Annotated in this window: 418 protein-coding genes, 10 tRNA genes, 2 other RNA genes, 1 pseudogene and 2 riboswitches (2 of these 433 running past the window's edge); of the genes and pseudogenes, 219 read left to right on the top strand and 212 right to left on the bottom strand. The window is 66.7% G+C overall.

Features of this window, described 5'->3' with window-relative positions:
- On the top strand, positions 1-84 hold the 3' portion of the coding sequence (locus BLS50_RS05360; protein WP_074801275.1) for a DUF3025 domain-containing protein. 807 nt of this gene lie to the left of the window's left edge; the window shows 84 of its 891 coding nt (coding positions 808-891); the start codon falls outside the window, past its left edge; its stop codon occupies positions 82-84.
- Positions 85-96: 12 nt separating this feature from the next.
- Positions 97-508: RNase P RNA component class A (gene rnpB / locus BLS50_RS05355), an RNA gene on the top strand.
- A gap of 67 nt (positions 509-575) precedes the next feature.
- Here rnpB and BLS50_RS05350 read toward each other — a convergent pair.
- Entirely contained in the window at positions 576-1,040 is a 465-nt protein-coding gene (locus BLS50_RS05350) for an OsmC family protein (protein WP_074801272.1), read from the bottom strand.
- A 410-nt stretch (positions 1,041-1,450) separates the two neighbouring features.
- Positions 1,451-1,756, bottom strand: coding sequence for a DUF1090 family protein (locus tag BLS50_RS05345; RefSeq protein WP_074801269.1), 306 nt, complete (start codon positions 1,754-1,756; stop codon positions 1,451-1,453).
- 311 nt (positions 1,757-2,067) lie between these two features.
- Here BLS50_RS05345 and rplM point away from each other — a divergent pair, with 311 nt between their 5' ends.
- The 3 genes from rplM (at position 2,068) to erpA (ending at position 3,499) form a co-directional block, all read left to right on the top strand.
- Positions 2,068-2,496, top strand: a complete 429-nt coding sequence (gene rplM, locus BLS50_RS05340; protein WP_009687896.1) for a 50S ribosomal protein L13 — start codon at positions 2,068-2,070, stop codon at positions 2,494-2,496.
- A 10-nt stretch (positions 2,497-2,506) separates the two neighbouring features.
- Positions 2,507-2,899 carry a 30S ribosomal protein S9 gene (gene rpsI / locus BLS50_RS05335; protein ID WP_006476904.1) on the top strand — a complete coding sequence of 131 codons (393 nt, stop codon included), beginning with the start codon at positions 2,507-2,509 and terminating at the stop codon, positions 2,897-2,899.
- Positions 2,900-3,127: 228 nt separating this feature from the next.
- A complete protein-coding gene (gene erpA, locus BLS50_RS05330; RefSeq protein ID WP_006476903.1) occupies positions 3,128-3,499 on the top strand; it encodes an iron-sulfur cluster insertion protein ErpA in 372 nt (123 codons plus the stop codon).
- Positions 3,500-3,606: 107 nt separating this feature from the next.
- On the opposite strand, the gene BLS50_RS05325 is transcribed toward erpA, so the two are convergent.
- The gene (locus BLS50_RS05325; RefSeq protein ID WP_074801267.1) at positions 3,607-4,755 is read right to left on the bottom strand and encodes an anhydro-N-acetylmuramic acid kinase; all 1,149 of its coding nucleotides are present in this window, start codon (positions 4,753-4,755) and stop codon (positions 3,607-3,609) included.
- Positions 4,756-4,897: 142 nt separating this feature from the next.
- Here BLS50_RS05325 and tyrS point away from each other — a divergent pair, with 142 nt between their 5' ends.
- From tyrS to BLS50_RS05310, 3 genes are read left to right on the top strand one after another with little or no spacing between them, the layout of a single operon-like run.
- Positions 4,898-6,139: a tyrosine--tRNA ligase gene (tyrS, locus tag BLS50_RS05320; protein ID WP_074801265.1), complete on the top strand. Its 1,242-nt coding sequence runs from the start codon at positions 4,898-4,900 to the stop codon at positions 6,137-6,139.
- Positions 6,136-6,594 (top strand): D-aminoacyl-tRNA deacylase, encoded by a 459-nt coding sequence (dtd, locus tag BLS50_RS05315; protein ID WP_011544595.1) that lies wholly within the window; start codon positions 6,136-6,138, stop codon positions 6,592-6,594. Before tyrS ends, dtd begins: the two co-directional genes overlap by 4 nt.
- 23 nt (positions 6,595-6,617) lie before the next feature.
- Positions 6,618-7,283 (top strand): histidine phosphatase family protein, encoded by a 666-nt coding sequence (locus BLS50_RS05310; RefSeq protein WP_074801262.1) that lies wholly within the window; start codon positions 6,618-6,620, stop codon positions 7,281-7,283.
- Between the two features lie 65 nt (positions 7,284-7,348).
- Here the strand turns inward: BLS50_RS05310 and BLS50_RS05305 are convergent, their stop codons facing one another.
- From BLS50_RS05305 to BLS50_RS05260, 10 genes are all read right to left on the bottom strand, one after another.
- The gene (locus tag BLS50_RS05305) at positions 7,349-8,476 is read right to left on the bottom strand and encodes a ParB/Srx family N-terminal domain-containing protein (protein ID WP_074801259.1); all 1,128 of its coding nucleotides are present in this window, start codon (positions 8,474-8,476) and stop codon (positions 7,349-7,351) included.
- Positions 8,477-8,630: 154 nt separating this feature from the next.
- Positions 8,631-9,584, bottom strand: a complete 954-nt coding sequence (locus BLS50_RS05300; RefSeq protein ID WP_074801256.1) for an oxygenase MpaB family protein — start codon at positions 9,582-9,584, stop codon at positions 8,631-8,633.
- A 24-nt stretch (positions 9,585-9,608) separates the two neighbouring features.
- Complete coding sequence (gene ruvB, locus BLS50_RS05295) at positions 9,609-10,679, bottom strand: Holliday junction branch migration DNA helicase RuvB (protein ID WP_006476896.1); 1,071 nt, start codon at positions 10,677-10,679, stop codon at positions 9,609-9,611.
- 108 nt (positions 10,680-10,787) lie between these two features.
- Entirely contained in the window at positions 10,788-11,369 is a 582-nt protein-coding gene (gene ruvA, locus BLS50_RS05290) for a Holliday junction branch migration protein RuvA (protein ID WP_074801251.1), read from the bottom strand.
- 197 nt (positions 11,370-11,566) lie between these two features.
- Complete coding sequence (ruvC, locus tag BLS50_RS05285; RefSeq protein ID WP_006476894.1) at positions 11,567-12,109, bottom strand: crossover junction endodeoxyribonuclease RuvC; 543 nt, start codon at positions 12,107-12,109, stop codon at positions 11,567-11,569.
- A gap of 154 nt (positions 12,110-12,263) precedes the next feature.
- Complete coding sequence (gene purH, locus BLS50_RS05280; protein WP_011694149.1) at positions 12,264-13,829, bottom strand: bifunctional phosphoribosylaminoimidazolecarboxamide formyltransferase/IMP cyclohydrolase; 1,566 nt, start codon at positions 13,827-13,829, stop codon at positions 12,264-12,266.
- A 44-nt stretch (positions 13,830-13,873) separates the two neighbouring features.
- Positions 13,874-14,107, bottom strand: a complete 234-nt coding sequence (locus BLS50_RS05275) for a Fis family transcriptional regulator (RefSeq protein WP_006476892.1) — start codon at positions 14,105-14,107, stop codon at positions 13,874-13,876.
- Complete coding sequence (dusB, locus tag BLS50_RS05270) at positions 14,104-15,171, bottom strand: tRNA dihydrouridine synthase DusB (RefSeq protein ID WP_074802761.1); 1,068 nt, start codon at positions 15,169-15,171, stop codon at positions 14,104-14,106. The genes BLS50_RS05275 and dusB overlap by 4 nt, the downstream gene beginning before the upstream one ends.
- Before the next feature lie 137 nt (positions 15,172-15,308).
- Positions 15,309-16,496, bottom strand: a complete 1,188-nt coding sequence (locus BLS50_RS05265) for a UbiH/UbiF/VisC/COQ6 family ubiquinone biosynthesis hydroxylase (RefSeq protein ID WP_069232193.1) — start codon at positions 16,494-16,496, stop codon at positions 15,309-15,311.
- A gap of 37 nt (positions 16,497-16,533) precedes the next feature.
- Entirely contained in the window at positions 16,534-17,919 is a 1,386-nt protein-coding gene (locus BLS50_RS05260) for an aminopeptidase P N-terminal domain-containing protein (protein WP_027807453.1), read from the bottom strand.
- A gap of 187 nt (positions 17,920-18,106) precedes the next feature.
- Between BLS50_RS05260 and BLS50_RS05250 the strand changes: the two genes are divergently transcribed.
- The gene (locus BLS50_RS05250; RefSeq protein WP_027813221.1) at positions 18,107-18,721 is read left to right on the top strand and encodes a glutathione S-transferase family protein; all 615 of its coding nucleotides are present in this window, start codon (positions 18,107-18,109) and stop codon (positions 18,719-18,721) included.
- A 110-nt stretch (positions 18,722-18,831) separates the two neighbouring features.
- Here BLS50_RS05250 and BLS50_RS05245 read toward each other — a convergent pair whose 3' ends face one another.
- The 3 genes from BLS50_RS05245 to BLS50_RS05235 form a co-directional block, all read right to left on the bottom strand.
- Positions 18,832-20,451 (bottom strand): FMN-binding glutamate synthase family protein, encoded by a 1,620-nt coding sequence (locus BLS50_RS05245; protein WP_074801248.1) that lies wholly within the window; start codon positions 20,449-20,451, stop codon positions 18,832-18,834.
- Between the two features lie 118 nt (positions 20,452-20,569).
- Positions 20,570-21,730, bottom strand: a complete 1,161-nt coding sequence (gene mnmA, locus BLS50_RS05240; RefSeq protein ID WP_074801246.1) for a tRNA 2-thiouridine(34) synthase MnmA — start codon at positions 21,728-21,730, stop codon at positions 20,570-20,572.
- A complete protein-coding gene (locus tag BLS50_RS05235) occupies positions 21,727-22,236 on the bottom strand; it encodes an NUDIX hydrolase (RefSeq protein ID WP_074802760.1) in 510 nt (169 codons plus the stop codon). The genes mnmA and BLS50_RS05235 overlap by 4 nt, the downstream gene beginning before the upstream one ends.
- 278 nt (positions 22,237-22,514) lie before the next feature.
- Here BLS50_RS05235 and BLS50_RS05230 point away from each other — a divergent pair, with 278 nt between their 5' ends.
- Genes BLS50_RS05230 through BLS50_RS05220 form a run of 3 tightly spaced genes read left to right on the top strand, consistent with a single transcriptional unit; the run spans position 22,515 to position 25,443 of the window.
- On the top strand, positions 22,515-23,654 hold the full coding sequence (locus BLS50_RS05230) for a Re/Si-specific NAD(P)(+) transhydrogenase subunit alpha (RefSeq protein WP_074801243.1): 1,140 nt from the start codon (positions 22,515-22,517) through the stop codon (positions 23,652-23,654).
- Positions 23,655-23,665: 11 nt separating this feature from the next.
- Positions 23,666-23,992 (top strand): NAD(P) transhydrogenase subunit alpha part 2, encoded by a 327-nt coding sequence (locus BLS50_RS05225; RefSeq protein ID WP_006476884.1) that lies wholly within the window; start codon positions 23,666-23,668, stop codon positions 23,990-23,992.
- Complete coding sequence (locus BLS50_RS05220; RefSeq protein WP_006483443.1) at positions 23,989-25,443, top strand: NAD(P)(+) transhydrogenase (Re/Si-specific) subunit beta; 1,455 nt, start codon at positions 23,989-23,991, stop codon at positions 25,441-25,443. Before BLS50_RS05225 ends, BLS50_RS05220 begins: the two co-directional genes overlap by 4 nt.
- Positions 25,444-25,535: 92 nt before the next feature.
- On the opposite strand, the gene BLS50_RS05215 is transcribed toward BLS50_RS05220, so the two are convergent.
- On the bottom strand, positions 25,536-26,456 hold the full coding sequence (locus tag BLS50_RS05215) for a LysR family transcriptional regulator (protein ID WP_074801240.1): 921 nt from the start codon (positions 26,454-26,456) through the stop codon (positions 25,536-25,538).
- Between the two features lie 89 nt (positions 26,457-26,545).
- Here BLS50_RS05215 and BLS50_RS05210 point away from each other — a divergent pair, with 89 nt between their 5' ends.
- A complete protein-coding gene (locus tag BLS50_RS05210; RefSeq protein WP_074801237.1) occupies positions 26,546-27,469 on the top strand; it encodes a carbon-nitrogen hydrolase family protein in 924 nt (307 codons plus the stop codon).
- Positions 27,470-27,549: 80 nt separating this feature from the next.
- Here BLS50_RS05210 and BLS50_RS05205 read toward each other — a convergent pair whose 3' ends face one another.
- Positions 27,550-28,236: a helix-turn-helix transcriptional regulator gene (locus BLS50_RS05205; RefSeq protein WP_006497518.1), complete on the bottom strand. Its 687-nt coding sequence runs from the start codon at positions 28,234-28,236 to the stop codon at positions 27,550-27,552.
- A gap of 73 nt (positions 28,237-28,309) precedes the next feature.
- Entirely contained in the window at positions 28,310-28,714 is a 405-nt protein-coding gene (locus tag BLS50_RS05200) for a VOC family protein (RefSeq protein ID WP_074801233.1), read from the bottom strand.
- Positions 28,715-28,866: 152 nt separating this feature from the next.
- Here BLS50_RS05200 and BLS50_RS05195 point away from each other — a divergent pair, with 152 nt between their 5' ends.
- On the top strand, positions 28,867-29,028 hold the full coding sequence (locus BLS50_RS05195) for an SRPBCC family protein (RefSeq protein ID WP_074801231.1): 162 nt from the start codon (positions 28,867-28,869) through the stop codon (positions 29,026-29,028).
- A 73-nt stretch (positions 29,029-29,101) separates the two neighbouring features.
- On the opposite strand, the gene BLS50_RS05190 is transcribed toward BLS50_RS05195, so the two are convergent.
- The 6 genes from BLS50_RS05190 to BLS50_RS05160 form a co-directional block, all read right to left on the bottom strand.
- Positions 29,102-30,406 (bottom strand): THUMP domain-containing class I SAM-dependent RNA methyltransferase, encoded by a 1,305-nt coding sequence (locus BLS50_RS05190; protein ID WP_006476879.1) that lies wholly within the window; start codon positions 30,404-30,406, stop codon positions 29,102-29,104.
- A 155-nt stretch (positions 30,407-30,561) separates the two neighbouring features.
- Positions 30,562-32,676 (bottom strand): site-specific recombinase, encoded by a 2,115-nt coding sequence (locus BLS50_RS05185; protein WP_074801229.1) that lies wholly within the window; start codon positions 32,674-32,676, stop codon positions 30,562-30,564.
- Positions 32,677-33,132: 456 nt separating this feature from the next.
- Complete coding sequence (locus BLS50_RS05175) at positions 33,133-33,852, bottom strand: PqiC family protein (protein ID WP_074801226.1); 720 nt, start codon at positions 33,850-33,852, stop codon at positions 33,133-33,135.
- Entirely contained in the window at positions 33,849-35,468 is a 1,620-nt protein-coding gene (locus tag BLS50_RS05170) for a PqiB family protein (protein ID WP_006476877.1), read from the bottom strand. The genes BLS50_RS05175 and BLS50_RS05170 overlap by 4 nt, the downstream gene beginning before the upstream one ends.
- Positions 35,461-36,096, bottom strand: coding sequence for a paraquat-inducible protein A (locus BLS50_RS05165; RefSeq protein WP_006476876.1), 636 nt, complete (start codon positions 36,094-36,096; stop codon positions 35,461-35,463). The genes BLS50_RS05170 and BLS50_RS05165 overlap by 8 nt, the downstream gene beginning before the upstream one ends.
- Positions 36,093-36,758: a paraquat-inducible protein A gene (locus BLS50_RS05160; RefSeq protein WP_011544616.1), complete on the bottom strand. Its 666-nt coding sequence runs from the start codon at positions 36,756-36,758 to the stop codon at positions 36,093-36,095. The genes BLS50_RS05165 and BLS50_RS05160 overlap by 4 nt, the downstream gene beginning before the upstream one ends.
- 259 nt (positions 36,759-37,017) lie before the next feature.
- Here BLS50_RS05160 and BLS50_RS05155 point away from each other — a divergent pair, with 259 nt between their 5' ends.
- The 4 genes from BLS50_RS05155 to BLS50_RS05140 all read left to right on the top strand — a co-directional run bounded on the left by BLS50_RS05155 (position 37,018) and on the right by BLS50_RS05140 (position 40,263).
- Positions 37,018-37,578 carry a cytochrome b gene (locus BLS50_RS05155; RefSeq protein WP_011544617.1) on the top strand — a complete coding sequence of 187 codons (561 nt, stop codon included), beginning with the start codon at positions 37,018-37,020 and terminating at the stop codon, positions 37,576-37,578.
- Positions 37,579-37,586: 8 nt separating this feature from the next.
- The gene (locus BLS50_RS05150; protein ID WP_006476874.1) at positions 37,587-38,147 is read left to right on the top strand and encodes a YceI family protein; all 561 of its coding nucleotides are present in this window, start codon (positions 37,587-37,589) and stop codon (positions 38,145-38,147) included.
- 65 nt (positions 38,148-38,212) lie between these two features.
- Positions 38,213-38,794: a YceI family protein gene (locus BLS50_RS05145; RefSeq protein WP_006476873.1), complete on the top strand. Its 582-nt coding sequence runs from the start codon at positions 38,213-38,215 to the stop codon at positions 38,792-38,794.
- Between the two features lie 191 nt (positions 38,795-38,985).
- Positions 38,986-40,263, top strand: coding sequence for an MFS transporter (locus BLS50_RS05140; protein WP_074801225.1), 1,278 nt, complete (start codon positions 38,986-38,988; stop codon positions 40,261-40,263).
- Between the two features lie 26 nt (positions 40,264-40,289).
- Here the strand turns inward: BLS50_RS05140 and BLS50_RS05135 are convergent, their stop codons facing one another.
- The 7 genes from BLS50_RS05135 to queA all read right to left on the bottom strand — a co-directional run bounded on the left by BLS50_RS05135 (position 40,290) and on the right by queA (position 48,724).
- On the bottom strand, positions 40,290-40,745 hold the full coding sequence (locus BLS50_RS05135) for a hypothetical protein (protein ID WP_124621709.1): 456 nt from the start codon (positions 40,743-40,745) through the stop codon (positions 40,290-40,292).
- A 124-nt stretch (positions 40,746-40,869) separates the two neighbouring features.
- The gene (locus BLS50_RS05130; protein WP_256333941.1) at positions 40,870-42,414 is read right to left on the bottom strand and encodes a S41 family peptidase; all 1,545 of its coding nucleotides are present in this window, start codon (positions 42,412-42,414) and stop codon (positions 40,870-40,872) included.
- A 216-nt stretch (positions 42,415-42,630) separates the two neighbouring features.
- A complete protein-coding gene (secF, locus tag BLS50_RS05125) occupies positions 42,631-43,581 on the bottom strand; it encodes a protein translocase subunit SecF (RefSeq protein WP_006476870.1) in 951 nt (316 codons plus the stop codon).
- An 18-nt stretch (positions 43,582-43,599) separates the two neighbouring features.
- Positions 43,600-45,621, bottom strand: a complete 2,022-nt coding sequence (secD, locus tag BLS50_RS05120; RefSeq protein WP_006476869.1) for a protein translocase subunit SecD — start codon at positions 45,619-45,621, stop codon at positions 43,600-43,602.
- A gap of 106 nt (positions 45,622-45,727) precedes the next feature.
- Positions 45,728-46,051, bottom strand: coding sequence for a preprotein translocase subunit YajC (gene yajC, locus BLS50_RS05115; protein WP_006476868.1), 324 nt, complete (start codon positions 46,049-46,051; stop codon positions 45,728-45,730).
- 237 nt (positions 46,052-46,288) lie between these two features.
- Complete coding sequence (gene tgt / locus BLS50_RS05110) at positions 46,289-47,476, bottom strand: tRNA guanosine(34) transglycosylase Tgt (RefSeq protein WP_027807172.1); 1,188 nt, start codon at positions 47,474-47,476, stop codon at positions 46,289-46,291.
- Between the two features lie 180 nt (positions 47,477-47,656).
- Positions 47,657-48,724, bottom strand: a complete 1,068-nt coding sequence (gene queA, locus BLS50_RS05105; protein WP_074801220.1) for a tRNA preQ1(34) S-adenosylmethionine ribosyltransferase-isomerase QueA — start codon at positions 48,722-48,724, stop codon at positions 47,657-47,659.
- Positions 48,725-48,891: 167 nt separating this feature from the next.
- Between queA and recG the strand changes: the two genes are divergently transcribed.
- From recG to ubiA, 7 genes are all read left to right on the top strand, one after another.
- Positions 48,892-51,213 (top strand): ATP-dependent DNA helicase RecG, encoded by a 2,322-nt coding sequence (gene recG, locus BLS50_RS05100; RefSeq protein ID WP_074801217.1) that lies wholly within the window; start codon positions 48,892-48,894, stop codon positions 51,211-51,213.
- 147 nt (positions 51,214-51,360) lie between these two features.
- Positions 51,361-52,320 carry a LysR substrate-binding domain-containing protein gene (locus tag BLS50_RS05095; protein ID WP_006476864.1) on the top strand — a complete coding sequence of 320 codons (960 nt, stop codon included), beginning with the start codon at positions 51,361-51,363 and terminating at the stop codon, positions 52,318-52,320.
- Positions 52,321-52,725: 405 nt separating this feature from the next.
- Positions 52,726-52,851 carry a hypothetical protein gene (locus BLS50_RS36265; RefSeq protein ID WP_256333940.1) on the top strand — a complete coding sequence of 42 codons (126 nt, stop codon included), beginning with the start codon at positions 52,726-52,728 and terminating at the stop codon, positions 52,849-52,851.
- Between the two features lie 99 nt (positions 52,852-52,950).
- Positions 52,951-55,137: a catalase/peroxidase HPI gene (gene katG / locus BLS50_RS05090; RefSeq protein WP_074801214.1), complete on the top strand. Its 2,187-nt coding sequence runs from the start codon at positions 52,951-52,953 to the stop codon at positions 55,135-55,137.
- Positions 55,138-55,239: 102 nt separating this feature from the next.
- Complete coding sequence (locus tag BLS50_RS35870) at positions 55,240-55,386, top strand: hypothetical protein (protein ID WP_164728307.1); 147 nt, start codon at positions 55,240-55,242, stop codon at positions 55,384-55,386.
- A 119-nt stretch (positions 55,387-55,505) separates the two neighbouring features.
- Complete coding sequence (dpsA, locus tag BLS50_RS05085; RefSeq protein ID WP_074801211.1) at positions 55,506-55,994, top strand: non-specific DNA-binding protein DpsA; 489 nt, start codon at positions 55,506-55,508, stop codon at positions 55,992-55,994.
- A gap of 206 nt (positions 55,995-56,200) precedes the next feature.
- Positions 56,201-57,064 carry a 4-hydroxybenzoate octaprenyltransferase gene (gene ubiA, locus BLS50_RS05080; protein ID WP_050011786.1) on the top strand — a complete coding sequence of 288 codons (864 nt, stop codon included), beginning with the start codon at positions 56,201-56,203 and terminating at the stop codon, positions 57,062-57,064.
- A gap of 101 nt (positions 57,065-57,165) precedes the next feature.
- Here ubiA and proC read toward each other — a convergent pair whose 3' ends face one another.
- The 6 genes from proC to BLS50_RS05050 all read right to left on the bottom strand — a co-directional run bounded on the left by proC (position 57,166) and on the right by BLS50_RS05050 (position 64,319).
- Positions 57,166-57,978, bottom strand: a complete 813-nt coding sequence (gene proC, locus BLS50_RS05075) for a pyrroline-5-carboxylate reductase (RefSeq protein ID WP_074801207.1) — start codon at positions 57,976-57,978, stop codon at positions 57,166-57,168.
- A 53-nt stretch (positions 57,979-58,031) separates the two neighbouring features.
- Positions 58,032-58,730 carry a YggS family pyridoxal phosphate-dependent enzyme gene (locus tag BLS50_RS05070; protein ID WP_012327932.1) on the bottom strand — a complete coding sequence of 233 codons (699 nt, stop codon included), beginning with the start codon at positions 58,728-58,730 and terminating at the stop codon, positions 58,032-58,034.
- A 139-nt stretch (positions 58,731-58,869) separates the two neighbouring features.
- Complete coding sequence (glcF, locus tag BLS50_RS05065) at positions 58,870-60,096, bottom strand: glycolate oxidase subunit GlcF (RefSeq protein ID WP_006476859.1); 1,227 nt, start codon at positions 60,094-60,096, stop codon at positions 58,870-58,872.
- Between the two features lie 7 nt (positions 60,097-60,103).
- Positions 60,104-61,192 carry a glycolate oxidase subunit GlcE gene (gene glcE, locus BLS50_RS05060; RefSeq protein ID WP_006476858.1) on the bottom strand — a complete coding sequence of 363 codons (1,089 nt, stop codon included), beginning with the start codon at positions 61,190-61,192 and terminating at the stop codon, positions 60,104-60,106.
- 185 nt (positions 61,193-61,377) lie between these two features.
- Positions 61,378-62,871 carry an FAD-linked oxidase C-terminal domain-containing protein gene (locus tag BLS50_RS05055; RefSeq protein WP_006497501.1) on the bottom strand — a complete coding sequence of 498 codons (1,494 nt, stop codon included), beginning with the start codon at positions 62,869-62,871 and terminating at the stop codon, positions 61,378-61,380.
- 38 nt (positions 62,872-62,909) lie between these two features.
- Entirely contained in the window at positions 62,910-64,319 is a 1,410-nt protein-coding gene (locus BLS50_RS05050) for an FAD-binding oxidoreductase (RefSeq protein ID WP_074801204.1), read from the bottom strand.
- Between the two features lie 136 nt (positions 64,320-64,455).
- Here BLS50_RS05050 and BLS50_RS05045 point away from each other — a divergent pair, with 136 nt between their 5' ends.
- Both BLS50_RS05045 and hmpA read left to right on the top strand, forming a co-directional pair.
- Entirely contained in the window at positions 64,456-65,007 is a 552-nt protein-coding gene (locus tag BLS50_RS05045; protein WP_006476854.1) for a cob(I)yrinic acid a,c-diamide adenosyltransferase, read from the top strand.
- A gap of 94 nt (positions 65,008-65,101) precedes the next feature.
- Complete coding sequence (gene hmpA / locus BLS50_RS05040) at positions 65,102-66,310, top strand: NO-inducible flavohemoprotein (protein ID WP_074801201.1); 1,209 nt, start codon at positions 65,102-65,104, stop codon at positions 66,308-66,310.
- Positions 66,311-66,402: 92 nt separating this feature from the next.
- Here hmpA and BLS50_RS05035 read toward each other — a convergent pair whose 3' ends face one another.
- From BLS50_RS05035 to BLS50_RS05010, 6 genes are all read right to left on the bottom strand, one after another.
- A complete protein-coding gene (locus BLS50_RS05035; protein WP_074801198.1) occupies positions 66,403-66,792 on the bottom strand; it encodes a type II toxin-antitoxin system VapC family toxin in 390 nt (129 codons plus the stop codon).
- Positions 66,789-67,058 (bottom strand): type II toxin-antitoxin system Phd/YefM family antitoxin, encoded by a 270-nt coding sequence (locus tag BLS50_RS05030; RefSeq protein ID WP_074801195.1) that lies wholly within the window; start codon positions 67,056-67,058, stop codon positions 66,789-66,791. Before BLS50_RS05030 ends, BLS50_RS05035 begins: the two co-directional genes overlap by 4 nt.
- A 124-nt stretch (positions 67,059-67,182) precedes the next feature.
- Positions 67,183-68,256, bottom strand: coding sequence for a 3-deoxy-7-phosphoheptulonate synthase AroG (gene aroG / locus BLS50_RS05025; RefSeq protein WP_006476851.1), 1,074 nt, complete (start codon positions 68,254-68,256; stop codon positions 67,183-67,185).
- Between the two features lie 398 nt (positions 68,257-68,654).
- On the bottom strand, positions 68,655-70,121 hold the full coding sequence (gene tldD / locus BLS50_RS05020) for a metalloprotease TldD (protein WP_006476850.1): 1,467 nt from the start codon (positions 70,119-70,121) through the stop codon (positions 68,655-68,657).
- Between the two features lie 84 nt (positions 70,122-70,205).
- Positions 70,206-71,033: a carbon-nitrogen hydrolase family protein gene (locus BLS50_RS05015; protein WP_074801191.1), complete on the bottom strand. Its 828-nt coding sequence runs from the start codon at positions 71,031-71,033 to the stop codon at positions 70,206-70,208.
- A gap of 62 nt (positions 71,034-71,095) precedes the next feature.
- Entirely contained in the window at positions 71,096-75,295 is a 4,200-nt protein-coding gene (locus BLS50_RS05010) for a YhdP family protein (RefSeq protein ID WP_074801188.1), read from the bottom strand.
- Between the two features lie 233 nt (positions 75,296-75,528).
- On the opposite strand from BLS50_RS05010, the gene glnE reads away from it, so the two are divergent.
- The gene (glnE, locus tag BLS50_RS05005) at positions 75,529-78,336 is read left to right on the top strand and encodes a bifunctional [glutamate--ammonia ligase]-adenylyl-L-tyrosine phosphorylase/[glutamate--ammonia-ligase] adenylyltransferase (RefSeq protein WP_074801186.1); all 2,808 of its coding nucleotides are present in this window, start codon (positions 75,529-75,531) and stop codon (positions 78,334-78,336) included.
- A gap of 143 nt (positions 78,337-78,479) precedes the next feature.
- On the opposite strand, the gene recN is transcribed toward glnE, so the two are convergent.
- Positions 78,480-80,129: a DNA repair protein RecN gene (gene recN, locus BLS50_RS05000; RefSeq protein ID WP_006476847.1), complete on the bottom strand. Its 1,650-nt coding sequence runs from the start codon at positions 80,127-80,129 to the stop codon at positions 78,480-78,482.
- Positions 80,130-80,148: 19 nt separating this feature from the next.
- Complete coding sequence (locus tag BLS50_RS04995; protein ID WP_011544636.1) at positions 80,149-81,051, bottom strand: NAD kinase; 903 nt, start codon at positions 81,049-81,051, stop codon at positions 80,149-80,151.
- A 131-nt stretch (positions 81,052-81,182) separates the two neighbouring features.
- Here BLS50_RS04995 and hrcA point away from each other — a divergent pair, with 131 nt between their 5' ends.
- From hrcA to BLS50_RS04980, 3 genes are all read left to right on the top strand, one after another.
- Positions 81,183-82,205, top strand: coding sequence for a heat-inducible transcriptional repressor HrcA (gene hrcA, locus BLS50_RS04990; protein WP_011544637.1), 1,023 nt, complete (start codon positions 81,183-81,185; stop codon positions 82,203-82,205).
- Positions 82,206-82,361: 156 nt separating this feature from the next.
- A complete protein-coding gene (gene hemH / locus BLS50_RS04985) occupies positions 82,362-83,426 on the top strand; it encodes a ferrochelatase (RefSeq protein ID WP_006476844.1) in 1,065 nt (354 codons plus the stop codon).
- A gap of 84 nt (positions 83,427-83,510) precedes the next feature.
- Positions 83,511-83,918: an RNA-binding S4 domain-containing protein gene (locus BLS50_RS04980; protein WP_011544639.1), complete on the top strand. Its 408-nt coding sequence runs from the start codon at positions 83,511-83,513 to the stop codon at positions 83,916-83,918.
- Here the strand turns inward: BLS50_RS04980 and BLS50_RS35865 are convergent.
- On the bottom strand, positions 83,890-84,051 hold the full coding sequence (locus tag BLS50_RS35865; protein WP_006476841.1) for a hypothetical protein: 162 nt from the start codon (positions 84,049-84,051) through the stop codon (positions 83,890-83,892). The two genes, BLS50_RS04980 and BLS50_RS35865, sit on opposite strands and share 29 nt — an antisense overlap.
- 352 nt (positions 84,052-84,403) lie before the next feature.
- Here BLS50_RS35865 and grpE point away from each other — a divergent pair, with 352 nt between their 5' ends.
- From grpE to BLS50_RS04950, 5 genes are all read left to right on the top strand, one after another.
- A complete protein-coding gene (gene grpE / locus BLS50_RS04970) occupies positions 84,404-84,949 on the top strand; it encodes a nucleotide exchange factor GrpE (RefSeq protein ID WP_006476840.1) in 546 nt (181 codons plus the stop codon).
- A gap of 10 nt (positions 84,950-84,959) precedes the next feature.
- A complete protein-coding gene (locus BLS50_RS04965; protein ID WP_074801180.1) occupies positions 84,960-85,406 on the top strand; it encodes a thioredoxin family protein in 447 nt (148 codons plus the stop codon).
- A gap of 148 nt (positions 85,407-85,554) precedes the next feature.
- Positions 85,555-87,498 (top strand): molecular chaperone DnaK, encoded by a 1,944-nt coding sequence (gene dnaK, locus BLS50_RS04960; protein WP_074801178.1) that lies wholly within the window; start codon positions 85,555-85,557, stop codon positions 87,496-87,498.
- Between the two features lie 254 nt (positions 87,499-87,752).
- The gene (dnaJ, locus tag BLS50_RS04955) at positions 87,753-88,889 is read left to right on the top strand and encodes a molecular chaperone DnaJ (protein ID WP_006476837.1); all 1,137 of its coding nucleotides are present in this window, start codon (positions 87,753-87,755) and stop codon (positions 88,887-88,889) included.
- A 4-nt stretch (positions 88,890-88,893) separates the two neighbouring features.
- Positions 88,894-90,807 (top strand): chorismate-binding protein, encoded by a 1,914-nt coding sequence (locus BLS50_RS04950; protein ID WP_074801175.1) that lies wholly within the window; start codon positions 88,894-88,896, stop codon positions 90,805-90,807.
- Positions 90,808-90,935: 128 nt separating this feature from the next.
- Here the strand turns inward: BLS50_RS04950 and panB are convergent, their stop codons facing one another.
- The 6 genes from panB to hda are packed head-to-tail and all read right to left on the bottom strand — an operon-like array spanning position 90,936 to position 96,041.
- Entirely contained in the window at positions 90,936-91,751 is an 816-nt protein-coding gene (panB, locus tag BLS50_RS04945) for a 3-methyl-2-oxobutanoate hydroxymethyltransferase (RefSeq protein WP_006476834.1), read from the bottom strand.
- Between the two features lie 43 nt (positions 91,752-91,794).
- The gene (locus BLS50_RS04940; protein WP_011544643.1) at positions 91,795-92,481 is read right to left on the bottom strand and encodes a deoxynucleoside kinase; all 687 of its coding nucleotides are present in this window, start codon (positions 92,479-92,481) and stop codon (positions 91,795-91,797) included.
- Positions 92,478-93,020 (bottom strand): 2-amino-4-hydroxy-6-hydroxymethyldihydropteridine diphosphokinase, encoded by a 543-nt coding sequence (gene folK, locus BLS50_RS04935; RefSeq protein WP_006476832.1) that lies wholly within the window; start codon positions 93,018-93,020, stop codon positions 92,478-92,480. Before folK ends, BLS50_RS04940 begins: the two co-directional genes overlap by 4 nt.
- A 35-nt stretch (positions 93,021-93,055) precedes the next feature.
- Entirely contained in the window at positions 93,056-94,612 is a 1,557-nt protein-coding gene (gene pcnB, locus BLS50_RS04930) for a polynucleotide adenylyltransferase PcnB (RefSeq protein WP_074801172.1), read from the bottom strand.
- Between the two features lie 5 nt (positions 94,613-94,617).
- Positions 94,618-95,295 (bottom strand): histidinol-phosphatase, encoded by a 678-nt coding sequence (locus BLS50_RS04925; protein ID WP_074801168.1) that lies wholly within the window; start codon positions 95,293-95,295, stop codon positions 94,618-94,620.
- 11 nt (positions 95,296-95,306) lie between these two features.
- Positions 95,307-96,041 carry a DnaA regulatory inactivator Hda gene (hda, locus tag BLS50_RS04920; RefSeq protein WP_012327945.1) on the bottom strand — a complete coding sequence of 245 codons (735 nt, stop codon included), beginning with the start codon at positions 96,039-96,041 and terminating at the stop codon, positions 95,307-95,309.
- A 253-nt stretch (positions 96,042-96,294) separates the two neighbouring features.
- Between hda and purM the strand changes: the two genes are divergently transcribed.
- On the top strand, positions 96,295-97,350 hold the full coding sequence (gene purM / locus BLS50_RS04915; RefSeq protein WP_069255850.1) for a phosphoribosylformylglycinamidine cyclo-ligase: 1,056 nt from the start codon (positions 96,295-96,297) through the stop codon (positions 97,348-97,350).
- 99 nt (positions 97,351-97,449) lie between these two features.
- On the opposite strand, the gene tet is transcribed toward purM, so the two are convergent.
- Positions 97,450-98,649, bottom strand: a complete 1,200-nt coding sequence (gene tet / locus BLS50_RS04910) for a Tet(A)/Tet(B)/Tet(C) family tetracycline efflux MFS transporter (RefSeq protein ID WP_074801163.1) — start codon at positions 98,647-98,649, stop codon at positions 97,450-97,452.
- Positions 98,650-98,705: 56 nt separating this feature from the next.
- Here tet and tetR point away from each other — a divergent pair, with 56 nt between their 5' ends.
- Positions 98,706-99,338 carry a tetracycline resistance transcriptional repressor TetR gene (tetR, locus tag BLS50_RS04905; protein ID WP_074801161.1) on the top strand — a complete coding sequence of 211 codons (633 nt, stop codon included), beginning with the start codon at positions 98,706-98,708 and terminating at the stop codon, positions 99,336-99,338.
- A gap of 4 nt (positions 99,339-99,342) precedes the next feature.
- Here tetR and miaA read toward each other — a convergent pair whose 3' ends face one another.
- Positions 99,343-100,317, bottom strand: coding sequence for a tRNA (adenosine(37)-N6)-dimethylallyltransferase MiaA (miaA, locus tag BLS50_RS04900; protein ID WP_006476825.1), 975 nt, complete (start codon positions 100,315-100,317; stop codon positions 99,343-99,345).
- Positions 100,314-102,317 (bottom strand): DNA mismatch repair endonuclease MutL, encoded by a 2,004-nt coding sequence (gene mutL / locus BLS50_RS04895; RefSeq protein ID WP_074801158.1) that lies wholly within the window; start codon positions 102,315-102,317, stop codon positions 100,314-100,316. Before mutL ends, miaA begins: the two co-directional genes overlap by 4 nt.
- A 182-nt stretch (positions 102,318-102,499) precedes the next feature.
- On the opposite strand from mutL, the gene BLS50_RS04890 reads away from it, so the two are divergent.
- The gene (locus tag BLS50_RS04890; protein WP_027807939.1) at positions 102,500-103,183 is read left to right on the top strand and encodes a DedA family protein; all 684 of its coding nucleotides are present in this window, start codon (positions 102,500-102,502) and stop codon (positions 103,181-103,183) included.
- Positions 103,184-103,269: 86 nt separating this feature from the next.
- On the opposite strand, the gene BLS50_RS04885 is transcribed toward BLS50_RS04890, so the two are convergent.
- From BLS50_RS04885 to BLS50_RS04875, 3 genes are all read right to left on the bottom strand, one after another.
- Positions 103,270-104,082: a mechanosensitive ion channel family protein gene (locus BLS50_RS04885; RefSeq protein WP_006497479.1), complete on the bottom strand. Its 813-nt coding sequence runs from the start codon at positions 104,080-104,082 to the stop codon at positions 103,270-103,272.
- A 231-nt stretch (positions 104,083-104,313) separates the two neighbouring features.
- Positions 104,314-106,320, bottom strand: coding sequence for a capsular polysaccharide biosynthesis protein (locus BLS50_RS04880; RefSeq protein ID WP_074801155.1), 2,007 nt, complete (start codon positions 106,318-106,320; stop codon positions 104,314-104,316).
- A 27-nt stretch (positions 106,321-106,347) separates the two neighbouring features.
- The gene (locus BLS50_RS04875) at positions 106,348-107,499 is read right to left on the bottom strand and encodes a glycosyltransferase family 4 protein (RefSeq protein WP_027810712.1); all 1,152 of its coding nucleotides are present in this window, start codon (positions 107,497-107,499) and stop codon (positions 106,348-106,350) included.
- A gap of 437 nt (positions 107,500-107,936) precedes the next feature.
- Between BLS50_RS04875 and BLS50_RS04870 the strand changes: the two genes are divergently transcribed.
- From BLS50_RS04870 to BLS50_RS04785, 19 genes are all read left to right on the top strand, one after another.
- Positions 107,937-109,121 (top strand): polysaccharide biosynthesis/export family protein, encoded by a 1,185-nt coding sequence (locus BLS50_RS04870; RefSeq protein ID WP_027810711.1) that lies wholly within the window; start codon positions 107,937-107,939, stop codon positions 109,119-109,121.
- A gap of 2 nt (positions 109,122-109,123) precedes the next feature.
- A complete protein-coding gene (locus BLS50_RS04865; RefSeq protein WP_074801152.1) occupies positions 109,124-110,230 on the top strand; it encodes a hypothetical protein in 1,107 nt (368 codons plus the stop codon).
- Positions 110,220-111,014 (top strand): ABC transporter permease, encoded by a 795-nt coding sequence (locus BLS50_RS04860; protein ID WP_069232222.1) that lies wholly within the window; start codon positions 110,220-110,222, stop codon positions 111,012-111,014. The genes BLS50_RS04865 and BLS50_RS04860 overlap by 11 nt, the downstream gene beginning before the upstream one ends.
- Before the next feature lie 13 nt (positions 111,015-111,027).
- Positions 111,028-111,681 carry an ABC transporter ATP-binding protein gene (locus BLS50_RS04855; protein ID WP_027810728.1) on the top strand — a complete coding sequence of 218 codons (654 nt, stop codon included), beginning with the start codon at positions 111,028-111,030 and terminating at the stop codon, positions 111,679-111,681.
- Between the two features lie 76 nt (positions 111,682-111,757).
- Entirely contained in the window at positions 111,758-113,599 is a 1,842-nt protein-coding gene (locus tag BLS50_RS04850) for a methyltransferase domain-containing protein (RefSeq protein WP_074801149.1), read from the top strand.
- Positions 113,596-116,505 (top strand): rhamnan synthesis F family protein, encoded by a 2,910-nt coding sequence (locus tag BLS50_RS04845; RefSeq protein ID WP_143028321.1) that lies wholly within the window; start codon positions 113,596-113,598, stop codon positions 116,503-116,505. Before BLS50_RS04850 ends, BLS50_RS04845 begins: the two co-directional genes overlap by 4 nt.
- Positions 116,506-116,606: 101 nt before the next feature.
- Positions 116,607-117,665, top strand: a complete 1,059-nt coding sequence (gene rfbB, locus BLS50_RS04840) for a dTDP-glucose 4,6-dehydratase (protein ID WP_074801142.1) — start codon at positions 116,607-116,609, stop codon at positions 117,663-117,665.
- Between the two features lie 258 nt (positions 117,666-117,923).
- Complete coding sequence (gene rfbA, locus BLS50_RS04835; protein ID WP_074801139.1) at positions 117,924-118,808, top strand: glucose-1-phosphate thymidylyltransferase RfbA; 885 nt, start codon at positions 117,924-117,926, stop codon at positions 118,806-118,808.
- A complete protein-coding gene (locus BLS50_RS36260) occupies positions 118,805-118,927 on the top strand; it encodes a hypothetical protein (protein ID WP_256333938.1) in 123 nt (40 codons plus the stop codon). Before rfbA (BLS50_RS04835) ends, BLS50_RS36260 begins: the two co-directional genes overlap by 4 nt.
- A 20-nt stretch (positions 118,928-118,947) precedes the next feature.
- Positions 118,948-121,212, top strand: a complete 2,265-nt coding sequence (locus BLS50_RS04830) for a glycosyltransferase family 2 protein (protein WP_124621684.1) — start codon at positions 118,948-118,950, stop codon at positions 121,210-121,212.
- Positions 121,213-121,401: 189 nt separating this feature from the next.
- Entirely contained in the window at positions 121,402-123,702 is a 2,301-nt protein-coding gene (locus BLS50_RS04825) for a glycosyltransferase family 2 protein (protein WP_249191768.1), read from the top strand.
- 126 nt (positions 123,703-123,828) lie between these two features.
- Positions 123,829-124,785 (top strand): phytanoyl-CoA dioxygenase family protein, encoded by a 957-nt coding sequence (locus tag BLS50_RS04820; RefSeq protein WP_074801137.1) that lies wholly within the window; start codon positions 123,829-123,831, stop codon positions 124,783-124,785.
- Between the two features lie 373 nt (positions 124,786-125,158).
- A complete protein-coding gene (locus BLS50_RS04815; protein WP_074801134.1) occupies positions 125,159-126,364 on the top strand; it encodes a capsule biosynthesis protein in 1,206 nt (401 codons plus the stop codon).
- Complete coding sequence (locus tag BLS50_RS04810; protein WP_074801130.1) at positions 126,357-127,148, top strand: SDR family NAD(P)-dependent oxidoreductase; 792 nt, start codon at positions 126,357-126,359, stop codon at positions 127,146-127,148. Before BLS50_RS04815 ends, BLS50_RS04810 begins: the two co-directional genes overlap by 8 nt.
- A complete protein-coding gene (locus BLS50_RS04805) occupies positions 127,145-128,674 on the top strand; it encodes an LTA synthase family protein (protein WP_074801128.1) in 1,530 nt (509 codons plus the stop codon). The genes BLS50_RS04810 and BLS50_RS04805 overlap by 4 nt, the downstream gene beginning before the upstream one ends.
- 3 nt (positions 128,675-128,677) lie before the next feature.
- Positions 128,678-136,315, top strand: coding sequence for a type I polyketide synthase (locus BLS50_RS04800; RefSeq protein ID WP_074801126.1), 7,638 nt, complete (start codon positions 128,678-128,680; stop codon positions 136,313-136,315).
- Positions 136,312-137,229, top strand: a complete 918-nt coding sequence (locus BLS50_RS04795) for a UDP-3-O-acyl N-acetylglycosamine deacetylase (protein WP_074801122.1) — start codon at positions 136,312-136,314, stop codon at positions 137,227-137,229. Before BLS50_RS04800 ends, BLS50_RS04795 begins: the two co-directional genes overlap by 4 nt.
- Before the next feature lie 64 nt (positions 137,230-137,293).
- Positions 137,294-138,622, top strand: a complete 1,329-nt coding sequence (locus tag BLS50_RS04790) for an aminotransferase class I/II-fold pyridoxal phosphate-dependent enzyme (RefSeq protein ID WP_074801119.1) — start codon at positions 137,294-137,296, stop codon at positions 138,620-138,622.
- A complete protein-coding gene (locus BLS50_RS04785; protein WP_074801117.1) occupies positions 138,619-139,299 on the top strand; it encodes a GNAT family N-acetyltransferase in 681 nt (226 codons plus the stop codon). Before BLS50_RS04790 ends, BLS50_RS04785 begins: the two co-directional genes overlap by 4 nt.
- Before the next feature lie 99 nt (positions 139,300-139,398).
- Here BLS50_RS04785 and cysC read toward each other — a convergent pair whose 3' ends face one another.
- From cysC to BLS50_RS04770, 3 genes are all read right to left on the bottom strand, one after another.
- The gene (gene cysC / locus BLS50_RS04780) at positions 139,399-139,962 is read right to left on the bottom strand and encodes an adenylyl-sulfate kinase (protein ID WP_027810232.1); all 564 of its coding nucleotides are present in this window, start codon (positions 139,960-139,962) and stop codon (positions 139,399-139,401) included.
- Between the two features lie 715 nt (positions 139,963-140,677).
- Positions 140,678-141,511, bottom strand: coding sequence for a class II glutamine amidotransferase (locus BLS50_RS04775; protein WP_011544669.1), 834 nt, complete (start codon positions 141,509-141,511; stop codon positions 140,678-140,680).
- 194 nt (positions 141,512-141,705) lie between these two features.
- The gene (locus BLS50_RS04770) at positions 141,706-142,035 is read right to left on the bottom strand and encodes a carboxymuconolactone decarboxylase family protein (RefSeq protein WP_006484989.1); all 330 of its coding nucleotides are present in this window, start codon (positions 142,033-142,035) and stop codon (positions 141,706-141,708) included.
- Positions 142,036-142,148: 113 nt separating this feature from the next.
- Between BLS50_RS04770 and BLS50_RS04765 the strand changes: the two genes are divergently transcribed.
- The 3 genes from BLS50_RS04765 to BLS50_RS04755 all read left to right on the top strand — a co-directional run bounded on the left by BLS50_RS04765 (position 142,149) and on the right by BLS50_RS04755 (position 145,111).
- Entirely contained in the window at positions 142,149-142,394 is a 246-nt protein-coding gene (locus BLS50_RS04765; RefSeq protein ID WP_409410375.1) for a helix-turn-helix domain-containing protein, read from the top strand.
- A 103-nt stretch (positions 142,395-142,497) separates the two neighbouring features.
- On the top strand, positions 142,498-142,941 hold the full coding sequence (gene yiaA / locus BLS50_RS04760; protein WP_027807496.1) for an inner membrane protein YiaA: 444 nt from the start codon (positions 142,498-142,500) through the stop codon (positions 142,939-142,941).
- Between the two features lie 361 nt (positions 142,942-143,302).
- Complete coding sequence (locus tag BLS50_RS04755; protein WP_124621673.1) at positions 143,303-145,111, top strand: hypothetical protein; 1,809 nt, start codon at positions 143,303-143,305, stop codon at positions 145,109-145,111.
- Between the two features lie 338 nt (positions 145,112-145,449).
- Here BLS50_RS04755 and BLS50_RS04750 read toward each other — a convergent pair.
- The 9 genes from BLS50_RS04750 to BLS50_RS04710 form a co-directional block, all read right to left on the bottom strand.
- Positions 145,450-145,526 (bottom strand) — tRNA-Lys (locus tag BLS50_RS04750).
- A gap of 110 nt (positions 145,527-145,636) precedes the next feature.
- A complete protein-coding gene (gene ybgF, locus BLS50_RS04745) occupies positions 145,637-146,386 on the bottom strand; it encodes a tol-pal system protein YbgF (protein WP_011544679.1) in 750 nt (249 codons plus the stop codon).
- A gap of 19 nt (positions 146,387-146,405) precedes the next feature.
- Complete coding sequence (gene pal, locus BLS50_RS04740) at positions 146,406-146,918, bottom strand: peptidoglycan-associated lipoprotein Pal (RefSeq protein WP_006484980.1); 513 nt, start codon at positions 146,916-146,918, stop codon at positions 146,406-146,408.
- Between the two features lie 17 nt (positions 146,919-146,935).
- Positions 146,936-148,231 carry a Tol-Pal system beta propeller repeat protein TolB gene (gene tolB, locus BLS50_RS04735; RefSeq protein ID WP_006476798.1) on the bottom strand — a complete coding sequence of 432 codons (1,296 nt, stop codon included), beginning with the start codon at positions 148,229-148,231 and terminating at the stop codon, positions 146,936-146,938.
- 109 nt (positions 148,232-148,340) lie between these two features.
- The gene (tolA, locus tag BLS50_RS04730; RefSeq protein WP_012327979.1) at positions 148,341-149,396 is read right to left on the bottom strand and encodes a cell envelope integrity protein TolA; all 1,056 of its coding nucleotides are present in this window, start codon (positions 149,394-149,396) and stop codon (positions 148,341-148,343) included.
- Positions 149,393-149,842 (bottom strand): protein TolR, encoded by a 450-nt coding sequence (gene tolR, locus BLS50_RS04725; protein WP_006484943.1) that lies wholly within the window; start codon positions 149,840-149,842, stop codon positions 149,393-149,395. The genes tolA and tolR overlap by 4 nt, the downstream gene beginning before the upstream one ends.
- 10 nt (positions 149,843-149,852) lie before the next feature.
- A complete protein-coding gene (gene tolQ, locus BLS50_RS04720) occupies positions 149,853-150,530 on the bottom strand; it encodes a protein TolQ (protein WP_006476795.1) in 678 nt (225 codons plus the stop codon).
- 144 nt (positions 150,531-150,674) lie between these two features.
- Positions 150,675-151,160 carry a tol-pal system-associated acyl-CoA thioesterase gene (gene ybgC, locus BLS50_RS04715; RefSeq protein ID WP_074801113.1) on the bottom strand — a complete coding sequence of 162 codons (486 nt, stop codon included), beginning with the start codon at positions 151,158-151,160 and terminating at the stop codon, positions 150,675-150,677.
- A 107-nt stretch (positions 151,161-151,267) separates the two neighbouring features.
- Positions 151,268-152,014 (bottom strand): SDR family NAD(P)-dependent oxidoreductase, encoded by a 747-nt coding sequence (locus tag BLS50_RS04710; RefSeq protein ID WP_011544683.1) that lies wholly within the window; start codon positions 152,012-152,014, stop codon positions 151,268-151,270.
- A gap of 180 nt (positions 152,015-152,194) precedes the next feature.
- Positions 152,195-152,295: riboswitch (ZMP/ZTP riboswitch) on the top strand.
- 137 nt (positions 152,296-152,432) lie between these two features.
- On the opposite strand from BLS50_RS04710, the gene glyA reads away from it, so the two are divergent.
- The 7 genes from glyA (at position 152,433) to BLS50_RS04670 (ending at position 157,227) form a co-directional block, all read left to right on the top strand.
- Positions 152,433-153,680, top strand: coding sequence for a serine hydroxymethyltransferase (gene glyA, locus BLS50_RS04700; RefSeq protein ID WP_011544684.1), 1,248 nt, complete (start codon positions 152,433-152,435; stop codon positions 153,678-153,680).
- Positions 153,681-153,686: 6 nt separating this feature from the next.
- Positions 153,687-154,166 carry a transcriptional regulator NrdR gene (nrdR, locus tag BLS50_RS04695; protein WP_011694173.1) on the top strand — a complete coding sequence of 160 codons (480 nt, stop codon included), beginning with the start codon at positions 153,687-153,689 and terminating at the stop codon, positions 154,164-154,166.
- Between the two features lie 153 nt (positions 154,167-154,319).
- Positions 154,320-154,883 carry a GspH/FimT family pseudopilin gene (locus BLS50_RS04690; protein WP_074801109.1) on the top strand — a complete coding sequence of 188 codons (564 nt, stop codon included), beginning with the start codon at positions 154,320-154,322 and terminating at the stop codon, positions 154,881-154,883.
- A 17-nt stretch (positions 154,884-154,900) separates the two neighbouring features.
- Positions 154,901-155,290, top strand: coding sequence for a type IV pilus modification PilV family protein (locus tag BLS50_RS04685; protein ID WP_080486878.1), 390 nt, complete (start codon positions 154,901-154,903; stop codon positions 155,288-155,290).
- Positions 155,280-156,113, top strand: a complete 834-nt coding sequence (locus BLS50_RS04680; RefSeq protein ID WP_074801102.1) for a type IV pilus assembly protein — start codon at positions 155,280-155,282, stop codon at positions 156,111-156,113. Before BLS50_RS04685 ends, BLS50_RS04680 begins: the two co-directional genes overlap by 11 nt.
- A gap of 206 nt (positions 156,114-156,319) precedes the next feature.
- Positions 156,320-156,784, top strand: a complete 465-nt coding sequence (locus tag BLS50_RS04675; RefSeq protein ID WP_074802757.1) for a pilus assembly protein — start codon at positions 156,320-156,322, stop codon at positions 156,782-156,784.
- Positions 156,781-157,227 carry a type IV pilin protein gene (locus BLS50_RS04670; RefSeq protein WP_027813025.1) on the top strand — a complete coding sequence of 149 codons (447 nt, stop codon included), beginning with the start codon at positions 156,781-156,783 and terminating at the stop codon, positions 157,225-157,227. Before BLS50_RS04675 ends, BLS50_RS04670 begins: the two co-directional genes overlap by 4 nt.
- Positions 157,228-157,281: 54 nt before the next feature.
- On the opposite strand, the gene BLS50_RS04665 is transcribed toward BLS50_RS04670, so the two are convergent.
- From BLS50_RS04665 to BLS50_RS04655, 3 genes are all read right to left on the bottom strand, one after another.
- Positions 157,282-157,725, bottom strand: coding sequence for a DUF3318 domain-containing protein (locus BLS50_RS04665; RefSeq protein WP_027807488.1), 444 nt, complete (start codon positions 157,723-157,725; stop codon positions 157,282-157,284).
- 43 nt (positions 157,726-157,768) lie between these two features.
- On the bottom strand, positions 157,769-158,158 hold the full coding sequence (locus BLS50_RS04660; RefSeq protein WP_027807487.1) for a phage holin family protein: 390 nt from the start codon (positions 158,156-158,158) through the stop codon (positions 157,769-157,771).
- A 118-nt stretch (positions 158,159-158,276) separates the two neighbouring features.
- Positions 158,277-158,579, bottom strand: coding sequence for an ElaB/YgaM/YqjD family protein (locus tag BLS50_RS04655; protein ID WP_006494044.1), 303 nt, complete (start codon positions 158,577-158,579; stop codon positions 158,277-158,279).
- 318 nt (positions 158,580-158,897) lie between these two features.
- Here BLS50_RS04655 and BLS50_RS04650 point away from each other — a divergent pair, with 318 nt between their 5' ends.
- Positions 158,898-159,536, top strand: a complete 639-nt coding sequence (locus tag BLS50_RS04650; RefSeq protein WP_006476788.1) for a peroxiredoxin — start codon at positions 158,898-158,900, stop codon at positions 159,534-159,536.
- A 131-nt stretch (positions 159,537-159,667) separates the two neighbouring features.
- Here BLS50_RS04650 and BLS50_RS04645 read toward each other — a convergent pair whose 3' ends face one another.
- On the bottom strand, positions 159,668-160,855 hold the full coding sequence (locus tag BLS50_RS04645) for an acyl-CoA dehydrogenase (protein ID WP_074801100.1): 1,188 nt from the start codon (positions 160,853-160,855) through the stop codon (positions 159,668-159,670).
- Positions 160,856-161,129: 274 nt separating this feature from the next.
- On the opposite strand from BLS50_RS04645, the gene BLS50_RS04640 reads away from it, so the two are divergent.
- Together BLS50_RS04640 and BLS50_RS04635 are read left to right on the top strand one after the other, a co-directional pair.
- Positions 161,130-161,921, top strand: coding sequence for an IclR family transcriptional regulator (locus BLS50_RS04640; RefSeq protein WP_074801097.1), 792 nt, complete (start codon positions 161,130-161,132; stop codon positions 161,919-161,921).
- A 152-nt stretch (positions 161,922-162,073) separates the two neighbouring features.
- Positions 162,074-162,484 (top strand): GFA family protein, encoded by a 411-nt coding sequence (locus BLS50_RS04635; RefSeq protein WP_027813028.1) that lies wholly within the window; start codon positions 162,074-162,076, stop codon positions 162,482-162,484.
- Positions 162,485-162,653: 169 nt separating this feature from the next.
- Here BLS50_RS04635 and BLS50_RS04630 read toward each other — a convergent pair whose 3' ends face one another.
- Positions 162,654-163,457: an EAL domain-containing protein gene (locus tag BLS50_RS04630; protein ID WP_006484944.1), complete on the bottom strand. Its 804-nt coding sequence runs from the start codon at positions 163,455-163,457 to the stop codon at positions 162,654-162,656.
- Between the two features lie 356 nt (positions 163,458-163,813).
- Here BLS50_RS04630 and BLS50_RS04620 point away from each other — a divergent pair, with 356 nt between their 5' ends.
- From BLS50_RS04620 to fahA, 5 genes are read left to right on the top strand one after another with little or no spacing between them, the layout of a single operon-like run.
- Positions 163,814-165,475, top strand: a complete 1,662-nt coding sequence (locus BLS50_RS04620; protein ID WP_074801094.1) for an FAD-dependent oxidoreductase — start codon at positions 163,814-163,816, stop codon at positions 165,473-165,475.
- Between the two features lie 28 nt (positions 165,476-165,503).
- Entirely contained in the window at positions 165,504-165,734 is a 231-nt protein-coding gene (locus tag BLS50_RS04615; RefSeq protein WP_074801091.1) for a DUF2783 domain-containing protein, read from the top strand.
- Entirely contained in the window at positions 165,731-167,089 is a 1,359-nt protein-coding gene (locus tag BLS50_RS04610) for an MFS transporter (RefSeq protein ID WP_074801088.1), read from the top strand. Before BLS50_RS04615 ends, BLS50_RS04610 begins: the two co-directional genes overlap by 4 nt.
- 16 nt (positions 167,090-167,105) lie before the next feature.
- A complete protein-coding gene (gene hmgA / locus BLS50_RS04605; RefSeq protein ID WP_027807440.1) occupies positions 167,106-168,440 on the top strand; it encodes a homogentisate 1,2-dioxygenase in 1,335 nt (444 codons plus the stop codon).
- A complete protein-coding gene (fahA, locus tag BLS50_RS04600; protein WP_074801084.1) occupies positions 168,437-169,741 on the top strand; it encodes a fumarylacetoacetase in 1,305 nt (434 codons plus the stop codon). The genes hmgA and fahA overlap by 4 nt, the downstream gene beginning before the upstream one ends.
- Positions 169,742-169,917: 176 nt before the next feature.
- Here the strand turns inward: fahA and BLS50_RS04595 are convergent, their stop codons facing one another.
- From BLS50_RS04595 to BLS50_RS04575, 5 genes are all read right to left on the bottom strand, one after another.
- On the bottom strand, positions 169,918-171,078 hold the full coding sequence (locus tag BLS50_RS04595; RefSeq protein WP_074801081.1) for an MFS transporter: 1,161 nt from the start codon (positions 171,076-171,078) through the stop codon (positions 169,918-169,920).
- A gap of 105 nt (positions 171,079-171,183) precedes the next feature.
- The gene (locus BLS50_RS04590) at positions 171,184-172,353 is read right to left on the bottom strand and encodes an MFS transporter (protein ID WP_027814132.1); all 1,170 of its coding nucleotides are present in this window, start codon (positions 172,351-172,353) and stop codon (positions 171,184-171,186) included.
- A gap of 225 nt (positions 172,354-172,578) precedes the next feature.
- The gene (gene bluB / locus BLS50_RS04585; RefSeq protein ID WP_027811023.1) at positions 172,579-173,322 is read right to left on the bottom strand and encodes a 5,6-dimethylbenzimidazole synthase; all 744 of its coding nucleotides are present in this window, start codon (positions 173,320-173,322) and stop codon (positions 172,579-172,581) included.
- A gap of 172 nt (positions 173,323-173,494) precedes the next feature.
- Positions 173,495-174,493, bottom strand: coding sequence for a 2-hydroxyacid dehydrogenase (locus tag BLS50_RS04580; RefSeq protein ID WP_027811024.1), 999 nt, complete (start codon positions 174,491-174,493; stop codon positions 173,495-173,497).
- A 30-nt stretch (positions 174,494-174,523) separates the two neighbouring features.
- Positions 174,524-175,507, bottom strand: coding sequence for a LysR family transcriptional regulator (locus tag BLS50_RS04575; RefSeq protein ID WP_006476773.1), 984 nt, complete (start codon positions 175,505-175,507; stop codon positions 174,524-174,526).
- A gap of 775 nt (positions 175,508-176,282) precedes the next feature.
- Here BLS50_RS04575 and BLS50_RS04565 point away from each other — a divergent pair.
- Entirely contained in the window at positions 176,283-177,494 is a 1,212-nt protein-coding gene (locus BLS50_RS04565; protein ID WP_006476772.1) for a pyridoxal-phosphate-dependent aminotransferase family protein, read from the top strand.
- Between the two features lie 27 nt (positions 177,495-177,521).
- Here the strand turns inward: BLS50_RS04565 and BLS50_RS04560 are convergent, their stop codons facing one another.
- Positions 177,522-178,457, bottom strand: a complete 936-nt coding sequence (locus tag BLS50_RS04560; RefSeq protein WP_069232252.1) for a helix-turn-helix domain-containing protein — start codon at positions 178,455-178,457, stop codon at positions 177,522-177,524.
- 134 nt (positions 178,458-178,591) lie between these two features.
- On the opposite strand from BLS50_RS04560, the gene BLS50_RS04555 reads away from it, so the two are divergent.
- Positions 178,592-179,482: a DMT family transporter gene (locus BLS50_RS04555; protein WP_011544702.1), complete on the top strand. Its 891-nt coding sequence runs from the start codon at positions 178,592-178,594 to the stop codon at positions 179,480-179,482.
- 122 nt (positions 179,483-179,604) lie between these two features.
- Here the strand turns inward: BLS50_RS04555 and BLS50_RS04550 are convergent, their stop codons facing one another.
- Positions 179,605-180,819, bottom strand: a complete 1,215-nt coding sequence (locus BLS50_RS04550) for an MFS transporter (protein WP_011544703.1) — start codon at positions 180,817-180,819, stop codon at positions 179,605-179,607.
- 335 nt (positions 180,820-181,154) lie between these two features.
- Here BLS50_RS04550 and xdhA point away from each other — a divergent pair, with 335 nt between their 5' ends.
- The 4 genes from xdhA to BLS50_RS04530 all read left to right on the top strand — a co-directional run bounded on the left by xdhA (position 181,155) and on the right by BLS50_RS04530 (position 186,390).
- Positions 181,155-182,726: a xanthine dehydrogenase small subunit gene (gene xdhA, locus BLS50_RS04545; RefSeq protein ID WP_074801076.1), complete on the top strand. Its 1,572-nt coding sequence runs from the start codon at positions 181,155-181,157 to the stop codon at positions 182,724-182,726.
- Positions 182,727-182,744: 18 nt separating this feature from the next.
- A complete protein-coding gene (gene xdhB, locus BLS50_RS04540) occupies positions 182,745-185,108 on the top strand; it encodes a xanthine dehydrogenase molybdopterin binding subunit (protein WP_074801073.1) in 2,364 nt (787 codons plus the stop codon).
- Positions 185,109-185,195: 87 nt separating this feature from the next.
- Positions 185,196-185,864, top strand: a complete 669-nt coding sequence (gene xdhC / locus BLS50_RS04535; protein ID WP_074801067.1) for a xanthine dehydrogenase accessory protein XdhC — start codon at positions 185,196-185,198, stop codon at positions 185,862-185,864.
- Between the two features lie 124 nt (positions 185,865-185,988).
- Entirely contained in the window at positions 185,989-186,390 is a 402-nt protein-coding gene (locus tag BLS50_RS04530; protein WP_074801064.1) for a nuclear transport factor 2 family protein, read from the top strand.
- A 61-nt stretch (positions 186,391-186,451) separates the two neighbouring features.
- On the opposite strand, the gene BLS50_RS04525 is transcribed toward BLS50_RS04530, so the two are convergent.
- From BLS50_RS04525 to BLS50_RS04515, 3 genes are all read right to left on the bottom strand, one after another.
- A complete protein-coding gene (locus BLS50_RS04525; RefSeq protein WP_012328006.1) occupies positions 186,452-187,399 on the bottom strand; it encodes a LysR family transcriptional regulator in 948 nt (315 codons plus the stop codon).
- A gap of 365 nt (positions 187,400-187,764) precedes the next feature.
- Entirely contained in the window at positions 187,765-188,403 is a 639-nt protein-coding gene (locus BLS50_RS04520; RefSeq protein ID WP_011544709.1) for a DsbA family protein, read from the bottom strand.
- Positions 188,404-188,497: 94 nt separating this feature from the next.
- A complete protein-coding gene (locus tag BLS50_RS04515; RefSeq protein ID WP_074801059.1) occupies positions 188,498-189,940 on the bottom strand; it encodes a TAXI family TRAP transporter solute-binding subunit in 1,443 nt (480 codons plus the stop codon).
- A gap of 433 nt (positions 189,941-190,373) precedes the next feature.
- Here BLS50_RS04515 and BLS50_RS04510 point away from each other — a divergent pair, with 433 nt between their 5' ends.
- From BLS50_RS04510 to BLS50_RS04480, 5 genes are all read left to right on the top strand, one after another.
- Entirely contained in the window at positions 190,374-190,739 is a 366-nt protein-coding gene (locus tag BLS50_RS04510; protein ID WP_011544712.1) for a BON domain-containing protein, read from the top strand.
- Positions 190,740-190,877: 138 nt separating this feature from the next.
- Positions 190,878-192,968 carry a D-(-)-3-hydroxybutyrate oligomer hydrolase gene (locus BLS50_RS04505; RefSeq protein WP_074801057.1) on the top strand — a complete coding sequence of 697 codons (2,091 nt, stop codon included), beginning with the start codon at positions 190,878-190,880 and terminating at the stop codon, positions 192,966-192,968.
- A 616-nt stretch (positions 192,969-193,584) separates the two neighbouring features.
- On the top strand, positions 193,585-195,420 hold the full coding sequence (locus tag BLS50_RS04495) for a S10 family peptidase (protein ID WP_027812201.1): 1,836 nt from the start codon (positions 193,585-193,587) through the stop codon (positions 195,418-195,420).
- Positions 195,421-195,677: 257 nt separating this feature from the next.
- Entirely contained in the window at positions 195,678-196,268 is a 591-nt protein-coding gene (locus tag BLS50_RS04485; RefSeq protein ID WP_006476758.1) for a nucleotidyltransferase domain-containing protein, read from the top strand.
- Positions 196,268-196,705 (top strand): hypothetical protein, encoded by a 438-nt coding sequence (locus BLS50_RS04480; protein ID WP_011544715.1) that lies wholly within the window; start codon positions 196,268-196,270, stop codon positions 196,703-196,705. Before BLS50_RS04485 ends, BLS50_RS04480 begins: the two co-directional genes overlap by 1 nt.
- Before the next feature lie 88 nt (positions 196,706-196,793).
- On the opposite strand, the gene BLS50_RS04475 is transcribed toward BLS50_RS04480, so the two are convergent.
- The 5 genes from BLS50_RS04475 to BLS50_RS04455 form a co-directional block, all read right to left on the bottom strand.
- Entirely contained in the window at positions 196,794-197,582 is a 789-nt protein-coding gene (locus BLS50_RS04475) for a sulfite exporter TauE/SafE family protein (protein ID WP_012328013.1), read from the bottom strand.
- A 354-nt stretch (positions 197,583-197,936) separates the two neighbouring features.
- Positions 197,937-199,376 carry a DHA2 family efflux MFS transporter permease subunit gene (locus BLS50_RS04470; RefSeq protein ID WP_074801055.1) on the bottom strand — a complete coding sequence of 480 codons (1,440 nt, stop codon included), beginning with the start codon at positions 199,374-199,376 and terminating at the stop codon, positions 197,937-197,939.
- A 117-nt stretch (positions 199,377-199,493) separates the two neighbouring features.
- The gene (locus BLS50_RS04465; RefSeq protein ID WP_053526630.1) at positions 199,494-200,225 is read right to left on the bottom strand and encodes a DsbA family oxidoreductase; all 732 of its coding nucleotides are present in this window, start codon (positions 200,223-200,225) and stop codon (positions 199,494-199,496) included.
- Positions 200,226-200,408: 183 nt separating this feature from the next.
- Complete coding sequence (locus BLS50_RS04460; protein ID WP_006476753.1) at positions 200,409-201,203, bottom strand: helix-turn-helix transcriptional regulator; 795 nt, start codon at positions 201,201-201,203, stop codon at positions 200,409-200,411.
- The gene (locus tag BLS50_RS04455) at positions 201,200-202,162 is read right to left on the bottom strand and encodes an ornithine cyclodeaminase family protein (RefSeq protein ID WP_074801052.1); all 963 of its coding nucleotides are present in this window, start codon (positions 202,160-202,162) and stop codon (positions 201,200-201,202) included. The genes BLS50_RS04460 and BLS50_RS04455 overlap by 4 nt, the downstream gene beginning before the upstream one ends.
- Positions 202,163-202,540: 378 nt before the next feature.
- On the opposite strand from BLS50_RS04455, the gene BLS50_RS04450 reads away from it, so the two are divergent.
- The 11 genes from BLS50_RS04450 to groL all read left to right on the top strand — a co-directional run bounded on the left by BLS50_RS04450 (position 202,541) and on the right by groL (position 213,818).
- Entirely contained in the window at positions 202,541-203,320 is a 780-nt protein-coding gene (locus tag BLS50_RS04450; protein ID WP_006476751.1) for an ABC transporter substrate-binding protein, read from the top strand.
- A 66-nt stretch (positions 203,321-203,386) separates the two neighbouring features.
- Positions 203,387-204,631: an NAD(P)/FAD-dependent oxidoreductase gene (locus BLS50_RS04445; protein ID WP_074801049.1), complete on the top strand. Its 1,245-nt coding sequence runs from the start codon at positions 203,387-203,389 to the stop codon at positions 204,629-204,631.
- Between the two features lie 511 nt (positions 204,632-205,142).
- Entirely contained in the window at positions 205,143-207,815 is a 2,673-nt protein-coding gene (locus BLS50_RS04435; protein WP_074801044.1) for a beta strand repeat-containing protein, read from the top strand.
- Positions 207,816-208,128: 313 nt separating this feature from the next.
- Complete coding sequence (locus tag BLS50_RS04430) at positions 208,129-208,488, top strand: COG4315 family predicted lipoprotein (protein ID WP_074801041.1); 360 nt, start codon at positions 208,129-208,131, stop codon at positions 208,486-208,488.
- A gap of 27 nt (positions 208,489-208,515) precedes the next feature.
- Positions 208,516-209,031, top strand: coding sequence for a sigma-70 family RNA polymerase sigma factor (locus BLS50_RS04425; RefSeq protein WP_011694183.1), 516 nt, complete (start codon positions 208,516-208,518; stop codon positions 209,029-209,031).
- Entirely contained in the window at positions 209,028-209,810 is a 783-nt protein-coding gene (locus tag BLS50_RS04420; protein WP_074801038.1) for an anti-sigma factor family protein, read from the top strand. The genes BLS50_RS04425 and BLS50_RS04420 overlap by 4 nt, the downstream gene beginning before the upstream one ends.
- 26 nt (positions 209,811-209,836) lie before the next feature.
- A complete protein-coding gene (locus tag BLS50_RS04415) occupies positions 209,837-210,259 on the top strand; it encodes a quinol oxidase (protein WP_074802756.1) in 423 nt (140 codons plus the stop codon).
- Positions 210,256-210,888: a LolA family protein gene (locus tag BLS50_RS04410; RefSeq protein WP_074801035.1), complete on the top strand. Its 633-nt coding sequence runs from the start codon at positions 210,256-210,258 to the stop codon at positions 210,886-210,888. The genes BLS50_RS04415 and BLS50_RS04410 overlap by 4 nt, the downstream gene beginning before the upstream one ends.
- Before the next feature lie 44 nt (positions 210,889-210,932).
- On the top strand, positions 210,933-211,445 hold the full coding sequence (locus BLS50_RS04405; protein WP_074801033.1) for an SRPBCC family protein: 513 nt from the start codon (positions 210,933-210,935) through the stop codon (positions 211,443-211,445).
- A 392-nt stretch (positions 211,446-211,837) separates the two neighbouring features.
- Positions 211,838-212,131: a co-chaperone GroES gene (locus tag BLS50_RS04400; RefSeq protein WP_011544732.1), complete on the top strand. Its 294-nt coding sequence runs from the start codon at positions 211,838-211,840 to the stop codon at positions 212,129-212,131.
- A gap of 46 nt (positions 212,132-212,177) precedes the next feature.
- Positions 212,178-213,818, top strand: a complete 1,641-nt coding sequence (gene groL / locus BLS50_RS04395) for a chaperonin GroEL (RefSeq protein ID WP_006476740.1) — start codon at positions 212,178-212,180, stop codon at positions 213,816-213,818.
- A 185-nt stretch (positions 213,819-214,003) separates the two neighbouring features.
- Here groL and BLS50_RS04390 read toward each other — a convergent pair whose 3' ends face one another.
- Positions 214,004-214,870, bottom strand: coding sequence for a hydroxymethylpyrimidine/phosphomethylpyrimidine kinase (locus BLS50_RS04390; RefSeq protein ID WP_050011689.1), 867 nt, complete (start codon positions 214,868-214,870; stop codon positions 214,004-214,006).
- A gap of 255 nt (positions 214,871-215,125) precedes the next feature.
- On the opposite strand from BLS50_RS04390, the gene BLS50_RS04385 reads away from it, so the two are divergent.
- From BLS50_RS04385 to BLS50_RS04350, 8 genes are all read left to right on the top strand, one after another.
- Positions 215,126-215,296 (top strand): rubredoxin, encoded by a 171-nt coding sequence (locus BLS50_RS04385; protein WP_004186709.1) that lies wholly within the window; start codon positions 215,126-215,128, stop codon positions 215,294-215,296.
- A 104-nt stretch (positions 215,297-215,400) separates the two neighbouring features.
- Positions 215,401-216,702 carry a hypothetical protein gene (locus BLS50_RS04380; protein ID WP_074801030.1) on the top strand — a complete coding sequence of 434 codons (1,302 nt, stop codon included), beginning with the start codon at positions 215,401-215,403 and terminating at the stop codon, positions 216,700-216,702.
- A 182-nt stretch (positions 216,703-216,884) separates the two neighbouring features.
- Positions 216,885-217,463, top strand: coding sequence for a YqgE/AlgH family protein (locus BLS50_RS04375; RefSeq protein ID WP_011544736.1), 579 nt, complete (start codon positions 216,885-216,887; stop codon positions 217,461-217,463).
- A complete protein-coding gene (gene ruvX / locus BLS50_RS04370) occupies positions 217,460-217,909 on the top strand; it encodes a Holliday junction resolvase RuvX (RefSeq protein WP_006476737.1) in 450 nt (149 codons plus the stop codon). The genes BLS50_RS04375 and ruvX overlap by 4 nt, the downstream gene beginning before the upstream one ends.
- On the top strand, positions 217,896-218,420 hold the full coding sequence (gene pyrR, locus BLS50_RS04365) for a bifunctional pyr operon transcriptional regulator/uracil phosphoribosyltransferase PyrR (RefSeq protein WP_074801028.1): 525 nt from the start codon (positions 217,896-217,898) through the stop codon (positions 218,418-218,420). Before ruvX ends, pyrR begins: the two co-directional genes overlap by 14 nt.
- A 73-nt stretch (positions 218,421-218,493) precedes the next feature.
- Positions 218,494-219,525: an aspartate carbamoyltransferase catalytic subunit gene (locus BLS50_RS04360; protein ID WP_006476735.1), complete on the top strand. Its 1,032-nt coding sequence runs from the start codon at positions 218,494-218,496 to the stop codon at positions 219,523-219,525.
- A gap of 61 nt (positions 219,526-219,586) precedes the next feature.
- The gene (locus tag BLS50_RS04355) at positions 219,587-220,864 is read left to right on the top strand and encodes a dihydroorotase (RefSeq protein WP_074801025.1); all 1,278 of its coding nucleotides are present in this window, start codon (positions 219,587-219,589) and stop codon (positions 220,862-220,864) included.
- Positions 220,865-220,883: 19 nt separating this feature from the next.
- Positions 220,884-221,741, top strand: coding sequence for a lysophospholipid acyltransferase family protein (locus BLS50_RS04350; RefSeq protein ID WP_074801021.1), 858 nt, complete (start codon positions 220,884-220,886; stop codon positions 221,739-221,741).
- 37 nt (positions 221,742-221,778) lie between these two features.
- Here the strand turns inward: BLS50_RS04350 and BLS50_RS04345 are convergent, their stop codons facing one another.
- Positions 221,779-222,618 (bottom strand): symmetrical bis(5'-nucleosyl)-tetraphosphatase, encoded by an 840-nt coding sequence (locus BLS50_RS04345; protein ID WP_074801018.1) that lies wholly within the window; start codon positions 222,616-222,618, stop codon positions 221,779-221,781.
- A 343-nt stretch (positions 222,619-222,961) separates the two neighbouring features.
- Here BLS50_RS04345 and rfbB (BLS50_RS04340) point away from each other — a divergent pair, with 343 nt between their 5' ends.
- The 17 genes from rfbB (BLS50_RS04340) (at position 222,962) to BLS50_RS04265 (ending at position 245,019) form a co-directional block, all read left to right on the top strand.
- Positions 222,962-224,023 (top strand): dTDP-glucose 4,6-dehydratase, encoded by a 1,062-nt coding sequence (rfbB, locus tag BLS50_RS04340; RefSeq protein ID WP_069232268.1) that lies wholly within the window; start codon positions 222,962-222,964, stop codon positions 224,021-224,023.
- An 11-nt stretch (positions 224,024-224,034) separates the two neighbouring features.
- Positions 224,035-224,928 (top strand): glucose-1-phosphate thymidylyltransferase RfbA, encoded by an 894-nt coding sequence (rfbA, locus tag BLS50_RS04335; RefSeq protein WP_011694186.1) that lies wholly within the window; start codon positions 224,035-224,037, stop codon positions 224,926-224,928.
- Complete coding sequence (gene rfbC, locus BLS50_RS04330) at positions 224,913-225,464, top strand: dTDP-4-dehydrorhamnose 3,5-epimerase (RefSeq protein ID WP_074801016.1); 552 nt, start codon at positions 224,913-224,915, stop codon at positions 225,462-225,464. Before rfbA (BLS50_RS04335) ends, rfbC begins: the two co-directional genes overlap by 16 nt.
- The gene (gene rfbD, locus BLS50_RS04325; protein ID WP_043886842.1) at positions 225,457-226,356 is read left to right on the top strand and encodes a dTDP-4-dehydrorhamnose reductase; all 900 of its coding nucleotides are present in this window, start codon (positions 225,457-225,459) and stop codon (positions 226,354-226,356) included. Before rfbC ends, rfbD begins: the two co-directional genes overlap by 8 nt.
- Before the next feature lies 1 nt (position 226,357).
- Positions 226,358-227,257, top strand: a complete 900-nt coding sequence (locus BLS50_RS04320) for a glycosyltransferase family 2 protein (protein ID WP_074801014.1) — start codon at positions 226,358-226,360, stop codon at positions 227,255-227,257.
- Between the two features lie 43 nt (positions 227,258-227,300).
- Positions 227,301-228,083 (top strand): ABC transporter permease, encoded by a 783-nt coding sequence (locus BLS50_RS04315; RefSeq protein ID WP_011544746.1) that lies wholly within the window; start codon positions 227,301-227,303, stop codon positions 228,081-228,083.
- Between the two features lie 10 nt (positions 228,084-228,093).
- Complete coding sequence (locus tag BLS50_RS04310; protein WP_011544747.1) at positions 228,094-228,846, top strand: ABC transporter ATP-binding protein; 753 nt, start codon at positions 228,094-228,096, stop codon at positions 228,844-228,846.
- A 42-nt stretch (positions 228,847-228,888) separates the two neighbouring features.
- On the top strand, positions 228,889-230,766 hold the full coding sequence (locus BLS50_RS04305) for a glycosyltransferase family 2 protein (protein WP_074801011.1): 1,878 nt from the start codon (positions 228,889-228,891) through the stop codon (positions 230,764-230,766).
- 98 nt (positions 230,767-230,864) lie between these two features.
- Entirely contained in the window at positions 230,865-232,307 is a 1,443-nt protein-coding gene (locus BLS50_RS04300; RefSeq protein WP_074801008.1) for a mannose-1-phosphate guanylyltransferase/mannose-6-phosphate isomerase, read from the top strand.
- Positions 232,308-232,417: 110 nt separating this feature from the next.
- Positions 232,418-233,452, top strand: a complete 1,035-nt coding sequence (gmd, locus tag BLS50_RS04295) for a GDP-mannose 4,6-dehydratase (protein WP_027807965.1) — start codon at positions 232,418-232,420, stop codon at positions 233,450-233,452.
- A 4-nt stretch (positions 233,453-233,456) separates the two neighbouring features.
- The gene (locus tag BLS50_RS04290) at positions 233,457-234,347 is read left to right on the top strand and encodes an NAD-dependent epimerase/dehydratase family protein (protein WP_074801004.1); all 891 of its coding nucleotides are present in this window, start codon (positions 233,457-233,459) and stop codon (positions 234,345-234,347) included.
- Positions 234,344-234,481: a hypothetical protein gene (locus tag BLS50_RS35860; RefSeq protein ID WP_023475272.1), complete on the top strand. Its 138-nt coding sequence runs from the start codon at positions 234,344-234,346 to the stop codon at positions 234,479-234,481. The genes BLS50_RS04290 and BLS50_RS35860 overlap by 4 nt, the downstream gene beginning before the upstream one ends.
- 6 nt (positions 234,482-234,487) lie before the next feature.
- Positions 234,488-239,422 (top strand): FkbM family methyltransferase, encoded by a 4,935-nt coding sequence (locus BLS50_RS04285; protein WP_074801001.1) that lies wholly within the window; start codon positions 234,488-234,490, stop codon positions 239,420-239,422.
- 869 nt (positions 239,423-240,291) lie between these two features.
- Positions 240,292-241,137: a glycosyltransferase family 2 protein gene (locus BLS50_RS04280; RefSeq protein WP_069232274.1), complete on the top strand. Its 846-nt coding sequence runs from the start codon at positions 240,292-240,294 to the stop codon at positions 241,135-241,137.
- Complete coding sequence (locus tag BLS50_RS04275) at positions 241,134-242,099, top strand: UDP-glucose 4-epimerase family protein (RefSeq protein WP_074800997.1); 966 nt, start codon at positions 241,134-241,136, stop codon at positions 242,097-242,099. The genes BLS50_RS04280 and BLS50_RS04275 overlap by 4 nt, the downstream gene beginning before the upstream one ends.
- Positions 242,100-242,106: 7 nt before the next feature.
- Entirely contained in the window at positions 242,107-243,123 is a 1,017-nt protein-coding gene (locus tag BLS50_RS04270) for an MraY family glycosyltransferase (RefSeq protein ID WP_074800993.1), read from the top strand.
- A gap of 12 nt (positions 243,124-243,135) precedes the next feature.
- The gene (locus BLS50_RS04265) at positions 243,136-245,019 is read left to right on the top strand and encodes a polysaccharide biosynthesis protein (RefSeq protein WP_012328042.1); all 1,884 of its coding nucleotides are present in this window, start codon (positions 243,136-243,138) and stop codon (positions 245,017-245,019) included.
- Between the two features lie 87 nt (positions 245,020-245,106).
- Here BLS50_RS04265 and BLS50_RS04260 read toward each other — a convergent pair whose 3' ends face one another.
- Genes BLS50_RS04260 through BLS50_RS04240 form a run of 5 tightly spaced genes read right to left on the bottom strand, consistent with a single transcriptional unit; the run spans position 245,107 to position 250,545 of the window.
- Positions 245,107-246,213 (bottom strand): MraY family glycosyltransferase, encoded by a 1,107-nt coding sequence (locus tag BLS50_RS04260; protein WP_006476713.1) that lies wholly within the window; start codon positions 246,211-246,213, stop codon positions 245,107-245,109.
- 27 nt (positions 246,214-246,240) lie between these two features.
- A complete protein-coding gene (galE, locus tag BLS50_RS04255) occupies positions 246,241-247,263 on the bottom strand; it encodes a UDP-glucose 4-epimerase GalE (protein WP_074800990.1) in 1,023 nt (340 codons plus the stop codon).
- 15 nt (positions 247,264-247,278) lie between these two features.
- Positions 247,279-248,415: a glycosyltransferase family 4 protein gene (locus BLS50_RS04250; RefSeq protein WP_074800987.1), complete on the bottom strand. Its 1,137-nt coding sequence runs from the start codon at positions 248,413-248,415 to the stop codon at positions 247,279-247,281.
- Between the two features lie 52 nt (positions 248,416-248,467).
- Entirely contained in the window at positions 248,468-249,292 is an 825-nt protein-coding gene (locus BLS50_RS04245; RefSeq protein ID WP_074800981.1) for a glycosyltransferase, read from the bottom strand.
- Positions 249,289-250,545, bottom strand: coding sequence for a lipopolysaccharide biosynthesis protein (locus BLS50_RS04240; RefSeq protein ID WP_011544764.1), 1,257 nt, complete (start codon positions 250,543-250,545; stop codon positions 249,289-249,291). The genes BLS50_RS04245 and BLS50_RS04240 overlap by 4 nt, the downstream gene beginning before the upstream one ends.
- Positions 250,546-250,790: 245 nt before the next feature.
- On the opposite strand from BLS50_RS04240, the gene BLS50_RS04235 reads away from it, so the two are divergent.
- The 4 genes from BLS50_RS04235 (at position 250,791) to waaA (ending at position 255,660) form a co-directional block, all read left to right on the top strand.
- Positions 250,791-252,185 (top strand): phosphomannomutase/phosphoglucomutase, encoded by a 1,395-nt coding sequence (locus tag BLS50_RS04235; RefSeq protein WP_012328043.1) that lies wholly within the window; start codon positions 250,791-250,793, stop codon positions 252,183-252,185.
- Between the two features lie 172 nt (positions 252,186-252,357).
- Positions 252,358-253,353 carry a lipopolysaccharide heptosyltransferase I gene (gene waaC / locus BLS50_RS04230; RefSeq protein ID WP_074800978.1) on the top strand — a complete coding sequence of 332 codons (996 nt, stop codon included), beginning with the start codon at positions 252,358-252,360 and terminating at the stop codon, positions 253,351-253,353.
- 23 nt (positions 253,354-253,376) lie between these two features.
- Complete coding sequence (locus BLS50_RS04225) at positions 253,377-254,261, top strand: Kdo hydroxylase family protein (RefSeq protein WP_027807958.1); 885 nt, start codon at positions 253,377-253,379, stop codon at positions 254,259-254,261.
- Positions 254,262-254,298: 37 nt separating this feature from the next.
- Positions 254,299-255,660 carry a lipid IV(A) 3-deoxy-D-manno-octulosonic acid transferase gene (waaA, locus tag BLS50_RS04220; RefSeq protein ID WP_074800975.1) on the top strand — a complete coding sequence of 454 codons (1,362 nt, stop codon included), beginning with the start codon at positions 254,299-254,301 and terminating at the stop codon, positions 255,658-255,660.
- A 63-nt stretch (positions 255,661-255,723) separates the two neighbouring features.
- Here waaA and ureG read toward each other — a convergent pair whose 3' ends face one another.
- The 16 genes from ureG to hemN form a co-directional block, all read right to left on the bottom strand.
- Positions 255,724-256,371, bottom strand: coding sequence for an urease accessory protein UreG (ureG, locus tag BLS50_RS04215; protein WP_074800972.1), 648 nt, complete (start codon positions 256,369-256,371; stop codon positions 255,724-255,726).
- A 14-nt stretch (positions 256,372-256,385) separates the two neighbouring features.
- The gene (locus tag BLS50_RS04210) at positions 256,386-257,066 is read right to left on the bottom strand and encodes an urease accessory protein UreF (RefSeq protein WP_074800969.1); all 681 of its coding nucleotides are present in this window, start codon (positions 257,064-257,066) and stop codon (positions 256,386-256,388) included.
- Entirely contained in the window at positions 257,053-257,673 is a 621-nt protein-coding gene (gene ureE / locus BLS50_RS04205; protein WP_074800966.1) for an urease accessory protein UreE, read from the bottom strand. Before ureE ends, BLS50_RS04210 begins: the two co-directional genes overlap by 14 nt.
- An 18-nt stretch (positions 257,674-257,691) precedes the next feature.
- Positions 257,692-259,398 (bottom strand): urease subunit alpha, encoded by a 1,707-nt coding sequence (gene ureC, locus BLS50_RS04200; RefSeq protein WP_006476701.1) that lies wholly within the window; start codon positions 259,396-259,398, stop codon positions 257,692-257,694.
- 28 nt (positions 259,399-259,426) lie between these two features.
- Positions 259,427-259,732, bottom strand: coding sequence for an urease subunit beta (locus BLS50_RS04195; RefSeq protein WP_011544772.1), 306 nt, complete (start codon positions 259,730-259,732; stop codon positions 259,427-259,429).
- 8 nt (positions 259,733-259,740) lie between these two features.
- Positions 259,741-260,043 carry an urease subunit gamma gene (gene ureA / locus BLS50_RS04190; protein ID WP_006406310.1) on the bottom strand — a complete coding sequence of 101 codons (303 nt, stop codon included), beginning with the start codon at positions 260,041-260,043 and terminating at the stop codon, positions 259,741-259,743.
- 236 nt (positions 260,044-260,279) lie between these two features.
- Positions 260,280-261,155, bottom strand: coding sequence for an urease accessory protein UreD (locus tag BLS50_RS04185; protein WP_074800962.1), 876 nt, complete (start codon positions 261,153-261,155; stop codon positions 260,280-260,282).
- A 175-nt stretch (positions 261,156-261,330) separates the two neighbouring features.
- Entirely contained in the window at positions 261,331-262,023 is a 693-nt protein-coding gene (urtE, locus tag BLS50_RS04180) for an urea ABC transporter ATP-binding subunit UrtE (protein WP_074800959.1), read from the bottom strand.
- A gap of 4 nt (positions 262,024-262,027) precedes the next feature.
- Positions 262,028-262,885, bottom strand: a complete 858-nt coding sequence (gene urtD / locus BLS50_RS04175; protein WP_006476695.1) for an urea ABC transporter ATP-binding protein UrtD — start codon at positions 262,883-262,885, stop codon at positions 262,028-262,030.
- The gene (urtC, locus tag BLS50_RS04170; RefSeq protein ID WP_027810756.1) at positions 262,882-264,069 is read right to left on the bottom strand and encodes an urea ABC transporter permease subunit UrtC; all 1,188 of its coding nucleotides are present in this window, start codon (positions 264,067-264,069) and stop codon (positions 262,882-262,884) included. The genes urtD and urtC overlap by 4 nt, the downstream gene beginning before the upstream one ends.
- A gap of 1 nt (position 264,070) precedes the next feature.
- Positions 264,071-265,690: an urea ABC transporter permease subunit UrtB gene (gene urtB, locus BLS50_RS04165; RefSeq protein ID WP_074800955.1), complete on the bottom strand. Its 1,620-nt coding sequence runs from the start codon at positions 265,688-265,690 to the stop codon at positions 264,071-264,073.
- Positions 265,691-265,838: 148 nt separating this feature from the next.
- The gene (gene urtA / locus BLS50_RS04160; protein WP_011544779.1) at positions 265,839-267,146 is read right to left on the bottom strand and encodes an urea ABC transporter substrate-binding protein; all 1,308 of its coding nucleotides are present in this window, start codon (positions 267,144-267,146) and stop codon (positions 265,839-265,841) included.
- 344 nt (positions 267,147-267,490) lie between these two features.
- Positions 267,491-267,814 carry a rhodanese-like domain-containing protein gene (locus tag BLS50_RS04155; RefSeq protein ID WP_006476692.1) on the bottom strand — a complete coding sequence of 108 codons (324 nt, stop codon included), beginning with the start codon at positions 267,812-267,814 and terminating at the stop codon, positions 267,491-267,493.
- A 14-nt stretch (positions 267,815-267,828) separates the two neighbouring features.
- Positions 267,829-268,485 (bottom strand): protein-L-isoaspartate O-methyltransferase family protein, encoded by a 657-nt coding sequence (locus BLS50_RS04150; RefSeq protein ID WP_011544780.1) that lies wholly within the window; start codon positions 268,483-268,485, stop codon positions 267,829-267,831.
- Positions 268,486-268,589: 104 nt separating this feature from the next.
- Positions 268,590-268,847 carry a hypothetical protein gene (locus BLS50_RS04145; RefSeq protein ID WP_074800952.1) on the bottom strand — a complete coding sequence of 86 codons (258 nt, stop codon included), beginning with the start codon at positions 268,845-268,847 and terminating at the stop codon, positions 268,590-268,592.
- Between the two features lie 95 nt (positions 268,848-268,942).
- Positions 268,943-270,334, bottom strand: a complete 1,392-nt coding sequence (gene hemN / locus BLS50_RS04140; RefSeq protein ID WP_074800948.1) for an oxygen-independent coproporphyrinogen III oxidase — start codon at positions 270,332-270,334, stop codon at positions 268,943-268,945.
- Positions 270,335-270,507: 173 nt separating this feature from the next.
- Here hemN and BLS50_RS04135 point away from each other — a divergent pair, with 173 nt between their 5' ends.
- The 3 genes from BLS50_RS04135 (at position 270,508) to BLS50_RS04125 (ending at position 272,313) form a co-directional block, all read left to right on the top strand.
- Entirely contained in the window at positions 270,508-270,825 is a 318-nt protein-coding gene (locus BLS50_RS04135; RefSeq protein ID WP_011544782.1) for a YkgJ family cysteine cluster protein, read from the top strand.
- Positions 270,822-271,403 carry a DUF1439 domain-containing protein gene (locus BLS50_RS04130; RefSeq protein ID WP_074800945.1) on the top strand — a complete coding sequence of 194 codons (582 nt, stop codon included), beginning with the start codon at positions 270,822-270,824 and terminating at the stop codon, positions 271,401-271,403. The genes BLS50_RS04135 and BLS50_RS04130 overlap by 4 nt, the downstream gene beginning before the upstream one ends.
- Positions 271,404-271,482: 79 nt before the next feature.
- A complete protein-coding gene (locus BLS50_RS04125) occupies positions 271,483-272,313 on the top strand; it encodes an undecaprenyl-diphosphate phosphatase (RefSeq protein WP_011544783.1) in 831 nt (276 codons plus the stop codon).
- Positions 272,314-272,410: 97 nt separating this feature from the next.
- On the opposite strand, the gene trmB is transcribed toward BLS50_RS04125, so the two are convergent.
- Together trmB and BLS50_RS04115 are read right to left on the bottom strand one after the other, a co-directional pair.
- Positions 272,411-273,187: a tRNA (guanosine(46)-N7)-methyltransferase TrmB gene (trmB, locus tag BLS50_RS04120; RefSeq protein WP_074800941.1), complete on the bottom strand. Its 777-nt coding sequence runs from the start codon at positions 273,185-273,187 to the stop codon at positions 272,411-272,413.
- Between the two features lie 131 nt (positions 273,188-273,318).
- Positions 273,319-273,393 (bottom strand) — tRNA-Gly (locus BLS50_RS04115).
- A 488-nt stretch (positions 273,394-273,881) separates the two neighbouring features.
- Here BLS50_RS04115 and BLS50_RS04110 point away from each other — a divergent pair.
- The 3 genes from BLS50_RS04110 (at position 273,882) to BLS50_RS04100 (ending at position 277,498) form a co-directional block, all read left to right on the top strand.
- A complete protein-coding gene (locus BLS50_RS04110; protein WP_074800938.1) occupies positions 273,882-275,678 on the top strand; it encodes a DUF262 domain-containing protein in 1,797 nt (598 codons plus the stop codon).
- Between the two features lie 263 nt (positions 275,679-275,941).
- Positions 275,942-276,229: a hypothetical protein gene (locus BLS50_RS04105; protein ID WP_074800936.1), complete on the top strand. Its 288-nt coding sequence runs from the start codon at positions 275,942-275,944 to the stop codon at positions 276,227-276,229.
- A gap of 102 nt (positions 276,230-276,331) precedes the next feature.
- Positions 276,332-277,498: an enolase C-terminal domain-like protein gene (locus BLS50_RS04100; protein WP_074800934.1), complete on the top strand. Its 1,167-nt coding sequence runs from the start codon at positions 276,332-276,334 to the stop codon at positions 277,496-277,498.
- A gap of 3 nt (positions 277,499-277,501) precedes the next feature.
- On the opposite strand, the gene BLS50_RS04095 is transcribed toward BLS50_RS04100, so the two are convergent.
- Both BLS50_RS04095 and BLS50_RS04090 read right to left on the bottom strand, forming a co-directional pair.
- Positions 277,502-278,128 (bottom strand): LysE/ArgO family amino acid transporter, encoded by a 627-nt coding sequence (locus BLS50_RS04095; protein WP_027809397.1) that lies wholly within the window; start codon positions 278,126-278,128, stop codon positions 277,502-277,504.
- Between the two features lie 77 nt (positions 278,129-278,205).
- Positions 278,206-279,126: a LysR substrate-binding domain-containing protein gene (locus BLS50_RS04090; RefSeq protein ID WP_074800931.1), complete on the bottom strand. Its 921-nt coding sequence runs from the start codon at positions 279,124-279,126 to the stop codon at positions 278,206-278,208.
- 191 nt (positions 279,127-279,317) lie between these two features.
- On the opposite strand from BLS50_RS04090, the gene BLS50_RS04085 reads away from it, so the two are divergent.
- From BLS50_RS04085 to scpB, 3 genes are all read left to right on the top strand, one after another.
- A complete protein-coding gene (locus BLS50_RS04085; protein ID WP_074800927.1) occupies positions 279,318-280,640 on the top strand; it encodes an MFS transporter in 1,323 nt (440 codons plus the stop codon).
- A 62-nt stretch (positions 280,641-280,702) separates the two neighbouring features.
- Positions 280,703-281,926, top strand: coding sequence for a CaiB/BaiF CoA transferase family protein (locus BLS50_RS04080; RefSeq protein ID WP_074800925.1), 1,224 nt, complete (start codon positions 280,703-280,705; stop codon positions 281,924-281,926).
- Complete coding sequence (gene scpB / locus BLS50_RS04075) at positions 281,923-282,732, top strand: methylmalonyl-CoA decarboxylase (protein ID WP_074800922.1); 810 nt, start codon at positions 281,923-281,925, stop codon at positions 282,730-282,732. Before BLS50_RS04080 ends, scpB begins: the two co-directional genes overlap by 4 nt.
- Before the next feature lie 40 nt (positions 282,733-282,772).
- On the opposite strand, the gene BLS50_RS04070 is transcribed toward scpB, so the two are convergent.
- The 3 genes from BLS50_RS04070 to BLS50_RS04060 all read right to left on the bottom strand — a co-directional run bounded on the left by BLS50_RS04070 (position 282,773) and on the right by BLS50_RS04060 (position 284,809).
- Positions 282,773-283,315 (bottom strand): chromate transporter, encoded by a 543-nt coding sequence (locus BLS50_RS04070; protein ID WP_006476677.1) that lies wholly within the window; start codon positions 283,313-283,315, stop codon positions 282,773-282,775.
- Positions 283,312-283,923 carry a chromate transporter gene (locus tag BLS50_RS04065; protein ID WP_074800918.1) on the bottom strand — a complete coding sequence of 204 codons (612 nt, stop codon included), beginning with the start codon at positions 283,921-283,923 and terminating at the stop codon, positions 283,312-283,314. Before BLS50_RS04065 ends, BLS50_RS04070 begins: the two co-directional genes overlap by 4 nt.
- A 130-nt stretch (positions 283,924-284,053) precedes the next feature.
- Complete coding sequence (locus tag BLS50_RS04060; RefSeq protein WP_074800916.1) at positions 284,054-284,809, bottom strand: DeoR/GlpR family DNA-binding transcription regulator; 756 nt, start codon at positions 284,807-284,809, stop codon at positions 284,054-284,056.
- Positions 284,810-284,899: 90 nt separating this feature from the next.
- On the opposite strand from BLS50_RS04060, the gene BLS50_RS04055 reads away from it, so the two are divergent.
- The 3 genes from BLS50_RS04055 (at position 284,900) to BLS50_RS04045 (ending at position 286,929) form a co-directional block, all read left to right on the top strand.
- Entirely contained in the window at positions 284,900-285,499 is a 600-nt protein-coding gene (locus BLS50_RS04055; RefSeq protein WP_006476674.1) for an NUDIX domain-containing protein, read from the top strand.
- Positions 285,496-285,876 (top strand): hypothetical protein, encoded by a 381-nt coding sequence (locus BLS50_RS04050; RefSeq protein ID WP_027808491.1) that lies wholly within the window; start codon positions 285,496-285,498, stop codon positions 285,874-285,876. Before BLS50_RS04055 ends, BLS50_RS04050 begins: the two co-directional genes overlap by 4 nt.
- 183 nt (positions 285,877-286,059) lie before the next feature.
- Positions 286,060-286,929: an SIR2 family NAD-dependent protein deacylase gene (locus BLS50_RS04045; RefSeq protein ID WP_074800913.1), complete on the top strand. Its 870-nt coding sequence runs from the start codon at positions 286,060-286,062 to the stop codon at positions 286,927-286,929.
- A gap of 16 nt (positions 286,930-286,945) precedes the next feature.
- On the opposite strand, the gene BLS50_RS04040 is transcribed toward BLS50_RS04045, so the two are convergent.
- Positions 286,946-288,157 (bottom strand): S53 family peptidase, encoded by a 1,212-nt coding sequence (locus BLS50_RS04040; RefSeq protein ID WP_074800911.1) that lies wholly within the window; start codon positions 288,155-288,157, stop codon positions 286,946-286,948.
- 414 nt (positions 288,158-288,571) lie between these two features.
- Between BLS50_RS04040 and crcB the strand changes: the two genes are divergently transcribed.
- Together crcB and BLS50_RS04030 are read left to right on the top strand one after the other, a co-directional pair.
- Entirely contained in the window at positions 288,572-288,958 is a 387-nt protein-coding gene (gene crcB / locus BLS50_RS04035; RefSeq protein WP_011544810.1) for a fluoride efflux transporter CrcB, read from the top strand.
- 24 nt (positions 288,959-288,982) lie between these two features.
- Entirely contained in the window at positions 288,983-289,333 is a 351-nt protein-coding gene (locus tag BLS50_RS04030; RefSeq protein ID WP_006476669.1) for a DUF190 domain-containing protein, read from the top strand.
- Between the two features lie 13 nt (positions 289,334-289,346).
- Here the strand turns inward: BLS50_RS04030 and BLS50_RS04025 are convergent, their stop codons facing one another.
- Positions 289,347-289,910 carry a YggT family protein gene (locus BLS50_RS04025; protein WP_006488584.1) on the bottom strand — a complete coding sequence of 188 codons (564 nt, stop codon included), beginning with the start codon at positions 289,908-289,910 and terminating at the stop codon, positions 289,347-289,349.
- A gap of 75 nt (positions 289,911-289,985) precedes the next feature.
- Positions 289,986-290,915, bottom strand: a complete 930-nt coding sequence (locus BLS50_RS04020) for a Rossmann-like and DUF2520 domain-containing protein (protein WP_074800908.1) — start codon at positions 290,913-290,915, stop codon at positions 289,986-289,988.
- Between the two features lie 514 nt (positions 290,916-291,429).
- Here BLS50_RS04020 and BLS50_RS04010 point away from each other — a divergent pair.
- Entirely contained in the window at positions 291,430-291,726 is a 297-nt protein-coding gene (locus BLS50_RS04010; RefSeq protein ID WP_006488565.1) for a hypothetical protein, read from the top strand.
- 121 nt (positions 291,727-291,847) lie between these two features.
- On the opposite strand, the gene BLS50_RS04005 is transcribed toward BLS50_RS04010, so the two are convergent.
- Positions 291,848-292,516, bottom strand: coding sequence for a LysE family translocator (locus BLS50_RS04005; RefSeq protein ID WP_074800901.1), 669 nt, complete (start codon positions 292,514-292,516; stop codon positions 291,848-291,850).
- Positions 292,517-292,575: 59 nt separating this feature from the next.
- Positions 292,576-294,132: a UbiD family decarboxylase gene (locus BLS50_RS04000; protein WP_011694201.1), complete on the bottom strand. Its 1,557-nt coding sequence runs from the start codon at positions 294,130-294,132 to the stop codon at positions 292,576-292,578.
- A 596-nt stretch (positions 294,133-294,728) separates the two neighbouring features.
- On the opposite strand from BLS50_RS04000, the gene BLS50_RS03995 reads away from it, so the two are divergent.
- The gene (locus BLS50_RS03995; RefSeq protein ID WP_074800900.1) at positions 294,729-295,868 is read left to right on the top strand and encodes a transglycosylase SLT domain-containing protein; all 1,140 of its coding nucleotides are present in this window, start codon (positions 294,729-294,731) and stop codon (positions 295,866-295,868) included.
- 119 nt (positions 295,869-295,987) lie between these two features.
- Here BLS50_RS03995 and BLS50_RS03990 read toward each other — a convergent pair whose 3' ends face one another.
- The 9 genes from BLS50_RS03990 to BLS50_RS03950 form a co-directional block, all read right to left on the bottom strand.
- On the bottom strand, positions 295,988-297,184 hold the full coding sequence (locus BLS50_RS03990; RefSeq protein ID WP_027812022.1) for a pyridoxal phosphate-dependent aminotransferase: 1,197 nt from the start codon (positions 297,182-297,184) through the stop codon (positions 295,988-295,990).
- A gap of 70 nt (positions 297,185-297,254) precedes the next feature.
- Positions 297,255-297,692, bottom strand: coding sequence for a transcription antitermination factor NusB (nusB, locus tag BLS50_RS03985; protein ID WP_006476662.1), 438 nt, complete (start codon positions 297,690-297,692; stop codon positions 297,255-297,257).
- A complete protein-coding gene (ribH, locus tag BLS50_RS03980) occupies positions 297,689-298,204 on the bottom strand; it encodes a 6,7-dimethyl-8-ribityllumazine synthase (RefSeq protein WP_006476661.1) in 516 nt (171 codons plus the stop codon). Before ribH ends, nusB begins: the two co-directional genes overlap by 4 nt.
- Before the next feature lie 53 nt (positions 298,205-298,257).
- Positions 298,258-299,400 (bottom strand): bifunctional 3,4-dihydroxy-2-butanone-4-phosphate synthase/GTP cyclohydrolase II, encoded by a 1,143-nt coding sequence (gene ribBA, locus BLS50_RS03975; RefSeq protein WP_006476660.1) that lies wholly within the window; start codon positions 299,398-299,400, stop codon positions 298,258-298,260.
- A gap of 157 nt (positions 299,401-299,557) precedes the next feature.
- Entirely contained in the window at positions 299,558-300,076 is a 519-nt protein-coding gene (locus tag BLS50_RS03970; protein ID WP_074800897.1) for a DUF1993 domain-containing protein, read from the bottom strand.
- Positions 300,077-300,433: 357 nt separating this feature from the next.
- Positions 300,434-301,063, bottom strand: coding sequence for a riboflavin synthase (locus tag BLS50_RS03965; protein ID WP_012328079.1), 630 nt, complete (start codon positions 301,061-301,063; stop codon positions 300,434-300,436).
- Between the two features lie 14 nt (positions 301,064-301,077).
- Complete coding sequence (ribD, locus tag BLS50_RS03960) at positions 301,078-302,199, bottom strand: bifunctional diaminohydroxyphosphoribosylaminopyrimidine deaminase/5-amino-6-(5-phosphoribosylamino)uracil reductase RibD (protein ID WP_074800892.1); 1,122 nt, start codon at positions 302,197-302,199, stop codon at positions 301,078-301,080.
- Between the two features lie 15 nt (positions 302,200-302,214).
- Positions 302,215-303,498: a glutamate-1-semialdehyde 2,1-aminomutase gene (gene hemL, locus BLS50_RS03955; protein WP_006476656.1), complete on the bottom strand. Its 1,284-nt coding sequence runs from the start codon at positions 303,496-303,498 to the stop codon at positions 302,215-302,217.
- 181 nt (positions 303,499-303,679) lie between these two features.
- Positions 303,680-304,132, bottom strand: a complete 453-nt coding sequence (locus BLS50_RS03950; RefSeq protein ID WP_012328082.1) for a hypothetical protein — start codon at positions 304,130-304,132, stop codon at positions 303,680-303,682.
- Between the two features lie 246 nt (positions 304,133-304,378).
- Here BLS50_RS03950 and BLS50_RS03940 point away from each other — a divergent pair, with 246 nt between their 5' ends.
- Complete coding sequence (locus tag BLS50_RS03940) at positions 304,379-305,596, top strand: Bcr/CflA family multidrug efflux MFS transporter (RefSeq protein WP_053523864.1); 1,218 nt, start codon at positions 304,379-304,381, stop codon at positions 305,594-305,596.
- A 104-nt stretch (positions 305,597-305,700) separates the two neighbouring features.
- Here the strand turns inward: BLS50_RS03940 and BLS50_RS03935 are convergent, their stop codons facing one another.
- The 3 genes from BLS50_RS03935 to zwf form a co-directional block, all read right to left on the bottom strand.
- Complete coding sequence (locus tag BLS50_RS03935; RefSeq protein ID WP_006476653.1) at positions 305,701-307,629, bottom strand: bifunctional transcriptional regulator/glucokinase; 1,929 nt, start codon at positions 307,627-307,629, stop codon at positions 305,701-305,703.
- A complete protein-coding gene (gene pgl / locus BLS50_RS03930; protein ID WP_011544825.1) occupies positions 307,607-308,287 on the bottom strand; it encodes a 6-phosphogluconolactonase in 681 nt (226 codons plus the stop codon). Before pgl ends, BLS50_RS03935 begins: the two co-directional genes overlap by 23 nt.
- A gap of 88 nt (positions 308,288-308,375) precedes the next feature.
- Positions 308,376-309,845 carry a glucose-6-phosphate dehydrogenase gene (zwf, locus tag BLS50_RS03925; RefSeq protein WP_011544826.1) on the bottom strand — a complete coding sequence of 490 codons (1,470 nt, stop codon included), beginning with the start codon at positions 309,843-309,845 and terminating at the stop codon, positions 308,376-308,378.
- Between the two features lie 430 nt (positions 309,846-310,275).
- On the opposite strand from zwf, the gene BLS50_RS03920 reads away from it, so the two are divergent.
- From BLS50_RS03920 to BLS50_RS03905, 4 genes are all read left to right on the top strand, one after another.
- Complete coding sequence (locus BLS50_RS03920) at positions 310,276-311,523, top strand: ABC transporter substrate-binding protein (protein ID WP_006476650.1); 1,248 nt, start codon at positions 310,276-310,278, stop codon at positions 311,521-311,523.
- A 138-nt stretch (positions 311,524-311,661) separates the two neighbouring features.
- Positions 311,662-312,600 (top strand): carbohydrate ABC transporter permease, encoded by a 939-nt coding sequence (locus BLS50_RS03915; RefSeq protein WP_011544827.1) that lies wholly within the window; start codon positions 311,662-311,664, stop codon positions 312,598-312,600.
- Positions 312,590-313,447, top strand: a complete 858-nt coding sequence (locus BLS50_RS03910) for a carbohydrate ABC transporter permease (protein WP_006476648.1) — start codon at positions 312,590-312,592, stop codon at positions 313,445-313,447. The genes BLS50_RS03915 and BLS50_RS03910 overlap by 11 nt, the downstream gene beginning before the upstream one ends.
- A 112-nt stretch (positions 313,448-313,559) precedes the next feature.
- On the top strand, positions 313,560-314,678 hold the full coding sequence (locus tag BLS50_RS03905) for an ABC transporter ATP-binding protein (RefSeq protein ID WP_074800884.1): 1,119 nt from the start codon (positions 313,560-313,562) through the stop codon (positions 314,676-314,678).
- A 96-nt stretch (positions 314,679-314,774) separates the two neighbouring features.
- Here the strand turns inward: BLS50_RS03905 and BLS50_RS03900 are convergent, their stop codons facing one another.
- The 3 genes from BLS50_RS03900 to trxB form a co-directional block, all read right to left on the bottom strand.
- Complete coding sequence (locus BLS50_RS03900) at positions 314,775-315,398, bottom strand: trimeric intracellular cation channel family protein (protein ID WP_011544829.1); 624 nt, start codon at positions 315,396-315,398, stop codon at positions 314,775-314,777.
- Positions 315,385-316,164: a Smr/MutS family protein gene (locus tag BLS50_RS03895; protein ID WP_011544830.1), complete on the bottom strand. Its 780-nt coding sequence runs from the start codon at positions 316,162-316,164 to the stop codon at positions 315,385-315,387. The genes BLS50_RS03900 and BLS50_RS03895 overlap by 14 nt, the downstream gene beginning before the upstream one ends.
- 136 nt (positions 316,165-316,300) lie before the next feature.
- Entirely contained in the window at positions 316,301-317,263 is a 963-nt protein-coding gene (trxB, locus tag BLS50_RS03890; protein ID WP_006476644.1) for a thioredoxin-disulfide reductase, read from the bottom strand.
- 386 nt (positions 317,264-317,649) lie between these two features.
- Here trxB and BLS50_RS03885 point away from each other — a divergent pair, with 386 nt between their 5' ends.
- The 3 genes from BLS50_RS03885 to BLS50_RS03875 all read left to right on the top strand — a co-directional run bounded on the left by BLS50_RS03885 (position 317,650) and on the right by BLS50_RS03875 (position 322,212).
- Positions 317,650-319,959 carry a DNA translocase FtsK gene (locus tag BLS50_RS03885; protein ID WP_012328086.1) on the top strand — a complete coding sequence of 770 codons (2,310 nt, stop codon included), beginning with the start codon at positions 317,650-317,652 and terminating at the stop codon, positions 319,957-319,959.
- Between the two features lie 46 nt (positions 319,960-320,005).
- A complete protein-coding gene (lolA, locus tag BLS50_RS03880) occupies positions 320,006-320,695 on the top strand; it encodes an outer membrane lipoprotein chaperone LolA (RefSeq protein ID WP_023475207.1) in 690 nt (229 codons plus the stop codon).
- 206 nt (positions 320,696-320,901) lie between these two features.
- Positions 320,902-322,212 carry a replication-associated recombination protein A gene (locus BLS50_RS03875; RefSeq protein WP_074800879.1) on the top strand — a complete coding sequence of 437 codons (1,311 nt, stop codon included), beginning with the start codon at positions 320,902-320,904 and terminating at the stop codon, positions 322,210-322,212.
- Between the two features lie 43 nt (positions 322,213-322,255).
- On the opposite strand, the gene BLS50_RS03870 is transcribed toward BLS50_RS03875, so the two are convergent.
- Entirely contained in the window at positions 322,256-322,525 is a 270-nt protein-coding gene (locus BLS50_RS03870) for a DUF2164 domain-containing protein (RefSeq protein ID WP_006476640.1), read from the bottom strand.
- Between the two features lie 249 nt (positions 322,526-322,774).
- On the opposite strand from BLS50_RS03870, the gene serS reads away from it, so the two are divergent.
- Positions 322,775-324,076 (top strand): serine--tRNA ligase, encoded by a 1,302-nt coding sequence (serS, locus tag BLS50_RS03865; RefSeq protein WP_012328090.1) that lies wholly within the window; start codon positions 322,775-322,777, stop codon positions 324,074-324,076.
- 117 nt (positions 324,077-324,193) lie between these two features.
- A tRNA-Ser gene (locus BLS50_RS03860) sits at positions 324,194-324,284 on the top strand.
- 250 nt (positions 324,285-324,534) lie between these two features.
- Here BLS50_RS03860 and BLS50_RS03855 read toward each other — a convergent pair.
- The gene (locus tag BLS50_RS03855; protein WP_012328091.1) at positions 324,535-325,695 is read right to left on the bottom strand and encodes an alkane 1-monooxygenase; all 1,161 of its coding nucleotides are present in this window, start codon (positions 325,693-325,695) and stop codon (positions 324,535-324,537) included.
- Positions 325,696-326,211: 516 nt separating this feature from the next.
- Here BLS50_RS03855 and BLS50_RS03845 point away from each other — a divergent pair.
- The 5 genes from BLS50_RS03845 to BLS50_RS03825 all read left to right on the top strand — a co-directional run bounded on the left by BLS50_RS03845 (position 326,212) and on the right by BLS50_RS03825 (position 329,537).
- Positions 326,212-326,874 carry a GNAT family N-acetyltransferase gene (locus tag BLS50_RS03845; protein WP_232338790.1) on the top strand — a complete coding sequence of 221 codons (663 nt, stop codon included), beginning with the start codon at positions 326,212-326,214 and terminating at the stop codon, positions 326,872-326,874.
- A gap of 172 nt (positions 326,875-327,046) precedes the next feature.
- On the top strand, positions 327,047-327,832 hold the full coding sequence (gene minC, locus BLS50_RS03840; protein ID WP_011544839.1) for a septum site-determining protein MinC: 786 nt from the start codon (positions 327,047-327,049) through the stop codon (positions 327,830-327,832).
- 59 nt (positions 327,833-327,891) lie between these two features.
- Positions 327,892-328,707 (top strand): septum site-determining protein MinD, encoded by an 816-nt coding sequence (gene minD, locus BLS50_RS03835; RefSeq protein ID WP_006476635.1) that lies wholly within the window; start codon positions 327,892-327,894, stop codon positions 328,705-328,707.
- A gap of 12 nt (positions 328,708-328,719) precedes the next feature.
- Positions 328,720-328,974, top strand: a complete 255-nt coding sequence (gene minE, locus BLS50_RS03830; protein ID WP_006476634.1) for a cell division topological specificity factor MinE — start codon at positions 328,720-328,722, stop codon at positions 328,972-328,974.
- Between the two features lie 161 nt (positions 328,975-329,135).
- On the top strand, positions 329,136-329,537 hold the full coding sequence (locus BLS50_RS03825; RefSeq protein ID WP_074800867.1) for a YXWGXW repeat-containing protein: 402 nt from the start codon (positions 329,136-329,138) through the stop codon (positions 329,535-329,537).
- Between the two features lie 116 nt (positions 329,538-329,653).
- Here the strand turns inward: BLS50_RS03825 and BLS50_RS03820 are convergent, their stop codons facing one another.
- Positions 329,654-331,198, bottom strand: coding sequence for a chloride channel protein (locus BLS50_RS03820; RefSeq protein ID WP_074800860.1), 1,545 nt, complete (start codon positions 331,196-331,198; stop codon positions 329,654-329,656).
- Between the two features lie 190 nt (positions 331,199-331,388).
- Between BLS50_RS03820 and waaC (BLS50_RS03815) the strand changes: the two genes are divergently transcribed.
- Complete coding sequence (gene waaC / locus BLS50_RS03815) at positions 331,389-332,387, top strand: lipopolysaccharide heptosyltransferase I (RefSeq protein WP_074800857.1); 999 nt, start codon at positions 331,389-331,391, stop codon at positions 332,385-332,387.
- 19 nt (positions 332,388-332,406) lie between these two features.
- Here waaC (BLS50_RS03815) and BLS50_RS03810 read toward each other — a convergent pair whose 3' ends face one another.
- The 9 genes from BLS50_RS03810 to rph form a co-directional block, all read right to left on the bottom strand.
- Positions 332,407-332,586, bottom strand: coding sequence for a hypothetical protein (locus tag BLS50_RS03810; RefSeq protein WP_006486620.1), 180 nt, complete (start codon positions 332,584-332,586; stop codon positions 332,407-332,409).
- Between the two features lie 105 nt (positions 332,587-332,691).
- Positions 332,692-334,002: an MFS transporter gene (locus tag BLS50_RS03805; protein ID WP_023475198.1), complete on the bottom strand. Its 1,311-nt coding sequence runs from the start codon at positions 334,000-334,002 to the stop codon at positions 332,692-332,694.
- Between the two features lie 306 nt (positions 334,003-334,308).
- Positions 334,309-334,800: an energy transducer TonB family protein gene (locus BLS50_RS03800; protein WP_023475197.1), complete on the bottom strand. Its 492-nt coding sequence runs from the start codon at positions 334,798-334,800 to the stop codon at positions 334,309-334,311.
- Positions 334,801-335,112: 312 nt separating this feature from the next.
- Positions 335,113-335,406 carry a hypothetical protein gene (locus tag BLS50_RS03795; RefSeq protein WP_006476627.1) on the bottom strand — a complete coding sequence of 98 codons (294 nt, stop codon included), beginning with the start codon at positions 335,404-335,406 and terminating at the stop codon, positions 335,113-335,115.
- Between the two features lie 362 nt (positions 335,407-335,768).
- Positions 335,769-336,161 carry a hypothetical protein gene (locus tag BLS50_RS03790; RefSeq protein ID WP_027812472.1) on the bottom strand — a complete coding sequence of 131 codons (393 nt, stop codon included), beginning with the start codon at positions 336,159-336,161 and terminating at the stop codon, positions 335,769-335,771.
- 141 nt (positions 336,162-336,302) lie between these two features.
- Positions 336,303-336,390 (bottom strand) — tRNA-Ser (locus BLS50_RS03785).
- Between the two features lie 44 nt (positions 336,391-336,434).
- On the bottom strand, positions 336,435-337,649 hold the full coding sequence (gene hemW, locus BLS50_RS03780) for a radical SAM family heme chaperone HemW (RefSeq protein WP_074800854.1): 1,215 nt from the start codon (positions 337,647-337,649) through the stop codon (positions 336,435-336,437).
- Between the two features lie 34 nt (positions 337,650-337,683).
- Complete coding sequence (gene rdgB, locus BLS50_RS03775; RefSeq protein ID WP_012328099.1) at positions 337,684-338,310, bottom strand: RdgB/HAM1 family non-canonical purine NTP pyrophosphatase; 627 nt, start codon at positions 338,308-338,310, stop codon at positions 337,684-337,686.
- Positions 338,303-339,043: a ribonuclease PH gene (rph, locus tag BLS50_RS03770; protein WP_006476623.1), complete on the bottom strand. Its 741-nt coding sequence runs from the start codon at positions 339,041-339,043 to the stop codon at positions 338,303-338,305. Before rph ends, rdgB begins: the two co-directional genes overlap by 8 nt.
- Before the next feature lie 173 nt (positions 339,044-339,216).
- Between rph and BLS50_RS03765 the strand changes: the two genes are divergently transcribed.
- The 4 genes from BLS50_RS03765 to BLS50_RS03750 all read left to right on the top strand — a co-directional run bounded on the left by BLS50_RS03765 (position 339,217) and on the right by BLS50_RS03750 (position 343,523).
- Positions 339,217-340,140 (top strand): YicC/YloC family endoribonuclease, encoded by a 924-nt coding sequence (locus BLS50_RS03765; RefSeq protein WP_012328100.1) that lies wholly within the window; start codon positions 339,217-339,219, stop codon positions 340,138-340,140.
- A 7-nt stretch (positions 340,141-340,147) separates the two neighbouring features.
- Positions 340,148-340,831 carry a guanylate kinase gene (gmk, locus tag BLS50_RS03760; protein ID WP_011544849.1) on the top strand — a complete coding sequence of 228 codons (684 nt, stop codon included), beginning with the start codon at positions 340,148-340,150 and terminating at the stop codon, positions 340,829-340,831.
- Between the two features lie 58 nt (positions 340,832-340,889).
- A complete protein-coding gene (gene rpoZ / locus BLS50_RS03755) occupies positions 340,890-341,093 on the top strand; it encodes a DNA-directed RNA polymerase subunit omega (protein WP_006025620.1) in 204 nt (67 codons plus the stop codon).
- A gap of 63 nt (positions 341,094-341,156) precedes the next feature.
- Positions 341,157-343,523, top strand: coding sequence for a RelA/SpoT family protein (locus BLS50_RS03750; RefSeq protein ID WP_006476619.1), 2,367 nt, complete (start codon positions 341,157-341,159; stop codon positions 343,521-343,523).
- A gap of 190 nt (positions 343,524-343,713) precedes the next feature.
- Here BLS50_RS03750 and BLS50_RS03745 read toward each other — a convergent pair.
- The 3 genes from BLS50_RS03745 to BLS50_RS03735 all read right to left on the bottom strand — a co-directional run bounded on the left by BLS50_RS03745 (position 343,714) and on the right by BLS50_RS03735 (position 344,071).
- Positions 343,714-343,790: transfer RNA gene (locus tag BLS50_RS03745), tRNA-Arg, on the bottom strand.
- A gap of 61 nt (positions 343,791-343,851) precedes the next feature.
- A tRNA-Arg gene (locus tag BLS50_RS03740) sits at positions 343,852-343,928 on the bottom strand.
- A gap of 66 nt (positions 343,929-343,994) precedes the next feature.
- A tRNA-Arg gene (locus BLS50_RS03735) sits at positions 343,995-344,071 on the bottom strand.
- A gap of 129 nt (positions 344,072-344,200) precedes the next feature.
- Between BLS50_RS03735 and greB the strand changes: the two genes are divergently transcribed.
- Complete coding sequence (gene greB, locus BLS50_RS03730) at positions 344,201-344,764, top strand: transcription elongation factor GreB (RefSeq protein ID WP_006476618.1); 564 nt, start codon at positions 344,201-344,203, stop codon at positions 344,762-344,764.
- 80 nt (positions 344,765-344,844) lie between these two features.
- On the opposite strand, the gene BLS50_RS03725 is transcribed toward greB, so the two are convergent.
- Together BLS50_RS03725 and BLS50_RS03720 are read right to left on the bottom strand one after the other, a co-directional pair.
- The gene (locus tag BLS50_RS03725) at positions 344,845-345,996 is read right to left on the bottom strand and encodes a porin (protein WP_027808996.1); all 1,152 of its coding nucleotides are present in this window, start codon (positions 345,994-345,996) and stop codon (positions 344,845-344,847) included.
- Between the two features lie 503 nt (positions 345,997-346,499).
- Complete coding sequence (locus BLS50_RS03720; RefSeq protein ID WP_074800851.1) at positions 346,500-346,766, bottom strand: hypothetical protein; 267 nt, start codon at positions 346,764-346,766, stop codon at positions 346,500-346,502.
- 393 nt (positions 346,767-347,159) lie between these two features.
- Here BLS50_RS03720 and BLS50_RS03715 point away from each other — a divergent pair, with 393 nt between their 5' ends.
- Both BLS50_RS03715 and BLS50_RS03710 read left to right on the top strand, forming a co-directional pair.
- Positions 347,160-347,363 (top strand): cold-shock protein, encoded by a 204-nt coding sequence (locus tag BLS50_RS03715; RefSeq protein ID WP_006476615.1) that lies wholly within the window; start codon positions 347,160-347,162, stop codon positions 347,361-347,363.
- Between the two features lie 141 nt (positions 347,364-347,504).
- Entirely contained in the window at positions 347,505-348,632 is a 1,128-nt protein-coding gene (locus tag BLS50_RS03710; RefSeq protein ID WP_006476614.1) for an exonuclease domain-containing protein, read from the top strand.
- 33 nt (positions 348,633-348,665) lie between these two features.
- Here the strand turns inward: BLS50_RS03710 and BLS50_RS03705 are convergent, their stop codons facing one another.
- Both BLS50_RS03705 and BLS50_RS35855 read right to left on the bottom strand, forming a co-directional pair.
- A complete protein-coding gene (locus BLS50_RS03705; RefSeq protein WP_027808998.1) occupies positions 348,666-349,259 on the bottom strand; it encodes a chorismate mutase in 594 nt (197 codons plus the stop codon).
- 223 nt (positions 349,260-349,482) lie between these two features.
- Positions 349,483-349,587, bottom strand: a complete 105-nt coding sequence (locus BLS50_RS35855) for a chorismate mutase (protein ID WP_162499609.1) — start codon at positions 349,585-349,587, stop codon at positions 349,483-349,485.
- 239 nt (positions 349,588-349,826) lie between these two features.
- On the opposite strand from BLS50_RS35855, the gene BLS50_RS03700 reads away from it, so the two are divergent.
- The 3 genes and pseudogenes from BLS50_RS03700 to BLS50_RS03690 form a co-directional block, all read left to right on the top strand.
- Positions 349,827-350,216: a DUF2946 domain-containing protein gene (locus tag BLS50_RS03700; protein ID WP_074800848.1), complete on the top strand. Its 390-nt coding sequence runs from the start codon at positions 349,827-349,829 to the stop codon at positions 350,214-350,216.
- Between the two features lie 128 nt (positions 350,217-350,344).
- Positions 350,345-352,717, top strand: a complete 2,373-nt coding sequence (locus BLS50_RS03695; protein WP_074800845.1) for a TonB-dependent receptor — start codon at positions 350,345-350,347, stop codon at positions 352,715-352,717.
- Between the two features lie 5 nt (positions 352,718-352,722).
- Positions 352,723-352,866, top strand: a pseudogene (locus tag BLS50_RS03690) (TlpA family protein disulfide reductase); the annotation flags it as partial.
- Between the two features lie 80 nt (positions 352,867-352,946).
- On the opposite strand, the gene BLS50_RS03685 reads toward BLS50_RS03690, so the two are convergent.
- The 4 genes from BLS50_RS03685 to pepN form a co-directional block, all read right to left on the bottom strand.
- Positions 352,947-353,201, bottom strand: coding sequence for a GlsB/YeaQ/YmgE family stress response membrane protein (locus tag BLS50_RS03685; RefSeq protein WP_006476609.1), 255 nt, complete (start codon positions 353,199-353,201; stop codon positions 352,947-352,949).
- Between the two features lie 619 nt (positions 353,202-353,820).
- Positions 353,821-353,896 (bottom strand) — tRNA-Thr (locus tag BLS50_RS03675).
- Between the two features lie 206 nt (positions 353,897-354,102).
- Positions 354,103-355,116, bottom strand: a complete 1,014-nt coding sequence (locus tag BLS50_RS03670; RefSeq protein WP_012328107.1) for a class 1 fructose-bisphosphatase — start codon at positions 355,114-355,116, stop codon at positions 354,103-354,105.
- 282 nt (positions 355,117-355,398) lie between these two features.
- Positions 355,399-358,092, bottom strand: a complete 2,694-nt coding sequence (gene pepN, locus BLS50_RS03665) for an aminopeptidase N (RefSeq protein ID WP_074800841.1) — start codon at positions 358,090-358,092, stop codon at positions 355,399-355,401.
- Between the two features lie 187 nt (positions 358,093-358,279).
- On the opposite strand from pepN, the gene BLS50_RS03660 reads away from it, so the two are divergent.
- A complete protein-coding gene (locus tag BLS50_RS03660) occupies positions 358,280-358,990 on the top strand; it encodes a DUF4136 domain-containing protein (RefSeq protein ID WP_054927501.1) in 711 nt (236 codons plus the stop codon).
- A gap of 54 nt (positions 358,991-359,044) precedes the next feature.
- On the opposite strand, the gene BLS50_RS03655 is transcribed toward BLS50_RS03660, so the two are convergent.
- The 7 genes from BLS50_RS03655 to BLS50_RS03620 form a co-directional block, all read right to left on the bottom strand.
- Positions 359,045-359,617, bottom strand: a complete 573-nt coding sequence (locus BLS50_RS03655; RefSeq protein ID WP_011544859.1) for a TMEM165/GDT1 family protein — start codon at positions 359,615-359,617, stop codon at positions 359,045-359,047.
- Positions 359,618-359,711: 94 nt separating this feature from the next.
- A riboswitch (yybP-ykoY riboswitch) is annotated at positions 359,712-359,833 on the bottom strand.
- A gap of 136 nt (positions 359,834-359,969) precedes the next feature.
- Positions 359,970-361,289, bottom strand: a complete 1,320-nt coding sequence (guaD, locus tag BLS50_RS03650; protein WP_074800838.1) for a guanine deaminase — start codon at positions 361,287-361,289, stop codon at positions 359,970-359,972.
- A 364-nt stretch (positions 361,290-361,653) separates the two neighbouring features.
- Positions 361,654-362,679 (bottom strand): adenosine deaminase, encoded by a 1,026-nt coding sequence (locus BLS50_RS03640; RefSeq protein WP_006476603.1) that lies wholly within the window; start codon positions 362,677-362,679, stop codon positions 361,654-361,656.
- 18 nt (positions 362,680-362,697) lie between these two features.
- Complete coding sequence (gene xdhC / locus BLS50_RS03635) at positions 362,698-363,702, bottom strand: xanthine dehydrogenase accessory protein XdhC (RefSeq protein ID WP_027811176.1); 1,005 nt, start codon at positions 363,700-363,702, stop codon at positions 362,698-362,700.
- 577 nt (positions 363,703-364,279) lie between these two features.
- On the bottom strand, positions 364,280-364,792 hold the full coding sequence (locus BLS50_RS03630) for a disulfide bond formation protein B (RefSeq protein ID WP_011544863.1): 513 nt from the start codon (positions 364,790-364,792) through the stop codon (positions 364,280-364,282).
- A gap of 148 nt (positions 364,793-364,940) precedes the next feature.
- Positions 364,941-366,317 carry an amidase gene (locus BLS50_RS03625; protein ID WP_074800832.1) on the bottom strand — a complete coding sequence of 459 codons (1,377 nt, stop codon included), beginning with the start codon at positions 366,315-366,317 and terminating at the stop codon, positions 364,941-364,943.
- A gap of 6 nt (positions 366,318-366,323) precedes the next feature.
- Entirely contained in the window at positions 366,324-367,004 is a 681-nt protein-coding gene (locus BLS50_RS03620; protein WP_074800829.1) for a GntR family transcriptional regulator, read from the bottom strand.
- A gap of 282 nt (positions 367,005-367,286) precedes the next feature.
- On the opposite strand from BLS50_RS03620, the gene BLS50_RS03610 reads away from it, so the two are divergent.
- Together BLS50_RS03610 and BLS50_RS03605 are read left to right on the top strand one after the other, a co-directional pair.
- The gene (locus BLS50_RS03610; protein ID WP_074800826.1) at positions 367,287-368,477 is read left to right on the top strand and encodes a gamma-glutamyl-gamma-aminobutyrate hydrolase family protein; all 1,191 of its coding nucleotides are present in this window, start codon (positions 367,287-367,289) and stop codon (positions 368,475-368,477) included.
- Positions 368,478-368,592: 115 nt separating this feature from the next.
- Positions 368,593-369,291, top strand: a complete 699-nt coding sequence (locus tag BLS50_RS03605; protein ID WP_074802755.1) for a DUF2968 domain-containing protein — start codon at positions 368,593-368,595, stop codon at positions 369,289-369,291.
- Between the two features lie 78 nt (positions 369,292-369,369).
- Here BLS50_RS03605 and BLS50_RS03600 read toward each other — a convergent pair whose 3' ends face one another.
- Positions 369,370-370,332: a flagellar biosynthesis protein FlhF gene (locus BLS50_RS03600; protein ID WP_256333933.1), complete on the bottom strand. Its 963-nt coding sequence runs from the start codon at positions 370,330-370,332 to the stop codon at positions 369,370-369,372.
- 364 nt (positions 370,333-370,696) lie between these two features.
- Between BLS50_RS03600 and tcuC the strand changes: the two genes are divergently transcribed.
- On the top strand, positions 370,697-371,992 hold the full coding sequence (gene tcuC, locus BLS50_RS03595) for an MFS transporter (RefSeq protein WP_011694210.1): 1,296 nt from the start codon (positions 370,697-370,699) through the stop codon (positions 371,990-371,992).
- Between the two features lie 80 nt (positions 371,993-372,072).
- On the opposite strand, the gene BLS50_RS03590 is transcribed toward tcuC, so the two are convergent.
- Entirely contained in the window at positions 372,073-373,908 is a 1,836-nt protein-coding gene (locus BLS50_RS03590; RefSeq protein ID WP_412668055.1) for a tetratricopeptide repeat protein, read from the bottom strand.
- A gap of 130 nt (positions 373,909-374,038) precedes the next feature.
- Between BLS50_RS03590 and BLS50_RS03585 the strand changes: the two genes are divergently transcribed.
- Positions 374,039-375,685, top strand: coding sequence for an FAD-dependent monooxygenase (locus BLS50_RS03585; protein ID WP_074800817.1), 1,647 nt, complete (start codon positions 374,039-374,041; stop codon positions 375,683-375,685).
- Between the two features lie 8 nt (positions 375,686-375,693).
- Here the strand turns inward: BLS50_RS03585 and BLS50_RS03580 are convergent, their stop codons facing one another.
- The 4 genes from BLS50_RS03580 to BLS50_RS03565 are packed head-to-tail and all read right to left on the bottom strand — an operon-like array spanning position 375,694 to position 380,996.
- Complete coding sequence (locus BLS50_RS03580; protein WP_074800814.1) at positions 375,694-375,945, bottom strand: formate dehydrogenase subunit delta; 252 nt, start codon at positions 375,943-375,945, stop codon at positions 375,694-375,696.
- Positions 375,946-375,952: 7 nt separating this feature from the next.
- Positions 375,953-378,904 carry a formate dehydrogenase subunit alpha gene (fdhF, locus tag BLS50_RS03575; protein ID WP_074800811.1) on the bottom strand — a complete coding sequence of 984 codons (2,952 nt, stop codon included), beginning with the start codon at positions 378,902-378,904 and terminating at the stop codon, positions 375,953-375,955.
- 17 nt (positions 378,905-378,921) lie between these two features.
- Positions 378,922-380,499 (bottom strand): formate dehydrogenase beta subunit, encoded by a 1,578-nt coding sequence (locus BLS50_RS03570; protein ID WP_074800808.1) that lies wholly within the window; start codon positions 380,497-380,499, stop codon positions 378,922-378,924.
- Positions 380,496-380,996: an NAD(P)H-dependent oxidoreductase subunit E gene (locus tag BLS50_RS03565; RefSeq protein WP_074800805.1), complete on the bottom strand. Its 501-nt coding sequence runs from the start codon at positions 380,994-380,996 to the stop codon at positions 380,496-380,498. Before BLS50_RS03565 ends, BLS50_RS03570 begins: the two co-directional genes overlap by 4 nt.
- Positions 380,997-381,126: 130 nt before the next feature.
- Between BLS50_RS03565 and BLS50_RS03560 the strand changes: the two genes are divergently transcribed.
- The 3 genes from BLS50_RS03560 to BLS50_RS03550 all read left to right on the top strand — a co-directional run bounded on the left by BLS50_RS03560 (position 381,127) and on the right by BLS50_RS03550 (position 383,314).
- Positions 381,127-382,233: a substrate-binding domain-containing protein gene (locus BLS50_RS03560; protein ID WP_074800802.1), complete on the top strand. Its 1,107-nt coding sequence runs from the start codon at positions 381,127-381,129 to the stop codon at positions 382,231-382,233.
- Positions 382,234-382,334: 101 nt separating this feature from the next.
- A complete protein-coding gene (locus BLS50_RS03555; RefSeq protein WP_006476587.1) occupies positions 382,335-382,604 on the top strand; it encodes a hypothetical protein in 270 nt (89 codons plus the stop codon).
- Positions 382,605-382,960: 356 nt separating this feature from the next.
- Positions 382,961-383,314: a DUF4148 domain-containing protein gene (locus tag BLS50_RS03550; protein ID WP_074800799.1), complete on the top strand. Its 354-nt coding sequence runs from the start codon at positions 382,961-382,963 to the stop codon at positions 383,312-383,314.
- 288 nt (positions 383,315-383,602) lie between these two features.
- Here the strand turns inward: BLS50_RS03550 and ssrA are convergent.
- The 4 genes from ssrA to ompA form a co-directional block, all read right to left on the bottom strand.
- Positions 383,603-383,972: a transfer-messenger RNA gene (gene ssrA, locus BLS50_RS03545) on the bottom strand.
- 17 nt (positions 383,973-383,989) lie between these two features.
- Positions 383,990-384,703 carry a phosphoglycolate phosphatase gene (gene gph, locus BLS50_RS03540; protein WP_074800796.1) on the bottom strand — a complete coding sequence of 238 codons (714 nt, stop codon included), beginning with the start codon at positions 384,701-384,703 and terminating at the stop codon, positions 383,990-383,992.
- Positions 384,704-384,716: 13 nt separating this feature from the next.
- Complete coding sequence (gene ubiG, locus BLS50_RS03535) at positions 384,717-385,415, bottom strand: bifunctional 2-polyprenyl-6-hydroxyphenol methylase/3-demethylubiquinol 3-O-methyltransferase UbiG (RefSeq protein WP_006476580.1); 699 nt, start codon at positions 385,413-385,415, stop codon at positions 384,717-384,719.
- Between the two features lie 152 nt (positions 385,416-385,567).
- A complete protein-coding gene (gene ompA, locus BLS50_RS03530) occupies positions 385,568-386,236 on the bottom strand; it encodes an outer membrane protein OmpA (RefSeq protein WP_006476579.1) in 669 nt (222 codons plus the stop codon).
- Positions 386,237-386,761: 525 nt separating this feature from the next.
- Here ompA and gyrA point away from each other — a divergent pair.
- From gyrA to cysM, 16 genes are all read left to right on the top strand, one after another.
- On the top strand, positions 386,762-389,365 hold the full coding sequence (gene gyrA / locus BLS50_RS03525; RefSeq protein ID WP_011694211.1) for a DNA gyrase subunit A: 2,604 nt from the start codon (positions 386,762-386,764) through the stop codon (positions 389,363-389,365).
- A gap of 83 nt (positions 389,366-389,448) precedes the next feature.
- Positions 389,449-390,048 (top strand): DUF2059 domain-containing protein, encoded by a 600-nt coding sequence (locus BLS50_RS03520; protein ID WP_006486966.1) that lies wholly within the window; start codon positions 389,449-389,451, stop codon positions 390,046-390,048.
- 155 nt (positions 390,049-390,203) lie between these two features.
- Positions 390,204-391,286: a 3-phosphoserine/phosphohydroxythreonine transaminase gene (serC, locus tag BLS50_RS03515; RefSeq protein WP_006496544.1), complete on the top strand. Its 1,083-nt coding sequence runs from the start codon at positions 390,204-390,206 to the stop codon at positions 391,284-391,286.
- A gap of 33 nt (positions 391,287-391,319) precedes the next feature.
- On the top strand, positions 391,320-392,402 hold the full coding sequence (gene pheA, locus BLS50_RS03510) for a prephenate dehydratase (protein WP_006476576.1): 1,083 nt from the start codon (positions 391,320-391,322) through the stop codon (positions 392,400-392,402).
- Positions 392,403-392,588: 186 nt separating this feature from the next.
- The gene (locus BLS50_RS03505) at positions 392,589-393,515 is read left to right on the top strand and encodes a prephenate dehydrogenase (RefSeq protein ID WP_074800793.1); all 927 of its coding nucleotides are present in this window, start codon (positions 392,589-392,591) and stop codon (positions 393,513-393,515) included.
- Between the two features lie 13 nt (positions 393,516-393,528).
- A complete protein-coding gene (gene aroA, locus BLS50_RS03500; protein ID WP_074800790.1) occupies positions 393,529-394,833 on the top strand; it encodes a 3-phosphoshikimate 1-carboxyvinyltransferase in 1,305 nt (434 codons plus the stop codon).
- Between the two features lie 13 nt (positions 394,834-394,846).
- Positions 394,847-395,533, top strand: coding sequence for a (d)CMP kinase (gene cmk, locus BLS50_RS03495; RefSeq protein ID WP_006476573.1), 687 nt, complete (start codon positions 394,847-394,849; stop codon positions 395,531-395,533).
- 142 nt (positions 395,534-395,675) lie between these two features.
- Complete coding sequence (gene rpsA / locus BLS50_RS03490) at positions 395,676-397,388, top strand: 30S ribosomal protein S1 (protein ID WP_011544885.1); 1,713 nt, start codon at positions 395,676-395,678, stop codon at positions 397,386-397,388.
- A 22-nt stretch (positions 397,389-397,410) separates the two neighbouring features.
- Entirely contained in the window at positions 397,411-397,734 is a 324-nt protein-coding gene (locus BLS50_RS03485) for an integration host factor subunit beta (RefSeq protein ID WP_011544886.1), read from the top strand.
- Between the two features lie 209 nt (positions 397,735-397,943).
- Positions 397,944-398,237 carry a lipopolysaccharide assembly protein LapA domain-containing protein gene (locus BLS50_RS03480; protein WP_074800788.1) on the top strand — a complete coding sequence of 98 codons (294 nt, stop codon included), beginning with the start codon at positions 397,944-397,946 and terminating at the stop codon, positions 398,235-398,237.
- A gap of 53 nt (positions 398,238-398,290) precedes the next feature.
- Positions 398,291-399,463: a lipopolysaccharide assembly protein LapB gene (gene lapB, locus BLS50_RS03475; RefSeq protein WP_011544888.1), complete on the top strand. Its 1,173-nt coding sequence runs from the start codon at positions 398,291-398,293 to the stop codon at positions 399,461-399,463.
- A 90-nt stretch (positions 399,464-399,553) separates the two neighbouring features.
- Positions 399,554-400,954 carry a UDP-glucose dehydrogenase family protein gene (locus tag BLS50_RS03470; RefSeq protein ID WP_074800785.1) on the top strand — a complete coding sequence of 467 codons (1,401 nt, stop codon included), beginning with the start codon at positions 399,554-399,556 and terminating at the stop codon, positions 400,952-400,954.
- A 7-nt stretch (positions 400,955-400,961) separates the two neighbouring features.
- Entirely contained in the window at positions 400,962-401,912 is a 951-nt protein-coding gene (rfaE1, locus tag BLS50_RS03465) for a D-glycero-beta-D-manno-heptose-7-phosphate kinase (RefSeq protein WP_074800781.1), read from the top strand.
- A gap of 63 nt (positions 401,913-401,975) precedes the next feature.
- Entirely contained in the window at positions 401,976-402,968 is a 993-nt protein-coding gene (gene rfaD, locus BLS50_RS03460) for an ADP-glyceromanno-heptose 6-epimerase (protein WP_074800778.1), read from the top strand.
- A gap of 74 nt (positions 402,969-403,042) precedes the next feature.
- On the top strand, positions 403,043-403,390 hold the full coding sequence (locus BLS50_RS03455) for a ComEA family DNA-binding protein (RefSeq protein ID WP_006476565.1): 348 nt from the start codon (positions 403,043-403,045) through the stop codon (positions 403,388-403,390).
- A gap of 224 nt (positions 403,391-403,614) precedes the next feature.
- Complete coding sequence (gene cysM, locus BLS50_RS03450; RefSeq protein WP_006476564.1) at positions 403,615-404,517, top strand: cysteine synthase CysM; 903 nt, start codon at positions 403,615-403,617, stop codon at positions 404,515-404,517.
- Between the two features lie 85 nt (positions 404,518-404,602).
- On the opposite strand, the gene mltB is transcribed toward cysM, so the two are convergent.
- On the bottom strand, positions 404,603-405,946 hold the full coding sequence (mltB, locus tag BLS50_RS03445) for a lytic murein transglycosylase B (RefSeq protein WP_074800775.1): 1,344 nt from the start codon (positions 405,944-405,946) through the stop codon (positions 404,603-404,605).
- 43 nt (positions 405,947-405,989) lie between these two features.
- Between mltB and BLS50_RS03440 the strand changes: the two genes are divergently transcribed.
- On the top strand, positions 405,990-406,913 hold the full coding sequence (locus BLS50_RS03440; protein WP_011544892.1) for a histone deacetylase family protein: 924 nt from the start codon (positions 405,990-405,992) through the stop codon (positions 406,911-406,913).
- Between the two features lie 30 nt (positions 406,914-406,943).
- Here the strand turns inward: BLS50_RS03440 and BLS50_RS03435 are convergent, their stop codons facing one another.
- Entirely contained in the window at positions 406,944-407,852 is a 909-nt protein-coding gene (locus BLS50_RS03435) for an alpha/beta hydrolase (protein ID WP_074800771.1), read from the bottom strand.
- Positions 407,853-408,069: 217 nt separating this feature from the next.
- Here BLS50_RS03435 and BLS50_RS03430 point away from each other — a divergent pair, with 217 nt between their 5' ends.
- The 5 genes from BLS50_RS03430 to BLS50_RS03410 all read left to right on the top strand — a co-directional run bounded on the left by BLS50_RS03430 (position 408,070) and on the right by BLS50_RS03410 (position 412,502).
- On the top strand, positions 408,070-409,104 hold the full coding sequence (locus BLS50_RS03430) for a methionine ABC transporter ATP-binding protein (protein WP_074800768.1): 1,035 nt from the start codon (positions 408,070-408,072) through the stop codon (positions 409,102-409,104).
- Positions 409,094-409,747 carry a methionine ABC transporter permease gene (locus BLS50_RS03425; protein ID WP_006476559.1) on the top strand — a complete coding sequence of 218 codons (654 nt, stop codon included), beginning with the start codon at positions 409,094-409,096 and terminating at the stop codon, positions 409,745-409,747. Before BLS50_RS03430 ends, BLS50_RS03425 begins: the two co-directional genes overlap by 11 nt.
- 29 nt (positions 409,748-409,776) lie before the next feature.
- Positions 409,777-410,571, top strand: a complete 795-nt coding sequence (locus tag BLS50_RS03420) for a MetQ/NlpA family ABC transporter substrate-binding protein (protein WP_074800765.1) — start codon at positions 409,777-409,779, stop codon at positions 410,569-410,571.
- Positions 410,572-410,800: 229 nt separating this feature from the next.
- Positions 410,801-411,550 (top strand): electron transfer flavoprotein subunit beta/FixA family protein, encoded by a 750-nt coding sequence (locus BLS50_RS03415; RefSeq protein ID WP_006496532.1) that lies wholly within the window; start codon positions 410,801-410,803, stop codon positions 411,548-411,550.
- 16 nt (positions 411,551-411,566) lie between these two features.
- A complete protein-coding gene (locus BLS50_RS03410) occupies positions 411,567-412,502 on the top strand; it encodes an electron transfer flavoprotein subunit alpha/FixB family protein (RefSeq protein ID WP_074800762.1) in 936 nt (311 codons plus the stop codon).
- A 323-nt stretch (positions 412,503-412,825) separates the two neighbouring features.
- On the opposite strand, the gene BLS50_RS03405 is transcribed toward BLS50_RS03410, so the two are convergent.
- On the bottom strand, positions 412,826-414,112 hold the full coding sequence (locus BLS50_RS03405; protein WP_074800758.1) for a D-amino acid dehydrogenase: 1,287 nt from the start codon (positions 414,110-414,112) through the stop codon (positions 412,826-412,828).
- 145 nt (positions 414,113-414,257) lie between these two features.
- On the opposite strand from BLS50_RS03405, the gene BLS50_RS03400 reads away from it, so the two are divergent.
- Both BLS50_RS03400 and BLS50_RS03395 read left to right on the top strand, forming a co-directional pair.
- Complete coding sequence (locus BLS50_RS03400) at positions 414,258-414,746, top strand: Lrp/AsnC ligand binding domain-containing protein (RefSeq protein ID WP_012492860.1); 489 nt, start codon at positions 414,258-414,260, stop codon at positions 414,744-414,746.
- Between the two features lie 90 nt (positions 414,747-414,836).
- Positions 414,837-416,015: a PA0069 family radical SAM protein gene (locus BLS50_RS03395; RefSeq protein ID WP_074800756.1), complete on the top strand. Its 1,179-nt coding sequence runs from the start codon at positions 414,837-414,839 to the stop codon at positions 416,013-416,015.
- A gap of 51 nt (positions 416,016-416,066) precedes the next feature.
- Here BLS50_RS03395 and BLS50_RS03390 read toward each other — a convergent pair whose 3' ends face one another.
- On the bottom strand, positions 416,067-416,534 hold the full coding sequence (locus BLS50_RS03390; protein WP_074800753.1) for an NINE protein: 468 nt from the start codon (positions 416,532-416,534) through the stop codon (positions 416,067-416,069).
- Positions 416,535-416,645: 111 nt separating this feature from the next.
- The gene (locus tag BLS50_RS03385; RefSeq protein ID WP_074800751.1) at positions 416,646-417,785 is read right to left on the bottom strand and encodes a PQQ-dependent sugar dehydrogenase; all 1,140 of its coding nucleotides are present in this window, start codon (positions 417,783-417,785) and stop codon (positions 416,646-416,648) included.
- Positions 417,786-417,937: 152 nt separating this feature from the next.
- On the opposite strand from BLS50_RS03385, the gene rpsP reads away from it, so the two are divergent.
- From rpsP to BLS50_RS03355, 6 genes are all read left to right on the top strand, one after another.
- Complete coding sequence (gene rpsP, locus BLS50_RS03380) at positions 417,938-418,192, top strand: 30S ribosomal protein S16 (protein WP_006476550.1); 255 nt, start codon at positions 417,938-417,940, stop codon at positions 418,190-418,192.
- 42 nt (positions 418,193-418,234) lie between these two features.
- The gene (rimM, locus tag BLS50_RS03375) at positions 418,235-418,912 is read left to right on the top strand and encodes a ribosome maturation factor RimM (protein WP_023475838.1); all 678 of its coding nucleotides are present in this window, start codon (positions 418,235-418,237) and stop codon (positions 418,910-418,912) included.
- A 1-nt stretch (position 418,913) separates the two neighbouring features.
- Positions 418,914-419,708, top strand: a complete 795-nt coding sequence (trmD, locus tag BLS50_RS03370; RefSeq protein ID WP_006476548.1) for a tRNA (guanosine(37)-N1)-methyltransferase TrmD — start codon at positions 418,914-418,916, stop codon at positions 419,706-419,708.
- A 133-nt stretch (positions 419,709-419,841) separates the two neighbouring features.
- Positions 419,842-420,234 carry a 50S ribosomal protein L19 gene (gene rplS / locus BLS50_RS03365; RefSeq protein WP_006486838.1) on the top strand — a complete coding sequence of 131 codons (393 nt, stop codon included), beginning with the start codon at positions 419,842-419,844 and terminating at the stop codon, positions 420,232-420,234.
- An 87-nt stretch (positions 420,235-420,321) separates the two neighbouring features.
- Complete coding sequence (locus BLS50_RS03360) at positions 420,322-421,008, top strand: CoA pyrophosphatase (protein WP_011544902.1); 687 nt, start codon at positions 420,322-420,324, stop codon at positions 421,006-421,008.
- Positions 421,009-421,128: 120 nt separating this feature from the next.
- A complete protein-coding gene (locus BLS50_RS03355; RefSeq protein WP_074800748.1) occupies positions 421,129-422,067 on the top strand; it encodes a CobD/CbiB family protein in 939 nt (312 codons plus the stop codon).
- Between the two features lie 77 nt (positions 422,068-422,144).
- On the opposite strand, the gene BLS50_RS03350 is transcribed toward BLS50_RS03355, so the two are convergent.
- From BLS50_RS03350 to BLS50_RS03340, 3 genes are read right to left on the bottom strand one after another with little or no spacing between them, the layout of a single operon-like run.
- Positions 422,145-422,462 carry a putative signal transducing protein gene (locus BLS50_RS03350; RefSeq protein ID WP_011351362.1) on the bottom strand — a complete coding sequence of 106 codons (318 nt, stop codon included), beginning with the start codon at positions 422,460-422,462 and terminating at the stop codon, positions 422,145-422,147.
- Positions 422,463-422,522: 60 nt separating this feature from the next.
- Positions 422,523-423,464, bottom strand: coding sequence for a ribosome small subunit-dependent GTPase A (gene rsgA / locus BLS50_RS03345; protein ID WP_011544903.1), 942 nt, complete (start codon positions 423,462-423,464; stop codon positions 422,523-422,525).
- The gene (locus BLS50_RS03340) at positions 423,461-424,720 is read right to left on the bottom strand and encodes a M48 family metallopeptidase (RefSeq protein ID WP_074800746.1); all 1,260 of its coding nucleotides are present in this window, start codon (positions 424,718-424,720) and stop codon (positions 423,461-423,463) included. The genes rsgA and BLS50_RS03340 overlap by 4 nt, the downstream gene beginning before the upstream one ends.
- A gap of 126 nt (positions 424,721-424,846) precedes the next feature.
- Here BLS50_RS03340 and orn point away from each other — a divergent pair, with 126 nt between their 5' ends.
- A complete protein-coding gene (gene orn / locus BLS50_RS03335) occupies positions 424,847-425,467 on the top strand; it encodes an oligoribonuclease (protein WP_006476541.1) in 621 nt (206 codons plus the stop codon).
- 34 nt (positions 425,468-425,501) lie between these two features.
- On the opposite strand, the gene mog is transcribed toward orn, so the two are convergent.
- Positions 425,502-426,110 carry a molybdopterin adenylyltransferase gene (gene mog, locus BLS50_RS03330; protein ID WP_011544905.1) on the bottom strand — a complete coding sequence of 203 codons (609 nt, stop codon included), beginning with the start codon at positions 426,108-426,110 and terminating at the stop codon, positions 425,502-425,504.
- Positions 426,094-426,696, bottom strand: coding sequence for a ribosome biogenesis factor YjgA (gene yjgA, locus BLS50_RS03325; protein ID WP_279608411.1), 603 nt, complete (start codon positions 426,694-426,696; stop codon positions 426,094-426,096). The genes mog and yjgA overlap by 17 nt, the downstream gene beginning before the upstream one ends.
- Before the next feature lie 127 nt (positions 426,697-426,823).
- On the opposite strand from yjgA, the gene pmbA reads away from it, so the two are divergent.
- Positions 426,824-428,194 carry a metalloprotease PmbA gene (pmbA, locus tag BLS50_RS03320; RefSeq protein WP_006476538.1) on the top strand — a complete coding sequence of 457 codons (1,371 nt, stop codon included), beginning with the start codon at positions 426,824-426,826 and terminating at the stop codon, positions 428,192-428,194.
- Positions 428,195-428,279: 85 nt separating this feature from the next.
- Here pmbA and BLS50_RS03315 read toward each other — a convergent pair whose 3' ends face one another.
- Together BLS50_RS03315 and BLS50_RS03310 are read right to left on the bottom strand one after the other, a co-directional pair.
- Positions 428,280-428,780: a dihydrofolate reductase gene (locus BLS50_RS03315; RefSeq protein WP_074800743.1), complete on the bottom strand. Its 501-nt coding sequence runs from the start codon at positions 428,778-428,780 to the stop codon at positions 428,280-428,282.
- 296 nt (positions 428,781-429,076) lie between these two features.
- Positions 429,077-429,295 (bottom strand): hypothetical protein, encoded by a 219-nt coding sequence (locus BLS50_RS03310; RefSeq protein ID WP_249190837.1) that lies wholly within the window; start codon positions 429,293-429,295, stop codon positions 429,077-429,079.
- 606 nt (positions 429,296-429,901) lie between these two features.
- On the opposite strand from BLS50_RS03310, the gene BLS50_RS03305 reads away from it, so the two are divergent.
- Positions 429,902-431,299 carry a sigma-54 dependent transcriptional regulator gene (locus BLS50_RS03305; protein WP_074800739.1) on the top strand — a complete coding sequence of 466 codons (1,398 nt, stop codon included), beginning with the start codon at positions 429,902-429,904 and terminating at the stop codon, positions 431,297-431,299.
- 42 nt (positions 431,300-431,341) lie between these two features.
- Positions 431,342-432,313, top strand: a complete 972-nt coding sequence (locus BLS50_RS03300; RefSeq protein WP_006476535.1) for a thymidylate synthase — start codon at positions 431,342-431,344, stop codon at positions 432,311-432,313.
- 99 nt (positions 432,314-432,412) lie between these two features.
- Here BLS50_RS03300 and BLS50_RS03295 read toward each other — a convergent pair whose 3' ends face one another.
- Both BLS50_RS03295 and BLS50_RS03290 read right to left on the bottom strand, forming a co-directional pair.
- The gene (locus tag BLS50_RS03295; protein ID WP_074802754.1) at positions 432,413-434,965 is read right to left on the bottom strand and encodes a DUF6600 domain-containing protein; all 2,553 of its coding nucleotides are present in this window, start codon (positions 434,963-434,965) and stop codon (positions 432,413-432,415) included.
- 162 nt (positions 434,966-435,127) lie between these two features.
- Positions 435,128-435,835 (bottom strand): ArsR/SmtB family transcription factor, encoded by a 708-nt coding sequence (locus BLS50_RS03290; protein WP_011544910.1) that lies wholly within the window; start codon positions 435,833-435,835, stop codon positions 435,128-435,130.
- Positions 435,836-436,024: 189 nt separating this feature from the next.
- On the opposite strand from BLS50_RS03290, the gene BLS50_RS35850 reads away from it, so the two are divergent.
- Together BLS50_RS35850 and BLS50_RS03285 are read left to right on the top strand one after the other, a co-directional pair.
- Entirely contained in the window at positions 436,025-436,165 is a 141-nt protein-coding gene (locus BLS50_RS35850) for a hypothetical protein (RefSeq protein ID WP_012328134.1), read from the top strand.
- Positions 436,166-436,295: 130 nt separating this feature from the next.
- On the top strand, positions 436,296-436,808 hold the full coding sequence (locus tag BLS50_RS03285) for an acyl-CoA thioesterase (protein WP_023475851.1): 513 nt from the start codon (positions 436,296-436,298) through the stop codon (positions 436,806-436,808).
- 46 nt (positions 436,809-436,854) lie between these two features.
- Here the strand turns inward: BLS50_RS03285 and fumC are convergent, their stop codons facing one another.
- From fumC to BLS50_RS03270, 3 genes are all read right to left on the bottom strand, one after another.
- On the bottom strand, positions 436,855-438,249 hold the full coding sequence (fumC, locus tag BLS50_RS03280) for a class II fumarate hydratase (RefSeq protein ID WP_074800736.1): 1,395 nt from the start codon (positions 438,247-438,249) through the stop codon (positions 436,855-436,857).
- Between the two features lie 193 nt (positions 438,250-438,442).
- On the bottom strand, positions 438,443-439,831 hold the full coding sequence (norM, locus tag BLS50_RS03275; protein WP_011544914.1) for a multidrug efflux MATE transporter NorM: 1,389 nt from the start codon (positions 439,829-439,831) through the stop codon (positions 438,443-438,445).
- Between the two features lie 138 nt (positions 439,832-439,969).
- Positions 439,970-440,188 (bottom strand): RNA-binding S4 domain-containing protein, encoded by a 219-nt coding sequence (locus BLS50_RS03270; RefSeq protein ID WP_006486208.1) that lies wholly within the window; start codon positions 440,186-440,188, stop codon positions 439,970-439,972.
- Positions 440,189-440,455: 267 nt separating this feature from the next.
- Here BLS50_RS03270 and BLS50_RS03265 point away from each other — a divergent pair, with 267 nt between their 5' ends.
- The gene (locus tag BLS50_RS03265) at positions 440,456-440,857 is read left to right on the top strand and encodes a hypothetical protein (protein WP_011544915.1); all 402 of its coding nucleotides are present in this window, start codon (positions 440,456-440,458) and stop codon (positions 440,855-440,857) included.
- Between the two features lie 131 nt (positions 440,858-440,988).
- Here BLS50_RS03265 and BLS50_RS03260 read toward each other — a convergent pair whose 3' ends face one another.
- The 8 genes from BLS50_RS03260 to fdxA all read right to left on the bottom strand — a co-directional run bounded on the left by BLS50_RS03260 (position 440,989) and on the right by fdxA (position 445,404).
- A complete protein-coding gene (locus BLS50_RS03260; RefSeq protein ID WP_006476530.1) occupies positions 440,989-441,771 on the bottom strand; it encodes a DUF4088 family protein in 783 nt (260 codons plus the stop codon).
- A 160-nt stretch (positions 441,772-441,931) separates the two neighbouring features.
- Positions 441,932-442,270 carry an AzlD domain-containing protein gene (locus BLS50_RS03255; protein ID WP_006476529.1) on the bottom strand — a complete coding sequence of 113 codons (339 nt, stop codon included), beginning with the start codon at positions 442,268-442,270 and terminating at the stop codon, positions 441,932-441,934.
- Positions 442,267-443,034: an AzlC family ABC transporter permease gene (locus tag BLS50_RS03250; RefSeq protein WP_074800733.1), complete on the bottom strand. Its 768-nt coding sequence runs from the start codon at positions 443,032-443,034 to the stop codon at positions 442,267-442,269. The genes BLS50_RS03255 and BLS50_RS03250 overlap by 4 nt, the downstream gene beginning before the upstream one ends.
- Before the next feature lie 127 nt (positions 443,035-443,161).
- Complete coding sequence (locus BLS50_RS03245) at positions 443,162-444,082, bottom strand: AraC family transcriptional regulator (protein ID WP_074800730.1); 921 nt, start codon at positions 444,080-444,082, stop codon at positions 443,162-443,164.
- A 59-nt stretch (positions 444,083-444,141) separates the two neighbouring features.
- The gene (locus BLS50_RS03240; RefSeq protein WP_011544918.1) at positions 444,142-444,627 is read right to left on the bottom strand and encodes a CreA family protein; all 486 of its coding nucleotides are present in this window, start codon (positions 444,625-444,627) and stop codon (positions 444,142-444,144) included.
- A gap of 127 nt (positions 444,628-444,754) precedes the next feature.
- A tRNA-Asn gene (locus tag BLS50_RS03235) sits at positions 444,755-444,830 on the bottom strand.
- 72 nt (positions 444,831-444,902) lie between these two features.
- A tRNA-Asn gene (locus BLS50_RS03230) sits at positions 444,903-444,978 on the bottom strand.
- Between the two features lie 102 nt (positions 444,979-445,080).
- The gene (fdxA, locus tag BLS50_RS03225) at positions 445,081-445,404 is read right to left on the bottom strand and encodes a ferredoxin FdxA (RefSeq protein ID WP_011544919.1); all 324 of its coding nucleotides are present in this window, start codon (positions 445,402-445,404) and stop codon (positions 445,081-445,083) included.
- A 289-nt stretch (positions 445,405-445,693) separates the two neighbouring features.
- Between fdxA and pncB the strand changes: the two genes are divergently transcribed.
- From pncB to BLS50_RS03195, 5 genes are all read left to right on the top strand, one after another.
- Complete coding sequence (gene pncB / locus BLS50_RS03215) at positions 445,694-446,893, top strand: nicotinate phosphoribosyltransferase (protein WP_027805402.1); 1,200 nt, start codon at positions 445,694-445,696, stop codon at positions 446,891-446,893.
- An 87-nt stretch (positions 446,894-446,980) separates the two neighbouring features.
- Positions 446,981-447,643, top strand: coding sequence for a LutC/YkgG family protein (locus tag BLS50_RS03210; RefSeq protein WP_074800727.1), 663 nt, complete (start codon positions 446,981-446,983; stop codon positions 447,641-447,643).
- Between the two features lie 43 nt (positions 447,644-447,686).
- A complete protein-coding gene (locus BLS50_RS03205) occupies positions 447,687-449,117 on the top strand; it encodes a sodium:proton antiporter (RefSeq protein WP_027805403.1) in 1,431 nt (476 codons plus the stop codon).
- 81 nt (positions 449,118-449,198) lie between these two features.
- The gene (locus BLS50_RS03200; RefSeq protein ID WP_074802752.1) at positions 449,199-450,188 is read left to right on the top strand and encodes a 2-hydroxyacid dehydrogenase; all 990 of its coding nucleotides are present in this window, start codon (positions 449,199-449,201) and stop codon (positions 450,186-450,188) included.
- A complete protein-coding gene (locus tag BLS50_RS03195; RefSeq protein WP_074800724.1) occupies positions 450,185-451,660 on the top strand; it encodes a DNA recombination protein RmuC in 1,476 nt (491 codons plus the stop codon). The genes BLS50_RS03200 and BLS50_RS03195 overlap by 4 nt, the downstream gene beginning before the upstream one ends.
- Before the next feature lie 90 nt (positions 451,661-451,750).
- On the opposite strand, the gene BLS50_RS03190 is transcribed toward BLS50_RS03195, so the two are convergent.
- The 6 genes from BLS50_RS03190 to BLS50_RS03165 form a co-directional block, all read right to left on the bottom strand.
- The gene (locus tag BLS50_RS03190) at positions 451,751-452,236 is read right to left on the bottom strand and encodes a GNAT family N-acetyltransferase (RefSeq protein WP_011544925.1); all 486 of its coding nucleotides are present in this window, start codon (positions 452,234-452,236) and stop codon (positions 451,751-451,753) included.
- Entirely contained in the window at positions 452,233-452,508 is a 276-nt protein-coding gene (locus tag BLS50_RS03185; RefSeq protein WP_006476519.1) for a hypothetical protein, read from the bottom strand. Before BLS50_RS03185 ends, BLS50_RS03190 begins: the two co-directional genes overlap by 4 nt.
- 37 nt (positions 452,509-452,545) lie before the next feature.
- On the bottom strand, positions 452,546-453,844 hold the full coding sequence (gene moeA / locus BLS50_RS03180) for a molybdopterin molybdotransferase MoeA (protein WP_074800721.1): 1,299 nt from the start codon (positions 453,842-453,844) through the stop codon (positions 452,546-452,548).
- A gap of 111 nt (positions 453,845-453,955) precedes the next feature.
- The gene (gene mobA / locus BLS50_RS03175; RefSeq protein WP_074800719.1) at positions 453,956-454,573 is read right to left on the bottom strand and encodes a molybdenum cofactor guanylyltransferase MobA; all 618 of its coding nucleotides are present in this window, start codon (positions 454,571-454,573) and stop codon (positions 453,956-453,958) included.
- Positions 454,574-454,602: 29 nt separating this feature from the next.
- Positions 454,603-455,715, bottom strand: coding sequence for a GTP 3',8-cyclase MoaA (gene moaA / locus BLS50_RS03170; protein ID WP_011544928.1), 1,113 nt, complete (start codon positions 455,713-455,715; stop codon positions 454,603-454,605).
- 131 nt (positions 455,716-455,846) lie between these two features.
- On the bottom strand, positions 455,847-456,217 hold the end of the coding sequence (locus BLS50_RS03165) for an Rne/Rng family ribonuclease (protein ID WP_074800716.1). The gene runs 2,788 nt beyond the window's last position; 371 of the gene's 3,159 nt are visible here — the last part of the coding sequence; the start codon falls outside the window, past its right edge; it ends in the stop codon at positions 455,847-455,849.

Genomic DNA, 456,217 nt, shown 5'->3' with positions numbered 1-456,217 from the left:
GTCGACGCCGCGTTCTACGACGATCCGGCCGTGTTTCGCCGCGGCGGCCGCTCGCGCGCTGCCGACGGCGGCGCGCAGTGCTAGAATGCGCGTCGCAAAGCAGGCCAGGCAGTCGCGGCCTCGCCGCCTTCGGGCGCGCGGGGGCGAGGAAAGTCCGGACTCCACAGGGCAGGGTGATGGCTAACGGCCATCCGTGGCGACACGCGGAACAGGGCAACAGAAAGCAAACCGCCGATGGCCCGGCGCAAGCCGGGATCAGGTAAGGGTGAAACGGTGCGGTAAGAGCGCACCGCGGCGACGGCGACGTTCGCCGGCACGGTAACCTCCACCCGGAGCAATTCCAAGTAGGCAGGCGCGCATTTTCGGATGCAGGACGGGGCCCCCGTCTCGTCTGCGGGTAGGAAGCTTGAGCGCGTCAGCAATGGCGCGCCTAGAGGAATGACTGCCACGCGTTGCGCGCTTCGGCGTGCAGCGTGCACAGAATCCGGCTTATCGGCCTGCTTTGCCGCTCAAATGCGAAAGGGCCGGCGCTCCCTGCGGAGCGCCGGCCCTTTTTTCATGCGCGCGCCGTGGGCTCAGGCGGCGACGATGTCGAACGAATGCGTGAGTTCGGCCGTCTTCGCGATCATGATCGACGCGGAGCAGTACTTGTCGTGCGACAGGTTGATCGCGCGCTCGACCGTGGCCGGGTTCAGGTTGCGGCCGGTGACCGTGAAGTGGAAGTGCACCTTCGTGAACACCTTCGGATCTTCGCTCGCACGCTCGGCCTTCAGCGTGACCGAGCAGCCGCTCACTTCCTGGCGGCTCTTCTTCAGGATCAGCACGACGTCATAGGCGGTGCAGCCGCCGGTGCCGAGCAGCACCATTTCCATCGGACGCGGCGCGAGGTTGTGGCCGCCGCCTTCGGGCGCGCCGTCCATCGTGACGAGATGGCCGCTCCCGGTCTCGGCGGAAAACGCCATGCCGTCCTGGCCCATCCAGCTTACTTTGCATTCCATGCTTGCACTCCAGCGTTGCCTGATTCGGATTCGATCCGGCATTGTAGCCCGCGACGCAACGGTCGGCTGATGCGCTGCACGACGCGCAACGCCGGGGCCGGGCGGGCAGGGCGGCGAGCGGCGATTTCCCTGCTGGATTTAGGGGTTTTGCTCTAGGCGAGGGCAGCTTTAGGTCATGTCCGAGGGGTTTACATGTTTGATTTCAAAAGGAAATGTGTCCGAACGAGCTTTCCGGGTGGAATCTCATATTGTGGTGTTTGATTTCGCAATGCAAATTTTCTTGTGAAGTCGGCGGGGCATTCGTATAATGATCCTCATTGGTTGCCGCGCTGCGGCAACCTCCGCATGTCTCCTCCACCCTCCTCCTAAGGTGGATTAAGCCCGAACCAGCCGTTCGGGCTTTTTTTCGTCCCATGCAAACATCCGCGCGCGGCTTGCGCGCGTCGGCACCGTCACGCGGGCTGTCGCGCAGCCGGCTGCGAAGTCGCGTCGGGCGGCGTGCCGCGCGAGTCGGCATCGGGCGCCGGCGCACGGGCGGCCGACGCGTGGCCGTGGCCGCGTGCGCAGAAGTGACGGACGCGTTCGCGCACCGCGCGCAGGCGCCCGATGCGGTCTTCGGCATGGGCGGTCCGGGCTTCGGCGATGCGTGCATCGAGTGCGTCGAGCTTGGCTTCACAGCCGGAGCGGGCGGCGACGGCGGGCGCCGCGACGGCCAGCAGCGCGGCCGCCAGAAAGGGCGTAAGTCGTTGTTTCATCATGCTGGTTTGTTGTTTTTCGGGTTCGACCGGTCTGGCGCGGCAAGGTCATGTGCCGCGCGTCGATGGGTGCCTCCCCAGGCGCTCGGTTCGCCTGGCTTGGTGGGGCACGACCGGATTTTGGCTCATTTCGGCCGCCGCGAACACGGGACGTGGATTCTCTTTGACCACGTAGCCGTATTTCCTTTATAATTCAGGGCTTTTCCGCATTCATGCCCACGGAAAAAGAACAGGGAGAGCCTGCACCGCGCCTCGAAGCGCACACAGACAAGCAGGAAGAACACATCGGGCAAAGCAATTTTTTTGGATCGATCATGAAGACGTTTTCCGCAAAAGCCCATGAGGTGACGCGCGAATGGTACGTGATTGACGCGACGGATAAGGTTCTCGGCCGTGTTGCCAGCGAAGTGGCACGCCGTCTGCGCGGCAAGCACAAGCCTGAGTTCACCCCGCACGTCGACACTGGTGATTTCATCATCATCATCAACGCGAGCAAGTTGAAGGTCACGGGCAACAAGACGCTGGACAAGAAGTACTACCGTCACTCGGGCTACCCGGGCGGTATCTATGAAACGACGTTCGGCAAGATGCAAGAGCGCTTCCCGGGCCGCGCGCTCGAGAAGGCGGTCAAGGGCATGCTGCCGAAGGGCCCGCTCGGCTACGCGATGATCAAGAAGCTGAAGGTCTACGCAGAAGCGACGCATCCGCACTCGGCTCAACAGCCGAAGGCGCTCGAGATCTAAGGGGACCCACATGATCGGTAACTGGAACTACGGTACGGGCCGCCGCAAGAGCGCAGTCGCACGTGTCTTCATCAAGGCTGGCAAGGGCGACATCATCGTCAACGGCAAGCCCATCGCTGACTACTTCTCGCGCGAAACGTCGCTGATGATCGTGCGTCAACCGCTGGAACTCACGAACCACGGCCAGACGTTCGACATCAAGGTGAACGTCAACGGCGGCGGCGAAACGGGTCAGGCAGGCGCAGTGCGCCACGGCATCACCCGTGCACTGATCGACTACGATGCGACGCTGAAGCCGTCGCTGTCGAGCGCAGGCTTCGTCACGCGCGATGCGCGTGAAGTCGAGCGTAAGAAGGTCGGTCTGCGCAAGGCACGCCGCGCAAAGCAGTTCTCGAAGCGTTAATTCCGCTTCATGGCCTCGCCGCTTTCGAGCGGCGTCCGCCGGAAAAACCGCCAGCTTTCACGCTGGCGGTTTTTTTATGCCCGCTGACTACCCGCACCCGGGCCGCTGCGGCCGCCACCCGCGCGGGCGCGTTTGATGAAATCGACAAGAACCTATTGATTTCATGGACATCAGCACGATCTTCTGATCGGCCCTACAATAGCGGCTAAAGCTTTTTGGAGAGTTCGAATGAACGCTGTTACCGAAACCGCAGCAACGACGACCGATATGCCGCTGCCGTTCGTCTTCACCGACGCCGCGGCCGACAAGGTCAAGCAACTGATCGACGAAGAGGGCAATCCCGACCTGAAGCTGCGCGTGTTCGTGCAGGGCGGCGGCTGCTCGGGCTTCCAGTATGGCTTCACGTTCGACGAGGAAGTCAACGAGGACGACACCGTGATGAACAAGAACGGCGTCCAGCTCCTGATCGACTCGATGAGCTACCAGTACCTGGTCGGTGCCGAGATCGACTACAAGGACGACCTCAACGGCGCCCAGTTCGTGATCAAGAACCCGAACGCGACCACCACCTGCGGGTGCGGTTCGTCGTTCTCGGTCTGAGCGCACGGCAGATCCGCGCCGGTTCGCCGGAATGAAAAACGGGGCTCCATGCCCCGTTTTTTTATACCCGCTCGCCCTGCGGCGCTCGCCGCGCGGCGGATATCGCGTCAGCGCGGATAGAGTGCGCCAAGCACGCGGTTGCCGGCTGCGCCGGTGACCGTCGCGAGATTGCCGGGCTGGCGCGCGGTGAAGCGGTACGCGAGCCACGCGAACGCGAGCGCTTCGACCTGCTGCGGCGGTACGCCGAGTGCAGCCGTAGTGTCGACCGAGGCCGGCACGCCGGCCTCGCGCAGTGCGTGCCGGAGCGCATCGAGCAGCACCGGATTGCGTGCGCCGCCGCCGCAGACGAACACGGCCTTGCAGCCCGGTGCGTGCTGTGCGATTTCGCGCGCCACCGATACGGCGGTGAGGGCGGTGAGCGTGGCCTGCACGTCCTCCGGTGCAACTTGCGGGAACGCGGCGAGCCTGGCGTCGAGCCATGCGGGATTGAACAGATCGCGTCCGGTGCTCTTTGGCGGCGGCGCGGTGAAATACGGTTCGTCGAGCAGGGCGTCGAGCAGCGATGCCTGTACGGTGCCGCGTGCGGCGAACTTCCCGCCGTCGTCGTACGGCTTGCCGAGATGGCGGGTCGCCCAGGCATCGATCAGCGCGTTCGCGGGGCCGCAGTCGAAGCCGCGCACGTCGCCGTCCGCGCCGGGCAGGATCGTGATATTGCTGATTCCGCCGAGATTGCAGACGACCCGCGTTTCGCCCGGCGCGCCGAACACCGTCGCATGGAACGCGGGCGCGAGCGGCGCGCCGTGACCGCCGGCGGCCACGTCGCGGCTGCGGAAATCGGCGATCACGTCGACCTGCGTCAGCTCCGCGAGCAGCGCCGGATTGTTGAGCTGGCGCGTATAGCCACGCTCGGGGCGATGGCGCACCGTCTGGCCGTGCACGCCGATCGCGCGGATCTCGTCGCGCGACAGCCCGGCCGTGCGCTGCAATTCATGGCAGCACACCGCATAGCGCGCGACGAGCGCATTCGCGGCGAGCGATTCGCGGTCGATCTCGTTGTCGCCGGGCTGCTGCAGCGCGAACAACGCGTCGCGCAGCGATTGCGCGAAGCCGACGAACGCTTCCGCGAGCACGACCGGCGCGCGGCCGGCCTCGAAACGCACGGCGACGCCGTCGACGCCGTCCATGCTGGTTCCCGACATCAGCCCGAAATAGATGCCGTCTGCCGGATGGGCAGGCTGCGGCTGTCGTTGCGGCACGTTGGGTTCTCCTGGATCGTGCGGCGCGGGCCGGTGCCGCGCGCCTTGCGCCCGATTATCCGCGCAACGTGACGCGTCGTTAAGCGATGCGCGCGCAAGTTATGGGAAAATCCCTGTTTTTGCGACATTCTTCCTGGCACCGATGAGCACCGAACCCAGTTCCAAGCCCGTTTTCCCGATCACCGACGAAGTCCGGCATGCGCTCGCCGTCACGAAGCGCGGCGTCGACGAGCTGCTGATCGAGGAAGAGTTCGCGCAGAAGCTCGCGCGCAGCGCAGCCACCGGCACGCCGCTGCGCATCAAGCTCGGCCTCGATCCGACCGCACCGGACATCCACATCGGCCATACGGTCGTGCTGAACAAGATGCGCCAGTTGCAGGATCTCGGCCATACGGTGATCTTCCTGATCGGCGATTTCACGTCGCTGATCGGCGATCCGTCGGGCCGCAACGCGACGCGCCCCCCGCTCACGCGCGAGCAGATCGAATCGAACGCGAAGACCTACTTCGAGCAGGCCGCGCTCGTGCTCGATCGCGACAAGACCGAGATCCGCTACAACAGCGAATGGTCGATGCCGCTCGGCGCGGACGGGATGATCAAGCTCGCGTCGCGCTACACGGTCGCGCGGATTCTCGAGCGCGAGGATTTCACGAAGCGCTTCCAGGGCGGCGTGCCGATCTCGATCCACGAATTCCTGTACCCGCTGATGCAGGGCTACGATTCGGTCGCGCTGAACGCGGATCTCGAACTCGGTGGCACCGACCAGAAGTTCAATCTGCTGGTCGGTCGCGAACTGCAGAAGCAGTACGGCCAGGAACAGCAGTGCATCCTGACGATGCCGCTGCTCGAAGGCCTCGACGGCGTCGAGAAGATGTCGAAGTCGAAGGGCAACTACGTCGGCATCAGCGAGAAGCCGACCGACATGTTCGGCAAGCTGATGAGCATCTCGGACACGCTGATGTGGCGTTACTTCGAGCTGCTGTCGTTCCGCAGCCTCGACGAGATCGCCGGCTTCAAACGCGAGGCCGAAGGCGGCCGCAACCCGCGCGATTTCAAGGTGCTGCTCGCGCAGGAAATCGTCGCACGATTCCACTCGCAGGCCGACGCCGAGCGTGCGCTTGAGGACTTCAACCACCGTGCGAAGGGCGGCGTGCCGGACGACATTCCGTCGGTCACGCTGGCCGGTGCGCCGCTCGCGATCGGTCAGTTGCTGAAGCAGGCCGGCCTCGTGCCGTCGACCAGCGAAGCGCTGCGCAACATCGATCAGGGCGGCGTGAAGATCGACGGCGCGACCGTGTCGGACAAGGGCCTGAAGGTCGAGGCCGGCGAGTTCGTGGTCCAGGTCGGCAAGCGCCGCTTCGCGCGCGTCACGCTGACCGCATGATCGCGCTGATCCAGCGCGTGACGCGTGCCGACGTGCGCGTCGGCGGCCGCACGACGGGCGAGATCGGCGCGGGCCTGCTCGCGCTGGTCTGCGCGGAGCGCGGCGATACGGAGGCCGCGGCCGACAAGCTGCTCGCGAAGCTGCTCGGCTACCGCGTGTTCAGCGACGCAGCCGGCAAGATGAACCTGCCGGTGTCGAACATCGACGGCGAAGGCCGCGCGGGCGGCCTGCTGCTCGTGTCGCAGTTCACGCTGGCGGCCGATACCAACAGCGGGCTGCGTCCGAGCTTCACGCCGGCCGCACCGCCCGACGAAGGCGCGCGGTTGTTCGACTATTTTGTCGCGGCCGCGCGGGCGCGGCACCCGATCGTCGAGACGGGCGAGTTTGGCGCCGACATGCAGGTGTCGCTCGTCAACGACGGCCCCGTGACGTTCTGGCTGCAAGTGCGGCCCTGATTCTTTCCCGGAGGCGCGCCGCGATGGCCACCACGCAGATTCTTTTCATCCGCCATGGCGAGACGGCCTGGAACCGCATCAAGCGCATCCAGGGGCATATCGACATCCCGCTGGCCGATACAGGGCTCGCGCAGGCGCAGCGGCTGGCGGCGCGGCTCGGGCGCGAGGCGCGTGACGGCACGCGGATCGACGCGGTGTATTCGAGCGACCTGATGCGCGCGCAACAGACCGCCCAACCGTTCGCCGATGCGCTCGGGTTGCCGCTGCTGCTGCGCGAAGGGTTGCGCGAACGTTCGTACGGCGCGTTCCAGGGGCACGACAGCACCGAGATCGAGGCGCTGTTTCCGGACGCGTATGCGGCGTGGCAGACACGCGACCCGGGCTTCGCGCCGGAGGGTGGCGAGTCGCAGCGTGAGTTCTATCACCGCGTGCTGCATGCGCTCGAACCGATCGTCGCCGCGCATCCGGGCGGCCGGATCGCGTGCGTCGCGCACGGCGGCGTGCTCGATTGCGTGTATCGCTTCGCGAACGGGATCGAGCTGTCGGCGCCGCGTACCTATCAGCTGCTCAACACCAGCATCAATGTCGTCGATTACGTCGATGGCCGCGCGCAAGTCGTGCGGTGGGCCGACGTGTCGCATCTCGAAGCCGCGAGCGACGATGACGACGGGTACCGCAAGGTGCTCTGAACACGCCAGCCCCGTGCGGCATGGCCGGCCCCGGGGTTCGCCTTCTTACTGCGTGACGCTTACGCTTACTGCGGCAGCGCGTGGCGCGTCTTGTAGTCGAGCGCGTACGCGATCTTGCCGGGCTTGTCGGCCGTGATCGGCTGGCGCAGCTTGTCGAATTCCCCCTTGTTGTATTTCTTCCCGCCATTGATCGCATCGGCGCGCCCGAGATCGGCGCCCGTCTTGCCGTCGATCACGGGGTCGGTGGCCGCGACCATCCGCGTGGACGCATTCCAGACCGCATTCAGGTAGCCCGTGTCGGCCTTCGCCGGATCGGGATCGGTCGTGCCGCCGCGCGTGAGGTCGTAGTTCGCCAGCGCGAACGTGCCGGGCTGCGCGCGCAGCCAGTCGGCCCAGTAGAACTCGAGGTAGTCGGTCGCTTGTGCGGGCTTGCTGTAGCCGATGTCGCGCGTGAAATAGACGAGCGAGCGGTAGCGGTCGTTCGTCATCCCGAGTTTCAGGCCGAGGCCGCTCGGCAGTTGCGCGGTCGTGATCGGCTGGCCTTCGCCGTTCTTCAGGCGGAGATAGCCGCGGCTTTGCATCTGCTGCCAGAACGCGTCGCCCGAGTAGTCGCTGAGGTTGTCCTTGACGACGACGTGCACATGCAGCGCCGGGCCGCCGTCGGGCGTCTCGTAATAGGTCGACAGGCCGTGGTGGCCGTCGGTCAGGTACAGCGCATCGCCGTTCGGGCCGATCACGACGGGGTTCAGCACCGAGCGGTCGCGGGCGTTCGCGTCGGTCGTCGCGCACGTGTAGCTGGCCGGTTCGCGCAGCGACGATCGGGCCGTGTAGCCGCTCGATGCGACGCCGCCGAGGCCTTCGTCCGCGCAGAAGTCGTCGAACTTCTTGTCGGGCTGCAGTTCGTAGCGGCCGAGCTTGTAGTAGATCTGGTCGTAGCCGATCGCACCCTGCGTCGGATGGAGATCGCCGAGCGTCACGTCGATCAGGTCGCCGGGGCGGGCCGCCTTCCACTTGCCTGGTTGCGGCGTGGTCGTGGCGGGCGGCGTCGGGGCCGGCGTCGTCGTCGTGCCGCCGGACGGCGGTTGCGCGTCCGTGCGCGCAACGGCGGTGACATCGTCGCCTCCGCACGCGGCGAGAGCGAAGAGGGTGGACAGGCTGGCGGCAAGGGCGAAACGGATCGGCAGGCGTGGCATCGCGGGCTTCGGGTGTCGGTAGCGGGTAGGCGGGACTCCGCGCGGGCCACGGGCGAGCGTGACGGGCAGGACGTGCGACCGTGCGCGGGGGTAAGCCCGTCAGCTTGTCACAGGTATTTGACAGGAAATTGAAATGATCCGAAGAAGCGGATCGTCAGGCAGGCGGAGTGCCGTCGGACGGGGCAGCCGTCGCGCGGCGGCGCGCACGCTTCGACGCGCCGTTGACGAGTGCCCAGCGCAGCACGGGGGCGACGGCGCGGATGCCCGGCCGGACCACCGCGCGCCGCAACGGCGCGAACGTCGACACGCCGAGCATGCGCTGCGCCCACGGCGGCAGCAAGTCGATGCCGGCATGCATCACCAGCGACGCGGCAGGCCGCAGCGCGGGCCTCGCGACCGGCACGTTCAGCAGGATGGACATCACGTCGAAGGTACGCGGCCCGGCTTCGAGCTCGGGCAGCATGCGCGCGAGATAGGCCGCTACCTCGGCGCGCGAACGCGGCACCTCGTGGGCGCCAAGCAGTTCGGCGATCAGCGCCGTTTCCGTGTAATAGCGGTCCTGCAACTCGCCGGACAGCGCCGGATTCACGTAACGCAGATGCGCGGCGAGGAAGCTCGACACTTCCGCGACATGCACCCAAGTGAGCAACGCGGGATCGTCGGCGCGGTACGGCCGCCCGTCCGGCGCGCTGCCCGAGATGTGCGCATGGATCGCTTTCACGCGCTCGATCAGCGCGAGCGCGTCCGCGCGGCTGCCGAACGTCGTCCCCGTGATGAACGTGGCGGTGCGCCGCAAGCGGCCGAAGATGTCGGTGCGGAACGACGAATGATCCCACACGCCCGCGAGCGCGAGCGGGTGGAGCGCCTGCAGCAGCAGCGCGGCGATGCCGCCCGTCATCATCGACGTGAAATCGGCATGCACGCGCCAGCAGACGGCGTCGGGGCCGAACAGCCCTGGGTCGCCAGGCGGTGAAGAGAGATCGATCGACGGGCCGCCGCCGCCGGCCGTCAGGTGCGTGATGCCGGCCACGAGCCGCTTGCGGATCGGCTCGGCCCAGCGCGGGCCCGGCGCGGGTGCGGTGGGGTGGCGGCTGGGCGGCGTCGTCATGGCGGGTGCGGCTCGGGTGGCGGATTACTTGCCGTCGGGGGTATCCCACTCGTCGCGTTCGGTGCGGCGCGCATCGGGCACCGACAGCCCGAAGTGGCGATACGTGAGCAGCGTCGCGACGCGCCCGCGCGGCGTGCGCTGCAGGAAGCCCTGCTGGATCAGGTACGGTTCGAGCACGTCCTCGATCGTGTCGCGCTCCTCGCCGATCGCCGCCGCGAGGTTGTCGATGCCGACCGGGCCGCCGTCGAACTTGTACAGGATCGCTTCGAGCAGCTTGCGGTCCATCAGGTCGAAGCCGACCGGATCGACGTCGAGCATCGCGAGCGCGGCGTCGGCAACGGCCGCGGTGATCTGGCCGTCGGCCTTCACTTCCGCGAAGTCGCGCACGCGGCGCAGCAGCCGGTTCGCGATCCGCGGCGTGCCGCGCGCGCGCTTCGCGATTTCCAGCGCGCCGTTCGGATCGATCTGCGCATTCAGCAGCGACGCCGAGCGGCGCACGATGCGCGACAGTTGTTCGGCGTCGTAGAACTCGAGGCGCGCGACGATCCCGAAACGATCGCGCAGCGGGTTGGTCAGCATCCCCGCGCGGGTGGTCGCGCCGACCAGCGTGAACGGCTGCAGGTCGAGCTTCACGCTGCGCGCGGCCGGGCCTTCGCCGATCATGATGTCGATCTGGTAATCCTCGAGCGCCGGATACAGGATTTCCTCGACGACCGGCGACAGCCGGTGGATCTCGTCGATGAACAGCACGTCGTTCGCTTCGAGGTTCGTCAGCAGCGCGGCGAGATCGCCCGCGCGCTCGAGCACGGGGCCCGATGTCTGACGCAGGTTCACGCCCATCTCGCGCGCGATGATGTGTGCGAGCGTCGTCTTGCCGAGCCCCGGCGGCCCGAACAGCAGCACGTGATCGAGCGGCTCGGAGCGGCGTTTCGCGGCTTCGATGAAGATCTCGAGCTGGCCGCGCACCTTTTCCTGGCCGACGTAGTCGTCGAGCTGGCGCGGCCGCAACGCACGTTCGAACACCTCCTCGTGCGACGAGGCGGGCGTGGCGGCGATGATCCGCTGTTCGGTGGCGAGTTTGTCAGTTTCAATCATGCGGCCATTGTACCGCGCGGCGCAGGCGGGACCACCTGGCCGAACGGCCGACTGGCGAGCGCCGCGCGGCGGCGCGACACTGGCTTCGACGGCCGGATCGAACGCGCGTTACGCCTTCGACAATGCCTTCAGCGCGAGCTTGATGCCTTCGGACACGCCGGTGCCGGACGGCACGTTCTTGATCGCGGCAAGGCCTTCCTTCTCGGAGTAGCCGAGCGCCAGCAGTGCGTTGAGGATGTCGGTCGCGTGGTCGGACGGCGACGCGGCGCCGGCGAGCGCGCCGAGGTCGGCGCCGAGCTTGCCCTTCAGTTCGAGCAGCAGGCGCTCGGCGGTCTTCTTGCCGATGCCGGGCAGGCGCGTGAGGCGGGCGGCATCCTGCATCGTCACGGCCTGCGCGAGCTCCTGCACGCTCATGCCGGACAGCACGGCGAGCGCCATGCGCGCGCCGATGCCGGTGATCTTCAGCAGCTCGCGGAAGGTCGTGCGCTCCTGCGGCGTCAGGAAGCCGTACAGCAGGTGCGCGTCCTCGCGGACGATCTGCTGCGTGAGCAGCACGACACGCTCGCCCGTTTGCGGCAGGTTGTAGAAGGTGCTCATCGGCACGTCGATTTCGTAGCCGACGCCGTTGCAGTCGACGAGCAGATGAGGCGGGTTCTTTTCGAGCAGGATGCCGGCGATGCGACCGATCATGGAGGACGGGATGCGAGGAAGAAAGCGCGAGTGTAGCGCACGCGCGGCGCAATGCCGATGGGCGCGGCCGTCAGGACGAAGCGGTGCGTGTCGCGGGTATGTCGGGTGGGGGTAAAGCGGGCAAGCGGCCAACCGGGTCCAGGCGGCCCACGCAGTGGCCCGACGCGTCGGGCCACGGGCCGCGATGCGCGGCAGCGTCAGCCGACCAACCTGCCGCGCCGCACGCGCAGCCCTTTCTGCGCGAGCGCCGGCGCCAGGCCGCCCAGCGTGCTGAGCGTGTTGCCGCCGTGCGCGTGGCAGATCGCCATGCCGAGCGCGTCGGCTGCGTCGGAGCCCGGCTGGCCGGACAGGTTGAGCAGCCGCGTGACCATTTCCTGCATCTGCGTCTTGGTCGCACGGCCGTAGCCGACCACGGCCTGCTTGAGCTGCAGCGCCGTGTATTCGGCGACCGGCAGCCCGCCCGCGACGAGGCCGCAGATCGCCGCGCCGCGCGCCTGGCCGAGCAGCAGCGTCGACTGCGGGTTCACGTTGACGAACACCTTTTCGATCGCGGCCTGGTCGGGCGCGTGTTCGCGCACGATCGTCGAGACGCCCTGGAAGATCGTGCCGAGCCGGGTGGCCAGGTCGGCCGTCGGCGTGCGGATCACGCCGCTCGTGACATAGGCGAGCCGGTGGCCGCTGACGTCGATGACGCCGAAGCCGGTGACGCGCAGGCCGGGGTCGATGCCGAGAATTCGCATGAGTGAGGAGAGTGGCGTGATGCAGCGATACTACAACGAATGGTGCGGCAAGCCGGTCGCCCGGTCGTGCGCGAAGGCGCCGCGCAATAAAAAACCCGGCGGGGGTGATGCCGCCGGGTTGCCGTGCAGCGGCCGCGCGGGCCGCATGCCGCGATCAGTGACGGAAGTGACGCACGCCCGTCAGGACCATCGCGATACCGTGCTCGTCGGCCGCCGCGATTACTTCGTCGTCGCGCATCGAGCCGCCCGGCTGGATCACGCAGGTCGCGCCGGCCGCCACGACGACGTCGAGGCCGTCGCGGAACGGGAAGAACGCATCCGACGCGACGGCCGAGCCGGCCAGCGTCAGGCCCGCGTTCTGTGCCTTGATGCTCGCGATGCGCGCGGAATCGACGCGGCTCATCTGGCCGGCGCCGACGCCGAGCGTCATGCCGTTGCCGCAGAACACGATCGCGTTCGACTTCACGTATTTCGCGACGCGCCACGCGAACAGCAGGTCGTCCATTTCCTTCGCGGTCGGCTGGCGCTTCGTGACGACGCGCAGTTCGCTCGGCTGCACGTTGCGCGAATCGAGCGATTGTACGAGCAGGCCGCCGCCGACGCGCTTCAGGTCGAATGCGTTGTGGCCGTCACCCAGTGCAATCTCGAGCAGGCGCACGTTCTGCTTCGCGGCGAACACCTGCTTCGCGGCGTCGGAGAACGACGGGGCGATCAGCACTTCGACGAACTGCTTCGCCACCGCCTGCGCGGCCGCTTCGTCGACTTCGCGGTTGAACGCGATGATGCCGCCGAATGCCGAGGTCGGATCGGTCTGGAACGCCTTCGCGTATGCGTCGGCCGAGTCGTTGCCGACCGCGACGCCGCACGGGTTCGCATGCTTGATGATCACGCAGGCCGGCGCGTCGAACGTCTTCACGCACTCCCACGCCGCGTCCGAATCCGCGATGTTGTTGTACGACAGTTCCTTGCCCTGCAGCTGGCGGTAGTTCGCGAGCGCGCCGGCCGGCGTCGCGAGGTCGCGGTAGAACGCCGCGCTCTGGTGCGGGTTCTCGCCGTAGCGCAGGTCCTGCACCTTGTCGAATGCCAGGTTCAGCGTGGCCGGGTACGTGCTGCGCGATGCGTGCTTCAGCTCGTCGGTCAGGCTCGTCAGGTAGTTCGTGATCGCGCCGTCGTATTGCGCGGTGTGCGCGAACACCTTCGTCGCGAGGCGGAAGTTGGTCGGGTAGCCGACCGTGTTGCCGTTCGCTTTCATTTCGTCGAGCACGACCGCGTAGTCGGCCGGATCGACGACGACCGTCACGTCGCGGTGGTTCTTCGCGGCCGAGCGCAGCATCGTCGGGCCGCCGATGTCGATGTTCTCGATCGCATCGGCGAGCGTGCAGTCGTCCTTCGCGATCGTCGCGACGAACGGATACAGGTTCACGACGAGCAGGTCGATCGTCGGGATGCCGTGCTGCTCCAGCGCCTGCATGTGCTCGGGCAGGTCGCGGCGGGCGAGGATGCCGCCGTGCACCTTCGGGTGGAGCGTCTTCACGCGCCCATCGAGCATTTCCGGGAAGCCCGTGTAATCGGCCACTTCGGTCACGGGCAGGCCGGCGTCGGCGAGGAGTTTCGCGGTGCCGCCCGTCGACAGCAGCTTGACGCCGAGGTCGGACAGCGACTTCGCGAAGTCGACGATGCCGGTCTTGTCGGAAACGGAAATGAGCGCTTGCTTGATCATGATGGAACCACCAATAGCCAGGGAAACGGGGACGGGACGGCCGCCTACAGCAGGCCGTGCTGCTGCAGCTTCTTGCGCAGCGTATTGCGATTGATGCCGAGGTACTCGGCGGCGAGCGACTGGTTGCCGCCGGCCTGTACGAGCACGACCTCGAGCATCGGCTTTTCGACGCAGGACATCACCATTTCATAGACGTCGTGCGGATTGGAGCCGTCTAGATCCCGGAAATACACGTCCAGGCTCTCGCGGACACATTGTTCGATGTTGTGCTTGCTCATGCTGCTAACTGGTTATGGTCGTCCGACTCGCCCTGGCTGTTCTCCGCTTCGTCATCGACGTAGACGAGGTGGTCCGACAGCGCCTTTTGCGCCTCGAAGAAAGCATTGACGGCGGCGAGCTGCTCGCGGGTGGAATCGAGCGTGTTCATTCGGTGCCGGAACCCGTTGGCACCGGAAAGGCCGCGAGTGTACCAGCCGATGTGCTTGCGCGCAGTACGCACACCGGTGAATTCGCCATAGAAAGCGTAGTGGTCTTCCAGGTGTTCGTTCATCACGTGCTGGATCTCGTCGATCCGCGGCGGGGGCAGCAGCTCGCCGGTTTGCAGGAAATGATCGATTTCGCGGAACAGCCACGGCCGGCCTTGCGCGGCACGACCGATCATCAGCGCGTCGGCGCCGGTTGCATCGAGCACGGCCTTCGCCTTGGCGGGCGACGTGATGTCGCCGTTCGCGACCACCGGAATCCGCACGGCCGCCTTCACGGCCGCGATGGTGTCGTACTCGGCGTCGCCGCGGTAGAGGTCGGCGCGCGTGCGGCCATGCACGGTGAGCATCGAGATGCCGGTCGCTTCGGCCAGGCGCGCGACCGTGATCGCGTTCTTGTGCTCGCGGTCCCAGCCGGTGCGGATCTTCAGCGTGACGGGCACCGCATCGGGCCCCGTGCCGACCGCGGCGACGACCGCCTCGACGATCCGCTGCACGAGCGGCTCGTTCTGCAGCAGCGCGGAGCCGGCCGCGACGTTGCAGACCTTCTTCGCCGGGCAGCCCATGTTGATGTCGATGATCTGCGCGCCGTTGTCGACGTTGTAGCGGGCCGCTTCGGCCATCATCGCCGGATCGGCGCCGGCGATCTGCACCGCGATCGGCTCGACTTCGCCTTCGTGGTTCGCGCGCCGCATCGTCTTCGCGCTCTTCCACAGCTGCGCGTTGGACGCGACCATCTCGGACACGGCGTAACCGGCCCCCAGCCGCTTGCACAGCTGGCGGAACGGACGATCCGTCACCCCGGCCATCGGGGCAACGAACAGGTTGTTACGCAATACGTGAGGGCCGATAACGGGCATCGCAATGGCGCCGCCCACGACAAGCGCGGGCAGGGGAAGGGAAGACGGAAAACGGGCATTTTACCGTATTCCCACGCCCCGCCGATTTGACCCGGTTTGCCTGGTTTGCCCGAAGAGGCCGTGCGGTGCGCCGCGTGTCAGTTGCGCTGGCCGAACATCATCTGGCGCGCGATCACCTTTTTAAGCGGCGGCACGAATTCGAGCGCGGTGAGCGCCGCGCCGCGCAGCAGCGGAAGCGGGCCCGCGTCGATCGTAAACAGGCGCGCGAGCGTGTCGGTCGCGCCGATCGTGAGGCGCCGGTCGAGCGCGCGGCGCGCGTTGAAGGTCGCGAGCGCGGTCGCTTCGAAGCCTTGCGCGGACAGCGTGTCGACGAGCGTGTGCGCGTCGCGCAGCCCGAGGTTGAGCCCCTGGCCCGCAACCGGGTGCAGCGTCTGCGCGGCATTGCCGACGATCGCGATGCGGCCGCTGACGAGCGTCTGCGCCGCGTTCAGGCCGAGCGGGAACGACGCGCGCCCGGCGATCGCGACGAATTCGCCCATGCGCTCGCCGAACACGCTGCCGAGCTCGTGCAGGAATGCATCGTCGGGCAGCGCGGCCCGTCGCGCCGCTTCGTCGGGCGTACAGCACCAGACGAGCGAGTAGTCGGCCTGGCGCGGCCCGCCGAGCGGCAGCAGCGCGAGCGGGCCTTCGTGCGTGAAGCGTTCCCACGCGACGTTCGGGCGTGGCGCCGATACCGTGACCGTGCCGACGAGCGCGGTCTGCCCGTAGTCGCGGCGATGCTTGCCCGCGTCGGCCTGCTGTTCATGGAACAGCCCGCCTTCGGCATTGATGACGATGCGCGCGCGCAACGTGCGCCCGCCTTGCGGGCCGTCGAGCGTCAGCGTGACGCCGTCGGCATCCTGCTGCGGCGTGTGCGCGGTGGTCGACGTGAGCCAGTCGACCCGCGTGCCGCGCACGGCGCCCGCGAGCGCCTGCACGATCGAGCCGTAGCGCACGACGTAGCCGAGCGCGGCGAGCGCGTGTTCGTCGCGGTCGATCAGCGTGCGGCCGAAATGGCCGCGCTGCGACACGTGGATATGTTCGATCGGCGTGGCGTCGGCAGGCCATGCGAGCGTGTCGAGCAGCACGCGGCTGCCGTGCGATACGGCGATCGCGCGCGGGTCGTTCGCGCTCGCGGCCGGTTCGCGCGCATCGATCAGCGCGATCGATGCGTGCCGCGTCGCGCTGCGGCGCGCGAGCCAGCCGGCGAGCGCGAGCCCCACGGGGCCGGCGCCGACGATGGCGAGATCGTAATCCGGCGTGGCCGGGGAGGAAGCGGTCGTCATCTTGATTCGTGAAACGGAGGTAACGGTCGGCGCCCGGTCATGCGTCCGCGCGCATCAGCGCCTCGATCTCGTCGGCCGCGACCGGCACGCCGCGCGTGATCAGCTCGCAGCCGTGCTCGCGCACGATCGCATCGTCCTCAATGCGGATGCCGATGTTCCAGTACTCGGGCGGCACGTCGTCGGCCGCGCGCACGTACAGGCCGGGCTCGACGGTGAGCGTCATGCCGGGCTTCAGCGTGCGCCACGGCAGCGCGCCGTTGGCGTCGCGCGCGGCGAGCCGTTCGCGGTAGTCGCCGCAGTCGTGCACGTCCATTCCGAGCCAGTGGCCCGTGCGGTGCATGTAGAAGCGCGTGTACGCGCGCTCGGCAATCACGTCGTCGACGTTCGAGAAGCGCGTTTTCGGGATGATGCCGGTGTCGAGCAGCCCTTGCGCGAGCACGCGTACGGCCGCGTCGTGCGGCGCCTCGAACGGCACGCCCGCGCGTGTCGCGTCGATCGCGGCCTGCTGCGCGGCGAGCACGATGTCGTACAGCGTGCGCTGCGCGGGCGAGAAGCGGCCGTTGGCCGGGAACGTGCGCGTGATGTCCGACGCATAGCCGTCGAGTTCGCACGCGGCGTCGATCAGGATCAGGTCGCCGTCCCGCGCGGCCGCGTTGCCGGCCGGATAGTGCAGCACGCACGCATTCGCGCCGGCCGCGACGATCGAACCGTACGCGGGCGCCTGCGCGCCGTGCTTGCGGAACAGGTACAGCAGCTCGGCCTCGAGCTCGTATTCGCGGATGCCCGGGCGGCACGCCTGCATCGCGCGGCGGTGCGCGAGCGCGGAGATGTGCGCGGCGCGCATCATGATCGCGAGTTCGTGTTCGTCCTTCACGAGCCGCATGTCGTCGAGCAGCGGTGTGAGGTCGAGCAGCGCGTCCGGTGCGGCGACGCCCGCGCGTGCCTGCGCGCGCACCGCGTCGATCCAGCCGGCGAGCTGGCGCTCGAAGTCGGCCGATGCGCCGAACCGGTAGTGCACGGTGCCCGCATCGGCGAGCAGGCGCGGCATCTCGGTGTCGATCACGTCGGTCGCGAAGGCCGCGTCGAAGCCGAACGCGTCGCGCGCGGCGTCGGGGCCGTAGTGAAAGCCTTCCCAGATCTCGCGGTCGACGTTCCTGGCGCGGCAGAACAGGATCGATTCCGGCGCGCCGTGCGGCGCGGCCGCGTTCAGCACGAGCACGGCATCCGGCTCGGTGAAGCCCGTCAGGTAATGGAAGTAGCTGTCGAACCGGTACGGGTAGGCCGTATCGCGGTTGCGCAGCATTTCCGGCGCGGTGGGGACGATGGCGACGCCGCCGCCTGCGGCACGCAGTGCGGCAAGCACGCGTTCACGGCGCTGGCGGTAGACGTCGACGGCGATGGCGGTATCGAGGGGCGCATTCATCGTGCGATTGTAGCGCCGCGCGACGCGGTGCGTGAGAGCAGGGCCCGAAGCCGCACCGGCCAAGGCCTGCGCGGCGGCTGTTGCAAACCATCCACAGGCCGGACGGGCGATTTTCTACCCGGCTGCACCGGCCGGTTATGATCGACGACAACGTATACTCTCGGCAGTTCCCTTGAAAAGGCAGATGATGAAATTAATCGGTTCGCTCAGCAGCCCGTACGTCCGAAAGGCGCGGATCGTGCTTGCTGAAAAGAAGATCGACTACAAGCTGGAGCTCGAGGACGTGTGGGCGCCGGAGACGGATATTCATGCATCGAATCCGCTCGGCAAGGTCCCGTGCCTCGTGATGGAGGATGGTGCCGCGGTGTTCGATTCCCGCGTGATCTGCGAATACGTCGATACGCTGTCGCCGGTCGGCAAGCTGATTCCGCCGTCGGGTCGCGAGCGCGTCGAAGTGCGCTGCTGGGAGGCACTGGGCGACGGCGTGCTCGACGCAGCCGTCGCGATCCGTCTCGAACACACGATGCGCGACGAGGCGCAGCGCAGCGCGAGCTGGATCGCGCGTCAGCAACGCAAGATCGACGACGCGCTCGTCGCGATGTCGCAGGGCCTCGGCGGCAAGGCGTGGTGCGTCGGCAATCATTACACGCTCGCCGACATCGCACTCGGCTGCGCGCTCGGCTACCTCGACTTCCGGATGCCCGAGCTCAACTGGCGCGATCGCCACCCGAACCTCGACAAGCACTTCGTGAAGCTGCTGCAGCGGCAATCGTTCGCCGATACGCTGCCGCCGCAGAGCTGAGCCGCGGCCCGGCCCTCACGCATTCGGCAGACGAAAGAAAAGCGCCCCGCAGGGCGCTTTTCTTTTTGCGGCGCAGGCCGCCCGCCGCCGGAGCGGGGCGGCCGCCTGCATCAGTCGATCGACGCGTACACCGCTTCGCCGAGCGTGAACGAGTCGCTGCGCGCGATCGGCCACCACTTGTCGTACAGCGAGAAGCCGCAGGTCTGGCCGTCGAGCAGCGCACCGGGTTTCAGGTACTTCAGCAGTTGCGACATCAGCCGCACCTCGTGCGGCGCGACCCGCTGCACGATGTGATGCGCGCGCAACTCGGACGGATGGGCGAGGCCGGCCGCCTGCACGAGTTCCTGCAGCGCATGCAGCGTATTGCGATGGAAGTTGTACACGCGCTCGGCCTTGTCGGGCACGACGAGCGCACGCTGGCGCACCGGGTTCTGCGTCGCGACGCCGGTCGGGCAGCGGTCGGTGTGGCAGTGCTGCGCCTGGATGCAGCCGACCGCGAACATGAAGCCGCGCGCCGAGTTCACCCAGTCCGCGCCGATCGCGAGCGTGCGCGCGATGTCGAACGCGGTGATGATCTTGCCGCTCGCGCCGAGCTTCACGCGATCGCGCACGCCGATGCCGACGAGCGTGTTGTGCACGAGCAGCAGCCCTTCCTGCAGCGGCACGCCGACGTGGTCGGTGAATTCGAGCGGCGCCGCGCCGGTGCCGCCTTCCGCGCCGTCGACGACGATGAAGTCGGGCACGATGCCCGTCTCGAGCATCGCTTTCGCGATCCCGAAGAATTCCCACGGATGGCCGATGCACAGCTTGAAGCCGGTCGGCTTGCCGCCGGACAGCGTGCGCAGCCGCTCGACGAATTCGAGCAGCCCGCGCGGCGTCGAGAATTCCGAGTGCGTGGCGGGCGAGATGCAGTCCTTGCCCATCGGCACGCCGCGCGTCTCGGCGATTTCCGGCGTGATCTTCGCGGCCGGCAGCACGCCGCCGTGGCCGGGCTTCGCGCCTTGCGACAGCTTCACCTCGATCATCTTGACCTGCGGATCGGCGGCCTGCTTCGCGAACTTGTCGGGGTTGAACGTGCCGTCGTCGTTGCGGCAGCCGAAGTAGCCGGACGCGATTTCCCAGATGATGTCGCCGCCGTTCTCGCGGTGGTACTTCGACAGCGAGCCTTCGCCGGTGTCGTGCGCGAAGCCGCCTTTCTTCGCGCCGAGGTTCAGCGAGCGGATCGCGTTCGCGGACAGCGAGCCGAAGCTCATCGCCGAGATGTTGAAGATCGAAATGTCGTACGGTTGCGCGCGATTCGCGCCGACGCGGATGCGGAAATCGTGGTTCGGCAGCTTCGTCGGCGCGAGCGAATGGCTGATCCATTCGTGCGCGACGGCCTTTACGTTCAGCTCGGTGCCGTACGGGCGGTTGTCGGCGACGTTCTTCGCACGCTGGTAGACGAGGCTGCGCTGCGCACGCGAGAACGGCTTCTCGTCGGTGTCGTCCTCGACGAAGTACTGGCGGATTTCAGGTCGGATGAATTCGAACAGGAAGCGGAAGTGGCCCCAGAGCGGGTAGTTCCGCAGGATCGCGTGGCGGTCCTGGTTCAGGTCGTACAGGCCGAGTGCGACGAGGGCGATGGGGAGGATGATCCACAGCCACGAAAGCACGTGGATCGACGCGAGTGCGGCCGCGGCGATGAGCAGCAGGACAGCGCACCACATCGCGAGGTAGCGTCTTGAAAGCATGGGGACTCCGTAAGAATCTTGAAATACCGCCATGCGTACGCTGCGCGGCGGCGCGCCGGCCGCGGCGGAATCGTGTTCCGCCGGGCGCGACGTGCCGCAAGTCTAAACCGAATGGATGTCAGCGTGCTTCGGCGAGCGCCGGCGCGTGGCCCGCCGACGTGGCCTGACCGGGCTGGCCGGTGGCCGCGGATTCGATGATGCCGCCGCCGAGGCAGATCTCGCCGTCGTACAGCACGGCCGACTGGCCGGGCGTGACGGCCCACTGCGCGTCGTCGAACGCGAGCGAGAAGCGCGCTTCGCCTGCCGGGCCGGCAGCCGCCGCGCCGAACACGCACGCCGCATCGGCCTGCCGGTAGCGCGTCTTCGCGCCGCACGCGAAGCCGTCCGCCGGCGGCTCGCCGGCGACCCAGCTCACGTTGCCGGCGACGAGCTCGCGCGACAGCAGCCACGGATGATCGTGGCCCTGCACGACGTACAGCGTGTTCGACGCGATGTCCTTCGCGGCGACGAACCACGGCTCGCCGCTGCCGCTCTTGCTGCCGCCGAGGCCGATGCCCTTGCGCTGGCCGAACGTGTAGAACGCGAGGCCGATGTGCTCGCCGACCACCTTGCCGTCGGGCGTCTTCATCGGGCCGGGTTTGGTCGGAAGATAGCGGTTCAGGAAATCGCGGAACGGCCGTTCGCCGATGAAGCAGATGCCGGTCGAATCCTTCTTCTTCGCGTTCGGCAGCCCGATCTGCGCGGCGATCTCGCGCACCTTCGTCTTCGGGATCTCGCCGAGCGGGAACATCGTCTTCGACAGTTGCGCCTGATTCAGCCGGTGCAGGAAGTACGACTGGTCTTTCGTATGATCGAAGGCCTTCAGCAGTTCGAAACGCCCGTTGCGCTCGCGCACGCGCGCATAGTGGCCGGTCGCGATCATTTCCGCGTCGAGCGACATCGCGTGGTCGAGGAACGCCTTGAACTTGATCTCGGCGTTGCACAGCACGTCCGGGTTCGGCGTGCGGCCGGCCGAGTATTCGCGCAGGAACTCGGCGAACACGCGGTCCTTGTATTCCGCGGCGAAGTTGACGGCTTCCACGTCGATGCCGATCAGGTCGGCTACCGACACGACGTCGATCCAGTCCTGGCGCGTCGAGCAGTACTCGCCGTCGTCGTCGTCTTCCCAGTTCTTCATGAACAGGCCGACCACGTCGTAGCCCTGTTCCTTCAGCAGCCACGCGGTCACCGACGAATCGACGCCGCCCGACATGCCCACCACTACACGGCGCTTGCTCATTTGCTGACCGCCTGACGTTCGAATGCCTCGGGGCGCGGGGCGACCGAATGCGTGTGCACGAAATCGAGCGGAACGCGCCGCCCGGCGAGATAGTCGTCGACGCAGCGCATCACCGCGGGCGAACGATGGCGCTCGCTGCAGGCGCGCAGCTCGTCGGCCGTCATCCACAGCGTGCGCACGATGCCATCGTCGAGCACGTGGCCCGCGATCGGTTCGCCGGCCGTGCCGCAGAACGTGAAGCGCAGGTAGGTCGCGCCGGCGCTGCCGGGGCGCTCGTAGTGCGCGAGATAGACGCCGACGAGCGCGTCGGGCGTGAACGGGTGCGCGGTTTCCTCGAGCGTTTCGCGGATCACGGCGTCGGCCAGCGTTTCGCCGGCTTCCAGATGACCGGCCGGCTGGTTGATGCGCAGGCCCGTCGAGGTTTCTTCCTCGATCACGAGAAAGCGGCCGGCGCGCTCGACGAGCGCGGCGACCGTCACATGCGGGGTCCAGAGTTTGGGTTTCATGGTCGGCATTTTACCGGTTGCGCCCGAACGCTGCCGGCCGTCTGGTTAGATGAATCCGACCCCCGGAGTTCATCCGTGCCGGCGCGGCGCGACGGCACGGACCAAACGGATGTCGCATTCGAGCACGGTCGTGCGGAAAGTGCTGGCGGGGGCATCGCTTTCGGTTAAAGTGCAGCGTGAAAGCCGTTGCTCGTGAGCCGGTAAGTCAGCCTGTCCGGCTCGTTGCGCAGTAAAGAACGCAAGAAAAGAAATACTGACAATGACTGGAGGAACTGACGATGCATATTGGAGTGCCTGCTGAAACGCGGGCCAACGAGGCGCGCGTGGCTGCGACGCCGGAAACCGTGAAGAAATACGCGGCGGCCGGCCATCAGGTCAGTATCGCGAAAGGGGCCGGCAGCGCAGCCAGCTATCCCGATGAAGCCTATGTGGCCGCTGGCGCCGAATTGACCGACCAGTCGGCCGCTTTTGCCGCCGACCTCGTGCTGAAGGTCCAGGCGCCCACCGACGCCGAACTGCCGTTGCTCAAGCGCGGCGCCGTGCTGGTCGGCATGCTCGAGCCGTTCAACGGCGAGCAGGCGGCGCAGCTCGCCGCGGCCGGCGTGACCGGTTTCGCGCTCGAGGCCGCGCCGCGCACCACGCGTGCGCAGAGTCTCGACGTGCTGTCGTCGCAGGCGAACATCGCCGGCTACAAGGCCGTGCTGGTGGCCGCGTCGCTGTATCCGCGCTTCATGCCGATGCTGATGACGGCCGCGGGCACCGTGAAGGCGGCGCGCGTGCTGATTCTCGGCGCGGGCGTCGCGGGCCTGCAGGCGATCGCGACCGCGAAGCGGCTGGGCGCGGTGATCGAGGCGTCCGACGTGCGGCCGGCCGTGAAGGAACAGATCGAGTCGCTCGGTGCGAAATTCCTCGACGTGCCGTTCGAAACCGACGAAGAGCGCGAAGCCGCGCAGGGTGTCGGCGGCTATGCGCGCCCGATGCCGCCGTCGTGGCTCGGCCGCCAGGCCGCGCTCGTGCACGAACGCGCGAAGCAGGCCGACATTGTGATCACCACCGCGCTGATTCCCGGCCGCCCGGCGCCGACGCTGATCTCGGTCGACACCGCGCAGTCGATGAAGCCCGGTTCGGTGCTCGTCGATCTCGCGGCCGGCCGCGGCCCGGAAGTCGACGGCCGCAAGGGCGGCAATTGCCCGCTGACCGTCGCCGACCAGGTGATCGTGCACAACGGCGTGACGATCGCCGGCTACACGAACCTGGCGTCGATGGTCGCGTCGGACGCATCGGCGCTGTACGCACGCAACCTGCTCGACTTCCTGAAGCTGATCGTCACGAAGGAAGGCACGCTGAACATCGACCTGACCGACGACATCGTCGCCGCGACGCTGCTGTGCCGCGACGGTGAAGTGACGCGCAAATAACGGAGGAGACCATGGAAGTCATCAATCACACGGTGATCAACGTGATCATCTTCGTGCTGGCGGTGTACGTCGGCTACCACGTCGTCTGGAACGTCACGCCGGCGCTGCATACGCCGCTGATGGCCGTGACCAACGCGATCTCGGCGATCGTGATCGTCGGCGCGATGCTCGCGGCGGCGCTCACCGTCGGCGCGACCGGCAAGTTCTTCGGCACGCTCGCGGTCGCGCTCGCGGCCGTCAACGTGTTCGGCGGCTTTCTCGTGACGAGGCGCATGCTCGAGATGTTCCGCAAGAAGGAGCCCAAGCGTGTCGAGGGCGGCAAGGAGGGTGCGCGATGAGCATGAACGTCGTTACGCTGCTGTACCTCGTCGCGTCGGTGTGCTTCATCCAGGCGCTGAAGGGGCTGTCGAACCCGAAGAGCGCGCGCCGCGGCAACCTGTTCGGGATGGTCGGGATGGCCATCGCGATCCTCACGACGATCGCGCTGATCGTCAAGCAGGCCGCGTGGCTCGGCGCGAACCTGCCGCTCGGCCTCGCGCTCGTGCTCGGCGCGCTGATCGTCGGCGGAGGTGTCGGGGCATTCGTCGCCGCGCGCGTCGAGATGACGAAGATGCCGGAACTCGTCGCGGCGATGCACTCGTTGATCGGTCTCGCGGCCGTGTGCATCGCGTATGCGGTCGTGTCGGAGCCGGAAGCGTTCGGGCTCGTGCCGCAGGACGCGGTGTCGTCGAGCTTCATCCCGTACGGCAACCGTGTCGAGCTGTTCATCGGCACGTTCGTCGGCGCGATCACGTTCTCCGGGTCGGTGATCGCGTTCGGCAAGCTGTCGGGCAAGTACAAGTTCCGGCTGTTCCAGGGCGCGCCGGTCGTGTACGCGGGCCAGCACTTGATCAACCTGATGCTCGCGATCGCGATGCTCGGCTTCGGCATCCTGTTCTTCATCACGCAGGCGTGGCTGCCGTTCATCATCATGACGGCGATCGCGTTCGTGCTCGGCGTGCTGATCATCATCCCGATCGGCGGTGCGGACATGCCGGTGGTCGTGTCGATGCTGAACTCGTACTCGGGGTGGGCTGCGGCCGGCATCGGCTTCTCGCTGAACAACGCGATGCTGATCATCGCCGGCTCGCTGGTCGGCTCGTCGGGTGCGATCCTGTCGTACATCATGTGCCACGCGATGAACCGCTCGTTCTTCAACGTGATCCTCGGCGGGTTCGGCGGCGAAGCGGCGGCCGGCGGCGCGGCGGGCGCGCAGGAGCAGCGGCCGGTGAAGTCGGGCTCGGCCGATGACGCGGCGTTCATGCTCGGCAACGCGGAATCGGTCGTGATCGTGCCGGGTTACGGGCTTGCCGTCGCCCGCGCGCAGCACGCGCTGAAGGAGCTGACCGACAAGCTGGTCGAGAAGGGCATCGACGTGAAGTACGCGATCCACCCGGTCGCGGGGCGGATGCCGGGCCACATGAACGTGCTGCTCGCGGAAGCGGAAGTGCCGTACGAGATCGTGCACGAGATGGAGGACATCAACGGCGAATTCGGCCAGGTGGACGTGGTGCTCGTGCTCGGCGCGAACGACGTCGTGAACCCGGCCGCGAAGAACGATCCGAAATCGCCGATCGCGGGGATGCCGATCATCGAGGCGTACAAGGCGCGCACGGTGATCGTCAACAAGCGCTCGATGGCGGCCGGCTACGCGGGGCTCGACAACGACCTGTTCTACATGGACAAGACGATGATGGTATTCGGCGATGCGAAGAAGGTCATCGAGGACATGGTGAAGGCCGTCGAGTAACGCATGCCCTCGGCTACGCGGCGCCTGCTTCGATGCGCGGCGCCGCGCCCCCGGACAGGCCCGACCGGTACAAGAAGCCGGCCGGGCCTTTTTCATGGTGTGACGAGGCGTGCGACGCAGGCGGCGATCGCGTCGCGTACGCGCACGATCGCCGGGTCGCGCTGCGTGCTCGTGCGCCAGCCGATTTCGACCGGATAGCGCGGCAGGTCGACCGGGCACGCGAGCGCACGCAGCGAGGTCGCCTGCGCGATCGCATGCGCCGCGTGCGCGGGAATCGTCGCGACCGCGTCGGAGCCGGCGAGCAGGTACGGCAGCGCGGCGAAATGCGTGGTCGATGCCGCGACGCGCCGCTTGTGGCCGAGCGCGGCCAGCGCCTCGTCGACGATCCCGATCACGCCGCCCGACGACACGAGCAGATGGTCACGCCGCAGGAACTCGGCGAGCGTCAGCGTGCGCGGTGCCCGCGTGCGGCCGGCCGGATCGATCAGGCACGCATAGCCGCCGGTCGCGACCGCGCGCCGGCTGAGCCCGTTCGCCGAGAATCCGCCCGACGCGATCGCGAGGTCGACGCCGTGCCGCAGCAGTGCGTCGCCGGCGATGCCGCTGTGCGTCTGCCGGAAGATCAGCCGGATGCCGGCGGCTTCGTGCGCGACCGCGTCGATCAACGCACGGCCGAGCGCGATCTCGAAATCGTCGGACAGCCCGATCGAGATCGTGCGGCCGACGCGGTCGCCGCCGTCGGCCGCGATCGCGAGGCTTTCGCGGCAGCGGTCGAGCGCATCGGACAGGATCGGCTTCAGTTCGTCCGCGCGCGGCGTCGGCGCGAGCCCGCGGCCGGTGCGCACGAACAGCGGATCGGCATAGATCATGCGCAGCCGCCCGAGCGCCGCGCTGACCGCCGACTGCGTGAGGTCGAGCCGCAGCGCCGCGCGGCTCGCGCCGCCTTCCTCGTACAGCGCCTCGAACACCTTCAGCAGGTTCAGGTCCAGGCCGGCGATATCATCCACATTCATGTCAGTTATCGTTGTATCGATTTGATCGATGAAATGATATCGACAAAGATGGCGTCATCCCACTCACCGCATTCACCGGAGACGCCTTCATGTCCACCTCAGTCATCGCCGCGCTGCAGATCGGCGCATCGCCCGCCGGCACGCGCGCCACGCTCGACACGATCCTCGGCTACGAAACCGCGATCCGCGACAGCGGCGCGTCGCTGGTCGTGCTGCCCGAGGCCGTGCTCGGCGGCTATCCGAAAGGCGAGATCTTCGGCACGCGGCTTGGCTACCGGCTGCCCGAGGGGCGCGACGCGTATGCGCGCTACGCCGCGCAGGCGATCGACGTGCCGGGGCCGGAAACCGACGAGCTGGCCGCGCTGTCGCAGCGCACCGGCGCGAGCCTCGTGGTCGGCGTGATCGAGCGCGGCGGCAGCACGCTGTACTGCACGGCGCTGTTCTTCGATCCGCGCGACGGACTCGTCGCGAAGCACCGCAAGCTGATGCCGACCGGCACCGAGCGGCTGATCTGGGGGCAGGGCGACGGCTCGACGCTGCCGGTCGTCGACACGGCCGCAGGCCGCGCGGGCGCCGCGATCTGCTGGGAGAACCACATGCCGCTGCTGCGTTGCGCGATGTACGCGAAAGGCGTGCAGATCTGGTGTGCGCCGACCGTCGACGAGCGCGACGTGTGGCAGAGCTCGATGCGGCACATCGCGCACGAAGGGCGCTGCTTCGTCGTGAGCGCGTGCCAGGTGCAGCCGTCGCCGCGCGCGCTCGGCATCGACGTGCCGGGCTGGGACCCCGAGCGGCCGCTGATCCGCGGCGGCAGCGTGATCGTCGGGCCGCTCGGCGAACTGCTGGCCGGGCCGCTGATCGGCGAGGCCGGGCTCGTCACCGCGCGGATCGACACCGACGAGCTCGTGAAGGCGCGCTACGACTTCGACGTCGTCGGCCACTATGCGCGTGCGGACGTGTTTTCGCTGCACGTCGACGAGCGGCCGAAGCGGCCGGTGGTGTTCGGCGGGTGACGAAGTGGGGCCGGGCGCCGCATGGCGCCCGGAAAACGAAGGGCGGCGGCGCGTGTCCGCCGCCTTGCCACGTCAGCGCGTCAGCGCATCGGCGCTTCCGCGATCCGCATGTAGTCGGCGATCCGCCGGCCTTCCATGTCCGGAAACTGCTCGTGCACGGTGATGTCGCCCATCCGCGCGATGTCGAAGGTGCGGAAATCGTCGCGCAGCTCGCACCACGCGCCGATCGTCCAGCGCCCGCCCCAGTAGACGAGCCCGAGCGGCCACACGCGGCGCTGCGAATGCGCGCCGAGCCGGTCGCGATAGTCGAAGCTGACGATGTGGCGCGTGTCGATCGCCTGGTGGATCGCGTCGACCTTCGCGCAAAACGTCTCGTCGATGTGGAACGACGGCGCGAACACGGGCAGGCGGTCGAGCGCCGTGCGCTTGTCGGCCGGCATCGCCGACGCGATCTTCGCGAGCGCCGAGCGCGCACCGCTCGCGAAGCGCGCGCCGCCCCAGGTCTCGAGCATGCGCGCGCCGGTGGCGAGCGCCGCCAGCTCCTCGGCCGTGAACGTGAGCGGTGGCAGGCTCGCGTTGCGGTTCAGCCGGTAGCCGATGCCGGCTTCGCCTTCGATCGGCACCCCTGACAGTTGCAGGTCGCGCACGTCGCGATAGACCGTGCGCGGCGACACCGACAGCCAGTCGGCCAGCTGCTGCGCGGTCGTGAGACGACGCCCGCGCAACAGCTCGGCGATCTGGAACAGGCGGTCGGCACGGCGGGTCATGACAGCACCTCGATTCCTCTGGCGACGGGGACTTCGCGATGATAGCGCCGCGCCGGCCCGCTGACCGCTGCGCTCAGTGGCATTTCGGCGCGTGCAGGCCGACGCGGTTGCCTTCCGTGTCGATCAGGTAGCCGACGTAGCCGTAGTTGTTCGGCAACTCGACGACCGAGCCCTGCACGACGCCGCCCGCGCGCTTCGCGCGTTCGAGCGCCGCGACGACCGATTCGCCGGCGTTCAGGTAGACGAGCACGCCGTTCGCGCTCGGCTTGATCTGCTGCGGATCGAACACGATGCTGCCGCCCGTGCTCGACGCGTCGCGATCGAACGTCGCCATCGGCACACCGCCGATGACCGCGCGCTGCAACGTGGTTTGCAGCACGGTTTCGTAGAAGCGGATCGCGCGGTCGAAATCGAGGGACGGAATGTCGAACCAGGCGATCGCGCGTTCCGGGATGGCAGTGGCGGTTGCTGACGTCATGACGAGCTCCTTGTTGCGTTGTTTGCGTTGTTATGCGGATTCGGTGTGGAAACCAGCCTGCATTGCGCCGGGATTGCAGTGTGAGCGCGGGCTGCTGACACCGTATTGTCAGTAGAGTTGTCATCTATCAGGCCGAGCCGCACGCCGGCGTCGTGAAGCTGACCGCCACGCACGACGGGCTCGCCCCCGGTTCGGAGAGGGATCGCGGGATTTGCGGCGGCTGGCCGGTCGTGCTGTCGAGCCTGAAGTCGCTGCTCGAGACGGGGCATGCGCTGCCGTTCACGATGGCGCGCTGGTCGAAGTCGAAGCCCTGACCGGCTGCGCAAAAGCACAGGGGCCGCGATGGCGGCCCCTGGAAGTCGTTGCGCGTGGAAGCGAACGGCTGGCTTACGCGTCGTCGCCTTCCGCTGCCGCCGGGCGCGCCTTCACGCTGCCGGCGATCAGGTCGAAGCGGAACAGCCGGCATTCGAGCGCACCGTTGAACAGCGGCGTCTTGGCCGATTCGCGCAGGCGCAACTGGCCCGGCAGCGAACGGTCGGACGTCAGCAGGAACGCCTGCCAGCCGGTGAAGCGTTGCTTCAGTGCATCGCCGAGCGCGTTGAAGAACTCGCTGTCCGGCGCGTCGGTGTGCGTGCGGCGGAATGCGTCGTCGTTGCCGCGGTTGCGGCCGGTTTCGCGCACCTCGCCGCGCGCGCTGCGGCCGCGCACTTCGATCCGCTCGCCGTACGGCGGGTTCGCGAGGAGGATGCCCGGCCCGTCGCACGGCGGCGTCATCCCGCGCGCGTCGACCTGCTTGAGCCACACCGACGGCACGCCCGCGCGTTCGAGGTTCGCGCGCGCCTTCTCGAGCATGTCGCCGGAGATGTCGCTGCCGTACACGCCGAGCGCTTCGCCGCGCTTGGCGCGCGCTGCCCGCTTCGCGTCGAGCGCCGGCACCTTCAGCCCCTGCCACGCGGTGATGTCGTACTGCTTGAGCTTTTCGAAGCCGAACCGGCGCTCGACGCCGGGCGCCACGCCGAGCGCGATCTGCGCGGCTTCCGCGAGGAACGTGCCGCTGCCGCACATCGGGTCGTACAGCGCGGTGCCGGGCGTCCAGCCCGTCAGGCGCAGGATGCCGGCCGCGAGGTTCTCGCGCAGCGGCGCCGCCCCCTTGTCGAGACGCCAGCCGCGCTTGAACAGCGGCTCGCCCGACGTGTCGAGGTACAGCGTGCACTCGTTGACCGTCAGGAACGCGAACACGCGCACGTCCGGCGCACCGGTGTCGATGCTCGGGCGCGAGCCGGTTTTCTCCCGCATCCGGTCGCAGATCGCATCCTTCACGCGCAGCGTTGTGAATTCGAGGCTCTTCAGCGGCGACTTGATCGCGGTGATGTCGATGCGCAGCGTCTGCGTCGACGCAAACCAGCGTTCCCACGGCTGCTCGAGCGCGAGCGCGTAGACGTCCTGTTCGTTGCGGTACGGGCCGTGCGCGATCTTCAGCAGAATCCGGCTCGCGATGCGCGAATGGAGGTTCGCGGCCATGCCGGCGGCCCAGCCGCCGCTGAAATGGACGCCGCCCGGCACCTGCGCGCCCGCGGTGAACGGCGCGCCGTTCAGGTGGCGGCCGGCGATTTCGGCCAGCTCGGCGGCAAGCGCCGCTTCGAGGCCGCGCGGGCAGGGGGCGAAGAATTCGAACAGGGTGGGCGAGGACATAAGGCGGGTGAGGACGTGCAAAAGTCCACTATTGTACGCGGCGCGGGCGACCGGGGCCGGCGTTTCGGCGCGGCGGCGTCGGGGCGACGGCCGCTCGCGCGTGCCGGGACGGCGGCGAGGGGGCGCCTGGCCAGGCGCCGCCACCGCGCCGCAAGTCAGTGCGTGCCCGGCTGGCCGGCGCGCGCGGCGGGGTTGCCCGCCGGCCAGAACAGCGCGAGCGGGTTCGACAGCACCGTGCGGACGATCGCCGCGACGAGCGCGCGTACCTTGGTCGGGCGCAGGCTGCGCGAGCGCACGGCCATCGTGAACGCGAGCGCGAAGCTCACGAGCACGTTGAGGATCGCCATGCTGAGCACGCCGGCGGCGGCCCACCACAGCTCGGGCGTGCCGAGCGCACCCTTGCCCAGCACGCCGAGCGCGATCCCGATCGAGCCGGCCGACAGCGTCACGTGCCGCACCTCGAACGGGAACATGAACACGGTGACGATCGCCGGCACGAGGCCGAGCATCAGGCCGAGGCCGACGTTCGCGACCACGCCGGCGACGTTCGAGCGGCAGAAATGCGCGAGCTTCGCGGCGCCGGTCGCGCCGAGCGTCAGGCGCAGCCGGCGGTTGTACGTGAGCGCGTCGCCGACCCGGTGCAGCACGAACCAGTTGTCGGCCCAGCCCGCGAGCAGGCTCGACGCCCACAGCAGCACGCCGGTGAGCGCGGCATAGAACGGCGTCGGGCCGAGCAGCGAGAACGAATGCAGCGTCGCGTGCGCCTTCTCCGGCGAGATCAGGTTCGCGTGCAGCACGTTGCTCGCGAACAGCTGCACGAGCAGGCACACGGGCAGCACGACGAGCACGTTGCCGGAAATCGCGGCCGCCTGCGTGCGGATCAGCGCGATCACCGACGCGACGAACGTCTTCACGCCTTCCTCGTGGCCGGTGTCGTCGAGCTCGCGCGCGAGCGTCGGCGCGGTCATCGCGGGCTGCTTGGTCGCGAGCGTGAAGTGCAGGAAGTGCATCAGCATGAAGCTGGCCGCGTAGTTGATGCCCGCGAGCAGCCCTTCGAGCATCGACTGCAGGTGCGCGCCCGTGATTGCGAACTTCACGCACACGGTCACGACGGTGACGAGGCCGCCGCCCGCGGCCATCCGCAGCATCTTCAGGTACTCGGTGCGGCCGCGCGAGATGTAGTGCTCGCCGGTGTCCGCGTTGGTCTCGACGAGCTTGCGCGCGAACAGCGAGAAGTTGCTGCGCACGAGGTGCGCGACGCTCTGGCTGTTCTGGTTCGCGTCGACCAGCTCGGCGGTCAGGTGCGCCATTCCGTGCAGGTCGTCGCGCGCCATCCACGCGTTCAGCAGCGTTTCCGCGCGCAGGATGCGCATGCGCATCCGCTCGACCTGAAACACGATGTCGACCGACACGCCGTTGCGGTACAGGTGCGCGAACACGTCGTCGACGGCGATCCGGCATTCGTCGAGCAGCACGCGCAGGTAGTTCACCTCGTGCAGCAGCTTGCTCGGGTCGCCGCCGTCCTCGACGGCCGCATGCGCGGTCTCGACCGCGAGCATCGCGCGGGTGAGGCGGTAGAACGGCTGCGATTCGAGCGGCTTGCGCGCATCGTCGTCGGACAGCCGGCTGCGCACCGTCTGCGACAGGCCGGTCGAGCTGATCTGGCAGGTCAGGTTGTGCAGCGCGGCCAGCAGGTCGCGCGAGAACGAGCCGGGCTCGTGGCGCTCTTCCTCGGTGACGTCGAACGAGATCAGGCCGGCGAGGCGCGCGAGCAGGTCGTCGGGCAGCGCGTCGATCCATTTCGCGTCCTCGGGCGCGGGGAACATCAGCGTGAACAGCGCCGACAGCTCGCGGCGGTTCGGCGCGGGCGGGATCAGCGACGAATCGATCCGCTCGAACAATGCGCCGAAGAAGCCCGAATGCACCGGCATGCCGGCGTCGCACAGCAGCGAGATGCCGTCGCACTCGCGCAGGATGCCGCGCAGGATGCGCGCCGCGTGCGCTTTCCACGCGGGGTTGCGGTCGAGCACGTGGAACAGGTAGCGCAGCCGCGCATGGGCCGGATACGTGCGCGTGTCGGCGTCGCGCTCGGCCGGCGTGTCCTGCACCGTACCGTTGCGGCGCAGCCAGTGCGCGAGCTCGATCAGCCATTCGCTGCGCTCGGCGTACGACGCGTCGGCGTCGGCATGCGCGAGCAGCGCATCGAGCTGGTGACCGGCATTGCGCGACGCGCGCCACTTCTTGATCAGGGTCGTCAGGGAACGAAACATAAACGGAATAGCGAAAGCCCGGGACGGGCGGGTTCGGGATGCCGGCCGGGGAAACGGCGCGACGCCGGTGAGAACGGGTGAGACGGGGCCGGTGCCGGACGGGGCACGGCGACCCGCGATGCGGCTGCCCCGCCGCGGTGCACGCGATTCGCGTGCGGGCGCCGGGAGGCACGGCGGTCGGGCCGAGCGCGGCCCGGCGCCGCCGGCTCGCGCGCACGACGAACGGCGCGAGCCTGAAAGTGCGTAGGATCGTCAATCGGGCCGGAAAACGCAAGCCGACCGCATTGCATGGCGCGGGTTCCGGCGGCTTTGACAAAGAATGTCATGGCCGTTCGGCCGGTGAAGGCGGTGTGCTGCCGACTACGGCTGGCGAGCGCGGCCGGATGGGCCACATCGTCCGACACCGCGCAGGCGAACGTCGTGTCGAACGTTCGCCCGCGCGCCGTGCGCGTTCGCTTAGGCGCCGGACTTGCCCGTCGCGCCGGCGTCGCCGCCGGACGCCGGGTTGGCCGGGCACGGCACGACCGGCGCGGCGGCCGTCTTGCCGCCGGCCGCGGGCGCGACCAGCGCGCCGCGACGGGCGGCCATCGCGCGCACGCCGGCCGCGGCCTGCGTGGCAATCACGTCGAGCGCGCGCCGGTGGCCGGCAACGAGCGCGTCGTAGCCGTCGGCGACCGGTTCCGCGACGCTCGTGCGGCAGGTCATCACGGCCTGGGTGGCGAGCGAGCGCACGCTCCAGACGGCGTCGACCGCCGCGCGCTTGCCCGGCCACGATTCGAAGCGCTGCACGTTCACGCTGATGCGGTACACGGGCACGCCGGCTGGATACGCGGAATTCGCGACGTCGATCGTGCCGAGCTGCGTGGCCAGATCGTCCGACAGCGCGCGGCGGATCTCGTCGGCGGGCGGCGACGCCCAGCGTTCCTGCTCGAGCACGTCGACCTGCGCGGCGTTCTTCTGCACGACCAGCTGGCTCTTCGCGACCTGCTCGGGCACGCCGACCGACGGCACCTCGATCAGGAACGCCGGGTTGGCCGGCGCGGTGCGCAGCGGCGCCGCGGCGTCGGCGGGGCTGAGCGTGTAGAACCGTGCGGGCGGCGAGCTGCACGCGGCGAGCGCGAGTGCGGTGAGCGCCGCCGCCGCGCCGCTCGCGAAACCGTTCACGCGTGTCGTCATTGTTTATCTCCTGGCTTGCCCTTGAGCAGCGATTCGGGGTGGCGCTCCAGATAGTCGGCGAGCGCGTTCAGCGATTGCAGCGTGCGCGTGAGCTCCTTCAGCGCGCCGCGCACGTCGGACTGCAGCGGCGAATCCTGCTGCAGCGTCGCCTCGGCCGTCGAGAAGGTCTGCTTCGCGGCCGACAGCGTGTCGCGCGCTTCCGGCGCGACCTGCGTGTCGAGCTGCTTGAACAGCTTGTCGGCGTTCGCGAGCGCGCTGTTCAGGTTCGCGCCGATCTGGTCGAACGGCACCTTGTCGAGCTTCTTCGCGATGTCGGCGACCTGCAACTGCAGCTCGTCGAGGGTGTTCGGCACGGTCGGCAGCTCGAACGGCAGGTGCGCGGTATCGATCTTCACGGGCGGCGCCTTCGGGAAGAAGTCGAGCGCGACGTACAGCTGGCTCGTCAGCAGGTTGCCGGTGCGCAGCTGGCCGCGCAGCCCGTGCTGGACGAGCCGCTCGACGATCTCGCGGCGCGCCGGTTCGCCCTTGCTTTCGATCGTCTCGCGGAAGCGGCGGCCGAGGCGTTCCGGATACACGTTGATCGTCACCGGCATCAGGAAGTTCTTCGTCTTCGGATCGAAGTCGATGCCGATGTTCGTCACTTCGCCGAGCACGATGCCGCGGAAGTCGACCGGCGCGCCGACGGCGAGCCCGCGCAGCGACTGGTTGAAGTTCATCACGACCTGCAGCGGCTGGCCGTCCGGGTCGCGCATCGCGTCGCCCTCGTCGGAGCCGAGGCGGAACGTCGTGTTGTTCGGGGCGGTCGTGCCGCTGCCCTGGTTCGGCGGCGTCTGGAACGCGATGCCGCCGAGGATCACGGTCGCGAGCGACTGCGTGTTCAGCTTCAGGCCGCTCGAATCGAGCCGCAGATCGACGCCGCTCGCCTGCCACCAGCGCGTATTCATGCCGACGTACTGGTCGTACGGCGCATTGACGAACACGTTGAACGTGACGCCCGTGCCGTCCTTGTCGAGCGAGAAGCCGACCACCTGGCCGACCTGGACGCGGCGGTAGTAGACCGGCGAGCCGATGTCGACCGAGCCGAGCGAATCGCCGCGCAGCACGTATTGCGTGCCTTTCTGGTCGCCCGTGACGGCGGGCGGCGTTTCGAGGCCCGTGAAGTCGGTCAGCGTGTCCTGGCCGTGGCCGGCGTCGACGCCGATGTACGCGCCGGACAGCAGCGTGCCGAGCCCCGATACGCCCGTCGCGCCGACGCGCGGCCGCACGATCCAGAAGCGCGAACCCTGGACCGCGAAGTCTTCCGCTTCCTTCTTGAGCTGCACCTGGACCAGCACGCGCGACAGGTCCTTCGACAGCTTGATTGTCTTGACCGTACCGATCTCGACGTCCTTGTACTTGACCTGGGTCTTGCCCGGCTCGAGCCCTTCGGCGCTGTGGAAGCTGATCGTGATTTCCGGGCCGCGCTCGCGCACGGACTTGATCACGAGGCCGATGCCGATCAGCGCGGCGATCAGCGGCACGAGCCAGACGAGCGACGGCAGCCAGCCGCTTTTCGTCGAAATCGCCGGATCGGGTGGCCGGGGCGCGTCGTGCTGCGGGCCTTGTGGACTATTCATGGTGATTCCCTGAGGTTTCGACTGGATCCCAGATCAGGCGGGGATCGAACTGCATCGACGCGAGCATCGTCAGGATCACGACCGAGCCGAACGCGAGTGCGCCGGGGCCGGCCGTGATGACGGCGAGCGAACGGAAATGGACGAGCGCGACGGTCAGCGTCACGACGAAGATGTCGAGCATCGACCAGCGGCCGATACGCTCGACGATCCGGTAGAGGCGCGTGCGCTGCAGCGGCCGCCAGGCGGCGCGGCGCTGCGCGCTGGTGACGAGGATCGTCAGCACGCCGAGCTTGAGCATCGGCACGAGAATGCTGGCGACGAACACGACCACGGCGAGCGGCCAGTCGCCGGACGTCCAGAAATAGATGACGCCGCTCATGATCGTGTCCTGCTGCGAGCCGACGATCGACGAGGTGCGCATGATCGGCAGCAGGTTCGCCGGAATGTAGAGGATCGCGGCCGCGAGCAGCAGCGCCCACGTGCGCATGATGCTGTTCGGGGTGCGCACGTGCAGCGCGCTGCCGCAGCGCGCGCAATGCGCGTGCGGCTGGTCGATCGTCTGCACGAGCCCGCACGCGTGGCAGCTGGCGTAACCCTCGCGGGCGGCGGTCGGCGTGGGGCTCGTCATCGGCGGGGCGCGTCCGGCAGCGGCGCGGCGGGGTCGGGCCGCGCCGGCGCGCGGCCGGCGCGCAGGTCGTCGGCGATGTCCCACACGGTGCGTGGGTCGAACATCAGCACGACGGCGGTCATCAGCGTGAGCGCGCCGAACGCGAACAGCGCCGCGTCGGGCACGACGCGCGCGAGGCTGACCATCTTCACGATCGTGACCAGGATGCCGAGCATGAACACCTCGATCATCCCCCACGGCCGCACGAGCTGGATCGTGCGCAGCACGAGGTTGAGGCCGGGCGGCACGACGCCGCGGCGGATCGGCAGCAGGACGTAAAGCAGCGCGGCCATCTCGACGAGCGGGAACAGCACGGTCGAGCAGAACACCATCACGCCGACGATCTCCATGTCCTGATGCCACAGCGTGTCGATCGCGCCGATCAGCGTCGTCTGCACGCGCGTGCCGTTCAGGTCCATTTCGAGAATCGGGAACGTCTGCGCGATGATGAACGTGACGAGCGCGGCGACCGCGAGCGCGGTGATGCGCTCGATCTGCGTGGTGCTGTTGCGATAGAGCAGCGCGTCGCAGCGCGGACAGCGCGCGATCTGGCGGCCGCTCAGGCGCGGTTTATGCAACAGTGCGTCGCATTCGTGGCAGGCAATCAGGTCGTATCGTTGCATGGAAAAGGCGGTGTTGCGACGGCTGGGGGAACACGTCGACGGGGCCGGAACCCGCGCCAATCTTACCAAAAGGGCTTTTTCGATGCGTCAAGGATCGTGAGTTTCGTGACCGGTCGGTAACATGACGGGAAGCCGTCAGCCGGCTGGCGTGCCTGTCCTCAGAGTCCGCGCACGTCAAAAGGTTGCGGTAGCATGGCGCCCTTGACATGCGTCGGACGAATTTACCGGCGCGGCCGTTCGCTGAACTGAGGAATCCAAGATGGCATCGAAATCGCCGCCGGCCGCGCCGGCACGCTACGCGCACACCGCGATCGCCTTGCACTGGCTGATCGCGCTGCTGATCATCTGCGGCTTCGCGCTCGGCTGGGTGATGACGGACATTCCCGGCTTCACGCCGACCAAGCTGAAGTACTTCTCGTGGCACAAGTGGATCGGCGTGACGGTGTTCGCGCTGGCCGTCGTGCGCGTGCTCTGGCGTGCGACCCACGTGCCGCCGCCGCTGCCGGGCGACACGCCGGCGTGGCAGCGCGCGGCATCGCACGGCGTGCACATGCTGCTGTACGTGCTGATGATCGTGATCCCGGTGACGGGCTACCTGTACAGCTCGGCGTCGAACATTCCGGTCGTCTATCTCGGCATCGTGCCGCTGCCGCGCCTGATCGACCCCGATCCGGCGCTCAAGGAAACCTTCAAGACGCTGCATGTGTCTTTGAATTACATTCTGCTTGCGCTCGTTGCGATGCACGTGCTCGCGGCGCTCAAGCATCAGCTGTTGGACCGCGACGGCCTGCTGTCGCGCATGCTTCCCTTTGCCAAATGAAGGATCCCATGAAAGTGTCTTTCTCCCGCTCCATGCTGACCGCGTTCGCCGCGGCGGCGCTTGTCGCGTCGGGCGCGGCGCATGCCGACGTCGATCTCGCGAAGAGCAAGGTGTCCGCCGTGTCGAAGCAGATGAACGTGCCGACCGAAGGCGCGTTCAAGAAGTTTTCCGCGCAGGTGAAGTTCGATCCGGCGAAAGCCGCGCAGGGCAGCGCGCAAATGACGATCGACGTCGCGAGCTTCGACCTCGGCGACAAGATGTACAACGACCAGGTCGCAGGCAAGGACTGGTTCGACGCGAAGACCTATCCGCAGGCGACCTTCGTGTCGTCGGCGATCGCGCCGGCCGGCGGCAACAAGTACAACGTGACCGGCAAGCTGACGATCAAGGGCAAGGCCGAGACCGTCACGGTGCCCGTCACGGTCGCGCAAAACGGCGCGACGCAGACGTTCGACGGCGTGCTGCCGATCAAGCGTTCGACCTTCAACGTCGGCACCGGCGAGTGGAAGGACACGTCGATCGTCGCGGACGAAGTGCAGATCAAGTTCCATCTCGTCGCCACGAAGTAAGCGGCAGGTTGCCGCCTCAACTGAATGCCGCGCGAGGGCGCGGCGCCGTTTCCAGGAGAAAAAGTTTGAAAAAGCATCTGATCATCGCTGCCGGCGCGCTGGCCGCTTCCCTGTCGTTCTCGGCCTTCGCCGAAAGCGCAACCTACCAGTTCGATCCGAGCCACACGTACCCGAGCTTCGAGGCCGACCACTTCGGCGGCCTGTCGGTCTGGCGCGGCAAGTTCGACAAGTCGAGCGGCACCGTGACGCTCGACCGCGCGGCGAAGACCGGCACGGTCGACGTGACGACCGACATCGCGTCGATCCACACGGGCAGCGCGAAGCTCGACGAGCACCTGCAGACGGCCGAGTTCTTCGATGCGGCGAAGTTCCCGCAGGCGAACTACAAGGGCACGATCAAGTTCGACGGCGACAAGCCGGTGTCGGTGGTCGGCAACCTGACGCTGCACGGCGTCACGAAGCCGCTCACGCTGAAGATCGATTCGTTCAAGTGCATGCCGCACCCGATGCTCAAGCGTGAAGTGTGCGGCGTCGACGCGGTCGGCGAATTCAGCCGCGACGATTTCGGCCTCGACTACGGCAAGCAGTACGGCTTCAAGATGAAGACGAAGCTGCTGATCACGGCCGAAGCGGTCAAGCAGCAGTAAGACTCCCCGGCAGGGCCGGCCGTCGCGCCGGCCCCGCGGGCAAACCGCCGCGCTCCCGTTACCGGGGCGCGGCGGTTTTTTTGCGCGCCTATAATCGCCCGAGCGCCGCATGTGGCCATGCGGCGCCGGGCAGGCCGACGGCGCGACGGCGGCCGCCTCGAACAGAACGTACAACGACAAGGAGATCGCCGATGCATGCCGTCACGCAGTCCAGCTCCATTGCCTCGTCGCCGCGCGTGTGGCGCGCGGTGGTCGCCGCGTCGATCGGCAACGCGCTCGAGTGGTTCGATCTCGTCGTCTACGGCTTTTTCGCGGTGACGATCTCGAAGCTGTTCTTCCCGGCCGGCAACGACACCGTGTCGCTGCTGCTCACGCTCGGCACGTTCGGCGTGTCGTTCTTCATGCGCCCGCTCGGCGCGATCGTGCTCGGCGCGTATGCCGACCGCGCGGGCCGCAAGGCCGCGCTCACGCTGTCGATCATGCTGATGATGGCCGGCACGCTGATCATCGCGGTGCTGCCGACCTACGGGACGATCGGCGTCGCCGCGCCGGTGATCCTCGTCGCCGCGCGGCTGATGCAGGGCTTCTCCGCCGGCGGCGAATTCGGCAGCGCGACCGCGTTCCTCGCCGAGCACGTGCCGGGCCGGCGCGGCTTCTTCGCGAGCTGGCAGGTCGCGAGCCAAGGGCTCACGACGCTGCTCGCCGCGGGTTTCGGCACCGTGCTGAACGCGCAGCTCACGGCCGACCAGATGGCGTCGTGGGGCTGGCGCGTGCCGTTCTTCTTCGGGTTGCTGCTCGGGCCCGTCGCGTACTACATCCGCACCAAGGTCGACGAGACGCCCGAATTCCTCGCGGCCGAAGGCACCGCGAACCCGCTGCGCGATACGTTCGCGTCGCACAAGGCGCGCCTCGTCGCGGCGATGGGCGTGGTCGTGCTCGGCACCGTCGCGACCTATCTCGTGCTGTTCATGCCGACCTACGGCGTGAAGCAGCTGGGCCTCGCGCCGTCAGCCGCGTTTGCCGCGATTCTCGTGGTCGGCGTGATCCAGATGGCGTTCGCGCCGCTCGTCGGCCACTGGTCGGATCGCTACGGCCGCGTGCGCGTGATGATCGCGCCGGCCGTCGGCATCCTCGTGCTGATCTATCCGGCGTTCGCGTATCTCGTCGCGCATCCGGGCTTCGGCACGCTGATCGCGCTGCAGGTGCTGCTCGCGTTCCTGATGACCGGCTACTTCGCGGCGCTGCCGGGCCTGTTGTCCGAGGTGTTTCCGGTGCAGACGCGCACGACCGGGATGTCGCTCGCCTATAACGTCGCGGTGACGATCTTCGGCGGCTTCGGGCCGTTCATCATCGCGTGGCTGATCCGCGAGACCGGGATGAAGACCGCGCCGAGCTTCTATCTGATGTTCGCGGCCGTGCTGAGCCTCGCGGCGCTGGTCGTGCTGCGGCGGCGGTTCGGGTTTCGGTGACTCGTGCAGCTAGTGATGGCTGCGATTCAGCCGTCGCTAGCGAGAAGCGTCTTCGCAGTCGCGCGTAGCGCTTCGAGATTGGCCGCCGTGACGCGCTTTCCGGTTCGGTTCTCCGCGGATGTGGCGTCGATGAAGCGGCGGGCCGTGGCGTATTGCGGCTCCGACAGGAGCAGGCGCTTGGCCGCGAGCGAGTTACGCGCTTCATCTTGGGCGCGATTCGCTTCAGCTCCGAGCACACGATAGTTGTTCCGGAAAATTGCTGACACCGGGTTTTGCGGCATTTTCGCCGCCAAATCGTCGAGCGACGAGAAGTCGTCATATCGCGCCTGCTTCAAGGCGAATAGCTCGGCTTGCCCCCATACTTCGACAAACGCCGTGCGTTGCTCTGCGAGACGGGCCGTCTCGCGTGCTGCGCTGACCATGTTGCGGTCGACCATCCAGGTGCCGAAGCTGCCGATAAGCGCGCCCATGATGGTCGTCACGAGTGAATACTTGAACCCCCGGAGGGCTCCGCCTGGCTGAGTACGCATTATCGGGCTGGGTCCGGATGAAGTGATTGGAGCATTCAATTTATCATCGTGGCGCCCGGTCCGGCGCGGCGGCGCGTCAGTTGCCGCCGCGCTCGCAGACTGGTTGCGCCGGCATCAGTTGCGCGGGTGCGTCGATGGTCTGCACCGGGCGGCCGGCGAGGGCATTGAGCGCCTGACGGAGCTGCCAGTCAGCCGCCGTGCCGAATGCGCGCTGCGGCAGCGCCGCGCTCCTCGCCGTATCGACCTTCGCGCGCACGCGCGCTTCGCGCAGCTTCTGGCGGGCCTTGCGCACCTGCGCGAACGGGTCGGGCGCCTGCCGGTCCGCATAGGGCGCGCGGGCGAGATCGACTTCCCGGTACCACAGCAGCACGCCGTCGACGTCCGCGTCGCGGCGCGGCGGCACGAGCCGGTCCGGCACGACGCCGTAACCGTCCATCGGGCACCCGTTCGGCCGCAGGTTGCGCGCGAACGTGAAATTCAGGCGCGTGCCGTCGATCAGGTCGACGCCCGTTTGCGCGAGCCCTTTCCCGTAGGTCGGCATGCCGAGCAGTGTCGCGCGGCCGAGATCCTTCAGCGCCGCCGCGGTCGCTTCGGCGGCCGACGCGCTCTGGCCGTCGACCAGCACCACGAGCGGTACGGTGCGCCACCAGTCGTCGGCCTGTAGCGGCGCGAGCGGGTCCTGGCCGTGCATGACGGGCAGTTCGTAGTCGGGCCAGTTGGTCGTGTAGCGGCGGCGGTGCGTGCCGTCGCGCTCGACCGTCACCATCGCGGTGCGGTCGCGTCCCGCGAACAGCGCGGTGATGCCGATCGCCGCATTGAGCGCACCGCCGCCGTTGATGCGCAGGTCGAGGATCATCTGCTTCACCGGCGGGCCCGCGCGGCGCGCGGCCTGCACCGCGTCGATATAGTCGCCGACCGCCGACTCCGGAAAGCTCGACAGCCGCGTGTACAGGATGTCGCCGTCGAGCCGCTTCGCGGTCGCCGGATGCGGCTTGACGATCGCGCGCACGGGCGCGAAGGTCAGCACCGCATGCTGCGGGCCGCGCTGCACCGTGAGCTTCAGCGGCACGCCCGCGTCGCCCTTCGCGAGCTTCATCAACTCGCCGCCGTCGATGCCGACGACGCTCCTGTCGTTCATCGCGACGACGAGATCGTCGGGCCGCACACCGGCCTTTTCGGCCGGTGCATCGGGAATCACGTCGATGATGTGCAGCCCGTCGGGCCGCGTCTCGAACACGATGCCGATGCCCGGCGTGCCGTCGCGTGCGCGCCGCTCGTCGTCGCGCCGTTCCTGCTCTTCCTTCGCGTTGAAGAAGCGCGCGTACGGCAGCGTCTTGATGCCTTCGTGGGTCGCGGCGTCGAGCAGCGCGCCGATGTCGACGTCGGTCAGGTGTTGCCGCTTCAGCACTTCGACGGCCGCTTTGAGTTCGCAGAGTTGCGGTTCCCAGTCGGGCGGGCAGGGCGACGGCGGTTGGGTGGCGGGCACCGAAGCGGCGGCGGGTACAACGGCAGGCAGCGAAGCGGCGGGCGGCGCGGATGCCGGTTGCGCCCCGACGAGTGGCGCATACGGGAACGCGGCCGCGGCGGCTGCGCAGGCGGCGAGGCGACGAACGACACGCATGGGAAGCATCATCGGGACCGCACGTTCGGACGGATGGCGAGGAGTTTGCCCGGCCGGCGCGTGGTCGGCATGCGACGGGGCAGGGCGGTGACGATTGTAGCCGACACCCGCGGCGGCTCGGCCGAGTCATCCGCGTGCCGTACCACGGTGAGCCGCGCATAAAAAAAGCCGACCCAGACGGGCCGGCTTTGCTTCGATACCGAAGCGGCGTGGCGCTTAAACCTGCGCGCCGGCGTTCGGATCGTCCGGATCGTGCGCGGTCTTCTTTTCCTTGACCAGGTCTTCGCGCTTGATGCCGAGCCACATCGCGAGCGAGCCCGCGACGAACACCGACGAGTAGATGCCGAACATGATGCCGACCGTCAGCGCGAGCGCGAAGTAGTGCAGCGTCGGGCCGCCGAAGAAGAACATCGACAGCACCATCATTTCCGTCGACGTGTGCGTGATGATCGTGCGCGACATCGTGGTCGTGATCGCGTGGTTGATCACTTCCTGCACGCTCATCTTGCGTTCGCGGCGGAACGTCTCGCGGATCCGGTCGAAGATGACGACCGACTCGTTGACCGAGTAGCCGAGCACCGCGAGGATCGCCGCGAGCACCGCCAGCGAGAACTCCCACTGGAAGAACGCGAAGAAGCCGAGAATGATCACGACGTCGTGCAGGTTGGCGATGATGCCCGCCACCGCGTACTTCCATTCGAAGCGGAACGACAGGTAGATCACGATGCCGATCACGACGCACGCGAGCGCGAGCAGACCGTCGGTCGCAAGTTCACGGCCGACCTGCGGGCCGACGAACTCGACGCGCTGCAGCGTGACGTCCGGGCTCTGCGCCTTCAGCGCGCCCATCACCTGGTCGCTCTGCTGCGCGGACGTGAGGCCTTCCTTCAATTGCAGGCGGATCAGCACGTTGCGCGACGTGCCGAAGTTCTGCACCTGCGCGTCGGCATAGCCGAGCTTGCCGAGCGTCGCGCGCACGGGTTCGAGTTCCGCGGCCTGCTGGTACTGCACCTCGATCACCGTCCCGCCGGTGAATTCGACGGACAGGTGCAGCCCGCGGTGGAACAGGAAGAACACGGCGGCGAGGAACGTGACCAGCGAGATCACGTTGAACACCAGCGCGTGCCGCATGAACGGAATGTCTTTACGGATGCGGAAAAATTCCATGGCTTCGTCTCCGGGGCCTTATTGGGTCGAGCCCGGTTTCTTCGGCGACACGCCTTGCTGCGCGCGGTTGCGCAGCTGCGGCTTGCCGGCGCGGGGCGCGTTGCCCTTCGCCGGGGCGGCGAGCTTCGCGGCGCGCGCGGTGTCGGTCGATTCGTCCTCGTCGGTGAACGACGCGGCGGCAGCGGCGCCTTCCGGCTTCCACACCTGGCCGATCGCGAGCGACTTCAGCTTCTTGCGGCCGCCGTACCAGAGGTTGACGAGCCCGCGCGAGAAGAACACCGCGGAGAACATCGACGTCAGGATGCCGAGGCAGTGCACGATCGCGAACGCGCGAACCGGGCCCGAACCGAACGCAAGCAGCGCGAGACCGGCGATCAGCGTCGTGACGTTCGAGTCGAGAATCGTCGCCCACGCATGCGCGTAGCCGGCCTGGATCGCGAGCTGCGGCGGCTGGCCGGCGCGCAGTTCTTCACGCACGCGCTCGTTGATCAGCACGTTCGAGTCGATCGCCATACCGAGCGCGAGCGCGATGGCCGCGATACCGGGCAGCGTCAGCGTCGCCTGCATCAGCGACAGCACGGCGACGAGCAGCAGCAGGTTCACCGACAGGCCGATCACCGACACCACGCCGAACAGCATGTAGTACGCGATCATGAACACGGCGATCGCGCAGAAGCCCCAGATCACCGAGTGCACGCCCATCTTGATGTTGTCGGCGCCGAGGCTCGGGCCGATCGTGCGTTCCTCGATGATGTCCATCGGCGCCGCGAGCGAGCCGGCGCGCAGCAGCAGCGCGAGGTCGGCCGCAGCCTGCGGCGTCGGCTGGCCCGTGATCTGGAAGCGGTCGCCGAGCTCGGACTGGATCGTCGCGACCGTCAGCACCTCGCCCTTGCCCTTCTCGAACAGCACCATCGCCATCGGCTTGCCGATGTTGTCGCGCGACACCGTGCGCACCGCGCGGCCGCCCGCCGAATCGAGGCGGATGTTGACCGACGGACGCTGGTGTTCGTCGAAGCCGGCCGACGCGTCGATGATACGGTCGCCGGTGAAGATCACGTCCTTCTTCAGCAGCACGGGTGCCTGGTTGCCCTGCGTGAACAGCTCCTCGCCCGGGGGCACGGGGTCGTTCGGGTTCGGGTGCGTGTTGATCGGGTCGGCCAGGCGCGCCTCGAGCGTCGCGGTGCGGCCGATGATGTCCTTCGCCTTCGCGGTGTCCTGCACGCCCGGCAGTTCGACGACGATGCGGTCGCTGCCTTGCTGTTGCAGGATCGGCTCGGACACGCCGAGTTCGTTCACGCGGTTGTGGAGCGTTGTCAGGTTCTGCTTGAGCGCGGCGTCCTCGACCGACTTCTGCACGGCCGGCGTGAAGGTGCCGACGACTTGCGTGCCGCCGCCGCCGGGCTGGGTCGCCCATTGCAGCTCGGTGATCGACGCGGCGAGCACCTTGCGGGCGTCTTCCGCCGTCTGCGCATCGCTGAAGTTGACGACCACGGACTGCTCGACGCGGCTCACGCCGCCGTCGCGGATGTTCTTGTCGCGCAGCAGCGAGCGCGCGTCGGAGGCATCGGAGTCGAGCTTCTTCGTGAGCGCGCCCGTCATGTCGACCTGGAGCAGGAAGTGCACGCCGCCGCGCAGGTCGAGGCCGAGATACATCGGCAGCGCGTGCAGGGCGGTCAGCCAGCGCGGCGACGCGCTCTGCAGGTTCAGTGCGACGACGTACTGCGGATCGTTCGGGTCGGCATTCAGCGACTTCTGCAGCAGGTCCTTGACGCGCAGCTGCGTATCGGTGTCCTTCAGGCGCACGCGGATGTTCGCGCTGGTCGCCGTGTTCTCGAAGGTGACGTCGTCCGGCTTGATCTGCGCGGACGCGAGTGCCGATTCGACCTGGGTCAGCGTGGTCGAGTCGAGCTTGACCGTGGCCTTGCCGCTCGACACCTGCACCGCCGGCGCTTCGCCGAAGAAGTTGGGCAATGTGTACAGAAGGCCGATGGCGAGCGCCACGACCATCACGACATATTTCCAGAGTGGATAACGATTCATGAGGGGGCCGAACGGGTGGTTGGCGTGAAAGCGTCGCGTCCGGCGCCGCGGCGGCCCGCTCTCTCAGGCGGGCACGGCGCGGGGAGCCGGACGCTCGGTGAAAGCCTTACAGCGACTTGATCGTGCCCTTCGGCAGAATGGTCGTGACGGCAGCCTTCTGCACGGTGATTTCGGTGCCTTCGGCGATTTCGACGCCGATGTAGCCTTCGGTGACCTTCGTCACCTTGCCGACGAGGCCGCCGCTCGTGACGACTTCGTCGCCCTTCGCCATGGCCGCGAGCATGTTGCGGTGTTCCTTCTGACGCTTCATCTGCGGACGGATCATGATGAAGTACAGCACCGCGAACATCAGGATGAGCGGCAGGAAGCTCATCAGGCTCGATTCGGCGCCACCGGCGCCTTGCGCGAAGGCATTGGAAATGAACGGCACGTTGGTCTCTCCGTAGGGGAAGATCGAAAAATAAGCCGGTTATTCTACCACCGGCCCCATGCGCGAACGGATCGGCAAATGCGCTTTCGGATCAAGCTGTTAAAGCACGAACCGATACCGTTGCGACTTGTTTGGAAAGGTAATTGTAATGTTTAGCGGTCGCGACTGGCGATTTGAGTGCGCCAATTAGTACGCGTCCTATGTGACTGGCCGCGGTGCGGGCCGCCGGCCGGCCTGTCAGTCGACCCCTCTCGCGCGATCCTCCGCGAAGCGCTGCCGGAATGCGTCGAACGTATGCGTTTCGATCGCGTCGCGGATCTCGCTCATCAGCTGCAGGTAGTAGTGCAGGTTGTGGATCGTGTTCAGCTGCGCGCCGAGGATTTCGCCGACCCGGTGCAGGTGATGCAGGTAGCCGCGCGAGAAGTTCTGGCACGTGTAGCAGGTGCAGGTCGAATCGAGCGGCTTCAACGAGTTCTTGTGCGTCGCGTTGCGGATCTTCACGTCGCCGAAACGCGTGAAGAGCCAGCCGTTGCGTGCGTTGCGGGTCGGCATCACGCAGTCGAACATGTCGATGCCGTTCGCGACGCCCTCGACCAGATCCTCCGGCGTGCCCACGCCCATCAGGTAGTGCGGCTTGTTGGCCGGCAGCTTCGGGCCCACGTGCTGCAGCACGCGCATCATGTCTTCCTTCGGCTCGCCCACCGACAGCCCGCCGATCGCGAGGCCGTGGAAGCCGAGTTCCGCGAGGCCCGCGAGCGATTCGTCGCGCAGGTCCTCGAACATCCCGCCCTGGACGATCCCGAACAGCGCATTCGGGTTGCCGAGCCGGTTGAATTCGTCGAGCGAGCGCTTCGCCCAGCGCAGCGACATGCGCATCGAGTCGGCCGCTTCCTGGTGCGTCGTCGGCACGCCGTTGGTCGCGTACGGCGTGCATTCGTCGAACTGCATCACGACGTCGGAGTTCAGCACCTTCTGGATCTGCATCGACACTTCCGGCGACAGGAACAGCTTGTCGCCGTTGATCGGCGACGCGAACGTGACGCCGTCCTCGGTGATCTTGCGCAGGTCGCCGAGCGAGAACACCTGGAAGCCGCCCGAATCGGTCAGGATCGGCTTGTTCCAGCCCATGAAGCCGTGCAGGCCGCCGTGCGCGTCGATCGTGTCGAGGCCCGGGCGCAGCCACAGGTGGAACGTGTTGCCGAGGATGATCTGGGCCTTGATCTCGTGCAGCTCGCGCGGCTGGATCGCCTTCACGGTGCCGTACGTGCCGACCGGCATGAAGATCGGCGTCTCGACCGTGCCGTGATTGAGCTTCACGCGGCCGCGGCGCGCGTGGCCGTCGGTCGTCAGCAATTCGAATTCGAGCCCGTTGGCCGGGCGGTCCTGCACGGGGGCGTGCGTATCGTGGGATGAACCTTCGGTCATCGTGTCGTGCTCCTTGCTACCGGAAAACAGTCCGGCGCATGTTGGAAACGCCGCCCGGGAAATCGGCGGCGGGGAAAAGCGGGTGCGCGCCAGCGTAGCGCGCACAACGTAAAAAAACGGCATGGCGGCAGTGCGACGCGCCGGCCATCGTGTGCATCGAGCCGATGCTGTCGGCTGCGCTTACGCGCCCGACGCCTCCGGCGTGTCGCGCCGCATGAGCAGCATCGCGTCGCCGTAGCTGAAGAAGCGGTAGCGTTCTTCGATCGCGTGCCGGTACGCGGCGCGGATCGTCTCGACGCCCGCGAACGCGGACACCAGCATCAGCAGCGTCGACTTCGGCAGGTGGAAGTTCGTCACGAGCCGGTCGACCACGCGGAAACGGTAGCCGGGCGTGATGAAGATGTCGGTCTCGGCCTGCGTCGCCGCGAGCGGACGACCGGCCTCGTCGGCGCTGCGCGCCGCGGCTTCGAGCGCGCGCATCGACGTCGTGCCGACCGCGATCACGTTGCCGCCGCGCGCGCGGGTCGCGGCGATCTTGTCGACGAGCGACTGCGGCAGGTCGTACCACTCGCTGTGCATCTTGTGCTCGGCGATGTTCTCGACGCGCACCGGCTGGAACGTGCCGGCGCCGACGTGCAGCGTCAGCGTCGCGCGCTCGACGCCCATCGCGTCGAGCTTCTCCAGCAGCGGCTGGTCGAAATGAAGCCCGGCCGTGGGCGCGGCGACCGCGCCCGGGTTGCTCGCATAGACGGTCTGGTAGCGCGTCTCGTCGGTGGCATCGGCGTCGTGCTCGATGTACGGCGGCAGCGGCAGCCGGCCGTGCTGCTCGATCAGGTCGAGGCACGGCGCGGGGAAGTGCAGCGTGAAGAACGGCTCGACGCGCTCGCCGACCGTCACGTCGAACGCGTCGGCCAGGCGCAGCGTCGTGCCGGCGCCCGGCGACTTGCTCGCGCGGATCTGCGCGAGCGCCGTGTGCGTGCCGGTCACGCGCTCGATCAGCACCTCGATCTTGCCGCCGCTGGCCTTCTGGCCGAAGAAACGCGCCTTCAGCACCTTGGTATCGTTGAACACCAGCAGGTCGCCCGGCGCGATGCACGACGGCAGCTCGGCGAAATGGCGGTCGACGAGGCGCGCGGGCGCGACGCTGCCGTCGACCTCGAGCAGGCGGCTCGCGGTGCGATCGGGCAGCGCGGTTTGGGCAATCAGCTCGGGCGGCAGATTGAAATCGAAATCGGAAAGCGTGAACATGCGGGCTGGTTCGAAGCGGCCGGCGGGCGTCGCCGGCAGGGCGGAAACGCGTAATCGGGGCGCGCGAGCCGCTATGATGACGGGATGCGCGGCCTGGCCGGCGTCGTTCGTTCGGACGACGTGAAAGCCGCTATTGTACTTGCCTTGCGAAGCACCCAGACGATCCGATGCCTGTGTCACCACGCCGTTCCCCCGCTGCCGTTGCCGATTCCGCCGATCCGTTCGACGCGGACGATGCCGCGTCGCCCGCGCCGTCCGCATCAGGCCCCGGCGCCCGCCGCGCCGGCCCGAAGCGCGGCGCCGACGGCCGGCTCGCGCAGCCCGCGGCCGCCGCGGCCGCCGCGCCCGACGCCGAACCGGGCGCGGACGGCGACGAAGCGGGCGCATCCGGCACGAAGCGCAAGAAGAAGCCGGCCGCCGACAAGCCCGTGAAAACCGCCGACAAGCTCGCGAAGCTCGGCCTCACGCGTTCGATCGATCTCGTGCTGCATCTGCCGATGCGCTACGAGGACGAGACCACGCTCACGCCGATCGGCGAGTTGCTGCCGGGCGGCATCGCGCAGACCGAAGGCGTCGTGTTCGACAACGAGGTCGCGTACCGGCCGCGCCGCCAACTCGTCGTGAAGATCCAGGACGACGACGGCGAGCAGCTCGTGCTGCGCTTCCTGAACTTCTACGGGTCGCAGGTCAAGCAGATGGCCGTCGGCCAGCGGCTGCGCGTGCGCGGCGACGTGCGCGGCGGCTTTTTCGGGATGGAGATGGTGCATCCGGCCGTGCGCGTCGTCGAAGCCGATGCGCCGCTGCCGCAGGTGCTCACGCCGGTCTACCCGAGCACGGCCGGCGTGTCGCAGGCGTATCTGCGCAAGGCGATCGAGAACGCGGTCGAGCGCACGCCGCTGCCCGAACTGCTGCCACCCGAGATCCAGCGCGATTACCTGAAGCCGCTCGACGTGCCGACGCTCGAGCAGGCGGTGCGCATCCTGCATCACCCGCGCGTCGATTCCGACGAAGCCGCGCTGATGGACGGTTCGCACCCGGCATGGACGCGCATCAAGTTCGAGGAACTGCTCGCGCAGCAGTTGTCGCTGAAGCGCGCGCACGAGGAGCGCCGCACGCGCGCCGCGCCCGCGATGCCGCGTCGCACCGCGACCGATACCGATGCGCTGACCACGCGCCTGTACGCGGCGCTGCCGTTCACGCTGACGGGCGCGCAGGCGCGCGTCGTCGACGAGATCGCGCACGACCTCACGCTCGCGCACCCGATGCAGCGGCTGCTGCAGGGCGACGTCGGCAGCGGCAAGACGGTCGTCGCGGCGCTGGCCGCCACGCAGGCGATCGACGCCGGCTACCAGGCCGCGCTGATGGCGCCCACCGAAATCCTCGCGGAGCAGCATGCGCGCAAGCTGCGCGCGTGGCTCGAGCCGCTCGGCGTCACGGTCGCGTGGCTCGCGGGCAGCCTGAAGGCGAAGGAAAAGCGCGCGGCGATCGAGGCGGCCGCGCTCGGCACCGCGCAGCTCGTGATCGGCACGCACGCGATCATCCAGGACACGGTCGAATTCGCGCGGCTCGGCCTCGTGATCGTCGACGAGCAGCACCGCTTCGGCGTCGAGCAGCGTCTCGCGCTGCGCGCGAAGGCCGCGAACGCGGCCAACGGCGCACGCGACTTTCAGCCGCACCAGCTGATGATGTCGGCCACGCCGATCCCGCGCACGCTCGCGATGACGTATTACGCCGATCTCGAGGTGTCGACGATCGACGAGTTGCCGCCCGGTCGCACGCCGGTGCTGACGCGGCTGGTGGGCGACGCGCGGCGCGAAGAAGTGATCGCCCGCGTGCGCGAGGCCGCGCTGACCGGGCGCCAGGTGTACTGGGTATGCCCGCTGATCGAGGAGAGCGAGACGCTGCAGCTGCAGACGGCCGTCGAAACCTACGAGACGCTCGCCGCGGCGCTGCCCGAACTGAAGGTCGGGCTCGTGCACGGCCGGCTGTCGCCGGCCGACAAGGCGGCCGTGATGGAGGCGTTCACGCGCAACGAAGTGCAGCTGCTGGTCGCGACGACGGTGATCGAGGTCGGCGTCGACGTGCCGAACGCGTCGCTGATGGTGATCGAGCACGCGGAGCGCTTCGGCCTCGCGCAGTTGCACCAGCTGCGCGGCCGGGTCGGGCGCGGCACCGCGGCGTCGGTGTGCGTGCTGCTGTACACCGGGCCGCTGTCGCTCACCGGCCGCGAGCGGCTGAAGACGATGCGCGAGACGACCGACGGCTTCGAGATCGCGCGGCGCGACCTCGAAATCCGCGGGCCCGGCGAATTCCTCGGCGCGCGCCAGTCGGGCGCGGCGATGCTGCGCTTTGCGAATCTCGAGACCGACGGCTGGCTGATCGACCCGGCCCGCGAGGCCGCGGCGCGGCTGATTGCCGCGTACCCCGAGGTTGTCACGCAGCATCTCGCGCGCTGGCTCGGTGCGCGCGAACAGTATCTGAAGGCCTGATCGACCGGCTCGGGGCCGGATCGAAAGCCGCCCGTCGACGCCAATTCGACGCCAATCGACGCATCGCGATGCAGAGAAACTTGGCGAACCGGTGCCAACAGGTGTATAAATTAAACCTATCGCCTGTATATCTCTGATTGACCCACAATGACGCTGACTGAATTGAAATACATCGTCGCGGTTGCGCGCGAGCGGCATTTCGGCCGCGCGGCCGAAGCATGCTTCGTGAGCCAGCCGACGCTGTCGGTGGCGATCAAGAAGCTCGAAGACGAGCTCAACGTGCAGATTTTCGAGCGCGGCGCGAGCGAAGTGAGCGTGACGCCGATCGGCGACCAGATCGTGACCCAGGCGCAGCGCGTGCTCGAGCAGACCTTCGCGATCAAGGAGATCGCGAAGCAGGGCAAGGACCCGCTGGTCGGCCCGTTCCGCCTCGGCGTGATCTACACGATCGGGCCGTATCTGTTGCCGACGCTCGTCAAGCAGATGATCCAGCGTGTTCCGCAGATGCCGCTGATGCTGCAGGAGAACTACACGCTGAAGCTGCTCGAACTGCTGAAGCAGGGCGAGATCGACGCCGCGATCATGGCGCTGCCGTTCCCCGAAACCGGCCTGATGGTGCGGCCGCTGTACGACGAGCCGTTCGTCGTCGCGCTGCCGGCCGGCCATCCGTGGGAGAAGCGCGACGAAATCGACGCCGAGGACCTGAAGCAGGAAACCATGCTGCTGCTCGGCAACGGCCACTGCTTCCGCGATCACGTGCTGGGCGTGTGTCCGGAACTGATGCGCTTCTCGCAGACGGCCGACGGCATCCAGAAGACCTTCGAGGGCTCGTCGCTCGAAACCATTCGCCACATGGTCGCGAGCGGCGTCGGCATCACCGTGCTGCCGCGGATGTCGGTCGCCGAGGTCGGTCCGCGCGCGAACGGCCCGGATGCCGAGTTGCTGTCGTACGTGCCGTTCAACGAGCCGGTGCCCGATCGCCGCGTGGTGCTCGTATGGCGCAAGAGCTTCACGCGGATGCCCGCGATCGACGCGATCAGCGACGCGATTGCCGCATGCGAGCTGCCGGGCGTCGCGAAGCTCGACATGCCGGCCACGATGAACTGACACTGAGGCGGCTGCGCATGTCCACATGGCAGCGTGATGAACGGGGTCTTGCGACCCCGTTTATTTTTTCCTATCGCATAGATGAAATTTATCAAATTCAAATAATCGATAGATATAGATAGAATCCTCTACATGGATCGGCGTCAAGTCGACGTGCGGTCGGTGCGGGATGCACGATGAATGCAAGCGTCAAAGGAGGATGTCATGATGCGGTCGGTATTGCAGCACGCGCAGCGGAACGTCCCGTCGCGTGACATGGTCGTACATCGCGCCAGGGCGGCGGTTCGCAGCCTGCGTCCGATTGCGTTCGCGTACCTGGCGGACCGTGTGTATGGCGGATGAGTGCCGCCGCACCGGTCGTGTGTTCCCCCGATTAACTGCCGTCGAGCCATGAGGGAGCATTGCATGTCCGATACACGCAGAACCACCCGCCTCGCCGGCACGACGACCGCCGGCAGCCGCTTCCCCGAGCGCCCCTGCGGCGCGTCGCAGCGGGAACGCGGGTCGCAGGCCGCGCACGACGTCCCGTAGTACGACCGGAGGAACCGCCTGTTCCGTTTCATCCCCCGCAATGCTCCACGAACCGCGCCCGGCACGTGGGGGCCTACGAGCAAGACAAGGAGAAAAAGCATGTCGAACGAAACGAAGTGCCCGTTCAACCACACCGCAGGCAGCGGCACGACGAACAAGGACTGGTGGCCGAATCAGCTGAACCTCAACGTCCTGCATCGGCATTCGGCGCTGTCCGATCCGATGGACCCGGATTTCGACTACGCCGAGGCGTTCAAGAAGCTGGATCTCGCGGCAGTGAAGCAGGACCTGCACGCGCTGATGACGACGTCGCAGGACTGGTGGCCGGCCGACTTCGGCCACTACGGCGGCCTGTTCGTGCGCATGGCATGGCATAGCGCCGGCACGTACCGCACGGCCGACGGCCGCGGCGGCGCGGGCGGCGGGCAGCAGCGCTTCGCGCCGCTCAACAGCTGGCCGGACAACGTCAGCCTCGACAAGGCGCGCCGCCTGCTGTGGCCGATCAAGCAGAAATACGGCCGCAACATCTCGTGGGCCGACCTGCTGATCCTGACCGGCAACGTCGCGCTCGAATCGATGGGCTTCAAGACGTTCGGCTATGCCGGCGGCCGCGCCGACACGTGGGAACCGGACGACGTCTACTGGGGCTCGGAAAAGATCTGGCTGGAACTGAGCGGCGGTCCGAACAGCCGCTACACGGGCAAGCGCGAGCTCGAAAGCCCGCTCGCCGCGGTGCAGATGGGCCTCATCTACGTGAACCCGGAAGGCCCGGACGGCAACCCCGACCCGGTCGCTGCCGCGCACGACATCCGCGAGACGTTCGCGCGGATGGCGATGAACGACGAGGAAACGGTCGCGCTGATCGCGGGCGGCCATACGTTCGGCAAGACGCACGGCGCCGGCCCGGCCTCGAACGTCGGCCCCGAGCCGGAAGCCGCGGGCATCGAGCAGCAGGGCCTCGGCTGGAAGAGCACGTTCGGCACGGGCAAGGGCAAGGACACGATCACGAGCGGCCTCGAAGTCACGTGGACCTCGACGCCGACGAAGTGGAGCAACGACTTCTTCAAGCACCTGTTCAGCTACGAGTGGGAGCTCACGAAGAGCCCGGCCGGCGCGCACCAGTGGGTCGCGAAGGACGCCGGCGAAGTGATTCCCGATGCGTACGACGCGTCGAAGAAGCATCGTCCGACGATGCTGACGACCGACCTGTCGCTGCGCTTCGACCCGGCCTACGAAAAGATCTCGCGCCGCTTCTACGAGAACCCGGCCGAATTCGCCGACGCGTTCGCTCGCGCGTGGTTCAAGCTCACGCACCGCGACATGGGCCCGCGAGCCCGCTATCTCGGCCCGGACGTGCCGGCGGAACACCTGCTGTGGCAGGACCCGATTCCGGCCGTCGATCACCCGCTGATCGACGCCGCCGACGTCGCCGCGCTGAAGGCGAAGGTGCTGGCCACAGGCCTGTCGGTGTCGCAGCTCGTGTCGACCGCATGGGCGTCGGCGGCCACGTTCCGCGGTTCGGACAAGCGCGGCGGCGCGAACGGTGCGCGTATCCGCCTCGCGCCGCAGAAGGACTGGGAAGTGAACCAGCCGGCGGCGCTGGCGGCGGTGCTCGAAACGCTCGAAGGCGTGCAGAAGGCGTTCAACGATGCTCAGACGGACGGCAAGAAGGTGTCGCTGGCCGACCTGATCGTGCTGGCCGGTGTGGCCGCCGTCGAGCAGGCGGCGAAGAGCGCGGGTGTCGCGATCACGGTGCCGTTCGCGCCGGGCCGGATGGATGCGTCGCAGGACGAAACCGACGTCGACGCGATGGCCGTGCTCGAGCCGCTCGCCGACGGGTTCCGCAACTACCTGAAGAGCGCGTACAAGACGCCGGCCGAGGCGCTGCTGGTCGACAAGGCCCAGCTGCTGACGTTGACGGCGCCGGAGATGACCGTGCTGGTCGGCGGCTTGCGCGTGCTCGGCGCGAACGTCGGCGACTCGAAGCACGGGGTGTTCACCGATCGTCCGGGCACGCTGTCGAACGACTTCTTCGCGAACCTGCTCGACATGGGCACGGAGTGGAAGCCGGTGTCGGCCGCGAACGACGTGTTCGAAGGGCGTGATCGCGCGACGGGCGCAGTCAAGTGGACCGGCACGCGCGTCGACCTGATCTTCGGCTCGCACTCGCAACTGCGCGCGCTGGCCGAGGTGTACGGCAGCGCGGATGCGCAGGAGAAGTTCGTGCGCGACTTCGTCGCCGCCTGGAACAAGGTGATGAACCTCGACCGCTTCGACCTCGCATGAACCTGGCCGCATCCTGATGCGGTGATGCAGTAACGTGAAACGGCCGGTCCAGCGACCGGCCGTTTCTTCTCTGAACGATGTCTTGTCAAAGGAGTGACGACCATGACGCAAATGATGCTCGACATGCGTGCCGCAGCGTCGCCCATTCTGCGATCGCCGGGCGAGCTGGCGCGCTACGTCGTCGGCTTCGCGATCGTCGTCGGCGGGGCGGTGGAGCTGGTCTCGCAGGCGCTGCACGCGCTCGCGTAGTGCGACGATGGATTCGCGACGCTAGACTGGCGAGTCGCGAACGGATGCCGCGCGACGCGGCATGCGGATTGCTCGACGCATTTTCGCCGGTTCAACATTTCGAATGAGGAGTCCCGAAGATGGCCAAGAAAGGCAACGCCACGCAGATCAACATCGGTATCAGCGACAAGGACCGCAAGAACATCGCGGACGGCCTGTCGCGCCTGCTCGCCGATACCTTTTCGCTGTACCTGAAGACCCACAATTTCCACTGGAACGTGACCGGACCGATGTTCAACACGCTGCACCTGATGTTCGAGGAGCAGTACAACGAACTGTGGCTCGCGGTCGATTCCGTCGCCGAGCGCATTCGCACGCTGGGCGTCGTCGCGCCCGGCACGTTCGGCGAATTCGCGAAACTGTCGTCGGTGCAGGAAGCGAAGGGCGTGCCGGCCGCCGAGGAGATGATCCGCCAGCTCGTCGAAGGGCACGAGACGGTGGTGCGCACCGCGCGCGAAATTTTCCCGATCGCCGACGCGGCGAGCGACGAGCCGACCGCCGACCTGCTGACGCAGCGCCTGCAGACGCATGAAAAGACCGCATGGATGCTGCGGTCGCTGCTCGCGTAAGCCCGGTGCGGCCGGAGACGGCAGGCCGGCCCGATTGGTGGTGGCACTGAATCTGTCCCCTGATTAACGTATGCCGCTGCCGGCCGCGCATAGCGGGCTACGGCGGCCCGCCGGCCCGCCGCGGCTACCGGCTGAGGGTCGCGCCGACATGACGCGAAGCACCGCTCGGCTCTAAAATGCCGGGATTCTCTTCCCGGTGCTTCGCCATGCTTGCCCGCTTTCCCCTGTATCTGCGGCTCGTCCGGATGGACAAGCCGATCGGCAGCCTGCTGCTGCTGTGGCCGACGCTCAACGCGCTGTGGATCGCGTCGGACGGTCACCCGCGCTGGCCGCTGCTCGTGATCTTCACGCTCGGCACGCTGCTGATGCGCTCGGCCGGCTGCGCGATGAACGACTACGCCGACCGCGATTTCGACCGCCACGTGAAGCGCACGGCCGACCGGCCGCTGACGTCGGGCAAGATCCGCGCATGGGAAGCCGTCGCGATCGCGGTCGGGCTGTCGTTCATCGCGTTCCTGCTGATCCTGCCGCTCAATACGCTGACCAAGGAATTGTCGGTGGTCGCGCTGTTCGTCGCCGGCTCCTACCCGTTCATGAAGCGCTTCTTCGCGATTCCGCAGGCGTATCTGGGCATCGCGTTCGGCTTCGGCATCCCGATGGCGTTCGCGGCCGTGCAGGACACGGTGCCGATGCTGGCGTGGGTGATGCTGGTCGCGAACATCTTCTGGTCGGTCGCGTACGACACCGAATACGCGATGGTCGATCGCGACGACGACATCAAGATCGGCATCCGCACGTCCGCGCTGACGTTCGGCCGTTTCGACGTCGCTGCCGTGATGGCGTGCTACGCGGCGACGCTCGGCATCTACGTGTGGATCGGCGTGACGCTCGGCTTCGGCCTCGCGTACTGGGCGGGCTGGGCGGCGGCGGTCGGCTGCGCGCTCTATCACTACACGCTGATCAAGGATCGCGAACGAATGCCGTGCTTCGCGGCGTTTCGCCACAACAACTGGCTGGGCGGCGTGCTGTTCGCGGGCATCGCCGTGCATTACCTGCTGGCGGGCAACTGAACGGCACACCGCGCGTACTTGCGCGCGGCGCCAACGAAAAAGCGACCTGACGGTCGCTTTTTTTACGTCTCGCGCCGGCACGACCGGCGCCGCCGTCACGCTTACGCGCGGCCGAGTTCGTCGCCCATTTCCTTCGCGCGCGCTTCGGCCGCGAGGGCGCCGCGCACGATCGCTTCCTTCACGCCCTGCGCGTCGAATGCCGCGAGCGCGGCGGCCGTCGTGCCGCCCTTCGACGTCACGCGTTCGCGCAGCACGCTCGCCGGTTCGCCCGATTGCGCGGCCAGTTGCGCGGCGCCGGTGAACGTCGCGACCGCGAGCGCACGGCCCTGCTCGTCGTTCATGCCGAGGCGGCGCGCGGCTTCCTGCAGCGCTTCGATGAAATAGAACACGTACGCCGGGCCGCTGCCCGAAATCGCGGTGACCGCGTCGAGCTGCGCTTCGTCGTCGAACCACACGATCTCGCCGACCGCACCGAGCACGCTCGACGCGAGTTCGCGGCCGGCGGCGTCGACGCCCGGCAGCGCGGCCAGGCCCGTCACGCCCATGCCGACCAGCGCGGGCGTGTTCGGCATCGTGCGCACGACGCGCGCGTAGCCGCCGAGCCAGCGGGTGAGATCCGTGCCGCGGATGCCGGCCGCGATGCTGATCACGAGTTGCGACTTCAGGTGCGGCGCGAGCGCTTGCGCGACGTCGTTCAGCACCTGCGGCTTCACCGCGAGCACGATCGCGTCGTAATCGGCGAGCGTCGCGTCGATGGCCGCGCCGGTGCGGATGCCGAATTGCTGCGCGGCGCGCGCGCGGACGTCTTCGTTGACGTCGATGGCATACAGGCCGTCCGCGGCGACGCCGCGCTTGATCAGGCCGCCGATCAGGGCCGCGGCCATGTTGCCGCCGCCGATGAATGCGATTTTCATGATGTCGGGAATGAGCGAGTGAGTGAACGGAAAGGCGGAAAAGGGCGCGGCGTTCAGTGCGCGTAATCGCGCGCGCCGAAGATCGCGGTGCCGACGCGCACGATCGTCGCGCCTTCGAGCACGGCCGCGTCGAGATCGGCGGACATGCCCATCGACAGCGTGTCGAGCGGCAGGCCGTCGGCGCGCAACGTGTCGAACAACGCGCGCAGTGCGCGATGCGGCGCGCGTTGCGCGTCGGTGTCGTCGGCCGGTTCGGGAATCGCCATCAGGCCGCGCAGCCGCAGCGACGGCAGCGCGGCGACCGCCCGCGCGACCTCGGCCACGTCGGCCGGCGCGACGCCGCTCTTCGACGCCTCGCCGCTGATGTTGACCTGCACGCACACGTTGAGCGGTGGCAGGTGCGCGGGGCGCTGTTCCGACAGGCGCTGCGCGATCTTCAGCCGGTCGACCGAATGGACCCAGTCGAAGCGCTCGGCGACGGGGCGCGTCTTGTTCGATTGCAGCGGGCCGATGAAATGCCATTCGAGGCTCGCGCGCAGGTCGGCGAGCGCGTCGATCTTGTCGATCGACTCCTGCACGTAGTTCTCGCCGAACGCATGCTGCCCGGCCGCATGCGCGGCGCGTACGTCGTCGGCCGGGAACGTCTTCGACACGGCGAGCAGCGAGACGGTGGCGGGATCGCGGCCGGCCGCGCGGGCGGCGTCGGCGATGCGGCGGTGAACGGAGGCGAGGCGGGCGGCGAGATCGGACATGACGGGCACGAGAGCAGGCACAGGAGCAGCACGGGAAGCGGGCATGAAGCCGATGCGCCGCGACACGCGGCGCATCGATCCGCTCATTATACGGACGCCGCGCGTGCGCCCGTCCACCCGTTGCGCGCCGGGACGAGGCCTAGCCGTACAGCAAATGCTCGACGAGCTGGACCCAGTGGGCGACCGGCACCTGCGTGCCGCTCTGCAGGTGCGCGATGCAGCCGATGTTGCCGGACACGATCATCTGCGGCTCGAGCGCCTGCAGCTTCAGCAGCTTCTGCTTGCGCAACCGGTACGACAGCGACGGCTGCGTCAGCGAGTAGGTGCCGGCCGAGCCGCAGCACAGGTGGCTGTCGGCCGGCAGCCGCACGTCGATGCCGAGCGTCTCCAGCAGGCGCTCGACCTTGCCGCGCGACTGCTGGCCGTGCTGCAGCGTGCACGGCGGGTGATAGGCGACCGTATGGATCGCGCGGCGCCGCGCGATCGTCGCGAGTTCGGCCTCGAACGCGAGCAGCACGTCGGAGACGTCGCGCGTCAGCGACACGATGCGCTGCGCCTTCTCCGCGTAGGCCGGATCGTCGCGCAGCAGGTGCGCGTATTCGAGCACCGTCGCGCCGCAGCCCGACGCGTTCATCACGATCGCCTCGACGCCCTGTTCGACGTGGGGCCACCATGCGTCTATGTTGCGGCGCGCGTCGTCGAGCGCTTCGTCGTGATAGTTCAGGTGCAGGCGGATCGCGCCGCAGCAGCCCGCGTCGGGCGCGACGACCGTCTCGATGCCGAGCGCGTCGAGCACGCGCGCGGTCGCGATGTTGATGTTCGGCAGCATCGACGGCTGCACGCAGCCGCCGAGCATCAGCATCTTGCGCGGATGCGTGCGATGCGGCCATTCGAGCAGCCGCGTGCGCGGCGGCACCTTGTCGCGCAGCCGCTTCGGCAGCAGCGGCCGCACGTGCTGGCCGAGCCGCATCATCGGCGAGAACAGCGCCGCGTTCGGCACGACGCTCGCGAGCACGCGGCGCATCAGCCGCTGCTGCGCGGGGCGCTCCACCTGCGCCTCGACGTGCTTGCGCCCGATCTCGACGAGCCGGCCGTACTGGACGCCGGACGGGCAGGTCGTCTCGCAACTGCGGCACGTGAGGCAGCGGTCGAGATGCTGTTGCGTGCTGCGCGTGACGGGTGCGCCTTCGACCATCTGCTTGATCAGGTAGATGCGGCCGCGCGGGCCGTCGAGTTCATCGCCGAGCAGTTGATAGGTCGGGCAGGTCGCGGTGCAGAACCCGCAGTGCACGCACTTGCGCAGGATCGCGTCGGCCTCGTCGCCGTCGGGCGTATTGCGGATGAAATCGGCGAGATTCGTTTGCATCCAGCCCTCAGAGCTCAGGGTAAAGCCGGCCGCGATTGAAGATGCGCGCGGGATCGAACGCGCTCTTCAGCCCGCGGTGGATTTTCATCATCGGCGCGGGCAGCGGCGTGAACACGCCCGCGCTGCGGTCGTAGGTGTCGCCCGCGCGGAACAGCGTCGCATGGCCGCCGGCCTGTTTCGCGCTCATGCGCACGGTTTGCGCGTCGGCGTCGGTGATCCACCAGCGCTGCGCGCCGCCCCATTCCATCAACTGGGTGCCGGGCAGGTGCATCGGTTCGGTGATCGACGGCAGCGACAGGCGCCACAGCGCATAGCCGGGCGGGATGCCGTTGAAGAACGGGTCGGTATGCTCGCGCAGGCCGGACCAGAAGCGTTCGGCCTCGACCGCGTCGACGACTTCGCCGCCGAGCAGCGTCTTCGCGGATTTCACGGCGGCTTCCGCGCCCGACAGGCGCAGCACGAGCGTGCCGTTGCGCCACGCGCTCGCGCTGACCGGCAGCGGATGGCCGCCCCATTCGTTGAGCTTGCGCACCGCGTCGGTCGCGGTCATCTCGAACTTCAGCGTGACCTCGGCGACGGGCATCGGCAGCACCTTGATCGACAGGTCGAGCATCAGCCCGAGCGTACCGAGCGCGCCGGCCATCAGCCGCGACACGTCGTAGCCGGCGACGTTCTTCACGACCTGCCCGCCGAAGCGCAGCATTTCGCCGCGGCCGTTCATCAGCGTGGTGCCGAGCACGAAATCGCGCGGGGCGCCGCAGGTGGCGCGGCGCGGGCCCGCGAGGCCGGCCGCGACGCAGCCGCCGACGGTGGCCGTGCGGCCGAAGTGCGGCGGCTCGAACGGCAGCATCTGGCCGCACTCGGCGAGGGCGGTTTCCAGTTGCGCGAGCGGCGTGCCCGCGCGGACCGTGACGACGAGTTCGGCCGGGTCGTACGACACGATGCCCTGAAACGCACGCGTGTCGAGTATTTCGCCCTCGAGCGCCTGGCCGTACCAGTCCTTGGTGCCGCCGCCGCGAATCCGCAGCGGCCGGCCGTCGGCACTGGCGGCGCGGATGCGCTCGGCCCATCCGGCGACGATGTCGTCCTCTTCCATGTCCTGTTGCTTTCTCGTCTCGTTGTTCGGTCGATTGTACCGGGGTGGCGCGATTCCACATCGCGACTATCCCTAAGCCCCGTATCGGATGCGGCCGGCCGGCGGCGGCGCCCGAACGCGTCGAGCGGGCGCGGCAGACCCCCGCACCACGGCCGCCGGTGCGGGCCGCGACCCGCGCGCGCCGCTCAGAAGCGCGGCAGGTCGGGGTGCGGCAACAGCCCGCCGCGCACGTGCTGGCGACCGTATTCGGCGCAGCGCGCGCGGGTCGGGATGCCCTTGTCCGGATTCAGCAGCCCGGCCGGATCGAATGCGCGCTTGACCGCGAAGAACGCGTCGCGCTCCTGCGGCGAGAACTGCACGCACATCGAATTGAGTTTTTCGATGCCGACACCGTGCTCGCCGGTCACACTGCCGCCGAATTCCACGCAGCATTCGAGGATTTCCGCGCCGAACTGCTCGGCGCGGTGCAACTCGTCCGGATCGTTCGCGTTGTACAGGATCAGCGGATGCATGTTGCCGTCGCCCGCATGGAACACGTTGATGCAGCGCAGCCCGTAGCGGGTTTCGAGCTGCTCGATGCGCGCGAGCAGCGGGCCGATCGCGCGGCGCGGCACGGTGCCGTCCATGCAGTAGTAATCGGCGGAAATGCGCCCGGCGGCCGGAAACGCGTTCTTGCGGCCGGACCAGAACCGCAGCCGCTCGTGTTCGTTGCGCGACACCTGGATGCGCGTCGCGCCGTGTTCGCGCAGCACGGCCGTCATCCGCACGATTTCCTCGGCGACTTCTTCCGGCGTGCCGTCCGATTCGCACAGCAGGATCGCCTTCGCGTCGAGGTCGTAGCCCGCGTGCGTGAACGCCTCGACCGCTTGCGTGGCGGGCTTGTCCATCATCTCGAGCCCGGCCGGGATGATGCCCGACGCGATGATCGCCGCCACCGCCTCGCCGCCCTTGACGACGTCGTCGAAGCTCGCCATCACGAGCTGCGCGGTCTGCGGCTTCGGAATCAGCCGTACCGTGACCTCGGTGACGATCGCGAACATCCCTTCGCTGCCGATCATCACGGCGAGCAGGTCGAGGCCCGGCATGTCGAGCGCGAGCGAGCCGAATTCGACCACCTCGCCGTCGATCGTCACCGCGCGCACGCGCATCACGTTGTGCACGGTCAGACCGTATTTCAGGCAGTGGACACCGCCGGAATTTTCCGCGACGTTGCCGCCGATCGTGCAGGCGATCTGCGACGACGGATCGGGCGCGTAATACAGGCCGTACGGCGCGGCCGCCTCCGAGATCGCGAGGTTGCGCACGCCGGGCTGCACGGTCGCGGTGCGCGCGTACGGATCGACTTCGACGATGCGCGTGAAGCGTGCGAGCGACAGCACGACGCCGAGCGCGATCGGCAGCGCGCCGCCCGACAGGCTCGTGCCGGCGCCGCGCGGCACGATCGGCACTTCCATGCGGCGGCAGATCTGCACGATCCGCTGCACCTGCGACTCCGTTTCGGGCAGCGCGACCGCGAGCGGCAGCCGGCGGTACGCGGACAGGCCATCGCATTCGTACGGCGCGGTGTCCTCGTCGCGGTACAGCAGGCAGTGCGTCGGCAGTACGGCCATCAGCGCCTGCACGACTTCGCGCTGACGCTGCGCGCGTGCGGCGCTCGACAGTTCGACGGGAGCGTTCATGAGGTCTCCTGCGTGCGGCGCGAGCTCGCGCCGCCGGGTCAGCACGTGAAAATCTTGCCTGGATTCATCAGGTTGCGCGGATCGAGCGCGAGCTTGATCGCGCGCATCGTGTCGATCGCGTTGTCGCCGTGCTCCTTCGGCAGGAAGCGCATCTTGTGCAGCCCGATGCCGTGCTCGCCCGTGCAGGTGCCGCCCAGCCGCAGCGCGCGCTCGACGATCCGGTCGTTGATGTGCTCGGCTTCGGCGAGTTCCTCGGGCTTGTCGGGATCGATCAGGATCGCGACGTGGAAATTGCCGTCGCCGACGTGGCCGACGATCGGGCAGGGCAGCGACGACGCGCGCAGGTCGACCTCGGTTTCCTCGACGCACGCGGCGAGCTGCGAGATCGGCACGCACACGTCGGTCGTCACCGCGCGGCAGCCGGGCTTCAGCTGCAGCATCGCGAAGTACGCGTTGTGGCGCGCGGACCAGAGCCGCGTGCGATCCTCGGGGCGGGTCGCCCATTCGAAGCCCTGGCCGGCGTTCTGGCCGGCGAGCGCCTGTACGAGCTCGGCCTGTTCCTTCACGCCGGCCTCGGTGCCGTGGAATTCGAAGAACAGCGTCGGTGCTTCGGTCAGCGTCAGGTTCGAGTGGCGGTTGATCGAGCGCACCGCGAGCGCATCGACGAATTCGACGCGCGCGATCGGCACGCTGATCTGGATCGTCTCGATCACCGTGCGCACCGCGTCGCCCATCGTCGGGAACGTGCAGATCGCGGCCGACACGGCTTCGGGCAGCGGGTGCAGGCGCAGCGTGATTTCGGTGATCACGCCGAGCGTGCCTTCGGACCCGACGAACAGGCGCGTGAGGTCGTAGCCGGCCGACGACTTGCGCGCGCGGGAACCGGTTTTGACCACGCGGCCGTCCGCGAGCACCGCGGTCAGGCCGAGGACGTTCTCGCGCATCGTGCCGTAGCGGACGGCGTTGGTGCCCGATGCACGGGTCGCGGTCATCCCGCCGATGCTGGCGTCGGCGCCCGGATCGATCGGAAAGAACAGGCCGGTGTCGCGCAGCGCTTCGTTGAGCGCCTTGCGCGTGATGCCGGGCTCGACCGTCACGGTCAGGTCCTCGGCGTTGATCGATAGCACCCGGTTCATTTCCGACAAATCGAGCGACACGCCGCCGCGCACCGCCAGCAGGTGGCCTTCGAGCGACGAACCGGCGCCGTACGGGATCAGCGGCACGCTGTAGAGCGAACACAGCGACACGACTTCGCGCACGTCGTCGGTGCTGCGCGCGAACACGACGGCGTCGGGCAGTTGCGGATCGAACGGGGATTCGTCGCGGCCGTGATGGGCGCGGACCGCGTCGGCGGTCGACACGCGCTCGCCGAAGGCGGCGCGCAGCGCATCGAGCATGGCGGGAGGCAGCGGGCGGCGCGTGGCGGCCGGCGGGGCAGGGTGATTCACGAATGTCTCCTGACTGCTTGTCGAACTGTCGGCCCATTCTACGCTGTAACGTCCGCTGCGCCTCCCGCCGCGGGCTGCGATAATCGCGTTCCAGCCAACCGGGCCGCATGGCGGCCGCGCACGAGAGGACATTCGCATGGGCAACCGCTTGAGCAAGATCGCGACGCGCACGGGCGACGACGGCACCACCGGCCTCGGCGACGGACGGCGCATCGGCAAGGACGACGCGCGGATCGCCGCGATCGGCGACGTCGACGAACTGAACTCGAATCTCGGCGTGCTGCTGGCCGAGATGCTGCCGGACGACGTGCGCACGGCGCTCGTCACGATTCAGCACGACCTGTTCGATCTCGGCGGCGAGCTGTGCATTCCCGGCCACGCGGTGCTCGACGACACGCATCTCGCCCGCCTCGACCGGTGGCTTGCCGACTACAACGCGACGCTGCCGCCGCTGAAGGAGTTCATCCTGCCGGCCGGCTCGCGCGCGGCGTCGCTCGCGCACGTCTGCCGAACCGTGTGCCGCCGCGCGGAGCGCTCGATCGTCGCGCTCGGGCGCGGCGACACGCTCAATGATGCACCGCGGCGGTACGTGAACCGGCTGTCCGACCTGCTGTTCGTGCTGGCGCGCGTGCTGAACCGCGCCGACGGCGGAACCGACGTGCTATGGGAGCGCGGGCGCGTCCGCTAGCCTGCCGTCACGTTTTTGCGCACTGCGACAATTTGACCGGCGAGCGTTTATTTTTAAACATGTATTGTTTATGCATGTTTAACGGAGAACGAACATGACCCACATCACCGCTGACCAGATGGCCCGTGTGAAGACCACCGCCCCCGTCCTTGCCGAGCACGGCGCGACGATCACGAAGCATTTCTATCAGCGCATGTTCGCGCGTCATCCGGAACTGAAAAACCTGTTCAACCAGACGCACCAGAAGACCGGCAGCCAGCCCGAGACGCTCGCGAAGGCCGTTTATGCGTATGCGGCGAACATCGACAACCTCGGTGCGCTGGGCGGCGCGGTGTCGCGCATCTCGCACAAGCACGCGAGCCTGAACATCCGCCCCGAGCATTACCCGATCGTCGGCGAGAACCTGCTCGCATCGATCGTCGAAGTGCTCGGCGACGCGGTCGATGCCGACACGCTCGAGGCATGGCGTGTCGCGTACGGCCAGCTCGCGCAGATCCTGATCGGCGCCGAGGCCGATCTGTACGCGAACGCCGCGTGGAGCGGCTTCCGCCCGTTCAGGGTCGCGCGCAAGGTGCGTGAAAGCGACGAGATCACGTCGTTCTACCTGACGCCGGCCGACGGCGGCGCGGCGCCGACGTTCGAGCCGGGCCAGTACATCACGGTGAAGCGCTTCGTCGGCGATCTCGGCGTCGACCAGCCGCGCCAGTACAGTCTCTCGGATGCGCCCCACGGCAAATGGCTGCGCATCTCGGTGAAGCGTGAGGCCGGCAAGCCGGAAGCGATTCCGGCCGGCAAGGTGTCGACGCTGATGCATGACGGCGTCGAAGAGGGCGCGATCGTCGAAGTGACCGCGCCGATGGGCGACTTCTCGCTGAAGCGCGACGTGGATACGCCGGTCGTGCTGATCTCGGGCGGCGTCGGCATCACGCCGATGATGTCGATGGCGTCGACGCTGATCGCGGCGGGCAGCCCGCGCGACGTGCGGTTCATTCACGCCTGCCGTTCGGGTGCCGTGCACGCGTTCCGCGACTGGCTGAACGACACCGTCGGCGAGCACGCGAACGTCAAGCGCACGGTGCTGTACGAGCTGGTCGGCCCGAACGATTGCGCCGGCATCGACCACGACCTCGAAGGGCGCCTCACGCCGGAGCGCGTGAAGCACTACGCGCTGGTACCGGATGCCGATTACTACATCTGCGGGCCGGTCGCGTTCATGAGGGCGCAGCGCGACGCGCTCGTCGCGCTCGGCGTCGCGCCGGAACGCGTGAACACCGAGATCTTCGGGTCGGGCGCGCTCGAGTGAGGTACCGGCGGCCGGTCTCGGCCAACGCAACAATGCAATGAAAAAGCCCGGCGCGAGCCGGGCTTTTTACATGCGGCACCGTGCGAGCGACTTCAGGCGCGCAACATCAGCGTTGCGTGGTAGCGCCACACCTTCGGATCGGCACTGACGAGCGGCATGCCTTCATGCAGCGCTTGCGCGACCATCACGCGGTCGAATGGATCGGCATGGTCCGGGAAATCCGGCAACGCGGCGACTGCCTCGGCGTGATCGCTGCTGATCGGCAACTCCGCAAAACCTGCAAGCCGAAATGCCGAACGCGCATCTCGCGGATGGACGGGCAGATTGCCTTTGCGGTACTTGATCGCGATTTCCCAAATCGACGCAGCGCTGACGTACAGCGTGTTCCGGGGATCCTCGATCAACGCGACAGCAGTCGGCGAAAGTTGCGGCGCACCTTCAGCCGCCCAGAGTGCGATGTGCGTATCGAGCAGCAGCTTCACGGTGCAAGCCCTTGGTCCGAGCTGGCATCGAAGTCGGCGGCGATCGATTCATCGCCGGCATTGAATGCCTCGACGCTTGCCGGGATGTTCAATCCGGCAAGCAACTGACGGGCCGCGCCGATCCGCTTCGGCGCGGCGTAAGGAACGATCCGCGCGACCGGATGACCATTGCGGGCGATCACGATTTCGGCTTCGCGCCCCGATTCAAGCGCTTCGACGAGGCTGGAAAGTCGCGACTTGGCATCGTGCATGTTGACGGTCGGCATGGTCGATCCTCTAGTTAGCTAGATGATGTTAGCTAGTCTAGCAGAGCGACACGCCGGGCGCAGGCTGGCCGCATGGCCAATTCGCCGCCAAGCGAGGCCATGCTGTCAGCCTGTCGGCGTTTCTTCAGTTCCCGCTACCGCGCGCGACGCGCCGTGCCTTCACCGATTCCGCGAGGCCTTCGAGCACCTTCACGCTGTCGTCCCACGCGATGCACGCGTCGGTGATGCTCTGGCCGTAGGTCAGCGCGCAGCCTTCCTTCAGGTCCTGGCGGCCCTCGACGAGGTGCGACTCGATCATCACGCCGACGATGCGTTCGTCGCCGGCCGCGATCTGGCGGCCGATGTCGGCGCACACCGGGATCTGGTTCTCGTGCTTCTTCGAGCTGTTCGCATGGCTCGCGTCGATCATCAGGCGTGCGGCGAGGCCGGCCTTGCCGATGTCCGCGCACGCGGCGTTCACGCTGTCCGCGTCGTAGTTCGGCGCCTTGCCGCCGCGCAGGATCACGTGGCAGTCCTCGTTGCCGGCCGTCGACACGATCGCCGAATGGCCGCCCTTCGTCACCGACAGGAAATGGTGCGGCTGCGACGCGGCCTTGATCGCGTCGACCGCGATCTTCACGTTGCCGTCGGTGCCGTTCTTGAAGCCGACCGGGCACGACAGCCCCGATGCGAGCTCGCGGTGCACCTGCGACTCGGTCGTGCGTGCACCGATCGCGCCCCACGAGATCAGGTCGGCGATGTACTGCGGGCTGATCATGTCGAGGTATTCGGTCGCGGCCGGCAGCCCCATTTCGTTGATCTGCAGCAGCAGCTCGCGCGCGGTGCGCAGCCCTTCGTTGATCTTGAAGCTGTTGTCGAGGTGCGGATCGTTGATGAGCCCCTTCCAGCCGACCGTCGTGCGCGGCTTCTCGAAATAGACGCGCATCACGATTTCCAGTTCGCCCTTGAAGCGCTCGCGTTCCTTCACGAGCCGGCCCGCGTACTCGATCGCCGCCTTCGTATCGTGGATCGAGCACGGCCCGATCACCACGATCAGCCGGTCGTCCATCCCGTGCAGGATGCGGTGCATCGACTGGCGCGAGTGGTAGATCAGCTCGGACGCGGCTTCGGAGCACGCGAATTCGCGGATCAGGTGGGCGGGCGGCGTCAGTTCCTTGAGTTCGCGGATGCGGACGTCGTCGGTGTTGTGCGGGGGCATGCTGTTTCTCCTAATTTTCCGGGGCGCCGTTCGGTCAGTGCGCGTGCGGCAGATTCATCAATTCGGGCGATTCAGTGGTGTCGGTCGGGGCTGCTGAACGGCTGCGGCGGCGACCGGCTGGCGAAGGGCGAAAAAAAACCGCCGGGTTCGCCGGCGGTTTTTTCGGGAATTTCGGTTGCGCTTTACGCGCCATCAACCCTCTCGATCCGCCAGCGGTCTGAGATACCAAAAAAAGTAAAAGTAAAACTTGGCGGACATGACGGAAATTCGGCTCGTCAAAAAAGTTGATTCGGAATTTATACCCGGTCCCCGCGCGGCTGGCAACCGGGGACGTTCAAAAATGCGGACAATCCGCGCGTTTTCGTCAAAATGCGCGGATTGTCTGCGCCGCGATGCGGTTATGCCGTACCGCCGACCGTCATCTTGTCGATCCGCAGGGTCGGCTGGCCGACGCCGACCGGCACGCTCTGGCCTTCCTTGCCGCATACGCCGACGCCCGTGTCGAGCGACATGTCGTTGCCGATCATGCTCACGTACTTCAGCGATTCCGGGCCGCTGCCGATCAGCGTCGCGCCCTTCACCGGGTAGGTGATCTTGCCGTTCTCGATCATGTACGCCTCGGACGCCGAGAACACGAACTTGCCGTTCGTGATGTCGACCTGGCCGCCGCCGAAGTTCACCGCGTACAGGCCGTTCTTCACCGACGCGATGATTTCCTGCGGGTCCTTGTCGCCATTCAGCATGTAGGTGTTCGTCATGCGCGGCATCGGCAGCGCCGCGTACGACTCGCGTCGCGCGTTGCCGGTGACCGGCATCTTCATCAGGCGCGCGTTCAGCGTGTCCTGGATGTAGCCCTTCAGGATGCCGTCCTCGATCAGCGTCGTGCACTGCGTCGGGTTGCCTTCGTCGTCGATGTTCAGCGAGCCGCGGCGGTTCGGCAGCGTACCGTCGTCGACCACCGTCACACCCTTCGCGGCGACCTGCTCGCCGATCCGGCCGGCGAACGCGGACGAGCCCTTGCGGTTGAAGTCGCCTTCGAGGCCGTGGCCGATCGCCTCGTGCAGCAGCACGCCCGGCCAGCCCGGCCCGAGCACGACCGTCATCGCGCCGGCCGGCGCGGGGCGGGCGTCGAGGTTGACGAGCGCCGCGTGCACGGCGTCGTCGACGTAGCGCGACAGGACTTCGTCGGTGAAGTAGCCGTAGTCGAAGCGGCCGCCGCCGCCGCCCGAGCCGATCTCGCGGCGGCCGTTCTGCTCGGCGATCACCGTCACCGACACGCGCACCAGTGGCCGGATGTCGGCCGCGAGCGCGCCGTCGCTGCGCGCGACCAGCACGACGTCGTATTCGCCGGCGAGGCCGGCCATCACCTGCGTGATGCGCGGGTCGCGCCCGCGCGCCATCTGCTCGATGCGTTCGAGCAGCTTGACCTTGGCCGTCGCGTCGAGCGACGCGAGCGGGTCGGACGGCAGGTACAGGTCGCGGCCCGAGATGCCCGTCAGCGACGAGGCGGCCTTGATCTTCTGGCGGCCGCCGCCGGCCGCCGCGATCGCCTTGGTGGCGGCGGCAGCTTGCGCGATGGCCTCGGGCGACAGGTCGTCCGAGTACGCGAACGCGGTGCGGTCGCCCGCGACCGCGCGCACGCCGACGCCCTGGTCGATGCTGAAGCTGCCCGATTTGACGATGCCTTCCTCGAGGCTCCACGCTTCGCTGCGGGTCGCCTGGAAATACAGGTCCGCGTAGTCGACGCGATGCGTGAAGATGTCGGCGATCGTGCGCGTGAGCAGGCTTTCGTCGAGGCCGTACGGCGTGAGCAGGATGTCCTTCGCCAGCGCGAGGTTGCGGATGCCGGGTTCGATGATGTTCATGCGGATATCGGGATTCTCAAAAAGTTGTCGGGTGCTGCCGGGCAGATGGGTGGGCCGCGCGGCGTTTCAAGCGGTGCGGCGGATTCAGGTCAGCACGCGGTGCCGCCACGCGGGCAGGCTCTGGCGTACGTCGGCGATGCGTTGCGGATCGAGTGTGCCGAGCACGACGCTGGCGCCCTCGTCGCGCACCGCGACGATCTCGCCCCACGGGTCGATCAGCATGCTGTGGCCCCACGTGCGCCGGCCATTCTCGTGCTTGCCGCCCTGCGCGGCCGCGAGCACGTAGCACTGATTCTCGACGGCCCGCGCGAGCAGCAACATTTCCCAGTGCGCGCGGCCCGTCGTATACGTAAACGCCGACGGCACGACCATCAGCGCGCAGTCGCCCATGCGGCGATACAGCTCCGGAAAGCGGAGATCGTAACAGACCGACAGGCCGACCTGCCCGAACGGCGCATCGAACGCGACGACCGTGTCGCCCGCGCGGATCGTGCGCGCCTCGTCGAACGATTCGTCGCCTTTCTCGAAGTTGAACAGGTGAATCTTGTCGTAGCGTGCGGCCTCGTTGCCGGACGGATCGAACACGAGCGTCGTGTTCAGCACGCGATCGGGTTCCGCCGCCTTCAGCGGCAGCGTGCCGCCGATCACCCAGATGCCGTGGCGGCGCGCGGCGTCGGCGAGGAACTGCTGGATCGGGCCGTCCCGGTACGGTTCGGCGAGCGCGAGCTTGTCGGTGTCGCGGTGGCCCATGAAGCAGAAATACTCGGGCAGCAGCACGAGCTGCGCGCCTTCACCGGCGGCTTCCGCGATCAGGCGGCGCGCTTCGGCGAGATTGCGGGTGACGTCCGGCGTGCTCACCATCTGCAGCGCGGCGACCTGGAAGGGCGTGGCGGAACGGGCGGGGTCGGTCATCGCGGAATCGGTTGCGTCATAAATGGGGTGCGGCCCGGCGCGCTGCGCGGGTCGATGCGTGCTCAATGGCTCGAGGCATCGGCCGAACCGTGATTCATCTTACCCTGATCGCTTCCCACCCGCTCGATGTGCGGGTGCGCCCACGAGCCGGTGATCGCGTAGTCGAGCGCGAACGCGCGCGACAGCGTCTGGGACAGCGCGTAGTTCGCGGCCAGCACGCCGACGCCGAGCAGCGGATTGATGATGGCCGCCCCGATCGCGGCGGCGCCCGCGCTGATTTTCGGCGCGACGTGCGCATGCAGGTCCTGCGTTTCGGTGCCGAGATCGACCGCGCCGCGCACGGTGACGTTCGCGGGGCCCGTCATCATCGAGAAGTCGTCGGTGCGCGCGATCCCGTTCGAAATCCGGCCGGTACCGGTGATCTTGTCGAACGGCAGCCCCTTGCCGACCACGTCGCGGAAATTCAGCGTCAGGAAGCGCGCGAGGCTCTGCAGGCTCAGCACGCCGAGCAGTTTCGCCGCGCCCGGGTCGACCTTCAGGATCTTCCCGTGTTCGAGATCGAGCGCGACCTGGCCGCCGAGCGACGGGAAGTCGACCGCGGTCGGGCCGCCGCGCCAGCCGACCTTGCCCGTGACCGAGCCGTGGCCGTCCGCGAGCGTGCGCGGCAGGCCGACCCGGTCGAGCAGCGCGCCCGCGTTGTCGATGTCGAGCTTGAAGTCGAACACGGTGCGGCGCGGCGCGTCGTTTTCGTCGGCGCCGCGGGCCAGCGCGCGGCGCGAGGTGCGCCAGTTGCCGGTCGCCGTGAGTTTTGCGGCCGGGTTCGCCAGTTCCAGCTTGTCGAGTTGCCACACGGGCGTGCCGTCTTCGTCGATGTTGCGCGCGTTGACGACGAGCCGGCCGATGTCGTGATCGCGCGCGACGACCTGGTCGACGATCAGGTCGATCGACGGCATCGGGCGGTCGGTCGGCGTCGGCAGGTTCATCGCGCGGCCGACGAGGTCGTGCTGCGAACTTTGCGGTACGACCAGCTTCGCGAGCCGCGCGTTCAGCACGCCCGCGCCGTTGTGACCGCCGCCCGGCGCCCACGACAGGTAGCCCGAGACCTGGTTCGACGCGATGTTCGCCTGCCAGAGATCGTCGACGTGCGACGCGCCGACGATCACGTTCTCCCAGTTGCGCTTGAGCAGCTTCAGCGTGCCGAAATGGAACGCGAAGCGCTTCGGCGCGAAGCTCGCGAAATCGACGCGCGGTGCGGCCTGCGGTTCCGGCGCGCGCGGCGTGTCGGGCTTCAGCGTGTGGGCGAGGGCGAGCCACGCGTCGGCGTCCAGTTCGGCGACGTCGACGGCCGCGCTCACGCCGTCCTGCGGCATGTCGGGCATCCGGTGGATGCCCATCGCGCCGCGCACCGCACGCAGCGGCTGGCCGGGCGTCGCGTCGAGCAGGTAGGTCGCGGCCACCGGGCCGAGCGTCAGGTCGGCGTGTTCGAGGCGTTTGCCGTCCGCCTGAGGCGCCGGCTGCAGCGTGAAGCGGAACGGCATCGGCGTGCCGGCCGGTTTCGCGAACGGCGCCGGGAAGTTCAGCGCGACGCCCGTCAGGTCGGATTGCGCGCTGACGTCGGGCAGGCGGCCCGGCGCGCCGCGCACCGCGACCTTGTACGGTGCGTCGCCGACCACGTGCTCGAGCAGCGCGGCGGCCGCGCCGTGCAGGTTCAGGCCGCGCGCGGCATCGAGCGCGAGCCGGCCGTCGACGTCCACCGCGTACGGGCCGTGCGACCGGAAGCTGCCGTTCGCGCGCACCGGGCCGCCGAGGAAGCGCCCCGACAGCGCGTGCAGCGACGCGCCGGCCTCGGTGAAGCGCACGCTGCCGCGCAGGGCCGACAGCGGCGGCACGCCGCTCGTCGACAGCGTGTTGCCGCCGAACGCGAGCGCGCCTTCGACGTGCGTGTGCGGGTGGGGGACGTGCTGCGGAATCGTGATCTTCAGCGCGAGCGACGCGGGCCCCTGCGCGTCGATCCGCTGGCCGATGTGGTTGCTCATCGTGCCGAGCGAGCTGTTGTCCGCGTAGTCGATCAGGTCGGTGAGCGGGCCCTGCGCATGGCCGTCGATGATCAGCGGCGAGTGCGACGGATTGCCGAGGTCGTCGATGCGGCCCGCGACCTTCGTCAGCACGACGCGCTTGTAGTGCGCGCGCTGGATGTCGAAACGCAGCTTGTTCTGCGCGAGCTCGAACACGCCGTCGATCCCGTCGAGCGCCGGCCAGACGCTCGGCGTGCCGTTCGCGAGCTTGCGCGGCGGGTACGGCGTCGGCTCGAAGCGGCCGCCGGTGAACGGCGCGACGATATGGAACACGCCGGCGTCCGGCTCGTGTTCGAACGGGAATTTCTCGAGCGGGCCGCGCGCGACGATCGACGCGCCCTTGCTCACGGTGCCGTCCTGCAGCGCGTGGCCGAGATAGTCGCGCAGGTGCTCGGACATCCCGGTCGGCAGGTAGCGCGGAATGCGCGCGACCGATGCGCGGGCGAAATCGGCGCGCAAGTCGAGCGTGCCGCGGCCGTGGCCGGGGTTCGTGTACGAGCCCGACACCGCGATTTCGGCATCGGGATTCGACACGAGCAGGTCGGGCAGCGACACGTCGACGCGCGCATGCTTGTCGCCGGGCGCGGGCGTGATCGTCCATTTGGCGTTGCCGCGCAACCGGTCGAACGTCAGGCGCGGCTCGTCGAATTCGCCGGGCACGGTGACGGCCGCTTTGACGGTATCGATATGCGCGGAGCCGCCCGTCTCGTTGGCATCGACGCGGCCCCACAGGTTCTCGACCCCCGGCCAGCCGGCGCGCGGGTGGCCGCGCGGCGAGAGCCCGGGCGGCGGCTCCTGCGCGGCGAAGCTGATGCCTTGCAGATCGCCGAGGAAGCGGTAGCGGACGATCGGCGCGGCGCCCATGCGCCGCTCCTCGTCGGCGAGATCGGCATGCGCGGGTTTCGCGCGCTCGACCTCGATGTGATAGTTCGACACCATCCCGCGCGGGTCGATCTTGATCAGCTCGTTGCGCAGGCGCGCCGGCAGCGGCAGCCCGCGGATGAATTCGCTGAGGATGCCGAGATCGACGCGGTCGCCGACCACGCTGAGCAGTTGCCCCTGGTTCGCGGTCGGCACGCGGTAGCGCGCCGTCAGCGTCGACAGCGCGAGCGAGCGGGCGAGCGGCGTGCCGTCCGGCAGCGGCGGCTGGCCGAGCTCCGCATTGAAGCGGGTCAGGTGCAGCGTGTAGTCGTGGCCCGCATCGAGCACCATGTCCCAGCCGAAGCCGACCGTCGGTACGTCGAGCCGCGGCTGCGTCGGGCGCACGCGCAGCGCGACGTCGGCGCCTTGCAGGTCGCCGCCCGCCGAGCGCAGGTGGCCGTCGCCGAAGGTCGCCCAGATCGCGTTGTCGATCCGGCCCGCATGGATCGTGAGCGGCACGTCGAGATAACGCGTGAGCGTCTGCAGGTCGACGGGGCCGGTCGACAGGTACGCGTCGCCGGTCCAGTTCGCCGGCTTGCCGATCGGCGCGAGCGGTTTGTGCCTGAAGCGCGCGCGGAAATCGAGCGGGCCGAGCAGCAGCGTGCCGTTCGCGGGCGCCTGCAGCGCGGCCTTGTGCACGCGGCCGTCGTTGAGCACCGCGATCCGGATGCCCGACAGCACGAGCTCCGGCGCGGCGTGCTGCGCATCGCGCCAGCGCAGCGTGCCGCCGCGCAGCACGATCGCCTCCTGTTTCAGCAGCCAGGTGCCGAACGTGTCGTTGCCGCCGTGGGTGGTGGCGACGCCGACGCCCGCGACGCTCAGCGAGCCGTCGGCCGCGCGCGCGACGACGAGGTCGGGCTGGTCGACGATCAGGCTCGACAGCGCGGGCGACAGCCGCAGCAGCGACATCCACGACAGCGCGGCCGTCGCGTGCGGCACCGACAGCGCGACCTTGCCGTCACGGCCGCGGATCGTCAGGTTCGTGAGTTCGACGCCCGGCTGCATGCCGGACCAGTTCGGGGAAAGCTTGCCGATCGAAAGCTGGGCGTGGAGCTTGTCGGACACGGCGCGCTCGATGCGCGGGCGGAATTCGTCGATGCGGGGCAGCACCACGTAGCGCAGCCCGAGGAAGGCGCCGGACGCGATGAAGTAGGTGCCGATCCCGACTGCCAGCGTCACCCTGAACACGCGACGCAGGACCGGATGATCGTGCTTCGGAGGTCCCGCTTCGGGCGCAGCTACGGCGGATTCCTGACGGTCGGACATGCGGCGGACGGGCGGCGATATGGTAGTTTTGCAGACTGACGTTGAAATGTATCACAGGGGTTCGTGCCGGCGGCCGTTGGGGGCTGCACGGCACGGGCTTTCCGGCGCGCGGTGTCGCGACGGGCGCGTGCGCGTCCGGCGAGGCCGCGCCGAGTCCATGGGGCTGGCCGGCCGCGGGGCGCGCACGCGCCGGCCCGCAGCCGGCCGGCCTTTTCCGCCAGGCCCGCTTCTCGATGACCGACGCATCCGCCCTGATCAGCACGTCCTATTCCCGATACCTTGCCCGCGCGGCTGCCGCGCGGCCCGCGCTGGCCGAACAGATTGCCGCGTGGGCGGCCGCGCCGCTCGGCCGCGCGCAGCTCGACGCGCGCCTCACCGAGTTGCTCGCGATGCCCGCCGGCACGGCCGCGCCGGGCGAGGAGCAACTGAAGCGCGCGCTGCGGCAGTTGCGCGCCGAGGCGTTCGGCGCGGTCGCGGAACGCGACCTGCGCGGGCTGGCGGACGTCGCCGAGGTCACCGGCGCGATGACCGATCTCGCCGAAGTGGCCGTGCAGCGCTCGCTCGCGCTGCTGTCGGCCGAACTCGAGGCGCAGTACGGCGAGCCGCGCGGCGCCGACGGCCAGCGCGTCGTGCTCGGCGTGGTCGGGATGGGCAAGCTCGGCGGCCGCGAGTTGAACGTGTCGTCGGACATCGACCTGATCTTCGTCTACGAGGACGACGGCGAAACCACCGGCGGCACGCGTTCGCCGCTGTCCACGCAGGAATACTTCACGCGGCTCGGCCGGCGCCTGATCGGCGTGCTGTCCGAGGTCACGGCCGACGGCTACGTGTTTCGCGTCGACATGCGGTTGCGCCCGAACGGCGATTCGGGGCCGCTCGTCTGCAGCATCGGCATGCTCGAGGAATATTTCTACGTGCAGGGGCGCGAGTGGGAGCGCTATGCGTGGATCAAGGGGCGGCTCGTGTCGGAAGGCGACAGCGACGCCGCGCAGCGGCTGGCGGCGCAGCTGGAATCGATCGTCAAGCCGTTCGTCTACCGTCGCTATCTCGATTTCGGCGTGATCGGCGCGATCCGTTCGCTGCACCAGCAGATCCGGCACGAAGCCGCGCGGCGCGCGTCGATGCGGCCCGACAAGGCCGACGACATCAAGCTCGGGCGCGGCGGGATCCGCGAGATCGAGTTCAGCGCGCAGGTGTTCCAGCTGATCCGCGGCGGGCAGGATGCGGAATTCCGCGTGCGGCCGACGCTCGCGGTGTTGCGGCATGCGCAGGCGCGCGGGCTGATCGGCGACGACGTGTGCGCGCGCCTGACCGATGCCTACAATTTCCTGCGCACGCTCGAGCACCGGCTGCAGTACCGCAACGACGCGCAGACGCACGCGATGCCGGTCGAGCCCGACGAGCGCGCGGCGCTGGCCGCGTCGCTCGGTTTTGCCGACTATGCGGCGCTGATGACGGTGCTGGACGAACACCGGAACTTCGTCGAGGCGCAGTTCGACCAGATCTTCGCGGACAAGGTGAAGGGCGGCGGCCCTTGCACGGCGGGTGACGACACGGCCGCCGCGTGGATCTGGAGCGGCGCGCTGGCCGACGACGGCGAGGACGACGCGCTGGTCGCGCGCCTCGACGGCCTCGGGTTCGCCGATCCGGCCGCCGTGCTCGCGCGGCTGCGCGCGATCTGGCAGTCGTCGCGCTATACCGGGCTGCCGGAAAAGAGCCGGCAGCGCTTCGACAGCGTCGCGCAGCGCGCGCTCGACGCCGCGCCGACGATCGACGCCGCGCGCCGCGACGACACGATCGTGCGCCTGTTCGACCTGCTCGAGACGGTGAGCCGGCGCGGCGTCTATCTCGCGCTGCTGACCGAATATCCGGCCGCGCTCGATCGCGTGCTGTCGGTGCTCGGCGCGACGCGCTGGGGCGGCGGCTACCTGATCCGCCACCCGCAGCTGCTCGACGAATTGCTCGACGACGAGGCGATCGCGAGCCCGTTCGACTGGCCCGCGTTCAAGGATGCGCTGCGCGCGCGGCTCGCGGCGGCGGACGGCCCCGAGCAGCAGATGGACCTGCTGCGCCACGCGCAGCACGCGGAGGTGTTCCGGATCCTGCTGATCGACCTGGCCGGGCAACTGTCGGTCGAGCATGTGAGCGACCGGCTGTCCGAGCTGGCCGACGCGGTGCTCGACGTGACGATCGAAGTCGTCTGGTCGCAGCTCGCGAAGCGCCACCGCGACGTGCCGAAGTTCGCGGTGATCGCGTACGGCAAGCTGGGCGGCAAGGAGCTCGGCTACGCGTCGGATCTCGACCTGATCTTCCTGTACGACGACCCGGACGAGCGCTCGGCGGACGTCTACACGACCTTTACGCGGCGCCTGATCACGTGGCTCACGACCGCGACCGGCGCGGGCGCGCTGTTCGACATCGACCTGCGGCTGCGGCCGAACGGCGAGGCCGGGCTGCTCGTCACCGATCTCGATGCGTTCCGCCGCTACCAGTTGCGCGAGGGCGATGCGGCGAACACCGCGTGGGTGTGGGAGCACCAGGCGCTGACGCGCGCCCGCTACAGCGCGGGCGACGCGCAGATCGGCGCGGCTTTCGAGGCGATCCGCCAGCAGGTGCTGACGACGCCGCGCGACGGGGCGGTGCTCGCGAAGGAGATCGTCGACATGCGCGGCAAGGTGTTCGCCGGCCATCCGAACCACACCGAGCTGTTCGACCTGAAGCACGATCGCGGCGGGATGGTCGACATCGAGTTCATCGTCCAGTACTGGGTGCTGCTGCATGCGTCGAGCGACGCGGAGCTGATCCGCAATACCGGCAATATCGCGCTGCTGCGCGAGGTCGCGCGCTTCGGGCTGATGGGCGAGGACGAGGCCGAGCGCGTCGGCGCGGCGTACCGCAAGTACCGGAAACTCCAGCACAAGCTGCGGCTCGACGGGATGGAGAAGGCGCGCGTCGACCCGGTGGTAGTGGCCGACGAGCGGGCGGCCGTGACGGCGCTGTGGGAGCGCGTGTTCGGGGCCGTTGATGTTCAGGGCGGCTGAAACGGGCGTTTGAGGCGCGCGTTCGAATTCCACGCCGATTCGGCGGCGCAAGACGGATGCGATCGAGCGGAAGTCCGTCCGCCCGTGAAAAAAGACCGGCGCATGCGCCGGTCTTCCTGCATTCGGCCAACGCGGTGCCAACGTCAGGCCGCCAGCATTTCCTTCGCGTGCTTGCGTGTGGTGGCCGTGATTTCGAGCCCGCCGAGCATCCGCGCGACTTCCTCGACGCGGCTCGCCTTGTCGAGCGCGACGACCGACGACACCGTGCCGCCGCGCTCGTCGGCGCCTTTCGCCACCTGGAAATGATGGTCGCCGCGCGCGGCCACCTGCGGCAGGTGCGTCACGCACAGCACCTGGCGGTCGCGCCCGAGCTGGTGCAGCAGGCGGCCGACCACTTCGGCGACGCCGCCGCCGATCCCCGTGTCGACTTCGTCGAAGATCAGCGTCGGCGTCGGGCTCGCCGCGCTGGCGATCACCGCGAGCGCGAGGCTGATCCGTGCGAGCTCGCCGCCCGACGCGACCTTCGCGAGCGGCCGCAGCGGCACGCCCGGGTGCCCGGCCACGCGGAATTCGACCTGTTCGAGCCCGTGCGGGCCGCCGTCGGCGAGCGGCACGAGCGCGACTTCGAAGCTCCCGCCCGCCATCGACAATTCCTGCATGCCGGCCGTGACGGCCGTGCCGAGTGCCTTGGCCGCCTGCGCGCGCGCCTTCGACAGGCGTTTGGCGTCGGCGAGATAGGCTTCCCGCGCCTTGGCCTGCGCCGCTTCGAGCGCGCCGAGATCGGCGGCCGCGTCGAGCGCGGCGAGTTGCGCGCGGCGCGCCGCATGCTCTTCATGCAGCGTGTCGGGCGGCAGCCGGAACTTGCGGGCGGTCGAGTGCAGCGCGTCGAGACGCGCTTCGACCTGCGCGAGCCGCTCCGGGTCGAGATCGACGCGCTGCGCGTAGTGCGACAGCGAATAGACGGCTTCCTGCAACTGGATTTCGGCCGGCTCCAGCGACGCGAGCGCATCGCCGAGCGCGGTGTCGTAGTCGGCCAGGCTGCGCAGCTTCGACACGATCGCGCCGAGCTGCGCGAGCATCGCGTCGTCGGACTCGGACAGCGCGTTGAGCGCGCCGCGCACGCCTTCGATCAGGTTCGCCGAATGCGACAGGCGCTTGTGTTCGTTGCTGACTTCGTCCCATTCGCCGGCTTGCGGCGCGAGCTTGTCGAGTTCGGCGAGCTGCCACGCGAGCTTTTCGCGCTCGAGCTGCAGCTCGCGCTCGTGCGCCTTCGCGGCGTCGATCGCCTGCGTCGCGTCGCGCCATACGCGCCACGCGCGCGCGACGTTCGCGGCATCGGCGACGAGCCCCGCATGCGTGTCGAACAGCTCGCGCTGCGCGTCGGGCCGCATCAGCAGCTGGTGCGCGTGCTGGCCGTGGATGTCGACGAGCATCTCGCCGAGTTCGCGCAGTTGCGCGAGCGTCGCGCTCGTGCCGTTGATGAATGCGCGCGAGCGGCCGTTCGCGTCGATCACGCGGCGCAGCATCACGCTGTCCTCGGCGTCGAACGCGTGTTCGTCGAGCCAGCGCGCGACGCGGTCGTGCGGCGTGAATTCGGCCGTGATGTCGGCGCGACCGCAGCCGGTGCGCACGACGCTCGCGTCGGCGCGTTCGCCGAGCGCGAGGGCGAGGGCGTCGATCAGGATCGATTTGCCGGCGCCGGTTTCGCCGGAAAAGACGGAAAAGCCGCTGTCGAATTCGAGATCGAGCGCGGCGACGATGACGAAGTCGCGGATCGAGAGGTGGCGGAGCATGGTGTCGGGGGCAGCGGCGTCAGGACGCCTTGTCGTCTTCGTTCGATGCGTGTTCGTTCCAGTGCAGCTTCTTGCGCAGCGTCGTGTAGTAGCTGTAGCCGATCGGGTGCAGGAACGGCACCGTGTGCTTCGAGCGGCGCACCTCGATCGTATCGTTCAGTTCGAGCGACGTGAACGACTGCATGTCGAAGTTCACGTTGACGTCGCGGCCGCCGACGATCTGGATCGCGATCTTCGAATCGTCGGGCAGCACGATCGGCCGGTTCGACAGCGCGTGCGGCGCGATCGGCACGAGCACGACGCCCGCCAGCTGCGGATGGAGGATCGGGCCCGCCGACGACAGCGCGTACGCGGTCGAGCCGGTGGGTGTCGCGACGATCAGGCCGTCCGAGCGCTGGTTGTACATGTAGCGGCCGTCGACCGACGCGCGCAGCTCGACCATCCCGGAGAAGCCGCTGCGGTTCACGACGACGTCGTTGAACGCGAGCGCGTGGTAGATCGGTTCGCCGTCGCGCACGATCCGCGCCTCGAGCAGCGAACGCTCCTCGCGCTCGAACTTGCCGGCCAGCATCACGGGCACGAGCGCCTGCATGTCGGATGCCGCGATGTCGGTGATGAAGCCGAGCCGCCCGTGGTTGATGCCGATCAGCGGGGTCCGGTACGGCGCGAGCTGGCGGCCGATGCCGAGCATCGTGCCGTCGCCGCCGAGCACGATCGCCACGTCCGCTCGTGCCCCGATTTCGGCCGGGGTGAGCGCCGGATAGCCGGCGATGCCGATTTCGCGCGCGGTATCGCCTTCGAAGACGACCTCGAAGCCGAGCGTGGCGATGCTGTCCGCCAGCGTGGCGAGCGGTTCGGCGATGCCGGGCGTGTTGCTCCGGCCGACGAGCGCGACAGTCTTGAACTGATTACCGGTTTTCATGCCGGCATTACACCATAGCTCGTTGACGAAAAGAACCGGCTGTGCGCCGACGGGGCTGGATCGGGCCGCCCCGCGCAACGGTGGCCGACGGTACTCGCCGCAGTCGCGCGGTTGCGCTAAAATTTTCCACCATGCTAGATCCTCGCGCACGAACCCTCCTGAAAACCCTGATCGAACGGTATATCGCCGACGGTCAGCCGGTCGGCTCGCGCACGTTGTCCCGTTACTCCGGGCTCGAGCTGAGCCCGGCGACGATCCGCAACGTGATGTCCGACCTGGAGGAGCTCGGCCTCGTGTCGAGCCCGCACACGTCGGCCGGCCGCGTGCCGACGCCGCGCGGGTACCGGCTGTTCGTCGATACGATGCTGACGGTCGAGGCGCCGATCGACGCCGAGGCCGTCGCGCGCCAGGTGCAGAACACGCTGCAGGCCGGCGAGCCGCAGCAGCGGGTGGTCGCGGCCGCCGCGAGCGTGCTGTCGAACCTGTCGCAGTTCGCGGGCGTCGTGCTGACGCCGCGCCGCAGCCACGTGTTCAAACAGATCGAGTTCATGCGCTTGTCCGACAAGCGCATCCTGCTGATCATCGTCACGCCCGAGGGCGACGTGCAGAACCGCATGCTCGCGACGCCGCGCGACTATTCGCCGTCGCAGCTGACCGAGGCGTCCAACTACATCAATGCGCATTTCGCCGGCCTGTCGTTCGACGAGGTGCGCCGCCGCCTGCGCGACGAGATCGACCAGTTGCGCGGCGACATGACGACGCTGATGCACGCGGCCGTGACGGCCAGCACCGAGGTGCCCGACACCGAGGACACCGTGCTGATTTCCGGCGAGCGCAACCTGCTCGAAGTGGCGGATCTTTCTTCCGACATGGCGCGGCTGCGCAAGCTGTTCGACGTATTCGACCAAAAGACGGGCCTCCTGCAACTGCTCGACGTATCGAGCCACGCCCAGGGCGTGCAGATCTTCATCGGCGGCGAATCGACGCTCGTGCCGATCGAGGAAATGAGCGTCGTCACCGCGCCGTACGAGGTGAACGGGCAGATCGTCGGCACGCTCGGCGTGATCGGCCCGACCCGGATGGCGTACAACCGCGTGATCCCGATCGTTGACATCACCGCGCGCCTGCTGTCGCTCACGCTGAGCCAGCAATAACCGGTGACCCGCCGACGGTGGCGGACAATCGCCCGCCCGATCCCGCCCCGCTATCGTGCCGCGCCGCCGCTCGCGGCGACAGTCGGCCGAACGGCACGGGGCGGCCCGCTATAATCGAGGACCGTCCGGTCCCGTGCCTCGAGCACGTTCTTGCCAATGCGTTTCGATCTTGAGCCGCCTTCGAGCGTCGCGGCCGCCCATCGCATCGGTGTGCTGCTGATCAATCTCGGCACACCCGACGCGCCCACGCCGCGCGCGGTACGGCGCTACCTGGCCGAATTCCTGTCGGACCCGCGGGTCGTCGAAATCCCGCAGGCCGTCTGGCAGGTGCTGCTGCGCACGCTGATCCTGCCGCTGCGCGGCCGCGCGTCCGCGAAGAAATACGCGGCTGTCTGGATGCCCGAGGGTTCGCCGCTGCGCGTGTACACCGAGCGCCAGACCGACAGCGTGCGCCATCTGCTCACGTCGAACGGCTATCACGTGATGGTGGACTACGCGATGCGCTACGGCAGCCCGAACATTTCGCATGCGCTCACGCAGTTCAAGCGCGCCGGCGTCGAGCGCGTGCTGCTGATGCCGATGTATCCGCAATACTCGGCGTCGACCACGGCCACCGCCTTCGATGCCGCGTTCGACGCGCTGGCGCGCATGCGCAATCAGCCGGAAGTGCGCACGGTGCGGCACTACGCCGACCATCCGGCCTATATCCATGCGCTGGCCGAGCAGGTGCGCCAGTACTGGGCGCAGCACGGCCGGCCCGATTTCGCGGCCGGCGACAAACTCGTGCTGAGTTTCCATGGCGTGCCGAAGCGCACACTCGATCTCGGCGACCCGTATCACGACCAGTGTCAGCAGACGGGCGCGTTGCTGATGGCCGCGCTGGGGTTGTCGACCACCGAATGCCGCGTCACGTTCCAGTCACGCTTCGGCAAGGCCGAATGGCTGCAGCCGTACACCGCGCCGACGCTGCGCGAATTCGGCGAGGCCGGCGTGCGGCGCGCCGACGTGTTCTGTCCCGGCTTCACGGCCGATTGCCTGGAGACGATCGAGGAAATCGGCATGGAGGTGCGCGACGAGTTCCTCGCCGGCGGCGGCAAGACTTTCCACCGGATTCCGTGCCTGAACGGCGCGTCCGCGTGGATCGGCGCGCTCGGCGAGATCGTCGCGGAGAATCTGCAGGGCTGGCCCGTCAAGGCTGCGCAGCCCGAACCGGTCAACTGAGATGAAACGACTGCCGCGTCCACTGCACCCGCTGCCCCCCGAGGGCGCGGCCGGCCTTTGCAGGGCGGCCCGGCGGAGACTGACATGAACTACAAGATTTCCACGGAGCCGGGCGCGAAGCTGCGCATCGACAAATGGCTGTGGGCGGCCCGGTTCTTCAAGACGCGCTCGCTCGCGACCGATGCGGTCGACAAGGGGCACGTGAAGATCGGCGGCGCGGCGGTCAAGCCGTCGAAGGACGTGCGGGTCGGCGACGAGGTGGAGATTGCGATCGACGGCATGGTCTGGCACATTGCCGTGCTGGGCGTGTGCGACGTGCGCGGGCCCGCGAGCGTCGCGCAGACGCTCTACGCGGAAACGGAAGCGGGGCGGGCCGCGCGGCTCGCCGAACTGGAGCGGCGCCGCACGTATCGCGAGCCGGCGGCCGAACTGCACGGCCGGCCGACGAAGCGCGACCGGCGCATCATCGACAGATTTTCTGGTGGGAGCTGAACATCTGGTCGAACGTCGCCCGCGCGCTTCCGTATTCGGTCGTGCGATCGGTGACGGCTCCCGACAGGCAGATGGTGGTGGTGCCGGCAATGAGTACCAGCGCGACCACCGATATCGCAAAGGTCAGTTTCACGGTACTCCCCTCGAGAACAAGGGTGAAAACGGCGCCAGGTGGATGTCAGGCGACGGTCAGCTCAGGGTAAACACGCTTTCCGACGCTTGAATGGAGTGTAGTGCAGCCGGCCTGTGCGGAGCTAGTACTTGCCCGGTAAGCGTTGTTACAGGCCGTTTCGCCCGATCCGGCGGACTATGCGACGCCTGCACCGGAAAGTGCGCGGTTGTTTCGCGGCATTGGCGAATGCCGGCGAAAGACCCTCTTGAAATTGCAGTTTTCGCCCTTATTTGCACCAGTAATGTGCGGTGCCGCCGGGTATACGTCCGACGGTTGCCGATTTGGCTTCAACCTCTAATCGACTTTCAGCGACATGGAAAACACGCAAGAGAACCCGACTACCCCATCGGCCGAAGACATCGGCAGCGAGAAGCAGGCGGCGCAAGGCGCCGCACCCGCTGCCGAAGCTGCCGACGCGGCGCTCGCGGAGGCTCAAGCCAAGGTCGCCGAGCTCCAGGAAAGCTTCCTGCGGGCGAAGGCCGAGACCGAGAACGTGCGCCGCCGCGCGCAGGACGACGTGTCGAAGGCGCACAAGTTCGCGATCGAGAGCTTCGCGGAACACCTGCTGCCCGTGCTGGACAGCCTGGAAGCGGCCGTCAACGATACCTCCGGCGACATCGCGAAGGTGCGCGAAGGCGTCGAGCTGACGCTGCGCCAGCTGACGAGCGCGCTCGAGAAGGGCCGCGTCGTCGCGATCAACCCGATCGGCGAGAAGTTCGATCCGCACCAGCACCAGGCCATTTCGATGGTGCCGGCCGAGCAGGAGCCGAACACCGTCGTCTCGGTGCTGCAAAAGGGCTATACGATCGCCGACCGCGTGCTGCGCCCGGCGCTCGTCACCGTCGCCCAGCCGAAGTAAGGCAGCCGACATGGTGCCCGCCGGCGTCGATCCGGCCGCGTTCGACGCGTTCGACATGCAGGCGCTCGACGCCGGCACGTTCGACGCGGCCATCGACGGCGCGGGCGATGCGCTGGCCGTGGTGTTCTTCTGGGGCGTCGACTGCTTCAACTGCGAGATCGCGAAGAAGGCGATGCTCGCCCAGCCCGACGCGATCCGCGCGCTGGGCCTGAAGTGGTTCCATTGCAACGTGTACGAACACCATGGGCTGGGGCGCCGCTTCGGGCTGCACGGCGTGCCGACGTGGTTCTTCTTCCACCGCGGCAAGCGGCTGGGGCGCGCGACCGGCTGGCACGGCCTCGCGCAGTTCCAGGCGGCCGTCGCGGCGGCGCGCGCGAAGATCGCCGCGGCGGCCGATGCCGCGGCAGCCGGCGAACGCACCGGCGGCCCGCACGATCCGCTAGCCGGCGGCGATTGAAAAAATTTAATATCCGCATCGCTCGTCGGGTCTTGAAAACGGATCGGGCGGACGCATTTCGGGAACAGAGTTGAATTCTGGCGTGCGAAACCGCCCAAAAACGCGGCGTTTCGTGCAGCAAACAAGCATTTCTGGAGATTAGGAAAAAATGGGAAAGATCATCGGTATTGACCTCGGCACCACGAACTCGTGCGTCGCGATCATGGAAGGCAACCAGGTCAAGGTCATCGAGAACTCGGAAGGCACGCGCACCACGCCGTCGATCATCGCGTACATGGACGACAACGAAGTGCTCGTCGGCGCGCCGGCCAAGCGCCAGTCGGTGACCAACCCGAAGAACACGCTGTTCGCCGTGAAGCGCCTGATCGGCCGCCGTTTCGAAGAGAAGGAAGTCCAGAAGGACATCGGCCTGATGCCGTACTCGATCATCAAGGCCGACAACGGCGATGCATGGGTCGAAGCGCACGGCGAAAAGCTCGCGCCGCCGCAGGTGTCGGCTGAAGTGCTGCGCAAGATGAAGAAGACGGCCGAAGACTACCTCGGCGAGCCGGTCACGGAAGCCGTGATCACGGTGCCGGCGTACTTCAACGACAGCCAGCGCCAGGCGACCAAGGACGCCGGCCGCATCGCGGGCCTCGAAGTCAAGCGGATCATCAACGAGCCGACCGCAGCCGCGCTCGCGTTCGGCCTCGACAAGGTCGAGAAGGGCGACCGCAAGATCGCCGTGTATGACCTCGGCGGCGGCACGTTCGACGTGTCGATCATCGAGATCGCGGACGTCGACGGCGAAATGCAGTTCGAAGTGCTGTCGACCAACGGCGACACGTTCCTCGGCGGCGAAGACTTCGACCAGCGCATCATCGATTACATCATCGGCGAGTTCAAGAAGGAGCAGGGCGTCGACCTGTCGAAGGACGTGCTCGCGCTGCAACGCCTGAAGGAAGCCGCTGAAAAGGCGAAGATCGAGCTGTCGTCGGGCCAGCAGACCGAAATCAACCTGCCGTACATCACGGCGGACGCGTCGGGTCCGAAGCACTTGAACCTGAAGATCACCCGCGCGAAGCTGGAAGCACTGGTGGAAGACCTCGTCGAGCGCACGATCGAACCGTGCCGCATCGCGATCAAGGACGCAGGCGTCAAGGTGTCGGACATCGACGACGTGATCCTGGTCGGCGGCCAGACCCGCATGCCGAAGGTCATGGAGAAGGTGAAGGAGTTCTTCGGCAAGGATCCGCGCCGTGACGTGAACCCGGACGAAGCCGTCGCGGTCGGCGCGGCGATCCAGGGCCAGGTGCTGTCGGGCGACCGCAAGGACGTGCTGCTGCTCGACGTGACCCCGCTGTCGCTCGGTATCGAGACGCTCGGCGGCGTGATGACGAAGATGATCAACAAGAACACGACGATCCCGACGAAGCACGCCCAGGTGTACTCGACGGCGGACGACAACCAGGGCGCCGTGACGATCAAGGTGTTCCAGGGCGAACGCGAAATGGCAGCGGGCAACAAGCTGCTCGGCGAGTTCAACCTCGAAGGCATCCCGCCGGCACCGCGCGGCGTGCCGCAGATCGAAGTGACCTTCGACATCGACGCGAACGGCATCCTGCACGTCGGCGCGAAGGACAAGGCGACCGGCAAGGAAAACAAGATCACGATCAAGGCGAACTCGGGCCTGTCCGAGGCTGAAATCGACCAGATGATCAAGGACGCGGAAGCGAACGCAGCGGAAGACCACAAGCTGCGCGAGCTGGCCGATTCGCGCAACCAGGGCGACGCGCTGGTGCACAGCACGAAGAAGGCGCTGACCGAGTACGGCGACAAGCTGGACGCGGGCGAGAAGGAAGCCATCGAAGCGTCGCTGAAGTCGCTTGAAGAAGTGCTGAAGGACACGTCGGCCGACAAGGCGGCGATCGACGCGAAGGTCGAGGAACTCGGCAAGGTTTCGCAGAAGCTCGGCGAGAAGATGTACGCCGACATGCAGGCCCAGCAGGCGGGTGCGGCCGGTGCGGCGGAAGGCGCGGCCCACGCGGGCGGTGCGCAACAGGCTGCCGACGACGTCGTCGACGCCGAGTTCAAGGAAGTGAAGAAGGACTAAGCCGGGTTGCAATGACACCGTACGCCGCGCGCGAAAACGCGCGCGGCGCGGCTGACAAGCGGTCTGTCTTTCCTTCCGGATGGCCGGATCGACTCCACGCCTGGCGGGCCTTGCGGCCCTCCGGGCACATTTGTTTTTTGGCGGGTGCTGCGCGAGCCGTCCGCGGACGGTGCAGCGCCAGACGAGTCGAGAGACTTTACTGCGGGCGAAAGGAGCCGCCGCGTGCGCGATGCGTGGCGGCACAGTGAATCGATATGGCGAAACGGGATTACTACGAGGTTCTGGGCGTCGCGAAGAATGCGAGCGACGACGAAATCAAGAAGGCATATCGCAAGCTTGCGATGAAGTATCACCCTGACCGCAATCCGGACAGCAAGGATGCGGAGGAGCATTTCAAGGAGGCGAAGGAAGCCTATGAAATGCTCTCGGATGGCCAGAAGCGGGCCGCGTACGACCAGTACGGCCACGCGGGCGTCGATCCGAACATGGGCGGTGCGGGCGCACAGGGTTTCGGCGGCTTCGCGGATGCATTCGGCGACATCTTCGGCGACATCTTCGGCCAGGCCGCGGGCGGCGCCGCGCGCGGCGGCCGCGGCGGCCCGCAGGTGTACCGCGGCGCCGACCTGCGCTACAGCATGGAAATCACGCTCGAGCAGGCCGCGCATGGCTACGACACGCAGATCCGCGTGCCGAGCTGGGTGTCGTGCGAAGTCTGCCACGGGTCGGGCGCGAAGCCCGGCACGAAGCCGGAAACCTGCCCGACCTGTCACGGCCAGGGCACGGTGCGCATGTCGCAGGGCTTCTTCAGCATCCAGCAGACCTGCCCGAAGTGTCACGGTACGGGCACCTATATCCCCGAGCCGTGCGCGCATTGCCACGGGTCGGGCAAGGTGAAGGAAACCAAGACGCTCGAAGTGAAGATCCCGGCCGGGATCGACGACGGGATGCGCATTCGCTCGGCCGGCAACGGCGAGCCGGGCATCAACGGCGGGCCGCCGGGCGACCTGTATGTCGAGATCCACATCAAGCCGCACTCGGTGTTCGAGCGCGACGGCGACGATCTCCACTGCCAGATGCCGATTCCGTTCACGACCGCCGCACTCGGCGGCGAGATCGAGGTGCCGACGCTGGCCGGCCGTGCGTCGTTCCCGGTGCCGGAAGGCACGCAGTCGGGCAAGACGTTCCGCCTGCGCGGCAAGGGCATCAAGGGGCTGCGCTCGAGCATCGCGGGCGATCTGTACGTGCACGTGCAGGTCGAGACGCCCGTGAAGCTGACCGACCAGCAGCGCGACCTGCTCAAGCAGTTCGAGAAGTCGCTGGCCGAAGGCGGTGCGCGTCACAGCCCGCAGAGCAAGAGCTGGTTCGACCGTGTGAAGAGCTTCTTCGAGTAACGGCATGACTGAAGGCAACGAGAGCGCGTCGTTCGCGCTCTTGGACGATTGCGACTCGACCGCGTCCGCGCGGTCGAGTCGTTTGTATTCGGGCTTCGTGCGCGAACGCGTGTGCACGGACCCGGCGCAGCTCGACGCCATCGATGCGGCGCTCGCGCAGGATCTGCGCGACGGGCTGCATGCGGTTGTCGTCGGCGATTACGCATTCGGACGCAACCTGCAAAAAGCGCAGCCGGGCCATGCCCCGCTGCGCTTTTTGCTGTATGCGCGCTGCGAGCGGCTGTCGCGCGACGAAGTCGACGCGTGGCTCGCGCAGCAGGACGGCGGCGGCACGCCGTCGATCGCGGGTGTCGCGCATGTCGCGAAGAGCGTGTCGCGCGATGCGTTCGACGCGGCGATCGGCGCGGTGCACGACGCGCTGCGCGCGGGCGATTCGTATCAGGTCAACTACACGTACCGGCTGAATTTCGACGTGTTCGGCACGCCGCTCGCGCTGTACCGGCGGCTGCGCGTGCGCCAGCCCGTCCGGTACGGCGCGCTGATCGCGCTGCCCGGTGGCGCGTGGGTCGTATCGTGCTCGCCCGAGCTGTTCGTCGAGAAGCAGGGCGACGTGCTGCGCGCGCGGCCGATGAAGGGCACCGCGCCGCGTTCGGCCGACCCGGGTGAAGACGCGGCGGCCGCTGCGTTCCTCGCGAGCGATCCGAAGAATCGCGCGGAGAACGTGATGATCGTCGACCTGCTGCGCAACGACGTGTCGCGGATCGCGCGCACGGGCACCGTCAAGGTGCCGGCGCTCTTCTCCGTCGAGCCGTATGCGTCGGTGTGGCAGATGACGTCGACGGTCGAAGCCGGCTGGCGCGACGGCACGACGTTCGCGCAGATGCTGCGCGCACTGTTTCCGTGCGGATCGATCACCGGTGCGCCCAAGTACAAGACGATGGAATTGATCGACGCGATCGAGTCGACGCCGCGCGGACTCTATACGGGTGCGATCGGCTGGCTCGATGCGCCGAAGGACGAGGCCGGGCAGGCAGGCGCTGCAGCGTCCGGCGGCGTGGCCGGTTGCGGCGATTTCTGCCTGTCGGTCGCGATCCGGACGCTGACACTCGATGCGGTCGACGTCGACAGCAACGGCACGGACGGCACGGGCACCGCCACCGTCGGCCGGCGGCGCGGCACGATGGGCGTCGGCGCGGGCATCGTGCTCGACAGCGTCGCGGCCGACGAATATGCGGAGTGCGAATTGAAAGCGCGATTCCTGACGGACGCCGACCCCGGCTTCCAGTTGTTCGAAACGACGGCCGCCACGCGGGCGGACGGCATCCACCATCTCGATCGCCATCTCGCGCGGCTGCAGCGCAGCGCCGATGCATTCGGCTTCCGCTTCGATGCTGACTCGCTACACAGCGAGATCGATGCGCGCTGTGCGGCGCTCGACGGCGACGGCCCGTACCGGATGAAGCTCGCGCTGGCGAAGGACGGCACGTTCGACATCACGGCGGCGCCGCTCAAGCCGCTGCCGGCAGGGCCGGTCGGCGTGCTGCTGGCAGCCGCGCACGGCTTCGCGCCGACCCGCGCGAGCGATGCACTACTGCTGCACAAGACCACGCGCCGGGCCGAATACGACCGCGCGTGGCAGGCGGCGGAGGCGCTCGGCGGGTTCGACATGCTGTTCGTCAACGAGCGCGGCGAGGTAACGGAAGGCGGGCGCTCGAACTTGTTCGTGAAGCTCGACGGCCAGTGGGTGACGCCGCCGCTGGCGTCCGGCGTGCTGCCGGGCGTGATGCGCGGGGTGCTGCTCGACGATCCCGCATTCGGGGCCGTGGAGCGCGTCGTGACCCGCGATGATCTGGCGCGCGCGCAGGGGCTGCTGCTGACCAATGCGCTGCGCGGTGCGCTCGACGCGGTGCTGAAGTGACGAGGTGACGGAGCGGGCGCCGTATGCTTGCTCCGGTGCCACGAACTCGTTCATCCACGCGGCGCACAAACGAAAAAGCGCGGCGCCCCGCAAAGGGCGCCGCGCTTTTTTACATCCGGTCTTCCACGTCAGAACGAGTGTTCGGGGCCGGGGAACGACCGATCCTTCACCGCGCTCACGTAGGCTTCGACGGCCGCCTGGATGTTCGGCTGCCCCTGCATGAAATCCTTCACGAAACGCGGCCGCTTGCCGGGGAACACGCCGAGCATGTCGTGCAGCACGAGCACCTGCCCCGAGCAGTCGACGCCGGCGCCGATGCCGATCGTCGGGATCTTCAGCATGTGCGTGACTTCGGCCGCGACGAGCGTCGGCACGGCTTCGAGCACGACGAGCTGCGCGCCGGCATCCTCGATCGCGCGCGCATCGCGCAGCAGTTGCGCGGCGCCGGCTTCGGTCTTGCCCTGAACCTTGAAGCCGCCGAACGCATGCACCGACTGCGGCGTGAGGCCGAGGTGCGCACAGACGGGCACCGAGCGTTCGACGAGGAAGCGGATCGTGTCGGCGAGCCATTCGCCGCCTTCGAGCTTGACCATCTGCGCGCCCGCGCGCATCAGCTTGACCGCGTTCGCGAACGCGTCGACCGGCGTGCCGTACGTGCCGAACGGCAGATCGGCGACGACGAGCGCGCGCGGCTGCGCCCGTGCGACACAGGCGGTGTGGTACGCGATGTCGTCGATCGACACGGGCAGCGTGGTCGTGTGGCCCTGCAGCACGTTGCCGAGCGAATCGCCGATCAGCAGCACGTCGGTGCCGGCGCGATCGAGCAGCGCGGAAAAGCTCGCGTCGTAGCAGGTGAGCATCGCGATCTTCTCGCCGGCGTCGCGCATTGCCTGCAGCTTGGGTACCGTCACGGCAGGCCGGCTCGATTCCTGGAGATAGGTCATGGGAAATCCGGGTCGATGGGGGTAGAACGACAGGCGGGACGCGTCAGCGCGTCGTCTCGCCCTTGACGAAGAATTCCTTGCGGCCGCGCATCGTCTCGATGCGCTCGACCAGCAGGGCGAGATCGTCGGGGGAATCCAGCGGGTTCAGGTGTTCGGCTGCGACCGTCAGCACCGGCGTGCGGTCGTAGTGGTAGAAGAATTCGTTGTACGCGTCGACGAGCGAGCGCAGGTATGCGTCGCTGATCTGCAGTTCCATCGGCAGCCCGCGCTTCTGGATGCGGGAGAACAGCACTTCGGGGCTGGCCTGCAGATAGACGACGAGATCGGGCGACGGCGCCTGCGGCACGTCGACGTGCGTGGCGATCGAGCGATACAGCTGCCACTCGTCTTCCGGCAGATTCAGCCGCGCGAAGATGTCGTTCTTCTGCGGCATGAAATCCGCGATGACGGGGCGGCCGGTTTCGAGCGCGCCGATCAGCTCGCGCGCCTGCTGCGCGCGCTGCAGCGCGAACGACAGCTGGACCGGCAGCGCGTAGCGCGCGGTGTCGCGGTAAAAGCGTTCGAGGAACGGATTGTCCTGCGGGCGCTCGAGCAGCGTCTGCATCGACCAGCGCTCGCCGAGCAGGCGCGCGAGCGACGTCTTGCCGACGCCGATCGGCCCTTCGATCACGAGATAGCGGTGCGGGGCGCGCAGGTCGGGCGCGGTGACGGTCAGCGGAGTCGAGTTCATCGGCAGCGGGTCTTGTCGGCGTCTTCGCCGGCAGCGAGCGCCTTTTGCATCAGGCACTGGCAGGTTTGCACCTTTTCGACGCGCTGATCCGCGACGGCGGCGAGAAAGGCGTCGGCACGGCCGCGCGCGGGGATGTCGAGCGCCGGCTCGATCTCGACGAGCGGCACGAGCGCGAATGCGCGGTCGGTGAGGCGCGGGTGCGGGACGATCAGGTCGGGTTCGTCGATCGAATCGGCGCCGAACAGCAGGATGTCGAGGTCGAGCGTGCGCGGCGCATTGCGATACGGGCGCTCGCGGCCGAAGTGATGTTCGATCTTCTGGCAGAGCGCGAGCAGCTCGCGGGCCGACAGCGTCGTGTCGAGCTTGACGACGCAGTTGTAGTAGTCGTCGCCGCCCGCTTCGAAAGGCGCCGTGCGATACAGGCTCGACTTGCCGAGGATCGAGATGGTGCGCTGCTGCGCGAGGCACACCACCGCGTCCTTCAGGGTCTGGCGCGCATCGCCGAGATTCGCCCCCAGTCCGATATATGCAACCGTCATGGCATCACTTCCTACGTCGTTCGCCGGCGCGCGCGTCAGTCGTCGGAACCGCTCGCGGTACCGCCTGCGGTGTCCGGCGCCTGCTCGGCGGCACTCTCACCCTGCTGGCGGTTTCGCGCACCGCCGCGGCGGCGCCGCTTGCGGGGCGATTTTTCCTTCGAGCCGCCCTGCGTGAGCAATGCCTCGCGAGCGGCCGCGTCGCCTTCGATGAAATCCGTCCACCACTGTCCGACTTCCGCATCGAGCTCGCCGGATTCGCAGCGTAACAGGAGGAAATCATACCCCGCTCTAAACCTTTGGTGTTCCAGCAGCCGCATCGCGCTGCGGCCCGAGCGTTTCTCGAGGCGCAGCTGCAGGCCCCAGATCTCGCGCATGTCGGCCGAGTAACGCTTGTGGATCGCGAGTTTCTCGGTCTGCATGTCGAGCACGTCGTCCATCGCGCGGTGGAGCGCCGGCACGGGGATTTCGCCCGCGGCCGTGTATTGCTCGAAGCGCTGGCGCATGTCGTGCCACAGCAGCGTCGCGAACAGGAAGCCCGGCGACACCGGCTTGCCGGCGCGCACGCGCGCGTCGGTGTTGTTCAGCGCGAGCGTGATGAATTTCTCGCCCTGGGGCTGTTCGAGCACGACGTCGAGCAGCGGCAGCAGCCCGTGATGCAGGCCTTCCTTGCGCAGCCGCTGCAGGCACGCGAGCGCGTGGCCCGACAGCAGCAGCTTCAGCATTTCGTCGAACAGGCGTGCGGCCGGCACGTTGTTGATCAGGTCGGCGAGCGCGTGGATCGGCTCGCGCGTATGCGGCTCGATCTCGAAGCCGAGCTTCGCCGCGAAGCGCACGACGCGCAGCATCCGCACCGGATCCTCGCGAAAGCGCGTGGCCGGATCGCCGATCATCCGCAACAGGCGGGCGCGTACGTCGGCCATCCCGTCGTGGTAGTCGAGCACCGTCTGCGTCGACGGGTCGTAGTACATCGCGTTGATCGTGAAGTCGCGGCGTGCGGCGTCCTCGTGCTGCTCGCCCCACACGTTGTCGCGCAGCACGCGGCCGCTGGCGTCGACCGCATGCGTGCGGCGATCGAGTTCGTCGCGCTTCAGGCGCCGCGGCGGCTCGGCCGTGGCCGCGGCCGCCTCGGGCGGCGCGTCGACCAGCGCGCGGAACGTCGACACTTCGATGAGGTCCTGGCCGAACTGCACGTGGACGATCTGGAAGCGGCGGCCGATCAGGCGCGCACGGCGGAACAGGCGCTGCACCTCGGTCGGCGTTGCGTCGGTCGCGACGTCGAAATCCTTCGGCGCGATGCCGAGCAGCAGGTCGCGCACGGCGCCGCCGACGATGAACGCGCGAAAGCCCGCCTGCTGCAGCGTGTCGGTCACGCGCACCGCGTTCTTCGAGATCAGCGCCGGGTTGATGCCGTGCACGCTGGCCGGCACGACGGTCGGCTCATGGTTGCTGCGCGGTTTCTTCGCGCCGCCGCCGCGGGCGCCCTTCGGGGCGCGCGGGGCAGCAGGGGCCGCTTCGTCGGCCGGGGCCGCTGCGGGATGCGTTTGCTCGGTTTCGTCCTGGCCGAGGAGCTTGCGAATGAATTTTTTGATCACGACGTTCAGAAGAGATCGAGGATACGCCAGCCGCGGTTGCTTGCATGCGCGCGCAGCGTGTCGTCAGGGTTGGTCGCGATCGGGTCGGTGACTTTCTCGAGCAGCGGGATGTCGTTGTGCGAGTCGCTGTAGAAATAGCTGTGTTCGAAGTCGTCCCAATGCTTGCCGAGCGACGCGAGCCACGCTTCGGTGCGCACGATCTTGCCTTCGCGATAGCTCGGCGTGCCGGTCGGCCGGCCCGTGTACGGCGAATCGGGATGCCCGTCGGTCGTTTCGACCTCGCACGCGATCAGCGTGTCGACGCCGAACGCGGTCGCGATCGGGCGCGTGATGAATTCGTTGGTCGCCGTCACGACGCAGCACAGGTCGCCCGCATCGAGATGCCGGCGCACGAGTTCGAGCGCGGCGGGCGTCATCGCCGGCCGGATCACCTCGTGCATGTACTGCTCGTGCCATTCGGCCAGTTGCGCGCGCGAATACTTCGCGAGCGGCGTGAGCATCGCGCACAGGTACGCGTGGATGTCGAGCTGGCCGGCCTTGTAGTCGGCGAAGAACTGGTCGTTCTGACGCGAGAAGCTTTCCGCGTCGACGATGCCGAGCTTCACCATGAAGCGACCCCATTCGTGGTCGCTATCGGTCGGGATCAGCGTGTGATCGAGGTCAAAGAGTGCCAGATTAGTCATGGAAGCGCATTTTACTCGAAGCGGTTCGGGCCCGTGCCCGGTGGTGTGATGTCGTCGCCGGGACGCGCGAGCATCCGGCGCAGCAGCGGCAGCGTGACCGCTCGCTTTTGCTCGAGCGAGAAGCGGTCGAGCGCGTCGAGCAGGGCCATCAGGCTCGGCATGTCGCGGCGGAAATGGGTCAGCAGGTACGCGGCGATGTCGTCGGTGAGCGCGATCCCGCGCTCCTTCGCCGCGAGCTTGAGCACGGCGATCTTGCCGGCGTCGGACGGCGGCGACAGGTGGAACACGAGCCCCCAGCCGAGGCGCGTGCGCAGATCCTCGCGCACGTCGAGCGCGAGCGGCGCCGCCGGGCCCGCCGCGACGAACGCGCTCGACGGGTGCGCACGCACTTCGTTGAACAGATTGAACAGCGCGACCTGCTGCGTGTCGCTCATCCGGTCGCAGTCGTCGATCGCATAGATGCCGATGCGCGGGTCGAACGTGAACGCGCCGAGCGGGCTCTGCGGCGTCAGGTAGCGCGCATAGCCGTACGACGCGTCGCTCACGAGCGCCTGCAGCAGGTGGGTGCGGCCGCTGCCCGGCTCGCCCCAGATGTAGAACGACCGGTCCGGCACGGGGCCGGCCGCGAGCGCGAGATCGAGCTTCTGCAGGCGCGTGACGAGCTCGTCGTTCTCGTCGCTCATGATGAAGTTGTCGAACGTGGCGGGCGGCGGCGTGCCGAGATCGAGCGTCAGTTGACGGGACACAGCAGTCACAATGCGGATCGGTTGAAAAAACGCGCGCCGTACGTCGGGCACGCGCGGGGGAAGGCGCCTCGGCTGGCTTCACGCGCGACCGTACGCACGGCGGCGCGGCGCGGGTTTCGGCGCGCTTCGCCCGGCGATGAAAACGGGGACGTGTTGACCAAGATGCAATCCCTGACGATTCGGTGCTGGGAATTCCGGCCAACGGGCCGGCTTCGGGTAAAATCGCATTTTACCGACCTTCTCGCATTCCCCCATGAATCCTCCGAAATCCGCTCCCGACGCTCAGGGTCTGTCCTATCGCGACGCAGGTGTCGACATCGACGCAGGCGACGCGCTCATCGACAAGATCAAGCCTTTTGCGAAGAAAACCCTGCGCGACGGCGTGCTCGGCGGCATCGGCGGGTTCGGCGCGCTGTTCGAAGTGCCGAAGAAGTACAAGGAGCCCGTGCTCGTGTCGGGCACCGACGGCGTCGGCACCAAGCTCAAGCTCGCGTTTCATCTGAACAAACACGACACCGTCGGCCAGGATCTGGTCGCGATGAGCGTCAACGACATCCTCGTGCAGGGCGCCGAGCCGCTGTTCTTCCTCGACTACTTCGCGTGCGGCAAGCTCGACGTCGACACGGCCGCCACGGTCGTCAAGGGCATCGCGCAGGGCTGCGAACTGTCGGGCTGCGCGCTGATCGGCGGTGAAACGGCCGAAATGCCGGGCATGTACCCGGACGGCGAATACGATCTGGCCGGCTTCGCGGTCGGCGCGGTCGAGAAGAGCAAGATCATCGACGGCAGCACGATCGCCGAAGGCGACGTGGTGCTGGGCCTTGCGTCGAGCGGCATCCACTCGAACGGCTTCTCGCTCGTGCGCAAGATCATCGAGCGCGCGAACCCGGATCTGTCCGCCGATTTCCATGGCCGCTCGCTGGCCGACGCGCTGATGGCGCCCACGCGCATCTACGTGAAGCCGCTGCTCGCGCTGATGCAGAAGCTGTCGGTGAAGGGCATGGCGCACATCACGGGCGGCGGCCTCGTCGAAAACATCCCGCGCGTGCTGCGCGAAGGCCTCACCGCCGAGCTCGACCAGAAAGCATGGCCGCTGCCGCCGCTGTTCAAGTGGCTGCAGGAGCACGGCGGCGTCGCCGACGCGGAAATGCACCGCGTGTTCAACTGCGGGATCGGCATGGCCGTGATCGTGTCGGCGGCCGATGCCGACGCGGCGATCGCCGACCTGACCGCCGCCGGCGAACAGGTGTGGAAGATCGGCACCGTGCGTGCGACCCGCGAAGGCGAGGCGCAGACGGTCGTGGTCTGACGCAGGGCAAGCAGATGCAGCAGGAAAAGCCGCCCGGAGCGATCCGGGCGGTTTTTTTTCGGACGGTCGCGGGCTCAGCGCGACGGCGCACGTCGACGCTTATGCGGACGCCCGCGGCGCGTTCGCCGGGCGCGCGCCGGCCAGCAACGGCGGCACGAGCAGGTACAGCAGCGCGGCCGCGGCCCACACGAGCCCCGGCCATGTCGCACGCGTCGCCGCGTAGGTCGCGGTGACGACGAGCGGCCCCGCGACGCCGATCAGGCTCGCCACGCTCGCCAGCGTGCCTTGCAGTTCGCCCTGGCGCGCATCGTCGACCTGCCGCGCGAGCATCGCCTGCAATGCCGGCAGCGTCATGCCGCCGGCCGCGAACAGCGGCAGCAGCGCGAACGGCACCCATGCGGCGGTCGCGAACGCGATGATCGCCAGCCCGAGCGCATCGCCCGCGAGGCCCAGCGCGAGCGCGCGCCGCTCGCCGAGCCGCGCGATCAGCGGCCCGATCGCGAACGCCTGTGCGAGCGCGTGGCACGCGCCGTAGCCTGCGAGCGACAGCCCCGCGACCGGCGTCGACCAGCCGAAATGTTCCTGGCCGTAGAGAATCCACAGCGTCGCGGGCGCCTGCGACACGAGCGCCACGATCACGTAGATGCCGACCAGCGGCGCCAGCGCGGGCGCGCCGCTCAGCCGGCGCAGGCTCGCGAACGGGTTGAGCGCGCCGACCGCCCGGCCTTCGCGGGCCGAACGCGGCCGCGATTCCGGCAGCACGCGCCACACGAGCAGGAGATTCAGCGCGTTGAGCAACGCGGCCGCGACGAACGGCGCACGCAGATGCAGCACGCCGAGCAGCCCGCCGATCAACGGGCCGGCGATGAAGCCGATGCCCATCATCGCGCCGAGCTGGCCGAAGCGCCGTGCGCGGTCGGGCTCGGCCGTCACGTCGGTCACGTACGCAGTCGCGACCGCGACGTTCGCGCCGGTGATGCCCGCGATCAGCCGGCCGACGTAAAGCCACGCGAGTGTCGGTGCGAGCGCCATCAGCAGATAGTCGAGCGCGGCGCCGGCCAGCGACGCGAGCAGCACCGGGCGCCGGCCGAAACGGTCGCTCAACGCGCCGAGCAGCGGCGCACACAGGAACTGCGCGAACGCGTACAGCGCGAGCAGGATGCCGTAGTGGGTGTCGGTGCTGCCCGCGGCGGCGAGCGAGCGCAGCAGCCCGGGCAGGATCGGCATCACGATCCCGACGCCGATCGCGTCGAGCAGGACCGTGGCCAGGATGGCAATCAGGGACGGATTCAAGAGCATCACTCTATCGATGATAGAGTGCATAGTATTCCACAGTTTCCCTATCGGTGATAGAGATGAAGGACACAGGCGCGCGACTGACGCGCGACACGGTATTGCGCGCGGCGCTCGAATTGCTGGATGAGGTGGGGATCGACGGGCTGTCCACGCGGCGGCTCGCCGAGCGGCTCGGCGTGCAGTCGCCGACGCTGTACTGGCATTTCAGGAACAAGGCCGAGCTGCTCGACGCGATGGCCGAGGCGATCATGCTGGAGCGCCACGGTGAGTCGCTGCCCCGACCGGGCGACGTGTGGGATGTGTGGCTCGCCGAGAACGCGCGCAGTTTTCGCCGCGCGCTGCTCGCCTATCGCGACGGCGCGCGCCTGCACGCCGGCACGCGACCGCGCGCGCTGCATTTCAGTTCGATCGAACGCAAGGTCGCGCTGCTCGGTGAAGCGGGTTTCAAGCCGGACGAGGCGGTCGACGTGATGGTCGCGATCGGGCGCTTCGTGGTCGGATGGGTGCTGGAAGAGCAGGCGCGGCCGAATGGCGACGCCGATGCGCTGCTGCCGGACGCGGCCGAGTACCCGTTGTTCGCGAAAGGCTGGGCCGCGCTGCGCGAGCGCAGCGGTGACGAAGCGTTCGAGCGCGGCATCGCGTGGATCGTCGACGGCGCGCGCGCGCGCCTGGCGGCGCGTCGGGCGGGCTGAGCGGCTAGTCCGGCGTGCGGCCGTCGAGCACGCGTTCGAGCGCGTCGAGCGCGCGGGCCGTCGAATCCGGCGCGATGCAGTCGACCACGATCCGCTCCGGCATCGCGCGCAGCCACGTGATCTGGCGCTTGCACAGCTGGCGGGTTGCGAAGATGCCCTTGTCGCGCATCGTCCGGTAGTCGGTATCGCCGTCGAGGAATTCCCACGCCTGCCGGTAGCCGACGCAACGCATCGACGGCAGGTCGGGATGGAGATCGTCGCGGCGCCGCAGCCGTTCGACTTCGTCGATGAAGCCCGCGTCGAGCATCGCGTCGAAGCGCTGCGCGATCCGCGCGTGCAGCACCGCGCGGTCCGACGGCTCGAGCGCGACCGGCACGAAGCGGTACGCGGCGGCCGCATCGTCGGTGCGGCGCGGCGCGGCGAGCAGCGCCGACATCGGCTGCCCGCTCAGCATGAAGATTTCCAGTGCACGCTGGATTCGCTGCGAATCGTTCGGCGCGAGCCGCGCGGCCGTGTCGGGGTCGACCTGCGCGAGCCGCGCGTGCAGCGCGGGCCAGCCGTCGCGCGCGGCGTCGGCGTCGAGTGCCGCGCGGACCTCCGGGTCGGCGCCCGGCAGATCGTTGAGCCCTTGCGTCAGCGCCTTGTAGTACAGCATCGTGCCGCCGGCGAGCAGCGGCGTGCGGCCCCGCGCGACGATCTCGCCGATCAGCCGCAGCGTGTCCGCGCGGAATTCCGCGGCCGAATACGCATCGGCCGGGTCGATGATGTCGATCAGGTGGTGCGGCACGCTCGCACGCTCGTCGCGCGACGGTTTCGCGGTGCCGATATCCATGTCGCGGTAGACGAGCGCCGAATCGACGCTGACGATCTCGATCGGGCGGCGCGCGGCGAGCGCCAGCGCCGCCGCGGTCTTGCCGGAAGCGGTGGGGCCGAGCAGGCAGGCGATCGTCGTCGGGCGGGACTGCGAAGAAGCGCTCATTGCCCGCGCATGAAGAGACGGTCCAGATCGTTCAGCGTGAGCTGATACCAGGTCGGCCGGCCGTGATTGCACTGGTCCGCGCGCTCGGTCGCCTCCATCTGGCGCAGCAGCGCGTTCATCTCGTCGAGCGTCAGGCGCCGGTTCGCGCGCACCGCGTGATGGCACGCGAGCGTGCCGAGCAGTTCGTGCTGGCGCTCGGTGAGCACGCGCGAGCCGCCGAACGCGTGCAGGTCGGCGAGCACCGCGCGCGCGAGCGACTGCAGGTCGGCGTCCTTCAGCAGCGCCGGCACCGCGCGGATCGCGAGCGTCGTCGGCGACAGCACCGCGAGGTCGAAGCCGAGCGATTCGAGCGTGTCGCGCTCTTCCTCGACCGTGCCGATCTCGACTGGCGTGGCCGTCATCGAGATCGGCAGCAGCAGCGACTGCACGGCGACCGTGCGGTCGGCGAGCGCATTCTTGAACTGCTCGTACAGGATTCGTTCGTGGGCCGCGTGCATGTCGACGATCACGAGGCCGTACGCGTTCTGCGCGAGCACGTAGATGCCGTGGATCTGGCCGAGCGCGAAGCCGAGCGGCTGCTCGTCGTGCGCGCCGGCGGCGAGCGGCGCCGCGGTGAAGCCCGGCAGCGGCGCGACCGGGGCGTCGGTGGAATCGGCCGCATCGCGCGCGATGAGCGTCGTGCCGTCCGGCGTGCCCGCGCCGCTGTCCTTGCGGCCGAACAGCGCGTCGTAGAGCGCGAGCGGCTGTGCGACGGGCAGCGTGCCCTGCGTCATCCGCGCCTGGCGCATCCACGTGTTGCCCGCCGACGATGAAGACGATGGCGACGAGAAGCCGCTGCCGCCCGTGCCGCCGGTCGTGTGGCTCGTGCCCTGACCGAGCGGTGTGTCGAGGAACGACGCCGGCCCGCGCGGGGCCGGTTCGAGATGCGCGGCATGGCCGCCCGCCGTGGTTTCCGGCGATGCGCCCGCATGGCGCGCGAGCGCGCGCTGGACCGCATGGAACACGTACTGGTGGATCGAGCGCGAATCGCGGAACCGTACTTCGATCTTCGACGGATGCACGTTCACGTCGACGGCTTCGGGCGGCAGATCGAGGAACAGCACGTATGACGGGTAGCGGTCGCCGTGCAGCACGTCCTCGTAGGCGGCGCGCACCGCGTGCGTCAGCAGCTTGTCGCGCACGAAGCGGCCGTTCACGAAGAAATACTGCTGGTCGGCGCGCCCGCGGCTCGCGGTCGGCAGGCCGGCGCAGCCGTAGACGGCGAGCGGGCCGGCTTGCTCGTCGAGCGGCAGGTGCGCGGTCGCGAAGCTGTCGCCGAGGATTTTCGCGACGCGCTGCGCGGGCTCCGTCGCATTCCAGTGCTCGACGGCCTTGCCGTTGTGCAGCACCGAGATCGCGACGTCCGGCCGCGCGAGCGCCGCGCGACGGATCATTTCCAGGCAGTGGCCGAATTCGGTCTGCTCGCTCTTCAGGAACTTGCGCCGCGCGGGCGTGTTGAAGTACAGCTCGCGCACCTCGATCGTCGTGCCGATCGAGCCGGCAGCGGGCGACAGCACGCCCGTCTGCGCATCGATCTTCATCGCATGCGCGGCATCGGCCGTCCGGCTCGTGATCGACATCTCGGCGACCGACGCGATCGACGCGAGCGCTTCACCGCGAAACCCCAGCGTCGCGACCGCCTCCAGCTCCTCGAGCGAGCGGATCTTGCTGGTCGCGTGGCGCATCAGCGCGAGCGCCAGTTCGTCGGGCGGAATCCCGCAGCCGTCGTCGGTGATCGAGATGCGCTTGACGCCGCCTTCTTCCAGCACGATGCGCAGCGTCGTCGCGCCGGCGTCCATCGCGTTCTCGAGCAGCTCCTTGACGACCGACGCCGGGCGTTCGACGACCTCGCCGGCGGCGATCTGGCTGATCAGCTGGTCGGGCAGGGGCTGGATCGCGCGCAGCGGGCGCGCGGCGGGGGCGGGCGCGGCGCCCGCGGCCGTTTCGGTGATATCGGACATGGCCGAATTATAGCGAGGCGGCGAACGCGTGCCGGGGCGGCCGGCCGTTACGTTTTTTCACGGAGCCTTAAGGTAGTTTCGGTATCATCACCCCGTTGCACGCGCCGCCTTGGCTGGCGGGCGCCTCGGCCATGTCTGGCCTGTTCGGCCGTTCCGGCCCCATCGCCTTCGAGGAATCGCATTTGGATACGCTGCTTCATTTCGTCAACCTTGTCCTGCATATCGACGCTTTCCTCGGCGATTTCATCCGGCAGTACGGCGCGTGGGTCTATCTCGTCCTGTTCCTGATCGTGTTCTGCGAGACGGGGCTCGTCGTCTTCCCGTTCCTGCCCGGCGATTCGCTGCTGTTCATCGGCGGCGCGTTCGCGGCCACGGGCGAAATGAACGTCGGCCTGCTGATCGTGCTGCTGCTCGTCGCGGCGATTTCTGGCAACACCGTGAACTACCTGATCGGCCGCTGGGTCGGCCCGAAGGTGTTCAATACGCATATCCCGGTGCTCGAGCGGTTCCTCGATCGCGCCGCATTGCAGAAGACCCACTCGTTCTACGACAAGCACGGCGGCAAGACGATTGTGCTCGCGCGCTTCATCCCGGTCGTGCGCACGTTCGCGCCGTTCGTCGCGGGGGCTTCGTCGATGAGCGTTGCGCGCTTCCAGTTGTTCAACGTGATCGGCGCGCTGGTGTGGGTGCTGCTGCTCGTGCTGCTCGGCTATTTCTTCGGCAACATTCCGTTCATCCGCCAGTACCTGAACGTGATCGTGCTGGTCGGGATCGGCGCGGCGATCGTGCCGGTCGCGCTGGGCGCGGTGTGGAAGCTCGTGCGCGGGCGGCGCTCGGACGGGGCGCCGAAGGCGGGCGGGCGCTGAGCGGGGGGCTTCGTTTTCGATGCAATAAAAAAGCGTGGCGGCTGCCACGCTTTTTTTTGGTCCGCGCGGCTCGGTCGCCGCGTCCGTCACGCGTTGCGTTGCGAGACCGGGGTTTCCGGCGTCGGATAGCCGGCCTCGCGGAACGTATCGAGGATCACGCGATTGGTGTCGCAGTACACCTGCCAGTAGTTCTCCGGCTGAGTCGACGGGCGCACGAACAGCAGCGGGCCTTCCGGCGTGAACTGCAGCACGCCGACGTCCGGTGCCGGCACTTTCAGCACGTTCGGCACCAGCTGGATCTGCGTCTTCAGGCGGTTGATCGCATCGGCCGCGTCGACGCTGTGCGCGATCTTCGCGGTCAGGTCGACGCGGCGATGCGGCGTCGCGCTGTAGTTCGCGATGTTGTCCGAGAAGATCTTGTTGTTGCCGACGATCGTCACGATGTTGTCGGCGGTGATGATCGTCGTGCCGAACAGGCCGAGCTCCTTCACGGTGCCCGTGACGCCGCCTGCGCTGATCACGTCGCCGATCTTGAACGGGCGCAGCACCTGCATGAACACGCCGGCGGCGAAATGCGCGAGCAGGCCGCCCCAGGCGGTGCCGATCGCGAGGCCGAGGCCGGCGAGCAACGCGGCGAACGACGTGGTCTGCACGCCGAAGATCTGCAGGATCGCGAGGATCAGCAGGATCGTCAGCAGCACGCCGACGACGGAGGTCAGGTAGTCGGTGAGCGTCGGGTCGACCTTGCCGCTGCGGCGAACGACCTTGCCGAGCAGGCGGGTACCGATGCGGATCGCCCAGCGGCCGACGAACCACAAGACGATCGCGGCGAGGAGGTTGAGGCCGAAGTCGAGGCCGCGGGTCATCAGGAATTGCTGGGCGGTGGCGAGATCGATCATGCGTTCTCCGAAGTCAAGGGTAAAGGGGCGGCGCATGCACCGGAATGGGAGGCGCTTTTATAACCTGACCTGGGAGGGGCGGGCAACCGGGCTGACATTGGTTGACGTAGTGAAAAACGGGCAGGACGTGATGCGTGCTGCCCATGGTGCGCGCCGATCTCGTGAAAATGGCGTCTGAGGCGGCTCGAACAGGTTGTTCCGGACGATTCGGCGAACGAGTATCGATCGTCGTCAACGCGTCGCTCGATCGCGAAAATATTGCCGTCCTTGCCAACCGGCATAACGCATCGCATTGCGAGTCCAGCGTATCGCCTTGACGAGCGGGCGCGCACGGTTGCCGCGGATTTTCTCGAGCGGTCGAGCTGCATTCGGCGCGAGTTGCCGGGCGATAGCCTCGGGCGTCGTGAACAGCGAGAGTTGCCAGTCCCAATAGATTGCGTAACGGAGCAGTACCCCCGCCGTCAGCATGTCGAGCGATAGCCGGCGTTCGCGCCACGGCTGTTCCAGCGCATCGTGCGTCAGTCCCCATCCGGCGTAAAAGGGCAGACCGTAGGTATGAACTTCCTTCCCGCGCAATAACGCATCGAAGCCGGCGAGCGATGAGAGCGTATGCAACTCGTCCGCCACGTCGATCAGAGAAATGAGATCCGCATGCGTATCGACGACATCGGCGAGGTGCTCCGCGTCGACGAGCCCGGCACGATTGCCGGACAGTACGTCCGGATGCGGCTTGTAAATGATGAATGCGTCGGGCCGTCGCGCACGCACTTCCTGCAACAACGCTTCCGACGTGGCTATCGTGCCTGTTCCCAGTCGGATCGACGCATCGTCTGCAACCTGGCCGGCGACGAGCACGATGCGCTTGTCCTGCGGAACGTGCCACGTCGGTGCCTGACGGCCGAGATTGTATTTCGTCAGACCAAGCTGGACGAGCTTCTGCCGCAATGCTGCCGCGCGTTGCAATTCCGGTTCGTCGAAGGTCGCCTGATTGAGAATGACGGTCAGGTCGCTGGGCCGACTCGCGTCGAAATACAGCCCGCGGCGATCGATTACCTGGCTGCACGGCGGCGACATGTCGGAACCGAGCCCCGTCGAATGGATGAAGCCGTCCTCGATCCGCACGCGTGCCGCTCCGTCCGGCAGGCCTTCTGCCGAACGTCCACCCCATATCGCCGCGTGTTCGTCGGGGTGCGTGTCGCGCGGATCCGCTATCCAGCGTAACGTGCCGCCTCCTGCTGACAGGTACGGCGTGGCGTATGGACGTTTCCACCACTGAAAGCGAATGCCGGCTACCCGGCCGAGGTCGCTGTAGCGGTCCGCGACGACATGCTGCAGCTCGATGCAGTCGAGCGCGCTTTCGAGCGTGCCCGGGGTGCCGCGTGCCGGGTCGAGGTAATGCGCGAGTTGCAGGAACACGGCGTCGAATAACGCAAACACGGACGGGCGGGCGTGGCGCTCCGGCATCGCAGTGCGATCCTGCGTCAATCCCCAGCCGGCGTAATAGGGTGTACCGAACACATGAACCGGGACGCCGGCCAGAAGTGCGGCCATTCCTTCGGATGCGCCCACGACATAGACGGCGTCGGCCTGTCGAAGGACGTCCCGCAGCGAATGTGCGACGTCGAGGACGCGAGCATGGTCGGGCAACTGCGTTTTGTTCGACAACCAATCGCCGGCGCCTGCATCGGCGGAGCGCAAGATCCACAGGTCGGCGTTCGTGAGACGCGCCGTATCCGCCATTGCCGCAAAATCCCGGCGGCGGTTCGGTGCCGACGTGCTGCTATCTGCATGCGATGTTTCGCGTTCGTCGATCAGTACGATGCGCTTGCCGCCGCAGGGTACGCGCCATGCATCGGGCAGTTCGGCCACGCGTTGCCGAACGTGCAGCGCGTCGCTGTCGAGAACGCGGCGCATCAGATGGCGGCATCGCGCGTCCGTGTCGCTGCACTGCGTGGCGTCGAGCGTGCGTTGGAGTGCTGCGACGAGCCCGCCACGTGCGACCAGATCCGGCGGGATGCGGAACCACGACAAAGGCGGCGCGTGCGTCGTCCGCCGGACGAGGACGGGGCCGGGGGAAACCGGGTAGACGGTACGTCCGAGCGATGCGAACGTCCGGGCAAGTGCGACCCCGCGCCACGAATCAATCCACACGAACGGCGACTTGCCGATCGGCCAGTGGCCCCTGCGCTTGCCTGGCACCATTGCGATTGTGTCGAATGGCTGGATTTCGGGCGTCATCAAGGATTCATTCGGGACTTGAACCATTTACCTGAGCGATTCGAGAAAGCCGTCGATTCGTTCGAAGTGCTCCCCCCACGTCGGCGCTCGAAAGCGTTCGATCCGCGCGATCTGGTTTGCTCGTTCGACGCTGTCAGACCGGGCGTACGCGCGAATCCGGGCGAGCCATCCAGGCCCGTCGAGCGGGTCGAGATAGTCGGGAATGTCTGACGCGATCTCGTGAAAGACCGGCAAATCGCTGGCGAGCACCGGCACGCCCAGCATCAACGCCTCGACGAGTGGCATACCGTAGCCTTCGGCGAACGACGGGAACACGAGTGCTCGCGCATGCTGCAACCACGCATGCAGCCGATCGTCGCTGCAATCCGACTCTTCGATGACCGCGCCCTGAATCGTTGCGCAGCGCTCGAGCATGTCGACGACGTTCTCGCATTCCCAGCCGCGTCGGCCGATGACGACGAGCTTGGGGGCGGCGTCGCCCATCTGTTCGACCAGATGCCGCCAGACGTGCAGGATGAACCAGTGGTTCTTGCGCGGCTCGATCGTGCTGAGCATCACGAAATAAGGCGCCTCGATCGGCGGCGGGCTCGGAGGATGAGGTTCCACCGCGGGCGCGAGCGGAGCGACGACGACTGGCGGAAGCGGCAGCGACGCTTGCCTCGCTTCGTTCGCCAGTTCGTCGTAGGTCGCCTGTGAGTTGCTGATCAAGCCGCTCGCATGCCGTAGTGCGGTATGGATGCGGGTGCGATGCGACGCATCCACGCCTGGGCGACAGTATTCCGGGTGCGTCAACGGAATGAGGTCGTGGACCATGAAGACCGAGCGCGCGTTGCGTTGCGCCATCGCCCGATAGTAACGAGTGAACTCCATCCCGTTGTGACTGGTATGCAACAAAATTGCGCGATCGAATCGCTGCGAACGAAGCTGGTTCAGCAACGCGGAAGCAACAATTTTGCGTAGCGCCCATCGATCGCGACTCGACGACAGCAGCAGCGAGAACGCCTTCTGCGAGTCATTTTCCGTTAAAACTGTGGAAAAGCCGCGTTCGCTCAGCACCGCACGCGCACGGTCGCCATACCGACGGATGTAGGCCAGTCCGACTCGATCCACCCCGGTGGGGAGCAGGCCATCATAAAAGCGAGTGGCAAGACGAGTGACGTCTAGAAGTATTTTTGTCACGCGGGTGCAATGTGGTTGTGCGCGCGGAAATGAAAAAAATGTTTCTGTTTGCCGAAGCCTGACGGCTCATGCAACAATTCCGCCGGGTAATTCTATGGCATCTCGGATGGCGGGACAATTCACGCGCACATCTATTGACCGGTGCAAATGCCGAGCATGCCAAAACCAATTGAAGCTTGATGTCAGATTTACCGATCCGCTCGTTCTCGCGAGCGGCGGCAATGGACTGTTGAGGCCGTACCTGTTTGCACCAAATCGGCTCGCGCCTTAGCGGGCAAGATTTGGCTGCTTGTAAGCCAGGGCCGCTGGACGGCGAAAAACCGCAGGCACCTCGAGGGTGCCTATCGGCGATTCGGATGCTCCACGCCGGTGAATTCTCCGGTACATCTTACATTGTGCGGTAAAATCCGGCGGCCTTTGAATGACTGGATTGTTAAATGCAGAGTTTAAATCGCAGTGTTTGGTTGGCTGCTGCCATCGGCGGTGCCATTGGGTTGGCTGCCTGCGGGGCCATTCCCACGTCCGGGCCGAGTCGTTCCGAGATTAATGCCAGTGGCGCAGGCACAAATCAGGTCAGTTCGCAAGGCATCCAGGTCGTCGACGTGACCGACCAGATCGCGCGGCAACTCTACGCCGGCCGTAAAAGCACGGATTTCGCTGCAACGTTGGGCGATAACTCGGCGTTTCAGCAACAGCTAGGTGTAGGTGACGTCGTGGAGGTGTCGATCTGGGAAGCGCCGCCTGCGACCCTGTTCGGCGGCGGCACGAGTGACGCCCCGACGTCCAGCAGTCTGCCGACTGGCGCGCGGTTGACCAAGCTGCCGACGCAAGTGATCGACGGGAACGGCAACGTCCATGTGCCGTTCGTCGGCGCCATCAGGGCGTCGGGCCGTACACCGAGCCAGTTGCAGGCGTTTATCGCAGCGCGCCTCAAGAATATCGCGCACGACCCGCAGGTACTGGTACAACTGGCGCGTAACGAGACGTCGTACGTTACGGTGGTGGGAGACGTATCGAGCAGCACGCGCATGCAATTGAGCGCACGCGGCGAGCGCGTGCTCGACGCGCTTGCCGCGGCCGGTGGTGTGAAACAGCCGATCAACAAGATCATGATTCAGGTAACGCGCGGCGAAACGGTCGCGCTGGAGCCCCTGGAGACGGTGATACGTGATCCCCGCCAGAACGTCCCGCTCAAGGCGGGCGATGTCGTTACGGCATTGTTTCAGCCCTATAGCTTCACTGCGTTCGGTGCGACAGGCAAGAACGAGGAAATCAATTTCGAGGCGCAGGGCATAACGCTGGCGCAGGCGTTGGCGCGGGCAGGCGGCCTGCAGGATTCACGTTCGGACGCACAGGGCGTATTCATTTTCCGACTGGAAGATCAGCAGGCGCTCAAGTGGCCCAACCAACCGGTGCGAACGACGGCAAACGGCAAGGTCCCGGTCATCTATCACATCAACCTCAAAGATCCGGATTCGTTCTTCGTCGCGCAGAGCTTCATGATGGACAACAGGGACGTTCTTTACGTTTCCAATGCGCCGGTGGCAGAACTGCAGAAAGTGCTGAACCTCGTGTTCTCCGTAGCCTATCCGATCGTATCTGGTGTCCAGACGTTCAAGTGATTATGAAATTTTTGAAGCGAATTAATCGTTTGTTTTTGATAACGGTCGTTATTCCTACTGCTGCTTCGATTGTTTATTTTGGTCTTATTGCCAGTGATCAATATACATCGGTTAGTAGCTTTCTGATTCGCAGCCCGCAACAGTCTAATGCATCGGGGTTGGGAGGGTTGTTGAAAGGTGTCGGTGGATTTTCTCAATCGGACGGCGATGCCTACACGGTTCAGAAATACATTCTTTCTCGTGATGCGATGATGGTGCTGGATAAAGAGCAGCATATCAAGTCGGCGTTTCAGAGTGGATCGATTGACTTCGTTAATCGTTTCTCTATCTTCGGCCTGAACAACAGCCTGGAAGAGTTTTATCTTTACTACGGCAAGAATATCGTCGATGCCAAGGTCGAGGTCGATTCCTCGATCGTGACGTTGAATACCAACGCATACGATCCCCATCTCGCGTGGAGCATGAACAAGCGCCTGCTGGAACTGGGTGAGCGGATCGTCAATCAGATGAACACGCGCGCCCGGGCAGACCTGATCAATACGGCCCAGCACGATGTCGACGTGGCAAAGGAACGTGACCGGGTCGCCACGCTCGCATTGGCACATTATCGGAACAGCGCCGGCGTGATCGACCCCGAGCGCCAATCGACGATCCCGCTGCAGCAGGTTGGAAAACTTCAGGACGATTTGATCGCCACACGTGTTCAGATTGCCCAGATGGAACGGCTGTCGCCGAACAATCCGGGACTGCCGACCCTGCGCGATCGCGCGAAGCTGCTGCAGCAGGCGATCGATCAGGTGAGTCAGCGCGTGGCCGGCTCGCAAGGCGCTTCGCTGGCCAGCAAGGCCGCAGAATTCCAGCGCCTGACACTGGAGAAGGAAGTGGCCGACAAGATTCTTGCGGGTGCCATCACCTTGTTGGATCAGGCGCGCGTCGAGGCCGAACGCAAGCAGCTTTACCTCGAGCGCATTGCCGAACCCAGCCTGCCGGACTATGCGATGAGCCCGCGTCGCGGGCGCGCCATTCTTGCTACCTTCTTGCTCGGCCTTGTCTTGTGGGGCGTGTTGACCATCGTCATCGGTGGAGTGAAAGAGCACTATGACCGCTGATTATCGTCCGCCGACATTTTGGGAGCAGTCGCGCATCCAGATTCGCGTCATCTGGGCGCTGGTCATGCGCGAGATGATCACTCGTTTCGGTCGCGAAGGGCTTGGCGTATTGTGGATGATGGCCGAGCCGGCGATGTTCGTTGTCGGCGTGATGATTATTTTCAGTCATACGGAATCGAAGGCCAGGTATTCGGTTGCCGAATACCTGGCGGTCAGCTATCCGACCCTCTTGTTCTGGCGAAATACCGCCAGCCGGGTAATCAAGGCCATCGAATATAATCGTTCGCTGTTGCATCACAAGCCGATTCGGCCGATCGACATACTGTACTCGCGCATCATTCTCGAGTTTGCGGGCGCTACCGCCTCGTTCTTCCTGCTGTACACGGTACTGGTGGTGATCGGCATTTGCCAGCTTCCCGCTGATCCGCTCAGCATGATTCTGGGGTACTTCCTCGTCGTCTGGTTTTCGTTCAATTTCGTCATGACCATGGCGGCGCTGTCCGAGATGAGCGAGGCGGTGGAGCGCGTCTCACACGTCATCCTGTACCTGATGATCCCTTTTTCGGGTGTTTTCATTCCGACATACGTCCTGCCGCCGCGACTCGCGGAATTATTGACGTACTTCCCGCTGGTCGATGCGGTGGAGTATTTCCATTACGGATATTACGGAGATCGCATGCCGACGCTGTACTACCTCGGCTATACGGTCACCGTGTTGTTGTTCTTTACTCTCTTTGCTCTGTCGATTGCGCACATCGCCATCCGGCGCGTGCAATTGAACTGAGTCGAGGTCGGGCATGATTGAACTGCGCAATGTCACCAAACGGTATTCGATCCATCACGGGCGATCGCATCGCGAAGTGCTCAAAGGTGTGAACCTGCGTGTTCGGGCGGGCGAACGGTGGGGCATCCTCGGTCGCAACGGAGCGGGGAAATCTACGCTGATTCGCATTATCAGCGGGTCGGACAAGCCGCATTCCGGCGAGGTCATCAAGACGATGTCGGTATCGTGGCCGTTGGCATTCGGAGGAACGTTCCAGGGCAGCCTGACGGGCAAGGACAATGTGCGGCTGATCGCCCGCATATACAACGTCGATTACCGCAAGACCCTTGATCTGGTCGAGGATTTTGCCGAACTCGGTGCGTATCTTGACGAGCCGGTCAAGTCGTACTCTTCCGGGATGGCCTCGAGGTTGGCTTTTGCGATTTCGATGTCGATCGAATTCGATTGCTTTTTGATTGATGAGGGCATGTCGGTCGGCGATCACCGTTTTCACCAGAAATGCAATGTCGAGCTGTTCGAAAAACGGGGCGATCGCGCGATGATCATCGTTGCCCACCAGACGGATCTGATTCGCAACGTTTGCAGTCATGCCGCTGTTCTGGACAACGGTGTGCTCACGGCCTGCGAGACCGTTGAGAACGCAATTCAGATTTATGAGTCGCTTTGAAATAAAGCGAGAGTGAACTCTATGTATAAGGAAGCGGCGTATGCATGACACTGCATATAAGATTGGTGGTCTGGTCATGGATACCTATTTGCCATCGATTCCTTCGAAGATACTCGAGATCGGTGCGCAGAACATCAACGGCACATTGAGAGATCATTCTCCGCGCAATGCCGAGTATGTCGGGCTGGACTTTGTTGCGGGCGACGGGGTCGATATCGTCATTACCGGTCTCAATGATTGGGGCGTGCCGGACGATCACTTTGACCTGGTCATCGCATCGTCGGTCTTCGAACACGACAATGCCTTCTGGCGGACCTTTGTCCAGATGTGTCGGAAAGTGAAGCCGGGCGGCCATGTCTATGTCAGCGCGCCTTCCAATGGCTCGGTGCACCGCTATCCGAAAGATTATTGGCGCTTCTATCCGGATGCCGGGCTTGCACTCGAAGAGTTGGCGCGCGGCGAAGGCTTTGAATTGACGCTGGTGGAAAGCTTCGTTGCCGAGCGGGAAGCCGACTCATGGAACGATTTCTGTGCCGTTTTCCGGCGCGGGCCGTGCGACGCCGAGCTCAATCTGGATTTCGTTCACAACAAGGTGCGTTGTACCAATGCGCTCAACTGGCGGTCGTCGCTGATTGTCGATTCGATGGAAGCGACCGAGGACATGCGTCTTCTGCGTCAGGCACGTGACGATGCGGAGCAGGCTGCCGCGCAGCAGCGCTCTTTCGAGGCGCGTCTCGCGGAACTCGCCGATCAGAAAGCGGCGAGCGAAAAGCATTTGCACATCCAGATTGGCGGTTTGACGCAGTTTGTTCAGGAGCGCGACCAGCAACTCGAGACGCTGGGCGATCAATTGCGGGTACTGACCGAGGCGCTTGAGAAGGAGCGGGCCGATTCCGCGGTGTCGCAGCGCTCTTTCGAGGCTCGGCTGACGGAACTCGCGGCCGAGAAGGCGTCAAGCGAGGCGGATCTGCAGAAGCGAATCGATGAACTGACGACGCTTGTCCGGATGCGCGACCAGCATCTTTCGGATCAGGGCAATCAATTGCAGGCGCTGGCCGGGAAACTCGAACAGGAGCAGGCCGACTCTGCCGCCTTGCAGCGTGCTTTCGAGGCCCAGCATGCTGAGTTGGTGGCTCAGAAGACGGCGAGCGAAGCGCGTTTGCAGGAACGGATCGGCGATCTGGTACAGCTGATTCGCGAACACGACGAACATCTTGACGAACAGAGCAGGCAGTTGCGGGCGCTGACTGCCGAGCTTGTGACGGAGCGGACAGGGGCGACCGCGCGACAAAGATCGTTCGAGGCGGCGCTTGCTGAGCTTGCCGTGCAGAAAGCAGCGAGCGACGACCGTTTGCAGGAGCGGTTCCGTGAAATTGGCGGGCTGACGCGGCTTATCCAGGAGCGCGATCAACATATCGCGGAATTGCGCACGCAGTTGCAGACGGTGACGTCGGACCGCGCGAGGGAGCACGCGGACGCCATGGAGACGCAGCTTGCTCTGGAAGCGCGGCTTGCGGAACTTGCCGCGCAGAAGGCGACAAGCGAAGGACGCCTGCACGAGCGTTTTCGCGAGATCGGCGGCTTGACGCGACTCATTGTGGAGCGCGATCAGTACATTCAACAGCGCGATCAGCAAATTTCCGGCTTGAAAATGCAGATCGAATGGCTGTGCCGGGTTATTTCAGTATTGACGAAAGGTTTTTCGACCTCCAGCAAGGCACGTGCGCTCGCCTGGCTGCCAGCGTATTTCAGCCATAAGAGACAGAAGGTCTCGCTGAAAGAGCAGGGCTTGTTCGATCCGGATGATTATGTCGCCACCTATCCCGACGTTCTGCAAGGCAGGGCGGACCCGCTGCGGCACTACATCAATCACGGCATCAACGAGGGGCGCATTATTAAAAAAGGGGTGCGACTGTGATCGACACTATCAATGAGAGAGAAGTAGCCGCTATTCGCGGATGGAAGCATTTTGATGCCGAGTGGTATTTGCGGGAGTATCCGGATGTTGCCTGGATCGGTCTAGAGCCGGCTTATCACTATCTGTGGATCGGTGCCCGGATCGGGCGCCGCCCGTCGGCCAACTTTACCTATTTCACGGAAAATTATTCCGGAACAAGCGACCTCCTGAAAAGAATCGACGAAGGCGATTTTTCGGACCGGCCTGCGATCGGGCATGTGCGCGCGCAGCCGGCGGAATTCGTCGGCTCGGGAGGCATCGATGTGGCCGCGGTTCAAGGCATGTCCGTGGCCGTGCACGCGCATATGTACTATGCGGATCTGGCCGGAGAGTTCGCCGAATACCTGGGCCGGATACCGTGTTCGTTCGATCTCTATGCTTCCACGGCAAACGAGGCTGCCCGCGAGTCCGTCGAGAAGGTTTTTGCAACCATTCCGAATGTCGCGCGCGTCGATGTGCGTGTCGTGCCCAATATCGGTCGTGACATCGCTCCGTTCGTGGTCGAGTTCGGCAAGGATCTGGCGAAATATGACGTCATTTCGCACATCCAGACGAAAAAATCGTTGTACAACAACGGGAAGACAGACGGCTGGCGGGAGTATCTGCTGGGTTCGCTATTCGAGCAGCCGGAAAGAATCGCGCTGTTCTTGCGCGCGCTCAAGAGCGGTCGCTACGGCATGATTTATCCGCAGTGCTTCTACAATTTGCCCTACATGGCCAATACCTGGTTGGCCAATTCGGGTGTGGCGCGAGCGTGGGCACCGCGCTTCGGAGTGGAGAAGCTCCCGGACGGGTATTTCGATTTTCCGGCGGGGTCGATGTTCTGGGCGTGTACGGAAGCGGTGCGGCCGTTGCTGGAAGCGGGGCTGGAATGGAGCAATTTCCCGCCGGAACAAGGGCAAACGGACGGAACGCTGGCTCACGGGATCGAGCGGATGCTGGGCGTCATTCCGACGTCCCGGAATTTCCAGCTCGGCATCATCCGCGATACGCGGACACCGAGCTGGTCGCGTTGGCGGCTCAATCAGTACATTGACCGGCCGCTCGCGCATCTGCACGCCATGATCGAGAACGATGATGTGAAGGTCGTCGCGTTCGACATTTTCGATACCCTGCTGACCCGGCCATTTCTCGATGCCGACTACGTCAAGTGTCTGCTGGATGCCGAATACGCGCAGCAAGGGGTCGCCGGTTTCCGCGACCTTCGTGTGCAGGCCGAAGGCCGAGCGCGAGAAGCCAAGGGGCGCGATGTTGACATCCACGATATCTACCAGCACCTCGCCGTGGTTCAGCGCGGGGAGCGGAAATCGCTGACGCCGGACCGGGAAATCGATCTCGAGATCAAGTCGGTCCGGCCAAGGCATGAAATGGTGGCGCTTCTGAAATTCGCCGCGCAAAAGGGCAAGAAGGTCGTCCTGGCCAGCGACATGTTCCTGACGCGGACGGTCATCGAAGAAATGCTGCGGCGCTGTGGCGTCGACGGCTGGAACCACCTTTATCTGTCATCCGAAGTCGGCGTGCGCAAGGATAGCGGCAAACTGTACGAGCATATTCTGGCCGAAGAAAAAATTGCGCCGCAGCAGATGGTGATGATCGGTGACAACGAGCGATCGGATTTCCAGATTCCCGCGGACATGGGTATCCGGGCAACGCACGTCGTCAAGCCGAGCAACATGATGCGTGCGATGCCGCTACTCGCCGATCTGATCCCGAATGCGGAAACGGCGCCGGCGGCCGACCAGTTCCTGTTCGGCACGCTTGCATCGGAAAATTTTGGACCGGTCAACTATCCCGATTTCTCGGCCGACGACATGTTCGGCTCCAGCGCCCGGTCGGTCGGCTACAGCCTGCTCGGTCCAATCGTGGTCGCGTTTTCGGAATGGCTGCGTGAGCAGGTACGGGACAACGACCTCGATCGCCTGTATTTCCTGGCGCGCGAGGGCAAGTTCCTCAAAGAGGTCTTCGATTGCTGGCAGGCCGGTCAAGAACAAGCGATTCGCAGCGAATATCTGCTGATCTCTCGTCGGGCCGTCACGGTGCCCTGCATTCGCACGGTCGAGGACATCTTCGACATCGCCGCGGCAAACAACTTCTATGGCGCGTCCATGGCGATGTTCCTGGACGAGCGGTTCGGCACGGTGCTGGACGATCGACAGTGGGCCGAATGCGAACGGGCGAAGGTGTGGTCGAGGCACGAGCCGCTGACGATCATGGATCATGATATCGATCATATTCGTCCCTTCCTGCACTTCATCACGCCGCATATCCTCAAGCAGGCCGGGCTGGAGCGGGAAAACGCGCTGGCTTATCTGCGCGGCAAGGGGCTTGATGCAGATGGTCGCGGCGCCGTGGTCGATGTCGGTTATGGTGCGACCATCCAGCGGCATCTGGTCAAGCTGTTCGATCAGAAGGTGCACGGGCTGTATCTGATGACCGATACCAAGGGGCAGTCGCTGGAGGCCAGTGCCGGCGTTCGGGCGGCGGGATGTTTCGCGGAAGGCGTCGAACGTGCACCGACCGCGCCGCTCATGTTCCTGAACAGCTTCCTGCTGGAAAAGATGCTCAGTGCGGATGACGAGCAGGTGATCCGCTATGCGTCTTCCGATTCCGTCGAGTTCCGTGAATCGGGCGACTACATCGATCAGGGGCGTGCATGCCGGCACGAGTTGCAGCAGGGGGCCATGGATTTCGTCAAGGAAGCCGTCCGTTTCCGCGACGAGATGTCGGGGTCGCTGCAAATCAGCAAGGCGCGTTGCGAGGAACTGTTTTCGAGGTTCGTTGCGAGATTGTCCAGCAACGAAAAGCGAATCTTTTCGTCGCTTGCGCTCGATGACTTCTACTGCGGAAGAGGCATCGTGGCCGAGTGAGTGCGATACGTGGTTGCGATGAAGGCATGGTTCGATGTCGACGAATGCCTCGCAATTACGCGCGGAACATCAATTTCTTGAAGCGAGTAAAGGTAGCGAGTATGTTGCTTATCACGGGGGGCGCTGGGTTCATCGGCGGAAACTTTGTTCTCGATTGGCTTGCCGGTTCGGATGAACCCGTCGTCAATCTCGACAAGTTGACTTATGCGGGGAACCTGGACACCCTGAAATCGCTGGAAGGCGATTCGCGGCATCATTTTGCCCGGGGTGACATCGGTGATCGTCAGCTTGTTTCACGGCTGCTTGCCGAGCATCGGCCGCGTGCGGTGATCAATTTTGCTGCCGAGTCGCATGTCGACCGATCGATCCACGGCCCCGGCGATTTCATTCAGACGAACGTCGTCGGAACCTTCAATCTTCTCGAAGCCGTGCGCGCCTACTGGTCCGACCTCGCGGCGGACGAGCGCCAGGCGTTTCGGTTCCTGCATGTCTCGACCGACGAAGTGTTCGGCACGCTCGGTGCGGATGATCCGCCGTTCACCGAAACCAACACCTATGAGCCCAACAGCCCGTATTCGGCGAGCAAGGCGGCATCGGATCATCTGGTACGCGCCTGGCACCATACGTACGGGTTGCCGGTGGTGACCACGAATTGCTCGAACAATTACGGCCCCTATCATTTTCCCGAGAAGCTGATTCCGCTGATCATTCTGAATGCGCTGGCCGGCAAGCCGCTTCCGATCTACGGCGATGGCCAGCAGATTCGCGATTGGCTCTACGTCAAGGATCACTGCTCGGCGATCCGCGCGGTCCTGGCGAATGGTGCGCTCGGCGAAACCTACAACGTTGGCGGCTGGAACGAGAAGCCGAACATCGAAGTCGTGCGCACGATCTGCGCGATCCTCGATGAATTGCAGCCGCGCAATGATGGCAAGTCGTATGCGGAGCAGATTAGTTTTGTCCGCGACCGGCCCGGTCATGACCGCCGTTACGCCATCGATGCCCGCAAGCTCGAGCGTGAACTCGGCTGGAAGCCCGCCGAAACCTTCGACACGGGTATCCGGAAGACGATCGAGTGGTACCTGACGAATCAGGCCTGGGTGAAAAACGTCACGAGTGGCCAGTATCGTACGTGGATCGACCGCCACTACGGGGAATAGTCACTCGATAAGCCGCAGCATTCGGCGAGACGAGCGGGTGCGAGCATGCGCGTCGCATCGTGGCGCTTGCGGAAGTGCGTGGCGTCGATCCGACGTTGCACACTTCCGATATCGCACCGATTGCGGTACACGAGTTTCGGCCTTTTGCAAAGCGCCCCATGGACGCCTGTCCCGATGTCGGGATATCGGTCACTGATCGGCGCATAGGCTGGTGACGTATTCGAGCAACTGCACGACTGAAACGGAACAAGAACGAGCATGAAGCGTAAAGGCATTATTCTTGCCGGCGGGTCGGGTACCCGTCTTTATCCGGCGACACAGGCAGTCAGCAAGCAATTGCTGCCGATCTACGACAAACCGATGATCTATTACCCGTTGAGCACGCTGATGCAGGCGGGGATCCAGGATATCCTGATCATTTCGACGCCCCAGGACACGCCACGATTCGAGCAGTTGCTGGGAGATGGATCACAGTGGGGAATCCGTCTGCAGTACAAGGTGCAGCCCAGCCCGGACGGGCTTGCACAGGCGTTCTTGTTGGGCGAGTCGTTTATCGGCGGCGATCCTTCGGCGCTGATTCTGGGTGACAACATCTTTTATGGCCACGATCTCGGTGGACTGTTGAAGAGCGCGGTCGGCAAGACCGCCGGCGCTCAGGTCTTCGCCTACCACGTCCAGGATCCGGAACGATACGGTGTTGTCGAGTTCGATTCGGCGGGCAAGGCGATCAGTATCGAGGAAAAGCCCGAGGTGCCGAAGTCGCACTACGCGGTGACCGGACTCTATTTTTACGATGGGCAGGTGGTGGAGTTTGCGAAATCGCTGAAGCCATCTCGGCGCGGGGAGTTGGAGATCACCGATCTCAACGCGTTGTATCTGAAGGATGGTTTGCTCAACGTGCAGACGATGGGGCGCGGCTTTGCGTGGCTGGATACCGGCACGCACGACTCGATGCTCGAGGCCTCGCAGTTCATCGCAACAATGGAGCACCGACAGGGGCTGAAGATCGCGTGCGTCGAAGAGATTGCCTATCGGTTCGGCTATATCGACGATGAGCAGCTGGAGCGTCTCGCGCAACCGCTCAGCAAAAACGGTTATGGCCGTTACCTGCAAAGCATTCTGAAGGAAGGAACGGGCCGGTGAACGCAATTGCGACCGCCATTCCGGACGTGAAGATTTTCGAGCCGAAGGTATCGGGCGACGCATTGTTATCCGGCACGGATGCCGTGGCGCCTGCTTTCGAGGATACCGAATACTTTTGAGCCGCTTCCCGCGCAAGCCCATGTTTGACTTCAACGCCCTGCGCCTGACGTGGGGGATGCCGTTCCTGGTCGATTTATCCTGCGCCGAAATGCATGTGTCGGAGGATCGGCCCGCAACCCGAGTGTATCTGGTTGACGTCCGGTTGCTGCCGGGTTGGTACATGATCGAGCTGCGCACGAGCGGTCATGCGGCGCAGGTACGGGCGCGGATAAGGCTGCCCGGCGGGCTCTCGGCGGCAACGCTTGCGATGACGCTCGGTGCGCGGCAAGTGAGCAAGCGGCTCGTGCATCTCCCGACACGGGGAAAGATCGAAATCGAGATTGATTTCGACGATCCGGTTGCCGACCGCATCGAGGCGTTTCGCCTCGCTCGCGTCACGTCGCGATTTGCGCATTTGCGCATCATGACCAAGCTCGAAGCGCTGCATCCGAGATACAAGCCGTGCGGCGATGACTACGACCTGGTGGATAGCCGGCGCGAGCGCGGCGATCTGGCGCGAGCGTGGCGCGACTACTGCTGCCTGTTCGAAGAATCGGAACAACTGGTGGGGTACCAGGACTGGATTCGTCACTTCGACACGCCGAGCCTCGACACGTACAAGGTCATGCTGGACAGTCTGCACCGCTTCACCGTCAGCCCGGTGTTTGCAATCGGCATGGAGGTGTCCGATGCGCCGTCGCCACACTGGGAAACGGCGATTCGTTCAGTGGCAGCGCAGATCTATCCGAACTGGCAACTTCTGATCGTCGATCGACGCCCCGGCTCCGAACGCACCGATCTGATTCCACGGGACCTGCGTGCCGATGCGCGCATCCGTGTGATTTCGGATCGCGCCTTGGCAGACGAACATTCGACGCTCGACCGTGCGCTTGCCGAAAGCGCCGACTGGGTCGTGTTCTTCGGACAGGACGACGTACTTCCGCGACATGGCCTCTACGTCGTGGCCGATGCAATCGATCGCCGCCCCGATGTCGATCTGCTCTATTCGGACGAAGACTACATCGACGTCAATGGCGTTCGGCACAGTCCGCGGTTCAAGAGCGACTGGGATGAGAATCTGATGCTCTCGTCGGATCTGTTTTCCGGCCTTGGCATTTACCGAGCCGACGTGTTCGCGTCGTCCGGCGGGCGGGATCATCGCCACGGAGCAGCGTCACGTTACGACATGACGCTGCGGTGTCTCGCGCATACCAGCCGGGATCGGATCCTTCACATTCCGCGTGTTCTTTACCACAACCGTGCCGAACCCGAATCTATTCAGGACCCGGTTGCCCGCTCCGACGCGCGTGATGCAAGGAGACTCGCGGTCGTCCGTCACCTGTCGCGTGCGGGTATTCAAGCAACGGTCTCGTCGACGGCGTACGGTCATCATGTACGGTATCCCGTACCCGAACAGGCACCGCTCGTCACGATCGTGATTCCTACCCGGAACGGGTTTTCGCTGCTTAGCCGTTGCGTCGATTCGATTATCACTAAGACGCGCTATCGTGCATTCGAAATCGTCATCGTCGACAACGGATCGGACGACCCGGACACGCTCGATTACATGGCGCGGCTTGCAGTCGATCATCGGGTACGCATCCTGCGGGATGATCGTCCGTTCAATTATTCGGCCCTCAACAACCGCGCGGTCGAAATCGCGAGAGGCGAGTTCGTCGCGCTCGTCAATAACGATGTCGAGATCATCGATGGCGGCTGGCTCGACGAAGTGATGGGGCACGCGTTGCGGCCGGAGGTCGGTATCGTCGGTGTCAAGCTGCTCTATACAAACGGAAGTGTTCAGCATGCGGGCGTCATCGTCGGGCTCAGCGGCTGCGCGGATCACCTGCATCGTGGGTTGGGACGCGACGAGCCGGGATATCAGGCACGTGCGGTGACGGTGCAGTCCTTGTCCGCGGTCACCGGTGCATGCCTTGTCGTTCGGTGGTCGTTGTATCGACAACTGGGTGGCTTGAATGAGACGGACCTCGCAGTTGCATTCAACGATGTCGATTTCTGCCTGCGCGTTCGTCAAGCGGGCTATACGGTGCTCTGGACGCCGCACGCCGTGCTGTATCACCACGAATCCGCAACGCGGGGACAGGACGATACCGCCGAGAAGATGGCCCGTGCGGCTCGGGAGATCGACTACATGCGGCGGCAATGGCGTGACATGATCGCGAATGATCCGGCTTATAGCCCGAATCTCTCGCTCGATCGATTCGATTGTCAGTTGGCGTGGCCGCCCCGTGTTGTATCGCTCCGGCGTCTCGCGCTCCGTGCGCCCGTGTCAACGGCGGAGTGAGTGCCGATCCTTCGGTATAGCTTTGTCAAGGCTTGCTCCGTGCAGACTTGACGCGTCACCGTACTCGCTCGGGCGGGGCGCAACGCGATCGCGAGACCGTCTGTACGCTCTCCCGCTTGCGCTCCGCGTTCGACGTTTCGGACGGAGGGGCCGACTTTTTGCCGGTAGCGTCATCCATTTTCGGTCAATATGAAAGATTTTCTCCTGTCGGTAGTTCGTCGCACCGTTCGATTCAAGGTCAATCCGGCCCGGGATCTGACCGGGTCCGATGCGACCTCTTGCGACTGGATGTCGACAGGCGAGCGTCCGGCCTTCGACCTGGAGCCTGAGAGCGGGGGCGATGTCGTTCCGAAGGGCTGGGTGTATATCGAATCCCGGATGATCCGGCGGGGCGCCCATCTGGTGGCCCGGCTCCACGTGGATACTGGAGCGGGCTTTTCCGATGTGGAGTCCTTTGTCATTCCCGCGACCCGACTCGGACATGTCAAACATATTGTTAGGATTCCGCCCGAGGCGCGCCGTTTGCGTTTGTCACCCATGCATGGTGAAGGCAGCGTCCGGGTAGAGTTTCTCCGAATCACACAAATAACACGTGTGGAGAAAGTCGTCAGAATGGCCGAGTGGGTAATCGGCGATTTGATAAAGTTCAGAAAAACAAATCAGGCGAGAAAATACAACCTTACCTGGACTCGGCTACTGACGGATTTGAGCGGTGCATACGCGGATTGCGCAAAATTGCGATTCCATTCCGTCTCGATGGATTACGAAACGTATGTAAGAAAATTTGACACCCTGCATCAATCCGACATAGCCGAGATCAAGCAACACATCGCTTCTTTCGCGAAGATGCCACTGATTTCGGTTCTGATGCCCGTGTGTCGAATATCGATCGATGGCTTGAAACCTACGATCGAATCTGTTCTCGGGCAGGTTTATGAAAATTGGGAATTATGCGTGGTTGTCGATGAGATGCATGACCCGGAAGTGATTTCGTATTTGAAACTCGTCTCGGAAAAAGATGGTCGTATAAAGCTTGCTTTCCGGGATGCGGGCGGACAGATATCGATTGCGGCGAATGACGCCCTCGAAATGGCGGCGGGGGAGTTCGCCATGATTATTGCCCCAAATGATGTTGTCTCGCCTCATGCACTTTATTTCGTTGCTTTGAAGGAGAACGAAACTGGTGGCCTGAATATAATATATTCAGACAAGGATGAAATCGATTGGAGAGGGATTCGAAGCAATGAATGCTTCAAGAGTTCGTGGAATCCTGATTTGTTTTTGTCCCATGACTTGATTTCGTATCTGGCTGCGTATAGAACATCCATCCTGCGCAAGATCGGTGGATTTCGCGTCGAGTTCGAGGGTGCGCAGGACTACGATCTCGCACTCCGCTGCGTGAAAGTGAGCGGGGCGTCGCAGATTTGTCATATCCCGCGCGTGCTCTATCATACCCGGCGAGGAAAGGGGCCCGGCTGCGCCGCTCCAGATCCGGATGATAGCGTCGGCCAAGCCGGACACAGGGCGCTTTCGGATTACTTCAAGGATCAGCCTGGGGTGAGCGTTTCCCGTGGGCATCTGGCCGGAACCTATCGAGTGCAGTATCCGCTGCCCATCCCCGCGCCACGCGTCACCGTCATCATACCGACTCGGGATGGCGGTCCCTTATTGAAGAAATGCATCCACAGCCTGCTTCATGGAACCTCCTATGAAAACCTGGAGGTCATCGTCGTCGATAACCAAAGCGAAAGCCAGGAGACGGTCGATTATCTGCAATCCTTGTCGGCACAAGGCGGCGTGACGGTGTTGAAGTATGATTTTCCTTTCAACTACTCGTCAATAAACAATTTTGCTGTTAAATATGCGTCAGGTGACATTCTTTGTTTTTTGAATGACGATGTGGAAGCAAGTGAGCCGAATTGGTTGAAAGAGATGGTTTCGCACGCGTGGCGTCCGGAGATCGGTGCCGTAGGCGCGAAGCTGCTCTATGCGGACGGATTCATCCAGCATGCAGGTGTGGTGATCGGGATTGGCGGTTTCGCCGGTCATGCGCACAAGTTGTACCCGTCGACGCACCCTGGCTATGCCGGACGAGCAATGCTGACGCAAAATTTCTCGGCAGTCACGGGAGCATGCCTGGTCATGCGTCGTGATGTGTTTCAAGCCGTCGGCGGATTCGATGAGGAAAATCTTCCGGTGGCATTTAATGATGTCGATCTGTGCCTTCGGGTGAGGGAAGCCGGCTATCGAATATTGTGGACGCCTTACGCAGTCCTGTACCACTACGAATCCTATAGCAGGGGTGACGATCAGATGTCGTCCGAGAAGCGTGCCAGATTTAATGGGGAGAAGAGTTTCATGCTTTCCAGGTGGCACACCGATCAATTAGATGACCCGTACTATAATGAAAATTTGACCCTCGATCGAGAGGATTTTACTATTGCGAATTTCCCGAGGATATATGATCCTTGGCGAGTTAAGGTGGAGTGAATCGGTTGTCGTGTTTTTGAAATTTTCCTGGAGGCGGGCAGGATTTCATGAAGGATGAAATATTCGCCGTTATCTGATCTCTCTGACGTGTCCCGGAGAGAATAATGTAGTGCAGAAGGAATATTCATGGATATAAAAAAGCGGCTGCTTCCCGGCATTCCATTGATCGAGTCTCCACTGTTCGACGCTGAGGTCGCGCAGGCGGAGTTGACGCCCGGCGAGCACGAGATTGCGGTTGCGTTGAATCGCAATGGCTATGCGGTGATCGATTTTCCCGATACTGAACTCGATGCGCGGATTACACGTATTCGCGAACGCCTTACCGCACAGTTTGTGGAAACGGGATTGAGCAGCGATGGCGTGGTCCACGGTGCCGGCCGTATCCAGGACGCGTGGATAAAGGACCCGGACGTCAAGGCGATTGCCACCAATCGTCAAATGCTGGATTTGCTCGAACGCTTGTATGGTCGGGCGGCATTTCCATTCCAGACGCTCAATTTCCGGGTTGGCACGCAGCAGCCGCTGCACACCGATGCGGTGCATTTCTCGTCGATCCCGCAGCGCTTCATGTGTGGGGTGTGGGTCGCTCTCGAAGACATCTCGTCCGAATCAGGGCCGCTTCAGCTGGTCCCTGGATCGCACAACTGGCCGATGATCGACAATGCAACGGCCGGTCGACGCGGCTTTGGGGTATCCAGCGAATCAGCGCAATTGCCGTATCAGGAAATCTGGGATGCCATGGTGGCGGCAAAGGGTGCCAGTATCAAGACATTCGAAGCCCGTAAGGGGCAGGCGCTGATCTGGTGTGCCAATCTGCTGCACGGCGGGAGTCCGCAAATCGATCCGGCAATGTCTCGCTGGTCGCAGGTGACGCATTATTTTTTCGATGATTGTGTCTACTATACGCCCGCGTTTTCCGATGAATACCTGGGCCGTCTGCAACTTCGCAATCTGGTCAACATCGTCGACGGCACACCCAAACCCAATTCCTATCTGGGTGAGGCGGTCACTCAGTCGCCGACGGGCATGCGGCGCAAGTCGCGAACCCTGACGGGACTACTGCGCCAGTGGATGCAGGGTTGATGTGTGCCGGACGCGGAAGGCCGGGCGACGCATTTGCAATGCGGCGGGGCAGCGACGGAGCGGGTGGCATGCCGATGTGGAAGGCCAGTCGGTACGAATGCCGGCCTGTTGTCGAACAGGTCCGTCCGCAAATATGTGACGCTCGTGCGAAATCCGATTTGGCGAGAGGCATATGTCGTTTTTTTGACGATCCCGCATATTTCTCATTTGGATTGCAATGAGGTATCCTCCCTACCTTCGGCGTTCATTGTCGCCTCATTCTGCCATTGAGGCTGACACGAGAGATTACGGGGATTGCGTACATTACATGTGCCTTTCCAGATCATTGCGCTCGTGCTTAGCGTCTCTTCGGTCCTCCATTCAATATACTTAGATGCCGCGCTCGTTTCTCGTGCTGCAAGGCACCGCCTCGCTTTTTTTCTATCAACTCTCGCGCGCGCTCCGGGACAAAGGGTATGCCGTCCATCGAGTAAATTTTTGCGGTGGCGATTTATTGTATGGCGGGGCGGGGGCCGTTCTGAATTATAGCGGCGGGGTTGAGAATTTGCCGCAATGGTACGACGATATCGTACGGCGGGAAGGAATCACCGATGTCGTGATGTTCGGCGACTGTCGCGACATACATCGCGAGATGCTGACCGTCTCGGCGACGCATGGCCTGCGTGTCCACGTATTCGAAGAAGGCTACGTCCGCCCGCACTGGATCACGCTGGAGCGCCACGGCGTCAATGGGCGCTCGTTGCTGCCGCGTGACCGTGCATGGTACCTACAGCAACGCAGCGTGACGCCGCCCGCCAAGCAGTGGCAACCCACGGGCTACAACCTGTACGAGCGCGCCTTTCACGACATCACGTATCGCTTTGCGAACACGATATGTTGGCCTAGGTTTCCGAAGTATCGCAGTCACCGACCGAAGAACGGATTTTTCGAATATTCGGGGCTCGCCGTCCGGATGCTCCTGCAGAGCAAGCATCGACGCGAAGCAGAGGCGGTCACGCGCGAATTGCTCGATAGCGGCCGGACGTACTACCTGTTTCCGCTGCAATTGAATTCCGATGCACAAATCGTCGTGCATTCGTCTTTCGATGGAATTCGCGCTGCGATCCGCCACGTCGTGGAATCATTCGCGCGGCATGCACCGCAAGATGCGTTGCTGGTCATCAAGAATCACCCCCTGGATACGGGGCTGATCGAGTATCGCAATTTTTCGCTTAAAATTGCGCGTGCCGCAGGGATGGAGAATCGGATTCGTTTCATCGATGCCGGTCATCTTCCGACGTTGCTCGAGCACGCACGCGGGGTCGTGGTGATCAACAGCACGGTTGGCCTGTCTGCGCTGCATCACCAGCGGCCGCTGGTTGCGCTCGGCTCCGCTATCTACAATTTCGGCGGCCTGACCTGGCAGGGAGCGCTCGATGACTTTTGGCTTGGAGGCGTGCCGCCGGATATGGATCTCTATCACGCCTTCCTCGACTACGTGATGCATCACACACAGATCAACGGCGATTTCTACACCCGGACAGGCATCACGATGGCCATTGCCGGCGCGGTTGCCCGGCTAGAGCGTGCGGATGACTAAGGCGCCAGTTCGGCACGTCGTTGTTACCGGCGCGAGCGCGGGCATCGGTCGAGCTTTGGCGCTCGCCTATGCGCAACCCGACACGGTGCTCGGCATCATCGGCCGGAATGAAACGCAGCTCGAATCGACGGCGGCGGCGTGCCGGGCGCGCGGTGCAAAAGTGATCGTCGGCATCGTCGACGTACGAGAGCCGGAGCCGATTCGCGCATGGCTGCATCGTTTCGACGATCAGCATCCGATCGACCTGCTCATTGCCAACGCTGGCGTCGCGAGCACGCTGTCCTCCGCATCCGACTGGGAGGACCTCGACCGCATCACTACCGTTGTCGATACGAATTTCTACGGCGCGATGCACACGGTTCTCCCGGTTGTGGAGCGCATGCGTACCCGCAAGCATGGCCGCATTGCAGCGGTCAGTTCCCTCGCCGCGCTTCGAGGTATGGCCATCTCGCCCGCGTACTGCGCGAGCAAATCGGCGATCAAGGCCTACGCCGATTCTGTCCGCCCACTGCTGAAACGCGACGGGATCGGTGTCTCGGTCATTCTTCCCGGCTTCGTCAAGACGTCGATGAGCGACGTTTTTCCTGGCGACAAGCCATTCATGTGGACTGCCGATCAGGCCGCCGCATACATTCGCAGGAAGCTCGATGCCGGGCGCGCGGAAATCGCATTCCCGGGCCTGCTCGCGTTCGGCATGCGTATCCTCACCGTCCTGCCCATCACATTGGCCGATGCGATTCTCGACAAGCTTTCGTATCTGCCCGGCAAGGAAGACGTAAATTGACGGGCGCGATCTGGCTCGCGTTTGCCGTTGCGGCTGGCGTGTCTTTTCTGCCGGACCTGATCGCGGTTCCGCGTGCTTCGTTGCGGCGCGGCGCGGGCGCGTTGCTCGTGCACGTGCTTGCCGTCGTGTTCCTTGCGTCACTGATGTTGCTTGTTACCGCACGTCCGATCTTCTCGTCGTCCGTCGCGGTGGCTTTGGTCGGGCTTGTCGCAGTCGTCAGCAACGCCAAATATGAGTCCTTGCGCGAACCGTTCGTTTTTACCGATCTCAGCCTCTTCAGTCAGTTGTTCTCGCACCCGCGGCTCTATCTGCCGTTCCTGAGCGCCGGTAAGGTCGCGGCGATCGGCGCCGGAATCGTATTGGTCGTCGCCGGCTATCTTGCCGAGGCGCCCGTCACGCCGCGTCCGGTGTTGGCGCTGGCGGCCGTTGTTGCCTTCACATTCTTACTGGCGCGATACATTGCAGGTCGCCTGCCGTTGGCGCTCGACGCCGAGGAAGATCAGCGGCGTCACGGGTTTTTCGCGGTTTTCATTGCATACTTGCTGAACGGCATGCGTCCCGCGACGTTCAAGGCGTTCCGGCGCGTGGTCGAGACGGGGCCGTTCGTTGCCGGTACGTCGGTGCAACGCCCCGACGTCGTCGTGATCCAGAGCGAATCGCTGTTCGACGTACGACGCATTTCATCGGCAATTGCGCCAACCTTGCTTTCCCATTTCGATCGCGCGAGACGCGAAGCAGTCTGCTACGGCGAGCTTTCGGTACCGGCATGGGGCGCAAACACGATGCGCACGGAATTCTCGGTGCTGACCGGCCTGTCGTTTGAGCGCCTCGGCTACGCGCGTTTTTATCCGTATGCGTTTGTGCGCCGCGCGTGCGCGTCGATCGCGAGTTGGTTCGGCCGCGATGGTTACGAAACGCTGGCGCTGCATCCGTATTACGCCGATTTCTTTGGTCGCAATCGTGTCTTTCCGTTGCTCGGATTCAACACATTTCTCGATATCGAATACTTTGCCGACGCGCCGCGTGCCGGCCCGTATATTTCCGATGCCGCAGTGCTGGACGCAGTGATCGCCGCACTGGAAAACGAACGCAAGAACCCGCGCTTCATCTTCGCGATGACAATGGAAAACCACGGCCCGCTGCACCTCGAACAGGTTTTGCCTGGAGAATCGTCTTCGCGGCATACTCTTGGCGAAGACCCGTCCTGGCGCGACCTGACAGCCTACCTGCGGCACATTGAAAATGCAGACGCAATGATTGGCCGCCTGCTCGACCATTTGCGCACCAGCGATCGTGAAACAGTCGTTTGTTTTTACGGCGATCACGTTCCCGCTCTGCCTCACGTATTCGATAAGCTGGGTGTTTCCCCGCAAACCAGCGACTACTTCATTTGGCGAAATTACGGCACGGACACGCCCGAATGCCGGAATTTGGCTGCCGAAGAGCTTGGGTCGGTACTTTTGCATGTGGTACAAGATGACGGACATCGCGCGGAACAACCGCACGCATCCGAGAAAGCGACATAAAAGATGAACAGTAAGATTGCAATAATTGGGGTGGCTTGTCGGTTTCCCGGGAGCGCGAACAATCTTGGCGACTTCTGGCAACTGCTGCGCGACGAACGCGACGCGGTGACCGAAATCCCCGCCGACCGCTTCGGTACCGATTTCTACCAGCACCCGTCCAAACGCGAAACGGGCAAGAGCTACACGTTCGCGGCCGGCGTGCTCGACAACGTCGCCGGCTTCGACGCCGCGTTCTTCGGCATTTCGCCGCGCGAAGCGGCCCAGATGGACCCTCAGCAACGCCTGCTGCTCGAACTCGCGTGGGAAGCGTTCGAGGATGCCGGCGTGCGCCCGGCCGACATGCGCGGCAGCAACTGCGGCGTCTTCGTCGGCGCGGCCAGCATGGATTACGGCAACCGCAACATGGACGATCTGAACGTGATCGATCCGTATTCGGCGACCGGCAATACGCTGAGCATCGCGTCGAACCGCGTGTCCTACCTGTTCGATCTGCACGGCCCGAGCATGACGGTCGACACCGCGTGTTCGTCGTCGCTCGTCGCACTCCATCAGGCCGTCAAGGCACTGCAGTCCGGCGAGGCCGACGTGGCGCTCGCGGGCGGCGTCAATCTGCTGCTGCACCCGTTCGGCTTCGTCAGCTTCTCGAAGGCGTCGATGCTGTCGCCGCGCGGCCGTTGCCGTGCATTCGACGCGACCGGCGACGGCTACGTGCGCTCGGAAGGCGGCGCGTTCGTGCTGCTCAAGCCGCTCGATCGCGCGCTGGCCGACGGCGACACGATCCACGCCGTGATCGCCGGCTCCGGCGTGAACTCGGTCGGCCACTCGCCGGGCGGGATCAGCGTGCCGGGCGCGGCCGCGCAGGCTTCGCTGCTGCGCAGCGTGTATGCGCGCGCCGGTATCGATCCGCGCTCGCTCGCCTATCTCGAGGCGCACGGCACCGGTACGGCGGTCGGCGATCCGATTGAGGCGCGTGCGCTGATCGACGTCGTGTCGGGCGAGCGCCCGGCCGATCGTCCGCTGCTGATCGGTTCGGTGAAGACCAACATCGGCCACCTCGAAACGGCCTCCGGCATGGCCGGCCTGCTGAAGGCCGTGCTGTGCCTGAAGCATCGCGCGGTGCCGCGCTCGCTGCACTTCGTCACGCCCAATCCCGGGATCGATTTCGACGGCGGGCGTTTGCGCGTCGTCGATCGCTACATGCCGCTCGACGCGGGCGACGCGCCGCTGACGGTCGGCGTCAACTCGTTCGGCTTCGGCGGAACGAACGCCCACGTCGTGCTGACCGAGGCGCCGGTCGCACACGACGTGTCGACGGCAGCGCCCGAGCCGACTCGAGCGCAACCGTCCCCGCTCGCGCTGACCGCGCGTAGTGCGAATGCGCTCGCGGCACTCGCGGGCCGCTATCTGGCCATGCTCGACGACGGCGGCGACTGGCAGGCGCTTGCCGCGGCCGCCGCTCGTCGGCGCCAGTGGCTCGAACATCGCGCGATCGTCGCGCCGGCCGACGTGGCCGAAGGCCGTGCGGCGCTTGCGGCACTGGCCCAGCCGGTACAGGAAGGGCTGCCGGCCTGCGTGGCGACCGGTCAGGCGCCCGCCGACGCATTGCGTACCGCGCTCGTGTTCTCGGGCAACGGTTGCCAGTGGGTCGGGATGGGCAACGAACTCTATGCGGAGAACGCGGTTTTCCGTGCGGCGCTCGACGAAGTCGACGCGCTGTGGTGTGCGGACGGCAGCCCGTCGCTCGTCGACGTGATGCGCGGCGGCCCGGGCGCGGAATGGCTGGCCGGCGCGGGCGCCGAATGGCTCGCCGCGACGGAGAACGCGCAGCCGCTGCTGTTCGCGATCCAGGTCGGCATGATCCGGGTGATCGACGCGCGCGGCATGCGCTACGACGCGGCGATCGGCCACAGCGTCGGCGAAATCGCCGCGGCGTGGGTGACGGGCGCGCTGTCGCTCGCCGACGCGGTGCGCGTGATCAAGATCCGCAGCCGCGCCCAGGCGATGACGCGCGGCAGCGGCCGGATGGCGGCCGTCGGCATCGGCGAGTCGGCGGCGCGCGAGTTGATCGCGCGCCATGGGCTTGCGCGCCGGGTCGAGGTGGCCGGCATCAACAGCCCCGATGCAGTGACGCTCGCCGGCGAGTTGCAGGGCTTGCAGGCGCTGGAGGCGGCGCTGCGCGGCAGCGGCAAGTTCTTCCAGATGCTCGATCTCGACTATGCGTTCCACAGCAGCCACATGGACCGCATCGAGCCGGTCGTGCTGGCCGAACTGGCCAACCTGCGGCCCCAGCCGGGCAACGGCAGGTTCGTGTCGACGGTGACCGGCGGCGCGCTCGCGGGCAACGCACTCGATGCGCGCTACTGGTGGCGCAATATCCGCGAACCGGTGCGCTTCGGCGATGGCATCGCGTATCTGATCGAGCAGGGCGTCCGGCTGTTCATCGAAGTCTCGCCGCATTCGATCCTGCGCACGTACGTGAAGCAGGCGTTGACGGGCGCCGGCGTGACCGGCGCGGTGCTGCCGACGCTCAAGCGCGATCACGGCAGCGCGGCGACGCTGCGGCAAGCGATTCTCGCGGCGATCGCGCACGGCGCGAGCGTCGATCCCGACCGCTTTGCGCCGGGCGCTTCGCGTGCGGCATTGCCGTCGTACCCGTGGCAGCGCGACCGTTTCTGGCTCACGCCGACCGTCGAAGGCTACGGTCTCGTCAATCGGCGCCGCGAGCATCCGCTGCTCGGCTATCGGCTGCACGAACATGCATTCGGCTGGGAAAACCAGCTCGATCCGGCGAAGCTGCCGATGCTGGCCGATCACGTCGTCGACGGCGGCGTGGCGTTCCCGGGGGCCGGCTACGTGGAAATGGCGCTCGCCGCAGCGCGCACCTTCTTCGATACGCCGGATGCGGCGCTCGAAAACGTCGAGATCCGCACGCCGGTCGTGTTCCAGCCGCAGCAGGCGAAGCTGTTCCGGCTCGTGATCGAGCCGCGCACCGCGACGTTTACGATCGAGACGCGCGACCGGATGTCCGACGGCGCATGGACGCTCAACGTGACGGGGCGGATGCTGGAAAGCGGCAACGCGCTCGGCGCCGCGAGCATCGTGCCGGCCGCGACGCTCGAACGCCTGCTCGCGCTGCCGGCCGCCGACGGCGACACGCTGTATGCGAACACGGCAGCCATCGGCCTCCACTACGGGCCGGCGTTCCGCTGGGTCCGCACTGTGCGGGTCGCCGCGGCCGAGGACGCCGCGCTGGCCGACGTCGCCGCGCCGGCCGCGTGCGGCGATGCGCGGGCGCTATCCGCGTATCTGCTGCATCCGGCGCTGATGGACAGCGGGTTTCATCCGCTGTTCGCGCTGCTGGCGGCACAGGCGCGTGATGGCGAGCATCCGGCCTACGTGCCGGTGCAGATCGGCCGGGTCGACTATTTGCGCGGCGACGCGGTCGCCCGCGTGCTCGCACGGGTCGACCGGCGCAGCCCGCATTCGATCGTCGCGCATTTCGAATTCCTCGACGCGCAGGGCGCGATCGTCGCGCGGCTCGGCGGCTGCCGGTTCCGGCGCGTGGATCTCGTCGGCCGCCGGCAGAATCTGCCTTCGCGTTTCGTCTACCGCCTCGAAGAGATGCCGTTGCCGAATGACGTGGAGGCGACCGCTTTGCCGGCACCCGACGCGTTGCTCGCGCAAGCGGTTGCGCGCGTCGACGCCGCGGAGCTCGACGGCCGTCGGACGCAGCATTTGACCGAGATCCTGCCGCTGCTCGACGTGCTGGCCAGCCTGTACGTGCTGCGCGCGTTCGATGCGCTCGGCGTATTCGCCGGTACGTGGCAGCCCGCACCGGAGCGGGCGGCGCTGGCTACACGCCTGGCCGACATGCTCGTCGAGGACGGGCTTGCCGCACGTGACGGCGCGCGTCTCGTCCGCGACGACGCGGCGTGCGCGGCGCTGCCGCCGCTCGACGATCTGTGGCGCGGGCTGCTGGCCGAATCGCCGGGGCACGTGGCCGAGCTGACGCTGCTCGCGCATTGCGGCGCGGCGCTGCCCGACGTGCTGAGCGGCGCAAAGGACGGCGCACGCTGGCTGTCGCCGACCGGGCACAGTCTGGTCGAGCAGTTGCTTGCCGCATCGCCGACCTGGCAGCACGTGCATGCGCTGCTGGCGGCCGGCGTCGAGCAGGCGGTCGGCGCGTGGCAGCCGGCGCGCCGGCTGCGCGTGCTCGAACTGGGCGCGACGGACGGTGACGTGCTGCAAACGCTCGGCATGCATCTCGCCGCCGCGCGCTGCGATCACACGATCGCCGCGACGGCCGGCCAGCTGGCCGGGTTCGATACGGATGCGGAAGCCGCGGTGCGCACGGTCGCGTTACAGCCGGGCGAACGGTTGTCGCTGTCCGCCGACGAAGCCGGGCCGTACGACCTGATCGTCGCGAACCGCGCGCTGAGCGGCCGTCCCGATGCGGCCGATGCGCTGAATGCGATGCGATCGTGGCTGGCGCCGGGCGGCTTGCTGCTGCTGGCAGAGCCGCGTCGCGGCCGCTTCTCCGACATCGTGTTCGGCGCGCAACCTGCGCCGACGGGCGTCGACCTGCCCGCGCCGCTGGCGCCGGCGGATCTCGAGGCGGCGCTGGCGCGCGCGGGCTACGTCGACGTCGTGCGGCATGTCGAGCAGTCGCTCGATCTGGACGGCACGCCGACGTTCGTCATCGCACGCAACCCGGCAAGCGCCGCGGCCGCGCAACGCGGCAGCGACGCGAGCGATCTCGATACGCTCGCCCGCAGCGAACAATGGCTCGTGATGCACGCACCGGACGCGGCCGGCGGTTTCGGCGGGCAACTGGCCGACGCGCTCGCGCACGCGGGCTACCCGGCCGATATCGTCGACCTCGCGCATGCGGGCGATGCCATTGCGTCGTTGCCGGCCGGGCAACCGGCGCATGTCGTGTTCTGCGCGCCGGAAACGCCGCTCGCCGACACGACGACGGGAGACGACCTGATGGCCGCGCTGCGTCACGGCGTGATCGCGCTGGCGGCGCTCGTGCGCGCGCTCGGCGCGCAACCGAACGCACGCACGCGGCTGACCGTCGTCACGCGCGGCGGCGCGCCGTTCGCCGGAGCCGCGCATGCGCATCCGGAACAGGCGACGCTGTGGGGCCTCGGTCGCGTGCTGGCGAACGAGCATCCCGAACTCGCATGCCGTTTGATCGACGTCGATCGCGCGGCGGACGGGATTCCCGATGCGCTGATTCGCGAGCTGACCGGCGCGGCGGTCGAGGAAGAAGTCGTGCTGAGCGCGCACGGGCGGCGGGTACCGCGCATGCTGACGGCCGCACAGGCCGCGGCGCGTAGCGACGGCGCGCTTGCACGCGCGTCGGTGCTGGCGTTCGACGCACCGGGCTCGTTGCGCAATCTCGAATGGTTCGCGCTGCCGGAAAGCGCGCTGGGCGACGACGAGGTGGAAATCGAACCGGTTGCCACCGGCCTGAATTTCCGCGACGTGATGTATGCGATGGGGCTGCTGTCCGATGAAGCGGTGGAGACCGGCTTCGCGGGCGCGACGATCGGCATGGAGCTGTCCGGCCGCGTCGTCCGGGTAGGCAGCGCGGTGACGGCATGCGCAGCGGGCGATGCGGTGCTCGGTTTCGCGCCGGCGTCGTTCGCGACGCGCGTCAGGACACGCGCGCAGGCCATCGCGCAGAAACCCGAGCGCCTGTCGTTCGAGGAAGCGGCGACCGTGCCCACCACGTTCTTCACCGCGTACTACGCGCTCGTCGAACTCGCGCGGCTGCGCCGCGGCGAGCGCGTGCTCGTGCATGGCGGTGCGGGCGGCGTCGGGATCGCCGCGATCCAGCTGGCGCGCCACTTCGGCGCGGAAGTGTTCGCGACCGCCGGCAGCGACGAGAAGCGCGAGTTCGTGCGCCTGCTCGGCGCCGATCACGTGCTCGATTCGCGCAGCCTGGCGTTCGCGGACGAGATTCGCGCGATGACGGGCGGCGAGGGCATCGACATCGTGCTGAATTCGCTCGCCGGCGAGGCGATGGTGCGCAGCATCGATACGCTGCGTCCGTTCGGCCGTTTCCTCGAACTCGGCAAGCGCGATTTCTACGAAAACAGTCATATCGGGCTGCGGCCGTTCCGCAACAACATCAGCTATTTCGGCATCGATGCCGACCAGTTGATGGGCGCGTTGCCGGAGCTGACCGCGCGGCTGTTCGGCGAAGTGATGGCGCTGTTCGCGGCAGGCGTGCTGCATCCGCTGCCGTACCGCGCGTTCCCGGCCGAGCGGGCCGAGGATGCGTTCCGCTACATGCAGCAGGCGCGCCAGATCGGCAAGGTGCTCGTGACCTATCCGTCGGGCACGCCCGCGCCGACGCGCGGCGTCGCGCGGGCAGAAGCGCTCGCGCTCGATCCGCATGGCGCATACCTGGTGGTCGGCGGCACGGGCGGCCTGGGCTTCGCGAGCGCGCGCTGGATGGTCGAGCACGGCGCACGCCGGCTGACGCTGGCGAGCCGTTCCGGCGAACTCGGCGCCGCGGCGCGCGAGGAGGTCGCGCGCTGGCGCGACACGCTCGGCGTCACCGTCGACGTCGTGTCGTGCGATGTGACCGACGCCGCGGCGGTCGACGCGATGATCGCCGCGATCGCCCAGCGCGCCCATCCGCTGAAGGGCGTGCTGCATTCCGCGATGTCGATCGACGACGGCCTCGTGCGCAATCTCGACGATGCGCGGTTGGCCGCGGTGCTCGCGCCGAAGGTCGCCGGCGCGTGGAACCTGCATCGCGCGACGCGCGGGCTGCCGCTCGACCTGTTCGTCGTCTATTCGTCGGCTACCACCTATCTCGGCAATCCGGGGCAATCGAACTACGTCGCGGCCAATACCTTCCTCGAGGCGCTGGTCGAACATCGTCGCGCGGCAGGCTTGCCCGGCACGTTCATGGCCTGGGGGCCGCTCGAGGATGTCGGCTTCCTCGCACGCAACGCCGATACGCGCGAAGCGTTGCAGTCGCGGATCGGCGGTGCGTCGATCACGTCCGACGAGGCGATGGCCGCGCTCGAGCGCGTGCTGGTGGCGGGTGCGGCCGGCGAAGCGGTGGTGCGGCTCGACTGGCATGCGGTGGCACGCGGGATGCCGGCGGCGAAGGCGCGCCGGTATGCGCTGCTGCAATCGCAGACGAAGGGCGGCGATGCGCGCGACGGCGGCACGCAACTGCGTGAAGAAGTGCTCGCCCTGCCGCGCGACGAAGCCGTCGCGCTGGTGGCGCGGACGCTGCAGGCGCAGATCGCGCGGATTCTGCACATGACGCCCGATCGCATCGCGCTCGACAAGTCGGTGCTCGACATGGGCATGGATTCGCTGATGGGGATGGAGCTCGGCCTTGCGGTCGAGGAAGCGTTCGAGGTCAAGCTGTCGGTGATGGCGATCGCCGAAGGCGCGTCGGTGACGACACTGGCCGGCCGCATCGTCGATTCGATCGGCGCGTCGGCCGATGCCGGCTGCGATGTTGCGTCGGCGGCCGATGCCGCGCAGGAGGCCGTCGCGGCACTCGCCGCGAAGCATGCGATCGACGGCGAAGCGCGCGCGATGCTCGATGCGCAGCCGGCGCCGGTTGCCGAGCAGGTATCGCCGTCGCTGGAGGTGGCGCGGTGAGCGCGCCGACCGGCTGGGCGACGCGGCAGGGCACGCTGGCGCGCCCGCTGACGATCGACGGGCACGGCTTGCATACGGGACGCCGGGTCGGCGTGCGGATTCTGCCCGCGCGTCCGGACGACGGCGTGACGGGCATCGTGTTCCGTCGGGTCGAGCACGGGCGCACGCTCGCGACGCTGCCCGTCGACCCCGCGCTGCGCCGCGCGCAGCCGCTCTGCACGATGCTGCGCAATGCCGACGGCATCGGCGTGCGCACGATCGAGCACCTGCTCGCGTCGCTGCTCGCGTGCGAGATCGATCACGCGATCGTCGAGCTCGACGCGGAAGAGGTGCCGATCCTCGACGGCAGCGCCACGCCATGGGTGCACGCGATCCGCGCGTGCGGCCGCGTCGCGCTCGATGCGCCGAAACGCTTCATCCGCGTGCTGCGGCCCATCGTCGTCACGGACGGCGACGGCGACCAGCGGCGCGAGATGCGGATCGAGCCGGCGCCGCGTTACGAACTGAGCGTGCGCAACGATCTGCGCGGCTTCGGCGACATGCACTGGGACGGCGCGCTGACCCCGGCCGCATTCGCGACCGACATCGCGCCGTCGCGCTCGTACGGGCGCGTGAAGTGGGCCGTGCCCGCGATCGTCGCCGGCTATCTTCGTGGTGTGCCGATCCTGCGCGGCGCGCGGCCATCGTGCACCGCGTCGATCGTCGGCAATCGCGTGCTGGGCGGAATGCGGCTGCCCGAGGAATTCGTCCGGCACCGCGTGCTCGACCTGGTCGGCGATCTCGCGCTGGCCGGCGCGCCGCTGCTCGCGCGCGTGAGCGCGCTGCGGCCGAGTCACGAGATGAATTTCCGGCTGGTCGATGCGTTGCTGGCCGCGCCCGATGCGTGGCAGTGGGCCGAGTTTTTCGAGACCTGAAACCACACTTTTTCAAGATACGCGGCGTAACATAGCGTCTTTTCGAGATAGAGCGAAGGACGCAATGGCACTGGGAGAGCATCTTCGCCAGCAACTGGCGGCGAAAGCGCTGAAACGGCAACTGGAGCGCGCGACCGACGCCGCGGCGGCGCCGGGTGTGCCCGGCACGCCGGCTGCGCAGACCGCGTCGGCACGCAGCCGCTTCGAGTCGATGCCGCAGTATCAGCAGGTCCGCATCATGCGCGAGATGGGCGAGAAACTGCGGGTCGAGTCGCCGTTTTTCCGCGTGCACGACGGCGTCGCCGGGGCGACCACGCAGATCGGCGGCCGCGAATACCTGAACTTCGCAAACTACAACTATCTGGGTCTGGCAGGCGATCCGGCGGTGTCCGCGCGCGCGAAAGCCGCGATCGACCGCTATGGCACCTCGGCCTCGGCGAGCCGGATGGTCGCGGGCGAGCGTCCGGTGCAGCGCGCGCTCGAGCGTGCGCTGGCCGCGTTCTACGAGACCGACGACTGCGTCGCGTTCGTGAGCGGCCATGCGACCAACGTGACCGTGATCGGCGCGCTGTTCGGCCCCGGCGATCTGGTGGTCCACGACGCGCTCGCGCACAACAGCATCGTCCAGGGCGCGCAGTTGAGCGGCGCGAAGCGGCTGAGCTTCCCGCACAACGACTGGCAGGCGCTCGACGAGCTGCTGTCGCGCGTGCGCCGCGAGTACCGGCACGTGCTGATCGCGATCGAAGGGCTGTACAGCATGGACGGCGATTTCCCCGACCTGCAGCGCTTCGTCGACGTGAAGACGCGTCACGGGGCATTCCTGCTGGTCGACGAGGCCCATTCGCTCGGCGTGCTCGGCGCGACCGGCAAGGGCATCCGCGAGCATGCCGGCGTCGCGCCCGACCAGGTCGACATGTGGATGGGCACGATGAGCAAGACGCTGGCCGGCTGCGGTGGTTTCATCGCCGGCTGCCAGCCGCTCGTCGACATGCTGCGCCATCTGGCGCCGGGTTTCCTGTACAGCGTCGGGCTCGCACCGACGCTCGCCGAAGCGTCGCTGGCCGCGCTCGAACGTCTGCAGGCCGAGCCGGAGCGCGTCGCGCAGTTGCAGGCGCGCGGGCGGCAGTTCCTGACCGAGGCGCGTGCGGCCAGGCTGAATACCGGCACGAGCGCCGGCTATGCGGTCGTGCCGGTGATCACGGGCAGTTCGCTGAAGGCCGCGCAGTGGGCGAATGCGATGTTCGACGAAGGGATCAACGTGCAGCCGATCTTCTATCCGGCCGTCGAGGAAAAGGCGGCGCGTCTGCGCTTTTTTATCTGTTCGACGCATGAGCCGGAGCAGATCAGCCGGACGGTGGACGTGTTGTCGCGCCTCGCGGGGCGCAGCGCGTGACGCAGGTCGCCGCGGTCGCGCAAGCGGTGGCGCGCGCCGGCGAACCGGTGCGGTGTCGCCCGGCCGGTGTGGATGACGCGGCTGCGTGCGCGCCGCTCGTGTTTGCGTCCGGTGTGGCCGAATTCGGCTTCTTTCTCGGCGAAAGCGACGCGCGCTGCATCGCTTTCCTGCAGCAGGCGTTCCGGTCGCGCCACGGACGCTTCTCGTGGCGCCGGCATCGGGTCGCAGTTGGGGACGATGGTGCGGTGCTCGCGGTGATGGCGATTCACGACGGACAGCGGACGACGTTCGACGACGTGCACGTCGTATGGGCGCTCGCGCGCTTCTTCGGTGTGCGCTGCACGGTTGGCCAGTTGCTGCGCGGGTTGGTCCTGGAAACGGAACTCCCGGCGCCGAAGCGTTCACAGATCCTCGTCGCGCATTGCGCGACGGATGAACGTCAGCGCGGCACCGGCGTTTTCAGCGCGCTGTTTCGCGATGCGCTGGATACCGGCGCGTTGCCGGCCGATGGCGATCGCGATGTCGTGCTCGACGTGCTGACGCGCAACGTGCGCGCGCGGGCGCTGTACGAACGCCTGGGGTTCGTCGCGCTGCCGCGACGGCGCGCGCGTTCGCGCAGGTTGCCGGGTGAGCTTGATTCGATCCGGATGCGGTTCGGGGGCCGCGGCCAACCATGAGAGTGGGCCGGTGTGGCGTAAGGCAGACGGTTCAACCGTCGCTTGCCACAATAGCGCGAGGGTAGTCGAGGCGCGGACGAGCCGGGAGAGGGGCCGATATCAGTCGTTCAACGGCAATTTCTGCATGATCGCGCGCACGCATTCCAGCGGACTGGCTTCGCCCGTGCGCACGTGCACGTCGGGAAATACCGGCTTCTCGTACGTGGATTCGATGCCGGTGAACTGCCGAATGGCCCCTTGCCTTGCCAGCGCATACAGCCCCTTGGGGTCGCGCGCTTCCGCCACATCCAGCGCAACGTCGACAAAGACTTCGAAAAACATGCCCTGTGGAAAACGCGCGCGCGCTTTGGCGCGAGCCTCCTGAAACGGCGAGATCAGCGCAACGATGACGACGAGCCCGGCCTCCACCATCAGGCGCGCGACCTCGGCAGTCCGACGAATATTCTCGTGGCGGTCTGCGTCGCTGAATCCCAGGTCCTGATTCAATCCTTCGCGAAGCAGGTCGCCGTCCAGCAGAAAAGTCCGAAGACCGCGTGCCTCGAGTTGTTCCTTCAGCAGATTCGACAGCGTCGATTTACCGGCACCGGAGACACCGGTGAGCCATACCACGAAGGCATGGTCCTGCTTCATGCTGGAAAGCACGGATTGATTACCCGTCAGCATGACAGGGAGGGAATTTTGGAGATCTTGAGTCATCTCGGAGTCGATGTGCCGGAACTGCGTCGTACTTTTTTATGATGCGGATTCATCCGTCGGCGAATTGTAACGTGCCTTTTCTAAATTTGTAACTTGAATATTTTAATCAGGAATAAGCGATGGCCTTCGTGCGGCACGACGTTGTTCGGGCGCCCTCTGCTCGGTAACGATTGCCGATTCGTCGTAATAATTGGAAATGAACACGTGTCGCCGGTACGGTAAAAGGCAGGTAGAATCACCGCCCCATTTCATTGCCCCACTGAGTTTGCGGTACGTCCCGACCGGCCCGGCGCCATGAGGGAGGCGGGAGCGAGCAGCTTGCGGCGGAATCGTCGGAGGCAGGGCGACGGTGCCCGTCGACGTGTTGCAGAATTCCTCGACACATATGTCTTCGACCGTGTTTCGATTATCGCCCCCGTTCCTGGCGGGTATGAAATCGCAAGAGTATTAATTTTTTATTCGGCGAAATCCGCAGAGGAGTGTGCGTGGCGTCCGCCTTCGTGATGCGACTCTGTCGCTCATTATCGAATTGGGGATTATTCGACGCGTGTGGGTCGATTATCTTTGCCGGGTGACGATTGGCATCCCTTCCGATTACTTCGGCAGCACCACGCGCCGGCCCTTAAAAGCCGGATCGTCACAATCGTCTTATCACGCTCGCTTTCGTCAGGACTGCCGGATGTCACTTGTGCCGCGGCCCGAACGGCCGCTGCTGCACATCGGCGCCGTGCGCGACGATCGCCATGCCCTCCGGTACTTCCTCCCACGCGCCGCGCAAGTCGACGAGCGGCTCCGACACGACCATGAACGCATCATCGCCGGCTTCGGCGATACGCGGGTTATGCGGATACAGCTCGTGCAGATGCTTGAACGACGTGCTGTGAAACAGCGAGCGCGATTGCCGTTCGCTCGAGTAACGCACCGCGACGATCCGTTCGCCGTCGGTCGCGCAGATCGTCATGTTGAGCGGGTCGGCGACGCGATGCCGCGCGGCGGTTTCCTCGACCACGCCGACCATCCGTTCGAGCGCCGGCAGCGGCGCCTGCTCGAGACCGTACGTCAGCGCGAGGCGGAACATCAGCTCGGAATCGGTCGAGCCTTCGAGCGTTGGGAACAGCGCCGGGTCGACCTTCATCGTCAGGTCGCGGCGCAGCTTGTGGAAGTCGCGGATCAGCCCGTTGTGCGCGAACAGCCAGCGGCCGTGGCGGAACGGATGGCAGTTGGTTTCCTGCACGGGCGTGTCGGTCGCTGCGCGGATGTGTGCGATGAACATCCGCGAGCGGATCGCACGCGCGGCTTCGCGCAGGTTGCGGTCGTTCCATGCGGGATGCACGGAGCGATAGCGGAACGGGAGTTCGTCGGGATGCCCGTACCAGCCGATGCCGAAGCCGTCGCCGTTGGTGGTCGTGGCGCCCAGCTCCGAATGCAGGCTCTGGTCGATCAGCGAATGCTTCGCGCGGAACAGCACGGTTTCCAGATGGATCGGATTACCCGTATAGGCGAGCCAGCGGCACATGGAGCGCTCCTTCACGATGTATCGTTCGCGCATGGTAGCCGACTCCGCGACGTCGCCGCGTCCGGGCGGCTCAGCCACAATCGTCATACGTGGCGGCCGCCTCCGCGCGATACGCGACCGCGCGACCATGTGGCTCGGCACCACGCAATGCAGCAGTTCGGTGCGGCACGTGGGCCGTGCCGCACCGCGCGGGTTCAGTCGCCGAGCGCGTCCATCACACGCGCCGAATAGACGAGCGCCGCACCCGCATTCAACGCGATCGCGACGCCGAGCGCTTCCGCCACTTCCTCCTTGGTCGCGCCATGCTTGGCCGCTTCGGCCGTATGCACGGCGATACAGCCGTCGCAGCGCGTCGTGACGGCCACCGCGAGCGCGATCAGCTCGCGCGTCTTCGCGTCGAGATGGCCGGTCTTGGCGCCCGCGCCGGACAGCGCCTTGTAGCCGGCCAGCGTATCGGGCGACAGCTTGGCGATGTCGCCGATACGGGTCGAGAGTTCCTTCCGGTATTCGTTCCAGTTCAGCATGATGCGTCCTTGTCGAGAAGAGTGAGGAGGGCGGCGGGTGCCGCGATCTCGGGCGATGCAAGGCTATTCTGATCGCTCAGGCTGAGGGTTTCGATACGTTAGCGTGTCAATTTTTGCGCAATCGTCTCATGGATGCGCTGAGCCAACTCCTCAGCGAGAAGGCCGGCATGAGCGTCGGCGCGTTCGTCGCGCAGATCCGGATGATGCATGCGTGCGCGCTGCTGCAGGACACGCAGCGCGGGCAGGCGGAAATCGGGCAGGCGGTCGGTTACCAGTCCGAGGCCGCGTTCGGCAAGGCGTTTCGCGCGGTGCTTGGCACGACGCCGGGGCGTTGGCGGCGCGCGCGGCGCGAAACGTGAGCGTGCAAGCACGCCCGTCGTGACGCGCGCCAAAGCTGCTACCATGCGCAAAACGCAGTTCAACGAAAACGATTTCGAACAACAAGAAAGAGAGGGCAAAGCAATGAACCAGACCACCATCCAGCAACCGTCATTCGCGTTCGTGGCCGCATCTTGGGCCGCGCTGCTCGCCGGTTTCGCGGCATTTCTGATCGGGTTGTGGAACGCCGGCATGCAGCTCAACGAGAAGGGTTACTACTTCACCGTGCTGGTGTTCGGCCTCTATGCGGCGATCTCGCTGCAGAAGAGCGTGCGCGATCGCGCGGAAGGCATTTCCGTCACCGGCATCTACTACGGCCTCAGCTGGGTCGCGCTGCTGCTGTCGATCGCGCTGCTGATCGTCGGCCTCTTCAACGCGACGCTGCAGTTGAGCGAGAAGGGCTTTTACGCGATGTCGTTCGTGCTCGCGCTGTTCGGCTCGGTGGCCGTGCAGAAGAACACGCGCGATTTGCAGAACGCGAAGCCGCGCTATACCGACGCTGATTCCGCGTCGTCGATCCAGGAGTGACGACACGCGCAGCGGGCGCCCGCCGAGGTCGCCCGTTGCGCGGAGATGTCCATTGCACCCGCATTCGCCGGCGTGCCGCGGGCCGGCTCGTTTCGTCCATGCCGCCGCAGCATGAACCGCATGTTGCCCTTTACACCGAGTCGGTCGTGTTGTCCGAGTTCATCGGATTATATTGGTTTCTATCGAAACGCTGAATTCCGTGGAGAATTTTATCGGAAAGCAGTAAGATTCCGGTAGGTCGGTGTCGAGGCTCCAGTGCGCGAATTGCAATAAGTGATCGTTGATTAATTGATATTTGATTCCGTCTGGCAGTAAGTTTAAAAATGCAGATCTAAGTCGGTCTGGGGTGGTTGCAAAAAATATGAAATCTACTTTGTTCGTGCATGCAGGCGGCCCTAAAACTGGCTCTTCCGCATTGCAAAGCTTTCTTGAGTTCAACTCCGAAAAGCTTGGGGCTTGCGGTGTAGGGTATCTGAATAAGGCCGGAATATCATTCGAGCACCAGATTTCGAGCGGAAATGGCGAAATGCTGCGGGGAGCCATCTGCGCGTGCGAAGAAGGCACTGCGTCGGTCGCGCAAGTAATAAAATCATACTTCGAGAATAATTCGACTGCGATTTGCTCGTCGGAACTTTTCAGTGATTTTTCGCCTGAAAATTGGCGCTTGCTTGCAAATGTCTGTCGGGCGGAAGGCATCGAGTTGCACGTAGTTTTCTACGTGAGAAATGTGATTCCATTCATGAAATCCGTATATGATCAGCTTGTTAAGCGTCATGGGATGTATGAGGATTTTGATGTGTGGGTCAGAACTGCCGAGTGGCTTCATATTCACACACTCAGGTCGCTCGCCGAGACGCTGTCGCGTGATGAAATTACCGTAATCAGCTATGAAGCGATCAACAAGCGTGTGGTTGATTCTTTTGTCGGCCTAATCAGTATTGACGCTCTCGAGCACCAGGATCTGATCGTCAACCGTTCATTGACTGCTGTCGAGCGTGATTTTCTTCGTAGGATCAATCGGGAATTTGGTGGTGCTTTCTCCGAGGAAATTTCTGATCGCATGATTTATGCAGACCCATATGCCAGATCCGAGGCTGTTCAGGTAAGTGCGGAGATCGAGTGTGAGCTTGAACGGCGCTACGGAGCTGATCTCAACTGGATCAATAAAGAGTTTTTTGGCGGGATCGAGGTTGTTTCCATTTCCGGGGAAGGGAAAAAGGCCGATCGTCAGCCGAACGTCGTCCAGGCCCCGGAGGAAGCAGGTGGGCGCATGGTCGATCACAAGGCACGTGTCCAGGAGCTTGTGCTGGACTGGGCGTTAGAAAAAATTGCGCTGACTCAGCAATCCGGTGCCGTCAGTGTTGCAAATGCCCTGCTGAATATCGACTGGCATTTGGCGAGTGATCCGACGATTCCGAACGATTTTGATCCGATTGCTTATCTGTTGAACAATGTCGATCTGATTACTGCGGGTATTTCGCCCTATGCGCACTTCATTGCCCATGGGCAATACGAGGTAGGGCGAATTTGGACAGCAGGACCAAATGCCGGATGGGCCAGAGCGAAAGAAGAGTTCCGTGAGAAGACGCGGGAGTTACGTCAGCTCAAGGAGGCATTGACCATCGAGCGCATCAAGTTGGACGCAGATTGCGCGACGGCTAAACTGAGTACCCGCAGCGAGGTGGAATCATTGTTGCGACGGCAAGCGGAAAGGGAGCGAGAGTATGTAGAGGAACTAGCCGAAACATACAAGAGAATCGATCGGGAACGGGTTGCGTCGATTGATGTCGCCGAGAAAAAGTTTGCGAGCTTAATCGAAGAGCATACGCGGAAATCTGGCGCGCTGGAGAAGCGTCTGACAGACATGCAGGGGCAGCTGGAGAGCTCACGGCGGGAAATTGAATTGCTGTTGCGTCACCAACTGGAGCGCTCGCATGCCCACGCGGAGCAACTCACGCAGTTGCGCTTCAGTATGGACGGGGAACGCGCCGCATCAGACGATGCTGCCACGAACAGGCAGCCGACAGCGACGAACGCGTTAGCAATGAGGGCCAGCTTGCTTGAAGACGAACTTTCGACTCTGCGAAATCAACTCGAAGTGTCGCGTGGTGAGATCGAGTCGCTGCGACGCCGAACCGCGGAACTTGAGCGGCAAACGTCTGCGAATTGACGGGGGGCGGTATTGGATGCCGGGCCGTTACCTCATGTGGACGGTTGATGACAGCCTCGAAGAACGTATGCTTTCGGCGCGGCAATGCGGCCGGGAGCGGGATACTGGCCCCGCCGTAAAGTCATGTTGGGAAGATTGCCCGCTCTGCAGAAGGAGGGGCCTTCCTTCGCTCGATTGGGGGCGATAGTCGTGCCTCGGTGCAATGCTTAAGTCGCAAACCGCGCAAGGGCCGGGTGACGCATCGTGGATCGCTTGTACGCGGTCGCGGCTTTCCGATCAGGGCCACAGACGCAAAAAAGCCTCCGCGAGGGAGGCTTTTTTGCACTATCGAAGATAGTTGGTAGGGTGGGAGGGACTCGAACCCTCGACTCTCTGATTAAAAGTCAGATACTCTAACCAACTGAGTTACCACCCCACGTTCTTGAAACTTGTTTTGATTCGTTGCTTCAACAACTTGGGCAACGACCCAAAGAGCAAAAGATTATAGCGACGGGTTACAGGGCTGTCAACAACCCGTCACGATAATTATTTGATCGTTTCGAGCTTGCCCTGCGCCGTCTGCGCCGCGTTCGATCCGGCGTACTGCGACACGACCTGCTCGAACGTTTTCTTCGCGGCCGCCTTCTGGCCTTGCTCGAGCTGGTTCGTGCCGATCGCCACGAGGGCGTCGGCCGCGCGCGGGTGTTGCGGGAACTTGCTGACGATCCCTTGCCACGTCGCGGTCGAGCCGCGGTAGTCGCGCAGCGCGTATTGCGCGTTGCCATACCAGTACTGCGCGGTCGGCTGATAGGGACTCTGCGGATACTTCGCGATGAACGCACGGAACGAAGCCGCCGCCGCCTTGAAGTTGCCGTTGCGGAACTGCTGCTGCGCCGCGCTGAGCGCATCCGTTTCACCCGGCTGCACGGTGCCTTCGACACCATCGATCGTCGCCTGCTGCGGCTCAAACTTCTTGAGCCGCGTGTCGAGATCCTGGTAGTACTCCTTCTGCTGCCGCTCGAGCGTCGTCAGCCGGTTCGTCAGATCCTCGTTCTCGCCGCGCAGCGTCGCGACCTGCTGGTTCAGCTGGTCGATACGGCCGGATTGATCGAGGATCGTACGCTGGGCGGCCGACAACTGGCTCGACAGGTTGTCGCTCTTGCTGCGCAGATCGAGCACGGCACGGCGCGCTTCGTTGTCGTCGAACATGCCGGCGTGCGCGGGCGCGGCCGACCACGCCGCGCCCGCGACGCAGAATGCTGCGGCAACGCGCAGCCAGGTTAAACGGTGCGTCATACGGCGATTCTTCCGTTACTTACTGTTGGTAGACGAGGTCGGCGCGACGGTTCTGCGCCCACGATGCTTCGTCGTGACCCGTTGCCTGCGGCTTTTCCTTGCCGAGGCTCACGGCTTCCATTTGCGAATCGTTCACGCCGAGCAGCGCCATCGCACGGCGGACGGCTTCCGCACGCTTCTGGCCCAGCGCGAGGTTGTACTCGCTCGTGCCGCGTTCGTCGGTGTTGCCCTGGATCAGCACGTGGCGCTGCGGGTGGCTCTTCAGGTACTGCGCGTGCTGCTGCATCAGCGGCTGGTACTCGTCCTTCACCGAATAGCTGTCGAAGTCGAAGTAGATGCTGCGCTTCGCGAGCGGGCTGTTCGGGTCGTTCAGCGGATCGACGTTCACTTGCGCGACGTTGTCCGCGCTCGGCTGCGTGCTGACTGCGCCCGCGTTGTTTGCCTTGTCGTCGAGCTTCACGCCCGACTTGCACGCTGCGAGCGCGCTGATCATCATCACGGCCAGGGCCAGACGAGCTTTATTCGACATCATGGTTACTCTCCTTGTGGTCATTGCATGAAGGGCCCCCACGACGGCTCGCGAACGGAGCCGCCCTGGACGGACAAGATCTGCGGCGGCGCGCTGCCGTCGGAGGGCACTGCAGCCAGAACGTTGCGACCACCCGACTGGGTAGCGTACAGAACGTACTGGCCGTTTGCCGCGAAGCTCGGCGATTCGTCGCGATTGGTATTCGTGATGGCGTTCGCCGCGCCAGTCTGCAGATCCTGAACGTACAGCTTGAAGCCCCCACCCGTGCGGGAGATGTAAGCGAGCAGCTTGCCGTCCGGGCTCACGCGCGGGCTCGTGTTGTAGCTGCCGGTGAAGGTCACGCGCTGCGCGGCGCCGGCGCTTTCACCCTGCGCGGGCATCCGGTAGATTTGCGGTGCACCGCCACGATCGCTCGTGAAGTAGATCCAGCGACCGTCCGGCGAGTAGAACGGTTCGGTGTCGATCGAGCTGCTCTGCGTGAGACGGCGCAGGCCGCCGCCGTTCGCGTTGACCGTATAGATTTGCGTATTGCCCGTCAGCGACAGCGCGACGGCCAGCGTGTTGCTGTCCGGCGACCACGCCGGTGCGCTGTTGTTGCCCTTCTGGTCGGAGACCATGTAGCGGCGGCCGGTCGGCAGGTCATGGATGTAGACGATCGGCTTCTTGCGCTCGAACGATACGTACGCGACCTTCGTGCCGCTCGGCGACCAGGCCGGCGAGATGATCGGTTCGGTGCTCGACAGCGCGATGCGCGCGTTCTGGCCATCCGAATCGGAAATCTGCAGCTGGTAGCGGTTGCCGGTCTTGATCACGTACGACAGGCGCGTGGCGAACACGCCGCGCACGCCGAGCAGCTTCTGATAGATGTAGTCGGCGATCTTGTGGCCGGCCGTGCGCAGCGTGGTGTCGGTGGCCGTCAGCGACAGGCCGCCGAGGCTTTGCTGCTTCACGGTGTCGTACAGGATGAAATTGACCTTGTACTGGCCGTTCGCGTCGCGGTTCACGCTGCCGGCGACGAACGCATTCGCGCCCTTGGCCTTCCATGCGCCGAGATCGACCGAGGCGGTCTCGGGCACGGGCGTGCTGCCCGCGTCGATGTTGGTGAATTTGCCGCTGCGGGCGAGGTCGGCGCGCACGATCGACGTGACCTGCTGCGGCAGATTCGCCTCGTTCGTGAAGTTTGCGGTGGCAATGGGGAACTGGGTCGACCCGACACCGGTGATCAGCACGTTGACCTGGGCGTTAGCGGCGCTGCCCGCCGTGATCAGACACGAGGCCACGAGTGCCCTGAAACCTAGCTTTGTCATCAAACTCATGCTTCTTGCTTCCCGTATGGCTTGGATCGCTGCGCAACGGCAGAGACAGTAAAAATACCCGATTCGTTCCCATCTGACAGCGACGCCCGGAGTGTAAGCGCATTTCGTTTCACTCCGCCGCCTTGAAGGTAATCGTAATGTCAGACGGGGTACGACCGTTAGAATCGGGCGGCAACGGGACCGATGCGTGGATCGCACTGACCACGGCTTGATCCCACCCCGAATTCCCGCTCGAGCGGGAGACCGATGCGCTCAATACGTCACCGGACGGCGTGCACCGAATCTTGACGACGGTGGTCAGGCCCGCCCGCTCGCCGCCCCAAACGATGTTCGGCTTGACGCGGCGGCGCACCTTGTCGGCATAGCCGGGCGTGGCGGCATTGCCGCCGGAGCCCGTACCCGTGCCGCTTTTCGCGAGACCTTCGCCGCCGCCTTCACCGGCGCCGGACAGGCCCTGCATCTGCGCGAGGCGCGCGCTGCGCTCGCGGTCGAGCTTCGCGTTCGCCGCCGCACTGGCCTTCGCGCGCGCCGCGGCCTCGGCCTTCGCCTTGGCCTGGGCTTCCGCCTTCGCCTTGGCGGCCGCGTCGGCCTTCGCCTTCGCCGCCTGCTGCGCTTCGAGCTGCGCCTGCTTTTGCTGCTGAAGTTTCTGCTGTTCGAGCTTCTGCTGTTCGGCGAGCTGCTGTTGCTTGAGCTTGTCGGCCTGCTTCTGTCTGTCGCGTTCCGCGGCCTTCTGTGCGGCCAGCGCGGCGGCTTGTTGCGCGGCGAGCTGCGCGCGCCGGGCTTCCTCTTCCTGCTGGGCCTTCAGTTGCTGCGCACGGCGCTGCTGCTCGAGCTGCGCTTCGCGCGCGGCCGCTTCCTGCTGCCGTTTCTTCTGCTGCAGCGCGATGTCGGCCTGCTCGTCACGCACCGGGGCAGGGGGCGGCGCGACCTTCACGGGCGGCGCGGGCGTGACGACGGGCCGCGGCGCGGGGACGTCGGGCACTTCGGTCCACAGCTCGGCTTCGGCGCCGGCCGGCGTGCTGTTCTGCCACTGCACGCCGTGATAGAGGAACAGCGCGAGCAGCACGTGCATCAGCGCGGCGAGCGCGAACGCGCGCCACGTCCCGCGCTCGCGGGGAGGCTGGAGCGGGTAGGCGGATCTGCGCGTGGATTGCTGCCGGTTCATTGCGATTTGACGAGGAGGCCGACGCGCTTGACGCCACGCGCCTTCAGATCGGACATCACGGTCATGACGGCATCGTACTGCACGGTCTTGTCGGCTGCGATCACGACCGGCTGGTCAGGGTGATCGGCCTGACGGGCCGAGATGAAGCTGTCGAGCTCGGCCTTCGTCATCGTGTCTTCCTGGGTCGCGCCCGAGTCGCCCTTGTACTTGACGCTCATCGTGCGGTCGGCCTTGATGTTGACGACGACGGGCGGCGTCTGCTCCTGCGGCGCGGCATTGCCGACGGTCGGCAGGTTGATGATCGACGGTGCGACGAGCGGTGCGGTGACCATGAAGATCACGAGCAGCACCAGCATCACGTCGATGTACGGCACGACGTTGATGTCGGCCATTGCGCGGCGCGAGCGGCCGCCGCGCATGCTGGATCGAATGGGGCTTCCTGCCATGGCGCGCTCCTTACTGGGCCTGACGCTGCAGGATGTTCGAGAACTCTTCGATGAAGGTCTCGAAGCGGATCGCGAGGCGGTCGATGTCGTGCGCGTAGCGGTTGTACGCGACCACCGCCGGAATCGCGGCGAACAGGCCGATCGCGGTGGCGACGAGCGCCTCGGCGATGCCCGGCGCGACGTTCGCGAGCGTGGCTTGCTGCACGTTCGCGAGGCCGCGGAACGAGTTCATGATCCCCCAGACCGTGCCGAACAGACCGATGTACGGGCTGACCGAGCCGACCGACGCGAGGAATGCGAGGTTGGCTTCGAGCACGTCCATTTCACGCTGGAACGACGCGCGCATCGCGCGGCGGGCGCCATCGAGCACGAGGCCCGGATCGCTGAGGCGCTTTTCCTTCGCCTTCAGGAATTCGCGCATCCCCGATTCGAAGATCCGCTCGAGTGCGCCGATCGTATGGCGGTTGTTGGCGGCGCTCTGGTACAGCGCCTGCAGGTCGCCGCCCGACCAGAAATCCTTCTCGAAGCGTTCGGTCTGGGCACGCGCGCGGCGGATCGCGAACCACTTGCGGAAGATGAAGGTCCACGACATCAGCGACAGCAGCAGCAGCAGTCCCATCACCGCCTGGGCCAGCACGCTCGCGTTGAGGACGAGGGAAATGATCGACAGGTCTTGAACAGTATTCATAGAGGTTTGAGTAACGTCCCTTCGGCGGTGCCCGGCAAGGGCGTCCGGCGTGCATGCGGCGCGGCGCGCCGGCCATGCCTGACGCCGAACCTTGCTTAGTATCGAATCAGAACGGCAAGTTCATAGGCTTTGTCTAAACGGCGCTCATGCGCGCTTCGTTGACAAACCCGTCTGCCCGGCGTCGATGACGGGACCGCGTTGCAACGCGTCGAGCACGACGGGCGGGATGGCCGCGGGCCGGATGCCGTGACGGTCGACGCAGCCGAGGCGGATATGCCCGGCCACGAGCAGCGTGTCGCCACACCAGGCTTCCTGCGTGAATTCCACCGAGGCGCGGCCGATGCGTCCGGGCCTGCTCGTGATCGTCAGCGTGTCGTCGAGTCGCGCCGGCGCGCGGTAGTCGAGCGACGTGCTGCGCACGATGAAGATCGCACCGGTGTCATCGGCGAGCCGACGCTGGTCGACGCCGCATGTACGGAGCCACTCGGTGCGGGCGCGCTCGAAGAACTTCAGGTAGTTGGCATAGAAGACGATGCCGCCTGCATCGGTATCCTCGTAGTACACGCGCACCGGCCAGGTAAAGCCGGACGGCGCTTCCGGGGAGCGGGTAGGCTGAGTCATGGCGCGCATTCTACCGGAAGGCAAAGGCCCGATTCGTAACCGATTCGTAACGGAATGTAGTGCGTCGTAGCACACCGCGGGCCGCCCGGAGGCGGGCCCGCGGCTGCGGGCGACGGTCAGCCGCGATGGATCGTGAGGCCGGCCGGCGCTTGCGCGACCGGCATCATTTCGATCGTATTGATGTTGACGTGCGCGGGGCGCGTGGCGATCCAGTAGATCGTATCGGCGATGTCCTCCGCCGTGAGCGGCTGGACGTTCTGGTAGACGTTCGCCGCCTTTGCATCGTCGCCGCGGAAGCGGACGTTCGAGAATTCCGTGCCGCCGCACAGGCCTGGTTCGATGTCGGTGACGCGCAACGGCGTGCCGATCAGGTCGGTGCGCAGGTTCAGGCTGAATTGTCTGACGAAAGCCTTGGTCGCGCCGTAGACGTTCCCGCCCGGATACGGATAGGTGCCGGCCACCGAGCCCAGATTGAAGATATGGCCGCGACCGCGCGCGATCATGCCCGGCAGCAACGCGTGCGTGACGGTCACGAGGCCCGAGCAGTTCGTGTCGATCATGGTCTGCCACTCGTCGAGGCTCGCCTTCTGGGCCGGCTCGACGCCGAGCGCGAGGCCGGCGTTGTTGACGAGCACGTCGAGCGCCGCGAATTCGGCGGGAAGGGCGGCCGGCACGGCTTCGACGGCCGCGCGGTCGCGCACGTCGAGCTCGAACGGCAGCAGCGCGTCGCCGAGTTCGGCCGCGAGCGCATCGAGGCGATCCTTGCGGCGTGCGGTGGCGACGACGCGATGGCCGCCCTTGACGAAGGCACGGGAGATGGCGGCGCCGAAGCCGGCGGACGCACCTGTGACGAACACGATCATTGCTGCTCCTGGTCGGTAACGGAATAGCGGGTGGAATCCCGCAAGCCTACTGAGAATGCCGCACCGCGGCAAGACGGCGAAGCGTGTCGGCACGGGCGCGTAGAGTCTGGCCCTTATTGTTTGAGGCGCCCTGCCATGCGGTTGCCTATTCATGACGCATCCAATACACTAATGCGTTCATCACCCCTGCGTGACTGGCGATAGAACCCTCAGGGTTCAAGGTGGAGCATCCCACCGTGAAGCGCGGGGCGCCGTTTTTGCCGTTCGCCTGGGCAGCCGTTGTGCGCCGTCGCGTGCATCGCCGGTGGCTGTCCTGCCTCGCGTCATACGGATTCTTCCGCCACGTCGGGCTGGTCTCGCCAGCAGCGCACCGTACTCGGCCACTCCGGTCAACCTGTACACACTTAACGGAAACCGTATGTTTGACAGAGCCCAAAGCACCATCGCGAACGTCGATCCCGAAATCTTTGCAGCGATCGAGCAGGAAAACCGCCGCCAGGAAGATCACATCGAGCTGATCGCGTCGGAAAACTACACGAGCCCGGCCGTGATGGCCGCGCAGGGCTCGCAGCTCACGAACAAGTACGCGGAAGGGTATCCGGGCAAGCGCTACTACGGCGGTTGCGAGTACGTCGACGTGGTCGAGCAACTGGCGATCGACCGTGTGAAGCAGCTGTTCGGTGCGGAAGCGGCGAACGTGCAGCCGAACTCGGGTTCGCAGGCGAACCAGGGCGTGTTCTTCGCGATGCTCAAGCCGGGCGACACGATCATGGGCATGAGCCTCGCGCACGGTGGTCACCTGACCCACGGCTCGCCGGTGAACATGTCGGGCAAGTGGTTCAACGTGGTGAGCTACGGCCTGAACGAAAACGAAGACATCGACTACGAAGCGGCCGAGAAGCTCGCGCAGGAACACAAGCCGAAGCTGATCGTTGCGGGCGCGTCGGCGTTTGCGCTGAAGATCGATTTCGAGCGTCTGGCGAAGATCGCGAAGTCGGTGGGCGCGTACCTGATGGTCGACATGGCGCACTACGCTGGCCTGATCGCGGCGGGCGTGTACCCGAACCCGGTGCCGCACGCGGATTTCGTGACGACGACGACGCACAAGAGCCTGCGCGGCCCGCGCGGCGGCGTGATCCTGATGAAGGCCGAGTACGAGAAGCCGATCAACTCGGCGATCTTCCCGGGCATCCAGGGCGGCCCGCTGATGCACGTGATCGCGGCGAAGGCCGTGGCGTTCAAGGAAGCGCTGTCGCCGGAGTTCAAGGAATATCAGCAGAAGGTGGTCGAGAACGCACGCGTGCTGGCCGAAACGCTGGTCAAGCGCGGGCTGCGGATCGTGTCGGGCCGCACCGAAAGCCACGTGATGCTGGTCGACCTGCGCGCGAAGAACATCACGGGCAAGGCAGCGGAAGCGGCACTCGGCGCGGCGCACATCACGGTGAACAAGAACGCGATCCCGAACGATCCGGAAAAGCCGTTCGTGACGAGCGGCGTGCGCCTGGGTTCGCCGGCGATGACGACGCGCGGCTTCGGGCCGGCGGAAGCCGAGCAGGTGGGTAACCTGATCGCCGACGTGCTGGAGAACCCGGAGGACGCAGCCACGATCGAGCGCGTGCGTGCGCAGGTCGCCGAGCTGACCAAGCGTTTCCCGGTCTATCGCTGATCGCCGATGCGCTGCCCGTTCTGCCGGCATGACGACACGCAGGTCGTCGACTCGCGCGTGTCCGAAGATGGCGCCGCGATTCGCCGGCGCCGTCGCTGCTCGGCTTGCGACAAGCGCTTCACGACGTACGAGCGGGTCGAACTGAACCTGCCGGCCGTCGTGAAGAAGGACGGCAGCCGCACGGAATTCGACCGTCGCAAGATCGTCGCCAGCATGCAACTCGCGCTGCGCAAGCGGCCCGTTGCGGCCGACGCGATCGACGCGGCGGTCGCCCGCATCGAGTATCAACTGCTCGCGACTGGCGAGCGTGAAGTGCGTAGCGAGAAGCTGGGCGAACTCGTGATGAACGAGTTGCGCGGCCTCGATACGATCGCTTATGTCCGCTTCGCATCGGTGTATCGCCGGTTCGAGGACGTTTCCGAATTTGCCGACGTGATCGAAGAGTTCCGTCGCGCCTCTCCCGCCAAGACCCCGCGTAAGCGCTGACGCGCTGCGTTCGTTCATCGTCTGCTCCGTTGGTTCGATTCGCGCCGATTGTGTCGGCTGCGATCGCATGTCGCCAGTCGGCCGTTCGGCAAATGGCGCCCGTCCGCACGTGCCGCTACAGTCGTCGCATCACCGTGGCGGAGGACGATTGCGATGGAACGGGGCGCTCAACCCTTGAAGCATGTGCTGCAACGACCGGGCGGATTCACGCTCGTCGAACTGATGGTCGCCATGTCGCTGGCGGCGGGGCTCGCGCTCTATGCGGTGCCCACCTTCGACCAGTGGCGTATGCGCGAACGCGTGGATGCCCGCTCGCGGGCGCTGCTCGGGGCGCTGTCGTTTGCGCGTACCGAGGCAACGCGGCTCGGCGCGCGCGTCACGCTGTGTCGCGCCGGGCGCGACGGTGCATGCCTGCGTGCCGGTGAGCGATGCGATCCGGCCGAATGGTCGTGCGACTGGATCGTCAGCGGGCAGGTCGACGGGCAGTCGCGTGTGCTGCGACGCTATCCGCGCGATGCCGAAGTGGCCGTCGCGGGCGCCGCGCACGAACTGACGTTTGCACCGCCGGTCGGTCAGTCGATCGGCGGAATCCGGCGTTTCGAATTGCATCCGCGGCGCAGCGTGTCCGGCGCCGACGATGCGCGCGCGTCGCGTTGCGTCCGGATTGCGGCAGGCGGCCGCGCGCGGATGGTCGCCGGCCGCTGCGACGCGGCGTGATCGCCGTGCGCAATGCCATGCGCGGCACGTCGCTGATCGAGGCGACGCTGGCCATCGCGCTGCTCGCCACCGTGATGCTGGCCGTGGTCGGCAGCCAGCTCACGATGGCGCGTGCGCAGCGCACGACGATCTGGCGCGAGCGCGCGCTGTGGCTGGCCGATGCACGTATCGAGCGTCTGCATGCTGCTGCTGCGGCCGATGACGGCCTCGTGGCGCTGGCGGCTGCGTCGTTGCCGGGCGGCGCGATGACGCTCGATGGCGGGCCGGGCGGCATCCGTTACGTGGTCGTCGGCTGGCGGGGCGGCACTCAGGGCGCGTCGTCGCGCTGCGATGCGACGGGGAAGTCGACGCAGCCGCCATCGTGTGTCCGGATGCCGTTTCGGGAGAGCGCCGTCGATGAACGCTGATCGCCGTACGTGTGGCCATACGCTGCTCGAAGTGCTGATTGCGATGACCGTCGGGCTCCTCGTGCTCGCGGCGGCCGGTGCGCTGTACCACGCGCAGCATATTGCGCAGCGTCGCGCGGAAGACGGGTTCAGGATGCGCGACGCTGCCGCTACCGCGCTGATGCTGATCGGTCAGCAGATCCAGATGGCAGGATTTAGGCCGCTCGATGGCGAAGCGGCATCGTCGTTGCCGCCGGTGTTCGGCTGTTCGGCGGCACGCGTGCGCGGTAGTGGCGCACAGGTGCGCTGCGAGCCCGCGCGTCTGTCGTCGGATGCGGTGCTGGTCCGGTATGTCGGCGATTCCGTCTCGACGTGGGCGACGGTGAGCGGGCAGGCGTCGGATTGCCTCGGGCAGGGTGTCGGCGTGCCGGGCGAACCGGCGCCGGTGGAGAATCGCTTCGATGCGCATGTCAGCCCGTCGACGGGCGAGCCCGAACTGTACTGCGAGGGAAGCGGCCGTCCGGGTACGCCGCAGCCCATCGTGGCGGGAATCGATCAGTTGCGCATGCGCTATTTGCGTCGCGGCACCACGCACTTCGTCGACGCCGATACGATGCGTGCTGACGACTGGCGCGATGTCGTGGCCGTGCATGTCTGCGTGCGGGCGCGCGGCGAGCCGATGCGCGAACCGACGCGGCAAGTCGACTGCGACGGCCGCGTCGCCGTTGCACCGGATGGCCGCGCACGGTTGACGTTCGATCGCATCATCGCGTTGCGGAACGTCGCGCTCGTATCCGATGTTGCGTTGCTCGATGCAACTCAAGCACGCGAGGGGGCGCGATGAGTGGAGCCGCGCAGTACACGCGAGACGACATCTCCCGACGCGTGAAGGCACGGCACGGCCATGAGCGCACCGTCGCAAATGATGACGGCCCGCAGCAGGTCGCATGTGCCGGCGTTCGGGCGACGAGTCTCCGCGAGCCATACAGGCATGTCCGCCCCGACCGCCGCGGCTGGCGTCGCGACGCAGGTCTTGCATTGCCCGCGGTGATCGCGGTCGGCGCAGCAGTCGCGGCACTGACCGGCACATGGTTTGACGCCGCGTTGACGGAGTCGCGCCGTACCCGCGCGTTGTCGGATCGGTTGATCGCCTTCCACGCGGCCGATGCCGCGCTTGCCGCGTGCACTGCTCGATTGCTGCGCGGCTCGGCGCCGTATGTGAACGAAAGCGAATCGCACGCGGAGCCCGACGGATGGCGACGCATGCCGCCGCTGGCGGCTGCCGAAGCGTTCGCGCCATTCGCCGAATGGCCGATGGCCGCGCAGCCGCCGCGATGCCTGATCGAGGCGTGGCGGCGTCCGGCACGGCAGGCCGGCGACCGCGCTTACCTGGTCACCGCGCGTGGCGTCGGCGCGCACGCGTCGAGCGCCGTCTGGCTGCAACATCAGGTCGTGATACGCGACGGTCATATCGTCGAGCTGCGCTGGCGTCGTATCGCGGCGGTACTCCGATGAATGGCCGCCTGTCCCGGTGCCGCTCGGCCGGATTCACGCTGATCGAGCTGATGATCGTGCTCGCGATCGTCGCCGTGCTGGCCGGGTGGGGTATCCCGTCGTATCGCGAACATGTCGTGCGGGTTCACCGTGCGTCGGCGGTGTCCGCGCTGTACCGTGCGGCCCAATATCTTGAAACGCTGGACGGTGCGCCGCCTGCGGCGTTGCCGGATGCGCTCGCCCAGGCGCCGCCGGACGGGCATGCCGTGTATCGATTGACGCTCGGGCGGCCGGATGGCGACGGTTCACCGGTGAGCTATGAACTGGCGGCGACGCCGCTCGACACCGGGCCGATGCGCGACGATGCATGCGGCACGTTCACGCTGCGTTCGGACGGGACGAAAGGCAATACAGGAAGCGATGGCGTCGACGAACCGGGCGCTGTCTGCTGGGGCGTGCGCTGAGTGCGCAAGGAAGGCGCGCAGCGGCGCAGGGCCGTGCGCGCGGGATGCCGACGATCAGTCGTTCTGTGCGTCGAGCCCGCGTTCGTCGCGGGACTGTTTCCAGATCCGGTAGACCTCCCATGCGGCGAAGCCGAGCGTGCCCCACTTCAACGCGGGGCCCGCGCTCGCACGCAGCAGCGAGCGAACGGGTTTCGCCAGCACGAGCGATGCGAGCGAACTCAGCATCGGATACTGGTTGACGAGCTGGCCGAGGCTTGCGTTCAGGTTCTTGGCCGACTGGCCGAACCTGCCGGTCGACAGCCCGGGGATGAACACCTTGAGCCAGCTGAAGCGCGTGACGGCGTGGCGCATTTCGGCGGCGGCCTCCGCAAATTCGAGCCGCTCGACTTCGGATCGCAGGATCAGCAATTCCTTGCGGAGCGCGCGGTGCTGCGACGCGCTCCAGTTCGATCGCGACGAATGGGAGCGGGAGGGATTGCCCGTGATGTTCTGGCTCATGGCGCGTCGGCGAAGTAGGTGGGAGGGATGAGCGCGAAGGCGTTCACGGCTTGCCGCGGAACAGGTCGCGGTCCTTCTCGAGCTCGGCGAGCGTCGCCTCGAACACGGTCGGCGCGTCGCGCAGGCCCGAGCGCGCCTTCAGCGCGCATACGATGCCGCTGACGGCATACAGCGCGGTGATCGCGGCAAGCGCCTGCCAGCGGTAGGTATCCCAGAACGCGATCGCGATCAGCACGGTCAGGCTGATGAGCGCCATCGTCGCGAGCATCATCGCGGCGAGTCCGAGGAACAGCACGCCCATCAGGCGCTCCTTCTCCTCGGCAAGCTCGATGCCCACCAGTTCGAGGCGCGTCTGCAGAAGGCCGATGGCGGAGCCGACGAGGCGGCGCAACGGTCCTTGACCGGACGGCTGCGAGGGGGTGTCTGTCGTCATGGGTGAGGTGCTTGCGCGTGCAGTAAGCAGCTAGGACAAAGCCGGCCGGCGCGGGCCGGCAGGCTTCGACGCCCGCAGGCCGCAACGCGGCCTGCAGGACGAAACGGCGCAGAGCGCGTTACTTGCGGTTGATCAGCAGGCCGATCAGCACGCCGACGCCGGCGGCCACGCCGATCGACGTCCACGGATGCTCGTGCACGTAGTCGTCGGTCGCACGCGCGGCCTTCTTGCCTTTCTCGACCACCACGACCTGGACGTCGGCGGCCTTTTCCTTGGCCTGCTTCAGGCGCGACATGGCTTTCTCGCGCAGCTCGGCCGCACGGTCGCCCGTGCTGCTCGCCGCTTGCTTGAGCAGGTCTTCGGCGTCCGAGAGAACGGTTTTGATATCCGACATCAGTTTCTCCTTGTTGATTTCCGACATTGCAACTCCCTTCGTGCTGTCATGCTGCAGGTTCACATCGTAGCGAAACCCCTGCCTGCTGGCGAGCCGGGAAGACACACGGCGGCAGCGCAAGACTGCATGGTAAACGACTTGTAATCATGAACAGAGCGGCAAACGCGTTGAAAAGTTTCCCCCGCGAGCTTCCGTCCTGCCATGACGCTGGGTAAAAATGACAAAAAAGTATGAATATCAAACGGAATAATCGTTCGCACGGCCCATTGCTTCCCGTAAGCTGATGGACTGCCCCGCGCTGTCCAGCGCGCGGTTTCAACCAGCATCGTTCGAGGAGGGAACATCATGAGTCTGCGTCTTGGCGACATCGCACCGGATTTCGAGCAGGAATCGAGCCTGGGCACCATCAAGTTTCACGAGTGGCTCGGCAACAGCTGGGGCGTCCTGTTCTCCCATCCGGCCGACTACACGCCGGTGTGCACGACCGAACTCGGGCTGACCTCGAAACTGAAGGGCGAATTCGAGAAACGCAACGTGAAGGTGATCGCGCTGTCGGTCGACGGCGTCGAATCGCACAAGGGCTGGATCAACGACATCAACGAAACGCAGTCGACGGTCGTGGGCTTCCCGATCATCGCCGACGCGGACCGCAAGGTGTCGCAGCTGTACGACATGATTCACCCGAACGCGAACGAAACGCTGACGGTGCGTTCGCTGTTCGTGATCGACCCGAACAAGAAGGTGCGGCTCACGATCACCTATCCGGCCAGCACGGGGCGCAACTTCGACGAAGTGCTGCGCGTGATCGATTCGCTGCAACTGACCGATAATTACAAGGTCGCGACGCCCGGCAACTGGAAGGACGGCGACGACGTCGTGATCGTGCCGTCGCTGCAGGACCCGGAAGAGCTGAAGAAGCGCTTCCCGAAGGGCTTCAACGCGGTGCGTCCGTATCTGCGCCTGACGCCGCAGCCGAACAAGTGAGCATCGGCGGCCCGCGGCCGCGGCTGCGATGAAAAAAAGCCCGCCCGGCAGTGATGCCGGGCGGGCTTTTACTTGGCGGCGTGCGAGTGCGCGTGCGCGGCATTGCTGCCGCGTGCGTCATGGCCGGATCATCAGAAGAATGCCTGGATACCCGTCTGCGCGCGGCCGAGGATCAGTGCGTGGATGTCGTGCGTGCCTTCGTACGTGTTGACCACTTCGAGGTTCACGAGGTGGCGCGCGACGCCGAATTCGTCGGAGATGCCGTTGCCGCCGAGCATGTCGCGCGCGAGGCGGGCGATGTCGAGCGCCTTGCCGCATGAATTGCGCTTCATGATCGACGTGATCTCGACGGCGGCCGTGCCTTCGTCCTTCATCCGGCCGAGGCGCAGCACGCCTTGCAGGCCGAGGGTGATTTCGGTCTGCATGTCGGCGAGCTTCTTCTGGATCAACTGGTTCGCGGCGAGCGGCCGGCCGAACTGCTGGCGGTCGAGCACGTACTGGCGCGCGGTGTGCCAGCAGGACTCGGCGGCGCCGAGTGCGCCCCATGCGATCCCGTAGCGCGCCGAGTTCAGGCAGGTGAACGGGCCGCGCAGGCCGCTCACGTTCGGCATCAGGTTCTCTTCGGGCACGAACACCTCGTCGAGGACGATCTCGCCGGTGATCGATGCGCGCAGCCCGACCTTGCCGTGGATCGCGGGCGCCGACAGGCCTTTCCAGCCCTTCTCGAGGATGAAGCCGCGAATCGCGTCCTTGCCGTTCTCTTCCAGCTTCGCCCATACGACGAACACGTCGGCGATTGGCGAGTTGGTGATCCACATCTTCGCGCCGGACAGCGCGTAGCCGCCCGGCACCTTCTTCGCGCGCGTGACCATGCTGCCCGGATCGGAGCCGTGGTTCGGCTCGGTCAGGCCGAAGCAGCCGATCCATTCGCCGGTCGAGAGCTTCGGCAGGTATTTCTGCTTCTGCGCGTCGGAGCCGAATTCGAAGATCGGCACCATCACGAGCGACGACTGCACGGACATCATCGAACGGTAGCCGGAGTCGACGCGCTCGACTTCGCGCGCGATCAGCCCGTAGCTCACGTAGTTGAGGCCGGGGCCGCCGTACTCCTCGGGAATCGTCGGGCCGAGCAGGCCGACTTCGCCCATCTCGCGAAAGATGACCGCGTCGGTGCGTTCGTGGCGGAACGCTTCGGTGACGCGCGGCGCGAGCTTGTCCTGTGCATACGCCTGCGCGGCATCGCGGACCATTCGCTCTTCTTCGGTCAGTTGCTGGTCGAGCAGCAGCGGATCGTCCCAATGAAAAGTTGCAGCACTCATCGTCTCATCTCCTGTCGGCCGGAGTTGGCGCTTCAGCGCTTACTCCGGCCCCATGCTTTGCGGTCGGCCCGAGTTGGCGCTTCGGCGCTTACTTCGGCCCCATGCTTTACGGTCGGTTGGAGCGGGCGCTTCGGCGCCGGCCCCGAGCCCGTGCTTTTCAGTCGGACAGAGGCCGCGCTGCAGCGCTTGCTCCGGGCTGATGCCTGAAGTTCGCTTGACTTGCGTTCCGCTGTGCGGAACAATGTTTTGCAAATCGAACCCAGTGTAGCACCGGATGACACTTTCAACCATCGACGACACCACGATCGACGAGCGCAAGTTCGTCGTCGCGCTCGCGCGCGGGCTCGACCTGCTGCGCGCCTTCCGGCCCGGCGAGACGATGCTGGGCAATCGCGATTTCGCGGAACGCACGGGGCTGCCGAAGGCGACGGTGAACCGGCTCGCCTATACGCTGACCGTGCTCGGCTATCTGCGCTACGACGAGACGCTCGGAAAGTATGCGCTGGACGCCGGCGTGCTGTCGCTCGGCTACGCGCTGCTGTCGGGCTCGGGCACGATCGATCTCGCGCGGCCGCACATGCAGGCGCTCGCGCGCGAGATCGGCGCGGCCGTGTCGCTTGGCTGCCGCGACGGGCTCGACATGATCTATCTGGAGACGATCCGCAGCGAGACCGCGTTGACGCTCGGGCTCGCGCCTGGTTCGCGGCTGTCGATGCTGACGAGCTCGATGGGGCGCGCGTACCTGGCCGTGCAGCCGGAGGACGTGCGCCGCGCGCTCTATGCCGAACTGCACCGCGCGGCCGGCGGCGCGGCCGACGCCGATGCGCTCGTTGCCGCCGCGCAGCAGGCGGTGGCCGAATTCTCGGCGGGCGGTTGCTGCTATTCGTTCCGCGCGTGGCACACGGACGTGAACGCGGCGGCCGTGCCGTTTCGCGAGCCGCGCGAGGGGCGCTGGCTGATCCTGAGCTGCAGCGGCCCGGCGTCGTCGATGGACGAAGACGTGTTTCGCACGCAGGTCGGGCCGCAACTGAAGGCGCTCGCGCAGCGGCTCGGGCAGACGGTCTGAGAGCGACGAGCGCGCGGGTGCTGTGGTCGTGCGGCAACCAGCTCGTGTGCAACAGGTGGGGAAGCAGAGGCGGCGCGGCACCGTTGCGTATTGCGTGACGGGCGAACCGCGCTCATCATCGTTCGCCTGCTTCCCCGACGACGAGGTCTGCGATGGCGCACCCCGAACCGATGGAAGGCGGATGCGCGTGCGGCGCGATCCGCTACCGTATCGCCGGCGTTCCGACCGACGCCGGCTTCTGCCACTGCCGGCTCTGCCAGCGCACGACCGGCGCGGCGGTCGTCGCATCGGCATCGGTGCCGATCGACGCTTTCGAATATCTGCGGGGCGAACCGACCGTCTACGCGTCGAGCGCCTGGGGCGAACGGCGCTTCTGCGGCCGTTGCGGCGCGCAACTCGAATACCGGCGCTCCGACGCGCCGCGGACGGTCGAGATCAATTACGCGACGCTCGACGAACCGTCGCGGCTGCGTCCGGCTTGGCACGTCTGGTACGGCGATCGTTTCCCGGGCATCGAGATCGACGACGATCTACCGAAGTACGACGACGGTGGCAGGGAGTAGGCGGCCCATCGCGGGCAATGCGCCGGTGCCGGGCTTTCTGCATGAACGAACGAGGAACCGGCCGGCGTCGAGCGACGCTGCGTGCTGAAACCCGATTCCCGAGGCAACACGACACCGGCATCCGCCATCCGGCGCGCCGCGCTCTGCGCGCGCTTCTCCCGCCGATCGCTCAGGCCGTCACGACCTTCGCGAACACCGGCCCCTGCATGAACCGCACGTCGTGCTGGCGCAGCAGCTCGCACTGCGTCTCGTCGACCACGCCGTCGAAGATCAGCGGAATCCGCACGCGCTGCGCGTAGGCGACGAGCGCCTTGACCATCCCGTCGCGCAACGCGATACCTGCATCCATCTTGATGTAGTCGGGGCGCGCCATGTCCGATTCGACCGCGAGGATGCGGCCCGGATCGGGCAGCTTGTCCGCGACCTTGAAGCCGTGATGCTGATAGCTGCGCGTCAGGTAGCCGAGGAACGTCTTGTGGGCGACCGCGACCGCCGGCAGCTCGATCACGATCCGCTCGGGCGGCAGCCCGAAGCGCTGCAGCACCGACGAGAAATGCTTGCCGTGGTCGTACTTCACGCTCTTGAGCAGCCGCTCGTGCACGCGCAGGAACAGCAGCCCGTGACGCTGCGCCCCGAAGAAATTGATCGCGTGCAGCGCGCGCGACAGGCGGTCGATCGCGACCAGCGTCTGGTCGTCGACGGCCGCGTCGACCGGGTCGTGCTGCGCGCCGGTGACGAGCGTGACGGCCTGGAAGCCGAGCTCGTCGCCGTAGCGCTCGATCGCGTCGGCGAACGACGTCGATTGCGGCGCGCCGGGCATCGTCACGTCGTAGATCGGCTCGTACGCGCTGGCGAGCGTGCGCTCGGGCAGATTCGCGCACGCGGTGCCGCCTTCGGCAAGCGCGAGGTGTTCCCGCAGATACGGCAGTTGCCCGGCACGGCTGACCAGCTCGGGGATGGTAGGCGGAATCATCGGCGTGAGAAGGAAAAATGGCGGCCGAAAGGGCCGCCTCGTGACTTGATATTAGCAGCGCGCGCCGCGCTCGGCTCGGCGTTTCATTCATATGGTTATCCCGTCCCCGAGCGAACGACTAGGGTTTACGTTGATTTCACTATTCGTAATTGGTTTTACTATTCGTAAATCCAAGGAGGGGTCGCCGATCAAGAAAAGCGGCATGCGGGCGCCGCGAGACGGCGCCGTTCACGAATCAACAGGAAGCAAGGAGCGAGACGTGGCGGTTGTTGACAGGACAAGCGGGCAGGCGCGCCGCGAGGAGACGGACGGAGCGACGGGCGCGGCGGTGCGCGCACGGCGGGGTTGACGCGCGGATGGCGACCATGAGCATCGATTACCAGACGCTGAAGTTCGAGTACCGCGCCCGCGCGTACGACGCGGCCGTCCACCCGGTGATCGTCGTCGGCGCGGGCCCGGTGGGCCTCGCCGCCGCGATCGACCTCGCGCAGCAGGGCGTGCCGGTCGTGCTGCTCGACGACGACGACACGCTGTCGACCGGCTCGCGCGCGATCTGCTTCGCCAAGCGCACGCTCGAGATCTTCGACCGGCTTGGCTGCGGGGAGCGCTTCGTCGACAAGGGCGTGAGCTGGCACGTCGGCAAGGTGTTCCTGCAGGACGAGCAGCTTTACGCGTTCGACCTGCTGCCCGAGGAAGGGCATGCGCGTCCCGCGTTCATCAACCTGCAGCAGTACTACGTCGAAGGCTATCTGGCCGACCGCGCGTTCGAGCTGCCGAACATCGACATCCGCTGGAAGCACAAGGTGACGGCCGTCGACCAGTCGGCCGAACACGCGGTGCTGACGATCGAGACGCCGGACGGCGTCGCGACGCTGCGCGCGCAATACGTGATCGCGGCCGACGGCTCGCGCAGCCCGATGCGCGCGGCGATGGGCCTGGAAAGCCGCGGCCGCACGTTCAAGGACCGCTTCCTGATCGCCGACGTGAAGATGAAGGCGGAGTTTCCGACCGAGCGCTGGTTCTGGTTCGACCCGCCGTTTCACCGCAACCAGTCGGTGCTGCTGCACCGTCAGCCGGACAACGTGTGGCGCATCGACTTCCAGCTCGGCTGGGATGCCGACCCGGTCGCCGAGAAGCAGCCGGAGCGCGTGATTCCGCGGGTGCGCGCGCTGCTCGGCGCGGACGTCGAGTTCGAGCTCGAGTGGGTGAGCGTCTATACGTTCCGCTGCCAGCGGATGGACACGTTCCGCCACGGCCGCGTGCTGTTCGCGGGCGATTCCGCGCACGGCGTGTCGCCGTTCGGCGCGCGCGGCGCGAACAGCGGCGTGCAGGACGCGGACAACCTCGCGTGGAAGCTGAAGCTGGTGCTCGACGGCCGTGCGCACGACCGCCTGCTCGACACCTATGCGAGCGAGCGCGAGTTCGCGGCGGACGAGAACATTCGCAACTCGACACGTTCGACCGACTTCATCACGCCGAAAAGCGCGGTGTCGCGCGTGTTCCGCGACGCGACGCTGAAGCTCGCGCGCGACTGCGAGTTCGCACGCAAGCTGGTGAACAGCGGGCGCCTGTCGGTGCCCGCCGTGCTGGCCGATTCGCCGCTCAACACGCCGGACCGCAACGGCGATACGTTTGCGTGCGCGATGCGGCCGGGCGCGGCAGCGGCCGATGCGCCGGTGCGCGCGCAGGGCGCGTCGGGCTGGCTGCTGCAGCATCTGCGCGGCGGCTTCACCGGTGTGCTGTTCGGATTGCCGGGCGACGCGGCCGCGCTCGCGCAGGCCGTCGACGGTCTCGCGCCGGCGGTGCGGCCGGTGCTCGTCGTGCCGGCCGGGCACGCGCAGCCGGCGGCGGGTGTCGACGTGGTGGAGGACGTCGACGGGCTCGCCGCGCAGCGCTACGACGCGCAGCCCGGCACGTTCTACCTGCTGCGTCCCGACCAGCACGTCTGCGCCCGCACGCGCACGCTCGACCGTCAGGCGATCGCCGACGCACTGGCGCGCGCGAGTTGCGCACGCTGAATACGATAAAGACACCGGAGACACCGTCATGCCCCCACTCGATACCCGCCCGCGCCTGGCCGACCCCGATGCGTTCTACGAAGCGCTGATCGACATGCATCGCGACCTGTCGGACGCCGACAGCCAGCTCGTCAACGCGAAGCTGATCCTGTTGCTCGCGAACCAGGTCGGCGACGCCGACGTGCTGCGCGAAGCGATGGCGCTCGCGCGCCAAGGCGTGACGCCGCCCGTGCATCCGGCCGCCGAGGTGGTGCGATGAGCGCGGCGGCCGATACGCGCGTGCTCGAAGTCGAGCGCGTGATCGACGAGACTCATCGCCCGGGTTTTCACTGGATGCTGCTCGCGCTGTGCGGGCTGTGCCTCGTGATCGACGGTTTCGATGCGCAGGCGATGGGCTACGTCGCGCCGAGCGTGATCGCCGAATGGGGCGTGCCGAAGCAGGCGCTCGGGCCCGTGTTCAGCGCGAGCCTGTTCGGCATGCTGCTCGGCGCGCTCGGGCTGTCGGTGCTGGCCGACCGGATCGGGCGGCGCCCGGTGCTGATCGGCTCGACGCTGTTCTTCGCGGTGACGATGCTCGCGACGCCGTTCGCCGGTTCGATCCCCGCGCTGATGGCGCTGCGCTTCGTCACCGGTCTCGGCCTCGGCTGCATCATGCCGAACGCGATGGCGCTGGTCGGCGAGTTCAGCCCGGCCGCGCATCGCGTGAAGCGGATGATGATCGTGTCGTGCGGCTTCACGCTCGGTGCGGCGCTCGGCGGCTTCATCAGCGCCGCGCTGATTCCGGCGCTCGGCTGGCGTTCGGTGTTCTTCGTCGGCGGCGCGGTGCCGCTCGTGCTGACGGTGGCGATGCTCGCGCGGCTGCCCGAATCGCTGCAGTTCCTGGTGTTGAAAGGGCGCGTCGCGCAGGCGCGCGACTGGCTCGCGCGGTTCGCACCGGAAGCCGGCATCGATGCGAATACGCGGCTCGTCGTGCGCGAACGCGCGGCGAGCGGCGCGCCGGTGGCCGAACTGTTCCGCCATGGCCGCCTGCCGGTCACGCTGCTGCTGTGGGCGATCAGCTTCATGAACCTGATCGATCTGTACTTCCTGTCGAACTGGCTGCCGACCGTGATGCGCGAAGCCGGCTATTCGCCGGGCACGGCGGTGATCGTCGGCACGGTGCTGCAGACGGGCGGCGTGATCGGCACGCTGTCGCTTGGCTGGTTCATCGAACGTTACGGCTTCGTGCGCGTGCTGTTCGCCTGCTTCGCGTGCGCGGCCGTGTCGGTGGGGCTGATCGGCTCGGTCGCGCATGCGCTGCCGTGGCTGCTGGTCGTCGTGTTCGCGGGCGGGTTCTGCGTGGTCGGCGGGCAGCCGGCCGTGAACGCGCTCGCGGGCCAGTATTACCCGACGTCGCTGCGCTCGACGGGCATCGGCTGGAGCCTCGGCATCGGCCGGATCGGCTCGGTGCTCGGGCCGCTCGTCGGCGGGCAACTGATTGCGCTCAACTGGTCCAACGGCGCGCTGTTCCACGCGGCCGCGGTGCCCGTGCTGTGCTCGGCGCTGTTCGTGCTCGGCCTTGCGGGCGTCACGCGCCGCAGCGCTGCGCAGGCGCCGAACGCCGCCCTGAATTGATGGAGAAAGGAAAACGATGACGCTTGACCTGTCGAAACCGGCGACCGCCGGCTACCTGAGCGGTTTCGCGAACGAATTCGCGACCGAGGCGCTGCCCGGTGCGCTGCCGCACGGCCGCAACTCGCCGCAGCGCGCGCCGTACGGGCTGTACGCGGAGCAGCTGTCGGGCACCGCGTTCACCGCGCCGCGCGGCCACAATCGCCGCTCATGGCTGTACCGGATTCGCCCGGCCGCCGTACACCGGCCGTTCGAGCCGTATGCGGGCGCGCAGCGGCTCGTGTCGGAATTCGGTGATTCGGCCGACGTGCCGCCGACGCCGCCGAACCAGCTGCGCTGGGACCCGCTGCCGATGCCGGTCGAGCCGACCGATTTCGTCGACGGTCTCGTGACGATGGCCGGCAACGGGTCGGCCGCCGCGATGAACGGCTGTGCGATTCATCTGTATGCGGCGAACCGCTCGATGCAGGACCGTTTCTTCTACAGCGCGGACGGCGAGCTGCTGATCGTGCCGCAGCAGGGGCGGCTGTTCATCGCGACGGAATTCGGCCGGCTCGATGTCGAGCCGTTCGAGATCGCGGTGATCCCGCGCGGCGTGCGTTTTGCCGTCGCGCTGCCGGACGGCGATGCGCGCGGCTATATCTGCGAGAACTTCGGTGCGCTGCTGCGCCTGCCGGATCTCGGCCCGATCGGCTCGAACGGGCTCGCGAACCCGCGCGATTTCCTGACGCCGCAGGCCGCGTACGAAGACCGCGAAGGCGCGTTCGAGCTGATCGCGAAGCTGAACGGCCGGCTCTGGCGCGCGGACATCGGCCATTCGCCGCTCGACGTCGTCGCGTGGCACGGCAACTACGCACCGTATAAGTACGATCTGCGGCTGTTCAACACGATCGGCTCGATCAGCTTCGACCATCCCGATCCGTCGATCTTCCTCGTGCTGCAGGCGCAGAGCGACACGCCGGGCGTCGACACGATCGACTTCGTGATCTTCCCGCCGCGCTGGCTCGCGGCCGAGGATACGTTCCGCCCGCCGTGGTTCCACCGCAACGTCGCGAGCGAGTTCATGGGGCTCGTGCACGGCGCGTACGACGCGAAGGCCGAAGGCTTCGTGCCGGGCGGCGCGAGCCTGCACAACTGCATGTCGGGCCACGGGCCCGATGCGGACACGTTCGAGAAGGCGTCCGCGAGCGACACGACGAAGCCGCACAAGGTCGACGCGACGATGGCGTTCATGTTCGAAACCCGCACGCTGATCCGGCCGACGCGCTACGCGCTCGACACCGCGCAGCTGCAGGCCGACTACTTCGAATGCTGGCAAGGCATCAAGAAACACTTCAATCCGGAGCAACGATGAGCGACACCCAAGACTGGCGCGCGACGCTCGACCCGGCTCGCAAGAGCTGGATCGACACGGCGAACGATCCCGCGTGCGATTTCCCGATCCAGAACCTGCCGTTCGGAATCTTCAGCGATGCGAAGCAGGGCGTGCGCCGTGCCGGCGTCGCACTGGGCGACCAGATCGTCGATCTCGCGGCGCTCGCGCGTGCGGGCCTCGTGACGCTGCCGGCCGGGGTCGACGTGTTCGCCGCACCGACGCTCAACGCGTTCATCGCGCTCGGCCGCGATGCATGGCGCAGCGTACGCTCGCAGCTGTCGGCGCTGTTCTCGCGCGACAACGCGACGCTGCGTGACGATGCGGCGCTGCGCGCGCAGGTACTCGTCGCGCAGCGCGACGCGACGCTGCATCTGCCGGTCGAGATTCCCGGCTACACCGATTTCTATTCGTCGAAGGAGCACGCGACCAACGTCGGCTCGATGTTCCGTGATCCGAAGAATGCGCTGCTGCCGAACTGGTCGGAGATGCCGATCGGCTACAACGGCCGCGCGTCGTCGGTGGTCGTGAGCGGCACGCCGGTGCGGCGCCCGAACGGGCAACTGAAGCTGCCCGACCAGGAGCGTCCGGTGTTCGGCGCGTGCCGCAAGCTCGACATCGAACTGGAGACGGGCTTCATCGTCGGCAAGGGCAACGCGCTCGGCGAGCCGATCGCGTGCGAGGACGCGGAAGCGCATATCTTCGGGATGGTGCTGCTGAACGACTGGAGCGCGCGCGACATCCAGCAGTGGGAATACGTGCCGCTCGGGCCGTTCAATTCGAAAGGCTTCGCGACGACGATCTCGCCGTGGATCGTCACGCTCGACGCGCTCGAACCGTTCCGCGTCGCGCAGCCGGAGCAGTCGCCGCAGCCGCTCGCGTATCTGCGGCATGCGGGCAAGCATGCGTTCGATATCGCGCTGGAAGTGACGCTGCGCGCCGAGGGCGCAGCCGAGGCCACGTCGATCTGCCGCACGAACTTCAAGCACATGTACTGGACGATGGCGCAGCAGCTCGCGCATCACACGGTGGCCGGCTGCAACACGCGCGTGGGCGACCTGATGGGTTCGGGCACGATCAGCGGGCCGACCAAGGATTCGTTCGGCAGCCTGCTCGAACTGACGTGGAACGGCAAGGAGCCGGTCGCGCTGAACGGCGGCGGCAGGCGCACGTTCATCGAGGACGGCGACGAGCTGACGCTCGCGGGCTGGTGCCAGGGCGAGGGGTATCGCGTCGGCTTCGGTACGTGTGCGGGCAAGATTTTGCCGGCGCGCAGCGTGTGACGGCGCGCAGCGTGTGACGGATCGCAGCGTGTGACGGATCGCAGCGCGAAATGTGACGTGTAGTCACGCGTAGAGGACGGCCCGCATTGCGCGGGCCGTTGTCGTTTACCGGAGGAAGAGCGCGAGCGGGCCGGTGCGTACGGGTGCATGATGCTGCGCGCCAACGCCAACCCGCATCAGACCGCGCGTTGCACCGCGCCGCGGCGTTCCCACAGCGCGGCCGCGACGAACGCGGCGACACAGGCGACCAGCACACCGATGAGCGCGTTGCTGCCCAGTTGCTCCATCAACGCGCCCGCCACCAGCGGGCCGCCGAAGCTCGCGGCGCTCCACGACGCCGACACGAGCGAACTCGCGGTGACGAGCGCCGCGCCGCGGAACCGTTCGCCGCACGCGACGAGCGACAGCGTATAGATGCTGCCGGCCGCCGCGCCGAGCACGAACAGCAGCGGCCAGCACAGCCACGGATTCGCGATCACGAACGGCAGCAGCGGCAGGCCGGCCAGCACGATCCAGCCGGCGCCGAGGTGCACGCGTTCGCGGCCGAGCTTGTCCGCGAGCCAGCCGATCGGGAACTGCATCGCGGTATCGCCGAACAGCATGATCGACGCGAGCAGCACGGCGGTCGCGCTCGCGACGCCGTGATCCATCGCGTAGAGCGGCAGCAGCGACAGCGCGAGCGTGTCGAACAGCGCGAAGAAACCGGTGCCGATGATCAGCGCGGGCATGCGCGGCAACACCGCGAGCCAGCTGTCGTGCGCTGCGTGATGCGCGTCGTCGCCGGCGAGCGGCGCACGGCGGATCGTCGCGAGCGTCGGCAGCGCGAGCAGGAACAGCGCGCCGCACAGCGCGAAGCGGATGCTCGTCGCGCCGGCGATCTGGCTGACCAGCACGGGGCCGGCCATCTGGAACAGCGTGAAATTGGTCGCGTAGATCGCGACGACGCGGCCGCGTGTCGAATCGTCGGCGAGCTGGTTCACCCATGCTTCGCCGATCGTGAACAGCAGCATCAGCGCGGCGCCGCACAGCACGCGCAGCACGCCCCACAGGATCAGGTTCGACGTGAACTGCATCAGCGCGGTGGCCGCCGCGAGCAGCACGACCGACACGACGATCGCGCGGCGCGCGCCGATGTGCCGTGCGAGCGCGGTGACGAACGGGACGATCGCGAGGCCGCCAAGGGCCTGCGCGGCGGTCAGCATGCCGACGACGTTGGTGCCGTGTCCGGCTTCGGTCAGTGCGAGCGCGGTGAGCGGCAGCGTGGCGCCGGTGCCGAGGCCGACGACCGCGACGCTCAGGATCAGCGCGAGGAAATCGCGATTGAGAATGGCTTTCATCGGCCGCGATGCTACACCGCGACCGTTGAAAGGTCCATGAAGGTCGTCACGTTTGAATGGAGTTGCGTACGCAACGATTGCGGCAGGGTTGCAGCAGGGTTCGCGTCAGACGTACTCGGTCGGCACGACCACCGGGCGGCGTTCGAGCGACGCCGACCACAGCGTGAGCGCGAGCGCGGCGATCGCCATCGCGACACCGACCCACGGCAGGCTCACGAGCGACACGCCCGAGCCGATCGCCATCCCGCCGAGCCACGCGCCGGTCGCGTTGCCGAGATTGAACGCGCCCTGGTTGAGCGTCGACGCGAGGTTCGGCGCGTCGCTCGCGCGATCGACGATCATGATCTGCAGCGGCGGCACGATCGCGAACGCGAGGATGCCCCACACGAAGATCGTCGCGAGCGCGGCGAACGGCAGATGCATCGTGCCCGCGAACAGCGCGAGGACGATACCGATGAGCGCGAGCGTCGCGATCAGCGACGGCATCCGGCGCCAGTCGGCGAGCTTGCCGCCGAGTGTGCCGCCGACGGTCAGGCCGAGGCCGAACAGCAGCAGCACGTAGGTGACCTGACGCGGCGAGAAACCCGTCACGTCCTCGAGGATCGGCGTGATGTACGTGAACACGCTGAACAGGCTCGCGGACGCGAGCACGCTGATGCCGAGCACCATCAGCACCTGCGGGTGCTTCAGCACGCTGAATTCGCGCGTGATGCTGGTGTCGGGCATCGCGAGGTCCTTCGGCAGGCACACCGCGAGCGCGGCGGCCGCGGCGATGCCGATGCCGGTGACGGCCCAGAACGTCGCGCGCCAGCCGAACGCCTGGCCGAGCGCGGTGCCGAGCGGCACGCCGAGCACGTTCGCGAGCGTGAGGCCGGTGAACATCAGCGCGATCGCCTGCGCGCGGCGGTTCGGTGCGACGAGGTTGCTCGCGACCACCGAGCCGATCCCGAAGAACGCACCGTGGCAGAACGCGGTGACGACGCGCGCGGCCATCAGGACCGCGTAGCCGGGCGCGATCGCGCAGAACAGGTTGCCGGCGATGAACAGCCCGATCAGGCTCATCAGCGCACGCTTGCGCGGCATCTTCGCGGTGACGATCGCGAGGATCGGCGCGCCGATCGTCACGCCGAGCGCGTAGCCCGACACGAGCATCCCGGCGGCCGGGATCGACACGCCGAGGTCGCGCGCGACATTGGGCAGCAGCCCCATGATCACGAATTCGGTGGTACCGATTCCAAATGCGGCGACGGCAAGGGCGAAAAGAGGCAGGGGCATCGCGGTAGGCTCGGGAAAGGATGCCGCTCGAGCCAGGCGCGGGAGGCGCGGGACGGGCGGTCGGTGAGGCGAACGTCAGCCGCGATTCTACTTCAGTGAAAACCCCTATGCTCGGGGCCAAAACGGGTGTTGCCGGCGTGCGACGGGGTGGTGAGCGGCAAGCTCACAGTGTGGGATTCGCGGGGGTCCCAGGGCCGGGATGATGGCGGCTGCCGGCGGGTGAGATCACGCGATGCGTTCGGACGGCCCGTCGCGCATCGCGTCCGGCGTGTGCTTCGTTTCGCTGGCCACCTCCGCTGGCGCCGCAGCCGATCCGGCCCCATCGATCGCCGCCGGATCGTCCCAGCCGTTCTCGAACAGGCAGGCTTCGATCGGCATCCGCGCGGCCCAGCGCTCTGCTTCGAGCATCGGCTTCGCATAGAACGCGTCGACGTGGCCGACGCACAGCACGGCGATCGGTTTCGCGCCGTCGGGCATCCGCAGCAGCGTACGCAGCGCATCGACGTCGAACAGCGACACCCAGCCCATCCCGAGCCCTTCCGCGCGCGCGGCCAGCCACATGTTCTGGATCGCGCACGCGGCGGAGGCCAGATCCATCTCCGGCAGCGTGCGGCGGCCGAATACGTGGCGTTCGCGGCCGTCGGCGAGCGCGACGACCAGCAACTCGCCGCATTCGCGCACGCCTTCGACCTTCAGCCGCATGAATTCGTCCTGGCGCTCGCCGAGCGCGTCGGCGGTCGCGCGGCGTTCGGCCTCGACCAGCGCGTGGATCGAGGTGCGCAGGGCGGGATCGGTGATGCGGATGAAGCGCCACGGCTGCATGAAACCGACGCTCGGCGCATGGTGCGCCGCGCGCAGTAGCCGCGCGAGCACGGCCGGATCGACGGGCGCCGGCGTGAAGTGGCGCATGTCGCGCCGTTCGAAGATGGCACGGTAGACGGCGGCGATGTCTGAATCGTCGAAACGCATGAGCGGCAAAGGCAGGGAAGGACGTCGGCGCAACGATAGCAGACGGCGCGCGCGAAACGTTACTTCAGCCGAAACAATGCGCTGAATTGTTGACGAGGGCGGGTGCAGTGTGCGGCAGCATGCACGAGCAAACGATTGCGGATGCGCTGTACGCCATTAAACGTGCGGTTTCTCAGCGGTTTGCGGTCACGACGTTCTGCGGCGCGCCCGCATGCCACGCCTCGATGTTCAGCAGCGTCGTGTGCGCGATCTCGGCCAGCGCCTCGCGCGTGAAGAACGCCTGGTGCGACGTGACGATCACGTTCGGGAACGTCAGCAGGCGCGCGAGCACGTCGTCCTGCAGCGGCAGGTCGGAGTGATCCTCGAAGAAGAGCCCGCTTTCCTCCTCGTACACGTCGAGCCCGAGATGGCCGAGCTGGCCGCTCTTGAGCGCGTCGACCAGCGCCTGCGCATCGACGAGGCCGCCACGCCCGGTGTTGATCAGCATCGCGCCGTGCTTCATCCGCGCGAGCGTCCGCTCGTTGATCAGGTGGTGTGTCGACGGCAGCAGCGGGCAATGCAGGCTGACGATGTCGGCATGATGCAGCAGCTCGTCGAGCTCGACGTAGCGCGCGCCGAACGCGATCAGCTCGTCGTTGTACGGCGGCACCGAATGCGCGAGCACGTGCATCCCGAAGCCCATCATGATCTTCGCGAACACGCTGCCGATGATGCCGGTGCCGATCACGCCGACGGTCTTGCCGTGCAGGTCGAAGCCCAGCAGGCCGTTCAGCGAGAAGTCGCCTTCGCGGGTGCGGGCGACCGCGCGCGGCAGGCGGCGATTGAGCGCGAGGATCAGCGCGACCGCGTGCTCGGCGACCGCATGCGGCGAATACGCGGGCACGCGCACGACCGTGATGCCGAGCCGTTCGGCGGCGGCGAGGTCGACATGGTTGAAGCCCGCCGAGCGCAGTGCGATCAGCCGCGTGCCGCCGTCGGCGAGCCGTTCGAGCACGGCCGCGTCGACGGTGTCGTTGACGAACGGGCAGACCACGTCATAGCCGTGCGCGAGAATCGCCGTTTCCGCGTCGAGGTGCGACGGCTGGAAGTGCAGCCGATAGCCGAACTGCCGGTTGGCGGCGGTGAACGAATCGTCGTCGTACTGCCGGCTGCTGAACAGGATCACGCGCACGCTGCACCTCCGATGGCTGACGCGCGCAGTTTACTGCAGCCCCGTGACGATGTCGGAGCGTTCGGGGCCGCGTACCGGCCGCAGGAAGCCGTAATCCGCCTGCTCGCGGGCGGCCGGCGCGCTGAAGTGCTCGAGCGCGTGCTCGACGAAGCTGCGGGTGCGGGCCGGCACGTACTGGCGGTTCGGATAGACGAGCGACAACTGCGTGTCGGGATCGTCGATCCGGTAGCCGGCCATCAGCCGCACGAGCGTGCCGTGGTTGAGCGCGTCGGCGACGCACGGCTCGGGCAGCACCGCGATGCCGGCGCCGGCCACGGCTGCCGCCTGGACGAGCGCGAGCTGGTTGACCGTGCAGGCCGGGCGCACCGTGACCGAATGGGCGACGCCGTCGTGGCCGACCAGTTGCCACGTCGGCGCGTGCTGGTGCGGCGCGAGCGTGACCCAGTCGTGGCCCGGCAGGTCGTCGGGCACGCGCGGCTCGCCGCGGCGGTCGAGATAGGCCGGCGCCGCGCACGCGACGAACGGGTTCGGCGCGAGCGCATGGCCGATCAGCGTCGGGTTGCCGTCGAGCCGGGTGCCGGTGACGATGCCGACGTCGTAGCCGGAATCGAGCACGTCGAGCGGCCCTTCGGCGACGGTCAGCTGCACGCGCAGCTCGGGGTAGCGGTGCCGGAAGCTGCTGACGAGCGGCGTCAGCGCCAGCGGCGACAGCAGCCCCGACGCGACGACGCGCAGCGTGCCGGCCGGTTCGCGCACGGCATGCGCGACGGACGATTCGAGGTGGTCGAATTCCTCGAGCAGCGCGCGGCAACCATCGAGGTAGCGCACGCCGGCCTCGGTGAGCGACAGATTGCGCGTGGTGCGATGGATCAGCCGTGTGTTCAGGTGGCCCTCGAGCATCGCGATCGAACGCGTGACGAGCGCATTGGACACGCCGAGATGGTGCGCCGCGCGCCGGAAGCTTTGCTGCTCGGCGACGCAGACGAATACACGCATGGTCTGAATCTGGTTCATGGCTTGCGTATTTCTGGCCCGGTTGATTGATTATGGTTGTGATTTTTCGCCGCGCAACGTCGAAAGCGCATCGCGCGGCTCCAGCTTGCCCTCGTATCGAAAAATCGATTTTTCGATTCCGTAGACAATTGTTCAATACAGAACCGATATCCGTCAACCTGAGAAAATGGGCGGCTTGCGTAAAATCGAAATCGCGGGTACCGGTTTAACGCTGCAACGCAGCAAGAACGCACGGGGCAAAACCGAATCGGTATTGGAGTATGTGTCGATTTGGAGAATATTTATCAAATTAATCAATGTGTTGTAGGTAGTTCGAGCGAGCCGGTACGCGGCAGTTCAGGAGTCGTTCCCCAATACGATCAGGAATGGTGGATGTTTTTTCCACGTTCGGATTTTGTGTATCGAATTCGCTCCGTGATTTGTATCAGGTGGCCGGTGTATTGCGTTCGATCCGCCAATTGGGCTGAACCGCCGGTTTCGAAGAATCGTCTTGATATTGGCGAAGAAAATCGCGCGTACGGAACCCGAATGGAACCGTTTCGCAACCGGGGGCAATCCTTTTTCCAATCCGGAAGATCATGGCGCGTGCGGCGAACGGCCGGTCTGGCCCGGTTCGATGACCGGGCCACCGTCGCGCTGTCCGGACGTGCGTGCCTCTTGCGCGAGGCGGCGGAACACGGAATGATCGATCAGTTCGCCGCGTGCAACGGGCGCCGCGCCACGGGCCCCGTGCTGCGGGCGTTCGAGCACTTCCTTTCCTCATCCTTTTCCAGCCATGTCCATCGATTACTCGCCGATTCCCTGTCCCGTCGTCGTGCCGCTCGACGCGATCCTGCCCGAAGAACCGCTGCTGATGATGGGGGCCGGCCCGGTTCCGATCCCGGCCGCGGTGGCCAAGGCGAACACGATCGTGATCAACCACCTCGGCGCGACGATGGCGAAGATCATCGAGCAGGTGAAGGAGATGGCGCGTTACGTGTTCCAGACCCGCACGAAGTGGGTGCTCGGCGTCGCGGGCCCGGGCTCGGCCGCGATGGAAATGGCGATCTCGAACCTCGCATGGCGCGGCACGCGCGTGCTGTCGATCCGCAACGGCTTCTTCAGCGCGCGGATGGCCGAGATGGCCACGCGCGTCGGCGCCGACGTCGCGACGCTCGAAGTGGCCGATCGCGCGGTGGCGAGCCTCGACGAGATCGCCGACGCGATCGCGCGCGAGCGGCCCGAGATCGTCACGATCGTGCAGGGCGAGACGTCGAACACCGTGTGGAACCGCGACCTGCGCGACATCGCGGCGCTCGCGAAGGCGGCCGGCGCGCTGGTCGTCGTCGACGCGGTGTGCACGCTGTCGACGATGCCGCTCGAGATGGACGCGTGGGGCATCGACGCGGTGATCACCGGCGGCCAGAAGGGGCTGTCGTCGATCCCGGGCGTGTCGCTGATCGCGTTCTCCGATGCCGCGTGGGAGCGTATGAAGACGCGCCCCGAGCCGAACGCGCACTGGTGTCTCGACATGGCGCTCGCGGAGAATTTCTGGCACAACGCCGGCTATCACTACACGGCGCCCGTGTCGGGGGTGCTCGCGCTGCACGAGGCGCTGCGGCTCGTCTGCGCGGAGACGCTCGAAAGCCGCTTCGCGCGCCACCTGCGCTGCTCGCTGGCGCTGCAGGCGGGCGTCGAATCGATGGGGCTCAAGCTCTATGCGCCGAAGGACTGCCGGCTCAATTCGGTGGTCGGGATCGAGACGCCGGAGGGGCTCACGCCGGGGATGGTCTGCGGCCATATCTCGAAGCAGTACCAGGTCGAGATCTCGGGTTCGTTCGGGTTGCCGATCGTGCGGATCGGGCAGATGGGCGAGCAGTGCCGCGAACACAACCTGTTCCGCACGCTGCATGCGTTCGGCCGCACGATGGTCGACCTGAAGGTGCCGGTCGACCTGCCGGCCGGCGTCGCGGCGCTCGAACAGGAACTGTCGCGGCGCGGCGCGTAAGCGCGGAACAGCGGAAAGGGGCCGCGCTCAGCGGCCTTGCATCGCGCGCCGATACGTATTCGGCGTCGTGCCGTGCGCGTCGCGAAAGCGATGGCTGAAGTGGCCGGCGTTCGCGTAGCCGCAGTCGGCCGCGATCTGCGCGAGCGGCAGCGCCGTCGTGCGCAGCAGCTCGCGGGCCCGGGCGAGCCGTTGCTCGGCCACCCACGCGTGCGGCGCGCGGCCGAACGACAGCCGGAACATCCGCGAGAAATGGTATTCGGACAGCGCGGCGACCTCGGCAAGTTCGCCGAGCGTCAGCGGCTGCGTGAGATACGTGTCGATGTAGTCGCGCACGCGGCGGCGCACGGCCGGCGCCAGCCCGCCGCGGAACGACGTGTCGGTGCGCGTCGTGCTCTGGCCGCGCAGCAGCAGGCTCAGCACTTCGTGCGCGGTCTCGTTCACGCGCAGCCGCTCGTCGGCATCGTCCCAGCCATCCAGCGCGAGCGAGCGCAGCAGCGCCGCGACGCGTGCATCCTCGAAATAGGTGCGATCGGCGAGCTTCAGCTCGCGCGGCTCGCGATCGAGCTCGCGGATCGCACGCTGCGTGAAGTGCTCGGGCAGGAAATAGAGGTGGACGAAATGCATTTCGCCGCGCACCCACCAGCGTGATTCATGGTCGCCCGGCAACGCGCACAGCAGGCTCGGCGCGCCATAGCGCGGCACGCGCTGGCGCTCGGTCCGGTAGCCGCCGTCGAGGTAGCACGACAGCGTGTGATGGCCGGGCTGCTCGTAGACCGTCTCGCTTTCATCGGTGATCCGCGTCCATTCGGCGATCGCGAGGTGATCGCCGAGCCATGCGAAGCGCTCGAGCGTCGCGTTCGCGTCGGCGAGCGTGCGGCAGACCGACTGCAGGCCGAACGGCAGATCGCCGCCGGCCAGGGCGGCGGCGCGGTCGACGGGCGGGGCGCAGAGGGAGAGACTCATGATGCGCCGAGTATAAGCGGGCGCGCGGCGCCGCGTGCGGCGCGCCGAAAAAGACCGCAATTCCGGACAATCGACCCACGCTGGGCGGCGGCATAGTCGGGATCCCGATTCACCCGATTTTCCGGAATGCCGCCATGAACCTGTCGCTTTATTTCGTCACCGTGCTGATCTGGGGCACCACCTGGATCGCGATCAAGTGGCAGCTCGGCTCGGTGCCGCCGCCCGTGTCGATCGCGTGGCGCTTCTGGCTCGCGGCCGCCGTGCTGTTCGCGCTGCTGCGCGTGATGCGCCGCCCGGTGCGCCCGCCGCGCGCGGCGTGGCGCTTTCTCGTCGCGCAGGGTTTCGCGCTGTTCTGCCTGAACTTCCTGTGCTTCTACTACGCGGAGCAGGTCGTGCCGAGCGGGCTCGTCGCGGTGATCTTCTCGACCGCGCCGCTGCTGAACTCGATCAACGGCCGGCTGTTCATGGGCCGCCCGCTGCGGCCGTCGGCGATCGCCGGCGCGCTGCTCGGCCTGACGGGCATCGCATGCCTGTTCTGGCAGCAGATGGCCGGCCATCTCGACGACCATGCGACGTGGACGGGGCTCGCGATCGCGTTCGCCGGCACGATGTGCTTCTCGGCGGGCAACCTGCTGTCGAGCCGGATGCAGTCGATGGGGCTGCATCCGCTGGTGACCAACGGCTGGGCGATGCTGATCGGCGCGGCGATTCTGACCGTCGGCAGCGCGGCGGCCGGGATGCCGTTCACGCTCGACACGAGCCCGCGCTATCTCGGCGCGCTGGTGTATCTCGCCGTGCCGGGCTCGGTGATCGGCTTCACCGCTTACCTGACGCTCGTCGGCCGGATCGGGCCGGAGCGCGCGGCGTACTGCACGGTGCTGTTCCCGATCGTCGCGCTGGCCGTGTCGACGGTGTTCGAGGGCTACCAGTGGTCGCCGCTGGCGGTGCTGGGGCTGCTGCTCGTGGTGGCCGGCAATCTCGTCGCGTTCGACCTCACGCGGAAGCTGTTTCTGCGGACGGCGTGATCGATCCTCGCTGTCGTCATATCGATCGACGGATGAAAAAACGCCCGCATCGCGCGGGCGTTTTATTTTGGCGGCGGCGGGGCGAAGGTCGCGGCCGGCCGCCGTGCACGGCGCAGGCGGCATCACGCCGCCGCGCCGCTCCCCGCCACGCGCGCTTGCCGCTGATACAGCACCATCGATAGCGCGACGCCTGCGGCGGCTGCCACCGCCGCGAACAGGAACACCTGCGGATAGCCGAACGCACCCGCGACATAGCCGGCCAGCGGGCCGGTGATGCCGAGCGACAGGTCGAGGAACACCGAGTACGCGGACAGCGCCGCGCCGCGGCTCGCGGGCGGCACGAGCGCGACGGCCTCGACGCCGAGCGCCGGGAAGATCAGCGCGAAGCCGAAGCCCGTGAGCGCCGCGCCGACGAGCGCGACGTGCGGCACCGGCGCGAGCCACAGCAGCAGCAGGCCCGCGGATTCGAACGCGAACGACACGATCGCGACGCGGAAGCCGCCGTAGGTCTTGATCGTGTTCGCGAACAGCAGGCGCGCGCCGATGAACAGCGTGCCGAATACCGTCAGCGACAGCGCGGCGTTCGGCCAGTGGCGCGCCGCATAGTACAGCGTGACGAAGGTGGCGATCGAGCCGAAGCCGGCCGAACCGAGCGCGAGACCGAGGCCGTGCGGCAGCACGCGCGTGAACACGCTCGCATACGACATCCGTTCGCCGTGCACCAGCGGCACCGGCGCGATCAGGCGGGCGAGGTAGAAGCCGAGCGCGGCCAGCGCGATCACGATCACGCCGATCAGCGCCGGATTCAGCGTATGCGCGATCGCGACGCCGACCGGCGCGCCGAGCGCGAGCGCGCCGTAGGTCGCGATGCCGTTCCACGAGATCACCTTCGCGTTGTGCGCGACGCCGACCCGGCCGATGCCCCACAGGATCGCGCCGGTGCCGCACAGGCTTTCGCCGACGCCGAGCACGAGCCGGCTCGCGACCAGCAGCACGAGGCTCGCGACCGGCCAGTGCGCGAGCAGCAGCGCGACGAGCAGCAGCACGCCCGACACGCCGCAGCCGACCAGCCCGCGCAGCACGGTCTGCTTCGGCCCGAGCGTATCGGCGAGGCGCCCGGCGAGCGGCCGCGAGGCGAGCGTCGCGAAGTACTGGACGCTGATCGCGCCGCCCGCGACGATCGCCGAAAAGCCGAGGTCGTCGTGGACGAAGCCCGGCAGCACCGCGAGCGGCAGGCCGATGGTCAGGTAGCAGATGAACGTGAAGCAGACGACGGACACGATTTGCAGCGTGACCGCGAACCCGCTGCGCGGCGGTGTGGCGGAATCGGAGGACATGGGGTCGGAACGAATGACGGAACGAACGGAAAACGGCGGAAAAGGGAATCGGGATTTTCCCATGGAACCGGTTTTCCCGCAGGTACCATTTAGTTAATCGCGCCCCGTTCTGGCGGACCACGGACAGTCGCGGGCGACCGGGACGGGCCCGAGCGCACCGTGCGGCAAGGGTGTCGGCCGGCCGGGCGCGCATATCGCGGCAGTTATATGAGCCGCATGCGTGATGGGCTATGGGTTGCGGAATTTGACGGTGATAGCGTGCAAACTGTCAGAAAAACGTCGGTCGAGCGCTCCGCGCAGGCCGCCTTGCCCCCCATTTGAAGAAACACCGAGACATGAGTGAGCCGATCCGCTTCTACCATCGTCACGCGATCCGCGAAGTCAGCGGCGCGGACGTGACCCGCACCGTGCTGCAATACCTGCGCGAGGACGCGCATTGCACCGGCACCAAGGAAGGCTGCGCGGAAGGCGACTGCGGCGCGTGCACGATCGTCGTCGGCGAGCTGACCGATGCCGGCGCGGTCGAGTTCAAGGCCGTCAACGCATGCATCCAGTTCCTGCCGACGCTCGACGGCAAGGCGCTCCTGACGGTCGAGGACCTGCGCCAGCCGGACGGCACGCTGCATCCGGTGCAGCAGGCGATGGTCGATTGCCACGGTTCGCAATGCGGGTTCTGCACGCCCGGCTTCGTGATGTCGATGTGGGCGCTGTACGAGAAGCACGGCCACGAAGGCTGCGGCAGTGCGTGTGCGAAGGCGAAGGACGTGCCGACGCGCACCGAGATCGCCGATGCGCTGACCGGCAACCTGTGCCGCTGCACCGGCTATCGCCCGATCGTCGATGCGGCGGTACGGATGTTTGATGCAACCGGCGAAGGTGCGCAGGCGCCGGCCGCGCCGGTCGACACGGCCGCGCTCGCCCGCACGCTTGCATCGCTCAAGCGCGACGACACGTTCGACTACACGACGATCGACGGCGCGCGCTTCGCGGCGCCGCGCACGCTCGACGCGCTGGCTGCGCTGAAGGTCGAGCGCCCCGACGCGCGCATCCTCGCCGGCAGTACCGACATCGGCCTGTGGGTCACGAAACAGATGCGCCGCCTCGACGACCTGATCTACGTCGGCCAGATCGCCGAACTGCAGCAGATCGTGCACGGCGACGATTGGATCGAGATCGGCGCGGGCGTGACGGTCGAGAAGGCCTATGCGGCGCTGGCCGGTACGTATCCGGAACTGACCGAGATGTGGAAGCGCTTCGCGTCGCTGCCGATCCGCAACGCGGGCACGCTCGGCGGCAACGTCGCGAACGGCTCGCCGATCGGCGATTCGATGCCGGGCCTGATCGCGCTCGGCGCGCGCGTCGTGCTGCGCGGCGGCGATACGGTGCGCGAGCTGCCGCTCGAGGCGCTCTATACGGGCTATCAGCAGAAGGACATGGCGCCGCACGAATTCGTCGTCGGCCTGAAGGTGCCGACCCGCACCGGCGCGCGCGACAAGCTGCAGTTCCGCACGTACAAGCTGTCGAAGCGCTTCGACTCGGACATCTCGGCCGTGTGCGCGGCGTTCGCGTTCATCGCGGACGGCGACACGATCCGCGAGCCGCGTATCGCGTTCGGCGGGATGGCCGCGACGCCGAAGCGCGCGGCCAATACGGAAGCCGTGCTCGATGGCGCGCAGTGGCACGAAGCCGCCGCGCAGGCCGCGATGCAGGCGCTCGAGCGCGACTACCAGCCGTTGTCCGACATGCGCGCGACGAGCACGTATCGGCTCGATACCGCGAAGAACCTGATGTATCGATTCTGGCTGGAGACGCGTCCGCACGACCCGCTGCCGCCGCAAGCCTTGAACGTGCGCGAAGTGGCCGCCGAAGTCGCCGCTGAAGCGGCCAACGACGCGGCGCGCGTCTGACGAGGGAGAACACCGAACATGAACCAGCAAGCAGAACCGTTCCTGAGCACCCTCGATCCGCAGGCCGACGCCGCGCAGGTGCACGTGTCGCGCGCCCACGAATCCGCCCACCTGCACGTGAGCGGGCGCGCCACCTACACCGACGACATTCCGCTCGTCGCCGGCACGCTGCACGCGGCGCTCGGGTTGTCGGCGAAGCCGCACGCGAAGATCGTCTCGATGAACTTCGACGCGGTGCGCGCGACGCCGGGCGTGGTCGCCGTGTTCACGGCCGACGACATCCCGGGCGTCAACGATTGCGGCCCGATCATCCACGACGATCCGGTGCTCGCGAAGGGCGTCGTGCAGTTCGTCGGCCAGCCGATGTTCATCGTCGTCGCGACGTCGCACGAAATCGCGCGGCTCGCCGCGCGCCGCGCGCAGGTCGACTACGAGGAGCTGCCGGCGATTTTGACCGCGCAGGAAGCGCGCAAGGCCGAAACCTACGTGATCCCGCCGCTGAAGCTCGCACGCGGCGATGCCGCCGCGCGGCTCGCCGTCGCGCCGCACCGCGAGTCGGGCGAGATGCTGCTCGGCGGGCAGGAGCAGTTCTACCTCGAAGGGCAGATCGCGTACGCGGTGCCGAAGGACGACGACGGGATGCACGTGTACTGCTCGACGCAGCACCCGAGCGAGATGCAGCACCTCGTCGCGCACGTGCTCGGCGTCGCGTCGCACAACGTGCTGGTCGAATGCCGCCGGATGGGCGGCGGCTTCGGCGGCAAGGAATCGCAGTCGGGGCTGTTCGCATGCTGCGCGGCGCTCGCCGCGTGGAAGCTGCTGTGCCCGGTGAAGCTGCGCCCGGACCGCGACGACGACATGATGATCACCGGCAAGCGGCACGACTTCCATTACCGCTTCGACGTCGGCTACGACGACGATGGCCGCATCGACGGCGTCGCGCTCGACATGACGTCGCGCTGCGGCTTCTCGGCCGACCTGTCGGGCCCGGTGATGACGCGCGCGGTGTGCCACTTCGACAACGCGTACTGGCTCGGCGACGTCGACATCGCCGGCTACTGCGGCAAGACCAACACGCAGTCGAACACCGCGTTCCGCGGCTTCGGCGGCCCGCAGGGCGCGTTCGCGATCGAATACATCCTCGACGACATCGCGCGCTCGCTCGGCCGCGATCCGCTCGACGTCCGCTACGCGAACCTGTACGGCAAGACCGAGCGCAACGTGACGCCGTACGGGCAGACCGTCGAGGACAACGTGCTGCAGGAGCTGCTCGGCGAACTCGAGACGACGAGCGACTACCGTGCGCGGCGCGCGGGCGTGCGCGCCTTCAACGCACGCAACACTGTGTTGAAGAAGGGCATCGCGCTCACGCCGGTGAAGTTCGGTATCGCGTTCAACGTCACGCACTTCAACCAGGCCGGCGCGCTGGTGCACATCTACACCGACGGCTCGGTGCTCGTGAACCACGGCGGCACGGAGATGGGGCAGGGGCTCAACACGAAGGTCGCGCAGGTGGTCGCGCATGAACTCGGCATCCGCTTCGGCCGGATCCGCGTGACGGCGACCGACACGAGCAAGGTCGCGAACACGTCCGCGACGGCGGCGTCGACGGGCTCGGACCTGAACGGCAAGGCCGCGCAGGATGCGGCGCGCCAGTTGCGCGAGCGACTCGCGGTGTTCGCGGCGAAGCAGTTCGGCGACGGCAAGGTCGATGCGGCCGACGTGAAGTTCGGCAACGACGTCGTGTGGGTCGGCGGCCATGGCGTGCCGTTCGGCGAAGTGATCGCGAAGGCGTACCTCGCGCGTGTGCAGCTGTGGTCCGACGGCTTCTATGCGACGCCGAAGCTGCACTGGGATCAGTCGAAGCTGCAGGGCCGGCCGTTCTACTACTACTCGTACGGCGCGGCCGTGTCGGAAGTCGTGATCGACACGCTGACCGGCGAAATGCGCACGCTGCGCGTCGATGCGCTGCACGACGTGGGCGCGTCGCTGAACCCGGCGCTCGACATCGGCCAGGTCGAAGGCGCGTTCATCCAGGGGATGGGCTGGCTGACGACCGAGGAGCTGTGGTGGAACCCGGGCGGCAAGCTGATGACGCACGCGCCGTCCACGTACAAGATCCCGACGGTGAACGACACGCCGCCCGAGTTCAACGTGCGGCTGTTCCAGAACCGCAACGTCGAGGACAGCATCCACCGCTCGAAGGCGGTCGGCGAGCCGCCGCTGCTGCTGCCGTTCTCGGTGTTCTTCGCGGTGCGCGACGCCGTGGCCGCGGTCGGCGACTACCAGGTGAACCCGCCGCTCGATGCGCCGGCCACCGGCGAGTCGATCCTGCGCGCGATCGGCGCGGTGCGTGCGGCGAGCGCCGCGCGGGCAGGCTGAGATGAACCGCCTCTCCACGCTCGCTTCGTGCGCCGGCCCCGACGGGGCGGTCAGCCTCGTCGTCAGGCCGGCCCGGCGGAGGCCGGCATGAACGGCCCCGCTCGTTCGCCTCGTGCCGCGTCGCAGGCGCCCGCCGCCCGATGCGACGGCGCGTGCGGCAGCGCGCCGTCGTCGATGCAGCCGTTCGCGCCGGGCACCGGCCAGCGCAACCGCGCGACCGGCGCGCCGGCGCCGATGCACATCGTGCTGTTCGGTGCGGGGCACGTCGGCCACGCGCTCGTCACGCTGCTCGGCGCGCTGCCGTGCGTCGTGCAGTGGGTCGACACGCGCGACGAGCTGTTTCCGGACGAATGTCCGCCGAACGTGCAGCCGGAGCCGACCGACACGCCGGAGGCCGTCGTCGACGCGGCGCCGCCCGGCGCGTACTTCCTCGTGATGACGTACAACCACGCGCTCGACTTCTCGCTCGCCGCGCAGATCATGCGGCGGCGCGACTACGCGTACTTCGGGATGATCGGCTCGCGCACCAAGCGCGTGAAGTTCGAGCGCAGGCTCGCCGCGCGCGGCGTCGATCCGGCGCGGCTCGTGGAGATGGTGTGTCCGATCGGCGTCGCGGGCATCGTCGACAAGGCGCCGGGCGCGATCGCGGTGGCCGTCTGCGCGGAACTGCTGCAGGCCCGCTCGGGCATGCCGGTGGCCGATGCGAAGGCGGCCGCGGCCGGCCGCGCACGCGACGACGTGTCCTGCGCGCGATAAAGCCGCGATAAAGCCACGGTAAAACGGCGACGCCGCGCGGCCGGCGCACGGCCGCGCGTTTTTGCATACACTGCACGACCATGCGCGGCAGCGGGTCGCGCTTCACCTCACCGTGCACGCACCCATGTCCGATCACTCCGTCTATCTCGACGCGCTCGATGCGAGCCTCGTCGCCATCGAGCGCTGGCTATCCGGCATCGATACCGCGCCGGCGGCGCTCGATGCGCTGCTCTCCGCGTTTTCCGCCGACTTCACGATGATCCTGACCGACGGCCGCATGGTCGACCGTGACGGCATGCACGCGCTGTTCGCGAAGCTGGCCGGCGCGAAGCCGGGGCTGCGCATCACGCTGTCGGAGATCCGCGTGCTCGCGGCCGGCGCATCGCATGCGGTGCTCACCTATCTCGAAGCGCAGCACGCGGCAGCGGGCGAGCTGCCCGCGCGCCGTGCGACCGCCGTGTTCACGCGTGATGCGGCGGGCGTCGTGCACTGGACCCATCTGCAGGAAACCTTCTGCACGGCCTGAGCGGCTGCGCTGCCTGACCCGTCGCGCTGCCTGCCCCGTCATGCTGCGCTTGGGCCGCGCGTCAGCGCTTGCGCGTGCGGGCGACCGTCAGTTCGTCGGACACGCTCTGCATCAGCGCGCACAGCCACGCGATGTCGGTAGGCCGATCGGGTTGCGGGTGCGTAAGCAGGTAGCTCTTGATACGCGGGAACGGTACGGGCGGCGTGACGACGACGAGCGGCAGCAGTTGCGCATAGTGCGTCGCGAAGCGGCGCGTCGTCGTGAAAATCAGGTCCGACTGCAGCAGCACCTGCGGCACGATGCCGAAGTACGGCAGCGTCGTCACGATACGCCGCGTGAGGCGCGCGCGTGCCAGGCCGATTTCGATCGCGTTGCGCTTGTCGCCGGTGTACGGCGTCGGTGCGACGTGCGCGGCCGATGCATACGCTTCGCGCGTGAGCGGCGCGCGGGCAAGCGGATGCGCGTCGCGCATCAGGCACACGATCGTGTCGGAGAACAGGTCCTGGCGCGCGAACTGCGGGTCGGGCTTCGGCCAGTTGCCGATCACGAGATCGAGCGCGCCCGATTCGAGCGCGCCCGCGTGGTCGAGCGCGGGATTGAGCGAATCGATTTCCAGATGGGCATGCGGCGCCGCGTCGCGAAAGCGCTCGATCAGCGTCGGCATGAAGAAATCGTTCAGGTAGTCGGGCGCGGCGACGCGGAACGTGCGCCGCGCGGACGACGGATCGAAGTCGCCGTGCGGCGTCGCGATGAAATCGACCTCGCGCAGCGCACGCGACGCGGCTTCGAGCAGCGACGCGCCGTATTCGGTCGGCACCATGCCCGATTTGCCGCGCACGAGGATCGGGTCGTTCAGCGTCTCGCGCAGCTTGCGCAGCGCGGTGCTGATCGCGGGCTGGGTCTGGTTCAGCCGCAACGCGGCCTGCGTGACGCTGCGCTCGAGCAGCAGCGTGCGCAGCACGCGCACGAGCCAGATGTCGAGCGAGGCGGTACGGTCGTCGTCTTCCATCGATTAGGGTGATTCTAGGGTCTGTTTACATATGGAACGCGCATGCGTTGCCACGAGAACGGCCGCTCGCGAGGCGTGCGACGCCGCGAATACTGACGTATTCGCAAGGAGCACAACGCGGCGAGCGGCCGTTCTCGTGGCAACCCCAAATTAATAAATCCATGTCACGGGAATGCCCGAAATCGCCCGTATGGCGGCGTCGCTCGTCGCTTGTTTGGCGCGGCCAAACGGCGCTCCTCACTCCTTGCCCTACGCGCGATTTCGGGCATTCGCATGCGCGTTCCATATGTAAACAGACCCTAGTGACGCGTAACCTTACCGCAGCCGCACGTTGCCGTGCGTGATACCGGCCATCACGCACGCCATCACGCGCGGCCCTTCGGCAGCGTGCTGATCCGCTTGACCTCGCGCGATTCGAGCCAGTTCGGCGTGCGTGCGCAGTACAGCACCATCGGCAGCGCGTCCTCGCCCCAGAACAGTTGCTGGTTCATCCAGAACGTCGGCACGCCGAACACACCGAGCGCGATCGCGTCGGTCGTGTTACGGGTCAGTTGCGCAGCGGTTTCCTCGAATTCGATCAGCTCGTCGCCGTGACCCACGCCGACGCGTTCGCACAGCGCGGCGAAGCCTTCCGGCGTCGACGGATCGTTGCCTTCGCGCCAGATGAACCGGAACATTTCCAGCACCGTCACGATATCGGCGCGCAGCGCGATCGCGAGGCGCAGCACCTTGTCGGAATCGAACGGATGCGCGGGCGGCATCTTGAAACGGATGCCGAGCTGCTCCGCGCGAAACAGCGCGTGACGGTACGTGAACACGCGCTTGGCCGGCACGTCGGCGGTCGGGCGCTGGCCCCAGTGACGCTGCAGGTCGCTTAGCGACACGGGCACGGGGACGAACGGTACGTCCGGCCATTTGTCGTGCTGCTCCAGCAGCAGATACGAGAACGGCGACACGAAGTCGAAGAACCAGGCGGGTTGGGCGGTATCGAGGCCGGTTGTCATGTCGTTCTCCAGAAGGTGGGGCGTGCGGCGCCTGGCGGCGGCCTCCATGTTACGCGGCGGCGCGCGCATGCAGCAATGATCGCGGATCGTTCGCTCACGCGGAACCGGGAGTCGCCCGGGGGGCGTCGCCAGCCGGCGGCGGCGCGGCTTGCGTGCGTGCCGGCGGGCTGCCGGCGCCGGGCGGGCCCGCCGGCGCATCCTGGTCGTGCGCGGTGAGCCGTTCGCGCACGAAGCCGATGTGCTCGCGCAGTACGTAGAACTGACCGGCGTACGCGAGCGGCATCTTCATCCGGTTCACGGCTTCCTCGATGTCGTCGAGCTGGTCGAGCAACTGCACGCGCTCCTCGGCCGTATGGTCGCCGAGCGCGCTGCGTTCGAGCGCGATCAGCGCGCCGTACCAGCGGTAGATGCGCGAGCGCACGCGCCAGCCGTACAGCGACGGCACGAGCCGCAGCCCGGGAATCAGCACGACGACCAGCGGTACCAGCACGACCAGCAGCCGGTCGACCAGGCTCGCGACCCAGAACGGCAGCCGCCGGTACAGGAAGGTCTTGCCTGACTTGTAATAGCGCGACGCGTCGTCGGACAGCGGGAAGCCGCGCGTGACCGGCGACGGGAATTCGCCCGCGTGCTGCAGGATCGTCGCGTGGCCGTGCACTTCGCGCGCGGCCTCGATCAGTAGGTCGGACAGCGCGGGGTGCAGCGAGTCGCGCGCGACGAGTTCGATCGTCGGCGCGACCGTGTGGATATCGGCGGGCGGCAGGTTGAGGCCGAGATCGTAGACGCCCATCGGCAGCGTGATCGCGGTCAGGTACGGAAAGCGCCGCGCGTACGCTTCGGCCTGCGTGAACGAATACACGTGCACGCCCGGCGCGCGGAACAGCTTCGCCATCACCGGGATCTGCGTCGAGTCGCCGGACAGGAAGGCCGCGTCGATCTTGCCGTCGAGCAGCGCGGTCGCTGCGTCCTCGCCGGCGGTCGGCAGGAGCGCGGTCGGGCCGCCCGGCACGATGCCGTTCATCTTCAGCAGCGCGAGGCTCAGTTCGCGCGCGCCGCTGCCTTCCGCACCGAGCGCGAGCCGCTTGCCCTTGAAATCGGACAGGCGCGCGACGACCGGGCCGCGGTACATGATCGCGAGCGGCACGTAGCCGATGCTGCCGAGCGACACGAGATGCTCGTCGCGCTCCTTCGGGCCGATGCCGCTCTGCACGAATCCGACGTCGACCGGCGCGTTCGGATTCGACAGCCGCGCGAGGTTCTGCGCGGAACCTTCGGACGATTGAACGTCGAGCGTGACGCCGTTTTTAGCGAGAATCGTCTTGTACTTCTGCGCGGCGTTCCAGTACGTGCTGCCGGGCGGCCCGGACGAGATCACGAGCGTGGACGGCGGCGCCGGCTGGATCAGCTTGACCGCGAGCCAGACGGCCGCGCCGGCGAGCAGCACGGTCGGGCCGATCGACAGCGCGAGGTCGCGCCACGAGACGGCGACGAAGCGGGCGAGGATGCGGCGCGGCGGGCGAGGGCGGGCAGGCTTCATGGGGTTGGCGGATGACGCTGGCGTGACGCATCGGTGACGGTCGTCGCGGGACGACGTGGAGTCTCGCGGCGATGGTACCCGGTTTCCCCGCGCCTGCGCGAGTCGGGGAGAGTATTGCACCGCGGCATCGGGACGGCGGCCACCACCCCCGCGTCAAAAGCTTTGCGCTTCGGCGGGCGCTGGATTACATTGTGCGACGCAGCCGCGCCCGATTCGCGCGCGACCCGGCACGTCATCAGACCGGGCGCGTCCGGCCGGCGGTTGCCCGGCCCGGCCGGCCCGCTTTCGCGTGCGCCGGCCGCCGGCCCGTGACGCCTCTCTCGTATCGCCGTGGAAAACACCGGCTGTCCCGCCCGTTCGCGCGCGGGCCGGCTGTTTTTGGGGGTATTCGGCCGTACTGTGCACGGCCGTTCCGGAGTGATAAGGAGATAGCATGAAGTCGATCGTGTTGAGAGCGTTGGGTGTCGCCGCCGTGGCGGCCTGTCTGTCGGGCAGCGTGTATGCGCAGTCGAGCGACGCAGCGGCTACGGAAGCGCCGGCGGCGGCGAGCAGCGCGCCGAAGGCCGCCGCGAAAACCGCGAAGAAGGCGAACCGCAAGCTCGGCTACGCGGTGCGCAAGGCCATTACGAAGGCAGGCGGCATCGACGTGGCGAACATCGTCGTGCGTTCGAAGGGCGGCGCGATCTCGCTGGAGGGCACGGTGCCCGACCAGGCACAGATCGACAAGGCGGAAGAGGCGGCGAAGAGCGTGAAGGGCGTGACGTCGGTCACGAACAAGCTGACGGTTCAGCAGCAGTAACGCCGGGCGGCGGCGCGCGAGCGCCGCGTGCGCCCGTTTTCAGGCGGGCCCCGGCATGCCGGGGCCCGTTTGCGCTTCAGAGGCCGAACGCCGCGTGCGACGTGGCGGCGGACCGATAACGATATCGAGGGGGCGGCGATGACGAAATTCGGGTGGGGCAGGCGGGTGGTGTGGGGGGCGGCGCTGGCCGCGGTCGCGATGCTCGGCGCCTGCAACGGCGACGAGTCGGCCGAGCGCAACCGGTTGCCCGGCTTCGTGTCCGGCAGCGTGCGCACGACGGCCTACGACGGCGCGAGCGACGACCTGCTGACGGCCGGCCTCGGCAAGACCGGTCTCGCGGCGGCGACTGCGCCCGGGTTCGCGAACCCGTCGCGGCCGACCAGCGCCGAATTGCGCCGTCTCGCCATCTGGTCGAACTATCGCGCGCTCGTCGACATGAGCGCGAATGGCGGCTACGGCCGCTTCTGGGGGCCGAACGTCGACCTCGACGGCAACGACACGCTCGGCGAAGGCAAGATCCCCGGCACCGAATATCTCGCGTACGCCGACGACGGCAGCGGCAGCAAGAACGTCACACTGCTCGTGCAGGTGCCCGCGAGCTTCAACCCCGCGCAACCGTGCATCGTCACGGCGACGTCGTCGGGCTCGCGCGGCGTGTACGGCGCGATTTCCGCGGCCGGCGAGTGGGCGCTCAAGCGCGGCTGCGCGGTGGCCTACAACGACAAGGGCGGCGGCAACGGCGCGCACGAGCTCGGTTCCGACACCGTCACGCTGATCGACGGCACGCTCGCCAACGCGGTGCTGGCCGGTACCGCGAGCCTGTTCACCGCAAACGTGACGAGCGGCGATCTCGCCGCATTCAACAGCCGCTTCCCGAACCGTTATGCGTTCAAGCATGCGCACTCTCAACAGAATCCCGAGCAGGACTGGGGGCGCGTGACGCTGCAGTCGGTCGAATTCGCGTACTGGGCGCTCAACGAGCAGTTCGGACCGGTGATCGACGGTGCCCGTCACGGCGTGCGCTATCGCGCGGGCGACATCACGACGATCGCCGCGTCGGTCAGCAACGGCGGCGGCGCGTCGCTCGCTGCCGCCGAACAGGACAATCGGGGCTGGATCACCGCGGTGGTGGTCGGCGAGCCGCAGATCAACGTGCGGATGGCGCCGAATGCGGTGGTCCGCGCGGGCGGCCAGCCGGTGCCGTCGTTCGGCCGGCCGCTGGCCGATTACGCGACGCTCGCGAACCTGCTGGAACCGTGCGCGGCCGCGTCGGCGTCGCTCGCCGGCGCGCCGTACCTGAGCGCGCTGCCGGCCACGACCACGCAGTCGATCCGCACGCAGCGCTGCGCGACGCTCGCCGCGGCCGGGCTGGTGGCGGGCGCCGACACGCAGAGCCAGGCGGCCGACGCGCTCGCGCAACTTCACGCGGCCGGCTATCTGGCCGATTCCGACCTGCTGCAGGCGCCGATGTGGGATTCGCAGGCAATTCCAGCGATCGCGGTCACCTATGCGAACGCATACACGCGCTCTCGCGTCACCGACAACCTGTGCAACTTCAGCTTCGCGACGACGAACCCGGCGACGGGCGTGGTCGCGGCGCCCGCTGCATCGCCGATGCCGAGCGTGTTCGGCGTCGGCAACGGCGTGCCGCCGACTGCCGGCATCAATCTGGTGTTCAACGACGGCGCGGGCACCGACCACCGGCTTGCGACGCCCGATGCAAGCTTCGCGGGCGCGCTGTGCCTGCGCCAGCTGTGGACCAACGGGATGCTCGGGATGCCCGCGAACGTCGACGCGGTGCGCGTGAACGCGAACCTGCACGGCAAGCCGGCGATCATCGTGCAGGGCCGCAGCGATGCGCTCGTACCGGTGAACCATGCGTCGCGCGCGTACGTCGCGCAGAACGGCATCAGCGAAGCCGGGCGCAGCCAGCTGGTGTTCTACGAAGTGACGAACGGCCAGCACTTCGACGCGTTCCTGTCGGTGCCGGGCTTCGACACGCGCTTCGTGCCGGTTCACTACTACAACGTGCAGGCGCTGAACCTGATGTGGCGGCATCTGAAGAACGGCGCGCCGCTGCCGCCGTCGCAGGTGATCCGCACGGTGCCGCGCGGCGGCACGCCGGGCGCCGCGCCCGCGCTGACGAGCGCGAACCTGCCGCCGATCTCGACCGCGCCGGGCGCGAACGCGATTTCCGTCGGCGTCGGCACGATCGACGTGCCGCTCTGACGGCGCCCGCCACGCGTTCTCCAGCAAGCCGGACCGTCGTCCGGCTTTTTTATTGACGTCGCCTGGAATCGGTCCCGTACGGCCTTTTATCCGAATGGCGAGCGCTGTAACAAATTATTACTTTACGGCGATAAATCCGGAACCTAATATGCGCCGGTATTTTCACTTAATTTAATAAATTCCGGACACGAGAATATTCCTTTCCGTTTAGTTAATCGATCCTTTCGATTTTATTCAATCGGCTCGAATCCCGGCTGATCGCCGTTTCGCGATTAATCGGTATCTCGCCGAGGGGGATCGTTCGCCTATTCGAAGTGAAGACGCTTTGCCGGGCGGGCTTTGCGCGGCGTTCTTTTGTTCGTCTTTTTTGTTGCGCCTGCAAATCCGCGGAATGAATCCGTATTGCAGCGAATCATTGAATTGTCGTTGGCAATGGAATTGATTCCATTGTGCGGTTGCAAAAAACATGGGTGGGGTAAATCGTGCCGATCGGTATTCGCCGATCCGGTAAAAAACTCGGAGTGCGTCGCATAACGAATGCATTCCCGGTGCGGAGCGCCGGCGCAAATGATCCTTTGCGGCCGGCGGTATTTATCGTTCTGTTCGAGAGGCAATAATGACGACACGGAAGTCCTTGAAAGACGGTTTCGCGCTATTCGGAACGACCTTGAGCGTACCGCTCGCCGCCGCAGCGGCCGCGGCGCTGCTCGTCACGGGGTGCGGCGGCGACGACGGGCCGAGCCCGAGCGCGTCGGCCGCCACCGCGGCCGCGACGACCAGCGGCAGCACGTCGGCCGCCACCGACGCAACGGCCGCCGCCGCGGCCGACCAGCCGTACGTCGACACCGACGTGTACGGCACCGGGCCGAACGACGCGGTCACGGATTCGACGGAAGGCGCCGCGGTCGTGCACCGCCAGGTCACGATCGGCGGCAAGACGATCAAGTACACGGCCACCACCGGCCACCTGACGACGATCGATCCGGTCACGTCGGCGCCGAACGCGAAGATGTTCTACGTCGCGTACACGCAGGACAATCCGGACCCGTCGAAGCCGCGTCCGGTCACGTTCTTCTACAACGGCGGCCCCGGTTCGTCGTCGGTCTACCTGCTGCTTGGCTCGTACGGGCCGAAGCGCCTGCAGTCGTCGTTCCCGAACTTCACGCCGCCCGCGCCGTACAAGCTGCTCGACAACCCGGACAGCCTGCTCGACCGTACCGACCTCGTGTTCATCAACCCGGTCGGCACCGGTTATTCGACCGCGATCGCACCGGCGAAGAACAAGGACTTCTGGGGCACCGACCAGGACGCGCGCTCGATCGACCGCTTCATTCAGCGCTACCTGACCAAGTACTCGCGCTGGAATTCGCCGAAGTTCCTGTACGGCGAGTCGTACGGCACCGCGCGCAGCGCGGTCGTGTCGTGGGTGCTGCACGAGGACGGCATCGACCTGAACGGGATCACGCTGCAGTCGTCGATCCTCGACTATGCGAATGCGCTGTCCGCGCCGGGCACGTTCCCGACGCTCGCGGCCGACGCGTTCTACTGGAAGAAGACGACGCTCAACCCGACGCCGACCGATCTCGACGCGTACATGGTCCAGGCCCGCAACTACGCGGACAACACGCTCGCGCCGCTCGCGCAGAAGCCGAACCCGCAGGACGGCGGCTTCGTGAACGTGCGGCTGAACCTGAAGCTCGCGACCGCGCAGCAGATGGGCGCGTACATCGGCACGGACCCGACGTCGCTGATCCAGACCTTCGGCAACCCGGCCGCGCTCGGCAACGTGCCGTCGTCGGATGACAACCCGCCGTACACGTTCTTCCTGACGCTGGTGCCGGGCACGCAGATCGGCCAGTACGACGGTCGCGCGAACTTCACGGGCAAGGGCATCGCGCCGTACATCCTGCCGAACTCGGGCAGCAACGATCCGTCGATCACGAACGTCGGCGGCGCGTACACGGTGCTGTGGAACAGCTACATCAACACCGACCTCAAGTACACGTCGACGTCGTCGTTCGTGGACCTGAACGACCAGGTCTTCAACAACTGGGACTTCAGTCACATCGACCCGACCGGCGCGAACAAGGGCGGCGGCAATACGCTGTACACGGCCGGCGACCTGGCGTCGACGATGAGCGTGAACCCGGACCTGAAGGTGCTGTCGGCGAACGGCTATTTCGACGCCGTCACGCCGTTCCACCAGACGGAGCTGACGCTTGCGCAGATGCCGCTCGATCCGACGCTCAAGGCGCAGAACCTGACGATCAAGAACTACCCGTCGGGCCACATGATCTACCTGAACGACGCGTCGCGGACCGCGCTGAAGGGCGATCTCGCCAGCTTCTACGACGGTATCCTCGCGAACCGCACCGCGCTGCAGCGCGTGCTGAAACTGCAGGCGCGCACGCAGCAGTTGAAGCAGCAGAAACTGCAGCAGCAGGGGCAGTAAGCGTGGCGGGCGGCGGGCGATGCCCGCCGCGACGCGACGAACAAGTGCACTCGCGCAATGCGGGCCGGTGCTTCAGGTCGCGTGCGTTGGTGACGTCGCTGTTGTTCCGGATGCCCCGAGAGTCGTGGACTCCCGGGGCATTGGCTTTTGTGTCGGAGCAGCGTGCGTCGCCTCGGAAGTCGCGGATGACGGCGCACTTAATCCTCAAAATGGGGATTTATATCCTTCTATTGAGGATTAAGTGAAAAATCCTCATAATGAGGACAGTCATCCCCGACTCAAGGATTTTTGTGGGCGTCGCCGACTTTCTCCTCACACCCGGCATGCAACGTGTGCTGGGTGCCACGCTGCTAGAACCCGACCGCTGCTTTACGCTGCAGGAATTGCTGCGTCTGGCAAGCAGTGGACACGGCAGCGCTCAAAAGCAGATAGACCGGCTGATCGAGGCCGGCGTACTCAAGGAAGACGCGCGCCGAGGCCGGCAGCGGAGCATCCGCGCCAATACGGACTTCGTCCTCTATCCGGAACTCGTCGAGATTGCGCGAAAGACGTTCGCTGTCGCAGAGCCGTTGAAGGAAGCCTTGTCGCCTTTTGCCGGGCATATTTCCACGGCCTTCGTGTTTGGCTCGGTGGCCAAGGGTACCGACAGCAGCCGAAGCGACATCGACCTGATCGTCATCGGCGACGCCCAGCTTCTCGAGTTGGCCGAAGCCTTGCACGCCGCCGAGCATGATCTGCAGCGTCCCATCAACTTCTCGTTGTACGAACCTGCCGAATGGGCCGCGCTGGTCGATAGCGATCCCGTCATCGCGCAGATCGCCCAGGGACCGACTTTGAGGATTTTGTGATGTCACGTCCGACCGAATACGAAAACCTTATCAAGACGAGAGCCTTCGATGCGGTTGCGCCGACACCCGGGGCAATCGCGGGCTTCCTGCGCAATGCGGAGGATTACAAGGCCACTGCCGACGAACTGGATCCCGCCCGGCATTTGCAGGTATTTACCTTGGCCTACGAAGGCTACTTCCAGGTCGTACAGGCTGTTCTGGAGTTCTACGAGGTGAGGACCAAAGATGCCGGCCGCAACCTGGCTATCCAGCGCGTCTCCACCTCGTTGGGTGTGAGCGCCCCGGAATTCGCTTTCATCACGAAGGCACACGAGCGACGCAACGGCACGTCGTACGTTTCGCCGTTTCCGCCGGTGTCGAAAGCCGAGGCCGCCACCATGCTGGGCATCCTGGCGAAATACTTGCCTGTTGCACGTGCCCTGACCGGTATGTCGTGAAACCCGCTTGGTCGTCCGTCAAGACAGGCGACAGGTGGTTTGGGGGCACGCACTGAGGCGGCGTATTTCGGCAGGCGTGAGAGGCCGCTTACGCCAGCACGAGCCGCACGCCGACCGCGACCAGGGTCGACGCGAGCAGATTGCGCAGCAGCCGCTCGGGCGCGCGCGCCGACAGCAGGCTGCCGATCACGATGCCCGGCAGCGAACCGAGCAGCAGCGACAGCAGCATCGACCAGTCGACGGAGCCGAGCAGCCAGTGGCCCATGCCCGCGACCAGCGTGAGCGGCACCGCATGCGCGATGTCGGAACCGACGATGCGGGTCGTGGCGAGCAGCGGATACAGCAGCAGAAGCACGGTGACGCCGATCGCGCCGGCGCCGACCGACGTCATCGACACGAGCACGCCGAGCACGGCGCCCGTCAGCACGGTCGACCACAGCGTGCGCGCGGGGCTCGGCGCGAGCGGGTTGCGGGCGGCGAACGCGGTCAGTTGAGGGCGGAAGATCAGCGCGAGCGACGTGAGCAGCAGCGCAACGCCCAGTACGAGCTGGATCATCCGCGCGGTGCCCGGCGTGTTCATCCCGTGCGTATGCAGCCACCACAGCGTGAGCGCCGCGGCCGGCACGCTGCCCGCGGCGAGCCGGCTCGTGATGCGCCAGTCGATCGAGCCTTTCAGGCCGTGGACGAGCGTACCGGTGGCCTTGGTCGCGGCTGCGTACAGCAGGTCGGTACCGACCGCCGTCGCGGGGTGGACGCCGAACAGCAGCACGAGAATCGGCGTCATCAACGAACCGCCGCCGACACCCGTCAGGCCGACGAGAACGCCGACGAACAGGCCGGACAGCGAGTACAGCAGATCGATATGGGGAAGCGACATCGGAGCAGGCGGTTATGCGGCGTTCGGCGGCGGCGCGCGGCCGCGGCGCGCGCATCAAAGTCCGCCATTGTCGCAAAAGTGACGCGTCAACGTACGACTGCGTTAAAAATCGGCCGGGGAGGCGCGCACGGCGGCGGCCGGCGGGACGTGAAACGGGCGTTTGAGCAGGGACGCAGCCGACGGTTGTGATCGGCCCGAAAGCGATGACGAATCGGGCTTAAACGGCGCGCGTCCGACGCGCATAAAAAAGAGGCGCGACAACGCGTGCCCTGATCCGATGCCGGTTCTCGGTTCTCGGTTCTCGGTTCTCGGCTCCCGGCTCCCGGCTCCCGGCTCTCGGCTCCCCGTCGACGGTCAGTGCATCGCGGGGCCGGCGCCTTCGACCGCGCGGGGCGCCCGGATGCGCAGCGCCAAACCGGTCAGCGCGGCCACGGCGGCAAACGCCGCGCCGAACGCGAAGGCCGCGTGGTAGCCGCCGTTCAGCGCGTCGAGCGGCGTGGCTTGCGTCGCCGCGAGCGCGTCGGTGCGGGCGCCGGCGAGACTCGCGAGGATCGCGAGCCCGAGCGCGCCGCCCATCATGAACGACGTGTTGACGATGCCTGACGCGAGCCCGGAATCGGCCGGGTCGACGTCGTTCATCGCGGCGAGCAGCACCGGGTTGAACGCGACGCCCGCGCCGATGCCGAGCAGCGTCATGCCGGGCAGCACGTGCCACACGAAACCGCCGTCGACCGGCGCGCGCGAGAACAGCGCGAGGCCGCACGCCGCGAGCAGCAGGCCGGCGGCAATCGGGCCGCGGATGCCGAAACGCATCACGATGCGCGCCGACAGCCCGAGCGAGAATACGGCCATGATCAGGTTCGCCGGCAGGAACGCGAGGCCGACCTGCAGCGGCCCGTAGCCGAGCACGCGCTGCATGTACAGCGCGGACAGGAAGAACCACGCGAACATCGCGGCCGCCCACAGCACGGCGATCGCGTTCGCGAGCGCCACGTTGCGCGCGGCGAACAGCGTGAGCGGCATCAGCGGATGCGCGGCGCGCGACTCGATCGCGATGAACAGCGCGAGCAGCACGACGGCCGCGCCGATCAACGCGACGGTCTGCGTCGACAGCCAGCCGGCCTCGTTGCCGCCGACGATCCCGTAGACGGCCAGCATCAGCGATGCGGTCACCGTGATCGCGCCGGCGACGTCGAGCCGCGCGGCGCCGGCCGGTGCACGCACGCACGGCAGCAGCGCGACGCACATCGCATAGACGGCGACGCCGATCGGCAGGTTGACGAGGAAGATCCAGTGCCACGACAGCGAGCTCGTCAGCAGTCCGCCGAGCAGCACGCCGATGCTGCCGCCGCCCGCGCACACGAAGCCGTAGACGCCCATCGCACGCGCGCGTTCGCCGGGTTCCGTGAAGAGATTCATGATCAGCGACAGCGAGACGGCCGACACGACCGCGCCGCCGAGTCCCTGCACCGCGCGCGCGGCGATCAGCATCGCCTGCGATTGCGCGAGGCCGCAGGCGAGCGACGCGAGCGTGAACACGACGAGGCCCGCGAGGAACATGCGCCGCTGGCCGTACAGGTCGCCGAGCCGGCCGCCGAGCAGCAGGCAGCCGCCGAACGTTAGCAGGTACGCGTTGACGACCCAGACGAGGGCCGTTTCGGTGAAGTGGAGGTCGGTACTGATCGACGGCAGCGCAACGTTCACGATCGTGCTGTCGAGCACGATCATCAGCACGCCGAGACAGAGCACGATCAGCGCGTACCAGCGCTTCTCGCCGTGAATCCCGTGGGTCATGGGCCTGCAGCCTTCTGATCGTTATTTGAAGGATGCATTGTAGAGGTCGCCGGCGCGGGCTTCCTGCCGGTTTGTGGCAGGAGCGTCGCGTAGTGGCGCGCGTGGCCCCGATGCGCGTTACGAGCGCGCCGGCAATTCGCAGCCGTCCGGGCCGCAGGCGGCCGCGTCGCTGCCGTCGAGCGCGACGATGCCGTCGCGCCACGCCTGGTCGAGCGCCTGCGCGAACGCGTCGGCCGGCTGCGCGCCCGACACCGCGTAGCGGCCGCCGAACACGAACAGCGGCACGCCGCGCCCGCCGATCTGCGCGGCGCGCGCGATGTCGGCTTCGACTTCGTCGCGGTACGCATCGCTGCGCAGCACCGCTTCGACGGCCGCGCGCTCGAGCCCGGCTTCGACCGCGAATTCGGTCAGCGCGGCATGATCGAACAGCGAGCCGTGTTCGCAGAAGTACGCGCGATAGAGTCGCTCGGTCAGCGCGTGCGCGCGGCCCGTGGCTTCCGCGAGCTTCACGAGCCGGTGGCCGTCGAGCGTGTCGCCGACCAGCGTGCCGGGCAGGTCGTAGCGCAGCCCGACGCTCGCCGCTGCATCGGTCACCTGGCGCAGCATCTGGTCGACCTGCGCGGGCGACATCCGGTATTTGCCCGCCAGCATCGCCTCGACCGGCTCGACGGGCTGGCCGGGCATCAGCCGGTACGCGCGCAGCGCGACGTCGACGCGGTCGGCGTGCGCGAACGCGGCCAGCGCCTCGTCGAAGCGGCGCTTGCCGATCCAGCACCACGGGCAGATCAGGTCGGACCAGATTTCGACGGTCAGGGTCGGGCGGGCAGTCGGAGTGGGAGCGGTCGTCATGGGCGATACGGGGCGGCAAAAAAAATGTAACTGCGACTATATCACTTTATGCTTCCAAGCTCCGTCGTCCGCAGGCCCGGGCGGAATCCGGGGCACGTCCGCGCATCGCGAAGGCTCGACGCGGAATCGGCAGTCCGGTACCGGTGTCCGGAGCGTGCCGCCATCACGCCGGCCGCGTCGCGCTCAGGCGTCGCCCTGCGTTTCCTTCAGGTGCTTGAGGTGCTTGTAGACCGTCGCGCGTCCCATCCCGAGCACGTTCGCGACGTAGTTCGCCGCGCTCTTGCCGCGGAACGCGCCTTCCGCGTACAGCGCCTCGACGAGTTCGCGCCGGTGCTCGCGCGTGAGCCCGTTCAGCCCGACCTGCCGCTCGCGCAGCCAGCCGTGCAGGAACGTGTTGATGCGCTCCTGCCAGTCGTCGCGGAACAGTTCGTCGGGTTGCGCGACGACACCCGCGCCCTTGATGAACAGGTCGAGCGTCGCGCGCACCTCGTCGAACACCGCGATGTTGAAGTTGATGCACATCATCCCGGCCGGCCGGCCTTCGTCGTCGAACAGCACGTTGCTGACGCAGCGCATCCGCCGGCCGTCCCAGTTCAGCTTCTCGTACGGGCCGATCACGCGCTCGCGCGCCGAATGATCGATTTCCTCGAGCGCGGAATCGTCGCCGACCTCGCGCTTCGACAGATTGTTCGCGAGATACAGCACGGTCTGGTCGTGCAGGTCGTGGATCACGACTTCCGCGTACGGAAAGAACAGTGCGGCGATACCGTCGGCGATCGGCGCATAGCGGGTGAGCAGCAGGTCTTTGACGGGAGATTTCTTCTTGCGCATCGGTGTCGCGATCTCGGGTGGGCGGGAGCCGGGCAGCGTGTCGGGCCGGCGGGCCGGCGCACCGTGGGGCGGCATGCCCGTGCGCCCGCGCGCGGCCGCCGCGGCGGTTGCGCCATTGTATCGGCCCCGCGTGCGCGTGCCGCTCACGCGTGCGTCAGATGCATGTACAGCGCGTGCGCGATCGCGATGTCCTCGAGCCCGAGGCCGATCGAGCGGAACAGCGCGTGACGCGTGCGCGACGGCGCCGCGCAGGTGCCGGCGACGAGCGCGGGCAGGTCGCCGACGATCCGGCCGGCATCCCAGCCGTGCTCGGCCGTCGCGATCTGCATTTCGCCGGCGCTCGCGGGCGTCGTGTGCCGGTAGTCGCAGTAGACGTCCATGCCCGGCAGCCACGCGGGCGGGATTTCGTGGGCGCGCGCGACGTTCGTGCTGATCGACGTGACGAGCGCGGGGCGCGTGAGCATCCCGTCGCCGAGCACGGGCGTGCCCGACGACGTGCACAGCATCACCACGTCCGCGTCGCGTACGCAGGCCTCGACGCTCGCCGCCGCGCGGGCGCGCGGGTCGAGCGCGGCGAGGCTCGCCTGCAGCGCCGCGTTGCCGGCCAGCGCGGGCGAGTACACGCGGATCGAGTCCCAGTCCCGCAATGCCGCCGTGTGCCGCAGGTGCGCGAGGCCGACCGCGCCGGCGCCGACGATCGCCAGATGGCGCGCGTCGCGCGGCGCGAGGCAGTCGACCGCGAGCGCCGTCGTGCCAGCTGTGCGCTCGACGGTCAGCAACCCGGCGTCGCACCACATCAGCGGCTGGCCGGTCTGCATCGACATCAATGCGGTCCATGCGGTGACGACAGGTTTGCCGCCTGTCACGACGTACGGCGACAGCTTCGCGCCGAACACCTGCTCGTCGGCGAGTGCGCCGAGATACGTGATGAAGTCGCCGGCCTGGTCGGGAAACAGCGTGAGCGTCTGCGGCGGCTGCACCGCGCGCGCCGCGGCGAGCGACGCGAACATGCGGCGCAGCGTGCCGAGCACGTCGAGCGACGGCAGCGCCGCGCGCACCGCGGCTTCGTCCACGGTCAGCGGCAGGGTGGGGACGGTTTGCGTCATGGGGACATCTCCGGTTCGGGCTGGACGGAAAGTCTCGAAAGACGGCGTCCGGTGAGGTAGGTTGTGGACTAAAAGTCTAATATAGACAAACAAAACCGGTGGGATTTTTCTTTTCGAGACTTTGATTCTTTGCGGGGCGTATGAAAAACACCGTGAAATCAATGATGTTCTGAGTGGGTGGCAAAATGTTGGCGAGGAGCGGCGGCGTGACGTTCTCGTATCCCCTATAGTCTATAGTAGACTTTGAGTCTATATTTAGCGTGCAGAACTCGGCGCGTCGGCAAGCGGCGGCCGCCTGCCTCGAATGCCGACCGGCGCCCGACCGTGGGCGTCGTGCGACCGATCTTCATCGTTTCACTCCAGAACAGAAGGACCACCATGAACTGGAAGCTTTCCCTCTGCGCCGCTGCGGCGCTCGCGTGCGTGGCCGTCACGGCCCATGCGGAACCGACCACGTTGCGCTTCGGGATCGAAGCCGCCTATCCGCCGTTCGAGAGCAAGACGCCGTCCGGTCAGCTGCAGGGTTTCGACGTCGACGTCGGCAACGCGGTGTGCGCGAAGCTGAACATGAAGTGCGTGTGGGTCGAGAATGCGTTCGACGGGCTGATCCCGGCGCTGCAGGCGCGCAAGTTCGACGCGATCAACTCGGCGATGAACATCACCGCGAAGCGCAAGCAGAGCATCGACTTCACGCCGCCGATCTACGTGGTGCCGATCGTGATGGTCGCGAAGCGCGGCTCGCCGCTGAAACCCGACGTCGCGAGCCTGCGCGGCAAGCACGTCGGCGTGCTGCAGGGTTCGTCGCAGGAGGATTTCCTGAAGGCGCACTGGGCCAATGCGGGCGTGGCCGTGGTGTCGTACCAGGATCAGGACCAGATCTACGCCGATCTCGTCGCGGGGCGTCTCGACGCGGCCGTGCAGGAAGCGCAGACCGCGCAGGACGGATTCCTCGACAAGCCGGCCGGCCGCGACTACCAGATCGTCGGCGAGCCGCTGAAGGATCCGGCGACGCTCGGCGAAGGCACCGGCTTCGGGCTACGCAAGAACGACAAGGCGCTGCAGGCGAAGATCGTCGGCGCGCTCGACGCGCTGAAGAAGGACGGCACGCTGAGCGCGCTGTCGCAGAAGTACTTCAAGCGCGACATCATCGCGAAGTAAGCGCCGCCGCGTGCCGGCCGCGGGGCCGGCGCACCGCGCATCCATCTCGACACAGGGCGGGGAAGCATGGATTTCGACGTCATTGTTCTGGGGGCCGGCATCGTCGGCGTGTCGTCGGCGCTGCATCTGCAGGATCGCGGGCTGCGCGTCGCGCTCGTCGACCGGCGCGCGCCCGGCGAGGAAACCAGCCACGGCAATGCCGGGTTGATCGAGCGCTCGTCGGTCGTGCCGTATGCGTTTCCGCGCCGGCTCGGCACGCTGCTGCGCTATGCGCGCAACCGCTCGGTCGATCTTTATTGGGACTACCGCGCGCTGCCCGCGTATGCAGGCTGGCTCGCGCGCTTCTGGCGCGAATCGTCGCCGCGGCGGCTCGCGGCCGCCGCGCGCGACCTGCTGCCGCTCGTCGCGGCGAGCGTCGTCGAGCACGATGTGCTGCTCGCGCGCACCGACGCGCAGCCGCTCGTGCACGACGGCGGCTGGATCGAGGCGTTCCGTTCGCCCGCGCTGTTCGATGCGGAAGCGCGCGCGCAGCAGCGCGTGGCCGCCGCGCACGGGCTGCGGATGACGGTGCTCGACGCGCATGCGCTGCGTGCGCGCGAGCCCGGTATCGGCGACGCGTTCTGCGGCGCGTTTCACTGGCAGGACCCGAAGACCGTGTCGAGCCCGGGCGGCCTGACCAAGGCCTATGCGCGGCTGTTCGAGCGCGACGGCGGCACGTTCGTGCGCGGCGACGCGACGACGCTCGTGCAGGTCGACGACGGCTGGCAGGTCCGGACCGAACACGGGCCGATCGCGGCGCGCTCGGCCGTGGTCGCGCTGGGCCCGTGGTCCGATCAGGTGTTCGCGCCGCTCGGCTACCGGATTCCGCTGCGCGCGAAGCGCGGGTATCACATGCATTACCGGCCGACGCGCACGCCGCTGAACGTGCCCGTGTGCGATACCGAGGCAGGCTTCGTCGTCGCGCCGATGGAGGGCGGCCGCCTGCGGCTCACGACGGGCGTCGAGATCGCGCTGCCCGACGCGCCGCCGACCGGCGTGCAGCTCGCGCGCGCCGAATCGCTGGCGCGTGACGCGTTCGGCATCGGCGAGCGGCTCGATCCTCAGCCATGGCTCGGGATGCGGCCATGTACGCCCGACATGCGTCCAGTGATCGGGCCGGCGCCGCGGCACCGTCATCTGTGGTTCGCGTTCGGCCATTGCCATCACGGGCTCACGCTCGGGCCCGCGACCGGCCGCCTGCTCGCCGAAATGATGACGGGCGCGCCGACCTATATCGATCCTCATCCGTACCGGCCTGCCCGCTTCGGCTGACCCTGCGGCGCGCAGATGCGGTTTCAGCCGCCGGCACGCGCCGGCGGCAATGCGCTTGCTTCACAGTTTTTCATTCTGCTATCAGGACTATCGAAATCCACGCAATCGTAAATGATCTGCGTAATCGATAAGAAAGAAAATCGCGCGATAAAAGAAAATCAGAAAATTCGCGATTTATCAATGCATTTTCATATTTCTGAAATGCGTAATTGGCAGTCCGCTATGGCGGTATGGGGTCTCATCGTGCTCGCGTGTTTCGACGTTACGCGGAATGTACCGGAACACGTTACTACGGGGCTCGCAAACGTTACGTTACATCCGCGTTCCGGCGGCCTTTTTCATCAGACGATTCGGGCTCCGCAATTCAGGAATTTCGCCAGAAATCGATTAAAAAGCGTTATTACCGATCATTAGGCAGACGAATCAATCCCGTTTTTGGAATTGGCACGCTTCGTGCAATCCGTCCCCATGCTTTATCAACGTAGTGCCAACCGAGATGGGGAAAATAACGATGGGACAGAATTTTAAATTGACGGGTGTGGCGCTGTCGGTCGCGACGGTGTTCGGGGTGCTGGCTTCGGGTTCCGCGATGGCGGGGGCGCTCGACTCGCTCCCGATCCCGCAGGTGATCGTCAATCCGCCGACGAACAGCGTGTCGGTCGGACTGGTCGCGACGGGCACGTCGCCGCTGGGCTCGGTCACCGTGACGGCGGGAGGGTCGGGCGCGATCCAGACATCGCTCGGCGAGCCGGGGCAAGTGCTGTCGGGCGCCGTGGGGGCGGTGACCGGCGCACTCGGTGGTAGCGGCGGCACGGTGCAGCCGCTCGGGGCGGTGCAGGGCGTGGTGAACCAGGTGACGGGTGCGCTTGGTGGGGGCAACCCGGCCGGCGCACTGACCGGCGCGCTGAACACGGCAACCGGTACGCTGAGCAATGCGCTCGGCACGGCAACCGGCGCACTGGGCGGCATCGGTGGCGGCGCGAACCCGTTGGCGCCGGTTCAGGGTGTGGTGAATCAGGTAACGGGTGCGCTGAGTGGCGGCAACCCGGCCGGCGCATTGACCGGTGCGCTGAATACGGCGACGGGGACGCTGAGCAACGCGCTCGGCACGGCAACGGGCGCACTGAGCGGTATCGGCGGTGGTGCGAATCCGCTGGCGCCGGTTCAAGGCGTCGTGAATCAGGTAACGGGTGCGCTCGGTGGCGGTAATCCGGCCGGTGCGCTGAGCGGTGCCGTGGGTACGGTTACCGGCGCACTGGGCGGCATCGGCGGTGGCTCGAACCCGCTGGCGCCCGTACAAGGTGTCGTGAGTCAGGTAACAGGTGCGCTCGGTGGCGGCAATCCGGCAGGTGCGCTGAGCGGTGCCGTAGGTACGGTTACCGGCGCGCTCGGCAATCTGGGCGGTGGCTCGAACCCGCTGGCAGCGGTTCAGGGTGTCGTGAACGGGCTCACGGGGACGATCGGCGGTGGCGATCCGGCCGGTGCACTCACCGGCGTCGTTGGTACGGTCACGGGGGCGCTGGGCAACCTCGGCAGCGGCTCGAACCCGCTGGCGCCGGTGCAAGGCGTAGTGAATGGCGTTACGGGCGCGCTTGGCGGCGGTAATCCGGCCGGCGCCTTGACCGGCGCGCTCGGCACGGTGACGGGCGCACTGGGTGGCGTTGGCGGCGGCAATCCGGCTGGCGCCTTGACCGGCGCACTCGGCACGGTGACGGGCGCATTGGGCGGTGTTGGCGGCGGCAATCCGGCTGGCGCATTGACCGGCGCACTCGGCACGGTGACGGGCGCATTGGGCGGTGTTGGCGGCGGTAACCCGGCCGGCGCATTGACCGGCGCCCTCGGCACGGTGACGGGCGCATTGGGCGGCATCGGCGGTGGCAACCCCGCTGGCGCACTGACCGGCGCGCTCGGCACCGTAACCGGCGCCCTGGGCAACCTCGGCGGCGGCGCGAACCCGATCACCCCGATCCAGAACATCGTGAACCAGGTCACGGGCACGCTCGGCAGCGGCAACCCGACCGGCGCACTGAGCAACGCGGTCAACACGATCACCGGCACGCTCAGCAACGTCGGCGGTGCAGGCAGCCCGCTCGCGCCGGTGCAAGGCGTCGTCACGCAACTCGCCGGTACGCTCGGCAATGGCGATCCTGCGGGTGCGCTGACGAACGCACTGAACTCGGTGACGGGCGCGCTCAGCGGCGCGAACCCGCTGGCGCCGGTGCAAGGCGTCGTGAACCAGGTCGTCGGCACGCTGTCGGGTGCAGGCGGTGGCAGCCCAATCACGCCGATCACGAACCTCGTCAACGGTTTGCAGAACGCACTGCCGGGCGGCAATCCGGCCGGCGCGCTGACCGGCGCACTCGGTTCGGTGACGGGCGCGCTCGGCAACCTCGGCGGCACGAACCCGCTGGCGCCGGTGCAAGGCGTCGTCAACCAGGTCGTCGGCACGCTCGGCGGCAGCAACCCGGCCGGCACGCTGAGCAACGTGGTCGGGACGGCCACGGGCGCCCTCGGCAACGCGGTCGGCTCGGTGGCCGGTGCGCTCGGCGCGCTGGGCGGCACGAGCCCGCTGGCGCCGGTGCAGGGCGTCGTGAACCAGGTCGTCGGTACGCTCGGCAGCGGCAATCCGGCCGGTGCACTGACGGGCGCGCTGAACTCGGTGACGGGTGCCCTCGGCAACCTCGGCGGCTCCAATCCGCTGGCGCCGGTGCAAGGCGTCGTCAACCAGGTGGTTGGCACACTGTCCGGTGCGGCCGGCAATAGCCCGATCGCCCCGATCACGAACCTCGTGAGCGGCCTGACGGGCGGCGGCAACCCGACCGGCGCACTGACCGGTGCGCTCGGTTCGGTGACGGGCGCACTCGGGTCCGGTCCGGCGGCACTCGGCCAGGCGGCCGGCGCGCTGTCGGGGGCGGCCGGTTCGACGGCAGCGGCGGGCGGCAGCCTGCTCGGCGCGGGCGCGAATGCGGCTGGCGGTACGGCCGGCGCGGTCGGTTCGCTGCTGACGACGGGCGCCAACTCGACGGCGACGGTCGTCAATGCGGCCGGCACGTCGGTGGGCACGGTGCTCGGTTCCGCACCGGGCCTGTCGGTGACGCCGCATTCGGGCAACGGCTCGGCGAACAACCCGCTCGCACCGGTGACGACACTGCTCCAGTCGCTGACCGGCGCATTGCCGAGGTAACCGGCCGAACCCGCACGACGGCGCCTTATCGGCCGTCGTGCGAGACGCTCGCGCGATACGGCCCCTGCAACAGGGGTCGCGCAACGCGGCATGACAGCGATGTCATGCCGCGTTGTCATTTCAGGCTTCCGTTCGCTTTCGTCGCATGAATGATCGCCGCCGCGCGTCGCGGCGTGGCATGGAATAACCGGCCATCCCTGTCCGTTTACATACCGAGTTCCGGCACCGCCGGCCGGCGGGATAATGATCGCGACGCAGCCGATCGTCCCGTCCGGCGGCATCGTGTCGCGACACGACGCCAAGGAGAACGGGAATGAAACGGATGATCTTCGCTGCCGCGCTAACGGCGGCGATCGTGCGGCCGGCGGCCGCGGAACCGCCACAGGTCGGCGACGGGAAACTGGTCGACGAAGCGCACATGACGTTGTACGTGTTCGATCGCGATGCGCCGGGCAAGAGCATGTGCGACGGCACGTGCGCAGCCAACTGGCCGCCCGCGCTCGCCGACGCGTACGACAAGGCGTCGGGTGCGCTGAGCCTCGTCGCCCGCGACGACGGCAAAAAGCAGTGGGCATATCGCGGCCGCCCGCTGTATCGCTGGAAGATGGACCACAAGGCCGGCGACGCGGGCGGCGACGGAGTCGGCGGCATGTGGCACGTCGCACGGCCGTGACCGCGCGGCGACGCGCGAGGCATCCCGATGAGCTATGAGTCGGACCTGCTGGTGTGGCTTCCGCATCTCACGCGCTATGCGCGTGCGCTGACGGGCGAGCGCGCGTGGGCCGACGATCTCGTGCAGGACACGCTCGAGCGTGCGCTGAACCGGCCGCCGCGCGACGGCGGCAACCTGCGCGCGTGGTTGCTGACGCTGTTGCGGCACCGCTTCATCGATCAGTTGCGCGCGCGGCACGAGATCGCGGTCGACGATGCGACGGCGCCGTGGCAGACGATGGCTGCCCCCGCCGGCGAGGTCGGCGGCCTGGAGTTGCGCGACGTGCAGCGCGCGCTGTACCGGCTGCCGGTCGAGCAGCGCGAGGTGCTGCTGCTGGTCGCGCTCGAGGAGTTGAGCTATCGCGATGCCGCGCAAGTGCTCGGCGTGCCGGTCGGCACGGTGATGTCGCGGCTCGCGCGGGCGCGTGCGCAGATGCGCGCGTTGCTGTCGGACGCGCCGTCGTCGCACGGCACGGCCACGTTACGGGTGATCGGGAAGCCATGATGGACGATCCGCGCAAGCCTTCGAACCAGCAGGACGACGACGCGTCGGCGCAACTGCTGTCCGCGCTGCTGGACGGCGAACTGTCCGGGCACGAGCGGCGCGAGATGCTCGAGCGCCTGCAGTCCGATCCGCAGGAGGCCGAACGATTCGCGCATTACCGTGCGCAGCGCGATGCGCTGAAAGCACTGTTCCCGTTGCCGGCCGCCGCGCCCGCGTTGTTCGTGCAGCGCCGCGCGCCGCGCTGGCGCGCCGTCGCCCACGCGTTCGCCGGGCTGGCGGCCGGGCTGCTGATCGGCGTCGCGCTGCATGCGGGCTGGGCGGCGTTCGGTCGCGAACCGGCGTTCGCCGCGCGCGCGGATGTCGCCTACGCCGTGTACGCCGCCGACCGCGAGCATCCGGTGGAAGTCGGTGCGGTCGATCCCAAGCGTCTCGCCGCGTGGCTGTCGGCGCGGATTGGCCGGCCGGTGCGCGCGCCGTCGCTCGACGAATACGGTTACGCGCTGCTGGGCGGTCGATTACTGCCCGGCGACGCGGGGCCGGCCGCGCAGCTTATGTACCAGCGCGCGGACGGCGCGCGCGTGACGCTGTACATGACCGCATACGATGCGCGGCGCCTCGCGCCGCGGGCGATGTCGGCCGACGGTCGATACACGTATTTCTGGTCGGATCGCGGCATGGGTTATGCGCTGTCCGGCCGTGGCGACGAACAGCGTCTGCGCGAACTCGCGATCGACGCATGCGGCGCGCTGGGCGGGCCGACCGACGCGTGGAAGGGATGACGTGCGGCGCCCGCAGGGAGCAGGCGATGAAGACGGCGATGATGAAGGGGTTGGTGCTGACGGCGGTCGTCGCGGGCACGATGCTTGCGCGAGCGCAGGGCGATGCGCCCGTGCGCGTGCCGGTCGATGCCGATGGCGTGCAGCGCGTGACGATCGTCGGCGGCAGCTATTTCTTCCGGCCGAACCACGTGATCGTCCGCGCGCACCTGCCGGTCGAGCTGACCGTATCGGCCGAGCCCGGCGTGGTGCCGCACAGCTTCGAGATCGACGCTCCGCCGCAGGCGGGCATCGCGGTGCATACCGAGCTCGGCACCACGCCGAGAACGTTTCGTTTCACGCCGCAGCAGCCGGGCCGGTTCGCCTACTATTGCACGCACCGGCTGCTGTTTTTCCGCAGCCATCGCGAGCGCGGGATGGAAGGCGTGCTCGATGTCGAGGCGGCGCCGTGATCGCCGCGTTGCTGGCCGCGAGCCTGATAGGAGCGAGCATGACAGCCGATCCCGTGACCGTCGCGCAGTCGCATTTCGACCACGTCCGCTCGTACCGCGCGACGATCCGCTCGTCGGCGCGCGACGGCGAGCGCACCGAAATCCGCTACGCGTACCTGAAGCCGGGCTTCGTCCGGATGGATTTCGTGTCGCCGCATCGCGGCGCGGTGCTCGCGTACGATCCCGGCGACGGCAAGGTGCGGCTGCGCCCGTTCGGCACGCATGCGCCGCCCGCGCTGACGCTGTCGCCGTCCAATCCGCTCGTGCGCGATCGCGCCGGCCACCGGGTCGACCGCTCGGACGTCGGCGAACTGCTGCGCAACGTGCATGCGCTGCAGCAAGGCGGCGCGACGGTGATCGAAGGCGAGGAAGCCGTCGGCGGCCGGACCGCGCAGCGCGTGCTGGTCACGGGCGCGCCCGCGCACGCGATCGACGGCGTGCATCGCTACCGGTTGTGGCTCGACGCCGCGGACGGTTTTCCGCTGAAGGTCGTCAGCTACGCCGACGATGACGACGTGCCGCTCGAAACCGTGACGCTCGACGACGTGGAGATCGACGTCGCGTTTCCCGAGCGTTTCTTCGCGCCCTGACGGCGCGCCGATCCGCGTTCCCGAACGCGCGTGCCGGAGGCTGCATGGCGGAATACCGGTTTTCGACGACCTGGCGGGTGGATGCGCCGCTCGCGGCGGTCTGGGATGCGATCTATCAGGTCGACCGCTGGCCCGACTGGTGGAAGGGCGCCGTGCGTACCGTCGAGCTCGAGCCGGGCGACGCGCGCGGCGTCGGCGCGTTGCACCGGTATACATGGAAGGGCGCGCTGCCGTACCGGCTGACCTTCGACATGCGCGTGCGGCGCGTCGAGCGGCCGCATGCGCTCGAAGGTCGTGCGAGCGGCGTGATCGAGGGCGATGGCCGCTGGTCGTTCGCCGCCGCCGGTGCGTGCACCGTCGTGCGCTACGACTGGCACATCCGCACGCATGGCTGGATGAACTGGCTGGAGCCGCTGGCACGGCCGCTGTTCCGATGGAATCACGACGTCGTGATGCGCGAAGGCGCGAAGGGGCTCGCGCGGCGGCTGGCCACGACCGTCGAGACGGAGGGCCGGACCTTCCGGCCGCTGCCGGACGCGGACTGCGCCGACGCGTGAAATCGGCCCGGCGACGCCGGCGAACGAGCACGTCGCGGCAGACGAAATCGGCGTCCGCACGATTTTTTCGATGCGATGTCATCGGTCTCAGGAACTCCGGGCTTACCCGGTGTCCAAACGGGGCTGGATGACAGGCGCGGGCCGCTCGAGCCCTTACGCCGGGGCGGTTGCGTACGTCATGGCTTTGTTTTGAAAGGGTTTTTGGTTGTTTTCGTGGGTTTTCCAGCCGCGTCGCCGCCTCGAAAATTCCTCTGGTTCTCCTTCTTGAATTTGTCAAAACCCGTCCATATAATTAGCACTCGCTGCACGAGAGTGCTAACAATTCTCTGCCGGGCGATAAGCCGGGCAGATTCCCTAAGCGTTCTTCAATCTCAGTCAAGAGAGGAGTGAATATGAACCTTCGTCCTTTGCACGATCGCGTGATCGTCAAGCGCCTGGATCAGGAAACCAAGACCGCCTCGGGCATCGTGATCCCCGAAGCTGCTGCTGAAAAGCCGGATCAAGGCGAGATCCTCGCGGTCGGCCCGGGCAAGCGCGACGACAAGGGCGCACCGATCGCACTCGACGTGAAGGTCGGCGATCGTGTCCTGTTCGGCAAGTACGCAGGTCAGACCGTGAAGGTCGACGGCCAGGAACTGCTGGTCATGCGCGAAGAAGACATCATGGCCGTGGTCAACGCCAAGTAAGCGTCCTCCGACGGTACATATTCCCAAGAATTCAAGGAGTTAGAAGATGGCAGCTAAAGACGTCGTATTCGGCGATTCCGCCCGTTCGAAGATGGTCGAAGGCGTGAACATTCTCGCCAACGCAGTCAAGGTCACGCTGGGTCCGAAGGGCCGCAACGTCGTGCTCGAGCGCAGCTTCGGCGGCCCGACGGTCACCAAGGACGGTGTGTCGGTCGCGAAGGAAATCGAGCTGAAGGACAAGCTCCAGAACATGGGCGCGCAAATGGTCAAGGAAGTCGCTTCCAAGACCAGCGACAACGCAGGCGACGGCACGACGACGGCAACCGTCCTCGCGCAATCGATCGTTCGCGAAGGCATGAAGTACGTCGCATCGGGCATGAACCCGATGGACCTGAAGCGCGGCATCGACAAGGCAGTCGCAGCGGCTGTCGAAGAGCTGAAGAAGATCAGCAAGCCGTGCACGACCAACAAGGAAATCGCACAGGTCGGCTCGATCTCGGCGAACAGCGATTCGTCGATCGGCGATCGCATCGCTGAAGCGATGGACAAGGTCGGCAAGGAAGGCGTGATCACCGTCGAAGACGGCAAGTCGCTGGCCGACGAGCTCGACGTCGTCGAAGGCATGCAGTTCGACCGCGGCTACCTGTCGCCGTACTTCATCAACAACCCGGACAAGCAAGTCGCCGTCCTCGACAACCCGTTCGTGCTGCTGCACGACAAGAAGGTGTCGAACATCCGTGATCTGCTGCCGGTGCTCGAGCAAGTCGCGAAGGCTGGCCGTCCGCTGCTGATCATCGCAGAAGACGTCGAAGGCGAAGCACTCGCGACGCTGGTCGTCAACAACATCCGCGGCATCCTGAAGACCGTTGCGGTCAAGGCGCCGGGCTTCGGCGATCGTCGCAAGGCGATGCTGGAAGACATCGCGATCCTGACCGGCGGTCAAGTCGTCGCGGAAGAAACCGGCCTGACGCTCGAGAAGGCAACGCTGGCAGAACTGGGCCAGGCGAAGCGCATCGAAGTGGGCAAGGAAAACACGACGATCATCGACGGCGCAGGTGAAGCCGTGAACATCGAAGCACGCGTGAAGCAAGTGCGCGCGCAAATCGAAGAAGCGACGTCGGACTACGACCGTGAAAAGCTGCAAGAGCGCGTGGCCAAGCTGGCAGGCGGTGTTGCAGTGATCAAGGTCGGTGCTGCGACCGAAGTCGAAATGAAGGAAAAGAAGGCACGTGTCGAAGACGCACTGCACGCCACCCGCGCAGCTGTGGAAGAAGGCATCGTGGCAGGCGGCGGCGTCGCGCTGATCCGCGCTCGTACCGCGATCGCAGGCCTGACCGGCGCGAACGCCGACCAGAACGCCGGCATCAAGATCGTGCTGCGCGCAATGGAAGAGCCGCTGCGCCAGATCGTCACGAACGGCGGCGAAGAAGCCAGCGTCGTGGTGGCGGCAGTTGCTGCAGGCAAGGGCAACTACGGCTACAACGCAGCAACGGGCGAGTACGTCGACATGGTTGAAGCCGGCGTCGTCGACCCGACCAAGGTCACGCGCACCGCACTGCAGAACGCAGCTTCGGTTGCTGGCCTGCTGCTGACGACGGACGCAGCTGTCGCAGAACTGCCGAAGGAAGACGCACCGATGCCGGGCGGCATGCCGGGCGGCATGGGCGGCATGGGCATGGACATGTAATCGACTTCGGTCGATGGTGTCCGGAGCGCGCAGCGATGCGCGTTCCAGCCAAAAGAAAAGACCCGCAGCGATGCGGGTCTTTTTTTATGTGCGCGCGGTTTTCGATGCGGGCGTGAGGCGGCCGGATACGTCGCGCCTCAAAGCGGCGCGGCGTGCGGCGGCGGGACCTGCCCGCCGCGCGCAACTCAATGCCTGTGCGACGTCCTCGGCACCAGATCGGCCTTCACGGCCGGCGGCGTGTCGGACTCGTCGTTGCTGCGCGCCCAGAAGAACCGGTCGGGCAGGTACGCGCCCATGCCGGGCCGGAACGCGTCGCGCACGGCCTGGTACAGGTATTCCTGCGCCTCGCGCACGGCTTCGGGCGGCTCCTGGCCGTTCGCGAGCAGCGCCGCGATGGCCGCGCCCAGTGTATCGGTGATGCCCATCAGCCGGTGCGGCGAGCGATCCCACATGTCTTCGCGAAGCTGGCCTTCCTCGCCGTACAGCGTATTGACGAGCCGGTGTGAACCGGTTTCCGACGACAGAATGTATTCGCAGCCCTGCGACAGCAGATGCGACACGGCCGCGTCGAGATTCGGCGCCTCGGCATCGCCGTCCGGCTGCGCGAGCGCAATCAGCGTCGCATGGTCGGCGACCAGCAACGTGGTTTGCGGCGCCAGCAGATCGGCGATCGATTCGCGCAGGTCGTCGGCGGCGAGCACGTGTTCGTCGTCGAGCGTGAAGTCCGGCGCGAGCACGAGCGGCACGCCGTCGTAGTCGGCGACGACTTCGGCGATCGCGCTGACGACTTCCGCGCGCGTCGCCGCGCCGATCTTGAACGCGGCAACCGGCATGTCTTCGAGCAGCATGCGCGCCTGCGCGGCGACGACGTCGGGATCGAGGCCGGTGACTTCATCGCAGGCAGCCGAGTCGCGCACGGTATAGCCGGTCAGGACGGACACGCCGTGACAGCCCATGCTCGCCAGGGTCATCAGATCGGCTTGGAGGCCGGAGCCGCCGGTGGGATCGGACAGGCCGAAGGTGAGGACGATCGGAGGGGCGTTGCTGGACATGTAAAAATGGGGCAAGAGAAAAACGGACGAGCGACGGACATGCGGACGGCGAGGCGAATGGGCGGGTTCGGCCCTGTGTTGCCCGGCAGGCCGCACTTTTCAACCATTATGCGGTGGAATCCGGCCGGTACGACGGATTTTTTAGCGCAGCGCAACGTAGGCGCCGTCCTCCAGCGCGATTGCTAGGCAGTCCGGCCCCGACACGGTACCATCATGGCTCCCGAATTTACCGACTTTTCCCCGACGCGGCTTAAGATGGAATACAAGAGCTGGATGTGCCTGATTTGTGGCTGGATTTACGACGAAGAAGCCGGGCTGCCGGAAGAGGGCATTGCCCCGGGCACGCGCTGGGAAGACGTCCCGATCAACTGGACGTGTCCCGAATGCGGCGCCCGCAAGGAAGACTTCGAGATGGTCCAGATCTGACCGGGCCCCGCGCCCACGGACACTCCGCTCAGGCCTCGCACCGGCCCGGCGCTCGCGCGCCGCGGTTCGCGCGAGCGACTTGACGATGACAGGCGCGCGTGTCCATGACGTCCGATCCGGCGAACATTCCCCACCCTGACGCATTGCCCAACCCGCGTGGCGGGGCCGTGCGTGCGGCTGACGCATGGCTGGCGGCGGCCGCCGACGCATTCGAGCGGCGCGACGATGCCGCGGCGCCGCTTGCCGCGGCCGCGGCGGTGCTCGCGGAAGCCGGCTGGCTGCCGGCCGCGCGTTTCGCCGGACAACTGTCGGCCGCCGTGCCCCTCGTCGCCACCGAGCCGACTTCGGCCGGCTGGCGTGCCGCGCTGCGCGATTTTCGTGCGGCGGTCGGGCGCCACAACCTGCGCGAGCTTGCGTGCTCGCCCGTCCTCTTCGAGCATTTCCGTGCGTTGCGCGCGCAAAGCGCCGCCGACCTGCGCACGAGCGCGCCGCTCGATGCGCTCGCGCTGGTCGGCCGCGCGGTGCCGCCCGCCACGCTGCGCGCGCTGCCCGATGCATTCGCGATCCGGATTCGTGCCCGCTACGAGCAGGCGCTGCTCGGCGTGCTGCGTGCCGAACACGGCGCGCCGGGCGCGGCGCTCGACGAACTCGACGCGATGCTGGCCGCGCTCACCGACGACGGGCCGTACGATTTCTGGCGGCTCGCGGCCGCGTGCGTGCGCGCACTGCGCGCAAGCGGCGCGCCCGAGCTGAAGCGCTTTCTCGCGCGGACCAACCTGCTGCTCGGCGAACACGCGCAGGGCCGGCGCAGCGCGCCGCCCGAACTGGTGCGCGAGACGGTGGCGCTGCTGTGGCGCGATTTCGCGCTGTTCGGCGCCGCGGCCGAGGACGTCGCGCTCGTCGACGTGCTGCACGACTACGGGTTGACGGTCGACTGGCACGTGGCCGGCACGCCCGCCTCCGAAGCCTTGTGGGAGGCCGATGCCGCGCGGGCCGAGCACGAGGCGGTCACCGCCGCGCCGACCCGCGCGCTCGGCGTCGTGACCGTCAACGCGCATGCCTATGAGGATTTCCTGCAGACCGCCGATGCATCGATGGCCGACCTTGCGGCCAACCCGGCCGCGGCCGACCCGGGCGCCGCGTGGCATGCGTCCGCCGCCGCCTACCGGGTCGGCACGGCCGCGTGCGCGCTCGGGCTCGGTCACGCGGCGCTGCTGGCCGACACGCTCGGTCTGGCGTGGCGCCGCGCGGCGCACGGCGTGCCGCTCGCCGACGGCGGCCTCGATGCGCACCGCCACGCGTCCGACATGCTGCGCGCGGCGCTTCTGAAGATCGCGGCCGGCGTCGCGCCGCCGGATCTTACTGCGGCGTCCGAAGCGCTCGGCACGGCGCTCGGCCGGACCTGACGAACAAGGGGACGGACACGCGACGGCGGCCCTTGCCGCGCGGGCCCGCAACACGCTGCCGACAGCGCCCGCGCGCGTGTTAGAGTGCCGTGTGATCCGCGCGCGCCGTTGCCAGCGTGGCGCGGCGTTGCTTGTTGATCGCGGCCCGGTCAGGTCGCGGCGTCTTTGCTAAAATTCAAACCATGTCAAAGCCTTCCGATCGCATCAATCTCACCAACCAGTTCCTGATCGCCATGCCGAACATGGCCGATCCGACGTTCTCGGGAACGGTGGTCTATCTTTGCGATCACAGCGAGCGCGGTGCGCTCGGCCTCGTCATCAATCGTCCGACCGACATCGATCTCGAATCGCTGTTCAACCGCATCGACCTGAAGCTCGACATCGAGCCGCTGCTGCACATTCCGGTGTACTTCGGCGGTCCGGTCCAGACCGAGCGCGGCTTCGTGCTGCACGAGCCGGTCGAGGGCGCGAGCTACAACTCGTCGATGTCCGTCGACGGCGGGCTCGAGATGACGACGTCGAAGGACGTGCTCGAGGCGGTCGCAACGGGCACCGGCCCGAAGCGCTTCCTGCTCACGCTCGGCCATGCAGGCTGGGGCGCCGGGCAGCTCGAGGAAGAAATTGCCCGCAACGGCTGGCTGACCGTCGCCGCCGATCCGCGCATCGTGTTCGACACGCCGGCCGAAGAGCGCTTCGAAGCCGCGCTCGGCCTGCTCGGCGTCAGTTCGTCGATGCTGTCCGGCGAGGCAGGGCACGCATGAGTGGCGCGAGCGCGCGCGATGCGACGCTCCTGGCGTTCGACTACGGCGAAAAACGGATCGGCGTCGCGATTGGCAACGCGCTGACGCGCTCGGCCCGTGCGCTCGTCGTGATCCAGAACCTGAACCGCGAGCACCGCTTCAAGGCGGTCGGCGATCTGCTGGCCGAATGGCGGCCGGATGCGCTCGTCGTGGGCCTGCCGATGCATCCGGACGGCACGCCGCACGACATGACGCAGCAGGCGAAGCGTTTCGGCAACCAGCTGAACGGCCGCTTCGGGCTGCCCGTCACGTGGGTCGACGAGCGCTATTCGTCGGTCGAGGCGGAAGCCGGGCTGCGCGAGCGCAACGTGCGCGGCCGCGCTCGCACCGACATGCTCGATGCCGAAGCCGCGCGCGTCATTCTTCAACAGTATCTCGATCAATTGTCCGACCATGAGCACCATTGACGCCGAGGCGCTTTACCGCGTCCTGCTCGACCAGATCCGCGCCGCGTACGGCACGGCGTTCACCGAACCGGGCGGCCCGCGGCTCGCCGGCATTTACAGCGGCGGTGCGTGGCTCGCCGAGCGCCTCGCGCGCGATCTCGGCGCACCGGCGTTCGGCGTCGTCAACGTCGCGCTGCACCGCGACGATTACGCGAAGAAAGGGCTGCACAGCCAGGCCAGCCCGACGTCGCTGCCGTTCGAGATCGACGGCGCGCGCATCGTGCTCGTCGACGACGTGCTGTACACCGGGCGCACCGTGCGCGCGGCGCTCAACGAGCTGTTCGACTACGGCCGTCCGGCCGCGGTCGAGCTCGCGGTGCTCGCCGATCGCAGCGGCCGCGAGCTGCCGGTCGCCGCGCGCTTCGCGGGCGGCACGCTCGACGTGCCGGCCGACGCGACGCTCGTGCTCGCGCGCGACGATGGGCGATTCACGCTGCGTATCGAGGCCCAGAGCGAGTCGCACGGCGCCTGAACGACACGCGAACCGTATCCCGGGCCGCTGGTTTGCACCGCGGCCCGTTTGCATAGTTGGAATCACGCACACCATGACCACCGACACCACTGGCCGCACCGGCAATCCCGCGGCGGCCGCGAGCCCCGACCGGTTTCGCTACGGTTTCCTGAAGGGCAACCCGCAGCTCACGAAAAATGGCGAGTTGAAGCACCTGCTGTCGATCGAGGGCCTGCCGCGCTCGATCGTCAATCACATCCTCGATACCGCCGAGCAGTTCGTCAGCGTGACGGACCGTGAAGTGAAGAAGGTGCCGCTGCTGCGCGGCAAGTCCGTGTTCAACCTGTTCTTCGAGAACTCGACGCGCACCCGCACGACCTTCGAGATTGCCGCGACGCGCCTGTCGGCCGACGTGCTGAACCTGAACATCAACGCGTCGTCGACGAGCAAGGGCGAATCGCTGCTCGACACGATCAACAACCTGTCGGCGATGCATGCCGACCTGTTCGTCGTGCGCCACGCGTCGAGTGGCGCGCCGTACCTGATCGCCGAGCACTGCGCGCCGCACGTGCACGTGATCAACGCCGGCGACGGCCGTCATGCGCACCCGACGCAGGGCCTGCTCGACATGTACACGATCCGTCACTACAAGCGCGACTTCACGAAGCTGCGCGTGGCGATCGTCGGCGACATCCTGCATTCGCGCGTCGCGCGCTCCGACATCCACGCGCTCACCACGCTCGGCGTGCCGGAAGTGCGTGCGATCGGCCCGCGCACGCTGCTGCCGGGCGGTCTCGAGCAGATGGGCGTGAAGGTGTTCCACAACCTCGACGAGGGGCTGAAGGGCGTCGACGTGATCATCATGCTGCGTCTGCAGAACGAACGGATGAGCGGCGCGCTGCTGCCGTCCGCGCAGGAGTACTTCAAGACGTGGGGCCTGACGCCCGAGCGCCTCGCGCTCGCCGCGCCCGACGCGATCGTGATGCATCCGGGGCCGATGAACCGCGGCGTCGAGATCGATTCGCAGGTCGCCGACGGTCCGCAATCGGTGATCCTCAACCAGGTCACGTTCGGCATCGCCGTGCGGATGGCGGTGATGGGCATCGTCGCCGGCAACAGCGACTGAGCCCGCTTTCGCGCCTCCTCGTTCAGGCATTCAACGCAATCAACGCATTCACAGACAGCGCATGAAGATTCATATCAAAGGCGGCACGCTGATCGACCCGGTCGCCGGCACCGAAGGGCAGGCCGACGTATTCGTCGCGGACGGCAAGATCGCCGCGCTGAGCAGCGCGCCCGCCGGTTTCAACGCGGACCAGACGATCGACGCGTCGGGCCTGATCGTCGCGCCCGGCCTCGTCGACCTGTGCGCGCGGCTGCGCGAGCCGGGCTACGAACACAAGGCGACGCTCGCGTCCGAGATGGCCGCGGCCGTCGCGGGCGGCGTCACGACCCTCGTGTGCCCGCCGGACACCGATCCCGTGCTCGACGAGCCGGGCCTCGTCGAAATGCTCAAGTTCCGCGCACGCAATCTGCACCAGGCCAACGTGCATCCCCTTGGCGCGCTGACGGTCGGCCTCAAGGGCGAGGTGATCACCGAGATGGTCGCGCTGACCGAATCCGGCTGCGTCGGCTTCACGCACGCCAACGTGCCGGTGCGCGACACGCAGGTGCTGCTGCGCGCGCTGCAGTACGCGAGCACCTATGGCTACACGACGTGGCTGCGTCCGCTCGACGCGTTCATCGGCCGCGGCGGCGTGGCCGCGAGCGGCGCGCTCGCGTCGCGGCTTGGGCTGTCGGGCGTGCCGGTCGCGGCCGAGACGATCGCACTCCACACGATTTTCGAGCTGATGCGCGTGACGGGCGCACGCGTGCACCTCGCGCGGCTGTCGTCGGCGGCCGGGCTCGCGCTCGTGCGTGAAGCGAAGGCCGAGGGGCTGCCCGTGACCTGCGACGTCGGCGTGAACCACGTCCACCTGATCGACGTCGACATCGGCTACTTCGACTCGCAGTTCCGGCTCGATCCGCCGCTGCGCAGCGAGCGCGATCGCGAAGCGATTCGCGTGGCGCTCGCCGACGGCACGATCGACGCGATCTGCTCGGATCACACGCCGGTCGACGACGACGAGAAGCTGCTGCCGTTCGGTGAAGCGACGCCGGGCGCGACGGGGCTCGAACTGCTGCTGTCGCTGACGCTGAAGTGGGCGGACGAGACGCGCACGCCGCTCGCGCAGGCGCTGCGCCGCATCACGTCCGCGCCGGCGGACGTGCTGCAACTGCCGGCGGGGCGCCTCGCCGAAGGCGGCGCGGCCGACCTGTGCGTGTTCGATCCGCGTGCGCACTGGCGCGTCGAGCCGCGTGCGCTGAAGAGCCAGGGCCACAACTCGCCGTTCCTCGGCTACGAACTGCCGGCCGCCGTGCGTACCACGCTCGTGGCCGGACGGGTCGCATTCGAGCGCCACTGAACCACGCGGAACCTTCGCCATGATCGCCTTTCGCAAGCTGCGTCTCGCCTTTCACCTGTTGCGCGGCATGGTGATCGTCGCGCTGCGTTTTTCGCACGTCACGCCCGCGCGCCGCGCCGAGCTGATACGCCGCTGGTCGCTCAAGCTGCTGCGAATCTGCGGGATGCGCCTCGTCGTCCACAACGACGGCGCGCGGCTCGACGCGAGCGCGCTCGTCGTGGGCAACCACGTGTCGTGGCTCGATATCTATGCGGTCAACGCGTGGCGGCCGACGCCGTTCGTGTCGAAGGCCGAGGTGCGGCAGTGGCCGGTCGTCGGCTGGCTCGCCGAGAAGCTCGACACCGTGTTCCTGCAGCGCGAGAAGCGTACCGAGGCGATGCGGATCATGCACGAGATGGCCGAGCGCCTGCGCACCGGCGGGCTGATGTGCGTGTTTCCGGAAGGGACGACGTCCGACGGTCAGGAACTGCTGCCGTTCCATGCGAACCTGTTCCAGGCCGCAGTATCGGCCGGCTGCGCGGTGCAGCCGATCTGCCTGATGTACGAGGACGCGCACGGGCGGCAGTCGGTCGCACCGGCCTACACGGGCGATCTGTCGCTCGGCATGTCGCTCGACATGGTGTTGCGCGGCGGCCCGCTCGTCGCGCATCTGTACGTATGCGAACCGATCGCGCCGGGCGGTGACCGGCGGGCGACGTCCGCGGCGGCGCGCGACGCGATCGCGGCCGCACTGGCGACGCTGCAGGAGAAAGTCGGCAAGCCGACGGCCGAGTCGCTCGCCGAGCTGCAGAAGCATGCGTATCCGGCGACCGAGCTCGGCGCCGATGCGGCGGGCGACGCGGCAGCCGATGCGCCGGTGCCGGGGCGCGAGGGCTGACGCGCGGCCGGCCGGGGGCGGGCGAATCAGCGTGCCGTCATTCGCCGCCCGGCGAACGGCACGCTTCGCACTGCACCTGCGTGACCGTGCGCTGCGCCGGATCGGCCGCGAGCCGCACGGCCGACAACTGATTTCCCCATACGCAACCTGAATCGAGCGCGACGAGGTTGTCGCGCAACATCAGGCCGAGCGCGGCCCAGTGCCCGAACACGACCGTCACGTCCTCGGTGCGGCGCCCCGGCACGTCGAACCACGGCAGGTAGCCGGGCGGCGCGCTGTCGGGGCCGCCATTTGCCTTGAACTCCATTGCGCCGTCGGGCGTGCAGAAGCGCAGGCGCGTGAACGCGTTGAATGCGACGCGCATCCGGTCGCGTTTTTTCAGGTTCGGCGCCCATTGATTCGGCTCGTTGCCGTACAGGCCTTGCAGCGTGTCGCGCCAGTCGGGGGCACGCAGCGCGCGCTGCAGTTCGTCCGCGAGTTCGAGCGCGAGTGTGGCGTCCCATTGCGGCAGCACGCCGGCGTGCACGAGCAGCTTTCCGTTTTCGACATGCACGAACGGGCGGTGGCGGACCCAGTCGAGCAGCGCGTCGGCGTCGGGCGCGTCGAGAATCTCGCCAATCGTGTCGCCCGGACGCTCGGTGCGCAGCCCGGCGGAGACCGCGAGCAGATGGAGATCGTGATTGCCGAGCACGACGGTCGCGCGCGGGCCGAGATCGACGACCGCGCGCAGCGCGGCGAGGGAGCCGGGGCCGCGGTTGACGACGTCGCCGGCGATCCAGAGGGGCGTGTCGGTGGGCGGTGCGAGCCTGTCGAGTAGCGAGTGGAAAGCGGAATGACAGCCTTGGATGTCGCCGATGGCGATGGGAGGGGAAGTCATGGGGCAGGGGATTTCGCGAGTATCGAGAACACGGGAAAAATTATCCAGTCACTGCAGTGTTGCGCAATTTATGTTCCGCAACCGTGCGTTGATTTGGCAAGAAATTTCAAGCCCGGAAAGGGTTCGAAGCGCTGTATCAAGTTGTTAACGGCATGGCTTTTGCAGGGGGCGGCTCCCTATAATTGTCGCTTTCCCCAACAAAATTAGCATTTCATGACTTTGGAGGCCATGTCGACCGGTTAAAATTCCCGGTCTGACGTGGCAATCACAAGCTACTAGCATTTGCGAATCTGATGTGGCAGGCGCCTGATGGCGTCTGCCGCACGTTATTTGAGGGAGCCTCATGATCCTGGTTACGGGCGGCGCGGGTTTTATCGGTGCCAATTTTGTACTCGACTGGCTGCGCGCATCCGACGAAGCCGTGCTCAACGTCGACAAGCTGACGTATGCAGGGAACCTGCGTACGCTGCAGTCGTTGGACGGAAACCCGAAGCACGTGTTTGCGCGCGTCGACATCTGCGACCGTGACGCGCTGGACGCCCTCCTGGCCGAGCACAAGCCCCGCGCGGTGCTGCACTTCGCCGCGGAAAGCCACGTCGATCGCTCGATCCACGGTCCTGCGGACTTCGTGCAGACCAACGTCGTCGGCACGTTCACGCTGCTCGAGGCTACCCGCCAGTATTGGAGCGGTCTGAACGACGCCGACAAGGCCGCGTTCCGTTTCCTGCACGTGTCGACCGACGAGGTGTTCGGTTCGCTGTCGGCCACCGACCCGCAATTCTCGGAGACGACGCCGTACGCGCCGAACAGCCCGTATTCCGCGACGAAGGCGGGTTCCGACCACCTGGTGCGCGCGTATCACCATACGTATGGCCTGCCGGTGCTGACGACGAACTGTTCGAACAACTACGGCCCGTACCAGTTCCCGGAAAAGCTGATCCCGCTGATGATCGCGAACGCGCTCGCGGGCAAGCCGCTGCCGGTGTATGGCGACGGCCAGAACGTGCGCGACTGGCTGTACGTCGGCGACCACTGCAGCGCGATCCGCGAAGTGCTCGCGCGCGGCGTACCGGGCGAGACGTACAACGTCGGCGGCTGGAACGAGAAGAAGAACCTCGAAGTCGTGCATACGCTGTGCGACCTGCTCGACAAGGCGCGCCCGAAGGCAGCGGGTTCGTACCGTGACCAGATCACCTATGTGACCGACCGGCCCGGCCACGATCGCCGCTACGCGATCGATGCGCGCAAGCTCGAACGCGAACTTGGCTGGAAGCCCGCGGAAACGTTCGAGACCGGCCTGGCAAAGACGGTCGACTGGTATCTCGACAACCAGGTGTGGGCCGATGAGGTCGCATCGGGCGAGTACCGCAAGTGGGTCGAGACGAACTACGCGAAACGCACTTGAGGAGAGAAGCGATGGCACGTAAGGGCATCATTCTCGCCGGCGGTTCCGGCACCCGGCTGTATCCGATCACGCACGTCGTATCGAAGCAGCTGCTGCCGGTGTACGACAAGCCGATGATCTACTACCCGCTGTCGACGTTGATGATCGCGGGCATTCGCGACGTGTTGATCATCTCGACGCCGCAGGACACGCCGCGCTTCGAGTCGATGCTCGGCGACGGCAGCCAGTGGGGGATGAACATCCAGTACGCGGTGCAGCCGTCGCCCGACGGTCTCGCACAGGCGTTCATCATCGGCAAGGAGTTCGTCGGCAACGATCCGTCGGCGCTGATCCTCGGCGACAACATCTTCTACGGTCACGATCTGGCGAAGCAGCTCGAGCGCGCGCATGCGCAGGAAACGGGCGCGACCGTGTTCGCGTATCACGTGCACGACCCGGAACGTTACGGCGTCGTCGAATTCGACAAGTCGTTCCGCGCGTTGTCGATCGAGGAGAAGCCCGCGAAGCCGCGTTCGAACTACGCGGTGACGGGCCTGTACTTCTACGACAACCAGGTGTGCGACATCGCGGCCGACATCAAGCCGTCGCCGCGCGGCGAGCTCGAAATCACCGACGTCAACTCGCGCTATCTCGACAGCGGCGCGCTGAACGTCGAGATCATGGGGCGTGGCTATGCGTGGCTCGACACCGGCACGCACGATTCGCTGATCGAGGCGGCCAGTTTCATCGCGACGCTGCAGAAGCGGCAAGGTCTCGTGGTCGCCTGTCCGGAAGAGATCGCGTATCGCCGCAACTGGATCGACGCGGAACAAGTGCTGAAGCTTGCCCAGCCGCTCGCGAAGAACGCATACGGTCAGTACCTGAAGAACATTCTTACGGATCAAGTCGCATGGCCATCCAAGTAACGGCAACGGAGCTGCCCGAAGTCAAGATCATCGAGCCGAAGGTGTTCGGCGACGCGCGCGGGTTCTTCTACGAAAGCTTCAACGGGAAGGAATTCGCCGAGCAGGTCGCACCCGGCGTCGAATTCGTGCAGGACAACCATTCGCGCTCGTCGAAGGGCGTGCTGCGCGGCCTGCACTATCAGATCCAGCACGCGCAGGGCAAGCTCGTTCGCGTGGTCGAGGGCGAAGTGTTCGACGTCGCCGTCGACATTCGCAAGGATTCGCCCAACTTCGGCAAGTGGGTGGGTGTGGTGCTGTCGAACGACAACCATCGGCAACTGTGGGTGCCGCCCGGTTTCGCGCACGGGTTCGTCGTGCTGTCGGAGGCCGCGCAGTTCCTTTACAAGACGACCGACTACTGGTTCCCCGAACACGAGCGCAGCATCGTGTGGAACGACCCGGAGATCGGGATCGAGTGGCCGATCGATTTCGAGCCGCTGCTGGCGGCGAAGGATGCGGCCGGCAAGCGTTTGAGCGAAGCCGAAGTTTATGCGTGAGGTGGGTGTGACTCCTGAGCCGACGATTCTCGTGACGGGTGTGAATGGCCAGGTCGGGTTCGAACTGCTGCGCTCGCTGCAAGGGCTCGGCCGCGTGGTCGCATGCGACCGCTCGATGCTCGACCTGTCCGACCTCGATCGGGTGCGCAGTGTCGTGCGCGAGTTGAAGCCGTCGATCATCGTGAACCCGGCCGCGTACACGGCCGTCGACAAGGCCGAGACGGACGTCGACGCCGCGCGCCGGCTGAATGCCGAAGTCCCGCGTGCTTTCGCAGAGGAGGCGGCGCGCCTCGGTGCAGCGCTGGTTCATTACTCGACCGACTATGTGTTCGACGGCACCAAAGAGGGTGCCTATGTCGAAACGGACGCGACCAACCCGCAGAACGTCTACGGGCTGACCAAGCTGGAGGGCGAGCAGGCCATCGCGGCGACAGGTTGCGCACACTTGATCCTGCGGACGAGCTGGGTGTACGGCCGCCGCGGCAAGAACTTCCTGCTGACGATGCTGAAGCTCGGGAGCGAGCGTCCTGAGTTGCGTGTCGTCGCGGATCAGGTTGGCGCGCCGACATGGTCGAAGACGATCGCCACCGCCACCGCGCACATCGTCGCGCAGGCATTGGCGGCCGATGACGCGGACTGGTGGGCGCAGCGTTCCGGCGTCTATCACTTCACGTCCGCGGGCGCCACGTCGTGGCACGGGTTTGCCGAGGCAATCTTCGCCCAGGCGATGGGCGAGCATGCGCCGAAGGTGTTGCCGATTCCGGCGAGCGACTACCCGGTTCCCGCCAAGCGCCCGTCCAATTCGCGACTGTCGCACGACAAGCTGACCGAAGCATTCGGGTTGCGGTTGCCGGACTGGGCCGATGCGCTGAAGCTGTGCCTGAGTGAGTAACTTGAATCAGAATTCCGCGGTTCAGGAGCAGACCGGTGTCGTGATCGTGTTCTACCGGCCGGATAGCGGTTGCGTAGCCCGTGCGAACCGGCTCGCCAAAGTATGGCCATGCGTGGTGGTGGATAACACGGAGAGCATCAGTGCGCCGGAAGCGCTCGGGCTCGACGCGCGTATCGACTATGTCGCGAACGGCGCCAATCTTGGCATCGCGACGGCGCTCAACCAGGGCATCGAACGGCTGGCCGCGGCGAACTGTACGTCGGTATTGCTGTTCGATCAGGATAGCGAGCCGTCAGACGAATTGCTGGTCGAACTGCCTCGGACAATGGCGGCCGAGCGCATGCGTAATCGTCGCGTGGCGCTTGTCGGCCCCGCGTACGAGGATGCGCGATTGGGCGGCGTCGCACCGTTCGTCCGCTTCGGGTACGTGAAGTTGCGCCGGGTTCAGCCGGACGGTGTGCAACCGGTCGAGGTCGACTTTCTGATTACGTCGGGATCGTGCGTGAATCTCGCTGTATGGCGCGACATCGGCCCGATGGACGATTCGCTGTTCATCGACTTCGTCGATCTGGAATGGTGTGTCCGCGCGCGCTCGAAGGGGTATTCGGTGCTCGGCGCGCCGGCGTTGCGGTTGAAGCACGAACTGGGCGGCGAGCCGGTGAGGGTGTTCGGGCGGAGCTACCCGGGGCACAGCGCGGTTCGGCACTACTATCTGTTCCGCAACGCGATCGCGCTGTTCCGGCGTTCCTACGTACCCTGGAGCTGGAAGTCGACCGAACTGGTCAAGATGCCGGTCCGGCTTGCGATCTACGCGTTGTTCATGCAGCCTCGAATGGCGCACCTGCGGCTCTCATTGCTCGGCATCTGGCACGGACTGACCGGTCGTACCGGTGCGCTCTGATGTACCGGCCCATTTTTCAATCTCATTCAACTAGAAAGCTTGCATGCTGACTCTTTCACTTGCTGATCTCAAACAGAGCATTGCCTCGTGGCGGTTATGGACGCTGCTCGGCTGGCTCGAAATCCGGCAGCGCTATGCTCGCTCGAGTGTCGGACCGTTCTGGCTCACGATCAGCATGGGCGTGATGATTACGTCGCTCGGCGTGGTCTACGGTACGTTGTTCGGACAAAAGATGAACGAATATCTGCCGTTCCTCGCATCGAGCATCGTGCTGTGGGGGCTTTTTTCGCAGACGATCCAGGAGGGAAGCATCGCGTATATCAGCAGCGGCGCCTACATACGCCAGGTGCCCACACCGAAGCTGATCTACATTCTGCAAGTCGTATGGCGGAACCTGATCGTGCTGGCACACAACTTCGTGATTGTTATCGGTCTTCTGATGATCTTCGGCGTCAAAAGCTGGGAGACGCTGCCGATGTTCATTCCGGGGCTGCTTCTGTATGTGCTGAATGCAATGTGGATCGCCATGCTGACAAGCCTGTTGTCCGCACGATTCCGCGACCTTCCGCAGATCATTGGCGCGCTGCTTCAAGTCGCATTCTATGTAACACCCATCATCTTCCGTCCAGACGCGCTGAATCGCTTTTCGTTCATCGTCGAATGGAATCCGCTTGCTTACCTGATCGATGTCGTTCGCGGCCCGCTGATCGGACAAATGCCGAGCGCGCTGACGTGGGGAGTGACCATCGGCATGGCGGTCATTGGATGGCCGATCGCACTGCTCATGACCGGTCGTTATCTGAAACGTCTTCCGTACTGGGTCTGAAGGGGGCGACATGGCACACATTGAACTGAAGAACGTGACGCTGGATTTGCCGATCTACGACGTCCAGGGCCGCTCGCTGAAGAAACAGGTGCTTCGCATGGGGCGACGCAACCGGATCGCGGAGGGCAACGACGGCGTCATCGTCGTACGGGCGCTCGACGATCTGAGTTTTCGCTTCGATCGAGGCGATCGCGTGGGGCTCATTGGTCACAACGGCGCGGGAAAGTCGACGCTGCTGCGCGCGATGGCCGGCATTTATCCTCCGACAGCCGGCTCGCTGTCACGAGTGGGCAAGGCCGTGCCGCTGCTCGACATCAGCCTCGGCATGGACGAGAACTCGACCGGTATGCAGAACATCCGGTTGCGCGGCCTGCTGCTCGGCATGACTGACGCGGAGATTCGCAAAAAGCAGAACGATATCGCTGAGTTCAGCGAATTGGGCGACTACCTCGATCTGCCGATCCGTACCTATTCGAGCGGCATGAAGATGCGGCTTGCATTCGCCGTTTCCACGGCGGTCGACGCCGAGATCCTGCTGCTCGATGAAGTGATGGGCGTGGGCGATGCGTCGTTCATGCACAAGGCCGAGGCGCGTCTCGAGGAACTGCACGACCGCGCCGAGATCGTTGTGCTCGCGATGCACTCGAACAAGGAGATCCGCAAGGTGTGCAACAAGGCGCTGTGGATGGAGCGCGGGCGTGTGCGCGCTTTCGGGGAAGTCGACGACGTCGTGTCGCAATATGCTGCTTCGGTGGGGGAGTGATGGTTGTGAAGTCGAACGCCGGTATGGCTGGGTGCTGAACCGATGAAGTTGCGCAAAGCACGCTCGTTCGTGAACCGGGTGGCGGGTGACGGTGGATTGCGACTGGTCGTGCGCAAGGCTTACGGTATCTTCCGCAGGGAAGGATTTGCCGGCATCAGAAGCCGGATCGCATGGTTGCGCGCGGGCGCGCCGGGTGTCATCGATCCGGTTCTCTATGCAGAATGGGTTCGCCGTTACGATCAGGTTGACGACGCAACGCGCGCGGCCATTCGCGAGCGTATCGCCGATTTCGCGAATCCGCCGCTGATTTCAGTGGTGATGCCCGTCTACAATCCCGATCCCGCTTGGCTGGCGGAAGCGATCGAGTCCATCCGCGGACAACTTTATCCGCATTGGGAACTCTGCATTGCCGACGACGTGTCGACGAATCCGGCCATCCGCCCGCTGCTCGAAGGTTACGCCTCCCAGGACCCGCGGATCAAGGTCGCGTTCCGGCAGAAGAACGGCCATATTTCTGCCGCATCGAATACTGCGCTCGAACTCGTGACGGGCACGTGGGTCGCGCTGTTCGATCACGACGACCTGTTGCCGGAGCAGGCGCTTTATTGCGTCGCGGATGTGATCGAGCGCGATCCGTCGATTCGAATGATCTATTCTGATGAAGACAAGATCGATGGCTCGGGCAAGCGCCGTGAACCGTACTTCAAGTGCGACTGGAACCCCGATCTGTTCCTTTCACAGAACATGTTCAGTCATCTGGGTGTGTTTCAAAAAGCGCTGCTCGACGAAGTCGGCGGTTTCCGCGAGGGGTATGAGGGGTCCCAGGACTACGATCTGGCCCTTCGCTGTGTCGAGCGTGCGGGCGCGGCTGCAATTCATCACATTCCACGGGTGCTGTATCACTGGCGGGTCCATGCTGAAAGCACCTCGTCGGGGACCGACGCCAAGCCCTACGCGGTAGTGGCCGGTGAGCGGGCGCTCAACGACCACTTCGAGCGAACGGGTGTCCGCGGTGTGGCGGAGTACGCAGGAAACGGCTACCGTGCGCGGTATGCGTTGCCGGATCCGGCGCCGCTCGTCAGCCTGATCATCCCGACCCGAAACGGGCTGAACCTGATTCGGCAGTGCATCACGAGCATTGTTGGCAAGACGACGTACGCACGCTACGAAATCGTCATCGTCGACAACGGCTCGGATGATCCGGACACACTGAATTACCTCGCGTCGCTCGAGAACGACGTGCGTTTCCGGATATTGCGCGACGATCGGCCGTTCAATTTCGCGGCGTTGTGCAATGCGGCCGTCGAGGTGGCGAGCGGCGAGGTCGTCGGACTGGTCAACAACGATATCGAGGTGATTTCTCCCGATTGGTTGACGGAAATGGTCAGTATTGCATTGCAACCGGGCGTCGGCGCGGTGGGCGCGAAACTGCTCTATCCGAACGACACCGTCCAGCATGCCGGCGTGGTGCTGGGGCTTGGCGGCGTGGCGGGACATGTACACAAACACATTCCTCGCGGATCGTTCGGGTACTTCGGTCGCGCCAGCCTGATCGGCGCCTTCTCCGCAGTGACCGCTGCATGCATGATCGTGCGCAAGGCTGCCTATCGCGAAGTGGCTGGAATGAACGAACGGGATCTGGGTGTCGCGTTCAACGATATCGACTTCTGTCTTCGCTTATTGAAGGCCGGCTATCGCAATGTCTGGACGCCGTATGCGGAGCTGTATCACCATGAGTCGGCGACGCGTGGTTACGAGGACGATCCTGTCAAACAGGCTCGATTCGACGGCGAGACCGAGTACATGCAAAAGCACTGGGGAGAGCTGCTGCGGAGTGATTCCTCATACAGTCCAAATCTGACGTTGAACGAAGAGGATATCGGTCTGGCCTGGCCGTCACGGGTGGGCGCGCTCGTCTGAGCGCGTGCCCGGCGATGCAGGCCGGATGCCGCCGGAATTAATGAGTGGTACTGATCCGGCGGTTGGAAAAATAGAAGGTATATCGTAACGGAGTTGACGTGAACATCTTCCCTGTAGTTCTGTGCGGCGGTAGCGGCACCCGTCTTTGGCCGTTGTCCCGGGGCGGTTATCCCAAGCAGTACCTCAAGCTGGCCGGAGAACACACGCTGGTTCAGCAGACCGTGCTGCGTCTGCAGGGCGTGCCCGGCGTCGAAGCGCCGATCATGATCACGAATGCGGAACAACGCTTCATCGTGGCCGATCAGTTGCGCAGCATCGACGTGACAGCGTCCGCGGTCGTTCTGGAGCCGGTAGGGCGCAATACGGCGCCCGCGGTCGCGGCGGCGGCGTTGCTTGCGATGGAGCAGTCGCCGGACGCGTTGCTGCTCGTGTTGCCGTCCGACCACGTGATCCTGAGCGATGCGATTTTTGCGAAGCTGGCGGACACGGCGCGCGATATCGCAAACGACGGGCATCTCGTCACGTTCGGTATCGAGCCGACCAAGCCGCACACCGGCTACGGCTACATCCGCAGCGGGAGCGCACTGGCATCGCGTGACGACGCGTTCCGTGTCGATGCATTCGTCGAGAAACCGGATGCGGAAACGGCGGCGCGCTTCGTATCGGAAGGCGGTTATTACTGGAACAGTGGCATGTTCATGCTGAAGGCGTCGGTGTATCTCGACGAACTCAAGCGATTCGAGCCAGCCGTGCTCGAGCAGGTCACGCTGTCGGTCAAGCAGGCAAAGCGCGACGAGGATTTCGTCCGACTTGACGCTGATGCATTCCAGGAATGCCCGAACATCTCGATCGACTATGCGGTGATGGAGAAAACCGACCATGCGGTGATGGTCGCGGCCGCAGGTCTGAACTGGAGCGATATCGGCTCATGGGCCGCGCTCGCGGATATTTCGGATACCGACGATACGGGCAATACGCTGTCGGGCGACGTCCTGACTGACGATGTTTCCGATAGTTATATCCGGGCCGATCATCGAATGGTCACGGCCATCGGCGTCAAGGATCTGATCATCGTCGAAACGGCGGACGCGGTCCTCGTCACGCATCGCGACCAGTCCGAGCGTGTGAAGAAGATCGTCGAGCGTCTCAGCGCGTCGGGGCGACACGAGTCGGTGACGCACCGGAAGGTCATCCGGCCGTGGGGTTCGTACGAGAGTATCGATCAGGGTGAACGCTTTCAGGTCAAGCGCATCATCGTCAACCCGGGCTCGTCGCTCAGCCTTCAGATGCACCATCATCGGGCTGAACACTGGATCGTTGTCCGCGGTACCGCGCGCGTCTTCAACGGCGACCAGGTCATTTTGCTGAGCGAGAATCAGTCGACCTATATTCCGCTGGGCGTGACGCATCGCTTGCAGAACCCGGGGAAGATTCCGCTCGAACTGATCGAGGTTCAATCGGGCTCGTATCTCGGTGAAGACGACATCGTGCGTCTCGACGACAACTACGGGCGCGATGTCGTCGCGGCGAAGGGCAATTAACCACGATTGGAATCCGGCCTGGATTCATGTCGCATCGGCCGCTCTCATGGCGTGACCACGATCGACGATTCTGGCCGGAGCTTCAACATGCTGAACAAACTGGAAAGAACATGACTGTTGCAATCATCACTGGCATTACCGGGCAAGACGGCGCGTATCTTGCGGAGCTGCTTCTCGAGAAGGGCTACACCGTCTACGGCACCTATCGGCGCACCAGCTCGGTGAACTTCTGGCGAATCGACGAGCTCGGCGTCAGCAATCATCCTGATCTTCACCTCGTCGAATACGACCTGACCGATCTTGGCGCAAGCATTCGCCTGCTTCAGACGACGCAAGCGACCGAGGTCTACAACCTGGCGGCCCAAAGTTTCGTCGGCGTGTCGTTCGATCAGCCGGCAACCACCGCCGAGATTACCGGTATCGGCGCGCTCAACCTGCTCGAGGCGATTCGCACGGTCAATCCTGCGATCCGCTTTTACCAGGCCAGCACGTCGGAAATGTTCGGCAAGGTACAGGCCGTACCGCAGGTTGAAAGCACGCCTTTCTATCCGCGCAGTCCGTACGGCGTCGCAAAGCTTTACGCGCACTGGATGACGATCAACTATCGCGAGAGCTACAACATCTTCGGCTGCAGCGGCATCCTGTTCAACCACGAATCGCCGCTGCGCGGTCGCGAATTCGTGACGCGGAAGATTACGGACAGCCTGGCGAAGATCCGTCTCGGCAAGCTCGACGTGCTGGAACTCGGCAACCTCGACGCCAAGCGTGACTGGGGCTATGCGAAGGAGTACGTCGAAGGCATGTGGCGCATGCTGCAGGCGGAACGCCCCGATACCTACGTGCTTGCGACGAACCGGACCGAGACGGTGCGGGATTTCGTGTCGATGGCAGCCCAGGCGGCAGGCATCGAACTCGCGTGGCAAGGTGCGGGCGAAAACGAGACGGGCGTCGATACCCGAACCGGCAAGGCCGTGGTCAAGGTCAGCCCGAAATTTTACCGGCCCGCCGAAGTCGATCTGCTCATCGGCAACCCCGAGAAGGCGAGCAAGGAACTCGGCTGGGTGCCGAAGACGACGCTCGAGCAGCTTTGCCAGATGATGGTCGAGGCGGACATTCGTCGCAACGAAGCAGGCTTCTCGTTCTAAGGCCATGGCAAAAGTTTTCGTCACGGGCCTGGACGGATTTACCGGCCGCTATATGGCGGAGGAGTTGATCCGCTCGGGGCACGAAGTTTGCGGGATCGTTCACAAGCCGGTTGCCGCTGCGCCGTGGCGAACGCACGTTTGCGATCTGCTTGATACCGACGCGCTGGTTCGCGTGCTGTCCGACGAAAAGCCGGATGCCGTCGTGCATCTGGCGGCCATTGCGTTCGTTCAGCACGGCGATGTCGGCGCGATCTATCAGACCAACGTGGTCGGGACGCGCAATCTGCTTGATGCGCTGACGCGCGCTGCGTGTCAGCCGCGAGCCGTGTTGTTGGCAAGCAGTGCGAACGTCTATGGCAATTCCGATCGGGAAATCATCGACGAATCCACTGCGCCGGCGCCCGCAAACGATTACGCAATCAGCAAGCTGGCGATGGAAATGGTCGCGCGCATGTGGCAGGACAAACTTCCGATCGTCATCGTGCGGCCGTTCAATTACACGGGCGTCGGTCAGGACGAGCGATTCCTGCTGCCCAAGATCGTTCGACATTTCAGCGCGCGCGCGGAGCGCATCGAGTTGGGCAATCTGAATGTCGTGCGAGATTTCTCGGATGTGCGCATGGTGGTCGCCGCGTATCGGAAGTTGATCGAAGCCGACTTCGCAGGACGCACGTTCAACGTCTGCTCAGGTATCGGGTATTCGCTTCAGGACGTCTTGGCGACGGTGCGGGAACTATCCGGGCATGAACTCGAGGTGGCGGTGAATCCGCAATTCGTGCGCGCGAACGAGGTCCACAAGCTCGTCGGAAATTGCCGGGCGCTTGAACACGCGATCGGTTCGACTCACGCGATACCGCTTCGCAATACGCTTGCATGGATGCTCGAACGTCCATGAGCGAACTGATCGTTGACGGCGTGTTCGGCGCGGCCGGCATGCACGGCACGGTCATGGCCAGAAATGCAGGAAATCGGGGCGGCGCCGATGTTTTCGTCGATGCCGACTCGAATTTTCATAGCTCAGGTAAGTGAAAATTTATGCCTCTTGTTTCCTACGCGCAAAATCTCGAAGACGTCATGCTGCATCGCGCGCTGCAGCATGTGATGGCCGGCTTTTACATCGATGTCGGCGCATGGTCTCCCGACGAGCATTCGGTGACTCGGGCATTCAGTGAGATGGGGTGGAGCGGCATCAATGTCGAACCCAATCCGGTCTACTTTGCCGAGCTCGAAAACCGGCGTCCTCGCGACATCAATCTCCGGGTCGCGGTGGGTGAAAGCACGGGTACGAGCCGGATCCATTTGTTTCAAGACACCGGCTTGTCCACGCTTGACGGCAAGATCGCCGACGGACATGTCGCGGCCGGGTGGAGCGAGAACGTTCAGGATGTTGTCCTGACGACCCTCGACAACATCTGGCGAGAGCACGTCAGTGCAGGGCGAGAGGTGCATTTTCTGAAAGTCGATGTCGAAGGGGCCGAGCGCGCGGTGCTGGCCGGCAACGACTGGAAACGCAACCGACCGTGGATCGTCGTGGTGGAGGCAACGCTGCCGCTGACGCAGAAGGAATCCCATGAGGAGTGGGAGAGCATCCTTCTGGACGCGAACTACGTGCATGTCTATTCGGATGGCCTCAATCGCTTCTATGTCGCCGGCGAGCGATCCGAGCTCATCGATGCGTTCAAGTATCCGCCCAACGTTTTTGACGATTTCGTGTCCGCGAGGACGGCTGAGTTGGCTGCGCAGGTCGAGAGCTTGTCCGCTCGGCTGGCGGACGCGGAGCAACGGGAGCGCGATGCCGTAGAGCTCGTGCGGCGGACGGAGGTGCAAAAAGTACTTGAAGAGCACGAGGCAAAGCACCAGGAGCTTGAGCGCCTGAACAAGGAGTTGATGCGCCAGGTAGAGGTGATGGAAAGCCGGCGGGCGGAGGTGGAGCATGACCACAAGCGTCGCCACAAGGACGCGGAGAACCAGATCGCTGAATTGCGTTCGGCGCTGTCTGGCCGGGACGTGATGGCACAGCAAGCCAGTCACCGTGCCGAATTGGTCGAGCAGCAGTATCAGGCCGTTACGCAATCGATGTTCTGGCGCGCGACATCACCGGCACGCCGGATCGGGGCGATGATGCCTCCCGCTGCGCGGGGGCGCGCACGTCAGGCAGCCAAGGCTGCATGGTGGCTGGCTACGCCGTGGCGGATGCCGGCGCGGCTCGAATTCCTGCGGCAGCGTCGCGCAACCCTGCTTCGCGAGCAGCAAGCCGCGAGCGCTCAGGTCGAGGTCCTGCAAGACGTCGGCGTTCCCGGTGCAGGGTCGTCGGGTCGGTATGCGGACTGGATTCGCACGGTCGAAACCCGGTCGAGCCCTGATGTCCGGATCAAGGTCGACGGGCCGCTCGTGAGCTTTTTGCTTGCCGATGTCGAATCGATCGAGAGCGTCTCGAGAACGGTCGGTTCGATTCGCGCGCAATCGTATCGAAACTGGGAAGCCATCGTTGTTCACTCTGGCTCCGATGCGGCGATACTGAAACTCGTCGAAGAGTGGACGAGCGCTGATTCGCGCGTGATTGCTGTTACCGCGCCTGGCGTGGCGACAGGGCGGCCGGCGAACCTTGCCATGGGCTTCGATCACGCCAAGGGCATGTTCGTCGCGGTTCTCGACAGTGGGGATATTCTGGCGCCGGGTGCGCTGAGCGACGTTGTTTCCGTACTCGCGAAGTCGCCGCGGGCAGACATCGTCTACGGCGACGAGGATGTGCAGTCGGCGTCGCAAACCCGCGAGCGACCGTATTTCAAACCATCCTGGTCACCTGATCTTCTCTACGCGTTCAACTATTTCGGACGGTTGACGTTGCTTCGCCGCGCGTTGGTGACGCAGGCGGGAGGGGTGGACATCACTGCCGCGACGGCCGTCGAATGGGATCTCAACCTGCGCGTCAGCGATCATGCGCAGAACATCATTCGTGTCCCGAAGGTACTATGCCATCGCAAGCCCGGGGCGAGCCAGGAGCGGCCTGCACCCGGCACGAATGAGGCCGGTGATCATCGCGCGGTCATTCAACGATATTGGGAGCGTCACGGCGTCAGCAGCGTTGTGACCGTTGAAACCCAACCGAACGGCACCCAGCATGCCACGTGGCAGATCGAGCGGGCGCCGCTGGTTTCGATCGTCATTCCCACCAAGAACAAGCCGGAGCTGCTCCGGATGTGCCTGGAGGGCCTGCTGCATGCAACCGACTATCCGAACAAGGAAGTCGTCATCGTCGATACGGGATCGGATGATCCCGAGACGCTCGCATACTACGAGCAGCTGAAATCCGAACCGCAGGTTCGAATCGTTCATTTCCGGAACAAGTTCAATTATTCGGCCGCGTGCAACTTCGGTGCGGTGAGAGCGCGCGGCGAGTTTCTGCTGTTCCTGAACAACGACATCGAGATCATCAAGAGCGACTGGCTGCAGGAACTCGTCCGATTTGCGATGCGTCCGGGCGTAGGTGTCGTGGGTACGAAGCTGATCTATCCGTCGCTGGAGTTGCAGCATGCAGGCGTGTCGATCGGCATCCATCTCGCCGCATTGATGTACCGGAGCGGCGGTGGTATCGAATGGGATGTATTCGGCTCCCCGGATCATCCGCGAAACTGGCTTGCGATCATGGGCGCCTGCCAGATGGTGCGCAGGGATGCCTTCGAAGAGGTTGGCGGGTTTGACGAATCGTATCTGATCGCGATGAGCGACGTAGCGCTGTGCATGCGGATCTGGCGTGCCGGCTATCGTACGGCCTATACGCCGTATGCCTGTCTCGTGCATCACGAAGGGGCGACGAGAGGGAACAGCAATCCGGTCGAGGATATCCGGCGCCTGGCCGACGACATCCGTCATTTGGGCATTGACGAGGACCCGTATCTTCACCCCGAACTGGACGGGCAATGCGCCATTCCGGCTCTGCGTTTGCAGGGAGGCGTCGGCGTTCGTGCGGAACTCGACCGACAGCTTCGAGAAACCGGTTCGCTTCCGTTGTCGGCGAGGGAGCTTCGTCTCGACGACGAAGGCATTTGCATGGAAGTCGCAGGATTGGCGCGAGACGAAGTTGTATGGCCCCCGCAGCCGGTCCACAAGGTCTCCGATATCTGGAGCGCCGCGCGCTGGTGTCTGGATCTGTTGCGGCGCCGGGCCGATCTTCGCGTGCGGTTCCCGCAGGCACTTTCGGCTGGACGTAACGGCGCGTTCGCACAATGGCTGCTCACGGGCGGCGGGCGCGACCTCGGCCTGACGGAGGCCGGCGTCGCGGCGATCGGCCAATTGTTCGAACAGGATTTTGGTGCGCCGGCACGACAGATCTTCATGTTCCGCCAGGATGTCCGTGCACTCATGCCGCACGGGTTGACGCCAGCCGGGCAAGCGGATCTGTTCGAATGGTTCATCCAGCATGGGCGTGTCGAAGCGGACCTGCAACTCGAGCAAATCTGGTGGCTCTTCTGGCAAGCATCGGAAGCGCCGGCTCGTGAGCTCGTGGAAGCCTATCGCTTTACACCGGCATGGCAACGACTCCATCCGGACGGGTTGACGATTTTCGGACGTGCCGCATTTGCCGCCTGGTTTGCCGCAACATACCGGGTCCACGAGTCGTGGGGCGTGCCGGAAACCTGGCCGATCGACTTGTCGCCTGCCGAGCAGATTCGAACGGCATACAACGCCCGTGAAGACTGGCGCGATCGTTTCCCGTCGGTGTTGCGTAACGCGGCCGAGGCGCGTGCGCTGGTCGAATGGTTGCGAACGGACGAAGCCGCGTTGCCGCACGACGTCCGTTCGTGGTGCGAATCACTGGAGATCGATGCGGTGGCCGCTTCGCTGGCGAAGCCCGGCGTCAACGTGATCGCGCACTTCTGTTACCCGTCGGGTCTGCGCGTCTCGGCGGAGGCGTTGGTGAAGGGAATGCGCGAGATCGAGATGCAGACATCCTTGCGCGACATTCGTACCGATCAGAGAGATGATCCGCATCACGTCGATTTCTCCGGTACGGAAGATTTCGACGTTACGATCATTCACACGCAGCCGGAACCGTTCTTTGACGATGTATACGGGCGATCCGATTTGCTCGAGCGTGCGCAGCGAACCTACCGGATCGCATACTGGTACTGGGAATTCGATTCAATACCGGACAGCTGGCTCGAGCAAGCCGCACGTGTCGATGAGGTCTGGACTGCGACCGAGTTCGTTGCCAAGGGGTTGCGCGAACGGTTGACCATTCCGGTGAGGACGATTTTCCCGGGGGTACAGCTTGGCCAGTATCAGCGTCGGGACCGAGCCTACTTCGGACTGGACGACGGCGAATATACGTTCCTGTTTACGTTCCACATGATGAGCATCATGGAGCGCAAAAACCCGATGGGGTTGATTCGCGCATTCAGCAAGGCATTCGGGCCGGACGATCCGGTCTGTCTGGTGCTGAAGACTTCATTCGGTGATCGTCATCCGGCCCAGATCAAGGAATTGCGGCTAGCGGCCGAGATGTCGGGGGTGAAGATCAAGATCATCGATCAGGTGTATTCGCCGGACGAGGTACTGTCGCTCATGGATGCGTGCGACGCGTACGTGTCTTTGCATCGAAGCGAGGGATTGGGGCTCACGATGGCGGAAGCCATGCTGATGGGGAAGCCCGTCATTGCGACGAACTACTCGGGCAACGTGGACTTCATGGATGACAGCAACAGCCTTCTCGTACCTTACGATCTCGTGAAACTGGGGCGGCCAATTCCTCCGTACGACGCGAATCTCCACTGGGCGGAACCGTCGGTGGATGAGGCGGCGAAAGCGATGCGCAAGGTGTTCGAGAATCAGGAATGGGCGCGTGAACTCGGTGCACGTGCGCGCGAGAGCGCGCGCGTCAATCTGTCGCTGACCACGGCCGGTCACCATGCGGCGGATCGTATCAATGAAATCCTCGGCGTAATGTCCGGGAAGCCCGGCAGTCGGTGACCGGTTGCCGCATAGTGGCGGCGTCGATCCCGGTCGGGCATCGACGCCGTAACCTGATCCGAAGTTACGCGACGGCACGTCTGGACGGCGGCGCGTCCGGCAGTACGTCCGGTGAGCCGTCGTTTGAGGGTTCGCAACGACGCCGTGATCCGCTAACTCGTCGACGACAGCATTTCCGCGTTCAACGTACGCATGCCGACAACGTCCGATTCCCGCGTAGCAATCGCCGAGCGGGCTGCAGACCGCTCGGTTTCGGCTTCATCCGGCCAGTTGTGGGCGTCGGTACGATCGACGTTTGCCGTGTGCTGCCCGTCGGACAATACATCCCGCTTGTGTTCCGATACGCGGACTGAAGCGTTGAGCGTAGCGACTGCCGAGTTCACCGGGTTCGAACGGCAGTCGAGTTGGCATTCGTTTCTCAACAGGGGCGAGACGTCGGTGAGATAGGGACGGGCGCGCCGGACCGCATGGTCGAGCGTCGCGTTATCGGACGGAAGCCTGTTCCGGATGGTCTCATCGAGCGCAGAGAACAGTTCTCGGACTCGCCGACGAGAGGCGCGAAGCGAGTCGAGATCCCGACGGGTAAACCTCGTATGGCGAAGACCGCAGCGAGGGTGGTATGGCGTGCTCCACAAGGCGGCGTGTGTCGAGTGGTGCTCCCGACGACATCAAATGGCGTTCCGGAATTATCGGACAGCTTTTTATGCCGGCGACGACCGTGCTGACGTTAGAATTGCGCCGTTGGCACCGTGAAATGCATCGCAAGTTCGCCGGCCTGTCGAGCGAGGCTGCGGCGGCACCTGCGTTGCCGCAACCTGCCGGACTGTCTAACCTGCGCTTCATCTTGCAAGCGCATAGCCGAACTACGGATGAATGTAACAAGCCTGCAACCCAGTGATACCGAAGGATTGTCGGTTTCCATCGTCGTTTATCAGCCGGATATTGCTCAACTCGGCGAGACGCTGACTAGCTTGGGCGCAGCGTGCACGCGTCTGTGCACTGCCTCGTCGCCCGCTCCGGTCGAACTGTTCCTGGTTGACAACGGCGGGCTGGGCGACGTTGCTGCATTGATTGATGATCTCGATACGAAAGGTATTACCACCCGGATTCTGTCGGGCCACGGCAACGTTGGCTACGGACGGGGGCACAATCTCGCGATCGAATCGTCGACACGCCCGTTTCACCTGATCTTGAATCCTGACATCGATCTCGACGCAGACGCGCTCGTTGCCGCCCGTGCGTTTCTCGGTTCGCGTCCCGACGTCGGCGCGCTCACACCATGGATCGGCGACGACACAGGCGGGCAGCAGTATCTCTGCCGCCGTTACCCGGCGGTGCTCGATCTGCTCGTGCGCGGCTTCCTGCCGGCGCGGTTTCGGGCAGCTTTTGCGAAGCGCCTCGCCCGCTACGAAATGCGCGACGTCATCAACGACCGCGAGGTCGTCTGGGATCCCCCCATCGTCAGCGGCTGCTTCATGCTGTTCCGCACCGAAGTCCTGAAGAAACTCGGCGGCTTCGATCCACGCTATTTCCTGTACTTCGAGGACTACGACCTGAGCCTGCGCACGCATGAGATTGCCCGCGTCGCGTATGTTCCGTCGGTGCGCGTCATCCATCACGGTGGGGGGGCGTCGCGCAAGGGCTTCGCGCACATCCGCATGTTCGCCGCGTCGGCCTTCAAGTTCTACAACCGCTTTGGCTGGAGGCTCTGGTGAGTCACCTCGTCGTCACCGGCGCGAACGGCTTCGTCGGCCGCGCGGTCTGTCGTCGTGCGCTGGATGCCGGACATACGGTGACCGCGTTGGTGCGGCGTCCGGGCGGCTGCATCGAGGGCGTGCGCGAATGGGTGCACGACACCGCCGATTTCGCGGGTCTGGATGAAGCGTGGCCAACCGACCTGACCGCCGATTGCGTGATCCATCTCGCCGCTCGCGTGCATGTCATGCGCGACGAGTCCCCCGATCCCGACGCTGCGTTCGATGCCACCAACGTCGCCGGCACGCTGCGTCTCGCCGACGCCGCGCGCCATCACGGCGTGCGCCGCATCGTGTTCGCGAGCAGCATCAAGGCGGTCGGAGAGGGCGACGGCGGAATACCGCTGTCGGAAGCGTTCGAACCCGACCCGCAGGATGCATACGGCCGTTCGAAGCTGCGGGCGGAACGGCAGCTCGCGCAGTTCGGCGCATCCGTGGGGCTCGATGTCGTCGTCGTTCGTCCGCCGCTCGTCTATGGCCCCGCCGTCCGTGCCAACTTCCTGCGGATGATGGACGCGGTCGCGCGCGGGATGCCGTTGCCGCTCGGCGCGGTTTCGGCGCGCCGCAGCATCGTCTACGTCGACAATCTCGCCGACGCGCTGCTGCGCTGCGCAATCGACCCGCGCGCGGCCGGCGAATGCTTTCATGTCGCCGACGACGACGCCCCGACGGTCGCGGGCCTGCTGCGCCTCGTCGGCGACGCGCTCGGCAAGCCGGCGAGGCTGATCGCTGTGCCGCCGGGGCTGTTGCGTGTGCTCGGAAAGCTGACCGGTCGCAGTGCGGCTATCGACCGCCTGACGGGCAGTCTGCAACTCGATACCGGTCGGATCAGGCGCGTGCTCGACTGGCAGCCGCCCTATACGACCCGCCAGGGCCTCGAAGCGACCGCCGCATGGTATCGTTCGCGCGATACACGAAAATAAAAGCCACATGCTTCTCGCGAATCCCACCTGGCTCACCACGGCCGCGGTGGCCCTGGCCGCCGCATTCGCCTCGACGACGATTCTCCGCGTACTGCTCGCCACCGGGTGGGCCTGGCGCCTGGCTACCGACATTCCGAACGACCGTTCGCTCCATACGCTGCCGACACCGCGCGTCGGCGGATGGGGCATCGTGCCCGTCTGTGTCGTTGCGCTGCTGATGCTGGCGCCGCGGCTTTGGCTGATCGCGATCGCCGCCGCGGGACTCGCCGCGATGTCGCAGATCGACGACCGGCGCGGGCTGCCGGCCCGCGTGCGATTCTCCGCGCACCTCGCGGCAGTCGTCGCGCTGATCGTCGTCTTCCCGGCCGACGCACCGTGGTGGCTGCTCGCCGGCGTGGGTTTCGCGATGGTCTGGCTGACGAACCTGTACAACTTCATGGACGGCGCCGACGGTCTCGCGGGCGGCATGGCACTGTTTGGTTTCGGCGGATACGCGGTCGCGGCGCTCGGCGGCCCGCATCCGTCGCCCGATCTCGCCGTGGCGGGCGCGGCAGTGGCCGGCGCGGCGCTCGGCTTTCTTCTGCTCAATTTCCATCCGGCGAGACTGTTTCTCGGCGACGCCGGCTCGATTCCGCTCGGCTTCCTGGCCGGTGCACTGGGCTATTGGGGCTGGCGTACCGATGTCTGGCCGATCTGGTTCCCCGCAATGGTATTCGCGCCCTTTATCGCAGACGCATCTGTAACACTTTTGAGACGTCTGTTACGCGGAGAAAAGTTCTGGCAGGCGCACCGCGAGCATTATTATCAAAGGATGGTCCGGTCGGGCGTCAGTCACGGCCGGACTGCCCTTTATTGGTACCTCATCATGCTCGCAGGCATAATTCTGGCCACGTGGGCAAAGGGCCGCCCCGAACTGCAGCAATGGCTGTCGTTTCTTGCGTGGTATGGCGTCCTGGCATGGTTCGGATGGTTGATCGACCTGCGTTGGCGCCGGTTTCAAGCGGCCGCCGAAAACAATTCTTGAGGTTTCCCGCCGATGTTGCGATCCAGAGCATCTTGGCTGTCCCTGAGTGCTTTCCTGTTCGACCTGACGGCGGTTGTCGCCGCATGGTTGTTCGCTTATCTCGTTCGTTTCAACGGCAGCGTTCCGCATGATTTCCTGAGCGGCGCGCTGATGGCGCTGACGTGGGCACTGCCCGTCTATGCGCTGATGTTCCGCGGCTTCGGCCTGTATCGCGGGCTGTGGGTGTTCGCCAGCCTGCCCGATCTGATGCGCATCGCGAAGGCGGTGGCCGGCGGCGGCGTGATCGTGATGATCGGCGCGGTGATGTTCCAGCCGCAGCCGATCATTCCGCGCTCGGTGCTGCTGGTGTCGCCGTTGATGCTGTTCCTGGCAATGGGCGGCGCCCGCGCGCTGTATCGCGCGACGAAGGAGTACTACCTGTACGGTGGGCTGGTGGGCAAGGGCAAGCCGGTGCTGGTGCTGGGTGCCGGCACGGCCGGCGCGAGCCTCGCGCGCGAACTGTCGCGCTCCGGTGAATGGCGCTTGGTCGGCCTGCTCGACGACGACGTCACGAAGCAGGGCCGAGAAATCTACGGCTACAAGGTGCTCGGCTCGTTCAACGACCTCAAGCACTGGACCGATGCGATGAAGGTCGAATACGCGATCATCGCGATTCCGTCGGCATCGGTCGAAACCCAGCGTCGCGTCGCGACCCTGTGTGTGCGTGCCGGCGTGAAGGCGATGGTGCTGCCTTCGCTGACCGCGCTGATGCCGGGGCAGGGCTTCCTGTCGCAGGTACGGAACATCGATCTCGAGGATCTGCTCGGCCGCGACGCGGTGACGATCGATACGCCGCACGTCGAAGCGCTGCTGCGCGGCCGCGTCGTGATGGTGACGGGCGCGGGCGGCTCGATCGGCTCCGAGCTGTGCCGGCAGATCCTGCGCTTCGCCCCTGCGCAGCTCGTTGCATTCGATCTCTCGGAATACGCGATGTACCGGCTGACCGAGGAATTGCGTGAGCGTTTTCCGGATCTGCCCGTGGTGCCGATCATCGGCGATGCGAAGGATTCGCTGCTGCTCGACCAGGTGATGTCGCGTCACGCGCCGCACATCGTGTTCCATGCGGCCGCCTACAAGCACGTGCCGTTGATGGAAGAGCACAACGCATGGCAGGCGCTGCGCAACAACGTGCTCGGCACCTATCGCGTGGCGCGGGCGGCGATCCGCCACGACGTGCGTCACTTCGTGTTGATCTCGACCGACAAGGCGGTCAATCCGACCAACGTGATGGGCGCGAGCAAGCGTCTCGCGGAAATGGCCTGCCAGGCGTTGCAGCAGTCGAGCGGGCGTACGCAGTTCGAGACGGTGCGCTTCGGCAACGTGCTCGGCAGCGCGGGCAGCGTGATTCCGAAGTTTCAGCAGCAGATCGCGAAGGGCGGCCCGGTGACGGTCACGCACCCGGAGATCACGCGTTTCTTCATGACGATCCCGGAGGCGTCGCAGCTCGTGCTGCAGGCGTCGAGCATGGGGCATGGCGGCGAGATCTTCATTCTCGACATGGGCGAGCCGGTGAAGATCGTCGATCTCGCGTGCGACCTGATCCGCCTGTACGGTTTCTCGGAAGAACAGATCCGCATCGAGTTCACCGGGCTGCGGCCGGGCGAGAAGCTCTACGAGGAGTTGCTCGCTGACGACGAGGCGACGACGCGTACGCCGCACCCGAAGCTGCGGATCGCACGTGCGCGCGAAGTGCCGGACAATTTCCTCGACGAATTGCTGCCGTGGCTGATGCAGCATCGCGTGCTGTCCGACGACGAGGTACGGCGCGATCTGCGGCGCTGGGTGCCGGAATACCAGACGGCCGTTGCCCCCGTGTTGCAGAGCGTGCCGTCGGTGCGCGTCGTATCGAACGGGTGATGCGGTCCCCGGCCGTGAACTGAACGACAAGAAGAGAAAAAGCGCCCGGCAGGGCGCTTTTTTTCGTCCAGAAACCGGTTACGCGGTTCAGCGGCCGGGCCGATGCTTTCTCACCACCATCCATCGCGGCGCCTTGAACCGCACGATGCTGAGATAAAGCCACACATAGGTCAGCGCGAACAGCACGACGAACGCGAACAGGTGCACCGTATGCCGCCAGAACAGCGTCGCCGGTATCACCGCGACGAGGCACAGCAGCCACAGATACGGCGACGTCAGCGAATTCCGCCGCGTCAGATCGTGCGCATGCTTCGTCCCGACGGCCCATCTCATCAGCCGCTTGTACACCAGCATGTGCAGGTGCACGCCGTCCGGAATCCCCGGCGATATCCCGCGGATGAACTTCTTCCGGTAGATCGAGAAGCAGGTCTCGAAGATCGGGTACATGAACAGCAGCACCGGGTACCACGCGGACACCTCGCGGTTGCGCATCACGAGCATGATCGCGAGCTCCGCGAGCATGAAGCCGATGAAATACGCGCCGCCGTCGCCGAGGAAGATCAGCCCGGCGGGGAAATTCCACAGGAAGAAGCCGAGCACCGCGCCCATCATGATGATCGACGCGGACATCACGACCGGGTCGTTGACGTGGAACGCGACATACGCGAGCGACGCGAACATCATGAAGCTGACCATCGACGCGAGCCCGTTGAACCCGTCGATGATGTTGATCGCATTCGCGAGCGCCGCGACCGCGAGCACCGTGATGAATGCCGAGATGGCCACGTAGCCGAGCAGGAAGTCGAGCGGCGGCACGCTGATGCGCGTGACCGCGATGTTCATCAGCCAGAATGCGAGCGCGGCCGCGCCCATCGTGCAGAGCAGCCGAGCACGCGGCGACACGCGCTTGGTCAGGTCCTCGACGAGGCCGGACAGGAACGCCGGCAGCCCGCAGGCAACGATGCCGAGAATGCTGCCGGAGATCGTCGGATAGCGCCGGAACAGCACCAGCGCGGCAACGACGACCCCGGCGAGGATCCCGATGCCGCCCACCCGCGGCACCGGCCGCACATGGAATTTCTGCACGCCGGCCAGGTCGCTGTCGATCGAGAATTTCTCGTGAAGGTGCGCGTAGCGCACGATGAACAGCGTGACGAGCAAGGAGACGATGAAGCCGGACGCGAAGCTGAGCATGGGATCGCTCGGAAAATGGACAGCGGATTATACAAAACCGCGCGGGTTCCCCTCCTGCCATCGCCAGTGGTCGGCACACATCTCTTCGATACCGAGCGTCGCACGCCAGCCGATGATGTCGGCCGCCGCCTGCGGGTTCGCATAGCACTCCGCGATGTCGCCCGGGCGGCGCGCGACGAGTTCGTACGGCACCGGGCGGCCCGACGCCTTCTCGAACGCGCGCACGACTTCCAGCACGCTGTAGCCCTGGCCGGTGCCGAGGTTCACGACGAAGCTCGCGTCGCGCTTCGCGAGCGCGTCGAGCGCGGCGATGTGCCCCTTCGCGAGATCGACGACGTGGATGTAGTCGCGCACGCCGGTGCCGTCCGGCGTGGGGTAGTCGGAGCCGAACACGCGCAGCTTTTCGAGCTTGCCGACCGCGACCTGCGCGACGTACGGCATCAGGTTGTTCGGGATACCGGCCGGGTCCTCGCCGATCAGCCCGCTCGCGTGCGCGCCGACCGGGTTGAAGTAGCGCAGCGTCGCGATCCGCCACGACGGGTCCGAGACTTCGAGATCGCGCAGGATCTGCTCGGCGATCAGCTTCGACTGGCCGTACGGGTTCGTCGCGGACAGCGGGAACGATTCGTCGATCGGCGAGCGCTCGGGCACGCCGTATACGGTCGCGGACGAGCTGAACACGAACTGCCTGACGTTGCGCTCGCGCATGACCTTCAGCACGGCGAGCAGCCCGCCGATGTTGTTCTGGTAGTACTCGAGCGGCTTCGCGACCGATTCGCCGACGGCCTTGAGCGCCGCGAAGTGAATCGTGCCGGTGATCGGATGCGCGTCGAATACCTTCGCGAGCGCGGTTTCGTCGCACACGTCGACCTGGTGAAACGCGGGCGTCTTGCCCGTGATCCGCTCGATCCGGCGCACCGATTCGGCCTTGCTGTTCACGAGGTTGTCGACGATCACGACGTCGTAGCCGTTGTCGAGCAGCTCGACGGCCGTGTGCGAGCCGATATAGCCCGCGCCGCCGGTAACGAGGATGGTGCCTTTAGCGGTCATTGCTGATGCGCTCCTTCAGAGTGTGAATCCTGTCAACGAATGGATGGTCTCCCTGTAGCGTTCGACGACCTGCTGTTCGTCGAATTCCGCCGCGACCTTGTGCCGGCCGCGTGCGCCCATCGTCGCCCGGCCTTGCGGCCCGAGCGCGATCATGCGATTCAATTGTTCGGCAAGGCTCGCGCTGTCGCGCACGCGGCACAGGTAGCCCGTTTCGCCGTCGGCGACGACGTCGCGGCAGCCCGGCACGTCGGTCGCGACGATCGGGCGGCCCATCGCCGATGCCTCCATCAGCGTGCGCGGCACGCCTTCGCGGTACGACGGCAGCACGACGCAGTCGGCCGCCGCGATGTGCGGTCGCACGTCGTGCGCTTCGCCGAGATACTCGACGATGCCTTCGCCGACCCACGCGTCGACATCGGCGCGACCGATCGCGCTCGGATTGTCGACGCCGAGCGGCCCGAGCAGTTGGAAGCGCGCATTCGCGAAGCGCTCGCGCACGAGACGCGCGGCCTCCACGTATTCGCGCACGCCCTTGTCCCACAGCAGCCGGCCGATCAGGATGAAGACGGGTGCGTCGTCGCCCGGCAGCGGCACGGGCGAGAACTGTTCGAGATCGACGCCTTCGCCGTGCAGCAGCCGCGCGCGGTCGGGATGCGCGAGCAAGCGCTCGTCGGTGAAGGTCGCGAGATCGTCGCGGTTCAGGAACCACACCTCGCGCGGGAAGCGGAACGCGAACCGGTACAGGCGCTTCGCGACGCTTGCCGCGCGGCTCTTCTGGATGAACACGTAGCCGAGGCCCGTCGTCACGGCGATCGACGGCACGCGCGCGAGCCACGCGGCCACCGAGCCGTAGATGTTCGGCTTGATCGTGTAATGGAACACGAGATCGGGCCGCAGCGCGCGGTAGTGACGCACCAGCGCGGCGAGCGTGCCGAGATCCTCGCGCGGGCTCGTGCCTTTCGACGCGATGGCGAGCGCCACGTAGCGGCAGCCCATCTGCTCGAGCAACGGCACCGTGCGGTCGTGCGGCGCGATCACGATGACCTCGGCGCCGCGCGCGACGAGCGCACGGATCAGCCCGTGGCGATACGTGTGGATCGCCCAGGCCGTGTTGCAGACGAGCGCGATGCGCAGCGGGGAGGTGGCGGCCATGAAAAAAAGAAAAAATAAAGCGTCGAAATGGGCGAGCGGGGCCGGGTACGCGTCAGGCGGACGGTCGCGCGGCGAACAGCGCCTGCTTGATGCTCTGCAGCGTACGGTACGGCGTCACGAAGTGCAGCAGGTTCTTGGCGAGGCCGGCCCAGTCGTACGGGTTCAGCACGTTGAAGTGGCGCAGCAGCAGCGTGAGCGTCGACACCAACTGGCGCCGGCGCTTGGTCGCGCTGATCCCGCCCTCGTTAAGCTCGTAATACAGGCCGAGTTCCGGCAGGTTCGCGCAATCGTAGCGTTGCATTAACCGTAAAAAAAGATCGAGATCCTCGGCCGCGCGGTACTTCGCCCGATAGTTGCCCACTTCGCGCACGGCGTCGATGCGCAACATCACAGACGGATGCACGAGCGGCGAGCGCAGGAAGCGCGTGCGGCGCAGCGTGCGCGGATCGGCGGGCGGCGTCAGCATGAAACGCGGCTCGCCGGCGCGCGACACGACCTGCGTCCACATGCCGACGCAGGCCACGCGCGGATGGGCATCGAGATAGGCGCGTTCTTTCGCCAAGCGCTGCGGCGCGGCGAGATCGCCTGCATCGATGCGGGCCGCGTAGCGGAAGCCGCGGGCCGCGAGCGCGTCGATGCCGGCCGCCAGCGCGCGTTCGATGCCGCCGTTGCGCGGCATGCGCAGCACGTCGATCACGAGGCCCGGCAGGTCGGGCGCGACGATCGGCGGCGTGCTGCCGTCGTCGACGATCAGCACGTGCACGGGCGCATCCTCGCGAAACGACGCGAGGGTCCGGACGACGTCGTCGTGCCCGTTGTAGGCCGGCATCAGCACGGCCACGTCGTCGAGCGGGGGCGGGCAATCAGGGGACGTCATGTTCGCAGCTTGAAACGGATGTAATAAAAGTTGACGGCGGCAGCGGCGAGGTAGCCGGCCGCCAGCCCGACGAGCGCGCCGTACAGGCCGAGCCGCGGGATCGCGAACAGGTTGACGAGCGCGGCGATGGCCAGCGCGAGCAGCCATTTCGTCAGCAACACGAATTTTGCTTGATATTTGAGAACGATAAGATTGCCTATCGCCTCGATGCCGGCCGGCACGGACAGCCAGACGGCCCAGCGGAAGATGTCGACGGACGCCTCGTAGCCGCGGCCGAACACCTTGCCGACGATCAGCGGGGCGGCGGCGTCGAGCACGAGCGCGCCGGCCGTCATCAGGCCGGCTGTCATCGCGATCAGCCGGACGATGTTGCGGCGCAGCCGCGCGACGTCCTGCACGCGGTAGACGAACGCGGGCGCGATGGTCTGCGCGAGCATCAGCGCGAGCGTGATCCAGTTCTCGTTGAGCTGCTGCGCGGCCGAATAGCGGCCGAGATCGGCGAACGAAACGTGACGCTCGAGCATCAGGCGGTCGAGCTTCAGGAACAGGTACATGCAGATGAGGCCGAGCCAGAACACGGTGCCGGCCGTGGCAAAGTGCCGGAACAGCGGCTTGTCGAACGTCCAGCCGAGCGCACCGCCGTTACGATGGCGGTAGTACAGCAGCAGCGCGAGGCCGATCGCGGCGGCTTCCAGCGCCCACAGCCACGCGAAACGGGCGGGGCCGGCGGCCGCGCGCACCAGGAGCCAGACGAGCAGCGCCTTGGCGAGCGCGGTGAGCATGCTGGTGACGAGCTGCGGCTTGCTGTAGGTCATGCTCTGCAGCCACGCGTTGATCACGCCGACGAACGGCTCGCGGAACACCATCGTGACGGCCAGGCCGGCAAGCATCGCGCCGACCAGCGGATCGAAGGCGCCCGCGGCGATCGCGATCCAGGTCGCGGCGAGCGCGGCGACCGATACGGCGATGCGCAGCACGAACGCGCTGCCGAGCACCGCGCCGAGCTGCGCGGGCGGGCGCTGGACGATGGTGGGGACGAGGATTTCCGCGCCGCACACCCAGGTGAGCGGCGCCAGTACCAGGAGAAGCGTATTCGCATACTGCCATTTGCCGAACACATCTGGCCCGAAATAACGGGCCAGCAGGCCGCTGATCGCGATCGCGACGCCGATCTGCGTAAGCCGTTCGAGCCCCAGCCAGACGAGGTTCGCGACGGCCTTCGCGACGTCCGGGTTGCCGAAGCGCTTCAGCATGCGCGGCAGCGGCGGCGCGCGCGGAGGGCGGCCGGAAGCGGCGGGTGGGCGGCGGCGGAGCGGCTAGGCATTAAAATGGGCGACATGCGCGTCATCAAAACCCGCGATTATAAGTGGGATCGCGGCTGCTCCAGCCGTTGTGCGCGGTGTTCCGCCGGCAGGCATGTATCATGCGCGGCACCCGTGAGCGGCGGCCCGCGCAAGCCAGACAATTTTCCATGCACGCAACTGAGAGAAGAGAATCGATGATCTCCCAATCCATCTTCAAGGCATATGACATTCGTGGCGTGGTCGGCAAGACACTCGACGTCGACACGGCGCGCGGAATCGGCCGGGCATTCGGCAGCGAAGTCCGTGCCCAGGGCGGCGATGCGGTCGTCGTCGCGCGCGACGGCCGCCTGTCCGGGCCGGAACTGGTCGGCGCGCTGGCCGACGGCCTGCGTGCGGCCGGGGTCGATGTCGTGGACGTCGGCATGGTGCCGACGCCGGTCGGTTATTTCGCGGCGAACGTGCCGCTGGCGCTGAAGGGCGGCGAGCGCCGCGTCGATTCGTGCATCGTCGTCACGGGCAGCCACAACCCGCCCGACTACAACGGCTTCAAGATGGTGCTGCGCGGCGCGGCGATCTACGGCGAGCAGATCCAGGCGCTGTACCGCCGCATCGTCGACGAGCGGTTCGAGACGGGCAGCGGCACGTATGAGGAAATCGACGTCGCGGATCAATACATCGCGCGCATCGTCGGCGACGTGAAGCTCGCGCGGCCGCTGAAGATCGTGGTCGACGCCGGCAACGGCGTCGCGGGCCCGCTCGCGACGCGCCTGTTCAAGGCGCTCGGCTGCGAGCTCGTCGAGCGCTTCACCGACATCGACGGCACGTTCCCGAACCACCACCCCGATCCCGCTCATCCGGAAAACCTGCAGGACGTGATCCAGGCGCTGAAGGACACCGATGCGGAGCTCGGCTTTGCGTTCGACGGCGACGGCGACCGTCTGGGCGTCGTCACGAAGGACGGCCAGATCATCTACCCGGACCGCCAGTTGATGCTGTTCGCGGAAGAAGTGCTGTCGCGCAACCCGGGCGCGCAGATCATCTACGACGTGAAGTGCACGCGCCACCTCGCGCAGTGGGTGAAGTCGAAGGGCGGCGAGCCGCTGATGTGGAAGACGGGTCACTCGCTCGTGAAGGCGAAGCTGCGCGAGACGGGGGCGCCGCTCGCCGGCGAAATGAGCGGCCACGTGTTCTTCAAGGATCGCTGGTACGGCTTCGACGACGGCCTGTACACCGGTGCGCGCCTGCTCGAGATCCTCGCGAAGACGGCCGATCCGAGCGCGCTGCTCAATAGCCTGCCGGACGCGATGAGCACGCCCGAACTGCAGCTCTGGCTCGACGAAGGCGAGAATTTCCGCCTGATCGAGCAGTTGCAGAAAGAGGCGAAGTTCGACGGCGCCGACGAAGTCGTGACGATCGACGGCCTGCGTGTCGAGTACCCGGACGGCTTCGGCCTCGCGCGTTCGTCGAACACGACGCCGGTCGTCGTGATGCGCTTCGAGGCCGAGACGCAGGAAGGGCTCAAGCGCATCCAGGAAGACTTCCGCCGCGTGCTGACGGCCGCGAAGCCGGACGTCAAGCTGCCGTTCTGAGCGCCGGCGGCCGGCGGGCCGCCCGTACGACGGCCGGTTCATCGGCCGTGTTTATCTCGAAAAGCGGCGCGCGCCCCGGGCGCGCGGCCGCTTTTTGTCTGTCCGGTCGTCCGGCCGGGATAAAATCCCCCCTTTATGTCTGTCGCCGGCTGCCAGCCGGCGTTTTTTCAGCGTGCAAAAGATCCTGATCGTGCGCGTGTCGTCGCTGGGCGACGTCGTGCACAACATGCCGGTGATCGCCGATATCCGGCGCCGCCACCCCGATGCGCAGATCGACTGGCTCGTCGAGGAAAGCTTCGTCGACCTCGTGCGGCTCGTCGACGGCGTGCGCAACGTGCTGCCGTTCTCGCTGCGCCGCTGGCGCAAGAAGCCGTTTTCGGGTGCGACGTGGCGCGAGATCCGCGCATTTCGCCGGCGCCTCGCGGCGGAGCAGTACGACCTCGTGATCGACTGCCAGGGCCTCATCAAGACGGCGTGGGTCGCGAGCTGGGCGCGCGGGCCGCTCGTCGGGCTCGGCAACCGGACCGACGGCGCCGGCTACGAATGGCCGGTGCGCTTCTTCTATCGCAAGCGCGTGCCGATCGCGCCGCGCACGCACGTGGTCGAGCGCTCGCGCCAACTCGTCGCGGCCGCGCTGGACGACCCGGCGCCGACCCCGGCCGATCCGGTCGAATTCGGCCTCGACACGCGGGCGGCGGCGCTCGCGGTGGCCGCGCTCGGCCTGAACCTGCCGGTGCCGTACGTCGTGTTCGTCCACGCGACGTCGCGCGCCGACAAGCAGTGGCCGGACGCCGCCTGGGTCGAGCTCGGCCAGGCGCTCGTGCGGCGCGGCGCGTCGCTCGTGCTGCCGTGGGGCAACGACGTGGAACGCGCGACCAGCGAGCGGCTCGCGAAGGAATTCGGCGCGGCGGCGATCGTGCCGCCGAAGCTGTCGCTGCCGGCCGTGGTCGGGCTGATCGACGGCGCGGCCGCGACGGTCGGGGTTGATACAGGTCTGGTTCACATCGCGGCCGCGCTGAAGCGTCCGACGGTCGAACTGTACAATTTCGCGACGGCCTGGCGGACCGGCGGCTACTGGTCGCCGAACGTCGTCAATCTCGGCACGGCGGGGCAGCCCCCGTCGATCGCGCAGGTGAAGTCGGCGCTCGCGGGCTTCGGTCTCCTGTAACGCTGTCCACACGCGAACCGATCATGAGCGAATCCCAGATCATCGAAGTCCCGTCCGCCGACTGGAGCGGACACAACCTGTCGGCGCCGCGCGAGCAGTTGCTCGCCGCGGTCGAGGAAGGCAAGGTGCTGTATTTCCCGCACCTGCGCTTCGCGATCGACGGCGGCGAGGAAGCGCTGCTCGATCCGGCGCTCGCCGATCCGAAACGCAAGAACATCAGTCTCGCGCCGAACGGCGGCGCGCTCGCCGGCGTGCTCGGCGACAGCGTCACGCAGTCGGCCGTGCGCGCGCTCGTCGCGCGCTTCCAGCAGCAGGCCGGCACGCTCGTCGACGGCCTTTTCCCCGAATACCGCGGCAAGCTGCGCGTCGCGCCGACGAGCCTGCGGCTGATGCAGGTCGAAACGCGCCAGACGTCGTGGCGCAAGGACGACAGCCGCCTGCACGTCGACGCGTTCCCGTCGCGGCCGAACTACGGCGAGCGGATCCTGCGCGTGTTCACGAACGTGAACCCGGCCGGCGTGCCGCGCGTGTGGCGCGTCGGCGAGCCGTTCGAGGATGTCGCGAAGCGCTTCCTGCCGAAGATCCGGCCGCAGTTCCCGGGCTCGGCGTGGCTGCTGAACCTGCTGCACGTGACGAAATCGCCGCGCAGCGCGTACGACCACCTGATGCTGAACCTGCACGACGGGATGAAGGCCGATCTCGACTATCAGAAGACGTGTCCCCAGCAGACGATGCCGTTTCCGCCGGGCAGCGTGTGGATATGTTTCTCCGATCAGACTTCGCACGCTGTGATGTCCGGCCAGTTCATGCTGGAGCAGACCTTCTTCCTGCCGGTCGATGCGATGGTGCGCCGCGAATGCGCGCCGCTCGGCATTCTCGAACGCCTGACGGGCAGGGCGCTGGTTTGAGCGCGCACCTGCTTCGACGCACCCCCCGGGCGGCCGCATGCTGAGGGCGATCTATCGTGCGCTGTGGTGGCTCGTCGCGCCGGCCGCCGTGATCCGGCTTTATGTGCGCTCGCGCAAGGAGCGCGGCTATCGCGAGCATATCGGCGAGCGCTTCGGTCACGTCGCGGGCCGCTCGCCGGACGATCGCGCGCCGCTGATCTGGGTGCATGCGGTGTCGGTCGGCGAGACGCGCGCCGCGCAGCCGCTGATCGATGCGCTGATGCGCGCGCGCCCCGATGCGCGCATCCTGCTCACGCACATGACGCCGAGCGGCCGTGCGACGGGCGAACAGATCTTCGGCGATCGCGTGTTGCGCTGCTACCTGCCGTACGACATGCCGGGCGCGGTGCGGCGCTTCCTGCGCGCGTGGCGGCCGACGCTCGGCCTCGTGATGGAAACCGAGGTGTGGCCGACGCTGATCGACGAGTGCCGGCGTGCGGACGTGCCGCTCGTGCTGACCAATGCGCGGATGTCCGCGCGTTCGTTCCTGCGCGCGGCGAAGTTCGGCGCGGCGACGCGCGACGTGTTCGGCGGCTTCTCGCGCGTGCTCGCGCAGAGCCCGGCCGACGCGGAGCGGCTGACGTCGCTCGGCGCGCGCAACGTGACCGTGCTCGGCAACCTGAAGTTCGACATGACGACGCCGCCGGAACTCGCGGCACGCGGCCATGCATGGCGCGACGCGATCGGCGCGCGGCCGGTGTGGGTCGCGGCCAGCACGCGCGAGAACGAAGAGGCGCTGGTGCTGCAGGCGTTCGCGGAAATGCGCACGCCTGGCGCGCTGCTGATGCTCGTGCCGCGTCATCCGCAGCGCTTCGCCGAAGTCGAGGCGCTCGTTGCGCGCAGCGGGCTCAAGTGCGTGCGGCGCTCGGTATGGGCGGCCGATGCGGCTGCGCTCGCGGCGGGCCGGCCGGCCGCCGAACCGCTGGCGGATGACGTGACGGTGCTGCTCGGCGATTCGATGGGCGAGCTCGGCGCGTACTACGCGGCGGCCGACATCGCGTTCATCGGCGGCAGCCTGCTGCCGCTCGGCGGGCAGAACCTGATCGAAGCGTGCGCGGTCGGCGTGCCGGTGCTGATCGGGCCGCACGTGTTCAATTTCACGCAGGCGACCGCGGACGCGGTCGCGGCAGGGGCGGCGATGCAGGTCGAAGATCCGCTCGATCTCGCGCACGTGCTCGACGCGCTGTTCGCCGACAAGGCGCGGCGCATCGCGATGGGTGCGGCCGGCGCGGCCTTCGCGGCGCGTCATCGCGGCGCGACCGCGCGCACGGTCGACGTGCTCGCCGCGCTGCTGCCGCCTGCCGCCGCCGGCGCGCGTGCGTTGCCGGACCAGTCGAGCGCGGCTTCCGAAGACGAATAGACGAAGGGCGGCGCAAGGCCGCCCCCGAACGCATGGCGGCGACGTGCGCCGTCGCCATGCCGCTCACACCGTCAGCAAGCCCTTCTTCTCGATGAACGCGATCACGTCCGCGACGCCGTCGAGCGCCTTCAGGTTCGTCATCACGTAAGGCCGCTCGCCGCGCATTTTCCGCGTGTCGGACGCCATCACGTAGAGGTTCGCGCCGACCAGCGGCGCGAGGTCGGTCTTGTTGATCACGAGCAGGTCGGATTTCGTGATGCCCGGGCCGCCCTTGCGCGGAATCTTCTCGCCGCCCGCGACGTCGATCACGTAGATCGTCAGGTCCGACAATTCGGGGCTGAAGGTCGCCGCGAGATTGTCGCCGCCGGACTCGATGAACACGATGTCGGCATCGGGAAAGCGCGCGAGCATCCGGTCGACGGCCTCGAGGTTGATCGACGCATCTTCCCGGATCGCCGTGTGCGGGCAGCCGCCCGTCTCGACGCCCATGATGCGTTCCTCGGGCAACGCGCCCGCGACTGTCAGCAGCCGCTGGTCTTCCTTCGTATAGATGTCGTTGGTGATCGCGACGAGGTCGTACCGGTCGCGCATCGCCTTGCACAGCATTTCGAGCAGCGTGGTCTTGCCGGAGCCGACGGGGCCGCCGATGCCGACGCGCAGCGGCGGCAGTTTCTTCGTGCGGCGGACGGAGGACGGAGCGGGTGCGTTCATGGCGTGGATCAAGTTCAGGAGCGGAACAACCGCGAGTACTGGGTTTCGTGCCGCGCGGACAGGATGCCCAACTGCGGCGCGAACGTGTTGATGGCGTCGGGGGGCGTCGCGAGCGCACGGCGTACGGCCGCGTCGATCGCGCCGCGCAGCGCGACGATGATGCGTTGCCCGGCGAGCTGGCCGAGCGGCACGGCCTTCAGCGCGGCGGACGTCTGGTTCTCGACCCAGCCGAACGCGTACGCGGCGAGCGTCGCGTCGGCGCCGGCGTCGTGAGCGGCAGCCGCGTACGCGAACGCGGTCGGCAGCGCGATCGGCGACAGCGACGCGAGCGTCGCGCGGCGTGCGGCGTCGCCCCATTCGAGCGATGCGCACAGCTGCGCGAGCGACCAGCCCATCTGTTCGGTTTCGCGGCGCAGCTCGGCCGATTCCCGGCTCGCGACGAACCAGGCATTTTCGGCGGCGAGCGCGTGCGTGTCGTGTGTTTGCCAGCGGGCGAGCTGGTGCGCGAGGAACGGCAGTTCGCCGTGCGCGAGCACGTCGGTCAGGCCGCTCGCGATCCAGTCGCGCGCGGAATCGGCGTCGCGGATCAGGTTCGCGTCGAGCGCGGCTTCGAGGCCTTGCGAATAGCTGTACGCGCCGATCGGCAAAGCCGGCGACGCGAGGTGCAGCAGCGCGACGAGTTCAGTGGTGGTCATGACCGTGGTGGCCGTGCGTGCAGCCGGGACCATGCTGATGATCGTGATCGTGATCGTGATCGTGATCGTGATCGTGCGAATGCGCATGCCCGTGGTGTTCGCCGAACACCTGCTGCGCGAGCGCGTAATCCTCGGCGAACGTTGCGTCGTGCCCGTGTTTGTGGCCACCGCCGTACGCACCGGCTTCCGGCTGGAACGGTGCATGCGCTTCCTCGACCTGCGTGCCGAGCCGGCGCAGCATGTCCGCGAGCACCGGATCGGCCTCGAGCTTCAGGTAGCCGTCGCCGATCTCGACCGGCGTGTGACGGTTGCCGAGGTGATACGCGGCGCGCATCAGCGTGAGCGGGTCGGCCGCGCGCACGAGCAGAACGGTTTCAGATGCCGCGGCGATACGCACGAGCGCACCGTCGTCGGCGACGAGCACGTCGCCGTCGCGCAGCACGGTGCCGCGCGGCAGCAGCACCGCGACGTCCTCGCCGGTGTCGAGCGTCGCCGCGAGGCGGCTCTTGCAGCGGGCATCATAGGCGAGCGTGAGCGTCGGCGCGCGAGCCACGAGCGACGCGGCGAGTTTCACGTTCGGGGCAATACGTTTGTCGAGGGTACGCATGAAACTGGGGATTCCGAATCAGAACAGGAAATAGCGCTGCGCCATGGGCAGCACCGTCGCCGGTTCGCAGGTGAGCAACTGGCCGTCGGCGATCACGTCGTAGGTTTCCGGATCGACGCTGATCGAAGGACGCCATGCGTTGTGAATCATGTCGGCCTTCGTCACGTTGCGGCAATTGCGCACCGGCACGATCCGCTTCGCGAGGCCGTAGCGCTCCGCGATGCCCGCATCGGCCGCCATCTGCGACACGAAGGTCAGCGACGTGCGCGCGAGCGCCCCGCCGCGGGTCGCGAACATCTCGCGATAGTGGACCGGCTGCGGCGTCGGGATCGACGCGTTCGGGTCGCCCATCTGCGCGACCGCGATCATCCCGCCCTTGAGAATCATCGACGGCTTGATCCCGAAGAACGCGGGTTCCCACAGCACGAGGTCGGCCCACTTGCCGGGCTCGATCGAGCCGACTTCGTGCGCGATGCCGTGCGTGAGTGCCGGGTTGATCGTGTACTTCGCGACGTAGCGCTTCGCGCGGAAGTTGTCGTTGCGCGCGGTGTCCTCCGGCAGCGCGCCGCGCTGCACCTTCATCTTGTGCGCGGTCTGCCAGGTGCGGATGATCACTTCGCCGACGCGGCCCATCGCCTGCGAATCGGACGACAGCATCGACAGCGCGCCGAGATCGTGCAGGATGTCCTCGGCCGCGATCGTCTCGCGACGAATGCGCGATTCGGCGAACGCGAGATCCTCGGCGATCGACGGATCGAGGTGATGGCACACCATCAGCATGTCGAGATGCTCGTCGAGCGTGTTGATCGTGTACGGGCGCGTCGGATTGGTCGACGACGGCAGCACGTTCATCTCGCCGCACACCTTCAGGATGTCCGGCGCATGGCCACCGCCCGCACCTTCGGTGTGGTACGTGTGGATCGTGCGGCCCTTGAACGCGGCGACGGTCGATTCGACGAAGCCGGCTTCGTTCAGCGTGTCGGTGTGGATCGCGACCTGCGTGTCGGTGTCGTCGGCCACCGACAGGCAGTTGTCGATCGCGGCGGGCGTCGTGCCCCAGTCCTCGTGCAGCTTCAGGCCGATCGCGCCGGCCGCGATCTGCTCGACGAGCGGCTGCGGCAGGCTCGCGTTGCCCTTGCCGAGAAAGCCGAGATTGATCGGCCAGCCGTCGGCGGCCTGCAGCATCCGCTCCATGTGCCACGGGCCCGGCGTGCAGGTCGTCGCGTTGGTGCCGGTCGCCGGCCCCGTGCCGCCGCCGAGCATCGTCGTGACGCCCGATGCGAGCGCCTCGTCGATCTGCTGCGGGCTGATGAAGTGGATGTGCGTGTCGATGCCGCCCGCCGTCACGATCAGCCCTTCGCCGGCGATCACTTCGGTCGCGGCGCCGATCGCGATCGTCACGCCCGGCTGGATGTCGGGGTTGCCGGCCTTGCCGATCGCCGCGATGCGGCCGTGCTTGATCGCGATGTCGGCCTTCACGATGCCCCAGTGATCGAGGATCACCGCGTTGGTGATGACGGTATCGGGCACGTCGGCGGCCACGCGCTGCGACTGGCCCATCCCGTCGCGGATCACCTTCCCGCCACCGAACTTCACTTCCTCGCCGTACGTGGTGAAGTCGCGTTCGATCTCGATCAGCAGTTCGGTATCGGCGAGCCGGACGCGGTCGCCCGTCGTCGGCCCGAACATTTCCGCGTACGCGCGGCGGCTCAAGCGTAGTGTCATGTGCTGTTCCTGAAGAGCGGGGCGCGGCTTACAGCGGCCCCATCACCTTGCCCTGAAAACCGTAGACGGCGCGCTCGCCGGCCAGCGCGACGAGCTCGACGGTGCGCGTCTGGCCCGGCTCGAAGCGTACGGCCGTGCCGGCCGCGATGTTGAGCCGGAAGCCGCGCGCGGCCGCGCGGTCGAACGACAGCGCGTCGTTGACTTCGAAGAAGTGGTAGTGCGAGCCGACCTGCACCGGGCGGTCGCCGGTGTTCGCGACGACGAGCGAGAGCGTCGCGCGGCCCGCGTTCAGTTCGTGTTCGCCGTCGTCGGTGAGGATTTCGCCGGGGATCATGCGGGGCCTCACGGAATCGGGTGATGGACGGTCACGAGTTTCGTGCCGTCGGGGAAGGTCGCCTCGACCTGGATGTCGGGAATCATTTCCGGCACGCCGTCCATCACGTCGTCACGCGTGAGCAGCGTCGTACCGTAGTGCATCACCTCGGCCACCGTCTTGCCGTCGCGTGCGGCTTCCATCAGCGCCGCGGTGATGAAGGCGACCGCCTCCGGATAATTGAGCTTCAGGCCGCGCGCGCGGCGGCGTTCGGCGAGCAGCGCCGCCGTGAAGATCAGCAGCTTGTCCTTTTCGCGGGGAGTCAGTTTCATGAAGGCAGGCGTTCAGGAAAACGTAATTTTTATCGGTGCGCATGCGACCGGGCAGGGGTGCGGATCATCGTAGCACCGCGCTGTTTTGCGTGCGTCGTGTATCGCTTATGTAAGCAGCAAGGTACGTGCCATGTGCATCCGACGTGCCGCCATGCGCGTTCGTGGTGCGTGATGCATGGCGAGCGTGCGGCGTGCGGGGTGGCGTTGCGCCGAAACGGTGCGTGACGCGTGCGCGTTCAGGTCTGCCAGAGACGCAGCGGCCGCGCGTCGACGCCATGCACGATCGGCCGCAACTGCAGCCAGCAGTCGGTGAAGTGGCGCTGCAACGCTTCCATCGACGTCGACATCGCGCGCACCAGCACGACGCCGGGCGTCACGCAGGTGGCGCCCGCACGCAGCGTGTCGTCGAACGGCATGCGCGCGGCGAGCGCTTCGGCGAGCGCGGCGTCGCACGCGGCGCCGACGGCCCACAGCGTGCCGTAGGCGGGAAAGCCGGCGAGGCCCTGCAGCGCGCCGCGCAGCGGGTCGCGCGCGTCGAGCAGCGCGCGCTCGGTCCACCGCGGCCGGCCGTCGGCATCGACGAGCGCCGACGTCGATGCGATGCGTCCCGCCGACCATGTTTCGCCGGCCGCCTGGCGCCCGAGCTGCGTCGCGTCCCAGCCGATCGCGCTTGCCCCTTCGCCGAGCGTTACCGTGAAGTCGAGCGCCGCGTGCGCCGCGTCGAAGAACAGGTTGTTCTGCGGCAGCCAGTCGAGCTTCGCGTGCGCGCCGACCGCGATGCCGATGCGCTGCGTCGCATCGAGGCCGTTCGACTTGTACCACTTGGTCGCGCCGGGCGTCGTCAGTACCGCGTGCGTGCCGTCGCCGAGCGCGATGTCGATGTCGAGCCGGTCGCCGCCCGCGACGCCGCCCGGCGGATGGACGATCACCGCATGGCAGATCGCGTCGCCTTCCGGGTACAGCGGCCGCTGCACGCGCAGCGGGCCGTCGTGCAGCCGGTGCGCGAGCGTCGTGCGCGCACCGTGCCGCTCGAAGCCGAGTTCGAGGCGGCCGCGCCACGACTTGGCGACGGCGGGGCGGGACAGCGGGGCATGCGAATCGGGGGCGGACATCGGCGGCGAACGGGAAACGAGGAAGCGGGTGCGAAGAACGTGGATGCTACCGGAACAATAATGCAGATGCCGCGTGCGTTGAAAGCGCTGCGTACGGGCGTTCCGCGCGCCGGCCGTAAGTGTCAGCCGCCGCGCGCCGTGGTGCCTACCGCGGTGCCTACCGCCGTGCCGCCCGTCACACCGCGATCAACTCCCGTACGCCATGCGTCTCCATGTCCCGCGCGTCGCCGCCCGCGACGATCTCGCCGCGGCTCATCACCCAGTAGCGATCGGCGATCGATCGCGCGAAATCGTAATACTGTTCGACGAGCAGCACGGTCATGTTCGATTCGTCGACGAGCTGGCGCAGCGTGCGGCCGATGTCCTGGATGATCGACGGCTGGATGCCCTCGGTCGGCTCGTCGAGGATCAGCAACTGCGGCTCGCTCATCAGCGCGCGGCCGATCGCGAGCTGCTGCTGCTGGCCGCCCGACAGGTCGCCGCCGCGCCGCGCGCGCATGTCCTTCAGCACCGGGAACAGGTCGTAGATGCGGTCGGGTACCTTCGATGGCGCCTTGCGGCTCGCAGCGCCGACGAGCAGGTTTTCCTCGACGGTGAGCCGCGGAAAGATGTCGCGGCCCTGCGGCACGTACGCGAGTCCGGCCGCTACACGCGCATACGGCGGCAGTGCGCCGAGCGAGGCGCCGCGCCACGACACGTGGCCGCTTTTCGCGGCGACGACGCCCATCAGGCAGCGCAGCAGCGTGCTCTTGCCGACGCCGTTGCGACCGAGCAGCACGGTGAGCTTGCCGTCGTCGGCGACGAGGTTCACGTTACGGAGGATATGGCTGCCGCCGTAGTACTGGTTCAGCGCTTCGATTTTCAGCATCGCATCATCGTCCGAGGTAAGACTCGATCACCGCGTCGTCGCGCTTGACCTGGTCGAGCGTGCCGTGCGCGAGCACCGCGCCTTCGGCCATCACCGTCACGCGGCCCGTGTCGCCCGCGAGCGCCGCGACGAACTCCATGTCGTGCTCGACGACCATCATCGAGCAGGTGCCGCGCAGCGTGTTCAGCAGTTCGGCGAGTTCCATCGTCTCGTGGTCGGTCATCCCGGCCGCCGGCTCGTCGAGCAGCAGCAGCGCGGGGCGCTGCATCAGCAGCATGCCGATTTCGAGCCGCTGCTTCTGCCCGTGCGACAGCTCGCCGGCCGCGCGATACGCGTGGCTTTCGAGGCCGATCAGCGCGAGCGTTTCCTCGATTTTTCCCTGCGCGGTGCGGTCGAGCCGCGCGCGCAGCGACGCGAGCCAGCCCTTGTCGGTCTGCATCGCGAGTTCGAGGTTTTCCCACACCGGATGCTGTTCGAACACGGTCGGCTTCTGGAACTTGCGGCCGATGCCCGCCCGCGCGATCTCGGGTTCGTTCATCCGCGCGAGATCGATCGTCTGGCCCAGAAACACCTTGCCCGCATCGGGCCGCGTCTTGCCGGTGATGACATCCATCATCGTCGTCTTGCCCGCGCCGTTCGGGCCGATCACGCAGCGCAGCTCGCCCGCGTCGATCGCGAGCGACAGCTTCTTCAGCGCGCGAAAGCCGTCGAAGCTCACCTCGATATCCTCGAGATAGAGGATCGTGCCGTGCGACGTATCGATGCCGTCCGGCACGACGCGCCCCATCGATGCGCTGCCGCTGACGGCCAGCAGTTCGTCTTCGGGCGGCGGCGTGAACTGGTAGAGAGCCGTTCCGTTCATGCGCGTTTCCCCTTCGCGAGCACGGTTTCGACGAGGCCCATGATCCCGCGCGGCAGCAGGAGCGGCACGAGCACGAAGATCAGGCCGAGGAAGAACAGCCAGTATTCGGCGAAGTACGCGGTGAAGAAACTCTTCGCGCCGTTCACCGCGAACGCGCCGACGATCGGCCCGATCAGCGTGCCGCGCCCGCCCACCGCGACCCAGATCGCCATTTCGATCGAGTTGCCGGGCGACATCTCGCCGGGGTTGATGATGCCGACCTGCGGCACGTACAGCGCGCCGGCGATGCCGCACAGCACGGCCGACACGGTCCACACGAACAACTTGTACGCGAGCGGGCTGTAGCCGAGGAACATCAGCCGCGTCTCGCCGTCGCGCACCGCGGTCACCACACGCCCGAGCTTGCTCGTGACGATCGCGCGCGCGGCGATGAACGCGAGCACGAGGGTCGCGAACGTCAGCAGCAACAGCACCGTGCGCGTGCCCGGCGACGTGATCGCGAAGCCGGCGATGCGCTTGAAATCGGTGAAGCCGTTGTTGCCGCCGAAGCCCGTCTCGTTGCGATAGAACAGCAGCATCGCGGCGAACGTCATGGCCTGCGTGATGATCGACAGGTACACGCCCTTCACGCGCGAGCGGAACGTGAAGAAGCCGAACACCCACGCGAGCACGGCCGGCACGAGCACGACCAGCGCGAGGGCCCACGCGAGATGCTGCGTGCCGCTCCAGTACCACGGCAACTGGTGCCAGTCGAGAAACACCATGAAGTCGGGCAGGTCGCTGCCGTACTTGCCGTCGCGGCCGATCTCGCGCATCAGGTACATGCCGATCGCATAGCCGCCGAGCGCGAAGAACAGGCCGTGGCCGAGGCTCAGGATGCCGCAGTAGCCCCACACGAGATCGAGCGCGAGCGCGGCGATCGCGTAGCACATCAGCTTGCCGGCGAGCGTCATCGTGTACGCGGACAGATGGAACGCGCTGGCTTCGGGCGCAACCAGCGCGGCGAGCGGCACGCCGATGCCGATCGCCACGCACAGCGCGACGAGCGCGAGCCACGCGCGGCGCGACAGCAGCGCGGGGCGGGGCGGCAGGCCGAGCGCGAAGCCGTCCGCCGCGCGTGCGGCGGCAGCGGGCTTCGACGCGTCGGCGACCGGGTTCGACATCGAATCGGTGTATGAAGTCACGTCAAGCCTCCGCGCTGCGGCCCTTCGGGGCGAACATCCCCTGCGGGCGTTTCTGGATGAACAGCACGATCATCACGAGCACCGCGATTTTCGCGAGCACGGCGCCCCAGAACGGTTCGATCGCCTTGCTCGCGAGGCCGAGCCCGAAGCCGCCGAGCACGGTACCGGCGATCTGGCCGACGCCGCCGAGCACGACGGCCATGAACGAATCGATGATGTAGTTCTGGCCGAGATCGGGGCCCACGTTGCCGATCTGCGACAGCGCGCAGCCGCCGAGGCCCGCGATGCCCGCGCCGAATGCGAACGCATACGCGTCGACGCGGGCGGTCTTCACGCCGACGCAGGCGGCCATCCGGCGGTTCTGCGTGACCGCACGCACGAACAGGCCGAGCCGCGTCTTCGTCAGCACGGCCCACGCGACGAACACCACCGCGAGCGCGAACGCGAGGATCGCGAGCCGGTTGTACGGCAGGATCAGGTTCTGCATCACCGTCACGCCGCCGCTCATCCACGACGGGTTCACGACCTGCACGTTCTGCGCGCCGAACAGCATGCGCGTGGCCTGGATCAGGATCAGGCTCACGCCGAAGGTCGCGAGCAGCGTTTCGAGCGGGCGGCCGTACAGGTGCCGCAGCACGAGCCTTTCGAGCACGATGCCGACGAGCGCGGCCACCGCGAACGACACCGGCACGGCGACGAGCGGATACCAGTCGAATGCGCCGGGCGCGTAGCGCTGGATCAGCGTCTGCACGACATAGGTTGCGTACGCACCGATCATCAGGAATTCGCCGTGCGCCATGTTGATCACGCCGATCAGCCCGTACGTGATCGCGAGGCCGAGCGCGGCGAGCAGCAGCACGCTGCCGAGCGACAGGCCCGCGAACAACGTGCCGACGATTTCGCCGCGGCGCTGCAGCGCGTGCAACGTATCGAGCCCGTGTTGCGCGGCGTCGCGCACGCGTGCGTCGGGTTCCGCGTAGCTGCCGTCGGCGTTCTTCGCGACGAGCGGGCGGAGTTGTTCGATCATGTCGAGGTCGCTGCGCGCGGCCACCACTTGCACGGCTTCGAGACGCTTGGCCGGATCGGGATCGTGCAGCGCGGCGATCGCCCACAGCGCATCGAGGCGGCGTTTCAGCGCCGGATCGGTTTCCTTTGCGCGGGCGCGGTCGATCATCGGCTTGAGCGCCGGGGCGGGCGACTTCAGCAGCGCGTCGATCGCGTCGCGGCGCGCGGCCACGTCGGGCGACGCGAGCGCGAGGCCCGACAGCGCGCCGGCGATCTTCGTGCGCAGCAGGTTGTTCAGCATCACCGGCTGCGCGTCGCCGGCCGGCGTCGCGGCCTGCGTGAGCGCGTCGTGCGCGGTGTCGCCGGACTGGATCAGCAGGTGGCCGTCGCCGGTTGCGAGCGCATCGCCGCTCGACAGCGCATTGAGCACCGCAACGGCGCGCGGATCGGTGTCGGCGGCAAGCCGTTCGATCGCGGCCGTCTTCGCGTCGAAGTCGTCGCCGGCGAGTGCGGCGGTGTCGGCCGCCGTCAGCGCGAACGCGGCGTGCGGCAGCAGGCCCGCGAGGGCGGCGCATGCCACGATCGCGCGGGCGGCTCGGCGAAAGCGTGTAGGCATCGGGGAATCCTGTCGGGCGTGGGAAAGGGGAGCGGTGCGGCGTGGCGCCGGCGCCGGCGATGGGTCACGGCAAGCGCGGCCGGCGCATCGGCAGCGGGCGAGCGTGCGGGCGGCACGTCGCACACGAAGCGCGACGTGCCGCACGGCGTCAGGCCAGCGCCGCGCGCTGCCGGCGCAGGAACGCCGGAATCGAGCTGACGACGTCCGGCTTGCCCTGGTTGCCCGCGATGAACGGGCTCCACGGCTGCGCACGCACGGCCGTCTTGGTCTTCCACACGACGTTGAACTGCCCGTCGCCGCGGATCTCGCCGATCATCACCGGTTTGTGCAGGTGATGGTTGCCGTCCATCGCGAGCGTGAAGCCCGACGGGGCGGCGACCGTCTGGCCGATCATCGCGACGCGCACCTTGTCGACGTCGGTGCTCTTCGCCTTCTCGACGGCCTGCTTCCACATGTGGATGCCGACGTAGGTCGCTTCCATCGGATCGTTGGTCACGCGCTTCGCGCCGCCCGGCAGGTTGTTCGCCTTCACCCACGCGGCGAACTGGTCCTTGAACTTCGTGTTGGTGGGGTTCTTCACCGACATGAAGTAATTCCAAGCGGCGAGGTGGCCGACGAGCGGCTTCGTATCGATCCCGCGCAGCTCTTCCTCGCCGACCGAGAACGCGACGACCGGCACGTCGGTCGCCTTGATGCCCTGGTTGCCGAGCTCTTTGTAGAACGGCACGTTCGAGTCGCCGTTGATCGTCGAGACCACGGTCGTCTTGCCGCCCTGCGAGAAGGTCTTGATGTTCGCGACGATGGTCTGGTAATCGCTGTGGCCGAACGGCGTGTAGACCTCCTGAATGTCGGCGTCCTTCACGCCCTTCGATTTCAGGAACGCGCGCAGGATCTTGTTGGTCGTGCGCGGATACACGTAGTCGGTGCCGAGCAGGAAGAAGCGCTTCGCGCCGCCGCCTTCCGCGCTCATCAGGTACTCGACGGCGGGAATCGCCTGCTGGTTCGGCGCGGCGCCCGTGTAGAACACGTTGCGCGACATTTCCTCGCCTTCATACTGCACCGGGTAGTAGAGCAGCCCGTTCAGCTCCTCGAACACCGGCAGCACGGACTTGCGCGACACCGACGTCCAGCAGCCGAACACGCACGCGACCTTGTCCTGCGTGAGCAGCTGGCGCGCCTTCTCGGCGAACAGCGGCCAGTTCGACGCGGGATCGACCACCACCGGTTCGATCTTGCGGCCCAGCACGCCGCCGCTCTTGTTGATGTCGGCGATCGTCATCAGCGCGGTGTCCTTCAGCGACGTCTCCGAGATCGCCATCGTGCCCGACAGCGAATGCAGGACGCCGACCTTGATCGGGCCGGTGCCCGCGTCGGCCGCGTGCGCGAACGGGCTCTTGCCCGCCAGCGCGAGCGCGCCGGCCATCGAACCGAACTTCAACAGACTGCGACGTTTCATCGAGATCCCCTTGTCGTGTTGGATGCGCGTGCGCCGTGGCGGCGCCGGCCATCGTGTAACGCAAGGCATGTGCCAGTCGCGCGAATGCACGCCCGGCGTGCCTGCGCGGGCCATCGTCGGGCATCGGGGCGGTGCGGATGACGCGCCGTGTAGCATGCGCGGTCCGTTGCGGTGCAGACGCACGGGCGCAAATGGTGCACGGCGGCGCTGCGGCGTCGAAACGCAGGGAAAGCGGGGAGGAAAAGAAAAACGGGCACGCAGTGCGCGCCCGTTCGGCGGATAGGTGCGGCCGGCGGCAGTGCCGGGCGGCGCGGCGACGCATGATGCGCCGCCGGAAGGAGCGATCAGTAGCGCGGCACGGACGGATCGACGTCGCGCGACCACGCGTCGATCCCGCCTTGCAGGTTGTACAGCTTCGTGAAGCCGCGCGATTCGAGGAACATCGCGACCTGCGCGCTGCGCATCCCGTGATGGCACACGCAGACGATTTCCGCTTCGTCGTCGAGCTCTTCGCTGCGCGCGGGAATCTGCTGCATCGGAATCGCCACGCTGCCGGCGATCTGCGCGGTCGCGATTTCCCACGGCTCGCGCACGTCGAGCACGACCGGCGCGGGGCGCGCCGTGTCGCCAAGCCATTCCGCGAGCATCGCGGGCGTCAGGATTTGCATGGAGGCTCCGCCGCTCAGAACTTGAAGCGCGACGGCTCGATCGCGTTGACCAAGTGGTCGATGTACGTTTCGAACACGTCGGCGACGCGGTACTGCTTGTCGTCGATGCGCGTGATGATCTGCGCCTTCATCACCGGACGGCCGCCGACGAACGCCGACAGGCGGCCGCCGATCTTCAGCTGCTCGAGCATTTCCTGCGGCACGACCGGCAGGCCGCCCGCGACGCAGATCACGTCGTACGGCGCCTTCGCGGCCCAGCCGCGCGAACCGTCGCCGAGCACGACTTCGGCGTTGGTCACGCCGTCGTTGCGCAGGTTGTCTTCCGCGAACTTCGCGATCGTCGGATCGATCTCGACGGCCGTCACGTGCTGCGCGCGATGCGCGAACAGCGCAGCCAGGTAGCCCGAGCCCGCGCCGATCACGAGCACGTTTTCGTGCTTCTTGACCGTCAGTTCCTGCAGCACGCGTGCTTCGACGCGCGGGAACAGCATCTTGCTGGCGCCGCCGGGCAGCGGCAGTTCGAGATCGGCGAACGCGAGATCGCGGTATTCGGCCGGCACGTAGTTTTCACGCTTGACGATCGACAGCAGGCCCAGGACATCCAGATCCAGCACGTCCCACGGACGGATCTGCTGTTCGATCATGTTGAAACGCGCGTTTTCGATATTCATGGTGTGGTCACGCAGCCTGGTGGGCCATCAGCGGGGATAGAGAAACTTCGTGATTGTACCAAACGGCACGGCCGCGAAGCCTTCAGGCGGCCTGCAACAGACCTTTACCCCTTGCTCTTCTTGATCTGCGCCTCGAACGCAAGGTCGAGCTTGCTCGCCTTGCGCGGTTTTTTGGGGCCGAATTCGTCGACGAACTTGACGAATTCGTCGGGCGGCAGCGGCTCGCAGCGCTTCTCGGCGGTGCCGCCCGAGCGGTCGACGAGATAGAACAGGCCGCCCGCCATCGCGACGGCCGCGAAGTGCGGGTTGCCGGAGCGGGTCTTCAGGCGTTCGACCGCGTGGGTCGCTTTGGTGGTGCGCATCTTGGGGGGCTGGCGAAGCGGATGTAAGCCTCACACTCTATCAAACCGGCCGACCGCGTGCGGCCCGCGACCGCCCCTTGCCGTGCGAACCGGCCTCAAACCGTGCGCGAGTAGCGCTGCCGCGGCGTCTGGCCGAGGTACGCGTCGAACGCCATCGCGATGTTGCGCACGACCATCCGGCCGGCCGGATGGATCGTCAGCCGGTCGCCTGCGATCGTCAGCAGCCCGTCGCGCTCGAACGGGCGCAGCGCGTCGAGCTCGCGTGCGAAATGATCGGCGAAGCGGATGCCGTGCGCGGCCTCGACATGCGAGAACGGCAGTGCGAGGTTGCACATCAGTTGCGTGATCACGTCGCGGCGCAGCCGGTCGTCCGGCGTGAGCCGTACGCCGCGCGCGATCGGCAGCCGGCCCGCGTCGAGCGCGGCGCCGTACGCGGGCAGGTCCTTCGCGTTTTGCGCGTAGACGTCGCCGACCTTGCCGATCGACGACACGCCGAAGCCGAGCAGGTCGGTATCCGCGCGCGTGCTGTAGCCCTGGAAATTGCGCTGCAGCGTGCCGTTGCGCTGCGCGCGCACGAGCTCGTCGGACGGCCGCGCGAAGTGGTCCATCCCGATGTACACGTAGCCGGCCGACGTCAGCATGTCGATCGCGAGGCCGAGCAGCGCGATGCGCGTTTCCGGCGGCGGCAGCGCCGCATCGTCGATCTGTCGCTGCATCTTGAACAGGTGCGGCATGTGCGCGTAGCCGAACACCGACAGGCGATCGGGCGCGAGTTCGATGATCGTCTCGAGCGTGCTCGCGAACACCGCGACCGTCTGGTGCGGCAGCCCGTAGATCAGGTCGACGCTCACCGAATGGAAGCCCGTCGCGCGCGCGGCGCCGAGCAGGTCGGCGGTCATCGAGAGCGGCTGGATGCGGTTGATCGCCTGCTGCACGGCCGGGTCGAAATCCTGCACGCCGAGACTCAGCCGGTTGAAGCCGATCGTGCGCAGGTGGACGAGCGTCGCCGGCGTGACCGTGCGCGGGTCGATCTCGATCGAGAACTCGGCGTCGGCGTCCTGCGCGAGCGCGAAATGCTCGCGCGTGGCCGCCATCAGCTCGGCCGTTTCGTCGTCGGACAGGAAGGTCGGCGTGCCGCCGCCCCAGTGCAGTTGCGTGACGGGGCGGGACGGATCGAACAGCGCGGCCTGCAGCGCCATCTCGCGCTTGAGCTGGTCGAGATACGGGCGCGCGCGGCGGCGGTTGTTGGTCGCGATCTTGTTGCAGCCGCAGTAGAAGCACGCGGTGTTGCAGAACGGGATATGGAAGTACAGCGACAGGTCGCTCGACGACGCGCCGGGGTCGCCCGCCGCGCGGACGTAGTCGGCCGGATCGAAATCGTCGCGGAATTGCAGTGCGGTAGGGTACGACGTATAGCGCGGCCCGTTCGCGCCGTATTTCGTGAGCAAATCGGGACGGAACATCGTGTCGGCAGAACCAGAATGCATGACGGTCTCGCGCTTTTTTAGATGCTTTCGAGTATATGAACGCGCGATCGGGCCGCATTGTGTAATAACGTCGCAGCCGGCGATGGCACAATGCGGGGTGGGGCTGCCGGACGCCGCGTCCGGTTGCCGCACCGTTTTTCGTTGTTCGTCGAGAGAGCCGAGTGTCCGTCGAAATGCCTGTCCGCCCGGTGCCCGCCGAAACCCCGCCGCCGCATGCGTGCCGCGAGGGCTGCGGCGCGTGCTGTATCGCCCCGTCGATTTCCAGCCCGATTCCGGGCATGCCCGACGGCAAGCCGGCCGGCGTGCGCTGCGTGCAGCTCGGCGACGACCTGCGCTGCATGATCTTTGGCCGGCCCGAGCGCCCCGCGTGCTGCTCCGGGCTGCAGCCGTCCGCCGACATGTGCGGCGCGTCGCGCGACGACGCGCTCGCGTGGCTCACGCGCCTCGAGGCCGCGACGCGGCCGGCGCATCCAGGAGAGAAATCAGCATGACCGTCCCTCGCGCGCCCGGCCGGCGCCGTTTTCTCGCTGCCGCTGTCGGCGCCGTCGGCGTGTGCGTATCGCTTGCCGCGTGCGCGTCGACGTTCCCGTTCATCCCCGATCACTACACGTTCTCGCGCGGCGACGTGCAGAAGGCCGTCGCGCGCAAGTTCCCTTACCAGAAGACGGTCGCGCAGGTCGTCGACGTGTCGCTCGCGAACCCGGCCGTCAACCTGCTGCCCGACCAGAACCGCATCGCCGTGCAGCTCGACGCGAATTTCGCGAGCCCGTTCCTGCGCGGGCCCGTCAGCGGCAAGTTCACCGTGTCGGGCCAGCTCGCGTATGACGCGCCGAGCCGCTCGGTCGTGCTGAAGGCGCCGGCCGTCGACAGCCTCGTGCTGGACGGCGACGCGCAGATGTACGCGCAGCAGGTCGGCGCCGCCGCCGGGTTGCTCGCGACGCAGTTGCTGACCAACTACCCGATCTACACGTTCAAGCCGGAACAACTGCAATTTGCCGGGGTGAACTACGAACCCGGTACAATTACGATCCTTACAAACGGCATACGCGTGGCGATCGTCGAAAAGTGACGACGGGGCGCGCACGGCCGGGCGGGCCGCGCGCGCAAGAGTGGCCTTTTCTTTCGACCATTTCGGAGTTGGGCCACGGATGGACTGGATCCTGATCTGCAAGGCATTGATCCTCGGCGTCGTCGAGGGGCTGACGGAATTCCTGCCGGTGTCGAGCACCGGTCACCTGATCGTCGCGGGCAGCTTCCTGAATTTCAACGATTCGCACGCGAAGACGTTCGACGTCGTGATCCAGTTCGGCGCGATCCTCGCGGTCTGCTGGGAATACCGGCAGCGGATCGTGTCCGTCGTGTCGGGGCTGCCGAGCCGGCCCGATGCGCAACGCTTCACGCTGAACGTCGTGATCGCGACGATTCCCGCGATCGCGCTCGGTCTCCTGTTCGAGAAGAAGATCAAGGCCGTGCTGTTCTCGCCGGTCCCGGTCGCATTCGCGCTCGTCGTGGGCGGCGCGATCATCCTGTGGGCCGAGGCGCGGCAGCGCGAACGCAGCGAGCCGCCGCGCGTGATGTCGGTCGATGCGCTGACGCCGCTCGACGCGCTCAAGGTCGGGATCGCGCAGTGCTTCGCGCTGGTGCCCGGCATGTCGCGCTCGGGCTCGACGATCATCGGCGGGATGCTGTTCGGTCTCGACCGCCGCGTGGCCACCGAATTCTCGTTCTTTCTCGCGATTCCGATCATCTTCGGCGCGACGCTCTATGAAACCGTGAAGGACTGGCAGGCGTTCACCGTCGATTCGCTCGGGCTGTTCGCGCTCGGGCTCGTCGCGGCGTTCGTCAGTGCGTTCGTGTGCGTGCGCTGGCTGCTGCGCTATGTCGCGACGCACGATTTCACGGTGTTCGCGTGGTATCGGATCGCGTTCGGGTTGTTCGTGCTGCTGGTCGGTTACAGCGGGTGGCTGAACTGGGCGTGAGGTTGGCGAGCGGTCGATGCGCCGCTCCATGAAAAAAGCCCGACCGGCGTGAGATGCCGGTCGGGCTTTCTTTATTCTGCGCGGGGCGGGGGCGCGCTTAGTCTGCTCGCTTGCGGAACACCAGGTCCCACACGCCGTGGCCGAGTCGCAACCCGCGCCGTTCGAATTTCGTCACCGGGCGGTAGTCCGGGCGCGGTGCGTAATCGGCAGCGGTGTTTTCGAGCGTCGGTTCCGCGCTGAGCACTTCCAGCATCTGCTCCGCGTAGTTCTGCCAGTCGGTCGCGCAGTGCAGGTACGCGCCGGGCTTCAGGCGCGACGCGAGATGCGCGACGAGCGGCGACTGGATCAGCCGGCGCTTGTGGTGACGCGCCTTGTGCCACGGATCGGGGAAGAAGATGTGCACGCCGTCGAGGCTTGCCGGCGCGATCATGTGCTCGAGCACCTCGACCGCGTCGTGCTGGATGATGCGGATGTTCGACAGTTCCTGCTCGCCGATCAGCTTCAGCAGCGCGCCGACGCCCGGCTCGTGCACCTCGACGCCGAGGAAGTCGTCACCCGGGCGGTGCGCGGCGATTTCCGCGGTCGACGCGCCCATCCCGAAACCGATCTCGAGGATGCGCGGCGCGCTGCGGCCGAAGATCGCGTCCCAGTCGGGCATCTCCGGCGCATACGGGACCACGAAGCGCGGGCCGAATTCGTCGAGCGCGCGGCGCTGGCCGGTCGACACGCGGCCGGCACGCGTCACGAAGCTGCGGATGCGGCGGTGGTGCAGCGGGTTGACTTCGTCGGCGCCTTCGCCAGCTTGGTCGGCTTCGTCGGGAATGGCGTCGTCGTGCGGCGGCAGGCCGGCTTCGTTCGGATCGTCGTGCATCATCGGTACAGAGAAAGGCTCGGTTCGGGCGAGGACCCGTTGCGCAGCAGTGCTGCCGGGCGATTCGGCGCATGGTACAAAAAAGCCGCCTTCGACGAGGCGGCTCATGCGCAGGCTGTTGTGCAGCCGGAAAGTGGAGCGGGCGATGGGAATCGAACCCACGTCATCAGCTTGGGAAGCTGAGGTAATGGCCATTATACGACGCCCGCAGAACGCACGATTGTACACGGCTATCTATAGCAGTGGCAAGTGTGGAAGTTTGGCCGCAGACGTTGCGCGATCACGGAGTGATGTCAGCACTGGTAGAGGGGGCCCGGGGGCGGTTGGGAGCTGGTCGCGAAGCGCTTCTCTCCTTAATGTCACCGACTTTTATCGCGTTCGGTCGGGTAGTGTGTCGATTGGGCGGTGTACTGCTCAGCGGTCCTACTTCTCTGAGCGATGGCCGCAACATCTGGATGTAGAGCCTCGGTGGGGCTGTGCGGATGTCGCCGCTGAGATAGATGTGTTACATGCAGACCGAAACGCGCGTGATCTGATCGGTTTATGGAGAGTGGTAGGCCCGCGTGATCACATCGTTTATCATCGGTATTTCCTAGTGATTCGAAACCTTCGTCTTAGTCGAACTGAAAGCGCTTCGGTCCAGGTGCTGTACCTTTAGTGAAGAATTCCCTTGAACCCCCTCAGAAGCGGTCACCAAATGGCAAGCATTAAGCAAGACCTTACAAATCGCAACGAGAGCGTCGAGCGTGTTTACGGATTTAATGCGGAAAGTAGATTTCTGGTAAATCGACGATATCAACGAAAGCTTGTCTGGTCCATAGATGAGAAGCGTGCATTCATCGATTCTTTACGCCAAGCGTTTCCTGTGCCGTTGATCTTGCTGGCGGATGTGGAGCATGAAGGAGAGGATCGCTTTGAAATTATCGACGGGATGCAACGACTTAATGCGATCGTTTCCTTCATAGAAGGGGAGTTCGATCTCGATGGGGCGTATTTTGATTTGCAGGCTATGGCCCAAACGAAGCTTCTCCTTGATGAGGGGCGGTTGATTCAAAAGACTCCGATTCTTGATCGAGCAATCTGCGTCAAGATTGTTGGCTATAGCTTGCCGCTCACTGTATATCCGGCTACTGCTTATACGCAGATTGATGAGATTTTTCGTAGAATCAACGCTTACGGAAAGCATCTGTCGAGACAGGAGCTTCGTGTTGCGGGTGTCACAAACTCGTTCGCTCAACTGGTGCGAAATCTTGCTGCGCGAGTTAGAGGCGACGTGTCTGCTAGCGACAAACTGTATTTGTCTGCAATGAAGCAAATAAGTATCACCAGCAAAGAATTGCCTTATGGTTTGAATGTCGATACTCTGTTCTGGGTTCAGAACAATATTCTCACTCGAGAGTACATTCGTCAGTCGCGAGATGAGGAACTAATCGCGGACATGCTCGGCTATATCCTTCTAACGCCGAAAGTATCCTCCAGCGCGGAAATTATCGACGAGTTTTTTGGTTATTCGCCAAATGGTGCAAAGCAGGCTCGGAGAGACGAGATTGAGGTCGCTGTTAATAAGGTTGGTAGCGATGTTCTGATTATGCAGTATATGACGGTTCATGATGTCTTTCGCGATATCGTGAAGGCATCAAAAAAGCGTTTTAACGAATTGATGTTTGCGGACGCGGGCTTGCGCGTGCCTCGCTATTTTCAGAGTGTGTTTTTGGCTCTTTGGGAGCTGATGATTAACGAGCAGTTGGTCATCAGGGATGTTAATAAGGCCGCCAAAGCGCTGGATGGTGCGGGTGAGAATATTTCAATCGGTGGCGGCGGTGGGCGATTCAGTGCGGACGATCGAGAAAAGAACATCACGGTGGTAAAGGGGCTTCTTCAAAAATCATTCTCCAAGAGAAGGCAAAACGATCCTGCATTGTCGTCGTGGACAACAGAATTCGAGAATATTCTGATGCAGTCGTACACCGAGCAAACGCTCTATGATTTTAAGCAGGGATTCATGCTGTTGGACGGCTCGGCGAAATTCGATGAACCTCTCTTTGAAAAAGTGTTCAAAACACTTGCGGCAATGGCCAATCAGGGACCAGGGGCAGTAGGGTACGTAATTGTTGGTGTGGCTGACGACGCCAAGACGGCAGCGAGAATCAAGGATTTATATGGAATAGGGGCAATAGAGTATCAACGATTCCTGATCACAGGCATTGATCACGAAGCTGCTGGGCTTCCGAAGAAGTTGGATTCCTATTTTCATGGAATAATGCAGCGACTCGCTGCAAGTCAGATGAGTGAGTGGGCGCGTGCTCAGATAGCTCGAGATGTAAGACTGATTTCGTACTTTGGTCGATCCCTTGTGATTTTTAAAGTAGAAGCGGGCCATGAACCTTGCGATTTTAACGGTAAATACTACGAAAGACACGGGGCGAACGTATCCGAAATTAAGCAACCAGGTTACGCTGCACTGTTTCGGCGTTTCTTGAGCGCGAAAGCTTAGCGAGATGGCGTAGTTAGGTGGAAAATTGATTGTTGCGTTTTCGTGGGGATTTTTTCCTCGATAATCGTATTTGAGCAATGGCGCGCCAGTTACCTGGCTACGGAGAGTTACTTTGAAGTCGGCTGCATGCTCTCCGTTACCCGAAAGGCCGATCCGCTAGTCGTCTATACGACAGGAATGCGATCTCGACTATACTGTCGCGTTTTCGGTCCTGATGTTAGTCCTACCACGTTTCTGTTGTTGTTCCGAAACAAAGGCCTCGCATGGAAAACTGGACGATCGGCATCCTGCTCGGCATGGCCACGATTCTCGTACACATCGCGGGGATGGCCGGCGTGGCGGTCGTCGCGCTGTTCTTCTCGATCGACACGATGTCGACGCTCGGCGCAGCGGGCGTCGTTCCCGCCGCGAACTGGCGGATGCTCGGTGGAATCGAAGCGTCGTGCGGTGTGCTGCTGTTCGGCATGTCGACTGTGTTCATCTTCGCCGTGATCCAGGCCGATTTCTCGGCGATCACACTGCGGCTGCGGCGCGATTGCCCGTCGCGGTAGCGTACGCCTGCAACCCGCGGCGACAGCGCCTATGATGCAGCGTTCCGGCTGCATCGCGTACCTCGTTCGCCGACGCCGGTCGCAACCCTCGGAACCCCGACCATGCGCATCACCGCGATCCATGAACGCGCGATTCCCGTATCCCGCTATGCCGATCCGGCGATCCCGTCCGGCGGCCTGACCACGAGCGTCGTCGCGGTCGTCACCGATGTCGTGCGCGACGGCCGCCCGGTGACGGGCTACGGCTACGCATCGATCGGCCGCTTTGCGCAGGGCGGCCTGATCCGCGAACGGTTCGCGCCGCGCCTGCTGGCTGCCGCCGACTCACTCGCCGACGAAGCCGGCACGAACCTCGACCCATTCCGCGCCTGGCGCGCGATGATGGCCGGCGAGAAGCCGGGCGGACACGGCGAACGCTGCGTCGCGGTCGGCACGCTGGACATGGCGATCTGGGACGCGGCCGCGAAGATCGCCGGCTTGCCGCTGCACCGCTTTCTCGCCGAGCGCCTCCAACGCACGGCGGCGCCGCGCGTGCGCGTGTACGCGGGCGGCGGCTACCGCTACCCGCATGACGACCTCGCGCGCCTGTCGGACGAGATGCGCCGGATCGTCGACCTCGGCTACACGCACGCGAAGATCAAGATCGGCGGTGCGGATTTCGATCAGGACCGGCGCCGCATCGAAGCCGCGGCCGCGCAGCTGGCAGGCCCTTCGCATCTCGCGGTCGACGCGATGAACACGTACGACGCGACGACCGTCGACCGGGCCGTCGACATGCTCGCGCCGTTCGATCTGTGGTGGTTCGAGGACATCTGCGATCCGCTCGACCTGCCGCTCCAGGCAGACGTCGCCGCGCGGTACGCACCGTCAATCGCGGCAGGCGAAGCGCTGTTTTCGCTCGCGGAAGCGAAGCTGCTCGACCGCTACGGCGGCTTGCGTGCCGACCGCGACGTGCTGGTGTTCGATCCCGTGCACAGCTACGGGCTGCCGGGCTATCTGCAGATCGTCGATCACTTCGTGTCGCGCGGCTGGCGGCGCGACGCGTTCTGGCCGCACGGCGGCCATCTGTTCTCGTTGCATGTCGTCGCGGCGCTCGGGCTCGGCGGCGCGGAAGTCAGCCCGTTCGCATTCGAACCCTTCAGCGGACTCGCCGATGGCGAAATCGTCGACGCGGGATACGCCCGCGTGCCGCAGGCGCCGGGTATCGGATTCGAGCTGCATGCCCACGCGCACGACGCATTCCGCGCGATATCGGTATCGGGCCGCTGACGCCTAAAGCGCGTCGATCGCGAAACGCACCGCGAAGCCGAGCATCATCACCGCGACGAAGCCATCAAGCACGCGCCACGCGAGCGTACGGGCGAACCACGCACGGCACGCGCGTGCGCCATAGACGAGCATCAGGAACCACGCCAGCGACGCAGTCATCGCGCCGATCGCAAACGGCGCGCGGGCAGACGGCGCGTGGCTCACGATCACGGTCCCGAGCAGCAGCACCGTATCGATCCATGCATACGGATTGAGCAGTGAAACCGCGGCGGTCGCGAGCAGCGTGCGCGACCGCGTGGGTTCGCTAGCGACGCGCGAGCCATCTACATGCTCAGGCTCCCGTCCGACGATCGCCGAGCGCAGCGCGAGCAGGCCGTAGCCGGCGAGATACGCGATACCGGCCCACAGCGCGGCCGTCACCACGGCGGCATGGCGCGACAGCAATGCCGACAGCCCGTGCGCGCCGAGCACGATCAGCAATGCGTCGCTGCCTGCGCAGACGAGCGCGATGGAGAGCAGGTGAGGGCTCGAAAGCGAGCGCTTGATGACGAAGGCGTCCTTGGGGCCGACCGACGTGAACAGGCCGGCGCCAAGCAGCAGGCCTTCGAGGAAGGCGGAGGTGTCGAGCACGAGCGGGCCGACAACCTCTTAAGCTGAACCGGAGATGGTTAGGATGGCGCTACGTTAAGGGGTGCCGGCGGCCATTGTCAATGCCCGGCGGCCGCCCATTCCGGCCGCTGCCCGAGCGTATCGAACAGCCGGACGATTTCGGCCTTCACCTTCTGCACCGCGTTGCTGACCAGCGCGGTGTCGTGCCAGCACAGCGACAGGTCGCGCGCGAACAGCCGGTGCGCGACCGTCGACAGCTTGAGCTTGCGCTCCGCGATCTCGACGTGCGCGGCGGTCCACGGCAGGATCGTCACGCCGAGCTGCGCCATCACGGCCGCGAACAGCAGCCCGGTCGAACTCGCCTCGAAGCTGATCTCGTACGACAGCCCGGCCTCGCGCATCGCCCAGTCGACGCGGTTGCGGATCGTATTCGGCGCGCTCGGCAGCACGAGCGGCATCCGCGCGATCGCGTCGAGCGGCACGGGTGCGTCCGGCACCGGAAAGCCGGGCCACGTGATCAGGTACAGCGTTTCAGTCAGCAGCCGGTGGATCGCGATCCCGCGCGTGTCGACCGCATCGACGACGATCGCGAGATCGAGCCGCGCGCGTTCGAGCAGCGTGTCGAGGTCGGCGCTCGGCGCTTCGATCAGCTCCAGCATGATGCCCGGATAGCGGTCGCGTACCGCGCGGGCGAGCGGAATGGCCAGCACGCGCGCGGTGCTCGACGGCATGCCGACGGTCACGCGGCCCTGCGGCGTGTCGGCGTCGCGGCGCAGCAGCTCGCGCGTGCCGTCGGCCTGGCGCAGCAACTCGAGCGCGTGCCGGTACAGCGTGCGGCCGGCGGCGGTCGGCGCGACGCCGCGCACGCTTCGTTCGAGCAGTTGCATCCCGAGATCCTGCTCGAGATTGCGCATCTGCTGGCTCACCGCCGGCTGCGCGACGTGCAGCGCCTCGCTCGCGTGCGTGACGTTGCCGCATTCGACGACCTTCACGAAATAGCGCAACTGCCTCAAGTCCATCGCCGCCGTCTCCGATTCAAGCCCGAATCACGCCCGATTCGAGCCATAAGCCAATCCGATCGAGCGAGATGAATATCATATTTTTCAGCGATCGATAGCGTTTCTATACTCGTCTCACAAAAGAGCCCGACTGCCGGCCATTCCGGACCGACGCGGCGCAAGAGCCGGCCCCCGCCGGCAAGGAGACGAAGATGTTCAAGGCGATCGACGCGCCGGCGGCCGGCGCGAAGCCGCGGCGCACGCCGCTCACGCGCGAGCAGGTGAAGGGTTTCTGGGCCGTGTACGCGGGCTGGGTGCTCGACGGCGTGGATTCGGTGATCTACGCGCTCGTGCTGATTCCCGCGCTGACGGAATTGCTGCCGGCGTCCGGCATCGCGGCGACGCCCGCGAATCTGGGGATGTACGGCTCGATCCTGTTCGCGCTGTTCCTGATCGGCTGGGGGCTGTCGTTCATCTGGGGGCCGCTCGCCGATCGCTTCGGCCGCGTGCGCACGCTCGCGGCGAGCATCCTGATCTATTCGGTGTTCACCGGCGCGGCCGCGTTCGTGCACGACGTGTGGGCGCTGGCCGCGTGCCGGCTGATCGCCGGGATCGGCGTCGGCGGCGAATGGGCGCTCGCCGGTACCTACGTCGCTGAGAGCTGGCCGGAAGACCGCCGCAAGATGGGCGCCGGCTACCTGCAGACGGGCTACTACTTCGGCTTCTTCATCGCGGCCTGCCTGAACTACACGATCGGCGCGACCTACGGCTGGCGCGCGATGTTCCTGTGCGGGCTGGCGCCCGCGCTGCTCGCGGTGTTCACGGTGATGCGCGTGAAGGAGCCGGGGCAGTGGCGGCGGCACGACGCGCGCGACGGCGACGTGGCTGACGCGCGGCGCGCGCATCCGCTGCGCGAGATCTTCGCGCCGGCGTTCCGGCGCCGCACGCTGACGAGCGCGAGCCTCGTCGGCGTTGCGATCGTCGGGCTGTGGGCCGGCTCCGTCTACGAGGCGAGCGCGGTCACCACGCTGGCGGCGCGTGCGGGCATCGATCACGTCGGCGCGCTGCGGCTTGCGTCGATCGGCGCGGCGATCCTGTCGTGCGCGACGATTTCCGGCTGCCTGGTGGCGCCGTGGCTGTCGGAACGGCTTGGCCGGCGTACCGCGCTCGGCGTGTATTTCGCGGGGATGGCCGGCTCGATCGTGTTCGCGTTCGGCTGGGCGTTCTACCAGCCGAACGGGCTCGCCGCGTTCATGGTGTCGCTCGCGTTCCTCGGCTTCTTCGGCGGCAACTTCGCGATCTTCTCGCTGTGGTTGCCCGAGCAATATCCGACGCGCGTGCGGGCCACCGCATTTGCGTTCAACGCGTCGGTCGGCCGCTTCATCGGCGCGGGCGTGAACTTTCTGCTCGGTGCCGCGATTCACGGTTATGGATCGCTCGGCGTGCCGGTCGCATGGACCGCGGCCGTGTTCGGGCTCGGCGTCCTGATTCTGCCGTTCGCGGTCGAGACGCGGCACCAGACGCTGCCCGAATGAGCGAAATGCCGCAGTCGTTCGGAAACAAGACGAGACATACCCATCAATATCAGGAGTCCGGAATGCAGGCATTAACAGGAATCAAGGTCGTCGATCTGAGTCGCGCGCTGTCGGGGCCGTTCTGCTCGATGGTACTCGCGGATCTCGGCGCCGACGTGATCAAGGTCGAATCGGGGCCGCACGGCGACATGAGCCGCGCGTGGGGGCCGTTCGATCGCGGCGTGAGCACGTACTACCTGTCCTGCAACCGCAACAAGCGCGGCATCTGCGTGGACTTCCGGCAGCCGGCCGGCCTCGACGTCGTGCGGCGCCTGATCGCGCAGGCCGACGTCGTGATCGAGAATTTCAAGGCGGGCACGATGGACGCGATGGGGCTCGGCTATGCTGAGCTCAGCGCGCGCGACCCGCGGCTCGTGATGGGCAGCGTCACCGCGTTCGGCCCGCGCGGCCCGCTGCGCGACTGGCCGGGCTTCGACCAGATCGCGCAGGGCTATGCGGGGCTGATGAGCCTCACCGGTTTCCCGGACGGCGAGCCGACCCGCACGGGCACCGCGATCGGCGATCTCAGCTCGGGGATGTGGGTCGCGACCGGCGTGATGGCCGCGCTGTTCGAGCGCGAGCGCACCGGGCGCGGCCAGCATGTCGGCACGTCGCTGCTCGAAAGCCTCGTTGCGCTGTTGAGCGTGCATGGGCAACGCTACCTGAGCCTCGGCGACGTGCCGCGCCGTACCGGCAATGCGCATGCGGTGATCGCGCCGTACGGCGTGTTCGAGACGGCCGACGGCCCGCTCAACCTCGCGCCGATCACGACCGACATGTGGCTGCGGCTGTGCCAGTTGCTGGATCTGCCCGCGCTGCCCAACGATCCGCGCTTCGCGACCAACGATGCGCGGGTCGCGCATCGCGATGAACTCAAGGCGCTGCTCGAAAGCCGGTTGCGCACGCGCGGCAAGCGCGAATGGACGCAACGTTTCGTCGAGGCCGGGCTGCCGGCCGGCCCGATTCATACGCTCGACGAAGTGTTCGACGATCCGCAGCTCGCGCATTGCGGGCTCGTCGAGCCGGTCGCGCATCCGACGCTCGGTACGCTGCGCCAGGTCGTCACGCCGCTCGGCGGGATGGGCGACGACGTGCCGGCGCCGCGCACCCGCCATGCGCCGCCGCTGCTCGGCGAGCATACGGTCGATGTGCTGCGCGAAGCCGGCTACGGCGACGACGCGATCGACGCACTGCTGGCCGGGCGCGCGATCTTCCAGGCCGATGCGGTGGCGGAGGCCGTGCAATGACCGACATGACGAAACACGACGGGGCGTCGAGCGTGACGGTCGATTGGATCGGCGAGCGGATCGCGCGCGTGCGGTTCGGGAATCCGGCGCGACGGCATGCGCTCGACGCGCCGTTGCTCGATGCCCTCGTCGCGCATCTCGATGCGTTTGCCGGGCACCGTCCGCCGCCGGTCGTGATCCTGTCCAACGACGGCAGCGGCGACGTGTGGAGCGCGGGGCACGACCTGCGCGAACTGGCCGACGACCGCGATCCGCTCGCGTACGGCAAACCGCTCGAACGCGCGCTGCGGCGCGTGCGGACCTATCCGGGCGCGGTGATCGCGGCGGTGGCCGGATCGGCGTGGGGCGGGGCGGTCGATCTCGTGATGAGCTGCGATCTCGTCGTCGCGGCGCGCGACGCGCGTTTCGCGATGACGCCGGCGAACATCGGCCTGCCGTATTCGATGAGCGGCCTGCTGCGCTTCCACGACAACCTGCCTATCCATGTGCTGAAAGAGATGTTCTTCTGCGCGCAGCCGCTCGATGCGGAACGCGCCGCGCATCACGGGCTCGTGAACCGGCTGGCTGACGCGGGCGGGGTCGACGACGCGGCGCTCGACGTCGCGCGCACGATTGCCGCGAAGGCGCCGCTCGCGGTGCACGCGGTGAAGGAGCAGTTGCGCGTGCTGCAGGACGCACGGCCGTTGCCGGCCGACGCATTCGAACGAATCACCGAGCTGCGTCGCCAGGCGTGCGAAGGCGCGGATTTCGACGAAGGGTTGCGCGCGTTCGCGGAGCGGCGTGCGCCGGTGTTTCGTGGGGCCTAGACGATCACGCGACGGCCGGTGCGATGACGGCGGCGGCGCGTTACACGCCGCCGAGCGTGTGCACACCCACGAGCAGCAGCGCGCCGATCGCGATCAGCAGCAGCGCATGAACGCGCGTGTAGATCACGCACAGCGTCGACGCCACCGCGATCGCGCGGGCGGCCCAGCCGCCGTCGAGCGCCTGCAGCAGCACCCACACCGACGCGAGGATCATGCCGGCCGCGACCGGGCGCAGGCCGGCTTCGAGCGCGATTTGCCAGCGTGCGCCGCGGTGCCGCCGCCATAGATGCGCGACACCGTAGATCAGGAACGCGGTCGGGCCGAACAGCGCGAGCGTCGCGATCACCGCGCCCCAGAAGCCGGCCACCTGCCAGCCGATCAGCGTCGCCAGCAGCGAGCCGGGGCCGGGCGCCATCCGCGCGATCGCGAAGTCGTTCACGAATTGCGTGGCGCTCATCCAGTGATGGACGTCGACGACCTGCCGCTGGATATCCGCGATGACCGCCTGCCCGCCGCCGATCGTCGCGATCGACAGCGGCGCGAACACGCCGAACAGCGCTGCGTAACGTGCGGACGCGTTCATCGTGCGTCGCTCCCGGCCGGCGCGGCGGCCGCACGGCGGTATTCGAGCACGACGCTCAGCGCGCCGCCGATCAGCACGGTCCATACGAGCGGCCAGTGCAGCACCGCGACGGACACGAACGTGAGCGTCATTACCGCGAACGGCAGCACGCGGCGCGGTAGCCGGCGTACCGCCGTGATCGCCATCGAGATCGACAGCCCGATCGCCGCGGCCGCCGCGCCAGCGAGTGCGACATGCGTGAGCGGGAAGCGCGTGAGGGTCGAGAACGCGACGCCGAACAGCACGATCAGCACGGCCGGCGGCGCGATGATGCCGGTGAAGCCGGCCACCGCGCCGCGCCATCCGGCGAGCCGGTAGCCGATCCAGATCGCGAGGTTCTTCACGTTGACGCCCGGCAACGCTTGCGACAGCGCGAGGCCGTTGAGGAAAGCCTCTTCGTCGAGCCAGCGCCGCTCGTGGACGAAGTCGCGCATCATCCGCCCGCTGAGCCCGCCGCCGAAGCTGGTCAGGCCGATCTGCGCGAACGCGATGAACAGCGCGAGGATGCCGGGCGGCGGAGCGTCGCCGGCGGGCGGTACCTGAGGCGTCGTGGTGGAGGGCGGGGGCATCGGGCGGGTAGCACGTGGCGATCGGGCGATCGCCCATGTTAGCAAGCGGTGCCTGTCAGCACGCTGACATGGATTCGACCGGGCGCGGTGCCGCCCGCAACCGATTCGGCGCATGCGAGCGCCCCGCGCGCTACGCGCGCACCACCGTCACGCCCGCGGCCTCGATCGGCTTCGTCAGCGCGGCGTCGGTTTCCTTCTCGACGACGATCGTCTGCGCCAGCGTGAGGTCGCCGATCACGAACTGCGACGCCGCACGCAGTTTCGACTGCGACGCGAGCACGACCGTCTCGGCCGCGCGTTCGGCCAGCGCGCGCTTGATCGCCGCTTCCTCGAAATCGCCGGTGCTCAGGCCGGCTACCGGATGGACGCCCGTGACGCCCATGAAGTACAGGTCTGCATGAATGCGCGCGATGCCTTCCATCGCCGCGGCGCCGACCGCGACGATCGAGTGCTTGTAGAGCCGCCCGCCGATCAGGATCACGTCGATCGACGGATGCGCGGCCAGCGCGACCGCGACGCTCGGGCTGTGCGTGACGATCGTCGCGCGCAGGTCGGCCGGCAGCTGGCTGACGAGCAGCGCGGAGGTCGTGCCGCCGTCGACGATCGCAACCTGCCCGGGCGCGATCATCTGCGCGGCCCGCCGCGCGATGCGCCGCTTCTCCGCGGATTCGAGCGCTTCGCGCTGCGCGAACGGCGCGATGGCCGGCGACGCCGGCAGCGCGCCGCCGTGCACGCGCTGCAGCAGCCCTTCGGCCGCGAGCTCGCGCAGGTCGCGGCGCACCGTGTCTTCGGACACGCCGAATTGCACGCTCAGCTCGGCGGCCAGCACCTGGCCGTCGCGCGCGAGCGCATCGAGGATCGCCTTTTTGCGTTGCGTCGTCAGCATCGTGTTTGCACGAAAATTCTTGAAATTGCACGAATCTGCACGTTACCATGGGCGCCGTCCTTTGTCGAACCGGAGGCCGCAATGGCTGGAATAGCTGCAACGCGCGAGCGGGTGCGCATCGTCGATACGACGGTGCTGTCCGACGACTGGTATGTGCTGCGGAAGGTGACGTTCGATTTCCTGCGCCGTGACGGAACGTGGCAGCGTCTGAGCCGCGAGACCTACGATCGCGGCAACGGCGCGACGATCCTGCTGCGCCATGCCGAGACGGGCGACGTGCTGCTGACGCGGCAGTTCCGGATGCCGGCGTTCGTGAGCGGGCACGACGGCATGCTGCTCGAGGCGGCGGCCGGCCTGCTCGACGACGAAACGCCCGAAGCGCGCATTCGCGCGGAGGCCGAGGAGGAGACCGGCTATCGCGTGCGCGGCGTGCGCAAGGTGTTCGAGGCGTTCATGAGCCCGGGTTCAGTGACCGAGAAGCTGCATTTCTTCGTCGGCGAATACGATGCGTCGCTGCGCACGAGTGCCGGCGGCGGCATCGCGGAAGAGGGTGAAGATCTCGAAGTCGTCGAGATGCCGCTGCAGGCGGCGCTGGACGCGGTCGAGCGCGGCGAGATCGTCGATGCGAAGACGATCATGCTGCTGCAGTACGTCGCGCTGCGGGAAACCGCCGGCGCGCGCGCCGCATGACGCCGCGGCTCGTGCTGGTCGCCGGCCCCTATCGCAGCGGCACGGACGGCGACCCTGCCCGCATCGCCGCGAACCTGCACCGGCTGGAAGCGGCGGCGCTCGCCGTGTATCGCCGCGGGCACGTGCCGATGATCGGTGAATGGGTGTCGTTGCCGCTCGCGGCCGCGGCCGGGTCGACGCAGGTGGGTGACGCCGTCAGCGAAACCTTCCTGTATCCGGCCGCGCACCGGCTGCTGCGACGTTGCGATGCGGTGTTGCGCATCGATGGTGCGTCGCGCGGGGCGGATGCGGACGTGGCGCTTGCTCGGGGACTCGGCAAGCCGGTCTATTTCGCGGTCGACGAGATGCCGGTTGCGCAGGACGATTCGGCTGACTGAGCGAGCATGGGTACCGGTTGGCGGCATCGCCGGTGCGGCGCTTGCGGACGGCCGGCACTCGCCTCGCCCAGAGCCGGCGCGTGTAGTGCACGCCGCGTTGCGTGGTCGATGCAGCGCAGCGTCCGAACCGGCGTATGATCGCGACGCCACTCGCGCAACGTTCGACGCCACCGCTTTTCCATCATGCCTTCTTCCGATCCCGCTGATTCCGCGGACTCCGCCGCCGTGCCGCTTCCCGCCGATCTCGTCGCGTCCGCCGTTGACGCACTCGCACGCGCCGACGCCTTGCTCGTCACGGCCGGCGCGGGCATCGGCGTCGATTCCGGGCTGCCCGATTTTCGCGGCACGGACGGTTTCTGGCGCGCGTATCCGGCGCTGCGCCACGAGCGTTTCGAATTCCACGAGATTGCGTCGCCGCACGCACTTCGTGCACGTGCGCCCCTCGCCTGGGGCTTCTACGGGCATCGTCTCGCGCTGTACCGTGCGACGGTGCCGCACGCGGGTTTCGCGATCCTGCGCCGCTGGATCGACGCGATGCCGAACGGCGGCTTCGTGCTGACCAGCAACGTCGACGGCCAGTTCCAGAAAGCCGGCTTCGATCCGGCGCGCATCGTCGAGATCCACGGCTCGATTCATGCGATGCAATGCCTGCGCCCGTGCACGGACGACACGTGGGACGCGGCGCCGTTCGTGCCGGTGGTCGACGAAGCGACGTGCCGCCTGGTTGGCGACCTGCCGCGCTGCCCGCACTGCGGCGGTCTCGCGCGGCCGAACATCCTGATGTTCGGCGACACCGGCTGGCTCGGTGCGCGCTATGACGCGCAAGAGCGCGCGCTCGAAGACTGGATCGCGCAGGCCGGGCGCGTCGCCGTGGTCGAGATCGGCGCGGGCACGGCGATTCCGACCGTGCGCCTGCTGAGCGAACGGCTCGGCGCCGACGTGATCCGCATCAATGCACGCGAGGCGCATGCGCGCCGGGCGGACGTGATCGGGCTGAAAGGCGGGGCGTTGACGACGCTGAACGCGCTCGACCGCGCGTGGCGCGGCGGCTGAACCACGTGCCGCGAATTTACGGCCGCGCGACGAGCGCCTGCACGAGCGCCGGCGCGATCGGCGAACCGAGGCCCGTCACGTAGTCGTAGCCGCCCGCCGCATTGCAGATGCTGCCGCAATTGCCGTTGGACCCGGTCGTCACGTCGTGGAAGTCGCTGCCGTACGCGGTTTTACCGACCGTATAGAGCGTGTCGTAGGTGCCGCTCAACGATTTCTTGCCGGCCGCCGTGCGCAGCGAATTCGCGATCGCGACGAGCGCCGACCATTGCGGCGCCCCCGCGCTCGTGCCGCCGACCTGGAACCAGCCGGCCTGCCCCTGATAGGTGACCGAGTCGTACACCGCGAAACCGCTGGACGGATTCGCGTCGTAGCTGACGTCGGGCACGCCGCGCTTGCCGGCCACCGGAATCGGCCACGCGGTCTGGCCGGCCGGCTCGGCCTCGACGTTGCTCACGCCGCCGCCGCTGCCGCTCCATGCCGCCTCGCCGATGTAGTTGCCGGCCGTGTCCGACGACAGCGTCGTGCCGCCGACGGATACCACGTAACGCGACGCGGCCGGGTATTCGGTGCCGGTGCCGCTGTCGCCGGACGATGCGACGAACGTGACGCCCGGTACGTTGAAGTGGCCGTCGAAGCCGGTCTCGCTGCTGAATTCGTTGCCGCCGAAACTCATCGACACGACCGACGCGCCGCGCTTGACCGCGACGTCGACCGCGGCCAGCAGGTCGCTGAAGCTGGCCGATGCGGCCTCGACGAGCACGATCTTCGCCTTCGGTGCGATCGCATGCACCCATTCGACATCGAGCGAGATCTCGAGCGCCCAGCCCGAATCGGGCTTGGGCCGTGCCCCGTGGGCGTAGACCTTGGTGAAACAGCCGTTCGACGACGTGCAGGCCGGCAGCGAGAACGCAGTGCTGAACACGCCGAGATCGGATTCGATCTTCGGGTCGTCGTACGCGTCGACGATCGCGACGACCACTCCGTCGCCCTGGTTCGCGATCGCGTCGAACCCGTATGCATGCCGCGCGAGTGCCGGCGTGAGGCCGGCGATCGTGGCCGTGCTCGCACGCGGCTTCGTGTGGAACGGCGGGCGCGCGAATCCTTTCGGTGCGCGGTTGCCTTCGACGTAGGGTGGCGGCCCGTTGCCGTCGGCGAGCGCGACGCTCGATGCGAGCAGCGACGCGCACAGCGCCGGGATCAACATGGATGACAGGTGCATATTGTTCATTTTTGAGTCTCCATGTCGAGCGGGTGGAGTAGCGAAACAATTTTACGAAATCGCCGACGGTAATTACATCGAATATCGGCCGGATACGGGAATGTCTGATAAGGGAAAGTACGTGGAGCCCTTTTGACGTGGGCGTTGTGCAGGGTTGTCGTGAACCGGATCGAACTGCTTTATCGGTTTTTAAAAAGCGGATAAATAATCAGTCGATTCAAAGTTTATTTGTAATGTCGGATGTAATCGTTCGGTAAATATCCGCGACGGCACGCGTGTGAAAATCGTGAAACGCGTCATGCGTTCGCGACACGATTCGCCGCCTGCTGATCCGGCCCGTCGGCATTGCCGGCGCGGCGCGATTCCGCATACAGTTCAGCGTAGGCCGCGTGCGCCGCGCGGCGCCGACCATGAGGGGTGCCCTTGTTCTATTCGATCGTCGCGATCTTCGTCGGCGCCGGCCTCGGCGCGTTGCTGCGCTGGTTCCTGAGCCTCGCGCTCAACGCCTTCTTTCCCGCGGTGCCGCTCGGCACGCTCGCGTCGAACCTGATCGGCGGCTACGTGATCGGCGTGGCCGCCGTCGTGTTCACGGTCCGCGTCGGGTTGCCACCCGAGTGGCGGCTGTTCGTGATCACGGGCTTTCTCGGCGGCCTCACGACGTTCTCGACCTATTCGGTCGAAGTGATGACCCACGCGCTCGAGGGCGAATTCGGATGGGCGTTGGCGGTGGCTGCCCTACACTTGACTGGATCGTTCGCGCTGACGGCGCTCGGCATGTGGACCGCGCGCGCGTGGCTCGCGGCGGCCTGAGCGGGGCCGCCATCGGAGGGGGCGATGGACAGGGTCTTTTTACGCTTCTATGTGCACGAGCGGCACCGGCTGCACCGCAAGCCGCTGTGGGAATGGCTGCTGGAAGAGGCGAACCGGATGGGCGTCGCGGGCGGTTCCGCGTTTCGCGCGATGGCCGGTTTCGGCCAGCATCGCGTGCTGCACGAGGATCGCTTCTTCGAACTGCAGGGTTCGCTCGCGATCGAGGTCGAATTCGTCGTCACCGAGGACGAAGCGCAGCGGCTGCTCGAGCGGCTGTCGCGCGAGAAAGTGCGGGTGTGCTACGCGATGATGCCGGCGCAGTTCGGCGTGATCGACACGCTTGGCGCACCGCCGGCGCAGGGGCCGGCGGCATAGGGCGTCGCGCCGATCAGATGCCGAACATCGTCAGCGACACGGCGGCGCGCGTGACGATCATCAGCAGCACCTGCACGATCACGAACAGCAGGATCGGCGACAGGTCGATGCCGCCGAGGTTCGGGATCACGCGGCGCAGCGGGTTCAGAAACGGCGCGGTGAGCTGGTAGAGGATCGGCATCGCCGGCGAGCGCGGGTTGAGCCACGACAGCAGCGCCATCAGGATCGTCATCCAGATCACGAGGTTGAGCGCCCACTTCACGACGGTGAGCAGCGCGACCACGACGAGCGTCGCGATCACGGCGGCCGGATCGAAGCCGGCCATCACGACCATCAGCACGACATAGACGAGCGCGGTGAGCAGCGCGGCGACGACGCTGGCCCAGTCGATGCCGCGTACGCCCGCGATCACGCGACGCAGCGGCAGCACGAGCCAGTTGGTCGCCTGCAGCACGGCTTGTGTGACGGGGTTGTACGGCGGCACGCGAACGGCCTGCATCCAGACGCGCAGAATCAGCGCGGCGCCGAATAGCGTGAAGACGGTATTGAGCAGAAAACGGGCGATCTCGCCGAACATCGTTGGCATCCTTTTTATACAGTCAGTAGCGTGCGGCCGCCAACGCCGGTTGGCGGCGCATCGGCCGACACCTTATCACGCCTCGTCTCGCGACGGGGAGGGGTGCGCGGCCACGCGTGCGAGCGAGGTTTCGACGGCTTCGGCCAGCGCCGGCAACGACGCCGGCGGTGCTGCGCGCTTCGCCGCGAGCGCGACCGCGCGGCGCGTCAGCAGCGCGTACAGCGCCGCATGATCGCCGCCGCGCGCCTCGAGCAGCGCGAGCTGGCGCTCGACGATGCCCGTGTCGCCGCGCGATACCGGCCCGGCCAGCGCGTTCGCGAGCCCCTTGTCGCGAGCGGTCTCGATCGTGCCGGCGAGCATCGGTAACAGCGCGCGCAGCGCGGCGTCCTCGTCGAAACCGAGGCCGCGCCACAGCTCGACCGCTTCCGACAGGCCGCACAGCGCGAAGCTCGCCGCGTAGTGCGCGGCCGCGTGATACAGCATCCGGCCGCCCGCCGGAATCGACAGCGGATGGCAGCCGAGTGCGGCGGCAAGTCGCAGCAGTGTCGCGTGCAGCGCACCGTCCGCTTCGATCGTGACCGAGCAGCCGTCGATGCGCGCGAGGTCGGCATCGGTGCCGCCGAACAGATAGAGCGGATGGAAGCCGCCGGTGGCCGCGCCTTGCTGCTTCGCCGGATCGAGCAGCGTAACCGCCGACGCGCCGCTGCAATGGACGAGCGCCTGGCCGGCGGCGCGCGATGCGTCGAAGCGCAGCGCCGCGGCGCTCGACGCGAGATGATCGTCGGGTGTCGTCACGAAGATCAGGTCGGCGGCGTCGACTACCTGCTGCGGGGTGTCGACCGCGCGGCAGCCGTCGATCCGTGCGGCGAGGCCGGCGGCCGACGTGGGCGTGCGGCTCGCGATCGCGACGACCGGGAAGCCGGCCTGCGCGAAGCGCTGCGCGATACAGCGCGCCAGGCGGCCGGCGCCGATGAAGCCGAGGCGGGGTGTGTCGGGAAGCGGCATGGCGGCGGATGTAAGCGGAAACGAAGCAGCCGCCAGTATCGCAGGAATGACGGCGGTGTCGGGACGGCAGATGGTCGGGCGAACGCACGTATGAATTACCGGTATGCGGTGCGATTCGTATGCGGGCCGACCTCGGGCGTCACGGCTAAATCATGATCTTCGAATCCGACCCCGAAATGCCCGGCGTCCGCGGCCCGCTTGAAATGTCGGCATCTTGTCTCGAATTTGTAATCGTTCATTACGTACGCGTGCCCGTTACACGCATCGGAGCCGGTAAGACTGACCGGTCATGGTGTCGGGGCCCGGCTCCTCGGACGGAATCACGCGACGCGCAAGGGTGGCAGCCTGCATCGGGCACCGCGCCGCGCGACGCCTCGGGCCGCGTGCAATTGCAATTTGCAACAAATGCACGATACGCGCGGGGCGGGTTTTCGCTACATTGCTTGCATGCGACGTGCATGCCCGCCGTTGCCGACAGGAGCGCCTAAAATACCGCTCCAGCAGGAGAATCGAAGTGAAAAAGCTCATTCCGTTCATCGCCGCCGCCGCGCTGGGCCTGGGCGCCGCAAGCGCCGCGCAGGCTCACGTGTCGATCGGGGTCGGCATCGGTATCCCGGTCGCACCCGCGTATCCCGTCTATGCACCGCCGCCGCCCGTGTACTACGCGCCGCCGCCTCCGCCCGTCTATTACGCGCCGGCGCCGGCCTACTATGCGCCGCCGCCCGCCGTGGTCGTCGGCGGCTACTACGGTCGGCCGTACTGGCGCCATGGTTATGGCGGCTGGGGCCATCACGGCTACTGGCGTCGCTGATTCGTCCCGCGCGGCCTGACCGCGCGCGGCAAAACGGCGCAACGTCCCGCGAGGGGCGCTGCGCCGTTTTTCATTGGGGCTGACGTTCGGCGCCGTGGCCGGCACGCTAGCGCGATGGCGATTAAACCGCGTGCACGATCAGGTCGCGGTAGCCGCCGACGATCACGCTGTACGAGAAATACGCGAACAGCAGCGCCGACGCGACATGGCACGCACGCATCAGTCCGGCGCCCGCGCGCTTGCGGCCCTGGCTCGCGAGCGTGCACATGAAGAGCGTCCACGCGAGGCCGCCGAGGAAGAAGCCCGACAGGAACACCGACGCGGTGGCCGGCGTGGTCGCACCGGCTTTCGCGATCAGCGCGCCGCCGACCGCCGCGAACCACAGGATCGCGCTCGGCGACGACATCGCGAGCAGCATCCCGCGCACGAAACTGCGCCGTGCGCTCGCCCGCGGCGGCGGGGCATCGTCCGCGTCGTCGTCGGCCGCCTTGGCGGGCGCCAGCGCTTCGCGCGCCATCTTCCACGTGAGGAACAGCAGCACCGCGCCGCCGCCGATCCACACGATCCAGCGCACGGGTTCGAACTGCAGCAGCACGGCCATTCCCGCGAGCGCGAGCGCCGCGTAGACGAGATCGCCGACGCACGAGCCGACGCCGAGCCAGAAGCCCGGGCGGAAGCCGTGCGATAGCGTGAGCGACAGCATCGCGACGTTCACGAGGCCGATGTCGAGACACAACGAGAGCGACAGAAAGAATCCGTCGGACAGCATGGAGGCGGGCGGAAAGCTCATCTTCTGGGTGTTTGCGGCGATTGCGATGCGCAGGCCGGTAGACACCGGCCTGCCTGGCGTCAGAGGCCGATCTCCTGCCACAGCCGGTCGACGCGCGCCTTGACGGCCGCGTCCATCTCGATCGGGCGGCCCCATTCGCGGCTGGTTTCGCCCGGCCACTTGTTGGTCGCGTCGAGCCCCATCTTCGAGCCGAGTCCGGCCACCGGCGACGCGAAGTCGAGATAGTCGATCGGCGTGCTATCGACCATCACGGTGTCGCGCACCGGGTCGACGCGCGTCGTGATCGCCCAGATCACTTCCTTCCAGTCGCGGATGTTCACGTCCTCGTCGACGACCACGATGAACTTCGTATACATGAACTGCCGCAGGAAGCTCCACACGCCGAACATCACGCGCTTCGCGTGGCCCGCGTAGCTCTTCTTCATCTGGACGATGGCCATCCGGTAGCTGCAGCCTTCCGGCGGCAGGTAGAAGTCGGTGATTTCCGTGAACTGCTTTTGCAGCAGCGGCACGAAAACCTCGTTGAGCGCGACGCCGAGCACCGCGGGCTCGTCGGGCGGCTTGCCCGTGTAGGTCGAGTGGTAGATCGCGTCGCGGCGCATCGTGATGCGCTCGACGGTGAACACCGGAAACCACTCCTGTTCGTTGTAGTAACCGGTGTGGTCGCCGTACGGTCCTTCGAGCGCGTGTTCGTACGCGGCCGCCGCGTTGCCCGCCGGTCGCGGCGGCGCGCCGGCCGGAGCGGGGGCAGGGGCGCCTTCCTGCGGATGAATGAAGCCTTCGAGCACGATCTCCGCGCGCGCGGGCACCTGCAGCGTGTCGACGCCGGGCGTCAGGCACTTCGCGAGTTCCGTGCGGCTGCCGCGCAGCAGGCCGGCGAACTGATACTCGGACAGCGAATCGGGCACGGGCGTCACCGCGCCGAGCGTCGTGGCCGGATCGGCGCCGAGCACGACCGCGACCGGATACGGCTTGCCCGGGTTCTGCAGCGCGAATTCGCGGAAATCCAGCGCGCCGCCGCGATGCGCGAGCCAGCGCATGATCAGCTTGTTGCGGCCGATCAGCTGCTGGCGGTAGATGCCGAGATTCTGGCGTGACTTGTTCGGTCCGCGCGTGACCGTCAGGCCCCACGTGACGAGCGGCCCCGCATCGCCGGGCCAGCAGGTCTGGATCGGCAGCTTGTTCAGGTCGACGTCGGCGCCTTCCCAGACGATCTCCTGGCACGGTGGTGACGACACCGACTTCGGCGCCATGTCCCACACTGCCTTCGCGAGCGACAGCAGCTTGCCGGCGTCCTTCAGGCTCTTCGGCGGATCGGGTTCCTTCAGCGCGGACAGCAGGCGTCCGAGGTCACGCAGCGAGCCGAGCGCGGCATCGTCGCCCGCATCGACGCCCATTCCGAGCGCGACGCGGCGCGGCGTGCCGAACAGGTTGCCGAGTACCGGAAATGCATTGCCGGGCGGCGCGTTGAACAGCAGCGCGGGGCCGCCGGCGCGCAGCACGCGGTCGCACAGCTCGGTCATTTCGAGCACGGGCGACACGGGCTGCGTGACGCGCCGCAGTTCGCCGAGCGCCTCGAGGCGCTGAATGAAATCGCGTAAGTCTTTGTATTTCATGAAGAAGGTCCGGGCAACCCGCATGAGCGGGCAGCGATGGGCGGGGCAGCGGCCGGCTGCGACCCCGAATTGACCGACGATTTTACCCCGGGCAGCCATGCAGCCGCCCGGCGGAGAAAAAGTCGATCGCGCGCAAACCCCCTACGGCACGGGGCTCGCGTTCTGAAGAGGAGTTTTAAATTACTTTTTGTTATAGATTTTAGTTTTTATAGTGTTGACGATCTATAAAACCCTGCTAGAATCCGCTCACATTGGTTGCAGGGTAAAAGGCTTCGAGCCGCCAATCACCGATCTTTGACGCAGCGCGTCACCGTCCGCCGAACCCTGCACGGCGTCTTCGACGGCTTTTGTCGTAGTCCTAGCCAGCGCTACCAGACGCTGGTTTTTTGCGTGGGTGCCACCGCGTATGCCCGCCTCGCCCAATGTGCGAAGGCGCCGGCCCTCTTACACCGTGGCCTCGAACGGTACTTATACCGTTTCCCCGATGCTTGCGCGTCCCAACCAAGGCGTGCGGCGTCGTGATTCCGCGGCGCGTTTTCTGTCTCGCCTTCGAGCTGAGCGAGCCGCACGAGTCATGTTCATGGGAGATGATCTGAATGAACGCTTGGTTATCGTGGCGTCCCACTGAGCAGCATGCGCAAATCGTGCGCAACTTGCTGCGTCGCGGGACGCGTGTCAGTCACCATCTATTCAGCGTTGTCGGCTGTTTCGCTGTCGCGGTTGCGCTCGCACTGTGGCTGCTGCCAACCGTCCGCGGCACGCTCGCCGCGAAGCTGATGCCGGTCGTATCCGCGGCCGTGCAGGCCGGTCCGGCGCGTCTGCTGTCCGGCCATCCGCTGCCGAACTTCGCGCCTGCCGGTGCGCAGCCGCAGCAGGAGGACAGTCCCGAAACGGATGCGCTGGCGGTCGGCCTCGATGTCGCGCCGGAAACCGCCGCGCAGGGCGCTCAAGGCGCGCAGGGCGATGCGTCCGATCCGGCCCGCACCGGCCCGTCGCCGGTCGCACTGGCCAAGCTGATTCCGATTCAGCGCGTGGCGGCCGATGCCCGCGACGATCGCGCGCTCGCGTCGAACCGCGAACAGGCGCTCGTCGCCACTTATCTGTCGCGCCGTTACCGCGTCGCGCAGGAGCCGCTCGGCCAGCTCGTCAAGGCCGCGTTCCAGACCGGTCGTGACGTCGGCCTGGATCCGCTGTTGCTGCTGTCCGTGATGGCGATCGAATCGGGCTTCAACCCGTACGCCGAAAGCGGCGTCGGTGCGAAGGGGCTGATGCAGGTCATGTCGAAGGTTCATTCCGACAAGTTCGAGTATTTCGGCGGCACCGACACCGCGCTGCAGCCGCTCGCGAACCTGCAGGTCGGCGCACTGGTGCTGAAGGATTGCATTGCGCGCGGCGGCTCGCTCGCGAACGGCCTGCGCCTGTACAACGGCTCGACGAACCCCGACGACAACGGCTATGGCTCGAAGGTGATGGCCGAACGCGGTCGCCTGCGCGACGTCGCGCGTGGCCGCAGCGTGCCGATCAACGCGCCGCAGGCGCCCGCGCAGCCCGCGAAGCCGATCGTCACCGCCGCTGCTGCCGTGACGGCCGCAGCCGGCGGCGCGAAGCGCGTGCATGCGACGCTCGACGGTACGACCTCGGTCAAGGCGGCGCCGAAGGAAGCCGCGTCGCAGGACGACGCGAGCGTCGATACCGCGAAGCAGTCGCACGCCGATCATTCGGAGCTCGGCGCATAACGTCGCAGGCGCCGTGAGGCTTCGGCCGGCACGACTGGGCATGAGAAAGGAAAGGCACCCGATTCGGATGCCTTTTCTTTTTTGCGGTGTGTGAAGCACCCGGTGCGCCGGGCGCGGTGTCAGTGCTGCCCGAACAGCGTCCCGAGTCGGTCGACCGCCTCTTCGAGCCGCGAGTAGGCGGTCGCATAGGACAGGCGGATATAGTCCCGCGGCGCATGGACACCGAAGTCCATGCCCGGCACCAGCACCACGCCTGCGTCGTGCAGCATCGCCTGCGTGAGCGCGGCGCTGTCGCCGGCTGCCGGGTGCGCGACGCCGCCGCAATGCGCATAGACGTAGAACGCGCCGTCCGGCATCACCGGCACCGTGAAGCCGAGCCGTTCCAGCGCCGGCGCGATGAAATCGCGGCGGCGCTTGAATTCGAGCCGGCGTGTTTCGTAGATGTCGAGCGTCGCGGGTTCGAAGCAGGCGAGCGCCGCATGTTGCGCGAGTGCGGACGGGCAGATGAACAGGTTCTGCGAGAGCTTCTCGAACGTGCCGACGAGCGCGGGCGGCACGACGAGCCAGCCGAGCCGCCAGCCCGTCATGCTGAAATACTTCGAGAAGCTGTTCACGGTGATCACGTCGTCGCCGAACGACAGTGCCGACACGGGCGCGGCGTCGTAGCTGAGCCCCTGGTAGATCTCGTCGACGATCGTGAAGCCGCCGCGTGCGCGCACCGCTTCGACGATCCGCTTCAGTTCGTCCGGTTCGAGCGACGTGCCGGTCGGATTCGATGGCGACGCGAGCAGCACGCCGCGCGTGCGCTCGTTCCAGTGCGTGCGGACGTCGTTTTCGGTGAGCTGGAAGCGCGCGTCCGGGCCGCTCGGCACGAGCACCGGACGGCCTTCCGCCGCCGCGACGAAGTGCCGGTTGCACGGGTAGGACGGATCGGGCATCAGCACTTCGTCGTCGCGGCCGACCAGCGCGAGGCACGCGAGCAGTAGCGCGGCCGATGCGCCGGCCGTCACGACGATCCGCTCGGGGGCGACCGTGAGGCCGTATGCGCGTGCATAGTGCGCGGCGATCGCCTCGCGCAGCGGCGCGATGCCGAGCGCGCTCGTGTACTGCGTGACGCCGCGGCGCAGCGCGGCTGCGGCGGCCTCGACAACCGGCTCCGGCGCGGTGAAATCCGGCTCGCCGATGCCCATGTGGATAACATCGCGCCCCAAGGACTCGAGCCGCTGTGCCTCCTTCATCAGTTCCATCACATGAAAGGGCTGGATCGCGTCGACGCGTGCGGCGAGCGTGACGAGCGAATCGGCGGTGGTATTCATCGGCGGGCAGGGCGGAGGGGGAAAAGAATGAAAAACGGGCGCTTGCGCGCCCGTGGACCAACCAGCGGTATCAGCCGTTGCGACGCGCCTGCGTTTCGGCCGGGCGCAGCTTCGCGGCGAGCTTGTCGAGCACGCCGTTCACGTACTTGTAGCCGTCGGAGCCGCCGAACGTCTTCGCGAGTTCGACGGCTTCGTTGATGATCACGCGGTACGGCGTTTCGACATGGTGCGTGAGCTCGAACGTCGCGATCAGCAGCACCGCGCGTTCGACCGGCGACAGCTGATCGATCGGACGGTCGAGCGACGGCGCCAGCGCTTCGACGAGCGTCGCATGCTCGCGGATCACGCCGTGCAGGATCGCTTCAAGCAGTTCCTTGTCAGCCTTGTCGTAACCGAGCGCGCCGCGCAGTTGCGCGTCGATCTCGCCGGAGGGCGCGTTCGACAGCAGCCACTGGTACAGGCCCTGCGTCGCCAGCTCGCGCGATTGTCGGCGGGCGCTCTTCTTCATGCGCGCTCCTCTTCGTCGTCTTCGTCTTCCTCTTCGTCCTCGTCGTCGCCGAGTTGGTCGAGCGCCATCGTCAGATTGGCCATCTCGACCGCGACGCGTGCGGCGTCACGACCCTTTTCGGTCATGCGCGCGACGGCCTGCTCGTCGTTTTCGGTCGTCAGGACTGCGTTGGCGATCGGCAGGTTGAAGTCGAGGCCGATGCGGGTGATGCCCGCGCCGCTCTCGTTCGACACGAGTTCGAAATGGTAGGTCTCGCCGCGGATCACCGCGCCGAGCGCGATCAGCGCGTCGAACTGGCCGCTTTCGGCGAGCTTTTGCAGCGCGAGCGGGATTTCCAGCGCGCCGGGCACCGACACGAGCAGCACGTCTTCACCGGTGACGCCGAGGCGTTCCAGTTCTTCGACGCACGCGTCGGCGAGGCCGTTGCACACGGGCTCGTTGAAGCGCGATTGCACGATGCCGATACGCAGGCCGTCGCCTTCGAGATTCGGTTGGTATTGTCCGATTTCCATGATCTGGTCCGTGGTGTGGATGAACGGTTATAGGGCGAAAGCGCCGTGGCGGGTTACGCGTGGGACGCCGGGCAGGACTTGGCTTCGCCGCCGGGCATCGGAATGAAGCCCGTGACTTCGAGGCCGTAGCCGGACATGCTGCCCAGCTTGCGCGGATTCGACAGCACCTGCATCTTGCCGACGCCGACATCGCGCAGGATCTGTGCGCCGATGCCGAACGTCTTGAAATCGACCGGCCGGCGCTTGAGCGCGGCAGCCCTTTCTTCCTCGTCGAACGCCTTGAAGACGTCGATCAGGTGTTCCTTCGTATCGCCGCAGTTGAGCAGCACGATCACGCCGAGGTCGCGTTCCGCAATGTCGCGCATCGCGGCGTCGAGCGTCCACGAGTGGGTCGAGATGCCGGTCTCGAGCAGATCGAGCACCGACAGCGGCTCGTGTACGCGCACCGGCGTATCGACATCGGGCGACGGAGCGCCGCGCACCAGCGCGATGTGCGGCGAGCCGCTTGGCTGGTCGCGGTACAGCACCGCGCGGAACGTGCCGTGCGCGGTCTGCATCGTGCGCTCGGCGATCCGCTCGATGATCGATTCGGTGCGGCTGCGGTACTGGATCAGATCGGCGATCGTGCCGATCTTCAGATTGTGTTCCTTCGCGAATTCGATCAGATCGGGCAGGCGCGCCATCGTCCCGTCGTCCTTGATGATCTCGCAGATCACTGCGGCCGGCGTGAGGCCCGCGAGCGCGGTGAAGTCGCAGCCGGCCTCGGTGTGGCCCGCGCGCACGAGTACGCCGCCCGGTTGCGCCATGATCGGGAACACGTGGCCCGGCTGCACGATGTGCTCGGGGCGCACGTCGTGCGCGACCGCCGTGGCGATCGTGTGCGCCCGGTCGGCGGCCGAGATGCCGGTCGTCACGCCTTCGGCCGCTTCGATGCTGACCGTGAACGCGGTGCCGTACTGCGTGCCGTTGCGGTAGGTCATCAGCGGCAGGTGAAGCTGCTTGCAGCGTTCCTGCGTCAACGTCAGACAAACCAGGCCGCGGCCGTACTTGGCCATGAAGTTGATCGCTTCCGGCGTGACGAATTCGGCGGCGATCACGAGGTCGCCCTCGTTTTCGCGGTCTTCTTCGTCGACCAGGATCACCATCCGGCCGGCTTTCAGCTCGGCGATGATGTCGAGCGTGGAGGCGAGCGTCATAAGGGGGCGAGAAAGAGGAAAGTGCGTATTTTACGCCAGCCGGACGGCGTTTCGGCTGGCGCGGGCCGCGCGGGGCCCGCGCGTGCTCCGGAAAGCGCTGCGGCCGGCCTGCGCGCGGGTGCGGACGGTTGCGGGCCGGACGTGGCCTGCCCGCGCGTCACGCGTGCTCGTTGCGCCCGCCGAGGTAGTCCAGCTTGCCGAGTTCGACGCCGCTGTGGCGCAGGATGTCGTACGCGGTCGTCACGTGGAAGAAGAAGTTGGGCAGCACGAAATTCAGCAGGTACGACTGGCCGGTGAACTCGATCGGGCCGACGCGCATCTTCAGCACGATCTGGCGCGTCTCGCTGCCGTCGATCTGCGCGGCGTCGAAGCTCTTCAGGTAGTCGATCGTCTTCTGGATGCGTGCGTGCAGTTCGTCGAAGGTCTGCTCGACATCCGGGTAGCTCGGGATCTCGGTGCCGGCGAGCCGCGCGGCGCAGCCCTTGGCCGTATCGGTCGCGATGTACACCTGGCGGACGAGCGGCAGCATGTCCGGGTACAAGCGTGCGCCGATGAACACCGACGGATCGATCTGCTTTTCGGCCGCATGCGCCTGTGCCTTGCCGAGGATGTGCTGCAGGTTGGTGAGGCCGCGGATCAGGACGGGCAGCGAAGCCTGGTACATCGAGATGGACATGGGGACGACTCCAATGGGAAGAGTGGCGGCCGCTACGCGGCGCGTCGTACGTGGCGGCGTGGAAACCGCTGTCGACGCATCTTAGCGCGACGGCATGGCCCGTGCGCGTCGTTGGCCGTTCGGCCAGGTACCGGCTGGCCGGACGGCCAACGACCGAATCCGATCGCGATGCCGGCATTTCGGATGGCAGGAGACGGAGCGGCACGGCACGAAGTAGGGCACGAGCAATGCCCGGTGGCGCCAGCTCGGTTACCGCGTATGACCGCCGCGGCGGCTGGCGAGTGGGGCCGTGGCGACGCCCAAACAATGCCGAAACGAACCGCCAGCCGTCATTCCATATACAGAGGATCTGCTTGTTCAGTCCTGATGCATGCCCTGCGATGCCGACAGCATCCGCTCCACATACCGCGCGATCATGTCGACTTCGAGATTGACCTTGTCGCCGGCCTGCACGTGACGCAGCGTCGTGACTTCGACCGTATGCGGAATCAGGTTGATCGAGAATTCGCAGCCGTCCGCGCGGTCGTCGATCGTATTGACGGTCAGGCTGACGCCGTTCACCGTGATCGATCCCTTGTACGCGAGATAGCGGCCGAGTTCGCGCGGCGCGACGATCCGCAGTTCGTGCGACTCGCCGACCGGTGCGAAGCGCGACACGGTACCGAGGCCGTCCACATGGCCCGACACTATATGCCCGCCGAGGCGGTCATGCGCGCGCAGCGCCTTCTCGAGATTCACTTCGCCGGGCTGCGCGAGGCCGACCGTCCGGTTCAGGCTTTCGCGCGACACGTCGACGTCGAACGTGGTGTCGGTCTTCTCGATCACCGTCATGCATGCGCCCTGGATCGCGATGCTGTCGCCCAGCGCGACATCGGCGAGATCGAGCCCGCCGGCCTGCACGGTCAGGCGCACGCCCGCATCGGCCGATGTGCCGAGCGGGGCGATCGATTCGATGCGGCCGACGGCCGCGACAATTCCGGTAAACATCGTGGCGATTCCGTTCAGTGAGACGTGTCGGTCGGTGCGACACGCGCGAGGATGCGCAGGTCGTCGCCGATCCGCTCGATACCGTGGAACGACAGCCGGATGCGCGCCTCGAGGCTGGCCGGCGCGGCGAGATCGAACATGCCGGCCGCGTCGGCGCCCAGCAGGCTCGGCGCCAGATACACCAGCAATTCGTCGACGCACCGCTCGCGCAGCAGCGAACCGTTCAGTTTGTGGCCGGCCTCGACGTGCAGCTCGTTGACGCCGCGCGCGCCGAGCGCCGCCAGCATCGCGGGCAGGTCGACCTTGCCGTGCGCATTCGCGAGCGGCACGATTTCCGCGCCGCGCGACTTCAGCACGTTCGCGCGCAGTTCGCCGGCGGCGTCGAGCCGGCCGCAGAAGATCAGCAACGGCGCGCCTTCGAGCAGCCGCGCGTCGAGCGGCAGGTCGAGGCGGCTGTCCACCAGGATGCGTTGCGGCTGGCGCGGCGTGTCGATGCCGCGCACGGTCAGCAGCGGATTGTCCTCGCGCACGGTGCCGATACCGGTGAGGATCGCGCACGCGCGGGCGCGCCACGCATGGCCGTCGAGGCGCGCGGCCTCGCCGGTAATCCACTGGCTTTCGCCGGACGGCAGCGCGGTGCGGCCGTCGAGCGACGCGGCGGTCTTCATCCGCACCCACGGGCGGCCGCGCGTCATCCGCGACACGAAGCCGATGTTCAGCTCGCCGGCTTCATTCGCGAGCAGCCCGCAGCGCACGTCGATGCCCGCGTCGCGCAGCATTCCGAGGCCGCGCCCCGACACCTGCGGGTTCGGGTCTTCCATCGCGGCGACGACCTTCGCGACGCGCGCGTCGATCAGCGCGTTCGCGCACGGCGGCGTGCGGCCGAAATGGCTGCACGGTTCGAGCGTCACGTAGACGGTCGAGCCCGCGACGTCGTAGCCGCGCGAACGCGCGTCCTTGAGCGCCTGCACTTCCGCGTGGTCCTGGCCGGCCGGCTGCGTGAAGCCTTCGCCGATCACGTCGCCGTCCTTGACGATCACGCAGCCGACGCGCGGATTCGGCGCGGTCGTGTACATGCCGCGCGCCGCGAGCGCGAGCGCGCGCTGCATGTGGGCGAAGTCGGTATCCGAGAACATGCGCGCGGCCCCGGGTCAGGCGGCGAGTGCCGCGAACGCGCGGCGCGCGGCCGCGAGCGTCGCGTCGATCACCGCGTCGTCGTGCGTGCTCGACACGAAGCCGGCTTCGTACGCGGACGGCGCGAAGTACACGCCCTCGTCGAGCATCAGGTGGAAGAAGCGGTTGAATCGCTCGACGTCGCTCTTGGTGACTTCCGCGAAGCTGCCCGGCACGCGCTCGGCGAAGTACAGGCCGAACATCGCGCCGATCGAGTCGGCCGCGAACGGCACGCCGGCCGCGCGTGCTTCGGCCGCGAGGCCGTCGGCGAGCCGCTTCGTCTGCGCGGTGAGCGCGTCGTAGAAGCCCGGCGCCTGGATCAGTTGCAGCGTCTTCAAGCCCGCGGCGACCGCGATCGGATTGCCCGACAGCGTGCCGGCCTGGTAGACGCCGCCGAGCGGCGCGAGGTGGGCCATGATGTCGCGGCGGCCGCCGAACGCAGCGGCCGGCATCCCGCCGCCGATCACCTTGCCGAGGCAGGTGAGGTCGGCCGCGATCCCGTAGTACGCCTGCGCGCCGCCGAGCGCGACGCGGAACCCGCACATCACCTCGTCGAAGATCAGCACGGCGCCGTGCTTCGTGCACAGCGCGCGCAGCGCGTTCAGGAATTCGGGCGTGCCGCGCACGAGGTTCATGTTGCCGGCGACCGGCTCGACGATCACCGCGGCGATCTCGTCGCCGAACGCGCCGAACGCTTCTTCCAGCGCGGCGACGTTGTTGTATTCGAGGACGGTCGTGTGCTTCGCGATGTCGGCGGGTACGCCGGCCGACGTCGGGTTGCCGAACGTCAGCAGGCCCGAGCCGGCCTTGACCAGCAGGCTGTCCGCGTGGCCGTGGTAGCAGCCCTCGAACTTGACGATGCGGCTGCGGCCCGTGAAGCCGCGCGCGAGACGCAGCGCGCTCATCGTCGCCTCGGTGCCGCTCGACACCATCCGCACCTGCTCGATCGACGGCACGAGCTTGCAGATTTCCTCGGCGATCTCGATCTCGGCTTCGGTCGGCGCGCCGAACGAGAAGCCGTCGGCGAGCACGTTCTGCACGGCCGACAGCACTTCCGGATGGACGTGGCCGACGATCATCGGGCCCCACGAGCCGATGTAGTCGATGTACTGCTTGCCGTCGGCATCCCAGAAATACGGGCCTTGCGCGCGCGCGACGAAGCGCGGCGTGCCGCCGACCGAGCGGAAGGCGCGCACTGGCGAGTTGACGCCGCCCGGAATGGTCTTCTGGGCGCGTTCGAAGAGGATCTGATTGTTGGACATGAGCGAAACCTGCGAGAGAAGGGCGCGGGGGCCTGTGCACGGGCCGCGGCGCCTGGGCGGAACGATCGTCTGATTGTACCGGAGACACGCGCGGCAAGCCCGCCGGCCGGTCCGCGGCCTTTCGGCGCGCCGGGGGAATCGGCCGGACAGAAAGGCGGCCCCGATGCGACCCGGTTTCCGCTTATCGCGGCGGCTTGCGCTTGCCGGTCAGCTCGGCCCAGCGCTTTTCGAGCGGACCTTCGACCATCGGCTTGATCGACGTGCCGGAACTCTGCGCATCCCAGGTCTGTACCGAATACGGATGGACGCGCAGCGCGTCGCGCGGAATCACGACGTCCTGGTGCGCGTCGACCAGCCAGTCGTACACGAAGTCGATGCACAGCCGGTAGCCGCGCTTGGTCGACGGATCGGGCACCTCGTATGGCGCGCGCGTCACGTAGCCGGAGCCGAACACGCCCTTGGGCTCCTTCGCGACACGGTGCAGGAACACGCGGTCGCCGGGCAGGATGCCGCGCGCGAAGCCGCAGCCCCATACGTCATGCACGGCCTCGCCGGCCTTCACGCGCGCGGCGACGTCGGGCAGCTCGGGCCATGGCCATTTCTTGGGGCTCCAGATCAGCAGGAAAGCGGTCATCGGGTCGGTCGTACGTCGAATAGGTCAGACAAGAGCGGCAAGCAGCAAGCTTAATCGAATCCGCCCGCACGCTGGTTCGGCGCGCGACGCGCGTGGGCGGGTTCCTGCCCGCCGCCGCATGCAGCCCGAGGCACGCAAAAAAGTTGCGCGTACAATCATGGGCCTGAACGCGTCGCTTGCGGCGCGGCTTCCCGTCTTCACCGCCACGCGCGCCCCGATGCGCGCGGGCTCCCATTCCGGATACCCATGTCCCACGTCGTCCGGCGCCGGCCCGATGCCCGGCTGATCCTGTTGCTCGGCGCGCTCGCGGCCTGCGGGCCGATCGCCACCGACATGTACCTGCCGAGCCTGCCGTCGATCGCCGCGGGCTTCTCCGTCAGCGCCGGCGCCGCGCAGCGCACGCTGACGAGCTTCATGGCCGGCTTCTCGATCGGCATGCTGCTGTACGGCCCGCTGTCCGACACGTGGGGCCGCCGCCCCGTGCTGCTCGGCGGGATCGCGCTGTTCACGCTCGCGAGTATCGGCTGCTTCGTGGCGGGTTCGATCGACATGCTGATCGTCGTGCGCTTTTTGCAGGCGCTCGGCGCCGGCGCCGCGTCGGTGCTCGCGCGGGCGATCGCGCGCGACGCGCACGAGCCGAGCGACGCGGCGAAGGTACTGTCGATGGTCGCGATCGTCACCGCGGTCGGGCCGCTGCTCGCGCCGCTGATCGGCGGCCAGATCCTGCGTTTCTCCGGCTGGCGCGGCGTGTTCGTCGTGCTGGCCGTGTTCGGCGCGCTCTGCGCGACGACCGCGTACCTGCGCGTGCCCGAAACCTGGCCGAAGGAGCGGCGCAAGAGCGCGGCCGTGCTCGCGTCGTTCGCGTCGTACGGGCGCATCCTGTCCGACCCCGTCGCATGGGGGCACATGCTGTGCGGCGGGATGGCGTTCGCGTCGATGTTCTCGTACATCACCGCGACGCCGTTCGTGTACATCGAGTATTTCCACGTGTCGCCGCAGCACTACGGGCTGCTGTTCGGTTTGAACGTCGTCGGGATCATGATCGGTAACTTCGCGAACACGCGGCTCGTCGGCCGCATCGGTTCGCTGCGTATCATCGCGGCCGCGTCGCTCGTGAGCTGCATCGCGTCGCTCGCGGTCGCGTTCGTCGCGCTGACCGGGTTGGGCGGGCTGTGGTCGATCGTCGTGTGCCTGTTCTTCGTCGTCGGCGTGGTCGGGATCCTGTCCGCGAACTGCACGACCGACCTGATGCATCGCTATCCGCACAACGCGGGCGCGTCGGCGGCCGTGTTCGGCGCGATGCAGCTCGCGCTCGGCGCGCTGGCGAGCGTCGCGATCGGCGCACTCGCGGACGGCACGCCGTTCGCGATGGGCGTGACGATCGGCGTCACTGGCGTGCTGTGTTTCGCCGGGCGCTATCTGGTGCTGCGCTGGCATGGCCGGCCGGTGAAAGCGGGCGCCTGAACCGCACCGCTAGCCGGATCGCACAACGAAAAACGCCACCGCGCGCGATGCGCCGGTGGCGTTTTTCGTTGGGACGCGTGACGCGGCTGACGCCGCGCCATGCGCTAGTCCCGCGCGACGTCCTTCGCCGCCGGCGACGCGCCGTGGCTCAGCCAGTCGAGCACGTCGGCCGTTTCGTCGTCGCTGGCGCGCGCTTTCGCCTGCGCGACGGCTTCGGGCAGTTCGCCGTTCGTCGACGCGCGACGGATCGCGACACCGACCGCGAGGATGTCGATCATCAGCAGATGCAGAATTCGCGAGATCATCGACAACTGCGACTCGCGCATCTCGATGTGGTCGGTCTCGAGCGCGACGGTCGCGCGCTTCGCGAGCGGCGTGTTGCTCGACGTGATCGCGATCACCTTCGCGCCGGCCTGCATCGCGACGTCGAGCACGCGCAGCAGCTCGGGCGCGCGGCCCGACTTCGACACCGCGACGATCACGTCGCCCTTGCCGAGCAGCGCGGCGGACGCGGCCTGCATGTACAGGTCGCCGTACGCGATCGTCGGGATGCCGAAGCGGAAGAACTTGTAGTGCGCGTCCTGCGCGACGATGTTCGAGTTACCGAGCCCGTAGAACTCGATGCGGCGCGCGCCGTTCAGGATCTCGATCGCGTTCTCGACGTGCTCGAAATTCAGGTGCTCGCGCAGCTGCAGGATCGCGGACACCGTGTTGTCGAGCACCTTCGCGCCGAAGTCGGTGGCCGTATCGCCGAGATGCACCTGGCTGTGGCTCATCGGGATCGTGCCGGTGAGGCCGGTGGCGAGCTTCAGCTTGAAGTCCGACAGCCCCTGGCAGCCGAGCGAGCGGCAGAAGCGGATCACGGTCGGCTGGCTCACGTCGGCCTTGCGCGCGATGTCGACGATCGGATCGTTGATGATCGAGCGCGGATGGTTCAGCGCGAGATCGGCGACGCGGCGCTCGGCCGGCGTCAGCGCGTCGCGCATCTGGCGGATTCGCTCGAACACGGCCGACGACGCACCGCCGGAGCGGTTCGACAACTGTTCCGCGAGAATCGCCGATACGCCGAGGAACGCCGGGTATTCGGCGGTGATCAGGTAGGTCGGGATGTTCTCGAGATAGTGCGTGAAGCGGCCCTTCGCCTCGAAGCGCGCGCGGAACGACGAGCGCGTGAACAGCTCGCCGAGCTTCAGCGCGACGCCGCCGCCGATGTACACGCCGCCGAGCGCGCCGAGCGTCAGCGCGACGCTGCCCGCGAACGCGCCGAGAATCCCGCAGAAGCATTCGACCGTTTCGAGCGCGAGCGCGTCGCCGGCATGCGCGCGCTCGACGATCTCGACCGTGTCGACGGTCGCGGCGACGCGCTTCTTGTCGCGCGCGGCGAGCGCACGATAGATGATTTCCATGCCGGGGCCCGCGCACACGCGTTCGAACGACACGTGCGGAAACTTCTTGCGCGCGTATTGCAGCACCAGATCCTCGCGCTCGTCCTGCGGCGCGAACGACGCGTGGCCGCCTTCGCTGCCGAGCGCGATCCAGCGGTCGTCGGCAGGGATCAACCCCGACACGCCGAGCCCGGTACCGGGCCCGAGCAGGCCGATCACGCTGTTCTGGCGCCGCGCGCCGCCGCCGACCTGCACGCGTTGCGCATCGGTCAGGCCCGGCAGCGCCATCGCGAGCGCGGTGAAGTCGTTGACGACCAGCAGCGTGTCGAAGCCGAGCGCGCGGCGCGTCGCCTCGATCGAGAAGCTCCAGTCGTGGTTGGTCATCGTGACCTGGTCGCCGTCGACCGGGTTCGCGATCGCGATCGCCGCGTGGTTCACGCGGCTGATCTTCACATCCTTCAGATACTTGCGGATCGCGTCGGTGATCGTCGGATAGTCGGCGCCGGGATACACGCGGATCTGCGTGATCTCGCCGGGGCCGGTTTCCAGCGCGAAGCGCGCGTTGGTGCCGCCGACGTCCGCGAGCAGGCGCGGGCCATCGGCATGCTGACCCGCGACGACCGCCTTACTTTGCGCACCAGTAGACATCGAGCTGGGTCCCCTTGTCGTTGGCCAGTTGGGAAATCGCGTTCTTCTGCAGCGACGCGGCCGCGGCGTCGAGCACGTCGCGTTTGCGGGCGCCCGCGATCAGCAGGAACAGCCGGTCGACGCGCTTGAGCGCATCGAGCGAATAGCTCACGCGTGCATGGGGCGCCGCGCCCGGATGCACGGCGACGAACCGCTCGGACGTCGTGATCGCGTGGTCCCATTCGGGTGCGTCGGCGAAGATCGACGCGGTGTGGCCGTCCTCGCCCATGCCGAGCACGGCGACGGTCGGCACGCGGTAGTCGGGGTTCGCGTTCAACGCGGCGACGTGCGCGTCGAGCGTGCTGCGCGTGTCGACGAGCGGCAGGAAGCGGGCAGGGGCCGCCGCGCGCTGCAGCAGCGTGTCGCGCACGAGTTGCGCGTTGCTGGCCGCGTCGTCGTCCGGCACCCAGCGGTCGTCGACCAGCGTGACGTCGACGCCGGCCCAGTCGAGCGCCGCGTGCGACAGCGTATGCAGGAACGGGCGCGGGCTGGTGCCGCCGGACACCGCGAGCGTCGGGCGCGCGGGGCCGGCGAGCGCCGCGCGCAGCGCATCGCCGACGGCGCGCGCGAGCGCTTCGCTTTGCGCTTCCTGGGTGTCGAAAGCGTGGATCTCGATCACATCTCCTCCGGACTGCTTTGTCTGTTCAAATCGTACGAATCGTGAGGCACGTTGCCGCGTACGGTGGCGTACGCCGCAACGGTTTGCATCAGTTTTCTTCTTCGAGCCAGCAGGTGTCGTGCTGCGCGAGCATCGCGCTCGACGCGGCCGGCCCCCACGTGCCCGCCGCGTACGGCTTCGGCGGCTTGAGCGTGCGCGCCCATTCGTTCAGGATCGGCTCGACCCATTGCCACGCGGCTTCCTGTTCGTCGCGACGCACGAACAGGGCGAGCCGGCCGTTGATCACGTCGAGCAGCAGGCGCTGGTACGCCTCCATCTGCCCTTCCTTGAAGAACTGGTCGAACGCGAGGTCGAGGTGCACGCTCGCGAGGTTCATCCCTTCGCCCGGCTGCTTCGCGAGGCAGTACAGGCGAATCGTCTCGTTCGGCTGCAGCCGGATCACGAGACGGTTCGAACCGGGGCGCAGCGCGGTCGGCCCGAGCGCCGAATGCGGCACCGGGCGGAAGTTGACGACGATCTCCGCGACGCGGTCGGCCAGACGCTTGCCGGTGCGCAGGAAGAACGGCACGCCGGCCCAGCGCCAGTTCTCGATCTCGACCTTCAGCGCGACGAAGGTTTCGGTCTGGCTGTCGGGCTTCACGCCCGGCTCGGTCGCGTAGGCCGGCACCTGCGCGCCCTTGATCACGCCCGCATGATACTGGCCGCGCACCGCGACCTTGCCGATGTCGCGCGGATCGATCGGCTTCAGCGCGCGCAGCACGCGCAGCTTCTCGTCGCGTACCGAGTCGGAATCCATCGAGTGCGGCGGCTCCATCGCGACGATCGACAGCAACTGCAGCAGGTGGTTCTGCACCATGTCGCGCAGCGCGCCCGTATTGTCGTAGAAATCGCCGCGCGCCTCGACGCCGAGCTCTTCCGCGATCGTGATCTGGATGCTCTCGACCCATTCGCGGCGCCACAGCGGCTCGAACAGCGCATTGCCGAAGCGCAGCGCGAGCAGGTTCTGTACCGGCTCCTTGCCGAGGTAGTGGTCGATCCGGTAGATCTGGCCTTCCGCGAAGATCTCGCCGACCGCGTCGTTGATCGCGTTGGACGACTTCAGGTCGTAGCCGAGCGGCTTCTCGAGCACGATGCGCGAGCCTTCGTTCAGGCCGACCGACGCGAGCGCCTTGCAGATCGGCACGAACAGCGACGGGCCGGTCGCGAGATAGAACACGCGGATGCCGGGCAGCGATGCGATCGCGTCGCGCAGCACGACGTAGTCCTCCGCGCGGCCGAGATCGAGCTTCACGTACTCGATGCGGTCGAGAAACGACTTCCATGCGGCGTCGTCGAACGCGTTGCCGGCCGCCTTCGCCGCATGCGGCTTCACGTGCGTGTCGACCCATTCGAGATAGCCCGCCCGATCCGATTCGTGTCGTGCGACGGCCACGATCCGACCGCCGTCCGCCAGCATGTTCGCACGGTGCGCTTCGAACAGCGCGGGCAGGATCTTGCGCATCGACAAATCGCCGGTGCCGCCGAAAAGTACGAAGGTAAAGCTGGAATCGGTATGCATGTGTCTCCGCCGTGTTGGGGGTGCTGGAAGCGATCCGTAGTGCGATAAAAATATTTTTGACACTGAATTGTAGTTTAACTACAATCCGCCGCAAGGGGTAGCACCTGGGTGAAGAAAAAAAGAAGTGCGGTCGATGAACTGCGCGAGCTTCGCCTTCGGGAACGCCTTGTGCCGAATGGTATCGGACATTGACGGAGCGCATCATCGCGCGCCGTCGCCCCCGGGCTCGCGCCGCGGCATCGCGGTGGGCCAGAAACACAAAGAGGAGACACGCCATTGAATCTCGATTCACGCTTTCTGTAAGAGCCCGGCCGGTCATCGGCCCCGTACGCTGCATGCGTCCCGCGGCTCGATTTCCCCGTCGTTTATCAAGAAGCCGGTTCCCCGTCGGGGAACCTCACGAGTTGATTCAGTCTGGAGGAGATAAGTAATGAAAGTTCGCTCGATCATGGGCGCGCTCTGCGCCGCGGGTCTGATGGCTGGCGCCGTGGCGGCGCAGGCAGCCGAGAACGTAACCGTGCTGCACTGGTGGACCTCGGGCGGCGAGTCGAAGGCCGTCGGCGTGCTGAAGGACGACCTGCAGAAGCAGGGCTACGTGTGGAAGGACTTCGCGGTCGCGGGCGGCGCCGGCGCCGCGGCGATGACCGCGCTGAAGACCAAGGTGATCAGCGGCGATTCCCCGTCGGCCGCGCAGATCAAGGGCCCGCTGATCCAGGACTGGGCCGACCAGGGCGTGCTCGTCAACATCGATTCGGCCGCCGGCGACTGGAAGCAGAACCTGCCGCCGGAAATCGACAAGATCATCAAGTACAAGGGCCATACCGTCGCCGCGCCGTTCTCGGTGCACCGCGTCAACTGGCTGTACATCAACAAGGCCGCGCTCGACAAGGTCGGCGCGAAGGTGCCGACCACCTGGCCCGAATTCTTCGCGGTGGCCGACAAGCTGAAGGCCGCGGGCATCCAGCCGGTCGCGATGGGCGGCCAGCCGTGGCAGGACCTGACGCTGTGGGAAGACGTCGTGCTGTCGCAGGGCCCGGCGTTCTACAAGAAGGCGCTGGTCGACCTCGACCAGGCGACGCTGACGTCGCCGCAGATGCTGTCGGTGTTCGACACGGTGCGCAAGATCCAGGGCTACTTCGACACCGGCCGTAACGGCCGCGACTGGAACCTCGCGACCGCGATGGTCATCAACGGCAAGGCCGGCATGCAGTTCATGGGCGACTGGGCGAAGGGCGAGTTCGAGAACGCCGGCAAGAAGGCGGGCAAGGACTACATCTGCGCGCCGGTGCCGGGCACCGCGAATTCGTACACGTTCAACGTCGATTCGTTCGTGTTCTTCCAGCAGAAGGGCGAGAAGAACGCGACGCCGGGCCAGCTCGCGCTCGCGAAGACGATCATGACGCCGGAGTTCCAGGAGCAGTTCAGCCTGCTGAAGGGCTCGGTGCCGGTGCGTCTCGGCGTGAAGATGGACAAGTTCGACGACTGCGCGAAGAAGTCGTATGCCGACGAGCAGACCGCGATCAAGTCGGGCGGCTTCGTGCCGTCGCTCGCGCACGGCATGGCGCAAGGCGACGCGACCGCCGGCGCGATCACCGACGTCGTGACGAAGTTCATGAACTCGCAGCAGGATTCGAAGAGCGCGGTCGCCGCGCTCGCGAAGGCCGCGAAGGTCAAGTAACGCGCGCCAGGCGCCCGGCCGGACACGCTTCATCGGCCGGGCGTTTTTGCATGTGCAGCAAACGGGCTCGCCCGCGGGCCCGTGTCGTACCCGGCGCCGGCCCGGCCTGCGTCGCCCTCGTTCCAGGAGTCGAATCAAGTGGCTGCCCCTCTTAGCGGAAACGGATCCGGCGCTGCCGCCGCACGGCGTACGTCGCCGATGTCGGCCTTCGCCGATCGCTGGATTCCGAAGCTCGTGCTCGCGCCGAGCGTCGCGATCGCCGTGGTGTTCATCTACGGCTTCATCCTGATTACCGGCTATCTGTCGCTGACCCGCTCGCGGCTGTTGCCCAACTACGAATTCGACGGCTTCGGCCGTTACACGGACCTGTTCCAGAACGACGTGTGGTGGACCTCCGCCGCGAACCTCGGCTGGTTCGGGATTCCGTTCATCGCGATCTGCGTCGGCCTCGGGCTGTTCCTCGCGATCCTGCTCGACCAGCGGATTCGCAACGAAGGCGCGCTGCGCGCGATCTTCCTGTACCCGATGGCGCTGTCGTTCATCGTCACCGGCACCGCGTGGCAGTGGATCCTGAATCCGGGCCTCGGCCTCGAGAAGGTGATGCACGACTGGGGCTGGACGAGTTTCTCGTTCGGCTGGCTCGACGATCCGGACAAGGCGATCTTCTGCGTGGTGATCGCGGCCGTGTGGCAGTCGACCGGCTTCGTGATGGCGCTGTTCCTCGCGGGGCTGCGCGGTGTCGACGGCGAGATCTTCAAGGCCGCGCAGGTCGACGGCGCGACGCTGCCGACCATCTACCGCAAGATCGTGATCCCGAGCATGCGCCCGGTGTTCTTCTCGGTGCTGCTGATCCTCTGCCACATCACGATCAAGACCTTCGACCTCGTCGTCGCGCTGACGGCGGGCGGCCCGGGCACGTCGTCGTCGTTGCCGGCCATGTTCATGTACACGTTTTCGTTCAACCGCGGCCAGCTCGGGCTCGGCGCGGCGTCCTCGGTGATGATGCTCGCGACCGTGGTCGCGGTGCTGGTGCCGCTGATGTATATGGAATCGAGGAGCACCCGCAATGCAGCCTAAGATGACGATCAGCCGGGCAGTGATCTATGCGGCACTGATCCTGTTCGCGCTGTATTTCCTGTTCCCGATCTACGTGATGCTGTCGACGTCGTTCAAGGACCTCGACCAGTTGCGCACCGGCAACCTGCTGACGCCGCCCACCTCGTGGACCGTCGATCCGTGGGTGAAGGCCTGGAGCGGCGCCTGTACCGGCGTGCGCTGCGACGGGATGAAGCCGTTCTTCCTGAACTCGCTGCAGATGGTGATTCCGGCCGTGCTGATCTCGTCGCTGATCGGCGCGTTCAACGGCTACGTGCTCACGCACTGGCGCTTTCGCGGCGCGGACGCGCTGTTCACGATGATGCTGGTCGGCTGCTTCATCCCGTTCCAGGTGATCCTGCTGCCGATGGCGCGCCTGCAGGGGATGCTCGGCCTCGCCAACACGATTCCGGGCCTCGTGTTCGTGCACGTCGTGTACGGGATCGCGTTCACGACGATGTTCTTCCGCAACTTCTACGTGAGCGTGCCGGCCGAACTCGTGAAGGCCGCGCGCATCGACGGCGCGGGCTTCTTCACGATCTTCACGAAGATCCTGCTGCCGGTGTCGCTGCCGATCTTCATGGTGTGCCTGATCTGGCAATTCACGCAGATCTGGAACGACTTCCTGTTCGGGATCGTGTTCTCCGGCGTCGACTCGATGCCGATCACGGTCGCGCTGAACAACCTCGTCAACACGTCGACGGGCGTGAAGGAATACAACGTCGACATGGCCGGCGCGATCATCGCCGCGCTGCCGACGCTGCTCGTCTACATCGTCGCCGGCCGCTACTTCGTGCGCGGGCTGACGGCAGGCGCGGTGAAGGGGTAAGCGCGGCTTCATCCGATACGACGAACCGGCCGCGCACCACGCGCGGCGCATCGAAACGAACCCGACGCGGCGCCCGAGTGCGCCGCGCGAGACGAGACAGAGGATTCACAGCATGGCAAGCCTTTCCATCCGTGACGTGTACAAGACCTACCCGAACGGGGTGCCGGTCCTGAAGGGTGTCGACATCGAGATCGAGGACGGACAGTTCCTGATCCTGGTCGGCGGCTCGGGCTGCGGGAAATCGACGCTGCTCAACATGATCGCCGGGCTCGAGACGGTCACGAGCGGCGAGATCTGCATCGACGGCAAGGTCGTCAACGACCTGTCGCCCAAGGATCGCGATATCGCGATGGTGTTCCAGTCGTATGCGCTGTATCCGTCGATGACGGTGCGCGAGAACATCTCGTTCGGGCTGAACATCCGCAAGGTGCCGAAGAGCGAGCAGCAGCAGATCGTCGACCGCGTGTCGGCGATGCTGCAGATCCAGCACCTGCTCGACCGCAAGCCGGGCCAACTGTCGGGCGGCCAGCGGCAGCGTGTCGCGATGGGCCGCGCGCTCGCACGCGATCCGTCGCTGTTCTTGTTCGACGAACCGCTGTCGAACCTCGACGCGAAGCTGCGCATCGAGATGCGCGCGGAAATCAAGCTGCTGCACCAGCGTCTCGGCACGACGATCGTCTACGTGACGCACGACCAGATCGAGGCGATGACGCTCGGCGACCGGATCGCGGTGATGAAGGACGGCGTGGTCCAGCAGTTCGGCGCGCCGCAGGACATCTACGATTCGCCGTCGAACCTGTTCGTCGCGGGCTTCATCGGCGCGCCGCCGATGAACTTCATCAACGGCAAGCTGGTCGAGCAGGGCGGCGGAATCGCGCTCGAGATCGACACGGGCCTCGCGCGCAGCGCGCTGATCCTGCCGTTCGACGCGGCGAAGCTCAAGTCGCACGTCGGCCGCGAGGTGATCCTGGGCCTGCGTCCGGAGCGCATCACCGACGCGCGCAACGCGCACAACGGCGAGGCGTTGAATCTGCAGCCGATCGACGTGCGCGTCGACGTGACCGAGCCGACCGGGCCGGACACGCACGTGTTCGCGCAGGTGAACGGCAAGCGGATCGTGAGCCGCGTGCATCCGGCCGCGAACCCGCAGCCGGGGCAGACGCAGTCGCTGCTGTTCGACGTGTCGAAGGCCGTGCTGTTCGATCCGGCGTCGGAAGAGCGGATCGCGTGACGCGACGCTTGCGCTGAATGAACGACGAAGGGGCCGTTTTTGAACGGCCCCTTTTTCGTTTCGGCGATGCGGATGATTCGTCCGCGGATGCGCCGGTCAATGCGGCAACCGCACGTCGAACTTGAACGTCGCGAGCCGCGCGACGAGGATGAAGCCGGTGGCGAGCAGCACGCTGTACACCGAGTCGAACTGGAGCCACACGAGCAGCAGGTAGAACCAGCAGCCGACGAACGCGCAGGTCGCGTACGGCCGCGAATCGCGCAGGATCAGCGGGATGTCGTTGCACAGCACGTCGCGGACGATCCCGCCGACCACGCCGGTGATCACGCCCATCATCACCGCGATGAAGCGCGGCATCTCGGCGTCGAGCGCGATCGACGTGCCCGAGATGCTGAAGATGCCGAGCCCGATCGCGTCGGCGATCAGCAGCAGCCGTTCGGCCGACAGCCGCGACAGCATTCGCAGCACGAACGGCGCGAACAGCGCGAGCACGAAGATCGCGATCACGTAGTCGTCGTGCACGACCCAGTAGAACGGCCGGCGCTCGAGCAGGATGTCGCGCAGCGTGCCGCCGCCGAAGGCGGTCGCGAGCGCGACGACGAACGTGCCGACCGAGTCGAGGCGGTTCTTGCGCGCCTCGATGAACCCCGAAATCGCGAAGGCCAGCGTGGCGATCGCCTCCAGTATCGCGATCGCGAGCGTCAGCCTAGGATGCGGCACGCGGCCCCCGGTCGGCCGGCGCCGCGTGCGGCTGCAGCAGCACGAGCACCGCGCCCGCGCCGCCGTCGTGGCCGCGCGCCTCGCAGAACGCGATCACTTCTTCCTTCTGCACGAGCCACGCGCGCACCTTGCCCTTCAGCACCGGTTCCTTGCCGATCGAGCCGAGCCCCTTGCCGTGAATCACGCGCAGGCAGCGCAGCCCTTTCTTGCCGGCTTCGCGGATGAATTCGGCGAGCGCATCGCGCGCTTCGTCGCGCCGCATGCCGTGCAGGTCGATCTGCGCCTGCACGATCCACGCGCCGCTACGCAGCTTGCGCACGACGTCGCGGCTGATGCCGGGGCGGTGGTAATACAGCGAGTCGTCGCTGTCGAGCAGCGTTTCGGGATCGAATTCGTCGGACAGTGTCGCGTTCAGCACGGCTTCCTCGTCGCGCTGCGTCTGTTTCGGCACCGGGTCGGGCGGCATGCGGCCCGACGACGCGCGCGGCGGCGCGTTCAGCGGCCGGATCGTGCCGATTTCGTTGCGGAACAGGTTCGCGTCGGCTTCCGCCTTGCGCTCGGCCTGAGCGGTTTCGATGCGCGCGCGTTCGCGACGGTCGGCTTCGCCTTGCAGCGACTTGCGCAACGCGCCGAGGCCCGCGAGGCCCTGGCCGCGCAACGCGGCCGCGTCGGGCACGGGCGGCGGCGCCTCGGGCGCCGGGGTCACGGGACGGGCAGCGATCTTCCGCTTCGCGGGATCGCTCGGATGGGGCTGGTTCTTCGCCATGATTCGGTAACGGGGCAGGCGCGTTCGGGCGCGCGGGCACAAAAAAAGCCGCTGCGCGGCGGCAGCGGCTTTCCGGTCGAGCCTGCTTCGCGGCAGCGGACGCCATTGTAGCGCCCGCCGCGAAAAGGCTTCCGGCTTACTTCTTGTCGTGCAGGCTTTCGAGGTAGCGCTGCGCGTCGAGTGCGGCCATGCAGCCGGTGCCCGCGCTGGTGATCGCCTGGCGGTACACGTTGTCCTGCACGTCGCCCGCGGCGAACACGCCCGGCACGCTCGTCGACGTCGCATTGCCTTGCAGGCCGCTCTTCGTCAGGATGTAGCCGTCCTTCATCTCGAGTTGGCCCTGGAACAGGTCGGTGTTCGGCTTGTGGCCGATCGCAACGAACACGCCCTGTACGAGCAGGTCTTCCGTCGCGCCGGTCTTCACGTTCTTGATGCGCAGGCCCGTGACGCCGGACTCCTCGCCCGTCACCTCGTCGAGCACGTGATCCCACTTGATGTCGACGACGCCTTCCTTTTGCTTCTCCAGCAGGCGGTCGATCAGGATCGGCTCCGCGCGGAACTTGTCGCGGCGGTGGATCACGGTGACCTTCTTCGCGATGCCGGTCAGGTAGAGCGCTTCCTCGACGGCCGTGTTGCCGCCGCCGATCACCGCGACTTCCTGATTGCGATAGAAGAAGCCGTCGCAGGTCGCGCAGGCCGACACGCCCTTGCCCATGAACGCTTCCTCGGACGGCAGGCCGAGATACTGCGCGGACGCGCCGGTCGCGATGATCAGCGAATCGCACGTGTATTCGCCCGAGTCGCCGATCAGGCGGATCGGCTGCTCGTGCAGTTTCGCGGTATGGATGTGGTCGAACACGATTTCGGTGTTGAAGCGCTCCGCGTGCTCCTGGAAGCGCGCCATCAGCTCCGGACCTTGCACGCCTTTCGCGTCAGCCGGCCAGTTTTCGACGTCGGTCGTGGTCATCAGCTGGCCGCCCTGCGCGATGCCGGTGATCAGCACCGGGGACAGGTTGGCGCGTGCCGCGTAGACGGCGGCCGTGTAGCCGGCGGGGCCGGAACCGAGAATCAGGACTTTGGCGTGTTTGGGCGTGGACATGTGCGAATCCGTAAAAGGCGGCCGGCGGGCGGGGTAGGGCTCGCCGTGCGATCCGGGTTGACCGGGATGCCGTCATAGATGGGTATCAGACGCGCATTATAAAGGCCCCGTTGCTGCGCTGCCGAACGAGAGTTTCAATCGCGCCGATAGCGTCTCGGGGCGTGCCGGCCGGACGGGGCAGCGCGCCGCACGGCAGGCGGCCGGCGGGCGACGCGTGTTGCCGCAGGCACGGACCGCCGGCCGGCTTGCGGTTGCCCGCGGCGTTGGTTGGACACCCCGGCCCTCTTATGTAACCGTCATTTACACTTGGCGGCGCGGTGCAGCGTTTACAATAAGCGCGATCGAACGACAGGCGGGCGCACGGCCCGTCCTCTTTATACGGATTCATGGCAAAAGCTCCTTATTCCGCCCCGGCACAGGCGTTGCCGCACCGGATGTCGAAGCTCCTCACGGAGATCCGCTGGATTCTCCAGGTCGCGCTCTGCGCCTTTCTGGTGATGGCCCTGCTGAGCTACAGCCGGCGCGATCCGAGCTGGACGCACGCCGCCCAGGTCGATCACATCTCGAACTGGGCCGGCCGCGTCGGCGCGTGGACGGCCGACATCATCCTGCTGCTGTTCGGCCTGTCGGCTTACTGGCTGATCGTGCCGCTCGGGCGGCGCATCGCCGTCAACTACCGCCGCATCACGCGCCACGAGGCGATTCCCGACGAACCGGAGCGGCCGATCGGCTGGCTCACCGAAATCTTTGCGTTCGTGCTGGTCGTGCTCGCGTGCGACGGCATCGAGGCGCTGCGCATGTGGTCGCTGAAGGTGCAACTGCCGCGTGCGCCGGGCGGCGTCGTCGGCGAGGCCGTCGCGGGCGCGATGTCGCATGCGTTCGGCTTCACGGGCGGCACGCTGCTGCTGCTGATCGCGCTCGCGATCGGCCTGTCGCTGTATTTCCGCTTCTCGTGGCTGTCGGTCGCCGAGCGCGTCGGCGGCGCGATCCTGTCGGCCGTCAACGTCGCGAAACTGCGCCGCGAGGCCGAGCGCGACCGCAAGCTCGGCGAGGCCGCGGCGGTGCGCCGCGAAGGCAAGGTCGAAGAGGAGCGCGTGCGCATCGAGGATCACGAGCCGGTGACGATCGTGCCGCCGGTCGTCACGCCGGCGAAGTCCGAGCGCGTCGAGCGCGAGCGCCAGGTGCCGCTGTTCACCGACCTGCCGGGCGATTCGACGCTGCCGCCGGTGTCGCTGCTCGACCCCGCGCCGAAGACGCAGGAAGCGATTTCCGCCGATACGCTCGAATTCACGTCGCGCCTGATCGAGAAGAAGCTGAAGGACTTCGGCGTCGAGGCGAGCGTCGTCGCCGCGTATCCGGGCCCGGTCGTCACGCGCTACGAGATCGAGCCGGCCACCGGCGTGAAGGGCAGCCAGATCGTCAATCTCGCGAAGGATCTCGCGCGCTCGCTGTCGCTCGTGTCGATCCGCGTGGTCGAGACGATCCCCGGCAAGAACTACATGGCGCTCGAGCTGCCGAACCAGCGCCGCCAGACGGTGCACCTGTCCGAGATCATCGGCTCCGAGGTGTATGCGGCCGCGTCGTCGGCGCTGACGCTGAGCCTCGGCAAGGACATCGGCGGCAAGCCGGTGTGCGCGGATCTCGCGAAGATGCCGCACCTGCTGGTGGCCGGTACGACCGGCTCGGGCAAGTCGGTCGGGATCAACGCGATGATCCTGTCGCTGCTGTACAAGGCCACCGCCGAGCAGGTGCGCCTGATCCTGATCGATCCGAAGATGCTCGAAATGAGCGTCTACGAAGGCATTCCGCACCTGCTGTGCCCGGTCGTCACCGACATGCGCCAGGCCGGTCATGCGCTGAACTGGACGGTCGCGGAGATGGAGCGCCGCTACAAGCTGATGAGCAAGCTCGGCGTGCGCAACCTCGCGGGCTACAACAACAAGATCGACGAGGCGGCGAAGCGCGAGGAGAAGATCCCGAACCCGTTCAGCCTGACGCCGGACGATCCTGAGCCGCTTGGCCGCCTGCCGAACATCGTCGTCGTGATCGACGAGCTGGCCGACCTGATGATGGTCGTCGGCAAGAAGGTCGAGGAGCTGATCGCGCGGATCGCGCAGAAGGCGCGTGCGGCCGGCATCCACCTGATTCTCGCGACGCAGCGCCCGTCGGTCGACGTGATCACGGGCCTGATCAAGGCGAACGTGCCGACGCGGATCGCGTTCCAGGTGTCGTCGAAGATCGACTCGCGCACGATTCTCGACCAGATGGGCGCCGAATCGCTGCTCGGGATGGGCGACATGCTCTACCTGCCGCCGGGCTCGGGGCTGCCGGTGCGCGTGCACGGCGCGTTCGTTGCCGACGACGAGGTGCATCGCGTCGTCGAGAAGCTCAAGGAGCAGGGCGAGCCGAACTACGTCGAGGGCCTGCTCGAAGGCGGCACCGCCGACGGCGACGAGGGCTCGGCCGGCGCGGGAACCGGCGAAGGCGGCGGCGAGTCTGATCCGCTGTACGACCAGGCGGTCGAGATCGTCATCAAGAACCGCCGTGCGTCGATCTCGCTCGTGCAGCGCCATCTGCGGATCGGCTACAACCGCGCGGCGCGGCTGCTCGAGCAGATGGAGCAGTCGGGGCTCGTGTCGGCGATGTCGTCGAGCGGTAACCGCGAAATTCTTGTGCCGGCGCGCGACGCGGAATGAGTCCGCGGCGCCCGCAGCGCCGGCCACCCAGGGAGAAAACCGCATCATGCAGCAACTTTCGTTCGTCCCTTCCCTTCGTTCGACGCGGCGCTGGCTCGGCGCGGCGCTCGCCGGCGCATCGCTGATGCTCGCGGCGACGCACGCGTTCGCGGGCGGCACCGAGCAACTGAAGGCCTTCGTGTCGCAGGTGCGTTCGGCGAAGGGCGATTTCACGCAGCAGATCGTCAAGGCGCCGGCTAAGGGCGCGAGCGCCGCGCAGGCCGCGCCGAAGCCCACCGACAATTCGAGCGGCACGTTCGTGTTCGCGCGGCCCGGCAAGTTCATCTGGACGTACCAGAAGCCGTACCAGCAGGTGCTGCAGGCCGACGGCGACAAGCTCTACGTGTACGACCGCGACCTGAACCAGGTCACCGAGCGCAAGCTGAACGGCGCGCTGGGCGCGAGCCCGGCCGCGATCCTGTTCGGCAGCAACGATCTCGACAAGAACTACACGTTGCGCGATGCGGGCGAGAAGGGCGGCATCGACTGGCTCGAGATGCTGCCGAAGGCGCAGGACACGCAGTTCCAGCGGATCGGCATCGGCTTCCGCAACGGCACGCTCGCCGCGATGGAGCTGCACGACGTGTTCGGCAACGTCACGCTGCTGACCTTCACGAACATCCAGACGAACCCGCCGCTGAAGGGCGATACGTTCAAGTTCGTCGTGCCGAAGGGCGCGGACGTGATCAACGGCTGATCTCCGTTGCACGTTTTCCCGATACGGGCCTGCCGGCGACGGCAGGCCCGTGTTGTTTTGAGACACGGGTGCCGGCGCGGGCACAGGACACGGGTATTGGGCGTCAGCACTGCACCCGCGGGCCCGGCGGCGCGCTCGCGCGGCTGTCATAATGTCGGGTCCGGCGGCCGGTTCGGCCGCGACCGTTTGATGTGGAGCGAGGGTTCATGTCCGATCTGTTTCAAGTCGAGCCGCGCCGCCCGCTCGCCGAGGCGCTGCGGCCGAAAACGCTCGCCGAGGTGATCGGCCAGACGCATTTGCTGGGCGAAGGCAAGCCGCTGCGGCTCGCGTTCGAATCGGGCAAGCCGCATTCGATGATCCTGTGGGGGCCGCCCGGCGTCGGCAAGACGACGCTCGCGCGGCTCACCGCGCTCGCGTTCGACTGCGAGTTCATCGCGCTGTCCGCGGTGCTCGGCGGCGTGAAGGACATCCGCGAGTCGATGGAGCAGGCGAAGGACACGCTGAACCGCACCGGTCGCCACACGATCCTGTTCGTCGACGAGATCCACCGCTTCAACAAGGGGCAGCAGGATGCGCTGCTGCCGTTCGTCGAATCGGGCCTCGTGACCTTCATCGGCGCGACGACCGAAAACCCGAGTTTCGAGGTCAATTCGGCATTGCTGTCGCGGGCGCAGGTGTACGTGCTGAAGTCGCTGAACGACGACGAGATGCGCCAGTTGCTGAGGCGCGCGCAGGAAATCGCGCTCGACGGCCTCGCGTTCGACGACAAGGCGATCGATACACTGGTCGGCTACGCGGACGGCGACGCGCGCCGCTTCCTGAACCTGCTCGAACAGGCGCAGACGGCGGCGACGTCGGCCGGCGTCGCGACCATCGATGCCGATTTCGTCAGCAATGCGATGACGCTGAACGCGCGGCGCTTCGACAAGGGCGGCGACAACTTCTACGACCAGATTTCGGCGCTGCACAAGTCGGTGCGCGGCTCGAGCCCGGACGGCGCGCTGTACTGGTTCTGCCGGATGATCGACGGCGGCGCGGACCCGAAGTATCTCGCGCGGCGCATCGTGCGGATGGCGTGGGAAGACATCGGTCTGGCCGACCCGCGCGCGTTGCAGGTCGCCAACGACGCGGCCGAAACCTACGAGCGGCTCGGCTCGCCGGAAGGCGAACTCGCGCTCGGGCAGGCCGTGATCTATCTCGCGTGCGCGGCGAAGAGCAACGCCGGCTACAACGCGTTCAACCAGGCGATGGCGTTCGTGAAGCAGGACAAGTCGCGCGAGGTGCCCGTGCATCTGCGCAACGCGCCGACCAGGCTGATGAAGGAGCTCGGCTATGGTCACGCCTATCGTTACGCGCACGACGAGCCGAACGCGTACGCGGCCGGCGAGACGTACCTGCCGGACGGGATGCGCGAGCCGCGCTGGTACCAGCCGGTGCCGCGCGGGCTCGAATCGAAGATCGCCGAGAAGCTTGCCTGGCTGCGCGAGCTCGATCGCGAGGCCGGCAAGAAGGACTGACGGCGCCGCGCGGGCCGGTTCGACTTGCGTCGCCGCTCAGACGTCAGCGCTTGCGGGCCGGTTGCTGTTTCTTCCAGTATTCGAACGGCTCTTCGTGGCATTCGATGTCGAGTTCGGCCACCCGCGCATGCAGGCGTTCCTGCGCGTCGGCGACCGCGAGGTTGTAGATCGCCGGCGCGACTTCCTGAATGAAGAAATGCAGCAGTGCGCCGGCCTGGATGTTGCCGATCGGCTCGTCCATGTTTTCCGTGAAATAGCGTTGCAGCGACGCGATCGCGCGGTCGCGTACGTCCTTGTCGAGTTCGATGGTCATCGGATTCCCAGGTGTGCTGTGACGCGGAGCCGGCGCTCCGCGTGATTCGGTCGCCGCCAGCCGGCGCGGTCGTGTCGTGATCCGTCATGGCGAGGCGTGCGGCAATTCGCCGGCCGCCGATGCGGCGGACCGCCAATGCGATACTGCCATGGTCGCCCATTTGCGGCATTGTCCATCCGGACGGTGCCGTGGCGGGCGCGCGGTGCGTTAGAATTCCCGTCTTACACAACGATTTTTCCAAGTCCTCCCATGCTCGACATCCAGTTGCTGCGCAAAGACCTCGACGGCGTCGCCAAGCGCCTCGCCGATCGCGGCTACACCCTCGACGTCGCCGCGTTCTCCGCACTCGAAGCGGAACGCCGCGCGATCCAGACCCACACCGAAGAGCTCCAGGCGCGCCGCAACAGCCTGTCGAAGCAGATCGGCGCGATGAAGGGCAAGGGCGAGGACACGTCGGCCGTGATGGCCGAGGTCGGCGGGATCGGCGACGACATGAAGGCGTCGGAAGCCAAGCTCGGCGAGATCCAGGCGCGCCTGTCCGACCTGATGCTGGGCATGCCGAACGTCGCGCACGAGAGCGTGCCGGTCGGCAAGGACGAAGCCGACAACGTCGAGGCGCGCCGCTGGGGCACGCCGCGCCAGTTCGACTTCGAGGTGAAGGATCACGTCGACGTCGGCACGCCGCTCGGCCTCGATTTCGAGACGGGCGCGAAGCTCGCCGGCGCGCGCTTCACGATGCTGCGCGGCCCGATCGCGCGCCTGCACCGCGCCCTCGCGCAGTTCATGATCGACACGCACACGCAGCAGCACGGCTATACCGAAACGTACACGCCGTACATCGTGAACCCGGAGATCCTGTACGGCACGGGCCAGTTGCCGAAGTTCGCGGACGACATGTTCCGCGTCGAGAAGGGCGGCGCGGAAAACACGGTCACGCAATACCTGATCTCGACGTCCGAGATTTCGCTGACGAACACCGTGCGCGAGTCGATCGTCGACGGCGCCGCGCTGCCGATCAAGCTCACCGCGCATTCCCCGTGCTTCCGTTCGGAAGCCGGTTCGTACGGCCGCGACACGCGCGGGATGATCCGTCAGCACCAGTTCGACAAGGTCGAGATGGTGCAGGTCGTCGCGCCGGAAACGTCGTACGCGGCGCTCGACGAGATGGTCGGCCACGCGGAAGCGATCCTGCAGAAGCTCGGCCTGCCGTACCGCGTGATCACGCTGTGCACGGGCGACATGGGCTTCTCGGCCGCGAAGACGTTCGACCTCGAGGTGTGGCTGCCCGCGCAGAACACCTATCGCGAGATCTCGAGCTGCTCGAACACCGAGGCGTTCCAGGCGCGCCGGATGCAGGCGCGGTTCCGCAACGCGCAGGGCAAGCCGGAGCTCGTGCATACGCTGAACGGTTCGGGTCTCGCGGTCGGCCGCACGCTCGTCGCGGTGCTGGAGAACTACCAGAACGCGGACGGCTCGGTCACGGTGCCGGAAGTGCTGCGTCCGTACATGGGCGGCATGGAGCGGATCGACGCGCCGGCACAGGCGTCCTAACGCGAGCCTGCCGAAGCCCTCGCAAAAAAATTTGCAGAAAGGGCTTGTCAGCCGCGAAGCGATCGTCTTATAATCTTTTTCTCGCGGAAACGACCAGCCGCGAAATGCAGTAAGGAAGGAGAGGTGGCAGAGTGGTCGAATGTACCTGACTCGAAATCAGGCGTACGGTTTCCCCGTACCGTGGGTTCGAATCCCACCCTCTCCGCCAAAATACGAAGCCCCTTGATCCGGAAGGATCAAGGGGTTTTTCGTTTTGGGTCGCCGGCGCGCACGGATCGTGTCGCATCGTCGATGCAGCCTGGCTGCATGATGAACGCCATCGCCCCGTGACGAACCGGCCGTCGGAAGTCCTGACAGTTGTCGTATGGCTGCCGGACCGCGCACGCGTGCCAAACCGGAAGCCGGTGCGCCGACCGTTTCAAGCGGCGTCCACCTTCTACACAGTCCTCACCGAACCATCACGCCGCCGCCGGATACTGCGCCAGCACCTTGTCGCGGATCGACGGCTTGATGTTCGATTGCGCCATGTCACCGCGATAGTGCGCAACGACGCGTGGATTCATCACGCGATACCAGAGCGGCGGCACGTACGCGAACAGGATCATCGTCGCGTAGCCGGCCGGCAATTGCGGCGCATCGTCGAAGTGGCGCAACGCCTGGTAAGAGCGCGTCGGATTCGCGTGATGGTCGGCGTGTCGCTGCAACTGGTACAGGAACAGGTTCGTGACGACGTGATTGCTGTTCCACGAATGCTGCGGCGTGCAGCGTTCGTAGCGGCCGCTCGGCAGCTTGCGACGGCCGAGCCCGTAGTGCTCGACGTAGTTCACCACCTCGAGCAGCGACGCGCCGTAGACGGCCTGGATCACGAGGAACGGGATCACGACCTTGCCGGCCAGCGCGATCGCGAGGCCCCATACGACGGCGGTCATCGCCCACGCGTGCAGCACTTCGTTGCGCCAGGTCCACGGCGAATGTCCGAGCCGCTCGAGGCGGCCTTTCTCGAGCCGCCACGCGGAGCGGATGCTGCCCGCCACCGTGCGTGGCAGGAACGCCCAGAACGACTCGCCGTAGCGCGCGCTTGCCGGGTCCTCGGCGGTCGCGACGCGCACGTGATGGCCGCGATTGTGCTCGACGTAGAAGTGGCCGTACGCGACCGGCGCCAGCGTGATCTTCGCGAGCCAGCGTTCGAAGCGGTCGGTCTTGTGCCCGAGCTCGTGCGCGGTATTGATCGAGATGCCCGTCGCGGCGCCGAGCGACAGCGCGAAGCCGACGTAGTCGTACCACGCGAGCGCATGCGTGCCGACGATCCACACGCACATGAAGAACGCGACGTATTCGACGAAAGTCGCGAGATAAACGATGTACCGGTAATAGCGTTCGCGTTCGAGGTGCGGCACGACGGCTTCGGGCGGATTGTCGCGATCGTCGCCGATCAGCGTGTCGAGGATCGGGATCACGCCGAACGCGAACAGCGGGCCGAACCACCAGAACACGTGAAGGCCCGTCGACAGCGCGAGCTGTGCGGCGAGGATCGGCAGCGTGATCGTCAGCGCGCCGAGCAGCCACAGATAACGCTTGCCATCCGACCAGCCCGAAGCCGGTGCATTGGTCATTGCCATTGTCTCCCTCCAGTCGGCCGGCCCGCGGGCGGCCGCATGCAAGTTTGTTCGAATCCTCGTGGTCCGCGACGCGCGCGGGGGCACCGGATCGTCGTCCGGTTCTGCCTGTTATACGACCGGTGCGCGCGCTTGCCAAACTCCGGCGCTAGGCTTGGCGCTCCAAACGACGGGCCGCGCGCAATGCGGGCCGCTGCGGGCCGACGCGCGCTGATTGAAACATGCGGCTGACGCGGATTGGCGCGCAGGCGGGTGCGTCGTTTGTCGGACGAATGGCTCGACGTGCGGCGACCCACGCCGGTGTGAAGGGGCTGCAACAAATGTTGCATCGCAATAAAGCGGCCGGTGAAGTATGGGCGCGGCGTGTTTTTTGTTGGCTTATATTACGGAGCATTACGGTCGCAGCGACGCAATGTTATGCGGCTCAAAACCGGATGACCGCGCATCGCAAGGAGAACGAGACGATCCGTCCGATGACGGCCGCATGTTCACCCGCCGGCAGCCAGCGTCCGCGCACCGATGCTGCAACTGCACACCAATCGATGCGTGTCGCCGCGGATCGCATGTGCCGCCTTTCGATCCGCGCCGGCGTTTGAAAATTACGATTTGACTCATGCCCCGCTTTCGGTTGAAGCTAATAGCTTGCTGTCCGAAGGGGGCTGTGCCTGCATGAGTTCGACCTTGACCGTTCGTCGTATCGCTGCCGATCAGGGCGGCGTGTATCGCGAACTCCGCGCTGCATCGCTGCGTGAGCCCTACGCGCCCGGCGAAGCGCCGGAGGCCGAATTGCTGACCGTCGAAGCGGACGCAGCGTCGGCGATCGCCGCGCAGCGCGCCGTCTCTGACGAGTCGACGACTTTCCTGCTGTACACCGAAGGCCATCCGGCCGGCATGATCGGCGCGTATTTCGACAACACGCCCGATCGGCGCGCGTTCGTCAGCGAACTGTGGGTCGCGCATGCGGTGCGTCACCTGCGCGGCGGCGTGCTGCTGCTGGAGACGGCTACCGCATGGCTCGCCGAGCGCGGCGCCACCGACGTTTACGCGTGGATCGCCGACGCGAACCGCAACGCGGTCCGCTTCTACGAGCGCGCGGGTTTCGGCAACACCGGCGAACATGCGCCGATCGCGCGGATGCCCGGCGCGATGAAATCGCTGTTCGTGTCGCAGGTGAAGCACTGACGCGGCCTCGACATCCCCAGCCCCGCGCGGCGCGATGAAAGCCCGATCGCCCGCCGGCCCGCCCGCCTGCCGGTTGCGCGTCCGCCCGGGCCGCAGCAACCCCGAGTCCCAAAAATAATGGCCGCACGCGTGGACGCCTGTAAAATACGCAAAAAATTTTTGCAGAGTGTCCATGTCGCTTAAAAAATCGCCATTCTTCGAGCTGCGCAGCGGATCGGTCGATACGTTGCTGTTCACCGTGAAGACGACCGATCTCGATGCGTTGCGTGCCGAACTGGTCAAGCGCTTCGAAGCGACTCCCGAGTTTTTCGCCGACGATGTCGTCGCGATCGACGTCCGCCGCCTGGCTGACGGCGAACGCGTCGCGCTCGCGGACATCCGCCAGATGCTGAACGACGTGCGGATGCGTCCGGTGGGCGTCGTCGCGCTGGCAACGCAGGGCTGGGCGGGGGAAGCCGGCCTGCCGTTGCTGGAGGCGCGCGATCGCCGCGCGCCGGCCGCGAAACCTGCCGACGAAGCGGAACCGGCGGCCGTGCCAGCCGTCGAGACCGCCGCCGCTCCGGCAGCCGCAGCGGCGCCCGAACAGCCGTCGGAGCCCGCGCCGACGCTCGTGCAGGCCGGCGGCCAGACGCTGGTGATCGACCGGCCGTTGCGTTCGGGGCAGCAGATTTACGCGAAAGGAGACCTCGTGGTGCTCGCGCCGGTCAGTCACGGCGCGGAAATCATCGCGGAAGGCAATATCCACATCTACGCGCCGCTGCGCGGCCGCGCGCTCGCGGGCGTGCACGGCAACCACGACGCGCGCATTTTCTGCACGTGTCTCGAACCGGAACTGATTTCGATCGCGGGTATCTATCGAACGACCGAGAACCCGCTGCCCGCCGACGTACTGGGCAAATCGGTGCAGATCCGGCTCGAAGAGGAAAAACTGATGATCGAACCGCTGCGCCTGACGTAATTCACGCGGTGCGCTCCGGATCGATCGGCTCTCATTGACGAACACAGGGTATTGGGTAAATGGCAAAAATCATCGTGGTGACCTCGGGCAAGGGCGGCGTGGGCAAGACGACGACGAGCGCGAGCTTCGCGTCGGGTCTCGCGCTGCGCGGCCACAAGACGGCCGTGATCGACTTCGACGTCGGCCTGCGCAACCTCGATCTCATCATGGGCTGCGAGCGTCGCGTCGTGTATGACCTCGTGAACGTGATCCAGGGCGAAGCGAACCTGAACCAGGCGCTGATCAAGGACAAGAAGTGCGAGAACCTGTTCATCCTGCCGGCGTCGCAGACGCGCGACAAGGATGCGCTGACGCGCGACGGCGTCGAGAAGGTGCTGAACGATCTCGTCGCGATGGACTTCGAATACATCGTCTGCGATTCGCCGGCCGGTATCGAAGCCGGCGCGCTGCACGCGATGTACTTCGCGGATGAAGCGCTGATCGTCACGAATCCGGAAGTATCGTCGGTGCGCGACTCGGACCGCATTCTCGGCATCCTGTCGTCGAAGACGAAGCGCGCGACCGAAGGCAAGGAGCCGATCAAGGAACACCTGCTGATCACGCGTTACAGCCCGAAGCGGGTGAGCGAAGGCGAGATGCTGTCGCTCGAGGACATCAGCGAGATCCTGCGCATCAAGCTGATCGGCGTGGTGCCCGAATCGGAAGCCGTGCTGCACGCGTCGAACCAGGGTTTGCCGGCCGTGCATATCGACGGCACGGACGTCGCGGAAGCGTACAAGGACGTCGTCGCCCGTTTCCTCGGCGAGGACAAGCCGCTGCGCTTCACCGATTACCAGAAGCCGGGCCTGCTGCAGCGCCTCTTCGGCAGCAAGTAACGGAGGCCGCCCATGTCCATCCTTTCGTTTCTCCTCGGCGAGAAGAAGAAGTCCGCATCGGTCGCGAAGGAGCGCCTGCAGCTCATCATCGCGCACGAGCGGGTCGGCGGCCGGCCGCCGGCCGATTACCTGCCGGCGCTGCAGAAAGAACTCGTCGCGGTCATCTCGAAGTACGTTCATATTTCGGACGATGACATCCGCGTGAGCCTCGAGCGCCAGGACGATCTCGAAGTCCTCGAAGTGAAGATCGAGATTCCGCAAGCCTGACGCTTGGCGCGTGTCCCTCCGCACGGCGGCATCCGCCGCCGTGCGCGTCTTACGCCCTGTTGCACTTTCGGGCACGCCGTAACACGGCGCCTGTCGGCCGCAACCGACCCTCCCGCATTGAACGAATACGCTCGCGTCACTTGTTCAACCAGGAGGTTGTGATGGCTGTCTCTACCGTTTCACGTCGCATCGTTTCGCTCGCGCTGTTGGCCGCGGGCCTGTCGGCCGTCGTCGCACCGTTTGCCGCGCATGCGGACGAGATTCTCGTCGGCACGCCCGTGATCGCGCCGCAGGGGCGCATGGTCATCGCGGAGCCGGTCGCCGTGCGCACCGAGGAAATCGTCGTCGTCGCGCCGAATGCGCCGCCGCCGGTACGCTATGAAGTCGTGCCGGCCACGCGCGTGGGCTACGTATGGGAGCGCGGGCACTGGCACTGGGACCATGGCCGCTACGTATGGATCGGCGGCCACTGGGAAACCGAGCGCGTCGGCATGCAATGGGTGCCGGGGCATTGGGACCAGCGCGGTCCGAACTGGTTCTGGACGCGCGGCCACTGGGCTTGAGGCAGACGCGCGATGAAAAGAACCGCAATCGCCATCGCGCTCGTCGCGATCACGCTGGCCGGATGCATCGTCGTGCCGGCGCGGCCGGTCTACTACCGGCCGGCGCCCGTCGTGATCTACTGAGCGTCGCGCGGGCCGTGCTGTTGCGCCGGGCCGTTTGCGTCGGTCGCGGCCGGCCCGGCATCGTGCGGCGTCGCCGTGTCCGCGGCGCTGTCGGCCGCCGCCGCAGCGGCCGGCTCGTTACCGCTTTCGTCGCGCAGCGTGTCGAGCGGATCGGCGGGGGCCGCGGTTGCATCCTGGGGTTCGGTCACGCCGGTCATGTTGTCCGCCGCGGCCGCTGCGGTTGCCGCGGCCGCGACGGGCGGCGCGAGATAGCGCTGCGCGAGCGTTTCGTAGAGCGGCGGCGCGAAAAAGCGCGATACCCGGCTCGATACCAGTGCGGTCGCCATCAGCGAAATCACCAGCGCATGACCGTTGATCATCTCCATCACGATCACGAACGACGTGATCGGCGCCTGCGTGACGGCGGCCAGATAGCCGACCATCGCGAGCGCGATCAGCATCGGCAGGCTCATGTTGCTGAACACGGCATGCAGCACGTTGCCGAAGCCGGCGCCGATCGACAGCGACGGCGCGAAGATCCCGCCCGGGATGCCCGGCAGGTACGACGCGACCATCGACACCATCTTCAGGAGCGGATAGAACACCGACAACTGCTGACTGCCGTCGAGCAGGCCGCGCGCCTCCGCATAGCCGCTGCCGAACGTCGTGCCGCCGGACACGAGCCCGACGACCGCGATCGTGAAGCCGCACAGCGCGGCGAACGCGACCGGCCGCTCGCGATACAGGCCCAGCAGTTGCGCGGGCAGCCAGCGCCCCGTATTCAGCAACAACCAGCAGAACAGGCCGCCCGCGATGCCCGTCACGATCGCGGTGACCAGCACCGCGACCGCCAGCAACTTCGGGAAATGGAGCCCGGCGTTGATCGTGCCGAAATACGTGTAGTTGCCGTTCAGCCCGAGCGCGACAACGCCGGCGAGGATGATCGCGGTGATCAGCACGCCGCTGGCACGCGCGGAGAAGCTGCGGGTCAGTTCCTCGATCGCGAACACGATGCCCGCGAGCGGCGTGTTGAATGCGGCCGACAGCCCGGCCGCCGCGCCGGCCAGCACGAGCTGGCGTTCGATCTGCGCGTTCGAGCGCGGGTAGAAGCGTCGCAGGTTGAACATCAGCGCCGCACCGACCTGCACGGTCGGCCCTTCGCGGCCGATCGTGAAGCCGCCGAGGATGCCGAGGAACGAGATCAGCACCTTGCCGAACAGGATGCGCAGCGTCAGCAGCCGGGCGCCGAATGCGCTCGGGCTGGCATGCAGCGTCGCGATCACCTGCGGGATGCCGCTGCCCTCGGCGCCGCGGAAAAAGCGACGTGTCATCCATGCCGACAACGCGGCGATCGCCGGGGTCAGCAGCAGCGGCAGCCAGACGGCGTGATCGCGCATCGCGCGGAAAGTCTCGTAACCCCAGTCGATCAACCGGGCGTACAGGACGGCTGCGAGGCCGACGACGATCGCACCGAGCCAGAAAACTCCGAATTGGCGCCAGATTCGCAGCGAGCGGCGGGTGAGGGCGGGAAACAGCGCGGGAAGGGCAGGGCGCGGCATTGGCTCGGGCCGGAGGGCAAAGAGTGAATTATAAAAAGAACGGGATGCCAGCGGGGGCGTCAAACGTTCTTGGTGAGCGACAAAAATCCACAAAGAGATGCAATTTGTTGCAAATGTAATGTTGGCGTAATTTCTGCGCACAGCAACCTCGTTAGCATGCCAAGGTGGCCAGTCAAGAATCCCGCAAATCGTGAAACGCATCCTTATCGTGAAAGTGACGTCGCTCGGCGACGTCGTCCAGACGCTGCCCGTCGTCGCCGACCTGCATCGCGCGTTCCCCGGCGTGACGGTCGACTGGGCCGTGGACGAATCGTGCGCGGAGGTCGTACGCTGGCATCCGGGTGTGAGCGCCGTCCTGGGCGCGCCGCTGCGCCGCTTCAAGAAACTGCGCAATGCCGGCGACCTGAAGGCGATCTCGGCCTCGATCGGCGCGTTGCGCGCGCACCGGTACGACGCGGTCATCGATCTGCACGGTGTCTACAAGAGCGCGATCATTGCGTCGCTCGCGCGTGCCGCGCGCCGTTTCGGCTACCAGACGCAGGATCTCGGCGAAACGGGCGCGCGTTTCGCGTATTCGCACCGCTTCGGTCCGCGGCCGGACTGCGACGCATGGCACGGGATGCGCGTGAGTGCCGGCGAAGCGCTCGGCTACGTGCCCGAAGGGGCTGCCACGTATGGCATCGTGGCCCCGCAGGATGCAAGCCTACCGGCTGCCGTGACGGATGCCGGGCCGTTCATGCTGCTGTTCCACGCGACGTCCAATCCTGACAAGAAATGGCCGGCCGAGCACTGGGCCGCGCTTGCCACGGAGATGATGGCGCGCGGCGTGCGCGTGCTGCTGCCGTGGGGATCGGCGGCCGAGCATGATGACGCGCGGGATATCGCCGCGCGTGTGCCGGGGGCGATCGTGTTACCGGCGATGACGGTGCGTGAGCTCGGTGCGGCGCTTGGCCGGGCCGCGCTCGTGGTGGGCGTCGATACCGGATTCGTGCACATGGCGCACGCACTGCAGCGGCCGACCGTGATGATTTTCGTCGCGACGTCGCGCCACCATTGCGGCATCGGCGGCGCGCCGAATGCACTGTCGATCGGCGAGCCGGGCGCGATGCCGACCGTCGACGAGGCGCTGGGCGCGATCGATGCGGTCTGCCCCGCCTATGGCACGTTGCGCGCGCGGTTGTCCGCCTGACGCGGCGCCGCGGTCGCGATCACGCGAGCAACGCCTCGACCGTGACGACGGCGGCGATGGCCGCCAGATTCGCCAGCAGCGCCTCGAACACGAGACCGCGCCAAGTTTTCGGCCGGAACCGCAGCGCGAGCAGTAGCGCGCCGCCCAGTGCGAGCGCGAGGATCAGGACGAGGTCGGCATTGGCGAGGCGGATATTCATCGCGGCGGCTCCTTGTCGGGGCGGGTCCCCCGGGCGCGCGACGGCGCGCCCAGGATCGAGTATAGGCATCGCCCGCCGCCCTGCAACCCGGGCCGCCCCGGAGGGTCAGACGAGCGACGCGTCGCGCGTTTCGCGCATCAGCAGGACGCCGATCAGGCTGATCGCCGCCGCCACCGACACATAGCCGCCGACCCACGACAGCCCGCCGCGCGCGGCCAGCAATTGCGCGATATACGGTGCGATCGACGCACCAAGAATCCCACCGAGGTTGTACGCGACGCCCGCGCCCGTATAGCGGACGTTGGTCGGGAACAATTCCGGCAGCAGCGCGCCCATCGGGGCGAACGTCACCCCCATCAGGAACAGCTCGATCGTCAGGAACAGCGCGACGAGCGGCATCGAGCCGCTGCCGAGCAGCGGCTCCATCGCGAACCCCGACAACAGCGCGGCGATCGCACCGACGACCAGCACCGGCTTGCGCCCGAAGCGGTCCGACGCCCATGCGGACAGCGGCGTCGCGAGCCCCATGAAGACGACCGCGAAACACAGCAGGCCGAGGAAGCTCTGGCGCGGAATATGCAGCGCCGACACGCCGTACGACAGCGAGAACACCGTCGAGATGTAGAACAGCGTGTAGCAGACGACCATCGCGAGCGCGCCGAGCAGCGTCGGCCGCCAGTGCTGCGTGACGAGCGTCGCGACCGGCACGCGTACGCGCTCGTTGCGGTCGAGGGCCGCCTGGAACGCGGGCGTTTCGGTGATCTTGAGCCGCACGTACAGGCCGAGCGCGACGAGCACCGCGCTGACGAGAAACGGGATGCGCCAGCCCCAGCTGCGGAACTGCTCGTCGGACAGCGACAGCGCGAGCGCGAAGAACAGGCCGTTCGACATCAGGAAGCCGACCGACGGCCCCAGTTGCGGGAACATCCCGAACCAGCCGCGCTTGCCCTGCGGCGCATGCTCGGTCGCGAGCAGCGCCGCGCCGCCCCATTCGCCGCCGAGGCCGATCCCCTGCCCGAAGCGCAGCACGCACAGCAGCACCGGCGCGAGCGCACCGATCGTGTCGTAGCCGGGCACGAAGCCGATCGCGGTGGTGGATACGCCCATCACGAGCAGCGAGGCGACGAGCGTCGACTTGCGGCCGATGCGATCGCCGAAGTGCCCGAACAGGAACGAGCCGATCGGGCGCGCGATGAAGGCGATGCCGAACGTGACGAACGCCGACAGCGCTTGCGCGGTCGCGGAGCCGTGCGGGAAGAATACGGGGCCGATGACGAGCGCGGCGGCCGTCGCGTACACGTAGAAATCGTAGAACTCGATCGCGGTGCCGATGAAGCTCGCGAACACGATGCGCCGGTGGCTGACGGCGCCGGCCGAACCGGTTGCGTGTGCAACGGCCGGGGGGGATGCGGACATGGATGTCTCCGTTTTGTCGTTGGGGTGCTCGGCCGAGCGTGCACTCGGGCAGGCGACGGCCTGCCGGGAGCAGCCGGGCAAATGAGTGATGCGGATGACGCGGTGGCGGCGTGGACGCGCGCCGTGGCGCGGACGTCACCCGCCGGTCGACGATGGAGACGGGTAGGTCGCCGCCGCCCGGTGCCGGCGTGGTCGGCTCGCTTGCCGGGTGGGGCGTGCGAACGCACGCGCGGCGTGATGGCCGCGCGAGTGCGGAAAATTATAGCCAGCGCCGCCGCTCACCGGCAATCGGGCCGCGGCGGCGCATCAATCGATCGATTGCGCCTGCGCGGAGGCGGTGCTTTGCAGCTGGAAGTGGCCGTCGTCGTTGAAGAGCCAGCCTTCCATCAGTTCGAGCCGGCCGTTGCCGTCGAGCAGCCGCGACGGCGGCGCCGGCAGCGGAGCCGAGCGGCGCAGCGACGCGAGCGCGAGCGCTTCCGCTTCGCTGTCGCCGTTGCTGCGATAGACGGATGCGTTGACGACGCGGCCACTGCCATCGACGGTGAAGGCGACGACGACGAGCGAGCGGAGCATGGCCTGCGGTGTGCCGTGCAGCATGCCGGACGGATTGCGTTCGGCGACACGATGCGCGACCTCGACGCGATACTGGTCGAGATTGCCGCTGCGTATGACCGACGGAATCGTCAGCACCGAGCGTAGCGACGAAGGCGGCGTGATCGTGCACGCGGCGAGCAGGGCGACGGCGGCCAGCGCGGCAACACGCAGCCGGGCGACGCGCGGACGGAGAAGGGGGCGCATGAGGTGATGGCCGGGAGGGACGATAAAAAAATGATAGGCGCCCGGGCGCGAGACGATATGGGGAGAAACGCATAGCGCGCTGGATCGGCCGCCGGGATCGCTGATGATGACGGCCGGGCGCCGCGTCGAGCAACGTCCAACGTGCGTCGCGATGTGACGCGACATGTGACAGCGGTCGCGGCGGACGCGCGTGTTGCAAGGTTGAAAGCCACGGCACGCTGCGATCGACCGTCCGGCTGGCGCAGCGGTCCGCCGAGGCGGCAACCTCGACCGCACCTCCCGGGCAATCGCCGGCGACGTGCGTCGGCCGGTTCAGAAGCCGTGCGTGACGAGCGACAGTACCGACAGGTCGGGGTGCGTGCCGTCGATGATGCTCTTGCCGATGTGGATGGCTTCGTGGGTTGCCTCGTCGAGGCTCGCGAAGCTTTCCTCGCCGTCCGCGTGAAACGGCACCGCATGGCCGGGCAGCGCCGGATTCACGCCCGGGTGGCATACATAGCCGGTGTAGGTATAGCGCGTGTCGCTGCCTGGCAGCGTGGCCGGCACGACATGGATCTCGAAGCCTTCGTAATCGACGTGGTCCGTCGCGGTCGACAGGTCGGTCATGGCGATCTCCGTGTGCCGCGCGCAGGGGTGGCGCGTGCGGCATCGAATACATCGAACACGCGGCGGCGTTCGTGTCGCCGTGTTGAACGAATTCTAGGCGATGGCGGGGCGGGCCGGGAGGCGTCCGGCAGCAGGTATCCGGGCGTGCGTACCGTGTCGATTCGGCGCCGATTCCACGAGCGAGCGACGGAAATGCGGATCATCGTATTTTTCGCGTCGGGCGCCGGTGCGCTGCCTGACGTGCTGGTCCGGTTTGCATGACCGAGTGCCGCCGCCCGTGCCCACCGGGCAGGTGCCGCGCAAGGCGCGGCGTGAACGCACGTTCCGTCTCGACCGACGGCGCGTGCCGCACCGCGACTTCGTTACTTGCAGCGCGCGTCCTTGCGCTGCACGACGACGATCACCGGATACTTCTGGCCATGGTCGAGTTCCACGCGCGCGACGACGGTCAGCGTCGCCGGATCGGAATCGTCGTACACGCTGACCTGTTCGTTGCGCAGGTAGGTCACGCCGGTGCAGTTCGACGTGCGTCCGTCGTCGCCCACCTTGCACTGAAGCTCGTTGTCCTTCAGGTAGTTGTATGGCGACGGGCTCGCGAGATATTCGCTGAGGCCGCGCGGCGAACCGCCGACGCCGGTCACGTACGCGATCGCGCACGACGCCTGCGCGTCGCTGCCGGAGGCGGTGTCGGCCGCTGCATGCATGCTGACGGCGGCCAGCACGGCGACGAGCGACGAGACGAGGAAGGGCTTCATGACGTGGATTTCCCGTTTCGCGAATCGGAGCGCGGGATTGTAACGGCATCCGGCGCGACGCGTCGGAACGTGCGGGGCACACGCGTGCGGACAAACAAAAACCCCGTCATTCTGCGAATGGACGGGGTTCGGCGAACTTCCTGGCGGAAGCGGTGAGATTCGAACTCACGGACAGTTTCCCGTCGCTGGTTTTCAAGACCAGTGCCTTAAACCGCTCGGCCACGCTTCCACACGAGGCGGCATTGTAACCGAAATGCCGCGTCGTTCATTCGTTCAGTCGTCGCGCAGGAACAATTCCTGCAGGTCGTTGAGGAAACGCTGGCCGAGCGGCGTCGGCGCGATTTGCGTGAAATCGCGCGTGATCAGCCCGCGCCGTTCCGCTTCCTTCAGCGCTGGCTCGATCGTGCTCATCGGCAGGCCCGTGCGTTCCGCGAAGCTGTGCACGGGGAAGCCCTCGACGAGCCGCAGCGTGTTCAGCATGAATTCGAACGGCAGGTCGCGCGCGCCGACTTCACGCTCTTCCTGCACGGCCGTGCCGGCCTTCGCCTGCTCGATGAAGGTCGCCGGATGCTTGTAGCGCGCCTGCCGCAGGATCCGGTTCGGGAACGACAGCTTCGTATGGGCGCCCGCGCCGATCCCGAGATAGTCGCCGAAGCGCCAGTAATTCAGGTTGTGCTTGCACTGATGATTCGGCTTCGCGTATGCGGACACTTCATAGCGCCCGTAGCCGGCTTCGGCCGTGCGCGCATGGATCCATTCCTGCATGTCGGCCGACGCGTCGTCGTCGGGAACGACGGGCGGGAACTTCGCGAACAGCGTATTCGGCTCGAGCGTCAGGTGATACAGCGACAGGTGCGGCGGCGCGAACGACAGCGCAGTCTCGATGTCGGTGCGGCATTCGTCCAGCGTCTGGTTCGGCAATGCGAACATCAGGTCGAGGTTGAAGTTGTCGAAGTTCTTCGCGGCGATCTCGACGGCCGCGCGCGCCTGCGCGGTGTCGTGAATCCGGCCGAGCGCCTTGAGGTGCACTTCGCTGAAGCTCTGGATGCCGACCGACAGGCGGTTCACGCCGCTTGCGCGGAACTGCGCGAACTTCGCGGCTTCGAACGTGCCCGGATTCGCCTCGAGCGTGATCTCGGCATCGGCATCGAGCGGCAGCAGCGCGCGCACGTCGGAGAGCATCCGGTCGAGGCCGGCCGCCGACAGCAGGCTCGGCGTGCCGCCGCCGATGAACACGGTATGCACCTGCCGGCCCCACACGAGCGGCAGCGCCTGCTCGAGGTCGGCGCGCAACGCGTCGAGATAGTCGGCTTCCGGGAACCGTTCGCCTTTCCATTCGTGCGAGTTGAAATCGCAGTACGGGCACTTGCGCACGCACCACGGGAAATGCACGTACAGCGCGAGCGGCGGCAGCGACGTGAGACGCACCTGGCCGGGCGACGTGAAGGTCGCGACCACGCGCGCGCCGGTGTCCGCGGCCTGGCTCATGCGACCTCCCGCAGCGAATGGGTATCGAGCAAACTCATGCTTCCTCCGCGAGCCGCGCGAGCAACGCCTTCAGCGCCAGCGCGCGATGGCTGTGCGTGTTCTTCACGGCCGGCTCGAGTTCGGCCGCCGTCGCGCCGAGCGACGGCAGGTAGAAATACGGGTCGTAGCCGAAACCGTGTTCGCCGCGTGGCGTATCGACGATTTCGCCGGCCCAGCGCCCTTCGGCGAACAGCGGCTCCGGATCGTCCGCATGGCGGACGAGCGCGAGCACGCAGCAGTAGTACGCACGCCGGTCGTCGACGCCGCGCAGTTGCTCGACGAGATACGCGTTGTTCGCCGCGTCGCCCTTGTCGCGGCCCGCGCGCTGCGCGTAGCGTGCCGAATAGACGCCCGGCGCGCCGCGCAGCACGCGAACGCACAGGCCGGAATCGTCGGCGATCGCCGGCAGCCCGGTGAGCCGCGACGCGTGGCGTGCCTTGGTCAGCGCGTTCTCGATGAACGTGCCGAACGGCTCTTCCGCCTCGGGCACCGCGAGCTCGCCCTGCGGGACGATCTCGATGCCGACCGTCGAGAACAGCGCGGTGAATTCGCGCAGCTTGCCCGGGTTGTTCGACGCGAGAACGATGCGCGACAGCGGCGCGACGGTACGGTCGTCAGGCATGGCTCGCACCCAGGACATCCTTCTGCAACTGCACCAGCTCGGCGATCCCGCCCTGCGCGAGGTCGAGCAGCGCGTTCATCTCGGCGCGCGAGAACGGCACGCCTTCGGCGGTGCCCTGGACTTCGACGAAGCCGCCCGCGCCCGTCATCACGACGTTCATGTCGGTGTCGCAGCGCGAATCTTCCGCGTAATCGAGGTCGAGCACGGGCGCGCCTTCGTACACGCCGACCGAGATCGCGGCGACGTGGTCGGTGATCGGCGAGCGCGCGAGCTTGCCGGCCGCGATCAGCGTCGACACGGCGTCGTGCGCGGCGACGAATGCGCCGGTGATGCTGGCCGTGCGCGTGCCGCCGTCGGCCTGGATTACGTCGCAGTCGATGTGGATCGTGCGCGGGCCGAGCGCCTCGAGATCGAACACCGCGCGCAGCGCACGGCCGATCAGGCGCTGAATTTCCTGCGTGCGGCCCGTCTGCTTGCCGCGTGCGGCCTCACGGTCGCTGCGCGTGTGAGTCGCGCGCGGCAGCATCCCGTATTCGGCGGTCAGCCAGCCTTGCCCGCGCTCGCGCAGGAATTCGGGCACGCGCTCGGCGACGCTCGCGGTGCAGAGCACCTTGGTGTCGCCGAATTCGACCAGCACGGAGCCTTCGGCGTGTTTCGTGTAGTGGCGCGTGAGGGCGACCTTGCGCAGTTCGTCGGCGCGGCGGCCGCTCGGGCGGGAAACGGAAGACGTCATGGGGAAATCGCGGAAGGAGAGGAAACCCCGATTTTAGCGCCGAACGGCGGGCGTGCCCGGCGGGGTGGTCCGCAAAAATGGGATAATGCGCGCTTCCCGCCCCGCGCCTTCCGATGCGCCGGGCGCCTCGATGTATTCCCCGCCCGCGAGGGCACCAGACGGCGAGACGAACCATGATCTACAGCATGACGGGCTACGCGAGCGCGACGCGCGAACTCGCGACGGCCGCCGGCAACGGCGGCACCAGCGTGTCGGTCGAACTGCGCACCGTGAACTCGCGCTTCCTCGATCTCAATTTCCGGATGCCGGACGACGTGCGTGCGTGCGAACCCGCGCTGCGCGAAATGCTGATGAACAAGCTGTCGCGCGGCAAGGTCGACGTGCGGATCAACCTGCAGCGCGGCGAGCAGAGCATCGGCGCGGGCGCGCTGAACCAGTCGGCGCTCGGCCAGCTTGCCGAGCTGGAACGCGCGGTGCTCGATTCGTTCCCGGGCGTCGGCCGCCTGCGCGCGGGTGAAGTCCTGCGCTGGCCCGGCGTGCTCGCCGAGAGCGGCGTGTCGGCCGAGGCGATCCGCGACGCGGTGCTCGCCTGCGGCAAGGAAGCGATCGGCGAGCTCGTCGTCGTGCGTTCGCGCGAAGGCGCGCAACTGGCGACGATGCTACTGTCGAACGTCACCGAGATGGAGGCGATCGTCGCGCGCATCACGCCGCTCGTGCCGGAGCTGATCGCGAAGCATCAGCAGAAGATCGTCGAGCGGCTGCAGGAAGCGCTCGGTCTCGCGGCGCCCGAAGGCGGCTCGACGGTCGTCACGCGCGAGGAAGCCGCGGAGCGCATCCGTCAGGAAGTGACGATGTACGGAATCCGGATCGACATCGCGGAAGAGCTGTCGCGGCTCACCGCGCACCTGAATGAAACGCGTCACGTGATCGAGAAGGGCGGCCGCGTCGGCAAGCGTCTCGACTTCATGATGCAGGAACTGAATCGCGAAGCGAACACGCTCGGCTCGAAGGCGGCGGCGAAGGAACTCGCCGACGCGTCGATGGCGCTGAAGCTGCTGATCGAGCAGATGCGCGAGCAAGTGCAAAACCTGGAGTAAAAGCAACATGACCGATTCCACCCGCGACGGCCACGCGTCGCATTCGCTGCATGGCGGCGTCTATCCCGGTAACCTGTTCATGGTCGTCGCGCCGTCGGGCGCCGGCAAGTCGACGCTCGTGAATGCGCTGCTGTCGAAGGACAGCGACATCTGCCTGTCGATCTCGTACACGACGCGCAAGCCGCGCCCGGGCGAGCAGGACGGCCAGCACTACCACTTCACGACCGTCGAGGATTTCCGCGCGCGTCACGCGGCGCACGAATTTCTCGAGAGCGCGGAAGTGCACGGCAACTACTACGGCACGTCGCGCGTCTGGATCGAAGAGCAGATGAGGAACGGCCACGACGTGCTGCTCGAAATCGACTGGCAGGGTGCGTTGCAGGTGAAGAAACAGTTCCGCAACGCGGTCGGCATCTTCATCCTGCCGCCGTCGCTCGATGCGCTCGAAGAGCGCCTGAAGAAGCGCGGCCAGGACGAACCGAACGTGATCACGCGGCGCCTGCTGGCCGCCGGCAGCGAGATCGCGCACGCGTCGGAAGCGGAATACGTGGTGATCAACGAGAATTTCGAGCGTGCGCTCGCGGAACTCGAATGCATCGTCGCGGCGACGCGCCTGCGTTTTGCTTCGCAGTACGCGCGACACACGGAGCTGTTCATCGACCTCGGCGTCCATCTGCCCCACGCGGAATGACGCGGGGCACGAGGGACATAAGGTAGAATAAGGACTATATTCAGAAGGAATTACCAACATGGCTCGCATTACCGTCGAAGACTGCCTGAAGCAAATCCCGAACCGCTTCGAACTGGCGCTCGCCGCCACCTATCGCGCGCGGCAGCTCGCGCAAGGCCATACGCCGAAAATCGAAAGCCGCGACAAGCCGACCGTCGTCGCGCTGCGCGAAATCGCCGCCGGCCAGGTCGGCGTCGAGATGCTGAAGAAGGTGCCGGTGTAACGCGCATCCGGCCCGTTCCAGCCATGTAGTCCACGCGCGCAACGACTCGACCTGGAGGCGAATATGAGCACCACCCCATCGTCCGCCTCCGCGGATTCGACCACCGAAGCCACGGCCCAGTCGCCTGCGCGCCAGTACATCGACGCGGTCCTCGAACAGTCCTTCCGGCATCTGTTCGGGCCGACCGCCACACCGGAGCAGCCGCGCAAGCACGGCGTCGTTTCGATCGCGAAACTGACCGCCGCGCTTGCCGAGTATCTCGCTCCGGACGAAATCAAAGAGGTCAAGGCGGCGTTCCACTTCAGCGACGAAGCCCACCTCGGTCAATATCGCCAGAGCGGCGAGCCCTACATCACCCATCCCGTCGCCGTCGCGGAAATCTGCGCCGGCTGGAAGCTCGACGCGCAGGCCGTGATGGCCGCGTTGCTGCACGACGTGATGGAAGACCAGGGCGTGACCAAGAACGAGCTGGCCGAGCGGTTCGGCCCGAAGGTCGCCGAGCTGGTCGACGGCCTGTCGAAGCTCGACAAGATGGAATTCCGCAGTCGCGAGGAAGCGCAGGCGGAAAACTTCCGCAAGATGCTGCTCGCGATGGCGCGCGACGTGCGCGTCATTCTCGTCAAGCTCGCCGATCGCCTGCACAACATGCGCACGCTCGGCGCGGTGCCGATGGAAAAACGCCGCCGCGTCGCGCGGGAAACGCTCGACATCTACGCGCCGATCGCGCACCGGCTCGGGTTGAACAACACGTATCGCGAGTTGCAGGACATGAGCTTCGCGAACTTCAACCCGCATCGCTACGCGACGCTCGAGAAGGCGGTGAAGGCCGCGCGCGGCAATCGCCGCGAAGTGATCAGCAAGATCCTCGAGGCCGCGCAGCGCGCGATGGCCGACGCGAAGATCGACGCCGAGATCACCGGCCGCGAGAAAACCATCTACAGCGTCTATCGCAAGATGCGCGACAAGCAGCTGTCGTTCTCGCAGGTGCTCGACGTGTACGGCTTCCGTGTCGTCGTCGACAGCCCGCTCGACTGCTACACGTGCATCGGCGCGCTGCACGCGCTGTACAAGCCGGTGCCCGGCAAGTTCAAGGATTACATCGCGATCCCGAAGATCAACGGTTATCAGTCGTTGCACACGACGCTCGTCGGCCCGTTCGGCGCGCCGATCGAGTTCCAGGTGCGTACGCGCAAGATGCACGAGATCGCCGAGGCGGGGGTCGCCGCGCACTGGCTGTACAAGAACGGCAGCGCGGATCTCAGCGACGTGCAGAAGCGCGCGCATCAGTGGCTGAAGTCGCTGCTCGACATCCAGAGCGAAGCGGGCGATTCGAGCGAATTCCTCGAGCACGTGAAGATCGACCTGTTCCCCGACGCGGTCTACGTGTTCACGCCGAAGTCGAAGATCATGGCGCTGCCGCGCGGCGCGACGGCGCTCGATTTCGCGTATTCGATCCACAGCGATCTCGGCAACCAGTGCGTGGCCGTGAAGATCAACAACGAACTGCTGCCGCTGCGCACCGAATTGAAGAGCGGCGACATCGTCGAGGTGATCACCGCGCCGTATTCGAAGCCGAACCCTGCATGGCTCGGCTTCGTGCGCACCGGCAAGGCGCGCTCGGCGATCCGCCACTACCTGAAGACAATGCGCCTGAACGAGTCCGTGCAGTTGGGCGAGCGGCTCGTTGACCAGAGCCTGAAGGGCTATGGTCTCGCGCTGGCCGATGTCGAGCCGGAAGTGTGGGAGAAGCTCGTGCAGTGGACGGGCAACAAGAGCCGTCAGGAAATCTTCGCGGACATCGGCCTCGGCCGTCGCGTCGCCGCGGTGATGGCCAAGCGCATCGAGGTGCTGATGAGCGGCCGCGACGCGGACGACGATCTGCCGAAGTCCGAGCGACATCCCGCGCATCATGCGCCGCCGGTCGTGATTACCGGCACCGAAGGGATGTCCGTGCAGTTGTCCGCCTGCTGCCGGCCGATCCCGGGCGACGCGATCATGGGCTACATCGGCATCGGTCTGGGTATGGCGATTCATACGACGGACTGCCGTGTCGCGCAGCGCATCCATCGCCGCGATCCGGGCCGCTGGATCGACGTCGAATGGGCGCCGCAGCCAGGCCGCCTGTTCGATGTCGCGGTGAAGGCGCTGGTGAAGAACACGAAGGGCATCTTCGCGCGCGTCGCGGCGGACATCACGTCGGCCGACGCAAACATCGTCCATATCGCGATGGACGAGGATCTGACGCACGAATCGACGGTGCTGCGCTTCGTGATCCAGGTCAGCGACCGCGTGCATCTCGCGAACGTGATGCGGCGCGTGAGAACCAATCCCGACGTGATGCGGATCATGCGCGAGCGCTCGACCGACGACGGTGCGCATGCGCGCCATGACGGCGGCATGCGTATCGAGCGCGAGCGGCAGGACTACTGACGCTCACGTGCCCTGGCGGGTGGATTCGATGCTCGACGGACGGCGGCCAATGGCCGCCGTTTTCATTGACGCCGACGAAAGGGTGCGCGACGTCGCCGGCGCGTTGCCGAAGGCATCCGGGCGATGGTGCGAGTGAGAAGGGCGGGCGCAAAAAGAAAAAGGGCTTTCCCGAAGGAAAGCCCTTTTAAGGTGGCGCGGCTGGCAGGATTCGAACCCACGACCCCTTGGTTCGTAGCCAAGTACTCTATCCAACTGAGCTACAGCCGCACGCAAAACGGTACTGCTTCAACTGTCGGAACCTTCTGCGATGGGAAGGCCCCCAAAAAAGTGGCGCGGCTGGCAGGATTCGAACCCACGACCCCTTGGTTCGTAGCCAAGTACTCTATCCAACTGAGCTACAGCCGCACGCAACAACAAACTTCTACTGCTTCGAACTGAAAGGGCCTTCGGTTCGGAAGGCCCTCGAAAAAGTGGCGCGGCTGGCAGGATTCGAACCCACGACCCCTTGGTTCGTAGCCAAGTACTCTATCCAACTGAGCTACAGCCGCACGCAGAAGCGGAAGTATAGCAGAGTCGTATAAAAAGGGAAGCCTTATTCGCGAATTAGGTGCCATGACCTTGGTCGGTCGCCCTTCGTGTACCCTTGGGGGATCAGTCATCCACGTTGAATCTGCATCATGAACAAGGCGTTTGTCAAAGAGTCGGACGGTGACGACGACGATCTCGACCAGGCTCAACCCGCGATTCCGGCGGGTGCGAAAAACTACATCACGCCGGCGGGCCACAAGCGGCTGCGGGACGAGCTGCTGAACCTGATCGACGTCGAGCGCCCCGAGGTCGTGCGGCTCGTGTCGTGGGCCGCATCGAACGGCGACCGGTCGGAGAACGGCGACTACATCTACGGCAAGCGGCGGCTTCGGGAGATCGATCGCCGCATCCGCTTCCTGACGAAGCGACTCGACCTCGCCGAAGTCGTCGACGCGAGCCGGCAGGAGAATGTCGACCAGGTGTTCTTCGGCGCGACGGTCGATTACGAGACGCCGGACGGCGAGGATCACACGGTGACGATCGTCGGGATCGACGAGGTCGACCTCGATCGCGGCTGCGTCAGCTGGATTTCGCCCGTCGCGCGTGCGCTGATCAAGGCGAAGATCGGCGATACCGTCACGCTGATGACGCCGGCCGGCCCGCAGCCGATCGACATACTCGACGTCCGGTATCCGGCGCGGGGCGACGCCTGAGCGTATCGGTCCGACGCAGCCAAGAAAAAGCGCCCCGATGGGGCGCTTTTTTATTCGCGTGTACGTTGCGTTGGCGTTGCTCAGAAGCGATGGCGCAGGCCGGCGGTCACCGCGATCTGCTTGTTGGTCGACGAAGCGCCACCGAGGCCATTGACATAGGCGCCGATGCCCAGGCCGTCCGTGCTGACTCGCTGATACACGCCTTGCACATACACGTCGGTCCGCTTGGACAGCGCATAGTCGGTCTGCAGGTTGAACTGATTCCAGCCCGGATGACGGCCGTCCAGGAAGCCGGCGGTGTACGTGTACGACCCGGCCAGCGACAAGGCCGGCGTGAGCGCGTAGCGCGCGTTCACTTCGTAGTTGTTGAAGCGGGCGAACGTGCCGTCGAGACCCAGGCCGCTCGACACGCCCGAGGCACCCGCGGAGATGCCGAGCGCCCGGTTCACACGCGATTGCGTAAATACGAAGCCGGCCGTTGCGGGGCCGAACGTGTAGTTCAGGCCGCCGCCGAACACGCGCTGACGCTTGCCGACGAACGTGTTGTCGCCTGCCACCGCGCCGGCGCTGTTGGTGACCGCAGCTGCCGTGAGCCCCGAGATGTCATTGTTCAACTGCAGGTAGCCGGCGCCGATGTTGAAGCCGGCGTAGGTGTACGACACCCCCGCGCTGTATGCACGGTTGTTCGAGAACTGGTTGCTGTTCGAGAAGCCGTACAACGCGCCGAACTTCAGGCCGCCGAAATTGACGCTCGTATATTTGACCGAGTTATTGATCCGGAACGAATTGTTCAGGTTGTCGTTGTCGAACGGGTGGGCAAATTGGGTGCCGCCGAATTGCGTGCCGGTCAGCGACAGCGGCCCGATGTAATCGACGACGCTATCGTATTGGCGACCGAGGGTGACGGAGCCAAACTGGTCTTGTGACAGGCCGACGAACGCCTGGCGACCGAATTCGCGGCCATTTTGACCCAGCGTGCCGTTGGCGATGTTGAAGCCGTTCTCCAACACGAAGATGGCTTTCAGTCCACCGCCGAGATCTTCCGTGCCGCGCAGGCCCCAGCGGCTGCCGTTGATCTGGCCGCTGCGTTCCGACCATGAGCTATGCCCGCCCTGATTGTTCGTGTAGGTGATGCCTGCATCGATCAGGCCGTACAGCGTAACGCTGCTTTGAGCATGGGCTGCGGTAACGAATACACCCGACAACGCGGTGACGATCAGGGTTTTTTTCATGGATCTGTCTCCAAACAGGATGATGTCGATCGAACCTGCGGCGGACTGGCCGTGTTTTGCTTGACGCTGTAGCCGGCCCGGCAGAGCGGCGGTGCGCTTATCAGAAAGCCATCCGCAGTGTACGGAGGGTGCGAAGCGGGCGCGGCTCACACTTTAAGAAATAGTGTATTTTGGAATCCGCAAAAATTGAAAAAAACGCAGAAACCATTGCCCGGTAAGGGTTTGCGGCAGTGCGGCGAAGGGGAAATAGCGATCAGGAGTACGTAACGGGCGTTGCGCGAGTGCGACAGACGGTCAGCAGCGGACAGGAACGGCTATAGCGCGATTATTGACGCATCGGCAATAGAGGTTTGTGTGGAGCATGGATAATGAAAGGTGGTTCTCTCGCTATACTGCGATCTCTGCTTTCCGAAGCAGACTTTTTCGTTGACGGAAAAGATCTCCAAACCTTTGTCGGCGCGACTTCCCAGTCGCGCTTTTTTTTGCCCCGCTGCCCGGTGCGCTTACCGCGTGTATGAGCGGCGCTTGCGCTTGCCCGCGGGCGCGGCATCTTCTGCTTCGACCGGCGGCGGCGTGTAGGTCCAGTCTTCCATCACGTAGTGACGGGCATCCAGGGGCGATGCGAGCAGGTTCTGCCAGTGATCGCCGTGCCACGTCATATCGAATTCGGTGTCGCACGGCGCTTCGCGCGCGGACTCGGCCAGGGCGCAGGACTTGCGACGTACGCGTCCGAGCCGGCTCGCGAAGCGCTTGATTCCGTCCAGCCACATGACCCTCTCCTTCCTTTCGGCGTTGATTCAGGATCGCAACGTCCCCGGATTTCCGCAACCCGGAAAAAACCCGAGGATTTTACCGGGTCGATTTGTCCCCGGTAGGAATTTCACGGACTGCATTATTAGCGATCCGGTCCCGGTAATATTGACAGGTTTTTGATGCGAATCAATTAATCAAAGGCGATGGTGTACCGATTCCAGTGGTATTAGCGTCTTTTCGATAAAAGAGCCGCCAAAAATTTTCTTGACGCACCCGGATTGTCCAATTTATAAAGTCAGCACTCCGTCCTCGGGCGGCGTGCTGGTGCGGGTGCCGGCGCAATGTTTCGGGATTTCGGGTAACGGCTATAAAAATAGCTTTTTTGATCTTATCGAGTGGGGAACGAAGACATGGATACGGGTATCGTGAAATGGTTTAACGATGCTAAAGGCTTTGGTTTTATTACGTCGGACAATGGCGGTGAAGATTTGTTTGCGCACTTTTCCGAAATCCGGATGGACGGCTTCAAGACGCTGAAGGAAAACCAGCGTGTCTCGTTCGACGTCAAAGTCGGGCCGAAAGGCAAGCAGGCAGCGAATATCCAGGCGGTCTGACGCGCCACGCATTGCCGATCACGTCCGGCCCCCGCATCGCGGGGGCTTTTTGCTTTCCGGGGACGGAACGACCCCGTCCGGGCTGGTCGCGAGTACGCATGCCGGTGCATACTCACGGAAGCATCGTTTCCCAGTCTTTTCATGTCCGATTCCCGTCCGTCCGATCCCGCCAGCGAACAGCCGCTCGTCTTCGTCGACCTTGAAACCACCGGCGGCTCGCTAGCCGATCACCGCATCACCGAAATCGGCGTGGTCGAAATCGGGCCGCTCGGCGTATCGACGTGGACGAGCCTCGTCAATCCGGGGCAGGCGATTCCGCCGTTCATCCAGCAACTGACTGGCATTTCGGACGCGATGGTGCGTGACGCGCCGACGTTCGCGTCGCTCGCGCCGGCACTGTTCGAGCGGCTCGACGGCAAGCTGTTCGTCGCGCACAACGCGAGCTTCGACCGCGGCTTCCTGCGCGCCGAATTCGAGCGCGCCGGGCTGGCCTTCAATCCCGATGTGCTCTGTACGGTGCGGCTGTCGCGCGCGCTGTTTCCGCGCGAATCGCGGCATGGGCTGGATGCGTTGATCGAACGGCATGGGCTCGTTCCGGCCGCGCGCCATCGCGCGCTGGCCGATGCCGACCTGCTCTGGCAGTTCTGGCGCCAGTTGCACGACATCGTGCCGCTCGAGCGGCTGCGCGAGCAGATCGCGCGGACGACGCGCCATTTCCGTCTGGGCGGCGATCTCACCGAGGCCTGGCTGGATACCGCGCCGGCAGGGTGCGGTGCGTATGCGCTGTTCGGGGAGCGTGACGAAGCGCTGTATGTCGGCCGCAGTGTGCGCGTGCGGCAGCGGCTGCGTGCGCTGCTGACCGGCGAGCGCCGCTCGTCGAAGGAAATGCGGCTCGCGCAGCAGGTGCGGCGCGTCGAATGGCGCGAGACCGGCAACGAGCTGGGGGCGATGCTCGCCGAAGCGCAATGGATCGCGCGGTTGCGCCCGTCGTACAACCGGCGCCCCGCAGCCGACGCCGTCCGCGCGGGCGGGGCGCCCTGGCCGTTCGAAGGCGCCGTCGCGTTCGAGGCGAGCGGCGAGCGCCGCCTGTTTCACGTGATCGACGGCTGGTGCTATCTCGGTTCGGCGGAGTCGCTCGATGCGGCCGCGCGGCTCGTGGCCGACGCGACGGACGGCACGTTCGAACCGTTCACCCATCGCCTGCTGCAGACGCATCTCGCGCGCGGCCTGCAGGTGATTCCGCTCGTGGCGCTCACGCCGGCGGATTGAGCGCCGCGACAGGCCTTCGTCACTGCACCCGCGTCAGCCGATCGCGCTGGCCCCGCCGGCGGAGCAGACGTGCGACAGCGCGGTATCGAGTGCCTGCGTCTGCGTGGAGTCGTAGCGCGTGAGCGTCTTCCAGTTCGCGATGCTGCGCGCGAGCCGCGCCTGGCAATCGGGCGCCTCGCGAAGCGGGGCGACCTGCGCGAGACCGGAGAGCATCTTCTGCGTCAGCCGGTCGAGTGCCGGCCGCGTGCTGGTGGCGAGATCGGGCGGCGCGCCTTCCGGCGGCCGCGTCGTGCGCCAGGTCGCGAACAGTGCGTTCTGCACGTCCTTGCTTGCCGTGATCTGATCCTCGAAGAACGTTCGGGCGAACGCGGGATCGACGCCGGCCTGGACGGCACGTTTTTCGACCTCGGTGAGCAGGGCCGCTTCGCGCGGCCGGTCCTCGATGGCCTTGTGATTCGCCCATTTCCATCGCGCCACGGGTTCGGCGAGCGCGAGGCGCTGCGACGCGAGCGCAACGACGTTGGTGAGGGCGGTGTCGTCGCCGTCTGCACGGGCGGTATGCGGCGACGAAAGGAGGGCGACGCCGAGCGCGGCGACAGCGAGGCTGGCACGAATGGCTTGCTTCATCGGAACGATCGGGAGAGCCGGGCGGGCCGGACGTGGAAAACCAGAAGAATAGACGAAGACAGTCGCGCGGCGTAGCGTCGCGACAGGAGAATCAGCAGGCGTGCTGATCCGGCACCGCTAGGCTGTTGCGGCCCGGGTGCAAGGCGAATTGCGCGCGAAGCGCACGGAGGAACCGCACGATAGCGAGGATCGACACGCGGCGGTTACAGAACCGGACTGACGTTCACTTCGGCGCGTACAGCTTGTGCTGCTCGTCGAAGAATGCCCGAACGTGCTCGGGCAATTCGGCGAGGAATTCCACGCCGACGGGTTCCGGATCCGGGCTCATCACTTGCTCGGGCGGTGGCATGCGAGTTGGTCTTTCGTCCATGATCGTTTCTCCAGCAGGTTCAATGATTATCAACCTCGCGCTCGAATTTATGCCAGCGGCGAATCGTTAGATTTTGTCTCTGTTGTATTAACGGCACATGCGCTCCGACGCGAAGTGCGATGCCCGGTATTGCCGCTTCGCGATCGGCAACAATCGGGCCGCTTGTTATACTTGCGCGCACTTTTTCCTGGACCGCGATGAGACGAACGACGCGATGGATCGGCCTCGTATGGCTGGCGCTGGTACTGAACGTACTGTCGCCCGTCGTCGGCTACGCGCGTCTCGCGTCGAGCGGCTCCGGCGCCCTCACGCTCGAGTTGTGCAGTGCAGCGGGCGCCCGTCAGGTCGTGCTCGCGCAAGCGGGCGACGACCGCGACACGTCGTCGCTCGACCATGCCGGCGTCCCGCATTGCGTGTACTGCCCCGGCTTCGCGGCCAACGTCGCGCTCGGCACGAGCCTGTCCGCGCTGCCGGGCTTCGTGCGCACGTTCGCGTATCGGGTGGCCGCGCCGGTCGTTTCCGATGTGCCCCGCAAGGGGATCCGTCTCGCGCAGCCGCGCGCCCCGCCTGAAAACGTTCCGGTCTGATTGATGTCGTCCGCGCGCCCCGGTGGCGCGCGAGCCGCCCGCGGCCCCGGTCCGCGCGTCGCGCCGTTCGTGCGCGGCTTGCGCCCCTGTGTCCGGCGGCGTCCGATCACGTTTTCAGGAACTCACTCATGTCGTTCACCTTTGCCGCGCGGTCCTCGCGCGGCCGGTTCGCGCTCGCCTGCGCGGCCGCTTTCGCATGGCCGGCCGCTTACGCGGCTGCCACCGATGATGTCCGCGCCGGGACCGCCCGCGGCGGTGGCGTCGATCGTCCCGCGACCACTGCGACCGCCGCGCCGGCTGCCGGCGGTGTCGCGGCAGCGTCCGCACCGGCCGGCGATACGCTGACCGCCGTCAGCGTGACCGTGCAGCGGCAACCGGTCGACCCGAATACGCCGGCCGTCGTCACGTCGATCACGCGCGAGCAGATCGATGCGCACACCAACGTCACCACCGAGGACGCGCTGAAGTACGCGCCGAACCTGATGGTCCGCAAGCGCTACATCGGTGACCGCAACAGCATATTCGCGGGTCGCGACTTCAACGAACTACAGAGCGCGCGCGGGCTCGTCTATGCGGACGGCGTGCTGCTGTCGAACCTGCTCGGTTCGAGCTATGCATACCCGCCGCGTTGGTCGCTGATTCCGCCCGACGACATCGCGCGCGTCGACGTGCTCTATGGCCCCTTTTCCGCGCTCTATCCGGGCAACGCGATCGGCTCCACCGTGCTGCTCACCACGCGCCGCCCGGAACAGCTCGAGGCGTCGCTGTCGACGCAGTTCTTTATGCAGCGCTACCACGACGGCTACGGCTTTGCCGACAGCTTCGGCGGCAATCACCAGACCGCGCGGATCGCGAACCGCGTCGGCCGGTTCTGGTTCGCGCTGTCGCTCGACCGGCTGGAAAACAACGGCCAGCCGATGCAGTACGCGAGCCCCAATTCGACCTACAACCCGAAACTGGGCGCCGCCGTGCCGGTGACGGGCGCCGCGACCGACATCGGCCCCAATGGCAAGCCGCGGACCATCGTCGGCGCGCAGACGATCGAGCGGACCGAACAGCTCAACGAGACGGTCCGGATGGGCTATGCGTTCACCGATCACGTCGATGCGACGCTGACGCTCGGGCATTGGGAGAACCATTACCGGCAGCACGGCGAGACCTTCATGCGAGATGCGACGGGCAATCCCGTCTACGGCGGCAACGTGTCGATCGGCGGCCAGAACATGACGGTCGCGCCGAATGCGTTCGCGCCGCAGCGCGGCGACCAGGAGAACTGGCTGTACGCGCTCGGGTTGAACGGCCGGCTCGATTCCGGCTGGCGGCTTTCAGGCGTCGTGTCGGCGTACGACGTGTCGCGCGACGTGCTCCGCGCGGCCTCGACCGTGCAGGGTGGGGCGGGCACGCTGTTCCAGGGCGACGGCACCGGCTGGCGCACGCTCGACCTGAAGGCCGAGGCGCCGGCAGTGAAAGGTCATACGTTCACGTTCGGCTATCACTACGACAACTACTTCCTGCGCAACGTCACGTACAACACGGCCGACTGGCTGGCCGGCCCGACCACGTCGCTCGCGAGCGTCTATCGCGGCGACACGCGCACGCAGGCGCTGTTCGGACAGGACGCGTGGCGCGTCGCGCCGCGCTGGCTCGCGACGCTCGGGCTGCGCTACGAGCACTGGGACGCGTATGGCGGCGCGCTCGGCAATGCGCGCGGCACGCTCGGCTATGCGGACCGCGGCGCGAACGCGCTGTCGCCGAAAGTCGCGCTGCAGTGGGACGCGACGGAGGTCTGGCGCTTCCGGTTGTCGTTCGCGACCGGCACGCGGTTCCCGACGGTCGGCGAATTGTTCCAGGGCACGATTTCGAACAACGCGATCGTCAACAACAACCCGAACCTGCGGCCGGAGAAGGCGATCGACTGGGACTTCACGGCCGAACGCGACGTGGGCGTCGGCGTCGTGCGCGCCAGCGTGTTCCAGAGCGATCTGCGCGACTCGATCTACAGCCAGACGACGGTGTCGGGCGCGACCACCGTCACCAACATCTCGAACGTCGATCGCGTGCGCGTGCGCGGCGTCGAACTCGCGTTCAGCGGCGAGAACGTCGGGGTGCGTGGGCTCGATCTCGACGCGAACGTATCGGCGAGCAACGCGCAGATCCTCGCCGATGCCGCGAACCCGGCCTACGTCGGTTCGCGTTTCCCGCGCATTCCTCGCATGCGCGCGAACCTGCTCGCGTCGTATCGCTTCGACGAGCACTGGCTCACGAGCGTCGGCGTGCGCTACTCGGGCCGCCAGTTCAACACGCTCGACAACAGCGACGTGAATCCGGACGTCTACGGCGGCACGAGTTCGTTCACGGTCGTCGATCTGAAGGCGCGCTACCGCTTCGATCGTCACTGGACCGCGTCGGCCGGCATCGACAACGTGACGGACCGCCGCTACTACACGTTCCACCCGTATCCGGGCCGCACGTTCTATGGAGAACTGAAATGGTCGCTGTGAAATCGAGGCCGCGGGCGGCGCTCGTTGCGGGATGGCGAGGGGCGATGTCGCGCCCCGTGTGGATCGGGCGCGATGGCGTGCACGAAGCGCGCAGCGGATTGCTGAAGGCCGACGTGCTCGACCGCGGGTTGCGGCACGCGAAGCGCTGACGGAGTCGGTGGCGCGCGGCGAACCGGCCGCGCGCCGCGCCCGATGCGAAAACGCGCCCGAAGGCGCGTGGAGAGAAACGTCAGGCCGCTCGCCTGAATAGCCGGATCACGAACAGCAGGATCACCGCGCCGATGACCGCGACGATCACCGAGCCGATGAAGCCGCTGCCGATGCTGATGCCGAGCAGCCCGGCAAGCCAGCCGCCGATCACCGCACCGACGATCCCGACGATGATGTCGACGATCAGCCCGAAGCCGCCGCCCTTCACGAGCAAGCCGGCAAGCCAACCGGCGATCGCGCCGATGATGAGCCACATAATCAAGCCATGAGTCATGGTGGTCCTCTCCTTGGGTTGAGTCGAAATGACCGGGCACCGGCTGTCGTACGCCGCAAGCGGGTTGAAAGCGGCATGCGGCCGTCGCGCCGCCCACGCAATGTAACGCGATAGACGGGTCAGGATCGTTAAGTAATGTTATGCACCCTTAAGCAGATTTTCCAGGGGATTTGTCTGGGTATGGCACGACTCGTGCGCGCGATGCATGGTGAGCAGGAGATCGAGTGTGGCGGCCATGTCGCCTGCGTGTGCGTCGTGCTGGGGGCGAGCACGGGCCGTCGGGCTGCACGAGATGAGGATGCCGTTGCATTCACGTCGAGCAGCCGGCCTTCGTCGTCATGGCCGCGGGAGGTCGTGCCGCCGCGTACCGCGAGGGGCGGCCGATGCGATCGACGGGCGTGAATGGGGGAAATGTCGTGCGGAGGTGTCGGCGAGGTTGCGCTAACAATGTGCCGCCGCGGTGATCGCGACGGGCAACGTGCGCATGCGGTTGCTGAACGCGTCCACGAAGATCGTGGATCTGTGTGATGGGGGCAGTGCGTCGCCGAGGGACTGCAGGATTTCGGCGCCGGAAAAGAGAAAAGGCCTGACAAGCATCGCTTGTCAGGCCTTTATATCTTGGTGCCGGAGATAGGAGTCGAACCTACGACCTTCGCATTACGAATGCGCTGCTCTACCAACTGAGCTACACCGGCAGCAGAGAAATGAAATTATATGGTGAAATCCGCGATCTTGGCAATAGGTTTTGCGAATTTTTTTCAGCTTGCTGCGGCTGCTTCGCGAAACCTTCGATCCGGCGGACTTTCCGCTTTCACTTCACTGCGACGCGACCCGTTAGGGCCACATCGCGAAGGCGCGATTGTACTGACGTCTCGCACCCTCGTCCAGTGCTGCAGTGCAATTATTTTGCTTCGTCGTGATAGCCGGTCACGCGCTCGACTTCGTTCTTCGAACCGAGGAACACGGGCACGCGCTGGTGCAGGCCGGTGGGCTGCACTTCCATGATGCGCTGCGTGCCGGTCGTCGCCGCGCCGCCCGCCTGTTCGACGATGAACGACATCGGGTTTGCTTCGTACATCAGGCGCAGCTTGCCCGGACGATCGGGCGTGCGCTTGTCGGCCGGGTACATGAAGATGCCGCCGCGATTCAGGATCCGGTGCACGTCGGCCACCATCGACGCGATCCAGCGCATGTTGAAGTTGTCGCCGCGCGGGCCGTCCTTGCCGGCGTTCAGCTCGTCGACGTAGCGCTTGACCGGGTCGTACCAGTGGCGTGCGTTCGATGCGTTGATCGCGTATTCGCGCGTGTCGGCCGGGATCTGCATGTTGCTCTGCGTGAGCACCCACGAGCCGACTTCGCGGTCGAGCGTGAAGCAGTTCACGCCGTTGCCGGTCGTCAGCACGAACACCGTCTGCGGGCCGTACACGGCGTAGCCGGCCGCGACCTGCTCGGTGCCGGGCTGCAGGAACGATTCCTCGGTCGCCTGCTTGCCGTCCGGGCAGCGCAGCACCGAGAAGATCGTGCCGATCGACACGTTCACGTCGATGTTCGACGAGCCGTCGAGCGGATCGAACACGAGCAGGTATTCGCCGCGCGGGTAGTTCGCCGGGATCGGGAAGAACGTTTCCATTTCTTCCGATGCCATCGCGGCGAGGTTGCCGCCCCATTCGTTCGCGTCGAGCAGGATCTCGTTCGACAGGATGTCGAGCTTCTTCTGCACTTCGCCCTGGACGTTCTCGCTGCCGGCGGTGCCGAGCGCGTCGCCGAGCGCGCCCTTCGACACGTTGTAGCTGATCGCCTTGCACGCGCGGGCGACGACTTCGATCAGCAGGCGCAGGTCGGCGGGGAGGTTGTTGGTCTCACGTTGCTGTTCGATCAGGAACTTCGACAGCGTGGTGCGGCGGGCAATGGACATGACAGACTCCGAAAGGCCAAAGAATCCTTGAATGGCCGCAATTTTACCCGTCGCGCCTTCGGTGCCGCCGGCTTTTTTCGTCCGGTTACATGGCCGGGCCGCCGAATCGGCGCGGTATCGGGCGGCGACGCCGGGCGGGGCGCCCTTGGTCGCGCAGGCCGCCCGAGCGGTCCGACCCCGCGACTGGGTGCGGTTACAGCCGTGCTCGTGCAATAAAAAAGCCGGCGCCGCGTGAGGCGGTGCCGGCTCGATCGCGCGGACGCGACAGGTCGAACGCGCGAGTTACGCGAGCGCCTTCTCGACGATCTCGCGCACGTCACGCGATTTCGCGCCGGCGGCGACCTGTTCGAGCGCGTCGCGCATCCGGTCGCGCAGCGCCGGCGTGAAGCGGCGCCACAGTTCGAGCGAGCGTGCGAGGCGTGCCGCGACCTGCGGGTTGATCGCGTCGAGCGCGAGCACCTGTTCGGCCCAGAACGCGTAGCCCGAGCCGTCGGCCGCGTGGAATTGGGCCGGATTCGCCGCGCAGAAACTGAAGATCAGCGAACGCGCGCGGTTCGGGTTCTTCAGATTGAACGCGGGGTGGGCGAGCAGCTTGCGCACCTTCGCGAGCGTCGGCTGGGCGGGCGTACCGCGTTGCGCCGCCTGCATCGCGAACCACTTGTCGATCACGAGCGCTTCCTTCTCGAAGCGACGGTAGAAGTCGTCGAGCGCTTTCTCGGCCGGTTCGTTCGCGCCCGCGGCGGCCGCGGACAGCAGCGCGCCGAGCGCCGCCGCGCGATCGGTCATGTTGTTCGCCGCGTCGTACTGGGCGGTGGCGAGGCGCACGGCATCGGCCGGGTCCTCGAGTTCGGCGAGATACGCGAGCGCGAGGTTCTTCAGTGCGCGGCGGCCCGAGGCTTCCGGCGTCGGCTCGTAGGCGCCGGGCGTCTGGTGCTGCTCGTACGCGGCGAGCCAGTCGGCGCGCAGCGCGGTCGCGAGCTGGCGACGCACGAACTGGCGCGCGCGATGCACGGCGGCCGGGTCGGCCTCGGCCATCTGGTCGGCGAGGTAGGTTTCCGACGGCAGCGTCAGCGCGAGTTCGCGGAATGCCGGCGACAGGCTTTCATCGGTCAGCACGCGGCGGAACGCGGCGACGAAGTTCTCGCCGAGCGTGAGCGGCGCGTTGGCGGCGGCACGCGCGGCGAGCGTCAGCAGCGCGCGCGTCGCGAGGCGCTGGCCGGCCTCCCAGCGGTTGAACGGATCGCTGTCGTGCGCGAGCAGGAACGCGAGATCGTCGTCGCTGTAGTCGTACTCGACGATCACCGGCGACGAGAAGTTGCGCAGCAGCGACGGCAGCGGCGCTTCCGGCACGTCGACGAACGTGAAGGTCTGCTCGGTGTCGGTGAATTCGAGCACGCGCGTCGTGCCCGACGCGGCGGCTTCGCCGTCCAGACGCAGCGGCAGGTCGCGGTCGTCGCGGCCGATCAGGCCGATCGCGAACGGGATCAGCAGCGGCCCTTGCTGCGTCTCGCGCGCGGCCGGCGACGCGTCGCCGTAGCCTTGCGCGAGGGTGACCGTATAGCGGCGCGCGGCCGCGTCGTATGCGGTACGCACCGACACGCGCGGCGTGCCGGCCTGGCTGTACCAGCGCTCGAACTGCGCGAGGTCGCGCCCGTTCGCGTCGGCCATCGCGTGGCGGAAGTCGTCGCAGGTCACCGCATGGCCGTCGTGGCGCTTGAAGTAGAGATCCATGCCCTTGCGGAAGCCGTCGCGGCCGAACAGCGTCTGGTACATCCGCACGACTTCCGAGCCTTTCTCGTAGACGGTCATCGTGTAGAAGTTGTTGATCTCGACGTAGCTCTCCGGGCGCACCGGGTGCGCCATCGGGCCGGCGTCCTCGGCGAACTGCAACTGGCGCAGCACGCGCACGTCCTCGATGCGCTTGACCGCGCGGGCCGCCGATTCGACGTCGTCGCCCGCGGCCATGTCGGCCGAGAACTCCTGGTCGCGGAATACCGTCAGGCCTTCCTTCAGGCTCAACTGGAACCAGTCGCGGCAGGTCACGCGGTTGCCGGTCCAATTGTGGAAGTACTCGTGGCCGACCACCGACTCGATGTTCGCGAAATCGGTGTCGGTCGCGGTCTCGGGGTTCGCCAGCACGTACTTCGTGTTGAAGATGTTGAGCCCCTTGTTCTCCATCGCGCCCATGTTGAAGTCGCCGACCGCGACGATCATGAAGCGGTCGAGATCGAGCTCGAGGCCGAAGCGCTTTTCGTCCCAGCGGATCGAGTGGATCAGCGAATCCATCGCGTGACGCGTCTTGTCGAGATCGGCCGGTTCGACCCACACCTGCAGCAGCTTTTCCTTGCCGGAGCCGGTCGTGATCGTTTCCTCGATCGCGACGAGCTTGCCCGCGACCAGCGCGAACAGGTAGCTCGGCTTGCGGAACGGGTCTTCCCATTTCGCGAAGTGGCGGCCGTCGGGCAGGTCGCCCGAATCGACGAGGTTGCCGTTCGACAGCAGCACCGGGTACGCGGCCTTGTCGGCGCGCAGCGTGACCGTGTACGACGCCATCACGTCGGGGCGGTCGAGGAAGTAGGTGATGCGGCGAAAGCCTTCGGCTTCGCACTGCGTGAAGAAGTTGCCGCTCGACACGTACAGGCCCGACAGCGTCGTATTCTGGTCGGGGGCGCACGCGCTTTCGAGCGTCAGCTCGAACGCGTCGGGCACGTTCTCGACCGTCAGCCCGTGCTCGTGCGCGCGCACCGCGCCGTGCGGCGCGCCATCGAGCCGCGCGCCGAGGAATTCGAGAGCCTCGCCCATCAGCTCCAGATGCGGCGCGGGCGCGGCATCCGGATTGCGGCGCACGCGCATCGTATTCCTGACGATCGTGCGGGCCGGCGCGAGATCGAATTCGAGTGCGACGGAATCGATGAGGAAGGCCGGCGGCGTGTAGTCGGCGCGGCGGATCACGGTGGAGGAGGCGTTGTCGGACATGGTCGTCGAGATCGGTGGAGTGGGGGACGGGCCCGTCGCGCGGGCCAGGCGAACCGGGCCATTGTACAAAGGCTTGCGGCTGCGTGCCGGGCGAACTTTTTACCGCTTCCGGGAGTCCGCGTATTATCGGCATCCCGTTGTGCTTCGCGCGGTGCGACGAACGGGTGACGGATCGACGAGGATCAACATGAAACGCGAATGGATTTTTCGCGGTGCGGGCTGGGCGGCGGCGCTGTGCGTCGCGCTGCTGACGGGCTGCACCAGCTACGTGACCACCCGGGTCACGGCCTTCTCCGACTGGAGCGGCAGCGACGCGACCCGCACCTATGCGTTCACGCGCACGGACGCGCAGAAGAACAGCATCGAACAGTCGACCTACGAGCCGATCGTCGCGAACGAGTTGTCCGCGTATGCGTTCCGACAGGTGCCGCAGTCGCAGGCACGCTATCTCGTCGGGCTGACCTATGCGGTCGGCAGCGATCTCGTGACGGTGCCGCAGCCGGTCTACTATGACCCGTGGTTCATGGGCCCCGGGCCGTACTGGCGGGGCGGGCCATGGAGTCCCTGGGGTCCGTGGGGCCCCTGGGGGCCGATGCCGGCCGGCTATGTCGCGCAGACCTACCAGGTGTTCGACTACACGCTGGGCATCCGCATCACCGAGCGCGCGACGGGCAAGGAGGTCTACAACGTGTCGGCGCGCACGACCGGCGACAACGGCACGCTGCTGTACGCGATGCCGTTCCTCGCGCGCAGCGCGCTCGCCGATTTCCCGTTGTCGAACGGCGCGGTCCGCACGGTCCGGCTGCCGGTCGACAAGCGCGGCGGGCCGGCGGCGCCGGCCGCCAACGAGCGCGCGGTGCCGGCAGCGCCCGCCTCGGGCGCGGCCGTCGCGAAGTAGCGCGGCATCCGTCTCGGCGCGGCCGTCCGGCCGCGCCAGCCACCTTCCTGTCTGTCAGACCCCGATACCCAGCAGCGCGAGCGCGCCGAGCACGACGAACAGCACGGCCGCGATCCCGTGTACGAGCTTCGTCGGCAGACGGTGCGCGAAACGGTCGCCGAGCAGGATCGCCGGCACGTTCGCGAGCATCATCCCGAACGTGGTGCCGGCCACGACGCCGATGTAATCCTGGAAGCGTGCGGCCAGCGCGACGGTCGCGATCTGCGTCTTGTCGCCCATTTCCGCGAGGAAGAACGCCACCAGCGTCGCGCCGAACACGCCGAGCCGCGAGCGGGTCGCATTGGCTTCGTCCTCGTCGAGCTTGTCCGGTACGAGAATCCACAGCCCCATTGCGATGAACGAGAACGCGAGCGCCCAGCGCATGATCGACGGCGTCACGAGCACGCCCAGCCATTCGCCGAGCGCGCCGGCGAAACCGTGGTTGACGAGCGTCGCGACGAGCACGCCAAGAATGATCGGCACCGGCTTGCGATAGCGCGCGGCCAGAACGAGGGAAAGCAGTTGGGTCTTGTCGCCGATTTCAGCGAGGGCGACGGCGCCGGTGGAGATCAGGAAGGCTTGAGACACGAATGGGGTTCCACGGGCCGTTGTTGTGCGTGCGAGCGACGATTCGCCGCGCGCCGGGCCCTGATGCGGCGCGCAGTGAACCATCGGTCTCGCCAGGCCAACGTGGCTGCGTCCGCCATGGCCGAACGGCCAAGTCTGTTGACGGACGCCTCCGTCACGATGCGCGCCGGGGGCGCGGGACATCGAGCGGAGCGGCTACTCCCCAATGAGCGGCGAATTCTAGCACGGTGCGTTGCACGCCGGAAAGCGGCCAGGCCGCCGTGCCGCGTACCGGAGGGTTTCGATTGCCGGCATGCACGGCGGCCAGGCGGCCGCGCATGCCGGACGGGCACCCGCGGGCAACCCGCGGACGTTACGCGGCGGCCGGGCGGCGCGCGGCGCCGCGCTCGTGCACGAGTTCGCCGGCTGCATAGGTGCGGTACACCGCGCGGTCGTCGCCGAGCAGCGCGAACGCGAACAGCAGTTCCTCGAGCGACTCCGCGCGCTTCGTGCGGCGCGCGAGCAGCGGCGTCGCCTGCGGATCGAGCACGACGAAGTCGGCTTCGGTGCGCGGCTTGAGCGTGCCGACCGTGTCGGCGAGATCGAGCGCCTGCGCGGCGCCGGCCGTCGCAAGCCAGAACATCCGCGTGGCGGTCAGGTGATGGCCCGACAGCCGCGCGACCTTGTGCGCCTCGTTCATCGTCTGCAGCATCGAGAACGACGTGCCGCCGCCGACGTCGGTCGCGAGCGTGACCGGCACGTCATGTTCGCCGGCCTTGTCGAAGTCGAACAGGCCGCTGCCGAGGAAGAAGTTGGATGTCGGGCAGTGCGCGACGACGGTGCGTGTCTCGGCCATCCGGCGGCGATCCTCGTCGTCGAGATGGATGCAGTGACCGTACACCGCGCGCGGACGCAGCAGCCCGTAGCGGTCGTAGATGTCGAGATAGCTGCGATGGCCGGGGAACAGCTCGGCCACCCATTTCACCTCGTCGACGTTTTCCGCGACGTGGCTTTGCACGAACACGTCCGGATGGCGGCGCGCGAGTTCGCCGCACGCTTCCAGCTGCGCCTCGGTCGACGTCGGCGCGAAGCGCGGCGTGAGCGCGTACATCTGGCGGCCCTTGCCATGCCAGCGGTCGATCAGCTCGGCGCTGTCGTCATAGCCCGACTGCGCGGTGTCGCGCAGGAATTCGGGGCAGTTGCGATCCATCAGCACCTTGCCCGCGATCATCCGCAGGTCGCGCGCGTCGCTCGCCGCGAACAGCGCATCGGCCGACTGCTTGTGCACCGTGCAGTAGACGAGTGCGCTCGTCGTGCCGCACGCGAGCAGTTCGTCGACGAAGAAGTCGGCGACTTCGCGCGCGTGCTCGGGGTCGCCGAACTGGCGCTCGGTCGGGAACGTGTACTGGTCGAGCCACGGCAACAGGCCGGGCGCCGGCGACGCGATCATGTCCGTCTGCGGATAGTGGATGTGCGTGTCGATGAAGCCGGGCACGATCAGCTTGTCGCGCAGGTCGTGGACCACCGCGTCGCGCGCAAGGGTCGCGGCGAGCGGCGCATACGGGCCGGCCGCGACGACCTTGCCGTCGTCGACGATCAGGAGCCCGTCGGTCTCGTAGTTCGCGGCCTGGCTCGATTGCGCCGGGTCGCCGTTGAAGGTCAGCAGCTGGGAACGGAAAGCGGTTTGCGTCATGACGAAGGGTCCTGCATCAAGGTAAGGCGAACAGAAGAAAGCGATCGACGCCGCACGTGATGTGCGGCACGGCCGGAGGCAATGGCGCGGGCGAGCGTGGCGGCCGAAGCCGCCAGCGAGTGGTTGCCTGCATACCTCGTAGCCGTTGCGCCTGCAACCGTTGCGCCCGCAGCCGGTATGCCCGCATCCGGTACGACGGCGAACGGCACGGCAAGCCGCGACGGCCGGTGCGTGCGGGCGACGACGGGCTGCGCCGTCGCTCTGCATGCAAGCAGGCGCCCGGCCCGGCGCAAGGCCGAACGGGGAATCGCGAAGCGGATGCCGTTGCCGCGTTTCATCTGTCAGCGTGCCTCGATGCGGGCCGTCACGCGGCCTGCCAGTACGCGTCGAGGCGCGCGTACAGTGCGTCGCGCTGCGCCGGTTCGATGAACGACGCCTCGAAGCCGTTGCGGATCACCGCATGGACTTCGGCATCCGTGAGCTGCAGCCCTTCGGCCGTCGCGAAGTAGTTTTCATTGACGTAGCCGCCGAAATAGGCCGGATCGTCGGAGTTGATCGTCACCGCCACGCCGCGATCGAGCAGCGCCTTCAGCGTGTGCTTCGCCATGTCGTCGAACACGCACAGCTTCAGGTTCGACAGCGGGCAGACGGTGAGCGCCGTGCGCGTTTTCGCGAGACGCTCGACGAGCGCCGCATCCTCGATGCTGCGCACGCCGTGGTCGATCCGGTCGACCTTCAGCACGTCGAGCGCTTCGTAGATGTAGGCGGGCGGGCCTTCCTCGCCCGCGTGCGCGACGAGCTTCAGCCCGAGCGCGCGCGCCTTTTCGAACACGCGTGCGAACTTCGTCGGCGGATGGCCGAGCTCGGACGAATCGAGCCCCACGCCGATCAGGCGATGACGATAGCGCTCGAACAGCGGCAACGCGGATTCGAACGTCGCGAGCGCGTCCTCTTCGGACAGGTGGCGCAGGAAACACAGAATCAGCTTGCTCGACAGCCCGCGCGCTTCGGCATCGGCGAGTGCGCGCTCGATGCCCGCGACGACCGTCTCGATCGGCACGCCGCGCTCGGTGTGCGTCTGCGGGTCGAAGAACAGTTCGGTGTGGACGACGTTGTCGGCGAGCGCGCGCTCGCAGTACGCGGCCGTCATGTCGTAGAAATCCTGCTCGGTGAGCAGCACGCTCGCGCCGGCGTAGTAGATGTCGAGGAACGATTGCAGGTCGGTGAACGCGTACGCGGCGCGCAACGCGTCGATCGAGTCGTACGCGAGCTTCACGCCGTTGCGCTGCGCGAGCGCGAAAATCAGCTCGGGCTCGAGCGAGCCTTCGATATGGATGTGCAGCTCCGCTTTCGGCGCACGGGCAATCTTGTCCTTGAATGTCGGGGTCATGGCGTCGTTCTTGGTCGGTCAGTAAGTAGGGGAAGCCTGCGCGGACGCATTCGCCTCGACGGCCTGCAGCAACTGCGCGGCCACCGAGATCGCGATCACTTCGGGCGCCTTGTCGATGATGCCTTCGACACCGATCGGGCAGCGCATCCGCGCGACCTGGGCCGGGTCGATGCCGATCGCGGCGAGGCGATGATCGAACTGCACGCGTTTCGTGCGCGAGCCGGTCATCCCGAAGTAGGCATAGTCGCCGCGTCGCAGGATGCGCTCGGCCAGCACGAAATCGAGTGCGTGGTCGTGCGTCATCACGACGAAGTAGGACTGCGGCGGCGCCGCGTCGACTGCGTCCGCCGGGGAAGCGGCCGCGTCGATCGCGAGGTTGCCGATGCCGGCGAGCGCGTCGGGCGGCGGGAACACCGCATCGGGCCCGTCGATCCAGCGCACGTGGCACGGCAGCGTCGCCAGCACCTTCACGAGCGCGGTGCCGATGTGCCCCGCGCCGAACAGCACGACGGGGAACGCATACGGCGCGATCGTTTCGGTCATCAGCGATACGCCGCCGGTTTCCCACAGCAGGCAGTCGGCGCGCGCGGCTTCCGATTCGGGCTCGCTCAACAGCGGCGCGCCCGGCGAGGGGCCGAATGATACGCTACGCACGGTCGCGGCGCCGGCCGCGACGCGCTTCGCGAGCGACATGATCCAGCCGAGGTCGCCGACGTCGAGCCGCTCGAACGCGAGCACCACGGCGCCGCCGCAGCACTGGCCGAGGCTCGGGCCGAGCGCGAGCCGCTCGAGCCGGCGTGCGTGCGGCACGTGCGCGCCGTCCTTCAGCAGGTGCCGCGCGATCTCGATCGCCTTCCACTCCAGATGACCGCCGCCGATCGTATGGCGGGCCGTGTCGCGCGTGACGAGCATCTTGGTGCCGGCTTCGCGCGGCGCGGAGCCGTCGGTGTGCGCGACCGTCACGAGCACGGCCGCTTCCCCGTGCGCGAGCAGTTGCTGCAGATCGCCGAGCCAGGCTTCCATCAGCACGCTCCGTTCGGGACGACGCGGCACGACGCGCGGCGCGCTCTGGCAGGCGCGGCGGCCGCGGACTGACGGCGTGCACGAACGGCGCCGCCGGACGCGCGGACGCCATGAGGGTGACGGATGCGGATGGTTTGCGTTGTCATGATGAATCCAGTCGACATTGCGGATCGGGCGCGCGTTACGCAGGCAGCGGTGAGACCGCCTGGCCTCGCGCACGTAGATCGCCATCCAGCCCCGAAGATAGCACCGCCACGCGGCGGGAACATGGCCGGGCGGTGATCCGGGCTATCAGGCGGCGATCATGTCGATCATAGGCCCGCCGCGCGGAATCGGGGGACCGATGCATGTACATCGGGCCGAAACGTACGCGTGACGGGGTGGGAGCACGGCGATCGCGCGATGCGCGCGGGCCCGGAAATCCGGGCGGCGGCAGGGTAGGTGTTTACGTGCGGCGATCGGCCAGGGCCGGCGCAGGCGTCGGCCGGAGCCGCGTGACGATTCGCTCGCCGGCGGCGCGTGGCCCGTGCGGTCGAGCCGCGCCGCCGGCCTTGCGGCCGGCAACGCGGCTGGCCGATCAGCTCGCCAGCTTGCGGCGATGACGCCAGAGGCTCGCGACGACCGCGACCAGGATCACGGCGAAGCCGATCAGCGCCCAGCCGGGCAGCAGGATGCCGAAAATCGGCGGGTAGACGGTCTCGCACAGCCCGGCGACCTTGAACATGCCAGGGAACCACTGCGCGGGCGGCAGGCTGTCGACGATCGGCTGCAGCGTATCGAAGCCGCAGCTGAAGCCCGGATTCATCTGGATCGACAGATGCCGTGCGGCCGTGCCGACACCGCCGGCCGCGGCGATCGCGATCAGCAGTTCGAGCACCCAGACGCCGCGCCAGTTGCGGATTCCGGCGGCCAGGAACGCGAAGATCCCGATCGCGCAGAAGAAGTAGCGCTGGATGATGCACAGCGGGCACGGGTCTTCGTTCTTCACGTACTGCAGATACAGCGCACCGGCCAGCAGGGCGATGCACACCCATCCGAGCAGCATCAGCAGGCGGCGTTCGCGGCGTAGTGCAAGCGTGTAGTCGTTCATGTCGGCGGGGTTCCTCGTCGGTCGGTCCGGAAAACAATCGCGCGATTTTAGCGCGAACGGTCTGGCACGAAACTGACAGCGCGCGTGCGGCACCCTGCCGCACGCGGGCGCGGCCCGCCGCCGCTCCGCTTGCGGTCGGTCGGCGCGGTCAGCGGATCGTGTTCAGCACGGCCTCGACCGACTGGCCGATCGCGAGCAGCGCGTCGTCGCGATGCGGCGCCGCCGCGAGCATCAGGCCGACCGGCGCCGCGTCGCGCGGATGGCACGGCAGCGACAGCCCGCACGCATCGAGGAAGTTGAACGCGCTCGGGTTGCGCAGGATCAGCGCGTTGGTGCGCGTGAACGCGTCGTCGTCCGTTTCGAGTTCGGCGATGCGCGGCGGCACGACCGGCACCGTCGGCGCGACGAGCGCATCGAAGCGCGACCACACCGTGTGCGCGGCTTCGTCGAGCATCGCGGCGCGTGCGGCGAGCAGGTCGAGATAGTCGGCCGCGCTCGCCGGTTCGCCCTTCAGGATGCGCGTCAGCACGCGCGGGTCGTACTGGTCGCGATGCGTGGCGAGCAGCGGACGATGCCACGCGTACGCCTCGATCGGCGAGAAGCCGAAACGGTTGATCTCCGGGAGCCGGTCGAGCGCGGGGAAGCGCACTTCGGTGACGATCGCGCCGGCGGCTTCGAGATGCTTGAGCGCGGTGTCGAGCGCGGCCGCGACGTCGGCATCGACGCCGTCCGTCACGTAGTTCGTCAGCACGCCGAGCCGCACGCCTTCGAGCGGCCGCGCGGCCGGCACGTGCGGCTCGAGCCCCGCGAGCATCCGGTCGACGAGTGCGCAGCACGCGACCGTCAGGCCGATCGGGCCGAACGAGTCGAGCGTCGTCGACAGCGGTACGCCGCCTTGCGTCGGAATTCGGCTCGCGGTCGGCTTGAAGCCCGTCAGCCCGCACAGCGCGGCCGGGATGCGGATCGAGCCGCCGGTGTCGGTGCCGAGCGCGACGGCGGCCATCCCGTCGGCGACCGACGCGGCCGCCCCCGACGACGAGCCGCCCGAAATCCGCGCGTCGCCCGGCACGTCGCGGTGATACGGCGAGCGCGGGTTGCCGAAGTGCGGATTCAGCCCGAGCCCGGAGAACGCGAACTCGCTCATGTTGGTGCGGCCGACCAGCACCGCGCCCGCGCGCTTGAGCCGCGCGACGGCGACCGCATCGGTGCGCGCGGGCGGCGCGCCGTCGAGCACGCGCGACCCCGCGCGCGTGACCTGGCCCGCGACGTCGAACAGGTCCTTGACCGACACCGGAATACCCGCGAGCGGCGACAGCACGGTGCCTGCTGCGCGCAGCCGGTCGTGTGCGTCGGCGGCCGCGCGGGCATTGTCCGCATCGACTTCGGTGAAGACGACGGCGCCCTGGCCTGACGGATCGGCGATCCGGTCGAGCGCGGTGTCGACGAGCGCGCGGCTCGTGGTCCGGCCGGCGGCGAGGTCGGCGGCGAGCTGGGCGAGCGGGGGGAACGGCGTGAAAGTGGTCATGGCGGCTCAGGGGCGAAGATGTTGAAGAAGCGTGGAGCGGAACGAATCGATATGGCTTTCGACGGCCGCGCGCGCGCCGGCGGCGTCGCGGGCGGACAGCCGGTCGAACAGCGCGCGATGCTCGTGCTGGACGTCGGCGAGATGGTGCGGTTCGGACAGCGTGACGAACCAGAAGCGCAGCGAGCGCTCGTGCAGCGCGCGCAGGATGTCGGCGAGCACCGCATTGCGCGCGGCCGCGGCGATCGTCTGATGAAACGCGCGGTCGAGCTCCATCATGCCCTCGACGTCGTGCGTGTCGACGCAGGCCTGCCCATCGTCGAGCAGCGCGGCCAGGCGCGCGAGATCGTCGGGCGTCGCATGGCGCGCGGCGAGTTCGGCGCAGTGCGCTTCGTTGATGCGCCGCACGTCGATCACCGCGACGATGTCGTCGAGCGAGAGCGGCTGCACCATCAAGCCCTTGCGCGGTATCACGGACAGCAGCCCTTCGAGCACGAGCCGATGCACGGCCTGGTGCACCGGCGTGCGGCCGATTCCGGTGCGTGCGACGAGGTCGGCTTCGTTGAGCGCGGCGCCCGGCTTCAGGCGCATCGTGATGATGTCCCGCTGGATCAGCGCGTACGCGCGGTCGGCGAGGCTGGCCGGCGACGCGGCGGGGCGGTCGCGGGTGACGTCGGTCAGGGTGCTCATGGCGATTGCGGGATCGGGGTCGGAAGGGGCGCCATCATGGCGCGGATGCCCGGGAAGCGTGGGGGCGATCCCTGGATATTATTGTGATATATCACTGGTGTCCAGCGACGTTGACGTCAAACGGGCAGCGCCGGTGCGTGAAGCCAGCCGCTCCGCGGCGCGACTTGCCATCGACTTGCAACAATATTGACAGGATGTTGCAGGTTTGCCGCGCGATCGTGCACTGAAGCATAATGAATCCTCGTCTATCCCTACGCGCGAGCGACGCACCAGACCATCGTCATGAGCGAAAACACGCCTTCTTCGGCCGGTCTGCCCGGCACCTCTTCCGCTTCTTCCGATTCCCCCCGTCCCGATCCGGCGAAAACACCCGATGCGTCGACCCCTCAGGCCGCCGCGCAGAACGTCGCCGATGACGGCGCGTCGCCCGTCACGGCCGCATCCGAGCCGGGTGCGCCCGGTGCGGCAGGCGCCGTCGGTGATGGCGCTGCGACGGCCGCGCCGCTGAAGCCGGGTGCGCCGCCGCCCGGCTTCGGCGCGCCGCCCGATTTCGACACGCCGCGGCCGCCGCCCGCGAGCGCGCAGAATGCGCCGCCGGCCTACCTGAAGCAGAGCGACACACCGTGGTCGGTGTTCGGCCGGATCGTCGCGGCGCGTGCGCGGCGGCTGTTCGATCGCGCCGGCCAACGCATCACCCAGCGCACGTTGCGCATCGGCGTGTCGGCGCGGATCTTCCATCCGGAGCCGGGCGCGAAGGGACTGCGCGGCAAGACGCTGCAGTATCTCGAGGAATCGATCGCCCACTGGGTGATGTCGCGCGACGTGCTCGTGTTCATGATTCCGACCGTCGGCCATCAAGGCATGATCCATCCGAGCAACATCCGCCTGCGCGATTACGCGAAGCATCTCGATGGCCTACTGCTGCAAGGCGGCGCCGACGTATCCCCGCAGACCTACGCGGCGTCGGACGCGCGTCCCGAATGGCCGGGCGATCGCGTGCGCGACATGTACGAGCTCGAGCTGCTGCACGAATTCGTCGAGTCCGGCAAACCCGTGCTCGGCGTGTGTCGCGGCTGCCAGCTGATCAATGTCGCGTTCGGCGGCTCGCTGTACCAGGACATCGCCACCGACGTGCCGACCGCGAATGCGCACGTGAGCGAGCATTACGACCAGCATCGTCACGCGATCCGCTTTCCCGATTCGTCGACGCTCGCGAGCATGTTCCCGGGGCGCAGCGAGGCGATCGTCAACTCGATTCACCACCAGGCGATCCGCGATCTCGGCCGCGATCTGAACATCGAGGTCGTGTCGGCCGGCGACGGGATCATCGAAGGCATTCGCCATCGGCGTTCGCCGTTCGTCGTCGGCGTGCAGTGGCATCCGGAGTTCCACCGCGCAGGCGGCTCGGAACTGCTCGACTGCACGCCGCTGCTCGATGCGTTCCTGCGCGCGGCGCGCGAAACGCGCCTGTAGCACGCCGAATTTTCCGTGTTGGACGAAGGCCGGCCGCGTCCCGATAAATTCGAGATGCGGCCGTTTCGTTTTGAACGATAATCGCGAGTTCCGATTCGTTCGCCGGAGTCTGATGTTGGCTTTCCGAAACTTTTCCCCTGCACGATGCGCAACGTGGATCGTTGCACTGGTTGCCTGCGCGCAAGCGGGCACGGCCTGGTCCGCCGAGGCGACCGTCCCCGTCGCCGGTACGCGTCCGGCGGTCACGAGCCTGAGCGGCAGCGCGTCGCCTGCGGCATCGGCCGCGGCCGAGACGGACGCCGCCGCGCAAGGCAACGTCGCCGAGCTGACGCAGATGCTGCACGACGGCCGGATCGTCGAGATGCGTACGACGTACAACGGCAGCTACGGCGCGAGCCTGATGTTCGATCCGCGCGAGATGACGTATTACGTCGCGCTGTTCCAGGACAAGAACCTGTGGCGTGTGATCCGTTCGCAGGAAAAGAATCGGGCGGAGATGGTGTACGCGAACTTCGTCCAGCAGACCGCGCAGCTCGCCGATATCGAGATCCGCCGGACCGAGCTGCAGGCGCAGAAGGCATTTCTCGAACGCGTGATCGCGCTGCAGGCGAATCGTGCGCAGCAGTTGCAGGCCGACCTGAGCGTCGCGCGCAGCCAGCAGGCCGAAGTCGCGCAGCGGCAGCGGTCGGCGCAGGAGCAGGCCCAGGCGCTGCAGGTCGAGAAGCGGGCTGCGCAGTTGCAGTTGCGCGATCTGCAGGAGCAGGTGCGGCAACTCGAGAGACAGAACGAGACGGGGCTGCCCATGCACAAGTAACGATTCGTCGAACGGACGGAGCGAGACGAACGAAAACCCGGCGAAGCGATCTTCGCCGGGTTTTTTATTGCGCGGGCGTCAGTGCGCGAACGCGTTCGGCACGTCGGTCACGCGGCGGTGCGACAGTTGCGACGTCCAGTCGAAACCGGCCGCGCTCGGGTGCGCCGGGCGGGCCGGCTGCGTGGCGCGCAGCGCGTTCGCCATGGCGATCAGCGTGGCCGGATCGTCGAGCGAGTCGCGTGTATCGCGCGTGTCTGCCGTGCGCGGCGGCGGAGCGAGCCGATCGTGTGTGCCGGCGTTGGTCGCAGCGCGCTGGAGCAGCGCACGCTGGGTCGGCGGATGTGCGGCGAGTCGCGGCACGACCGGTGTGTGGGACGGTGCCGGCATCGTGCGCTGGCCGGTTGCCCGACGGGGCGACGCAGGCGCGGCGTGCCGCATGTCGGACGCCGTTTGCGGATGAAGCGATAGGGGGCGAAGCGGGGCGCGGTGCGTGGCGGGCGGCGTTTTCATCGTGTTCGCGACAGGCGCCGCGACCTTGCGCTGCGGCGCGGCGTTCGTCGAGGTGGCCGGGTGAGTCGCGGCCATATGTATGGTGCCGGTCGACGTCGTGACGTGATCGGCCACACCGCCGGTCGCTTGAATCGCATACGCGGGACCGAAGCCCGCGGGCGGGTCGTACGTGCCGATCAGCCAGCCGATGATGCCGAGTGCGCCGATGCTCCAGTAGAGCGCATACATCGCGCGCCGGTCACGAGGGCGGCGATGGCGCAAGCGCCGACCGGTGGCCGCAGCCGGCGGGGCAGGCAGCCCGCCCGAAGCCGGCAGCGCGGTCGCCGGCAGCGGTTGCCACCGGCATGCGGAGTGCGGCCAGTCGACGTCGATGCAGGACGTCGTCAGTGTCGCAAGGCAGTTCTTGCTGGACCGTGCACCGGGGGCACCGAGAAATCGCCATTCGCGACCGAACGGCGGGACCTGATCGAGCGGGTTGATGCGAGGGCGGGCGAGCGCGCCTTCGACCGGGACGAGGGGCGATGGGATCATGAAAGGGGTACGTCGTGCGACACGGGCGACCGTGCCGGCGCGGCGCGGAAATGTCGTCGCAAATCGTGACATTGTGGTCAGCCGGCGAAGGCAGGTCGATCAGATCAATCTGATTCTTGTACCTTTTTGGGGGCGACTTGTACGAGGCGGATGCCGCGACGGCCGTGACAGGGGCGCCAAGGGGCACCACAAGGCAAATGTCGGGCTGGCGTGGCATGATTCGCGAATCATGCCGGCGGCGCGCCGTTACGCGCCGTGCCGCCGGCGGGCAGCGATGCCCGGGCGCGCGGACTCACCCTGCGCGTCGCGCATCGTCGGATTCATGCGGCGCGGTATTCGCGCCACCCGAGCTGAGCGAGAAAACATGTCCACAGCGTCCCCTGCCATCGCGCAGGAATCGAAAGTCCGCACCGTCTTCCGGGTCGTCAGCGGCAACTTCCTGGAAATGTACGACTTCATGGTCTACGGGTATTACGCGTCGGCCATCGCGAAAACGTACTTTCCGAGCGGCAACGCGTTCGCGTCGCTGATGTTGTCGCTGTCGGTATTCGGCGCGGGTTTCCTGATGCGCCCGGTCGGTGCGATCGTGCTCGGCGCGTACATCGATCATCACGGCCGCCGCAAGGGGCTGATCCTGACACTCGGGCTGATGGCGATCGGCACGCTCACCGTGGCCGCGATCCCGGGCTATGCGACGATCGGCGTGCTCGCACCGGTGCTCGTGCTGCTCGGCCGGTTGTTGCAGGGTTTCTCGGCGGGCGTCGAGCTCGGCGGCGTGTCGGTCTACCTGTCGGAGATCGCGACGAAGGGCCACAAGGGGTTCTATACGTCGTGGCAGTCGGGCAGCCAGCAGGTGGCCGTCGTGTTCGCCGCGTTCGTCGGTGTCGTGCTGAACCGCGCGCTGCCGGTCGAGGAAATGACCGCGTGGGGCTGGCGCATTCCGTTCCTGATCGGCTGCTTGATCGTGCCGTTCCTGTTCCTGATCCGCCGGTCGCTGAAGGAGACCGACGAGTTTCTTGCGAAGCGTCACCGGCCGACGATGGGCGAGATCATGCGCTCGATGCTCGACAACTGGGGTGTCGTGGTGGCCGGCATGGGGATGGTGATCATGACGACGGTGTCGTTCTACATGATTACCGCGTACACGCCGACTTTCGGCAAGGAAGTGCTGCACCTGTCGTCGCTCGACGCGCTCGTCGTGACCGTTTGCGTCGGGATCTCGAATCTCGTGTGGTTGCCGCTGTCCGGCGCGCTGTCCGACCGCATCGGTCGCCGCCCGGTGCTGATCGCCTTCACCGTGCTGACGCTGGTGTCGGCTTATCCGGCCGTACTGTGGCTCGTCGGCGATCCGTCGTTCCTGCGGCTGCTCGCGGTCGAGCTGTGGCTGTCGTTCCTGTACGCGTCGTACAACGGCGCGATGGTCGTCGCGCTGACCGAAGTGATGCCGGCCGACGTGCGGACGGCCGGCTTCTCGCTCGCGTACAGCCTGGCCACGACGATCGGTGGCTTCACGCCGGCAATCTCGACGCTGCTGATCCACCAGACGGGCAACAAGGCGGCGCCGGGGCTGTGGCTGAGCGTGGCCGCGATCTGCGGCCTGATCGCGACGCTCGTGCTGTATCGCACGGCCGATGCGCGCAACCAGTACAAGTCAGCCTGACGGCGGCCGGTATATCGCGCGGCGTCGGCCGCGCATCACATTGAAAAGGGAGCGCGATGCGCTCCCTTTTTCGCTTGCGGTCATGCGTCGCGCAGCATGTCGGCCACTGAGGCCGCCACATCGCGCCACGCGCCCGGGGCCGGCTGGCGGGCGACCCTGGCTCGCGGATACCACGGACAGTCGTCGCCGGTGAACCAGCGCCAGTCGGCCGCGAACGGCAGCATGACCCACAGCGGCTTGCCGAGCGCGCCCGCGAGGTGTGCGACCGCCGTGTCGATCGTGACGACGCCGTCCAGGCGTTCGATCAGCGCGGCCGTATCGGCAAAGTCGTTCAGCCGGCCGTCGAGACGATGCACGCGCGGATGCGCGTCGACGCGCGCCCGTTCGTCGTCGTCGAGCGCGGGCTGCAGCACGATCCAGTCGATGTCCGGCAGCGCGAGCAGCGGCGCGAGCGCGTCGAACGGCATCGAGCGGTTTTCCTGCGCCTGCCGGCGCCCCGACCATGCCAGGCCGAACTTGCGCTTCGATTGCCCGCCGAGCGAACCGCGAAAGCGCCGGCGGGCGCCGTCGGGTGCGTCGAGGTAGCGCGAGCCGACGATGTCGTCCGGCTGCAGCCCGAGCAGGAACGGCAGGCTCATCAGCGTGCACGCGACGTCCGCGGCAGGCGGCTTCGCGGCGCCTTGCGGGACGAGCGTCACGCGCCAGCGCGATGCGGCCGGCGTCAGCAGCGCGACGAGTTCCGGCTGGACTTCGAGCACCACGCGCGCGCAGCGTGCGCGGGCCAGCGGCACGAAGCGGACGAACTGCAGCGTGTCGCCGAACCCCTGTTCCGCGCGGATCAGCAGCGTGCGCGACGCGATCGGCTCGCCGTGCCAGCGCGGCAGCGCGCCGAGCGGTGTCGCGCCGGGCGTCTCGTGGCGCGCTTCGTAGGCGGGCAGGCCACGCGTGAAGTCGCGCAGCGTCAGCAGCGTGACTGCTCGGTGCAGCCGCGCGAGCGTGAGATCGGGCGCGACCCGCAGCGCCTGGTCGAATGCGCGCAGCGCCATCTCGTGCGCACCGAGCGCGTGATGCGCGTTGCCGAGATTCAGCCATGCGAGCCCGAACGACGGATCGAGCCCGACGGCGCGCTCGTAGTAGGGCAGCGCGTCGCGGTGGCGCGCCTGCGCGCAGAGCGCATTCGCGAGCCCGAACAGCGCGAGCGGAAACGGCGGGTGCAGCGCGAGCGCGGCTTCGAATGCCGCGGCTGCCTCGGCATGCCGGCCGACCGCGTCGAGCGTGTTGCCGAGATTGAAATGCGCGGCGACGAACCGCGGCTGCGCGGCAATCGCGGCCTGGAAGTGCGCGATCGCCTCGTCGGCGCGACCCATCGCGCTCAGCGCCATCGCGAGGTTGTTGTGCGCGCCCGCATGCCCGGGCCGGAGCTCGAGCGCGCGACCGAACGCGGCGAGCGCGTCGTCGTGGCGGCCGAGCGCGTTCAGCGCGTTGCCGAGATTGTTGTGGATCGACGCGTCGTCGGGCGTGAGCCGCAGCGCACGGCCGAAGGCGTCGATCGCATCGTCGTGACGCTGCAGTGCCGCATACGCGTTGCCGAGGTTGTAGTGCGCGAGCGGAAATTCGGGCGCGAGCGTCAGCGCGTTGCGAAAGCGGTCGATCGCTTCGTCGAGCCGGCCGAGCGCTTTCAGCGCGTTGCCGAGATTGAGCTGCAGCGCGGCATCGTCCGGACGCAGCGCGACGGCGCGGCCGACGAGATCGGCCGCCTCGGCGTGCTGGCCCTGCTGGTGCCGCAGCACGCCGAACAGGTGCAGCGCGTCGGCATCGGCGGGGTTGGAGGCGAGCGCGTTGCGATAGCCGTGCTCGGCCTCGGCGAGGCGGCCGGCGCGGTGCGCGGCGTACGCGTGGTCGAATGCGGAATCCATGACGCGAAAACTGGCGGAAAGCGCGTATTTTCCCACACCGCGCGGCGCGGCCGCGTATCGGCCGGTCGGCATATGGCCCCGTGACGCGGAGCGGCGTAGACTTGCAGAGTCGCGTGTCATCGAGGTTCTCATGGCTGACACACTGCCTGATATCCCGCCCGTGCTGATCGTCGGCGCGGGGCCCACCGGTCTCGCCGCGGCGATGAGCCTCGCACGGGCCCGCGTGCCGGTGCGCATCATCGATCGTCTCGTCGCGCCCGCGCCGTTTTCGCGTGCGATCGGCATCCAGGCGCGCACGCTCGAACTGCTGGAGCAGCATCGCGCGGTCGAGCCGTTTCTCGCGCTCGGTCATCGCGCGCATGCGGCCGAGCTGCACGCCGACGGCCGCGTGATCGCACGGCTCGATTTCGATCCGCTGCGAACGCGCTATCCGTATCTGATGTTTCTCGACCAGAGCGTTACCGAGCGGCTGCTCGCCGAGCACCTGGCCGGCATGGGCGTGAGCGTCGAACGCGGGACGGCGCTGACCGGCTGCGATGCGGGCGGCACGTCGCTCGACGTGACGCTGCGCCGCGCCGACGGCCGCGACGAGTCGTTCGCCCCGTCGTACCTGATTGCCGCCGACGGCGCGCACAGCACGGTGAGGCATCTGCTCGGCCTGGGCTTTGCCGGGCATGCGTTCGAACAGACTTTCCTGCTGGCCGATTTCGCGGCGATACCCGACTGGCCGGACGAAGAGATTCACCTGTTCACGACACCCGCCGGCATCGCGGGCCTGTTTCCGATGGGAGGCGGCCGTTACCGGCTCGTCGCGGACCGGCCGCCCCGCAGCGACGCGTCGCCCGACGCGCCGGCGCCGTCGCTCGACGAATGCGACGCGATCATCCGTGCACGCGTCGGCGCATCGATCTCGCCGAGCGATCTCGCGTGGTCGTCCTATTTTCACCTGCACAGCCGGATGGTCGACCGGCTGCGTCACGGCCGCGTGTTCTTCGCGGGCGACGCGGCGCACGTCCACAGCCCGGCCGGCGCGCAGGGCATGAACACCGGCATCCAGGAGGCGTTCAACCTGGGCTGGAAGCTCGCCCGTGTCCTCGGCGCAGGCGCACCCGAGCGATTGCTCGACACGTATCACGCGGAGCGCCACCCGATCGAGCGGGACGTATTGCGGCAGACCGGTTTCGTCACGCAGATCGTCGAAGCCGAGCGCGGCGCGATGAAGCTGCTGCGTGATCACGTCGTGCCGCTGCTGGCGTCGTTCGGGCCGATGCGCGACGCGGTGAGGCGCACGGTCAGCGAGCTCGGCGTGCAATACCGGAAGAGTCCGCTCACGCTCGAGCGCGTGCTCGATGGCGGCCCGCGGGCAGGCGAGCGGGCGCCCGACGCACTCGTACACGTGCTCGACGGGCCGCTCGGCCGCGCGCCCGGCACGGCGCGGCTATACGATCTTCACGATCCGGCCTGCTTCACGCTATTGCTGCTGGAAGAGCCGGTGGATACCGACGCCGGCGAGGTGCCGCCGATCCCGGCCGATGCGCAGGCGCTCGTGCAGGGGCTCGAACGGATCATGCCGGAAGCGGTGCGCGTGTGGCGCGTCGCCGATGCCGAAGGCGATGGTACGGCCGGGCTCGCGCAGGAATACGGCCGCTCGCGCCCGTCGTTCTATCTGCTGCGGCCCGACGGCTACGTTGCCGCGCGCGGGCGCACGGCGACCGACGCGAACGCGCTGCTGCGCCACTGCGAAAGCTGGTTCGCGGGCGTGTCGGTATCCGCGTAGCCGCGCGGTCAGGCGGGCGCCGCGGCGGGGACGAGCGACGCGCGATGCGCGGCGATCGCATCGCGCACGATCGGCGTCGCGCGTTGCCCGGCTTCGCTCGACGGATCGTCGAGCGCGGCCAGCAACGCACGGCGCATCCGCGGCTCCCAGAAGCGCCGGATATGCTCGGCGATCCCGGTCAGCGCTTCGTCGCGATCGGGCATCGATTCGAAGAATGCGCCGATCTGGTTGGCCATGTCGATCAGGTGTTCGTTGTTCATCGCAGTCTCACTTGCCCGTCGTCACGGCGGCCGGCTCGGCGGCGCGGCGCTCGAGCAGGTCGAGCTGCTCCGAGTTGAAGCGCGCATACGCTTGTTGCCAGTCGGACGGTTGCGCAACCGGCATCACCTGAACGGCCGTCACCTTGTATTCCGGGCAGTTCGTCGCCCAGTCGGAGCTTTCCGTCGTGATCACGTTCGCACCCGATTCGGGGAAGTGGAACGTCGTGTAGACGACGCCCGGCTGCATGCGCTCGGACACCAGCGCGCGCAACACCGTCTGACCGGCACGCGACTCGATGCCGACCCAGTCGCCCGTCCGGATTCCGCGATCTTCCGCGTCGTGCGGATGGATTTCGAGGCGATCCTCTTCGTGCCACCGGACGTTCTCGGTCCGGCGCGTCTGCGCGCCGACGTTGTATTGCGACAGGATGCGGCCCGTCGTCAGGATCAGCGGATAGCGCTGCGTGACTTTCTCCGGCGTCGGAATGAACTTGGTGATCACGAACCGGCCCTTGCCGCGCACGAACGTGTCGATGTGCATGGTCGGCGTGCCTTCCGGCGCGTGTTCGTTGCACGGCCACTGGATGCTGCCGAGCGCGTCGAGCTTCGCGTACGACACGCCCGAGAAGGTCGGCGTGAGCCGCGCGATCTCGTCCATGATTTCCGACGGATGCGTGTAGTGCATGTCGTAGCCGAGCGCCTGCGACAGCAGCAGCGTCACTTCCCAGTCCGCGTAGCCCGCGAGCGGCGGCATTACCTTGCGCACGCGCGAGATGCGGCGCTCCGCGTTCGTGAACGTGCCGTCCTTCTCGAGGAACGTCGAGCCCGGCAGCAGCACGTGCGCGTATTTCGCGGTTTCGTTCAGGAAGATGTCCTGCACGACGATGCATTCCATCGCCGACAGCGCGGCCGCGACGTGCTGCGTGTTCGGGTCCGACTGGACGATGTCCTCGCCCTGGCAGTAGAGCCCCTTGAAGCTGCCGTCGAGCGCCGCGTCGAACATGTTCGGGATGCGCAGGCCGGGCTCCGGTTGCAGCGTGGCCGACCAGGCTTCTTCGAACTGCGTGCGCACGACCGTGTCGCTGATGTGCCGGTAGCCGGGCAGTTCGTGCGGGAACGAGCCCATGTCGCACGAACCCTGCACGTTGTTCTGGCCGCGCAGCGGATTGACGCCGACGCCTTCGCGGCCGACGTTGCCGGTCGCCATCGCGAGGTTCGCGATGCCCATCACCGTCGTCGAGCCCTGTGCGTGTTCGGTCACGCCCAGGCCGTAATAGATCGCGGCGTTGCCGCCCGTCGCGTAGAGGCGCGCGGCCTCGCGCACCAGTTCGGCGGGCACGCCCGTCACGTCGGCGGTGGCCTCGGGCGAATTGTCGGTCTGCGCGACGAAGTCGCGCCATTGCTCGAACGCGCGCGTGTCGCAGCGCTCGGCGACGAATGCGTCGGCCACCAGCCCTTCGGTGACGATCACGTGCGCCAGCGCATTGACGATCGCGACGTTGGTGCCCGGGCGCAACTGCAGATGATGCGTGGCCTTCACGTGCGGGCCGTCGACGACGTCGATGCGGCGCGGGTCGATCACGATCAGCTTCGCGCCTTCGCGCACGCGCCGCTTCAGCCGCGAGCCGAACACCGGATGGCCGTCGGTCGGGTTCGCGCCCATCACGACGATCACGTCGGCCTGGCCGACCGAGGCGAACGTCTGCGTGCCGGCCGATTCGCCGAGCGTCGTCTTCAGGCCATAGCCGGTCGGCGAGTGGCACACGCGTGCGCAAGTATCGACGTTGTTGTTGCCGAACGCGGCGCGCACGAGCTTCTGCACGAGATAGGTTTCCTCGTTCGTGCAGCGCGACGACGTGATGCCGCCGATCGAATCGCGGCCGTACTTCTGCTGCAGCTTGCGGAACTGCGTCGCCGCGTAGGTGAGGGCTTCGTCCCAGCTGACTTCGCGCCACGGGTCGGTGATCTTCTCGCGGATCATCGGCTTCGTGATGCGGTCCTTGTGCGTCGCGTAGCCCCACGCGAAGCGTCCCTTCACGCACGCGTGGCCTTCGTTCGCGAGCCCGTTCTTGTGCGGCGTCATGCGCACGACCTGCGTGCCCTTCATCTCGGCCTTGAACGAGCAGCCGACGCCGCAGTATGCGCAGGTCGTGACGACCGAGTGCTCGGCCTGCCCGAGCTGCACGACGGATTTTTCCTGCAGCGTGGCCGTCGGGCAGGCGGCGACGCACGCGCCGCACGACACGCATTCCGACGCCATGAACGATTCGCTTTCGCCGGCGGCGACGCGCGATTCGAAGCCGCGCGCGGCGATCGTCAGCGCGAACGTGCCCTGCGTTTCCTCGCACGCGCGCACGCAACGGTTGCAGACGATGCACTTCGAGGGGTCGTACGTGAAGTACGGGTTCGATTCGTCCTTCGTGTCCTTCAGGTGGTTCGCGCCGTCGAAGCCGTAGCGCACTTCGCGCAGGCCGACCACGCCGGCCATGTCCTGCAGCTCGCAGTCGCCGTTGGCCGGGCAGGTGAGGCAGTCGAGCGGATGGTCGGAGATGTACAGCTCCATCACGTTGCGGCGCAGCGACTGCAGCCGGTCCGACTGCGTGCGCACCTTCATGCCGGCTTCGGCGGGCGTCGTGCACGACGCCGGATAACCGCGCCGGCCCTCGATCTCGACGAGGCACAGCCGGCACGAGCCGAACGGCTCGAGCGAATCGGTCGCGCAGAGCTTCGGGACATTGACGCCGGCTTCGATCGCCGCGCGCATCACCGACGTGCCGGCCGGCACCGTGACCGGCTGGCCGTCGATTTCGAGCGTGACGTCGGTGTCGGCGTGTCGTTGCGGCGTACCGTAGTCGGTGTCGTCGAACGGATCGAATGCGCGCGCCTGTGCGGCGCTCTTGCACGCGCATTGGCCCGAGCCGCAGCCGCCTTGGCGGACGTTGTTCGTGTCGAGGGACATGCAGGGCTCCTTCTGGGTCAGGCCGCAGCCTTGACCGGACGCGACGCGGCATCCTTGCCGGCGGCGAGTCCGAAATCTTTGGGGAAATGGTCGAGTGCGGACAGCACCGGGTACGGCGTCATGCCGCCCATCGCGCACAGCGAGCCGGCGAGCATGGTGTCGCACAGGTCGCGCAACAGCGTGACCTGTCGCTCCGACGTATCGCCGTGGCGAATCCGCGCGATCGTCTCGACGCCGCGCGTCGAACCGATTCGGCACGGCGTGCACTTGCCGCACGATTCGATCGCGCAGAACTTCATCGCGTATTCGGCCAGCTCGGCGAGATTCGACGTGTCGTCGTGCAGCACGATGCCGCCGTGGCCGACGACCGCGCCGATCGCCGTGTACGCCTCGTAGTCGAGCGGCACGTCCCACTGATGGTCGGGCAGGTAGGTGCCGAGCGGGCCGCCGACCTGCGCGGCGCGTGCCGGCCGGCCGCTGGCCGTGCCGCCGCCGAAGTCGAACAGCAGCTCGCGCAGCGTGACGCCGAACGCGAGCTCGACGAGGCCGCCGTGACGGATGTTGCCGGCAAGCTGGAACGGCAGCGTGCCGCGCGAGCGGCCCATCCCGTAGTCGCGATAGAACGCGGCGCCGCGCGCGAAGATCACGGGCGCCGTCGCGAGCGTGATCACGTTGTTGATCACGGTCGGTTGGCCGAACAGGCCCGCGAGCGCGGGCAGCGGCGGCTTCGCGCGCACGACGCCGCGCTTGCCCTCGAGCGATTCGAGCAGCGCCGTTTCCTCGCCGCATACGTACGAGCCCGCGCCTTTCGCGACGTGCAGCTCGAACGCATGCGCGGAGCCGAGCACGTGCTCGCCGAGCCAGCCGGCTTCACGCGCGCGGACGATCGCGGCTTCGAGCGTCGCGATCGCGTGCGGGTATTCGCTGCGCACATAGATGTAGCCGACCGTCGCGCCGGTGGCGACGCCCGCGATGATCATCCCTTCGATCAGGCAGTACGGATCGCATTCCATCAGCAGGCGGTCGGAGAACGTGCCCGAATCGCCTTCGTCCGCGTTGCAGACGATGTATTTCTGCGCGGCGCGTGCTTGCCGCACGGTACGCCACTTGATGCCGGCCGGGAACGCCGCGCCGCCGCGGCCGCGCAGCCCCGATTCGATCAGCGTTTCGCAGGCGGCGTCGCCATCGAGCGCCAGTGCGTTCTTCAGGCCGGCGAGGCCGCCGTGCTGCAGGTAGTCGTCGATCGACAGCGGATCGGTCAGGCCGATCCGCGCGAACGTGAGCCGCTGCTGACGGGCGAGGTAGGGCAGCGCGTCGACGAGGCCGACACTGCTCGGATGCGTGCCGCCTTCGAGCCAGCCGGCGTCGAACAGGGCCGGCACGTCGGCGGCCGACAGGTTCGCATAGCCGACGCGGCCGGCGGCCGTCCCGACCTCGACGAGCGGCTCGAGCCACAGCAGCCCGCGCGACCCGTTGCGGATCAGTTCGACCGCGATGCCGCGCCGTTCGGCTTCGGCCACGATCGCGGTGGCGAGCGCGTCGGCGCCGAGCGCCAGCGCGGACGAATCGCGCGGAACGTAGATGAGGGTCGTCATGCGGCCTCCGGCGTGTGGGCGAGCGCGTCGGCCAGCAGCGCGTCGAACTTCTCCGGCGTGACCTTGGCGTGGAGCACGCCGTTGACCGTCATCGACGGCGATTGCGCGCACAGTCCGAGGCAATAGACCGATTCGAGCGCGACGTCGTCCGGCGTACGGGGCGCGGCGGCATCGCCGTGCGCCGCGTCGAACCGGCAGCCGGTGCGGGCTTCCGCGTGGGCGGCGAGCGTTTCGCAGCCCATGCTGCGGCACGCTTCGGCGCGGCACATCTGGATCGTCACGCGGGCGGGCGGCGTGGTGCGGAAGTGGTGGTAGTAGGTCAGGACGCCATGTACTTCCGCGCGCGACAGGTTCAGCGCCTTGGCGAGCGGCGCGACGCAGCCCGGCGGCACGTAGCCCGCGTCGTCCTGGATCGCGTGCAGGATCGCGACGAGCGACCGGCCGGCGCGCGCATGGCGCTCGACGAGCACGTCGGGCGCAGGGGAATTCGGGGACATCGTTATGCTCCTCCAAAGTCTCATATGCGCTCGCAATTCATATATGGCGCAGCGGGACTTGGTTCTGATTGATTTTGACCAACGATAAGCGGAAGATTTCGCGGTCGCAATAGGAAATCGGAGTGCATAATTGATTCGAATCGAATGCGACGCGTATCTGACCGTACGCGACACGGAAGGCCGCTCGGCCAGTCTGTCCGACGTCGCTCCGCTGCTGGAGCTCGTGGCCGGGACGGGCAGCATCGCGCAGGCCGCGCAAGCCAAGGGGCTGTCGTACCGGCACGCGTGGGGCATGCTCCGCGCGCTGGAATCGTGCATCGGCGGGGAGTTGATCGAAACCGCGCGCGGCAAGGGTTCGACGTTGTCGGCGCTGGGGCAGGCCGTCGTCGATGCGCAGCGTCTGGCACGCAGCCGCCTCGACGGGAATCTGCGCACGCTCGCGGCCGAGGTGGCCAGTGAGCTGAACCGGCGGCTCGCGCAGCGCGACGGCGCTGTGCGCATTCATGCGTCGCATGGTTATGCGGTCGCGACGCTGGTCTCCGCGCTCGTCGATGCGCAGGCGGCCGTCGACATCAAATATCGCGAGAGCGTCGAGGCCGTGCAGGCGCTCGCGCGCGGCGAATGCGACCTCGCCGGCTTCCATTTGCCGCGCGGCGCGTTTCGCGCGCAGTGCGCGCAAATCTACCGGCCCTGGCTCGACGACACACGCCACGTGCTGATCCACCTGACGCGCCGCCAGCAGGGGCTGTTCGTGCCGCGCGGCAATCCGAGGCAAGTGCGCGGGCTGGCGGATCTGGCGCGCAACGACATCCGCTTCGTCAATCGCCAGCCGGGGTCGGGCACGCGCATGCTGCTGGATCTCGCGTTGCGCGCGATCGGCATCGATCCTGAGCGCATCGACGGCTATGCGTCGGCCGAACTCACGCATTCGGCGATCGCGGCGTTCGTCGCAAGCGGCATGGCCGATCTCGGTTTCGGCGTCGAGCCGGCCGCCCGTCACTTCGGGCTCGACTTCATCCCGGTCGTCGACGAGGATTATTACTTCGCGTGCGAACATGCGCGGCTCGATGTGCGGCCGCTTGCCGATGTGCTGGCGCTGCTGCGCGACGCGCGGTTCGTCGAGCGCGTCGCGCATCTCGACGGCTACGATCCGGCCGCGTGCGGCGCGCTGGAACCCATCGCGACAGGGCTTGCCGGCAGCGACGGCACGAGCGTGCCGGACCGCAATTCCCCGTAACGAGAACGCGACCGGACCGCGCTGCAGCAGTGGGGGATTTGCGCTACGCTTGCCGCTTGATCAACGTTCCAACAAGCACGCCGTTCAGGCGTCATCCCGCCATGAAATTTTCCGTTCCCCTTGCCGCGGCAGCGTTGACCGCAGGGCTGCTGATCGTCGCTTCGCCGCTTGCGTTCGCGCAGAATTCCCCGGGTGTGCCCGGCGGGATCCTGAGCGAACAGTTCCGCCTGAACGAACATCCGCAGATGCCGTTCGCGGCGTCGGCGCCTTCCGAGAAATACCAGAGCGGCAAGAAGTCGGCATTGCGCCGCAAGGGTGACCTGGGCGACCCGAACGGCTGCAACCTGAAGTGCCCGATGGATACCCGGTAACGCGCAGGCGGCGCGTCTGCGCCTGAACGGGGCGCGGTCTTCTGCGCAGCGGCTCGATCGACTGATAGACGGCTGCGCACGTTCCGCCCCGATTCCGCTTTATTCGAGCCCCGCGAAGCCCGTCGCCTCGCGGGGCTCGTGCTTTTCGGCGAGCCTTCTCGCAACGGGGGGGCGGACGAAGGGGCCGATCGCCCGCGTTGCTGTTCCGATAGAAATCTAGGGTTAACCCGTAAATCAGGAAGGATGTCTTCCTGAAACCTGCCTTATTCTTAAGCATCTACCTACATAAACTTCGGTTTGTCGGCGCTGATCAAGGTGTTCACCGCCGAATCAGACAAATCTGGAGGTAGGTCATCATGAAGTCGCTCGTTCAAGCCGTTGTCGTTGCCGCTGCTCTCGTTGCCCCGGTCGTGTCGTTCGCCGAGTCGGGTTCGACGATTACCCGTGCGCAGGTTCGTGCCGAACTGGTTCAACTCCAGCAGGCCGGTTACAACACCGCCCGCGGCGAAGATCCGCATTATCCGGAAGCGATCCAGGCCGCAACGGCCCGTATCGCGGAGCAGCAGCGCAGCGCGCTGGCGCAAGCGCAAGGCGCCGACGCCAGCGGCTACGGTGCGCAGGCGCTGGGCGCATCGGCGTCGGGTTCGCGCGCAATGGGCGTGCGTCCGGCCAGCGCGGAAGAAATGAAGTCGCTGTATCGCGGCAGCTAAGCCGCACGTTGTCTGGGGTGGGCGAACGCGGACGCGGCGATGCGTCGTGCCCGACGCCTGCCCGCGGGCCGGCCGCCATTCGGCGCAACCGATGATGGCGCCGGCGCGGCAGAACATCCGTCACCTCCTGCCGCCGCGACACCGGCGGCATTCCGTCCGTCCCGTCCGGGGCTGGGCGCTTTTTCGGAGGGTGTGGGGCGGGTGCGTTTCGCAGGCAAGAAAAAACCCCGCGGAGCAACGCTCGGCGGGGTTTTCTTTGCGAAACGTGGTGAACGTTTGGCGGGTATTTGGTGGAGGCGGCGGGAATCGAACCCGCGTCCAGAAGCGCTCCACGACTAGTTCTACATGTTTAGTCCAGTCTTTTGATTTAACCGCAGCGACGCGGACGAACACGCTGCACTACGGCGATTCGCTGGATTTTCGACCCTGGCGTCGCGACGCCGACAGGGCTTAACTGACGTAAATGACCTCTGGCGGTATTGCTACCGGTCTTGCGACACTAGCCCGTCAGTGAACTAGGCAGAGGACGGCGGCCCTTAGGCTGCCAGTGCGAACGTATCGTCGTTTGCAGTTACGATTTTCCCATTGATTAACGAGGTGACGGGTCCTCGACATGCCCTAGCCGCTTCACAACCCCTGTCGAAACCAGGTCGCCCCCGCGGATAAGATCGACCATTATAGCCCAACATCGCGCAGCAGGTGCCGCAGTTCCTGCGTCGTGCCGACGAGGTGCTGGGCCTGCCAGTCGGCCGGCGCGATACCGTCGCCGCAATAGCCGTATGCGGCCGCGACCGTAGCCATGCCGGCGGCGCTGCCCGCCTGGATGTCGCGCAGGTCGTCACCCACGTAGACGATACGCTCGGGCGCGAGTGTCAGTTGCTCGGCGGCATGCAGCAGCGGGGCCGGATGCGGCTTCGAGTACGGTGTTGTGTCGCCCCCGACGACGCAGGCGGCGCGCGGCGCGAGGCCGAGCAGATCGACGAGCGGTGCGGTGAGCCGCATCGCCTTGTTCGTGACGATGCCCCAGCGTACGCCGCGCGCATCGAGTTCGTCGAGCACGTCGCCGATGCCGGGGAACAGCGTCGTATGCACGCACAGATCGGTCGCGTAGTTGGCCAGGAACTCGTCGCGCATCGCTTCGTAGCCGCGCGTGTGAGGATCGATGCCGAACGCGCCGCCGAGCAGGCCGCGCGCGCCGGCCGAGGCCAGCGGCCGCAACACGTCGAGCGACGTTTCGGGCAGGCCGCGCTCGCGCTGCATCTTGTTGACGGCTGCCGCGAGGTCGGGCGCCGTGTCGGCGAGCGTGCCATCCAGATCGAACAGGACCGCATCGCAGTGCAACAGGCGCGGTTCGTCTGCGATCCGCGCGGTCGAAAGGGGAGTCGTCATGCCGGTTGGAGGGTCACGCGCCGCGACGGCACGCAACCAGGTAGTTGATATCGGTGTCGTTCGACAGCGCGAAGCGCTTGCCGATCGGGTGGTACGTGATGCCCTTGATCTCGACGATGTGCAGATCCGTCGCGCGCACGAAGCTGGCCAGTTCCGACGGGCGGATGAAACGCGCGTAATCGTGCGTGCCCTTCGGCAGCATTTGCGCGATGTATTCCGCGCCGATCACGGCGAACAGGTAGGACTTCAGGTTGCGATTCAGCGTCGAGAAGAACACCCAGCCGCCCGGTTTCACGAGCGTCGCGCACGCGGCCACGATGTCGCCGGGCGACGGTACGTGCTCGAGCATTTCCATGCACGTGACGACGTCGTAGGTGCCCGGTTCGCGCGCGGCGATCGCTTCGGCCGCGATCGCCTCGTACTCGACCGAAATGCCGCTTTCGAGGCTGTGCAGGTCGGCCACGCCGAGCGCTTCGGTCGACAGGTCGATGCCTTTCACCTGGGCGCCGAGCCCGGCCATCGATTCGGACAGGATGCCGCCGCCGCAGCCGATGTCGAGTGCGCGCTTGCCGGCCAGGTGCGCATGCGCGTCGATCCAGCCGAGCCGGACCGGGTTCAGGTCGTGCAGCGGTTTGAATTCGGCATTCGGATCCCACCACCGGTGGGCGAGGTCGCTGAATTTCTGGAGTTCGTGCGGATCGGCGTTGGTCATGTCGGCAAACGGGCTACGAGAGGAGGGCGGTGCTTCGGTGCGTCAGCCCCGAGTATATAAGCGGGCGGACGACGAGGCCAGCGAGCGCCTGGACGGGCGTCAATGAAAAAGCCCCGCCGGAGCGGGGCTTTGAAGCAGTCGAAAACCGCGGCTTAGTTTGCCGGAACGGTCGTCTTCTGCACTTGCTGCGTACCAACCACTTCGACTTCCACGCGGCGGTCCGGTGCGAGGCAGGCGATGAGTTGCTTGCGGTTCTTCTGGTTGCAGCCAGTCGTAACCGGGTTGCGCTTGCCCTTGCCTTCCGTGTAGATCTTGTTGGCCGGCACACCCTTGCTGACCAGATACGACTTCACGGCTTGCGCACGGCGCAGCGACAGACGGTCGTTGTACTTGTCCGAACCGATACGGTCCGTGTAGCCCGTTGCGACGACCACTTCCGTGTTCATGCCTTCGATCTTCGAAGCCAGTTCGTCCAGCTTTTGCTTGCCCAGCGGCTTGAGCGTTGCCTTGTCGAAGTCGAACAGTGCGTCAGCTTGATACGTGATCTTCTGGCTCGTGATGGCCGGAGCGACCGGAGCGACCGGCGGCTGCGGTGCCTGGGCGACCAGTGCGCCATCGCACTTCGCGTTGGCGGTGGCCGGCGTCCAGAACGCATCGCGCCAGCAGAGCTCGTTCGTGCCGTTCATCCACACCCATTCGCCCGTGCCGTTCACCCAGTTGTCATTGACGGCTTGACGCGACGCCGGCACCGACTGTGCCGAAGCGGATGCAGCCATAACTGCGGTAGCTGCAATGAACGCGAGCTTTGAAAGTTTATTCATATTTCTCCTCTCGAAATTGAGATTACCGCAGGTTTACTGCGAGCCTGTTGACGGTGACAAGTCATACATTGCTCGAAGTATAACATTGGTGCGGCACAAAAAACGCGGCACCGCTCTGTGTAGACTTCGAGCAGCGTCTAACTTTCAGTGCGTTGGCATTTTGCCATATCGTTCCCTTCCTACGAAAAAAAATCCTCCCCACCCCAAGATCGCTTCAACTTTGTGGTGCATGCGCAACACCGGCCTGCCGTAACTTTTAGAGATTGTCAAGAGCGGGGCGGCGAAATTGCGTGAATGCATGCAGTTGTTTACTCGTGCGCATGGAACGCTGGGGGCGACCGCCTGCGACGTCGAGTCGCACGCGATTTCGGCCGATTCGCGGCGCCCGCGATTTTTGCTGTTTACATATAGAGGGGGAGGCGGATTGGCGGCTGATGGGCGCATGTTAGAATCTCGCGTTGCGTTGCGCATGCAGCGCCCACGCGAAAGGCGTTCGCCGTCTTCGCTCCGAAACGATACGGATACATGGATCAATTCGCCAAAGAGACCCTGCCCACCTCCCTAGAGGAGGAAATGCGCCGTTCGTATCTCGATTACGCGATGAGCGTGATCGTCGGACGTGCCCTCCCGGATGTCCGCGATGGCCTCAAGCCCGTGCACCGGCGCGTATTGTTCGCGATGCACGAACTGAACAACGACTGGAACCGCGCGTACAAGAAGTCGGCGCGTATCGTCGGTGACGTGATCGGTAAATATCACCCTCACGGCGATACCGCGGTCTACGACACGATCGTGCGGATGGCGCAGGACTTCTCGCTGCGCTACATGCTGATCGACGGGCAGGGCAACTTCGGCTCGATCGACGGCGACAATGCTGCGGCGATGCGTTACACCGAAATTCGCATGGCGAAGATCGGTCACGAGCTGCTTGCCGACATCGACAAGGAAACGGTCGATTTCGAGCCGAACTACGACGGCAACGAAATGCAGCCGTCGGTTCTGCCGTCGCGCATTCCGAACCTGCTGATCAACGGCTCGTCGGGCATCGCGGTCGGCATGGCGACCAACATCCCGCCGCACAACCTGAACGAAGTCGTCGACGCGTGCCAGCACCTGCTCGGCAACCCGGAAGCGACGATCGACGAGCTGATCGAGATCATTCCGGCGCCGGACTTCCCGACGGCCGGCATCATCTACGGCGTCGCCGGCGTGCGCGACGGCTACCGCACCGGGCGCGGCCGCGTCGTGATGCGGGCGGCCACGCACTTCGAGGAGATCGACCGCGGCCAGCGGATGGCGATCATCGTCGACGAGCTGCCGTACCAGGTGAACAAGCGGTCGCTGCTCGAGCGGATCGCCGAGCTCGTCAATGAGAAGAAGCTCGAAGGCATCTCCGACATCCGCGACGAGTCCGACAAGAGCGGCATGCGCGTCGTGATCGAGCTCAAGCGCGGCGAAGTGCCGGAAGTGGTGCTGAACAACCTGTACAAGGCGACGCAGCTGCAGGACACGTTCGGCATGAACATGGTCGCGCTCGTCGACGGCCAGCCGAAGCTGCTGAACCTGAAGGAAATCCTGCAGTGCTTCCTGTCGCACCGACGCGAAGTGCTGACGCGCCGCACGATCTACGAACTGCGCAAGGCCCGCGAACGCGGCCACGTGCTCGAAGGTCTCGCGGTCGCGCTCGCGAACATCGACGAGTTCATCGCGATCATCAAGGCCGCGCCGACGCCGCCGATCGCGAAGCAGGAACTGATGGCGAAGCCGTGGGATTCGTCGCTCGTGCGCGAGATGCTGACGCGCGCCGAGAGCGAGAACGCGGCGGCCGGCGGTCGTTCCGCGTACCGTCCGGAAGGCCTGAACCCGGCATTCGGGATGCAGACCGACGGGCTGTACCGCCTGTCCGACACGCAGGCGCAGGAAATCCTGCAGATGCGTCTGCAGCGCCTGACCGGTCTCGAGCAGGACAAGATCATCGGCGAGTACCGCGACGTGATGGCGCAGATCGCCGACCTGCTGGACATCCTCGCGCGCCCCGAGCGGATCACGACGATGATCGGCGACGAGCTGACCTCGGTGAAGGCCGAATTCGGTGATGCGCGCCGCTCGAAGATCGAGCTGAACGCGACCGAGCTGAACACCGAGGATCTGATCACGCCGCAGGACATGGTCGTCACGATGTCGCATGCGGGCTACGTGAAGTCGCAGCCGCTGTCCGAGTACCGTGCGCAGAAGCGCGGCGGTCGCGGCAAGCAGGCGACGCAGATGAAGGAAGACGACTGGATCGAGACGCTCTTCATCGCGAACACGCACGACTACATCCTGTGCTTCTCGAACCGCGGCCGCGTGTACTGGGTCAAGGTCTATGAAGTGCCGCAGGGCTCGCGCAACTCGCGCGGCCGCCCGATCGTCAACATGTTCCCGCTGCAGGAAGGCGAGAAGATCAACGTCGTGCTGCCGGTCAAGGAATTCTCGGCCGACAAGTTCATCTTCATGGCGACGTCGCTCGGCACCGTGAAGAAGACGCCGCTCGAAGCGTTCAGCCGCCCGATGAAGAAGGGCATCATCGCGGTCGGCCTCGACGAGGGCGACTACCTGATCGGTGCGTCGATCACCGACGGCGCGCACGACGTGATGCTGTTCTCCGACGCCGGCAAGGCCGTGCGTTTCGACGAGAACGACGTGCGTCCGATGGGGCGCGAGGCGCGCGGCGTGCGCGGCATGCAGCTCGAGGACGGGCAGCAGGTCATCGCGATGCTGGTTGCCGGCAGCGAGGAGCAGACCGTGCTCACCGCAACCGAAAACGGCTACGGCAAGCGCACGCCGATCACCGAGTACACGCGCCATGGCCGCGGTACGAAGGGTATGATCGCGATCCAGACGTCCGAGCGCAACGGCAAGGTCGTGGCTGCCACGCTCGTCGACGCCGAGGATCAGATCATGCTGATCACGACGGCCGGCGTGTTGATTCGCACCCGCGTATCCGAGGTTCGCGAGATGGGGCGCGCCACGCAAGGTGTTACACTCATCAGTCTCGATGAGGGCACCAAGCTCTCTGGCCTGCAGCAGATCGCGGAGGCCGAAGAGGGAGAGGGCGAGGCCGACGAGGCGTCGGACGGCGAAGCCTGAAGAACGGATGAGACTCTGGCCGCCGCGGGCGAAAAGCGCCGCGGCCGGCGAGCAACCATTCATATTTCCAAAAGGGAGTGATGATGCAAAAGCAATTCAAGCAACTGGTTCTGCTGGCTGCACTGGTGCCGACGTTCGCGATGGCGCAAGCGCTGTCGAATTCCGCACCGGCAGCTCCGGCGGCAGCTGCGCCGATCGACGCCGACAAGAAGGCAGCGATCAAGGATCTGCTCGACGCGATCGACGCGCCGAAGCTCGTGTCGGCAATCGGCAACAGCGCCGAAATGCAGGCCAAGCAGCTCGTGCCGGCCATCCTGTCGGACGCGCTGTCGGAAAACAAGACGCTGAACGACAAGCAGAAGCAGGCTGCCGTTCCGACGCTGCAGAAGAACGCGGTGCCGAAGCTGGTCGACGGCGCAGGCAAGGTGTTCGGTACGCAACAGTTCCAGAGCGACGCGATGTCGGCTCAGTACGACGCATACGCGAAGTACTACAGCACGTCGGAGATCAAGGATCTGACGACGTTCTACAAGAGCCCGACGGGCCGCAAGTTCATCCAGGTTCAGGATCAGGTCGGTCGCGACGTGGTCAACGGCCTGATGCAGAAGTACATGCCGCAAGCGATCCAGGCAACGCGTACGCAGGCTGACAAGGAAGTCGCAGCAGTCAAGCCGGGAAAGTAAGCTGTCCGGGCGCGCCCCCGGCCGTTCGGCCGGGTTTGGCGGGAGCCTGACGACAGTGCGATAATGGCCGTTTGCGCGCGAGCGCAAGCGGCCATTTCTTTTCTGGCGCGTTTTGCCGGCGGCAAGCCGGTCGCGTCCCTCCCGAGGTTTTCACGATGCGCGTCTTTAATTTCTCCGCCGGCCCTGCGGCGATGCCCGAGGAAGTGCTGCGGCAGGCCGCCGACGAAATGCTCGACTGGCATGGCAGCGGCATGAGCGTGATGGAGATGAGCCATCGCGGCAAGGAATTCATGTCGATCCACGAGGCCGCGCTGACCGACCTGCGCGACCTGCTCGGCGTGCCGGCGAGCCACCGGATCCTGTTCCTGCAGGGCGGCGGCATCGCGGAAAACGCGATCGTGCCGATGAACCTGCTCGGCGCGCGCAAGACGGCCGACTTCGTCGTGACGGGTTCGTGGTCGCAGAAATCGTTCGGCGAGGCGAAGAAGTTCTGCACGCCGCATCTGGCCGCGAGCGGCAAGACGGAGGCCGGCTTCACGCGTGCGCCCGCGCGCGCCGAATGGCAGCTGTCGGACGATCCGGCCTACGTGCACCTGTGCACCAACGAGACGATCGACGGCGTCGAGACATTCGAGATCCCGGATCTCGGCGACGTGCCGCTGGTCGCCGATGTCTCGTCGCACATCCTGTCGCGCCCGATGGACGTCGCGAAGTACGGCGTGCTGTTCGGCGGCGCGCAGAAGAACATCGGGATGGCCGGCGTGACGGTCGTGATCGTGCGCGAGGATCTGCTCGATCGCGCGCTGTCGATCTGCCCGTCCGCATTCGAATGGAAGACCATCGCCGCGAACAACTCGCTGTACAACACGCCGCCCACCTACGCGATCTACATCGCGGGCCTCGTGTTCCAGTGGCTGAAGCGGCAGGGCGGCCTCGAGGCGATCGAGGCCCGCAACATCGAAAAATCGAAGCTGCTCTACGACACGATCGACGCGAGCAGCTTCTATCTGAACAAGGTCGAGCCGGCAGCACGTTCGCGGATGAACGTGCCGTTTTTCCTGGCCGACGAAACGCGCAACGAAGACTTCCTTGCCGGCGCAAAGGCGCGCGGGCTGCTGCAGCTGAAGGGCCACAAGTCCGTCGGCGGCATGCGGGCGTCGATCTACAACGCGGTGCCGCTCGAGGGCGTGAAGGCGCTGGTCGAGTACATGAAGGACTTCGAACAGCGCGGCGCCTGACGGCGGCGCTGTTCAAACAGCACGGCAAAACGCATGGACGACGAACTGAATTCCCGCCTGAAGCCGCTGCGCGACCGCATCGACGCGATCGACGCGCAGCTGATCGCGCTCCTGAACCAGCGCGCCGCGGTGGCGCTCGAGGTGGGCGAGGTCAAGAAGCATTTCAACGCGCCGGTGTTCCGGCCGGAGCGCGAGCTGCAGGTGATCGCGCGGCTGCAGGACATGAGCGCCGGGCCGCTCGCGAGTGAGCACATCAGCGCCATCTGGCGCGAGATCATGGCCGCGAGCCGTGCGCTCGAGCAGACGATCCACGTTGCGTTCCTCGGGCCGGTCGGCACGTATAGCGAACAGGCGATGTTCGAGTATTTCGGCCAGTCGATCGAAGGGCTGCCCTGCCCGTCGATCGACGAGGTGTTCCGCTCGGTCGAGGCCGGTGCGTCGGCATTCGGCATCGCGCCGGTCGAGAATTCGACCGAAGGCGCCGTGTCGCGCACGCTCGACCTGCTGCTGCAGACCCAACTGCTGATCAGCGGCGAGCTCGCGCTGCCCATCCATCACAACCTGCTCACGCAGAGCGGCACGCTCGACGGCGTGAAGCGTGTCTGCGCGCATGCGCAGGCGCTTGCGCAATGCCAGCAGTGGCTCGCGGCGAATGCGCCGCAGCTCGAGCGGCAGGCCGTGGCGAGCAACGCGGAGGCCGCGCGCCTCGCAGCGGCCGATCCGACCGTCGCCGCGATCGCGGGCGACCGCGCAGCCGCGCATTACGGCCTGCAGATCGCGTTCTCGCTGATCCAGGACGATCCGCACAACCGCACGCGCTTCGTGATCGTCGGCAAGCAGCCGGCCGGCCAGAGCGGTCACGACCAGACGTCGCTGATCGTGTCGGTGAAGAACGAGCCGGGCGCCGTGTTCAAGCTGCTCGAGCCGCTCGCGCGGCACGGCGTGTCGATGACCCGCTTCGAGTCGCGTCCGGCGCGCGTCGGCACGTGGGAGTACTACTTCTACATCGACATCGAAGGGCACCGCGACGATGCGGCGGTGGCGGCCGCGCTGGCGGAACTCGGCCAGAAGGCCGCGTTCCTGAAGGTACTCGGTTCGTATCCGCGCGCACGCTGATACGCGGCGGCCCGTCGCCTGCTCGCGCAGGCGTGGTGGCCGGGCGGGCAGGGCAGGCCGGTCGGCGCTGCCGAAGGCGGGTTCGGGCGGTATCCGGTGCAGGTTGCGCCGGGTGCGCGCCCGTTGCCCGGAATCTGGAATTCCGCATGCGGGGCGTCGTCCTGCACGCGTAACTTGGCTCTTGTCGTGTCAGGCTTTGCATTCAACAAACTGGTCATCTTCGGCGTCGGCCTGATCGGCGGATCGCTGGCCCGCGCGCTGCGCGAGCGCGCGCCGGGCGGCGCGGGCGAGATCGTCGGCGTGGGCCGTTCGCGCGCGTCGGTCGAGCGCGCGCTGTCGCTCGGCGTGATCGATCGCGCGGCGGCGCTCGACGACGACGTGCAGTTGCGCGACGCGCTCGCCGGCGCCGATCTCGTCCTGCTGGCCGCGCCCGTCGCGCAGACGGGCCCGTTGCTCGCGCGCATCGCGCCGTGGCTCGACGGCGCGACGATCGTCACCGATGCAGGCAGCACCAAGTCAGATGTCGTCGCGGCCGCGCGCGACGCGCTCGGCGCGCGGATCGCGCAGTTCGTGCCGGGTCATCCGATCGCGGGGCGCGAGTCGAGCGGCGTCGAGGCGGCGTTGCCCGACCTCTACGTCGGCCGCAACGTCGTGCTGTGCCCGCTGCCGGAGAACGAGCCCGACGCGGTGGCCAGGATCGACGCGATGTGGCGCGCGACCGGCGCCGACGTGCGCATGATGAGCACCGAACAGCACGATCGCGTATTTGCGTCGATCAGCCATCTGCCGCACGTGCTGTCGTTCGCGCTCGTCGAGCAGATTCTCGGCGAGGCCGACGCGGAACTGAAATTCTCGTACGCGGCCGGCGGTTTCCGCGATTTCACGCGCATCGCGGCGTCGAACCCGGAAATGTGGCGCGACGTGTGCGTCGCGAACCGCGCGGCGCTGCTCGTCGAACTCGACGGCTACACGCGCGTGCTCACGCGGCTGCGCGCGGCGATCGACGCCGGCGACGGCGCGGCGCTCGAAGCCGTATTCACGCGCTCGCGCGCCGCGCGCAAGGCATGGCAGGAACGCGGCGGCACGCCCGCTGCCGAACCGGTCAAGAAATAACAGGACGATTCCCATGGACTACCTCGATCTCGGCCCGTACTCCAGCGCATCGGGCACCGTGCGCCTGCCCGGCTCGAAGAGCATTTCGAACCGCGTGCTGCTGCTCGCGGCGCTCGCCGAAGGCGAAACGATGATCACCAACCTGCTCGACTCCGACGACACGCGCGTGATGCTCGACGCACTCGGCAAGCTCGGCGTGAAGCTCGCGCGCGACGGCGACACCTGTGTCGTCACCGGCACGCGCGGCGCGTTCACCGCGAAGACGGCCGATCTGTTCCTCGGCAACGCGGGCACGGCCGTGCGGCCGCTGACCGCCGCACTCGCGGTGAACGGCGGCGACTACCGTGTGCACGGCGTGCCGCGCATGCACGAGCGGCCGATCGGCGATCTCGTCGACGGCCTGCGCCAGATCGGCGCGCAGATCGACTACGAGCTGAACGAAGGCTACCCGCCGCTGCGGATCAAGCCTGCGACGATTTCGGTCGATGCGCCGATCCGCGTGCGCGGCGACGTGTCGAGCCAGTTCCTCACCGCGCTCCTGATGACGCTGCCGCTCGTGAAGGCGAAGGATGGTCGGACCGTCGTCGAAGTCGACGGCGAGCTGATCTCGAAACCGTACATCGACATCACGATCCGGCTGATGGAGCGCTTCGGCGTGACCGTCGAGCGCGACGGCTGGCAGCGCTTCGTGGTGCCGGCCGGCGTTCGCTACCGCTCGCCGGGGCGAATCATGGTCGAGGGCGACGCGTCGTCCGCGTCGTATTTCCTCGCGGCCGGCGCGCTCGGCGGCGGCCCGCTGCGGGTCGAAGGTGTGGGGCGGGCGAGTATCCAGGGTGACGTCGGTTTCGCGAATGCGCTGATGCAGATGGGCGCGAACGTGACGATGGGCGACGACTGGATCGACGTGCGCGGCATCGGCCACGATCACGGCAAGCTGGAGCCGATCGACATGGACTTCAACCTGATTCCCGACGCGGCGATGACCATCGCGGTCGCGGCGCTGTTCGCGAACGGCACGAGCACGCTGCGCAACATCGCGAGCTGGCGCGTGAAGGAGACGGACCGCATCGCCGCGATGGCGACCGAGTTGCGCAAGGTCGGCGCGATCGTCGAGGAAGGCCCCGACTATCTCGTCGTCACGCCGCCGGAAAAGCTCACGCCGAACGCGGCGATCGATACGTACGACGATCACCGGATGGCGATGTGCTTCTCGCTCGTGAGCCTGGGCGGCGTGCCCGTGCGGATCAACGATCCGAAGTGCGTCGGCAAGACGTTCCCCGACTATTTCGACCGCTTCGCCGCGCTCGCCAAGGCCTGACCCGACTGTTCCGATGAAATCGACCCGACCCTTTCACCCGACTCCCGTCATCACGATCGACGGCCCGACCGCTTCCGGCAAGGGCACCGTCGCGGCGCTCGTCGCCGCGCACCTCGGCTTTCACCTGCTCGACAGCGGCGCGCTGTACCGGCTCGCGGCGCTCGCGAGCGTGCGCTACGGCATCGCCGCGGAAGACATCGACGCGCTGGTGAAGCTGATCGACGATCTGCACATCACGTTCCGTGAAGGTTGCGCACAGCTCGACGGCGTCGACGTGTCGAACGACATTCGCGCCGAAGCGGTCGGCAACCGCGCGTCGGCGATTGCCGTGCACGGCCCCGTACGCACCGCGCTCGTCGCGCGCCAGCGCGCGTTTCGCAAGACGCCGGGCCTCGTGGCGGACGGCCGCGACATGGGCACGGTGATCTTCCCGGACGCCGTGCTGAAGGTGTTCCTGACGGCCAGCGCCGAGGCACGCGCGACCAGGCGGCATAAGCAATTGATGCAAAAAGGTTTTTCTGCTAATATAGATGACTTGCTCCGGGATCTTCGTGAACGTGACGCGCGCGACAGCAATCGCGCGGCCGCGCCGCTGAAGCCTGCGGCAGACGCCAAGCTGCTCGATACGTCGGCACTTTCGGTCGATGAAGCCGTCGACCAGGTGCTGCAGTGGTACCGGGCGCTCGGCCAGCCCGCCTGAGAAGGCGAGCAGCGGTAGGTGCTCCGCGTCGCAAGCGCGGAGCGTGTTTCGAACCCTTAACCCCGTGTGGTCCTCGATCTGGCCCTTTCAGCCTGCCATTCCGGCCGGCGTGGCACAGCGAGCCATGCACAATCAGATTTTTATGTCCGACCTGCAAACCTCCACCCCGAATACCGAATCCTTTGCGGCTCTGTTCGAAGAGTCGCTGACCCGCCAAGACATGCGCGCCGGCGAAGTGATTTCCGCCGAAGTCGTGCGCGTCGACCACAACTTCGTGGTCGTCAATGCAGGCCTGAAGTCCGAGGCTTACATTCCGATCGAGGAATTCCTGAACGATCAGGGCGAGGTTGAGGTGCAGTCGGGCGATTTCGTGTCCGTCGCGATCGACGCACTCGAAAACGGCTACGGCGACACGATCCTGTCGCGCGACAAGGCGAAGCGCCTTGCATCGTGGCTGTCGCTGGAAAAGGCGCTCGACAACAACGAGCTCGTCACCGGCACGATCACCGGCAAGGTGAAGGGCGGCATGACCGTGATGGTCAACGGCATCCGCGCGTTCCTGCCGGGTTCGCTGGTCGACACGCGTCCGGTCAAGGACACGACCCCGTACGAAGGCAAGACGCTCGAGTTCCGCGTGATCAAGCTCGATCGCAAGCGTAACAACGTGGTGCTGTCGCGTCGTGCAGTGATCGAAGCAACGCAAGGCGAAGAGCGCGCGAAGCTGCTCGAGACGCTGAAGGAAGGCGCGATCGTCAACGGCGTGGTCAAGAACATCACCGACTACGGCGCGTTCGTCGACCTCGGCGGCATCGACGGCCTGCTGCACATCACCGACATCGCATGGCGTCGTGTGCGTCACCCGAGCGAAGTCCTGTCGGTTGGCCAGGAAGTCACCGCGAAGATCCTCAAGTTCGACCAAGAGAAGAACCGCGTCTCGCTGGGCATCAAGCAACTGGGCGACGATCCGTGGGAAGGCATCTCGCGCCGTTACCCGTCGGGCACGCGCCTGTTCGGCAAGGTCACGAACATCACCGACTACGGCGCATTCGTCGAAGTGGAATCGGGCATCGAAGGCCTCGTCCACGTGTCGGAAATGGACTGGACCAACAAGAACGTTGCGCCGTCGAAGGTTGTCCAGCTGGGCGACGAAGTCGAAGTCATGGTCCTCGAGATCGACGAAGACCGTCGTCGTATCAGCCTCGGCATGAAGCAGTGCAAGCCGAATCCGTGGGATGACTTCAGCCGCAACTTCAAGAAGGGCGACAAGATCACGGGCGCAATCAAGTCGATCACCGACTTCGGCGTGTTCATCGGTCTGCCGGGCGGCATCGACGGCCTGGTCCACCTGTCGGACCTGTCGTGGAGCGAAGCCGGCGAAGAAGCCGTTCGCAAGTACAAGAAGGGCGACGAAGTCGAAGCAATCGTGCTCGGTATCGACGTCGAGAAGGAGCGCATTTCGCTCGGCATCAAGCAGCTCGAAGGCGACCCGTTCAGCAACTACGTTGCAATGAACGACAAGGGCTCGATCGTCGACGGCGTCGTGAAGACGGTCGATGCGAAGGGTGCGGTCGTCACGCTGACGGGCGACATCGAAGGCTACCTGCGTGCGTCGGAAATCTCGCAGGATCGCGTCGAAGATGCACGCAACGTGCTGAAGGAAGGCGACAAGGTCAACGCGATGGTGATCAACATCGATCGCAAGTCGCGCGGCATCAACCTGTCGATCAAGGCGAAGGATTCGGCTGAACAACAGGAAGCGATCCGCGGCCTGCAGTCGGACTCGAGCGCTGCTGCGACCGGTACGACCAACCTCGGCGCGCTGCTGAAGGCGAAGCTCGACGGCCAGAACCAGTAAGCCTTACGAGGTCTGCTGAAGTATGACCAAATCCGAGTTGGTCGCGCAGCTGGCATCGCGATTTCCGCAACTTGTCCTCAAGGATGCGGATTTCGCGGTGAAAACGATGCTCGATGCGATGTCCGACGCCCTGGCGAAAGGGCATCGCATTGAAATTCGGGGTTTCGGCAGCTTTGGCCTCAATCGTCGCCCGGCGCGCGTCGGACGCAACCCGAAGTCGGGGGAGAAAGTGCAGGTGCCCGAGAAGTTCGTGCCGCACTTCAAACCTGGCAAGGAATTGCGTGAACGCGTCGACGGCCGCGCCGGTGAACCGCTGAAGGCTGACGATCCGGACGACGACCGTTGAGCGTCGTTCGGTGTGCCCGGAACCTGTCCGGCGAAGGCTGAAAAGAAAAGCGCCCCTTGCGGGCGCTTTTTTCATTTCCGCCCAGCGATGCGCAACGCCGCGCACAGGATGTGCGCAGCCGCGGAAACGCTTCCTTTACAATACGGGTCGATTCGGTGCGACGAAGGGGAGTCGCGCGCCGCGGCAAACCTCAACAAAGAGAGGGCTTCATGAAGTTTATCGTCTGGCTGATCCGGGTATTGGTGTTCGTCCTGCTGCTGGTGCTTGCGCTGGCCAATACACAAACCGCGACGCTGAATTTCGTTGCCGGCTACGCATGGCAAGCGCCGCTGATCCTGATCGGCCTGGCATTCTTCGCCGTGGGGCTGCTGGCCGGCCTGCTGTCCGCGCTGCCTTCGATCTTCCGGCTGCGTCTCGAGAACGGGCGTTTGAAGCGCGATCTGTGTGCGGCGCGCGAAACGCCTGCCGTCATCGACCAGCCGCCGATGCCGCCCGTCATTTAACACGGACGCCGCGCGATCATCGCGCGGTTTTCGTCTCTGCTTCGATATTTCGCATGGATCTGGATTTCTGGTGGTTGCTCGCGATTCCGGTCGCGTTTGCGCTCGGTTGGGCGGCGTCACGCTATGACCTGAAGAATCTCCTGTCGGAGAGTGCCAACCTGCCGCGCTCGTATTTTCGCGGCCTCAATTTTCTGTTGAACGAACAACCCGACAAGGCGATCGATGCGTTCATCGAGGTGGCCAAGCTCGATCCCGAAACGGTCGAGCTGCACTTCGCGCTCGGCAACCTGTTTCGCCGTCGTGGCGAGACCGACCGCGCGATCCGCGTGCACCAGAACCTGCTGAGCCGCACCGACCTGCCGGTCAACGAGCGCGACCACGCGCTGTACGAACTGGGGCAGGATTTCCTGAAAGCAGGCCTGCTGGATCGTGCCGAAGAGGCGTTCCACAAGCTCGCGGACGGCGACTACGCGCTGGGTGCGCAGCGGGCGCTGCTGACGATCTACGAGATCGAGAAGGACTGGAACAAGTCGATCGATACGGCGAAGCGCATCGAATCGATGAGCGACAAGCCGCTCGGCGTCGAAATTGCGCAGTTTCACTGCGAACTCGCGCAGGACGCGCTGCAGCGCAAGAATGCTGCTGCCGCGGCCGAACAGTTGCGCCTCGCGTTGACCGTGAATCCGCAGAACGTCCGCGCGACGGTGCTGTCCGGCGACGCGGCGGAAGCAGCGGGCGACCACGCGGCCGCGATCGAGCACTGGAAGCGCGTCGAAGCGCAGAACCCGGCATATCTGCCGCTCGTCGCCGACAAGCTGATGAAGGCGTACGTCGCGCTCGGCAAGAACGCTGAAGGCGCCGAACTGCTGATGGGGTACGTCGATCGTTATCCGTCGAACGACCTGCTCGACATCGCCTATCAGCATATCGCCGGGTTGCGCGGCCAGGATGCGGCGCACACACTCGCGCGCACGCAGATGGAAAAGTCGCCGAACCTGTCGGGGATGCTGCACCTGCTCGATGCGCAGATCGCGGCGGCCGAGGAGCCGCGTCGTAAGGAACTTGAAATGATGCGTGCGCTGATCAAGCAGCGCACGAAAAATCTGCCACGGTATACGTGCCAGAATTGCGGTTTCCGGGCACGGCTCTTCTACTGGCAGTGCCCCGGATGCAGCGGCTGGGAAACCTATGCGCCGCGCCGCGTCGAACCTGCGATGCCGGGCTGATCCCGGCACGCGGAGCCAACGCGCTGCGGTTGCCGCCGGGCTCGTCCCGGCGGCCAAGTTAGTCAATTACCGGGAAGTACCGGAACATCTATGAAAATCACCATCATCGGCACCGGCTATGTCGGCCTCGTCACGGGCGCCTGCCTCGCGGAGATCGGTCACGACGTCTTCTGTCTCGACGTCGATCCGCGCAAGATCGACATCCTGAACAACGGCGGGATGCCGATTCACGAACCGGGGCTGCTGGACATCATCGCGCGCAACCGCACGGCGGGGCGCCTGCGTTTCTCGACCGACATCGAGGCGAGCGTCGCGCATGGCGAGATCCAGTTCATCGCCGTCGGCACGCCGCCCGACGAGGACGGCTCGGCCGACCTGCAATACGTGCTCGAGGCCGCGCGCAACATCGGCCGCCACATGACGGGCTTCAAGGTGATCGTCGACAAGTCGACGGTGCCGGTCGGCACCGCGCGGCGCGTGCACGGCGTGGTCGACGAGGCGCTTGCCGCACGCGGGCTCGCGGGCAGCGTCGCGCATCGCTTCTCGGTCGTGTCGAACCCGGAATTCCTGAAGGAAGGCGCGGCGGTCGAGGACTTCATGCGCCCGGACCGGATCATCATCGGTGTCGACGACGACGAAACCGGCACGATCGCGCGCGAGAAGATGAAGAAGCTCTACGCGCCGTTCAACCGCAACCACGAACGCACGATCTACATGGACGTGCGTTCGGCGGAATTCGCGAAGTATGCGGCGAACGCGATGCTCGCGACGCGCATCTCGTTCATGAACGAGATGTCGAATCTCGCCGACAAGGTCGGCGCCGACATCGAGGCCGTGCGCCGCGGGATCGGCTCCGATCCGCGTATCGGCTATCACTTCCTGTACGCCGGTGTCGGCTACGGCGGCTCGTGCTTCCCCAAGGACGTGCAGGCGCTGATCCGCACCGCGGGCGAGAACGGCCAGCCGTTGCGCATTCTGGAGGCCGTCGAGGCCGCCAACCATGCGCAGAAGGACGTGCTGATCGGCAAGATCGAGCAGCGCTTCGGCACCGACCTGACGGGCCGCGAGTTCGCGGTCTGGGGCCTCGCGTTCAAGCCGAACACCGACGACATGCGCGAGGCGCCGAGCCGCCGCCTGATCGCCGCGCTGCTCGAACGCGGGGCGACCGTGCGCGCCTACGATCCGGTTGCGGTCGACGAAGCGCGGCGCGTGTTCGCACTGGATTTCGGCGACGATGCGAAGGCGCTGGCGCGGCTGCATCTCGTCGACACGCAGGACGCCGCGGTCACGGGTGCGGACGCCCTCGTGATCGTCACCGAATGGAAGGAATTCCGCAGCCCCGATTTCACGCGCCTGAAGGCCGAGCTGAAGGCGCCGGTGATCTTCGACGGGCGCAACCTGTACGAGCCGGATGCGATGGCCGAGCTGGGCATCGACTATTACGCGATTGGCCGGCCGTATGTCGATCCCCAGTCGTCCTCCCGTGGCTGAACGTACGATGAATACTCTTCGCGAAGTCGTTCCGGTGCCGCGCGAGCAACTCGCGCGCTCGCGTGTGCTCGTCGTCGGCGACGTGATGCTCGACCGTTACTGGTTCGGCAACGTCGATCGCATTTCGCCTGAAGCGCCGGTGCCGGTCGTGCACGTGCAGCGTCAGGAGGAGCGGCTCGGCGGCGCGGCCAACGTCGCGCGCAATGCCGTGACGCTCGGCGGCCAGGCCGGCCTGCTGTGCGTCGTCGGTTGCGACGAACCGGGCGAGCGGATCGTCGAGCTGCTCGGCAGCAGCGGCGTGACGCCCCATCTCGAGCGCGACCCGGCACTCCCGACCACGATCAAGCTGCGCGTGCTCGCGCGCCAGCAGCAACTGCTGCGCGTGGACTTCGAGGCGACGCCGACGCACGAGGTGCTGCTCGCGGGGCTCGCGCGCTTCGATGCGCTGCTGCCGCAGCACGACGTCGTGCTGATGTCGGATTACGCGAAAGGCGGCCTGACGCACGTCACGACGATGATCGAGAAGGCGCGCGCAACCGGCAAGGCGGTGCTGGTCGACCCGAAGGGCGACGACTGGGCACGCTATCGCGGCGCATCGCTGATCACGCCGAATCGCGCGGAGTTGCGCGAGGTGGTCGGGCAGTGGAAATCGGAAGACGACCTGCGCGCGCGCGTCGCGAATCTGCGTGCGGAGCTCGGCATCGACGCGCTGCTGCTCACCCGTTCGGAAGAGGGCATGACGCTCTTTTCCGCGGGTGGCGAACTGCATGCACCGGCGCTCGCGCGCGAAGTGTTCGACGTGTCGGGCGCGGGCGACACCGTGATCGCGACGGTCGCGACGATGCTCGGCGCTGGTGTGCCGCTCGTCGACGCCGTCGTGCTCGCGAATCGCGCGGCAGGCATCGTGGTCGGCAAGCTCGGCACGGCCACGGTGGATTACGACGAACTGTTTCACTGAGCGCATTCGGCGGCGCGACGAGCGCGCCGCACGCGTGGCTCGCACTTTTCAGGCAGGACGATCATGACCCTCATCGTCACCGGCGCAGCCGGTTTTATCGGCGCGAACATCGTCAAGGCGCTCAACGAGCGCGGCGAGACGCGCATCATCGCGGTCGACAATCTGACCCGCGCGGACAAGTTCCGCAATCTCGTCGACTGCGAGATCGACGACTATCTCGACAAGACCGAATTCGTCGAACGCTTCGCGCGTGGCGATTTCGGCAAGGTACGCGCGATATTTCATGAAGGCGCCTGTTCGGACACGATGGAAACCGACGGTCGCTACATGATGGACAACAACTTCCGCTACAGCCGCGCGGTGCTCGATACCTGCCTCGCGCAGGGCACGCAGTTCCTGTATGCATCGTCGGCCGCGATCTACGGCGGCTCGACGCGTTTCGTCGAGGAGCGCGACGTCGAGGCGCCGCTGAACGTGTACGGCTATTCGAAGTTCCTGTTCGACCAGGTGATCCGTCGCGTGCTGCCGAGCGCGAAGAGCCAGATCGCGGGCTTCCGCTATTTCAACGTGTACGGCCCGCGCGAGACGCACAAGGGCCGCATGGCGTCGGTCGCGTTCCACAACTTCAACCAGTTCCGCGCGGAAGGCAAGGTGAAGCTGTTCGGCGAGTACAACGGTTATGCGCCGGGCGAGCAGACGCGCGATTTCGTGTCGGTCGAGGACGTGACCAAGGTGAACCTGTTCTTCTTCGATCATCCGGAGAAGTCGGGCATCTTCAACCTCGGCACGGGGCGGGCGCAGCCGTTCAACGATATCGCGTCGACGGTCGTGAACACGCTGCGCGCGCTCGACAACCAGGCGCCGCTGACGCTCGCGCAGCAGGTCGAGCAGGGATTGATCGAATACGTGCCGTTCCCCGATGCACTGCGCGGCAAGTACCAGTGCTTCACGCAGGCCGACCAGACGAAACTGCGCGCGGCCGGCTACGACGCACCGTTCCTGACCGTGCAGGAAGGCGTCGACCGCTACGTGCGTTGGCTATCCGGCCAGGTTTAAACCGAAGCGTTGCATCGATAGACTGGGTCTCACGGTCGGCAGCCGCCGGCCGTTTTTCTTCGGAGATCCAGCACATGATCAGGAAATGGTTTGCCGCAGCGGTCATGCTCGGCGCAGTCGCGTCGGCCTGGGCGGCCGTCGACGTCAACACCGCGAACGAGGATGCGCTCGTCGGCATCAAGGGCATCGGCCCGGCGCGGGCCAAGGCGATTCTCGACGAGCGCGGCGCACGCGGTCCGTTCAGGAATGCGGACGATCTCGCCACGCGCGTGAAGGGCATGGGCGGGCATACCGTCGAGCGGCTTCAGCAGGAAGGTTTGACGATCGGTGCGGCGGCGGGTACGAGCGCTACGCCGTCGGCCGCGGCCAAACCGGTGGCAGCGAAGCCTGCCGCCGCACCGGCCCGCACCGCGCAGAAATAACGCGTCAAGCAACCGACACAAGCGCTCCTTCAGTCGCCGTCGTTGCGACGGCTTCCCGCGGCATGCCGCGGGTTTTTTGCGTGGAGCGGCGGGCTTGCGCGGCGAAACGCGAACCGCGAACCGCGCGGCACGCGTATTCCATCGTCGCAATGGGGTTGCCGGCGCGGGTGCCGGTGCTGGTTTACAATCGATCGATTGATCGGCCTCGCACTCACGGTATATCCATGGCTTACAAAACTATCGAAGACACGATCGGCAATACGCCGCTCGTGCAACTGGTCCGCCTGCCGGACGACGAGATTCGCGCCCGCAACAACGTGCTGCTCGCGAAGCTCGAGGGCAACAATCCGGCCGGCTCCGTGAAGGATCGCCCGGCGCTGTCGATGATCAGCAAGGCCGAGGCGCGCGGGCGCATCAAGCCGGGCGATACGCTGATCGAGGCAACGAGCGGCAACACGGGCATCGCGCTCGCGATGGCCGCGGCGATCCGCGGCTACAAGATGGTGCTGATCATGCCGGAGGATCTGTCGGTCGAGCGCCGCCAGAGCATGGCCGCTTATGGTGCCGAAATCATCCTGACGCCGGTGAAGGGCGGGATGGAGCTGGCGCGCGACCTCGCGGAGCAGATGCAGCGTGAAGGCAAGGGCGTGATCCTCGACCAGTTCGGCAACCCCGACAATCCCGTCGCGCACTACGAAGCAACGGGGCCGGAGATCTGGCGCGATACCGAAGGGCGCATCACGCACTTCGTGTCCGCCATGGGCACGACGGGCACCATCATGGGCACGTCGCGCTATCTGAAGGAACAGAATCCGGCGATCGAGATCGTCGGTGCGCAGCCGGAAGACGGCTCGCGTATTCCGGGCATCCGCAAATGGCCGGAAGCCTACATGCCGACCATCTTCGATCGCAGCCGTGTCGACCGCGTCGAGAGCGTGAGCCAGGCCGCGTCGGAAACGATGACGCGCCGGCTCGCGGCGGTCGAAGGCATTTTCGCGGGCATTTCGTCGGGCGGCGCATGCGAAGTCGCGATGCGCATCGCGCGTCAGGTCGAGAATGCGACGATCGTGTTCATCGTCTGCGATCGTGGCGACCGCTACCTGTCCACGGGTGTGTTTCCCGCGTGAGCGAGACGGGTGCGCGATTCGCGCATCGATAAAAAAAGCGCCGCGTTCTGCGAACTGCGGCGCTTTTTCTTTGGGCGGCCAGCGCTTACTGCGGCTGCTCGTCGGCAGCGGCGGGTGGCAGCGCGCCACTGGCTTCCATCTGCGCCTTCACGGCTTCGCCGAGCTGGTACACGGTGAGTGCGTAGAAGAAACTGCGGTTGTAGCGCGTCAACACATAGAAGTTCTTCAGGCCGAGCATGTATTCGGTCGCACGCCCCGGCGTCGGCAGGTCGACGACCGTCACCGGCGTGCCGGCTTCGGTCGTGATGTTGACCGTCGGCTCGTTCAGCGTCATGCCGGCGCGCAGCAGTTGCGACAGCGCCCAGTGCGGTTCGGGCTGGCCGTCGGCGGCGGCCTGTGCGATGCCCAGGCTGCCCGTGTCCGGCGTGATCTGCCAGACCACCGGCCGGTCGGTTTCCCAGCCGTGCTGCTTCAGGTAGTTCGCGACGCTGCCGATCGCATCGACAGGACTGCTGCGCAGATCGACGTGGCCCGTGCCGTCGAAGTCGACCGCATATTCGCGGATGCTGCTCGGCAGGAACTGCGGAATCCCGATCGCGCCGGTGTACGAGCCGAGCACGGTGGTCGGGTCGAGCTGGTTGTCGCGGGTCCAGACCAGGAAGTCTTCGAGGTTCTTGCGGAAGGTGGCCTGGCGGCTGTCGCGATTCGGCGTGTCCGGGTAGTCGAACGTGAGCGTCGTCAGCGCGTCCAGCACGCGGAAATTGCCCATGTAGCGGCCATAGATGGTTTCGACGCCGATGATGCCGACGATCACCTCGGGCGGCACGCCGAACTGCTCGGACGCGCGCTGCAGCGCCGCCTGGTTCGCCTTCCAGAACTTCACGCCCGCGTTGATGCGGATCGGTTCGATGAAGCGCGAGCGATAGACGCGCCAGTTCTTGACCGAGGGCGTCGGGGCCGGCCTCACGAGCTTGACGGCCGTCGCCGAGTAGCTGATGCGCGAGAACAGCGCATGCAGGCTCGCCGAATCGAAGCCGTTGCGGCTCACCATCTCGTCGATGAATGCATCGACCTTCGCGTTGCTCGCGTAACGCTGTGGAACGATTTCCTCTTCGAAGGTCTGGCCTTGCGGCGTCGGCTGCTGCGGCTGGGCCTGGGCGACGAGCGTGCCTGCAGGCTTCGCCGGCTGCGTTTGTGCGACGGCAGGCGCGGTGCCGAGGGCCGCGGCGATGGCAGCGACGACGAGCGGAGCGCGAACACGGAACAGCGCGGAAAGAAGGGCGGCGGGCTTGCTGGAATTCATGTCGAAGCGGGCGGACAGGGCGATTGTGTTCGGCGCAGTATACCCGACGCATCCGGCGCCTCGGGCCGAAGCCGGCCCCCGTTGTGGTAAGTTAGCGGCGAATTCGCGGCAGACGATGGACATCATTGACGGAGACCTGCGGCGCACCGTGCGCCGCGGACGACAGCTTATGGCAACCGCTTTCTACACGCACCCCGACTGCATGCTGCACGAGATGGGGGAATGGCATCCGGAATGCCCGGCCCGCCTGTCGGCGATCCAGGATCAACTGATTGCGAGCCGCATCGACGACCTGATCGTGCACGAAACCGCGCCATTCGCGAGCGAGGTCGCGCTGGGTCGCGTGCATACGCAGGCGCACATCGACTACATCCGGAGCATGACGCCGGTCGACGGTCACGTCGAGATCGATCCCGATACGCTGATGAATCGCGACACGTGGCGCGCGGCGCTGCGCGCGGCCGGCGCCGCGATCGCGGCGACCGACGCGGTGATCGAAGGCCGCTATGCGAATGCGTTCTGCGGCGTCCGTCCACCCGGTCACCATGCGGAACCCGCGCGCGCGATGGGCTTCTGCTTCTTCAACAACGTCGCGATCGCCGCGCGGCATGCGCTCGACGTACACGGCATCGAGCGTGTCGCGATCATCGATTTCGACGTGCACCACGGCAACGGCACCGAGGCGGCGTTCGCGAACGACGAGCGCGTGCTGATGTGCAGCTTCTTTCAGCATCCGCTGTATCCGTTCTCGGGCGTCGATCATCAGGCGCCGAACATGGTCAACCTGCCGATGCCCGCGCGCAGCAACGGGATGGCGATCCGCGAAGCCGTCGACATGTTCTGGCTGCCGCGCCTCGATGCGTTCAAGCCGCAGATGCTGTTCGTGTCGGCCGGTTTCGATGCGCATCGCGAGGACGACATCGGCAACCTCGGCCTCGTCGAGGCCGACTTCGAATGGCTGACCGCCCAGATCGTCGACGTGGCGCGCCGGCATGCGCAGGGCCGTATCGTCAGCTGCCTCGAAGGCGGCTACAACCTCTCCGCGCTCGGGCGCAGCGTCGTCGCGCACCTGCGCGTGCTGGCCGGAATCTGATTCCCGGTTGGCCGGTCTGATCCGGCGCGCTCAGCGCGCCGGCACGCGCGCGTGAATCCACGCGATCAGCGCGTCGATCACGCGGTCGCGTTCGAGATCGTTCATCGTTTCGTGGAAGCCGCCTTCGTACAGCGTCAGCGTACGGTCGGGCGAGCCGACACGCGCGCCGAACGCGCGGCTGCCGTCGGGTTCGGTGAGCTTGTCCTCGGTACCGTGATAGACGAGCACCGGCACGCGCAGCGCGCCGCGGCCGTTTTCGATGCGCGCCATCGCGTCGAGAATCTCCGCGCCGGTGCGTGCGGGCACCGCGCCGTGATGCACGAGCGGATCGGCGCGATTGGCCGCGACGATGGCTGGATCGCGCGACAGCAGGGCCGCATCGATCCTGATCGCGGGGAAAGTGGGCCACACACGGCTGATGATGCGGCTGACCGCGAGCATCCAGCGCGGCACGTCGCGCCCGGGCGCCAGCGCCGGACTCGACAGCACGAGGCCCGCCAGCGCGTGGCCGCGAGCCGGCGCGCGTTCGATCGCGTAGAGCGCCGCGACCGCGCCGCCCATGCTGTGCCCCATCAGGAACAGCGGCGCCGCGGCGCGCGCGGCTTCGGCGACCAGCGCATCCGCATCGTTCAGGTAGTCGTCGAAACGCTCGACCCACACGCGCTTGCCGGGCGACTGGCCATGCCCGCGCAGATCGACGGCCAGCACGTCGATGCCGGCCGCGTTCAGCCGGCCGGCGAGCGTGGCATAGCGGCCCGCGTGCTCGGCGAGGCCGTGCACCAGGGCGATCGTCGCGCGCGGCGGCACGGTGCCGTCGCTTGCCGGCCAGCGGTACGACGCCAGTTCGAGCCCGTCCGCGGTACGCAACCGACCCATCCGCGGCGCGGGCGCCGATCCGGCGGTGGCGGGCACGGCGGCCGGTGTGGTGGTGGCGCTCATCTGGCGGGTCTCCTGTTCGTTGGTCTGCGTTTCGCGATCATAGTCGCGCCCCTCCCGCGCGGGCCCAGCAGCGCCCCTCTAATTTCGTCTGGTTATGAAAAGATCGAAATCGATTATTAAGGGGAATGAGGGGTTTGCGGTAAAATCGCCGGCTATTCCAGATGCATCGGCGGCCGACTGGCGGGCCATCTCGCCGGCCGGCCGCCGTTTTGTTTACATGATCGAATTACGCAATCTCTCGCAGCGTTTCCCCGGCCCGGGCGGCTGGGTTGAAGCGCTGCACAACGTCAACCTGACGATCCCGCAAGGCGAGGTGTTCGGCATCATCGGCCGAAGCGGCGCCGGCAAGAGCACGCTCGTGCGCACCATCAACCTGCTCACGCGGCCGACCGAAGGCAATGTCGTCGTCGGCGGGCGCGATCTGACGCTGCTGTCGGCCAGCGCGCTGCGCGAAGCGCGCCGCGAGATCGGCATGATCTTCCAGCACTTCAACCTGCTGTCGTCGCGCACGGTGTTCGACAACGTCGCGCTGCCGCTGGAGCTGGCCGGCGCCAGCCGTGCCGACATCGAGGCCGCCGTGCTGCCGCTGCTCGATCTGGTCGGGCTGTCCGCGCAGAAGGATCGCTATCCGTCGCAGATCAGCGGCGGGCAGAAGCAGCGCGTCGGCATCGCCCGCGCGCTGGCGAGCCAGCCGAAGGTGCTGCTGTCGGACGAAGCGACGTCCGCGCTCGATCCCGAAACCACGCGTTCGATTCTCGACCTGCTGAAACGCATCAATCGCGAGCTCGGCCTGACGATCGTGCTGATCACGCACCAGATGGAAGTGATCAAGCAGGTCTGCGATCGCGTCGCGGTGCTCGATGCCGGGCGCGTGGTCGAGGAAGGCCGCGTGATCGACGTGTTCCTGCAGCCGCATCACGAAGTGACGCGTGCGCTGATCGGCGACGTGATCGCGCAGGAACTGCCGCCCGCGCTGAAGGCGCGCGTGGCCGAGCGGTTGAAGACGGGCCGCGGGCATCTGCTGCGGCTCGCGTTCACGGGCTCGGGGGTCGACCAGCCGATCCTGTCGGAGACGATCCGCCGGTACGAACTCGATTTCAACATCCTGCATGGCCAGATCGACGAGATCCAGGGGCAGGCATTCGGTTCGCTCGCGGTGCTCGCGGGCGGCGAGCCGGGCAAGGTCGGGCAGGCGCTCGCGTTCCTGCGCGAGCAAGGTGTGGTGGTAGAGGAGCTTTCGTATGTTGAGTGAGATGTTCGATATGTTCGTGCAGTCGTTCTGGGAGACGCTGATCATGGTCGGCATCTCCGGGGCGGTCGGCGCGCTCGTCGGCCTGCCGCTCGGCGTGCTGCTGTACCTGACCGATCGCCAGGGCGTGCTGCAGAACCTCGCGGTGAATCGCGTGCTCGGCGGCATCGTGAACGCGGTCCGTTCGACGCCGTTCATCATCCTGCTGGTCGCGGTGATCCCGTTCACGCGGCTCGTCACCGGTTCGTCGATCGGCACGGCCGCGGCGGTCGTGCCGCTGACGCTCGCGTCCGCGCCGTTCATCGCGCGTCTCGTCGAAACGGCGCTGCGCGAGGTCGACCGCGGATTGATCGAGGCTGCGCAATCGATGGGCGCGACCACGTCGCAGATCGTCTTCAAGGTGTTGTTGCCCGAATCGCTGCCGGGCATCGTCGCGGGCCTGACGATCACGTTCGTGTCGCTGGTCGGCTATTCGGCTATGGCGGGCGCGATCGGCGGCGGCGGGCTTGGCGATCTCGGTATCCGTTACGGTTACCAGCGCTATCTGCCGGAAGTGATGTGGACGGTCGTCGCGATCCTGATCGTGTTCGTGCAGATCGTGCAATCGTTCGGCGACTGGCTGGTGCGCCGGTTGAGCCACAAATAAGACCAAACCGATCCGACAGGGGAGAAACGATGCAACGACGCTTCATGCTGAAATTCGCGGCGGCGCTGGGCGCGGCCGCGCTGTTCGCGGGCGCGCATGCCCAGGCCGAAACCATCAAGGTCGGCGTGACGGGCGGCCCGCACGCGCAGATCATGGAAGTGGTGAAGAAGGTCGCGGCGAAGGACGGCCTGGAGATCCGCATCGTCGAATTCTCCGATTACGTGCAGCCGAACGCCGCGCTCGCGTCGGGCGACCTCGACGCGAACAGCTACCAGCACGATCCGTATCTGCAGGCGCAGGTGAGGGACCGCGGCTACAAGCTGATCAAGGTCGCCGATACCGTCACGTTCCCGATGGGCATCTACTCGAAGCGCGTGAAGTCGCTGGCCGAACTGAAGCCGGGCGCGCGCGTCGCGGTCCCGAACGATCCGACCAACGGCGGCCGCGCGCTGCTGTTGCTGCAGAAGCAGGGGCTGCTGAAGCTGCGCGCGGATGCGGGGCTGAAGGCGACGCCGCTCGATATCGTCGACAATCCGCGCAAGCTGAAGATCGTCGAACTCGACGCGGCGCAGATTCCGCGCTCGCTCGGCGACGTCGACGCGGCCGCGATCAATACCAATTACGCGATGGAAGCGGGGTTGAAACCGAAGCAGGACGCGATCGCGATCGAGGGCCCGAGCGGCCCGTACGCGAACATCCTCGCGATCCGTGAGGCGGACCGGAACAAGCCGTGGGTCGCCAAGCTGATTGCGGCGTATCACTCGGCCGACGTGAAGCAGTTCATCGAAGGCAAGTTCGGCGGCGCGGTCATCGCCGCCTGGTAACGGGGCGGAGCAGGGGACGCCCGGCGGGATTAGAGTCGATGATCGAAAACCCGGGCTTTGCGTCCGGGTTTTTTCTCTTTTAAAATAGAACGACCGTTCGCTATCATTGGCGCGTCGCCAAGAAGCGGTATCCTCGACAACCATCATGGTTGGGTCCGCCTGGCCGCGCAGTCATGAGGCCTCGCTATAAAATGGCCTCTGGTCGTATTCGTAACTTTGGAGCGTGTGCATGAAAATCCTGGTGCCAGTGAAAAGAGTGGTCGATTACAACGTGAAGGTCCGCGTGAAGTCGGACAACACGGGCGTCGACATCGCGAACGTGAAGATGTCGATGAACCCGTTCGACGAAATCGCCGTTGAAGAAGCGGTGCGCCTCAAGGAAGCAGGCGTCGCGACCGAAGTGATCGCGGTGTCGGTGGGCGTCACGCAAGCGCAGGAAACGCTGCGCACGGCGCTCGCGATCGGCGCGGATCGCGCGATCCTCGTCGAGTCGAACGACAGCGTCGAGCCGCTGGCCGTCGCGAAGATCCTGAAAGCGCTGGTCGACAAGGAACAGCCGCAGCTGGTGATCCTCGGCAAGCAGGCGATCGACGACGATTCGAACCAGACGGGCCAGATGCTGGCTGCGCTGGCAGGTCTCCCGCAAGCGACGTTCGCGTCGAAGGTGACGGTGGCCGACGGCAAGGCAACGGTGGCACGCGAAGTCGACGGCGGCGCGGAAACGCTGTCGCTGACGCTGCCGGCGGTCGTGACGACCGACCTGCGCCTGAACGAGCCGCGCTACGTGACGCTGCCGAACATCATGAAGGCGAAGAAGAAGCCGCTGGAAACCGTGAAGCCGGAAGACCTCGGTGTGGACGTCGCGCCGCGTCTGAAGACGCTGAAGGTGGTCGAGCCGCCGAAGCGCGCAGCCGGCGTGAAGGTGCCGGACGTGAAGACGCTGGTCGAGAAGCTGAAGACCGAAGCCAAGGTGCTGTAAGAGGGAGCGGAAAGAAATGACGATTCTGGTGATTGCAGAACACGACAACGCGTCGATCAAGGCCGCGACGCTGAACACGGTGGCGGCGGCCGCGAAGATTGGCGGCGACATCCACGTGCTGGTCGCGGGCCACAACGCGCAAGCGGCTGCCGACGCGGCAGCGAAGATCGCAGGTGTCTCGAAGGTGCTGCTGGCCGACGCGCCGCAACTGGCCGAAGGTCTGGCGGAAAACGTCGAGGCGACCACACTGAACATCGCGAAGGACTACTCGCATATCCTCGCGCCGGCGACGGCCTACGGCAAGAACATCGCGCCGCGTATCGCCGCGAAGCTGGACGTCGCGCAGATCTCGGACATCACGGCAGTCGATTCGGCCGACACGTTCGAGCGCCCGATCTACGCGGGCAACGCGATCGCGACGGTGCAGTCGAGCGACCCGATCAAGGTCATCACGGTGCGTGCAACGGGCTTCGATCCGGTGGCAGCGGAAGGCGGCAGCGCATCGGTCGACAAGATCGAAGCAGCGGCAGACGCCGGCAAGTCGCAGTTCGTGAGCCGTGAGGTAACGAAGCTGGACCGTCCGGAACTGACGTCGGCGAGCATCATCGTGTCGGGCGGCCGCGGTCTGGGCAGCGGCGAGAACTACACGAAGGTGCTGGAGCCGCTGGCCGACAAGTTGTCGGCAGCGCTCGGCGCATCGCGCGCGGCAGTCGACGCCGGCTACGTGCCGAACGACTACCAGGTCGGCCAGACCGGCAAGATCGTCGCGCCGCAGCTGTACATCGCGGTCGGTATCTCGGGTGCGATCCAGCATCTGGCCGGCATGAAGGATTCGAAGGTGATCGTCGCGATCAACAAGGATCCGGAGGCACCGATCTTCAGCGTGGCCGATTACGGCCTCGTCGGCGATCTGTTCTCGCTCGTGCCGGAGCTCGTGACCGAGCTCGGCTGATGCGGCGTGACGCTTCGGCGGTAAGCATGTAGCACGAGGGGCGCGATGAGCGCCCCTTTTTGTTGTGTCATCGCTGAAGAGGCGCGTGCGTCGTTCTCCCGGACGATCCGCGATTGCCCGGTGCCGAGCGGAACGCATCGTCGTGCACGTATGTCCGTTCGATAGCGTCGATTCGCCCGACGCGCGACAAGCGCCATGCACAAGTCGGCTGAAGCCTCGTGCCGAGCGGGCGCTCGCACGCGCAGTCGCCGAAACGAAAAAAGCGCCCGAGGGCGCCTTTTTCGCTGATGCAACGAGCCCGCACCGCCGCGGGCCGTTCCGATTTACGCGTAGGCCGGGCGTGTCTGGCCGGGCGCGTCCTTCAGGTAACGATGCACCGACAGGTCGTCGGCCTGGATTGCCGGCTTCTTCCCGGAGATCAGGTCGGCGAGCAGTTGGCCCGAGCCGCACGACATCGTCCAGCCGAGCGTGCCGTGGCCGGTGTTCAGGAACAGGTTCGACACCGGCGTGCGGCCGACGATCGGCGTGCCGTCCGGGGTCATCGGGCGCAGGCCCGTCCAGAACGTGGCCTTCGACGTGTCGCCGCCGCCCGGGAACAGGTCGTTTACGCACATCTCGAGCGTCTCGCGGCGCGCCGCGCGCAGCGTCTTGTCGAAGCCGACGATTTCCGCCATGCCGCCGACGCGGATGCGCTGGTCGAAGCGCGTGATCGCGATCTTGTAGGTCTCGTCGAGCACGGTCGATACGGGCGCGGCCGCTGCGTCGACGATCGGCGCGGTGATCGAATAGCCCTTCAGCGGATAGACGGGGATCTTCATCAGGTTCGAGACGAAGTTCGTCGAGTACGAGCCGAGCGCGACGACGTACGCATCCGCGCGCACCGTCTCGCTGCCGCACTGCACGCCGGCGATCTTGCCGCCCGCGATCGCGAGCGCATCGATCGGCGTGTTGTAGCGGAACTTGACGCCGAGCGATTCGGCGAGCGCGGCGAGGCGCGTCGTGAACAGCTGGCAATCGCCCGTTTCGTCGCCCGGCAGGCGCAGGCCGCCCGTCAGCTTGTGCGAGACGGCGGCGAGGGCCGGTTCGGCATGCTTCAGTTCGGCCGGCGACAGCAGTTCGAACGGCACGTTCGCTTCCTGCAGCACGGCGATGTCCTTCGCCGCGCCGTCGAGCTGCTGCTGCGTGCGGAACAGTTGCAGCGTGCCGCCCGTGCGGCCTTCGTACTGGATGCCGGTATCGGCGCGCAGCGCCTGCAGGCAGTCGCGGCTGTATTCGGCGAGACGGACCATCCGGCCCTTGTTGACTGCATAGCGCTCGGCCGTGCAGTTGCGCAGCATCTGAGCCATCCACTGGAGCTGGAAGCGCGTGCCGTCGAGGCGGATCGCGAGCGGCGCATGCTTTTCGAACATCCATTTGACGGCCTTCAGCGGCACGCCGGGCGCGGCCCACGGCGCCGCATAGCCGGGCGAGATCTGGCCTGCGTTCGCGAAACTCGTCTCCAGCGCCGGGCCGGCTTCCCGGTCGATCACCGTGACTTCATGGCCGGCGCGCGCAAGGTAATACGCGCTTGCCACGCCCACTACACCGCTGCCCAGAATGACGACTCGCATAGCTGCTCCAGATCGAAGGAATCAGGTCGAGGCCGGGCGCACCTGCGGCTCCGTGTAACCTCTAGCTGATCTAGTTTTTTGCGCTATGGTATTGTCGAATGTGCAGTTTTTGTTATTGTATTTTTCTGGTTTTCAGCATAAACAAATGAGAACGCAACGTCAGCCCGTACGCTCGCTCGACAAGCTCGACCGGCGCATCCTGAAACTGCTCCAGGACGACGGCCGGATGGCGATGAAAGACCTCGCGGAACAGGTCGGCCTGACCGTCACGCCGTGCATCGAGCGCGTGAGGCGCATGGAGCGCGACGGCGTGATCACCGGCTATCACGCGCGGGTCGATCCGGGCCAGTTGGGGGCCGCGCTGCTGGTGTTCGTCGAGATCACGCTCGGCCACAAGGGCGGCAACATGTTCGAGCAATTCCGCCGGGAAGTGATGAAGATCGACGAGGTGCTCGAATGCCATCTCGTCTCCGGCGATTTCGACTACCTGATCAAGGCGCGGATCGGGGAGATGGCTGACTACCGGAAACTGCTGGGCGACATCCTGCTGCAGTTGCCGGGCGCCGTGCAGTCGAAGAGCTATGTCGTGATGGAGGAAATCAAGGAAACGCTGACGATCGCCGTCGGCGAGTAACGCGACGGCGGTTCGCCGTCGGGCCCTTTATCCCGCCCTTGGCATGCTGCACCCAATACTGTATAAATATACAGTATTGGGTGCAGGCGAATGGGTGGGCACATGGACGATCGGTCCGACAACGAATTTCCGATAGCGCCGCCCGTGCCCCGCAAGGGGCGCGGTGCGGTCGACAACCTGCAGGGGCGGTATGAGCTCGCGCAGCGCGAAGCCGTGGACGACGGCTGGACGCACGCGTCCGATGACGCCGATTTCCCCGCGCCGCTGCGCACGCAGGTATTCGAGGAGCGGGCGAAGAGCATCCTGACGCGTAACCAGTCGCCCGATATTCCGTTCAGCGTGTCGCTCAATCCGTATCGCGGCTGCGAGCACGGTTGTATCTACTGCTTCGCGCGGCCTACGCACAGCTACCTCGGGCTGTCGCCGGGGCTCGATTTCGAAAGCCGCATCTACGCGAAGGTGAACGCGGCCGAACTGCTCGAGCGCGAGATTTCGCGCAAGCGCTACGTGCCGGAGCCGATCGCGCTCGGCGTCAATACCGACGCGTACCAGCCGGTCGAGCGCGACCTGCGCATCACGCGCAGCGTGATCCAGGTGATGCACGATCGCGGGCTGCCGTTCGCGGCGATCACGAAGTCGTCGCTGATCGAGCGCGATCTCGACCTGCTCGCGCCGATGGCCGAACGCGGGCAGGTGATGGCGGCGGTCACGATCACGACGCTCGATGCCGAGCTCGCGCGCACGCTCGAGCCGCGCGCGGCCACCCCGGCGCGGCGGTTGCGCACGATCCGTGCACTGCGCGATGCAGGCGTGCCGGTCGGCGTGAGCATCGCACCGGTGATCCCGTTCGTGACCGAGCCCGACATGGAGCGCGTGCTGGAGGCCTGCGCGGAAGCCGGCGCGACGCATGCGAGCTACATCATCCTGAGGTTGCCGTGGGAGGTTGCGCCGCTGTTCAAGCAGTGGCTTGCCGCGCATTTTCCCGATCGTGCGGAGCGCGTGATGAACCGCGTGCGCGACATGCGCGGCGGCAAGGATTACGACTCGGATTTCTCGAAACGGATGAAGGGGGAGGGGATCTGGGCCGACCTGTTGCGGCAGCGCTTCCGTCAGGCGGTCAAGCGGCTCGGGTTGAACGAACGCACGAACGGCATTCTCGATCTGTCGCGGTTCAGCGGTGCGCCGGGCGCCGCGGTGCCGGCGCCGCGTGTCGCGGTTCGTGCAGCCGGCGCGAAGTCGCGCGACGACATGCAGTTGAACCTGTTCTGACCAGCAGGCAACGCAGTTGCCGGCGAGCCGTATCGACCGTATTGGTCGTGCTTACTGCGAAATCTGCTTGGCTGCTTCGACCTGCGATTCGAAGTATGTCTGGAACGACAGCGCGAGCGCGGTCATCAACAGGAACGCGCCGATCAGCAGCGAGAAAATCACGACGAAGATCACCGTCCAGCCCGACTTGCTGTGCTTGCCGGTGTCCGCGTTGAATTGCGCATCCCATTTTTCGTCGGGGCGCAGCCCGTAGACGAGTGCGGCGAGAAATGCCGCCAGCAGCGAGATGGCGCCGGGTACCGCGAGCCACCAGCCAAGGCCGGCGCTGCGCTGGGTTGCGGCGAGCAGCAGGAAGCCCGGGATGCCGACGATCGTGGCGAACAAGTGGGCCCAGCCGTACACGTCGCGGAAACCGTACAGATAGAAGCGGTGTGCGCCGATCGACCCGAGCAGGAACGCGAGGGCGGCGGTGAGCGTCTTGGAGCGGAAGCGGCGGGGCGATGCGGTGCTGCTGGACATGGATGGCGGCGTGTTGTCGTTGGCATGGGCGGGGCCGGCAGGCCGGCGCGGGCGCGCGGCCCGGCACGCATTCTACGATGCCCGGTCGGGCCCGGTCACCCCTCGGCTGCGTCAAGGTGCCGCATAAGTCACGCGGTAGATCGCGCCCGCGTAATCGTCGCTGACGAGCAGCGATCCGTCCGGCAGCGGCAATACATCGGCCGGGCGTCCCCATACCGTGCCGTCGGGCCTCAGCCATCCCGTGACGAACGGTGTCTGCTGCGCGTGGCTGCCGTCCGCCGAGACGACCACGCGCATCACGCGGTAGCCGACCTTCGTGCTGCGGTTCCACGAGCCGTGTTCGGCAATGAAGACATTGTTGCGATACGACGCCGGAAACATCGGCCCGGTGTAGAAGCGCATCCCGAGCGCCGCGACGTGCGCGCCGAGTTTCAGGACGGGCGGCACATAACGTCGGCAGACGTCGGCGCTGCCGAATTCGGGGTCGGGCGTATCGCCGCCGTGGCAGTATGGAAAGCCGAAATCGAGGCCGGCGCGCGGCGCGCGGTTCAGCTTGTCGTCCGGTACGTCGTCGCCCATCATGTCGCGCCCGTTGTCGGTGAACCACAGCTCGCCCGAATCGGGGTGCCATGCAAAGCCGACCGTATTGCGTATGCCGCGGGCGACCACTTCGCGCCCGCTGCCGTCGGCATTCATCCGCGCGATGATCGCGTAGCGATTGCGATCGGGGAGGCAGACATTGCACGGCGCGCCGGTCGGCACGTACAGCTTGCCGTCGGGGCCGAACGCGATGAATTTCCAGCCGTGATGGTGGTCGGTCGGCAGCGCATCGGTCACGACGACGGGGGCGGGCGGTTTTGCGAGCCGGTCGTCGATATGATCGAGGCGCAGGATGCGCGAGACGGCGGATATATAGAGGGCGCCGTCGCGGTAGGCGACGCCGACGGGCAGGTCGAGCCCGGACGCGACGACATAGTGCGCATTGATCCGGCCCTCGTGCATGACGAACGCGTGGACGCGGCCGTCCCGCGAGCCGACATACAGGATGCCGCTTGGCGACCACGCCATTTCGCGCGCGGCCGGGACGGCGTCGGTCAGCACGTCTATATGGAAGCCGGGCGGCACGACGAGTTCGTTCACCGGCAGCGGCGCGGCAAACGCCGGTGCGGACGCGAGGCAGGCAAGGCCGGCCAGCAGCGCCGCGACTTGGCGCTGGACGCGGTGCATCGGGGTGGCGCGAAGGGGCGGCATGACGGTCGGGAACGTCCTGGACACGACGATTGTATGCCCGGCGGACGGGCCGTCCGCGGTTTTTTACGCGTAAGTGTTTGTTGTACCTCTGGTTTCCGGCTATAATCGCGTGTTTCAGTAGTTTCGAACCCGGTTTTCCCGAAGGACATCATATGGTTATCATCCGTCTGGCTCGTGGCGGCTCGAAGAAGCGCCCGTTCTACAACATCGTTGCTACCGATTCGCGCAACCGTCGTGACGGCCGCTTCATCGAGCGCGTCGGCTTCTACAACCCGGTCGCCACGAAGGGCGAATCGCTGCGTATCGCTCAGGATCGCCTGACGTACTGGCAAGGCGTTGGCGCGCAACTGTCGCCGACCGTCCAGCGTCTCGTGAAGGAAGCGCAAAAGGCGCAACCGGCTGCCTAACATGGCACGGTGTGCCGGTCGTGCCGGCTGTGAGGTGCATTGATGGCGGGTCACGATTCCGGTAATGCAAGGCGCGGGCGTGCGTCATTCGGCGCATTCGTCCGCAAACCGGTCGAGCGCGACTCGGTCGCGAACGCCGGTCAGGCTGTCGAACAAGGCAGTCCCGAAGCGACGCAGGCCTGGCCCGACGATGCCGTCGAGGTCGGGGCGGTGGTCGACGCCTACGGCCTGAAGGGCTGGGTCAAGGTGGCGACGCATGCCGATGCCGGTCGCGGCGGCGACGCGCTGCTCAACGCGCGTCGCTGGTGGCTGGAACGCGGTGCGGAGCGGCTTTCCGTCCGCATCATGCAGTCGAAGACGCACAGCGACACTGTCGTTGCGCAACCCGCGGGCGTCAGCGACCGCGATGCTGCGCTGTCCATGCGCGGTTTTCGCGTGTTCGTGCGCCGGGAAGATTTCCCGGCACTCGCCGCGGACGAATTCTATTGGGTCGACCTGATCGGTCTCGAGGTCGTCAACGAGCAATCGGTGGCGCTCGGGAAGGTGAGCGGGATGATCGACAACGGCGTGCATTCGATCATGCGTGTCGAGTATCCGGCAACCGGCAAAGACGGTCAGCCGACCACCGACGAGCGGTTGATTCCGTTCGTCGGCGTCTACGTCAAAACGGTGGATCAGGCGGCGCGTCGCATCGTCGTCGACTGGGAAGCCGATTACTGAAATGAACCAGGTTACCGAGAGCGCGGTGCAGTTCGACGTCGTCACGCTCTTTCCCGAGATGTTCCGTGCACTGACCGACTGGGGAATCACCAGCCGGGCCGTCAAGCAGGGGCGCTTCGGGCTGCGCACCTGGAACCCGCGTGATTTCACGACGGACAACTACCGCACGGTCGACGATCGTCCGTACGGCGGTGGTCCGGGCATGGTGATGCTGGCCAGGCCTCTCGAAGCCGCAATCGACGCGGCGAAAGCGGCGCAGGCGGAGCAGGGAATCGCGAGCACGCGCGTCGTGATGATGTCGCCGCAAGGCGCGCCGCTCACGCACGATCGCGCGGTGCGAATGGCGCAGGAACCCGGCGTCGTCGTGCTGTGCGGTCGCTACGAAGCGATCGACCAGCGCCTGCTCGACCGTTGCGTCGACGAGGAAATCAGCCTCGGCGATTTCGTGCTGTCAGGCGGCGAGCTGCCGGCGATGGCGATGATGGATGCAGTCGTGCGGTTGCTGCCCGGCGTGCTGAACGATTCGTTGTCGGCCGTGCAGGACAGCTTCGCCGATGGCCTGCTCGATTGTCCGCACTACACGCGCCCCGAGGAATACGACGGCGTGCGCGTGCCGGACGTGCTGCTCGGCGGGCATCATGCCGAGATCGAGAAGTGGCGGCGCCAGGAAGCATTGAGGAATACGTTGCGGAAGCGGCCGGACCTGATCGTCCGCGCGCGCCGCGAAAAGTTGTTGAGCCGGGCCGACGAGGCCTGGCTCGCGAACCTCGCACGCGAAGCGAAGGACGCCTCCTGAGGCGGCTGCGCGAGCGGGAATTGGCGGTGCCGTACATGCGTGTGCGGCGCCTGATGTGAATCCATCCTCTATCGGGGCCAGGCCTGGAAGCAGGCGGGTGTCAACGCCGACACGATGGCATAAGGAGTCAGTAATGAATCTGATCGCAAAACTTGAGCAGGAAGAAATCGAGCGCGCGCTCGCCGGCAAGACCATCCCCGATTTCGCCCCGGGCGACACGGTGATCGTGAACGTGAACGTGGTTGAAGGTAACCGCAAGCGCGTTCAGGCTTACGAAGGCGTCGTGATCGCGATTCGCAATCGTGGTCTGAACTCGAACTTCATCGTCCGCAAGATCTCGTCGGGCGAAGGCGTCGAGCGTACGTTCCAGACGTACTCGCCGCTGCTGGCAAGCATCGTCGTGAAGCGTCGCGGTGATGTGCGTCGTGCGAAGCTGTACTACCTGCGCGAGCGTTCGGGCAAGTCGGCTCGTATCAAGGAAAAGCTGGTGTCGAAGGATCGCGCCGCAGCAGCTTCCCAAGAGTAAGAGCTGTAAGGAAAAAGCACCCAGCCGGGTGCTTTTTTCATTCTGGCGCGACAATATGCTCGATACGACACGAACCCGAGAGCCCCATTGAATCGCCGCCCCATCATCGATCCCGAAGTCTTGCCGGTCGAAGGCACCGGTGCCGGTCTGCCTGTCATCGATTCCCGGTTGCTGACGCCGTCCGGCCTGCGCGAACGTTTCGCACGCACGCTCGAATGGAGCGTCGAGCCCGGCGAGGCGAGGCTGCAGGAGGGCGTCGATCCGCGTAGCGCGGCCGTTCTCGTGCCGCTCGTCGTCCGCGAGTCGGGCCTCACCGTGCTGCTGACGCAGCGCGCCGATCACCTGAACGACCACGCCGGGCAAATCAGTTTTCCCGGCGGCCGTCGCGAGCCGTTCGACCGCGATGCGACAGCCACCGCGCTGCGCGAGGCGAAGGAAGAGATCGGGCTGGACGCCGAACGCGTCGAGATTCTCGGTGTGCTGCCCGACTACCTGACCGGCACGGGTTTCTGCGTGACGCCGGTCGTCGGCCTCGTGCATCCGCCGTTCACCGTACAGGCCGACACCTTCGAAGTCGCCGAGATTTTCGAAGTGCCGCTCGCGTTCGTGATGAATCCCGCGAACCATCAGGTCCGCGTGTTCCGGTGGGAAGGCGGCGAGCGTCGTTTTTTTGCCATGCCCTATCCGAACGGCGAGCCGGACGGGCATTACTTCATCTGGGGCGCAACTGCCGCCATGTTTCGCAATCTGTATCGCTTCTTGGCCGCCGGCTAGGCGGGCGTGCCGGCTGGCGCGTGCGAGCTGCCGTCGGGCCACCGCACCGGCAGCCATGCGCGGCTGACGCTGTGCTATCGTTATGCAAAAAATGACATAACTCCGAAGACGGCGCCACGCATGACTTTCTTTTCGGTTCTCCTCGCTCTCATCATCGAACAGGTCCGCGCGTTGTCGCCGAGCAATCCGGTGTTCGCGCTGTTCCAGTTTCATGCGGAAACCGTCGCGCATGGCCTCGACGCCGGCAAGCAGAAACACGGGCTTCTCGCATGGCTCGCGGTCGTGCTGCCGTGGGTGCTGATCGTCGCGCTGATCTATTTCCTGCTGTACAAGGTGAGCTTCGTGCTCGCGTTCCTGTGGAACGTCGCCGTCGTGTATTTCACGCTAGGCTTCCGTCAGTTCAGCCACTACTTCACCGATATCCATCTCGCGCTCAACAACGACGACGTACCGCGCGCGCGTGAAATCCTGCACGAGTGGACGGGTATCGACACGGTCGACATGCCGGTCGGCGAGATCGTCCGCCATACGCTGATCCATGCGGTCGTCGCGTCGCATCGCCACGTCTTCGGCGTGTTCTTCTGGTACGTGCTGCCGCTCGGCCCGGCCGGCGCCGTGCTGTACCGGATTTCCGAATACCTCGCGCGCAGCTGGTCGACGCCGGGCGAGGACCACACGGCCGCGTTCTCGACGTTCGCGCAGCGCGCGTTCTTCGTGATCGACTGGATTCCGTCCCGACTGACGGCGCTCGGTTTCGCGATCGTCGGCAATTTCGAGGATGCGATCTACGCGTGGCGCAACCATACACGCCAGTGGCCCGACCCGAACGACGGTGTACTGCTGGCCGCCGGCAGCGGGGCGCTCGGCGCGCGTCTCGCGGGGCCGCTCGCGGAACCGTCGAGCCTCGATGCGCTGGCGGTTGGCGATAGCGGTCCGTTGACGGTTGGTGACGATTGCACGCCGCGCACGCTGCAGTCGGCGGTCGGCCTCGTGTGGCGAGCGGTGATTCTGTGGATGATCCTGCTGTTGATGCTGACGCTGGCAGTCTGGGTATCGTGACGCGCTAGCGCAGCGCGCGACGAAATGAAAAGGCCGGCTCGATGCCGGCCTTTTCGCTGTGCGCCAGGATAGTACGTTCAGTCATCGAGCGGGTCGCGCACGGCGCCGCATTGCCAGCACGCGGTGAATTGCGCTTCGAGCGCTTCGCCGCATTGCCGGCAGCGCCAGGGCGCCGCGCCCGCCGACGGGCCGTGCGACGCGGCATCGAGCAGCCGGCGGGCGAGCGCGTCGTCACGTTCGTCGTCGAGCCACAGCTCGGGCGTGCATGCATCGGCGGGCAGGCCGCCGAGCGCGCCGGTCGCGTAGCAGTTGTGCAGCTCGCAACCGATGCCGGCCACCTGGAGCACGTTGGCCCAATGCTGCGCGGTCGCGAGGTCGGGTGCCTTGAAACGCATCGCGGCTCCTGTCGATGAAGGCCTGCCGCCGGCCGGCCGGCCGTCGCACACGTCGCGCGGTCAGCGGACGATCTGGCTCGCCTCGTGCACGAGCTGCGCGTACAGCGCGTGCCGCGACGGCGCGATGCGGCCGTCGGCGACGGCTTCGAGGATCGCGCAGCCGGGCTCGTGCAGATGATGACAATTATAGAAACGGCAGTCCGCGAGCAGCGGCCGGAATTCCGGAAACGCGCGTTCGAGGCGGCCTTCCGTCAAGTGGTAGAGGCCGAATTCCTGGAAGCCCGGCGAATCGATCAGCGCACCGCCGCCTTCCAGCGGGTACAGGCGCGTGAACGTCGTCGTGTGACGGCCGCTGTTGAGCGCGGCCGAAATCTCGCGGGTCGCGGCTTCGGCATCGGGCACGAGCAGGTTCACGAGCGTCGATTTGCCCATCCCGGACTGGCCGAGCAGGATCGTCGAATGGCCGGCCAGGTGGGGCATCAACTGCGCGCGTGCATCGTCCGGCGCACCTTTCACCGACAGCTCGAGCACGTCGTAGCCGAGCGCGCGGTACGGCGCAAGACGCTCTCGCGCGACCGGCAGCGCGGCCTCGACGTCGATCTTGTTCAGCACGACGAGCGGCTTCAGCTCGTTCGCTTCGGCGGCGATCAGCGCACGGCCGAGCAGATCCTCGCTGAAATAGGGCTCGGTCGCGAGCACGATCAGCAACTGGTCGAGGTTTGCCGCGAACAGCTTCGACTTGAACTGGTCGGAGCGGTACAGCAGGTTACGCCGTTCGCCGATCTCCACGATCACGCCCTGGTCGGCCGACGCGAGTTCGTATGCGACGCGGTCGCCGACCGCGATGTCGCTCTTCTTGCCGCGCGGGAAGCATTGCAGCATCGGGCCGCCGTCGTCGGGGGCGACGATGTAGTGGCGGCCGTGCGCCGCGATCACGCGGCCTTCGGCCCGTTGCGCGCCCGATGCGCGCGGGGCCGGCTTGCGGGAAGTCGGCCGGCTCATGCGTGCTGCAGCAGGCGGTCGATCCGCTGCGACGCGGGCGGATGCGAGTAGTAGAAAGCCGTGTAGACGGGGTCGGGCGTCAGCGTCGACGCGTTGTCCTCGTAGAGTTTCACGAGCGCGCTGACGAGATCCTGCGCGTCGGTCTGGCTGGCCGCGAACGCGTCGGCCTCGAATTCGTGCTTGCGCGACGTCAGGCTGCTGAACGGCGTCGCGAAGAACAGGAATACCGGAATCGCGAGGAAGAACAGGATGAGCGCGGCGCCCGCGTTGCTGGTGTCGAGCGACGGCGTGACGCCGAGCCCCGTGTAGAACCACGTGCGTTGCGCGAGCCAGCCGAGCAGCGCGAGCAGCACGAGGCTCAGCACGAACGACACGAGCATCCGCTTCATCACGTGGCGGCGCTTGAAGTGGCCGAGTTCGTGCGCGAGTACGGCTTCGATCTCCTGGCCGGACAGGCGCGCGAGCAGCGTGTCGAAGAACACGATCCGCTTCGATGCGCCGAAGCCCGTGAAATACGCGTTGCCGTGCGCGGAGCGGCGGCTGCCGTCCATCACGAACAGCCCCTTCGCCGCAAAGCCGCAGCGCTTCATCAGCGACTCGATGCGCGAGCGCAGCGCGTCGTCCTTCAGCGGCTCGAACTTGTTGAAAAGCGGCGCGATGAAGGTCGGGTAGATCAGCAGCACGAGCATCTGGAACGCGACCCACACGATCCAGGTCCACAGCCACCACAGGCTGCCGGCCTGGTTCATCAGCCACAGCACGACGAACAGCAGCGGCAGGCCGAGCACGGCGCCGAGCAGCGAATTCTTCAGCATGTCGGTGAAGAACAGCCGCTTCGTCATCCGGTTGAAGCCGAAACGCTGCTCGATGCCGAACTGGCGGTAATACTCGAACGGCACGTCGATCACGCCCGTGATCACGAGCACTGCGGCGACCAGCGCGACCTGCTGCCCGTAGCCGCGGCCAAGCCAGCCGGTCAGCAGCATGTCGAGCGCGCCGACGCCGCCGAGCAGCGTGAGGCCGACCAGCACGGCCGCGCTGACGACGATCTCGAGCATCGTCAGCCGGGTGCGCTCGACCGTGTAGTCGGCCGCGCGCTGGTGGGCGGTCAGCGGGATGGTGGCGCTGAATTGCGCGGGCACGCCGTTGCGGTGCGCGGCGACGAAGCGGATCTGCCGCGACGCGAGCCACAGCTTGGTGACGACCATCGCGAGTACGGCGATCGCGAACAGCAGGGTGAACGAAAAGGGTGACATCGAAGGCGCCAAAGGGTTCTATGCGAGAATTATATGTTCTTGCGGACCGGCCCCGCTGATGCGATGCCGGCCGCCCGGGCGGCGCTGCATCGGCGAGGCCCGGTCCGCCATTTGCCAGGATGAATCATGACCGATACCGCCGCTTCCGCCAGCCAGCCCGCGCTCGTGCGCAACGAGTTGAACCTCGTCTGGCTCGACATGGAGATGACGGGCCTCGACCCGGATAACGACCGCATCATCGAGATCGCGGTCGTCGTGACCAATTCCACGCTCGACATCGCCGTCGAGGGCCCGGTGTTCGCGATCCACCAGAGCGACGAGACGCTCGCGAAGATGGACGACTGGAACAAGTCGACGCACGGCCGCTCGGGCCTGATCGACCGCGTGCGCGCATCGACCGTGACCGAGGCGGAAGCCGCCGCGCAGTTGCAGGCGTTCCTCGCGCAGTACGTGTCGCCCGGCAAGTCGCCGATGTGCGGCAACTCGATTTGCCAGGACCGCCGCTTCATGGCGCGCTGGATGCCGGAATTCGAGCGATTCTTCCACTACCGTAACCTCGACGTCAGCACGCTCAAGGAGCTGTGCCGCCGCTGGCAGCCGGCCATCTACAAGGGTTTCCAGAAGCGGGCGATGCACACGGCGCTCGCGGACATCCACGAGTCGATCGACGAGCTGAAGTACTACCGCGAGCATTTCCTGATTCCGGCCGCGTCGGTGTCGGCAGGCGAGTCCGCGCCGGCCGCCTGAGCGGGCCGGCACGCGCGCCGCGCTCGGTCAACGCTCAGCGCCGCGCGCTTTTCGGCCGGAACGCCGCGACCACCGCGGCGTCGGTCTCGATATACGGGCCGCCGATCAGGTCGATGCAGTACGGCACCGCCGCGAAGATGCCGGGCACGGTCGACTTGCCGTCGGCATCGCGCAGCCCTTCGAGCGTTTCCCGGATCGACTTCGGCTGGCCGGGCAGGTTGATGATCAGCGCCGCATGGTCGGCCGTTTCGCGGATCACCGCGACCTGCCGTGACAGGATCGCGGTCGGCACGAAATTCAGGCTGATCTGCCGCATCTGTTCGCCGAATCCCGGCATTTCCTTCGTCGCCACGGCCAGCGTGGCCTCGGGCGTCACGTCGCGGCGCGCGGGGCCGGTGCCGCCCGTCGTCAGCACGAGGTCGCAGCCGGCGACGTCGACGAGTTCGGTCAGCGTGGCCGAGATCGTCGGCGCGTCGTCCTGGATCAGGCGCGTTTCGGCGCGCCACGGCGAAACCAGCGTGCCGGCGAGCCATTCCTGCAGCGCCGGAATGCCCTTGTCTTCGTAGACCCCCGTACTCGCGCGGTCGCTGATCGACACGAGGCCGACCACGAGCTCGTCCGGATGGTTACGCTTCGTCGTCATGGTCGTCTCCGGCGTCGTCGGCCGCTTCGTCGTCGCTGTCGGACGCGCCGCCCGCGGCCTTGATCCACTGGAACAGCTCGCGGAAATAGCGCGGCGGCTTGCCTTGCTGCGCTTCCTTGCGCGCGTTGCGGATCAGCGTACGGCCTTCCTGGATGTCGGCGTCGGGGTGCTGGCGCAGGAATTCGGTCAGCGCGTCGTCGCTCGCGAGCAGCTGCTCGCGCGTGCGCTCGATCCAGTGCAGGCGGGCGGTGGCGGCCTTGTTCACGCCGCGTTGCGCGTCGAGCGCGGTGCGCAGCGCGGCCGTTTCGTCGTCGGTCAGCGAGCGCATCACGCGGCCGACGTACTGGAGCTGGCGGCGCTTGCCTTCGTGATCGGTGATCCGGCGGGCTTCGCGCACGGCGTCCCCGAGACTTTCGGGCATCGGCATGCGCTTCAGTGCGTCTTTCGGCAGGTCGACGAGCGCCTGGCCGAGCACCTGCAGCTCGTGCATTTCGCGCTTCAACTGGGATTTGCTGGGGCGATCGTAGCCGTTGTCGTCGTCCTCGACGGCAGGTTCGATCGGCTGGATTCGGGTTTTGCGTGTCATGGGCGGCATTGTATCGCGGCGCGGACACCCCAAGCTTGTCTGTGTCCGGCCCCGGACCTTGCTATGATCGCGGGATACGCAACATTTTGACCATGCGGGCGCCCGCCCGCCACCGGATACCAAGACGATGGCAGCCAATCTCGACGTACAAGCGCGCTATTTCCCGCACACGCAGGACCAGCTCAAGGAAATCGCGTCGGACATCCTTCGCCATGCGAAGGCGCTCGGCGCGACCGACGCCGCGACCGAAATCTCCGAGGGCGACGGCCTGTCGGTGTCGGTGCGCCGCGGCGAAGTCGAAACGATCGAGCACAACCGCGACAAGATGGTCGGCGTCACCGTGTTCATCGGCAAGAAGCGCGGCAACGCGAGCACGTCGGACTTCTCGCCGGCCGCGATCAAGGATACCGTCGCCGCCGCGTACAACATCGCGCGCTTCACGGCCGAGGACGAAGCGGCCGGCCTCGCCGAAGCCGAGCTGCTCGAAACCGACCCGCGCGACCTCGACCTGTACCACCCGTGGGCGCTGAGCGCCGACGAGGCCGTCGAGCTCGCCCGCCGCGCGGAAGACGCCGCGTTCGCGGTCAGCCCGCAGATTCGCAATTCGGAAGGCGCGAGCGTGTCGGCGCAGCACTCGCAGTTCGTGCTCGCGACGTCGCGCGGCTTCCTCGCCGGCTATCCGTACTCACGCCACTACATCGCATGCGCGCCGATCGCGGGTAGCGGCCGTCACATGCAGCGCGACGACTGGTATTCGTCGAAGCGCAGCGCGATCGATCTCGCCGCGCCCGAAGCGGTGGGCCGTTACGCGGCCGAACGCGCGCTTGCGCGGATGGGCGCGCGCCGTCTCGACACGCGCAAGGTGCCCGTGCTGTTCGAGGCGCCGCTCGCGGCCGGCCTGCTCGGTGCATTCGTGCAGGCGGTGAGCGGCGGTGCGCTGTATCGCAAGACGTCGTTCCTTGTCGACAGCCTCGGCAAGCCGGTGTTCGCGCCGCACATCCAGGTCGTCGAGGATCCGCACGTGCCGCGCGCGATGGGCAGCGCGCCGTTCGACGAGGAAGGCGTGCGCACGCGGGCGCGCAGCGTCGTGAAGGACGGTGTCGTCGAAGGCTATTTCCTGTCGACCTATTCGGCACGCAAGCTCGGCACGCAAACCACCGGCAACGCGGGCGGCTCGCACAACCTCGCGCTGCGCAGCTCGAACACGCAGGCGGGCGACGATTTCGACGCGATGCTGAAGAAGCTCGGCACGGGCCTGCTGCTGACCGAGCTGATGGGGCAGGGCGTGAACTACGTGACGGGCGACTATTCGCGCGGCGCGGCGGGCTTCTGGGTGGAGAACGGCGTGATCCAGTATCCGGTCGAGGAAATCACCGTTGCCAGCACGCTGCAGGAGATGTTCCGCCATATCGTCGCGATCGGTGCGGATTCGCTCGTGCGCGGCACGAAGGAAACCGGCTCGGTGCTGATCGAGCAGATGACGATCGCAGGGCAGTAAGCCGCACGCGGCGCAGGCCGCCAGGAAACGACAAAGCCCGACCGGCGCGAGCCGGTCGGGCTTTTTTCATCGTGCGAAGAAGTCGTCAGTCGCGCTTGCGCGTGTAGACGACGAACGCATAGCCGAACGTATTGGGCGCGGCAGCCTGATGCGCGTCGCGCGAGATTTCCTGCCACTGCGCGGCATCGGGCGCCGGGAACGATGCGTCGCCGTCGAAGTCGGCGTCGATCTCGGTGACGATCAGCTTGTCGGCGAGCATGAGACCTTCCGCATAGAGTTGCGCACCGCCGATCAGGAATGCCTCGGGCACCCCGTCGCGCGCGGCGAGCGCCAGCGCGTCGGCGAGCGACGTGACCGTGTCGCAGCCTTCGAAACGGCGCGTGGCGTCGCGCGTGACGACGATGTTGCGGCGGCCCGGCAGCGGACGGCCGATCGACTCGTGGGTCTTGCGGCCCATCACGATCGGCGCGCCCATCGTCGTGCGCTTGAAGAACGCGAGATCCTCCGGAAGTTTCCAGGGCAACTGGTTGTCGCGGCCGATGATGCCGTTGCGGGCACGCGCGACGATCAGGGTCAACGTCGTCATGAAGGTCGGGGAAGAGGGGAAACGGAATGGGGCCGATTTTACCGGAACGGTGGCGCGCACCGGATTTCCCGCATCCACATGGGCGTCGGCGCTTCTTGTGCGATGCGCCGTGCGTCGCGACGCGTGATGTCTCGCGTCGCGACGACCGTCCGAATAAAAAGAGTGCCCGCCGGGGGACGGAGCACAAAAACGTTTTATGTCGCGAGATCGGCGATACCGGTTCCGCTCGATGGCATCCCGTTCGACCGGATCGTCAGTTCAATATGTCATCCTGATTGAATTGAGGCGGCGAATATTCAGGGATGCGTATTGCCTCGCGCGTTGCCTTCCAGAGCATGCCGGATGTCGCCCGATTGCGGCGCCGGTAGCGGCATCGGCAACAGGGGCGGCGGCGGGAGCTCGTCCCACAGCGTCACGGAGGCCTGGGCGGCCGGCAACGGTTGCGGCGCCGACACGGTCACGATACCGAACCCGTTGCCGTGCGCGACGCTCGACGTGTTTTCGGCAACCAACATGGTGCGATCCGGCTGCATGCCTTCGTCCGCGCATGCCGGTGCGGGCGGGCCGGCGGCCGACAACACAAGCGTCATCGGCACGAAAGAAAGTAAAAGATGTTTTCGCATGGCGACTGTCTCCGGTCGTTTCCGTATTCAGCGAAATACATGCCACCGTACCGGGACCATTGCCGTCATTGCGATTCGCGCTCGAGTGTTGCGAATGGTGGCCGAAAACGCCTGAAAATGTTTCAGGCCTGAAACGATGGGGCTCGGGAATACTGCTGATTCAATCGACACGCTTCAAGGATGAAAATCGGCGCGTGTGTTGATGACGGAGTCCTTCTGCATATGCGCTATGTGCAGATGATTGACCTGCGTCGACCTCTCGAGCGATTGGGCCGCATCGCCGTCGGTACTGAAACGGGTTTGTCGTATTCGGTGCCTATAACCAAGTTGTCTTGTCAAAAATTATTGGACGCGAGATAAGCGCCATCATGCGAGGCCTTGTCGTTGCCGCGCATCGGCATGGCGAATCGAGCCACCTCTGGCTGACCCGATTCGATCCTTTTGCACGTGATCTACGTGTGCGGCAATCGTTAGACGGTTGATGAACGGGGTGAGGATATGGGAGCCGATCAGCGGCACGTGATCTACTATTCGCGCGAACCGAACGACGCGTTGCGCGGCCATTTCGACGAATGCGGCTGGCGCGTCGATCTCGCCGAGACCGTGCGCGATGTGCGGCGCGTCGTGCAGCACGGCGTGGCAACCGCCGGCCTGCTCGATTTCTCGCCGGGCTTCAAGCCGTCGGACCTGCGCGAACTCGAATCCTGCCTGAGCATCCAGCACATCGGCTGGATCGCGGGGACGCGGCGCGGCCAGTTGCAGGACGCGACGCTGCGCCATCTCATTCGCGACTATTGCTTCGACTACGTGACGATGCCGTACGAAACGGCGCGGATCGTCGAGACCGTCGGCCATGCGCACGGCATGGTCGCCCTGACCGATCCCGTTGCGCCGCCCGTCGGCGCCGGGCGCAGCGAAGGCGAGATGGTCGGCACCTGCGATGCGATGCTCGGGCTGTTCCGGACGATCCGCCGTGTCGCGGCAACCGACGCGCCGGTGTTCATCTCCGGCGAGTCGGGCACGGGCAAGGAGTTGACGGCGGTCGCGATTCACGAGCGTTCGTCGCGCGCGCAGGCGCCGTTCATCGCGATCAATTGCGGGGCGATACCGTCGACGCTGCTGCAGGCCGAGCTGTTCGGCTATGAACGCGGCGCGTTCACCGGCGCGAACCAGCGCAAGATCGGCCGCGTCGAGGCCGCCAACGGCGGCACGCTGTTTCTCGACGAGATCGGCGATTTGCCGCTCGAAAGCCAGGCGAGCCTGTTGCGCTTCCTGCAGGAAGGCAAGATCGAGCGGCTCGGCGCGCACGTGTCGGTGCCGGTCGACGTACGCGTGATTTGCGCGACGCACGTGGACATGGAAGCGGCGCTGCGCGAAGGGCGCTTCCGCGAGGATCTGTTTCACCGGCTGTGCGTGCTGAAGATCGAGGAGCCGCCGTTGCGCGCGCGCGGCAAGGACATCGAGGTGCTCGCGCGTCACATGCTCGAGCGCTTCAAGGGCGATGCGCATCGCCGCCTGCGCGGTTTTTCGCCTGACGCGGTCGCGTCGCTGTACGGCTATTCGTGGCCGGGCAACGTGCGCGAGCTGATCAACCGCGTGCGCCGCGCGATCGTGATGTCGGAAGGCCGGATGATCACCGCGGCCGATCTCGAACTGAACGACTATGCGATGCTCGCGCCGGTGTCGCTGCTGGAGGCGCGCGAGGCGGCCGAGCGGCAGGCGATCGAGCAGGCGCTGCTGCGCCATCGCGGCCGTTTTGCCGATGCCGCGCGTGAGCTCGGCGTGTCGCGCGTCACGCTCTACCGGTTGATGTGCGCGCACGGCATGCGCGACCGCGGCGACACGCTGGGAGGGTTTTCGGCGCCGTTGCCGGAGCTTCCGCGTCACGCTTGCTAAAATTGGCGGGTACGGTCGCCCCTCGCGGCCGAAGGAACCCGCATGAAACAGTATCTCGATCTCGTTCGTACCATTCTCGATACCGGCACCTGGCAGGAGAACCGCACGGGAATCCGCACCATCAGCATGCCGGGCGCGATGCTGCGCTTCGACCTGCAGCAAGGCTTCCCGGCCGTGACGACCAAGAAGCTCGCGTTCAAGTCCGCGATCGGCGAACTGGTCGGTTTCCTGCGCGCGTCGCGCAGCGCGGCCGATTTCCGCGCGCTCGGCTGCAAGGTGTGGGATGCGAACGCGAACGAGAACGCGCAGTGGCTCGCGAACCCGTATCGCCAGGGCGTCGACGATCTGGGCGACGTATATGGCGTGCAATGGCGCCAGTGGCCGGGCTACAAGGTGCTCGATGCGAACGCCGACGCGCAGATCGCCGATGCGACGCGCCGCGGCTTCCGGATCGTCACGCGTTTCGACGAAGACGGCGCGCCGAAGGTGCTGCTGTACAAGGCGATCGACCAGCTGCGCCAGTGCCTGGACACGATCATGGAGAACCCGTCCGATCGCCGCATCCTGTTTCACGCGTGGAATCCGGCCGTGCTCGACCAGATCGCGCTGCCCGCGTGCCATCTGCTGTACCAGTTCCTGCCGAACGCGACGAAGCGCGAGATCTCGCTGTGCCTGTACATCCGCAGCAACGACGTCGGCCTCGGCACGCCGTTCAACCTGACGGAAGGGGCCGCGCTGCTGTCGCTCGTCGGTCGGCTGACGGGCTATACGCCGCGCTGGTTCACGTATTTCATCGGCGACGCGCACATCTACGAGAACCAGCTCGACATGCTGCAGCAGCAGCTCACGCGCGAGCCGTACGAAAGCCCGCGGCTCGAGATTGCCGAGCGCGTGCCCGAGTACGCGAAGACGGGCGTCTATGCGCCGGAATGGCTGGAGCAGGTCGAGCCGTCCGATTTCTCTCTCGTCGGCTATCGGCACCATGAGCCGTTGACCGCGCCGATGGCGGTCTGATCGCGCGGCCGGGGCCGCGCGGCTGCATCGCTTCGCATCCTGTAAAAAGGCTCGACCGGTATTCGCCGGTCGAGCCTTTTTGTTTCAGGTTTGCTGCACTTACTGGCGATGCCGCTCCTCGTGGCCGCCCGGCGGGTTGCCCGGACGCGGCGCCTCGACGTGCGGTGCCGGCTGCGGCCGTGGTTCCATCCGGGGGGGCGGCATCGACGGGCGCGGCTCCATGCGGGGGGCGGGCTGTGGCTGCGGTCGCGGCTCCATACGCGGCGCCTGCGGCTGCGGACGCGGCACATCATGGACGGCGGGCGCCGGCGGACGGTACTCATTCACGCGCGGCGGCGCGACTTCGCGATGCGGCGTGGGTTGAGCGAAGTCCGGACGCGGTTGCGGCGCGGGGGCGGCCCGTTCCGGTTGCGGCTGCGCATGGCGGGTCGGCGTCGGGAAATCGGGGCGCGGACGCGGTTGCGGAATCTGCGCGGTATGGTCGGACTGCGGTTGCGGCAGCGTGCGCGGCGCTTCGTTGCGGCCGCCGGGCTGCAGCACGCCCTGCGGCGCCGGCACGCCGTCCGGATGCGGTGCCGCTGCGCTGCGCACGGGCGGCAGCGCATTCTGTCCTGCCGCGTGCAGCGCGGTGGGGGGAGCCGCGCGCTGACGCTCCATCGGCGTGTGAGGCTGCATCCACGCGGGCGACGGCGTGTTGGCTGCGTGCGCGTTACCGGTCCCCGGCGGGGCGTTGTTCGCTTCGGGCGGGTGCGGAATACCGTTGCCGGGCGCGAATGCCTGATGCGGCATCGGGTTGCCGGGCGCCCGCGGCGGGCCGCCGTTGTCGAAACGCGGTGCGTTGGGCGTTTCGCCGTTCGCCGGCCGCGCGACATTCGGCATGCCGGGCATCGGTGCGCCCGGCCGTCCGGCCTGCACGCCGGCCGGCTGGCCCTCGCGCGGCGCGCGGGCCGGCTGGACGACGGGGCCGTGCGGATTCACGAGCTGCACGTTGTGCATCGCCCAGGCGCCGCCGCCCGGCTTGCCCGGCACGCGGACCGGGCGAGCCGTATAGTCGGCCGGCACGTTCGTCTTCACGACGGGCGCGCCGGCACCCGGCACGCGCCCGCCTTGCTGCGCGAGGTGGGCGGCGGCCTGATCGCGATACGCAGGCGGCACGGCCGGATTGCGCGTCGCGACGTACGGATGTTGCGCGAGCGCCGCCGGCGGACGGTAGCTGGCATTGCGCAGCCCGCCGGTGAAGCTCTGGCGCACCGGCGCGATGCCGGGTGTGCCCGGGGTGACGTGCGCGTTGCGCCATTGTTGCGGATCGACGTGCTGCGAGAAGTGCGCGACCGGCTGGCCGTGCACGAACGCGGCGGCCGGCACGGCCGTGATCGCGTGCGGCGCGCGGAAGTTCACGTACGTCTTGTTGATGTTGGTGATATTGGTGATGTTCGTCACGTTCACGGTCTTGTTCACGTTGACGTTGTTCACCACGATGTTGCGGTTGACGCGGTCGTAGTAGTGCGGGCTCCAGCCGCCCCAGCCCGGATGCCACGGCTCGCCCGGCCCAAGGGCGAACCATGCGCAGCCGGCCGCCGCGACGCCGCCGACCGTGAGCGCCACATTCCAGTCGGAACCGCCGCCGCCCCCGCCGCCCACGAACGCGACGAGCGCCGGCGCATAGACGGGCGGCTGGCTCACTGCCATCGGGCCGGGTACCCATGCCCAGCTGTCGTCCACGTACGCCCAGCGGCCGTAGTGATACGGCGCGAAGCCCCACGGCGCGTCGTCGACCCAGGTCCAGCCCCACGGCGCCTGCCAGATCCAGTGGCCGTCGTGGTACGGCGCCCAGTCGGCCGGCGTGTCGTTCGGCACCCATACCGCGCCGTAATTCGGGGTTTCGCGCCACGTGCCGTTCGCATCGAGATCCTGGTAGCCGGGAATGTCGCGGGACACGTAGCGGGCCGACACCGAGCGCGCTTCGGCCGCGTCGCGGCTGGCGGCCCACTGGTCGAGCACGTCGGGGCCCGGTGCGGCCGATTGCTGCGCGACCTGCAGGTCGGTGCCGGTGAACACGACCTGCTGGCCGGGCGACAGCGGATACTGCCCGTTGCTGCCGTAGACGGTCGCGCTGCCGCTGCGCACCGTTACCGTCGTGCTCGCACCGTTCGGCGCGACATCGACGCGATAGTCGCCGGGGCCCGTGATGCCGAGCGCGAGGTTCGGCGTATCGATTTCGTATGATCCGCCGGCCGGCAGATCGCGCACGTGCGCCGACACGGTGCCGAGCCCCACCTTCAATTGCGTCGTCGTGTCGTCGAGGTTCAGCACCGACAGGCTCGTCGATTCGCCGAGCCGCACCGCCGTCGAGCCGATGTGCAGTTCCGAGCGCGCGCCGGCATCGTTCCACAGCTGGTCGCCGGTCGTCAGCGGGCGGTTCACCGCCGCATACGACCACCCATCGGTGCCGGCCGGTTCGGTCGTCACGGCGCCCGACAGGTAATTGAGCCGCGCGACGCGCCCGGGCGGATCGCCGCCCGGTTGCCGTGCCGCGGCCATATTCGCCGGTGCATCGGCCGATTGCGCGAAGGCGGGCGGCAGCGCCGCCAGCGCGACGAACGCGAGCAGCGTGTAGCGGGCGGTGCGCTTGAGCGTGAACAGGGGAGCCATGGTGAGCGTCATCGTTGTGATCGCGGCGCGTCGATTCGTGCCGTCCAGTTCACGATATCCGCTTGGCCTGTTTCAAGGCACGGTGTTTTGTAAATCGAATGGCACGCGATGTAACAAAACCTGTCCATCGCGCGCCGTTGTCGTGCAGCTGCAATGCCGGCGTCAAGCGGACGTAAGCCACGCGTCGAAAACCTGCTGCCCGGGCACCGTGACGCGCAGCACGCGCGGGCGAGCAGCGCGCTCGATCCAGCCGTGGGCGCAGAAGCTGTCGAGCAGCGCCGCGCCGAGTGCGCCGCCGAGATGCGAGCGCCGTTCGCTCCAGTCGAGACAGCCGCACGCGAAGCGGCGTCGGCGCGCGCGTTGCTGCGCGACGTCGATGCCCCATTGCGCGAGCGCCTGCGTGCCGAGCTCGGTGGTGTCGATCGCGTCGCCGTTGGCGAGCAGCCAGCCGCGCGCGGTGAGGCCGTCGAAGATGCGTACCGCGAGTTCGCCGGCCATGTGGTCGTAGCAGGTACGTGCGTAGCGCAGTTCGGCCGGGACCGCGCGCGACGGCGGCGGAACCGGGCGATGCGGCGCGGCCGCGCGGGCGACGTTCGCCAGCGCTTCGAGCGAGGCCGCGATGTCGGCCGACGCAATGCGGTAGTAGCGATGCCGGCCGCGTACGTCCAAGGCCAGCAGGCCGCCCTCGGTCAGGCGCGCGAGGTGCGCGCTGGCCGCGGACGGCGACAGCCCCGCGATCATCGTCAGCTCGCCGGCCGGCCGTGCGCTGCCGTCCATCAGCACCCACAGCATCGCGGCGCGGCCCGGATCGGCGATCAGCGCGCCGATGCGGCTCAGGCCCGGAAAATGGTGGTCGTCTTGGTCAGTCATCGTCGTGTCTCGTCGAGCGGGATGAGAGGCAGTGTAGTTCGTGCGCGCATTCGATGTTTCGCTTCCGGATGAAATGTCGGATGCAGCGGTTTTGACGCCGTGGCCGGCCGGACCGCGGCCCGTCGCGGGCCACGCGTAGAATGGCCGGACGCGGCGGCAACGGGCCGCCGCATGTGACGCGATGCAACGATGAAGACGATTTTCTGCATGTTGGCGGCCGCGCTCGTCTGCGCGGCCTGTGCGCAGGGTGGCGCGGGTGCGACCGGCGAGCGCGGCGGCAGTATCGAGATGTACGGGACGATCGACCAGGGCATCACGGTGCGCCGCTGACCGGCGCCGGTTCGCGCGCGAGCCGGCATGGCCGCCGCAGCCCCGCCACGCGGGGCTTGCCGCGCCGCGTTGCCGCAGTGCAACGTATAATGGCCCGATCACAGCGCCCCTGCCGCCTGGAGCCACAACAATGCCCCAACCGTCCCCCGTGCCGGCCGCCCTCGACCGCACCGAAACCGTATTCCGCTTCCTTGCCGAGCCTTCGTCCGTGAACTTCGGCGGCAAGGTGCATGGCGGCGCGCTGATGAAGTGGATCGACGAGGTCGCGTATGCGTGCGCGGCCGTCTGGTCGAGCCGCTATTGCGTGACGGTCAGCGTCGGCAACATCCGGTTCCAGCGTCCGATCCTGGTCGGCAATCTGGTCGAACTGAAGGCGCGCGTCGTCGCGACGGGCCGGACCAGCATGCACATCCATGTGTCGGTGCACGCCGGCGATCCGAAGGGCGGCGTGCTGCGCCAGACGACCGACTGCCTCGTCGTGTTCGTCGCGGTCGACGAGAACGGCAACCCGGTGCCGGTGCCGCCGTTCGTGCCCGAAACCGACGAGCAGCGGGTGCTGGCGAAATATGCGGCCGACGTGCGGGCCGCGCTCGACAAGATCGTCGAGATGAAGCCGGAAGAAGTCGCGAAGGGCACCGTCTGAGTGCCGCGGGCGCCGCGCTCGGTGCGCCGCGCCCGCCGTCCTGCCGTTACCGCGTCCCGATCATCTGCTCGGGACGTACCCATGCATCGAATTCCGCCTCGGTCAGGTAGCCGAGCGCGAGCGCGGCCGCCTTCAGCGTCGTGCCTTCCTTGTGCGCCTTCTTCGCGATCTGCGCGGACTTGTCGTAGCCGATGTGCGGATTGAGTGCCGTCACGAGCATCAGCGATTCGTTCAGCAACAGGTCGATGCGCGGGCGGTTCGGCTCGATGCCCACCGCGCAGTGATCGTTGAAGCTCTGCGCGCCGTCGGCGAGCAGCCGCACCGACTGCAGCACGTTGTGCGCGATCATCGGCCGGAACACGTTCAGCTCGAAGTTGCCGCTCGCGCCGCCGACGTTGACCGCGACGTCATTGCCGAACACCTGGCAGCACAGCATCGTCACGGCTTCCGACTGCGTCGGATTCACCTTGCCCGGCATGATCGAGCTGCCCGGCTCGTTTTCCGGAATCGACAGCTCGCCGAGCCCGCAGCGCGGCCCGCTCGCGAGCCAGCGCACGTCGTTCGCGATCTTCATCAGGCTGGCCGCGACCGTTTTCAGCGCGCCGTGCGCGAACACCAGCGCGTCGGCGGCCGCCATCACCTCGAACTTGCTCGGCGCCGTCACGAACGGCAGCTTCGCGAGCCGGCCGATCTCGTCGGCCACGCGCACCGCGAACTCCGGATGCGCGTTCAGCCCCGTGCCGACCGCGGTGCCGCCGAGCGCGAGCTCGTACAGGTGCGGCAGCGCCGACTCGACGTGACGGATGCCCTGGTCGAGCTGCGCGACGTAGCCGGAGAACTCCTGGCCGAGCGTGAGCGGCGTGGCGTCCTGCAGGTGGGTGCGGCCGATCTTGACGATGTCGGCAAACGCCTTCGACTTCGCGTCGAGCGTCGCGCGCAGCGTGCGCAGCGCCGGCAGCAGATGATTGACGATCGCATACGCGGCGGCGACGTGCATCGCGGTCGGGAACACGTCGTTCGACGACTGGCCGCGGTTCACGTCGTCGTTCGGATGAACCTTGCGCGCTTCGCCGCGCTCGCCGCCCAGCAGCTCGCTCGCGCGGTTCGCGATCACCTCGTTGAGGTTCATGTTGGTCTGCGTGCCGGAGCCCGTCTGCCACACTGCCAGCGGGAATTCGCGCGGATGCTTGCCGGCGATGATCTCGTCGGCGGCTTCGATGATCGCGTGCGCCTTGTCGTCGGCGAGCACGCCGAGCGACTGGTTGACGGCCGCCGCGGCGCGCTTGACGATCGCGAGCGCGTGGATCAGCTCGGGCGACTGCTTCTCCGTCGAGATCCGGAAATTCTGCAGCGAGCGCTCGGTCTGCGCGCCCCAGAGCCGGTCGGCCGGCACGGCGATCTCGCCGAACGTGTCGCGTTCCATCCGAACTGCTTCATTCATGATGCACTCCTCCGGGAAAGGGGAAAGCCGCGCGTCGTCGCGCGGCGTCAGGCGTAATCAGACGTATCGTGAGGCAGGCGCGCCGCTTGCGCGGCGTCTCGAGGGGTTCAACCGACAAGCATAGCGCCGGTCGCGATTTTGCGTCGTGTCGCGCCTGGGGGCGGCGCAAGCTCGTGACGAGCGCGACCAGCCCCTAGCGGGCCGTCGCGATCAGCGAAGTGGTCTTGCGGTGAAAGCGCCAGGCCATCAGCGCGGCGACGCTCGCGAGCCCGGCCGCGAGTCCCCACCACAGGCCGCGCGCGCCCAGGCCCGCATGGAACGCGAACCAGTAGCCGGTCGGGAAGCCGATGCCCCAGTAGCCAAAGGTCGCGGCGAGCATCGGGATGCGCGTGTCCTTCAGGCCGCGCAGCGCACCCGACGCGACGGTCTGCATGCCGTCGACGATCTGGAACACCGCGGCGATGCCGAGCAGCGACGCGGCGAGCGACACCGTGGCCGCGTTGGCCGGATCGTCGAGATGCAGGTACAGGCCGACGATCGTGTGCGGCGCGACGATCATCACGAGGCCCGACAGCGACATGAAGCCGACGCCGAGCGCCAGCGCGACGAAGCCCGCGTGCCGCGCGGCGACGGGCGAGCCCGCACCGATCCAGTAGCCGACGCGCACGTTGGCTGCCTGGCCGATTGCAAGCGGCACCATGAACGACACCGACGCGACGTTCAGCGCGATCTGGTGCGCGGCGAGCGACGTCGCGCCCAGCACGCCGACCGTGAGACCGGTGGCGAGGAACAGCGTCGATTCGACCCCGTACGTGATCGCCACCGGCCAGCCGATGCCGATCAGCTCGCCCATCACGGGCAGCTTCGGGCGCGCGGCGGTCACGAAATGGCGGAAGCGCTGCCGGCCGTGCAACAGCCAGATGAGGGCGAGCGCGGTGAGCCAGATCGTGATCGTCGTCGCGACGGCCGAGCCGAGAAAGCCCAAGCGCGGCAGCCCGAATGCGCCGTGGATCAGCCCGTAGTTCAGCACGCCGTTCACGCCGACGCCGCCGATCGACACCCACAGGAGCCGGCGCGCGGCGCCGATCGCGGGCAGGAACGCGCGCATCAGCCCGACGCCGATCAGGCTGCCGAGCGCCGCGTAGCGCAGGATGCCCGTGTATTCGCCGACGTGATGCGCGAGCAGCGGCGGCTCGTGGAACATCAGCAGGATCGGTTCGGCCAGCGACAGCGCGACGATCGCCGGGATCGCGAGCAGCACGGACAGCGCGAAGCCCGTCCAGTAGATGTGCGGCACGCGATCCTCGGCCTGCGCGCCGCGCGCGTGCGCGACGCTCACGCTGACCGACGACAGCACGCCTTGCAGGATCGTCACGATCACGAAGAAGAAGTTCGCGCCGAGCCCGCCTGCCGCGAGCGAATCGGGGCCGAGCGAACCGAGCAGCACCGTGTCGGTGACGCTCATCGCCATCTGGGAGAGTTGCGCGATCGCGAGCGGTGCGGCGAGGCGCGCGGTATCGGCGGCATGACTGGACAGGGACGGCGGCGCGGCGGCCGTCCGCGTAAGACCGGAATGCGACATGGAATGGGCGCTCGCACGGGTGCGGGCCCGCGCTATATGTATTTATTTTGAGAGACGGCTAGCTTACGGCTTTATTCGTACCGTGTCGAACACGTGCGCCGATGGCCATGTCGCGGGCAGGGGGAACCCCGGCGGGCGCTACGCCTCGCGTACCGCGATGCGCGTGTCGCCGAGCAGCACGACCTGGCCCGCGCGGATCTTGCAGGTCTTGCGCAGCTCGACCGCGCCGTCCACTTTCACGGCGCCGGACGCGACGATCAGCTTCGCGGTGCCACCGCTGTCCGCGAGGCCGGTGATCTTGAGAAGGTTGTGCAGCTCGACGTATTCGCCGGTCAGCGTGAAATCCAGATTGGGCATGACGAGGAAGGTGCGCGATGCGCGGGAGGAAACGCCCCGCATCATACGGCACCAGGGGCCGGCACGCGAGCGCGGGCGGCCGGCGCACGTTGTAAAGGACTGTGAGCGATTCGTCAGCAAATGAAACGGTGGGTAACAGTCTGAGAGATTCGCGAACCGGCCGCGCGGGCCGCGGGTCTTCTGTCGTACCTGCTGCGTGTTGCGGCGGGGAACGCGACGGACCGCATCGCTGCGGACCGGACGCACAACTTCTTGAGGAGAATTGCCATGTCCAAGATTCGTACGATGCTGATCGGTGCCGCGCTGACGGCGTTCGCTACTTCGGCCGCATTCGCCCAGACGGGCACGACGGCGCAAGGCGCGGCCGGTGCCGGCGTGCAGGCGCAGACGCCGGCCGCTGGTGCCGGTGCCGGCGTGCAGGGTGGTGCCGGCGCGAACGCGTCGGGCAATGCGGCGGGCGGTGCGACCGATGCGGTCGGCGCGGCAGCCGATGGCGCGAAGGATACGACGTCGTCGGCCGTCCATTCGACCAAGAAGCATACGAAGCATGCGGCGAAGTCGGCCAAGAGCCATGCGGGTTCAGCCAAGGCGAAGGCCGACGACGCGACCGAAGGCGGCGCATCGGTCGGCGCGCAGGGCGGTGCATCGGCCCAGGGCGCCACGCAGTAAGCGGTGCCCGGCGCTTGTCGCGACGCTCGTCTTCGGAGGGCGCGTCGCGACGGGCGATCGTCTGGCGGCCCGGTTCGCTTCGCGCGAACCGGGCCATTTTCATCAGGTGATGCGTTCAGCGGGACGCGTGCTTACGGCCGGCGTTGTCCTTGCCCTTGTCCCTGCCCCTGCGGCGGCCGCACGGCAGCAGGAGTGAACACGCTGCGCAGCCATGCGGCGAGCCGCGCGAAGACGTCGTACGGTTCCTCGACGAAGATCTCCGGCTTCAGCAGCCGCAGGTATTCCATGATCTGCTGCGCTTCCTGCTTCTGGAACGAGCCGTGCGCGAGCCCGAGCCGCAGCAGTCCGCGCAGTTCGCCGAGCTTGTCGCGGGCAATGCTGCCGACGCTCATCTCGCACGCGAGCTTGGCCTCGTAGATCCGCTGTCGCAGCGATTCCGCGAGCCGCCACGCAGGCGTCTGCATCAGTTCCTCGAGCGTCTGGATGTCCTGCGCGGCGCCCTTGATCTGCGACGCGAGCGGGTCGATCAGCGACGCATCGCCCTGCGCTTCGGCGACGATCGCCTTCGCCCAGTCGCGGCATGCCTTCGCGAGTTCATCGGGCGTCCATTCGGAGCGCGACGCGAAGCCGAAGCCGAATTCGCCGGCCTGCCGCATCAGGATCGCGACGACGTCCGGAAATTCCTTGTCGAGCGTGCGCTTGGCCCACGCGTACTGGCCGCCCTGCAGCATCCGCTGCACGGCGTGCTCGGTGAGCGGCACCATGTTGTCGAGCAGCTTGGCGCGCAGGAAATCCTCGAACGACGGCGTCGCGAATTGCGGGTCGAGTTTCAGCGACACGCGGACGAACGCGTCGTAGTCCTTGCGCAGGGACTCGAGCGTGTCGTCCTTGAGGGAAAGGGTGATCTGGCCCATGAATCGTCTCGATGGGGGCCCGCGCAAGCCGGCGTCGGCACGGCGCACCGGGGCGGGCGCAGCGTCGACTGACCGGTGCGCGCCGGGGCCGGTGGCGGGTCTTCCTCTCCTATATCGGCGCACCGGGCGGAAACTTGAGCGCGCGCGATGGAGCGTGCGCTCAGGTAGCCGGCCAGTGCGGGAGGACGACCCCTTGCCACAGGAAGAACACCACGAGCCCGGCCGCGATCGTCACGAGCGGGCGGCGGGTCGCGGCTGACACGAGCACGGCCGCGAGTGCGCCGACGAGCTGCGGATTGCGCCAGGTCAGCTCGGCCGTGCCGCCGTGCGGCGAGACGGTCATCGGCACGATGATCGCGGTCAGCACGGTGACCGGCACGAAGGCGAGCGCGGTCCGCACGAGCGGCGGGAACGTCAGCCGCTCGCCGAACAGGAACAGCGTCGAGCGGATCGCATACGTGATGACGGCCATCCCGAGGATCAACAGCGCGTAGCTCACGATGCGGCCTCCGAACGAGCGTTGGCTTGCGTGCGATCGTGCCGCAGCGTGAGCACGACGCCGATCGCGACGCCGGCGGCGACCGCGCCGAGCAGCCCGAGCTTGTACGGCCAGCCCTGCCAGAAGTACGCGAGCGTGCCGGCCGTGGCCGCCGCCGCGAAATAGCGCAGCGTGCCGAGCTGCGGGACGACGATCGCGATGAAGGTCGCCGCCATCGCGAAATCGAGGCCGAGCGACTGCAGGCCCGGGAACGCCGCGCCGAAGCCGATGCCCGCGAGCGTCCAGACCTGCCAGTTCAGGTACATCGCGAGCCCGGAGCCGAAAAAGTAGTGGGGGCCGATCGTACCGGGCGGGTAGTGCCGGTAGTGGCCGTAGGCGACCGCGAACACCTCGTCGGTCATCAACGCGCCGAGCGTCGCGCGCCAGCGCAGCGGCAGGTGGGCGACATAGGGCGCGAGCGTCGCGCTGTACAGCAGGTGGCGCAGGTTCACGATCAGCGTCGTGGCGAGCACGACGACGAAACTGGCACTGCCGGCGATCAGGCCGAGCGCGATGAATTGCGCGGAGCCCGCGAACACGGCGAGCGACATCAGTGCGCCGTGCCAGGCGGCGAGCGGACCGCCGCCGACGAGCGTGCCGAATATCACGCCGAACGGTGCGGCGCCGATCATCATCGGGATCGTGTCGCGCGCGCCATCGAGCCATTCATTGAGCGGGCGGCGCGGGGGTGATGCGGGTGTCTTGTTCAAGAAGCGCTCCTCCATGAGCGGGAGGATAGCGGGCCGGCGGCGAGCCGGCTTGTATGTTCTTGCGCCCGCCGGAGCGGGGCCGGTGCTCACGTGCCGGCCGGCACGGGGCGCGGCGCGGCCGACGATGGCGGGAAGCCGCGCGTCAGCTTGCCTGCCAGCGCCCGGGCGGCACGCCGAACATCCGTTTGAAATGCCGCGTGAAGTGGCTCTGGTCGACGAAGCCGCTGGCCGCGGCGACATCGGCGACGGGCACGCCCGCACGCAGCGGCGCCAGCGCGCGCTGCAGCCGCAGCTGGTTGCGCCACGCATGCGGCGGCATGCCGGTCGTGCGTGTGAACAGGCGCGCCGCGTGAAATGGCGACAGGCCGACCGTCTGCGCGACGTCGTCGAGCGTCACCGTGGACGTCAGGTCGGCGGCGAGCCGCTCGCGCATCGCGTCGACGCGAGGCTCGTCGGCCGCGAGCGGCGCCGGTTGCGGCCGCACGTCGGCGTGGCGCACGATCAGCGTCGACAGCGCGTCGAGCATCGCGGTTTCGGCGGCGAGCGGATCGTAGATGCGCGGCGCGCCGGTGGCCGAATCGCCGGCCGCCGAATCGCCGGCCGGCTGTCCGGGCGCATCGGCCTGCGACGACCGCGCGCGCTCGCTGCCGGCTTCCAGCATCCGGTGCGCGAGCGTGAGCCGGGCCGCGAGATCGGCGTCGCGGATCACGTCGGGGGCAAACCATGGCGCATCCTGCGGGCGGCCCGCGATCGTACTCGCGAGTTCGTGGATGAATTCGACCGGCATGTAGCTGACGCGATAGCACCAGCCTTCGTCGGCGGCACGCGAGCCCGTATGCACTTCACCGGGATTGATCACGGGCACGGTGCCCGTTTCGGCGACGTAGCCGGTGCCGCGATAGGTGAAGCGTTCCGCGCCTTCGAGAATCACGGGGATCGTGTACGCGTCGTGCCAGTGGGGCGCGAACGCGTGATCGCGATAGGTGGCCGTGAGCAGGTCCGCGTCCGGCACGAGCGGCGTACGCCAGTAGCGTGCGGAATCGGGGAGGCGGGTGGGGGACATGATCGGGCGCGAGCGGTCGAACCGACAGTGTATCGCTCGCGCGCCCGGCGGGTGCGGCCTTACTTGACCGGAATCGTCGTGCCGGCCGGCATCGGCACCGCGGTGACGGCGTTCTTCGGGCTGCCGCTGACGATGCGGTCGCTGTAGGTCAGATAGACGATCGTGTTGCGTTTCTTGTCGACCACGCGCACGACGTGCAGCGTCTTGAAGATGAACGACATGCGTTCGCTGAATACGTCGGCCTGCTGCTTGACCGGTTCCTTGAAGCTGATCGGGCCGACCTGCCGGCACGCGATCGACGCTTCGCTGGGGTCCTCGGCCACGCCGAGCGTGCCCTTGATCCCGCCGGTGCGGGCGCGCGACACGTAGCAGGTTACGCCGGTCACGACCGGATCGTCATAGGCCTCGACGACCACGCGGTCGGAACCCGTGACGCGGAAATGGGTGTTGACGCTGCCGACTTCCTCCGCATGCGCGAACGGTGCCGCGGCGAAGGCGGAGAGCAGGAGGGCGAGGGGCGCGGAGCGCAGGAGACGATGCTTCATCGACGGAACCGGATGCGAATGCGGGACAGAGACTCTAGCATGTGCATGACCGGGCCACGAAAAGCAGAAAGACGGAACGGTGGCCGGAAAAACAAAAGGCCCGTCGCATGACGGGCCTTTCGCTATTTGGCTCCCCGACCTGGGCTCGAACCAGGGACCTACGGATTAACAGTCCGGCGCTCTACCGACTGAGCTATCGGGGAATAAATCGGTACATCTGCGTGCTGTGTTTTCCAACAAAAAACCCGTCCACTTTCAACGGGCTTTTGCGTTTTTGGCTCCCCGACCTGGGCTCGAACCAGGGACCTACGGATTAACAGTCCGGCGCTCTACCGACTGAGCTATCGGGGAACAAACAAGCAACAGCAGAGAAACGAGATTGTATGGAGTGTTCGCTAACCTGTCAACACTTTGGGGCTGCGGCGCATAAAAATTTTTGCGGCCGCCGCGCGATCAGCGCTCGAGCAGGTGCAGCTTGTCCTGCACGTCCTTCCACTCGTCCGCGTCGGCCGGCGCCGGCTTGGTCTTCGTGATCGACGGCCAATTCTTCGCCAGCTCGGCGTTCAGCTCGGTGAACTGCTGCTGGTCGCCCGGAACGTCTTCTTCGGCATAGATCGCATTGGTCGGGCATTCGGCGACGCACACGGCGCAGTCGATGCACTCGTCCGGATCGATGGCGAGAAAGTTGGGACCTTCACGGAAGCAATCCACCGGGCACACATCCACGCAATCCGTGTATTTGCACTTGATGCAGCCTTCGGTCACAACGTGAGTCATTAAAACGCTCCTGCTTGGCGGTATATATGGGGTGGCGTTTGCGCCAAAAGCGGCATTGTAACTGAAGCGCAAAACCCGCATGACGAGGTCGGCTATCCGGCTTATATCGTTTCGTGATTAGTTTATGGGATGTACAAGACGGGTACGCGCACGTCGGGCGCCGGCACGATGCGGCAAGGCGACGGGGCGGTTTCACGATGGTCCGGCCCGCATTCGGGTAACATGACCGACAGACCGGGCGGCGCGCGGTGCGCCGGGGCCCGGTCACGATATTGGCGCTGCCGTCATCATGATCATCACTTCGCTGCTCGACACGGATCTCTACAAGTTCACGATGATGCAGGTCGTCCTGCATCACTTCCCGGCTGCAAACGTCGAATACCGCTTCCGGTGCCGCACGCCCGGCGTCGATCTCGTGCCGTACATCGACGAGATTCGCGACGAGGTGCGCGGCCTGTGCTCGCTGCGCTTTGCCGACGTCGAACTCGACTACCTGCGGCGGATGCGCTTCATCAAGAGCGACTTCGTCGACTTCCTCGCGCTGTTCCACCTGAACGAGAAGTACATCTCGATCACGCCGTCGCCGAAGGGCAACGGCGAAATCGACATCGTGATCGAGGGGCCGTGGCTGCATACGATCCTGTTCGAGATCCCGGTGCTCGCGATCGTCAACGAAGTCTATTTCCGCAACACGCAGCGCGAGCCCGACTATCGCGAAGGGCGCGAGCGGCTGCGCGAGAAGATCAAGCTGCTCGGCGCGAAGCCCGAATTCGCCGACTGCAAGATCGCCGACTACGGCACGCGCCGGCGCTTCTCGAAGGTCTGGCATGAGGAAGTCGCGCTCACGCTGCGCGACGGGCTCGGCCCGCAGTTCGCGGGCACGAGCAACGTGCTGTACGCGATGAAGCACGACATCACGCCGCTCGGCACGATGGCGCACGAATACCTGCAGGCATGCCAGGCGCTCGGCCCGCGGCTGCGCGACTCGCAGATCTACGGCTTCGAGATGTGGGCGAAGGAATATCGCGGCGACCTCGGAATCGCGCTGTCGGACGTCTACGGGATGGACGCGTTTCTGAACGACTTCGACATGTACTTCTGCAAGCTGTTCGACGGTGCGCGCCACGACTCGGGCGATCCGTTCGAGTGGGGCGAGCGGATGCTGCGCCATTACGAGGCGAACCGGTGCGACCCGCGCACCAAGGTGCTCGTGTTCTCGGACGCGCTCGACATCCCGAAGGTCATGCAGCTGTACGAACGGTTCCGCGGCCGCTGCAAGCTCGCGTTCGGCGTCGGCACCAACCTCACCAACGATCTCGGCTACGTGCCGCTGCAGATCGTGATCAAGATGGTTCGCTGCAACGGCCAGCCGGTCGCGAAGCTGTCCGATTCGCCGGGCAAGAGCATGTGCGACGACAAGGCGTATCTCGCGTACCTGCGGCAGGTATTCGGCATCGCGCAGCCGGTCGAGGAAGACGCGTCGAAGTAGGCATCGGCCGTTCGGCCGAAGGTGTGTCGCGGCAGGGGTGGCCGGTATAATCCGACGTATTGCACGCCAACGTCACGAGGACCGTTCATGGACACTTCCGCTGCCCGTCGCCAGATCCTCGCGCGCATCCGCGCGGCGCAGGGGCGCGCGGCCGAACCCGATGCAGCGGAGCGCGACGGCGTCGCCGACTATCTCGCCCGTCATCCGGAGGGCCCGCGCCCGCCGGCGCCGGCCGACCTCGTCGCCGCTTTCGTCGACGAAGCGGGGCGCCTGTCGACCACGGTCGACGAAGTCGCGACGCTGGCCGATGTGCCCGCCGCCGCTGCCCGCTATCTTGCCGCTCATGGTCTGCCGACGCAGGCCGTCGCATGGCGCACGCTGGCCGATCTCGACTGGGCCGGCGCCGGCCTGTCGGTCGAGTGCCGCAGGCCGCGCGACGGCGATCTCGTCGGCCTCACCGGCTGCTTCTGCGGGACCGCGGAAACGGGGTCGCTAGTGTTGCTGTCCGGCCCCGACACTTACGCATCGGCCGGCCTGCTGCCGGAAACCCACATCGCGATCGTGCCGGCGTCACGCATCGTCGCCGGTCATGAAGACGCGTTCGCACTGATTCGCGCGGAGCGAGGCGAGTTGCCGCGCGCGGTCAATTTCGTGTCGGGCCCGTCGCGCACGGGCGACATCGAGCAAACGATCATTCTGGGCGCGCACGGCCCGTACCGCGTGCACGCGATCGTCGTACGGGGCGCCTGACGCGCCCACTGCATTCACCCCTACTCGAACAAGGAAGTTCCGCATGAAACGACATGCCGCCTGGGCGGGCATGGCGTCGGGAATCGCGCTTGGCGCCGTTCCCGCGCTCGCATCGGCCGCCACGCTCGACGGTGCCACGCTGTCCGCGCTCTGGGGCATCCCGTTCGCGGGAATCCTGCTGTCCATCGCGCTGTTCCCGCTCGTCGCCCCCGTGTTCTGGCATCACCACTTCGGCAAGATCGCCGCCGGCTGGGCGATCGTATTCCTGGCGCCGTTCGCGGTCGCGTTCGGCGTCGGCACCGCGTTCGGCACGCTCGTGCATGCGCTGCTCGAGGAATACATTCCGTTCATCGTGCTGCTCACCGCGCTCTACACGGTCGCGGGCGGCATCTGCGTGAACGGCAACCTGCATGGTTCGCCGAAGCTGAATACCGCGATCCTCGCGCTCGGCACGCTGCTGGCGAGCGTGATGGGCACGACCGGCGCCGCGATGCTGCTGATCCGGCCGCTGCTGCGCGCCAACGACAACCGCAAGCATGTCGTGCACGTCGTGATCTTCTTCATCTTCCTCGTCGCGAATGCGGGCGGCTCGCTGTCGCCGCTCGGCGATCCGCCGCTGTTCCTCGGCTTCCTGAACGGCGTGAGCTTCTTCTGGACGACCACGCACCTCGCGCTGCCGATGCTGTTCATCTGCGTGGTGCTGCTGACGCTGTTCTTCGTGCTCGATACGTACTTCTACCGGAAGGGCGGCGAGGAGCGGCCGGCCGCGCTCGATCCGACGCCCGACGGCGCGGCGCTATCGATCGACGGCAAGATCAACTTCGTGCTGCTGGCGGCCGTGATCGCGCTCGTGCTGATGAGCGGCGTGTGGAAGCCGGGCATCTCGTTCGACGTGTGGGGGACGCACGTCGCGCTGCAGAATCTCGTGCGCGACGTCGCGCTCGTGGGGGTGACGCTGGCGTCGCTCGCGCTGACGCCGCGTTCCGCGCGCGAGGGCAACGCATTCAACTGGGCGCCGATCGAGGAAGTCGCGAAGCTGTTCGCGGGCATCTTCGTGACGATCGCACCGGTAATCGTGATCCTGCGTGCGGGCGCGGACGGCGCGTTCGCGCAGATCGTCCATCTCGTCACCGGGCCCGACGGCAAACCCATCGATGCGATGTATTTCTGGGCGACGGGCATCCTGTCGTCGTTCCTCGACAATGCGCCGACCTATCTCGTGTTCTTCAACCTCGCGGGCGGCGACGCGCAGACGCTGATGACGACCGGCGCGTCGACACTCGCCGCGATTTCCGCCGGCGCGGTGTTCATGGGCGCGAACAGCTATATCGGCAACGCGCCGAATTTCATGGTGAAGGCGATCGCCGAATCGCGCGGCGTGAAGATGCCGAGTTTCTTCGCGTACCTCGGCTGGGCGCTCGTCGTGCTGATACCGGTATTCCTGCTGACGTCGTGGCTTTTCTTCACGGCGTAAGCTGACGTTTTTCAACCCCGAGCGGGCGGCTCCGGCGGCGCATGGCGCGCCGCGATCCGTCCGCGGCATGCGGAGATGGCGATGCAGAAGATCCTGGTCGCGCGTCCGATCTTTCCGGACGTGATCGAACGGCTCAAGCAGTATTTCGACGTCGACTGGAACGACGGCGACGCGCTCGCGCCCGACGCGCTCGCCGCGCGTCTGGCCGACAAGGACGGCGCGCTGACGGCCGGCGATCCGGTCGGCGCGGCCACGCTCGCGGCGGCGCCGCGCCTGCGGGTCGTGGCGAACATGGCGGTCGGCTACAACAACTTCGACATGGCTGCGTTCAACGCGGCGAACGTGCTCGGCACCAACACGCCCGACGTGCTGAACGAGTCGACCGCCGATTTCGGCTGGGCGCTGATGATGGCCGCCGCGCGCCGGATCGCCGAATCGGAACACTGGCTGCGCGCCGGTCACTGGCAGAAGTGGGCGTACGACGGCTTTCTCGGCACCGACATCCACGGCTCGACGCTCGGCGTGATCGGGATGGGCCGTATCGGCCAGGCGCTCGCGCGCCGCGCGCGCGGCTTCGGGATGCAGGTGATCTATCACAACCGGTCGCGGGTCGCGCCCGAGATCGAGGCCGAGCTGAATGCCGAATACGTGTCGAAGGATGCGCTGCTTGCGCGAGCCGATCATGTCGTGCTCGTGCTGCCGTATACCAAGGAGAACCATCACACGATCGGCGCGGCCGAGCTCGCGAAGATGAAACCCATGGCGACGCTGACCAATATCGCGCGCGGCGGGATCGTCGACGATGCGGCGCTGGCCGCCGCGCTGCGCGACGGGACGATCGCCGCGGCCGGCCTCGACGTGTACGAGGGCGAGCCGAGCGTGCATCCGGCGCTGCTCGAGGTGCCGAACGTCGTGCTGACGCCGCATATCGCGAGCGCGACCGAAAAGACCCGCCGCGCGATGGCGAATCTCGCTGCCGACAACCTGATCGCCGCGCTCGGCGAGGGGCCGCGTGCGGGGCAGCCGCCGAATCCGATCAACCCTGACGTGATCGGGAAGCCGCGCGCATGACGATGACGTTGTTGCTGGCGGCGGTCGTCGTGTTGGCCGTCGCGCTCGCGGTGGCGATCGTCGCGCTCGTGCGCGGCGGCCGCCACGACGATGCGGCCGTGCTCGGCGATCAGATCGAGGACGCCGCACATGCTCAGGCGCGCGCGGTCGAGCGGCTCGAACGCGAATTGCGCGGCGAGATCGTCGAAAACGCACGCGGCTCGCGTACCGAGCTGGCCGGCAGCTTCGTCCAGTTGCAGCAGACGCTCGCCGCGCAACTGACGAGCGTGGCGACCGTGCAGAACAACCAGATCGAGGGGTTCGCGCAGCAGCTCGGCAAGCTCGTCGCCGGCAACGCGCAGCAGTTCGACGCGATGCGCGAGAGCCTGCAGCGCCAGGCTCAGCAGGCGCGCGAGGAGCAGACTGGCGCGTTGCGGCTGTTCGGCGACACGTTGCACCGGCAGCTCACGCAACTGACCGAGGCGAACGATCGCCGGATCGGGGAAGTGCGTGCGACGCTCGAACAGCGGCTGAAGGAAATCGAGACGAACAACGCGGCGAAGCTCGAGGAGATGCGTCGCACCGTCGACGAGAAGCTGCATGCGACGCTCGAGCAGCGGCTCGGCGAATCGTTCAAGCTCGTGTCGGACCGGCTCGAGCAGGTGCATCGCGGGCTCGGCGAGATGCAGACCCTCGCGGCCGGTGTCGGCGACCTGAAGAAGGTGCTGACCAACGTGAAGACGCGCGGCACCTGGGGTGAAGTGCAACTCGAAGCGCTGCTCGAACAGATGCTGACGGCCGACCAGTACGCGAAGAACGTCGCGACGGTGCCGAAGAGCACCGAGCGCGTCGAATTCGCGATTCGGCTGCCGGGCCGCGAAGCCGGCACGTGCGATGCGCCGCCGGTGTGGCTGCCGATCGACGCGAAATTCCCGCGCGAAGACTACGAGCGGCTGATCGACGCGCAGGAGCGCGCCGACGCGGTGGCCGTCGAGGAGGCGGCGCGTGCGCTGGAGGCGCGGGTGCGGATGGAAGCGCGCACGATCGCCGAGAAGTACGTCGCGCCGCCGCACACGACCGATTTCGCGCTGCTGTTCCTGCCGACCGAGGGGCTCTATGCGGAGATCCTGCGCCGTCCGGGGCTGACCGACCTGCTGCAGCGCGACTATCGCGTGACGGTCGCCGGGCCGACCACGCTCACCGCGCTGCTGAACAGCCTGCAGATGGGGTTCCGCACGCTCGCGATCGAGCAGCGCTCGAGCGAGGTGTGGCAGGTGCTCGGCGCGGTCAAGACGGAGTTCGGCAAGTTCGGCGACGTGCTCGCGCGCACGAAGGCGCAGCTCGAAACGGTCACGCGTTCGATCGAGTCTGCCGAGCAGCGCACGCGGGTGATGAGCCGCAAGCTCAAGCAGGTCGAGGCGCTGCCGGGCGACACGGCGGCCGGGCTGCTCGGCGCGGACGGGGCCGAAGGCGCCGATGCGGACGACGCGTGACGCGCGTTGCCGGCTGCTGCCGGACGGAAAAAACGGGCGCCGTGGCGCCCGTTTTCTTGTGCGGCGATCGCCGGCGCGGCCGGCTCGCGCTCAATGCGCGGCGAGCGTGTCCAGCGCGTCGCCCGTCACGCGCACGATGCGCCACTCCGGCAGCACGGTCGCGCCCATCTTCTCGTAGAAATCGATCGCCGGCTGGTTCCAGTCGAGGACCGACCATTCGAAGCGCGCGCAACGGCGCTCGACGGCGAGTGCCGCGAGATGACGCAGCATCGCGGTGCCGAGGCCCGTGCCGCGCTGCGACGGCTGCACGTACAGATCCTCGAGATAGAGCCCGCGGCGGCCGAGGAACGTCGAGTAGTTGTGGAAGAACAGCGCGTACGCGACGATCGCGCCGTCGCGCTCGGCCACCAGCGCTTCGGCAGCCGGGTGCTCGCCGAACAGCGCGTCGGCGAGATCGGCTTCGGTCGCGACGAACAGATGCGTGAGCTTCTCGAACTCGGCCAGCTCGCGCATCAGCGCGAGGATCGCGCCGACGTCGCGCGGGTCGGCCGCGCGGATCAGCGGCGTGCCGCTCACGCTTCCTCCGGCGGATCGGACAGCACGATCTCGATGCCGCCGAAGCGCGATGCGACCCAGTTGTACGCATGGCACGCGATCCACAGCAGCACGAAACCGAGGATCGCGTTCAGCAGCAGTGCGCTCAGGATCGTGCTCAACTCGACCATCCCGTAACGGATATACGCGACCAGAATGCCGAGCAGCACGATCGGCACGCTGAACGTCAGGTAGACGAGGATCAGCGCCTTTGCGGTCTGCCCCGCGGCGATCGACGAGATTTGTTTTTTCATGTGCGGATTGCCCCCGTAGAGATATACCGATTGGAATTCAGATCAGGCCGTCGAGCGGCAGGATGTCGACCGGGGCGCCCGCGTCGACTGCCGCGGTATCGTGGCCCAGGACGATGAAACAGTTGGCGGCGGCCAGACCGCTCAACGACGCGGAGCTTTGCGATCCCGCTGGCGCGACGTGCCATTGGCCGTCGGCGGCGCGCGTCGCGATGCCGCGCAGGTAGTCGGTGCGGCCGGGACGCTTCTTCAACGGCTGCGTACTGAGCGCCGTATACATGGCGGGCGGCGGCGTTTGCGTGCCGGCCAGCTTGAGCAGCGCAGGGCGCACGATCGCAACGAACGTCACGGCGGACGCGACAGGATTGCCGGGCAGCCCGAAGAACAGCGCGTGGCCGGCGCCGTCGGCCGCGCGGGCGAGCGTGCCGCACGCGAGCGGCCGGCCGGGCCGCAGCGCGAGACTCGCGAACGTCACGTCGCCGAGCCGCGCCATCACGTCGCGCGTGAAGTCGGCTTCGCCGACCGACACGCCGCCCGACGTGATGACCGCATCGGCTTGCGCGGCGATGGCGTTGCGCAATGCGGCTTCGAGCGCGGTCGGGTCGTCGCGGACGATCCCGAGGTCGATCGTGTCGACGTGCAGCCGTTCGAGCATCGTGATCAGCATCCCGCGATTGCTGTCGTACAGCGCGCCGCGGCTGAGCGGTTCGCCGGGCTCGCGCAACTCGTCGCCGGTCGAGAACACGGCGACGCGCACGCGGCGGCGCACCGTGACGTCGGCGATGCCGAACGACGCGAGCAGGCCGAGATCGGACGGCCGCAGGATGCGGCCCGCGGCGAGCGCACAGGCGCCGCGCGCGAGATCCTCGCCGACCCGGCGGCAGTTCGCGCCGCGCGCGACGTCGTGCGCGGCGAAGCGGATCGTGTCGCCTTCGGCGCGCACGCGTTCCTGCGGAATCACCGTGTCGCATCCGGCCGGCATCGGCGCGCCCGTCATGATGCGCACGCATGCACCGGCCGCCACGGCGCCGTCGAACGGATGGCCGGCGAACGCAGTGCCGGCGACCGGCATCGCGACCTCGCCCTGCGCCGATGCGAATGCCGCGGCGGCGCCGTCGAACGCATAGCCGTCCATGGCCGAGTTGTCGTACGCGGGAATGTCGAACGGCGCGCTCACGTCGGCCGCGAGCACGCGGTCGAGCGCCTCGCGCAGCGTCACCGTGTCACACGCGTCGACGGGCACCGCGAAGCGGCACGCGAGCGCCTGCGCGTCGGCGAGCGACAGCGGGGCATCGGGGTCGGGTGCGGTTCGGGAGGCGGGCGAGGATTGCGTGATCATCAGTCGGACTGCGCCGCAAGGCGTATCGGGTTCGTGGCCGGTGGCGCGAGGAGGGTGCCGGGGCGCGGGTTTCGCGTGTGGCGGGCGCCGGGCGGGAACGGCATAGGGCCGTCAGCGACGGGCCAGCGCGGCGAGTTCCTGCCAGGAGTTGGCATTGTAAAACGCACGCTCGTCGCGAAACTCGACTTCGACCGTCTTGTGGCGTGCGTACCACGCACGCACCTTGCGGTCGCCGGCCGCGAGCCGGGCGGCCAGGTCGTCGGCCAGCGACGTGCGCAGCAGCGCGAACGTCGGCTGCGGCGAGCGCACCTGCTGCGCGTCGACGGTGACGGCCATCGCGATGTCCGCCTGCTGCGCGTCGAGCGCCGCCCGCAGCCGTGCGACGAGGTCGACGGGCAGATAGGGCGTATCGCACGGCGAGCACGCGACCAGCGGTGCGTGCGCCGCGCGCATGCCGGCGAGCAGGCCCGCGAGCGGGCCGGCGAAGTCGGGCGTTTCATCCGCGATGATGCGCGCGTCGAACGGGGCACCGAGCTCGGCATAGCGATCGGCATGGCGATTCGCGCTGATCAGTGTCTCGTCGACCTGCGGCGCCAGCCGGCGCAGCACGTGCAGCGCGAGCGGCGTACCGTCGAGCAATTGCAGGCCCTTGTCGACACCATCCATGCGGGTGGCGCGCCCGCCTGCGAGCAGCAGGCCGGCGATCGACGGGGAGGCGGGGGTGGGCATCGTGCGCAGGGTGGACAGAGCGGCGTGCGTCAGCCGCCGATATACGACATTTCGACGCGCTTGCCGGCGCCGTCGGGCGCGGTATCGGCCGATGCGCTGCCGCGCAGCTGCGAATAGCGGTCGGTGCGCGCCTGCCAGATGCGGGCGATCGCAGTCGCGATCTCGGCATCGCTCGCGCCGCCGCGCACGAGTGCGCGCAGGTCGTGGCCGGTCGACGCGAACAGGCACAGGTACAGCTTGCCTTCGGTCGACAGCCGCGCGCGCGTGCAGTCGCCGCAGAAGGCCTGCGTGACGCTCGAGATCACGCCGATCTCGCCGCTGCCGTCCGCATAGGCCCAGCGCTGCGCGGTTTCGGCCGCCGTGTGCGGCTCGAGCGGCACGAGCGGGAAATGTTCGGCGATACGCGCGACGACGTCCGCCGACGGCAGCACCTCGGTCATGTTCCAGCCGTTCGACGTGCCGACGTCCATGTATTCGATGAAACGCAGGATCACGCCGGTGCCGCGGAAGCGCTCGGCCATCGGCAGGATCTCGCTGTCGTTGGTGCCGCGCTTCACGACCATGTTGACCTTGACCGGCGCGAGGCCCGCGGCCTGTGCGGCGAAGATGCCGTCGAGCACGTCGGCGCTCGCGAACTCGGCATCGTTCATGCGCTTGAACAGCGCGTCGTCGAGCGCATCGAGACTGACCGTGACGCGCGTGAGCCCGGCGTCCTTCAGCGCGCGCGCCTTGCGTGCGAGCAGCGAGCCGTTGGTCGTCAGGGTCAGGTCGAGCGGGCGGCCGGCGTGCGTCGTCAGGCGCGCGAGGCGCTCGATCAGGAATTCGAGGTTCTTGCGCAGCAGCGGCTCACCGCCCGTGATGCGGATTTTCTCGACGCCGTGCGCGACGAAGAGCCGCGCCACGCGCTCGATTTCCTCGTGCGTGAGCAGCGCGCTGTGCGGCAGGAACGGGTAGTCCTTGTCGAACACCGCGCGTGGCATGCAGTACACGCAACGGAAGTTGCAGCGGTCCGTCACCGAAATGCGCAGGTCGCGCAGCGGCCTGGCGAACGTGTCGGCCAGCGTGCCGTCGGGGGCATGCGCGACGCCGGAGACGTCCGGCATCCCGCTGACGTCGGCGAGAGGAATGATGCGTCGGGACATGTTGGAAGAAGTGCGAACCAGACCGCTATTTTAGCCGCAACCGGACGGCGGGGCCGGGGGGCGGAAACCCGCAGCGCGGACGTGAAAAAGCCCGCCGGAGGCGGGCTTTTCCTGGTCGTGCGATGCGCCGTTCAGTGGTGCGTCGTTTCGACCTGCTGCATCGGGGCCGTATCGGCCGGCGGCAGCACCTTGCGTTCGCGCGGCACGCGGGCCGGGCGCGGGAGCCGCGACGCGGCTTCCTGCGCGGCCGCGAACTTGTCGGCGTCCGTGTTCACCCAGACGAGACCGGCCTGCTCCAGCACGACATCCAGGCTCGCCGAAGCGGGCGCGGCTGCCGGTTGTGCGGGGGCGGGAGCCGGCGTCGGTACCGGTGCCGGTGCAGCGACGGCCTCGGCCGGGGCGGCTTCGACCGGTGCCGGTTCGGCTGCCACCGGAGCGGCTTCGATCGCGACGGCGGCCGGAGCAGCTTGCTCGACCGGCGCAGCTTGCGGCGCCTCGACAG

The sequence above is a fragment of the Burkholderia orbicola genome (assembly GCF_900100915.1).
GTDB classification, from domain to species: domain Bacteria; phylum Pseudomonadota; class Gammaproteobacteria; order Burkholderiales; family Burkholderiaceae; genus Burkholderia; species Burkholderia orbicola.
The sequence above is the reverse complement of the archived record's forward strand: the minus strand, read 5'-3'. Positions and strand labels throughout refer to the sequence as shown.

Bases quoted from the DNA above. Each gene is read 5' to 3' on its own strand.
- BLS50_RS05350 (WP_074801272.1), bottom strand. From the start codon at position 1,040: ATGCCGGATCGAATCCGAATCAGGCAACGCTGGAGTGCAAGCATGGAA.
- BLS50_RS05345 (WP_074801269.1), bottom strand. From the start codon at position 1,756: ATGATGAAACAACGACTTACGCCCTTTCTGGCGGCCGCGCTGCTGGCC.
- rplM (WP_009687896.1), top strand. From the start codon at position 2,068: ATGAAGACGTTTTCCGCAAAAGCCCATGAGGTGACGCGCGAATGGTAC.
- rpsI (WP_006476904.1), top strand. From the start codon at position 2,507: ATGATCGGTAACTGGAACTACGGTACGGGCCGCCGCAAGAGCGCAGTC.
- erpA (WP_006476903.1), top strand. From the start codon at position 3,128: ATGAACGCTGTTACCGAAACCGCAGCAACGACGACCGATATGCCGCTG.
- tyrS (WP_074801265.1), top strand. From the start codon at position 4,898: ATGAGCACCGAACCCAGTTCCAAGCCCGTTTTCCCGATCACCGACGAA.
- dtd (WP_011544595.1), top strand. From the start codon at position 6,136: ATGATCGCGCTGATCCAGCGCGTGACGCGTGCCGACGTGCGCGTCGGC.
- BLS50_RS05310 (WP_074801262.1), top strand. From the start codon at position 6,618: ATGGCCACCACGCAGATTCTTTTCATCCGCCATGGCGAGACGGCCTGG.
- BLS50_RS05305 (WP_074801259.1), bottom strand. From the start codon at position 8,476: ATGCCACGCCTGCCGATCCGTTTCGCCCTTGCCGCCAGCCTGTCCACC.
- BLS50_RS05300 (WP_074801256.1), bottom strand. From the start codon at position 9,584: ATGACGACGCCGCCCAGCCGCCACCCCACCGCACCCGCGCCGGGCCCG.
- ruvB (WP_006476896.1), bottom strand. From the start codon at position 10,679: ATGATTGAAACTGACAAACTCGCCACCGAACAGCGGATCATCGCCGCC.
- ruvA (WP_074801251.1), bottom strand. From the start codon at position 11,369: ATGATCGGTCGCATCGCCGGCATCCTGCTCGAAAAGAACCCGCCTCAT.
- ruvC (WP_006476894.1), bottom strand. From the start codon at position 12,109: ATGCGAATTCTCGGCATCGACCCCGGCCTGCGCGTCACCGGCTTCGGC.
- purH (WP_011694149.1), bottom strand. From the start codon at position 13,829: ATGATCAAGCAAGCGCTCATTTCCGTTTCCGACAAGACCGGCATCGTC.
- BLS50_RS05275 (WP_006476892.1), bottom strand. From the start codon at position 14,107: ATGAGCAAGCACAACATCGAACAATGTGTCCGCGAGAGCCTGGACGTG.
- dusB (WP_074802761.1), bottom strand. From the start codon at position 15,171: ATGCCCGTTATCGGCCCTCACGTATTGCGTAACAACCTGTTCGTTGCC.
- BLS50_RS05265 (WP_069232193.1), bottom strand. From the start codon at position 16,496: ATGACGACCGCTTCCTCCCCGGCCACGCCGGATTACGATCTCGCCATC.
- BLS50_RS05260 (WP_027807453.1), bottom strand. From the start codon at position 17,919: ATGAATGCGCCCCTCGATACCGCCATCGCCGTCGACGTCTACCGCCAG.
- BLS50_RS05250 (WP_027813221.1), top strand. From the start codon at position 18,107: ATGAAATTAATCGGTTCGCTCAGCAGCCCGTACGTCCGAAAGGCGCGG.
- BLS50_RS05245 (WP_074801248.1), bottom strand. From the start codon at position 20,451: ATGCTTTCAAGACGCTACCTCGCGATGTGGTGCGCTGTCCTGCTGCTC.
- mnmA (WP_074801246.1), bottom strand. From the start codon at position 21,730: ATGAGCAAGCGCCGTGTAGTGGTGGGCATGTCGGGCGGCGTCGATTCG.
- BLS50_RS05235 (WP_074802760.1), bottom strand. From the start codon at position 22,236: ATGAAACCCAAACTCTGGACCCCGCATGTGACGGTCGCCGCGCTCGTC.
- BLS50_RS05230 (WP_074801243.1), top strand. From the start codon at position 22,515: ATGCATATTGGAGTGCCTGCTGAAACGCGGGCCAACGAGGCGCGCGTG.
- BLS50_RS05225 (WP_006476884.1), top strand. From the start codon at position 23,666: ATGGAAGTCATCAATCACACGGTGATCAACGTGATCATCTTCGTGCTG.
- BLS50_RS05220 (WP_006483443.1), top strand. From the start codon at position 23,989: ATGAGCATGAACGTCGTTACGCTGCTGTACCTCGTCGCGTCGGTGTGC.
- BLS50_RS05215 (WP_074801240.1), bottom strand. From the start codon at position 26,456: ATGAATGTGGATGATATCGCCGGCCTGGACCTGAACCTGCTGAAGGTG.
- BLS50_RS05210 (WP_074801237.1), top strand. From the start codon at position 26,546: ATGTCCACCTCAGTCATCGCCGCGCTGCAGATCGGCGCATCGCCCGCC.
- BLS50_RS05205 (WP_006497518.1), bottom strand. From the start codon at position 28,236: ATGACCCGCCGTGCCGACCGCCTGTTCCAGATCGCCGAGCTGTTGCGC.
- BLS50_RS05200 (WP_074801233.1), bottom strand. From the start codon at position 28,714: ATGACGTCAGCAACCGCCACTGCCATCCCGGAACGCGCGATCGCCTGG.
- BLS50_RS05190 (WP_006476879.1), bottom strand. From the start codon at position 30,406: ATGTCCTCGCCCACCCTGTTCGAATTCTTCGCCCCCTGCCCGCGCGGC.
- BLS50_RS05185 (WP_074801229.1), bottom strand. From the start codon at position 32,676: ATGTTTCGTTCCCTGACGACCCTGATCAAGAAGTGGCGCGCGTCGCGC.
- BLS50_RS05175 (WP_074801226.1), bottom strand. From the start codon at position 33,852: ATGACGACACGCGTGAACGGTTTCGCGAGCGGCGCGGCGGCGGCGCTC.
- BLS50_RS05170 (WP_006476877.1), bottom strand. From the start codon at position 35,468: ATGAATAGTCCACAAGGCCCGCAGCACGACGCGCCCCGGCCACCCGAT.
- BLS50_RS05165 (WP_006476876.1), bottom strand. From the start codon at position 36,096: ATGACGAGCCCCACGCCGACCGCCGCCCGCGAGGGTTACGCCAGCTGC.
- BLS50_RS05160 (WP_011544616.1), bottom strand. From the start codon at position 36,758: ATGCAACGATACGACCTGATTGCCTGCCACGAATGCGACGCACTGTTG.
- BLS50_RS05155 (WP_011544617.1), top strand. From the start codon at position 37,018: ATGGCATCGAAATCGCCGCCGGCCGCGCCGGCACGCTACGCGCACACC.
- BLS50_RS05150 (WP_006476874.1), top strand. From the start codon at position 37,587: ATGAAAGTGTCTTTCTCCCGCTCCATGCTGACCGCGTTCGCCGCGGCG.
- BLS50_RS05140 (WP_074801225.1), top strand. From the start codon at position 38,986: ATGCATGCCGTCACGCAGTCCAGCTCCATTGCCTCGTCGCCGCGCGTG.
- BLS50_RS05130 (WP_256333941.1), bottom strand. From the start codon at position 42,414: ATGCGTGTCGTTCGTCGCCTCGCCGCCTGCGCAGCCGCCGCGGCCGCG.
- secF (WP_006476870.1), bottom strand. From the start codon at position 43,581: ATGGAATTTTTCCGCATCCGTAAAGACATTCCGTTCATGCGGCACGCG.
- secD (WP_006476869.1), bottom strand. From the start codon at position 45,621: ATGAATCGTTATCCACTCTGGAAATATGTCGTGATGGTCGTGGCGCTC.
- tgt (WP_027807172.1), bottom strand. From the start codon at position 47,476: ATGACCGAAGGTTCATCCCACGATACGCACGCCCCCGTGCAGGACCGC.
- queA (WP_074801220.1), bottom strand. From the start codon at position 48,724: ATGTTCACGCTTTCCGATTTCGATTTCAATCTGCCGCCCGAGCTGATT.
- recG (WP_074801217.1), top strand. From the start codon at position 48,892: ATGCCTGTGTCACCACGCCGTTCCCCCGCTGCCGTTGCCGATTCCGCC.
- BLS50_RS05095 (WP_006476864.1), top strand. From the start codon at position 51,361: ATGACGCTGACTGAATTGAAATACATCGTCGCGGTTGCGCGCGAGCGG.
- BLS50_RS36265 (WP_256333940.1), top strand. From the start codon at position 52,726: ATGTCCGATACACGCAGAACCACCCGCCTCGCCGGCACGACGACCGCC.
- katG (WP_074801214.1), top strand. From the start codon at position 52,951: ATGTCGAACGAAACGAAGTGCCCGTTCAACCACACCGCAGGCAGCGGC.
- BLS50_RS35870 (WP_164728307.1), top strand. From the start codon at position 55,240: ATGACGCAAATGATGCTCGACATGCGTGCCGCAGCGTCGCCCATTCTG.
- dpsA (WP_074801211.1), top strand. From the start codon at position 55,506: ATGGCCAAGAAAGGCAACGCCACGCAGATCAACATCGGTATCAGCGAC.
- ubiA (WP_050011786.1), top strand. From the start codon at position 56,201: ATGCTTGCCCGCTTTCCCCTGTATCTGCGGCTCGTCCGGATGGACAAG.
- proC (WP_074801207.1), bottom strand. From the start codon at position 57,978: ATGAAAATCGCATTCATCGGCGGCGGCAACATGGCCGCGGCCCTGATC.
- BLS50_RS05070 (WP_012327932.1), bottom strand. From the start codon at position 58,730: ATGTCCGATCTCGCCGCCCGCCTCGCCTCCGTTCACCGCCGCATCGCC.
- glcF (WP_006476859.1), bottom strand. From the start codon at position 60,096: ATGCAAACGAATCTCGCCGATTTCATCCGCAATACGCCCGACGGCGAC.
- glcE (WP_006476858.1), bottom strand. From the start codon at position 61,192: ATGGAAGAGGACGACATCGTCGCCGGATGGGCCGAGCGCATCCGCGCC.
- BLS50_RS05055 (WP_006497501.1), bottom strand. From the start codon at position 62,871: ATGAACGCTCCCGTCGAACTGTCGAGCGCCGCACGCGCGCAGCGTCAG.
- BLS50_RS05045 (WP_006476854.1), top strand. From the start codon at position 64,456: ATGGGCAACCGCTTGAGCAAGATCGCGACGCGCACGGGCGACGACGGC.
- hmpA (WP_074801201.1), top strand. From the start codon at position 65,102: ATGACCCACATCACCGCTGACCAGATGGCCCGTGTGAAGACCACCGCC.
- BLS50_RS05030 (WP_074801195.1), bottom strand. From the start codon at position 67,058: ATGCCGACCGTCAACATGCACGATGCCAAGTCGCGACTTTCCAGCCTC.
- aroG (WP_006476851.1), bottom strand. From the start codon at position 68,256: ATGCCCCCGCACAACACCGACGACGTCCGCATCCGCGAACTCAAGGAA.
- tldD (WP_006476850.1), bottom strand. From the start codon at position 70,121: ATGAACATCATCGAACCCGGCATCCGCAACCTCGCGCTGGCGAAGGAC.
- BLS50_RS05015 (WP_074801191.1), bottom strand. From the start codon at position 71,033: ATGACCGACCCCGCCCGTTCCGCCACGCCCTTCCAGGTCGCCGCGCTG.
- BLS50_RS05010 (WP_074801188.1), bottom strand. From the start codon at position 75,295: ATGTCCGACCGTCAGGAATCCGCCGTAGCTGCGCCCGAAGCGGGACCT.
- glnE (WP_074801186.1), top strand. From the start codon at position 75,529: ATGACCGACGCATCCGCCCTGATCAGCACGTCCTATTCCCGATACCTT.
- recN (WP_006476847.1), bottom strand. From the start codon at position 80,129: ATGCTCCGCCACCTCTCGATCCGCGACTTCGTCATCGTCGCCGCGCTC.
- BLS50_RS04995 (WP_011544636.1), bottom strand. From the start codon at position 81,051: ATGAAAACCGGTAATCAGTTCAAGACTGTCGCGCTCGTCGGCCGGAGC.
- hrcA (WP_011544637.1), top strand. From the start codon at position 81,183: ATGCTAGATCCTCGCGCACGAACCCTCCTGAAAACCCTGATCGAACGG.
- hemH (WP_006476844.1), top strand. From the start codon at position 82,362: ATGCGTTTCGATCTTGAGCCGCCTTCGAGCGTCGCGGCCGCCCATCGC.
- BLS50_RS04980 (WP_011544639.1), top strand. From the start codon at position 83,511: ATGAACTACAAGATTTCCACGGAGCCGGGCGCGAAGCTGCGCATCGAC.
- grpE (WP_006476840.1), top strand. From the start codon at position 84,404: ATGGAAAACACGCAAGAGAACCCGACTACCCCATCGGCCGAAGACATC.
- BLS50_RS04965 (WP_074801180.1), top strand. From the start codon at position 84,960: ATGGTGCCCGCCGGCGTCGATCCGGCCGCGTTCGACGCGTTCGACATG.
- dnaK (WP_074801178.1), top strand. From the start codon at position 85,555: ATGGGAAAGATCATCGGTATTGACCTCGGCACCACGAACTCGTGCGTC.
- dnaJ (WP_006476837.1), top strand. From the start codon at position 87,753: ATGGCGAAACGGGATTACTACGAGGTTCTGGGCGTCGCGAAGAATGCG.
- BLS50_RS04950 (WP_074801175.1), top strand. From the start codon at position 88,894: ATGACTGAAGGCAACGAGAGCGCGTCGTTCGCGCTCTTGGACGATTGC.
- panB (WP_006476834.1), bottom strand. From the start codon at position 91,751: ATGACCTATCTCCAGGAATCGAGCCGGCCTGCCGTGACGGTACCCAAG.
- BLS50_RS04940 (WP_011544643.1), bottom strand. From the start codon at position 92,481: ATGAACTCGACTCCGCTGACCGTCACCGCGCCCGACCTGCGCGCCCCG.
- folK (WP_006476832.1), bottom strand. From the start codon at position 93,020: ATGACGGTTGCATATATCGGACTGGGGGCGAATCTCGGCGATGCGCGC.
- BLS50_RS04925 (WP_074801168.1), bottom strand. From the start codon at position 95,295: ATGACTAATCTGGCACTCTTTGACCTCGATCACACGCTGATCCCGACC.
- purM (WP_069255850.1), top strand. From the start codon at position 96,295: ATGAATCCTCCGAAATCCGCTCCCGACGCTCAGGGTCTGTCCTATCGC.
- tet (WP_074801163.1), bottom strand. From the start codon at position 98,649: ATGCTCTTGAATCCGTCCCTGATTGCCATCCTGGCCACGGTCCTGCTC.
- tetR (WP_074801161.1), top strand. From the start codon at position 98,706: ATGAAGGACACAGGCGCGCGACTGACGCGCGACACGGTATTGCGCGCG.
- miaA (WP_006476825.1), bottom strand. From the start codon at position 100,317: ATGAGCGCTTCTTCGCAGTCCCGCCCGACGACGATCGCCTGCCTGCTC.
- mutL (WP_074801158.1), bottom strand. From the start codon at position 102,317: ATGTCCGATATCACCGAAACGGCCGCGGGCGCCGCGCCCGCCCCCGCC.
- BLS50_RS04885 (WP_006497479.1), bottom strand. From the start codon at position 104,082: ATGATCGATCTCGCCACCGCCCAGCAATTCCTGATGACCCGCGGCCTC.
- BLS50_RS04880 (WP_074801155.1), bottom strand. From the start codon at position 106,320: ATGACGCCCGAAATCCAGCCATTCGACACAATCGCAATGGTGCCAGGC.
- BLS50_RS04870 (WP_027810711.1), top strand. From the start codon at position 107,937: ATGCAGAGTTTAAATCGCAGTGTTTGGTTGGCTGCTGCCATCGGCGGT.
- BLS50_RS04865 (WP_074801152.1), top strand. From the start codon at position 109,124: ATGAAATTTTTGAAGCGAATTAATCGTTTGTTTTTGATAACGGTCGTT.
- BLS50_RS04860 (WP_069232222.1), top strand. From the start codon at position 110,220: ATGACCGCTGATTATCGTCCGCCGACATTTTGGGAGCAGTCGCGCATC.
- BLS50_RS04855 (WP_027810728.1), top strand. From the start codon at position 111,028: ATGATTGAACTGCGCAATGTCACCAAACGGTATTCGATCCATCACGGG.
- BLS50_RS04850 (WP_074801149.1), top strand. From the start codon at position 111,758: ATGGATACCTATTTGCCATCGATTCCTTCGAAGATACTCGAGATCGGT.
- rfbB (WP_074801142.1), top strand. From the start codon at position 116,607: ATGTTGCTTATCACGGGGGGCGCTGGGTTCATCGGCGGAAACTTTGTT.
- rfbA (WP_074801139.1), top strand. From the start codon at position 117,924: ATGAAGCGTAAAGGCATTATTCTTGCCGGCGGGTCGGGTACCCGTCTT.
- BLS50_RS04830 (WP_124621684.1), top strand. From the start codon at position 118,948: ATGTTTGACTTCAACGCCCTGCGCCTGACGTGGGGGATGCCGTTCCTG.
- BLS50_RS04825 (WP_249191768.1), top strand. From the start codon at position 121,402: ATGAAAGATTTTCTCCTGTCGGTAGTTCGTCGCACCGTTCGATTCAAG.
- BLS50_RS04820 (WP_074801137.1), top strand. From the start codon at position 123,829: ATGGATATAAAAAAGCGGCTGCTTCCCGGCATTCCATTGATCGAGTCT.
- BLS50_RS04815 (WP_074801134.1), top strand. From the start codon at position 125,159: ATGCCGCGCTCGTTTCTCGTGCTGCAAGGCACCGCCTCGCTTTTTTTC.
- BLS50_RS04810 (WP_074801130.1), top strand. From the start codon at position 126,357: ATGACTAAGGCGCCAGTTCGGCACGTCGTTGTTACCGGCGCGAGCGCG.
- BLS50_RS04800 (WP_074801126.1), top strand. From the start codon at position 128,678: ATGAACAGTAAGATTGCAATAATTGGGGTGGCTTGTCGGTTTCCCGGG.
- BLS50_RS04790 (WP_074801119.1), top strand. From the start codon at position 137,294: ATGGCACTGGGAGAGCATCTTCGCCAGCAACTGGCGGCGAAAGCGCTG.
- cysC (WP_027810232.1), bottom strand. From the start codon at position 139,962: ATGCTGACGGGTAATCAATCCGTGCTTTCCAGCATGAAGCAGGACCAT.
- BLS50_RS04775 (WP_011544669.1), bottom strand. From the start codon at position 141,511: ATGTGCCGCTGGCTCGCCTATACGGGTAATCCGATCCATCTGGAAACC.
- BLS50_RS04770 (WP_006484989.1), bottom strand. From the start codon at position 142,035: ATGCTGAACTGGAACGAATACCGGAAGGAACTCTCGACCCGTATCGGC.
- yiaA (WP_027807496.1), top strand. From the start codon at position 142,498: ATGAACCAGACCACCATCCAGCAACCGTCATTCGCGTTCGTGGCCGCA.
- BLS50_RS04755 (WP_124621673.1), top strand. From the start codon at position 143,303: ATGAAATCTACTTTGTTCGTGCATGCAGGCGGCCCTAAAACTGGCTCT.
- ybgF (WP_011544679.1), bottom strand. From the start codon at position 146,386: ATGACGCACCGTTTAACCTGGCTGCGCGTTGCCGCAGCATTCTGCGTC.
- pal (WP_006484980.1), bottom strand. From the start codon at position 146,918: ATGATGTCGAATAAAGCTCGTCTGGCCCTGGCCGTGATGATGATCAGC.
- tolB (WP_006476798.1), bottom strand. From the start codon at position 148,231: ATGAGTTTGATGACAAAGCTAGGTTTCAGGGCACTCGTGGCCTCGTGT.
- tolA (WP_012327979.1), bottom strand. From the start codon at position 149,396: ATGAACCGGCAGCAATCCACGCGCAGATCCGCCTACCCGCTCCAGCCT.
- tolR (WP_006484943.1), bottom strand. From the start codon at position 149,842: ATGGCAGGAAGCCCCATTCGATCCAGCATGCGCGGCGGCCGCTCGCGC.
- tolQ (WP_006476795.1), bottom strand. From the start codon at position 150,530: ATGAATACTGTTCAAGACCTGTCGATCATTTCCCTCGTCCTCAACGCG.
- ybgC (WP_074801113.1), bottom strand. From the start codon at position 151,160: ATGCGCGCCATGACTCAGCCTACCCGCTCCCCGGAAGCGCCGTCCGGC.
- BLS50_RS04710 (WP_011544683.1), bottom strand. From the start codon at position 152,014: ATGATCGTGTTCGTCACAGGTGCGTCCGCCGGCTTCGGCGCCGCCATC.
- glyA (WP_011544684.1), top strand. From the start codon at position 152,433: ATGTTTGACAGAGCCCAAAGCACCATCGCGAACGTCGATCCCGAAATC.
- nrdR (WP_011694173.1), top strand. From the start codon at position 153,687: ATGCGCTGCCCGTTCTGCCGGCATGACGACACGCAGGTCGTCGACTCG.
- BLS50_RS04690 (WP_074801109.1), top strand. From the start codon at position 154,320: ATGGAACGGGGCGCTCAACCCTTGAAGCATGTGCTGCAACGACCGGGC.
- BLS50_RS04685 (WP_080486878.1), top strand. From the start codon at position 154,901: ATGCGCGGCACGTCGCTGATCGAGGCGACGCTGGCCATCGCGCTGCTC.
- BLS50_RS04680 (WP_074801102.1), top strand. From the start codon at position 155,280: ATGAACGCTGATCGCCGTACGTGTGGCCATACGCTGCTCGAAGTGCTG.
- BLS50_RS04670 (WP_027813025.1), top strand. From the start codon at position 156,781: ATGAATGGCCGCCTGTCCCGGTGCCGCTCGGCCGGATTCACGCTGATC.
- BLS50_RS04665 (WP_027807488.1), bottom strand. From the start codon at position 157,725: ATGAGCCAGAACATCACGGGCAATCCCTCCCGCTCCCATTCGTCGCGA.
- BLS50_RS04660 (WP_027807487.1), bottom strand. From the start codon at position 158,158: ATGACGACAGACACCCCCTCGCAGCCGTCCGGTCAAGGACCGTTGCGC.
- BLS50_RS04655 (WP_006494044.1), bottom strand. From the start codon at position 158,579: ATGTCGGAAATCAACAAGGAGAAACTGATGTCGGATATCAAAACCGTT.
- BLS50_RS04650 (WP_006476788.1), top strand. From the start codon at position 158,898: ATGAGTCTGCGTCTTGGCGACATCGCACCGGATTTCGAGCAGGAATCG.
- BLS50_RS04645 (WP_074801100.1), bottom strand. From the start codon at position 160,855: ATGAGTGCTGCAACTTTTCATTGGGACGATCCGCTGCTGCTCGACCAG.
- BLS50_RS04640 (WP_074801097.1), top strand. From the start codon at position 161,130: ATGACACTTTCAACCATCGACGACACCACGATCGACGAGCGCAAGTTC.
- BLS50_RS04635 (WP_027813028.1), top strand. From the start codon at position 162,074: ATGGCGCACCCCGAACCGATGGAAGGCGGATGCGCGTGCGGCGCGATC.
- BLS50_RS04630 (WP_006484944.1), bottom strand. From the start codon at position 163,457: ATGATTCCGCCTACCATCCCCGAGCTGGTCAGCCGTGCCGGGCAACTG.
- BLS50_RS04620 (WP_074801094.1), top strand. From the start codon at position 163,814: ATGGCGACCATGAGCATCGATTACCAGACGCTGAAGTTCGAGTACCGC.
- BLS50_RS04615 (WP_074801091.1), top strand. From the start codon at position 165,504: ATGCCCCCACTCGATACCCGCCCGCGCCTGGCCGACCCCGATGCGTTC.
- BLS50_RS04610 (WP_074801088.1), top strand. From the start codon at position 165,731: ATGAGCGCGGCGGCCGATACGCGCGTGCTCGAAGTCGAGCGCGTGATC.
- hmgA (WP_027807440.1), top strand. From the start codon at position 167,106: ATGACGCTTGACCTGTCGAAACCGGCGACCGCCGGCTACCTGAGCGGT.
- fahA (WP_074801084.1), top strand. From the start codon at position 168,437: ATGAGCGACACCCAAGACTGGCGCGCGACGCTCGACCCGGCTCGCAAG.
- BLS50_RS04595 (WP_074801081.1), bottom strand. From the start codon at position 171,078: ATGAAAGCCATTCTCAATCGCGATTTCCTCGCGCTGATCCTGAGCGTC.
- BLS50_RS04590 (WP_027814132.1), bottom strand. From the start codon at position 172,353: ATGCCCCTGCCTCTTTTCGCCCTTGCCGTCGCCGCATTTGGAATCGGT.
- bluB (WP_027811023.1), bottom strand. From the start codon at position 173,322: ATGCGTTTCGACGATTCAGACATCGCCGCCGTCTACCGTGCCATCTTC.
- BLS50_RS04575 (WP_006476773.1), bottom strand. From the start codon at position 175,507: ATGAACCAGATTCAGACCATGCGTGTATTCGTCTGCGTCGCCGAGCAG.
- BLS50_RS04565 (WP_006476772.1), top strand. From the start codon at position 176,283: ATGTCCATCGATTACTCGCCGATTCCCTGTCCCGTCGTCGTGCCGCTC.
- BLS50_RS04560 (WP_069232252.1), bottom strand. From the start codon at position 178,457: ATGAGTCTCTCCCTCTGCGCCCCGCCCGTCGACCGCGCCGCCGCCCTG.
- BLS50_RS04555 (WP_011544702.1), top strand. From the start codon at position 178,592: ATGAACCTGTCGCTTTATTTCGTCACCGTGCTGATCTGGGGCACCACC.
- BLS50_RS04550 (WP_011544703.1), bottom strand. From the start codon at position 180,819: ATGTCCTCCGATTCCGCCACACCGCCGCGCAGCGGGTTCGCGGTCACG.
- xdhA (WP_074801076.1), top strand. From the start codon at position 181,155: ATGAGTGAGCCGATCCGCTTCTACCATCGTCACGCGATCCGCGAAGTC.
- xdhB (WP_074801073.1), top strand. From the start codon at position 182,745: ATGAACCAGCAAGCAGAACCGTTCCTGAGCACCCTCGATCCGCAGGCC.
- xdhC (WP_074801067.1), top strand. From the start codon at position 185,196: ATGAACGGCCCCGCTCGTTCGCCTCGTGCCGCGTCGCAGGCGCCCGCC.
- BLS50_RS04530 (WP_074801064.1), top strand. From the start codon at position 185,989: ATGTCCGATCACTCCGTCTATCTCGACGCGCTCGATGCGAGCCTCGTC.
- BLS50_RS04525 (WP_012328006.1), bottom strand. From the start codon at position 187,399: ATGGAAGACGACGACCGTACCGCCTCGCTCGACATCTGGCTCGTGCGC.
- BLS50_RS04520 (WP_011544709.1), bottom strand. From the start codon at position 188,403: ATGACAACCGGCCTCGATACCGCCCAACCCGCCTGGTTCTTCGACTTC.
- BLS50_RS04515 (WP_074801059.1), bottom strand. From the start codon at position 189,940: ATGAAGCCTGCCCGCCCTCGCCCGCCGCGCCGCATCCTCGCCCGCTTC.
- BLS50_RS04510 (WP_011544712.1), top strand. From the start codon at position 190,374: ATGAAGTCGATCGTGTTGAGAGCGTTGGGTGTCGCCGCCGTGGCGGCC.
- BLS50_RS04505 (WP_074801057.1), top strand. From the start codon at position 190,878: ATGACGAAATTCGGGTGGGGCAGGCGGGTGGTGTGGGGGGCGGCGCTG.
- BLS50_RS04495 (WP_027812201.1), top strand. From the start codon at position 193,585: ATGACGACACGGAAGTCCTTGAAAGACGGTTTCGCGCTATTCGGAACG.
- BLS50_RS04485 (WP_006476758.1), top strand. From the start codon at position 195,678: ATGAGGACAGTCATCCCCGACTCAAGGATTTTTGTGGGCGTCGCCGAC.
- BLS50_RS04480 (WP_011544715.1), top strand. From the start codon at position 196,268: ATGTCACGTCCGACCGAATACGAAAACCTTATCAAGACGAGAGCCTTC.
- BLS50_RS04475 (WP_012328013.1), bottom strand. From the start codon at position 197,582: ATGTCGCTTCCCCATATCGATCTGCTGTACTCGCTGTCCGGCCTGTTC.
- BLS50_RS04470 (WP_074801055.1), bottom strand. From the start codon at position 199,376: ATGACCCACGGGATTCACGGCGAGAAGCGCTGGTACGCGCTGATCGTG.
- BLS50_RS04465 (WP_053526630.1), bottom strand. From the start codon at position 200,225: ATGACGACCGCTCCCACTCCGACTGCCCGCCCGACCCTGACCGTCGAA.
- BLS50_RS04455 (WP_074801052.1), bottom strand. From the start codon at position 202,162: ATGACGCAAACCGTCCCCACCCTGCCGCTGACCGTGGACGAAGCCGCG.
- BLS50_RS04450 (WP_006476751.1), top strand. From the start codon at position 202,541: ATGAACTGGAAGCTTTCCCTCTGCGCCGCTGCGGCGCTCGCGTGCGTG.
- BLS50_RS04445 (WP_074801049.1), top strand. From the start codon at position 203,387: ATGGATTTCGACGTCATTGTTCTGGGGGCCGGCATCGTCGGCGTGTCG.
- BLS50_RS04435 (WP_074801044.1), top strand. From the start codon at position 205,143: ATGGGACAGAATTTTAAATTGACGGGTGTGGCGCTGTCGGTCGCGACG.
- BLS50_RS04430 (WP_074801041.1), top strand. From the start codon at position 208,129: ATGAAACGGATGATCTTCGCTGCCGCGCTAACGGCGGCGATCGTGCGG.
- BLS50_RS04425 (WP_011694183.1), top strand. From the start codon at position 208,516: ATGAGCTATGAGTCGGACCTGCTGGTGTGGCTTCCGCATCTCACGCGC.
- BLS50_RS04420 (WP_074801038.1), top strand. From the start codon at position 209,028: ATGATGGACGATCCGCGCAAGCCTTCGAACCAGCAGGACGACGACGCG.
- BLS50_RS04415 (WP_074802756.1), top strand. From the start codon at position 209,837: ATGAAGACGGCGATGATGAAGGGGTTGGTGCTGACGGCGGTCGTCGCG.
- BLS50_RS04405 (WP_074801033.1), top strand. From the start codon at position 210,933: ATGGCGGAATACCGGTTTTCGACGACCTGGCGGGTGGATGCGCCGCTC.
- BLS50_RS04400 (WP_011544732.1), top strand. From the start codon at position 211,838: ATGAACCTTCGTCCTTTGCACGATCGCGTGATCGTCAAGCGCCTGGAT.
- groL (WP_006476740.1), top strand. From the start codon at position 212,178: ATGGCAGCTAAAGACGTCGTATTCGGCGATTCCGCCCGTTCGAAGATG.
- BLS50_RS04390 (WP_050011689.1), bottom strand. From the start codon at position 214,870: ATGTCCAGCAACGCCCCTCCGATCGTCCTCACCTTCGGCCTGTCCGAT.
- BLS50_RS04385 (WP_004186709.1), top strand. From the start codon at position 215,126: ATGGAATACAAGAGCTGGATGTGCCTGATTTGTGGCTGGATTTACGAC.
- BLS50_RS04380 (WP_074801030.1), top strand. From the start codon at position 215,401: ATGACGTCCGATCCGGCGAACATTCCCCACCCTGACGCATTGCCCAAC.
- BLS50_RS04375 (WP_011544736.1), top strand. From the start codon at position 216,885: ATGTCAAAGCCTTCCGATCGCATCAATCTCACCAACCAGTTCCTGATC.
- ruvX (WP_006476737.1), top strand. From the start codon at position 217,460: ATGAGTGGCGCGAGCGCGCGCGATGCGACGCTCCTGGCGTTCGACTAC.
- pyrR (WP_074801028.1), top strand. From the start codon at position 217,896: ATGAGCACCATTGACGCCGAGGCGCTTTACCGCGTCCTGCTCGACCAG.
- BLS50_RS04360 (WP_006476735.1), top strand. From the start codon at position 218,494: ATGACCACCGACACCACTGGCCGCACCGGCAATCCCGCGGCGGCCGCG.
- BLS50_RS04355 (WP_074801025.1), top strand. From the start codon at position 219,587: ATGAAGATTCATATCAAAGGCGGCACGCTGATCGACCCGGTCGCCGGC.
- BLS50_RS04350 (WP_074801021.1), top strand. From the start codon at position 220,884: ATGATCGCCTTTCGCAAGCTGCGTCTCGCCTTTCACCTGTTGCGCGGC.
- BLS50_RS04345 (WP_074801018.1), bottom strand. From the start codon at position 222,618: ATGACTTCCCCTCCCATCGCCATCGGCGACATCCAAGGCTGTCATTCC.
- rfbB (WP_069232268.1), top strand. From the start codon at position 222,962: ATGATCCTGGTTACGGGCGGCGCGGGTTTTATCGGTGCCAATTTTGTA.
- rfbA (WP_011694186.1), top strand. From the start codon at position 224,035: ATGGCACGTAAGGGCATCATTCTCGCCGGCGGTTCCGGCACCCGGCTG.
- rfbC (WP_074801016.1), top strand. From the start codon at position 224,913: ATGGCCATCCAAGTAACGGCAACGGAGCTGCCCGAAGTCAAGATCATC.
- rfbD (WP_043886842.1), top strand. From the start codon at position 225,457: ATGCGTGAGGTGGGTGTGACTCCTGAGCCGACGATTCTCGTGACGGGT.
- BLS50_RS04315 (WP_011544746.1), top strand. From the start codon at position 227,301: ATGCTGACTCTTTCACTTGCTGATCTCAAACAGAGCATTGCCTCGTGG.
- BLS50_RS04310 (WP_011544747.1), top strand. From the start codon at position 228,094: ATGGCACACATTGAACTGAAGAACGTGACGCTGGATTTGCCGATCTAC.
- BLS50_RS04305 (WP_074801011.1), top strand. From the start codon at position 228,889: ATGAAGTTGCGCAAAGCACGCTCGTTCGTGAACCGGGTGGCGGGTGAC.
- gmd (WP_027807965.1), top strand. From the start codon at position 232,418: ATGACTGTTGCAATCATCACTGGCATTACCGGGCAAGACGGCGCGTAT.
- BLS50_RS04290 (WP_074801004.1), top strand. From the start codon at position 233,457: ATGGCAAAAGTTTTCGTCACGGGCCTGGACGGATTTACCGGCCGCTAT.
- BLS50_RS35860 (WP_023475272.1), top strand. From the start codon at position 234,344: ATGAGCGAACTGATCGTTGACGGCGTGTTCGGCGCGGCCGGCATGCAC.
- BLS50_RS04285 (WP_074801001.1), top strand. From the start codon at position 234,488: ATGCCTCTTGTTTCCTACGCGCAAAATCTCGAAGACGTCATGCTGCAT.
- BLS50_RS04280 (WP_069232274.1), top strand. From the start codon at position 240,292: ATGAATGTAACAAGCCTGCAACCCAGTGATACCGAAGGATTGTCGGTT.
- BLS50_RS04270 (WP_074800993.1), top strand. From the start codon at position 242,107: ATGCTTCTCGCGAATCCCACCTGGCTCACCACGGCCGCGGTGGCCCTG.
- BLS50_RS04265 (WP_012328042.1), top strand. From the start codon at position 243,136: ATGTTGCGATCCAGAGCATCTTGGCTGTCCCTGAGTGCTTTCCTGTTC.
- BLS50_RS04260 (WP_006476713.1), bottom strand. From the start codon at position 246,213: ATGCTCAGCTTCGCGTCCGGCTTCATCGTCTCCTTGCTCGTCACGCTG.
- galE (WP_074800990.1), bottom strand. From the start codon at position 247,263: ATGACCGCTAAAGGCACCATCCTCGTTACCGGCGGCGCGGGCTATATC.
- BLS50_RS04250 (WP_074800987.1), bottom strand. From the start codon at position 248,415: ATGGCCGCCACCTCCCCGCTGCGCATCGCGCTCGTCTGCAACACGGCC.
- BLS50_RS04245 (WP_074800981.1), bottom strand. From the start codon at position 249,292: ATGACGTCCCCTGATTGCCCGCCCCCGCTCGACGACGTGGCCGTGCTG.
- BLS50_RS04240 (WP_011544764.1), bottom strand. From the start codon at position 250,545: ATGCTGAAGCGCTTCGGCAACCCGGACGTCGCGAAGGCCGTCGCGAAC.
- BLS50_RS04235 (WP_012328043.1), top strand. From the start codon at position 250,791: ATGATCTCCCAATCCATCTTCAAGGCATATGACATTCGTGGCGTGGTC.
- BLS50_RS04225 (WP_027807958.1), top strand. From the start codon at position 253,377: ATGAGCGAATCCCAGATCATCGAAGTCCCGTCCGCCGACTGGAGCGGA.
- waaA (WP_074800975.1), top strand. From the start codon at position 254,299: ATGCTGAGGGCGATCTATCGTGCGCTGTGGTGGCTCGTCGCGCCGGCC.
- ureG (WP_074800972.1), bottom strand. From the start codon at position 256,371: ATGAACGCACCCGCTCCGTCCTCCGTCCGCCGCACGAAGAAACTGCCG.
- BLS50_RS04210 (WP_074800969.1), bottom strand. From the start codon at position 257,066: ATGACCACCACTGAACTCGTCGCGCTGCTGCACCTCGCGTCGCCGGCT.
- ureE (WP_074800966.1), bottom strand. From the start codon at position 257,673: ATGCGTACCCTCGACAAACGTATTGCCCCGAACGTGAAACTCGCCGCG.
- ureC (WP_006476701.1), bottom strand. From the start codon at position 259,398: ATGACACTACGCTTGAGCCGCCGCGCGTACGCGGAAATGTTCGGGCCG.
- BLS50_RS04195 (WP_011544772.1), bottom strand. From the start codon at position 259,732: ATGATCCCCGGCGAAATCCTCACCGACGACGGCGAACACGAACTGAAC.
- ureA (WP_006406310.1), bottom strand. From the start codon at position 260,043: ATGAAACTGACTCCCCGCGAAAAGGACAAGCTGCTGATCTTCACGGCG.
- BLS50_RS04185 (WP_074800962.1), bottom strand. From the start codon at position 261,155: ATGTCCGCCCCCGATTCGCATGCCCCGCTGTCCCGCCCCGCCGTCGCC.
- urtE (WP_074800959.1), bottom strand. From the start codon at position 262,023: ATGCTGAAAATCGAAGCGCTGAACCAGTACTACGGCGGCAGCCATATC.
- urtD (WP_006476695.1), bottom strand. From the start codon at position 262,885: ATGAACGGAACGGCTCTCTACCAGTTCACGCCGCCGCCCGAAGACGAA.
- urtB (WP_074800955.1), bottom strand. From the start codon at position 265,690: ATGCCTACACGCTTTCGCCGAGCCGCCCGCGCGATCGTGGCATGCGCC.
- urtA (WP_011544779.1), bottom strand. From the start codon at position 267,146: ATGAAACGTCGCAGTCTGTTGAAGTTCGGTTCGATGGCCGGCGCGCTC.
- BLS50_RS04155 (WP_006476692.1), bottom strand. From the start codon at position 267,814: ATGCAAATCCTGACGCCCGCGATGCTCGCGGAATGGCTTGGCGACACG.
- BLS50_RS04150 (WP_011544780.1), bottom strand. From the start codon at position 268,485: ATGAATATCGAAAACGCGCGTTTCAACATGATCGAACAGCAGATCCGT.
- BLS50_RS04145 (WP_074800952.1), bottom strand. From the start codon at position 268,847: ATGCGCACCACCAAAGCGACCCACGCGGTCGAACGCCTGAAGACCCGC.
- hemN (WP_074800948.1), bottom strand. From the start codon at position 270,334: ATGCATTCTGGTTCTGCCGACACGATGTTCCGTCCCGATTTGCTCACG.
- BLS50_RS04135 (WP_011544782.1), top strand. From the start codon at position 270,508: ATGCCTGTCCGCCCGGTGCCCGCCGAAACCCCGCCGCCGCATGCGTGC.
- BLS50_RS04130 (WP_074800945.1), top strand. From the start codon at position 270,822: ATGACCGTCCCTCGCGCGCCCGGCCGGCGCCGTTTTCTCGCTGCCGCT.
- BLS50_RS04125 (WP_011544783.1), top strand. From the start codon at position 271,483: ATGGACTGGATCCTGATCTGCAAGGCATTGATCCTCGGCGTCGTCGAG.
- trmB (WP_074800941.1), bottom strand. From the start codon at position 273,187: ATGATGCACGACGATCCGAACGAAGCCGGCCTGCCGCCGCACGACGAC.
- BLS50_RS04110 (WP_074800938.1), top strand. From the start codon at position 273,882: ATGGCAAGCATTAAGCAAGACCTTACAAATCGCAACGAGAGCGTCGAG.
- BLS50_RS04105 (WP_074800936.1), top strand. From the start codon at position 275,942: ATGGAAAACTGGACGATCGGCATCCTGCTCGGCATGGCCACGATTCTC.
- BLS50_RS04100 (WP_074800934.1), top strand. From the start codon at position 276,332: ATGCGCATCACCGCGATCCATGAACGCGCGATTCCCGTATCCCGCTAT.
- BLS50_RS04090 (WP_074800931.1), bottom strand. From the start codon at position 279,126: ATGGACTTGAGGCAGTTGCGCTATTTCGTGAAGGTCGTCGAATGCGGC.
- BLS50_RS04085 (WP_074800927.1), top strand. From the start codon at position 279,318: ATGTTCAAGGCGATCGACGCGCCGGCGGCCGGCGCGAAGCCGCGGCGC.
- BLS50_RS04080 (WP_074800925.1), top strand. From the start codon at position 280,703: ATGCAGGCATTAACAGGAATCAAGGTCGTCGATCTGAGTCGCGCGCTG.
- scpB (WP_074800922.1), top strand. From the start codon at position 281,923: ATGACCGACATGACGAAACACGACGGGGCGTCGAGCGTGACGGTCGAT.
- BLS50_RS04070 (WP_006476677.1), bottom strand. From the start codon at position 283,315: ATGAACGCGTCCGCACGTTACGCAGCGCTGTTCGGCGTGTTCGCGCCG.
- BLS50_RS04065 (WP_074800918.1), bottom strand. From the start codon at position 283,923: ATGCCCCCGCCCTCCACCACGACGCCTCAGGTACCGCCCGCCGGCGAC.
- BLS50_RS04060 (WP_074800916.1), bottom strand. From the start codon at position 284,809: ATGCTGACGACGCAACGCAAAAAGGCGATCCTCGATGCGCTCGCGCGC.
- BLS50_RS04050 (WP_027808491.1), top strand. From the start codon at position 285,496: ATGACGCCGCGGCTCGTGCTGGTCGCCGGCCCCTATCGCAGCGGCACG.
- BLS50_RS04045 (WP_074800913.1), top strand. From the start codon at position 286,060: ATGCCTTCTTCCGATCCCGCTGATTCCGCGGACTCCGCCGCCGTGCCG.
- BLS50_RS04040 (WP_074800911.1), bottom strand. From the start codon at position 288,157: ATGAACAATATGCACCTGTCATCCATGTTGATCCCGGCGCTGTGCGCG.
- BLS50_RS04030 (WP_006476669.1), top strand. From the start codon at position 288,983: ATGGACAGGGTCTTTTTACGCTTCTATGTGCACGAGCGGCACCGGCTG.
- BLS50_RS04025 (WP_006488584.1), bottom strand. From the start codon at position 289,910: ATGTTCGGCGAGATCGCCCGTTTTCTGCTCAATACCGTCTTCACGCTA.
- BLS50_RS04020 (WP_074800908.1), bottom strand. From the start codon at position 290,915: ATGCCGCTTCCCGACACACCCCGCCTCGGCTTCATCGGCGCCGGCCGC.
- BLS50_RS04005 (WP_074800901.1), bottom strand. From the start codon at position 292,516: ATGAGCTTTCCGCCCGCCTCCATGCTGTCCGACGGATTCTTTCTGTCG.
- BLS50_RS04000 (WP_011694201.1), bottom strand. From the start codon at position 294,132: ATGAAATACAAAGACTTACGCGATTTCATTCAGCGCCTCGAGGCGCTC.
- BLS50_RS03995 (WP_074800900.1), top strand. From the start codon at position 294,729: ATGAACGCTTGGTTATCGTGGCGTCCCACTGAGCAGCATGCGCAAATC.
- BLS50_RS03990 (WP_027812022.1), bottom strand. From the start codon at position 297,184: ATGAATACCACCGCCGATTCGCTCGTCACGCTCGCCGCACGCGTCGAC.
- nusB (WP_006476662.1), bottom strand. From the start codon at position 297,692: ATGAAGAAGAGCGCCCGCCGACAATCGCGCGAGCTGGCGACGCAGGGC.
- ribH (WP_006476661.1), bottom strand. From the start codon at position 298,204: ATGGAAATCGGACAATACCAACCGAATCTCGAAGGCGACGGCCTGCGT.
- ribBA (WP_006476660.1), bottom strand. From the start codon at position 299,400: ATGACGCTCGCCTCCACGCTCGACATCATCGCCGAGCTGAAAGCCGGC.
- BLS50_RS03970 (WP_074800897.1), bottom strand. From the start codon at position 300,076: ATGTCCATCTCGATGTACCAGGCTTCGCTGCCCGTCCTGATCCGCGGC.
- BLS50_RS03965 (WP_012328079.1), bottom strand. From the start codon at position 301,063: ATGTTTACCGGAATTGTCGCGGCCGTCGGCCGCATCGAATCGATCGCC.
- ribD (WP_074800892.1), bottom strand. From the start codon at position 302,199: ATGTTCTCGGATACCGACTTCGCCCACATGCAGCGCGCGCTCGCGCTC.
- hemL (WP_006476656.1), bottom strand. From the start codon at position 303,498: ATGTCCAACAATCAGATCCTCTTCGAACGCGCCCAGAAGACCATTCCG.
- BLS50_RS03950 (WP_012328082.1), bottom strand. From the start codon at position 304,132: ATGACCGCTTTCCTGCTGATCTGGAGCCCCAAGAAATGGCCATGGCCC.
- BLS50_RS03940 (WP_053523864.1), top strand. From the start codon at position 304,379: ATGTCCCACGTCGTCCGGCGCCGGCCCGATGCCCGGCTGATCCTGTTG.
- BLS50_RS03935 (WP_006476653.1), bottom strand. From the start codon at position 307,629: ATGTCTACTGGTGCGCAAAGTAAGGCGGTCGTCGCGGGTCAGCATGCC.
- zwf (WP_011544826.1), bottom strand. From the start codon at position 309,845: ATGCATACCGATTCCAGCTTTACCTTCGTACTTTTCGGCGGCACCGGC.
- BLS50_RS03920 (WP_006476650.1), top strand. From the start codon at position 310,276: ATGAAAGTTCGCTCGATCATGGGCGCGCTCTGCGCCGCGGGTCTGATG.
- BLS50_RS03910 (WP_006476648.1), top strand. From the start codon at position 312,590: ATGCAGCCTAAGATGACGATCAGCCGGGCAGTGATCTATGCGGCACTG.
- BLS50_RS03905 (WP_074800884.1), top strand. From the start codon at position 313,560: ATGGCAAGCCTTTCCATCCGTGACGTGTACAAGACCTACCCGAACGGG.
- BLS50_RS03895 (WP_011544830.1), bottom strand. From the start codon at position 316,164: ATGGCGAAGAACCAGCCCCATCCGAGCGATCCCGCGAAGCGGAAGATC.
- trxB (WP_006476644.1), bottom strand. From the start codon at position 317,263: ATGTCCACGCCCAAACACGCCAAAGTCCTGATTCTCGGTTCCGGCCCC.
- BLS50_RS03885 (WP_012328086.1), top strand. From the start codon at position 317,650: ATGGCAAAAGCTCCTTATTCCGCCCCGGCACAGGCGTTGCCGCACCGG.
- lolA (WP_023475207.1), top strand. From the start codon at position 320,006: ATGCAGCAACTTTCGTTCGTCCCTTCCCTTCGTTCGACGCGGCGCTGG.
- BLS50_RS03875 (WP_074800879.1), top strand. From the start codon at position 320,902: ATGTCCGATCTGTTTCAAGTCGAGCCGCGCCGCCCGCTCGCCGAGGCG.
- BLS50_RS03870 (WP_006476640.1), bottom strand. From the start codon at position 322,525: ATGACCATCGAACTCGACAAGGACGTACGCGACCGCGCGATCGCGTCG.
- serS (WP_012328090.1), top strand. From the start codon at position 322,775: ATGCTCGACATCCAGTTGCTGCGCAAAGACCTCGACGGCGTCGCCAAG.
- BLS50_RS03855 (WP_012328091.1), bottom strand. From the start codon at position 325,695: ATGGCAATGACCAATGCACCGGCTTCGGGCTGGTCGGATGGCAAGCGT.
- BLS50_RS03845 (WP_232338790.1), top strand. From the start codon at position 326,212: ATGCTGCAACTGCACACCAATCGATGCGTGTCGCCGCGGATCGCATGT.
- minC (WP_011544839.1), top strand. From the start codon at position 327,047: ATGTCGCTTAAAAAATCGCCATTCTTCGAGCTGCGCAGCGGATCGGTC.
- minD (WP_006476635.1), top strand. From the start codon at position 327,892: ATGGCAAAAATCATCGTGGTGACCTCGGGCAAGGGCGGCGTGGGCAAG.
- minE (WP_006476634.1), top strand. From the start codon at position 328,720: ATGTCCATCCTTTCGTTTCTCCTCGGCGAGAAGAAGAAGTCCGCATCG.
- BLS50_RS03825 (WP_074800867.1), top strand. From the start codon at position 329,136: ATGGCTGTCTCTACCGTTTCACGTCGCATCGTTTCGCTCGCGCTGTTG.
- BLS50_RS03820 (WP_074800860.1), bottom strand. From the start codon at position 331,198: ATGCCGCGCCCTGCCCTTCCCGCGCTGTTTCCCGCCCTCACCCGCCGC.
- BLS50_RS03810 (WP_006486620.1), bottom strand. From the start codon at position 332,586: ATGAATATCCGCCTCGCCAATGCCGACCTCGTCCTGATCCTCGCGCTC.
- BLS50_RS03805 (WP_023475198.1), bottom strand. From the start codon at position 334,002: ATGTCCGCATCCCCCCCGGCCGTTGCACACGCAACCGGTTCGGCCGGC.
- BLS50_RS03800 (WP_023475197.1), bottom strand. From the start codon at position 334,800: ATGCGCCCCCTTCTCCGTCCGCGCGTCGCCCGGCTGCGTGTTGCCGCG.
- BLS50_RS03795 (WP_006476627.1), bottom strand. From the start codon at position 335,406: ATGACCGACCTGTCGACCGCGACGGACCACGTCGATTACGAAGGCTTC.
- BLS50_RS03790 (WP_027812472.1), bottom strand. From the start codon at position 336,161: ATGAAGCCCTTCCTCGTCTCGTCGCTCGTCGCCGTGCTGGCCGCCGTC.
- hemW (WP_074800854.1), bottom strand. From the start codon at position 337,649: ATGAGCCAGGCCGCGGACACCGGCGCGCGCGTGGTCGCGACCTTCACG.
- rdgB (WP_012328099.1), bottom strand. From the start codon at position 338,310: ATGCCTGACGACCGTACCGTCGCGCCGCTGTCGCGCATCGTTCTCGCG.
- rph (WP_006476623.1), bottom strand. From the start codon at position 339,043: ATGACGTCTTCCGTTTCCCGCCCGAGCGGCCGCCGCGCCGACGAACTG.
- BLS50_RS03765 (WP_012328100.1), top strand. From the start codon at position 339,217: ATGATCTACAGCATGACGGGCTACGCGAGCGCGACGCGCGAACTCGCG.
- gmk (WP_011544849.1), top strand. From the start codon at position 340,148: ATGACCGATTCCACCCGCGACGGCCACGCGTCGCATTCGCTGCATGGC.
- rpoZ (WP_006025620.1), top strand. From the start codon at position 340,890: ATGGCTCGCATTACCGTCGAAGACTGCCTGAAGCAAATCCCGAACCGC.
- BLS50_RS03750 (WP_006476619.1), top strand. From the start codon at position 341,157: ATGAGCACCACCCCATCGTCCGCCTCCGCGGATTCGACCACCGAAGCC.
- greB (WP_006476618.1), top strand. From the start codon at position 344,201: ATGAACAAGGCGTTTGTCAAAGAGTCGGACGGTGACGACGACGATCTC.
- BLS50_RS03725 (WP_027808996.1), bottom strand. From the start codon at position 345,996: ATGAAAAAAACCCTGATCGTCACCGCGTTGTCGGGTGTATTCGTTACC.
- BLS50_RS03720 (WP_074800851.1), bottom strand. From the start codon at position 346,766: ATGTGGCTGGACGGAATCAAGCGCTTCGCGAGCCGGCTCGGACGCGTA.
- BLS50_RS03715 (WP_006476615.1), top strand. From the start codon at position 347,160: ATGGATACGGGTATCGTGAAATGGTTTAACGATGCTAAAGGCTTTGGT.
- BLS50_RS03710 (WP_006476614.1), top strand. From the start codon at position 347,505: ATGTCCGATTCCCGTCCGTCCGATCCCGCCAGCGAACAGCCGCTCGTC.
- BLS50_RS03705 (WP_027808998.1), bottom strand. From the start codon at position 349,259: ATGAAGCAAGCCATTCGTGCCAGCCTCGCTGTCGCCGCGCTCGGCGTC.
- BLS50_RS35855 (WP_162499609.1), bottom strand. From the start codon at position 349,587: ATGAGCCCGGATCCGGAACCCGTCGGCGTGGAATTCCTCGCCGAATTG.
- BLS50_RS03700 (WP_074800848.1), top strand. From the start codon at position 349,827: ATGAGACGAACGACGCGATGGATCGGCCTCGTATGGCTGGCGCTGGTA.
- BLS50_RS03695 (WP_074800845.1), top strand. From the start codon at position 350,345: ATGTCGTTCACCTTTGCCGCGCGGTCCTCGCGCGGCCGGTTCGCGCTC.
- BLS50_RS03685 (WP_006476609.1), bottom strand. From the start codon at position 353,201: ATGACTCATGGCTTGATTATGTGGCTCATCATCGGCGCGATCGCCGGT.
- BLS50_RS03670 (WP_012328107.1), bottom strand. From the start codon at position 355,116: ATGTCCATTGCCCGCCGCACCACGCTGTCGAAGTTCCTGATCGAACAG.
- pepN (WP_074800841.1), bottom strand. From the start codon at position 358,092: ATGTCCGACAACGCCTCCTCCACCGTGATCCGCCGCGCCGACTACACG.
- BLS50_RS03660 (WP_054927501.1), top strand. From the start codon at position 358,280: ATGAAACGCGAATGGATTTTTCGCGGTGCGGGCTGGGCGGCGGCGCTG.
- guaD (WP_074800838.1), bottom strand. From the start codon at position 361,289: ATGACGCAAACCGCTTTCCGTTCCCAGCTGCTGACCTTCAACGGCGAC.
- BLS50_RS03640 (WP_006476603.1), bottom strand. From the start codon at position 362,679: ATGACCCCGACATTCAAGGACAAGATTGCCCGTGCGCCGAAAGCGGAG.
- xdhC (WP_027811176.1), bottom strand. From the start codon at position 363,702: ATGGAAGCCTGGCTCGGCGATCTGCAGCAACTGCTCGCGCACGGGGAA.
- BLS50_RS03630 (WP_011544863.1), bottom strand. From the start codon at position 364,792: ATGAACGACTACACGCTTGCACTACGCCGCGAACGCCGCCTGCTGATG.
- BLS50_RS03625 (WP_074800832.1), bottom strand. From the start codon at position 366,317: ATGACCACTTTCACGCCGTTCCCCCCGCTCGCCCAGCTCGCCGCCGAC.
- BLS50_RS03620 (WP_074800829.1), bottom strand. From the start codon at position 367,004: ATGAGCACCCTGACCGACGTCACCCGCGACCGCCCCGCCGCGTCGCCG.
- BLS50_RS03610 (WP_074800826.1), top strand. From the start codon at position 367,287: ATGAGCGAAAACACGCCTTCTTCGGCCGGTCTGCCCGGCACCTCTTCC.
- BLS50_RS03600 (WP_256333933.1), bottom strand. From the start codon at position 370,332: ATGATCCCATCGCCCCTCGTCCCGGTCGAAGGCGCGCTCGCCCGCCCT.
- tcuC (WP_011694210.1), top strand. From the start codon at position 370,697: ATGTCCACAGCGTCCCCTGCCATCGCGCAGGAATCGAAAGTCCGCACC.
- BLS50_RS03590 (WP_412668055.1), bottom strand. From the start codon at position 373,908: ATGGATTCCGCATTCGACCACGCGTACGCCGCGCACCGCGCCGGCCGC.
- BLS50_RS03585 (WP_074800817.1), top strand. From the start codon at position 374,039: ATGGCTGACACACTGCCTGATATCCCGCCCGTGCTGATCGTCGGCGCG.
- BLS50_RS03580 (WP_074800814.1), bottom strand. From the start codon at position 375,945: ATGAACAACGAACACCTGATCGACATGGCCAACCAGATCGGCGCATTC.
- fdhF (WP_074800811.1), bottom strand. From the start codon at position 378,904: ATGTCCCTCGACACGAACAACGTCCGCCAAGGCGGCTGCGGCTCGGGC.
- BLS50_RS03570 (WP_074800808.1), bottom strand. From the start codon at position 380,499: ATGACGACCCTCATCTACGTTCCGCGCGATTCGTCCGCGCTGGCGCTC.
- BLS50_RS03565 (WP_074800805.1), bottom strand. From the start codon at position 380,996: ATGTCCCCGAATTCCCCTGCGCCCGACGTGCTCGTCGAGCGCCATGCG.
- BLS50_RS03555 (WP_006476587.1), top strand. From the start codon at position 382,335: ATGAAATTTTCCGTTCCCCTTGCCGCGGCAGCGTTGACCGCAGGGCTG.
- BLS50_RS03550 (WP_074800799.1), top strand. From the start codon at position 382,961: ATGAAGTCGCTCGTTCAAGCCGTTGTCGTTGCCGCTGCTCTCGTTGCC.
- gph (WP_074800796.1), bottom strand. From the start codon at position 384,703: ATGACGACTCCCCTTTCGACCGCGCGGATCGCAGACGAACCGCGCCTG.
- ubiG (WP_006476580.1), bottom strand. From the start codon at position 385,415: ATGACCAACGCCGATCCGCACGAACTCCAGAAATTCAGCGACCTCGCC.
- ompA (WP_006476579.1), bottom strand. From the start codon at position 386,236: ATGAATAAACTTTCAAAGCTCGCGTTCATTGCAGCTACCGCAGTTATG.
- gyrA (WP_011694211.1), top strand. From the start codon at position 386,762: ATGGATCAATTCGCCAAAGAGACCCTGCCCACCTCCCTAGAGGAGGAA.
- BLS50_RS03520 (WP_006486966.1), top strand. From the start codon at position 389,449: ATGCAAAAGCAATTCAAGCAACTGGTTCTGCTGGCTGCACTGGTGCCG.
- serC (WP_006496544.1), top strand. From the start codon at position 390,204: ATGCGCGTCTTTAATTTCTCCGCCGGCCCTGCGGCGATGCCCGAGGAA.
- pheA (WP_006476576.1), top strand. From the start codon at position 391,320: ATGGACGACGAACTGAATTCCCGCCTGAAGCCGCTGCGCGACCGCATC.
- aroA (WP_074800790.1), top strand. From the start codon at position 393,529: ATGGACTACCTCGATCTCGGCCCGTACTCCAGCGCATCGGGCACCGTG.
- cmk (WP_006476573.1), top strand. From the start codon at position 394,847: ATGAAATCGACCCGACCCTTTCACCCGACTCCCGTCATCACGATCGAC.
- rpsA (WP_011544885.1), top strand. From the start codon at position 395,676: ATGTCCGACCTGCAAACCTCCACCCCGAATACCGAATCCTTTGCGGCT.
- BLS50_RS03485 (WP_011544886.1), top strand. From the start codon at position 397,411: ATGACCAAATCCGAGTTGGTCGCGCAGCTGGCATCGCGATTTCCGCAA.
- BLS50_RS03480 (WP_074800788.1), top strand. From the start codon at position 397,944: ATGAAGTTTATCGTCTGGCTGATCCGGGTATTGGTGTTCGTCCTGCTG.
- lapB (WP_011544888.1), top strand. From the start codon at position 398,291: ATGGATCTGGATTTCTGGTGGTTGCTCGCGATTCCGGTCGCGTTTGCG.
- BLS50_RS03470 (WP_074800785.1), top strand. From the start codon at position 399,554: ATGAAAATCACCATCATCGGCACCGGCTATGTCGGCCTCGTCACGGGC.
- rfaE1 (WP_074800781.1), top strand. From the start codon at position 400,962: ATGAATACTCTTCGCGAAGTCGTTCCGGTGCCGCGCGAGCAACTCGCG.
- rfaD (WP_074800778.1), top strand. From the start codon at position 401,976: ATGACCCTCATCGTCACCGGCGCAGCCGGTTTTATCGGCGCGAACATC.
- BLS50_RS03455 (WP_006476565.1), top strand. From the start codon at position 403,043: ATGATCAGGAAATGGTTTGCCGCAGCGGTCATGCTCGGCGCAGTCGCG.
- cysM (WP_006476564.1), top strand. From the start codon at position 403,615: ATGGCTTACAAAACTATCGAAGACACGATCGGCAATACGCCGCTCGTG.
- mltB (WP_074800775.1), bottom strand. From the start codon at position 405,946: ATGATGTCCATCGTCTGCCGCGAATTCGCCGCTAACTTACCACAACGG.
- BLS50_RS03440 (WP_011544892.1), top strand. From the start codon at position 405,990: ATGGCAACCGCTTTCTACACGCACCCCGACTGCATGCTGCACGAGATG.
- BLS50_RS03435 (WP_074800771.1), bottom strand. From the start codon at position 407,852: ATGAGCGCCACCACCACACCGGCCGCCGTGCCCGCCACCGCCGGATCG.
- BLS50_RS03430 (WP_074800768.1), top strand. From the start codon at position 408,070: ATGATCGAATTACGCAATCTCTCGCAGCGTTTCCCCGGCCCGGGCGGC.
- BLS50_RS03425 (WP_006476559.1), top strand. From the start codon at position 409,094: ATGTTGAGTGAGATGTTCGATATGTTCGTGCAGTCGTTCTGGGAGACG.
- BLS50_RS03420 (WP_074800765.1), top strand. From the start codon at position 409,777: ATGCAACGACGCTTCATGCTGAAATTCGCGGCGGCGCTGGGCGCGGCC.
- BLS50_RS03415 (WP_006496532.1), top strand. From the start codon at position 410,801: ATGAAAATCCTGGTGCCAGTGAAAAGAGTGGTCGATTACAACGTGAAG.
- BLS50_RS03410 (WP_074800762.1), top strand. From the start codon at position 411,567: ATGACGATTCTGGTGATTGCAGAACACGACAACGCGTCGATCAAGGCC.
- BLS50_RS03405 (WP_074800758.1), bottom strand. From the start codon at position 414,112: ATGCGAGTCGTCATTCTGGGCAGCGGTGTAGTGGGCGTGGCAAGCGCG.
- BLS50_RS03400 (WP_012492860.1), top strand. From the start codon at position 414,258: ATGAGAACGCAACGTCAGCCCGTACGCTCGCTCGACAAGCTCGACCGG.
- BLS50_RS03395 (WP_074800756.1), top strand. From the start codon at position 414,837: ATGGGTGGGCACATGGACGATCGGTCCGACAACGAATTTCCGATAGCG.
- BLS50_RS03390 (WP_074800753.1), bottom strand. From the start codon at position 416,534: ATGTCCAGCAGCACCGCATCGCCCCGCCGCTTCCGCTCCAAGACGCTC.
- BLS50_RS03385 (WP_074800751.1), bottom strand. From the start codon at position 417,785: ATGCCGCCCCTTCGCGCCACCCCGATGCACCGCGTCCAGCGCCAAGTC.
- rpsP (WP_006476550.1), top strand. From the start codon at position 417,938: ATGGTTATCATCCGTCTGGCTCGTGGCGGCTCGAAGAAGCGCCCGTTC.
- rimM (WP_023475838.1), top strand. From the start codon at position 418,235: ATGGCGGGTCACGATTCCGGTAATGCAAGGCGCGGGCGTGCGTCATTC.
- trmD (WP_006476548.1), top strand. From the start codon at position 418,914: ATGAACCAGGTTACCGAGAGCGCGGTGCAGTTCGACGTCGTCACGCTC.
- rplS (WP_006486838.1), top strand. From the start codon at position 419,842: ATGAATCTGATCGCAAAACTTGAGCAGGAAGAAATCGAGCGCGCGCTC.
- BLS50_RS03355 (WP_074800748.1), top strand. From the start codon at position 421,129: ATGACTTTCTTTTCGGTTCTCCTCGCTCTCATCATCGAACAGGTCCGC.
- BLS50_RS03350 (WP_011351362.1), bottom strand. From the start codon at position 422,462: ATGCGTTTCAAGGCACCCGACCTCGCGACCGCGCAGCATTGGGCCAAC.
- rsgA (WP_011544903.1), bottom strand. From the start codon at position 423,464: ATGAGCCGGCCGACTTCCCGCAAGCCGGCCCCGCGCGCATCGGGCGCG.
- BLS50_RS03340 (WP_074800746.1), bottom strand. From the start codon at position 424,720: ATGTCACCCTTTTCGTTCACCCTGCTGTTCGCGATCGCCGTACTCGCG.
- orn (WP_006476541.1), top strand. From the start codon at position 424,847: ATGACCGATACCGCCGCTTCCGCCAGCCAGCCCGCGCTCGTGCGCAAC.
- mog (WP_011544905.1), bottom strand. From the start codon at position 426,110: ATGACGACGAAGCGTAACCATCCGGACGAGCTCGTGGTCGGCCTCGTG.
- yjgA (WP_279608411.1), bottom strand. From the start codon at position 426,696: ATGACACGCAAAACCCGAATCCAGCCGATCGAACCTGCCGTCGAGGAC.
- pmbA (WP_006476538.1), top strand. From the start codon at position 426,824: ATGGCAGCCAATCTCGACGTACAAGCGCGCTATTTCCCGCACACGCAG.
- BLS50_RS03315 (WP_074800743.1), bottom strand. From the start codon at position 428,780: ATGACGACGTTGACCCTGATCGTCGCGCGTGCCCGCAACGGCATCATC.
- BLS50_RS03310 (WP_249190837.1), bottom strand. From the start codon at position 429,295: ATGTTGGTTGCCGAAAACACGTCGAGCGTCGCGCACGGCAACGGGTTC.
- BLS50_RS03305 (WP_074800739.1), top strand. From the start codon at position 429,902: ATGGGAGCCGATCAGCGGCACGTGATCTACTATTCGCGCGAACCGAAC.
- BLS50_RS03300 (WP_006476535.1), top strand. From the start codon at position 431,342: ATGAAACAGTATCTCGATCTCGTTCGTACCATTCTCGATACCGGCACC.
- BLS50_RS03295 (WP_074802754.1), bottom strand. From the start codon at position 434,965: ATGGCTCCCCTGTTCACGCTCAAGCGCACCGCCCGCTACACGCTGCTC.
- BLS50_RS03290 (WP_011544910.1), bottom strand. From the start codon at position 435,835: ATGACTGACCAAGACGACCACCATTTTCCGGGCCTGAGCCGCATCGGC.
- BLS50_RS35850 (WP_012328134.1), top strand. From the start codon at position 436,025: ATGAAGACGATTTTCTGCATGTTGGCGGCCGCGCTCGTCTGCGCGGCC.
- BLS50_RS03285 (WP_023475851.1), top strand. From the start codon at position 436,296: ATGCCCCAACCGTCCCCCGTGCCGGCCGCCCTCGACCGCACCGAAACC.
- fumC (WP_074800736.1), bottom strand. From the start codon at position 438,249: ATGAATGAAGCAGTTCGGATGGAACGCGACACGTTCGGCGAGATCGCC.
- norM (WP_011544914.1), bottom strand. From the start codon at position 439,831: ATGTCGCATTCCGGTCTTACGCGGACGGCCGCCGCGCCGCCGTCCCTG.
- BLS50_RS03270 (WP_006486208.1), bottom strand. From the start codon at position 440,188: ATGCCCAATCTGGATTTCACGCTGACCGGCGAATACGTCGAGCTGCAC.
- BLS50_RS03265 (WP_011544915.1), top strand. From the start codon at position 440,456: ATGTCCAAGATTCGTACGATGCTGATCGGTGCCGCGCTGACGGCGTTC.
- BLS50_RS03260 (WP_006476530.1), bottom strand. From the start codon at position 441,771: ATGGGCCAGATCACCCTTTCCCTCAAGGACGACACGCTCGAGTCCCTG.
- BLS50_RS03250 (WP_074800733.1), bottom strand. From the start codon at position 443,034: ATGGAGGAGCGCTTCTTGAACAAGACACCCGCATCACCCCCGCGCCGC.
- BLS50_RS03245 (WP_074800730.1), bottom strand. From the start codon at position 444,082: ATGTCCCCCACCCGCCTCCCCGATTCCGCACGCTACTGGCGTACGCCG.
- BLS50_RS03240 (WP_011544918.1), bottom strand. From the start codon at position 444,627: ATGAAGCATCGTCTCCTGCGCTCCGCGCCCCTCGCCCTCCTGCTCTCC.
- fdxA (WP_011544919.1), bottom strand. From the start codon at position 445,404: ATGACTCACGTTGTGACCGAAGGCTGCATCAAGTGCAAATACACGGAT.
- pncB (WP_027805402.1), top strand. From the start codon at position 445,694: ATGATCATCACTTCGCTGCTCGACACGGATCTCTACAAGTTCACGATG.
- BLS50_RS03210 (WP_074800727.1), top strand. From the start codon at position 446,981: ATGGACACTTCCGCTGCCCGTCGCCAGATCCTCGCGCGCATCCGCGCG.
- BLS50_RS03205 (WP_027805403.1), top strand. From the start codon at position 447,687: ATGAAACGACATGCCGCCTGGGCGGGCATGGCGTCGGGAATCGCGCTT.
- BLS50_RS03200 (WP_074802752.1), top strand. From the start codon at position 449,199: ATGCAGAAGATCCTGGTCGCGCGTCCGATCTTTCCGGACGTGATCGAA.
- BLS50_RS03195 (WP_074800724.1), top strand. From the start codon at position 450,185: ATGACGATGACGTTGTTGCTGGCGGCGGTCGTCGTGTTGGCCGTCGCG.
- BLS50_RS03185 (WP_006476519.1), bottom strand. From the start codon at position 452,508: ATGAAAAAACAAATCTCGTCGATCGCCGCGGGGCAGACCGCAAAGGCG.
- moeA (WP_074800721.1), bottom strand. From the start codon at position 453,844: ATGATCACGCAATCCTCGCCCGCCTCCCGAACCGCACCCGACCCCGAT.
- mobA (WP_074800719.1), bottom strand. From the start codon at position 454,573: ATGCCCACCCCCGCCTCCCCGTCGATCGCCGGCCTGCTGCTCGCAGGC.
- moaA (WP_011544928.1), bottom strand. From the start codon at position 455,715: ATGTCCCGACGCATCATTCCTCTCGCCGACGTCAGCGGGATGCCGGAC.